Consider the following 461,373-nt stretch of genomic DNA (forward strand, 5'->3'; position numbering starts at 1 on the left):
ATATTTTCATTGGGGTGCTCACCCTGTACGTGTTTTACTGGCTGGTGCGCCAATTGGAAATGCAGTTGCTTTCAGCGGTATTGGACAAGTTTGTGAGTGTGGGCGTGATTGTGATTGTAATTATTTTCCAGCAGGAAGTCCGCAATTTTTTACTACTCCTGGGCAAAAACACTTTGCAGCAACGCTCGAATTTTTTGGTAAAATTCCTGCTCGGCCGGAGTGATACCGAGCCTCAAAAGGATCTCAAAAAAGAGTTAAAAGCCATCAAAACAGCCCTTTTGCACCTCAGTGCCCAACAAACCGGGGCCCTGATCATTTTGGCAAAGGACACCAATATGGATAGCCTGGCCTACCCCGGTATTCCCATCAATGCCAACATCAGCGAACAATTGCTGGAGAGTATTTTTAATAAAACCAGCCCTTTGCACGATGGTGCAGTGATCATCCGCAAAGGAAAAATCCTGTCGGCGGGCGGAGTATTGCCGCTTTCTGAAAGTTCAAATTTACCGCCCAAAGTTGGCCTGCGGCACCGGGCAGCAGTGGGTGCCAGCGAGCAACTGCAGGTAGCTGCCCTGGTGGTTTCGGAAGAAACCGGGCAGATCAGTTGGGCTTATGAGGGCGTGTTGAAGCAAGATGTGGAGATGGAGGAGTTGGATGTGTTTTTGGGGCTGCATTTGTGAGGGGTAAGAGGGGGCACACACTACTGCACATTTTACTCGGAGGACATGAATTGCCACGTGCTTATGAAGTTTTTCGTAAAAAACGATCTTTGAAATATTGGTAACTTAGCATCAAAAAGAGGAGAGATGAGAATCTATCTAACCTTGAGCGAAGGGGAAAAAGAAGCCTTGGAAGGCCTCTTGAAACGTTCACCCAAGCCCTATCTTCGAGAGCGAGCGAGTGCCATTTTACAAATTGCGTCTGGTTCCTTTGGCAACGAAGTTGCAAACAAAGGCTTACTGCGACGTCGGCGCAAGAACACGGTCTATGACTGGGTGGTTCGCTACAAAGCAGGAGGCATCAAAGGCTTAGAACAAAAGGCAGGCCGCGGTCGTAAGCCTGGGTTTTCCCCCTCTAAGCCCCCCACAACTACAAACCCAGGTTGAGTTGGTGGTAGGTCAAAGTCCAACTAACTTTGGTTTAGATCAAAGTCGGTGGACGCTAAAGGCATTGAGGGAAAAGATCGAGGCATTTAAGGACTACTCCCTGGGTGGAGTGTGGCAAGTACTCAAAAAAATTGGGGTTCGCCATTTACGAGCACGCCAATATGTACATAGCCCTGATCCAGCTTATCAGGCCAAAGTAGAGTACCTGCTACAGCAAATCCGAAGCCATAATCCTGGAGAGCAGGAAATTTATTTCTTGGATCAGCTCACCGTATATCTCCAGCCCACGATTGGCTATGACTGGAGTCCAGCTTCGCAAAAGCAACCCTTGTGTAGATTAGGTCATTATTCCAATAAAACGTTCAGAATCTGTGGCGCTTTAAATGGACTAACGGGCCAAACCCACTATTTGATTCGTCATAAAATCAAGGTACCCACCATCATTCAATTTTTTGAGGAACTCACCCTGAAGCATCCTCAAAAAACCATTTGGGTCATCCTGGATAATTGGCCGGTTCATTTTCACCCCGACGTCCTTGCTGCTTTAGCTCCTCAGCAATCTCCATTCCCCATAATTTTACCCAAATCATGGCAACATCTCAAGCCTAAAGCAAAGTTCAAGGGTAAAAATTTACCCGTTCAATTGTTGTTTTTGCCCACTTATGCTTCTTGGCTCAATCCCATTGAAAAAATGTGGCGATGGCTCAAGCAAGATCTTTTGCACAATCATCGCCTGGTCGATCAATGGGATGCATTGAAAATTAAAGTCGAACAATGGTTTGCACAACCTGGTCATCAAAACCAGCCTTTGCTTCAATATGTGGGCCTAAGGGCTTTACAGTCGCCTTTTTATCGCCCTTTCGCTGATGCTAGTTCCAATATGTCAAAGAACGCTTTTTAAAGAAAACTTCATTAGCGCGTGGTTAGCAGTTTTTTTTAAAATGGGCTTTAGCCCTAGCATAAAAATAAATACAAGGACTAAAGTCCATCAAAAAGGCAACATCCATCCACGCGCTAAAGCACGTGGCAATTCATGTCCTTCGCTTCTGAAGTACAAAATTGTCCAGTAGTGTGGGGGGACATTAAATGCAGCGTTCTTTGATTCGGGGGTTAGGCAATTACCGTTTTGGGGTTTATTCGTTCAAAGTGGTCCGATAACCTTGCTTTTTATTGCTTTATCCAATAATTTTATGGACTTAAACAAAACTGCAATGACCGCTTTACAAAAAGTCGAAGCATTACTCTCCGAATTCACCCCTGGTGAAAGGGCCATGCTGATTCAAAAAGTTGCAGATGGAGATGCACAAGCTTTTCTTGGAATTGAAAAAACACTAGGGGTTTGTGGTGGAAGCGCTTGCATCATTCCTACCAGAATACCCGTTTGGTCATTGGTTGCCTCGAAGAAGTTAGGCTTTAATGATGCTGAATTACTGGAAAATTATCCCACATTGCGGCAACAGGATTTGGATAATGCCTGGAATTATTACCTCATTTACCAAAAAGAGATAGAGTCTAAAATGCTCCAAAATAATGAAGCGTGACCATATTCTTTGAAGAGCACACTTGCTTGGTATGGAGGAAACACGCTGAAGTAGCAAAACTTGGACAACACCTTTTTATTCAAGCCGTTTACAATCAACAACTCATAACTTATTTTTTACCATTTCTTAAATCATTGGGCCTAAGGTTTTGTGCAAATGTGCTTATTCTAAAAGATTTCGCTGAAATGATTTGCACAAAACCTAACTCTGTAAGGCATAAGAAAAAATTTCGACCCGTTGCTAAGAATTCTCAAAAGAACGGGTCGAAAAAAGAAAAGGTTAGTTAATTGATTTTCAATTTTTTTCAACTATAAACGGATTTATTTACTCCTGTTTTTTGAAAAAACTTGATAATGTTCTGATGCTCTCTGCTTAGCTTTAACAATTGACGTCTTAGCATCGTTACCAAAAGTAAACCCATTTTCAATGTAAATTAACATAGCCTCTCCAAATATCAATGTTCTTCTATATTTAAAATATGATAAACCGGCTACATCTGCAATCATTCCGAAAATACCTAATCCTAATACATCTATTACAACATCTGCAACAGCGACAGCAACAAAATCTGCTGCAAGGAATTCGCCACAAACTCTAAGAACATCTTTTGTTACCTTTGTTTTATCGATACTCTTCTTGTCGCCCTTATACATTATAGACACCAGGGCAATTGTTAAACTTCCTAGTAACCCAGGAGTAACTAATAATGAACCAAACGGTACAACTGAGCTTGCAATCTCAGCAATTGCGAAAGCTTGAATGACTTTCCTAGCAACTTTCCGTCTGATTGAGAGTACTTTTTCTCTAATAGTTTCGGTTAGATCATCTGCTTTTTTTGCAGGGTCTAAAACATTAATAATTTGGCCCAACGTACCTGCGTCCTCATATAGTCTGTCTTCTAAATTTATTAGCCGCTGACGTATCATAATATCTTGACTTGAGTCATAAAGCTCTGCACTACCAAAAACGATATCATTTTCAGATTTTACATACTTTTGCATTTTTTCCTTTATTAACTCAATTACTTTATCCTTATCTTTTTTTGGCATGTGCTCAAGACGGTCGATTTTGTTTACAAAAACTATCCTAGGAGCATCCGGCATGAATGAAGATACTAAATCAAACAATTTCAGCTCTGGGCCTAGAGGCTCTTCATCAACAACAAAAATGTGGCCATGTGCTTTTTTAGCTTCTTCCAGAGCAACTAATTCATTCACTTCTTCTCCCATTATTCCAGGGACATCAACAATCATCCATGGCTCTTTAGCGTAGCCAGTCGGTTCAGTAGTTAAATCATGTTCAATCCCAACAGTAGCAATATCCTCCCCAATTAAAGCGTTGGCAATTGCTGATTTCCCCACACTTGTTTTTCCAAAAAGAGCTATCCAGATGAATCCACTTTTAAGCCTTTCAATTAGTTCATTAATATCAGTTATTTCTTTCTTAATGGCTTCAAGCTCTGCCTTATCAAACTTCTTCCCAATATCACTAAGAATGATTTTGAGGCTTTGTTCAAGTTCTTCTTGAAGGAGAGCCATTTCATTCTTAATTTCCTCATTCTGATTGTTACTCATGTGTTATATAGTTATCAAGTTTTGAAATCAATTCCGAAACGTTAGAAAATGTTTTTACTCCATTGAAGGAAGGAGATGCGGATCCAAACACAACAGACTCTTTTGATATGTATTCAGATACTTGGTTTATGACCTTTTCCCTCATTGTCAGCCTCTGAATACTTGGCATGAAATGTTCAGTTTCATCTTGCTTATTCACAAATAAAAGCAATTTATGCCTATTTGTAAAATATATTTGTTTAACCTTTTTTAAAAAATCTAATTCTTCTCTATATAACTGCCCTGAAGTTACATAGACGATTATTTTACTCCGTTGTATTTGGTATAACACTTCATTTTCATAATTTCGTTCATCCAACAATCCAGGCGTATCAATGATTTTGTATCCATTCTTATACTCAGTAACAATTGATGATTGGGTCGATCCATGTTCAACGCCTACTAAGAAAAATTCCTTGTTAAGAAGAGCATTGCCAGTACTAGATTTTCCGCTTCCAGTTCGCCCAACTAAACAAATTGAGTCTTCAACCACAGGTGGTGGTTTATTTTCTTGCACTGAGTCAGGTTTACCTGCTAATGCTTTGATTAGCGCTCTTGTACCCATCATAATCAAAGCTATTTCTATTCCCGTCATTTTTTTCTATAAATTTATTTGTTTTTTTATTTTTAAGGTCTACATTTCGATGAATTATATAGTCAAATTCGACAAACAACCAATTTCTATGGCGCTACTTCACTGCACTATGCCAAATTTCATTCAAGATAATGCAACCCTTGGAAACGTATCCTTCTACAAAATTTTTCTAATTTTACCACCTTTGTGAATCACATAAAGTTCAAATTTTTCGCTAATATAAGGATATCTGTCATCATTTTGACCAAAACGAGTGTACATACTTTTGAAAGCATCTACAATATCAGAGAAGTCAAATTGACTCAAATCGTCTAGTTTGAAACCACTTAGTAATTTTTTTGCTTGAAAAAATTGGTGAATAAAAATTTTTGCTTGTCGAAACAACATATCATCTGAAGACGCAGCAGCATTAAATCTCAATCCCATTTCGTCTTCTGTACTTTCTTTTGCATCGCTGTTCTTTACGTCAACAAAAAACGAAAAAAGACGTCCTTTATCACTGCCTGAAATAATCAAATTTAGCTCATCAACGTCTAAATCAGTAGAAGCATCTTCAAATTCGGACAATATATTTTCTATCAATTGAGGCGGCGATACCTTCTTGTTTTTGTTAACAAATTCTTTGATCCGTAGCGCATAATTAGATTTCGTTGTTCTAGCAGCTCCTTGAATGGCGATGCAATAGTTTTCTCCTAGAAATACCTTTTGGGCGCTATCTACAGAAATCGCGTTTCTTTCGACTTTATCAAAACTAGTAACTCTTTTATCAGCTGCCACGATGATGTAATCTTCAGAAATATAACGTGAAATCAAAGTCATAGGACAGGTTATAAAGTTTATCTAAAAAACAGTTGAACGATTGGTATCCAATAAAAACTCATAACATTTCAATTGCTCTACCCAATGTTCGATTGTCCTCAATCACAGCAATCATTTCCTCTGCTGTTTCCGGAAAATCATTCCAACTACCATTGATGGCTTTCACCTACTCATCATCTAACATCTAAGAAGCTTCGGTAGAAGTTGAATCATCTTGATAAGCATAGACCAGACCAAGCCTATTGGCAAAGGCCTCCAGTAGCTTGGCATCTTCACTTCGTTCAACTTGGATAATAATCTTCGTCATGTGTAGTACTTTGTACAAATATAATTCAAAAAGCAGAAGAATCAAATAGGGGTAAGCATGGTTCTCCGTTTTCACAGCATACCTCATTCATTGCCCTAATTCCAAAAACTAGCTCCCCACCCCACCATTTCTGACGATTTGCACTAAAACTATGACGATCTGCACAAAACCCCTTCCCCCACTCCACCTAATTTTGTGCTAGTTCAGCGTGAACACACTTAACTAGTCACATCATGAAAATCAGATCGCATCACATTGGCTTGCTCCTGCTCGCCATGCTCTTCAGCGTGGTAGCCTGGGGCCAGCAAGTCACCCTCAGCGGACGGGTAGTCGACACGTCCAAAGAACCATTGCCCGGCGCAACAGTGTTCAGCAAAGCCAAACAAACCGGAACCGTTACCGACGAAAAAGGCGAATTCAGCCTCGTCGCCGAAGTAGGTGATGTACTGGAAATTTCCTTCACCGGCTTCAAAGCACATTTCGAAACAGTTGGTACGGCCACCGTTTTAAACATCGTTTTGGAAGAAGCCAAAAACTACCTGGAAGAATTGGTCGTAGTCGGATATGGTACCGCCAAGAAAAAAGACCTGACCGGCTCGGTAGCCACCGTTTCGGCCAACAACTTCCAAAAGGGTCAAATTTCCACCCCCGAACAATTGATTGCCGGTAAAGTAGCCGGGGTACAAATCACTCCGGGCAGTGGTGCACCGGGTTCGGGTAGCCGCATTCGCATTCGGGGCGGTAGTTCTTTGAATGCCAGCAACTCACCGCTGATCGTTATCGACGGCGTGCCTGTCGACAACGGCGGGATTTCCGGCGTAGCCAACCCACTCGCCTTGCTCAACGCCAACGACATTGAAAGTTTCAACATCCTGAAAGACGCCTCCGCCGCTGCCATTTATGGTTCACGGGCAGCCAATGGGGTCATCCTGATCACCACCAAAAGTGGCGGAGCAGGCCAGTTCAAGGTCAACTTCTCCAGCCTGAACTCGGTCGGTTTCAAAACAGGTGCAGTTGACGTTTTGACTGCTGACGAATTCCGCTCGGTAGTCAACAATTACACCGGAACCATTGCCTCCTCCGCTGACCGCCAACTGGTGGGTACCGCCAGCACCAACTGGCAAGAGGAAATTTACCGGGGTGCTTTTACTACTGACAACAACGTCTCCTTTAGTGGGGGCATCAAACGTTTGCCTTATCGCCTCTCGGTTGGATATTTGAACCAAAACGGGATTCTGCTGCGCGACAACTTGCAACGGACCTCCGTAGCATTGAACCTCTCGCCCAGCTTTTTGGACAACCACCTTTCCGTCAAAGTCAATTCCAAATACGCCCAAACCAACAGTTTCTTCGCCAACCAGGGTGCAGTGGGTGCTGCCGTATATTTCGACCCCACCCAGCCGATTTACTCCGGCGAACAGCCTTTTGGTGGCTACTTCGAGTGGCTCAACGGTGCACAACCCAATTTCAACGCGGCACGCAACCCTCTCGGTTTGTTGTACATGCGGGAAGACAAGGGTAACTCTGACCGTTTGATCGGCAATGTACAGTTGGATTACAAAATGCACTTCCTACCCGAACTGCGCGCCAATTTGAACCTGGGTATGGACCAAAGTTGGGGCTCCGGAACGGTCTTTGTTCCCGCCGCAGCTGCTTCACAAGCCAACCGGGGTGGTACCAATAATCAGTACAAACAAACCCGTAGCAACAAACTGCTGGAGTTTTACCTCAACTATGCCAAGGAATTCGATGCCATTCACAGCCGTTTGGACTTTATCGCCGGGTATTCCTGGCAAGACTGGAAAACCGAATCGCCCAGCTTTCCTGACTTACGCGCCGATGGCACCGAGTTTGAACCCGCCGGGATTGATTTTTCTACCCAAAATACGCTGGTCTCCTTTTACGGCCGTTTGAATTACAGCGCCTGGGATCGTTATCTTTTGACCTTTACCTTGCGCCGAGACGGCTCTTCCCGCTTCAACCCGGATGCACGTTGGGGCAATTTCCCATCCGCAGCCCTGGCCTGGCGCATCAGCAATGAAGCATTTTTGAAGGGCAGCAAAACCATCTCCGATCTGAAGCTCCGACTGGGTTGGGGTACCATCGGCCAACAGGATGGCATTGCTGACTATGGCTATCAGGCCAACTATTTCTATGGAGATGCGGCAGCGCAATACCAGTTTGGCAATGAGTTTGTCACCGTGGTTCGGCCCCAAGGTTACGATGCCAACTTGCAGTGGGAAAAAACCGAAACCCAAAACATCGGTTTGGACCTTGGCCTTTTTGACAGCAAACTCAGCTTTAGCGCCGACTTTTTCATCAAAAACACCCGTGACTTGTTGGCCGTAGTGCCAGTCCCAGCGGGCACCAACTTTACCAATAACCTGCTGACCAACGTTGGTTCGATCCGCAACCAGGGTCTGGAATTGGCGCTCAACACCAAGGTAGTCAGCAACGCCAAATTCAGCCTTGATCTGGGCGTTAACGCCACCTTTATCCTGCAAAATGAAATTACCAAACTGCAGCTCATCAGCGACCCCAATTTCCTGGGCGCAGATGTAGGTGGAACGGGTTTCAACTTTGTACAAAAACACAGCGTGGGTTACCGACCCAGTACTTTTTTCCTGTACAAAACCGTGTATGACGAGCAGAGCAACCCCATCGAAGGTTTGTACAAAGACCTGGATGGCAGCGGCACCCTGGGTGAAACCGATAAACGTTGGTACAAAAACCCAGAACCAAATGCCTACTTCGGCTTTACCCTGAGTGGCACTTACGAGAAACTCAGTTTTGGTTGTGTGATGCGCTCCAACGTGGGCAACTACATGTACAATGCGGTAAAAGCTGGCGCGGGTATTTACCAAAGCATCTTCCCCAACCAGGGCTACCTGAGCAATGCCCACCGCGACATTTTGAACACTCGTTTCGACAATCGCCAAACCTGGGCGGATTATTACCTGGAAGACGCCTCCTTCCTGCGTATGGACAATCTTTATTTTGGCTACGACCTCGGCACAATGGGCAAGTCTGGCATGACCGCCCGCCTCAACGCCAGTGTACAAAACGTATTCGTAGTGACCAAGTACAGTGGCCTGGATCCCGAAATCGCGGGGGGCATCGACAATGCCATTTACCCACGTCCACGCGTGTTTGCGCTCGGTGTTAACCTGGAGTTTTAGTCAGATCTCAAAAAAAGAATCATGAAAAATTTAAAATTCATTCTCCTCATAATTTGTGCAGTCTTTTTGGTGGACTGTACCAAAGACCTGGATCGTTCGCCTGAGAATGGTCTGACTGCCGAAAAACTGTATGCCAACGAAGCTGGCTATCGTAGCTCGCTGGCCAAAATTTACGGTGGCCTTTCCCTGACGGGTAACAATGGGCCCGATGGCAGTGGTGACCTGGGTGGTATTGACGAAGGTTTTTCCTCCTACCTCCGCAATTATTGGAACCTCCAGGAATTGTGCACCGATGAAGCCGTGATCGGTTGGAACGACCAAACCATCAAGGATTTTCATGAAATGGACTGGACTCCAGCGGACAACTTCCTGCGGGCCATGTACAGCCGTTTGTTTTACCAGATCGCCCTGGCCAACTCCTTCATCCGCGAGTCGGAAGATGGCGTTTTGAGTAGCCGGGGGATCAGTGGAACGGACGCCGATAAAGTGCGCGCTTACAAAGTAGAGGCTCGTTTCCTGCGCGCCTTGAGCTACTGGCATGCCCTGGATTTGTTTGGCAATGTGTCTTTTGTTACGGAAGAAAATGCGATTGGTGCCTTTTTGCCCAAGCAAATTACTCGTGCCGACCTGTTTACCTACCTGGAAAGTGAATGCAAAGCCATCGAGGCCGAATTGCCTGCACCCAAGCAAAACCAATACGGTCGTGCCGACAAAGCCGCCGTGTGGATGCTTTTGGCCAATTTGTACCTGAATGCACAAGTCTATACCGGGCAAGCCAAATACACCGAAGCCATTACCTACAGCAAAAAAGTAATCGCCGAAGGAGGTTATGCTTTGCAAGGCAATTACCGCCACCTGTTTTTGGCTGACAACCACAAGTCGACGGAAATGATTTTCGCGGCCACTTTTGACGGGGTCAAAACCCGCACCTGGGGTGGCACTACTTACCTCGTACATGCGCCCATCGGTGGCGACATGCAGGCCGCTGATTTTGGAGTAGACAACCCCTGGGGTGGGTTGCGCACCACCAGTGCGCTGGTTGACAAATTCAGCGCTGGTGACCAACGCGCCAATTTCCAGGAAGCTGGTCAGAAAAAAGACATTGAAGACATTGGCAATTTCCGTGATGGTTTTTCCATCAAAAAATGGTCGAATAAAACTGCTGCCGGAGCCAATGGTTCTAACCTGACCTGGGTGGACAATGATTTCCCCATTTTCCGCCTCGCCGAAGCTTACCTGATTTATGCCGAAGCCGTTGTACGTGGCGGTACTGGTGGCAGTACGAGTGAAGCGCTAGGATATGTAAACGCGCTGCGTCGCCGGGCTTTTGGAAACACCAACAATGACCTGGGTAGCTTGACACTGGCAAATCTGATTGATGAGCGCGCCCGTGAATTCCATTGGGAAGGCAAACGCCGCACCGACCTCATCCGTTTTAACCAATTCACCACTGCTGACTACCTCTGGCCCTGGAAAGGCAATGTCAAAAATGGTCGGGCAGTGGAAAGTTTCCGCAACATTTTCCCCATTCCTGCACCGGAGATCAATACGAATCCAAATTTGCAGCAGAATCCTGGGTACAACTGAAAAAGTTGAGAAGTTAAGGAGTTGAGGCTACCGCAGCGATTTTGACATTGCTGATGCCTAAGTCGCTGCGGTAGCCTCAACTCCTCAACATCTCAACTCCTCAACTCATTTTCGCATCAAACAAAAACAGTCATGAAAGCATACATTCGTTTCATAAACCTATTTTTCCTGGCGGGCCTGGCCCTGAGCTCCTGTAGCAAAGAGGACATCAATTCCGTATTCACCAACGGGGCGGTACCTACGCTGTCAAGTTCGGTCAATCGGGTCAATCTGGTACCAGCCGATTCCTCCAAAAACGTGATCACCTTCAACTGGTCGGATCCCAATTACCAAATTGATGGGGCCAAAACCAGTCACAACGTGACCTACACGCTGGAGATTGATTCCCTGGGGAAAAACTTCGCCAAACCCCAACGTTTAACCGTGACCAATGCGGTGAGCAGTCTGGTGAATGGCAAGGATTTCAACCGCATGCTGGCGAATTTGGGTATTGCCGACAGCGCCCGGAATTACAGTCTAGCCATTCGTTTAAAAGCAGCCTTGTATTTGCCCAGTACCGAATTGGTTTCGAATACCATCAACCTGACGGTAAGCCCCTACTCTACCGAGCCGATCGCGTTGTATCCAGTGCCCGACAACCTGTTTATTGTAGGTGATGCTACCCAAGGCGGTTGGAACAACCCGGTACCTACGCCAAGCCAGAAATTCACTCGGTTGGACAAATTCACTTTTGGGGGTATTTTCCAATTGACCGGGGGCAACAAATACCTCTTCCTGCCTACCAACGGCGACTGGGGGCACAAATACGCGGTCGCCAATGCTGGCGCGGCAGGCATGCGTGAGGGAGGCGATTTTATCGTAGATTCCGGGCAGGATATCCCAGCGCCATTGGCTAGCGGGACTTACAAAATTGTAGTTGATTTTGTGAAGGGTAAATACACCGTTACCCCCGTGGCCAATTCCGAATTGCCTCCCACCAATTTGTACATCGTAGGTGATGCCACGGTGGGAGGTTGGAACAATCCAGTGCCAGTGCCTACCCAGCAATTCACCCAGATTTCTAGCGGTGCATTTGAGATCAGCGTACCACTGAGCAATGGCAAAAAGTACTTGCTATTGCCCCAAAATGGTAGTTGGGACCACAAATTTGCCATCGCCAACGCCGATTCCCCAAGCGTAAAACTAGGTGGGAAATTGGTGGCGGATTCAGGAGTAGACATCCCTGCTCCGGATGAAGCTGGGACTTACAAGATCAGCGTGGAGTTCATCAACAAAACGTATAAAGTGACTAAGTTGTAATAAGCGTTTTTTAGATCTTTTTACTTAAGTGTTCTATTATTGTGCTTACGTCAATCCCTGGGTATTTGGATTAATCCAATGCCCAGGGCTGACTTTTAACTTTAGGAACTGAAAATCCGTGCCCATACCCCATTCCGAAAGTTTCAGACTTTCGGAATGTTCAAGCATGCACCATTTTCTACATCCTGCAACATTTTACCTCGGCTAAGCGCTTCGAAAGTCTAAAACTTTCGAAGCGGAGTCTTAACAGCTTACATCGTTTTTAAATCGCCAGCATGAAACGCATCATCCTATTTCTATCTATCATTTTAAGCCTCACTTGTTCCAAAAAAAATGCGCCGATCACGGTTGATCCGCCCAATCCATCTAAAACCGAGTTCGCCAAAGGTGCCGACATCAGTTGGATCACCGAAATGGAAGCAGCTGGCCTCAAATTTTACAACGCCGCAGGCACCCAACAAGAAGGTATGGCGTTGATGAAGTCCCTGGGCATGAACACGATTCGGCTACGGGTATGGGTCAACCCCTCCCCTGCCTGGAACAACACTGCCGATGTGGTCGCCAAGGCACTACGCGCCAAAGCCCTGGGTTTGCGCATCATGATCGATTTTCATTACAGCGATTCCTGGGCCGATCCGGGCAAACAAACCAAACCCGCTGCCTGGGTGGCTCTGGATTTAGCGGGTTTAAAAACGGCTCTGGCCGCTCATACCGTCGAAGTGCTGACTGCCTTAAAAAATAGCGGCGTCGAACCAGAATGGGTCCAAGTGGGCAACGAAACCAACAATGGGATGCTTTGGCCGGATGGCAAAGCTTCAGAGAACATGGCCAATTTCGCCCAATTGTTCAATGCCGGGGCGGATGCAGTAAAGTCGGTTTTTCCCAAAACCAAGGTCATCGCCCACATCTCCAATGGGTACAACAATTCCTTGTTCCGCTGGATGTTTGATGGCCTCAAAGCCAATGGTGCCAAATACGATGTGATCGGGATGTCTTTGTACCCCTCGCCGAGCGATTGGGCCACGCTCAACCAGCAATGCCTTGCCAATATGAACGACATGGTGACCCGCTATGGCAAGGAAGTGATGGTGGTCGAAGTGGGCATGAGTTGGGACAGCGCCACGGAATCTGGTCAGTTTTTGAGTGATTTGATCAGCAAGGTTAAGTCGGTTTCTGGGAACAAGGGTTTGGGGGTTTTGTACTGGGAACCACAGGCCTACAATGGCTGGAAAGGATATACACTGGGCGCTTTTGACAATTCGGGGCGGCCAACTTCCGCGCTAAATGCCTTTAAAAACTAAGTTAAAGTCTTACTACCCATTCCCTTCGGTCTGCCTTAAGTGCCTTAAGTTTCTTAGGTGGTGAAAAAAGAAAAAACCTGCGAAGCAGGATATTATTTCACCACCTAAGAAACTTAAGGCACTTAAGGTACACCGAAGGGCACAACTTGATTCAAAAGGAAAACAACTCATGCAAGCATTCAAATACCTCTGGCTCTGCCTGCTTTGTGCTGCTGCCTTCCAGTCCAGCGCCCAAAGCTCCCCCCGTGAGCGCATCAACTTCGATGCCAACTGGAAATTCCATTTCGGTCACGCCGCCAACCCCGAAAAAGACTTCAACTACGGCATTGCCACCATTTTTTCCAAATCTGGCGGCGCTGCCCAAACCGCCATCGACCCCCGCTTTAAAGACAGCACCTGGCGCAGCCTGAATCTGCCCCACGATTGGGCAGTAGAATTGCCATTCGTCAACAAAGACAATTTTGATGTGATGGCCCACGGTTACAAACCCGTAGGTGGCCTCTTCCCCGAGACCAGCATCGGATGGTACCGCAAACACTTTCGGATATCCCCCGCCGATTCCAGTCAACGTTTTCAAATCCAGTTTGATGGAGTATTCCGCAATGCCCAGGTTTGGATCAACGGCTTTTACCTTGGCACCAACGCCAGTGGCTACATCGGCATGGCCTACGACATCACCGACTTCATCAATTACAACGGCGACAACGTCATCGTCGTCCGGGTAGACGCCACCCAGTATGAAGGCTGGTTTTATGAGGGGGCCGGCATCTATCGACACGTCTGGCTCAACAAGTACCAAAACACCCACATCGCTACCGATGGCATTTTTGCCTACACCAATTTTCAGGGCAATACCGCCACCCTACAGGTAGAAAGTACCCTGGCCAATGAAAACACGCAAAACAGCATTTGCACCCTCAAAACATACCTTCAGGATCGGGCGGGTAAGCTGGTTGGCGTACCCAAGGAACAAACGATCACTCTGAGTGCGAACAGCGAACAAACCCTCAAACACAGTATCCCGCTCAACAATCCCCACTTGTGGTCTTTGAAAGATCCCTACCTGCACCGCTTGGTGGTGGAAGTGCGCGCGAATGGCAAACTACTCGACAAACAAAGCATCCGCTACGGCATCCGCAAGATTGAAATAAAAACCGATGGAGTATTTCTTAACGGCGAGGCCGTCAAATTGTACGGAGTAAACTGCCACCAGGACCACGCTGGAGTAGGCAGCGCCCTACCCGATTACCTCCAATACTACCGCATTGCACTGCTCAAAAACATGGGTACCAATGCCTATCGCACTAGCCACAATGCCCCTACGCCCGAATTGCTTGACGCCTGTGACAGCCTGGGGATGTTGGTGATGGACGAGCAGCGACTACTCAACAGTGGGCCGGAATACATGAACCAGTTCGAACGACTGGTAAAACGGGATCGCAACCACGCTTCCGTTTTCATGTGGTCGATTGGCAATGAAGAGGGCTGGATTCACACCACCAGCCACGGCAAACGCATCGCCCAAACCTACATTGCCAAACTCAAACAATTGGACCCCACCCGCACCTGCACCTACGCCGCCGACCTGGCCAATGTCCATCAGGGCGTCAATGAGGTGATCCCGGTGCGCAGCTTCAACTACCGCCAGTTTGCCGTGGCCGATTACCATGCCGAACACCCCAACCAACCCATCATCGGCACCGAGATGGGCAGCACGGTAAGCACCCGTGGAGAATACAGCAAAGACAGCATCCGCGCCTACCTGCCCGACCAGGACATCCATGCGCCCTGGTGGGCCAGTCGCGCCGAAGAATGGTGGCAACTGGCGGCAACTGAAGACTATTGGCTAGGTGGCTTCATCTGGACGGGCTTCGATTACCGGGGCGAACCAACACCTTACCAATGGCCCAACATCAGCTCCCACTTTGGCGTGATGGATATGTGTGGTTTTCCCAAAAACCTGTATTACTACTACCAAAGCTGGTGGACCAATCAGGACGTATTGCACATTTCCCCGCACTGGAACTGGCGCGACAAACGGGGGCAACCCATTGATGTGTGGGTCAACTCCAATGCGGATGACGTGGAGCTGTTTTTGAATGGCAAAAGCCTCGGCAAACAAGAGATGAAACGCAATGGCCACCTGCAATGGACGGTCAATTACGAACCCGGCAAACTCGAAGCCATTGCTTACAAAAAAGGCAAAAAACTGACTGCGAAGGTCGAAACCACGGGAGCCCCTACCGAAGTGGTGCTTACCCCCTACAAAACCACCATGCTCGCCGATGGCCAGGACGTAAGTGTCATCAACGTTACGGTAGTTGACCGCGAAGGCCGTGAAGTGCCCGATGCCGACAATCTCATTCGCTTTTCCATCGATGGCGAGGGCAAAATAATTGGCGTGGGCAATGGAGACCCCAGCAGCCACGAACCCGACCAATGTGTAAACGGCACCTGGCAACGCCGCCTCTTCAATGGCAAAGCCCAATTCATCGTGCAGGGTAGCCTCAAACCGGACATCATCAAAATTGAAGCCACGGCTGCGGGTTTGTGGAAGGGTTCAACCGACATCATCACCGTTACACCCCGTGAAGTAGCCAGCGTGACCATTGACAAAACCTATGAATTGAAAGGGGAAGCAGCCAAGCCACGGCCAGTGGGGCAAATGTTGGGGGCAGATATTTCCTTTTTGCCCGAATTGGAAGCCCGTGGCATCAAATTTTCGGAAAAAGGAACGCCCGTAGATGCCATCGAAAGTTTAAAACAACACGGCTTCAACTACGTGCGGCTGCGGATTTTCAACAACCCCGCCCGCGACTCTGGCTACTCGCCCCAAAAGGGATTTTGCGACCTGGCGCACACCAAGGCCATGGCCAAACGGGTCAAAGCAGCCGGGATGAAACTCCTGCTCGACTTCCATTACAGCGATTACTGGGCTGATCCCGGCAAACAATACAAACCAGCGGCCTGGCGTGGCCTTGGCTTTACCGAGCTCAAAAAGGCCATGTACGATTACACCCGGCAGGTCATCCAGGAACTGAAAGACCAGGGTACTACACCCGACATGGTACAGATTGGCAACGAAATCAACCACGGCATCATCTGGCCAGAGGGCAAGGTCAGCAACCTGGATCAACTGGCGCAATTGCTCAATGCGGGCACTGCTGCCGTGAAGGCCGTTGACCCGAACATTGTGATGATGCTACACGTAGCCTTGGGTGGTCAAAACCACGAGTCGGTTTTTTTCATCGACAACATGTTGGCGCGGGGAGTGCATTTTGACGTGATTGGTGAATCGTATTACCCCAAATGGCACGGCACCCTGGAGGATTTGGAGCATAATCTGAATGACCTGGTGCGACGCTACCAACGCGATGTGATCGTGGTGGAATACTCCCAATTGAAACGGGAAGTAAATAAAATTGCTTTTGAATTGCCGAATGGCAAAGGCAAGGGCACTTGTATCTGGGAGCCGTTGAGCACCTGGGAGCAGGTGTTTGACCGGGAGGGCAAGTCGAATGAGTTGCTGCCAGTGTATGATGAAATCGCGAAGGCTTATTTGAAGCCGGAAAAATAGACTAAATAAACACAAAACATTGGAAGCCCTGTTCGGAGAGAATGGGGCTTTTTTTGTGGAGAAAAAATGCCACTTTGGTAATCAGCTGAAACATTCGAAGTATTTTGTGAAAGCAGACTCCATGTCCGCAGCACACCTTTGAGCAACTCAAACACACCTAACATGAGACCGTACACCATTCTACCCATTTTACTCATCAGTCTTTTCACCTTCCTTGGCTGTACCCCCAAGCAACAAGCTCCCCTTTTCCCCAAAGGCACCTGGATTGACCTCACTCACGATTTTGATAAAAACACCATTTATTGGCCTACTGCCGATGATTTTCGGCTCGACACGGTATTTGCCGGAGTGACCGATAGTGGTTTTTATTACACCGCCTTCAATTATTGCGCGGCAGAGCACGGCGGCACCCACCTGGATGCGCCCATCCATTTTGCCAAAGGTCATCAAACCATGGATCAGATTCCGCTGGATCGATTGATGGGTAATGCCGTAGTGATCGATGTATCGGCCAAAGCCAAAGGGCAGCCCGACTACCGGGTGGATGTAGCCGATTTTTTGGCCTGGGAAAAAGAACACGGGCAGTTACCAGATGGAGTGATTGTGCTCTTGCGCACCGGATTTGGGCAATACTGGCCAGACAAACTCAAATACATGGGCACGGCGGAGAGAGGGCCGGGCGCCATTTCCAAGTTACATTTCCCTGGCTTACACCCCGATGCGGCCAAGTGGCTGAGCACCAAACGCAAGATCCACGCCATTGGGTTGGATACACCCAGTATTGACTATGGGCAATCCACCCATTTTGAAAGCCACCAAATTTTGTTCAAACAAGACATTCCTGCTTTTGAAAACCTGGCCAACCTGGAGCAATTGCCCACAACAGGGATTTGGGTAGCAGCATTGCCCATGAAGATCAAAGGCGGGAGTGGCGGACCATTGCGGATGGTGGCACTGGTGCCCGAGGGGAAGTGAAGGAGAAGTTATATCCGAGTAAAATTCAATAATGCTTGAGACGATTTGATGATCAGGCCTGATGATCAAATTGCTTTAAATCTAAAAAACACCACCTCATGCTTACACGCAGATCCTTCCTTCAACAATCTTTGCTTGGCTCTGGCGCAGTGCTGCTGGGGGCTTCCGGCTGCCAGCCTAATGTCACACCAACCGGCCTTAAACTCTCCCTGGCTCAATGGTCCTTACATCGCACTCTGCAAGCCGGAAAACTCGACCATCTGGATTTCCCTGCCACCGCAAAAGGCAAGTTTGGCGTTTCCGCAGTCGAGTACGTCAACACCTTTTTTGGCGGCAAAACCATGCCCTTTAAAGAAGCAGGCAAAAACGCCAAATACCTGAATGAATTGCTCAAGCGGAGCCGCGACGAAGGGGTGGACAATCACCTCATCATGGTGGACGATGAAGGCTCTCTGGCCCTGCCCGACGACGCCCAACGCCTACCCGCGGTGGAGAACCACAAAAAATGGGTCGAAGCTGCCCGATTGCTGGGCTGTAAAACCATCCGGGTCAACCTGCACGGCGAGGGCAGCTCTGCGGATAAAAAAGTTGCCTCTATCGATTCACTAAGTCGCCTGGGAGAATTCGCCAAACCTATGAACATCAATGTGGTGGTCGAAAACCACGGCAGCGATTCCTCCAATGGTGCCTGGATTGCCTCGGTTATGCAGGAGGTGGGCATGTCCAACGTTGGTACCCTACCCGATTTTGGCAATTTCTGTATTTCCCACCCCTGGGGCCAAACCCAAGACCCCTGTGAGGACATGTACGATCGCTACCAGGGCGTTCGGGAAATGCTGCCCTTTGCCAAAGGGGTGAGCGCCAAAACCTACGATTTTGACAGCAAGGGCGAACAACCCAAAATGGATTACAAACGATTGCTGGATATTGTCAAACAATCGGGTTTTGAGGGCTACATCGGAATTGAATTTGAGGGCAAAAACCAACCTGAAGAATACGGCATCCGCAAAACCAAGGCACTGATTGAGCGATATTGGTAAAGCGGGTCAAAAGCTTCGCGTTTAAAACGACTTTAACGCAATTTTGTACACCTCAAGGCAGCGCTCCCGGGCAAACTTGTGGTCAACCATAGGCTTCGGGTAAGCCGCTGTGCCGTATTCGGGTACCCACTTGCGGACGTACTTGTACTCCGGGTCAAATTTCTCCTGTTGGGCGGCCGGGCTAAATACCCGAAAATAGGGCGCTGCGTCGGTACCACAACCTGCCGCCCATTGCCAGCCCCCATTGTTGCTGGCCAGGTCAAAATCGAGGAGTTTTTTGGCAAAATAGGCCTCACCCCAGCGCCAGTCGATCAACAAATGTTTGGTCAAAAAACTAGCCGTGATCATCCGTACCCGGTTGTGCATAAAACCGGTACGATTCAACTCGCGCATGCCAGCGTCGACAATGGGGTAACCCGTTTTGCCTTGACACCATTTTTCAAATTCTTTCTCGTCGTTGCGCCACTCGATGCGGTCGTATTCGGGACGGAAAGAACCTTTGGCCACATGAGGGAAATTGGCGAGGATTTGGGCGTAAAAATCGCGCCAGATCAGCTCATTGAGGAAGGTCTCATTGAGTTCTAGGGCTCGACGTGCCTTTTCCCGGATGCTGATGGTACCAAAACGGAAATGGATGCCCAAGCGCGAGGTGCCGAGGAGGTAGGGAAAATCCCGGGTTTTGTCGTAGGTTTTGATCAGGCCACGACTGACGCTGCTGGCAGGAATTTCAATGGTAGAAGGATGAAACCCCATTGCGCTAAGCGCAGGGAGAGGTAGTGGGTCGATTTGATGGAAATTGGCGTAGTACTTTTCGCAAGGATAGCGCTTGAGGTAAAAAGAAACCGCTTCCTCCCCTGCCCCATCTGGCTTTTCCATGCGGGAAAGCAACTTGTTTTTCCAGGTTCGGCTGTAAGGCGTGAACACGGTATAAGGGCCTCCATCGGCTTTGGTCACCTCCAGTTTTTCAAAAATCACCTGGTCTTTAAAGCCGTGGAAAGGGATATTACGCTCCACGAGCATGGCCCTGACTTGTTCGTCTCGCTGGATGGCCCGGGGTTCATAATCGTGGTTGGTGTACACCTCGGCAATGGCGAATTCCTCCAGGATTTGTGCCCATACCTCACTGGGTTTGCCATAACGTACCAGCATGCTGCTCCCGAGTTCCTGAAGTTGGGTCTGTAAATCCTGAAGACATTGATGCAAAAAACTCACCCGTGCATCCTGCGGATCATCCAGTTCATCCAGAATCTCGGTGTCAAAAATAAAAAGAGGAAGAACCGGGAATTTACTTTTTAAGGCATGGTACAATCCCGCGTTGTCCTGCAGCCGCAAGTCGCGTCGAAACCAAAATAGGGTAAGTGCTTGCATAAAAATATCGCCTGTTTAACTAGAAGAAACACAAGAAACAGGCCAATCCGGGAATGGTTCATTTGCAAAGGGCAGCCACCTAGGGCTGCGCCTACGCGATTTTGACCTCTTTGCGGTCGAAAGGATTTAAGGCGGTGCCTTTCACTTTGGCCTCGGCCTCGATGCGGTATTCTGATTTTACTGCGCTCAACCTTTTGGCAGCTTTGACCAATGGAGACAATAGAAAGTTGGATTTTTCCAGTTCATCCATTTCGGAGCGGACCAGTTTGTACTTCAGGGTAAATTCAACGTCCACTTCTTCCCCAGCGATGACTTGGATGTCTTCCTGCAATTCGAGATTACCCAGTTCGTATTCATCCACTCGTTTTTCTTTGCCTCGACCTCTGGAATATTTTTCGATCAACACCACTTTGACCTTGGTCACCACTTGCGAATGCATACTGGTGAAACGAATCAGTCCACTCACCATTCCGGGCTGGATAGCAGCATCTTCATCCAAAATAAGCTCCAATTTCACTCCTTCAATCCCCAGCCACTTTTTAACCGTTCCGATCATTGTCTGTTAATTTTACCCTACAATTTGCAACTTTTTCAGAAGCCAATCCGGGATATTGGATAAAAATGAAGATTGAGGGGATAAAAATCTGCATTTCAAGGCCCCAATTTGCAAAATCAGATCATTCTTTTGTGCCAGCTCTGGCCCAGTTTTTTCACAAAACCTTGATCTAAATCCGCTTTAGTCGCCACCAAAGGATCAAAAACCAGGGTGTTTTCATTGATTTGCTCGGTGGCATACAAACGGGCAAAAGCCTCGCGATCAACAGAATGAACAGTTCCATCGGCGTCCTGATAGGAAAAAATCATCCGGTTGAACAAATCCACTCCATATTCGGCTTGAAGGCCTTTGAGGAATGCCACTGATTTATCGATCGAACAACCGCTGGCATCTGCTTGTGATTCGTCGACCATGAGGACCACGAAGCGGTTGTGCAACACATCGGCGTCTGCCATCAGTTGACGGTTGTGGCTCACCCATTGTTGGGCAAAGTACTGCAACTTGGTGCGGATAGCGGGCACATCCGCTTCAGCAAAGGGTTTATCACTGGCGTAAATCCATACGCGGGAAGAAGGAGAGAGAGACATATGGTTGAAGAGTTGAAAAAGGTTGAGGAGGTTGAGGGAGGTTGAGGAAGGTTGAGGCTGCCGCAAGCGACTTGGACAAGGACTTTGTCAAAATCGCTTGCGGCAGCCTCAACCTTACTCAACCTCCCTAAACTTTCTCAACCTCTAATTTTCGTGGTGCATTAAATACGCTTTCAAAAATTCATCGAGGTCGCCATCGAGTACGGCATCCGTTTGGCTGGTTTGGTAGCCCGTGCGGTGGTCTTTCACCCGACGGTCGTCCAACACGTAGCTGCGGATTTGTGAGCCCCACTCGTTTTTCATTTTGCCCGATTCGATTGCCTGTTTTTCAGCTCTTTGCTTTTCAAGTTCTCGTTCGTACAATCTGGATTTGAGCAGCTGGATGGCTTTGTCGCGGTTCATGTGCTGGGAGCGTTCCTGTTGGCATTCGGCCACGATGCCCGAAGGGATATGGCGCACCCGTACAGCAGATTCGGTTTTGTTGACGTGCTGCCCACCTGCTCCACTTGCGCGGAAAGTATCCCATTCCAGGTCGGCTGGATTGATGTCGATTTCGATGGTATCGTCGATCATAGGGTGCACAAATACCGACGAGAAGGAGGTCATCCGTTTGCCTTGGGAGTTGTAAGGGCTGACCCGTACCAGGCGGTGTACCCCGTTTTCTCCTTTGAGCAATCCGAATACGTAATCACCTTGAACTTCGATGGTTGCAGATTTCAGGCCCGCAACATCGCCATCCTGGCGATTCAGTTCGATGAACTTAAAGCCTTTGCGTTGTGCCCACATCATGTACATGCGGTACAACATTTCGGCCCAATCACAAGCTTCGGTACCGCCTGCTCCGGCGTTGATTTCGAGTATGACGTTGAGTTCGTCTTCGGGTTGGTTGAGGGTATTGTGGAATTCCATGTCCTCCAATACGGCTAGCGCTTCGGCGTACTTTTGATCTACTTCTTCTTCCGTGGCTTCCCCTTCTTTTTGGAATTCCAGGAGTACTTCGGCATCATCTACCTGCGCTTCAGCATTGCGGTATTGTTCTACCCAGTTTTTGTGCGTTTTGAGTTCTTTCAGGATGGTTTCGGCCCGTTTAGGGTCGTTCCAAAAGGTAGGATCGAGTGATAACTGCTCTTTTTCTTCTATTTGAATCAATCGGTTATCGACGTCAAAGATACCTCCCCAAACTCATCAGACGCTCGCGCAAATCGCGGAGTTGTTCTATCGTCATGATGCTCCTTTTTAAATTGTGAAATGAATTTTGTAGAGACGCACGGCTGTGCGTCTCACGGCTGTGCGTCTCTACAATTTGAAACAACTACTACCATGAAAGACGCACGGCCGTGCGTCTCTACATTATTACATTCCTGGTTGTCCAGCAAGAACATAAGGTGATGGAGTGAAGGAATTGTTCCCTTCGATGTAGAAAATCAATTCTGCATTGCCAGGAATTTTGGGGGGAGAACCTTGTTCGCCATAGCCCAAATTGCTAGGAATGAAGAAAGATACTTTCATGCCTTTTTTCACCAGTGCCAAACCTTCCACCCAACCAGGGATCAGGGGCTGACGGCCCATCGGGAATGAAAAGTCGGCATCGCGCTCAAAGGAGTTGTCAAACATGGTACCATCGGTCAATGCACCGTAGTAATCCAGGTAAATGATGTCGTCGTTTTTGAAAGTAGCACCGCTGCCTGGCTCATGGATGAGGTACTTCAAGCCTGACTTGGTGGTTTTGATGCCTTTCAAAGTGCCTGCCTTGTATTCTTTGGCGATGTTCTCCGTAAAAGCTTTAGCGCGAGCCAGTTCAGACTTCATCTGTTCTGGTGTACGCTTTTTGCCTTTGGATTCAGCATCTTTCTGGAAATCGGTAAACACCTTCTGCATTTCGGCACTGGTGAGTACATCTTTGATCACCATATCGTAATACATCAGTTTAGCACCTTTAAACCCTTCGGGCTTTTGCTCTTCTTTCAGGGTGTCCAGAGGAACGAAGATCGTGATGCTATCTTTTTCCTTCATGCGCAAGAGTGCCTCAAAAATTGGGTTTTGGGGCATCTGCTTCATCTGAGCTGAATCAGGTATTTGGATCAACTGGAAATTGGAAGCCACTACGCTGTCTCCATTCCGCAATTGAAACCGATAATAAGCAAAATCACCAGCCTTGAGTGCACTGCCAGATGATTTGGTGTGTTGTACGTACTTGTACCCACTCGGCAACTTCTGCTCCTTTTTGCATCCTGACAGCAAAACCAGCGCCAGGAATAAGCATGACAAAATTCTCATGTTTGTTATTGATGTTGAGAGGCTCCTGGCTTTAGGTCGGAACCCAAAACGGAAAACCCAAATTTGGTTACACAGTAAATTCATTCACACGATTCAGGGATTCGCGGTATTCCGGCAATAACTCGCGAAACTTTTTAATCGTTGCTTTTAAACCGATAAAGGAAGCACCACCCGAAGCATTTTTATGCCCACCTCCTTTGAAGTGTTTTTGGGCGATTTCCTGTACCGAAAAATCTCCTTTAGAACGCAAAGAAATTTTGACAATTGTGGGTTGCTCGGTGATAAAAGCAGCCATAATGATGCCACGGATGCGCAATACATAGTTTACAATACCCTCGGTGTCACCCCGTTGGATGTCGAAACGGGCGTAATCTTCCTTGGTCAGGGTAATGATGCCGGTGCGGTATTCTTCCAGAATTTCCATGCGGTTGTACAAGCAGTGCCCCAGGAGTCGCAGGTGTTTTTCTTCCTGGCTATTGGTGATCAGGTCTTGTAACAAATAATCATTAACCCCCAGTTCAACCAATTCTGCCACCGTGCGGTACAATTTTGGCGAAGTGCTGTATTTGAAGGAGCCCGTATCTGTGACAATGCCTGTAAAAATACATTCTCCAATTTTGACGTCGAGATGCGCGTGCCAATCCATTAGCCCAATGAAATCATAAATGAGCTCACAGGTTGAACTTGCGGTAATGTCCGACAACAAATAATCGGGGAAAGCTGCAGGTTCCAGATGGTGATCAATCATCACCTTGGGCTTAGCCAAGGGAACAATCATTTCGCCTACTTTGTCAATTCGATCCAGCGAATTGAAATCCAGGCAGAAAAAGATGTCCCCAGATTCAACTTCCTCTTTGGCCCGATCCATATCGGCATCGTAGATCACCATTTCGTGGACACCATCCATCCATTCCAAAAAACTGGGGTATTCGGAAGGACAAACCACCACAGGCTGATGCCCCATGTTCTTGAGCAGATGGTACAAAGCCAATGAAGAACCGATTGCATCCCCATCGGGGTTTCGGTGGGTTAGAATCACTGCTTTACGAGGTTCTGCAAGATATTCTTTTAACGATTGGAAGTTTTCCATGCTATCATCAAATCAAGGAGAAACAAAGTAGTGGGGCAAAAATAAGTGATCATTTTTCCTGAGCCAGAGGATTAGATAAGAAACTTGAAATGAAACGTTTACTTATCTAATCCTCTGGCAAAATGGTCACTTATTTTTTTATTGCCCCTGAGACTTTGAAGAAGGCTGTACACGGGCTTAGTCTGCCCATTTCTGTTCGTTCAAAATTCAGAGTGCGAAGGTGCCAAAAATTATGGATTTAACAAAAAAAAATTGTGCCGCCGCCCTTCTCTTTCGGCTTTTTCCTTACTTTTGCGCCAAATTTTGCAAAACCGAGCATATGGCTGGAAATAGAACTTTTACGATGATCAAGCCCGACGCAGTAGCTGCGGGCCACATCGGTGCCATTTTGGCGCAAATCAACGAAGCAGGATTCCGCATCGTTGCCATGAAATTGACTAAACTTTCTCAGGAAAAAGCAGGCGAGTTTTACGCTGTGCACAAGGAGCGCCCTTTTTACGGTGAGCTGGTAGACTTTATGTCTTCAGGCGTTATCGTTGCGGCGATTCTGGAAAAAGAGAACGCAGTAGCAGATTTCCGTACCTTGATTGGTGCAACTGACCCTTCCAAAGCTGAGCCAGGTACCATCCGCGCCAGATTTGCCAAAAGTATTGGCGAAAACGCGGTTCACGGTTCTGATTCAGATGAGAATGCAGCCATTGAGGGTGCTTTCCACTTTGCAGGAACGGAGCAATTCTAAAACAACGGACAGTAGAGACGCACGGCCGTGCGTCTCTACCATTCCCAGGCAATCTATTTAAATTCGATCAGCGTCACCCCATCTCCTCCACTTTCTGGCTCCGGGTGACGAATTTCCATCTCCACATTCTGGTATTCTCTGAGCTTGGAACGCACTGCGTTGCGCAAAGTGCCATTGCCCTTGCCGTGTACAATTTGCAAGTGGTTTGAACTGGTAATGAGAGCCTGATCCATAAAATCTTCCACCATTTTCAGGGCTTCCTCGTAACGCACTCCCCGGATATCGATGCGTGGGTAGAATGCAGCACTTCTTTGGATTACATCCGACTGCACACTTTTGCTTTGGCGCAAGTCGATGGTAGGATTGGAAAAGATGACGTCGCGAATATTGAGCGTCATACGCATGAGTCCAACTTCCACAATGACTTTGTCCCCTTTGATGGATTCCACTTTCCCGGTTGCGCCACCGGCCACCAATTTAACGAAGTCACCTTTTTTGACAGCGCGCTCGTTTTTGGGGCGGCTTTCCGGGGAATAATACACTTCTTCCCGGAGTTGGGTAACCTGCTCGGCCAGTTGTTTTTTGGATTCCCGGGCTTTGGCGGCAGCCTCCATGGCTTGTTCCAGGTTGCGGGCTTCGCGCAGTTCACGTACGAGTTTTTCCAGGTCTTTGTTGTCCTGGGAAGTTTTTTGCAGGTCTTGCTCTTTGGCCTCCAGCTTCATACGTTTGCGGCGGAAATCCAGGTCGCGTTGCATGCTCTCGTAGGACTTCATGAGTTTGTCCAGTTTTTCCTGGCGATCTTTGAGGCCTTTGAGTTCTTCTTCTACTTCCTGCTTTTCCCGTTGCAAATCGATCAGCAGTTGGTCAACGGCTTTTTCGTTTTTGCCCACCCGGTTTTTGGCATAATCCAGCACTTTTCCACCCAAGCCACTTTTTTCTGCAATTTCAAAAGCATAGGAGCTACCCGGGCGGCCAACTTTAAGTTCATAAGTTGGGGCCAGGTTTTCTTTGTCAAAAACCATCGAGCCATTGAGGATGCCCTTGCTTTTGAAGGCAAAAATCTTGAGGTTGGAATAGTGCGTGGTGATGACCCCAAACACCTTGCGGTAGTTCAGTTCCCAGAGGATGGCCTCGGCAATGGCCCCACCAATTTGGGGGTCGGTACCTGAGCCAAATTCGTCGATGACCACCAAAGTCCGCTCGTCGGCGTGCTCCAGAAACATGCGCATGTTGGCCAATCTTGAGCTATACGTACTCAAATCGTCCTCAATGGATTGCTGGTCGCCAATGTCCGCAAAAAAATTGTGGAATATCCCCAGTTGGGTGCGTTTGTGGACGGGAATCAAGAGGCCGGATTGCGCCATCAATTGCAACAATCCCGTGGATTTCATGGTGATGGATTTCCCTCCGGCGTTGGGTCCGCTGAGTACCAAAATGCGGTTGCTGCCATCCAGGCGCAAGTCAAATGGGATGGTTTTTTTACCCGACTGGCTGTTTTTCAGCAAGAGCAGTGGGTGGTATCCTTCGTAAATTTCGAAACTTGGCTGATCGAGCATTTGTGGCAACTCCGCCTTCATCCGCACCGCCAGGCGCGCCTTGGCCTGCACCACGTCAAAATACACCATGATCTCCTGATACTGGTGTAGTTGAGGCACATAGGGGCGTAGCACGGTACTCAATTCCTTGAGGATGCGGTAGATTTCGCGGCGCTCCTGTTGCTCCAGGTCAAAGATGTCGTTGTTGATATCGATAACCGGTTCGGGTTCGATAAAGGCAGTTCTTCCCGTAGCGGATTCATCGTGGATGATGCCCCGGATTTTGCGCTTGTGTTCAGCGGGGACACTGAGTACCCGCCGGCCATTACGGAAACTTTCCACCGAATCGCTCAACCAGCCTTTGGACCGATAATCGTTGATGACATCGCGGAAAACCCGGTCCAGTTCCTTCATTTTGGATTGGATGGCCTTGTAAATGCGGGCCAATTCGGGCGAAGCATCCGGGCGAATGTTGCCTTCGGCGTCAATTACCCGTTCAATCTCCTTGACCAAGGCTGGGTCAAAATTGACCGGGCGGATGACTTCGTAAAGGGTTTTGTAGGTATCACGGCGGGAAGGGCTGAAAAACTTGTAGATAGCACCAACCGTCACCAAAATGGTATTGATGCGCCGCAGGCCGTCTTCGGGCAATACCGAATCAAGGATGGCCAACAATTGTAAATCGCTATCGATGTTTTGGTAAGCTACCAGGGGAATACGATCGTTGTGTTCGATCGATCTTTTCATTTCCATGACCTCCTTGAGCCGCTCCTCAATCTGCTCGCGATTGGTTTGGGGCCGCAACTCTTTGATGCGCTCAATGCCTTGTTCGCCCAGGCATTCCCTAACCAACAGCTCTATCACTTTGTCAAACTCGAGCTTTTCAAAAAGATCTTTCGGTTCCAATCTCATAAATCCTGTAGTTCAATGGGTGTGTGCCAAAGAAACAAATTTTGGCGCTTTGAGTTCCGCAAAGATAGGAAATGAGGGAAAAAAAGATGAATGATAAGTGATGAATGATAAATGATGAATTACTACCTCGACAACACTGTTTAAGTTGCTGCGGTAGCAATTCATCATTTATCACTCATCACTTATCACTCAGATCTTAAGGTTTAACCTCATCCATCAAACAACTGGTCCCTCCATTGGCCAGGGACAAACCTTTCAAACGCTGAATGATGATGAGCATTTTTTCGCGGTTGATTTGGTAGCGCTGGATCAGGGCTGACAAATCTTTTGAACTAAGGGTGGTGTGGTCTTTGCCTGCAATCTCGTTGTAGGTATTCACCGTGCGGATAAAGTCTTCCCGATCCTGTTTTACGGAAGCGAACATCATGGGCGAAATAGCAGTAGAATCTTTATTGGCCTTAATGTAGGTATTGAGGCCATTCATGATGTTTTCAAAGCACTCCAATTTGCTGTAGTAGCCCGCTGAAATGTCTTTGTACTGGCGGATGTTTTGCTCGTAGGTGGCGTTTTCGATGGCGGTGATCTTCTCCCCTACCCTCTGGCCACAAATCTGACAAGTTGGATACACCTGGCTGGCGCGGGTGAGCAACCAGCTCTTTTTGGATTCCATATCGAGCCGTGGATCAGGTGAAAAATCAGCTTCAAATAAAGCCGTTTCCATCTCTTTGAGTTTGCGCAAAGTCAGGTCATAGGTTTCCAAAGCCTGGATTTCTTTAGGCAACTTGCCCTGGGTTTCGATTTGTTTCACCCGATCGCGGTAATAATCCAACATTTCGATGTCCTCATAAATATGGCGTGGCGAGCGATTGGAATAATTGTAAGGGCCAGGGTTATTGAGCAGGTAGGCTGCCACTGAACGAGCTTTTTGCATCAACTCAGTACCAAACCAGAGGTCGACATCATTTTGCACATTGCCGTACAAGCGGGTGTATTTCTCCCGAATGATGGGTTCCTGTTTGACCAGTTTGCCCAATTCTTCCTTGCGCAGTTCATTGACATGGAAGTACAACTCGATTACCTTGGAGTAAGCCAACCAATCAGGGTATTTGGTATTGAGGCTATTCTGGAAAACATCCATTTGTTTGTTGAGCTCAACAGCCAGCTTCAGGATTTCCAAAAAGGATTTTTCCACTTCGCGTTTTTCCGCGTTTTGGATTTTGCGGAAATCTTTGGCTTTCTTCTCGATGTATTGCTGGTTGTAGGCCATTTGGGAGTGGTCGGTGTTGTACTCCGCTTTGGTGCTCACCACCAGCAGAAATGGCGCCGTGGTAGTATTGATCATCTTTTTGAGGTCGTCGACCCGGCCGGGTTTAGCATTGGTGAAGAACTTGGAACGCACGGGTTTTTCGACATCCCAGTGAATGCGGTACAAAATGGCCGAAATAACCTTTTCTTCGTACAAACCACTCAGTTCTTTATTCAGCAACTTGATGTAAAATTCGCTGACAATTTTTTGTGGATCCTCCAGGTTGCCCATCGACTTGATGCCTTTGTCCACCTGAGGGATGATCTGATCTGAAAGAGCCGAAAAAGTCCCGGTGATGGGGTTTTTCAGGATGCTGGTAGCGGTTCGACCCAGGTTAAGGGAAATTTCAGCGGTTTTTTTCCAAAATTCATTGGAATTATTGCCTTTGAAGGCTTCAAATTTGACCTTGGCTACGATGTCGTTTTTCAGGTTGTCATCGGGAATATTTTCCAAAAAACGACCGCCGTATTCCACCAAACGTTGGGAAATGGCCGGGTTGCGCACATCGTGGATCATCAATGGGATCGTCAGGGTATTTGCTTCATTGACCGGATCCTTGATGTTCACCGCCAGGTACATGTACTGAGGATAGTCACCCTTTTTCAGTCCGACGTCTTTCTTTTCCCCTTTGTTTAAACCTTCTCCTTCAAAAACGGCCTGGAGGGCGGTTGGATTCAGGAGGTAAACATAGGCGGAATTGAGGTTGTAATCAGAAGAAACCGGCGTTGGCGTCGTCCAGGTTTCTACCTCGGTTGCGGTAATGGAAAATTGGGCGAATGAGGCCTGTACACTGAACAAAAACAGCAGTGTAGTAGCGAGCAATGGCATAGCAAATGGAAGTCGCAGCGTTCCACGCTTGGCTGGAAAGAGTACTTTAACAAACATCGATGTTTATGTTTTGAGCTTTTACACCATGCACTTAACGTCGTCAAAAGGAAAAGTTACATGTCTTAGGGTTTTTCTTTTTGAAAGTGACGCAAAAAAAACAAAAGCCCTAGGCGTAGGAGCAATAACCAGGGTAAAGCATGCATCATAAGGTCAAACCAATCCAACCAATACTGGCCCTTAGCCCCATCGCGTAGCCAGATCAGCTTATTAACGATATGGGGCTGCGGGGTAAAGGGTGCCAAACCCAGCGTAAGGCAAGCCAATACCACAAATTTCCAGTCATTTATGGCTTGTTTCATGGGACGGTTTTTGGAGAGGTTGTACTAAAAATAGTTTTGCACAATAAATCTGAACTTTAAATTACGTCTTTTTCCATAAAAATCCCTTTTTTTACTTAACCTAAATCAGAAACACAAGATGATCGAGCAACCCAACATAGTCGTATTAGATGGACACACCCTCAATCCGGGAGATTTAAGTTGGCAGGAATTACAAAATCTAGGAAAAGTAACGGTATACGATCGCTCGAGTAGCGATGAAGTGGTTCCCCGATCAAAAACTGCGCATATTTTAGTGGTCAACAAAGTGCCAATCACCCGCGAACAAATCGAGCAATTACCTGATTTGCAATGCATATGTGTAAGTGCCACAGGGTACAACAACATCGATCTGCAAGCCACTCGCGAAAGGGGAATTTGTGTGTCTAATGCCGTGGGGTATGGCACTTTTTCGGTAGCTCAACATGTATTTGCCTTGCTACTTGAATTGAGCAACAATGTGGCGCTTCACCACCAAAGCGTGTTGAATGGCGACTGGAGCAATCAACCTGATTTCGCGTATTGGAAAAAACCACTGATAGAACTCAACGGCAAGACCATGGGCATTTTGGGCTTTGGCCGCATTGGTCAAAAAGTGGCATCTATTGCCATGGCGATGGGAATGCGGGTAATTGCCACCCACCGCCACCCCGAGCGTGATGCCCTGGTTGGGGTTACGTTTGTACGCATTGAAGACCTTTTTTCTTCCAGTGACGTCATCAGCCTAACGGTACCGCTCAACGACAAAACCAACCAAATCGTCAACGCCAAACTGTTGGAAAGGATGAAACCCTCGGCTTTTTTGATCAATACTGGCCGGGGAGAACTGATCAACGAAGCAGATTTGTTGCAGGCCTTACAAAACGGCAAACTAGCTGGCGCGGGTCTGGATGTGCTGGATGGGGAACCGCCTCGCCCTGATCACCCTCTCTTTGGCTTGCCGAATTGTATCATCACCCCGCATCAAGCCTGGGCCAGTCGAGAGGCTCGCCAGCGTTTACTCAACATTACAGGCACTAATGTCGCCTCCTTTTTACGGGGTAAACCTCAAAACGTCGTCAACCTATAACGCCATATTTACACAAATTTTAAGGGTTTTTTAATCTGCTTTTAAGGGGAAGTTCCTTCTTTGGGCTTAACATTGCAATTCTTCCAGTTTTTATTTAGGTCGATTGCTCAGCTAACTAGGCTGGGTTAAGATAAAGGCAATAGTTATTTACCACATTGATTGTACAAAAGGGGTCATCGTTGATGGCTCCCTTTTATTTTAAACCATAACCAAATGAATACAAGTGCGTTGATCATGATGATTAGTACCCAAATCATCGTAGCTGGAGCTTGTGGGTTCTTCTTTTACAAGATTCTAACTACCAAACAAAACCAAGAAGAGGATTAATACCGTGTTTTTTTTCGTTTTTAAATGTCCACGACTTAAGTTTACAGCCATCTAAGGGTAGCCAATACTCGTGCTACCCTCTTTTTTTACCTAAATATTATGGAGATACTAACCATTATCGTTTTTGTTGTAGGGTATCTGTTGATCACCTTGGAACACAATGTACACATCGATAAAGCTGCGACCGCCATCATTACCGGGGTGTTGTGTTGGACTTTGTATGCTCTTTCAGGCGTGGAAGTACACCATATCAGCGAACACTTGGGGCATCATCTCTCTGGCATTGCCGGAATTCTTTTTTTTCTGATTGGGGCCATGACCATCGTAGAACTCATTGATGCACACCAGGGTTTTGAGGTCATCACACAACAAATCCGCACCCGTGACAAACGGCGTTTGTTGTGGGTGATTGGAATTCTTACTTTCTTCTTGTCTTCCATCCTGGATAATTTAACCACCACAATTGTTATAGTTGTTTTGCTCAAAAAACTCATTTCCAGCCCCAAAGATCGCTTGTACTACATTGCGGCCACTGTTATTGCAGCCAATGCAGGTGGAGCTTGGTCACCCATCGGCGATGTTACAACAACAATGCTGTGGATTGGTGGACAGCTATCCGCAGGAAATCTTGTAACCAAATTAATTTTACCCTCCATAACGGCTTTGATTGTTCCCCTGTTTTTGATCAGTTGGAAACTCAAAGGCGAGCTCCAGGATGTGGAAGAAGGTTCTGAGAATCCAAAAAATGAAATCCATCCAAGGGAGAAAAAGCTGGTACTGTTTTTAGGGGTTGGAATGCTGCTAATGGTGCCTATTTACAAAATGATCACCCATCTTCCTCCTTACATGGGTATGCTGCTGGGTTTGGGTATTCTTTGGCTCACCACCGAAATCATCCACCGCGAAAAGACTCATGAGCACAAAAAATCCCTCTCGGTGTTGAAGGCACTGGAGCGGATGGATATGCCTTCTATTTTGTTCTTCTTGGGTATTTTATTGGCCGTTTCGGCACTCGAAACGCAAGGTACATTACCTGGATTGGCCCGTTGGCTGGATACCAGTGTTGGCAATATGGATGTAGTGGTGATCATCACCGGAATTCTTTCAGCCATTGTGGACAATGTACCATTGGTGGCAGCAGCAATGGGCATGTATTCCCTGGGCGACATTCCTGCGGATAGCCGTTTTTGGGAAATGTTAGCCTTTTGTGCGGGTACAGGGGGGAGCATGCTGATCATTGGTTCAGCAGCAGGTGTTGCGGCAATGGGTTTGGAAAAAATCACGTTTGGCTGGTATTTTCAAAAAATCAGTTGGATTGCGCTGCTGAGCTATTTTGCCGGGATTGGGGTGTATTTTTTGCAAACTGCAATATTTTAAAAAGAGGTGTAGTTGAAATGCTACACCTCTTGCCATGACGGAACCCATTGGAGACCTATTCAGGTCAGAAACGAATTGGATTAACAAAAAAAGAACCGAATTCTGAAAAAACAATAAAACAAAATTAGCCTTATTGATTTTAAGGCGGCTTAAAATCAACTTAAAATCCCTTTAAAATCAAGGCTTTAAAAGATCAGATAGGTAAATTCACCTCGAACACACTACCCTGCCCTGGCATGGATTGTACACGTAAGGTACCATCGTGGAGCTCGATGATTCGGCGGCTAAGCGCCAAACCAATACCATTTCCCAGGGTTTGATTTTGGGCATTGGAGGCCCGATAGAAGGGCCTGAAAATATACTCTTGTTCGGCAGGTGGTATGCCGATGCCATCGTCTGAGAATGCGATGTGCACCTCTTTATTGGTGAAAGAAATCAGAATGCGGACGCTCTGGTTTTGGGAAAATTTACAGCCATTTTCCATCAAATTGATGAACGCTGTGCGTAGAAGCGTCTCATTGCCATTGACGTGGAGTGAAGATTCTTCCTCAGGCAAACGATCGTATTCGATGCTAAAACGGTAACTGGGGTGCGCTTTGACCAGATCATTTTGGGCATTGAGGACAATTTCATCCACCCTGACTCGACTAAATTGTTGTTTCTGCTTTTCCAAGCTGGATTGAGCGAGTACCAGGAGACCATTGGAAAGGGCAATCAGTTTCTGGGTATCTTCATTCAAGGAGTGTAAAATGGATTGGTACTCTTCGGGGCTGCGGGCTTTGCTCAACACCATCTGAATTTGACTGGTCAAAGCCATCAATGGGGTGCGTAACTCGTGTGAGGCGCTGGAAACAAACTGGCGTTGAACGTCGAAAGCTGCTTCCAGACGAGTCAGCATCTGGTTAAAATTACTGGCCAGCAAGCCCAACTCATCCCGGGGATTTTCAATAGGTACCCGGCGATTGAGGTTACCTGCTGTAATGGAGCTGATTTCTTCATTCAGTTTGGCTATTGGAGCCAATACCCGGCGCGAAAAAAACAAACCAGCCAACAAGATAATGAGCAAGCCGATACTAAAACCTTGCCAGAGCACCCTGCGCAAATCCTTGATTTGGGCCCAACCGTAGCGGTCTTCAGCGCTGATCAATACCACAAAATTGCCAAACTTGAGGTCGCGGTAGTGCAAACCTACACATTCATTTGGCCCAAGGTGACTTTTGTAGTCCGTGTATTGACGGGTTTCGGTAATCATGTATTTGGGGAAAATAGGGATAGAATCTGCTTTGCGGTTCCGGGAATAAATCAAATTGTCTTCATAATCATACACCTCTATTCTTTCATTAAAAAGGGAGCGAACGGAGTTTTTTTCAATAATATCGAGCAGGTTTCGGTCTATTTCTTCAACGGTGATCAACAAACGTGCGGTAGTCAGGGCACGAGTGCCGAGACGGAAATAGAACTCTTGCTGGCGTTGGTACTCCGAAAGGGAATAGATGATCAAGGAAAACAAGAACAAAATACCTGCGGCGAGGAGTGCAAACTGAAGACTAAGTTTGAGGCGGATGTTCATGCAGTGGTAATTCAGTTGGCAGCCAAAAAATAGCCCATGCCGGGTTTGGTGTGGATCAGCTTGGGTTCGTAGTGGCGGTCAATTTTTTTGCGCAAAAAATTGATGTATACCTCTACGACATTAGTGCCTGAATCAAAATTGAGGTCCCAAACCTGTTCCATGATGTCGTATTTAGAAACAACCCGGCCCTCGTTTTTGATCAAAAATTCCAATAATGCAAATTCTTTGGGAGTAAGCGAAATAAGGTCTCCAGCTCGGTATACGTTTTTACTGTCCAGGTTCAGTTCCAAATCGGCAACCTGGAGCAAGTTGGAGGGCATGTTTGAATGTTGAGGATGATGGTGTTTCAACAGGACGCGCATACGGGCCAATAATTCCCGAAAATCAAAGGGTTTAACCAAGTAATCATTGGCCCCTACGGCAAAACCGTTGAGTTTTTCGTCCATACTTCCCAGGGCCGTCACCATAATAATCGGTAGATCGGGTTTGTTTTCCCGAATCGCCTGACACACTTCAACACCATCTACAAAGGGGAGGTTTAAATCCAGCAGGACCAGTGCATAATCGTTGCTTAAAGCCAAATGGCGCCCCACGGCACCATCGGGTGCTACCTCTACCCCAAATTCGTGCTCGGACAACCATTGCTGTATTGAGCTGGCGATTTTGGGTTCATCTTCCACTAAAAGGATGGGCGTTTTCTCCATTATACTGAATAACTCCTGTTTAAATGGCGTCAAATTTGAAAATCGTTTGGCTAAAGCCTATTAAAATGGGCTTAAAATTTGAATAATGAAAAGGGCTTACGCCAAATTGCCATGGTGTAAGCCCTTTTCTATTTTAAACCTTCTTTCTCTTTTTCACAACTGCGGAATGCGCAGTACTTGTCCCGGGTAAATCAGGTTTGGATCTTTCAACATCGGTTTGTTGGCTTCAAAGATGACCGGGTATTTCATCGCGTCACCGTAGTGAGCCTTGGCAATTTTGGAAAGGGAGTCCCCTTTTTTTACCTCATAAAACGTAGCTTCGGGCTCTGGTTCGATCACCGTCATGCGGTCGTCAACCTGCTCAATTCCTTCTACGTTACCCAGAGTCAGGATGATTTTTTCTTTATCGGCCTGAGAATTGACCTCTCCAAACACGATCACTGTATCTTCTTGCAAGTCTACAAAGAAGTCTTTTACCTCGATTCCCAGCTCAGCCACTGCATTGCGGAGTGCTTCAACATTGGTTTCGTGCACTGCTTCGGCTTCTTCTGGTTTGGTTACTTCGGCTTTTTTGCGATTGAACAATTTAGCGCCAGCATTTTTCAAAAAGGAAAAGAGTCCCATGGTGTTATCTTTTGATTGGTGTTAGAAAATTTTCCGCTCCAAATATAAAAAACGAAACGGCAATGTAACGCAGAAAAATTAACTTCCCGATTTGGGTTTTGAATAGGAAGTCGAACGCTTCATTTCAAGTGAGCTTCCTGTTCAAAAGCCTCAAAAAAAATCGGGAAGTAATTTTTTGCGTCATCCAATGCTCGGTTTTTGGTTAAATCCTGAAATTTTATTTGCGTTTTCTGCTTTTGAGGTACCCATTTTTTACAAAACAGCTTATATTTGCCCAGTTTTTTTAAGACAAATCTTATACTAGCAAAGTAAACAAGAAGTTATGCAAGGAAAAGGACTGGTAAGGTTTTTCCTGATACTGATGACGATTGTCACGCTATTTCAGTTTCTGTTGACGATTCCTACGACGAATGTAGAGAAGAACGCTGAAGCCTATGCCCTCAAAGCCAAGGCTAAAGCGAAGGGAAACAAAGACGCCGCGTACAAAAGTGCGCGTGCCGCTTATTTGGATTCTATGTCTACAGAAGTAGTCTTTGATCTCAAAGGGCTGAAAAAGTACACCTATCAGGATTTGAAGGGTCAACAGTTGGCGATGGGGTTGGACCTGAAAGGGGGTATGAGTGTGGTCTTACAAGTTGACTTGGAAGATTTCATCCGTTCACTTGCCTCTAACCCGGATAACGCAGAATTCAAGAGCGCTTTGAAAAAAGCTTCTCAAGATCAGCGTCAAACCCAAGACAACTACGTAACGCTCTTCGCTAGAGCTTACGCCGAAATCAGTGGTGACAAACCACTGGCAAACTTGTTTTCCCGCAATGATGCCTTGAAAGATGAGATCAAATCTGGTGATCCCAATCAAAAGGTCATCAGCGTGCTGAAGCAAAAAGCGGATCAAACCGCCGAATTGACTTTCCGTTTGTTGAAAGAGCGGATCGACAAATTGGGAGTAACTGGCCCCAACGTATCTTTGGACAACGCCCGGGCATTGATCCTGGTGGAATTGCCAGGTATCGACAACCCACAGCGTGCGCGCAATTTCCTTTCAGGTGCTGCTCGCCTGGACTTTTGGAACGTTTACCGCCTGAATGATCCAATCAATCCGAATGCTTCGACCAGCAAACAAATCATCGAAGGGTTTATTGGAGCGAATGAAGCATTGGCCAAAACGTTGGGAACGGGTAAAACGCGCCCAGATACGGTTGGCTTGGTAAAAGTTGATTCTCTGGGTAATGCATTGGCCAAAAGTAAGTGGAAATACGACAGCATCCGTCAGGTGCCTGCCGATAACCCACTGCTGGAGATCCTGCAAATCAACACCCAAGGTCAGGCACCAGCTTTGATGGGTTATGCCGAAAAGAACAAAAAAGCAATCATCGATACGATGTTGGCTCGGCCAGAAGCAATGGCACAGTTCCCTCGTGACCTGACTTTTGCCTGGTCGAAAGATCCAATTACCGATCCTACCACGAAGAAACCAACCAACGTATACGAATTGTACGCCATCAAAAAAGAGGGCAACCGTCAGGAAGCTCCTTTGAGTGGCGACAATGTGGTACAAGCTTACGAGGATTCTGACCAAAATACTGGCAAAATCGTGGTTTCCCTACGCATGGATGGTGAAGGTGCCAAGACTTGGGCGGCTATGACTACCAAAGCAGCGCAAGCCGGCAATCGGGAAATTGCCATTACCCTGGACGGTGAGGTCATCTCCTGCCCTGGTGTTAACGAGCCAATTACGGGTGGTAGCTCCCAAATTTCGGGTAGCTTTACCCTGGAAGAAGCCAAAGACTTGGCTAACCTGCTGGAAGTAGGTAAACTGCCTGCTGAAACCCGCATCATTCAGGAATCGGTTATCGGTCCGTCTTTGGGTCAAGAAAACATCAATAAAGGTTTCAGCACTTTGGTGATTACCTTTATTGCGATCCTGGCCTTCATGGTGGCTTATTATGCAGGTGGTGGTGTGGTGGCTATCCTTGCCTTGATCATCAACATCTTCTTGTTGCTTGGTGCAATGGCATCTTTGGGTACCGTTCTCACGCTACCTGGTATTGCCGGTATCGTATTGACCATCGGTATGGCCGTAGACGCCAACGTAATCATTTACGAACGGATCCGGGAAGAATTACGCAATGGCCTGGGGCTGAAAGCAGCCATTCAAGAAGGATTTAAACACGCTGCCAATGCCATCATTGATGGTAACTTGACGACCTTCATCGTAGGTATTGCGCTGGCGGTATTTGGTTTGGGTCCGATCAAAGGTTTTGCCATCGTACTGATGTTGGGTATTGCAACCACCCTCTTCACGGGTATCCTGGTGAGCCGGATGATCATTGAGTACTGGACGGATACAAGAGGCAAAAGTATGAGCTTTAGCTATCCTTGGTCCGCCAACACCCTACTCAACCAAAATGTAGACTGGATGGGTATCCGCAAGATTTCCTACGCCATTTCGGGTGCATTTGTCGTGATCAGCATCATTGCGATCCTGGTGCGCGGCTTTGACCTGGGTGTAGACTTCAAGGGTGGGTATTCTTTCAACGTACAATTTGAAAAGGCTGTTGATGCAGAAGCCCTCCGTCAATCCTTGACAACAGAATTTGGTAGCACACCAGTGGTAAAAGCGGTGGACACCGAAAATACCCTGAACGTGGTGACCAGCCATATGATCGATAGTCCTGCTGAAAATGCACAGGACCAGGTCACTGAAAAATTGTTCGCTGGAGTCAATAAAGTTGCTGGTGGCAATGTGGAACTGGAAAACTTCAAATCATTGGATGGCTCGGGTACCCACGTCACCAGTGCCAGCAAAGTTGGACCTACCATTGCGGACGACATTCAGCGCAGTTCCTGGAAAGCTGGTTTGTTTGGCTTGATTGGCATCTTCTTGTACATCTTCTTGCGTTTCAGCAAGGCGAAGTACGGCTGGGGTGGTATCATTGCCTTGATCCACGATGCTACGATCGCCATGGGCGCATTTGCTTTATTCCACGGCATTCTGCCTTTCAACATGGAAATCGACCAGGCGTTTATCGCGGCTATCCTGACCTTGTTGGGTTACTCCATCAACGATACGGTAATCGTATTTGACCGGATTCGGGAATACATCCACAAGTTCCCGACCATGAAGAAACATGACTTGATCAACGCAGCGATCAACAGTACCCTAAGCCGTACCATCATTACTTCATTGACGGTATTCATCACCGTATTGATCCTGTTCTTCTTCGGGGGCAACAGCATCAAAGGTTTTGCATTCGCCATGATGTTGGGGGTACTTTTTGGTACTTACTCTTCGATCTTTATCGCTTCTCCAATCGTAGCCGACCTCACCAAAGGCGACTACCTGGATGCAAAGTTTGCTTCACGCAGCACTGCTGAAGAAGATGGTAAAGGCAAAGGCAGCAGCAAAGCTGTAGCTAAAGTGTAATTGAAAGTTTAATCTTTTGAATATACCGAACCGGTGGTTGAGCGCAAGCTTGGCTACCGGTTTTTTGTTTTTAGTACTCTGTAAGCTGCCCGACCAATAAACTCTTCTGCTCTTTTCTACGTTTTTCTTATATTCCCGTCACAAAACGATCGTATGAAGGCTATTTTTTCTGTCATCAGTTTATCCTTGCTTATTTTGCTGAGCGCATGTAGCGTAGCCAATCAGGTGCGCGACGGCAAAACGGCCTATGAAGCCAAACAATACAAAGTAGCCACCGGGCTTTTGCAAAAAGAGTTCAACAAGGCCAAAACCCGACTTGAAAAAGGGAAAATTGCCTACATGATGGGGCTCTCGCTCAAGGCAATCCACCAGCATGAACAAGCCATTGATTGGTTTCAAAAAGCCTACGACAACCAGGCGGGTACCGACGCGCTGAAAGAGATGGCCCAGGCCCTGAAAATGGCTGGCCGCTACGCCGACGCCAAAGAAGCTTACAAAAACCTGGGTATTGAAATTGGTAGCCCCTATGAATACCGCAAGGAAATTGCCGCTTGTGACGTGGCGGAAGGTTGGAAAAAAATCAAAACACCAGAATACAGTGTGGAGCCGGCTACTTTTAATACAAAGTTCGCCGATTACGCACCCGTTTTTTTCAAAGACCAGTTGGTGATCAGCTCCGACCGCACTACGGCAACAGGTGACAAAAAAATCTACGCCTGGACAGGCAATGACTTTAGCGATCTCTTTGCCATCAATACCCAAACGGGTGATGCCAACAACTTCAGTGCCGCACTGAATACCCTGGCCAACGAAGGTACGGCTACCTTTAATGCCAGCTTTACAGAGGTGTTTTTCACCCGCTGTACGGGCACCAAAAAGGAAGACCAGTTTTGCAAAATCATGTACAGTGTGTTTGACGGGACTTCCTGGATTGCACCAGAGCCGCTTAGCTTTCAAACGGCGGGGGTAAATTATGGTCAACCTTGTTTGTCTCCCAATGGCAAACAGCTTTATTTTTCGGCCAATCATCCCGATGGTTGGGGTGGGCACGACATCTGGATGAGCGAGCGGGTCGGCAGCGAATGGACCGAACCCAAACTCCTGCCCCGTTCGGTGAATACGTTGGGCAATGAAATGTTCCCCAGTATGGACCACGATACTTTGTACTTCTCTTCCGACACCCACCCAGGGATGGGCGGCCTGGATATTTTTAAAACCTATCGCCTCAAAAACGGAGACTGGGCACCGGTATTCAACCTCAAGCCCCCTATCAACTCCATGGGCGACGATTTTGGCTTTTTGGTAGACTACCAGTCCAAACGCGACTCGGGCGTCACCAGCATCGGTTATTTGACCTCAAACCGCAACGACGGACAAGGCAACGACGACATCTATACCTTTGAACGCCGCTATGTGCCACCTCCTCCCCCACCTCCAGTGGCTGAACGCCCCAAGGAAGAGCCCAAAGCGAGGCTGATTCTGGATGGCTTTGTACTGGAAAAAATCTTCCAGGACGCCAATAACCCCAATAGTAAGGTACTTGGCCGCAAGCCCCTGCCTGAATCCAAGGTGGACATTAAAATTGGCAACAAAACCGAAACGGTGACCGTGGATGCCGAAGGCCACTTCCGCATTGAGCTTTCGGAAAACCTAGATTATAACTTCCTGGCTTCCCATACAGGTTACCTCAACAACTCTGCAAAGTTCTCAACCAAAGGCATCGCCAAAGATCCTGCCAACCCTGAGCAGGTATTTGAAATCGAGATCATCCTAGATAAGATCTACCTGGACAAGGAGATTCGCCTGGAAAACATCTACTACGACCTGGATAAATGGGACATCCGCGCCGATGCTCAACCCACTCTGGATAAGCTTGCAGAGACTTTGAAGCTGAATCCAAAGGTTAAAATTCAATTGTCATCTCATACGGATTGCCGGGGATCCAATGCTTACAATGAAACCTTGTCGCAAAAACGGGCACAATCTGCCGTGGATTACCTGATTAGCAAGGGGATCGAAGCGCAACGCCTGGAGGCCCGGGGCTATGGTGAAGGGGTGCCTGAGGCGACTTGTGCTTGTGCTACGTGTAGTGAGGATGAGCATCAGTTGAATCGGAGGACGGCGTTTCGGGTGGTGGAGTGAGTGGGGGATTGGCAATAAAAACATTGCATTTTTTGTGTAACAACCAAAATCTAGCTTATTTTTATGTCAGTTATGCCTCACGGTAGCTTCGAGCGGTAATTAGTAATGCACTGGCTCTGGGCTAGTAATAATGCCTTAATTCAAAAAATCAAAGCATTATTATTTACCACTCAAAGCTACAGTGAGGTTTTGGGTAAATCATTTCAGTGAAATACCATAAAATCAGAATTTTCAAAATACATTTGCACAAAACCTAGATTGGCGAAGTATGTATATTATGAGAGTCATGTAATGCCATATTATTTTTAATAAATATCAAATACAATTATGAATACTACAAACTTGAATTCGCTTGATGACTTCATTAAGTATTGTAAACATCTCATTGCAAGTAATAAAATTGATGAGTTGTTTTCAAAGCTAAGGGATGGACTCTATTATAAGTCCGCAGTTTATAATGAAATAATTCTACTTCAAAGCAGGTATAGTTCTGCATTAAAAAGCGAGATGAGGGGAATTGTCACTCCAGAGTTCGATTCCGTTCTTAATACAATTCGGCATGGTTTGATTTCTATTATTGACCAATTTACAACTGAAGACCTTTCTGACACATACAGAACATACCTATCAATAGAAGACAATTTGGATATTCTTGCAAAAAATATAAAAATAAGCATACCGATCACCCCAGTGCATCTAGTTAATTGCAATAGACATTCTGAGTTAACGTTCTTTCGGCGCAAGCTAGAAGAATGGCATAAAAAAACCTTGCCTGTTCAGTTTTATTTCATTCTTGCCTGCCCTACTCAAGAACCTGAGGGATTTGCGGAACGCTTGGTATACGAGTTACTTGCGGACTTTGAATTAAGCGAACATAAATCCGTCTATTATTCAACTTTTGAAAACAATGGTAGGATTAAAGTAGATCGATTACCTACAGGGCAAACTTTAGAGTTTTCTAAAATCGCATTCAAGTCAGAATTTTCTAAGCGCTTTATGTTGGGTACCCAATCCTTTGAAGACTACTTATCTTCTACTTTGTCAGAACTCAACTACGATCATATTATTATCAGCTTGTCTATACCTGCTTCTTTAAAACGAGATACCGATCTGATGGAAAAATACTTGCAATGGCTGATAGATGTATTCTCTAACGCAAGCTTGTCGAGAACTAAAATGATGTTTTTCTTCAGCATACCCTTAAAATATGCACACGTTCATGAAAAAATAGATAAAAGTGATCGTGAGGTTGTAAAAAGCATCCAACGTTTAAAGGACAACAACGAGAAAAATACTCTTTTGTTTTCAGCACTTCCTCCTGTAAAAGCGAGGGATTTTGAAGAATGGTTAGAAGATTTGGGACAAATTCCCCAATACCAAAAAGATAACATCATTCAAACCATATCCAAACGCTTTAACTCTGAGGAAAAGCTACTATTTGACTCGGTTCATTCACCAATTAACATGGAGCATATTGAAGACTTTCAAGAGAGAGTGTTTAAATTTCATGCTTAATATCAATACAAAGTTATGATCAACCATTACCATCTCAACGATCCTAAAAATAATTCAGCAACTACAAACAATACTAAGCTGAATGATCCCGCACTTTACATCCCTCAGCCAGAACTAATTGATGCAGTAAACGTATCTATAACTTTAGGGTTACCTTTATTACTTACTGGTGAACCAGGAACGGGGAAAACTGACTTGGCCAATCACTTGGCTTGGCATTTTAATCTGGGAGATGTTATTAAATTAAACATACAAACTTCTTCAAAATCTACTGATCTCTTTTATCGATATAATGCTTTGGCTCATTTCCATTACAATCAAAATCATCCTATAGCACTTAATCCTGATGAAATTGAAAATAAATTTATTCGATATCAAGGCTTAGGAGCAGCTATCGTAGCAAAAAATCGAAAAATTGTTTTGCTAGATGAGATAGACAAAGCCTCTCGAGATTTGCCTAATGATGTATTGGGTGCTCTAGAATTCTTAAGTTTTGAAGTACCTGAGATCGACAAAACGTACTCAACGGATCGAGAAAATGCGCCCATTATTATCATTACGTCCAATAGTGAAAAGAATTTGCCCGATCCATTTTTGCGCAGAGTAACTTATTTCCATATTCAATTTCCCATGGAAGAAAAACTCTTAAGCATCCTTAGTTCCAAAGTTACCGGGTATTCAGCAGAACAGCTACCTCATTTGATTAAACATTTTTCTGCAATTAGGGAAGATAATTCGCTCAAACTTCGTAAAAAGCCAGCTACCGCAGAGTTAATTCAGTGGGCGTACTTCCTGTATCAAGCAAATTTCGATCCTTCTGTCCTGAACAAAAAATCTTTAACAGCTGAAGAACTAAGAATATTAAATTGTTCTTATTCCATTTTAGCTAAAGTTAAGGAAGATTTAGTCGCCTTAAAAGAGTGGAAACTTATGAAATAAGGCTATAAGGGCTTGAACAATAGCATAATTTCAAATAAAATAACATTGACAAACCAGATTATCAGCAACCCAATTTCAAGTATTTAAAATAAAAGCAATTGCAGCATCGATTACGTAACCATCAATTTCTTGCACTTTTATTTGATGAACTGGGTTCAGCAGGCTACATTATAGATCCTTCGAAATATATGCGCATATTGGTGCTGGTAGACAACTTTAATCCTTCCACACCCTTGAGCCATTACCGCAGTATATTATGCCCCATTATTGCTTCAAATCCAACCGAACAACAAAAGTTTTATGGCATTTTTGATCAGTGTATTCTCATTCAGGATGCACTATATTCCGAGGAGGTCCCTATATCGGAGTCAAGTGAACAAAAAAGCAGCAAACGCCTTAGAAATCAGCTCAAACCTGTGTATTACTTCAAGTATTTAATTTTGTTATCATTGTTTGTTGCGCTACATATGGATTTGCGCCTACTCACGCCTAATCAAGGTTCGATTCATTCTCAAATGCCCAACTCGGTCTTTTTTTATTCTACACCTGGAGATTCCAGCAAACTGTTTATTCCTGCGCCAAGATATGAAATACCCTATAATAAATTGACTATAAGCAATTTAAACAAAAAAGCACAATCAAACAAAGGGCAGCTTCAGATTGGTGCTAATCGCCAGGCCCTATACATTGCAAATGCCAATGCAAAAAGTGGGCAAATCGATTCTGTGTTGGTTGTTTTTGAAACACTTTCTAGAAAAGACAGTGTATATTATATTGCACAAATAATTGATAAACTAGTCTCGATATCAGGTCAACAAAGCATCAAAAAACTCGTTGCTATTGGTCAATCTTCACTCATTGAAGAGTACAGACTCATTAAAATAAATTATTGGAATATTGTCTTTTTGTTGAGCGTGGCCTTTTTGTTCCTTACTCGAAAGAAATTTACCCGAGATTGGGCTTCAAAAAAAAAGCAACATGTATCAAGTTCTCCGCCCTATGTTTGGTCTTATCATAGTGATTCATCGGTTCCAAAGGTTTTAGGGGACAAAGTCCAATTAATCGCCTTACAAATGCAAGAACGAAGGCAAGGAGAGCGGCAAAGCATAGATTTAAAGGCTACCGTTGACGAATTTTCCCGACACCCCGGTCAATTTGCCATCCAATATCAGATAGAGACTCATGCACCGCAATACCTAATACTTATTGAAAGAAAAAGCCCCAACGATCATCGAGCGAACCTATTCAATACTTTATACCTGGAATTGCTAGAAGCAGAAATACCTATCAGTCGTTATTTTTTTACAGGAGATCCTAAAGTTTGTTATTTAGAGTCAATGGCCAAGGGGTATCCACTGGCAAAACTTGCTGAAATTTATCATGATGCACAACTTATCATTATTTCTGACGGATTCGCATTATTGTCCACTGCAAATCGACAATTGGCACCCTGGACTCTTATGCTTAAGTCCTGGCAAAATAGAGTTTTGCTAAGCCCTAAACCCCTTGAAAATTGGAACATAAATGAAAATACCCTAGGATCGTTTTTGCCAGTATTTCCTGCTTCCTTAGGTGGGTTAAGTGCCGCCATTGACTTGTTAAAAAACATGAAGCCTGCATATGATTTAAATGAAGTCAAAGCAATGAACAATTTAGGACTAACTTCATTTACAATTGGCATCAATTTGATAGACAGCCTTTTGCACAGATACAGATGTGAACCTGAGATGGTTTATTGGATTGCTGCCTGTGCGATTTGGCCAGATTTGAATTGGAAACTAAGTCTGGAAATTGGGAAAGAGCTAGGTGCAAAATACAATACTAATTTAGTCAGTTTTGAAAAACTTTTGGCATTAAGTAGTATCTCATGGTTTGTAGAAGGCAGTATTCCTGATGATCACCGCAAAACTCTAGTCCGTTATTTAAAAGAGGTAGGGATCGAACATGATTTGCGAAAAATGGTCATGGAAATCATCACCAAAGCAGAGTTACCACCTGAAAATTCTGTTGCCTATGATCAGTATCAATCAAATTTATTGTTAAACAGACTGGTTTTGAGCGATAGCAAGGCACCCGGGGCACACAAATTAACACGAGGGTTCCTCGACCTATTAGCTTCAGGAAAAGCCTTTGATACAGTTACTTTTGAATTTCTGCAAGCTAACTTCATAAACCTTTTTAATAGTAGTTTAATAAGTCCTGGCCCTCAAAAAAAGAGAATGATGCAGTTAAGGTGGCATTGGATTTTAGGTGTGCTGCTAATTTGTGGGATTGTTTTGATTGGTTTGAGGAAGGCAAGTTTGTCAATTAAAATCCCCACCAAAAATGAAAGGCTTGAACAAATAAGTAGCCAAATTTCAGATGCAATAAAACTACAGAATCACCATCAAGTAGACAGCTTGTTAAACCTCGTGAAAGTTTTTTTTGGTGACAATCCAAATGTAAATAACACCACAGCAATTCAATATCATAATTTTGTAGTAGATACAGTCAATCAACATTATCGCAATAAACCGTCCATAAATCTCCCCCTATCTAATTCACTTCAAGATTTTGTGTGTCTGAATTTAAACATTGCACTTACATTTCTTAGAGAAGAGAACGAAGGCATAAGAACAAAAATAATTCAAACTAAAGCTTCAATCGGATGCTCTCTGGAAATACCTTATCCTGAGATGGTTGTAGTAAAAGGGGGAAGGTTTAAAATGGGGGATGTTTTAAATGACCACCTTTATCCTAATGAGAAGCCCGTACACATGGTTGAGTTAAGGGATTATTTACTGGGGAAATATGAGGTGACATTTAAACAATACGACCGTTTTTGTGAAGCCACTCAAAAGCTAAAACCTGAAGATGAAAATTGGGGAAGGGGTAATCGTCCAGTAATCAACATAAGTTGGGTTGATGCGGTGAAATTTTGTAACTGGTTAAGTGAAGAACATGGCCTTGCAAAAGTTTATTCTACGATCCATGAAGATGGGTCGGTTCAGGTCAATTGGGAAGCGAATGGCTATAGACTACCTACCGAAGCTGAATGGGAATTTGCTGCTCGACAAAGAGGGGCAATAGTTCGATTTGGCAACGGCCAAAATCTAGCAGACATAAATACACTTAATTTTAATGCTTCAGAAATAGATGATTATTTCTCATTGCAAAAAGGCATAACCCGAGCTCAGACAGTACCTGTTGGTAGCTTGAACAGTCAAAACGCTTTGGGTATCTACGATATGAGTGGAAACGTTTGGGAATGGTGCTGGGATAGGTATGGAAAATATAACAACCTCATGTTGGCTAATAATCCGAAAGGCCCGAACTATAGAAATTTAATTCGGGTATATCGCGGCGGTTCTTTCGGTAGTTTTGCCAGCAATATCAGGGTTTCCAGAAGAAACTTTTACAATGCCAATAAACACTTCAAGGTAATTGGTTTCCGCCTCGCCAGAAATAAATAGTCGACCCTGAGAAACCCTATTCCCCAATAGGACTTGTTTAGAAGCTCTGTTGTGAAGAACTTCATCTCCAGCCCAAAATTGGCGTAGCGAAGCATCTAACGAGGCAGCACAAGCCCTCCCAGGTGTAAAAAATAAGTGCCCTGATCTCTCTGAGGCGGATTCTGAAGTTGTAAGCAGCGCCAGCCATCAAAGCATTGAAGGCATCCCCCAGGGTTCCGCTCAAGAAGTTACGCTCCAGGCCAAAATCGCTTTTCAGATGGCCAATGGTCGGTTCGATGGCGGCTCTGGATCGGAATAATTGTTGGAGTATTTTCTTCTCCTTTGCACTCACCTTACTCGATCCGTTTGAAGGGATTAATACCTGTGTGTCCCCAATTTTGGACCGACCTTTTCCTCCTCGATCATAGATGACCTTTTTGGGCCGTTCGCCTCCCAAGGGCTTAACGATTCGTTCCAGTTGTTCCAGAGTAGGTTCAATCGTATCTCCATCATAGGGATTGCCCTCAAAGCACTTCATGGCTACAATTACCCCTTTTTTTACTGTTCGGCTAACCGATACTTTGCAGCCAAACTCATACTTTTTATGCGCTTTACCTTTGGCAATACAACTCACCTGGGGTTCATGAATGGAGTAGCACTTGTTTTTGTCGCTCCGCTTTTGCTTTAGTAGATCTTTAAAAAACGAGAGGTAAGGCGCATAATGTTCTCGTAATGAATCCAGTAATTCAGATTCCACCTCCCGCATTAAGCGCCCTGCAATGGTCCTTAATCGTTTCAGGGCAGCCCTTCGTTTTTGTTCAAGACCTTTCTGCCGACTGGGTACTGTGATCTGACGGCGCAGCCGCTTTTCTTCCTTGTCGTAGGTTTGCTTCAACTTAATTTCGCTGCTCTTGGCGATGCGACGAGTCCAAAACAGAATTTTTGACGCTAATTTTTGATCAGTGGGATAGGTGATGTTTTTCTCCTGAACTGTGGTGTCCATTTGGACCATCTCCGCTTTTTCTTCCCCCTTGTGCACCTTCACACTCAAGGTCAGGATTTTCTCCACTCCTGATTCGCCGACCCTTTTGCGGAACAGTACAAAATCGGTCGGATCGAATGGTTTCCGCTTTTGAAAATAGGTCTCACCCGTGAAATATTGCCAATACGGATTCTCGATCCACCGCGCAATCACTGATTCATCCGACTCATTGAACAATTGCTTGAGGATAAGCAACCCAGCTATTTTTCGAATCGGAACGCTGGGACGACCTTGGTCAGCATAAAAAGGCGAAAGCTCCGCTTCCAGCCATTTCCAGTCTAGTTCTTTGGATAGAATCACCAGGTCATGATTCATATCGAGTAGCGTTTCGAGTCGTATTTCGCCTTTGCCAGGCCCTAAGCGTCCTAACATTTCTCCCAGTTTTTGACCTAAAACTCACGATTCTTAATAGAAATATACCGCTTTATTCTTAATATACAAATTCTATGCCTTTGATTTACAGCAAGGTATTAGTCGATTCTGACTTCGTCAGGGTCGACTAAATAATCACAAAACGATGTTATTTCAGGCTAAAGTTAGTTTCATCCACAAGTTTATTTTTGTTAAAAATGTACACATTATAGGTTCCTTTTGCCATTTTATCATCTAATTTTAAGGAAAGGCAAGTGTTGATGGGGTCGCCTTTATATTCAATTTTATGATCAGCTGAAGACTCCATGACCGAGTTATCGGGCAATCTAATAATACCATGTGAAGCGTCCTTAAAAAGGGCTTTGGATGTTTCGTGTACAATTCGAATCTGGAAAACCTCGGCGCGCAAGGTATTGTCTTTATTCGGTATAACATCAAAACACATGGTGATTTTCTCTATTTTTTTGGCCTTTACAGTTTCCTTGTTTTTTTCTGTATTTTGAATCAGCCTAACTTTTAAGTTTTTAATATTCAGTTCTTTATAAATTAATTCGTTCTCCAAATTTTTACTTTTCTCCTCGGCCTGCGCTTTTTCAGTAGACAGTTTGGCTATTTCTTCTTTATGTATTTCAGCTTCTTGGACAACAGCATTTTTCTCTTGTTTGAGTCGCGTATTTTCATTATAGATTTTAGTGTTTTCTGCCTTTATTTGCTGATTGCTAGCTAAAATTTTCTCGTTTTCTGCTTTAAGCTGATTGATTTGTTCAATATAGACTTTAGAAAGTGCTGTCATTTTTCTAACCTCTTTATTAATCGCTGCGGTATCCCTACCTGCCCGAATCATCTTGATGATTTTGTCCTTTTGGTCTGTAATCAATAGTTTTTGGGCTTCTATTTTTTGGTTAAGTTCTTCGTTTTCGCCTCTCAGTTCGCTTAATTGATTCAATGATTTGTTGTGATTAACTTCCAAATCCAGAATTTGCATTTCTTGCTCTACATTTTGAGCCTCTAACGATTTTTTATCGTGCGTATGTTCAAGATAATACCTCAATAAGAGCAGGTTGCTGCAAAAGAGTAATAACACAAACACTAGGCTTATCCGAAAAGGCCAGTTTGGGCTTTTTTTTTCATTCATTATCGATAATTTTTCTTGAATGTTTGAATGGCATACCTGAGCCCAAAAACTCAGGTATGCTAAACACAATAAAATCTTTAATTTTTCCTCGAATTATATGGCTCTCGATCTCTTTTGTCTGGAATACAGTCGCCATCAGTATCTTTACACCCATTTGTACAAGGTCTTCCTTTTTCTTTAGGGCATTGATCAAGGTGGTTGGGGACACCGTCGCCGTCATCGTCTGGACAGCCTCTTACATTGTTATGCCCTCCATTTATACATGGGCAATCGTCTTTGCTGCCTATCAAACCATCTTGATCTGGGTCATCAGTTTGAACACTTTTGTGATCTGGGCACAAATCAAGGTTATCAGAAATACCATCGTTGTCCTTGTCTGGGCAACCTCTTGCCTTCCGAGTACCTTTAAGTCCTGGACAAAGGTCTTCACTGTCGGGTACCGAGTCTCCATCTCTATCTAAAATGATTGGACAACCATTTGTCTCAATGGTACCTGGTTTATCAGGACACTTATCAATTTTATCTGCCACACCGTCATCATCTATGTCTGGACAGCCTTTGAGTTTTCCAGCCAGATCTTTACATTCGTCAACTTTGTCCGCGAAACCATCGCCATCCGTGTCTGGGCATCCTTTGAGTGTACCAGCTATTTCTTTGCATTCATCATCTTTGTCCGCGAAACCATCTCCATCGCTATCTGGACAACCCATGAGTGTACCAACTACATCAATACATTGGTCATCCTTGTCCGCAAAACCATCTCTATCCTTATCTGGGCAACCTTTTAGGGGCCCTGCTTCAGTGGGGCAGTCATCATCTTTGTCCGCAAAACCATCTCCATCCTTATCTGGGCAACCTTTTAGGGTCCCTGCTTCAGTGGGGCAGCCGTCATCTTTATCAGCAAAACCATCTCCATCCTTATCTGGACAACCTTTGAGGGAGCCTGCTTCTGTGGGGCAGTCATCGTCCCCGTCTGCAAAGTTGTCACCATCTTGATTTGGACAGCCGTTAAGCGGTCCAGCCACAGTAGGGCATAAATCCTTATCCCCAACAAACTTATCTCTATCAGGGTCATTCACCAGTTTGAAGGTCACGCCTGTACCCACCCAGAGTGCTCCATCTCCAAAGGTCATAAACTTTCGCCCAATTGCATCAAAACGATCATAAAAACCTTGTCGATATGAAAGTTCGATATGATAAGCTAAGTTCTTTTCGTTGCTCCATTTCAAACCTGCGGTTATGGGTAAGGACAACAAAAACTCATCGATTGATTTATCCCTGAATTTTTCAATGCTTCCAGCAATTGGAATTTTCAGGTTTACATCGCCATATGCGAGGGATATACCCGGTTCAAAGAAAGGTTTAAGGTTTTGTTTTTTCCCAAAAAACCAAGGTATGCCAATCGTAAAGCTATAGAGCCGATTGTGCCCCTGGGGAATTTTCAAGTTTTGATATGAGAGTTGGCTTCTCAATCCAAAAGCTTCAAAAGGCTTATACAATTGAATCCCAATACCCAAACCTCCATTTTGTTTGCTGAAAAAGGAAGTAGAATCACCTTGGATAGAAGAGAAACTTATTATGGGTCCTAGTTCAAGAGCTTGGCCATGTAAAAAATTGCTAAATATTGCAATAGTTAAATACAATAAAAATCCATTACATTGTCTCATAAACTCACAATTAAATAACCATATAATCATGTTTTTGCAGGGTGCTCTACTCTTCTGGTTCCTGCGCCCAATCGCCCTCTAAAAATCTTAACAAATAGTTCGATTTGATAGCCATTCCTCGCGAAAGCCCAGCCCATCCAGCATAGTTAATTCCTACTAATTTCCCTCTACTGTCAAATACGGGAGAACCACTAGATCCTTGCAATGTATTCATTTGATAGCTGATAAAAAACTTACTAGGCTCTCTTGATATTTGGCCTTTAATACGTTCTGGATTTGATTGACGAGTAACTTTATCATATGCCAGGGTGGTTCCTCCTGGGTAACCTATCATGAATACATCTGTTCCGATTTTAGTTTCTTCTGATGAAATATCCGATAAGTTGATGTATGAGAACTTTCCAGGTTGATATGGCAATTCAACATTCAGTTCTGCCAAATCAACGTCTTCATTAATAGAGGACGCAGCCAAAGAACAATTGATTCCACCAAAAGCAACTGAAATTTCATCCAATGTCATGTGGTCTTGCAATTGCATCATTTGGCCTTTAGGTACAAATTTCATAAAGGCTTTTTGAGTAACAAACAATTCATTATTATAAGAATATAAGTTTGCAGCCTTCTTATAATGATGAATAATTTCCCGTATAACCCTTGCGAATCTGATAAGTTCTTGATCTTCATTGATTTCCAGATTTCTCTCTTGGCTAAGATCGTTAATTCCAGTCTGATTAATTCTCCAACTTGGATCAACTACATGTCGATTGGTGATCAATTTTACTTTATTTTTATGTTTAACCAAAAAAGCTGTACCTATGGACATAAAAGGATTCAAGTTTTCCCGATTAGAATCAATATCAAGATCACCAGTTTTTTTTGACCTGCCGAAAAACATAGTTCTCTGTCCAATAGGAATTTTAAGAAAATAGGCATGCACCAACATCCCTACGCTTTTATCATATTTTGCTGAAATATCTTCCAATCCCATTAGCTGGGGGGCTTCTACAGGCTTTATAGAAGGTCTATTCATAAAAAGATACACACTTATTCCAATCAAGACAATGAAAAAAGGTAATGCAATGTGCCACCATTTAATCAAAAAGCCATTTTTTTTTCGTTCAGGAATCATTCGCCAGTCCAAAACAGCAATTCCAGCAAAACTGATAATATCGCCTCGGGAGACGTTGCGAAAGTCATTTTTAATCATAACTCCGTTGATAAAAGTACCATTGGTACTCTGATCATAAAGTACATAAGAGTTATTGTCTCTAACTTCCAATTTAGCATGAAACCTGCTGATATGATCATTATTAGGAAGTTGAATCCGGTTAGAAGGCTCTTTCCCGATAGTATAAATTTCCATGTTAGTTGTTTTTTATTTGTGATTGGCGGTTGTTTGTTCGTGCTCCGTATATATTTTAGGGAATATATCTTTCTCAAGAGTCTCAAAAGTTGACGATATATCCATCCATTCATTAGTCAGGGAATCGATCTCTCTGCAATTTCCTTGTGGACATATTTTTTCAAAGTATTTTCCTTGAATGTTCTTTAATTCATCTGAAAAACCTTTAATCTCAGAATTGTTCGGTCTTGTTTTTAATACTTCACCACAAAGTATTATGTGATCTTCTAGCATATTGTACATTTTCTGTACTTTTTCTTTTTGGACCATTGTGTTTGTAGTAACCTCTTTTTCTTTTTGTGGGGAGACAGTAAAATGCAAATAAATCAATATGCAAAGAACAATTACACTCAAAGTTAAAACCAATATATTAATCACATTTCCTCTCCCTATAATTCTGGTAGAACTTGAAGTGATTTCCACCACGCCAATTGTCAGGTTATCGTGTTCCCCCAATTTGCTAGCTCGGCCATTTTGGTCACAGACAGCCAAAACTTCACTTACAATCGCATTGGCATCTTTTCTTTTCTTTACAATAGACAGCAAATCATCTTGATCAATCTCCCCATGTATACCATCGGAAGTCAGTAAAAAATAATCCCCTTTTTCATATTGTGTGGAAGATATATCAATCATGACCTTATCTCGCACTCCCAAGGCTCGGGTAATCTGATTAGAATCTGGATGAAACCGGGCCCTTTCTTCTTGAAGCTCACCTCTGTCAACCATATTTTGTACAATTGAATGATCCTTGGTCTTGAACACCAATTTTCCATTCCGAATATGGTAAATACGGCTATCTCCTACGTGAGCAATTAAAGCTTCACTGGGGGTTAGAAGCAATGCTGCTACCGTAGTGCCCATACCTCTCAGGTTACTTTCTTTCAGGCTACGCTGGTAAATAATGGTGTTAGCCTTTTGAATCGCTGCGCCAAGAATAAAGCTAGAATCTCCTTTTTCCTTTATTGCATCGAATTCATCAAGAATGATTCTAGTAGCAATTTGGGATGCAATCGCCCCCCCTGATGATCCACCTACCCCATCGCACACTATAATTAATAGTCCAAATTTCGTATCCTTTTTAGCCGCAAAGTCCTGATTTTCAGTTCTTCCTCCTATTAAGGTATCAATGGCAACTTTATAGTCCATATCAAATAAAATTATTCGCTTAAATAATTAACATCAAAAATAGGATTAAAAGGATGATTGACACTCCGATAGAAATGATTGTTGCCCAAGGAAATGGTTCAGTTTCAACCGGGCTCAACAATTCATCAATCTCCTTGATAAAATCCTCTGCTGACTGATAACGTTCTTCTGGTTTCTTTTGAGTAGCCTTAAGCAACAACTTGTAAATCTTGATGTCCAAGTTAGGGGGTTTAGGTAAAGGTTTTTCTAAAATGGCAGCTCTAGTTTCTTCATCTGTCTCTCCGTCAAAAGGCAACTTAAACGTGAGTAACTCATATAAAGTGATGCCTACTGCCCATAAATCAGTCCAAGGACCAATTTTGTGATTTTGTACTTGCAATTGTTCTGGTGCGGCGTATACCAGTGTGCCCAAAAATGTAGCTACTCCTGTTAAGCGCCTTTGATCTGCGGGGGTTTCTCCTTTCTTAGCAATTCCAAAATCCAATATCTTAATTAACCCATTTCGGCATTGCATTAAGTTAGCAGGCTTAATGTCCCTATGTATAATTATTTCATATTCAGAATGTAATGCCGTAAGCCCTTCTAAAACCTGGCGAATAATAAACAAAGCTTCATCTAAGGAGAATGGCTCATTATTTCGAGCTCTGTGCTCGATGATATGGTCAAGCGTTTCACCATCCAACCATTCCATTACGATATGGTGGTTATTATTTTGAAAAATATATTCATAAACTTCCAATACATTACGATGATACAACTGAATATCGCTTTCTCTTTTAAATCTAGCCTTGTACATTCGTCGTTCAGCCAAATCCTTGAATAAAACTTTAATGGCTACTTTTTTTTCAGGGTTGCTTTTCCTGAATCCTTGAAAAACCCGACTCATGTTTCCCCTTTTCGACCCCAAATTTGCATCGAAATAATAAGTATCCATCATGCCTTTTAATTTAATCATTGTAGCCACGTTCTTCATCGTTTAGTTTGACCATATTGATTGCAATACCTCTTCATAATTCTTTCTAGTTTTTCTGTTCTTTTAAGTTCATATGCCTTTATATAATTCTTACACGCTTGTTCTTTGTCTCCATTTACAAGTTTAGTATTTGCTTCTTTAATTAATTTTTGCCATCTCAGCGTGTCGACATCGAGGATATCTTCATTTTTCATAATTGCCAACAGAGGCAAACCTATAATGATAATCATGGTGCTAAACAGAATAGAAACCCCAGTCCAAAAGAGGACATTGCTATTGATATTCAAGTACGGTTTAGTCCAAAGTGTTGGCCGTTTGTCGCTTGGCTTTTCCAAAAATTCTCTCATTTCGGAAATTGACTGAAATCTATTCTTCTGCAGTTTTTGGGTTGCTTTTTGAATTAAAGAAAGAAAAGGCTCAGGGATTTTGCCACAATCCAATATTGGAGAACTCACTTGTTTATTCATGATTTCGAACTCAGACCCTTGAAAAGGTGGATGGCCACAAAAGATTTCATAAATAGTATTCCCAATAGCATAGATGTCTGATGTAGCGTTGATTTTTTCATGTTCACCTCTTATCTGTTCGGGTGGCATGTATTCAAGTGTCCCCAATTGAACGCCTATATTAGTTTTCTTTCTCTTATCTTTAATTTTAGCTATGCCAAAGTCCATAATTTTTATGACTCCATTGTAACAGAGCATAATATTATCAGGTTTAATGTCTCGATGATAAACAGGCGGTGCGGCTAGATGGAGATGTTCTACTCCATCTAGAATCGCTTTGATCATTATATTAATCTCTGCTAACGGTAAGTGCATGTGTGAGTGAATCGATTCTTTGATTCTGTCCTCCAAGGTCACTCCTTCTAACCATTCACTTATAGTATGAAATATCCCTTTATATTCAATGAAGTCATAAATTTTCATCAGATTGGGATGGTTCAGTTTGATCTTGGCACTATCTTCAGCTCGGATGATATTATTGATATTACTAGTCAAATCTTTATACATAACCTTGATCGCAACAAAGCTTCCTACTATAAGTTCGGGTTTATACGAACTAAGTACTAACCCCTTAAATACTTTGCCCGTACCGCCCTCAACAGCAAAAGACTGAGGATTGAATTGGTATTCACCAGATTCACCTTTAATGATAACTAATGGCATATAGAGTTATTTCAGCTACTGATTACTCTTGTTTTGTTAGGTTCTCTTTCTGAATAATCAGAAGATCCAATATCCTCTAATTGAACAGATTCTAAATCAATGAAATCTGGATCAGTAGTTAGATTTAAGGCTTTTGTATCTATACAAAGAAAAAGTAGTCGATAATGCCCGATTTTAATTTGATCAAATTGGTTTAGTGATTTGTAGTTGTTACTATGATGTAGATCAAGATCATTTACAGCAGTTCCATTATTAGAATTTGTGTCACTGATAATAAAAATCAACTCTTCTTTCTGATTTCCAGTAGCTTCGATCCGTCGAGCATTCAAAATTGCATGCTCAGATGAAACTGCTCCTTCTTTCAGTACAATATCATTAGAAGAATCCGAACCTATTTTGTTTTTGCCAATGTAAATTGGCCAAAATTCCCCTGCGGCTTCTTTAGAATAGGAAACTAAAAAACCCAGAACTTTACGTTTTGCAGTGGTAGTTAATGATTTAAATTCGGAGCTATCAATGATGGTGTGTTTTTTACTCTGCTCGAAAGTAGATGAATAATCAGTTGTAACTTCATCGTTTGGGTCAAAAACTTTTGTTGGTGAACTCATAATATAGATTTTAATGTTTATACTTAGGTGATGCTATGCGCATTTTTTAGAATTTACCACTTGAGTGGTATTAAGCAATAATTTCTAAATAGCTTCATTGTTGTCTGTGATTTTAAAAAACTTTAATTCTATTCAAAAACTCATTTTCGTACTAATACAACTTCAGAATCAATAACAACACAAAAGCTATCTACCTAAAATATGATATCCTATTTAGGATGGTGACATTACAATGCAAATATAATTAATTCTTCTTTACCAAGACTATTGGAAACGTTTTTTTTATTATTTTCTAAGTTCGCGCTTTTTTCTGAATGGACATCGCCGTTCTTTGACAAATTTGTATAGACCTTACACGCAAAAACTGTTTCAAGTCCAATTTCGAGGCGTTATCAAAACAATCCAAAAAACTCCCTTCCATCGCCACAAAAACCACCACACCCGTGTCCTAGTTCTATTCAAAATCCTCCGAAAAAAAAATACCTTCCTGCACCGGCATTTCTAGTACTAGCAAATACGGCAACACACGGCGGAGCCAACAATGGCTCAATGCATTTACCAACATCAGTTGTCACCAAATCGTACCTAGGCCAAAATTTTCAACGAGCCGCTACTCTCAACCTTGGCTAACATCGAACCGTGAAACAAAGATTTCTCCAACCAAGCCTTACAGCCACTATTTACACTCACCAAATAACCATAAATACCTAAATTGGGGCAAAATCCAATCAATTCCAACACCAAATGTCCAACACCACTTCCCTCACCCGCGCCCTCACCCCCCTCCACCTCTGGGCCATTGCCGTCGGCTTAGTCATTTCCGGCGAATACTTCGGCTGGAACTATGGCTGGGAGGCCGCAGGCACCGTCGGTTTTCTCATTGCCACCTTGATTGTAACGATCATGTACCTGGCCTTCATTTTCAGTTTTACGGAATTGACCACTTCCATTCCGCATTCAGGCGGGCCCTATGAGTATGCCCGAAGGGCCTTGGGGCCAATTGGGGGATTGGTAGCAGGTTTTGCGACGCTAGTGGAGTTTCTATTCGCCACGCCCGCCATTGCCTACGCTTTGGGTAGTTATTTGCATTTTTTGTACCCTGGCTTCAATGTGTTGTACACTGCGATCGGCTGTTATTTCATTTTTTCCCTGATCAATTTTTGGGGCATCAAGGAATCGGCCATGTTTACCCTGGGAGTTACCTTATTGGCCGTAGCCGAACTGTTGTTGTTTATGGGTATTGTAGCGCCTCATTTTCGGATGGAAAACTTCATGCAGGACAGCATGCCGCACGGGTATTTGGGCGTATTTGCGGCTTTGCCATTCGCCATTTGGTTTTATTTGGCCATTGAGGGGGTTGCGATGGTCGCTGAGGAGAGTAAAGACCCCAAGCGCACCATTCCCGTCGGTTACATCTCGGGCATCGCTACGCTGGCTTTATTGGCCATCGGAGTCATGTTGTTGACGGGGGGCATTACCGATTGGCACCGCTTATCCACCATCGATTACCCCTTGCCTGAGGCCATTGGTATTGTGATGGGTAAGGACAGTGGTTTGACCAAATTGTTTGCGGGTATCGGTTTGTTTGGCCTGGTAGCTTCCTTTCACAGCATCATTTTAGGCTATTCCAGGCAGTTGTTCGCCCTGGCTCGTGGCGGTTACTTGCCGCGTGGTTTGGCTGGAATCCATCCGCGTTTTCATACGCCGCACGTAGCCTTGCTGGTGGGAGGAATTATTGGCATCATTGCAGTATGTTCGGGGACTACCCAACAATTGATTATCCTTTCCGCTTTGGGAGCAGTAGTGATGTACGTGATGAGTATGGTGAGTTTGTTTGTATTGCGGCGGAAAGAGCCCGATTTGGAGCGGCCTTTTAAAGCCCCCTTCTACCCTATTTTGCCTGCTATAGCTTTGATTTTGTCCTTGCTTTGTCTGATCGCTATTGTGGTGTATAATTTTTGGCTGAGCGTATTGTTCTTTGCGCTTTTGGGGCTGCTCTTGTTATTGTTTGTCGGAACAGGATTGCATAAAAAATTAATGTAAAAAATAAACAGCCCACCTTTGGTGACCTGTTTATTAAAAGTACAGCCACAAATGACACAAATTTTCACAAATTATGGCACGAACTTCGTTCGTGAAAATAACACAAACGCAAGTTTGTGCCATAATTTGTGAAAATTTGTGTCATTTGTGGCTAAAAATAGTTTCTGCTAAACGCCGAAGGCATGGTGCTAAAGATTGATTCTGGTGTAGGGATTTCGGATTTCGGTATCTCCAAGCCTGAAGTGTACCGAAATTCAAAATCCCCATTCCGAAATCCCTACAAGGTTCCTTTTTTCATTTTATCCAGGGTATCCTGAAACATTTCTTTTTCTTCTGGGCTCGCTTTTTCCATAGCTTCCGTTTCAAATTTGATCGCTTCGGCTTTTCTGCCCAATTTATACAACAAGTTAGCGTAAGTATCCAAAAAATTGACATCCCGATCCAATTCCAGGGAACGCGCCGACCATGCGAGCGCCTTGGTCAAGTCTGCTTTATCGGTCATGGATTCAAGGTATTTCATCGCCAACTCATTCAATTCAAGCGCAGTGTTTCTGCTTACTGTGTTTTTCATTTTTTCGCGCATCAGCACAAACTGAGCCGAGGTGGTATCTTCGCCTTCCAGTATGGCCTGTTTTTTATACAAAGCAAGGCTTTCCGCATCTTGTTTTTTCAATGCATCGTTGGACAAGGACAGGAAACTGTTGGCTTTTTGTTCCATTATCTTACGTACCACGCTGAGGTCTCCGGTTGCTTTTGCAAACTCAAATTCATATTGGGCTATTTGTGCCTCGGCACCCGGACCGTCCGTTTCTTTGGATATTTGGATCAAACGATCCAGCAGTTTGTGGTCTTTGGCTTGAACAGCTTTATTGAACAATTGATTTTTCAGCTTGCCCAAAGCAGAATAAGCTGCCTGAACCGAAGCATTGGAATATTTGCCTGCTTCGCGCATAATACCTGCCAACAATTGATAAGCTGGCCCATCCAATTGAGTAAGGTTATCTGCGGCCAGTTTTACCACCGTTTCTGTTCCACGTTCATTAGCAGGAATCAAAGCCAGGTATTCATTCAAAACTTTAGTAGTCTCTTTTCCTGATTCTTTGAGCTTTCCCAGGTAAGCCTGCATAAAAGCTTTGTCGTTTTTTTTTGCTCCATAATTTTCATCAAACCAGGAAAGTGGTTTCATTCCTTCTAAAAGTTTTGCCGCAGTTTCTGCATCCTTCAGCAATTCCTCTGGAGGGCGATAGCCCACTACACGGTGCACTACCTCACCTTGCCCATTGATGAAGAGCATATTCGGATAAGCTCTTACTGCGTATTTGCGCGCAATGTTGATGCCTTCACCTTTTTCAGCATCCAGCTTGTAGTTGACAAAACTTGCATTGAATTTGCTGCCAACTTGTGCATCTGAAAAAGTATTGCGGTCCAGCATTTTACAAGGGCCACACCAGGTGGTATACACATCCATAAAGATGAGCTTGTTTTCTGCCTTGGCTTTATCCAACATCGCCTGGAATTCGCCTTGCTGAAAGCTGATTCCTGCCGCATTTTCCTGGGCAATCAGGCCCACGCCCATCCCCAGCAACAAAATGAAAAATGCAAAACGATTCATAGATCCTCTTTTAGGGTTAAATATTCATACACAAGATTACAACATCTTTTGATGTCATTTATTTCAATGTGCCGGAAAATTGAATATTTAGGCCCCAAACTGCCGTAAATGGTGATCCAGGTGCATGCTCATCAGTTTGTCCCATTCTTCTGGAGTCATTTTTCCAAACAAGGGGTGTAACTCGGTGGTTATGGCAGCAGGGCCTTCAGTTACCCAACGTTGGACATAAGCAAGCAATCGGCTTTGTTGTTCAGCAAAATCTCGTGGATCGCTTTGGATAAAAGTGGGATGAGTAGGTAGGTTTTTTTCAAACTCTTTTCCCTGGGTGATGTATTTGTTCTTGATCATCTTCCCCAAAAAAAAGCCAAACCATCCTCGCTTGGGATTGGCTTCCCGAAAAGCTATTTTCATTGGCTGAATGCAATGGGCCATCATCTGAGCCACATCCATTTTCCCCCACTGGCGTTGGGTGTCTGGTTTAAGGGATTGGATCCGATCAATGAATTGCTGATTGTCTTTAGGGTCAAAAAGGCTCATGGTGTTTTTTTTAGGTGCAACAATGCGGTAAAGATAAAAAAAGAACTATTTTTTGTGTAAAAAAGTACGAATCAACAACAAAACAAAGACCAGTAGAATTAAGCTACCCAATAAAAGCATCATTACTTTTTGAAAAAAGCCCGCAAAGGTAACGGTCAAAATCGCCACCCCGGATAAGCCCAGAATGATTTTTTCCAACAGGAAGTACGACTGAAAAGTAAACACATTGACATACATGCTTACAAAAGCCAGGGCTCCAAAAGTTAAGGCAGCAGGGAAAGACCAAGCCCCTATTAAGCCACCCAAGGCTCCAAATCCAATGCCCAGAGTGCCCCACCATACGTTAGGGAATAACTCATTCACTTTTGCCGGGACTTTGATCTCCAAGGTATCCGGTAACAACAAAAATTTCAGGCTCTTCCACTCGTACAACAAGGCCAGAATATTCAGGGCCACAAAAACCGAATCTACATAGGGAGTCCCTTTCCAATTTTGAGAGATGGTCACCATCAAAATGCTGACATTCACGGGTACCAGCATGATCAGCCCCAAGACCGAATAGCGCTGCGACATCACCATCATCCCCACCAGCACTTGAGAAAAGGCGATAAACTGGCCAAAGAGCTCCAGATCGTATTTTGCCAGTTCTTTGATCAACCAAGGCGGCCCGATCAGTTGGCCAAACTGGCCATCGGTGAGTTTACACAAACCGGCCGAAGCAAAAATATAGCCCAAAAATAGCCGAATGAGTAAAGCGTAAAAGTCTTTGGTTTTCATCAGGATTAGGATTTTGTAGTGGTGTTTGGTGCAGCAAAATATTGTACCACGCTTGTGTATAGAAAAAAACTAGATGAAGTCCCCCAATTTAAGGTCTAAACTTTTAGCTATCTTCGCTAAATAGTACCATTTTACCATGAAGACACTACTCTTGTTGTTCCTCAGCACTGCTTTATGCCTGAGTTTATCCGCTCAGCCGCCCGCCTCTCATTTGTATGTATTCAATGTACAAAAAGTGGGTGATACCTTATTCCAGTTTTCAGCGCCCAAGTTTCTTTCGGCCTTTAACCTGAAAGGGTACAACAACCACCCTTTCTTTTTCAGCAACAACGAGTTGTACATCTCTTCCCAATCGCCGAAGGAAAGCCAGCCGGAATTGTACAGCCTCAACCTAAGCACGGGTGTACGTAGCAGAGTGACGGAGACCCCCGATGGGGAATATTCACCCAAGCCTGTCGGTGATGGACAAAATTTTTCGGCAGTACGTATGGAATTTACCCAGGGCGACACCTTGCAACGCCTCTGGCAGTTCCCCCTCAATCGGTCCAGCAAAGGCCAGCCCATTTGGACCGACATCGACAATGTGGGCTATTACCTCTGGCTGAGCACCCGTGAATTGTTACTGTTTCTAGTTGATAGACCCAACCAATTGGCCAGAGTCGATGTGGGCAGTTCGCGCAAAGAAGTCATCGCGGTCAATCCAGGCCGCTGTATCCGCCGGATCACCGGGGTGGGCGCTTATTTTGTACAAAAAAGCTCCAGTTTTAGTCAGCCCTGGAAAATCATGAAATGGGATCAACGGGCAGTTGGTCGCAATCAGGTCAGTGAGGTGGTCAATACCTTGAGCGGCAGTGAGGATTTTGCAGTGATGAGCGACGGTTCACTCATCATGGGCAATGGCCCGATCTTGTACCGCTATCGTCCGGGTACGGATCGCAATTGGAAAAAAATGGCCGATTTTTCCTTTTACAACATCAAAAAAATTACTCGTATCGAAGTCAGTCCGGACAATGGGAAGATTGTGTTTGTAGGGCAGTGAGCGTAAGTTTGGCAGCGAAGTAACAAGCCAAAACTCCCCCTCGAAAGTTTCAGACTTTCGAGGGGTTTCATCTGCACAATTGTGCGCTAAAGAGCTTTTCAAAAGTCTAAAACTTTTGAAAGGGGGCTCTAAATTTTTACACACGTCTCAAGTTCTGGTGCGCTTATTCAACAATTTTATAGGTTTTATTTAAGGACTAAAAATGATGAAAAAAGTAATCATCGTACTTTTGTGTAGCATTGTCGGGCTACAATTAACGGGGCAATCCGACCCGATGTACCTCAAGTCCATTGCCCATCACCGCAAAGCCTACCTGAGTGCATTTAAACACAACCCAAGTTCACCTTTGGACAAAAAAGGCCTTAAAAATGTGCAGTTTTTTCCCGCCGATGAACGTTATTTTGTGCACTGCCAGTTCAACCTTACACCCGATGCCGAGCCATTTGAACTGCCAACCTATAGCGGTGTCACCCGCCCTTATGTCCGCTATGGAATCGCAAAATTCCAGCTGGATGGAGTAGAACATCAGCTCAGCATCTACCGCAGTTTGAGCAATACCTTGCCACAGTACCGGGATTACCTCTTCGTGCCCTTCAAAGACCTCAGCAATGGGGAAAGTACCTACGGAGGTGGCCGCTACCTCGATTTGCGCATCAAGGATATTGTCAACAACGAGTTGATGCTCGATTTCAACAAAGCCTACAATCCATATTGCGCCTATAGCGACGGCTACGCCTGTCCCATTCCACCTGAAGAAAACCACTTGCAGGTGGGTATTTTGGTGGGGGAAAAACAGTTTTTAGGCGAAAAGAGGAAATAATTAAGGGGCGATAAAAAAATAAGTGCTCCTTTTGCCAAACATGAGTCATCCCGAATTTTTGGAATAACAAACCGCGGATGCGGTTGAATTTATCATAGCCCCGGTCGTCCGGGGTCATTTGGGTATCAAAAGGTTCCGCAACCGCGGCAGCGGTTGAACTTTTTGCTCAATTGAGTTCAACCACTGCCGTGGTTGCCGCCAATTTGGCCCTATTATTAACCCCGGACGACCGGGGCTATGATAAATTCAATCGCTCCGCGATTAGTTTTATGCCCGATTTTGACATTTCAAAAATTCGGGATGACTCATGTTTGGCTCAAGAAAAATGAGCACTTATTTTGCCCCACTACTATGCCGCTTTTGCACTCAGCGTCGCCAGGTGATGCCGGGTATGGTAAACCGTAAAATACACCATCTCCCGCGCCGTCATTTTGCCCAGCAAAGGGTGTTTCCAAACCATCCACGCATCGGCCTTGTTTTCATCCCACCGAGGAATCGCCTTTAATGCAGCTTGTGCAGCAGCAACGAAATTTTCTTGCAAGACAGTTCCCATATACTGCTTGGGTTCCTTATCCGCAATGGATTGGCCAATGGTGGGATTGAGGGCTAATTTCTCCAGGTATTCTTTTACAATTTCATCATAGCTTCGCGAAGGATGGTCACTGGGTATCAAACGTTCCTCCGGGCTGGACAGTAGCATCCCGGTGCCATTGGTCGATAGCGTCAAATGGACCATTTCTTCCCCAAAAGACCATTTTTCAGTGGGCTTGGCATTGATTTTTTCATCGTTTACCTGGGTAAACAGCGCTTCAACTGCCGAAAAAGCTTCGGCTAAGGCTTGATGTGCAGCGTTGAGATTGGTCATCGATTTTAGGTTTTTTACAAAAATACATCTTTTATTGAACGATTGTTCAAGTTATTCTGATTTTCATCCTAAAAACCTAAAAGAAAAAGTTGAGAAGTTGGGAAGTTGAGGCTACCGCAGCTACTTAGACAAGGATATTGTCAAAATTGCTGCGGTAGCCTCAACTTCTCAACTCTTCAACTCCTCAACATCTCTTACAGATTCAACCAATACGTACATTTGAGCACCAAAGCCCGGTTTTTATTGACATAGGTATCGGAATAATAGTTGTCGGTGTACACCAAAAAAATGTCCGATACGGGTCGGAAACGCCATTGCAAGCGGGAGTTGATGTTAAGATTGTTGCTTTGGTTGTTGTATTGAACAAAAGTAGTCCAAAACAAACTGCGCGAAAACGAGAGGTCGATTTTAGGCCCAATCAATAAAAAATCGGCATCAGCATAAGGCTCAGGCAGGCGAATGCGGTTGTAACTAAAATTAAGGCCCAAAATACCATAAGGTTGTTTTCTGAAATTGACGGTTCCTTCGAGATTTGCTCTAGAGCCATTAAAGTACTCTCCAATACGGCCACTTAACTCAAAATAAACCTGTTTACGTGCATCAGAAAGCGCCATAAATCGAAACAAGTTATTGGCAAAAGCACTGCCTTCTGACAATTCCAATCCACCTGAATTCGTGGGATCAAAGGCATCAAACAGGTAAACATATTCCCGCCGCAATCTAAAATCGACGATGGTTGAACTCCGAAAACGCAGCCTATACAAGATATTCAAATCCCAATCCGTAGTCCCGTAGGTATCATTGCCCAAAACGTCAAAATCAAACCCTGGTCCATGACTTTGAAGGGGGCCTTTTTTGGGATAAAACTTCCAATTGACGGTCCCCGCCGCCCGGCGGTAATCTGTCCTACGGGCAAATCCAACTTCGGGATTAAAATTAGCACCAACATCTTGAATCGTAAAAACGGCATCCCAGTTCAAGGCATTGTAATTGATCATGGCCGAGCTGGCGCCATTTTTTCCCTGGGTTAAAGCTGGATCAAAACTGCGGTGGTGAAAAAATTTGCCCGTCCACTTGTTGTCGTTGGAAGCCAGGTTGTAATCAATACCCACTACCCGGTTGAAATCATAACTGGCAGCCTCCAGGAGTTTGTCTCGAAAAGGCTGTTTGTTGATGGCAATAATCCCAATGTTAGAGCGAGAAAACACCTTGCGTTGCAGTACCCCAACGGTATAATTGGTTGAAGGCTGGCTGATGTCATAATCTCTCGCTGATTGCATACTCAGGAGGCCCATTCTCCAGTTTTTATCCAACTTCCCACTCAATCGAGCCCCGAAATAAATGGGGTTTTGTACATTTAAATCAGTAGCGGTGTCTTTGGCAATCCCGATTCGGCGAGAAAAAAACGGGCGTAAATTTTGAGATCCAAAACTACCAAAAAGGTCAGCATTTTCGAGAAAAAACTGCCGCCGCTCCGGGAAAAAAATCTCAAACCGATCCAGATTGGCCACCTGTTGATCGACTTCCACTTGTGAAAAATCAGGGTTTACTGTCAAATCCAGGTTCAGCGCTGGGCCAACTGAAATTTTAGCATCCCCACCAATGTTTGAACCTCGCTCAAAAACCTTTTGGTCAACTCGATCCTCCTGGTAGTTCACCAGGGTGTAAGGAATGAGTGAGATGTTTGCACCCGGTTTCTTTAGCGGCTGATCAAAGGCCATCACACCATGATAGGCCAGATTGATAATGGGGTACTGTCGGGGAATTTTTGGCCAACTTGAACGCTCTGGTCCATCACTACTGATCCGGTAAAATTTGACATTCCAAAACTGGCTGCTCTCTTTATAACGGAGGGTTTTGAAAGGAATGGCCATCTCGGCAATCCAGTAACCTTTGTATTGTTTAGCTCCGGCAAACCACTTATTGTCCCAGGCTTGATCCAAATCCATGGGGCCATTTGCTCCATTGGTCAATAATCCCTCGCGCTGTACGCCAAAGGGATTAACCCCAAATTGAAAGGCATTGGTTTCATCCTGAAAAGGATCGATGGTAAAAGTAACCGCGTCGTTGGCTTCACCCCGAAAATCGCGGCGAAGCGAAGGAGTAATGTAAGATCCCATCACATCCGGCAGCCGATTTTTGGCAATGGCCAGATAGTAAATAAAATTGTCGTCGTACAACAAACGCACTTCGGTTGGATTCCAGGCCCGTGAAGTATCCATTGGGAAGTATTGCCAAAAGTCGCTTGCAATGGCTGCATTGGCCCAGGCATCATCCAGTACACCATCTATTTTGATAGGGACAGAAGTTCTGTTGACCCGAATGGTATCGTGCTGCTCTTGCGCAATGGCGGGCAATCCCAGACAAAGGGTGATGACGGCTAGGGAAATGACAAATTTCATGGTGTGTTTACGTTTGGGTTCCAGATGGCAAATAAAATGATATTTGTCGGGAACTTTTCATTGGAGTCGCCAAAAGGAGGGGATTGTGGATAGAAAGCGGATGAGGAGGGACGAGTGAAAAAAATAACCCGGTTCTAAAATCAATTGCCTATTTTCATCCGATTCAAAAACAAATTAGACAAGGAATGCTCACTTGGGAAGAATTTGAAAAAGTAGAAATGCGAGTCGGTACCATCCTCGAAGTCCGGGATTTTGAAAAAGCCCGCAACCCTGCTTATCAACTCACGATTGATTTTGGAGAACTGGGCATCAAACGCAGCTCTGCCCAAATCACTGTCTTGTACCAAAAGGAAGACCTGATCGGCAAACAAGTCATCGCAGTGGTCAATTTTCCGGTCAAACAAATCGCCAATTTCTTTTCGGAGTGTTTGGTGCTGGGTTTGATTGGTGGCGATAAAACCATTACTTTGTTGCAACCGGAAAGGCCTGTGCCTAACGGTTTGCGCGTTGCTTGATTTCGTTTGAACCACCTTAGACACCTTAGGGCACCTTAGAAAGCATTAAACTAAATGCTTCTAAGGTGCCCTAAGGTGTCTAAGGTGGTTCAAAAAAGAAAAAACGCAGCGAAGCTGCCCCAATAAAAACCTCCATTTTCGACTCATTCAACCCTTCATCCATGCGCCTTAACCATTTCCTCTTTGCCCTGTTGTTCCTGACCCTGGCCGCCTGCAAGCAAAAACCAACATTCAGCGGCTATTCCATCCAAAAATCGACCCTGGCCGATAGCGCCATCGTCAGCACGGCCCATCCCTTAGCCTCCGAAGTAGGCCTGGCTGTGCTCAAAGATGGGGGCAATGCCATTGATGCAGCCATAGCAGTCCACCTGGCCTTAGCTGTAGTCTACCCAGCCGCAGGCAACATTGGTGGAGGTGGTTTTTTGGTCTACCGTAGCGGGGATGGCCAAGAGGTAGCTGCCCTGGATTTCCGGGAAAAAGCCCCCGCCAAGGCCCATCGCGACATGTACCTCGACGCAGAAGGCAATGTCATCAACGGCAAGAGCATCGAAGGACACCTGGCCGCCGGTGTGCCAGGCAGTGTGGAAGGTTGCTGGCAAATGTTTCAAAAGTATTCCAAACTTAAGGATTGGAAACGGCTGGTACAGCCAGCCATTGACCTGGCAGCAAAAGGTTTTAACATCACTCAAGCCGAGGCCGTAGGGCTCAATGAATACAGGAAGGGCTTCCTTAGCAACAACACCAAGGCTTGCGCTTTTGTCAAAGCTGACAGTACACAAAAGTGGAAAGCTGGTGACTTGTTGGTACAAACCGAACTGGCCGAAACCCTCCAACGCATCCGTGACCAGGGTCGTGATGGTTTTTACGGAGGCAAAACTGCCGATTTGGTTGCAGCGGAAATGCAGCGCGGCGGCGGTTGGATCACCGCTCAGGACATGGCCGATTATCACGCCGTTTGGCGCAAACCCATGTTGGGCAAATACCGGGGCTACGACCTAATTTCCATGCCTCCTCCTTCCAGTGGTGGCATTGCACTGTTTCAGCTTCTGGGCATGGTAGAGCCTTATGATTTGGGTAAAATGGGCTTCCATTCCCCCGAGCACATCCACCTCTTTACCGAAGCTGAACGCCGGGTGTACGCCGATCGGGCCAAACATCTGGGGGATGCTGATTTTTATGGCGTTCCAATCGCCAACTTGTTGGATAGCCAGTACATTCAGGAACGCTTTGCCAATTTTGACCCTCAAAAAGCAACCCCCAGCAAGGCCATCGAGGGAGGCGAATTTACCGGAAAAGAAAGCAAACAAACCACCCATTACAGCATAGTCGATGCAGATGGTAACGCGGTTGCCATCACCACCACCCTCAACGGCGGCTACGGAGCATTAACGGTTGTTGGCGGTGCCGGCTTTTTGCTCAACAACGAAATGGACGATTTCAGCGCGAAACCGGGGGTACCCAACCTATACGGTGCCATTGGTGGTGATGCCAACGCCATTATGCCCGGCAAACGGCCATTGAGCAGCATGACCCCCACTATCGTCACCAAAGATGGAAAACTCTGCATGGTCGTAGGCACTCCTGGCGGCACCACCATCATCACCTCTGTCTTTCAGGTCATCACCAACGTCATCGACTTCAACATGAACATGACCGATGCAACCCATGCCAAACGTTTCCATAGCCAGTGGTCACCTGACGAGTTATACCTGGAAAAGGGTGCGGCGAATGAAGCGACCCGCAAAAAACTCCGGGGAATGGGGCATAAAATCGTGGAATGGTCGGGCATAGGATTGGTGGAATCGATCTTGCTGCGCAAGGATGGGAAGTTGGAAGGTGTGGCCGACAATCGGGCGGAGGATGATACAGTGCTGGGGTATTGAGCCTTTACAAATTTTATTACTTTTATCATCAAATTTGATTCGTGAGCGAAAAAACCACCATTCTTTCTACCATTCGCAACTACGGAAGCCGTTTGTTCCGCTTCATCCGTGGGCGTGTACGTACGGAGGAAGAAGCCGAGGACATACTCCAGGATGTGTGGGTGCAGCTCAGTCGTCTGGGCAATTTGGATGAAATTGAAAGCCTCAGTGGCTGGCTCTACCAGGTGGCGCGCAACCGCATCACCGATACTTACCGCCAAAAGGGCACCGAATCATTGGAAGACTTGAGTTACGAAGACGAAGAGGGCAACCTCAATGTCAAAGAAATCCTGCTATCGGACAGCCGTTCACCCGAAGACGAATTTTTTAAAGAAGTCTTCTGGCAAACCCTGATGAGTGCTCTCGACGAATTGCCCGAAAACCAACGCCAGGTTTTTGTGTGGAATGAACTGGAAGACCTGACCTTGCAAGAAATTGCCGACAAAACCCAGGAAAATTTAAAAACCATCATCTCGCGCAAGCGCTACGCAGTGCAACACCTGCGCCAACGCCTCCAGGCCTTGTACGATGAACTGAACAACGATTAAGCCATGAAACCATACTGGAAAAGAAAAATAGGGTTCTTCATTCTCGCCTTCCCGCTCTTCTTCATGCTGATGGGCTATGTAGTGATGTTGTTGTGGAATAACACCCTGGCAGAAATCACCCCACTCCAACGCATCAATTTTTGGCAAGCCGTAGGACTGCTCATTCTCTGTCGCATCCTCTTTGGTGGTTTCCGTTTCAATGGCCCCAAAGGTCGCGGAGGCAGCCCCAACCACCCCAAAGCCCAACAATGGCGCGAAAAATGGATGGACATGAGCGAAGAAGAACGTGAGCGCTTCAAATCGGAATGGAAAAAACGCTGTCAACCACCGAAATAGGTTGTGTTGGGGCAGCCCTATGTGGCTGCCCAATGCCTAAGAGATACCGCCAACCCACGGATTTATCCGTGGGAGGCCACCCCACCGCCCCACCCCACGAATTCATTCGTGGGTGTTTTCATGGATTTATTCGCAAAAAAGTCTGACAACCAGTTACTTAAAAAATAATCTAAAAAAATCCCACATTTTTTAAAGTAATTTTCCCCTCTCCCCGTCTACCCAAATGTGACGAGAAATCACCGATTGTTAAATCTCAAAACATAAAGAAATGAAAGTGCTGTTTTTTGCACCAGCCCTGCTATTGTTCATGGGCTTGTGGCTGGTACCCTTTTTCCTGTTCAAAGCCTTTTTGATGTTTTTCATCTTTGGGGCCATCTTTAAATTCATGATGCGGCGCAAATGGCGTCGGCATTTTTGGGGCCACCACGTACCCGCTTTTGCCGATCGCATCCGCAACATGAGCGATGAAGAATACGAGGCATTTCGCCACAAGTTCAGCCGGGGTTGTGGAGCCAGAAAAGTAGAAATCCAGGACGACAACAGGCCCTTATACAACGACCGGGATTTGGTTTAAGGGGCGATAAAAAAATAAGTGATCATTTTGCCGGAGGATTAGATAAGTAAACGTTTCATTTCAAGTGTCTTATCTAATCCTCTGGCTCAGGAAAAATGATCACTTATTTTTGCCCTACTACTAAGTGCTTATTTCCATTTTATTCCATATCAAATTATTCATTGAGGGCGGCCCGGGTGGTCGCCCATTCAAAACCATTCATTATGCATTGGCAACACGCAATGGCCAAGTGGGCAAACTGTGCCCCAAAACATCAACATCATGGTCGTCATCAAGGCCGTCACCAGCACGGTGGAGGCATGTATCGCCGACCTAAGTACAACATTCCTGCCAACGTAGCGGAAACGGATACCTACTACGAAATCCACCTCTACGCCCTCGGCTACGACAAGGCTAACATTAGCATCACGGTAGTCGACGACGTGCTGTATGTAAGCGGTACCCGCGAAGTTCCGGAGGATTATCGGCCGAATTTTATCCGTCAGGAGTTTCCGATCAAGTCTTTTGAAAAGGTCTTCCATTTGAACGAGGAGATCGAAACGGAAGGTATTGTAGCAAAGCAGGAGGAAGGTGTACTGATCATTACGCTACCCAAGAAGCCAGAGGCGCAACGGGTGGAGCGGAATGTGGATATCGTGTAGGGAAAGCCCTTCGTGGCTTTCCTCGATAATTGAAATACATTCGTTGGCGCCCTGACGGTCGCAATTGTATCTGTGGGCGCCCACCCAGGGGCGCCCCTACAATATTTCCAAACCCAACCCTACCTTGTCACTTGGCCACATGTACCCATCTTCCAACACAAATCCCCCTTTCACCACATCCTGCGCCAAATCAAAACTGCCATCCAGATCGATGTACTTCGTATGTGGTTGGGCAAAAGCCACGTGCAGTGCAGCCGTAATGCTCACGATGCTCTCATCGTTACAGCCCCACATCAGGTCGATGCCAGCGGATTGCGCCACATTGGCAATCTCTTGAGCCGCCTGGATGCCCCCACATTTCATCAATTTGATGTTAAAAATCCCGCAGGTGCGATCAGGAGTGAGCAATTGTAGGGCGGAAGGCAGTTGCAACAAACTTTCGTCGGCAGCGATTTGGTCCCGCATATCGGCAGGTAGGCCGCTGAGCAGCTGCATGTCGCTCACTTTTACAGGTTGTTCAACCAATTCGATGTGTAGCGACTCCGTCAAAGCATCAAACAGCAATAAGTCCTTGTAGGAATACCCTTGATTGGGGTCCACCCGAATGCCGATGAGGTAGCCAAAACGCTCGCGCAGTTTCACCAGGCGTTCGATGTCTTCTTGCAGGTTTTGCCCCAATTTTACTTTTAAAATTTTGAATCCAGCTTCTACAAATTCCTGCGCATCCGCCAGAGTACCTTCCACATCCTTAATGCCAATGGTCACCGAAGTAGGCAATTTTTCAATTCTACGTCCCAAGAAATCCACCACCGACATCCCGATTGATTGGCAAAAAGCATCGTGCAAAGCCATGTCAAATGCAGCCAGCGCAGCCGGGTATTTTCCAAAAGTATCCCGAAACCACTTGATGTATACCTGGAACAACTCAATGGGTTTGCCTTCCAGCATTTTGATGGGTTCGGATTGCAATACTGCCATGGTATGTTCCAAGGTTTCACCCGTCACATAATCCATCGGGCACCCTGCGCCGATGCCCCGGATGCCATTTTCCAACTCAATCAAAATGAATGCATTTTCAACCTCGGTCGTTGTATGATAGGCTATAGTATAGGGTCGGGATAGGGCCAGATTTTGCCGCCAGACCTCGATGGATTTGATGTTCATGTGTATTTAAGGTTTTCTACATAGAATCGGATGATCTGCAAAATAGAAAGATTCTTGTTTTTTTTTCAAAAAAGAAAACATTGATCGGCATTGATTAAATTCAAGGCAGTTTTAGGAATGGAAACGAATTGTCGTTTCCATTTCTCACCAAAATCCATTACAATGAAAAAAATCCTTTTTCTCCTGACTGTCCTGATCACAGCTTTTTCCTGTCAACAAAAACCAAAAGAAGTACCTCCACGCAACGTCAAAAAGTACAGCATTGAGCAGTTTTATGCCAACAAAGGCATCGGTGGCGGCCTTTTTTCGCCTGATGAAAGCAAACTCTTGGTACACAGCAATGAAACGGGTATTTTCAACCTGTACGAAATCAACCTGGCCGACCAAAAAATGAGCGCCCTGACCAAATCGACCACCGAATCCATCTTCGCCGTGGATTACGTGCCCGGCACCAGCGACCTCATTTACTCCGCGGACAAAGGGGGTAACGAAATTGATCACCTCTACTTGCGCAAAGCCGATGGCAGTGTGCAAGACCTCACTCCCGCACCTAAAGAAAAAGCCAGTTTTTTTGGCTGGAGCCTCGATAAAAAAACGATGTATTACACTTCCAACAAACGCGACGAACGCTTTTTCGACCTCTACAAAATGGGCATTGGCGATTGGAAGGCCAGCATGATGTACCAGAACAACGAAGGTTTCGACCTGGCCGGGCTCTCCTGGGATGAAAAATACGTGGCCCTCAACAAAAGCATCACCACCAGCGAAAATCAACTGTTTTTGTACGAATTGGGCAGCAAAAAAATGATCGAGATTTCTGAAAAAGGCAAAAAAGGAATCTACGGCGGCTCAGGTTTCAGCAAAGACGGCAAAACCTTTTACTACCTCTCCAATGCCAGCAAGGAGTTTCAGTCCCTCGAAGCCTACAACCTAGCTGACGGCAAACGCAAAGAAGTTTTTGCCACCAACTGGGATGTCATGTACGCTTATGATTCCGAGAATGAAAAGTATCGCGTCATTGCTGTGAATGCCGATGGCAAAAACGAACTAAAAGTCATCGACAACCAACGTGGTAAAGAAGTGGACTTGCCTGAAATCCCCGATGGCGACGTCGCTTCGGTCAGCATCTCCCCTAGCGAAACCAAAATGCGGCTTACCGTAGGTACCTCCAAAGCTCCCTCCAACCTATACGTTTATGATTTCAAGACCAAGGAATTGAAAAAATTGACTGAGACCTTGAACAAGGAAATCAATCCCGAGGACCTGGTGGCTGCCGAGGTTGTGCGTTACAAATCCTTCGATGGCGTCGACATTCCCGCCATTTATTACAAGCCCCAACAAGCTTCGGCGCAAAACAAGGTTCCCGCCCTGGTTTGGGTACACGGTGGCCCGGGTGGGCAATCCCGGGTAGGTTATTTCCCATTGATCCAATTTTTGGTCAACAACGGTTATGCCGTACTGGCCGTCAACAACCGGGGCAGCAGTGGCTACGGCCAAAAATTCTACCAGATGGACGACCTGAACCACGGCGAAAAAGACCTGCAAGATTGTGTTTGGGGTAAAAAATACCTGCAAAGTTTACCCTATGTCGATCCCGAAAAAATCGGGATCATTGGTGGTTCTTACGGCGGATACATGACGATGGCTGGAATGACTTTTACACCCGATGAATTTAAAGTTGGGGTCGATATTTTTGGGGTAACCAACTGGCTGCGTACCCTCAAGTCTATCCCACCCTACTGGGAGTCCTTCCGCAGTGCCTTGTATGCCGAGCTGGGTGATCCCTTCACTGCTGACTCGGTACGTTTGCGTAAAATATCCCCCTTGTTCCACACCGACAAGGTCAAACACCCGATCATGGTGCTCCAGGGTGCCAATGACCCACGGGTCTTGCAAGTCGAATCGGATGAAATTGTGGCCGGGGTGAAAAAAAACAAAGTACCCGTTGAATACATCGTTTTCCCGGATGAGGGTCACGGCTTTGTGAAAAAGGAAAATGAGATCAAAGGCTATGGCGCAGTGCTGAAGTTTTTGGACAAGTATTTGAAGGAGGAGAAAGAAATGAAAAATTAAGTTTAGTTGAGAAGTTGAGGAGTTGAGAAGTTGAGGGCTACCGCAGCGATTTTAACACCGGTTTTGTCAAAGCCTCTGCGGTAGCCCTCAACTTCTCAACTTCTCAACTCCTCAACTTTTCAACCTATAAATTCCGATCGCAATGAAAACACTTTTTACCCTCTGCCTCTGTTGGCTGAGCCTCCTGGCTTTTGCCCAAAAACATGACGGCATTTCCAACAACCTCAGCAATTTGTTCAAACTTTCCGACGCCAAGACCCGTTCTATCTCGCCAGAAAACTTTAGCGGAGAAAAAGGAAAAGGTGGAATGGCCACGGAAGGAACCGGAGCCAACGCCGCACGTGGCCTTGGCCAGGGCTGGAAAATCAGTCCCAGCGTGAAAATTCCGTCCAAAACCACCTTCACCATGGCGGAAATCAACGGCTCGGGTGCCATTCAACACATTTGGCTCACGCCTGCCGGAATCAAATGGCGTTATGCCATCATCCGCATCTATTGGGACGATGAAAAGGAGCCTTCCGTCGAAGCACCAATGGGGGATTTCTTCTGCATGGGTTGGAACCAGTACGCCCCGGTCAATTCGCTGGCGGTGACGGTCAATCCTGGCAGTGCATTTAACTGCTACTGGGTGATGCCTTTCCGCAAAAAAGCTAAAATCACCATTGAGAACCTGGCCGACGAGGAGTTCCGTTTGTACTACCAGATTGATTATGTAGAAACCACCGTGCCCGACGACGCTGCCTATTTCCATGCCCAATTCCGCCGCACCAATCCAGTACCTTACAAAGAGGTGTACACCCTCGTAGATGGCATCAAAGGCAAAGGCCATTACGTAGGCACCTACATCGCCTGGGGCGTTCACAACAATGGATGGTGGGGTGAAGGTGAGATCAAGTTCTACATCGATGGCGACAAGGATTTCCCCACCATTTGCGGCACGGGTACGGAAGATTATTTCTGTGGTTCCTACGATTTTGATGTGCGCAAAAAGAATGCTGCCGGAGTAGATGTGGTGGAGTACCAGGAATTCAACACGGCCTATGTGGGCTTACCACAGGTGATTCGTGGCGACGGGCATTACCAGGTGATGCAACGGTTTGGCATGTACCGCTGGCACATTCCAGATCCAATTCGTTTTGAAAAAGACTTGAAGGTAACCATCCAGGCTTTGGGTTGGCGGGGAGATGGGCGCTATTTGCCACTCCAGGACGATATTGCTTCGGTGGTTTTTTGGTACCAGACGGAGCCGCATGGTGCTTTTCCGAAGTTGCCAGAGCGGGATAAGCTGGAGGTGAATTGAACTTAGATGTTTCTTGAGTGCCTTAGGTTTCTTAGGTGGTGAAAGAATAAGTTTTTTTACCGCCTAAGAAACCTAAGGCACTCAAGAAACACTTAAGAAGTAACTACTTATTTCCATTCAACAGGCACCTCTACCATTGTTTTGTCCCAGGCAATCCGCATGGTTGCCGCTTTTGCATCAGCCTTTTCAAAAGCAATCGCCAGGTTTTCAATCACATCAGCAGTGCTTTTAACTGGCACTTTTACCCTCAACACGTCCAGGCTTTCCTTGTAACTGTAAGCGCCCCAGTGGTCCAATTCACTATTCAACACAATCGTCCATTCGCCCTGATCGGGAATCGCAAACAAGGCATAAGAGCCAGCTTTAACCAGCTTGCCACCGAAGGTAACATCCTGATAAAATTTAATCTCGGTAGCTTCATTTGCCCCCAATCGCCACACTTTGCCGAAGGGAATCAGTTTCCCAAAAACTTCGCGCTCCTTTTTGGCAGGGCGGCTGTAAATGACCCGCACGACGGCTGCAGCATCGGCACCACCGATTTTATCCGGTGCAAATTTGCGGTCGTGGGCAAAATCGTGGGGGTAATAACTGATGTCCATCGGGCTTTTGTCCAGGCCTGGGAATTTTTGAGCGCTGAGCTGAAGGGAGGAACACAGCAGGAAGCAAAAGAAAATGAATGATTTCATGTTTTTTTTGACGAAGTTAGTGGCTTTGGGGCCACTTCAATGTCGCTGAGAGAACTTTTTTAGATTTTGATGCAGCTCTGTTTCTCAAAACCAAAGCGACATTTTATTATCACAAAGGAAAAAATAGAGGACACAAAGGACACAAAGTTAGACGTTGACGGTCTTTGTGCCCTTTGTGTGTCTTTGTGTTTTCTTTGTGAAAAAAAAAGGCGCTTGGGTTTTGGCTCCAAAATCACTTCACCAACACCTCATTGTGCGGCAAAGCCAGCTGCCGATCCAAAGTAATGAACACAATCGCATCGCCCTTTCTGCATTGGCTCAACACCTTGCTTGCATCAATTTCCATATAAGTTTGATCCGAAAATGAAATCATCGTCTTGGTGTTAAAATCGCGAATGGCGATTTTAAAGCGGTGTTTGCCTTGAGGTTTTGCGGAGCCATTGTCGCCCAGGCTCACGGGCTGAACCGTAAATACACCTTTGGCATCGATCGACAGTTCACACTTGCCCGTGGGGGTGTACTCATTGACGACCATTTTGTTGTTCAACAACACAGCAGTGCAATTGGTAAAGTCGTTGCCTTGACCGAATAAAGCGGTAGAACCTAGCACACAAAAGAATAAGATGACTTGCAATACGCGCATGGTTAAAGATTTTTAGGATGAAAAAATGCGGGTGATTTCTAATCCCACAAACCTAAGGGTGTGGATTGTAAAGGGCGTAAAAGCGGGGTAAAACAATGTAAATGAAATGTAAAACCTGTTTTTGGCAATTCAAAAGACCTTAATTTTGTACCATGAATGCAGAAAAAATTAAAAGCTGGGGCTTACCGTTGAGCCTGGTGGTCTTGGCGGTATTTATCCTTTCGGCAGTCTGGTGGCCGGAAGCCAAGGAAAATGAAACTCACTTGGTGCCAACACGAGTCAATTTAGCCCTGCGTGAAGCTGGAGATCGACTCATGGATTTGGCGGGTGATAGCACCTCGACCATTGCTCCCGTGCGCAGAAAAGATGCACATACCTGGCAGCTCCGTCTGGAACGTCGCTTCAACTATGATAGTTTGCCACAAATTTTACGCCGGGCCTTGTTGCGTCAGGCGATTCGACTGGATTACAACGTCGCAGTAGTGCGCTGCAAGGACAACGAATTGATATTGGGTTATTCCGCCAGTGGTTTGGAACTAGAGGGTGAGGTACCATGTGGTGGCCGCGAACTCGCTGCCGATTGTCTGAACATCGAATTGAGTTTTTTGGATAAAGTGATCCCCCGGCCCAATCCCTGGAAAACCAGTTTTTTACTGCTGAGTGGTTTCCTTTTTCTTGCTGCTTTGGGGACAGTGGTGTACCGTAGAAAAACAATTCCAATTCCCTCCTTAGAAGAAAGCAACCCTAATCAGCTGCGTTTTGGTCAAAGTAGTTTTGACTTTGCCAACCAAACCCTGTGGGTGAATGATCAGCTTAAGAACCTAACCTTCCGCGAAGCCAAACTCCTCAACTATTTGATCCAACATGCCAATCAGGTGCTGGACCGCGAACGTATCCTCGAAGCCATTTGGCAGGACGAAGGTATGCTGGTTGGGCGAAGCCTGGATGTATTCATTTCCCGCCTCCGCAAATTGTTGCAAGAGGATGAGAACATCAAAATAGTAAGTGTACACGGGGTTGGGTATCGTTTTGAAGTTAGTCCCTTTGGCGCTTCCACATAACTCTTCCGCCTACCGATTGCACTTCCCATGAAGGGTAGTCAATCACCGTTGGCCGGTTGCTGAGGCCTTCAATGCTCAAATCCGGCCTTAAATCAAAGGCTACCGGGAGTTTGTCTTCGTACAGATAAGGCTTTAGGGCAGCAATATCCTCAGGTTTTTTTATCGCATAATGCTCAGCTGAATACGTATTGGGGAGCGTGTTAATGACCTCCTTCCATTTTGCCAAATCCCCTCCTACTTGTATCCAAATGAGTTTTCGGGGGGTCACTGAACTGATCAAGCTGTCTTGCATGCTTCCCGGAAATCGAATGATCGTTTTTTCCTGAAATTTCCGGTAAGCTTCTACACTTTCCGCTTGGTTGGCATCCCAGAACACCACCAAAGTGCGCTGGTCTGAGCTCGGATCCAATTCAACAGTTTGTCCGCTTGCAGTTTGCCAGGTCATTGCTGGAAGCTTTTTCATTTTTAGCACAATCACCTTCTGCCGATAAATGGACTCCATTTCCTTAACAAGGACGGGATAATCTTTAACCTGTTTGATTTGCTCCAAATCAGCTGCTGCTTGAGGCAAATTTTCCAGCTTACTGCAAAACTGTATGTTTTGAATCCATTCTTCTATTTCAAAATACTGTTTCAGTTTGGGCAATCCTGCCAAACGTTCCTGCCAATGCCGATGAAACACCTCCTTAGAATAGCCAACTGCTGAATTGGGGTCATTCGTGGACCAGTCTGTGCCCGTTATTTGTTTTACTTCCAGGGTGAACAACTCGTTTAAAGCTCGGATATACTCTTCTGACCGTACTTCATCAACCAAGGGCAGGTTGTGAATTTGTCGTTCCACCCGATCCTTCAAAGCTCCTTCCCAGGCTTCTTTTTGCATGAATTGCAAAATCTTGATTTTATCCTCCAAAAACTGAGCCTGAGCTTTTACTGTAAAAAGGGAAACGAAGCCTTCATCTGATTGCTCGGCCTGGTAAGTTTTTAAACTTTGGCGCTGTTTTTGATAAAGGGTGTCTATCAAAGCGGAGTATTCCTGAGGATTTTCCTGGGTTTCAATCGGAATGAAAGGCCGATTCAAGCTGAATAGTAAGTTGTTCTCGCGGCCCGCTGTCCCGCCAAAAGTAACATTGCGCCCATTGATCATTTCTATCCACAGGCTGTCTCCGGGGCGAATGTACAACTCAATGCTTTCCCGCTGAGTAAACCGGATGATACTCGGTTTGTCCACCTTGAGTTCCAAATGAAATAGGCCCTGGGCATCACTGGTTTTGGTAACTTTACCCCACTCGTCAATCAACACTACCTGATTGGAAATGAATGCTGCTGAAAAAGAAACGTCGCGCTGATACGGGAATTTTCCGGCGATTACGGTGCGTTGTGCCCCCAAAAAGACCGTTGGAAGCAAAATCAACACGAGGGTAAAATTTTTGATCATAGCTGGAAGGGTTTTGTTTTTAACGCAAGATCTTATTCTTTATTTCTTTTTGGAATACGTGCAAAAAACCAAATCATGACCACTCCCAATGCCCCCAAAAAGCCAATCAAAACCCGGCTATCCAATTGAGTCTGTTTGCCCAAACCCACCTGGATGGTTCCCCATATCAGGTACCCGAACAAAATGCCGATCAACAGGCGCAAAAAATGAATAAACCGTACCGCCTGGGCATAGACCAATTCTCGATTTTCTTCCGTCACTTTAACCGGTAAATTCATACTTTGGGGATTCAAGCCCACTACGGTGAGCATGATAAATAGCCCAGCTCCAATCAGGGGTAAAAACAACAAAGTCGTCTTAGCCCCGTAGGCATCGGGTTCTCCGGTGAAATTATAATGGGTAGGAATACGCTCTGGCAACAGTTGCCAGTATTGAAAAATCAGGTACACCTGCAACAGAACCAGCCCTAAAGCAAGGAGCCCAATCAGGTAATCAAATGCCGTTTTTTGACCAAACATAGCTTTCTGTTTTTAAATATAAATGTAAAAGAAATTGACTTCTTTTGCAAAAACAAGCAAAAACATCAACAATCATGAAGCAGTTCTTTTTCTCCTTTCTGTTCTTGAGTGTACTGCTGAGTACCAGTTTGCACGCTCAGCCCGTTGAAAGGCTCATTAAGGTGATCGTGGGCACTGACCACGATAACTGGACTTACCGCAGTGGCGAAAACGTCAATTTCAGCGTATCTATCTTCCGCAACGGTAACCTGGTCAAGGATGCCAAAATCCGCTACGAAATTGGCCCGGAAAAAATGCCCGCCACCAAACAAGAAACCATCACCCTCAAAACAGGAATGACTACCCTGGCCGGTGGCAGCATGAGCACTCCCGGCTTTTTGCGCTGCATCGTCACCGCGCTGGTAGATGGCAAAGAATACCGCGGCCTGGCTACCGCTGGCATTGATCCCGACAAAATTCAGCCTGCAGTTGAGCTCCCCAGTGATTTTAACAGCTTTTGGGATGCAGCCAAAGCCGAGCTGGCCAAAATGCCCCTCGACGCTAAAATGACCCTACTCCCCGAACGCTGCACCGAAAAGGTGAACGTTTACCATGTCAACATCCAAAACTTCCGGGCTGGTGCACGGGTCTATGGCATTCTTTGTGTACCAAAAGCTGAAGGAAAATACCCGGCCTTGTTGCGCGTACCCGGTGCAGGCGCACGCCCATACGCAGGTGATGTGCGTACCGCCGAAAGAGGGGTAATTACCCTCGAAATTGGCATTCACGGCGTACCGGTCACCATGGATGTAAGTGTGTACAACGACATGATGGGCAGCAACCTCAGCGGCTACTGGGCCTACAACCTGGATGACCGCGATCGTTATTACTACAAGCGGGTTTACCTGGGTTGTGTACGTGCCAACGATTTTTTGGTGAGCTTACCGCAGTACGACGGCAGCAACCTGGCTGTTACGGGTGGTAGCCAAGGGGGCGCTTTGTCCATTGTTACCGCAGCCCTCGATCCACGGGTAAAATGGACAGCTCCAATTTATCCGGCCTTAGCGGATATGGTGGGGTATTTAAAAAACCGCGCGGGCGGCTGGCCACATATTTTTGACAAAAACAATCCACAAAACAACACCGAAGCCAAAATCAAAACGGCTGCGTATTACGATGTGGTTAATTTTGCCAAACAGCTCAAAGTGCCCACCTTCTATTCAATGGGCTTCAACGACGAAACTTGCCCGCCTACTTCCATGTGGGCGGTTTACAACTCCATCACCGCACCTAAAGAACTCAAGTTGTTCCAGGAAACTGGGCACTGGACTTTCCCGGAGGAAAATGAACTGGTGGCAAATTGGTTGATGGGGAAGCTTGGAAAATAAGTGATGAGTGATAAATGATGAGTTATGAATTGCTACCGCAGCGACATTATCAAAGTTGCTGCGGTAGCAATTCATAACTCATCATTTATCACTCATCATTCATCATTAATATTTAATCCCCGCCTTTTTGTACAAAAAGTGCAACAACCAGGCTGGCCCCACCATCAAAAACTGGATGTCCTTGAAAAAAGAGGGTTTTTTGCCTTCAATTTTGTGGCCTATGAACTGGCCAATCCAGGCCACCACAAAAATGATCAGGGCGGTTTGCCAAAGCGGCATGTTCACGTTTTGTTGCAACCAAACGTTGCCGATGATGCAAAAAGAAGCGAACAGCAGCATGCCAATAGCAATGGTCAATGAGTGGCGGAAATAGTAAATCAGGTTGACGAAAAGAAAAATTGTCGCCCAATTGAAATAAGGCGCCCATTGTGCTGGTAACCAAGTACTCAGATAAGCAGAAGGTATAGCAGTCAGCAATCCCATCAAGCTAAAAACAATGGCTGGAATACAAATCCAATGAAAAGCTTTATTGATTTTGTTCTGATGGCTTTCGCCATATTCGCTCAGCAAAGAGTCAATTGCGCGCATACGATCCTAATTTTATACGGTTAGTTGCGAAATTAACAAATTAAAATCCGATTTTTCTGCAAATGATGGCAATAATCGACCAGCAATCGTTTAAAACGCAGCTCTAGTTGCCTGTTTTCAGTTTCCTTTCGTCTGAAATCGTAAAAAAATTAAAAAAATTGATCTTTAAGGGTTGCGTTTCCAAATAGAATTCTCTAGGTTTGTGAAGCATTTAAAAAATGATATCATCATGCGTTTGAACAACAGCTTTTACTTTTTCAGCTTTTACTTTTATGGTCAACCATAAGGGACTGCTGAGTTTTTGCTGTTAAACAACAGATGATAAAATAAAGGGTCCCGCAAAGCGGGACTTTTTTTTTGCCCATACACCAGCTCCAACCAAATTATCAAGCCAACCCACGGATTCATCCGTGGGAGGCTACACAAATAATCAACCCATGACTTTAGTCGTGGGAAACCAACCCATGGCTTCATCTGTGGGAAAAAAGAGAAGTATGCAAACGCTACTTGCAGAATCAGAAAAAGAGGCCGACCAAGAGACGGCAAACCTAAGAGTGGGCATCCAGGGTTTCCCCGGGGCCTTCCACGAAATTGCCGCACGTTTGTGCTTCGAAGGCCGCCCCATCGACATCGTCCCCTGTTTGACCTTTGAAGAACTGGTTGAAAAACTGGAAGCAGGCGAAGAAATGGATGCCGCCCTGATGGCCATCGAAAACTCCCTGGCAGGTAGCTTAATGGCCAATTACAAACTCCTAGACCAAGCCAATCTGATGGCCGTTGGCGAGGTTTACCTCCGGGTCAAACAAAACCTGATGGTATTGCCAGGTGTCAAAATTGAAGACCTGACCGAGGTCCACTCCCACCCTGTTGCCATTGAGCAATGTTTGGATTTTTTCCGCCAATATCCACACATCCAATTGATCCGTACTGAAGATACTGCCCTTTCGGCACGCAATATCCGTGAAAAAGGTTTGACGACTGTGGGTGCCATCGCCAGTACCTTAGCCGCCGACTTGTATGAGATGGAAATTCTGGCGGAAAGTATTGAAACCAACAAGAAAAATTATACCCGTTTCCTGGTTTTGCAACGCGCCGATCAAGCCATCACCGATCCTGATGCCGACAAAGTTTCCATTAGTTTTGGGGTTAGCCACACAGTAGGCAGTTTGCATAAGGTATTGGCTATCCTTTCGGCCTACAACTTCAACATGTCTAAAATCCAGTCAGCCCCCATCATTGGGCAGCCTTGGGAATACCGCTTGTTCATCGACTACGTAGCCGAAGGGCACGTAAGTGTGGATCAGGCTTACGAAGCACTGCGCCCGGTAACGCACAACCTGAAGTTGTTGGGCGCATACAAGCAAGGGACATTGTATGATTATTAAGGCATTCAATATTTAGGGCAACCACGTTGGGTTGCCCCTACGGGAACCTTTGAATCTTTCAATTCTATGATACCAATAATTTCAACAGCAAGCAGATTGGGCAATGTAGAAGAATATTACTTCTCCATCAAGCTCAAACAAATCGCACAAATGCGGGCTGAGGGCAAAAACGTGCTCAATTTGGGCATCGGTAGCCCTGATTTGCCTCCCAGTGAAGCTACAGTTGATGCTTTAATTGCGTCAGCCAAACGAAAGGATACCCATGCTTATCAAAGTTATCAGGGTATTCCCGAGCTGCGCCGTGCATTTGCTGATTGGTATTGGGAATATTTTGGCGTTCGGCTCAATCCTGATAAAGAGATTCTACCCTTAATCGGCTCCAAGGAAGGCATCATGCACATCTCGATGAGCTACCTGGAAGCAGGTGATGAAGTGTTGGTACCCAATCCGGGCTACCCCACTTACCGTTCGGTGAGTTTGTTGACGGGTGCTACAGTAAGAGATTATGATTTGGTGGAGGAAAAAAACTGGCAGGCCGATTTGGATGCGCTAGCTAAGCAGGATTTGAGCAAAGTCAAAATCATGTGGGTCAATTACCCCAACATGCCAACCGGAGCTCAGGTTGATCCAGCCTATTTCAAAGATTTGGTTGCTTTTGCCAAAGCCCATAAAATCCTGCTGGTCAACGACAATCCTTACACCTTTATCCTGAATGAAAACCCCATGAGCCTGTTGAGTGTACCTGGCGCCATGGAAGTTGCCCTGGAACTCAACTCCCTCAGCAAGGCCCACAACATGGCAGGTTGGCGGGTAGGCATGCTCGCAGGAGCCGCTGAATACCTCGAGCCTGTGGTGCGTTTTAAAAGCAACATGGACTCGGGCATGTTCAAACCCATTCAGGAAGCCGCAGTAAAAGCCTTGCAAAACCCACCTTCCTGGTACACCGAACTCAATGATGTATACCGTGCCCGGCGCAATGAAGTTTTTGCATTACTCGACTTGCTGGAATGTAGTTACGACCCGCATCAAGTTGGGATGTTTGTTTGGGCCAAAATCCCCAACTACCACCCCGATGGTTACGCACTTTCTGATGCGATCCTGGAGGCCACCCACGTGTTCATCACCCCCGGTGGAATCTTTGGAAGTCAAGGCAATGGCTACATCCGGGTTTCCTTGTGCGCAGATGCCAAGGTTTTTCAGGAAGCCAACGCTCGCATCAGTAAATTCAAAGCCCTGCAACCATTCCAGGTTGCCAGCTAGCCTCGCCAACCCATGGCTTTAGTCGTGGGAGATGCCAACCCACGGATTTATCCGTGGGAGGCCACAAAACAAGATCAACCCATGGCTTTAGCCGTGGGATAAAGAAGCAAACAATGACCATATCAATAATCGGCATCGGACTCATCGGCGGCTCACTCGCCATCTCCCTCAAAGAGAATGGCTTTGCGCAGCGCATCATCGGTGTCGACATCAATCCGGACAACATCGACAAAGCCTACCGTCGCAGGCTCATCGACGAAGACATGCCCCTCGATGAAGCCATTGCCCAATCCGACATCATTATTGTAGCCACACCAGTGGATTCAATGACTCGGGTAATCCCTCTGGTTTTAGATAAAATCAATGATAAACAGGTAGTGATTGATGTAGGTTCAACCAAAGTGCCCATCCTGGAGGCAGTCCAAGGCCACCCCATGCGGCGGCGTTTTGTGGCTACCCACCCGATGGCGGGTACCGAGTACTCTGGCCCGGAGGCAGCAGTCCCCAACCTTTTTAATCAAAAATACACGGTGTTGTGTGACACCGCCGATAGCGATCCGGATGCCGTGCAGATTGTCGAAGCCCTTTACCATTCCATCCCCATGAGCATCACCCATTTTGACAGTGTGGACCACGATGTCCATACTGCTTACATTTCACACATTTCACACATCAGTTCCTTCGCCCTGGCCTTGACCGTTTTGGCCAAAGAGAAAGACGCTGAGCGCATTTTTGAATTGGCCAGTACGGGATTTAGTTCTACGGTGCGTTTGGCCAAAAGTTCGCCGGATACCTGGATCCCCATTTTTCGCCAAAACCGCGACAATGTACTCGACGTACTCGACGAGCACATCAGTCGGCTTTCGCAGTTTCGCAGCCTTTTGATCAAGAAGGATTTCGATACTTTTCACCAACTCATTACTGAAGCAAATCAAATTCGTAAAATCATCTCTTAAGTTCTTGTACCATGGCAATGACATTTCGTCCCGTTTTGGAGCGCGCTGATAAAAGACCCATTCTGATTGCAGGGCCTTGTAGCGCAGAAACCGAAGAGCAAGTTCTACAAACTGCTCGTGAGCTGGCCAGTGATGGCATGATCGACCTGTTCCGCGCAGGAATCTGGAAACCACGTACCCGCCCAGGAGAGTTTGAAGGGGTAGGCGCACCTGGTTTGGCCTGGCTTAAAAAAGTCAAGGAAGAAACTGGCTTAAAAGTGACTACTGAGGTAGGCAACCGTGAGCACGTTTTTGAAGCCCTGAAAGCGGGTGTAGACGTACTCTGGATTGGTGCACGTACTACGGTTAACCCTTTCTCCATCCAGGAAGTAGCTGACGCCCTACGTGGTGTAGACATCCCGGTAATCGTAAAGAACCCGGTTAACCCCGACCTCAAATTGTGGATGGGTGGTATCGAGCGCATTTACAAAGCAGGCATTACCCGTCTTGCAGCCATTCACCGTGGCTTCTCTTTCCACGGCGAAACCACGTACCGCAACGTACCCCACTGGCAGATTGCCATCGATTTGCGTCGGAATTTCCCCGATATCCAAATCATTTGTGACAACAGCCACATTTGTGGTCGTCGCGATACCTTGCAAGAGGTGGCTCAAAAGGCTATGGACCTGAACTTTGATGGCATCATGACCGAAGTACACCCTACGCCCGACCAGGCCTGGAGTGACGCTGCGCAGCAAATTACACCTGCCCAGTACAAGGTGATGATCGAGTCCATGACTTTCCCGCAGCCAAACACCAGCGACCCGATCTTTGTACAGCACATGAATGACCTGCGCCACGAAATCGACGAGATCGACGAAAACTTGATCAACTTGTTGGGTCGCCGGATGAAAATTGCCGAAAAAATCGGTGAGTACAAAAAGGAAAACAACATCGCCGTACTACAAACCAGCCGCTGGAATGAAATCCTCGGCAAGGCCGTGAAGCAGGGTGCGAAAAAAGGTTTGAGCGAAGAATTCGTAACTGTGGTATTGAAAGCCATCCACGACGAATCCATCAACCACCAAATCCGCATCATGCACGGTGAGGAAGCAGTGAAGTAAGAGCGCTTTTGACCTTGGAAAAATAAGAGGGAGCTTCGAAAGGGGCTCCCTTTTGTTTTTAAAATTTACCCTGCCCACATCACCCGCCACAAAATCTTCGGATGAAACAACGACGTCGGTGCCTTCAACAAACTCATTACCCGCAAAAAGGCGTCGCACACCACCGGATCTTTCAGTGTCGCCCGATGCACTCTTGAGATGTATTTGTTGATAAAATCCACCCCAGCCGGTTTGGGTCCCTCGGTTGCCGGGTAGCGAAAATCTTCCCCTACCGCCATTTGCCAGGGGATGTCGATTATTTTGGCAATGCGGGCAAAAAAGGTCAGTGCCAGTTTTTCATCCGCAATATTTGCACCCAACATTTTATCCAGTTCTATTGCTTGCATCGAAGCCGAGGTCATGCCCTGGCCGTAGGTGGGATTAAAACTGCAAACCGCGTCCCCCAGAACCAGGTAGCCTAGCGGAAAACGTTGAAGTTTTTCATAATGACGTCGCAAACTATGTGGAAATTTATAGGTCATGATGTCGCTCAGTGGTTCACTTTTGCTCACGATATCGTAGTATTCCTGCATGGGCAATTTGCGGAGGAAATCCATAAAAGCAGCTTCGTCATTCCCTGCATTGGCTCCATGCCATCCCCCCACAGTCATGATCCAACGGTCCCCTTCGATGGGAAACATTCCGGCAAAGTGCATTTCCTGGGGCGCCTGGGGGGTGTACAACATCCAATTGCTGCTGCGGGGATCATTAAGGTCGCGTTTGTATACCCGGGTTGCATAGCTTACATTGACCTTTACTTCACTGGTTTCGGGAGCTTCAAAGCCCAGATCGCGAAGCCATTGGGCGCTCCGAGATCCTCTTCCGGTAACATCCACTACCAAATCCGCATGCAAATCCATGGATTTGCCCAATTCAGCGAGTTCAATGTGTACTCCTTTTACTCTTTGCTGGTCATCCGAAGCAATCAGGCTTTTAACCGCTGTGTTGTCCATCAACTCAATATTCGGCGTCGCGAGTACCCGTTCACGAACCAGGTGCTCCAGCAAAGGTCTGCTCATGGTGGCGCCGATTAAATTCATGTCAAATCGCTGCCGGTAACCCCCATAAGTATACCAAACCATGTCTTTGGCAAAATCGCAAACATTGGCACCATGGGCAGCAAGTGCGTCTTGCAAATCGGGGAAATAATGCAACATGGCATTCAGTCCTCCTGGCAGCAGCCCGTGTAAATGGCGCGTATGTGCTTGCCCCTTACGGGTGGAAGGTTGGCGTTCTACCTTATCTTTTTCAATAATGGTAACGCTGTCGAAGTGGTTGCTCAAAGCACGGGCCACCATCAAGCCGCCAATACTGGCACCGAGTACGATGGCTTGTCCTCGTTGTGGGTTATTGCTGGTGTTTTTCATGGCTGTGGTATTCAGGTTTTAGGATAAAAATTGAATACCACAAAATTAGGGAGGGGCACAAGGGAACACAATCCTCCCAAAAGAGGAATTTAGCTCCACCAAAAAGGGGATTTTTTGGCAAACAAGGAAAATCAAAGGCCATACCGCCGCACCAGCCAGATGGTGGGGATAGAAATGATCCGGGTCAAAGCCCAGGGGAGACGACGCCACCAGGGAAGGTGACGGTCGTACACCATATTGAATTCCAGTTGGGCCTCGGCACCGCGCAACCGTTTAAAATGGGAGGCCCCGGAACTCATGTTGAGCAACATCCCCCGCTTTTCAGCTTCCAACATGGTTTCCATGGTCAGTAAGCGATACAAACCTTCCTTTTGGGGGTAACTTCGGTCATATCCAATCAAAGGGTTAATCATTACGCCATCCAGGATAAAATAGCCAGTGAAAGCCACAATTTTGGATTCATGCCACAAGGCTTTGAGTTGAATCAGGCCACCCTGGGTCAGGTTTTTCAAATAAGCCAGGGTGTATTGGGGATTCAAGCGGGCGTATTTTTCCAGATACAGTTGATTGTACAGGTCCAGGATCCGGGCGAGTTGCTCATCATCCGGGTTTTCAAGAAACGTCCAACGGAGGTGCTTTTGTTTGGCTGCAAGACGGGAATCTATGTCCAGAGCCCGTTTGCGACGGTGGGCTCCCCCAGGCGCATCCAAGAGGTAAACCTGGCGGCTAAATACCACTTTAAAGCCATTGCTTTTCAACTCGGCGAACCACTCCGGGTACACTTGTGGGCAAATCGAACGGTATACAATGGCCCGGTCAGGGAATTTTTTTTGTAAAAAATGGCGCAGGTCCCGCAAAGAATAATCTGGTTTTTGAGGATATAGATTGGTCGAAAACAGCAGGTTGTCCACCAACACCACCTGATCAAATTTTGCCCAACGGCAAATTTTGCCCAGTACATCAAATATCCAGTTGGCCAGTACATTGAGCCAGCGTAGTTTGCCCAGTTCCAGTGCCGTTTCATACCGGCCATAGTCTACGTATTGCCCATATGGGGAGGCAACGTAGGATTCTTCCGGGTGTGCAGTTTGTATTTGAGGAAGTACCAAGCCCAGAACCCGTTCCGGTGCTTGCAACAGTTCTATATCGACGTGGACATTACTGACCAGTTGATCAGAGCCTTGCTCCATCAAGGGCAAATACAAGGCCTTGATTAGGTGTTGATTCTCTATTGGATATGAGGTCAGCAGCTCGGAGAATCGAGCTGCTTCAATGAATTCAAACTTGGGGTCCAACTCAAGCTTTTTCACCCAACCATTTTTTAGCTTTCCGCTCTGGTTTAAGGTTAAACTTGGCAATGGTATTGTCTCGAATGTAAGCTACTGCTTCTTCGATGTCATCCGTAGCCAAAAACAACTTGAGGTCTTCGGGGCTAATGGCTCCACAATCCTTCATGACCTGGATGTGTTCCAAAACGGCTTTATGGTAAGTTTTGTCAAAAATCACAATTGGGAAGTCAAAAATTTTACGGGTTTGGATCAGCGTGATGGTCTCAAAAAATTCGTCCAGGGTGCCAAATCCACCCGGCATGATGACAAATGCGTAGGAATACTTAATGAGCAGGGTTTTGCGGACAAAAAAGTAGCGAATGGTCACCCATTTATCCAGGTAGGGGTTGTGAAATTGCTCCATTGGCAACCGGATATTACACCCTACGCTACGCCCGCCCACATCCTTGGCACCTCGATTAGCAGCTTCCATGATGCCAGGACCACCACCGGTCATAATCGTAAACCCCAACTTGGCGAGTTCACCCGACAGAGCCCGGGTTGACTGGTAATCTTCGGTTTCTTCTCCAAAGCGAGCCGAACCAAATACGGTGATACATGGACCTACAAAATGTAAGGCCCGAAAACCACGGATGAATTCCCAAAAGACTTTAAACGTGAACTTTAACTCCTGCCAACGCGAACGTGGGCCTTCTAAAAACTGGATTTCTGTATTGGGCATATGGAATGGTTTCTAAGATTAAAGCGGCTGAGCTCGGCATTTTTTAAATGAATGCAAAGCAAAGAAAAGAAATAACTGTTGAAAAAAGAGGGCTAAAAGGTGAATTACACCTGATAGCCCAACTAATGCTTGCAACAGTGATAGTATGAAAGAATGAAAAAAACCAATTGCTAATTGTTACCACCTTCTCCAACCGTAGAGTTGGCAGCTGCCCGAGGTACAGTTGTGGTAGTGGTGCTGATTCCACTTCGGTTAAGGGTGTTCACCCCTGTCGGTATATTCGCATCCATCATCAGAGGCATCTGTTTACCATCAGTAATGACAATCTTGGCATTAGGAGATTTAGCCAGCTCCAAAAATGCTTCGATTGCTTTAAACTGTAGAATCTCTTGGGTAAGCCCCTGACTGATGATGTTTTGGGCATCGCGTACCCCCTGAGCCTGGATGCGTTTCCGTTCTGCTTCGCGTTGTTCTTGCTGGAGTACGAATTCCATTCTTTGAGCCCCCTGCTCTGCCTCCAATTTTTCTTCGATGGCGCGGGCTAAACTCTTGGGTAGTTGAATGCTTTTCAGAAGTACTGCCTCCACTTCGATCCCTTTTTCATCCAGGGTTTTGTCCATTAGGATGCGGATTTGCTCTTCAATCTGGGCGCGTTCACCTGTATGCATGTCTTTGGCAAAAAAGCGGGAGCTGATATCCGCTACAGCTGAACGAAATACAGGTAAAATCAAATTACGCTCATAGTCCGGGCCAATCTGACGCAGTACGTCAGCAGCTTTACCTCCTTGTACGTTGTATAAAATCGACACTTCTGACTGGATCGTAAGCCCCTCTTTAGAAGGGATGTTCAAGGATACTTCTAAGTTTACCGTTTGGGTGGGTACTTTGATGACAGTTGTTACGAAGGGGTTGAAGAAGCGTACGCCATCTTTAATCGGGCGGTCATTGTATTTTCCTAAAGTCCGCCGCACACCTACTTCACCTTGTCGAACTACAGTACAGCTGGTAGTGAAGCTCAGCACTACCAGAAAGATCAGGATTTGATTGATGTACTTTGCCATGTCAAGAAGATTTTAATAGTAAAACTATTATTTAAACATGTTTTACTATTAAATTAGAATCAAGCAGACATTGTTCACCAATTTTTTAATTTTTTTTTTGCAGCTTTTAAAATGCCCGATCCAACAGCCCATGCGCCAACGCTTCCAGAGCCTCCCGGTTCTGAGCGGATACACTCAAGGCTTGTAAATGTTCGAAAGCCAGGTCCTGGAATTCCTGCTTGCGTTGTTGAGCTAAGTTTTGGATATCCAATTGCTGGAGCAGGCTTTTGACTTGCGCTATTTTTGCTGGCGCATCAGTTGTTGGCGTGTTCATCCAATGCTCGAGTTTTTGGCGATCAGAAACAGAACCAATTTCCAGTGCTTTTAGGATAAGGTAGGTTTTTTTATTCTGCACAATGTCACCCCCGATCTGTTTGCCCACCGCTTCAGCGTCGCCGAAGGTGTCCAATATATCGTCCTGCAATTGAAAAGCGATACCCACATTGCGCCCAAATTCGTACAAGTGTTTGACATCTTCCGCATTCGCACCGGCAGCCAAACCCGCCATTTCCAATGCTCCGGCAATCAAAACCGAGGTTTTTAATTCAATCATCCGGAGGTATTCAGGAATACTCACATCCTGACGGGTTTCAAAATCCATGTCCATTTGTTGGCCTTCACACACCTCTCGGGCAACCCGATTGAAGACCCGTACAATCTCGGCAATACGGGTTGGCGCATCCAACCTTAACAAATAATCATAGGCATAAATAAGCATCACATCACCCGAAAGAATGGCGGTATTCGGGTTCCATTTTGTATGCACCGTTGCCTGACCACGGCGCAAAGGAGCCGCGTCCATGATGTCATCATGAACGAGGGAAAAATTGTGGAAAATCTCAATCGCGTAGGCCAGCGGCAAGGCTGCTGCGTAGTTGGGATTAAACAATTCATAACCCATCAGGGCCAAAATAGGTCGCAGACGTTTACCCCCCAATTCCATGATGTAGTTGACAGGTGTATAGAGTGCCGTTGGTTCCCCATCAAAAGGATGTTGCGCACGGTAAGCCTCAAAGGCTTTAAAATAGGATTCAATCATAACACGAATTTAAGCGAAAAGCGAAACAGGAATGACTGTATCTTTGTTCTCGAATAGCAAAATGAAGTCTGCAAAGATGCAAAATACATACGATCTCATCATCATTGGAGGTGGGCCTACTGGAATTAACTGCGGAATTGCCGCTACAGAAGCAGGGCTCAGCCATTTGATCCTGGAAAAAGGGGTGCTGGTCAATTCCTTATACCACTTTCCGGCCAACATGACTTTTTTTTCAACTTCCAAACTCCTGGAAATCGGCAACACCCCTTTCATCTCACACAGCGACAAACCCACTCGCCGCGAAGCCCTGGAATACTACCGCCGACTGGTGGAGAAGTACCAACTCAACATACGGTATTATGAGGAAGTGTTGTCCATGGAGCGCAATGAGGAGTTGATTTACCACATCCAAACCAGCAAAGGCGATTATTATGCCAACAGTGTGGTGGTCGCCACGGGTTTTTATGATACTCCAAAATTGTTGAATGTACCCGGGGAAGATTTGCCTAAAGTCAAACACTACTTCGACGACCCACATCCCTACGTTGGCCAAAAAATACTGGTCATCGGTGCCCGCAACTCGGCTTGTGATGTTGCGCTGGAAACCTATTACAAAGGTGCCCAGGTGACCATGGCCATTCGGGGCGAAGCAATCCACGACAAAGTGAAGTACTGGATTTTGCCAAACATCGAAAACCGCATCAAGGAAGGTTCCATCAAAGCGTATTTTAATACGGAAGTTGTGGAAATTCGACCCCATGAAGTGGTGTTAAAGGGACCGGAAGGCGAGTTTACGATTGAAAATGATTTTGTATTGGCCATGACAGGCTACCAACCCAATTATCCTTTCCTTCAAAAGTTGGGTATAGCGATTGAGCCGGAGGGCGATTGTTTGCCAATGCACAATCCGGATACGCTGGAAACCAATTTGCCAAATGTTTACCTGGCTGGGGTAGTTTGTGCCGGAGCTCGGATCAATAAGTTGTTTATTGAAAATACGCGGGATCATGCGGAGCTGATTGCGCAGCGGGTGAAGGAGAAATTGGTGGAGGTATGAAGAAAAGTCTTTTTGAAGTGAAGCCTATGCAACCTCCCCTACCCTCTCCTTGTCTAACCCTTACAAATAGGGGTTTAGTAAGCATTTTGAGGGGGTGATCACCCGATGTTGAGAAGGATCATCCCCGTTTTTCCCACCCAACTATAAACCCAAACCCTCCATCCATCAATTTGCTTATTACAAAAGTTTTCCGATTTTGTAGGTTTGTACAAGGTACAACGCCTATGAAAGCTTTTGTAAGAAACACCTGTTTGTGGATTTTTTTCCTGATGTGCTCCAGCCTGGTCGCACAAAAGGACTTTCATTTTGAAAACTTCAACACCCGCAATGGGCTTTCCCACAATGAAGTTCGGGCCATTTTGCGCGACAAGCGCGGCTTTTTATGGATAGGCACCGCCAATGGCCTGAACCGTTTTGACGGGCACGAATTCAAAGTGTATCTGCCCAATGTCAAAGTTAAAAATGCCCTTCAGGGGGCCTCTATCACGGGCTTAGGAGAAGACCTGCAAGGACGGATTTGGGTCACCAACAACAAGGGGATTGACATTTACAATCCACTCTCTGACGATTTTTCCCCTTTACCTCTCGACGATGAAACGGCGGTTGACCACAGTTTTCGGATGGGCTGTTACGTCAACTTTGACCATGAAGGCCGAGCAGTCATTACCTCGGGGCACCACAAAATCCTGATCGTTGAGCCAGATGGCAAACAGCGTGTCATCATCACCCCTGATGTACCTGTAGAAGATCGGCCCATCATGTTCCGTGCCCAAAAAGGAAACAAAGTATACATCAGCACGCCCAAATCACGAAACGAACTATGGTTGAGTAGTGACTTGGGTTTGTTCAGCCTACGCCTAAAGGACGATCATTTTACCCATTATCCACTCAAAGGTTGTACATGGAATTTTGGACCGGGAGCGATATTTTACCAAAAAGAAAAAGAGCGGGTGTGGATGACTGCCTTTGGCAGCGGGTTTTATTACTTTGATGTAAAAACGGGTAAATGGGGTCAGTTGCCTCCCAAAGAAGTGCCCATCCAGGACTATATTTCTGCTGGGCAAAGTATGGCGCGGTTTGGTTCCGACTACTTGTTTTTGAATACCCCTGGTTTGTACAATCTAAAAACGGGTTCTTTTTTTGTGGCCAAACACATTCCTGATGACCCCTATTCTTTCCCCACAGGTACGGCTCTTTGCGCCTACACGGATCGGGATGGCATTTTGTGGATGGGTACTACGGCCGGGCTGGTCAAACTAGATCCCCGCTTACAAGGTTTTAAACATGCATTTTTAGAGGCGCACCCTGTATACGATTACGACAATTCAGTATTTGATGTGTTTTTTGAACCGAAAAACCAGAAATATTACGCCTCCTCTTTTTACTGTGGCGGGGTTTATGCCTATGACCCGGTTAAAAAAACCTCGGAAGACATCACTACAAAATTGCCCAAAAGGCTGGGTGGTACTTGCAAAATACTACGCGACAGCAAAGGCAAGACCTGGATTACCGCCAATGGCACCCTCTACGAAGCCGATTTTGTGAATCGCCGTTTTACTCCGGCGCGTAGTGCGCCCCCACCCAAAGGAGTATGGCTGGAGCCGGTAGTACCCGATATGGAGGAAGATGCTGATGGCAACATCTGGCTGGCCAAATGGGGAGTTGGGATGTTGTTTTACGACCGCAAGGAGAATCTCCTCAGCCACCTGGAAGGTGAACATTACCCCGACAAACCCAACAAAGCTTACATGCTCTGTGCTGATCGAGCCAAACAACACATCTGGCTTTGTACCATGGGGGATGGTCTTTGGGATTACGATATCAAAACCCGCAAAGCCAAACAGATACTCGAGCTCAAGAACAAGGACGGCACCCCTTTTAGTGTACAAGACGGGACGGGGATTGAGAGCGATTTTGAAGGTAAAATCTGGGTGTCGACCCGCCAGGGCCTGGCGGCAATCAACCCTCAAGGGAAACCGGTGATCCTCACCGAAGTAAACGGCCTGGCCAACTCCCAGATTGAAGGCCTAGGAAAGGATAAACAAGGTCGCCTGTGGTTGGCAACTGCCAGCGGTATTTCGATGGTTGATCCTCGTACTTTGGAAGTTCGCAATTTTGACGAAAGGCATGGTTTAAAAATGGACGCGACGCTGGATGCTTTTTCCTTATTGCCCAACGGAGTAGTATGTTCGGGAACCAAACGGGGCTTTATTTATTTTCATCCAGATTCGGTACTGCGTAAAATTCCAACATTAAGCCCCATCATCACCGATTTCAAGCTGGAAGGTAGAACCTGGAAAGAGGCAGGTCAAATTGGCAATTGGCAGGAAAAAATTGTTCTAAAACCCAATCAAAACATTTTTAGCATTGCCTTTGCAGCGCCCAGCTATACCCTTCCTGAAAACACTTACTTCAGTTATTACCTGGAAAACCTGGATAAAACCTGGTCTGAACCCGTACAAAATAAGGTTGCTACCTTCTCCAACCTGCCACCCGGCAAATACAAGTTTTGTCTAAAAGCAAGGAATAGCGACGGCATCTGGAGTAAACACATTACGACTTTGGACATTGTAATCAAACCTCCGTTTTGGCGCACCCCCTGGTTTATTGCTCTGATTAACCTGGCCATTGGAGGCCTCATTTACGCTGCCTACCGCTTGCGCACCTGGCAGATCCGGAAAGAAGAACGTATGAAAGCAGAATTCAACAAACGACTAGCCGAGGTGGAAATGGCTGCCCTGCGCTCCCAAATGAACCCCCATTTTTTATTCAATTGCCTCAATTCGATCAATCGTTTCATTCAGCGCAATGAGCCGGATGCGGCTTCAGCCTATTTGACCAAGTTCAGCCGTTTGATCCGCCTGGTGCTCGATAATTCGCGCTCTAATCTGGTTACACTACGCGATGAACTGGAAGCGCTGCGTTTGTACATGGAGTTGGAATCCATGCGTTTTGTCAATCGCTTTACTTACCACGTTCAGGTCTCACCAGCTATTGATCCTACTTGTTTGGAAATTCCACCGATGATCATTCAACCTTATGTTGAAAATGCCATTTGGCATGGACTGATGCACAAAGAAGCCAAACCTGGCGAAGAATGCCACCTGGCGGTAAGGGTATTTCAGGAAGACAATGCACTGGTGGTAGAAGTAGAAGACAACGGGGTTGGCCGAGCAGCCGCGCGTGCTTTCAAAAGTAAATCTGCCACCGCGCAGAAATCACATGGCATGGAGGTAACAGCTGAGCGTATCCAGATGATTAACCAGATTTATCAAACCGAAGCTTCGATTTTGATTGAAGATTTGGTAACGCCCGAAGGCAAAGCAGCAGGCACCAAAGTGCGGCTGACGCTGCCTTTGGAATAAATACTTTGAAAAATAAGTTGAGGAGTTGAGAAGTTGAGGAGTTGAGAGCTACTGCAGCGGCTTAGAGGTCATCTTGTTTAAGCCGCTGTAGTAGCTCTCAAGTTCTCAAGTTCTCAACTTCTCAACTTCTCAACTTCCCAACCATGAAAGCAATCCTCATCGACGATGAACTATACTGCACCGAAGTGCTCTCGTCTTTACTGAGTAAACACTGCCCGGAAGTAGAAGTGATTGCTGAGTTCAACGATTCCCGCAAAGCACTGGAGCATTTGCGCAAGGAGGCACCAGATGTGATCTTTTTGGACATTGAAATGCCTTACCTCAATGGCCTCGATCTGTTGCAACAATGTCGTCCATTGCAGTTTCAGGTCATTTTTACCACTGCCTACAATCAATATGCTCTGCAAGCCATTAAGCTTAGCGCCCTCGACTACCTGTTGAAACCCATTGATGCCGAGGAATTGGTGGCAGCCGTCCAAAAAGCCAAGGATAAAACGGCCAAGCCGGATTGGCGGCAGTTTGAAGTAATGGAAAATTTGAATAAAGCGCCAGAGCAAGCCCCCAAAACCATTGCCCTTTCCACCTCAGAAGGTTTGACTTTTGTGGAAGTTGCCGATATAGTGCATTGTCAAAGTGAAGGCAGTTACACCAAGATCTTTTTCATCCACAACGAAACCATCATGTTGTCCAAGCCCCTCAAGGATGTGGGGGAAATGCTGGTTCCCTGTGGCTTCCTCCGCGTACATCACTCCTACCTGATCAACCTCAATCACATCAAAAAATACATCCGCGGAGAAGGTGGCGAAATCATCACCCGCAATGGCCACTCCGTGCCCGTTTCTAAGCAGAAAAAAGCAGAGTTTTTGGAGAAAATTGCAAAGATTTAGTTAAAATCTTGCATTTAGCTGCAATTATTGCCAAGTTATGCTGTCATTTATCGCAAATGATGGCATTTTTTTTTGAAAAACCGCCAAATATAAACCCAAAACCGCCAACGGTGAAACCTGGATTTACCGTCATACTAACACCGACTAAATTTGAATCATGAAATCGCTGTTGGGGCAATCCTCATCGACGGGCAACCGCGAGGGATACCTCAACGACACCTAAACATTTTTGAAGGATCTTATTTAAACACCCGACTCATGACAACCGTTTTTTCAAGCTTTACATCCAAAACCCACACCACACTGATTACTGATGCTGCGTTGATCCAACAATCGATCCGCGGTGATCAGAAAGCTTACGCCCAATTGATTGCCAAACACCAGAAGCTCGTAAGAGCGACCATTGGCCGCTACATCCAGACGCACGATGACGCTGAAGAAGTATTTCAAGACACCTTTTTGCGGGCCTTTCAGGCTTTACCCGAGTTTCGTGGTGACGCCAAGCTCAGTTCCTGGCTCTGCAAAATTGCTGCTTCTGTTTCGCTCAACCGCTTGCGCAGCAAGCAGTACCGCAAAGGACTAACCGAAAGTGGAGAAATCAACGATGGTATTCAAATTGGCATCCGTGCCGAAGGTGCCCACCACATGGAAAAGCAAGAAACTTCCTTCTGGTTGCGCCAAGCCATCGAACAATTACCCGAAAGTGATAGTGAAGTATTGCACCTGTTTTACTTCCACGAGCGCTCAATTGAAGAAATTTGCCAACTTACTGGTCTTTCTGAATCCAACATCAAAAGCCGTTTAGCTCGTGCTCGTCAAAAACTGAAGGGCATCATTGAATCTCGGTTTGGTAAGGAACTGCTCAATTAAAAATCACCCGACTGTTATCCGTTTCCCTTTATAGCTGTTTTTTCAACATCCCGGATTTTGATGGAAGTCAAAATTCGGGATGTTTTTTTAGTTCCAAACTAGCATAATACTATTGAACATTTTGTTCTTCAGATGTGGAGGGCATCAATAGCCCCTGGCTTTAGCCTGGGGACTATGGCAATCCCTTTTAATTGGGCTTTAGCCCCAGTCTTAATTTTCAAGCGAGGGCTAAAGCCCAAATCTGAGGGTGGTTCCATGACCCCAGGCTAAAGCCAGGGGCTATTGATGTCCTCCGAGTAAAATGTTTTAGTCTGCTATTAGGCAATCAATTTGCTTAAGTAATACCGTTTGGCCATCAGGGCAATCGGTATCCCCAGAACTAAACCCAATACCGTCCAGCCTTGCAAGGCGTTGAGCAGTTTAAAAGGATTGGGAGGTAAAGCGGTCAAAGGCAACACAATAAAGGTCATACACGCCCCCACAAAAACGCCGTACAAAAAACCAGTCAGGTATACATTTCCACGCAAAAAGCTCAAACGTGGAAAAGCCAGGAAGAACAACAGCGTGAAAGAAACAGCAATAAAATAGTGAAAAGACAGCCCTAAAAGAGCCGTTCCCCAGCTACCTTTCATACTCCGCTCCAATCCGAGGGCACCTCCTGCAATATAATGCAATAGTTTGAAAGGAAAATTGCCAGAACGCGCCCAGGACATTAGTGTAGCTGCAAGAATATCAGTGGTGCCGACCAATAAAGCGGTGCTGAGTAGGGCTTTCCAAAATTTGTTCATTGTCGTTGTGTTTAAAGGATGAGAAGGGTTTGACATTATCCCCGGACAAAACTAAATTTGTCTATCCTGGAGGCCGCACCAAAAAGCGAGCAAAGTGCGTCAAAACCCATTCAAAATGCCTGCATCACCCTTCAACACCGCAACATGAGTGAACAAGAGCTGGTCAAACTATGCCTTACGGAGGTTTTTTTGAGCAATGGTTATGCAGACCCACACAGTTTGGCTCAGCGGGATTATGAAAACGTAAGCCAGGCCATTGAAGCAAAAACCGGTATCCTCATCAGCATTTCTACGCTCAAACGTTTGGTCAATGGTCATTTTGCACGGCTCCCACAAGTTGCCACTTTGAATGCCATTTCCCGATACCTGGGCTATCAGCATTGGCAGGATTATCGCTCAACAGTCAAATCAAAAATCCCGATTGAAGGTATAAACATCCCTCGAAGGAAGTTTGTGCTTAAGCGCAGTTTGCCCAAAACACTGCTTTATTCCTCTATCCTCAGTTTACTTTTTGTGTTGTTCATTACCAGCCGCTCCAGTTTAAAGGATGCGGGAGCAGGCTCGGAAGAGGCCAAGTTTTCGGTCAAAAAAGTAACCGCAAATGATCTTCCAAACACGGTCGTTTTCAGCTACAATGTAGACAATATCGAAGCCGATAGTTTTTTCATTCAACAATCCTGGGATAAAAACCGCCGGGTGCGCGTTTACAAAAAGCAATATACCCTGACCGATATTTATTATGAACCCGGTTACCATACGGCCAAACTGATTGCCAATGATGTAGTGATCAAAACCTTGGGTGTGAGTATTCCCACCAGGGATTGGTTTTTTTATGCCAAAAGGCGTTTCCCTTATGGCGCCCCCAGCTACATCTACCCCCAACAGCCTATCCAGGATGGTGAATTGGGGCTGCAAGCAGCGGATTTGGGGCAGAATGGGCTCAATGTTGGCGCACAAAATAACTATACCTACACCTATTTCCCTTCGCAGTGGCCTGTCCACAGCGACAATTGTATCTTCAAAACCCGGGTGCGCGTTCAAGAGCTCAAAAAAAATCCTTGCCCCTTTCTGATGCTGGAGGTTTTTTGCCAACAACATTTCATGTACTTCATCAGCATGCCCAAAGGTTGTACCAGTGAAGCCAAGTTGCAGTTTGGCGATTTAATTTTGGATGGCAAAACAACGGATTTATCAGCATTGGGGGCCGATGTAACGGATTGGATGGAAATAAAAATTGAAGTCAGGAATCGGCTGGTAACGATTTATTACGGTGACAAACGAGTTTATACCTGCACTTATTCAAAATCAGCAGGAAAAATTACCGGTATTGGTTTTATCTCCAATGGATTGTGCAAAATAGATAACATTGAATTAAAGGGCTTGAATGGGACCGTTTTTTACCAAAATGATTTTGAGCAAGTTCAATGATTTTTCAACTTTTCGTTTTTATTAATGACATTTTTAGGATATTTTCACCTCAAATTCTGTCGACATGAATCGGGTAGATCGGCTCATGGGCATAGTCACCGCCCTGCAATCCAAAAAACACCTCAGCGCCGAAGCCATTGCTCAACGCTTCGAAATTAGCGTACGCACTGTATACCGGGATATCCGGGCTTTGGACGAGATCGGGATTCCGGTTGGCTTTGAGCCCGGCCAGGGATATTTTGTGATGCAAGGGTATTTTTTGCCTCCCGTCATTTTTAGCAATGAAGAGGCAAATGCCTTATCCTTGATGGAGCCTTTGGTCATGCGTTTTGCCGATCAGGGTATCCGCCGTCATTATGCAGCTGCTCTCAACAAAGTCAAAGCAGTACTCAAAAGCGCCCAAAAGGACAAAATGGAACAGATGCACGAGAGTGTGCAGGCGCTGCGTCCGAGTTGTTTGGAAAATGATTACGACTATTTGGCAAAAATTCAAACCGCGATTGTTTCCAAAAACATCCTGCGGCTGCAATACGAAAATGCGGTTCAAGAGGCCAGTTATAGGGAGGTTGAACCCATTGGGCTCATTTTTTATTCGCTCAACTGGCATCTGATAGCTTGGTGCTGGAAGCGCGAAGAATACCGGGATTTTCGGGTATCACGGATTCAGAAGCTGGTTTCGACCACCGATCCTTTCCGCAAATCCGACCACATTGCGCTCAGCGAATACCAGGTGGATGTCTATAAATGGTAAATTAAAAAAAGGTATTGAGCGACTGCCATAGGGTTGTCAGTGGATGGGATTAACTTTGTCAAAAAATCATCCAGATGAAGTATCCGTTTGTGCTTAAAACCAGTATGGAAATTGCCGCACCCATTGAAAAAGTTTTTGCGGCACTCAGTGAACCCGAATCCGTAAAAAAGCTCTTTTGGGATTCAGAACTGGTTACAACCTGGCAGGTTGGTACACCCATCATTTATCAGGGCGAATGGGAAGAGCAGAAATTTGAAGACCATGGCACCGTATTGCAGTTTGACCCACCCCATGTGATCAAGTACAATTACTGGAGTAGCTTTGCCGCCGCAGAACTGCCCGACTTACCTGAAAACTACCAAACCATCACCTATACTTTTGAGCCAATTGAGCATGGTACTTTGATTACCATTGAACAGGACAACATCCGTTCCGCTGAAGTGATGGAACACAGCGAGCAGAACTGGCAATACTTACTAGGTACGATGAAAGAGATGTTGGAAGTAAAAGTTTAAATTTCAAAAAAAGCACCAGTAGCTGGAACTAAATTTCACCTACTGGTGCTTTCATTTCCATTACTCATTGTCTCCGGTTTGCACCCCAGTACTTTTTCATACATTTCTACAATCGGCAGTTCACGCAAGTCAATTGCTAATGCCGAATGTTTAGCTTCTACCCCACGCAACATTTGAATACACAATTTGATGTCATCCACACTTAGGTCGTGGAAAATCAGATTATTGACTACCCCAGCCCGACGATAACACTCGTGTAAAACTTCAATTCCTTTTTCAGTGACCTTGACCAAACGAGCTCTTTTGTCACTGGGATCGGTTCTTTCTTCGATGAGTTCGTTGGCCAACAAGCGGTTTAAGGTGTCAATCCCGGTCGAAACACCCATCAATTGTTGTTGAGCAACCTCGGTTTTGCGACACTCACCGGAATGGTAAATGAAGTTTAAGAAAAAAAAATCCTCGGATTGTTTGATTGATGGAAGGTCGGATAATGCTCTGGTGATGTAAACTTCAAACAAACGAGCAATGTACCCAATGAGTTTCATCAAATAGGCAGCTGGCATAGGCGGAGTTCCTCTACCAACAAAATTTTCGCCAAGATCCAACTTGGACCTTTGTATGGTGAGGTAATACCGACAAAACTCCTCTATTTCGGCCTGAGGATGAGCTGCTTCAAAAGCACCCCATTCATTCACTAATTGCACTGTTTTATTCATGTTGCAAATATATCGGTTTCGTCACAATTTCATCAAAAATACATCGAAATATTTGTATTTTTCACGGACCCGTCCTATATTTGTTGCAATTAATTCGGCTTCGATGTATCTGCTTGCAAAAAAACCCGTCACCTTCCCAAAGAATTCCGCTTCCCAAACGCCAACACCACCCAAGATTGGCGTCTTCAAAACGAACATCAACAAACGCCCGGAAGCAAATCGCGTTTGTAACCAGCTCAAAATAGATGGTTTAGTCACCCGTGCCACTGTGGACCTCAGTGATTGTGACCGTATTTTGCGCACAGTTAGCAACAAAAACAACTGGCCAGACATCATCCACGCTGTTCAATCCATGGGTTTTTTCATTGAGGAATTACCCGATTAACCACCTAGGTACTGGTTTGCTTCAATCCAATGCCACATTTGCTTCGGCACCCTATTACTATGTCATCTGCATTGTTAAAATTCACACCTTATCAATGGTTTGTAATCGCCATTTTATCGCTCCTGCAATTTTCCATCATTCTTGATTTTATGGTGTTGTCCCCTTTGGGTGCACAATTGCTGGAAGAATTGAACATTACTACCACCCAATTTGGCCTGGTTGTTTCCGCTTATGCTTTTAGTGCTGGAGCTTCGGGCATTCTGGCTGCTGGTTTTGCTGATCGTTTCGACCGCAAAAAGCTCTTGCTGTTTTTTTACGCCGGCTTTATTGTAGGCACCCTGCTTTGCGGGATCGCCCCTACTTATTTTCTTTTATTGCTGGCACGTATTGTGACTGGAATTTTTGGAGGGGTAATTGGCTCGATTGTTTTTGCCATCATCACCGACTTGTTCGCGCTTGAAATGCGGGGACGAGTGATGGGTTTTGTCCAAATGGCTTTTGCGGTAAGTCAGGTTTTGGGCCTGCCAATCAGCCTGTATTTTGCCAATTTATTTGATTGGCATGCTCCTTTTTTGCTCATTGTGGCCATTTGTGTACCCATGTTTGTGGTGATTGTACTCAAATTGAAACCCATCAATGCCCACCTTGCTTTGCAAAAAGACAATTCGGCCTTTAGCCATCTTTGGGAAACGGTTTCCAAACCCCGTTACCTGCAAGGCTTTGCGGGCACCATTTTGTTGGCCACCGGTGGTTTTATGCTGATGCCTTTTGGCAGTGCTTTTTCCATTAACAACCTTGGGGTTACTTTTGACCAGTTGCCCATCATTTATTTGGTGACGGGCATTTGTTCGATGATTGCCGGCCCTTTATTGGGGCGTTTGAGTGATAGTGTGGGAAGTATAAAGGTGTTTACTGGCGGGTCAATCCTTACCATTATCATTGTAGTGATCTATTGCAACTTTGGAGTTACGCCCCTTTGGATCATCATTTTGATGAGTGTAATCATGTTCATCGGCATCACTTCACGGATGATTTCGTCAACTGCTTTGGTGAGTGCGATCCCTGCACCAGCTGATCGGGGCGCATTTATGGGCATCAATGCTTCTATCTCGCAAATTTCAGGTGGTTTTGCCTCGGGTATTGCGGGCATGATTGTACATCAGGCTGCTGATGGCCACTTGGAAAACTATCCCATGCTAGGGTATGTGGTAGCCGTTACCATGATCGTTGCGATCGGATTGATGTACAACATTCACCGGATGGTGAAAGGAAGTGTTGCGCATTAAGCGCTAGTCTAAACTTGTGATCTAAATAAAAAGGGTCAGGTGTTACCATCTGACCCTTTCTATTTTTATTGCATCAACATCAGGTTGTCTAAACTCACCTCAATGTTATCTCCTACTTGCTTGATGCTGTAAGTCATAGGATAATAACCCGCTTTGTCAAATTTCTTGGGCAACGGCATGGTTTTGGTCAGATTAGGCTTTGATTTCAGAAAATCATAAGTGACCATTGGCTCCATAAAGGTTAATTTCCCATCATAAGACCCAAAGATCAGGGTTTCTGTAAACTTACCTTTGCCCGACAATTCTGGTGAGGTAGGATCCGCCCAATGCACACCCATTTGGGGTACTCCACCAGGCAAACGAATGTACGAACTAGGGATGTAATCCGCTGGCGGAAGATTGTCAAATTTAGTTGCTTTTTCCCCGTAGGATGGAATAGCCAAACGCTCATTCAAGGGTTGCAAATAAAAATGCATGTCGAAATGCGCTACATCGTACACCCCTGGTGGTTCATGCCCAGAATGGAGGTAATCAAGCATAATGTGGTCAAAAGGGATTTTCCCGGCAGCTTCACTGGGAATACTCAACACCAGCGCTACTCCAGGATGGGGTAAATTGTCCAGTGCACCTTTTGTCAGGGTAAAACCAATTGAAGTTGGTTTGTCATCAGCAGAAAACTTGACCCAGGAATAAGCCTTTCCATTACCAAGGGTTTGCTCCGCTCCTTTAAAGCTTGAATCGCTTTCTTCTTTGTCGCAACTACTGAATAGCCATACAGCCAGCAGCAACACGAGTGATAGGTTTTTCATTGAATTACAATTTAAACAGTTGTACAAATAAAAAATGCTTGAATGGAAGGAGTCGTATTAATTGTGAAAGCAAAACTAGCTTATGGGATGGTAAAAAGGGTTTGATCTCGTCTCTAATAGGTTTGCTGGTGTAGCATTTTTTAAACTGAAAGCTAGATAATACACTTGTAGTGGAATAAAAACGACTATCAATACTCGAAATGGCTCTTAATAAAGCGGCCCTTAGCCAAATGAATGACTAAGGGCCGCAATGTTATATACAATTCAGATTTGCTACTCCAAAATCACCATCTTCTTAGTCGCAGTAAACTCGGTTGTTTCCAAAGTGTAGTACAAGACCCCACTGGCCCCCAGTTGGCTCTTCTTCAAGCTCACCTGGTTATTGCCCTTAGTGTAATTGCCTTCCACTTTGTAAATCAATGCTCCCTTCACATCCCGCACCGTCAAGGTTCCTTTCAGTGCCTTTGGTAGCGTGAACCCGATCACCGTTTCATTGCTGAAGGGGTTCGGGGTGTTCTGACGGAGTTCGTAGGCTTCAGTGGCCTGGATACCCTCAAAGTTCAAGGCGATGCCCAGGTTCTCATTGTTCTGGTCATATGCCTCTGGCGATACCAAGCGGTTCAAACTCAGGGCTGAACTCAACTTCGCATCCGCCTTCGCTCTCAATACCAGCGTAAACAATGCTCCCGGCTCGTATTTGCTGTTCCACGAAGTGGTGATGATCCCTTCGTTTTTGAACACCCCAAAGTTCTCCGCCTTGGCTACTCCATACTCAATGTCCAACAGCTCCGCCTTGCTTTGATCCAGGGTCAGGGCAAATTGATAACCCTGGATGTTTTTCAAGTCTTCTGCACTGAAGCTCACTTTGTATTCATTGCCTGCCTTCAGGTTTTGCTCTTGAGTCTTGAGTTTGAAGTCCTCACTGGTGCGGATTTCTGCACTCGTCGCTCCATTCACACTCGCACTCGCATTCACATCTCCCACTTTGATGGCTACGAAGTTAGCCGCCACGTTGCTGGCAATGTCGTTGATGCTCACCACTTCTGGGAATGCCGCAGCCCAGGGGTTATTGGCATTCGGGAAGGTGTAGCTGGCATCTACAAAACGCCAGGAAGTGTTGTTCGCAAAATGGGTGTCGATGTTGAGGATCAATTTGCGCAGGGCAATCAAGTCCAGGGTCGAAATCGTCTTGGAGTTGTTCACGTCAGCAGCGATCATTTTGTATGGGCTGTTCAAAGCCGTTACACCCAGGATGTGCTTTTGGATCAACACCAGGTCAAAAGTAGATACCCCGTTCAGGTGGTTTTTGTCCAGTTGTGGTGTCACCGTGAAGTCGCCACCTTTCGCCAGGTTGACGAAGGAGTAACCACCATTGGCTGCTGTTGTGGCACTTTGCGAAGCTGCGCCGCTCAGGGTGATGCTGGCCCCTTGCAGATTGGCATTGCCTTCAGTGCTGATGGTACCCGCGATGTTCACTCCGCTCGCTGAACCTGGGCACACCCCACGGCTGTCGATCAGTTCTACAAAAGTGATGCAGAAGTCGTGATTGCCCGCATTGTCCCAAGCGTGTAGCTCAACCAAAATTGGCGAATTGGCGATATCTGCACAAGTGAAGTTCAAACCAGTCTGGTCTTTGTTTGCTGGTTGGCCTACGCGGTTGATTGAGTACTTGGTCACCAGTTTCAAACCATCCTTGGTTTCTGGGCCTTGGCCGTTGCAATCGTAAATCTTAGAAGCAACGAAGTCAGATGCCCATACTGCCATCATGCCGCCACCATTGCCATCAGGCATGATGCCTGTGCTCAAGCCATTGATACAGATTGGTGCTGGACCTTTGCAGTCTTTGACGGTGAATGGAATGCGGGTTGCAACACTCAGGTTACCACACTCATCACGTACCACTACGATCAGGTCGTGCTTGCCTTCAGGCAGGTTGGCGACGTTGATCTCAAATTGGCCGTTGCCCAAATCTTTGGTGCTCCAGCGTGGAGTAGAGTACAGGATCATCTTGCTGGCATCCAAAGTCTGACCTGGAGCAATCATCAGGTACTGCGTTTCCAGAGTCACTTTGTCAGAACAGTTGTCCTTACCAGTGATCACCATTTTCAGGTTAGCCAGACAATCAGCGCCTTCGCGAATGCAGAACTCAGCAGGGTCACCAGTTACAACCGGACGAGTGTCATCGTATACTTTGATGATCTGAGTATAGATGAAGCTGTGGTAGTATTCTTCTGATTCATCACAGTAGTATGGATAAGCACGGAGGTCAGTTGTAGGGCTTACGGTCAAGTCCTTAGAAATCCAGAACTCCTCATCGCCATCACGACGGTTGTTTTCGCGGTCACGAACCAACAAGTAGATTGGGTCTTTACCATAGTTACCAAACACACCACGATCGATAACGTGGATATTTGTTTGCTCCAATGGGTCACCACAACGGTCGTCATAAGTACACCAGTTGATTACGGAGTAAGTACGGAAGATCTTGTAGCACTCATCATCCGAGGCATCGTAACGCTTGTCGCTTACGTTTACAGCCAAGATATCACAAGCCAATTCGTCGGTGATAACGGTATCAATGATTGGCGTTTTACAATCGGTAGACACGTCCTTAGGGAAACAAATGTTGTATTCGTATACGGGCAGGATGTGGATGCGTTGCTTGCAAGTTACGCTGATTGGACCTTTAACCGTTTCTTTGGTCAAAGTCCAGATCCGGTCGATATAGCCTGCGCCACACTTCAATTTCTTCTCAGTAGTGTAAACCGTATCCAAAGCAGCACAATCGTTGCCAGATGGGATAGTGATATCGCCAAAGGCAGCCGCAGATCCTACTTTGCTGTCAATAGAAGCCAGGTTTTTGTCATCGCAATAAACGGTGACATCCCATGGAGCCAAACAAGTTGGAGCCACTTTGTCTTCGATCAGCAGGTCCATCCAGCAGTAGTTGGTGTTGCCGTAAACGTCTTCACCCCAGAGTTCCACCGTTACACGCTCAGCGAGGTCGCAGCAGAAGAATTCCACAAAATCAGCCAGCGGAGTCATCAACTTGCCACCCTTCAGGATGAAAGTTTCACCGAAGTCCGCCAAATCGCCGTCGCCGTTGCGGTCAAAACCGTCTGCTTTGGTCCAGTCGCCATCAGCTGGCAGAGGATCCAGTTTGCCGTTGTTGTTGCTGTCGTATCCTTTGGCAATGAAGCTAGCTGCACATGAAGTTGGAACGTTACGGCGAGCAGCAATCCAGGCCAGTTTGCAGTTGTCCCAGCTGCCTTCGTCAATGTCCTCAGCACTAACTTGAGCATAACCATTGGTGTAGCCATTGGCATTGCTCAAAGTGACATGCAAGTCATCGTCACACTTCATTACAGGTGCAATCTTATCCTTCACTTCAAACACAAAGCAGCAAGTAGAAGCATTGTAGCAACCATCAAAAGCGTCAATCACCATTAGGTGTTTGCCTACTGGAAGGCCGATCATCATGCCGTTCATCACGGCATACTCAACTTTATCCCAGCAGATTTTATCTTTATCACAGGCGCCCAATTGGTAACCATCGTGATCCCCTCTCAGTTCTCCCTGTTTGCCACAAAGCAAGCAGTGATCTTCACACAAGGGGTCTTCTGGGCCTTCGTACACAAGGATACCTTTTACATAGCGATCCTTTGTGTACACACTTACACTGATGTTACCGAGGTTGCAGTTGTCTTTGATCGTTACCCCAAAAGCACTCTTGATGCCCGCAACAGTTACTGGAATGGCTGCTGTGCAATCCATTGGGCCAGTAGAAATGTCATAAGGAGCACCGTGTGCATACTCACAAGTTGGAGCAGTGAAATCACCGATTTTGATCAGGATGTGGAAAGTATCTACGATACCACCTGCACACCAGTCAAATACATACAATTCACGATCAATTTTCACACCTTTACCACCACAGATTGGGAACTCAGTGTCTTTGATCGATACAGAATAGTTGCACTCAACCTGGTCGATGAACAAACAACGTGGGTTAGAAGGAGGATTGTTGAAGTAGCTGCATACATATGGCGTTACATCTTCCTTCTTGATCAGGCTCTTGTCGGGAGTACAAGCGTTGTACTCAATAACATGATCGTATTTGCCTTCTGGATTGGCATCCTTGAATACAAAATCACGTACATCGGGACGTTTGAACTGTATTTTTTGCACATAAGCAGAACTCATGCCATTGCAATCAGTTGCTACCCATTCGCGAGAAATGGTAGCATAGATGCCCCCATTTACCTTCATGTCATCACAATTGTAGAACACTACCTTATCGCTCCACTTCAGGGTAATCCGGCAACCACAGCTATAGCAGTTGTCTTTGAAGTAAGCATAGCCCAGGTTTTTGATGTTGTCAGAAACCAGGGAAGGAGGAGCCAAGCCCAATTGGCAATTGTCGCCTATGCCTGCTACACCCTCTGCATTGTTGATCGTTTGAGGGCTGGTAGCTGCTGGCCGTGGGGAGCTCGTTGCATTGGTATTGCCTATCGTCAGGCGATTGTTCAACACGTAGTTTACATCGTAGCAATCCAAAGTGACATCAGCAGGAGCACACACCAGGATTGGGGCCGTTTTGTCCTCAGCAGTTACCTTGCCCCAGCAAATGATGTTTCCAAAGGCGTCGAACAAGCCGTAGGTCCATACTCCGGCGCAATCGATTATATTGCCGTTGCTGGGGTTATTGTCCATTACGCGTACCGTACCGCAATCCAGCGCTCCTTCGGAAACCAGGCTTGAGGTCAATTCAAATTGGCAATTTCCACCCAAGGTCACCGTTACATCCTGGCAACTGACATTTTTGGTATCCTGAACCCGCACTGAAATTTCCTGTGTCAAGCCTTCCACACTGCACCCTTCGGCACTGGTAATGGCGTTCAGGGTAAATGTTGTAGACCCATTAAAATCTACTCCTTCGGTTAAGGTTGCAAAGGTTTGCCCACTGATCACATTGTCGTAAGTTATACCATTGACTACAATGCTGAAAGGCCCAATACCTGTTGCCGTGAAACGAAGGTCTACTGTGCCACCCTCACAAACCGTGGAAGGGCTACTGCTGATGCTACCGACAGGGTCGGTACAAGGGGATACAGCAAACACATACGTAGCTCCAGCACCAATAGCAGAGTTGTTACTTTGATCTCCATTGATTCCAGTCGCATTGCTGGTTTCATGCACGGCTCCTACCACAATGGTTTCTTCTGAGATTGCTACGGAAGTGCCAAATTTATCAAATGCACCCGTATTAGAGGCCTTAAGGTAGGTTTGTTGACTCCAAGAGCCTCCATTGCGCACAAAAACATATGCTGCTCCCGAGTAAATAGCATTATTATTGCTTTGATCCCCATTAATCCCTATTGCATTGCTTGCTTCTTGATATGCCCCAACCACAATGGTTTCCCCAGAGATCGCTACGGAAAAGCCAAAATAATCTTCGGCGTCTGTATTAGAAGCCTTGAGGTAGGCTTGCTGACTCCAAGTGCTTCCACTGCGTACAAAAACATAAGCTGCTCCAGCATTAGCAGCAGTGTTATCACTTTGGTTACCATTGACCCCGATAGCATTGCTAGATTCAAACCACGCTCCCACCACAATTGTTTCCCCAGAAATTGCTAAAGATCTACTAAACCAATCACCCTTGTTCGTATTAGAAGCCTTAAGATAGGCTTGCTGGCTCCATATACTCCCACTGCGCACAAAAACATACGCTGCACCAGCATTAGCAGCAGTGTTGTTACTTTGATCCCCATTGATCCCAGTCGCATTGCTAGATTCAGCATTTGCGCCCACCACAATGGTTTCTTCAGCGATCGCCACGGAATAGCCAAAGCCATCATTTGCCTCAGTATTAGAAGCTTTGAGGTAGGCTTGCTGGCTCCAAGCAACCCCACTGCGCACAAAAACATATGCTGCTCCCGAGTAAATAGCATTATTATTGCTTTGATCCCCATTGACCCCAGTCGCATTGCTGGATTCACCATTTGCTCCAACCACAATGGTTTCACCAGAGATTGCTACGGAATAGCCAAAGATATCACCGGCTTCCGTATTTGAAGCCTTAAGGTAGGCTTGTTGACTCCAGGTGCTTCCACTGCGTACAAAAACATACGCTGCTCCAGCATTAAAAGCAGAGTTGTTACTTTGATCCCCATTGACCCCAGTCGCATTGCTGTCGTCACGATGAGCTCCCACTACAATGGTTTCTCCAGAGATCGCTACGGAATAGCCAAAGAAATCACCAGCCTCCGTATTAGAAGCCTTGAGGTAAGCTTGCTGACTCCAAGTGCTTCCGCTGCGTACAAAAACGTACGCTGCTCCAGCGGCAGCGGCACTGTTATTGCTTTGATCTCCATTGACCCCTGTTGCATTGCTACTTTCTTGATATGTTCCAACCACAATGGTTTCTCCAGAGATCGCTACGGAATAGCCAAACTCGTCACCTGCATTTGTATTAGAGGCCTTGAGGTAGGCTTGCTGCGTAAAACTGGGGTCGATCAGCAAAGGGTACTCAGCCGCTGCATCTGTAATCAGCAGATCAAGATTCGTCCCGTCCCAAGCCATTTGAGCTTCTAGTTCTTTTCCCTTAGCATCCCATACCCGAAGTTTGTCATAACTCAGGCGCGTACCTGCTTTTTCCAATAGGAGTTGATTTCCCTTTTGTTTGACCAACATATTCGTTTCCAATTCCATGCGTAGGCGTAGCTGCTCCCCAGCCTGGGCTTTTCCAGGCGCAGATTGCAAGTAAAACCATTGCTCCAGTCCCTCTGAATCGTTGATCCACCACTCACTGAGTCTTTTGTTCCACTGATAGCTTACCTTACTCCCAGTCTCTGCGCCAAGGTCGGTAACCTGCAAGCTTTGAGGCTTATCCACTAACTCTAGTTTCTGGTAACCCAAACCTTTCAGACGCAGCGAAACGCTGTAATTGACTTCTTTTTTACCTCGTGGGCTCAGCCTAGTACTACCGTCTTTGCCATAGATAATTTGGAATCCATGATCCTGGTTGACACTGCAATAGCCTCCCCGTCCATCTGAATGGGCTTTGAATTTGCTCATTTTGATCTGCTCCTGTATCATTTGCCAACTACACGCTTCCAGGCCCTGGGGCGTTTCCCCTTTTTGAAGGCGCTGTATTTGCCCAACTCTACTTGCTGCCATTTTGGCGCGCACGGGAGTTGTGTTAAACGTAGATTGTGCCAGATTTCTGGTACAGGGCAACAACAAGGTGAATAGCACTAATAGCATACAGCTAAAACGGTAGAATAGCTTTATTTGCAGTGAATACAGCTTAATCATGAGACTTTGATTTGTTTAAATAACTTTAGAGCACAATAATATGAAAAATTGCAATTCTTATGTTAAAAAAAGACTCAGTAAAGCATTTGTAATCATAAAAAATTGCCACCGCTGAACTTTTACAGTCCAACGGCGGCAATTTTTTATGATTATAAATAAATCACTTGTTTTACTCCAGTATCACCATCTTCTTCGTCGCAGTAAACTCGGTTGTTTCCAAAGTGTAGTACAAAACCCCACTGGCTCCTAGCTGGCTCTTCTTGAGCGTCACCTGGTTACTGCCCTTGGCATAATTACCCTCTACTTTGTAAATCGTGGCGCCCTTCACATCTCGCACCGTCAAAGTTCCTTTCAAGGCCTTGGGCAAGGTGAACCCAATCAGCGTTTCATCGCTGAAGGGGTTCGGGATGTTTTGACGGAGTTCGTAGGCTTCAGTGGACTGGATTCCCTCAAAGCTCAAGGCGATACCCAGGTTCTCGTTGTTCTGATCATATGCCTCGGGCGATACCAAGCGGTTCAAACTCAGGGTTGAACTCAACTTCGCATCCGCTTTGGCTCTCAATACCAGGGTAAACAATGCCCCTTGCTCGTATTTGCTATTCCACGATGTGGTGATGATGCCTTCGTTTTTGAACACCCCAAAGTTCTCCGCCTTGGCTACTCCATACTCGATGTCCAACAACTCCATCACGCTTTGATCCAGATTCAGCGCAAACTGATAGCCTTGAATGTTTTTCAAGTCTTCAGCTGTGAACGTCACCTTGTATTCATTGCCCGACTTCAGGTTTTGCTCCTGAGTCTTGAGTTGGAAGTCCTCTCTGGTGCGGATTTCTGCACTTGCGGCTCCTGACACACTCGCACTCGCGTTCACATCCCCCACTTTGATCGCTACGAAGTTCGCTGTCATGTTGCTGGTAATGTCGTTGGTGCTCACCACTTCGGGGAAGGCTGTTGACCAGGGGTTACCTGGGTTCGGGAAGACATAGCTCGCATCCACAAAACGCCAAGACGTGTTGTTCGCAAAATGGGTATCGATGTTCAGGATCAACTTGCGCAGGGCAATCAAATCCAAAGTACTGATCGTCTTCGAATTGTTCGCATCTGCCGCAATCATCTTGTACGGGCTGTTCAAAGCCTGTACGCCCAGGATGTGCTTTTGGATCAGGACCAGGTCGAAAGTAGATACTCCGTTCAGGTGGTTTTTATCCAGTTGTGGGGTCACCGTGAAGTCGCCGCCCTTCGCCAGATTGACGAAAGAGTAGCCACCGTTGGCTGCTGTTGTTGCACTTTGCGAAGCAGCACCGCTCAGGGTGATACTCGCTCCTTGCAGGTTGGCATTGCCTTCGGTACTGATCGTACCCGCGATGTTCACTCCGCCTGCTGAACCTGGGCACACGCCACGGCTGTCAATCAACTCTACAAAAGTGATGCAGAAGTCGTGGTTGCCTGCGTCGTCCCAAGCGTGTAACTCCACCAAAATTGGTGAATTATTGATGTCCGCACAAGTGAAGTTGAGTCCCGTTTGGTCTTTGTTCACAGGCTGACCCACCCGGTTGATCGAGTACTTGGTAATCAGTTTCAGGCCGTCCTTCGTTTCTGGGCCCTGACCATTGCAGTCATAAATCTTCGAAGCCACAAAGTCCGTTGCCCATACGGCCATCATCCCTCCACCATTGCCGTCGGGCATGATGCCAGTGCTGAGGCCGTTGATGCAGATTGGCGCTGGAGCCTTACAATCCTTCACCACAAATGGGATCCGGGTGGCAAGGCTCAGGTTGCCACATTCGTCGCGGCCCACCACAATCAAGTCGTGGGTACCTTCGGGCAGGTTCGCTACCTTGATCTCAAACTGACCATTGCCCAAGTCCTTCGTGCTCCAACGTGGAGTCGAGTACAGAATCATCTTGCCGGCTTCCAAAGTCTGGAATGGGGCAATCATCAGGAATTGAGTCTCCAATTCCACCTTGTCGGTACAGTTGTCCTTCAAAGTCACCACCTTGGTAATGTTTGCAGTACATGCCGTTGGGCTCGTGCAGAAGGTATCACGGGTGCCTGTTACCACTGGACGGGTGTCATCGTACACCTTGATGATTTGGGTGTAAATGAAGCTGTGGTAGAACTCGCCCGCTACTTCGCAGTAGGGAACCTCCTCGGTAAAGTCAATATCGTCTGCGTTGCCAGCAACCAGGTCCTTGGAAACCCAGAACTCTTCGATGCCATCACGACGGTTGTTTTTGCGGTCACGAACCAACATGTAGATTGGTGCCTTGCCATAGTTGCCAAACACCGCCCGATCGATGATCGAGACATTGGTTTGCAGCAGTGGGTCACCACAACGATCGTCGTAAGTACACCAGTTGATCACCGAGTAAGTCCGGAAAATCTTGTAGCACTCATCATCCGAGGCATCGTAACGTTTGTCGTGTACATTCACCGCCAGGATGTCGCAGCCCAATTCGTCGGTGATTACCGTGTCGATGATTGGCGTTTTGCAATCGGTACTGATGTCTTTAGGGAAACAAATGTTGTATTCGTGGACAGGTAGAATGTGGATGCGTTGCTTGCAAGTCACGCTGATCGGGCCTTTCGCCGTTTGTTTGGTCAAAGTCCAGATGCGGTCGATGTAACCTGCGCCACACTTCAATTTCTTCTCGGTGGTATAGGTCGTATCCAGAGCAGCACAATCGTTGCCCGTTGGAATGGTCACATCGCCAAAGATTTTTGCTGAAGCAAACTTGTCATCGATAGAAGCAATGTTTTTGTCATCGCAGTAGATCGTCACATCCCAGGGAGCCAAACAGGTTGGTGCCACTTTGTCTTCGATCAGCAGATCCATCCAGCAGTAATTCGTATTGCCGTAGATGTCACCGCCCCACAATTCAACTGTCACTCTTTCGGTCAAATCGCAGCAGAAGAACTCTACGAAATCCAACAGTGGTGTCATCAACTTGCCGCCTTTCAGAATGAAGGTTTCGCCAAAGTCAGCAATGTCCCCATCGCCGTTGCGGTCAAAACCATCCGCTTTGCTTACATCACCATCCGCAGGTAATGCATCCAATTTGCCGTTGCCGTTCGTGTCGTAACCTTTGGCAATGAAGCTAGCTGCGCAGCCATCCGGTACATTGCGGCGTACCGCAATCCAGGCTAGTTTGCAATTGTCCCAGCTGCCTTCATCGATGTCTGCTGCGCTCACCTGAGCATATCCATTGGTGTAGCCATTGGCGTTGCTCAAGGTTACATGCAGGTCATCGTCACACTTCATGATTGGTGCGATCTTGTCCTTGACCTCGAAGATAAAGCAAGTGGTGGAGGCATTGTAACAACCATCGAAGGCATCGATCACCATCAGGTGTTTGCCCACGGGAAGTCCGATCATCATGCCGTTCATCACCGCGTATTCTACTTTATCCCAGCAGATTTTGTCTTTATCGCAGGCACCCAAGCGGTAGGCATCATTGTCCCCACGTAGGTCCCCTGCCTCTTCACGAGCTTGGGGGGTACAAATTGGGCTTGCTGGCCCTTCGTATACCAATATTCCTTTTACATAACGATCCTTGGTGTACACACTCACACTGATGTTGCCCAGGTTGCAATTGTCTTTGATCGTTACCCCAAAGGCGGTCTTAATCCCCGCAACAGTCACCGGAATGGCTGCCGTGCAGTCCATTGGACCAGTGGAAATGTCGTAAGGTGCGCCGTGGGCGTATTCAACCGTTGGTGCCGTGAAGTCTCCAATCTTGATCAGAATGTGGAAGGTATCTACGATACCACCAGCACACCAATCCAGTACATACAACTCCCGATCGATCTTCACTCCCTTGCCCCCACAAATTGGGAACTCGGTGTCTTTGATCGATATCGAATAGTTGCATTCCACCTGATCGATGAATAAACAACGTGGGTTGGCACTCGTGTTGAAGTAGCTGCAAACGTATGGAGTTACATCTTCCTTCTTAATCAAACTCTTATCTGGCGTGCAGGAATTGTATTCTACAACATGATCGTATTTGCCTTCTGGATTGGCATCCTTGAACACAAAGTCATCAACCGCAGGACGGGTGAACTTGATCTTTTGTACATAGGAACTACGCATGCCATTACAATCCGTAGCGGTCCATTCCCGCGAGATCACTGCGTAGTACCCGCCATTGACTTTCATTTGTTCGCAGGAGTAGAATTCTACTTTATCGCTCCATTTCAAAGTGATCCGGCAGCCGCAGTTGTAGCAATTGTCCTTAAAGTAAGCATAGCCCAGGTTTTTGATGTTGTCATTCACCAAACTTGGTGGAGCCAGACCCAATTGGCAATTGTCGCCTGTTCCTGCTACACCTTCCGCATTGTTGATGGTTTGGCTACCCGTAGCCGCAGGACGTGGCGAAGATATTGCACCTACGTTACCAATCGTCAGGCGATTGTTCAATACGTAGTTCACATCGTAGCAATCCAGGGTGATATCCGCTGGTGCACACACCAAGGCTGGTGCCGTTTTGTCCTCAGCGGTTACCTTACCCCAGCAAATGATGTTGCCAAAGGAGTCAAACAAGCCGTAAGTCCATACTCCGGCACAGTCGATCAAAGCGCCGTTGCTTGGGTCATTGTCCATTACCCGAACCGTGCCCCCGCCGCAATTGACATCGGAGACCAGATTACCGGTCAACAGGAATTGGCAATTTTCATCCAGGCTTACCGTCACATCCTGGCAGCCGCAGTGCGCTACCCGGAAGCGTTGTTGTACCTGTTGCACACAGCCTGGATCGTTAGGATTAGCTGCTCCAGGTGCTCCAGCATCAAAGCTGTACACCAAGGTATGGGTGCCCACCGACAAAGTCGCAGGGTTGATCGTCAGTTTTGTTGGGGCTACGCCTGCGCCTGATTGGGTGTTCCCATCCAAAATGAAGGTACCCGTTCCTGCTGCATTGTTCGCCACCGTACCCGTCACTGTGAAGGGTGCCGCATTGGGCGATATCAGCGCGGGAAGGCCCGTGAACACTGGATCAGGGTAATAGCAGGTATTGCCGATGCTCAGGGTGTCACCTCGACCATTCGTCACCGAAATGGTATAACCTTGGCCGTCGCGGTGATAGCCAAATAAGTCAAAAACTCCAGTACCCGCACCCGTTTCAGGAATGGTTGCACCAGCAGTATAAGCCACTGTGGCATTGACGTCGCTATACAATCCTGTCACACTTACAATCGTCCAGGTTTGGCCAGAAGGGCCTTCAATGGTCACCGTTTCACTGAAAGTACCCACATTGGTCGTGGTGCCATTTTCAATCAGTGGCGAGTTGTTCATACAAGTACAAGGGTCGTGGATGCTCACCATTGGTGGGGTGCAACCTTCGTCCGTCACGCCATCGCAGTTGTTGTCCACCCCGTCGCAGATTTCCGTTGCGCCTGGATTGATCGCATTGTTGTTGTCGTTGCAATCGACACTCGCCGCCGTCAGTTCGGAAGCGACTTTGTAGCCTACAGGGCGCAGGCATTGGGTCAAGGTTGTACCGCTGGAATAGCCATCGTTGTCTACATCGGCATACCAGATTTGACCGGGTTTTTCCAAGGCATCATTGTCATCACAATCGGTATTGTTGGTGACGTAGCCGGCTGACTGGCTGCAGGCTTGTTGGCTTACCGCTGGGTTACCAAAGCCATCATTGTCTGCGTCGGCATAATAAGTGGTTAGGCCACCTTCGTCGGTAGAGCCGTTGCAGTTGTTGTCGATGCCATCACAAATTTCCGTCGCGCTGGGTTTGATTGCAAAGTTGTTGTCATTGCAATCGCCACTCGTTGCCGTCAATTCGGAAGCTACTTTGTAGCCCACTGGGCGTAGGCACTGAGTCAAGGTCGTGCCGCTGGAATAACCGTCGTTGTCCACATCCGCATACCAGATTTGGCCGGGTTTTTCCAGAGCATCGTTGTCATCACAATCGGTGTTGTTGGTGACGTAACCAGCTGGCTGGCTACAAGCTTGTTGGCTTACTGCAGCGTTACCAAAGCCATCGTTGTCTGCATCGGCGTAGTAGGTCGTGGTCACACCTTCGTCCGTAGAGCCGTTGCAGTTGTTGTCGATGCCGTCACAGATTTCGGTCGCGCTGGGTTTGATCGCAAAGTCGTTGTCATTGCAATCGCCACTCGTTGCCGTCAATTCGGAAGCTACTTTGTAGCCCACTGGGCGTAGGCACTGAGTCAAGGTCGTGCCGCTGGAATAACCGTCGTTGTCCACATCCGCATACCAGATTTGGCCGGGTTTTTCCAGAGCATCGTTATCATCACAATCCGTGTTATTGGTTACATAACCGCTAGGTTGGCTACAGGCTTGTTGGCTTACCGCTGGATTACCAAAGCCATCGTTATCCGCATCCGCATAATAAGTGGTCAGGCCACCTTCATCCGTAGAGCCGTTGCAGTTGTTGTCGATGCTGTCGCAAATTTCGGTAGCTCCTGGGTTGATGCTGCCGACATTGTCGTTGCAATCGCCAGAAGTTGCCGTCAGTTCAGAGGCGGTTTTATAGCCCGTGGGCCGCAGACACTGTACCGCAGTGGTACCGCTGGAATAACCGTCGTTGTCTACGTCGGCGTACCAGGTCTGGCCTGGTTTTTCCAAAGCGTCATTATCATCACAATCCGTATTGTTGGTGACATAACCAGCTGGCTGGCTGCAAGCCTGTTGGCTTACCGCTGGGTTACCAAAACCATCATTATCCGCATCCGCATAATAGGTCGTGGTGACACCTTCGTCGATGGAACCATTACAGTTGTTGTCAATGCCGTCGCAGATTTCGGTAGCTCCTGGGTTGATCGCAGCGTTGTTGTCATTGCAATCGGTATTATTGGACACAAAACCTGTACCACAACTTCCACTAAAAGTCATACTGTTGTTGGGGTCACCATATCCGTCGTTGTCGGTATCCGCATAACAAACAACATTATCGATCATCGTCAGCACAACGTCGTTGCCGTCGCCGCCAGTGTAGGAAATGGTTGCATTAAAGTTGCTCCCAAGAAAGTTGGTAATGGTAGCCCCTTGAGCAAGTCCGGTAAACGTACCCACTATGGCATCTGCGCTGCCGTCGTTGTCCACGATGGTGAAGCTTTGTCCATTGGCAGGGCTGTGGGTTCCGCTGAGTTTGAGCTCCACACCGGAGAGGTTTACCACACCAGAAACGGTCAATTGGTTGTACCCTGAACCCGGCGTAGTGCCGTTGATGACAATCGCCAAGTCGCTACCAAAAGAAAGTGTGCTGGCTGTAACATCCGTGCCGGTGAAAGTTGGTTTGACCGCTGCCGGAGAGGCTCCCGGATCGAGAAATACTGTTCCACCCGCAGCATTGATGCCGCCACCCTCGATAGCCACATCGCTGTTGCTGATGAGTTGCAGATTGGTGGCTGCTGATCGGGTAATATTGGCACTCACCGTTATCGCACCACTGCTAGCATTGCCGATGATCAAAGTACCCGCAGTGATGCGGTCTAGTTCTGCATCGGTCAAGCCAAGTCGTGTAGCGGTATCCTCGGAACCTAAATTAATGTTTCGGCCACCAGTTATTGGTACGATGGTAACCTTATTTGTACCCGCCGCAACCGAAGAAGTAGGATCTAAATAAACGATGTCCCCATATACTGTAATATCACCCGCCGTTGTAGTGACTGTTCCACCGGGCTGATTGGCAAAAGCCTCGGAAGCCGCACTAGTAGGCGAGAAACCCGTGATCTGGATGTTACCACTGCTTGTAGCCGAGATGGTGCCTACATTTCGTACGCCGTCGTTGTCATTGCCAGAGGGTCCACCAGTACCCTGCAATAGGAGGTTACCTGTGCCCGTGGTAGCGATTGCGCCCATGTTTTGGATACCATACTGGAGTCCATTGCTGTCTGTACCGCCGCGACCAGTTAGTAAGACGGTGCCATTGATCGAGCGGACCATTGCTCCGTTGAGCACGTTGATGCCAGTGAAATAGCCAGTACTCGCCACAGTTTGTTGATTGGCTTCTATACCTAAGTTCCCATTCTCAGTTTCAATGCTACTATTACCCCCCAGTGTCACGTTTTTACTCACCTTAACTGTAACGGTACCTGTTCCGGAGAGCAGCAGATTGGCGTTGGTCGCTACCGCTAAGGCGTCGACACCAGGGATGGCATCATCGTTTTGCAAATCTACATCCAGGTTAGCATTGGCGGCGAAGCTGATGTCGCCATTGAAACTCACTTGGTCATCACCCAAACCACCATTGATGGTCAGAGTGGGTAGGTTGGCGGTAAAAGCGCCAATATTGATGTTATCGTTGCCCGCTGCAGTATTGACTGTAATGGAGCTAGCACCCGCAAGGGCTACATCCACGGGGAGATTCATGGTAAGTCCTCCGTCCAGGGAGTAAGTGCGTCCAGTCGCGTTGAACCGGATGTTGGAGCCATTTTCACTGACCGTGAGCGTCTCGCCATTGCCTGCCACATCAGTAATAACGATGGCACCAGCAGTGGTCGTAATGGTGTAATCTGGACAAACTGATGGGCCATCTATAGTGCCATCACAATTGTTGTCGATGCCATCACAGATTTCGGTAGCACCAGGAGAAATGGCAGTATTGTTATCATTGCAATCGCCCGATGTTGCCGTCAGTTCAGAAGCTGTCTTGTAACCCAAGGGGCGTAGGCACTGGGTAAGGGTTGCCGCCCCGGTTTGAGCATAGCCATCGTTGTCGGTGTCTTTGTACCAAGTCTGTCCCGGTTTTTCCAGGGCATCATTGTCGTCACAATCGGTATTGCTCGTGACATAACCGCTGGATTGGCTACAGGCTTGTTGACTCACTGCAGGGTTGCCGAAGCCGTCATTATCAGCATCCGCATAATAGGTCGTGGTTACACCTTCGTCGGTGCTGCCGTTGCAGTTGTTGTCGATGCCATCACAAATTTCTATAGCGCTGGGTTTGATCGCAAAGTTGTTATCGTTGCAATCGCCGCTAATCGCCGTCAGTTCGGAAGCTACTTTGTAGCCCACTGGACGCAGGCATTGGGTCAGGGTCATACCGCTGGAATAGCCATCGTTGTCTACATCGGCATACCAAACTTGACCGGGTTTTTCCAAAGCATCGTTGTCGTCGCAGTCGGTATTGTTGGTCACATAACCGCTAGGTTGGCTGCAAGCTTGTTGGCTTCCCGCTGGGTTGCCAAAGCCATCATTGTCAGCATCAGCATAATAAGTGGTTAGGCCACCTTCGTCGGTGCTGCCATTGCAGTTGTTGTCGATGCCGTCACAAACCTCGGTAGCTCCTGGGTTGATGCTGCCGACATTGTCGTTGCAATCACCAGAGGTTGCCGTCAGTTCAGAGGCAGTTTTATAGCCTGTGGGCCGCAGACACTGTACCGCAGAGGTACCACTGGAATAACCGTCGTTGTCTACGTCGGCGTACCAGGTCTGGCCTGGTTTTTCCAAAGCATCGTTATCATCGCAGTCGGTATTGTCCGTCACGTAACCGACTGGCTGGCTACAAGCTTGCTGGCTCACTGCTGGATTGCCAAAACCATCATTGTCTACGTCCGCATAGTAAGTTGTGGTGACACCTTCGTCGGTGCTGCCATTGCAGTTGTTGTCAATACCGTCACAAATTTCCGTCGCGCTGGGTTTGATCGCAAAGTTGTTGTCATCGCAATCCCCGCTCGTCGCCGTCAGTTCGGAAACTGCTTTGTAGCCCGCTGGGCGCAGGCATTGGGTCAAGGTTGTGCCACTGGAATAACCGTCGTTGTCCGCATCTGCGTACCAGATTTGGCCGGGTTTTTCCAGAGCATCGTTATCATCACAATCCGTATTGTTGGTTACATAACCACTGGGTTGGCTACAAGCTTGTTGGCTTACTGCCGGGTTACCAAAGCCATCATTGTCTGCATCCGCATAATAGGTCGTGGTGACACCTTCGTCCGTAGAGCCATTGCAGTTGTTGTCGATGCTGTCGCAAATCTCGGTAGCTCCTGGATTGATGCTGCCGACATTGTCGTTGCAATCACCAGAGGTTGCCGTCAGTTCAGAGGCGGTTTTGTAGCCCGTGGGCCGCAGACACTGTACCGCAGAGGTACCGCTGGAGTAACCGTCGTTGTCTACGTCGGCGTACCAGGTCTGGCCTGGTTTTTCCAAAGCATCATTGTCATCGCAATCGGTGTTGTCGGTCACGTAACCGCTGGGTTGGCTGCACGCTTGTTGGCTTGCCGCGGGGTTGCCAAAACCATCATTGTCTGCATCGGCGTAGTAGGTCGTCAGGACGCCTTCGTCGGTGCTGCCATTGCAGTTGTTGTCAATACCGTCACAAATTTCGGTCGCACCAGGTTTGATCGCACTGTTGTTGTCGTTGCAATCCCCGTTCGTCGCCGTCAGTTCGGAAGCTACTTTGTAGCCTACTGGACGTAGACATTGGGTCAAGGTCGTGCCACTGGAATAGCCATCGTTGTCTACGTCAGCGTACCAGGTCTGGCCTGGTTTTTCCAAGGGGTCGTTATCGTCACAGTCGGTGTTGTTAGATACAAAACCTGTGCCACAGCTACCACTAAAAGTCATGCTGTTGCTGGGGTCGCCGTATCCATCGCCGTCAGTATCTGCATAACAAACGACATTATTGATCACCGTTATTACCACGTCATTATCCGATCCACCTACATAACTAATGGTTGCATTTAATCCACTTCCTCGGAAATTGGAAAGTGTTGCTCCGTTGGCCAAGCCTGTAAATGTACCGGTGATGGCATCACTGCCGTCATTTTCCACAATGGTGAATGTTTCACCTCCGGTAGGAACATAAGAGCCCGTAAAGAGCAAATCCACGCCTGTAAGATCTACTGTTCCCACTACATTGAGCTGGGAATAAGTACTGCCTGTACCATTACCTGGAGTTGTTCCGTTGATGGCGATGCTTAAATCACTGGCAAAAGAAAGGGCGCTTACTGTAACATCCGTGCCGTTGAAAGTAGGTTTTACTGCCGCAGGGGAAGTGCCGGGGTCGAGTAGCATTGTACCTCCGTTGGTGTTGAATCCACCGTCGCTGATGAGGACGTCGCCACCACTAACAAGCTGCACATCGGTGCTCACAGGACGGGAAATAGCCGCTGAAACCGTGATGTTACCACTATTGGAATTGCCGATGATGAGGGTCCCCGTAGTAATTTGGTCTAGTTCCGTATCACTTAGCCCTAGCGGCCCACCGATGGTATTGGTGCTCGTGCCGAGGTTGATGGCTACGTTGTTGCTGTATGGGCGTATAGTGGTACTTCCTGATGCCTGCGTGCTGATGACGCCACCCAACCCTATACTGTTGGCAATGAGTGTTATGTTTCCACCATTGGTAGCCGTAGTGAGTCCAGCCGAAGAAAAACTGCTGAAGCCAATGCTATTTGCCCCGTTACCTTCGATGCCCGTTACACTTATATTGCCTCCACTTGAGGTAATCTGAGTACCGGTGTTTGCCATTCTTATACCACTATTGCTACCTCCTGTACTGCCTCCACCCTGTCCGCTTACCGATACCGTACCGCTGCCGCCAGCGGTAATGGTGCCACTCAATTCCATCCAAATACCGTAATTGTTGTTCCCTGAGCCAGTGCCACCACCGACTCCGGTTACACTCACATTTCCACCTGAGGATGTAATAAAAGTATTTGCCGAACCTGCTACATAAACCCCTGCATTAAAGTTACCTGTGCCTGCGCCACCCGTACCACTCACGGTCACAGTGCCACTGCTACCTGCAGTGATGCTGGCATTCGTGGTCACGCTTACCCCCATACAAGTGGAGGTGGCACCCGTACTTCCTCCGAGGCCCACAACCGAGACATTCCCACCCAAAGAGGTGATGCGTGCATTGGTACCCGTCACGTACACACCAATATTGGCGTTAGCTGATGCAGCGCCCACTGAGCCTTGTATGGTAGCAGTAGCGCTGGTACCGCCACTGATCAATCCTCCATTTTGTACAAGTACTCCATATTGGTTGATTACAGAGTCGTTGCCACTTTTGCCTTTGACCGTCAGGGTTCCTGTGCCATTGACCCGTACGGTAGCGCCAGCGATCGATATCCCGACAAAGTCACCTGTAGTGGCAGTAGCCTGCTGATTGGCTTCCAGGGTAAGGTTGCCGTTGACGGTTTCGAGTGAAGCAGTGCCATTGCTAAAGGTGATGTTGCGGCTCGCTTTTACTACAGCGGCACCGGTGCCTAAGAGCATTATATTGGCATTGTTTGTAAAGGAAACCTGATCGGAGCCAGGGTTGGCATCATCGTTTTGCAAATCCACATCCAGGTTGGCATTGGCAGCGAAGGTAATGTCGCCGTTCATTCTCACCTGGTCATCACCTGTACCACCGTTAATGGTCAGGCTGGGTAGATTGGCTGAAAATGCGGCTACATTGATAATGTCATTGCCCGCTTCGGTGTTTACTACGATGCTGGTAGCACCGGAAAGCGCCACATCCGCTGGGGTACTGAAAGCGGTGATTGCTCCACCATCAATAGAATAGGTTCTGGTATTGGGTGTGGTAACAAAACGGATATTGCCGCCATTTTCAGAAATGTTCAACGTTTCGCCATTGCCTGACAGATCAGTAATGACAATGGTACCGGCAGTAGTCGTGATGGTATAATCGGGGCAAACAGATGGGCCATCAATGTTGCCATCACAGTCATTATCAATTCCATCACAAATTTCAGTAGCACCCGGTTTAATTGCTGCATCGTTGTCGTTGCAATCGCCACTACTAGCCAATAATTCAGTCACTAATTTGTAGCCGACCGGACGTAGGCATTGCGTAATGGTAGCTGCGCCAGTTTGGGCATAAGCATCATTGTCGGAGTCTTTGTACCACACTTGGCCCGGTTTTTCCAATGCGTTATTGTCATTGCAATCCCCGGTCGTAGCGCTTAATTCGCTGGCTACTTTGTAACCTACTGGACGCAGGCATTGGGTCAAAGTCGTTCCGCTGGAGTAGCCGTCGTTGTCCACATCTGCGTACCATACTTGACCCGGTTTTTCCAAAGGATCGTTGTCGTCACAGTCTGTGTTATCTGTTACATAGCCACTAGGTTGACTACAAGCCAGCTGACTTGCTGCAGAATTGCCGAATCCGTCCCCGTCTGCATCTGCATAGTAGGTGGTCGTACAAGGCTCAGCCAGTTGGAAATCGCTGAACGCCGTAACCCCGGTAATTTGAGTGCTGTTTGCGCTGCGGGTTCCAAGGGTAGGGTAAGTCCAGTTGGGGGTATCGAATTTTCCGCTGATGAGCGCGGAAGTATTGACTGAGGGATCGAGGTCAGCGGTCAAAAAATTGAATACTGCATCGTAGGTTGAAAACGCCGTTCCTGAATTGTTGATCGACCAGTAACGGTTCACACTTTTGGAGGCGGTCAACGTAGCTGATGCAATTTGTGGATGATCACCCGTGATTACTTGAGCAGTAAGGTCACCAGCAGTCGAAACAGAAGCAAAGGTCAACATTGCCGGAGTGTAATTGGTAGAAGTAGCGTCTCCGATTTCGAAAATGCGGCTAATACCGGAACCAGTAGCAACGTTTTTCTGCAATTTACCAAAAATATGCCCTGAAGTTCTGCTTACAGAGCCTGTCGAAGGAATGATCACCTTATTGTTTCCGGTAGTAATCACTCCTGCAGTCAGGTTGAGTATTCCGTTCACGCTTGTATTCACGCTGCCGCTCAGGGTAAGCCCGGCGGCATTATTCATAGTCAGATTGTTAAAGGTGGTAGCCGTGCTGCCCCCGAGGTTTTGATTGGCCACGCCATTGAAGGTCACAGTGCCTGTTCCAGGCGTAAAAGTCCCGCTATTCGTCCAGTGGCCACCGATATTTAAATTCAGGCTGTTGGTGTTCAAGGTGCCGCCAGAAATGGTAAGGTCGTTTTTAACCGTCAAGCTATTGAGCAATTGGGCCGTAGGTGAGTTGGTTGCGTTTATTGTCAAATTGTACACCGGCGCGGTAGAATTAATGCGGATGGTTTGGCTGGCGGGTGTGGATGCATCACCGATTTGGATGGTGCCGCCAGTGACGTTGTGTGTAGTGGAAGAAATCAACACGTCGCCATTTGCATTGGAGGAGGATCTACGAATGATGAGCGTGCCTCCACTCATCGTGAATGGAACACCAGTATTCAGTTCGAATGCTGCGCGGGTTGAGCTTGTAGAACCTACGGTATTTATAGTAATTACACCCCCCGTTTGGGTGAATGTGCCAATTGAAGTGCCGCTATTGGGTGAAAAACGCCCGGCGATGTTCAATGCCCCCCCTTCCATGATCAGCGTTCCGCCGTTGAGATAAGTGATGCTATTGCCCGAACTGGTGCCTACGTTGACTGTGCCTGCAGATATCCGCAAAAAGCCAGGGTTAAGCGACCAGCCGAAGTTGCCGGGATTAATGGTACCCCCATTGTTCCAAAGCCCCATAAAACCATCGAAGTCGGCTCCAGCAGCGGTGGTAAAAGGTGTGATCGTGGAAGCACTCGAAAGTTTGAAAGTACCTGCAAACAAGTCTAGTGGGTTGGTGGTCGCGTGCAAGGAAATGATAGATTTTGCCTCAAGTATTTTGCTTTGAGCACCCTTGTCCACACTCAAAATATGGAATGCAGTAGCTGATGATCCCTTGATGGTCTGTAAGTCGTTGGTTCCATTGAACTGTACCTTACCTATGCCTCGCGTGAAGGTACCATTGTTCGTCCAGTCCCCGGTCACTTGCAAGGTGTATTCGGTTATAGCGTCCATACTAAGGGATGCGCCAGACTCAATAGTCAGGTGAAAGCAAGTGGCACCCGTGGCATTGATGAGCGGATAGTTGGGCCGGCCAGCCGGAATATATGCACCATCGTTAGCAGTGGGCACAGTGCCTGGCCCCCAGTTTCCAGCATTAAACCAGTCCGTGTTTACATTACCCGTCCAGTCGTGGGAAAGTGTCTTTTCACAAACGGGGGACAGCCCAGCCGAATACAGGTTGCTACCATTGACCGACCATATTTTATAACAATAATTAGTTCCCGTTAAGAGTCCAGTATGACTGAAACTGGTAAGGTTCCCCACATAGATCACCGTACCGCCACCTGGTAAAGGGTCACCAACGGTGTAAGCCGTACCATCGACTGGTACACCAAAGGTAGTGACTGGAGAGGTAGCGATCATTACATTGTTATTCGCAGCGTTCAGTGCCCAACTAATGTCAATCTGATTGGCAGAGATTGGGGCAGCTACAAAATTAGACGGGTTGATTACGTTGACCTCAGCCAGATCACTCTGCCAAACACCTCGTCCATACGTAGCAACCGAGATCCGGTTGTTGCTGGCTATGGCATCATAGTATATCTCCAATTCCCGGACATCAACAGGTGGCAAGCCAGAACTAAACAAGGCCCAGTCTGTCATGGTGGCGTTTTTGTACCACACCCCAGTTTGGTTGCCAATGTAAATGCCTTCGTTGGCATTTTTATCCAATACCAGGCAGTTGATGAACAGATTGGGCAAGTTGTTGGTAATGTTTGTCCAGGTAAGGCCTTTATCCGTGGACTTGTATATAAAACGATTCGCCGTTGCATACACAATGTTGGGGTCAGTTGGATGAGCTTTGATGTCCGACACGGTGTAGCCTCCTGGTTTCGTTATCGCCGTCCAGGCAACGGAGGCCGCTGCCGCATTGAGATTATCCGAACGGTGCAGCGTCGATACACCCGTAGTGCTAGAAATACGGGATACGTACATAACATTCAGGTCAGCTGGTGACTGTTCGAGCACTCGTATGGTTGGGCCTGCCCCCAAATTACTGATTGCCTCCCAAACAACGGTGTTGGAGGGCGTGGAGGTTACATTCGTGCTCCGCCACAAATTTTCGCGGCCAATAAACATGGTCGTCGGCACTGTCCGGTGCAACATATAGGGCGCCACAAACGCTACGGGGTCGGTGAGGGTGGAAATAAAAGAGGAAGAGTAGGATCCAAAAATACCGGACAAGGACCTACTCAGGCCACCATTCTGTCCTGACTTGTAACAAATATTAGCGTTAGAGTAGTCTATGACGCTTTCCGTACCGTCACCACCGCCGATGGTGGTAAATGTAGCACCTCCATTACTGGTTGCCGAAGTACCGTTGTCTTGAAAACCAGCAGAAATGGTGTTGGCATTATGGGCGCTTTGGCCGATTTTGTAAACCTGGCCAGTCGATAAATCATTGGAAATTTCCACCCAGGTGACGCCTCCGTTTGGGGTGTAATGAATGCCGCCGTCGCCGCCTAGAAAAAGACGTGCTGGGCTATGGTGTGGTGACCAAACAAAGACGTGGTGATCAGCATGAACGGAAGCACCACAGTTTGCGGTAGGGTCTCCAGGAGCAAATGCGCTGCCAACCCAGTGAGTTAAAGGCGTCCAGGTGACACCGCGATTCGTACTTTTCCAGGTATTTATCCCACCCACATACAACACATCTTCATCACTTGGGTCTACTTCGATGCACAAGTCATAGGTAGCCTGACTTGCGTTATCACTACCATCACATTTATAACCGAGGATGTTGGGCGAGTTTGATTGCGAAGTGAAGGTCAGGCCACTGTCGTCAGAGCGGAGCAGCGCTTTGAAAATATCGTCAACATCATCAATCTGCAACAGGTAAACAGCACTTGGGTTATCAGGCGTAACGCCAATAACCATACGGGAGCCTACACCAGAGGTAGGGGTGCTTACCTGGATCCAGCTGTCGCCAGTAGTCGTAGACCGATAAAATTGTGCAGGTGTAATCAGTTGGGTAGCATACATGACCGTCGGGTCACCTGGTTTGAACTTGATATCTCGAAAGTCTCCAGTCTGCCGCAAAGACCAGCTGGCCCCTGCATTGTTAGACTTATAAATCCCCGATTTAGTCGCAGCAATGAGGATATTGGTATTCGATGGGTGCATCAATAATTGACCAACAGTGACATTTCCCATGCCAATATTTGCTGTAGCCCAGGTCAAGCCTCCATCCGTACTTTTGTAGACTCCTACACCTGGTGCGTCGTTTGCGTCGCGGTCACCAGTGCCAATGTAAATGATGTTGGGGTTGGTGGGGTGAATCAGTATCGACGACACGCCCAGATAGGGCATATTGGACGAAAGGCTAGCCCAGTTTGCACCTCCGTTGGTGCTTTTCCAGATGCCGCCAGAAGGCGAGCCAAGGAATATGGTATTGGCATCGCTGGGATGAAAGGCGATGGCATTCACGCGGCCTTTGCCGGTTGGTTGGCCAGTGTTGTTGGTTGGATACCCCTGTGGGCCCACGATATTCCATGTACCAGAGGCGGATCTAAGTTGTGACGCATCTGTCATGTACCGCCTATATTCCCTCATCACTTGAGCAGGATCGGGCAATTTTCCATTGGGTGCTGCGCGCAACTCGTTGATGTATTCCCAGCGTTTGAATACCTTATAGCCGTTAGATTTGTAATCGGTGCGGTTTTTCCAGTAGTCGTTAAACCCTTTTTGCAGTTCCCAAAAGTTCACATTTGGGTCCTGCATTTTGAGCAACCAGTCCTTTTTCTGAGCGAAGGAGGTGGTGGCCAAAAAGGCCAACATTACGGCAAAAAGAGGGAAAAGGCGGAACTTAACTTTCATGAGTAAGTAAGGTTTGACTTTAAGTCTAGGATTGTTCTATGGCAGCAGCAAGAAATCGCGCCAAGTCAAATTGTGTGGTAAAATCCACCGATTGAAATCATGAATAATAAAGCTTGGAGGAATTGGGTTTTCCTGAAAGGTGATCCCGGAGGTGAATGGGGTTGAAAGCAGGAGGCCACTGAGTAAAGGTATTTTTCATGATTTGTTTTATGTTAGCATCAAGAATAGTTCACAGTTATTGCTACTTACGCTTAAAAGTGCAATTAACAAACACGTCATTATGCACTGCCAATCAGTGCATAGCAATAAATTTCAGGTGATTACTAGGTTGTAGGTCGTCTCAAGTAAAGCGTTACGCAAATTAGTTTCTTCAAGAAGTAGGTCCACTATCACTCAACGATTCGATTATCGCACAGAAAGGACTTACAGATATTGTTTTTCAACTGTGGTTGTCTCTATTCTTCAGAGACATCAAAGATAATTTGTATAAAGGAGTTTGTTATAAAACTTAAATGCTTTTTTTCAAAATAACTTCTAATGCAGGCGAATTAACTAGTAAAGGGCGGGTTTTTCTTTTTAAGCAAAAGAAAGGGGCCTCTGCACTTGTTGCGCAAAAGCCCCTATGACATGTTTAATTATGCTTTTTTTGCTGGTATTCCTAATCCAGAATCACCATCTTTTTAGTCGCAGTAAAGTCGGTTGTTTCCAAAGTGTAGTACAAGACCCCACTGGCCCCCAGCTGGCTCTTCTTCAAAGTCACCTGGTTATTGCCCTTGGCGTAATTGCCTTCCACTTTGTATACCAAGGCACCCTTAACGTCGCGAATGCTCAATGTTGCTTTCGTCGCCTTGGGCAGCGTAAACCCAATCAGCGTTTCATCGCTAAAGGGGTTCGGGGTATTCTGCTTCAGCTCATAGGCTTCAGTGGCCTGGATACCCTCAAAGTTCAAGGCGACCCCCAGATTTCCATTGTGCTGGTCATAAGCCTCTGGGTGTACTAAACGGTTGAGGCTTAGTGCTGAGCTTAACTTCGCATCAGCTTTTGCACGGAGCACCAGGGTAAACAATGCTCCTGGTTCGTATTTGCTGTTCCACGAAGTTGTAATGAGACCCTCATTTTTGAAGATACCAAAGTTCTCGGCCTTGGCCACTCCGTATTCGATATCCAACAACTCCACCACGCTTTGATCCAGGTTCAGCGCGAACTGATAGCCTTGGATGTTTTTCAGGTCTTCTGAGGTGAAGGCTGCCCGGTATTCATTGCCTGGTTTCAGGTTCTGTTCTAGCGTTTGGAGTTTAAAGTTGGTATTGGTACGTACCTCGGCACTCGCCAATCCATTCACACTTGCACTCGCATTCACATCCCCTACTTTGATGGCTACGAAGTTAGCCGCCACGTTGCTGGCAATATCGTTGATGCTCACCACTTCTGGGAATGCCGCAGCCCAGGGGTTGTTGGCATTCGGGAAGGTGTAGCTGGCATCTACAAAACGCCAGGAAGTGTTGTTCGCAAAATGGGTGTCGATGTTGAGGATCAATTTGCGCAGGGCAATCAAGTCCAGGGTCGAAATCGTCTTGGAGTTGTTTACGTCAGCAGCGATCATTTTGTATGGGCTGTTCAACGCCGTTACGCCAAGGATGTGTTTCTGGATCAACACCAGGTCGAAAGTAGATACCCCGTTCAGGTGGTTTTTGTCCAGTTGTGGTGTCACCGTGAAGTCGCCACCTTTCGCCAGGTTGACGAAGGAGTAACCACCATTGGCTGCTGTTGTGGCACTTTGCGAAGCTGCGCCGCTCAGGGTGATGCTGGCCCCTTGCAGATTGGCATTGCCTTCAGTGCTGATGGTACCCGCGATGTTCACTCCGCTCGCTGAACCTGGGCACACCCCACGGCTGTCGATCAGTTCTACAAAAGTGATGCAGAAGTCGTGATTGCCCGCATTGTCCCAAGCGTGTAGCTCAACCAAAATTGGCGAATTAGCGATATCTGCACAAGTGAAGTTCAAACCAGTCTGGTCTTTGTTTGCTGGTTGGCCTACGCGGTTGATTGAGTACTTGGTCACCAGTTTCAAACCATCCTTGGTTTCTGGGCCTTGGCCGTTGCAATCGTAAATCTTAGAAGCAACGAAGTCAGATGCCCATACTGCCATCATGCCGCCACCATTGCCGTCGGGCATGATGCCTGTGCTCAAGCCATTGATACAGATTGGTGCTGGACCTTTGCAGTCTTTAACGGTGAATGGAATCCGGGTTGCAACACTCAGGTTACCACACTCATCACGTACCACTACGATCAGGTCGTGCTTGCCTTCAGGCAGGTTGGCGACGTTGATCTCAAATTGGCCGTTGCCCAAATCTTTGGTGCTCCAGCGTGGAGTAGAGTACAGGATCATCTTGCTGGCATCCAAAGTCTGACCTGGAGCAATCATTAGGTACTGCGTTTCCAGGGTCACTTTGTCAGAACAGTTGTCCTTACCAGTGATCACCATTTTCAGGTTAGCCAGACAATCAGCGCCTTCGCGAATGCAGAACTCAGCAGGGTCACCAGTTACAACCGGACGAGTGTCATCGTATACTTTGATGATCTGAGTATAGATGAAGCTGTGGTAGTATTCTTCTGATTCATCACAGTAGTATGGATAAGCACGGAGGTCAGTTGTAGGGCTTACGGTCAAGTCCTTAGAAATCCAGAACTCCTCATCGCCATCACGACGGTTGTTTTCGCGGTCACGAACCAACAAGTAGATTGGGTCTTTACCATAGTTACCAAACACACCACGATCGATAACGTGGATATTTGTTTGCTCCAATGGGTCACCACAACGGTCGTCATAAGTACACCAGTTGATTACGGAGTAAGTACGGAAGATCTTGTAGCACTCATCATCCGAGGCATCGTAACGCTTGTCGCTTACGTTTACAGCCAAGATATCACAAGCCAATTCGTCGGTGATAACGGTATCAATGATTGGCGTTTTACAATCGGTAGACACGTCCTTAGGGAAACAAATGTTGTATTCGTGTACGGGCAGGATGTGGATGCGTTGCCTGCAAGTTACGCTGATTGGACCTTTAACCGTTTCTTTGGTCAAAGTCCAGATCCGGTCGATATAGCCTGCGCCACACTTCAATTTCTTCTCAGTAGTGTAAACCGTATCCAAAGCAGCACAATCGTTGCCAGATGGGATAGTGATATCGCCAAAGGCAGCCGCAGATCCTACTTTGCTGTCAATAGAAGCCAGGTTTTTGTCATCGCAATAAACGGTGACATCCCATGGAGCCAAACAGGTTGGAGCCACTTTGTCTTCGATCAGGAGGTCCATCCAGCAGTAGTTGGTGTTGCCGTAAACGTCTTCACCCCAGAGTTCCACCGTTACACGCTCAGCGAGGTCGCAGCAGAAGAATTCCACAAAATCAGCCAGCGGAGTCATCAACTTGCCACCCTTCAGGATGAAAGTTTCACCGAAGTCCGCCAAATCGCCGTCGCCGTTGCGGTCAAAACCGTCTGCTTTGGTCCAGTCGCCATCAGCTGGCAGAGGATCCAATTTGCCGTTGTTGTTGGTGTCGTATCCTTTGGCAATGAAGCTAGCTGTACATGAAGTTGGAACGTTGCGGCGAGCAGCAATCCAGGCCAGTTTGCAGTTGTCCCAGCTGCCTTCGTCGATGTCTGCTGCGCTCACCTGAGCATAACCATTGGTGTAGCCATTGGCGTTGCTCAAAGTGACATGCAAGTCATCGTCACACTTCATAACAGGTGCAATCTTGTCCTGTACTTCAAATACAAAATAAAAACTGCTACTATTGTAACACCCATCAAAAGCATCGATCACCATCAGGTGCTTGCCCACTGGAAGGCCGATCATCATGCCGTTCATCACTGCATATTCTACAGGCTCCCAGCAGATGTCTTCTTTTTGGTGATGCTCATTCGGTCCCAATATTCCATGGATACTTTCATTGCGCAATTCGGTTTGTGGATTACGCACCCAATTGTTACAGAACGGAGATTTATCCCCTTCGTATACCAAAATACCTTTCACATAACGGTCTTTGGTATACACTTTTGCACTGATGTTGCCCAAGTTGCAGTTGTCCTGGATCGTCACGCCAAAGGCGCTCTTGATCCCTGCAACAGTAACCGGTATGGCAGCAGTGCAATCCATCGGCCCCGTCGAGATTACGTATGGAGCGTGTTCTGCATAGGTTGCTGTTGGGCCTTCGAAATCTCCAATTTTGATCAGGATGTGGAAAGTATCTACGATACCACCTGCACACCAGTCAAATACATACAATTCACGATCAATTTTCACACCTTTACCACCACAGATTGGGAACTCAGTGTCTTTGATCGATACAGAATAGTTGCACTCAACCTGGTCGATGAACAAACAACGTGGGTTAGAAGGAGGATTGTTGAAGTAGCTGCATACATATGGCGTTACATCTTCCTTCTTGATCAGGCTCTTGTCGGGAGTACAAGCGTTGTACTCAATAACATGATCGTATTTGCCTTCTGGATTGGCATCCTTGAATACAAAATCACGTACATCGGGACGTTTGAACTGTATTTTTTGCACATAAGCAGAACTCATGCCATTGCAATCAGTTGCTACCCATTCGCGAGAAATGGTAGCATAGATGCCCCCATTTACCTTCATGTCATCACAATTGTAGAACACTACCTTATCGCTCCACTTCAGGGTAATCCGGCAACCACAGCTGTAGCAGTTGTCTTTGAAGTAAGCATAGCCCAGGTTTTTGATGTTGTCAGAAACCAAAGCCGGAGGTACCAAACCACAATCATCGCCGCCAATACCTTCCGCATTCAGGATCGTCTGATTCCCGCTTGCTGCAGGGCGTGGAGAACTGGTGGTATTGGTATTCCCTATGGTCAGACGATTGTTCAACACATAATTGACATCGTAACAATCCAAGGTCACATCCGCTGGTGGGCACAACAAAATGGGTTCCGCCTTGTCCTCTGCCGTTACTTTCCCCCAGCACAGGATATTCCCAAAGCTATCAAACAAGCCATAAGTCCAAACCCCAGCGCAATCGATGATATTTCCGTTGCCAGGGTTATTATCCATGACACGAACAGTAGCTCCAACACAAGCTCCATCGCCGATGATATTGGCAGTTAGCGCAAATTGGCAGTCATCGTTCAGACTAACCGTCACATCCTGACAAGCGCAGTTGGCCACCTGGAAACGTTGGCGTACTTGTTGTACACAACCAGGGTCGTTCGGGTCCTTGGCACCAGGTGTTCCTGCATCAAAGCTGTATACCAAAGTATGGACACCTCCAGATAAAGTTGCAGGATTGATTGTCAAGTTGGTAGGCGCTGCGCTGGCTCCTGCCTGAGGATTGCCATCCAAAATAAAGGTTCCTGTTCCTGCCGCACTGTTTGCTACAGTACCCGTTACGGTAAAGGGTGCAGCATTCGGTGATACCAGCACTGGAAGACCCGTAAATACTGGATCAGGATAGAAGCATTTGTTGCCGATGCTCAAGGTATCCCCGCGGTTATTGGTCACCGAAATGGTGTAGCCCACTCCATCACGGTGGTAGCCTAGCAGATCATATACTCCGGTTCCTACCCCGGTTTCCGGGATTGTATTACCCGTTACATAGGCGTTATTGGCATCGCTGTCACTGTACAAACCACTTACACTAACAATAGTCCAGGTTTGGCCTGAGGGCCCTTGAACCTCAACTTTTTCGCTAAAGGTACCTCCATTGGTCGTACTGCCATTTGCAACTACCGGTGCATTGTTCACACAAGTGCAAGGATCCGAGATTTTGATCTCTTTAGGCCGACATTCGATGATTGAGACGGATACCGCTGGAATGTCTTTTTCCACTTGTCCTGCCCCGTCTACATCGATACTTTTCAACACAAAATCAAAGGTGCCTTCATGCAAATTAAAGAGTCTGATGGTGTCCCCACTGGTATAGTCTTCAATCAACGCATTGGTTCCATTGTAACTGATTACCAGATCAAAGGGCCCGGCAGGACAACTTGCTTCTACGACAAATTGAGCATCGTCATTACAAGCTTCTGGGTTTATTGCACGGAAACTAATACTGGAAGGTGCAACTCCTCCATTGGGCAAACTACTAAGTAATTGGCCTGTGTTATTAGCTACGACCAGATTTTCTGGATCCAAGTCATAGATTGTACCTGTATTGGTCGTTATGTCTGCATCCAACGCTATCGTATCTTGCCTTTGCACAAGGGTACCATGGTTGGCAAAACTATTGCTTTGATCTACAATTGAGCCAGTTGCATCAATAAGTGCACAAAGGCCATTGTTGAACGCAACTCCGTTGTTAACAATTGCAGCGGAATCGACATTGGCAATCACAATATTAGAGGTAGGTCGGTTGCTGAATACCCCGGTTCCCGCGTTGACAATCCCTCCGCCAAAAAGAGGCCCTTTTTGGCCGATATTGATCAAACCACAGTTGTCAAATAATTTTGAGTTGTAAATGCCGGTCCCTCCAATTCCAGTATCCCGGGCCATCCAGATTTCACCGAAGTTGTAAAGATCTCCCGTATTATCAATTCCGTTTTTCAAGGCATAATCAACGAATATTTTGCCACGACGGCTATTGCGGAAGTAGGCGCTATTCTGAATACCGGTATGGAGCGTATCCGTTTCAATGATCCCCTCATTGATTAAGGTATCCGAGTTCGCAACTACAGCTTTACCACTGTACCCCATCCCGGTACCTTTAAGCTTTCCACTGAGCAAGTAATACCCGGCATTGGAGATGGCATGGTTGCTAGATTCAGAAATGGTAACGTTACCTCTTTGGTAAAACCGGCTATTCGCTTTGTTTTCGATAAACGGAACTTCCGATGCAGTGTATTTTGCATTTATTAGGTAATTAGCATCGTGAATAAAAACTCCAGAATTACTAATCACACTATTGAAATACCCCAATCTCTCCAAGTAATAATCCGCCTGGCTTAAAAAATAACCCTTGTTGATGATAAGGGAAGTAATATTTTGGATGCTATTGGCGGAAGTCGTTTTGAACAACAGGGTGTCTGTGTTGTAAAAAAGGGTATCCAAACGATTTATGATCAAGCCAGGAACACCCGAAATTTCCATGTAATTGTAGTTGGCAATTACTCTACGGCCTAAAGACGAATTGGTTTTTAAAAGCCCCCCGATTTGTTGAAATCTTCCGTAGTTGGCAATTGCCCCAAGTCCGCAGAAAAGAAATTCACTTTCTCCATTTAGCAAAATTTGCCCCGCTGCATCGTTGTACAATAAGGTTTTTGAAGTCGCCTGCAAACTCAGCTTAGAGCCAGATTTGCCGATCATCAACCCTGCATTGTATATCGCATGGTTAGATGAACGCTCAAGGCTAATATTTTTATGAAATTCAAAATACCCCAGGTTGGTGATGATGCCTACTCCGGGAGTCGGGGTGAAATCCCCAACACCTTGAATGGTAATATTCCCTTTGGAAATTAGCGTATCGCCTGCACAATTTTTAAAAGAGGGCTGTCCACCTCCATAATCACCAGTGAGGGTACCATCGTTTATGAAGATGGAATCGTTGACAATTCCGTCATTCGTCCCAGTCAAAAAGGTAAAGGTTGCACCAGTTCTATTAAAAACTTTGAATTTGTTGTATAGGGTGATGCCATTGGGAACATTGTCAAAGGACCCTGCTCGAAGACTTAAAGAACCGGAATTGTCAACTACGCCATAATTTTTAAGGGTAGTATAATTCCCTGGCTCGACAGACAATGACCCTTTGTTGATGATGGTATCTCTAGGACCGTTGTACAAACGCGGTTTTGTCCCATTATTCCCCCCGGAACCCACACTCATGTTGCCTTCATTCACCACAATCGAATCATTAATAAAGCCAGAACCATTCCCCCCTGAAACGCTAAAATTAGCAGCGGCTTTGTTGATGAAGCGATAAAGGTTATGCACTATAAAATCCGGAAAAGAACTTCCATCTATGCTTAGATATCCGCTGCGGTTTTCAACCGTACCCTGGTTGATCAATTGAGCGCCTACACCGCCTCGAATTTCGAAAGTACCTTCATTGATGATGCTAGCCTTTTTATCATTTGCGACCCCGGTACCCGCTGAAGCGCCTTGAACTGAAAAGGTTCCAGATTGGTTGTGAATAGTACCCAGGTTGAATACCCGCACATTATTACCTGAACTTACGGTAAACAAGGAGTTGTTGGTGATAACCCCGGTAGCATAGTTAAGCAAGGCAGTATCCACACCCAAATCGATGTAAAAATTACCGTTGGCATTGTTATTGACCGTACCGTAATTGACCAAGCGGTTGCCAAAACCATGGCTCAGGGATACTGCTTTTTTATTGATGAATTGGGCGCCCAGTTTATTGACAAAAGCGTCATTGTACGCAGAGTCCACCTTAAGTGTGCCTTCATTGGTCAATAGGCCCGAGTTGGTAAAGCCATCAGCGTCGCTTCCGACCACTTCCAAAACAGCGGTTGAGCCAATGGTTAAAGAAGCACCTGCTTCCAGCGTCACTGACCTTGCCCCAGCTGTACCAGACGCAATAACCGGGAAGTTACCCGAACCCGCAGATACGTTCGGAATAATCACATGATCTCCCGTGGTTGAACCTCGTTGAGGGGGAATGCTTGGTGTGCCACTCACGGTCGTCCAGTTGCCGGGAGTGTACCAATCGGTACTTACCGCTCCAGTCCATCGTACCGTATTTCCAGCCACGTTTGTCGAGGCTTTGAATGGTTTTGGCAAACTAGTGGGTAATGAGCGAGTAAGCGATATTGGCAAATGGGTGAGTAAACCCGATGATGTTTTAGGTGCAACTGTGGATGGCCGAGGGGCAGCAAAAGCCCAAATCGACATAAACACACAGAGCACTACCAGTGCAGTGGAGCGTAAACCAAAGGTCATCTTATGAGAATTATGATAAAAACTAGGTAAAAGTAGGTTTTACTTATAAGAAAACCAAACATGAAAAACAGTTATTATAAAATTACGATAAGCTATAAAATTCAAGTGCAGCAGAAGACCTTGCTCCCGCTGCACTTGTTTACTTATGTTTAATTTTTATGGCTTTATTCCAAAATCACCATCTTCTTCGTCGCAGTAAAGTCCGTTGTTTCCAAAGTATAGTACAACACCCCACTGGCTCCCAAGTGCTCCTTCTTGAGCGTCACCTGGTTGTTGCCCTTGGCATAATTGCCTTCCACTTTGTAAATCGTGGCTCCCTTCACATCCCGCACCGTCAAAGTTCCTTTCAGAGCCTTGGGCAATGTGAACCCAATCACCGTTTCATCACTGAAGGGGTTTGGGGTGTTCTGACGGAGTTCGTAGGCTTCGGTAGCCTGGATGCCCTCAAAGTTCAAGGCGATTCCCAGGTTCTCATTGTGCTGGTCATAAGCTTCTGGGTATACCAAACGGTTCAAAATCAGGGTACTGCTCAACTTTGCATCAGCTTTTGCACGGAGCACCAGCGTAAACAATGCTCCCGGCTCGTATTTGCTATTCCACGATGTGGTGATGATGCCTTCGTTTTTGAACACGCCAAAGTTCTCCGCCTTGGCTACTCCGTATTCGATGTCCAACAACTCGACTTTACTTTGATCCAGGTTCAGGGCAAACTGGTAACCCTGGACGTTTTTCAGGTCTTCAGCGGTGAAAGTCACCTTGTATTCGTTGCCCGACTTCAGGTTTTGCTCCTGCGTCTTGAGTTTGAAGTCCTCACTGGTGCGGATTTCTGCACTCGTCGCTCCATTCACACTCGCACTCGCATTCACATCCCCTACTTTGATCGCCACAAAGTTCGCTGTCATGTTGCTGGTAATGTCGTTGATGCTCACCACTTCGGGGAAGGCTGCCGACCAAGGGTTCGATGGGTTCGGGAAGACATAGCTCGCATCCACAAAACGCCAGGAAGTGTTGTTCGCAAAATGGGTATCGATGTTCAGGATCAACTTGCGCAGGGCAATCAAATCCAGGGTAGAAATCGTCTTGGAGTTGTTCGCATCCGCTGCGATCATTTTGTATGGGCTGTTCAAAGCCTGTACGCCCAGGATGTGCTTTTGGATCAACACCAGGTCGAAAGTAGATACTCCGTTCAGGTGGTTTTTGTCCAGTTGTGGGGTCACCGTGAAGTCCCCTCCTTTCGCCAGGTTGACGAAAGAGTAGCCACCGTTGGCTGCTGTTGTTGCACTTTGCGAAGCAGCACCGCTCAGGGTGATACTCGCTCCTTGCAGGTTGGCATTGCCTTCGGTACTGATCGTACCCGCGATGTTCACTCCGCCTGCTGAACCTGGGCACACGCCACGGCTGTCAATCAACTCTACAAAAGTGATGCAGAAGTCGTGATTACCCGCTTCGTCCCATGCGTGTAACTCCACCAAAATTGGTGAATTATTGATGTCCGCACAAGTGAAGTTTAAACCAGTTTGGTCTTTGTTCACTGGCTGACCCACCCGGTTGATCGAGTACTTGGTTACCAACTTCAGGCCATCCTTCGTTTCTGGGCCCTGACCATTACAATCGTAAATCTTGGAAGCTACGAAGTCAGATGCCCAAACCGTCATCATCCCACCACCATTGCCGTCGGGCATGATGCCAGTGCTGAGGCCGTTGATGCAGATTGGCGCTGGAGCCTTACAATCCTTCACCACAAATGGGATCCGGGTGGCAAGGCTCAGGTTGCCACATTCGTCGCGGCCCACCACAATCAAGTCGTGGGTACCTTCGGGCAGGTTCGCTACCTTGATCTCAAACTGACCATTGCCCAAGTCCTTCGTGCTCCAACGTGGAGTCGAGTATAGGATCATCTTGCCTGCTTCCAAAGTCTGGAAGGGGGCAATCATCAGGAATTGAGTCTCCAATTCCACCTTGTCGGTGCAGTTGTCCTTCAAAGTCACCACCTTGGTAATGTTTGCAGTACATGCCGTTGGGCTCGTGCAGAAGGTATCACGGGTGCCTGTTACCACTGGACGAGTGTCATCGTACACCTTGATGATCTGGGTATAGATGAAACTGTGGTAGAACTCTCCAGCTACTTCGCAGTAGGGAACCTCCTCGGTAAAGTCAATATCGTCTGCGTTGCCAGCAACCAAGTCCTTGGAAACCCAGAACTCTTCGATGCCATCACGACGGTTGTTTTTGCGGTCACGAACCAATACATAGATTGGTGCCTTGCCATAGTTGCCAAACACCGCCCGATCGATGATCGAGACATTGGTTTGCAGCAGTGGGTCACCACAACGGTCGTCGTAAGTACACCAGTTGATCACTGAGTAAGTCCGGAAGATCTTGTAGCACTCATCATCCGATGCATCATAGCGTTTGTCATGGACATTCACCGCCAGGATGTCGCAGCCCAATTCGTCGGTGATTACCGTGTCGATGATTGGCGTTTTGCAATCGGTACTGATGTCTTTAGGGAAACAAATGTTGTATTCGTGGACAGGTAGAATGTGGATGCGTTGCTTGCAAGTCACGCTGATCGGGCCTTTCGCCGTTTGTTTGGTCAAAGTCCAGATGCGGTCGATGTAACCTGCGCCACACTTCAATTTCTTCTCGGTGGTATAGGTCGTATCCAGAGCAGCACAATCGTTGCCCGTTGGAATGGTCACATCGCCAAAGATTTTTGCTGAAGCAAACTTGTCATCGATAGAAGCAATGTTTTTGTCATCGCAGTAGATCGTCACATCCCAGGGAGCCAAACAGGTTGGGGCCACTTTGTCTTCGATCAGCAGGTCCATCCAGCAGTAATTCGTATTGCCATAGATGTCGCCACCCCACAATTCAACTGTCACTCTTTCGGTCAAATCGCAGCAGAAGAATTCTACAAAATCCAACAGTGGCGTCATCAATTTGCCTCCTTTCAGGATGAAGGTTTCGCCAAAGTCAGCAATGTCCCCATCGCCATTCCGGTCAAAACCATCTGCTTTGCTTACATCGCCATCCGCAGGTAATGCATCCAGTTTGCCGTTGCCGTTCGTGTCGTAACCTTTGGCAATGAAAGAAGCGGCGCAGCCATCCGGTACATTGCGGCGTACCGCAATCCAGTCCAGTTTGCAGTTGTCCCAGCTGCCTTCATCGATGTCTGCCGCACTCACTTGGGCATATCCATTGGTGTAGCCATTGGCGTTGCTCAAGGTTACATGCAGGTCATCGTCACACTTCATGATTGGTGCGATCTTGTCCTTGACCTCGAAGATGAAGCAAGTGGTGGAGGCATTGTAACAACCGTCGAAGGCATCGATCACCATCAGGTGTTTACCTACTGGCAGACCGATCATCATGCCGTTCATCACCGCATACTCAACTTTATCCCAGCAGATTTGATCCTTGTTGCAGGCACCCAAGCGGTAAGCATCATTGTCACCACGTAGGTCCCCTGCCTCTTCACGCGCTTGGGGGGTACAAATTGGGCTTGCTGGCCCTTCGTATACCAATATTCCTTTTACATAACGATCCTTCGTGTACACACTCACGCTGATGTTACCCAGGTTGCAGTTGTCCTTGATCGTTACCCCAAAGGCGGTCTTGATCCCCGCAACAGTCACCGGAATGGCTGCCGTGCAGTCCATTGGACCAGTGGAAATGTCGTAAGGTGCTCCGTGCGCGTATTCAACCGTTGGTGCCGTGAAGTCTCCAATCTTGATCAGAATGTGGAAGGTATCTACAATACCTCCAGCACACCAATCCAGTACATACAACTCCCGATCGATCTTCACGCCCTTGCCCCCACAGATTGGGAACTCAGTGTCTTTGATCGATATTGAATAGTTGCATTCCACCTGATCAATGAACAAGCAGCGTGGGTTGGCACTCGTGTTGAAGTAGCTGCAAACGTATGGTGTTACATCTTCCTTCTTAATCAAACTCTTATCTGGTGTGCAGGAATTGTATTCTACAACATGATCGTATTTGCCTTCTGGATTGGCATCCTTGAACACAAAGTCATCAACCGCAGGACGGGTGAACTTGATCTTTTGCACATACGAACTACGCATGCCATTACAATCCGTAGCCGTCCATTCCCGCGAAATCACTGCGTAGTACCCGCCATTGACCTTCATTTGTTCGCAAGAGTAGAATTCTACTTTGTCGCTCCATTTCAAGGTCATCGCGGCAGCCGCAGTTGAAGCAATTGTCCTTGAAGTAGGCATAGCCCAGGTTTTTGATGTTGTCATGATACCATGTTTGAAGGATGCTGCAGGTACAAGGCCCAATTGGCAATTATCACCAGTTCCTGCTATGCCCCTTCAGCATTGTTGATTGTTTGAGCTACCGCGTGGCCGCTGGACGGGGTGAAGCTCGTTGCGTTGGTACGTTGCCTATCGTCAGGCGATTGTTCAGCACGTAGTTCACATCGTAGCAATCCAGGGTGATGTCCGCTGGTGCACACACCAAGGCTGGTGCCGTTTTGTCCTCAGCCGTTACCTTACCCCAGCAAATGATGTTGCCAAAGGCATCGAACAAGCCGTAGGTCCATACTCCGGCACAATCGATCAAAGCGCCGTTGCTTGGGTCATTGTCCATTACCCGAACCGTGCCCCCGCCGCAGTTGACATCCGAAACCAGATTGCCCGTCAGCAGGAATTGGCAGTTTGCATCCAAGCTCACCGTCACATCCTGGCAGCCGCAGTTCGCCACCCGGAAGCGTTGTTGTACCTGTTGCACACAGCCAGGATCATTCGGGTTTTGGGAACCCGGAGTACCCGCATCAAAGCTGTACACCAAAGTATGAGTGCCCACCGACAAAGTCGCAGGGTTGATCGTCAGTTTTGTTGGGGCTGCGCTTGCGCCTGATTGGGTGTTCCCATCCAAAATGAAAGTACCCGTCCCTGCTGCATTGTTCGCTACCGTACCCGTCACTGTAAATGGTGCCGCATTGGGCGATATCAGCACGGGAAGGCCCGTAAACACTGGATCAGGGTAATAGCAGGTATTGCCGATGCTCAGGGTGTCACCTCGACCATTCGTCACCGAAATGGTATAACCCGCTCCGTCGCGGTGGTAACCCGCCAGTTCAAAAACTCCCGTTCCTACTCCTGTTTCAGGGATGTTTGTGCCGTTGGTATACGCAACTGTGCCATTGACATCACTGTACAAACCTGTAACCGCCACAATCGTCCAGGTTTGGCCTGCTGGGCCTTCAACCGTCACCGTTTCACTGAAAGTGCCCACATTGGTCGTGGTGCCATTTTCAATCAGTGGGGAGTTGTTCATACAGGTACAAGGGTCGTGGATGCTCACCATCGGTGGGGTACAACCTTCGTCCGTCACGCCATCGCAGTTGTTGTCGATGCCGTCGCAAATCTCGGTAGCTCCGGGGTTGATGCCGCCGACATTGTCGTTACAATCGCCAGAAGTTGCCGTCAGTTCAGAGGCAGTTTTATAGCCCGTGGGCCGCAGACACTGTACCGCAGAGGTACCGTTGGAATAACCGTCGTTGTCTACGTCGGCGTACCAGGTCTGGCCGGGTTTTTCCAAAGCATCGTTGTCATCACAATCCGTATTGTTGGTGACATAACCAACTGGCTGGCTGCAAGCCTGTTGGCTTACCGCTGGGTTACCAAAACCATCATTATCCGCATCCGCATAATAGGTCGTGGTGACACCTTCGTCGGTGGAACCATTACAGTTGTTGTCAATGCCGTCGCAGATTTCCGTCGCACCGGGTTTGATTTCAAAGTCGTTGTCGTTGCAGTCGCCACTCGTCGCCGTCAGTTCGGACGCTACTTTGTAGCCCACTGGGCGTAGACATTGGGTCAAGGTCGTGCCACTGGAATAGCCGTCGTTGTCTACATCGGCGTACCAGATTTGGCCGGGTTTTTCCAGAGCATCGTTGTCATCACAGTCGGTGTTGTTGGTGACATAACCGCTGGGTTGGCTGCACGCCTGCTGACTTACTGCAGGGTTGCCAAAACCGTCGTTGTCTGCATCGGCATAATAAGTGGTCAAGCCGCCTTCATCAGTAGAGCCATTGCAGTTGTTGTCTTTGCCGTCGCAAAGTTCAGGCGCACCGGGATAGATTGTATTATCACCACCATTGCAATCACCACCCACCGTTGCAGTATACAAGCCCTGTGGCCCGCAGATGTCTCGAAAGGCGCCGCTCTCTCCGAAACCATCTTCGTCTGCATCATAATAGTAGCGGATGATCGGAAAACCGTCATCGGTTACGCCGTCGCAATTGTCGTCGATGTCGTTGCAAACTTCCATTGCTCCGGGATTGATGTTCACATCGCTGTCGTTGCAATCTCCACCCTGCAGTGCGGTATAAAAACCACTAGGCGCACAAGCGTCTATAAACTCTAGGTTTTTACCATAGCCATCCCCATCATTGTCGTAAAAATAACGGGTAACCAAACCCTCGTCAATTTGCCCGTTGCAGTCATTGTCTTTACCATCGCAGATTTCAGTAGCGCCGGGATAGATATTGGCATCGTCGGCTGTACAATCGCCAGCCACTATTGCCGTATACAAACCACTGGGTGCACAAGCATCAATAAAAGCAGCAGTTTCCCCGTATCCATCCCCATCAAAATCGTAGTAGTAGCGGGTGGTCACACCTTCATCGATAGAACCGTTACAGTTGTTGTCTTTACCATCACAGATTTCCGGTGCACCAGGATAGATGTTGGCATCATCGGCAATACAATCACCTGTCAGCGTTGCAGTATACAAACCACTGGGGGCACAAGTATCAATAAAGGCAACTGCTTCCCCATATCCATCACCATCCAAATCGTAGTAGTAGCGGGTGGTCACACCTTCATCCGTAGAGCCATTGCAATTGTTGTCGATGCCATCGCAGATTTCGGTAGCTCCAGGTTTGATGGCAAAGTTGTTGTCATTGCAATCGCCGCTCGTAGCCGTCAATTCAGAAGCTACCTTGTAGCCTACTGGGCGCAGGCATTGGGTCAACGTTGTTCCACTGGAATAACCGTCGTTGTCTACATCCGCATACCAGATTTGACCGGGTTTTTCTAAAACATCATTGTCATCACAGTCGTTGTTGTTGGCTACATAGCCACTGGGTTGGCTACAGGCTTGCTGGCTTACCGCTGGATTGCCAAAACTGTCACCATCCTGATCGCGGTAGTAGGTTGTCAGCCCAGTTTCATCCGTGGTACCATTGCAGTTGTTGTCGATGCCGTCGCAAATTTCAGTAGCTCCTGGGTTGATGCTGCCAACATTGTCGTTGCAATCACCAGAGGTTGCGGTCAGTTCAGAGGCGGTTTTGTAGCCCGTGGGCCGTAGGCACTGAATTGCAGTGGTGCCGTTGGAATAGCCATCATTGTCCTCATCTGCGTACCAGGTTTGGCCCGGTTTTTCCAAGGCATCGTTGTCGTTGCAATCCGTGTTGTTCAAAATATAGCCACTGGGTTGGCTACAGGCTTGTTGGCTCACTGCTGGGTTGCCAAAACCATCGTTGTCGGCATCCTCGTAATAAGTGGTTAGGCCACCTTCATCCGTAGAGCCATTGCAGTTGTTGTCTTTGCCGTCGCAAAGTTCAGGCGCACCGGGATAGATTGTATTATCACCACCATTGCAATCACCAGCTACTGTTGCGGTATAGAAGCCCTGTGGCCCGCAGATGTCTCGAAAGGCGCCGCTCTCTCCGAAACCATCTTCGTCTGCATCATAATAGTAGCGGATGATCGGAAAACCGTCATCGGTTATGCCGTCGCAATTGTCGTCGATGTCATTGCAAATTTCCGTCGCACCGGGATTGATGTTCACATCACTGTCGTTGCAATCGCCGCCCTGCAGTGCGGTATAAAAACCACTAGGCGCACAAGCGTCTATAAACTCTAGGTTTTTACCATAGCCATCCCCATCATTGTCGTAAAAATAGCGGGTAATGAAACCCTCGTCTGTGAGGCCATTGCAGTTGTTGTCTTTACCATCGCAGATTTCAGTAGCGCCGGGATTGATGTTGGCATCATCGGCTGCACAATCGCCAGCCACCGTCGCCGTATACAAACCACTGGGGGCACAAGCATCAATGAAAGCATATATTTCCCCGTATCCATCCTCATCAAAATCGTAGTAGTAGCGGGTGCTTACACCTTCATCCGTAGAACCATCGCAATTGTTGTCAACCCCATCGCAGATTTCGGTAGCTCCTGGTTTGATGGCTGCATTGTTGTCGTTACAGTCGCCGCTACTCGCCAATAATTCGGTGACTAATTTATACCCCACGGGGCGTATACACTGGGTTAAGGTTACTGCTCCAGTTTCGGCATAGCCGTCGTTGTCGCTATCTTTGTACCACACCTGGCCGGGCTCTGCTACAATAACGATTGCTGCAGAATCCGGATAAGTCGTACTGCAATTCGGCGCACCTTGATAGACAGAACTAAAGCGGGTAAAAGAAATGGTTTCACTGACAGTGACGGGAATGGATATAAGGCCAGTATTGTTATTGATCTGGGCGGATTGCACCATTCCTCCATTGATTTGGTACAAAATGATGGTGAAGGGGCGATTGCTGATCTCAATATTTACAACATCACCCACACAAGCACTGGCAGGTGCCGAAACAGCGTAAGTCAAATAGGGTCGATCAAAGGTTAAATTGGCCGTGGAATTAAGCGTACGGGCACATAAGAGGGTATTCGCAAAACGCATGGCCACCAATTGGTAAGACGTGTTGCTCCTGAGGGGGCCTGTATTCAGGGTGGTAGTTCCGGTGTTATCGAGGGTCAAAAACAGGTCATCGCCCCCATTGATTTTATAGGTCACGATGCTATTGGGGGTGCCCGTTACGGTCAGGTTATACGAACCACCCGCACAAGCGTGGTTGCCCCCGCCCGTGATCACGGCATTGAGGTGGGTATAGGTCGTAACCGTGGTGGTGGTAGTATAAGTAGTACAACCAGAAGCGCTTGACCCAGTAGTGGCATACGTAATGGTGTATTCCCCTTCTGTCGAGGCAGCGGGATTAATGGTACCCGTAATGCTATTGATAGACAAACCGGAGGGAAGCGCCGAGAACACACCTCCGGCTACCCCGCTGAGGGAAACAGGTACCGCGGTGACATCAAAACACAATGGATCGGTTCCGTAAGATATGCTTGGGGCAGTATTGGAAGTAATAATGACCGTAGTTGTAGCACTGGTAGCCGCACAGCCATGTTGAGCCGGCACCGAGTACAGGATGGTGTATGTATTTGGGGTTGAACTTGCGGGGGTAATTTGTCCGCTGCTGGTATTGATCGTCAGTCCAGCAGGTGTAGCTGAAAATGTTCCACCTAGTGCACCAGTAATGGCTACATCCACCTCATTGGCACTCGTGCAATAAGCAGTTTCGGTATATTGGATGCTGGTAGCGGGCAAACCTTGGGTAAAGCGGGCCGGTTCAGAATTGAGGTTGGTATTGCCGTCCGAAACCTGACAACGAAACAATGTCCCATCGAGCGCAGCCAAAGACCCACCTGATGCGACCAGGGTGGCTGTGGTAACGCCGCTGATCAATCCATAATCGCCATTGCCCAATGGTACCCAGTTGGCGCCATTGTCGGAACTGCGGAACCATTGATAGCTGCTGGCGCCAGTAGCAGTGACCGAAAAGGATGCGGTATTAGAGGTGCAATCGTACTGGTTACTGGGTTGTCCAGTGATGGCAAATGGTACTTTGGCCAGCGAAAAATTGTCGATGCCAGCCAGCGCATCTCCGCCTGACTCGTCAGTGTCCTTCCAGCGGATGTACAAATATTCATTGTTGTTCCAGTTCAGGTTACTCAGGGTTTGAGTAATAGCGGCTCCCCCGATTCTGAACAAAGGGGTGATGGCTGCCTGGGTTGCTGCTGGGGCTCCAGTGCCAGAAGCAGGCGTAGTAAATCCGGTTCCACTGGTCCAGGTGCCCGCTGCGTCGTTGTAGGTACCATCACCTGTTGATGAAGCACCTGCAATATTGCTGGAGCTGACCCGGTAAGACAGGGGGTAGGCATTTGCCGTTGTGCTGGGGTTGCGGTTGATCATGGCATCATATGTGATGACTATTTCGTTGATGCGCGCGCCAGACGTATTTTTCAACACTACACCAAAACTTCCCACACTGCTGGCCGCTGCCACTGAGCCGAATGCCCGATTGGGGGTACCTGCCGCGTCGTACATGCCATAAAAAGATCCTGTATTAGCCGTACCACTGGAGCGGCCCCATCTTCCTGTGCCTGTTTGTTGGTACATGTACCAGCCGTTGGTTCCAGCTCCACCACCTGTTTGAGCAGATACCTGAAGCATAGTGGTATTGCTCGTAGTGGCCGCAGTAAGTGCTGTGGCGGTTATGCTCTGGAAATCCTGGGTGTAGGTAGTGGTTCCATCAAAATCAATCGCCTGCCCTTGACTGAATAGTGGAAAAGCAAGCAAAAACAACAACTGGATGGTTTTGACCACAACACTTGAACAAACCTTTGGGAACAATGGCGATTTTACCAACTGTACAGACAGCATTGGAAGGAGATTGGCGTACAATTTTTTCATGAGATGCTTATGAAGTATTAGCGCTAAAATAAGACTGAGGTCAAATTAGGGTAGTGTACGCTGCTTACCAGCCAGTTTTTAACGAACCTCGTCTATTTCTTTGCCAACTGCCTTTTTTTCCCCATTAAAAAATGACCAACCCAAATAGTCTTCGCCAAAAGTGAGTAAGTTTGACCTCTTGACTCCTAACTACCATGAAGCTTTTCCTTTTTGTAGCTTGTTTTTTGATGTACACTGTGGTACTGGCCAATAATTTTGACAGTTTGCGGCAGACCTTGCAGGGGCAACACGGGGCTCAACGTTTGCCAACCTTACTCAAACTATGCGATTCCCAATATCGGGGCATCATTCCCAACTCCGAAGCCAATGGATATGGCAAAGAAATCCTCCACTTTGCCAGTGTGCGTAAAGACACCTCCGCCCTGGTGGAAGGCTGCTTGTGTATTGCCAACAGCCAGGATCGTACCGCTGAAGGCTCAGATGCATTCAAGTGGTTGCGCAAAGCACAGTCTTTAGCCCGCCGGCATCCCGCCCTCCAGGCCAAAGTGTTTTTTTGGAAAGCCAGTTATTACTATGAATTGGGGAAACTGGATTCTGCCCTGTTGATGATTCAACGAGGGGATCAGATGGCTCGGCAGCATCAGCTCCTTTCCGAGCGCGTCAAATTATTGGGTACTGGTGCAAAAATTCACAGCAGCAACGGAGAAGCTCAGGCGGCAGATTCATTGGGCAGATTGGCCTTTGGTTTGTGCCAAAACCGGGTGGACTCTGCCATTGCCTATACGCGTTGGGGCAGTGTACAGGAAGATTTGGGCAAGCTGGACCTCGCCCTACCTGCTTTTTATACAGCGTATCGATTGGAAAAAAAAGAAGGCAACAACATCATGGCTGCTTACAATTTGCAGCAATGCGCCGGGATTTTGCGCGACCAGGGGCGCTTCCAACAAGCGATCAAGTATCTACAAGAAGCGGTACAGTTGTCCAAAGCAATTGGCAACATAACTGGTCTTGCTGCAGCTTATCACACCTTGGGTGGCCTGTACAAACGAACCAATGCCTATGAAAAAGCACTGGAATCTTACCAGCTTTCGCTGTCCTTAAAAAAAGACATTGGTCGTCCGAAAAAAATCCTTAACACCATTCAGGACATGGCCGAGCTATATGGCTACACCGCTCGTTTCGATTCTTGCCTGCGTTTGTGTCGACAGTATTTGGCTTTGAGTCAACAAATCGAATACCCCCGGGCGGAGGCTACCCTCGCGCTATGGGGATCAGTGGCTGCCGCAAAAACGGGGAATCAGCCCTTGGCACAAAACTACTGGTCTGTAGGGGAAAGAGCCCTGGCACGGGTTAAAGTCAAAGAAGAAATGCCCGAATTGTTTCTTTTTGCGGCAAAAGCGGCTGAAGCAGCGCAGGACTTTGGCAAAGCCTATCAATATCAAACCCTTTTTCAAAGTGCCCAGGACTCCATTTACAATACGGAAAAAAGTCGAATCATTGCGGAGCTGGAAGCCCAGTTTGAGAATGAAAAGAAGGAACAAGAAATTCTCGTCCTGGCGAAAGAAAATGAGCTCAGCCGGGTGCGGATCGCTACTGCCCGTATGCGGCAATTGGCCTTATTGGGCAGTATCGTATTGATCGCCTTGTTGGCCCTGGTTTTGTGGCGCAATGCCCAGCGAGGCAAACAACAAAATCAGCTGTTGGAAAAAATGAACTCGACTTTAAGCCATAAAAACGACGAAGTACAAACACTGCTGCGGGAAATTCACCATCGGGTAAAAAACAACCTGCAAATCGTTTCAAGCTTGCTGCGCCTGCAAGCTCGTGGGCTGAATGATAAGGGCGCACAGGATGCCTTGCGCATTAGCCAGTCCCGGGTGCAGTCGATTGCGTTTTTGCACCAAAGACTTTATCAAGGCCAGGAGCTGAAAGACATTCCCATTCGCCCGTACATCGAAGAACTTACCTTGAGTCTCTCCGATGCGTACCGCCTGGATGAGCGACAAATCACCATTCATACTGAAGTAGAAGAGTTTAGTTTGGATGTTGATACAGCTATGCCTATCGGTTTGATCTTGACTGAATTGATCATCAATGCGATCAAACATGCTTTTGTCGATGGGCGTAAGGGAGAAATTCGTCTAAATTTGCAAAAAAACGATGTTGAATTCCGGCTATTGGTTGTAGATAATGGGTTGGGCTTAAAACTTTCGGAGGGCAAACCTGTTCAAACTATACATTCATTTGGGCTGGAGTTGGTTGCATCACTTGCCCAAAAACTGAATGCCCGCCTAGTCTTTTCCAATGGTCAGGGCACCAGCATCGAGTTGATTGTACCGCTATTGCAAAAGCGTGAATCCAGCCTTTTATGATCAGTATACTCATTGTTGAAGATGAACCCATTATCGCCAAAGATCTGGCCTATACCCTCAAAGATTTAGGGTATGAGGTATCTGGAATTTGCAGCAAGCATCAGGAGGTTTTAACTCATTTGGATCAACAACAATCGGATTTGACCATCTGCGACATCCACCTGGAAGGAGATGATTGGGATGGGGTGCGGATCGCGCAGGAAATCCGTAGAATTCAGGATCAGCCCATCATTTTTTTAACGGCAATGGCTGATACGGCTACAATCAATCGAGCGGCTGCGGTCAGTCCCGATGCCTATTTGGTCAAACCCTTTGAAGAACGCAGTTTGTACGCTGCAATAGAACTGGCTATTTACAAATTTAGTGGGAGTAAAAAAGTGGAGTCTGAAGCGATTCTCGCTCCTGATCAAGTCGAACCAATTCCGTTCATTGCTGGAAATTTTTTCATCAAGGACAAAAAACGGCTCGTCAAAGTCAATGCGGCCGACATTTATTGGATCAAAGCTGATGGCGCTTATTCTCAACTAACTACCAATAGCCAACAGTTTTTGCTCAGCACCAATCTAGGGGGGCTGGAAGAAAAATTACGCGGCCATTTTTTCATTCGGGTGCATCGCTCCTATCTGGTCAATTTTCAGCACATTGATGCCATTGAGGAAGATGTACTGTACATCGGCAATGAGCGTATTCCAATTGGGAAAATCTATCGTGAAGAATTTTACCGCCGTTTGCAACAATTATAAAACAACACCGCCGCTGAACTTATCGAAGTTCAGCGGCGGAAGTATGTTTGAGTATTTTCTTATTTACTCCAGTATCACCATCTTCTTGGTCGCGGTAAAGTCCGTCGTTTCCAAAGTGTAGTACAAGACCCCACTGGCCCCCAGTTGGCTCTTCTTCAAGGTCACCTGGTTGTTACCCTTGGCATAATTGCCCTCCACTTTGTAAATCGTGGCGCCCTTCACATCTCTTACCGTCAAGGTTCCTTTCAGGGCCTTGGGCAAGGTAAACCCAATCAGCGTTTCATCGCTGAAGGGGTTCGGGGTGTTCTGACGCAGCTCGTAGGCTTCAGTGGCCTGGATGCCCTCAAAGTTCAAGGCGATCCCCAGGTTCTCATTGTTTTGGTCATATGCCTCTGGAGATACCAAGCGGTTGAGATTGATGCTTTGGCTGAGTTTTGCATCAGCCTTCGCTCTCAATACCAGCGTAAACAATGCTCCGGGCTCGTATTTGCTGTTCCACGATGTGGTGATGATCCCTTCGTTTTTGAACACCCCAAAGTTCTCCGCCTTGGCGACTCCATACTCGAGGTCCAACAACTCCACCTTGCTTTGATCCAGGTTCAGTGCAAACTGGTAACCCTGAATGTCCTTCAAGTCTTCTGCTGTGAAGCTCACTTTGTATTCATTGCCTGACTTCAGGTTTTGCTCCTGCGTCTTGAGTTTGAAGTCCTCTCTCGTGCGGATTTCTGCACTCGCGGCTCCTGACACACTCGCACTCGCATTCACATCACCCACTTTGATGGCTACAAAGTTCGCCCGAACATTCGTCACCAGGTCATTCACACTTACTACCTCAGGGAAGGCAGTTGACCAGGGGTTCGTTGGGTTCGGGAAGCGGTACGTTGCATCCACGAATCTCCAGCTTGTATTGTTCGCAAAATGCGTGTCGATGTTCAAAATCAACTTCCGGATCTGGATCATGTCCAAGGTAGAGATCGATTTGGAGTTGTTCGCATCCGCTGCAATCATCTTGTATGGGCTGTTCAAAGCCTGTACTCCCAGGATGTGCTTTTGGATCAACACCAGGTCGAAGGTCGATACTCCGTTCAGGTGGTTTTTATCCAGTTGTGGCGTCACCGTGAAGTCGCCTCCTTTGCTGATGTTCACAAACTCGTAGTTACCATCTGTACCTGTCATGTCACTCTGCGTGCCACTGCCACTCAAAGTCACCGACACCCCTTGCAGGTTGCCTGCTCCTTCCGTTGCAATGGTACCCGCGATTTTTACCTTATCCGCTGGAGCTGGGCATACCTTCCGATTGTCTTGTACCTCTACAAAAGTGACACAGAAATCGTGGTTACCTGCCTCATCCCAGGCGTGGAGTTCAACCAAAATGAAGCCCAATTCCAGGTCCGCACAGTTTACACTGATGCTTGTCTGGTTTGGATTCACTGGTTGTTGTACCCGGTTTACGGAGTATTTCGTGATCAGTTTCAGACCATCCTTGGTTTCTGGACCTTGACCGTTGCAATCGTAGATTTTGGATGCAACGAAGTCCGTTGCCCAAACCGTCATCATGCCGCCACCGTTGCCATCAGGCATCAGGTCGACACTCAGGCCGTTGATACAAATTGGCGCTGGTGCCTTGCAATCCTTCACCACAAATGGGATCCGGGTTGGAAGTGATAAGTTGCCACATTCGTCGCGGCCCACCACGATCAAGTCGTGGGTACCTTCGGGAAGGTTCGATACCTTGATCTCAAACTGACCATTGCCCAAGTCCTTGGTGCTCCAACGTGGAGTGGAGTACAGGATCATCTTGCCGGCTTCCAAAGTCTGGAATGGGGCAATCATCAGGAATTGAGTCTCCAATTCCACCTTGTCGGTGCAGTTGTCCTTCAAAGTCACCACCTTGGTAATGTTTGCAGTACATGCCGTTGGGCTCGTGCAGAAGGTATCACGGGTGCCTGTTACCACCGGACGGGTGTCATCGTACACCTTGATGATTTGGGTATAGATGAAGCTGTGGTAGAACTCTCCGGCTACTTCGCAGTAGGGAACCTCCTCGGTAAAGTCAATATCGTCTGCGTTACCTGCAACCAGGTCCTTGGAAACCCAGAACTCTTCGATGCCATCACGACGGTTGTTTTTGCGGTCACGAACCAATACATAGATTGGTGCCTTGCCATAGTTGCCAAACACCGCCCGATCGATGATCGAGACATTGGTTTGCAGCAGTGGGTCACCACAACGGTCGTCGTAAGTACACCAGTTGATCACCGAGTAAGTCCGGAAAATCTTGTAGCACTCATCATCCGAGGCATCGTAACGCTTGTCGTGTACATTCACCGCCAGGATATCGCAGCCCAATTCGTCGGTGATCACCGTGTCGATGATTGGCGTTTTGCAATCGGTACTGATGTCTTTAGGGAAACAAATGTTGTATTCGTGGACAGGTAGAATGTGAATCCGTTGCTTGCAAGTCACGCTGATTGGGCCTTTCGCCGTTTGTTTGGTCAAAGTCCAGATGCGGTCGATGTAACCTGCGCCACACTTCAATTTCTTCTCGGTGGTATAGGTCGTATCCAGCGCAGCACAATCGTTGCCAGAAGGAATGGTCACATCACCAAATGCAGCAGCAGAACCTACTTTGCTGTCGATAGAAGCAATGTTTTTGTCATCGCAGTAGATCGTCACATCCCATGGGGCCAAACAAGTTGGTGCCACTTTGTCTTCGATCAGCAGATCCATCCAGCAGTAGTTCGTATTGCCGTAGATGTCACCACCCCAGAGTTCAACCGTTACTCGCTCAGTGAGGTCACAGCAGAAGAACTCTACAAAGTCCAACAGTGGTGTCATCAATTTGCCGCCTTTCAGGATGAAGGTTTCTCCAAAGTCAGCAATGTCTCCATCGCCGTTCCGGTCAAAACCATCCGCTTTGCTTACATCGCCATCCGCGGGTAAGGCATCCAATTTGCCGTTGCCGTTCGTGTCGTAACCTTTGGCAATGAAGCTAGCAGCGCAACCATCCGGTACATTGCGGCGTACCGCAATCCAGTCCAGTTTGCAGTTGTCCCAAGAGCCTTCGTCGATGTCTGCTGCACTCACTTGGGCGTATCCATTGGTGTAGCCATTGGCGTTGCTCAAGGTTACATGCAGGTCATCGTCACACTTCATGATTGGTGCGATCTTGTCCTTGACCTCGAAGATGAAGCAAGTGGTAGATGCATTGTAACAACCATCGAAGGCATCGATCACCATCAGGTGTTTGCCTACTGGCAGACCGATCATCATGCCATTCATCACCGCATACTCAACTTTATCCCAGCAGATTTTATCTTTATCACAGGCACCCAAGCGGTAGGCATCATTGTCCCCACGTAGGTCCCCTGCCTCTTCACGTGCTTGGGGGGTACAAATTGGGCTTGCAGGCCCTTCGTATACCAATATTCCTTTTACATAGCGATCCTTGGTGTACACACTCACACTGATGTTGCCCAAGTTGCAATTGTCTTTGATCGTTACCCCAAAGGCGGTCTTGATCCCAGCAACAGTCACCGGAATGGCTGCCGTGCAGTCCATTGGACCAGTGGAAATGTCGTAAGGTGCCCCGTGGGCGTATTCAACCGTTGGTGCCGTGAAGTCTCCAATCTTGATCAGAATGTGGAAAGTATCCACAATACCTCCAGCACACCAATCCAGTACATACAACTCCCGATCGATCTTCACGCCCTTGCCCCCACAGATTGGGAACTCAGTGTCTTTGATCGATATTGAATAGTTGCATTCCACCTGATCAATGAACAAGCAGCGTGGGTTGGCACTCGTGTTGAAGTAGCTGCAAACGTATGGTGTTACATCTTCCTTCTTAATCAAACTCTTATCCGGAGTGCAGGAATTGTATTCTACAACATGATCGTATTTGCCTTCTGGATTGGCATCCTTGAACACAAAGTCATCAACCGCAGGACGGGTGAACTTGATCTTTTGTACATAGGAACTACGCATGCCATTACAATCCGTAGCGGTCCATTCCCGCGAGATCACCGCGTAGTATCCGCCATTGACCTTCATTTGTTCGCAAGAGTAGAATTCTACTTTATCGCTCCATTTCAAAGTGATCCGGCAGCCGCAGTTGTAGCAATTGTCCTTGAAGTAAGCATAGCCCAGGTTTTTGATGTTGTCTGATACCATGTTTGAGGATGCTGCAGGTACAAGGCCCAATTGGCAATTGTCACCAGTTCCTGCTACACCTTCCGCATTGTTGATCGTTTGAGGGCTCGTAGCTGCTGGCCGTGGCGAGCTCGTGGCGCCGACATTACCAATTGTCAAACGATTGTTCAGCACGTAATTCACATCGTAGCAATCCAGGGTGATGTCCGCTGGTGCACACACCAAGGCTGGTGCCGTTTTGTCTTCAGCCGTTACTTTACCCCAGCAAATGATGTTGCCAAAGGCATCGAACAAGCCGTAGGTCCATACTCCCGCACAATCGATCAAAGCGCCGTTGCTTGGGTCATTGTCCATCACACGAACGGTACCACCGTTGCAGTTGACATCTGAAACCAGATTGCCTGTCAACAGGAACTGGCAGTTTTCATTCAGGCTTACCGTTACATCCTGGCAACCACAGTTGGCTACCTGGAAGCGTTGACGAACTTGTTGTACACAACCAGGATCCAGAGAATCCTTAGAGGCCGCTACCCCTGCGTCAAAGCTGTATATTAAGGTGTGTGGCCCAGGAGACAAAGTACCTGGATTGATCGTTACCACCGTGGGAGCTGCACTTGCCCCGGCTTGAGGTACCCCATCCAAAATGAAAGTACCCGTTCCCGCTACATTGTCAGCCACTGTGCCTGTCACCTGGAATGGTGCTGCCGAAGGAGCTACCAAGGCAGGTAATCCAGTGAACACGGGATTGGGGTAGAAACACTTGTTATTGGCTTCCAGGGTTACACCCCGTCCATTGGTCACGGCAATGCTGTAACCAATCGCGTCGATGTGGTAACCCACCAGTTCGTATACACCTGGGCTTACCTGAGTGAAGGCATCACCTACATCTACTGGATCGGTGCCTGCTGCGTCTTCATACAAGCCGCTTACACTTGCTACGGTCCAGGTTTGATTGATTGGCCCTTCAACTCTTACCACATCTTTAAAGGTCCCTGTATTGGAATTCGTTCCATTTTGGCCAATCTGTGCGTTGTTCTGACAAACACAAGGATCAACAATGGTTGCTTCACAAGCCACTACCGTTACACTGAAGCCGTCCAAAGTATCACTGCAATATTTTGGATCTTCGGGTGTCACAATGATCCGCGTAACCGTCAGGTTGCCATCAAAGTCAACTCCCTCCTGGAAGCTTTGGTCATCTCCACTTTTCACATCGGTGAAAGTGCGGCTGTTTGATCCATTGTCATCGGTGTATTCCACTACGATAGTGAACTCATTGCCCGCACTCAGCGTCGTTTCCTGGAAGGTCGCCGTGAATGAGCCGTTAACACACACCGTATCTATATCAATGCTTACATCTGAAAGAATTGGATCACTGATGAAGATTTCTACTGTATCCAATCCACCCTGGCATACATTGCTGCCCGGATCGTTGCTCATTACCCCAAACTTAATGCTCGACAACTGTTGGCCGGTGGCATTCAACACAAATTTCGCATCAGGGCTGGTATCTGAGCCTACAAAGGTGCCAAAGGCGGCATTTTTCTGCCACACCAAATTCGTCGCTACTCCTGACAAGGTCGCGCTTAGGTAAATGGTATCTGTGGCGCAAACCGTTTGATCGGGACCTGCATCGACAATCGATTCTGGATCAATCGTAATGATGATCGAGTCAATCGCTGGACCACAAAGTCCTGCTGGATCATTCGTAGTCAGGTACAGTTTTACCACATTCGCAGCCGTATCAGCAGCAGTGAAAGTATATACTGCATTGAGCGTAGTTGTATTCGGAGAGAAGCTTCCAGTGCCACCACTCCAGGTAGCACCTGTCGCTGCGCCACCGATGCTGCCATTCAAATGGATCGTATCCTGAGAAGCACAAATCCGCCGATCTGGACCTGCATCAACCGTCGCTTTTGGATTGATGAAAATCTCTACTGTATCCAAGCCCCCCTGGCATACATTCGAGCCTGGGTCGTTGCTCATTACTCCAAACTTCAGGCTGCTTAAGAGCATGCCCGTAGCGTTCAACACATATTTCGCATTAGGACTGGTATCAGAGCCGATAAAGGTGCCAAAGGCGGCATTTTTCTGCCATACCAAATTCGTCGCTACGCCTGAAAGGGTCGCGCTCAGGTATATCGTATCTGCCGCGCAGATCGTTTGATCTGGGCCGGCATTCACAATCGATTCAGGGTCAATTGTGATGATGATCGAGTCTTTGGCTGGACCACAAAGTCCGGTTGGGTCATTCGTGGTCAGGTACAGTTTCACCACATTCGCAGCCGTATCCGCTGCAGTGAAGGTGTATACTGCATTCAGCGTAGAAGCATTCGGAGTGAAAGTTCCGGTGCCACCACTCCAGGTAGCGCCAGTTGCTGCACCACCAAAGCTGCCATTCAGGTGAATCGTATCCTGAGAAGCGCAAATCCGTCGATCAGAACCTGCTTCAACCGTCGCTTTTGGATTGATGAAAATCTCTACTGTATCCAAGCCCCCCTGGCATACATTGGAACCAGGATCATTACTCATTACACCGAACTTAAGGCTGCTTAATAGCATACCCGCAGCGTTCAGTACATATTTCGCATTAGGACTGGTATCGGATCCAATAAAGGTGCCAAAGGCGGCATTTTTCTGCCATACCAAATTCGTCGCTACGCCTGAAAGGGTTGCGCTCAGGTATATCGTATCAGCCGCGCAGATCGTTTGATCGGGGCCAGCGTTCACAATTGATTCTGGATCGATCGTGATGATGATCGAGTCGATGGCTGGACCACAAAGTCCGGTTGGGTCATTCGTGGTCAGGTACAGTTTCACCACATTCGCAGCCGTATCCGCTGCAGTGAAGGTGTATACTGCATTGAGGGTAGCTGTATTGGGGCTGAAGATTCCAGTACCACCACTCCAGGTAGCCCCCGTGGCTGCTCCACCGATGCTGCCATTCAAATGGATGGTATCCTGAGAAGCACAAATCCGGCGATCTGGACCTGCATCAACGGTCGCTGCTGGGTTGATGAAAATTTGAACCGTATCCAAACCACCCTGGCATACATTGCTGCCAGGATCGTTACTCATTACCCCAAATTTGAGGCTGCTCAACTGCTGCCCAGTCGCATTCAACACATATTTTGTATTCGGACTCGTGTCTGAACCGACAAAGCTGCCAAAGGCTGCATTCAGTTGCCAGACCAGATTCGTAGCAACACCCGATAAGGTGGCATTCAGGTAGATCGTGTCGGTCGCGCAGATGGTTTGATCTGGGCCAGCGTTTACAATGGAAGCAGGGTCGATCGTGACAATTTTTACATCAAATTCGCCACTTGGTCCATTACCCGTCAAGGTCAAAGTCACCTGTCCAGCTGCGGTATCCGCTGCCGTGAACATGTATTTAGCATTCAGGTCGTTGGCATTTGGAATGAAGGTACCGGTGCCACTGGTCGTCCAGGTTCCACCCGTAGAAGCCCCACTCACTGTTCCATGCAATTGGATCATGATGGTGGAAGCACAGATGGTTGTATCGTTGCCTGCGTTGATGTCGCTGTCATCGTTTTGGATGGTAGCGATTACCGTGCTGGCAGTTGAAAGCGCATTTAAAGGTACGGTAGTGTTGGAGAAGCCATTGTCTTCAATGGAAACGGTGAAGGTTTCGTTGGGTTCTACATCTGTGTCACCGTTGACCAGAACCGTGATGGTTTTTTGCTCGCCTGCAGTACCTGCAAAGGACAGCGTGCCATCGTTGTTCTGGTAATCATTGTTGGCAATGGTAGCCGTGCCATCATCGGAAGTATAAGCAAGGTCAAAACCTCCTTGTACCGGATTGTTTAACGTAGCGGTGAAGGTGAAATTGGTAGTACCAACGTTGCCTTCGGCTTTGTTGGCGCTGAGCAGTTGCAAGTGTACTACTGCTGCATCATCGTTATTGATGGTACCAACCCCTTGCGCATCGGAAATATTGCCGTTGCTGGCGTTGCTGAGGTTGACGAAGAAGGTTTCGTTGGCCTCTACCTTTATATCCCCATTGAGAACTACCGTAATGGTTTCAGTATCGTCGCCAATGGCGAAGTTAAGGGTGCCACTGTTGAGTACGTAATCATTATCAGCAGTTGTGGCGGTATTATTGGCAGTGGTAAAATCAATGGTTTCAGCAGTAGCCGTACTAGTACGGGTAACCGTGAAAGTCAGGTTGGTTGTTCCAGCGTTTCCTTCGGCTATGCTTACATCATTGATGGAGAAAGCCAGGTCATCGTCTTCGATGGTACCCAAACCTTGTGCATCTGCAAAGGTGACACTCGGACTACCGACAATATTGCTCAAATCGACCGTGAAGGTTTCGTTTGCTTCACCCAACACATCACCATTCACTTGAACCGTAATGGTCTGGGTTTGACCAGCGCCATTGGCAGGGAAAGTAATGGTATTTGAATTTGGGTTAAAATCAACTCCCGAAGTAGCTGTAATGCCAGCTGTTGTAAAGTCAAAACTTACTGCGGTGCTTACCACTTTGCTCAAGGTAACCGTGAACTCAAAATCAGTCGTTCCGGCATCTCCTTCCACCTTGGTTACATCATCGATGGAAATGGTGGCTGCGTCGTCATTGAGGATAGTGCCATTCCCAGCTGATCCAAGTATCACATTGCGCGAACTGGCAAGTAGATTACTGAGGACTATACCGAAGTTTTCATCGGGCTCAACAATCATATCGCCGTTAACGACCACCGTGAATGTTTTTGTTTCGCCAGCAGTGCCTGCAAAATTGAGGGTAGTTGAATTCGCGACAAAATCACCAGATCCTGAAGTTGCGAGAATGTTTGACGTGGCGATATTTACCGAGACTGGCACATCAATTTCTTTATCCAATGTTACAGTGAAGTCATAATTTTGAGATCCAGCATCCCCTTCAGTCTTGGATAAACTGTTAACCGTAATTGTAGCCTGATCATCATTGGTGATGGTGCCTAAACCCTGTCCGTCCCCAATGCTGCCATTGCTGACATTGGATAAGTTGACAAAGAAGGTTTCGTTGAGTTCCACCTTGTTGTCGCCATTGACTACAACGGTGATGGTTTCGCTATCATCGCCGATGGCGAAGTTAAGGGTGCCACTGGTGAGCACATAATCGTTATCGCCAGTGGTAGCCGTATTGTTTGCAGTAGTAAAGTCGATGGTTTCAGCAGTAGCTGTGCTGGTCCGGGTAACCGTAAAGGTGAAATTGGTCGTACCTGCGTTGCCTTCGGCCAGGGTTACATCATTGATGGAGAAAGAAAGATCGTCGTCCAGAATAGTGCCTACACCTTGAGCATCAAGAATAGACACATCAGTGCTACCCACAAGGTTACTCAAATTGACAAAGAAAGTTTCATTGGCTTCACCCACCAGATCTCCGATTACTTGAACGGTAATCTGTTGGGTCTGCCCAGTTCCGTTGGCAGGGAAAGTCACCATACCGGAGTTGGTATTGTAATCTGCCCCGCCCCCATTAGCAGTTCCATTGGCGGTAGTAAAGTTGACCGTTATAGCAGTGCTTACTGGTTTGCTCAAAGTAACGTTAAAGGTGAAATTGGTGGTACCTGCGTTTCCTTCCGCAAGGCTTACATCGTCGATGGAGATGGTGGCAGCATCATCATTGTTAATAGTGCCAATGCCTGTAGCATTGGAGACCGAAATAACTACGTTTCGTCCACTGGCACTCACTGCACTCAACGGAACCATAAAGAATTCATTGGGCTCCACCTTCATGTCACCATTGACGGTTACATCAAAGGTTTTTGTTTCGCCAGCAGTTCCGGCAAAATTCAAAGCTGTACTGCTGACTGCTACATAATCATTATCACCGGTTGTGGCAGTACCATTGGCGGTAGCAGCATTCACAGTAAAGGGTACATCCACAGCTTTATCCGAAGTAACCGTAAAAGTATAGGTTTGGGTGCCCGCGTTCCCTTCATTATTGGACACACTATTGATGCTCAGGGTAGCCTGATCGTCGTTCGTAATGGTTCCCAGACCCGTGCCGTCAGTAATGACTACTCCGGCGGGTGCGTTGGAAAGCAAGACGTTGAAGGTTTCATTCAACTCCACGATATCGTCGGCATTCACCACAACATCAATCGTCGCAGTAGGGCTACCTCCTGCGGTAAAGCTGACCGTGCCGCCACTGATGGCGGTATAGTCGCCATTGTTGGTCGAAATTACGCCGGTATTGACATCCAGGCTAAAAGCTTCACTGATGTCATCCCGGGTAACGGTGAAGGTAAAGGTGGTCGTTCCTCCACCGCTGCCTTCAGCCAACATCCGGTCATTGATGCTGACATTGGTAGGCGTTTTGAAACCAAAGTCGAGCGTGGTATTGTTTTCCACAAAGCTGGTAGAATAGCTAAGGGTAATGGCCTGACTGGCAATGGAACTACCGAAGGCGTCCTGACCATTGTCGTCATTGTCGGTATTGTTATCTGGATCAGGTGCAGGCCCGGTTGGGCTTGAGACCAGTCCATTTAAAGGCTCACCTACACCAAACTCGCTGGAAGGAATCTGCACAATGTAGTCGTCAGAGCAGAGATTGGAGAAAGCGTACAAGCCGCTAGCATTAGTAGTGGTAAAAGTTATAAAAGCATCACTCGCATCAAGAATACCTGGAGTGGTACCATTGTCGCGATAGAGGTTAACCACTACCCCAACGATGCCCGCGTCACCACCATCAAAGGTCCCGTTTTTATTGTTGTCTTTAAAGACCCGGTCGCCCAAGGAATGTTTGCTCAACTGTGTCACCGTGGGGTTGATGGGGGCACCAGCCACGTCGTCGGTGAGAATGGTGCTGAAGTTGCCGCCGCTTACACTACCCTGGTTAGAGATTTGGCATACTCCCGCTGGCAGTGGAGTATTGATGGTAACATCAAACTGGATGGTGATTGATTTTCCAGCGGGCAACAAAAATCCGCTTGGTGCACCTACGGTGACCGTTTCACCCGCCATCACCATTTGGAGGGATGAAAGTTCTGCTTCTTTTGCTTTGGGTTTTACTGGCACATTTTTTTGTTGGCCAACGAGATTCTTATTGCTTACCCCATTATTGAGTGCCTGGTCACTTAAACCACCATCATTCACATTAGAGGCAATCTCCTCATTGATGGGTGCAAACGAGGCATGTGATGGCGCATTACACCCTGGAGGAACCATACCAGTGAAAACGACACCAGCGGAAGCGTTGATGGTACCATTGGTATTAGAGTTTCCATTACCAGGCCACATGGTGGCTACGGGGCTCGTTCCGCTCAAAGTCAGGAAAGAACTGGCGTCAACTCGATTGGCGCGGAAAGCACGCCCGCCAGCGGAAGCGGGTACAGTTACTTTATTTCTGGTGATGTCTCCACAGAGGGTATTGATTTTTCCTCCCATAGAAGAAGTACCCACTCTAAGATACAGCCCCTCAATACCAACACCTCCTGAGGCATTATTGACAATGACATTTGAGTCAACAATAGCATCGAATCTGTGAGCTGTATTGGTTCCATTGACGGACTGGAAATCTACTGGAAGATCCAGGTTATTACCCGTTACGCTGAGGTTGCCTTTCATTTCCACTTTTGCCGCACCACTCCCATCTTGTAATACCCGAGTAATTGCAAAGATTGAACCGCCCGCCAATGGGTAATTGTTGTCAATACTCAGGTTGCGATTTAAACGTCCATTAAGGGTAGAATTCAAGGTAGAGGCAAGTGCTGCTACTTCAGCAGATGATTCAATAACCGGGTTATTATTGATGTTGTAATTCATGGTCGATCCCGCGCCATTCGAAGCCACATCGATACCTGCCATGGCACCGCCAAAACGTTCTACCCGACAATAGGTAATATTGAGGTTCATCGTGGAAGTACCTTCTGCTTGAATCTGAATCGCTTTACTTCTTGCGCGTTGGAAAGAACTTCCGGTTAGCGATACAGTGGCAGTGGCAGTCCCTTGTGTACGCATCTCGAAACAATCCTGGCCAACCGCCGAGGAAGCTGTATTGTTGAAAGTACAATTTGAGACCGTCAGATTCAGGTTACCAGTTGTATTGATAATGTGGGCAATGCGATAAGCGGAGTTTTGAAAGGTAGACCCCGTGATGGAACAAGTCCCACTGAGGTTACGAAACTTGAGGGCGTTTTCTTCTTCCGCATCACCATTACCTGTAGCTGTACAATTGGTGATGCTCAGGTTGCTTACACTATTCCCCATGATACCATGTTCTTTGGTTGAACCGATATCAATATTGTTCAGAGTGACAGTATTCGCTATATCCATATAAATCGCAGCATAACACCCTGTTACATTAACCTCATCACAAACGCCAGCAAAACCGCCATCCGTCGCGTTATTGGCGGAAGGCATGCTGAGGTTTTTCAAAGTGATATTGGTTACATTGCGCAATTCAATGCCACGTCCGCTGATGTTGCTAAAAGTTCCACCCGAGCCATCGGTGGTTCCTGTACCTGTAATTTGGAAAGAGCCAGTGGTCTGGCTCAAGAAAATCCCGGTGCTGCTATTGGAAACATCAACTTTTTGGATGATCATATCCAGGGCTCCAGTGGTAAAATTGACCCCTACGCCCCCGGTATTGGTGATGTTCACTTCCCGAACCAAGGCAGAGGTAAAGCCACTCCCCAGCAATGCGGTGCCCCCAGTGTTGATGATGTTAACCCCACGAACCTCGTTCTGCGACTGCATGTTGATGTTGTTGGCAGCCTGGTTGATGTTTGGGTTGGTACCATTAACCGCAGGAATAACCGCGGGTGAGATGGGCGGGAAGGTAGAGAAAGTAACCCCAGCCAAAGCAGCGAGGCTAGCGCCTGCCGCACCCTGTCCAATCAGTTTTTGTTGACCTAATAAAATGGTGGAAAGTGTATTGGTATAAGTTCCTGAATAAACAAAGATATTATCACCTGGATCATCCAGAGATGTTGCGTTGAAGGAGTTCATGGAGTTCCAAGGCGTGCTGAGGCGCCCATCACCTCCGGGAGCAGCCGCGGCATTGATGTACCAGATCATGCCAGTAACGGTAACTGTAACTGTGCCTGTGGCAGACAAAAAACCATTGTTAACGGTGTAGGTAAAGGTAGTGTTTCCTGTAAAACCTGGATCAGGGTTAAAGGTGAAACTACCATTGGCATTAAAGGTTACATCGCCACTAGTGCCAGTATCATCAATACTTGTAACGGTCATAGGTGTGCCATTCAGGTTGACGTCATTGGTCATCAAACCAGAACCAGCAGGTACCGAAATAGAGGTATTTCCTACTGTAGAGTAGCTATCGTCCACCGCAATCGGGCCAGACATCAACGAATTGGGTACGAGGGTGGTGTTCGGGTCGATTTGATCCGAAAATTGAACTCCCGTGGCATCCATCGCTCCTCCTGCATTCGAGATCACAACGGTATACCGCAAGATATCACCAGGAGTAGGGCCGGGTGTACCCAAGTCCGTACCAGTTTGCGCAAATGTTTTAAGTGCACTGATGCTGGGTACGAAGGGTGAGACAAATTTTTGCCCACGGGCGCGATCGCTGGCGGGTGCCAGATAGGGCGTAAGCCATCTTAGTGCTGGAGCCAATTCAGAAACTTGCTGAGCGGTGACTCGGGAATCCGCTTGGGCCGTTGAAGATGATTGGTGGTCTTTTTTCAGCGGAACAAGCGCTGTGCGCTCTTCGCTCAAAGCGTGATTTGATTTGGGTTTGGGATGTTGTGCGTTCTCTGCCATTGGATAGGCAATCCACATAAGCAGAGCGAGTATTGTACTCACGCGTAGGAACTTAGCAAGTTTCATGAGATATGAACTTTTAATTGTACAGTATTACGTTTCCAAAAATCGGAATCAGGTAGTGGGGAGGTACAAATCCCTCTCCGTAGGGTACAATGGTCGTCAATTTATAATCAACCCAAAGGTAAACAAATAAAGTGGAGTGAAACAATTATGAAATGTTAATTTTTTCCACAGAAGCAATATTTGTAAAATCAAGAGAATCAAGATCAAAATAATTGAATTAGACAAAAAATAAATATTGGGTTGATTTGGGAAAAGCAACAAGTTTAATTAGCTTTGCACAATACCTCGTTTTGATTTGGATACCTTTCGAAAGTAAGCATAGTCACCTTTGATGTATCAAACACAGCCTTGAATTGATCAATCTCATCCATACCATGAATAGACGACCTTTTATCAAATTATTGAGTGCCAATGTCATTGGCTTGCCTCTACTTGGCAGTGGGGCGAGTTTGTTCGCTGCAAAAAGTTGCGCTGGAACCTGGTTGGCACAGTTGTTGGAGGAAGGTCAAGTTGAAAGTATTTCTTCATTTTGGCTGCATGATTTGCCACAATTGCCTCGAGCAGTAAAAAGTGGGGAATTCACTGCAAGCACTAACCGGACATACTTTTACCAGCAAAGGCAGTTTTGTTTTCAGGTTTTTGAAAAAGTAGATCCACAGCTTGGGCAACTGGAATTGATGCTGCCATTTTGGAAAAAACAAGCCGATGGAAGCTGGAAAAAAATAACCACGCTGAATGCTTTTGATATAAGCGCTTTGGCGGTGGCAATTGAGCACAATTACAAGGCCTCTGCTTTGCTACCTTTTGAGTATCATCCGGCAACTTCCTCCTATTCCTGTCCAGCCGGATCAGTAAGTGTAAAAGCCAAAATCGGAGAGGACAATGTGGCCTTTACCGAAATCGAGATTAAAGGTAAAAACCAGCAAAACTGGGAAAACCATTTTGACTCGACACAAAACGTACCCGGTTTATTGTTTTAGCACTACCTTGAAAATACCCCTCTAAAGATTAAAAGTCTGGATATTGTATTTTTCACCTATAAACATATGTTTTATGGCAGAACCTTTCTTGTCCGAAATCCGGATGATGAGTTTCGTTTTTGCGCCCAAGGGTTGGGCGCTTTGCAACGGACAATTGTTACCCATCAACCAAAATCAGGGGCTTTTTTCACTGCTAGGTACTACCTTTGGGGGTGATGGTCGAGTTAATTTTGGCTTGCCGGACTTGCGGGGGCGTACCCCTATCCATGTTGGAAGCGGACACACCTTAGGCGAAAGGGGTGGAGAGCAAGCTCATACCCTGTCTATTGCGGAAATACCCACGCATACCCACGTAGTTAGAGCAACCAGTGCTACCCAAAACACAATTGTGCCAAGCAATGCAGTTTATTTTGCCGATACAGCTCCTTCGGAACTTTATGTTGCCCCGGGAAATTTGGCAGCAATGGGTCCCGGCATGGTTGGAAATGTAGGCGGAAGCCAAGCGCACCTAAACATGCAACCTTTTCTTACAATTAGTTTCTGCATTGCCTTACAAGGGATATTCCCAAGTGCTACCTAAACCGGGTATCCTAAGTGTATTGGCAAAAACATTTAATTACCCATTTTAATTTGAATCATTATGGCACAACCATATGTTGGAGAAATCCGGATGTTTGGAGGTAACTTTGCCCCAGCAGGCTGGATGTTTTGCGAAGGGCAACTCCTGCCCATTTCCGAATATGAAACCTTGTTTAACCTAATTGGTACTACCTACGGAGGGGATGGTCAGGAGACTTTTGCGCTCCCGGATCTACGTGGAAGGATTCCCATCCATCAAGGCAGTGGCTTTACTTTAGCCGAAACCGGTGGTGCGGAAGAAATAACTTTGACTACGCAACAAATTCCTGCGCATTCACACCCTTTTCTCGCCTCACAAAACAACGGAGGGGCAACCACACCAAACAATACCACTTTTGCCCGAAATCCTTCGGCGAATTTCTACAATGAAGATAGCAGCCTTGGCCTGCTTCCAATCAATCCCAACAGTATTGGGCCAGTTGGAGGTTCACAACCTCATAACAACTTTCAGCCTTATTTGTGTGTAGATTTTATTATTTCACTCTTTGGAATCTTCCCTAGCCCGACCTAATTTCAGGTCTATTGATTTGATCAACTGGGGCTTAGTATTCTTTCTTCACACAGTGAGCCTGCCTAAAAAGGAGGCAAACTGCACCTAAAAATTCAATTACAATGCAAGATCCATTTGTTGCAGAAATACGCATATTTCCTTTCAATTTTGCACCTAAAGGCTGGGCTTGGTGCGATGGGCAATTGTTGCCGCTTTCTCAGAATACCGCACTATTTTCTTTATTGGGTACTACCTATGGAGGGAATGGCAAATCCAATTTTGCACTACCCGATTTACAAGGTCGGGCACCGATGCATCCTGGGCAAGGTCCCGGGCTCTCGCTGCACGATTTAGGAGAAACGGGTGGTAGTGAAACGGTTAGTTTGTTGGAGAGCGAAATTCCATCACACTCACACTCGCTCAATGTTGTAAATGACTCAGGATCACAGCCTGCGCCAGCCAACGCATACGTAGCCCGCGCCAATATCTACAACAGTACACTCAATAATGTGTCGATGAATGCTCAAGACTTGGCTCCCGCCGGTGGCGATCAGCCCCACAATAACATGCAGCCTTACTTGACCTTTTATTTCTGTATTGCGCTGCAAGGGGTATTTCCTCCACGTACTTAAACGGGGTTTCAAGACAATGATCTTATGGTCAATTTAAGAACCATTTACCAGGAGGATTTGCCTCGTTTGTTTGAGATATACGCCAGCACCAGAGCCGAGGAATTGGCTCTGGTGCCCGATTGGCCGGAAGAACAAAAAATGGCTTTCCTGAGCCAGCAGTTCGTGGCGCAGCACCAGTATTACCAGGAGTTTTACCAGGGCGCTGAGCTCCAGGTGATTGAGTTGGATCAGGAAGTAGTCGGTCGGTTGTACGTGCATTGGTCCTACAGCCCTCAGGAAGTGCGGATCATGGATGTGGCGCTATTGCCTGCTTATCGTGGGCAGGGCATTGGTTCTCAGCTCATCAAAGCGGTTCAAAAAAAGGGAGCTGAAATGGGCAAAACGGTAACCATCCACGTGGAGTACAACAATCCTGCCCTGCAACTTTACCAACGGTTGGGCTTTCAAAAAATCGGCGAATTCAATTCCGTGTATTACCTCTTGGAGTGGAAGCCTGTAGCTTGAGCACCTTAGCATGACGCAAAAAATTACTTCCCGATTTTTTTTTGAGGCTTTTGAATAGAAAGCTCACTTGAAATGAAGCGTTCGACTTCCTATTCAAAACCCAAAAGCGGGAAGTTAATTTTTCTGCGTTACTTAACCTTTATAATCGATGTTAGAACAAATAAGCATTGCTGATTTTCAGCCTCATCTGAATGAAACTTTTTCCATTCGGTTTACTCCTGAAGCGACCCATCCGGCGCAATTGACACAAGTTACGCCCTGGAGTCACGGATCGGATAAATACCGACAACCCTTTACCTTGGAGCTCGAAACTGATCTAAAAGGCCAGTACTACCTCCAGGGGATGTTCGTTTTGGTTCACCCCGAGCACGGAGACTTGGAACTGTTTATGGTTCCGATTGGCCCCGGGGGGAATGGGATGAGGTATGAGGTGGTGTTTAGCTAAAAGTAAAAGGGCTGTTTCGAAAACCATACGAAACAGCCCTTTTGCTTTTAACTTTCATCCCCAATAAACTGGACTTTATAGACAGTGGCTCCCGCCTTCAAAGCCAGGACGGCTCCTACCACAAGAGGGCCAATCGGCTGGGCCTTCAACACCATCATTTTGACGGGTGCCAATTTCCACATTCCGGCGATGCCGAACGTCAGGTCAAAGTAAGCCATCACATATTTTTCGGTCGTTGTTTTGGCAGATTTATGGGCCAAAACAACTGTAGCAATCCCCGATAACAGCCCAATTGGTGGCATGAGGTAGCCGGATAAAAAGTTCATTACTTTCTTTTCCTGCTTCGGGTTTTGTTTAAGCAAAAGAAAAAACAAAATCCCTATCGCCGCTAGATGCGCAGCGACCAGTCCAAAAATTGCCCATTTTACCACTTTGTTGTTGCTCTTGATGATGTCTTCGTAGTATAAGTCGTAATAATAAACCATGGTCAAACCATTACTTAGCAAACTGGAAACAGAGCTGATTTTGGAAAGGGTTTCATAAGCTCCCGTCAATGGCAATTGCTCATCATTGTCATCCAATACCATTTGTTTGGGGATGAGGATGATTTCTATGACCGTCTGAATCAGCGTTGCAGCGGCGGAAAAGTAGCCTTTTACAGCAGTGAATTCGTTCATGTTTTGTAGGATTTAGGGATTAAAAAGAAAGTTTAAGTTCAAAGGCGGTTTTGCCAGATTCGATGAACTTTTGTTTGTCTACCTTCTTAAAAGGCGCGTCTCCTTCGCCAATTTTGTACATCACCGTGGCGGGAATGGCAATGAGCAGGCAAATCACATCGATCAGGCTCAGGCCGCTGCCACTGATTTTTTTGTACAGTGCCGAGAAAAAGGGGATTTCCAGTTCTTCCGCCAGCACATCCCGCACCAAGCTCACTGCTGCTTTTAAGCCCTCAAATAGTATGTGTAAAATGTCCCGCACAATTTCCAGCCCGATATTCGCCAAAGAAAGTGCCAGGTATTTTAAAAGATCAGCAATGGTTATTTCTCCCTTAAAAAAGGCCATAAATTTCTCTCCCAGGCCCTTAAATGTATCCGCTAACAATTGAGGGTACTTTTGGAAATAAGGCAAAAGTTTTTGGAAAGTATCCGACAAGCCGTCTTGTAGCACAGCAGGAATGTTGGCTCCTCCCCCACTCGACTGGCTTTGGGCAACGTAAGACTTTTTGGAATTGACCCATTCATTGCGGCTGTCGTTGCCAGCCGATTTGGCGGTACTGCGCGCATCCTGAATTTTGTCGAACTCCAGTTGATCTTTTACGTTGTTTTGGATGTCTTGCAATACTTTGTCTACGTAATCTTGCAGTACAGCAATGTTGTTTTTAAAACTGTCCACCATGTTAAGGGTGTAGGCTTTGAGGGTGTTCTTGGTCTCCAGAATGTCGTCCCAATTGAAAAGGAATGCCAAAAATTCATAGAGATTTTTAAAAAAGACCTTGATTTTTTCAAAGACTTTTTCGGCAAAAGCCACTACCGCTTTGGCAGTTTCCACAATAAAATCAAGGATGGCATTGCCAATTTTAACCACAAAACGATACACTTCACCAGCTGCCGAAACCGCAAAGTCAAGCAATTCTACAAAGCCTTTTTTGAGGCTGTGGAACAGGTCACCCAAAGCATTGGCAGCACTGTCGATAAAAGAAGCAGGTGCAGATACAGTGGCAGCAAAATTGACGCTCAATAGTTCACGGCCAGCTGTCGCAGTTGCTACAGCGGAATTGGAGCGAAGCCGAGGCGCTTTTTGCTCCACCTTGTCCGCTACTTTAGCCAGCTCCTGAACAGATTGGGCGACTTTATTGAGGGTAGCGTCATCATGGGTTCCGGTCAGTAAAGCTTTGCCTTGTTCATTTTTGGCATTGCGCAAACCTTCTTTAGAGCCCAGTTTTTGCTGTAAAGTCGACATTACTCCTTTGACCGGATCAATTTCTAGGGTGCCATCGATAAAGTCGGCACTGAGTTGGAGTTTGGGTGCCGCCAAGGATTGAGTAGGATAAACAATATTAAAGCTGAACTCCTCTGCCTTCAACAAAATGGGTTCTCCCGCAATCAAAAAACGGCGGCGGTTATTGATGTACAAAGCGGTATTTTCTGCTGCCGTAAGCTGTATGGTTTTGCCCATGAGCAATTCCACCTTGTCGGCTTCCAGCCTGATGTCAACCGTATAACTATCAATGCTGCGGACCTGATTCAGGTTGGGCACATTGAGGTAATGTTCGTGCCAGTGGGTGCTGACGCGGTCCTGCCAGAAGTGGATCAAACCCAGTGGATCGCCCTCATTGACTTGCCCCATAAGATAGAGTTGGTTGACCAGGTTTTTGCCACGTACGCTTTCGAATTCATCTACGTAATTGTGCATTTGTAAAGGAGCAGTCCATTTTCGCTCGGCCGATAGCGTACAACCATCTTTTTCATAGCCTTGATTGCTCAAATAATAAAGCCCACCAATCCCATGCTGCTTGCCCAACACCCAAATGCTAGCTAAATCACCTTGTTTGGCACAGTCAATTTTGAAATATTCTCGAGGATCAGTGCCCGAAACAATGGTTTCTGGGTTTTCATCTACAAAGGGGAAGCAAAAAATGCCCTTTCCTGCTGTATACACCACGCTGTTGCCCTCGGCATTGTATTGTACATCGAAGGCATTGATATTGGCTCCAGTGTTGAGGCGATGCTGTAAAACCTCGCCGTATTCATCTGGTTCCAGGGATTGAAAAAGGAGTGTTTTATTGTTTTGAATGTAATACAACAAAAAGACACCATATTGATCGTAGGCTTTTCCCAGTGCAATTTGTTGAGCTTGTTCGCCATTTTCTGGCAGGGTATAACTGCGGGGCTGCTCTGAATATTTGAAGTAATGATGCGCAGCATCGGTGTTGGTAAAATGGGTGCTGAACAGTACCCCCTGGGCATCCATGGTGATGTGGTCTATGATGCGCTCTTTATGTTCAAGGGTTTTATTGGCCCAGGCAAAATTAAGGTCCCATTTGTCCAGGTTAACCTTACTCAGATCAAAAGCTTCGGACACCAGTAACTCCGAGGTGTTGTTTTTCCGGCGGGCATAGGCTAAAGTGAGGTTGTTACTGGATTCATTGTGGTACAGCGCAAAGGCGGTTACTTCATAAGCCTCCGGCGAAAGGGTATTGAGCATCCAGGCGGAATTGGAATCAGCCGAATGGGAAAGCACTTTGAACGAGCCCTTTTTGTCGATAAAAAACAAGGCTGCAAAATCTTCACTGGTTTTGACTGCCTTAAGCCCTTTACTGGATTCGAGTGTACTTTCGGCAATATGATTTTCCATCAATAAGGCGTGGTAATTGATGTTTACGCCTGAGGATTGTGGCAAATTTTGTTTGTTGTCCATTTCTTTTAAGGATTAAGTGTTCAGGAATTAGGAAGGCTTTCAGGTGCATAAGCAATGTCAAAAAGGATAGCGTCCTGATCATCCTGCTTTCTGGTCAAAAGGCGCAAGGTTTTGAAGGTAAATACATTGCTGCCAGGAAGAATCACTTTGGTATTCAATTCGCCTAGGTCATCCAGGCGGAAATTATCCATGGTTTTATCATCGATGTTTTTGGCAAAATCCATTTCTTTCATCAATAAAAATGGAGCCAAAATATTCATGGATAAAGCATCTATTATACCCAGCAAAATATCTTTGACGACATCTCCTGGGTTGGTATATTCAGGCATTTCGGTGTCCTTGGCAATAAAAGGTTTTTCATAAAATGATTCAGCCATAAGTTGTCCCTGCGTAGATGCGGACACCAGAATCGACAATTTTCCTTTTTTGCTGGAATGTTCGTTGAGTTTAAAAGCGCCACTGGTGGAGAAACGTTGATCCATCCCGATGGTCCCAACGTCAATAAAGCCTAGGATTTTCTTCTCCACTTCCTTATGCAGGGAGCCTTTTATTTCAATGTCCCAGGAAATGAGGATTCCCCGTTTCTCGGTGGTCCCTTCAGTAATTTTCCGGTTATTTAAATAAAAATTTGCGCTAAATCCGTCCTTCGCCACCTTGTAGGTTAAATCTGTTCGGTTGTACGAAAAGCCAACAAAAATGCTGCGCAAGGATTTCCCAAAAGCTTCTGCAATCTGAGGGGTAAGCACCTCATCAACATACTTGGTCATAAACATCTGGTAATTGATCCCCATCACCCCATTTACAGTTGGTGATTTATCCAGCGCATCTTCAATCAAACTTTTGGGCAACATGCCACGGCGCTGGTCGATGGGCAAGGCGTGGTTATCGACCTGCATCAAAAAATTGAAGGCATTGGACCGTTCTTCGGTACTGAAAGAAGTAGAATAAGTAGCTGTCGTGGGCTGGAGTAAGGCATCACGCGTAGCGACTTTACGCTGGATGCTATACCCGAGGATATAAGGATTGTCGGTACGGGCGACTATTTTTGAAAAATAATTGGTCAGGGTAATTTGCAGTGTGGTACTATCGGTAAGAATGATACTTCTGGTTTTATCGTATTGAGCGATGTTGGCGTTTTGGAAATCGAGAAACAGGGATTCAATGCGAAAAATATCGTCGGAAATGTCATTCAACACCAATTTATCCTGTTCGGTATCGCCCAGGATTACATCGGCTTTTTTGACAATTTTATTGGCCACCGGCACCGTAAAAACGTATTTGCTGCCATCAATTTTATCAACTTTGATCACCCCATCTTTTTTATAGCTGAGGGTGCCTGTTTTGATAGGTATTTCAAAGTAAAGCTTGTTGGACTCGCCTTTGATTAGCCAAACTTTAGGGGGATCAATTTCACAATCCAGGGCACAATGGAAAATAGAGTATTTGCTTTTTTCATCCATCAGCTTCACGAGCTCAACTTTTCGCTTTTGCCATGCTTTGATATTAATTAAGTCTGGCTCGTCCTTTTCCACTTCAGCCGTGATTTTTGCATCTATTGCTTTAAATTCATCTTCCAGCGTATGGTCCAAACTATTTTTCCAGGCACTCAATGCAGTGGCAAAATTTGGATCTGTCCCATTGAGCGTTTTATAGCCGTCCAAGTCGCTCAAAAATTTCCAATCTTTTTTGATGATGCCTTTTTTTTGCAAAAAAGCAAATTGGGAATTGATTTTGGAAGTCGACAGGGCTAAGGTCATGTCGAACAAGCCCAGGTTTGCATTCATAGTTTTTGGTTGTAGGAAATGAAAAAATAAGACAATCCTTAAGTAATGGAACTGTATCAAGTGAGCCTCAACAAATGCTGCTCTTCCGCATAAGGCAAAAAGAAAAGCAAATCTGCTTTAAGTTCTCCTGCGGATTTGATGCCTGTTGATTGTATTTTTTCCAGGGTTTCGTGCAGTGTGCAGCCGGATTGCAGGTAATTAAGCAAAGCATACTGCCAATGTTCCAAGTTTGTTTTGAACAAACGATAGTTGCGCCGACTGAGGGTCAGGTACGTTTTTTGCAAAACGGGCAGTTGTCGCTCTGCGATCGGCTGAGGGGCGTCCATAAAAGCACATAGATCAAAACTGGCTTCCAGCAAACGCAAACACTTGGGTACCTCTACACCAAGATTATCCCCCAAGCCCATCCAGATGTTCCCGATTGGCCTTTTTTGTGCTGGGTCTCGACTTTCAAAGCCACGATCGGTGGCCACTTCGATCATTAAACGCTCCAGGCAGGCCAATTCATAGGGAAAACGATAGCGCTGCCATTCAGCCTCGGTTTGAGCGGGTGGGGTCATTTGTAATAAAAACGCGGGGAAATTTTTACTAAAATCCAATAAAGAATAGGATTTTGATCCCACCGAATAGATGTACCCACGGGCAAAAATGCCAAATACTTCATCACTCAAAAAAGCCCTCAAAACCGGAAAATCCCCCTGTAAACACTCCAACAAACGCAGGTAATAACCCGAGGTGTACACCCGCAAGCGTTGTTCAGGTGGCACCCCATTGCTTTTGATGATCTGCGGGAGTCCCTCAATCACGACGCTGGGCTGCTGCTCGGTAGCTTTACCGGTTAGTTGGGCTTGGAGCCAGGCTTGGAGGTCGGCAAGATGGGTCATGCTGCTTCGATGCTTGTTCTGACTAAAGGGTTAGACACAATGGGTTCATGGCTGCCCACAACTTGCACTTGTGGGAATTCATTTTGCATTACCCGTTTCGCTTTCATCAATTCATCCACCAAAGCCTCATATTCGGGAATATCGGCATCCCACTCCAACAAAGTAGAAACCCCACCCGTCAGCTCCTGGGCAACTTTGTACAAGCGCCATACCTCGGTGGGAACAGGTTTATCGTGGGTATCGATCAAAAAACCCTCATAATCGGTGGGGCCGGCGAGGTGAATTTGTACAATGCGCTCGTGGGGTAAATGGTGGATGTAGGTGTACGGATCATACCCATGGTTGTTGGCGGAAACGTATACATTGTTCACATCCAACAACAAGCCGCAGCCACTTGCGCGGGATAGTTCGCTCAAAAAGTCCCACTCGGTGAAGGTTGAACATTGGTATTCCAGGTATGTAGAGGGGTTTTCAAGAATCAGGGGGCGTTCCAAAAAATCTTGTACTTGTTTTACACGATTGATTACATGCTCCAGGCTTTCTTCGGTCAGGGCAATGGGCAACAAATCGTGGGTATTGACATGGTTGATGCCCGTCCAGCACAAGTGATCCGAGACCCAGGCAGGTTTGAGTTGGGCAGCCAGGTTTTTCAGTTTTTGCAGGTACTCCAGGTTCAACGGCGAAGTACTACCAATAGACAAGGATACCCCGTGCATGACCAAAGGCACCCGCTCCGCAATTTGATCGAGGGCATAACGCTGAAAACCATGATTGTCCAGGTAGTTTTCAGAGATCACCTCAAACCAGTCCACGATGGGATCATTCTGCAAGAGGTAAGGGATGTGTTTGCTGCGTAAACCGAGGCCGAGGCCGAGATTGGGCAAGCCCAGCCGATGGGAAAATCCTTCCATAGGAGATAGGTGTTGAGTGTTTTGTTGGCATCAGCCTGCCTTGAAAAGCAGGGCCACTCAGTTCTGTTTTAGCTGGTACAAGTCTCCAGACTTGTACCAGCATTTTCGCGTCTCTGACGCATGAGCAACGCGAAAATATTGAGCAAACACACGTCAGAGACGTGTTAATAATGGTACAAGTCTGGAGACTTGTACCAGCGCCAGCGCCCAAAATTAGAACTGATCGACCCTGCTTTGAAAAGGCCGAGCTGATACCAACAGCATTCAATCTTCAAAATGATTGTTGTGTGCTACATCTACGTTGAAGGTGGAAACGCCAGGCGATATACACTGTTGGCTGGTTTTTCCGGCACCGGCTGTTTGCGGTGTTGCAGCACTTCGGTGTAAACGGACCAGGCTTTGTCGTACACATTTTCTCCCAGGTTGTAGGTTGTGGTACCGATCAGTTGGCCGTCGATTATGGGTGGGAAGCCACAAGTACCAGGCTTTCGGCCAAAATCATACACATTCATTTCCCCTTTAGGTTTGGGGAAAAGCTGAGAAGCCGAGATTGGTACTGCGCAGCCACCCAGGCTACCACAATTGTTGTTGGATGGCGCACTGAAGTACTGCGGCCCAGTTGGGGTTGGGTTGCCAGAGGCCCGGCAATTGCCCCCGGAACTGATGTTTTGGACAAAACCACAACCACCTTCAGCCCGGCATTGGTTGGAACCTCTACAGGTATGGTAAATGCCCACTTGTGCACAATCATTAGGATCTTCTGCGGAGTTGCCCGTATAGTTCAAAGCCTGGCAAGCGTGGTTGAGCACATGAGGATTGCGCTTTTCATCTGGCTCCAGCCCTTTGGTAATATCGGGCAGTTTACCAAAAATAGCCCAACAGATGGACATGCGGTCACCAGAACCCGACATGGATGGGTATGGAAAAGTAGCTTTGGCTTTATTGGGGCCATTGGCATCAAAAGTCCAATAATCATTCAAAACCGAGACGATCCCCCAGATTGCCCCGGTAGCCGCCTTGTACATGCGGGGGTAGGCTTTTTCTTCATCCGCTTTCAGGATGCACATTGCATCTGCTACCTCTTCCGGACGCGGTAGCTGGTCCTGGAATTGGTTGTTGACATAGTCTTTTGCCACAAGCAACTCCGTGGACCAGGAATGGCCGTGGGCATGCCAGGTTTTCCAGGTGATGAAATCCGGGTTTTGCATCAGTTTTTCGATCTCCTGGAAAAGTTCTTCATGGTCCAGGTTGGTGTTTTCCACCCTGGCACGCGCCGTGGCATCATTGGAGTAATTCAGCTGATTTCCTTCGTCATCATAAGATGGATAAGACTTTTGCAAAACATGCAAGCTAGCCTGAAACTCCGGCTGGACGGCCATTTCCATACCCTCTGGTAAAGCATCTTCCATAAACGAGGCGGCAACTTCGCTGCCCTCGCCCTGATCGGTAATCGCATTGATGATTTTAGCAATTTCCATCAGGAGTTGGTTGCGCGCCTCCGTATCGATGGTTGCACTAAAGCCCGGATACTCCATTTCGGTTTGATTATTGGAATCCGTATACTGAAAGAGGTTTTGTTGGGGCTCTTGATTGGGCTTTTGCTGAATGATGTAATCCAATAAAATGCCATCCTTATAGGGTAGTTTTAGGTATTTCCACAAACAGGAATACATGTGCCCAATGGAGCCAAACATCGGCAGGGCTTGTCCAGGCTGCCATCCTTTGAATGGTACATCGGGGAAATATTTGTACCTTTCAGAAGGCTTGATGTTCTCCCGAGCAGCCTCCTCAGGAGCTTCAATGGCCAGAAAAAGTTTGATTTGCTCCGCGTTGAGGTCATCCAGTTTAACCTCGATCTCACTGGTGTTAATGGTGTCTTTTAAGTCTACGACGTAGGGAATAACGGAGCCATTGTAACATTTCCAGGCGTAAGTTTCTGCATCCACCAAATCCGGGTGCGTAAAAGTAGGTTGAACCCCCAGAGCCTTGGCCAGGTTTCCAGCCATTTGCAAATGCAACATTTCTTCAATAAAAACTTTGAAGATTTTATTGAAGATTTCATTGTTGGTGGCAGAAAAAAGGGATTGGTCGTAGGGCAATTTGTCGGCCTGCGTGTAAGGCCACTGATCGGGAAAGGCGCTGGTCTTGAGGCCTGGCCACCAACGCCCTCGATAAAAAGGGTTTTCACTGGTGATTTGGTGGGTGCCCACCAGCGAATACAGGGAACACATGTACAGAGGAATGGTAAACTCCTCTACGTTAATAGCTGCCTGAACAATAGCTTTTACAGCATTGTAGTGCAATTCCTGGGTGTCATCAGATTGCACAGGGATGGCAGCTCCAATAAAATTGGAGACGTCCATAGTTGGGAACTTATTAGGGTGTTAACAAAAACAACAATTGGTAAAACAAGGCGAATCAAATGATGACACAATATAATGTATTTCTTTTTTATTTCACATTGGAATTAAGTATTATTTTATCAAAAAAATTCGCCACGTAGTTCGCCTTGTTCGCCAATCTACTGAATATAGATTTTTTGCACCACTACCCCCAAGTTGCTGCTTACTTTCGCTATGTACACCCCAGTTGCCAAATTTGGATTCAGTTGAATCGTCCGAACGCCCATTTGTTTGGAAAGGTCGGTTGTTAAAATCCGCCGCCCATTCAAGTCCATCAATTCAAAATACTGATAAAAGGACGGTGCGTGCAATTCCACTTTTATAAAACCTTCACTCACCAGGGAAGGATAAATACTGGCCAGGTTTTTGCCAGGCAAAATAGTATTGGTTGAAGTAGTCGCGGCGGGAGTCAGGCGATAAATGCTGCTGCGGGTATTTGAAACCACATAGACTTCACCATCTTCGGTTTCTCCAAAATCCACTACTCCGGTGGGGGAAAGGATTTGGGTAGACACAGTCCAGGCATTCGCGCCATTGGGGATGATTTTGTAAAAAACGCCGGAATAAAAGTCAGCACCTACATAACAACCTTGCAAGCTTGGGTAAGCTTTCCCCCGATACACTACCCCACCGGTAATACTGGCAGCGGGGTTTTGAGAAACGTAAGCATGCGCAGGAAAAACGTAAGTGGAGGCCGCAGCACAACCACTGGTGTTGTAGGTGGCATTGCCCTCGTAACAACGCCAGCCATAGTTGGTCCCCACAAGGGCATTGGCTGCACGGAAATTGATTTCTTCAAAGGAATCCTGGCCAACATCGCCTATCCACATGTCGCCAGTTTGGCGATCAAAACTCCAGCGGTAGGGATTGCGCAAACCCAAGGCGAATACTTCATTGCCAAAGGGGTTTCCGGTCGGGACGCTGTAGTATGGTGGGGTCAGGGAAGTGTTTACATTGAAGCGCAAAATTTTCCCCAGCAATGAGGTGGTTCTTTGGGCATTGCCATTGGGATCGCCTCCACTCCCTCCGTCTCCGGTCGACAAATAGAGGAAACCATCCTTGCCAAAATGCAGTTCCCCTCCGTTGTGGTTGCTAAAGGTAGGGTGTGGGATGGTGATGAGAATGACCCTAGAGTTGGGATCCGCAACATTGGCATCATTGTCACTTATGCGGTAGCGGGAAATCTCCAGGTCACCGGATGCGTTGGTGTAATACACGAAAAAAAAACCGTTGCTTTTGTAGTTGGGATGAAAGGCCATGCTCAACAATCCTCTTTCGCCACTGCTGGTTATATTGGGCACAGTAAGTAGGGTGGCCAGAAATTGAAAACTGGAATCGTACACCCGGATTGTGCCTGCTTTTTGAACGATAAAAATCCTCTTGCTACCATCTCCGGCATTGACCAATTGCATGGGAGCACTGAGCCCTGAAGTTAGCACCGGGCTGAGCGCGATGTTGGGTTGGGCAAAGGTATGGGTACTGATCGTGCAAAAAAGGATGAAGCAAAAGTTGATGCACAGTTTGTGCAGGAGAGAAGTGAGTGACAGATTCTTTTTCATGTTTAATGGTTATTTGGGTGTGTGTAAACTTTTAATCAGGGTCACCCTTGTAAAATAACCATTTTAGCAGCTCTGTTGTTAAAAGAGCCAGAAAATACTGTCGCCTAGTGGCGTATTGTCGATCTTAGGTGATTCCTTAAGTGCCTTAGGTTTCTTAGGTGGTGAATAAAAAGGAATCGCCCGCTACGCATGCTTTTTTCATTTTACCACCTAAGAAACTTTAGGAACCTAAGGGGCACCTCAGGTTATGTCTCTTATAAAATCAAGCTCTTTTTGCCGACATCATCGCCTTAACTGCGCAAAATCCCGTGATTCCCCGCAAGAAGAATAGCAAGCCAAAACCTGCAATCCACCACTGGCCAATAAATCCAGCAGTGATGATTACAGCCATCATCAGGAAATAACTTACGACACATTCGCCAATAGTGAGATTAGGTTCGAAACTCATGATAGTACTGTTTTTGTTTTTTAGTACTCCAAAGGTCGGACCTTGTGGCGGGGTCGGCAATGATTTTTAGTAGGGGTCCAGGGTGATTTTTGGCAGTAGGTGTGGATAGCCAATCATTTCCCATAGCCCAACAAACGGGCGGTTGGCCCCAAAATCCAGCGCAAGGCTTTTTGTACACCCAGTGGAATTTTGCTGTCCCAGGTATCAAAATCGTTCCCTTGCGCGGCCAGGGCGAGCAGGTTTAAAGGCGATTGGGGATTCCCGATTTTATCCATAGCTGAATAAATATTGGTCAATCCATAAGCGAAACTGGCAGTCATCGAAGGGTGCTGATTGGTGACATCGTCCATGATGAGCAGCTTGGCGGTTTCATTAAAAGGCTTGTGGGGGACACCTTTGGGGATGACGATGGTTTCTCCAGCCTGTACGGTTATTTTTTCGCCATTGATCAAAAAGGAAGCGGTTCCTTCTGCAACGGTAAAACTTTCATCAAAATGTTCGTGGATGTGTTCGGGTGGCCCGGCGGCAAAGGGATTTAATTCAGCGCGGCAATAGGCCCAGTTGTTTTCAACTTTTTTGACGATCAGGCTTAAGCCTTCCATTTGGCTCACAAATTTCTGGTTCGGGCTGAAATAGCGGGAAAAGTCTGGTTGCCTCGGTTTGAGGAGGTGGTTGAACAGGATTCCGGTGATCAGGATGTAAGTGATCAGCAAAATGAGGAAGAAAAGCATGATGGTGTTTTTAGGTGTTTGGTATAAGCAGCATTCTTTACTAAAGCTGAATTTCAGCGATAGGACAGAAAAAGTGAAGTGCAGGTGGCAACATGTAAAACTTAAATGAAACCTTGCTAATTTCCTGTTTTGAGCATTTCAATACAAAGTGGAATCAAGGCGATTGAAATGGCTATAAAAATGGCTACTCTAAGGTAGTTCAGCCGCTGCCACTTTGCGGTTTTGGTCGCCAGGTCGCTGACAAACTCCCCAGTTTCAGCGATTTTTTGAAAGGCGATGATGTTGGCGGCAAAGTACAGTACAGTCCAAATCCTCACTGCGAAATGAATACCGAAAAGCAGCAACAAGTAATTTCTGGTCGGCAGCAGGTTCCAACAAGCAATGATCGCCAGGATAAAAGTGACTTCGTGGATGGAGTGAAAAATGACCCAAAAAGATTTCAGACTGGTTCCGGTGCCGTCCAGTAGTAGTTTAAAATTGTCGGGTGGCGATGTCGTCCACTTGGGTACAAAAACGAGGGTTTCAAAAACCTGGGCGCCGTTCATGAGGAAATAAATAAGGGTAGAGAGACAAAGCCAGAACTCAGGTCCTGCCAGCTGATTGATGCTGTCCATTTCTGTGGATTTATTGGTTCAAGGATTGGGTGGTTTCTTCCATGATTTGGATGGCCTCGGTAAAATACCTTTCGATGACCTGGAGCTCCGTTTCGGAAAAGGAAGCAATGAGTTCCAAGGTTTTGGTTTGGAGATCTGCAAACAGTGGTGCCATCAAGTCCATCGCATTTTGTTTCTGCGGAACGATCAAAACCTTGCGTCGGTCGTCTTTGGTGAATTGGCGTTTGACCAGTTCTTTTTTCTCCAATCGGTCAATGAGGCCGGTTACCGCTCCGGTGCTCAGGCCAGTGAGTTGGGCCAAGTCGCCTGCAGTCAGTTCTTTTTTCTGAAGGATCAAGCCGAGGTATTTGTGGTCGGTGCCACTGAGCCCGGCTTTGCGGGCTATTGCTTCGTGCATCAGGATAGATGCATCGGAGTAGGCTCGGCTGAGGCTTCGGAATGCTTCGGTTTTAGGGTTGGTGGTGGTTTTTTTCATTCAAAATAGTTTAGTAAATAAATATCTTAGCAACAAAGATAAATTGCATTGTTTAGACCTCCAAATCTTGTTTGAGAAAATTGGGCTTGATTACGATTGGAAAGGGAGTGGCGAGAAGCCCCGCTAGGGGCGAAATATGGGTAGCCATGGTGATTTCAGATGTTTCCGGAGTCCTATTAGCAACGAGCGTTAAGAAATAATAATGATAATTTTTTACCTTCGATTTAATTCAACCAAAACGGCATGATGGCAACACGGATGCCACGGATGCCACGGATTAGAACGGATTTTGACTCGCCTTCGGCTCGTCCTTTTCCGCCGCAGGCGGAAAAAAATCCGTTTTTATCTGTGGTATCCGTGGCATCCGTGTTGCCATCATGCCGCTTTTAGCAAAGAGAGGCGAAGCCTCAACAGCGCGAAGCGCATTAATATCGTCTTGGTTATATTAAAGGTGTTTCTACCCATATCGCGCCCCTAGCGGGGCTTCCGTTGCGTGAAAAACACATGAGAGTTCCTTCCTTCAAGAGCTCCACAGTTTTTACATGTTTTCTACCTGTCGTTTCAGTACGACAATAGCCGATCTCCAATAAAACTCCATGTGTTTATAAATGGAATAGGTAGGAAAATTGGCGATGCTCAAGTTTAGCGTGGTTTCATCATCAGCAATAGAGCTCAAGTTGAAAGTCAGCCTACAATAATTTTCAGGCTGATCCGGAAGCCGGGAAATGGAACTGAGGTGGGTGTATTCAAAAACCTTTTCGGGTTCGAACTGCACAATAGTACCCTGGTTTTCAAACTTGATCTTGTGTAACTTTCCTTTCGTGACAATCGGGCTGCCAGCTTTCCAATCACTGTAGAACTCCATTTCCATGTCCTGATCCAGCATCCATTGTTGCATCAGATTGAGAGTGGTGAGGTGATTCCAGACGGCAGAAGCGGGAGCATTGATGGTTATGGATTGATGGATGGAGTCGGGAATTTGGGACATAAGTTGGTAGGTCTAAGAAGCTGTTAATGTATACGCTCTAAAAAAATGGTATCGTGCGCAGCATTTTTAATCTCCAGGATTTTTATTTCATAACCTGATTTCGTCAAGGCAAGGGGCATAGGTGGGCAACTAAAGCCACCAGAAATATTGTCCAATCTAAAGTTTCCAGTACTGTCCGTAAAGGTATATATGTTGGTTTTCCCTGCGATTTGTACATAAACACTGTCAATCGTCTTCTTTGTTCGAGTGTCTAAAACGGTGCCCGAAACATTTTGATGACAATCACAAGCACAAAATAGGCAGGCTGTGATCATAAGAAAAACAGGTAGATCCATTTTTCTGGAAAAAGAAGCTTTAGTATTCATAACATAAGTTTGGTGTTTACAGCCTTTTATTATCACAAAGGAAAATACAAGAGTACAAAGGACACAAAGTTAGACCTTGACCTTTCTTTGTGTCCTCTGTGTCCTCTTTTTTGTCCTTTGTGTTTCAAAAATGTCGCTTTGGGAATCCTTTGAAAATTCGAGATAACAGCCCTACGTCAGAGGTAAGTTTTGCCTCTGACAAAGCTCAAAATATTCCTGCAGAGTCATTTTATGCGGCTCAAACTTTTCGGGCAAAATCTCCAGTTTTTTGATCCGATCCAGCCTGAAGACCCTGAAACTCTGACGCAAGCGACAATAAGCCACCAACAACCAATTCTCCTTGGTGTTAAATATGGCAAAGGGTTCTATCGCTCTGGTGCTCGTTTCCTCGCTGTCTGGTTTTTGGTAAACTATTTTGGTTACTTCAAAATTGGTTAAGGCCAATTGCAAACTGGACAAATAATTGCTGGTGCGGTCAAGGTTGTAGTTCTGGCCGATGGCGATGCGGCTCGACAGCAGGTTTACATTCTCCTTGGTATGGTGGCGGAGTACCGACTTGATTTTGTCGATGGCGGCGCTGTATTCTTTGACAAAAGAGGCATCCTTGTTTTTTAATACCAACTGCTCGGCGGTGATCAAGGCGTTGGCCTCCGTTTCGGTGAAAGAAACCGGAGGCAAACGATACCCTTCCATCAGGGAATAGCCCTTTCCTTCCTCCGTCAAAATCGGTACGCCAGATTGTTCCAAAGCCCGAATATCCCGGTAGATCGTCCGAACGCTGACCTGGAATTTTTCGGCCAAAAGGTTTGCGGTGACCAGGCGTTTGGTCTGCAATTGAGTCAGGATTGCGGTCAGGCGGGAAAGGCGTTTGGTGTCGTTTTCAAGCATGGATTATTTCATTATATTTGCCAAAATTAAAAAAATATGGCCTATTCCTTTTCGCCTCGGTGGATGTTTTTACTGTATACGCTCGTTTTACTGATCTCCTTTTCAGGCTGTAAAAAGCAGGCAGACGATACTGTTGTAACGCCCGATGTCCCGAAGGATAAAGACTTCCTGTCGAGGCTGGATATTGCCACCACGGGCAATGCCGCCATCAACTCAACGGATGTTTATGTACCTGCCACCATTTCCATTGATGGTTTGGACGCTTCTGACGATTACAAAGGCAGTGCCCAGATCCGCGGACGGGGCAACTCCACCTGGAACTTCCCCAAAAAGCCCTACAAATTTAAACTGGATGAAAAAGCAGGTCTGATGGGTATGGCATCTGAAAAAGATTGGATCTTGCTGGCCAATTACCTGGATGGAACCCATCTGTTGAATGCAGTGGCCATGAAAGCAGGCCAATTGATTAACCTGCCTTTTACCAATCATATCGAGCCTGTAGAAGTCTACCTGAATGGGCAGTACCAGGGTTTGTACATGCTGACCGAGCAGATTGAAGTGAAGAAAAACCGGGTCAACATTGGCGACAATGGCATCCTGCTGCAATTGGAACAATACTATGATGAGCCCTGGAAATTTAGATCCGCTGGGTATCGCCTTCCAGTGATGGTCATGCACCCCGAATTGACCGATGCGGCAGAACTGGCACCGATAAAAACGCAGTTTGAAGAAATGGAAGCCTTGCTGGCCCGCGCTGATTTTCCGAACAATAATGTGATGGATTATATAGACGCTGAGTCGGTAGCCAATTATTTTTTGGTGAACATGTTATGCGACAACCGCGAACTCAATCACCCCAAAAGTACCTTCCTGTACAAAACCAAAACGGGCAAATGGACCATGGGGCCGATCTGGGATTTTGACTGGGCCTATGCTTATGAAAAGACCCAGAGACACTTTAGCACTTTTGATCAACCCATGCTTTGGTCGCCTCCATCTGATGGCACCCGCTTTTTCACCCGATTGATGGCTGCTCCTGCCGTAAAAACCGCGATGAAGCAAAAGTGGGCCGATTTTAAAACCCAAAAATTACCCGAGTTGCTGACCTACGTCGACCAATATGCTTTACTCATTGAAGGTGCCAGAGGTCGTGATTACCAAAAATGGAAACGGGGAAATGTAGATTTTAAAAATGATGTGGCAACGCTGAAACTGTGGCTGAAGAATAGATCGGTTTATATGGATGAGTTTTTGAGCAGGCTGTAAAAATCGCCTGTAAAAAATAAAGAGAAAGTTCTACAAGCAATCGAACCAGTGAATTATGTAATCTTTTCTGTAAGTTCTGTAACGCTACGGACCTACGGCTGGCCTACCTTTGTAAGCATCACCAGATCTCTCACTGCTTCCCGTTGGTGACCCCCTTACCAATTCGACGACAGTGTAATCTTTCAATTTCTTTGAGGCAAGTGCTTCAAGGCCTGGGTATAATTTGCATGCCTGGAACCTGTTTGAACATTTCTTTTCAATCAAAAATCCAACAGGCTCCCAAAAATGCGACTTATCAACGGCGAAGCCATGTTCTCGGATTATGGATGCATTGAAAAATCCTTTTAAAAATGCGAATTTTTCTCAGCTCAATTTGGATTTTCACGCTGCTTCAAGCCACTACAAGCTGTGTTGCTTACAAACAATTGCTGAATTATCAGGACAACTTTCCTGATAAAACCAAAATGGATGTAAGAAATAAGCCGGATATTCGGATACAGGCCAATGACGTGCTGGGTATAAAAGTATTCAGTACAGAATCAGAACTGGCCGCGCCTTTTAACCTGAATTCTGATCAGCTCAATTCAAATTTAATCAACATCGAGGCCATCCAGCTCAATGGCTACTTGGTAAATCAAAAAGGGGAGATTGATTTTCCGGTTTTGGGCACCCTGCAATGGCAAGGGTTGAGTATTGCGGAAGCGAAGGCGTCATTGTTGCTCAAACTGAAACAGCATTTGAAAGATCCGGTGGTCAATTTAAGGCTGTTGAACTTCCGAGTAACCGTGTCTGGTGAAGTTCGGAGCCCAGGTGCTTTTACCATCCTGAATGAGCGCATTTCCTTGTTGGATGCCCTGGCCCTCGCGGGTGATCTGACCGACTATGCCGATCGAGGGGATGTGTTGCTGGTACGAGAAACCAACGGGGTGCGCTCATTGAATAAAATCAACCTACAATCGGCTGATTTTTTTCAATCGGAGCATTATTACCTGAAACAAAACGACCTAGTTTACGTGAAACCCATCAAGGCCAAGGCCGGTGCTGTTCAGGATCAGACCTCTAAAACCGTGCCCATTGTGACAGCAGTGGCCACCATTGCTGCCGTGTTGATTGCTTTGTTTAGCAATTAATTGGATAAAAAAAGTACCATGAGCGAATTCCAATATCCCAAAGCCATTCTGTTAAACAGCAACCTAGAAGATACATCCGATCGTCAAGTCGATTACCGGGGGCTTTTTTACAATTATGTCCTCAGCAAATGGTACGTCTATTTGATTTTTGGCGTGATCGGCTTGGGGCTTGCCTATTATTTTTATAAAAAACAACAGCCCGTTTATGGGATTATTGCTAAACTTTTGATCCGGGAGCGGGACCAGGACTATGGGCCTACGGAAGATTATTTTAAACGCAACATTAGTTTTTCAGGCACCTCAGAAAAGGCTTCCAATGAAATTGAAATCTTGACTTCCTTATCCTTAATGACTTCGGTGGTAGAGGAGTTAAGGCTGGAAAAGAACTATTTTCGGGAGCATAAACTATCCAATTTGAATTCAAAGGTAATTGCCCGGAGTTACCTGGAAAGCTTGAAGGTAGGATTGTCGGACGAAAAAAATAAATCTTCGGTTTTGGTCTTGAGCTTGCAGGATGCGGTGCCCGAGCGTGGAATCGACGTACTGTCTGTTTTGGTTGAAAAATTCGACCTTTTAAAAAGCCGGGCAAATACGGAAACCACCCTAAAAACGCTGGATTTGCTGGATGGGCGATTGGCGGACATCAGTGCCGATTTGATTGCTGCGGAAAGCACGGTGGAGTCGTACAAATTGAACAATGACATCATTTCAGAAGCCACCACCGATTTGAACATCACCATGGAGGATGTTAGTTACCTCGTAACTGAGCAACGAAACCTTGAGCTCCAATTGAAGATGCTCCAGGTCATGCGATCGGATCTACGGGATACTACTTCCAATCAATTCAATTTGATCCCTATGAATCCTTCGTTGTATGATGGGAGGGTACAAGACCTGATCCAACCTTACAATGATCTGGTGGTGGTAAGAGATAGGCTGTTGCTGAAAGGCCAATTTTCTAACCCGGTTATTCAAGCGAACGATCAAAAATTGAGGAGTTTGCGGTCTTCCATCAACACCGGGGTTGAGCACATGCAGGACGACCTTGGTGCACGATTGAGCAAGGTCAAGGATCAGCACAACAAATCCTTCGGTCGTTTGCGCAGCGTACCCCAAAAAGAAAGAGGCCTCTCCGACCGAATGCGCATCCAGTCGATCAAGGAAAACCTCTACGTCTATTTATTGCAAAAGCGGGAGGAAACGGCACTGTCTATGGTGAGCAACTATACCAATGCCATGCTGATCGACCCGCCGTACAGTACCATTTCGCCCATTGCCCCCAGTAAGGCCAAGATCTTTTTGGCGGCTGCTTTTGGTAGCCAGGCTTTTTCTTTTTTCCTGATTTTATTCTTTGACTTCTTTGTAGGATTGATTAAAACCGAAAAAGACGTCAAACAAATTTTAACCCAAAAGACCATTCTGGGGGTGATTAATCATCAAAAAGGAAAAAACCATAAGTCGCTGTTGGGGCAGCCACAAAACTTGATGACCGAACGTTTCCGAAGCTTGAGGGCCAACCTCCAATTTTACAATCGGGAAAAAACAAAATGCATTTTAGTCTCGTCCAGTACTGCCAACGAAGGAAAAACCTTTGTTGCGTCCAACCTGGCGATGAGTTTTGCGCTGGCTAAAAAGAAAACGATTGTAATTGATTTTGACTTGAGAAAACCCTCAATCGCCAGGTACTTTAAAGGGAACGAGGAGATTGGACTCAGCAATTTCTTCAGGGAAGAATTGGAAATAACCGAGGTCATCCAGGCTTCTACAGATCTGCCGAATCTACATTTCATTTTAGCCGGCCCCATTACGCCAAACCTGGTAGAATTCATCACGGAACAACAACTGGCAGCCCTCTTTTTGTACGTAAAGGGGCAATACGACATCATCATCATCGACAGTTCGCCCATCGGGATCATTTCCGATGGCCTTATGCTCAATGATTATGTGGACAATACCTTGTTCGTAATACGCTCAGGCTTTACCAAAAAAAACATGCTGGAAAAAGCCAGGGAAATATTCGAACAGAACAAAATGGTCAACCCCTCGATCATTTTCAATGGGGTGAAAAAGCAAAATGACGGTTATGACTACGGTTATGACTATAAACAATACAGCTATTCATCAAAGTAAAATCACTAGCATTTGAAAAAACCGCCCGTTTAATTTTTTGCCATGAATCAAATACTAACAAAATTGCCTGGAGTAAAAAAACCATTTGTTCATCGAGAAATAGTCATTTCCGATAAAACAAGGATGGAAAGGAATACCGATCGTTGCCTATACCTGGCAATCGCGTTGGATGCTGTTTGGTTGAACCTGTGTTTGTTTGGGTTCTTATTGGTACAAATTTCGTACAACCAGGGTTTTAGGCCAGTTGTGATGAACACCCTACCCTACTTGGTATTGTGTATCAATGTATTCTGGCTCTTAACTGCAACTTTTACAAATGTCTACCAGGTTTTTGAAGGGGTTAAATTGAATCTAAAAATCAAGGACTTGTTCTTGAGTGTTTTGATCTATACTGGATTGATCAGCCTGGTTTATTATCAGTTCTTTTTCCCGGTTTTTCAGACCCACTTTTTGATCCCAGCCTTTTTTTCTTTTTTGCTGCTTTCCGCTGTTTCGCATTTTGCCATCCGCTATTACATCAGGAATAGAACCGTTGGTTTGACTTATGCCGTGATAGGGGGTGAAGGTTCCAATCTCGAACACCTGCAATTGGTACTTTCCTCGGTATATGGGGATCAGGTGATGTGCGTGGGGCGCTTCGCAAATGAAGAAATACCAGAAGCGAACAATTTGGGCAGTTATGAAGACATCGAAGCTTATTTAAACAAAAACAGCAGCATCAGCAAGCTCTTGTATTTCTATAGTGATTTGTCCAAAAAATCAGTTCAACGCATCATTCAGGTTTGCCGAAACCGGTACATCGATTTTGAAATCGTACCGCTTGAAGTAGATCTTTTTGAACAAGGCATTAAGCTGGAACAATTTGCCTATTTGCCGATTTTCCGCCGTAAAAAAGAACCCCTGTGCCTGGTCCAAAACAAGATCCTCAAACGTGTTTTCGACATTGTTTTTAGTTTGCTGGTGATTGTGTTGATTTTCCCCTGGCTTTTTCCGCTGGTCATCCTTATGATCAAGCTGGAGTCAAAAGGCCCCATCTTTTTTCTGCAAAAACGAACAGGTTATTGGAACAAACCCTTTAACTGTATCAAATTCAGGACGATGGAGGTCAATGCAAAAAGTGATCGCCAACAGGCTACCAAAAGGGATTCCCGCATTACCCAAGTGGGCGCAATTTTCAGAAGAACCAATATTGACGAATTGCCACAGTTTTTTAATGTACTCAAAGGCGATATGTCGGTGGTAGGGCCGCGGCCCCACATGCTTCAACATACGGAAGATTACTCCAACCTGATCGACAAATACATGATCCGGCACGAGGTAAAACCCGGCATAACCGGGTGGGCGCAAGTCAGTGGCTGGAGAGGCCCAACCAAAGAACTGTACCAGATGGACAAAAGAGTAGAACACGACGTGAATTACATTGAAAACTGGAGTTTTTGGTTTGATTGCAAATGTATCTTTCTCACCGTACTGAATATGGTAAAAGGGGAGGACAATGCATTCTAAGATCCTCAGTATCCTCAATAAAGGGCACCAAAGAAGTGTCAAAATCAAAAAAAACATCCTTGAAAGCATCCTGATCAAAGGAGGCAGTGTGATGGTCAGCTTGATTATGGTTCCCTTGACGATTGACTACATCAATCCGTCGAGGTACGGGATCTGGCTGACCATCAGTTCGATGGTAGCCTGGGTTAGTTTTTTTGACATTGGACTGACCCAGGGGTTGCGCAACAAGTTTGCCGGGGCCAAAGCCGAAGGGGATGACGACAAAGCCCAGGTCTATGTCAGTACCGCCTATGCCCTGCTGGGTTCGGCTTTTTTGGCGGTTTGGCTGGTTTTTTTGGCCATTAATCCCTTGTTGAACTGGGCAAAATTGCTGGGGGTTTCCAGCGAGATGCGGGCTGAGGTGTCTATCATGGCAGTGATTGTATTTACCTACTTCTGCCTGCAGTTCGTATTGAGGATCATCACCACCATTTTAACGGCGGATCAAAACCCTTCAAAAGTAGCCCTGATTGATTTTGCAGGGCAGCTGTTGTCCTTGTTTTTCATTTTTGTATTGATGAAAACCTCGGAAGGATCCCTGATCCGACTTGGTCTCGCACTTTGTCTTTCGCCACTGCTGGTATTGATGGTGGTGAATGTTTTTTTCTTCCGGGGTGCTTACCACAAGTACCGCCCGAGGTGGCGTAAAGTAAAATTATCCTGCTCCAAAGACCTGCTCAATCTGGGGCTGTTTTTCTTCGTGATTCAAATCGCATTTATCATCCAGTTCCAGACGGCGAACATCATTATTGCCCAAAATTTCAGCACCGCAGCGGTGGTTTCTTACAATGTTGTATTCAAATATTTTGGGGTCGTGGAAATGATCATGGTCATTTTTGTCAGTCCCTTTTGGTCCGCTTCCACCGAAGCCTTTCTGAAAGGAGAGATTTCCTGGATAAAAAGCAGTGTAAAACAATACAACTTACTAAATCTGGCACTGGTGGGCATGAGTATCGTGATGCTGCTGCTGGCCAGCAGGGTGTATGATTTATGGTTGGGAAAAGGTACGGTACACATTGATTTTCAGTTGTCGCTCTGGGGGTTCTTGTTTTTTAATGTGACCATTTTTAGCAACATCTACGTGGCTTTTCTGAATGGCATTAGTGCACTGCGCCTGCAGTTTTTTTCCAGCTTAATCAGCCCCTTTGTTTACATCATCTCCTGCCTGGTATTGATAAAACATTTCCACATCGGTGTACATGCGGTATTCATCGCTGCGATTATAGCAAATTTCAACGGCTTTCTTTTGGCCCCCATCCAGTATTACCAAATCATCGAAAAAAACAAACGAGGCCTTTGGGCTAAATAACGCAGAAAAATTAGCTTCCCGATTTGGGTTTTAAATAATTGATGCATGACAAAAATTGTACAACTCCAGTATCGTTCCTCCTCCGCAGGGGATTTTGGCAGAAGGCTTCACGATGAATTCATTAAAGTGGGGATAAACTCCAGCATTGTATCGCTGTATTCCGAAGTACCAAATAGCCGTACCCAGGTCAAATTGGGCAAAAAACAAGAATGGGTTTCAACCTTGAGTTACAAAGTGAATGAACATTTGGCGCGTAAGGCCAACAAGGATTTTGGTTTGTTTTCTTATTCCACATTTGGGTCAAATGTCACCCACTTGGAACAGGTCAAACAGGCCGATGCCATTTACCTCCATTGGGTGCATCACGGTTTTTTGAGCCTGGTCAATATTGAACAATTGGCAAAATTAGGCAAACCGATCGTGGTCATCTTGCACGACATGTGCTACCTGACTGGGGGGTGCCATTATAGTTTTGATTGTGATAAATACAAAACGAAGTGCCACAATTGTCAATGCTTCCCGGATTCAAAAGAAAGAGATCTGTCGACCATAGGCTTCGAACAAAAGCTAAAACTGTACGCCAAATACAACAACCTATTCTTCGTTTCCCCCAGCAAATGGCTATACGACTGTGCCCAACAATCTGCTTTGACCCACAACAAACCCCTGTTTCATATCCCGAATGTACTGGACCGCAGCATCTTTAAACCTTTTGATAAAAAACTGGCCCGGGAAATCCTGAATATCGATCCAGATGAGCAGATCATTTTATTCGGGGCAGCGCATGTGCAAAGCCCCTACAAAGGCTGGGACTATTTACAAACGGCTTTGAAATTATTCCATCAAAGGGTGCACCCTGAAAAAACCTCGGTGCTGATCTTTGGTACGGGCGATGACCCTAAAATTTCGGAGGCCATTCCTTTCCCCATCCGGTTTATGGGGCAACTGAAGGATGAATACACCCTGGCGGTATTGTACAACGCAGCGGATGTGTTCATTGCGCCTTCGCTGGCCGACAACTTGCCCTATACCATTTTTGAATCACTGGCTTGTGGAACCCCCGTGGTTGCGTTTAATACGGGTGGAATCCCTGATTTGATTCAGCACGAGATCAATGGCTACCTGGCTACCTACAAGGATGCCGAAGACCTCAGCAGAGGAATTCATTTTTGTTTGACGCATGAGTTGCACGTACGGCCACCCATAGAAATGGACAATTGGCTGAGTATCAACAAACACCTGGAGTTGTTGGAGGTGTTAAAACCTGCAATTTAAATGCAAGTTGGCAAAAACAATCCAACACTGCTGTTGCTCGGCGACGCTACTTACCTCAAGCACCTCATCCTTTCCCGCAAAGATCGTTTGTTGCTCGATCTGTTTTGGCTGGGCTTTCTCCTGTATACAATCGGGTATGCGGTTGCACAATCCACGTATGTGAACTACATCATCTGTCAGGCTTTTCAGAGTTTGGGTTTGGCTTTGTTTTGGGTGGGCCTTTTTACCCAACTCCGCTTTTCATTTGAAAACCTTTACCTCAGGGTTCTTTTTATCCTCTATTTCATTTGGCTGATGCTGGTCATCCTGCGGGGAGGCGGGTTTGACTACGATTCGATTAAGGTGATGCTTTTTGATGCCTGGTTTGGCATTTTTTTGTATTTCACCCCGCTGCTTTTGTTGATCCCCAAAAATCTATTCTTTTACAAAAGGCTATTTGACGTCATTTTGCTATTGGGTCTGGCTTTTTTAGGCTTGAGTGTCCTTTTTGCGAGGGAGATCATTTTTGCAGACCGGGAAGATTTAATCAGCCGAAACATTGTCGAAATTTTCGCCCGCACCTTGGGCATGCCTGCCGCTTTTATCTTGCTGACTTTGGCATACCATTCCAACAAACGGAAAATAATCGCTTTGGTCACTGTGTTGACGATCATCCTTTTGGCCATTCTGAAAGCCCGCCGCGGCCTGCTTTTAATCTCCACTTTGCCTCTATTGCTGGCTTATGCTTTTTACCTGTATCAAAGCAAAGCCAGGGTTTTGGTGATTGTTTTTTCGGTGCTTTGCTGTGGGGCATTGGTTCTATATGGAAGCTTTTTTCAGGAAGGCGCTTTGTTCACTTACCTCAAAGACCGCGGGCTCGAAGATACCCGCAGCAATGTAGAACTGTGTTTTTACCGGGACATGAGCAGCACCGACTGGCTGATTGGCAAAGGTTTGACGGGCGAGTATTACTGTCCAGGGATTGACCCAGACAACCGGACGGGTTATCGCCATGTCATCGAAACAGATTTTTTACAAATCATCTTAAAAGGAGGCCTGATCAGTTTTGGCCTACTGCTTTTGATTACCATTCCGGCAGCCATCCTGGGCATTTTTTATTCCAAAAACCTCTTCGCCAAAGCCGCTGGTATCTGGATTCTTTTGGCCCTGATCAACATGTATCCATCCACGGTGAACACTTTTACCCTGAACTACCTCATGGTTTGGATTGCGGTAGGAATCTGTTATTCCAAAGCAATCCGCATGCTTCCTGAAGAGGTATTGACCTTGTATTTTAATCCATCTCCATCATGACTATGCCCAAAGTACTCATCCTCAACCAGCCATTTAACACGGATACGGGGGGAGGAATCACCATGTCCAATTTATTTACGGGTTGGGACAGCTCAAAATTGGCGGTTGCTTGCAGTGGCTATTTGCTCCAGGACAACATCGACATCAGCATTTGTAATACCTATTATCAGTTGGGGGAAAAAGAACACAAATGGGTTTTTCCTTTTAATCTCCTCAAGCGGAAATACCCTTCCGGGCTGGTCAGTTTTGATGAAAAACCCATCCAGAATTTGACCCTGCCTGTTTCCAGATTACGTGTGCAACTCATTAACCAGGTGTTTTATCCTTTTTTGCAGTATTTAGGCTTGTTTCATGCGGCTTCCAGCTATCAATTGTCAAAAGATTTTTGTGCCTGGTTGGATGAGTTCAAGCCGGATGTCATTTACGCCCAAAGTTCGGATCGGAGTTCCATCGCTTTTTGTATTGCGGTACAAGCTTACCTCCAAAAAAACATGGTTCTCCACATGATGGACGATTGGCCCAGCATCATCAGCGGCCAAGGGCTGTTCCAACACTATTGGCAACGGAAGATCGACCAGGAATTCAGGGTGTTGCTGGAAAGATGTACCCTGTTGCTGAGTATTTCCGACTACATGTCTGAAGAGTACCTGCAAAGGTATGGTAAAACGTTTACGTCTTTTCACAACCCGATTGATGCCCATTTTTGGAAACAACACCAGCGAACAAACTATGCGCTCAATGCGCCCCCTACCCTACTGTATGCGGGCAGAACTGGATTGGGGATTCAAAACTCGCTCAAAACCATCGCCCAAACCATTCAAACCTTGAATGAAGAGCTTCAGCTTTCCATCAAATTTGTGTTACAAACCGCAGAGATTCCAGATTGGGCTGCAGCTTATTCCTGTGTGCAGCACCGAAAATTTGTCCCCTACAAAGAACTGCCCAGGGTGTTTTCTGAAGCTGACCTGCTGATCCTGCCTTACGATTTTTCAACCATAGCCACCCAATACATCAAATATTCCATGCCCACCAAAGCTTCGGAATACATGATCAGTGGAACGCCCATTGTGCTTTTTGCGCCCAAGGATACGGCAGCGGTAAAATACGCTGAGGATTTTGGCTGGGCCGTAGTGGTGACTGAAAATAAGGTTGAGGAATTATCCCGGGCCATCAAAACCCTGATCCTGGATGAAAGCGCCCGAAAAAACCTGGCTCAAAAGGCCCAAAAAATTGCCGCAATGCGCCATGATTTGAGCAGGGTATCCAGGGAATTTAAGGAAACGATTTGTTCGGCTATGGCAGGACAACTGCAACCTATAGAACATTTTGCTCGGAGGACATGAATAGCCCCAGGCTTCAGCCTGGGGTTGGCGCAATGCCCCCAGATCTGGGCTTATGAAGTTTTTTGAAATAAACGATCTTTTGTAGCTGCCAGCATTTCTCAATTTCAGGCTCATTTAGGAACGCTTTATTTTAAAAACTTCATCAACATGGAAGATAATCGAAAACCTCCAGGCTTCAGCCTGAATAACGATTGAATAGCCCCTGGCTTTAGCCTGGGGTTGGCGTAATGCCCCCCGATCTGGGCTTATGAAGTTTTTCGTAAAAAACGATCTTTGAAATATTGGTAACTTAGCATCAAAAAGAGGAGAGATGAGAATCTATCTAACCTTGAGCGAAGGGGAAAAAGAAGCCTTGGAAGGCCTCTTGAAACGTTCACCCAAGCCCTATCTTCGAGAGCGAGCGAGTGCCATTTTACAAATTGCGTCTGGTTCCTTTGGCAACGAAGTTGCAAACAAAGGCTTACTGCGACGTCGGCGCAAGAACACGGTCTATGACTGGGTGGTTCGCTACAAAGCAGGAGGCATCAAAGGCTTAGAACAAAAGGCAGGCCGCGGTCGTAAGCCTGGGTTTTCCCCCTCTAAGCCCCCCACAACTACAAACCCAGGTTGAGTTGGTGGTAGGTCAAAGTCCAACTAACTTTGGTTTAGATCAAAGTCGGTGGACGCTAAAGGCATTGAGGGAAAAGATCGAGGCATTTAAGGACTACTCCCTGGGTGGAGTGTGGCAAGTACTCAAAAAAATTGGGGTTCGCCATTTACGAGCACGCCAATATGTACATAGCCCTGATCCAGCTTATCAGGCCAAAGTAGAGTACCTGCTACAGCAAATCCGAAGCCATAATCCTGGAGAGCAGGAAATTTATTTCTTGGATCAGCTCACCGTATATCTCCAGCCCACGATTGGCTATGACTGGAGTCCAGCTTCGCAAAAGCAACCCTTGTGTAGATTAGGTCATTATTCCAATAAAACGTTCAGAATCTGTGGCGCTTTAAATGGACTAACGGGCCAAACCCACTATTTGATTCGTCATAAAATCAAGGTACCCACCATCATTCAATTTTTTGAGGAACTCACCCTGAAGCATCCTCAAAAAACCATTTGGGTCATCCTGGATAATTGGCCGGTTCATTTTCACCCCGACGTCCTTGCTGCTTTAGCTCCTCAGCAATCTCCATTCCCCATAATTTTACCCAAATCATGGCAACATCTCAAGCCTAAAGCAAAGTTCAAGGGTAAAAATTTACCCGTTCAATTGTTGTTTTTGCCCACTTATGCTTCTTGGCTCAATCCCATTGAAAAAATGTGGCGATGGCTCAAGCAAGATCTTTTGCACAATCATCGCCTGGTCGATCAATGGGATGCATTGAAAATTAAAGTCGAACAATGGTTTGCACAACCTGGTCATCAAAACCAGCCTTTGCTTCAATATGTGGGCCTAAGGGCTTTACAGTCGCCTTTTTATCGCCCTTTCGCTGATGTTAGTTCCAATATGTCAAAGAACGCTTTTTAAAGAAAACTTCATTAGCCCAAAAGAGAGCGATTCCCGTAATCCCCAGGCTGAAGCCTGGGGCTATTCATATCCTCCGAGCAAAACGCCCAGTTTGAGGTAACCTTCCATCATCCCAAAAAAAACATGTACAAAATAACCATTGGTATTCCAACCTACAAAAGACCAGCCATGCTGGACAAACTGCTGCAAAGCATTTATAACAGCCATTTGGATCAGACATTGATCAAACAGGTTGACATCATCATCGTCGACAATGATGCTGAAAAAACAGGAGAACAAACCACTACCAAGTGGGTGAAAAAAACCAAACCTGGATTTGGACTACACTATTTTAACTGCCCAAGCAAAGGGTTATCCAATGTCAGAAATGAAATCATCGAACAAGCCTTACTATTGGAACCAGACTACATCGTAGGCATCGATGACGATCAGTATGTAACGCCCAATTGGTTGAATGAACTGATCGCAACAATTGTAAACAAGCATGGGGATTTTGCCCTTGGCCCAGTGATCCCAATTTTTGAATCCTTTGTCTCCCCGGAAATTGCCCAATGGTTTGGCCAAGAAACCATTGAGGATCAAAAAAAAGTGGACTTTTTGGAAACTGCAAATTTGGTGATGCGCGCCCAATTCCTCAGAGACCACCAGCTCAGGTTTGATACCCGATTCAATACGCTCGGTGCCGAAGACACTTATTTTGGGGTAAGTGCTGTGAAAAAAGGGGCAAATATTTTTTGGTCCGCAAAAGCAATCGTGTACGAAACCATTCCAGCCCATAGAGCCACTCTGCAATGGCTGATCAAACGCAGGTTTCGGGTGGCCAATACCTATACCTACATCATGTTACTGGAAAAACGCTATAGCCGGGTGCTCAAAAAAATCCTGGTGAATGTGGCATACCTCTGTGTTGGTGCTTTAGCCATCGTCTTGACCCCCATCGGTTTTAAATATCGATACTTCGGCGTGCTAAAAATCGCCGAGAGTTTTGGCGGATTCGCAGGCCTGGTGAACATTAAATTTCACGAATACTCAACAGGCAGGTAGCATGTGCGGAATAAACGGAATGCTTTCACTAAAAGATAAAAATGAGTTTATCCACCATGGCTCATTTCAATCGACCCTTCGGTTGATGAACAAAACCATTGCTCACCGGGGGCCTGATTCGGATGGGGTATTCGTCAAAAATGGACTGGGGCTGGGCTTTCGCAGACTGAGCATCATCGATCTAAGTACCTCGGCCAACCAGCCCATGTTGAGTGAAAATGAAGATGTAGTACTGGTTTTTAATGGGGAAATTTACAATTACATCGAGGTAAGACAAAACTTGATTGCCAAAGGATACCAGTTCAGAACCGATTCGGATACCGAGGTTATTCTGAACAGTTACCTCGAATATGGCGAGGCCTGTGTCAATCATTTCAACGGGATGTGGGCCTTTGCGATTTATGATTTTCGCAAAAAAAAGTTGTTTTGCTCTCGCGATCGGATGGGGGTCAAACCCTTTTATTATTGCATCGTGGATCAGGTCCTGTATTTTTCCAGCGAGCTGAAGGGACTACATGCAGTGCATAAATTTGAAAACGCCAACCTCAGCAAAGTATACGAGTACCTGGCCTATGGATACAGGAACAATGATGGCGAGACTTTTTTTGAAGATTGTTTTGAATTATTGCCCGGCAACAACCTCATCGTTGAACAGGGCATCCTTTCTCTTCACAAGTATTGGGCCTTAAAGGAAAATTTATTTCAACATGATTCGGCTTCAACTTTTTACGAAGAGTACGTGGCCTTGTTTGAAAGTGCCGTAAAATTGAGGTACCGGAGTGATGTCCCGGTAGCTTTGTTGCTGAGTGGCGGCCTCGATTCTTCCGCCATTGCCAAGGTGACCGACAACTTGATCCAAAGGGGGGAATTGAATCAAAATGAGATCCACGCATTCATTGCCTCCTTTCCAAATTATCAATACGATGAAACGCCGATCGCGCGGGAATTCACCAAAACTTGTCAGCACATTCGCCTGCATGAAATGGTGATCGATACCCAACAAAGCATCGATGATATTGACCAAATCATTTACGCCCTGGATCACCCCGTGTTTTCTTTTAACACTCTTGTTCACCACAACATCATGAAAGCCTGTGCCGAAAGAGGCATTAAAGTTGTACTCAATGGCCAGGGCAGTGATGAAGCGTATGGGGGTTATGAGCGTTATATTTCCGGGGTACACCTGGTCGATCAACTTTTAGCCCGAACCGGAAATTTCTCAAAAGAGTTTTCGGCAATAAGCAGTTTTAATCAGTACTCAAAGACCTTTCTTTTAGGTCAAATGTTCAAATCGATCATCAACCAATCTTTTTCGGCCTACCTGAGGGCCCGGTTTCAGGAAAAATCGCTGGGCTATTTGGACAATACGTTTGTAAAAGACAATTATCCACACTACCAGCCTGCCTACCAATTCTCCTTGAAGGGCAATAATTTCAGCAATTACCTTTTAAAACAGATCAATCACGAAGGGCTCAACCAAATCCTGCACTACGAAGATGTTTCTTCCATGTCGCAGTCCATTGAGATACGCTCGCCTTTTATGGACTACCGCATGATGGAGTTTGCCTTTTCCATTCCCAATGATTTGAAGTACAAAAATGGGATAACCAAACTGATTCAGAGGGAAACCTTCGGTAAACTGCTGCCCGATTCGATCACAAAAAATCGGAAGATTGGATTCAACACCCCCTTCCTTGAATACATTTCCAGTGATACCAGCTACAAGGATTATGTGCTGAATGTGGTGCATTCTGACCACTTCTCCGCAAAAAGAATCTGGAAGGCCGATAAAATTCGAGAAGTATTTAAAAAGCCCATGGATCACCCCACATTTCCTTTTTGGCGGGTGATCAATCTGGAAACCTGGTCAAAGGTTTACGGCATCACCAATTTGTAGCCTTTTCAACAGGGCTATTCACCTTACTAAGTATGACGCAAAAAATTACTTCCCGATTTTTTTTGAGGCTTTTGAATAGGAAGCTCACTTGAAATGAAGCGTTCGACTTCCTATTCAAAACCCAAATCGGGAAGTTAATTTTTCTGCGCTACTAAGCAACTTAAATTTCAACAATATGAGCAATCATTACGACGAGGATTATTTCAACTGGCAAAAGAACATAGGCGCTTTTGGTGGTTGGGCAAATTTGGTAAAATTTAAAAAATTCATCACCCCCCAAATGAATGTCATTGATTTTGGTTGCGGTGGCGGGTTCCTTTTGAAAAACATTGATTGTAAAGACAAAATCGGAATAGACCTTAGTGATCAAGCGCGGAAAACCCTGGATGATTTTGGGATCAAATCCTTCAAATATGTACAAGACGCTCCCGATAATTGGGCTGATTGTATCATCTCCAACCATGCATTGGAGCATGTGCCCGACCCACTGAATCAAATTTCATTGCTAAAAGAAAAATTAAAAATCGGCGGTAAAATAATTTTTGTGGTACCCTGTGAATCAATTACCAGTAAGTACAAGCCCAATGACATCAATTACCATTTGTTCTCCTGGAGCCCATTGAATCTGGGTAATTTATTCACAGAAGCTGGTTATAAGGTAATTGAGTCAAAGGCCTACATCCACAAATGGCCTCCACGTTATCAGAAAATCGCCAAAATATTTGGTAAAAAAGCATTCAACATTATCTGTAGAATATATGGACACATTGAAACCTCCTGGTTCCAAGTAAGAGTGGTAGCCGAAAAGACATGAACCACCAAAATCCAATGAAAATCCTACTCATCCACACATTTTACCGGGGCAAAGGCGGAGAAGAGGCTGTGGTAGCCGCCGAAATGTCCTTACTCAAAGAAGCCGGATTGGAGGTGGAAATATTGAGGTTTCAAAACCCGGGTAATGCGATAAGTGCGCTTTTTGCACTACTTATTTCACCCTTCAATCTTTTTTCTTACATCAAAACAATCCATAAGATACGTAGCTTCCAGCCCGATGTAGTGCATTTGCACAATTGGCATTTTGCTGCTTCCCCAGCTGTAGTGGTTGCCTGCCAATTTGCAAAAGTACCCGTCGTGTTGTCCTTGCACAACTTCCGACTCATCTGCCCTTCAGCGACGCTTTTTTTCCATGGACACATTTTTTTAGAAAGTGTACATCAAAATTTTCCCTGGAAAGCGGTCAGCAAAGGGGTTTACAGAAACTCAGTCCTACAATCTTTCTACCTGGCTTTTACCATCTACTTGCACAAACGATTAAAAACCTGGCAAAAGGTCGATCAATACCTGGTTTTTTCGGCCTTCATGAAAAACATTTTTCTACAATCCACTTTGGGGATTCCTGAAAATAAATTTGTCATCAAGGGGAATTCAATTGTTGATCTTCTATTTGAAGACAACACCGATAGAAAAAAGCACTTTGTTTTTATCGCCCGATTATCCGCTGAAAAAGGTCTCGATGTGTTATTGAAAGCATTCGCCGAAACAGGATTTGAATTATTGATTTACGGATATGGACCATTGGAGCAAGAGGTCAAAGCATATGAAGCGCTTTACCCAAACATACAATTTAAAGGCCCATTACTCCATGACAAAGTCCCCGACGAATTGAGAAAGTGTACGGCATTGGTCTTTCCATCCACTTGTTTTGAAGGAATGCCTTTGACCATACTAGAGGCATTTTCAACGGGTACTCCGGTGATCGCCAGCAATTTAGGGGCAATGTCAACGATGGTTGTGGATCATGACAATGGTTTGCATTTTGAATCTGGAAACAGCGTTGATTTGGCTCAAAAATTACAATACTGGCATACATTGCCAGAAAGTAAACAAAAACAATACAGGCTAGGGGCAAGAGCAACTTATGAAAAAAATTACACCCCTGAAGCCAATCTAAAAATACTGGAGTCCATCTATTCAGCCCTGTCGTAGCTACGTTTACTAAGCTTTAAAAGTTTAGTAAACGTGGCTAACCCAAACCAGAAAAAGGATGTATAAACTAACGATTGGAATTCCAAGCTACCAAAGACCAGCCATGCTGGAAAAACTGGTGAAGAGTATTTTTTCCTGCAATATCGACCATTACTTGATCGCGCATTTGGACATCGTGGTTATGGACAATGATGTAGACAGAAGCGCCGAACCAGTCATTAACAGCCTGATCTCCAGCAATACCGATGAATTTTACCATTTACACTATTTTAATTACCCAGAAAAAGGATTGTCGAATGTTAGAAATGAAATCATCAAAAGGGCCATGTTTTTGGAAGCAGACTACATCGCCTGTATCGATGACGATGAATATGTAAGCGCGGAATGGTTAAACGAACTTATCCGCACGGTAGTCAACAACGGTGGGGACTTCGCCTTAGGGCCAGTGATTCCGGTTTTTGAAAAAGAGGTTTCGCCCGCGATTGCGGAGTGGTTTTTTTACTTCAAATTTGAGGATCAGCTAATTCTGGATTTCATTTATTCCAGCAACCTGATCATGCGTACCCGCTTTCTCCTCGTTCAGCAAATGGAGTTTGATCCCCGCTTCAATACCACGGGAGCCGAAGATTCCTACTTTGGCGCAATCGCGATAAAAAACAGAGCAACGATTTTTTGGGCAAATAAAGCAGTCGCTTACGAAACCATCCCCAGCAAAAGAGCAACGCTGGACTGGTTGATCAAACGCAAGTTTCGCTTGGCCAACTCCTACATGTATGTTCTTTTGTTGGAAAAAAAATACATTAAAGTAGTCAGAAAGGTATTTGTCAGTCTTTTTTATCTGCCAATTGGCTTTTTCGCAACGTTGCTCACGCCCATAAATTTCAAGCACAGGTATTATGGCATCCTGAAAATCGCCGAAAGCATCGGTGCACTTGCAAGATTATTCAACATAAAATACCACGAATATTTAAAACCCCGGTAGGCCGTGCTATCCACTAACACACCATGAAAAAAGTTTTAATCATTCAGCAGTCACTAGTCCAGTACCGGAAGGATTTTTTTGATCGGCTCCGCAAATCCTTGCAGGAAGAAGGGGTAGAATTGTCTTTGGTCTACGGGAAAGGAAGCGAAAAAGAGGGGTATAAAAATGATGAAGTTGATTTGGGGTGGAGCAAATACATTCCCAATAAAACCATCAAGTTGGGTAAAGCCGACCTAATCTGGCAACCCTGCCTAAAAGAATTGAAAGGCAAAGACCTGGTTATTGTAGAATCCGCCAATAAGCTGATTCTAAATTATGTGTTGATGCTCGTTCGGCATTTTTCGCAGCTCAAACTGGGCTTTTGGGGACATGGCCAAAATAGGCAAGATGTTACCGGCAGCCGGAGCAATCAATTTAAAAACCTTTTCCTCCACGATTGCAACTGGTGGTTCGCCTATACCCGTGGGGTAAAGGAATTTCTGATTGAAAAAGGGTATCCGGCAACCCAAATCACTGCGGTACAAAATGCAATTGATACCACCCTGCTCCAGGAGCAGTATGCACAAACCAGTGCAAGCGAAGTCGAGCAACTCAAGGCTGAACTTGGCATTGTGGGTGAGCATGTCGGCATATTTTGCGGGGGCATCTACCCCGAAAAACAGATCGATTTTTTGTTGGCCTCTTGCCTGAAGATCAAAGAAAAATTGCCCGATTTTCAGATGATTTTTATTGGTGCAGGCATCGATGCGCCCAAAGTCATCGAGGCTGCGGCCCAATATCCCTGGATGCATTACGTGGGATCCAAATTTGGCAAAGACCGCGTGGTCTATTTTAAGATCGCTTCTCTCTTTTTAATGCCCGGCCTGGTTGGATTGGCTATTCTGGATTCTTTTGTTTTTGAAACTCCCATCGTAACCACCAATTATGCTTTCCATAGCCCGGAGATCGAATACCTTGAACAAGGGGAAAATGGCATTATGGTGAACCATTCCATAACCGATTATTCGGAGGCAGTTGTGGCTTTGTTGTCAAATGGATACTACAAACTTATGATGCCCTACTGTAAAGTCAGTGCTAAAAAATACAGCATCGAAAACATGGTTGAAAATTTCAAATCGGGAATACTGAAATGTCTATCCTGAATATGAAAAAAAGAATAGCCGCTCAGTCAACTGCATTTTTGGAATATACCCTCTTTTCAGGATCACTGGATGATCTTTTTTTTGAAAAGAAAGCCCTCATCAATACCATCAATCAATACTCGTATTGCATCGCGGAAAAAGACCCGGAATTCAAAAAAGCACTATTGGGTGCTGAAATATTGCTCCCCGATGGTGTAGCCATTACTGCTGCTGTCCGGTTTTTGTATGGGAAAAGTATCCAAAAAATTGCTGGTGCGGATGTGCACCAATACCTCTTGGCCTACTTGAACCAAAAAGCAGGAAGGTGCTTTTATCTGGGCTCTTCCGAAGCCATTTTACAAAGCATTCAAAACCGATTGGCAAAAGAATACCCCTTGGTTGAAGCTGGCTTTTTTTCGCCGGCCTACCAGGCTTCATTTTCGGAAGAAGACAGCAGCGCAATGATCCAGGCTGTAAATGCTTTTCAAGCAGAGGTTTTGTTCATCGGCATGACCGCCCCCAAACAAGAAAAATGGGCTTACCAATTCCACGCGGATTTGGAAACAAGATTAACCTGCTGCATCGGCGCTGTTTTTGATTTTTATGCGGGCAGTGTCCGGCGTCCCCAGCAAATCTGGATCAATCTGGGACTGGAATGGCTAGGGCGGCTCCTTCGTGAACCCAAACGCCTCTGGAAAAGATACCTGTATTATGGCCCCATTTTTATATACGACATGATTGTAGCGAAGTTAAAAAGAGCAATAAACTAGCCTGGGCCGATCAAAAATCAACAACATGATAACTCATTTAAGTAAAACGCTAACCAACATTTTTGGAAAATCCTTCGTGGTAAGGTCCCTGAAAAGAATCTCCTGGACAACCCGAAGAATGGCATCCCTGGCACATGCTGTCCAGATGAAATACGAGTGGGGCACCCAACCTCAACCAGAATGGTACGACCATTATGGAGATCAATTTTATCAGTTCAGTGCAACTCAAAACCCACTATGGGTGGAAAGGGGGGTCTTTGGGCTGTTGCCGATGAAGCAAGGGGCCAATGTTTTGGAATTGTGTTGCGGCGATGGGTACAATACCTATCATTTTTATTCCATCAGAGCGGATAAAATCATTGCGGTGGACTACGACCAGGAGTGTATTGATCACGCCAAAAGATACAATCAGGCCAAAAACATTGAATTTAGTTTATGCGATATTCGACACCAGCTACCGGAGGGTTCATTTGACAACATTGTATGGGATGCGGCAATTGCCCTTTTTACCGAAGAGGAGATTGTGACAATAATGGAAAACATCAAATCCAGATTAATACCCGGCGGAGTTTTGGCTGGCTATTCTCTCGTTGAGCCCCTGACTGGAAAACAAACATCCATTCACAATGAAAGGGTGTTCAGGTCAAAAGAAGATTTAAAAAGTTTTTTTGAACCCTTTTTCAGGCATGTAAAAGTTTTTGAAACCATTTATCCCTCAAGGCACAATCTTTATTTTTATGCTTCGGATGGGGTACTGCCTTTTGACCCAAGTTGGGGGCATTTAAGCCAGAAATGAAGAATGTTTATCGATTGAGGGGGAAAACAAAGGGGGATAAAACCCCTTTTTAGATATTCCAAAAAAGTTGAATTATTGGTTCAATCGATACCAAAAATTACATAAATCACTGATTGCCTATGAGTTAAAAAAATAAGCTAAATACTAAAGGTCGGCGCTACTCGTTCCAAAGGCGAGTAACAAGAACAAACAAGCCGATTATGAAACAGTTCACGCTTTCTTCATTGCTACTGCTATGGGGTTCATGGCAGTGCCTAGCAAACAATTATTACCTTTCTAACGCCCGTGGCGACGATTCCAGGAGCCCTTTGGAGGCCCAGAATCCACAAACGCCCTGGCGGACCACCGCCAAATTAAATGCCTTTTTTGCCGAGCTTCAACCCGGAGATTCGATTCTATTCAAACGGGGCGAAGTATTTTTCGGAACCATTCAAACATCCAAATCAGGGTCTCCCCTATCGCCCATTGTAATAGGGGCTTATGGTCAGGGCGAAAAGCCCGTGATCAGCGGATTTACTACCATTTCGAACTGGAAATCGATTGGAGGAGGGATCTACGAAAGTCCTGTTTTGGCCAACCAATCAGCGGTGAATTTGGTCGTCATCAATGGGATCAACCAGGCCATGGGCCGCTACCCGAATGCAAATGCAGTCAATAAAGGGTACCTGAATTTTGAATCCCACGGCAGCAACTTTATTGTGGACAACCAACTTTCTACCAGCATCAACTGGAGCAACGCAGAACTGGTGCTCCGAAGCACCCGGTACACGATCGACAAGGTGAAAATAACATCCCACTCCAAAAAACAGCTCAACTTTAGTGCAGCACTTCCCAATGGGTTGATGGATGGTTATGGTTATTTTGTACAAAATCACTTAAAAACTTTAGACAAGTTTGGAGAGTGGTTTTACAATCCTTCCACCAAAAAGCTCAATGTTTTTTTGGGCAGCAACAATGCCGCCAATTTTAAGGTGGAAGTGGGAACCATTGATGTGTTGATTGAACCCAGAACGAGCAACCTCGTGATCGACAATTTAACCATCAGAGGGGCCAACCGATACGGCGTATTTTGTGATTGGTCAAACCTGCACAATCTAAAAATTACCAATTCCCAGATTTTATACTCGGGAATCGACGCCATTCAATTGTCTGGACGTTCCAATTTTGTATTGGAAAATTGCAGCATCAATTACTCGAATAGCAAAGCGGTCAATCTGAATTACAACAACCCACATGCTGTTTTGAAAAACAACAGCATCCGCAATTCTGGCATTGATCCGGGTATGATTTTGGGCCAAGCTTATGGGATTGTCAGTTATACCAAAGGTTTGGTGGCGCAGAACAATACCATCATCAATACCGGATATGCTGGAATCCGCTTTTTTGGTGACTCCAACCTCATCAAGAACAATTTGATCGATACCTTCTGTACCATTTTGGACGATGGTGCCGGAATTTATACCTGGACCGGGGGCAACAACACGCTTTTTTTCAAACGAAGCATTATTGGCAATATCGTTCTCAATGGCCTTGCTGCTCCGGAAGGCACCAACGACCCCAACTATTTGCCAGCCGAAGGGATTTACCTGGATGACAATTCAACCAACGTGGAAGTTTTTGACAACACGGTGGCCAATTGTAAGAACAATGGAATCTTCATTCACAATTCCAGAAGCCTGCAAATTCAGAACAACCTATTGTTCAACAATGGGATTCAACTGCTGACCGTTCACGACCATTTGGCTGGCCCGGTTTCGGATTTAACGGTTACTGACAACCAGTTTTTTTCCAAAAAGCAAGAACAGGTCAGTGCTTATTACAAGTCTTTGACGAATGACTTCGCAAGCTTGGGCAACTTTTCAGGGAACTATTATGCTCGTCCGTTTGATGATGATTTGACCATCATTTCCGAATATGACGACTACAGCGGCAATCGGAAGAAACGATTCTACGATGTAAAAAGCCCCCAATTGGTAACGGGTAGCAACCAGGAAGCTGGCGGAAGTCCGCTAAAAATAAAACCTTATAAGGTGCTGTCCGTGAACGAAAGTTTGAATAAATACCCCAATGGTGGATTTGAAACCAGCCCGATCAATGTCTACTGTTGGTCTGCCGATGGGGCCTGCCGTACTACCTGGAGCACGACCAGTGCACTGGATCAAAGGGCCATGAAAATTACGGGTTCAACTTCAGGTTTGCTCGCCCTTGAGTGTGGGGCAGTTACTAAAACCAAACAGTACATCCTCCGCTTCAGTGCAATCGGGCAGGTGGAAACCCATATTGAGGTCTTTTTGCGGCAAGTTAACTCTCCCTGGAAAACCTTGTCTACCGTAAAAACCATCCGAATTACCCCTACGCGGACAGAATATGAAGTACTTTTTTCCTTTCCAGCCTCGGAAACTGCTGCCTGCATCATGTTTCAGGCAGCCAGTGATAATTTTTCCTATTGGCTGGACAATGTAAAGCTGATGGAAGCCAGCGCCAGTATGGTCAACCCGGATGATCACATCCGTTTTGAATACAATCCAACGCTGACCAACAAAACCATCCAATTGGGGGCCAACTATTTGGATGTTGAAAAAAGAACACATTCGGGTGAACTGGTGTTGAAGCCTTTTGAATCCATCGTTTTGGTAAAAGTCCCTCAGACAGTTCCGATTCCTGTAGCAAATGAAGCAACCCTAAGCAGCAACTTTCGAACTCCAGTGGATGAGTCTAAATGGCTGATTTATCCCAATGTTTTGTCCAAAGAGCAGAGCGCTCTGAGCATCAAAATGTACACCGAAAAGCCCAGGGTCACTTTCACTATCGTTGATCAATTGGGTAGGATCATTAAAACGATACAGGCAGAAACCGTTCTTGGGTGGAATCTAATCAACTGGAACCTCCCAGCGGATGTGGCGTCTGGAACGTACTACCTTGTTCATTCGGAAAATTTGCTCAAAGAGGTGCTTCCTTTTATGGTAATCAACTCTAACTATTAATTTTTGGGGCTCTTATGAATGAGTAAATCAATCATAAGAGCCCCAATTTTACAGCTGGGTTACAAAATATGTTTTTGCACAAAAATGCCATCCACTTGCCGCAACTGGCCAGTAATCGAATCCGTAAACCCATTCTCCAGGTTAAACAACTGATAGCCCTTGTTGTCGAGGTATTTAATCATTTCAAGGTAGGTCATTTCATTTTCATACAATGGCGCAATGGACATTTCCAGTTGAATGATTTTAATGTCATCCAAAGATTCACTGGCACCGTCCAATACGTTTTTCTCATAGCCCTGGGTATCAATTTTTATCATTACACTTTCCCCCTTGGCACAAAAAGCCTTGAAGATCGAGTCAATTTTTTTGATGTCAATTTCCTCCTTCGCTACATATTTAGATTCGGGAGCGCTGCTGAGGTGCGCGGGCAGCATATTTAAAATCGAACTACTGAAAGAATTATTCGCAACGTTGATGGTACTGCTGGTGTCTTCGCTGCCCAAAGCGTAATTGTTGATCAGCCAAGTGTGGTCATTGAATGAAGCCTTCTTTAATTCCTCAAAAGCACTTTTTAAAGGTTCAAATGAGATGATTTTTTTTTGGTATCCCATTGCCCTCATTCTGAGCGCGTATTGTCCAATATTGGCGCCAATATCTAACAAGGTATCTATATTAAAATGCGTCATCATTTTCATTCGTATTACGGAATCGTCATCAGGGTATTTACTGATTTGAAACCCGTTTTTCCTCAGTATTTGTTGAATCAATTTTCTCATGTGGACTTTAAAGTTTAAAAATAAAACCGCTGCTTCCAGGCTTGATAAAGCGCTGATTTCGTGCATCTTTCAGCACAGGGTCTAAGTATAAATATAAGGTTTTTTTGCCAGTTTTTTTTAAAAAAATCATCAAAGCGGCCAAACGAGCCCTTTTTAATCTGAATATCGGTGTAAATCACATAAACCACATAAAATGTCTAAAAAAAGAGCCTTGATTACCGGGGTGACTGGCCAGGATGGTGCCTACCTCAGTGAGTTGTTATTGGCCAAAGGTTATGAAGTGCACGGCATCAAACGACGCTCTTCTTTGTTCAATACTACCCGCATTGATCACCTTTATCAAGATCCTCACGAGGGGGACTTGACTTTTTTCCTGCATTACGGCGACTTGACCGATTCAACAAACGTCATACGTATTGTTCAGGAAGTGCAGCCGGATGAAATCTACAACCTGGGCGCACAATCCCATGTACAGGTTAGTTTTGAATCGCCAGAATACACCGCAAACGCCGATGGTACGGGAGCGCTCCGCCTCCTGGAAGCGATTCGCTTGTTGGGCTTAACGGAAAAAACGAAGTTTTATCAGGCCTCCACTTCCGAGTTGTACGGCCTGGTGCAGGAAGTACCCCAAACCGAGCGTACGCCTTTTTATCCTCGCTCACCTTATGGCGTAGCCAAATTGTACGCCTATTGGATTACCGTCAACTACCGGGAGGCCTACAACATGTATGCTTGCAACGGCATTTTGTTCAACCACGAAAGCCCCCTGAGGGGTGAGACCTTCGTGACCCGCAAAATAACCCGTGCAGTCGCCAAAATTGGCTTGGGTTTGCAAGACAAACTCTACCTCGGAAACCTGGACGCCCGCCGCGACTGGGGCCATGCCAAAGACTACGTCGAAGCCATGTGGCTGATGCTTCAACAGCCCAAACCTGAGGATTTCGTGATCTCCACCGGAGTCGCCACCAGTGTTCGCGATTTTGTGCGCCTGGCATTTCAGGAGATCGGGGTAGAACTAGAATTTAAGGGAAGTGGTCGGGAGGAGATCGGCATTGTTGCGGAATCAAACAAGCCGGAGTTTTTCTTGCGCCCGGGGCGTGAAGTAGTGGCCATCGATCCACGTTATTTTCGCCTGGCCGAAGTGGAACTCTTACTCGGAGATAGCAGCAAGGCCAGGGAGAAGCTGGGCTGGGTGCCCAATTATGGTTTGGACGGGCTCGTCAAAGAGATGGTTGCCGCCGATCTGGATTTGTTCCAGCAGAATCGGGTACTCAGGGAAGCAGGTTTTATGGTAAAAAATGAATTTGAATGAGCCAAAGCACAACGAAAAAAAATGGAACAATCAAGTAAAATCTACATAGCGGGATAAAAGTAACCGAGCGGGGTGTATGGGTGAGTTTGTTGGGAGGTTGTAGAAAAACACCCTTGGGCTAGCAGGAATGCTTGTTCCTTGCTTAAAAGTATTTCCCCAGGGCCATAAACAAACCAATGCCTTTGAACCATTTATGCATGCTGATGTCGTTTTCCCGAAAGACGCTGTCACCACTTAATTGCTGGTATACGGGAATAAGCACTCCGGGGTTGATGTAATATTGACTTGGTTGAATTTTTTGAATCAAACCGAAGTAAGCAGAGCTTCCAAAACCCAGGGGTCTGGCGTTTTTAGTCTTCAAAGCAGTGTTGTCGTATGTAATCCGATAGCGCTGCGAAAAGGTGTAATAATAAGTACAATCAGCTCCAAAGTTCAAAGCTATTTTGTCATTCAAAGTGTGTTCACAGGAAAATCCTACTGAACCAGCAAGATTGTTGTACTGGTATTGGTCGGTGTTGAATAAAGGCTGAATACCAGTGGGATGCGTATAGTCAATTGTTCGGGATGGAATATCGTCACTCCAGGGAGATGAACTCCGCACTTTATCAATTCCCAGCTGATGATAGCCGACTCCTGCCTTTAGCTTGAACCACCTGTTTACAGGAAATACATAAGACATTGAAAATCCGTAACTCATTCCCCAAAGCTGCATGGAATTGGTGTACGAGCGCTCACCATAACGGCTGGTGTAATCTGCGTGTTTTTCATAACGGGAATAATGTAAAAGTTCGAGGCTAGCTTGGTTTTGGCTGGCTGCAAATTGAGCAAAGGAGCCCAAAAAAAGCAATAAAAGTAGTCTTTGCATGGCCCATAATTTAATTGTTAATTAATTTGAGTTTAACTTATTGCAATCAAGTCCCCACTATATTAATGTTTAGACGTGCAGGCCAGGTGTGTGGTTGGAAGAGGCGTTTCCAAGTTCTAAGTTGCGACGATCAGCATTGTTAGCATTGTTCCTTTTCTCATTTACATTTTATTTATGGTTGTCAATACCTGAATGATGCATTGACTTATTTAGCATTTGGTGAGACTTTCAACTCCCTTCGGCCCTGTTCAATATTCAGAATCTCCTCACCAAATTGACTGACTTTCGCCAATTTGGCGAGCTGTTTCCGTTTCAGGATTTCCTTCCAGATCACCGGATTGTCCAGCTTCCCTTCGATGAACAATTCGGTCCAATGTTCTATTTGTAGAATGTCCAAAAACCAATGCGGCGGGCCAAAGGGCAATTGAATCCATAATTTATGCAGTTTTGGCAACTTGTTCAATTGCTCAAAGTGAGCGGGTTTGTGGTCGTTCATCGTAAAACGAAACTCCCGCAACTGTTGGAGATTTTCTATTTCCGCCGGAAAATCAAGCATGTGCCGGTTGAGGCTGAGGTCTAGTTTTTTTAATTTTTTACTGCTGAGAATCGATTCTGGAAATTCTTTTAACGAGCAATTCCGCATGCTCAGGTCCTGTAAATTCGGTAAAACGGCCTGGATGTTGGCACCAAAGTTAGCATTGAGGTGCAGGGTTTTTAAGGCAGGCAAAGACTGCTTGATGGTCAAAGCGGGTTGTTCTTCCTGATATGAAAGGTCTATTTCTTCCAGCTTGGTCATCTGGTAAAACTGCTCTGGAAATTCGTTTAAATGGCATTTGTACAACCCTATTTTTTTCAAGCCAGACAGTTTCGCCAAATCATCAGGCAAACGGGACAGGGCATTTTTACCCAAATTGATTTCCTGAAGGCTCGGCATTTGTAGCAATACCTCGGGGAATACCTCAAATTCACAGTCAAACAGGTTTATTTTGGTCAACTGTTTGAACCCTAAAATCTCCGCTGGAAGGCTTTCTAAGTAATTACAGGATAAATCCAGGACGGTTAACTCGGTCAGCTCAAACAATGCTTGGGGAATGTCTTTCAGCCCCATTCCACCCAAATTTGCTTTTGCGGTATTGGATTGCCTGGCTTTAAGTATTTGCCGCTCTAAAGGGGTCAATAAGGTCGTATTTTTTAATAAAGTTTGCCCCTTTCTCATCGCCTTTAATACCTGGTCTGTGTTGAGGACTTCTTCTCCAGGCAGGTAGTACTTCTTCTCCAAGACATCCTGGAAATCATAGACTTGAAACTCGGGATGTTCAATGGATGGCTGTAGACCCACCACGATGCCCCTTTTTATATGTGCAGCTGTATAGGTAAACGAGTGGTCAAAAGACAGAATCAAATCGGCTTCTATTTGCCCGTTTATGGTCAGTTCACCGTGGTTGTACACGCCAGCTACTAAGGTTTGAGCTACACTCACGTTACCCCTGAAGTAGCAATCTCCGCCGCTTACAAAGAGGTTCTTTGCCTTAATATCGCCCTGCACGATGATCAGTGGGCCATAATCGGTTTCTTCCTGAATGATGTACCCCTCAGCATGCAGGTTTTTTAGGAAAATAGCGCCGTAGTAGGATTCGGACATAAAGGTGACATCCATTTCCAAACTTGAAGTATACACCTCATTTTCAAACACGTAAACCAGCTGATTTTCGTATTTCTCCAGAATGTAGTCAGGAAAATGCCCTAACTTGTATCGCTCAATGGCTGCTTTAAAAGACATGGAGATGCCTTCGTCTAGTAAGGTAGTAGTGAGGTTTTGGTGGTTCATAATGGTGGTTTAATGGGGAGAGTTTTGATGGAATGAATTACACAGCAAGCGGCTTTTTTGATATCACCTACACACAATACTTATCAATTAACTGCTGTTCCTCTCCATTCGCTTTTGCCTTGTTGTACATCCATTTTAATAGCGGGAATATCAAGGTCAAAAACCCCGGAACATTCATGTCACTCATGCAGATTATGATTGCCGCATGCTTTAAACTTTTAGGGATGGTGTTATTATCGGTAAGCCCATCTTCTGCCAATCCGTATAGAATCCTCAATGAATTTTCAAATCCGGTATGCCCTGGCGTTAATTTAACATTGAATTTAATTTCTTGGTCAGTTGGGTTAAAGAAACCATGCAATGACATTGGCTCAACAGTGTAGGTTTCTCCCGGTTTTAAAATTTTGGTTTCTTTTCTCCCCAGTTTTAATCCCAAATCTCCGTCTATTGCAGTAAAAGTTTCCGAGTAGGTCTTGTGGTAATGAATTGGATTGCCTCCTTTAGGCATCAGGGTGATTTCTGCCTCGCTTACTTTCCCACCCGATTCTTCGGCGGTCTGTAAAAAGGTTACAGTGTCTTTAATGATAGGATTTACGATTGTCCTTTTCATCGTGGTGTATTTTAGGTGTTATTAGCCTGACCTACTTGAATATAACATCAAGTTTGTCAGGCTTTTAAAAAACAAAAGGAAGTTACGTAGAATAAGTATATCGCGCAAGTTGTTTTTATCCTTCCTATTTTGCTTTTTTCACACCATCCTCAACCTCTCCTCCTCCAAATCAATCTGATACAACTGTTGCCGAATCATTTCCTCATCTACATCCGGGTCTTTGTTCAGCTCGGCGAGGTATTGCCTTTGGCTTTCCAGCAATTCCAGAAAAATGGGTTTGGTCGTTTCATTCATCCAGCTATCGTCGGTGGCTTTGGCCCGTTCTTCCCATTGCAGGATGAATTTTTCTATGCCAGGGTGCCCCTTGAAGTCGGTTTCGTATTTACTTTTGAGGAATTCATAAATGTGTTGTTTCAAGCCACGTTTCATGTTTTTCCGAGCGGCTTCTTCTTCCTCCTCATTCTCCATGGCACCAAAGAGACCACTCCGGGTAATGAAATAGGGCAAGGTAAGGCCCTGCACCAACAGGGTGAGCAAAATGGCCACAAAGGTGATGAAGAGGATCAAATTGCGTTGGGGAAAGGCTTCGCCATTGTCCAGAGTGACTGGAATGGCCAGGGCCGCTGCCAGGGATACCACCCCGCGCATACCCGTCCAGCCCAATAGCAAGGGAATTAACCAGCGCCTTCTGCGCGAGGAGGCCTGAGGCATCACACTGGGCCTGAAGATCATGGTCGCAATCAATGCCGCATATGCACTGATCATTCTGGCCACAATCAGCACTACAGTGACCAATACGCCATAGCCGATCGCAGTACTTAAGGCAATCCCTTCCGAGCGCAATCCTTTGACTACCTCTGGCAAGGACAGGCCAATCAGTAGGAACACCATTCCATTCAATAAAAACACAAAGCTTTCCCAGACACTAAAACCCCTCACCCGACTGGTGCTATTGAGAAACATAAGCCGGTGTGCCGACATATACAAACCGCCCGCTACCACTGCCAGTACGCCTGAACTGTGCAACTCTTCCGCTACCCAATACATCAAATAAGGCTCTATCAAGGTCATGGCAATATCCGAGGGTGCATCTGTAGGTAGCAACTTGTGCGCCTTAACAAAAATCCAGGCCAGTAGCAACCCAATCCCCGCGCCACCAATCACCATCCACAAAAAACTCAAGGCTGCTTCTTGCCAGATGAACTGTCCTGTTCCTACCGCCACCAGGGCAAAGCGGAAAATGATCAGCGAAGAAGCATCGTTCAGCAAACTTTCTCCCTCAAGAATGGCAGAGGTCGACCTGGGTATTTTTACAAATCTGGTGATGGCTCCTGTGCTCACCGCGTCAGGAGGCGAAACAATACCACCCAACAAAAAGCCGATGGCAATGGAAAAGCCCGGAATGAAATAATTGGTGGCAATGGCTACAGAAAACGCGGTAAAAAACACTACCAAAAACGCAAAACTCGTAATGATGCGCCACCATTTTTTCATCTCCTTGAAGGATACCGACCAGGCTGCTTCAAACAACAATGGGGGCAGGAAAATGAAAAAAATCAACTCAGGATCAACTTTCACCATGGGCAAGCCCGGAATCAGGCTGATGATCAATCCAGCGAGCACCAAAAGAATGGGATAGGCAATTTTTAGCTTGATGGCCCACATGTTCAGGAGCACAATGGCTGCGATCATTGCCAGGAAAAAGGGAAGGATTGTATGCATGGTCAGGTCAAACTTTCTGCTAATGTCAAGATAAGCATTGTCTGGATAAAGCGTTGTTACTTCAAATTACGCAACGCGCAAAATCTTCTCCATCTTGCGACCTTTGGCCAATTCATCCACCAACTTATCCAGGTACCTGACCTGCTGAGTCAAGGGGTTTTCAATGTCCTCTACCCGATAACCACAGATGACACCGGTGATGAGTTGCGCGTTTGGATTGAGTGAAGCTTGTTGAAAAAATACTTCAAAACTCGCCTTGTTTTCAATGAGCTCTTGCAGCTTTTTTTCATCGTAGCCGGTTAGCCACTCAATTACCTGCTGCAACTCTTCTTTCGTTCGGCCTTTCTTTTCCACCTTGGTGACGTAGTGGGGGTATACCGAGGCGAAGGTCATTTTGGCAATTCGCTCATCGTGGTTGTTGCTGTTGTTCATGTGGTGTTTGTTGTGGGTCAAAAGTATTTAAATTTTTATTTCATAACACAGCTCCACCATTCCATTTTGATAGGCAGTTACATCCTTCAGGTGCAGGGCTTGCTCCTGTTCGATGTCCTCAAAAAATGGTTTCCCTTCGCCTAAAATGATGGGCAGAATGGTCTGCCGGATTTCATTGGCCAATTTTAACTGAAGGAATTTTTTGACCAGCATAGCCCCTCCTACTACCCAAACGTTGCTATAATTTGGTTTGAGTCGTTCCTCCACCAATTTGGTCAAATCACCCGAATAAATTTCAATATTCGGCCTTTCAATAGGAAGATCCCGAGAGGATATTACAATCGTTGGCGTATCACCATAAGCCCAGCCGTAATTTTTGGAAAGCTCCAGAGCGAGTTCGTAGGTACGTGCCCCCATCACGTAACAGTCGATGGTTTTGAGGAAGGCTTCCGGGTCCTGCCCGGTGACTCCGTTCTCGTAATGATCCGTTGTCTCAAACCACTCAATGCTGTTGTCGGGTTTGGCAATTTTGCCATCGAGGCTGGAAACCATGTGGATGGTGATGGTAAAAGATTCTGCGGTCATTGTTGTTTGGAGCATTTATTAGGTGTTAAAAAAACAGCAATGTAGTAGCTAAGAAACGGAAATTATGGCAATAAGAACTACATTGTTTTTGTTGGTGCACATGTAGAGGTTTGAAATTTCCACTACTTTTGGCTGCTCATTGAAAGCAACAACAAAAGAAAACAACACAGCATATGGAGATTCATCCAGGCAATCACGAGATAAAAGACGTTTACAAACTACTGACTGCGGCGGTCACCCCACGCCCCATTGGTTGGATATCCAGCATCAATGCCAAAGGTGAACGAAATTTAGCTCCCTTTTCCTTTTTTAATGTGGTTGGATACGATCCGCCCCACGTTATTTTTTCACCAATCAGCCCCAACGGCAGGAAAAAAGATACCCTTGCCAACGTGCTTGAAACAGGTGAGTTTGTGGTCAATATGGTGACTGAAAACTTGGCGGAACAAATGAATAAAACCTCGGCCCCATTGCCACCGGAAGCCGATGAATTTGAGTTTGCGGGATTGACGCCACAAGCATCTGTGTTGGTAAAACCGTTCAGGGTCCTGGAGAGCCCAATTCATTTTGAATGCAAATTGGTGCACCATTATTCATTTAGGGACCGGCAAAACGGCTCTACCGTTTTAATCGGGGAAGTGGTATTGATCCATGTGGCGGATGAAATCCTGAAACCTGGTTTTAAAATTGACACCGATTTGTACAAAACCATTGGCAAAATGGAAGGTGGAATGTATTGCCGAACGAGCGACCAGTTTTTTATTTCAAGAGACATTCCCATCAAGTAGCCTTTAGTGGCAGGTATAGTGTAGCCCATTTTTACCCAAAATTTAAACCAGCTTTGACCAACGCCTGAAACACGTTCAATGAACAGAATAACTTACTTAGCCTTGTTATTGGTCTTTTGGGGAATCCAGGGCTATTCCCAAAAAGTGATACGGCTATACGCAGAAAAAACCACAGAAAATCAACCCATTAAGGAGTCCATCACCTATACTACTACTGGGGAAATCAATGTCATCAGCCAAGTAACTGACCCCAGCATTACCGTTTATTTACCTGATTCCAGCAAATCCACAGGCGCTGCAGTTATTTTGTGCCCCGGAGGCGCCATGCGTTTTTTGTCCTGGAACAATGACGTGATCAAGATGGCAAGGTGGCTTAATGCAAAAGGTATTGCGGCTATTGGGCTCAAATACCGGTTGATGGCAGATGCCCCACCCGTTACACGCGACAGCATGCGGCCCTTTGGTGCCCCTTTTCGCGTAGATATTGCCGATTTTGCCAAGTTCAACAAAGCCAATGCAAATCCGTCTACCGAACCCCAGGCCATTGAAGCCGTGCATAAAGCGGCTGGTGATGCAGCAACCGCCTTGCGCATGGTCAGGAATCACGCAAAAGAATGGCATATTGATCCATCCAGGGTTGGGTACCTCGGTTTTTCGGCTGGCGGTGGGGTGGCAACTGCCGCTACTATTTTAAATACCGATGCTTCATCACGCCCGAATTTTATTGCCACCGCCTATGGACCTTCCTTGATTGACGTAATTGTTCCTCAAAATGCACCGCCTCTATTTCTTGCCTCAAATGTGGACCACCCAAATGTAGCGGCAGGCTGCCTTGCTCTTTTTCTGGAATGGAAAAAAGCGGGTTTTTCGGCTGAAATGCATTTTTACAGTGGTGGAAAAGGTGGTTTTTCCCTCGAAAAACAAGGCAATACCAGTGATGCCTGGAGCGACGCTTTTTTAAATTGGCTGGTCGCACAGGGAATTCAAAAAACCACACATAAACTGGTTGAAGAGGGGGGTACGGGGCCTTTCAAAGCCATTGTATTGAGTGAAGCGACCTTGCCTGAGCATACCATTTACCGCCCCCAAGACCTCTCAAAAGTGGGAAAACTGCCAGTTATCCTTTTTGGGAATGGCGGTTGCTCCAATTCTTCAGCAGGGTATCAAAACTATCTGAATGAAATTGCTTCCCGTGGCTACCTCATCATTGCCAATGGACCTTTTTTGCCTCCGGGGGGTATTGACGATCAAAATAAAAAGACCACTTCTCAGCAATTGATGAATGCGCTGGACTGGATTACAGCCCAATCCAAAGACAAATCAAGTGTATATTATCAAAAAATTGACCTCAAAAAAGTGGCAGCCGCTGGCCATTCCTGTGGTGGTTTACAAGCTATTGAGGTATCAGGCGATCCACGAATCAAAACTACTTTGGTGCTCAATAGCGGCGTTTTGAACGGCCCTCCACCGTCCAACATTACCGGCTTACCCAAGATTGGAAAAGATCAACTCAAATCCTTACATGCCCCCGCTCTTTACATCATTGGCGATTCGACCGATGTGGCCTATCCCAATGCCAGGGATGATTTTTCTAAACTCCAACAAATCCCCGTGGTTTTAGCCAATCTGAATGTAGGGCATGGCGGAACCTATAGACTGCCTCAAGGAGGAGCATTTACCCCTTTGACGCTCGACTGGCTTGATTGGCAATTGAAGGGAAAAAAAGAAAATTCCAAAAAGTTTTTGGGCGCTCAATGCGGGTATTGCAATTTTCAGGGCTGGCGCATCGAGACAAAAAATTTTGACAAACCCTAAAATTTCTAATAGCCTTTACACTTTACAAACCCCCATTTTCCATCTTTCTTCGCCGCTGCCAATCCTTCCGATACCACCGGAAAAGGCTCATTTTCCAATGCATCCTTTCCATCGAGCAACAATTGGCCGTCTACAGAAAACACCGCTGAGATCTTCAAATCTCGACTCCAATAAAACCTGGCCTTATCGCCAATGTACCAGTTTGATTTTTGGTATTTCAGCGATTTTTTCTCTTTATACATCACATAAACGCCCTGCCCAATGTACTCTAGGGGCTTTTTTGTTTTTTCGCCCAAGGAGTTCAACTTTTCATCCAGCAACTGAATGGTGTTCCCTTTCACTACGGTATATACGCCATCCGGATTCCAAAGGATTTTATCAAAAATTGCTGGCTGTACAATCTGGCCCATGGTATCGATTAAACCTTTTTTAGTATTGCCATTTTGATCGGCACCCCAAAATATGGCCTTACCATTGGGCCAGAAACTTTCAACGTAAATGAATGTAAAAGGAATAACTTCTTCCCCCTTGCTATTGATGTAACCCCATTTTTGGGTAGCAGCGTTTTTTACTGGGAGCATTCCATACATCAGTTGGCCATCACTGAGCTCGACTTCGGATTTAACCACCTGACCTGCCACATCAAATATTCTTCCCTGGCCGGTATCGGTAACTTTGGCCAGCCAATATTGCTCATCCAGGGGGATGACTACATCAAACAGAAAATCAGATAACTTTTCAAGCCGATCGCTGTACAATTGCAATTTACCGCCATTGCTACAAGCGATATGCTGGCCGACGATTTCCAATCGCCACCAGGAAGGGGGTAAGATGATCTTTCCATCTGGCGTCATCAAGCCGTAGCGATCCTCATTTCTGAACCTGATTCTCCCGAATTGTATCTCGGGGCTGATTTCCTGAAAATAAGCGGAGTGCTTCTGCTCTTCTGCATTGAGCAGGCAATAACCTTTGGACAAAGCGTAAGCTCTGAAAAGGTTGCTGCCCATGTAATGAATGGAATCAAATTGGGGAGCCACCAGGATATTGCCCTTTTCGTCTTTAATCCCCCAATAAGCATCTTTTTCAAAAATAAACCTTCTTCCTGAACTGGTCTCAACCAGAATGCTTTTTCCAAGGGGTTGGAGTGCTGCCCAAGCGTTGCTGTCGGGCGTTTTTCTGATTTCAAACACCTGATTTGACTCGTCAGTGACCTGGTATACCTTTTCCTCCCCCAGTTCTGCTTTTACAAACCACGGTTCAATCACCCAGGCTCCGGAGGTATCGATAAAGCCCCATTTTCCACCCTGCTGCACCGCTGCTATGCCCTGCGCAAAAGCGAGTACGGCATCGAATTGAGGCTCGATGTGGAAGGATGGCGACTGACAGGATGAAAAACCAAATCCAAACATGAATATCCAGATTAAAGCACGCATGTTCTACTAGGCTTTGTGATCAAGTAGGTCCACCAGTGCGTTTTTGCCCTTTTTTGCTCCTTTATTAAACCGATTAATAAACGTACAATGCTGGCAAAAATCTTCGACCAACACCCCATTCAAAAACCCATCCCGCATCTTGGTAAAACGTTCGCTATTGATGATGTCGCTCAATGTTTGCTCTTTGACATTGCCCAAATTGATCACCGCGTTTTTGTCCAAACAACAAGGAACCACCGAGCCGTCGGCATGGATACCAATGTGATTGACCGCGCCATGACAACGGCCCTGAGTACCCTGATGGGGCAGTAAAAAAGAGGGCCATTCAAACCGGGAATCAAAATGCAGGTAAAGCCGGTTCCAGATTCTTTTGGATTTGATCAGGCCTAGTTCGAGGTTTCGGTTGATTTCTATGTTGAAGTAGGCTTCGATTTTTGTGTAGATCTCCTCATTATCGGAATCATTACTTTCCTGATTCCACAATCTAAGGTTGGTGTACAATTCTGGTCTTACCTCATGGGCAGATTGTACAAATTCAAAGATGGGCAAAAGGTAAGGTTCGATGTCCCGGGTCGGGAAATTGTCTTTGAAAGCTTGCAAGGAGAAGTTGACTTGCCGGACGCATTTGGAATTGATGAGCTGATCCTTGTACTTTTTGATCAGAATGCCATTGGTGGTCAGATCGATTTGGGTATTGTATTGTTCACAAATCTCCAGAATTTGTAAAAATTTGGGATGCGCCAGGGGCTCCCCCATCAGGTGCAAACAGACGATTTCAGTCAGGGGTGCCACTTGTTTCAGAATGGCCTCAAATTCAGCAGGATTCATTAGTTTTTTATCCTTTTCGACCACCGGACAAAAAGAACACTGCACATTGCAGATGTTGGAGATTTCGAGGTAGATTCTTTTGAACATGATGCTTGCTAATCTGAACTTAGTTTAACGAATGGCTTGTGGCAGCTAGCCCATTCTATCCAGTTGAAAACAGGGGTAAATTTACAATAAACCATCAATCAAGCAATCCCCTTATGTTTTGATGAAATCCACCATGAGCCGGGGTCATTGGTGGTATCTGTCTACGTAAAACCTTAATACGGAATTCAATTTTTGACGTATATTTAACAATTACCTAGCCAAAGTTGGACGAATGAGAAACGCAAAAATATTCATCAGCTCTTTCATACTATTGATTTCCCTTTCATTAAGTTTGTTGGCTCAGCAAAAACAAGACCTCGCCTTCGCTGAAGCTGTAAAAAATGGAGTACTTGTAAACGAAGGTTTTAACCGAAGCATCAAGTACGTCAATGCTTGGACAAAATATGCAGACCCTGGCACAGGCCTGATTCCTCGGAACATAAAAGAATCCAAAGATTATTGGAATGCCTGGGATGCCGCTGCTGATAATTATCCTTATATGGTATTGACCTCGTCTATTTTAATGCCTGAATATTTAAATACCACGGCTTTGAACATGCTTAAAACGGAGCAAAACCTCACGTCAAGAATTGGAAAACTTCCGGATACTTATTCATTTACCAAAAAAGGCTTCCTGAACGAAACGCCTGATTCAAGCCAGATCATATTTGGTGCCGCAGAATACATGAAAGACGGATTGATTCCCCTAACCGAATGGCTCGGACAAAGCCCTTGGAGTGATCGGATGTTGGGGATGTTAAACGACTTGCCAAGCCTTACCAGAATTGTAAAAGAAGTGAAAGATGGTAGATTTGGGAAAAGTGCAGTTGTTGAAGTCAATGGTGATTTGCTACAAGTCCTCACCCGCATGTATTGGTTTACGGGTAAACGTGAATACCTGGATTGGGGGGTAGAAATTGGCGATTATTATTTAAATGATGAACGATTGCCCACCGTGGCTATGGATCGTCTCCGCATTCGAGATCATGGTTGTGAGATTATTTCTGGCTTATGCGAAGTGTATTTGGCCACTTATTATTCCATGCCCGAAAAAAGAAATCAATGGCAGAAATACATTCATCAGATGCTCGATCGCATTTTAGCAATCGGTCGCAATGCTGACGGCCTTTTTTATGATGAGGTAAACCCTATTACGGGTGAAATTCTCTCCGAGCGGTTGGCTGACAATTTTGGATACACCTTTAATGCCTACTATTTTGTACACCAAATCGACTCAAAACCAGCGTACCAAGAAGCGTTGATCAAAGCCTTGAGTGCGCTAAATAGAAAATACCGAAATCACAACTGGGAAGGAAATGCCGATGGCTATGCCGATGCCATTGAAGGTACGCTGAATTTATACAACAGAGTGCCAATTCCATCCGTAAAGGAATGGCTAGACAGCGAAATAAGGGTACTTTGGGCATTTCAAAAACCGGAGGGGATCATTGAAGGTTGGCATGGAGACGGCAATTTTGCCCGAACTACTTTGATGTATTGTCTTTGGAAAACGCAGGGGATTGTTCCTACTTCATGGGACGAGCAGTTGAACATCGGCGCAGTTGATGACAATGGGAAGTTGAAAATAGCAATATCCTGTAAAACTGGATGGGAGGGACTACTCAAGTTCGATTTGCCCCGATACAAAGACTTGATGCATTACCCTACAGATTACCCAAGAATCAATCAGTTTCAGCAATGGTTTACTATTGATGCTTCCAAAAAGTATACAATCAAGACGGCAAACTTAAAACCCAAAACTGTGGATGGTGCCGAGCTAATCAAAGGCTTACCTGTAAAAGTAGCTCCAGGGGAGGCCGTGTATTTGACTGTATCAAAGGGTAAAGATTAGATTTTGGAGGGCAGACGCAAAAATGGGCGCTGACAACTACACTATGCACTGCCCAGGGCTAGTTAGCTGGTTTTTTTATCAAATATTTCAATTAACTAACCATGAGCTTTTTAGAAATAGTTCAAACTGTTTGTTTATTTGCAGTACCAATTAGCATTACGTTTATGCGATCACTTTCAATAAAAATTCATGAATTGCGAGGTGATAAATATGCTCGATATTCACCGCTTGAAACGAACATTCATATCATTCCAATTCCGCTCTTTCATTAACCAACGGGTGATGAAAAAATTATTGCACTCAAGAAAAAAAGAAACATTTATGTGTATGCAGTGTATTCATCAGTCGTTCTCCTGGTTTTAGCAGAAATTTTGAATCAAATTTTAGCTTTGTCCTAGTAAGTAAACAATGTTTTGGGTTGTGGCAGCCAAGCCCAATCGTTCCTCCCGACTGCTCTTAGCTGCCCTCATTGCAAAAGTCTATTCTACCAGAGTGTGGAATTTGAGACTACCCGCTGGTACGGGTCAGGAGATCGTACACCAGCGTTGTGCCTTGGAAATGGGTGGGGTAGGTATGTATTTCACAGTATTTACTTTTAAGTGATTTATCATTGCCTGTTCAGTGCCATTCTAAAAATAGGCGAATACCTTACTTGTTCGCATAGTACATACCAATACCCGCCAAGCGTGAAGCGTTCTGGTCACTTATCCAAGGAAATTGCCGATGTGCATTTGTCTTAATCGCCACTTCTTCGATTTTACCCAAGCAGCATTGTTCGGCTAAATTATAAATAAAGCTTTCTGCTTTACGGACATAGGTTTGCAAAATGTCAATGGTCTCTAGGCTTAATTCGGGGTATTTTTGCTGCATGCGGTCGTGGATGGGTTTCTGAAAATTCTCGCCCCACTCGCTGCTGAATGTCAAGGCCTGATTGATTATATCCTTATGCAATTTTAAATTAGGCGCGATTTCAAATTGAGTTGTTGTTACATCGGGCATGGTTATATTGAATATTTCCCCTATTTGTTTTTGTGCATTTTCTCTCATGATTTGGTCTTCGTTGGGAATCGGATTGCCAAAACCATCTTTATAAACTTGCCAGAGGGTGTCGGATTTTCCAGCTACTGGTTCAATTGGTTTTGGTTTTTCGGGGATAAAGTTTTCTGCAAATTTTTGAAAATGCAAGACGTGTTTGCCGCCTTTGGGATGATCAATTTCAAGTACATAGTCACTATCGGGCAAACCCAATGTATCAAAAAGCATTTTAATACTACCGCTTAATTTGTCTGTTACCAGGGCATTTTCTATGATGGTTTGCGCATTTTTATCAACAATTCGATAATTACCATAACCATTCCCGCCATATTCAGGCAGCCAAACTTGCAGTTGTTGGCAATCGGGATAGTGAACAAATTGGGCTTGTAATATGCCAAGTTGGTCTGCATTATCGCCTGTATTTTCGATTGTTCCAAGTTCTATAATGCCGTTATGTGGTATCATTTCTGTCATTTTCAATCGCGTTTAAAGATAAAAAACAATAGCCCGAACCCTGCTAACAGGCAAGATGTTTATAGAAAATTTCTTCAAAGGATCTCACCAGCAAAGCTAAATTTCTTTGTCATTTGATAAGCTACTTTCGTTGGTTGTTTGTGTCGCGTTGCGCATCCGAATAAGGGAAAATTGTAAAGTTGATTGAGATACTTCCTGAGCTAACGGTAAAAGTGTCGGCAAAAAACGAAGTTCAACTCCTCTTTTGAGTAGCTCATCAAGTAGGTTATCGATGGGACGAATTGAAATTGGTGTAACTGCCTTGTAAGAAATGTAGTAACCAGCCCCTTCGTCCAACAAAATAAAATCATCAGTAGGAAATTCGTAACAATAAAGCGTTGTCTGTTCAATAAGGTCACGCCATTTGTTTTCAATCGCAACAACATAGCCTGAAGCGTTTTTGCCTAAAAATATTTCCTTGTCCTGCTGTGAAGTACCCTGCTTAGCATAAAATGTAACTCGTGGACAGTCCCTTGGCAAAAGATAGTTGTGTAGAAGTTTGTCGGTGATTGCAAAAACGACCTCTCCATTTATACCCTCGTAATGTGAGGGAGATGGTCTCGGCTCAAACCTTTTTATGGATGGATCTTCGCTGATGTGATACAATCTGAATGAATTTGTCAGGTTCTCGGTCATGGTCTGAAATTACAGTTTTTTGGTGCTCATTTTTTGGCTATCAGCTGAAAGCTGAATTGTCGTCATAAGTATGCCGCTAACCTGGACACTCCCCTAGCACAACCTTTCCCAAAAGTTATTTACAACAAAGGCAGCCAAGACCAATCCTTCCCCCGACTGCCCTTAGCTGCCCTCCTTGCAAAAGTCTATTCTACCAAAGTGTGGAACCTGAACCTACCTTATCGCCTCATTCCCCCGCACCCCATTTCTGATCCTCACCGCATCCAGCACGTCATAAACAAAAATTTTGCCGTCGCCAATGTTCCCTTCGGAAGCATTGGTGAGGATGACGTCGATGCACTTTTCCAGGTTTTCATCGCTTACTACGCAGATGATCAGGATTTTGGAGTGCAAAATGAGTGGAATCTCCGTTCCACGGTACACTTCGGCATACCCTTTTTGTAAGCCTGCACCTTTGACCGGCATTACGGTCATGCAGGGAATTTCCGCAGCTACCAGGCCAGCTTGTACGGCCTTGAGTTTGGAAGGTCTTATGATGGCTTCTACCTTTTTCATGTTGAAATGTTGAGCTTTGGTTAATCAAAAGTGGTGTAAGCTTCCACCCCGTACTCGGCGGAGTCGATACCCGCCAATTCCACGTTTCGGTGTACCCGAATACCAATCAATTTGTCCAATACCTTGAACAAGAGGAAGGCAGCAACAAAGGAGAAGGCGCCAATCACGGCCACTCCCTGAAATTGCACCCACAATCCGGTCCATTGGCCCGTAGTAAACAAGCCGTTTTTGAGGGAAAATAAACCTACAGCCAAGGTTCCAAAAGCGCCATTGACCCCGTGCACCGCAACCGCTCCAACCGGATCGTCGATGTGCATGCGATCGATGGTGATCACGGCAATATCCACCAGGATACCAGCTACCAAACCAATCAGCAAGGCCGAACCCGGAGTAACCACATTACACCCAGCGGTGATGGCCACCAAACCAGCCAGAATGCCATTGATCACCATGGTGATGTCCACCGCTTTGTGGCGCAAACGGGTGTACACCATTGTGGAAATGCCCCCCATCGCCGAAGCCAAAAAGGTATTGACCGCCACGGTGCCAATCATTTCCCACTTGCCTACGGCGCCGAGGGTAGATCCTGGATTGAAACCAAACCAACCAAACCACAACACAAAGGCACCGACCGCAGCCAGGGTCAGGTTGTGCCCCGGAATCGCATTGATGGAGCCATCGGCATTGTATTTGCCGATGCGTGGGCCCAGGGTAATCGCCCCAGCCAGTGCCGCAAATCCCCCCAGGGTGTGCACGACCGCAGAACCCGCAAAATCATTGAAACCTTGCAAAGCCAGCCAACCCTTGGGATTCCAGGCCCAATTGGCGGCCATGGGGTAGATCAGGGCACAAAAAACGGTCACGAACGCAGCGTAGGCCCACACCTTCATACGTTCGGCAATCGCCCCGGAGACGATTGAAATGGCCGCCACCGCAAAGCCCATTTGGATGAACCAAAAGAGGGTGTTTGAAACGGTCAGGCCCAGCCCCAGATCGTAATCCAGGATGCCCAGGCCAAAGGCAAACCAACCGTTGGAGCGACCATAAGCAATGGCAAATCCAACGCCGTAAAAAGCAATACCGCCGAAAATGACATCAATGATCACCTTGGCGATGATGCTGATGGAGTTTTTGGAGCGGACAAAACCCGCTTCCAATAAGGCGAAACCGCCCTCCATCTGAAAAATTAAGGCAGCACAAAGGGCTACCCATACAGAATCGATGGCATGCACCAATTCTGCCTGGTTTTTCACTAATTCTTCCATAAAGTTGAGTTGAAAAGGATTGATAGGGGCAACGCGCAGTACGTATACCCAAGAATGAAGTGAGTAAAAAACCGGTGAAAAACAGTCTTATGCTTTAGTTGAAAAAAGACATTAAACGGTTCCGTTCACCGCTGTTGCGAAGATATAAGGTAACTTTATACCTAGATGGGTTTGAATGGCTGGAATTTGAGGCATTATTTTGGCTTTTTTACGTTGGCCACGAGAGGTGGTCAAAAGAATGCTCCAATTTTTGGCGTTTTACCCAGCAGTACAGAAAATTGTTCAAGTGTACTTTGCTAAGAAAAAAAAGCTATTTTTAAACGAAAAACACAGGTAGCCCTAAGCATACTATACTTATGAAAACGCACCTTGCCCACCTCATGCAACGCAGTTTTCAACGTGCGTTGCAACGTTCTGCACCGGACTATTGGCGTAGCCGCCGCCAGTTTGTGCGTCAGTTTACGGGGCTTTCGGCCGGGGTTTTAATGGGGCAATCCTTATGGCCGGAAATGGCCAAAAAACCTAAAGTACTGATCGTTGGGGCGGGAATCGCAGGTTTGAGTGCAGCCCATCAGCTCAAAAAAGCAGGCATCAAGGCGCATTTGTACGAGGCTTCGAATCGGTTTGGTGGTCGCATGATGACCTTGCGCAATTATTTTGGGCCAGGTTTGACCACTGAATTGGGCGGGGAATTCATCGACGCCTATCACGAAGACATGCTGGCCTTAGCCAAAGAATTCAACCTGGAAATTTACGACCTCAGAAAAGATGAAGCTTCGCTCGAACAGTCCTTGTACTTTGGTGGAAAGCACTACACCGAAGCAGACTTAAGCAAAGCCATTGAGCCCTATATCCCTCAATTCCGGGCCAGTTTGGAAAAACTACCGGAAGACTTCGAACAAATCTCCTACCACAACGCTGAATCCTGGAAAAGCCTGGACCAACTCTCCATTCCGCAATACCTCGACAGCATTGGTGTAAAGGGTTGGCTCAAGGATTTTTACCACAGCAACATGTCGAGTTATTACACGATGGATGCCAGCGAGCAATCGGTGATTAACCTTTTTCTGCTTTTGGGTTTACCCGCAGTTGGGCATGAACACGAGGAGCAGGAAGAAGTGGCTGAAGTGTTTAAAATCCGGGGTGGCAGCCAGGCCTTGACCGAGGCCCTGGCAAAATCGCTGGAAGGGCAAATTAAACTCGGGCATGCTTTGACTGAGATCATCAAAAACCCTGACGGCACTTATACTGCTGCGTTTGACCACTTGGACAAGCCCAAAACAATCAAGGCCGATTACCTGATTTTGACCTTACCTTTTACCAAACTGCGGGAAGTAAAAACGACCGGCTTCCAGTGGTCGCCCGTCAAAGGCAAATGTATTCAGGAATTGGGTTATGGCAATGGGGGGAAAATCCTCTTTGGCTTAAATGAACGCATCTGGCGCAAACACTGCTTCCAGGGAGGCTTCAATACCGACTTACCCGCTTACAGTGGTTGGGACAGCAGTCGCATGCAACCTGGCGATTTGGCCAGCCTGACCGTTTTTGGTGGCAGCAACATCGGCCACGATGCAGCCAACTTGACCCAAAATGAACTAATCAACAAATACCTGCCCGGCCTGGAGCAAATGTGGCCCGGATTTAAAGCTGCCACCAACGGTAAAATGCACAAGTTCTCCTGGGAAAATTACCCCTTCAACCTTGGCTCCTATACCGCGTATAAAACCGGACAATGGGCCAGTTTTGGCGGCGCCGAAAAAGAACCCGAAGGCAATATCCTCTTTGCAGGGGAACATTGTAGTGTGGTTTTTCAGGGGTACATGAATGGAGGAGCGTATTCGGGAAGGGTGGCGGCGGAGAAGCTGCTATTTGAACTGAAGGCAAATAAAGCTGGATAAAAATCTGTTTTTCACTGTTCCCCTGGAACATTCATCCAACTTTGGGACACCCTAAGAGCATCTTTAACCTTAAAACACCACCCAAATGGCAAAAACATCCTTAATCAACATCCTCAAAAAGGCCTACCGCCTTGCCAGACTCAGCGAACAGCCAAATACCCCCGGGGTCGACGAAATCAGCGAATGGTACCAAGCGCAACAGCGGAAAAACTGGTCGCGCCGCAGCTTCTTGGAAACCTCTTTCCAGGCGGGTATCGCCATAGGTGGGACCAGCCTTTTGGGCGGCTATGCCATCGCTGGAACCAGACCATCCTTTGATACTTCAGCAAAGGTTGTGATTGTTGGGGCCGGGATCGCCGGTTTACATGCAGGCCATTGTTTGAAAAAAGGGGGCTTCCCTGGGGCCGGGATTCAAATTTATGAAGCCAGCAACCGCACCGGAGGCCGCATGTTTACCAGTAAACTTTTTGGCAATGACATGACCACCGAATTGGGTGGGGAGTTTACCGATAGTGATCATTTGGACATCCTGAATCTGGCCAAACAATTCAATATTACCGTTCTGGACAAGGAATCGGATGACCAGCTCATTGGTGATGCCTTTTTCTTTAATGGCAAGCATTATACCTTGAATGATGTAATCGCCGCCTTCCAGAGTTGTCGGAAAAAAATCGCTGCGGATGCCAAATCCCTTGGCAAAAACTACGATACCCCACAGTGTGAAAGTTTGGACCGCACTACACTGAAAGCTTACCTCGAAAGCCTGCAAGCCGATTCCTGGTTTAAAAAAATGATCGAAGTAGCCTACGTTGGGGAGTATGGCCGATCAACCGAGGAACAATCGGCTCTCAACCTCATTGACATGATTGGCACCAAAAAGAAAGGCTTTAAAATATTTGGTGACAGTGATGAACGCTTTAAACTCCTGGGCGGCAACCAGCAAATTTGCGACCGACTGGCCGATGGCCTAAAGGAAAACATCAATTTGGGGCATAACCTGGTGGCGGTTAAAAACAAAGGCCAGGGGTTTGTACTTTCCTTCTCAGCAGGTGGTTCGACCAAAGAAGTAGAAGCTGACTATGTCATCATGACCATTCCTTATACTGTGTTGAAGAACGTAGAGGGCATCGATACATTGGATGGAATCACGCCCCAAAAACTCAAATGTATCCAGGAACTGGGCTATGGCCTGAACGGTAAAATGTTCCTTGGATTGAACAACCGCCCCTGGCGCGCGCTGCAACCGGCCTATCAAGGGTACATTTACACCGAAAACATTCATACGGGTTGGGATAGTTACCACCTGCAAAACCAAAATCAAGGCCCTTCGGTATTTACCATCTTTTTGGGCGACATGGCTGGTGCTACCGTTGCCCCCCAAAAGGCGGCGAGTTTTGTACCCGAATTGGCCAAGGCTTTTCCGGGCTTTCAGTCGGCCTTTTTGCCCAGCCAAACTGCGGCTATGAACTGGACTGCGAATGCCTTGCAAAAAGGAAGTTATGCCTGTTACAAACCGGGTCAATGGACGGATGTCTCGGGGCAGGAAGGGGCGCCGATTGGCAATATGCTCTTTGCAGGGGAACATTGTAGTGTGGACTTCCAGGGCTACATGAACGGGGCTGCGGAGACTGGGAGACTGGCTGCGACGCAGATATTGACCAGGATTAAGAAGTAACTCACATTACGCAGTTTTTAACCGCTGAGTTTCACAGAATACCCGCAGAGTTTCTCAGAGTTTCTTTTAGTTTTGAGGAGTTTGCCACCTGCGGTGGCGAGTGTTCAGGCACTACTGAAATTTGATTTTTTCGTACTAGCTGCTGCTCAATGCGGCCTCTGAGTACTCTTTGCTATCGCAGATGGCTCAACTTAAAACTCTGAGAAACTCTGCGGGTACTCGGTGAAACTCTGCGGTTAAAAAAAATGCGGTTAAGTCGTTACAAATGAGTCGTTAAGCGCAAAATCGCGCAAACAAGACCCCTCGAAAGTCTAAAACTTTCGAGGGGGCGCTCTGGCGTTTTACTCCAATTCTGAGATTTATGAATATAATCCCAGTGACTGTTAAAAGCCCAACACCATGCAAAAAATCACCATTGCCCTTGTCCTCATTTTCTTGCTGGGTTGTAAGCACCCGGAATCCAATGATAAACCCATCTACCATCAAGCTGCCGAATTCGAACCTGCCGAAGCCATCTGGCTCCTCTGGTCCAATTACGACCACCGTGCCGACATGCCCAACGAACAAGCCACCCTGGACATCATCTCCGCCCTGGTGCCCCATGTCAAAGTCAAACTCATCGTGGCCAATGATTCTCTGTATCAGCATGCCCGCAGCAAAATCCGCCCGGATTGGTTGGAGAAACAACAGGTGAGCATTTTTAAGTTACCTTATCAGGAGTTCTGGGCCAGAGACATGGGGCCATCCTTTGTACTGGATCGGCAAGGCAAACTGGCTATGGCCGACTTCAATTTCAATGCCTGGGGCATCGGCAGCTTACAAGATTCCATGGTAAAAATAGACGAGTCCCTGGATGAGCGGGTGGCGAAAATGATGAAACTGCCCGTCATCTCCTCCCCCTTGATCACCGAAGGAGGCAACCACGAAGTAAATGGCCAGGGCACCTTGATGCTGACGGAAAAAGTAGCAAGGGGCCGCAATCCCAAGTTGAGTTTGGCTCAAATTGAAAAAGAGTACCAACGCTTGCTGGGGGTTCGAAAAATCATTTGGCTGAAAGAAGGGCTATACGAAGACGATTACACCCAGCGCAGCCCTCTGCCGGGTCCCAAAGGGGAAAAATTGTACACCTTGCTCACCACCAACGGCCATATTGATGAAATGGCGCGTTTTGTGGATGCCCGTACCGTATTGCTTGCCGAGGTTGATTCCAGCGACCTGGACGAACCCATCGGGCGCGAAAACCTGCGCCGATTGAACCAAAACCTGCGGATTTTACAAGCGGCCAGAGATCAGGACGGCAAAGCCTTCAAAATCATCCGGATGCCTTTGCCCAAACTCATTGTAGATACACTGTACCCCGGAGATGGGACCTATGATTTGATCAGCACCAGCGATTTTGAAAACGGACACCAATTTCCCAAAGGGAAGCCAGTGCTGGGCATTGCTGCCGCCAGCTACCTCAATTTTTTGATCGCCAACGGCTGTGTTTTGGTGCCTGCCTATTTCCGTCCAGGTGCGGATGCTGAAGTAAAAAGGCGCGACGAACAGGCTCAATCCATTTTTCGTTCGGTTTTCCCAAAGAAAAAAATTATTCCAATTGACGCCCTGGCTGTAAATTTCGGCGGTGGAGGCATACATTGCATCACCATCAACGAACCGAAATCGAAACAATGAAGACCTACAATCGCCAACTCATCTTTGCCGCAGCCTGTGCCGGACTTTTCCTTTTTGGAGTAGGAGTCATCACTTTTGGCTCCATCGCTCCCGATTTAAAAGCCAAGTTTTCGCTCGATGAGCTGGAGATCGGTGGATTGTTCTCGATGTTTCCCCTTGGCATTTTGGTGGGGTCTTTGAGTTTTGGCCCCATCACCGATCGTTCGGGGTATCGGCTCCTGTTGGGGGCCTGTAGTGCGATGCTAGCCCTGGGTTTTGCTGGTATTGGCCTGGCTACCGCCTTGTGGATGGTCCAGATCAGCATTATTTTGATTGGCATCGGAGGTGGTGCCATCAATGGGGCCACGAGTGCTCTGGTGGCCGATATCAGTACCGAAAACAAGGGGGCTAGCTTGGCCCTCTTCGGCTCATTTTTTGGATTGGGTGCCCTGGCGATGCCTTTTGTACTGGGCTTATTGAAGGGAGTAGTCCCTTTTGAAACCATTGTGCTGCTGATCGCCGGGTTTACTTTTTTGTTGACGCTGGTTTATTTGGCCTTGCAATTCCCGGAAGCCAAACATTCTGAAGGCGTTTCGATGGCTCATGTTGGGCAAATGCTCAAAAATCCGGCTTTGCTCCTGATTGGCTTTTTTCTCTTCTGGCAAAATTGCTGTGAAGCCTTGATCAACAATTGGACCACCTCCTATCTCCTGGATAAACAACACCTGGATGGAAGTTGGACCTTGTACGCCTTGTCCTCTTACGTCGCCGGGCTCAGCCTCATGCGGATTTTGACGGGGAGTGTTTTTAAAAAAATTCCGGCACCCCGGATTCTGCAAATCAGCATGATCTTTTTGGTGCTGGGGGCCCTCATTCTGGGCTGGATGTCGGGCTTAAGTTGGGTATTTTTAGGTTTGATTTTGTTGGGCTTCGGTCTGGCTTTGGGTTTCCCCGTGATGTTTGGGCTCAGCAGTTCCTTGTATCCCAAAATGAGCGGCACCGCGATTGGAATCATTTTAGTGCTCTCCTTATTCGGCAATTTGTTGACCAACTACATCATGGGCTTTCTGGCAAAATCCTGGGGCATTGGCGTGTTTTCCCTGGCCTTGTTGAGTGTAACAGTGGTACAGGCTATTTTTTGCGTGGTTGTTCTGAAGAAAGTCAATTAAGAGAAGCAACGAAACAGTGCTTTGCTCGACCGACCCGAAAGTCTAAAACTTTCGGGTCGGGGTTTTAGATAGTACGTATATTCGTTAACTTGTGCATTGATTTTTGATTTTACCCAATTAAGTACCTGTGCTAGCCTTACAGTACAGGTATGCAAACAAACAAGTGCATGAACCGAATGCTCTCCCATGCCGGAAGGGATATCCCCGCCTCCATCGTCGTTTTTCTGGTCGCTTTACCACTGTGTTTAGGTGTTGCATTGGCTTCGGGAGCACCGCTGTTGAGCGGAGTGATTGGTGGAATTGTTGGTGGAATCGTCATCGGAGCTTTGAGTGGTTCAAACCTTAGTGTAAGTGGCCCAGCGGCGGGTTTGACCGCCATTGTTGCCGGGGCTTTAGGCGAACTGCCTTCCTACGAGGTGTTTTTACTCAGTGTGATCATCGCCGGAGTGCTACAAATCATCCTCGGATATATCAAAGCAGGCATCATTGGCGACTATATACCCAATGCGGTGATCAAAGGCATGTTGGCGGCCATTGGCCTGATTTTGATCCTCAAACAATTGCCCCACCTGGTAGGCTACGATGCTGACCCCGAGGGGGATGAGTCTTTTTTTCAAATCGATGGAGAGAATACTTTTTCAGAAATTTTACTTTCCCTGAACCACTTTGCACCAGCCGCGATCATCATTGGCTTCATTTCGCTTTTGATTCTGGTGGTTTACGAGTTGAAGTTTTTTAAACAAAACCGCATTTTTCAGTTGATCCCCGGGCCGCTGATTGTGGTTTTGGTAGGTGCTTTGCTCAATGCCTATTTGCAAAGCCAGGGATCCAGATTGTACCTGGATGGAGATCACCTGGTGTCACTTCCGTTAAGCGCCAATCCAGTGGAATTTTTCAATCAGCTCAATCGCCCCGATTGGAGTGGGATTGGCAATCTGCAGGTTTGGATTACCGGAGGAACCCTGGCCATTGTTGCCAGTTTGGAAACCCTGCTCAGCTTGGAAGCCATCGATAAATTGGACCCGGAAAAAGGTTTTTCTCCTACGAATCGCGAGTTAAAAGCCCAGGGTGTGGGAAACATCGTTTCAGGACTATTGGGGGGCTTGCCGCTCACCTCCGTGATTGTGCGCAGTAGCGCCAATGTCAGTTCCGGCGCAAAAAGTAAATTGTCTACCATTTTGCACGGCACAATGCTCCTGGCAGCGGTGTTGTTCATCCCCGGGCTCCTCAACCTGATCCCGAAGGCAGCCCTGGCAGCCATTTTGATTTTTACTGGTTACAAGCTGGCCAAAATTTCCATTTTTAAAGAATACTGGAAAAAGGGCTACAACCAGTTTTTCCCACTCATTATCACCGTCCTTGCTATTTTGTTTACCGACCTTTTAATTGGAATCTGTGTGGGAATGATTGCGGGTTTTTATTTCATTTTCCGCAGCAATTTCCACAAATCCATTCTCATCCTCAAAGACGAGCACCGCTACCTGATTCGCTTCGCCAAAGAAGTATCTTACCTCAATAAGGGTTACCTAAAAACGGCACTGGAAAATATTCCCGACGACCAGGCGGTACTGATCGATGCTTCAAAATCTACCTTTGTGGACCAGGATGTGGTAGAGGTAGTCAACGATTTTATTGTCAATTCGGAGTCGCGCAACATTAGGATTTACTTCAAGCGCAGACCTGGTGAAACCAAAGAAATTTTTAACGATCCGCACAAGCGGGAAATGATCTAAGCATGAAAGCATACGAACGATTACTCTTGGAAAACAAAGCTTGGGCACGGGAAAAAGTCAAAGAAGACCCCGACTATTTCCATCGTTTGGCCCAAATTCAGACTCCCGAGTTTTTGTGGATCGGATGCAGCGACAGCCGCGTTCCTGCCAATGAAATTACCGGGACCGAGCCAGGCGAAATTTTTGTCCAACGCAACATTGCCAATATGGTCATCCATACCGACCTCAATCTCTTGAGTGTGTTGGAATATGCGGTAATGCACCTCAAAGTGCGGCACATCATCGTCTGTGGGCACTATGGTTGTGGCGGGGTAAAAGCAGCCATGAGCCACAACAACTTTGGCATCATCAACAAGTGGATTCGCAGCATCAAGGATGTTTACCGCATCCATGAAGCAGAATTGACTGCAATAGGAAATGAAGATGAGCGGGTCAACCGTTTGATCGAACTCAATGTGGAAGAACAGGTCTTAAATCTGGCGAAAACCTCAATCATTCAAAAAGCCTGGAAAGACAGACAAGCGCCTTATCTGCATGGTTGGGTATATGGCTTGGACAATGGCTTGATTAAACCTTTGAAGGAAATGGCGCCAGGGACCAGGCTGGATCATATTTATGAGTATGATGATTTATGAAAGTTGAGGAGTTGAGAAGGTTGAGGAGTTGAGGCTACCGCGAGCGACTTAAGCAAGTACATTGTCAAGATCGCTCGCGGTAGCCTCAACTTCTCAACCCCTCAACTCCTCAACTTTTTTATAAGCGCAAAGCCATCGTCAGGGCCACCCCACGCGTTTGCAACACAGGACGGTTGTCGTTGCTGTTGTCTGCGTCATTGTCCAGGATGTTGTTCAGGCCGTAGTTGTACCGGAGGTCGAGGGTGACCTTGCCAAAACCAATCCCGGCTGCGCCAACCAAACCGTAGTTGATCCGTCGTGCATCGTCTTCATCGTCAAAAGTGAATTTGCGCTCGGTGATCACTTCCTGACTGCTGCCGATGGTCGTTGCGGTTTTGGTTTTTCCGCCCAATGCATAACCCAACCAGGGGCCTGCCGCGATGTGAATGCCTACCCCTTCACCTCCGTTGTTTCCCAATTGTAGTTTGGCCAGGAGCGGAAGTTCCAGGTAATTGATTTTATACCGGGTATCGGTCTTGGTGCCCAATAACTCGTAGGTGTTGCGCCCCCCACTTTGGGAAAACAGCAACTCAGGCTGAAAGACCAACAATTTACCTGGATTAAGCTCAAAAGCCAGGCCTACCACGGTACCCAATACAGATTCGTTTTTCAGCTGGTCTTTGGTGACGTTTTCTTTCTCTTCGGCAACGGTTGAAAGGCTGGCGCCCACTTTGATGCTAACCTGGGCTTGGGTTGTGATGCTGAAACAAATGAGGAGGAACATCCCCAACAGTACTTTTTTCATAGTCATTTGGTTGATTGGTGATTAAAGGAAAATTCAAATTTGTGCCAGTGACCTGGCAGGGGGAGGCTGAAAAATTGTTCGTGCTACTAACGGTCCAGCTGCCCGGTAAATTTTCTGGATATCAAGAAATTTTACGAACTGAGGGGCCGAATTGGTTTCATTTGCCTATTTTTATTTTCTCAAACCATTGAATTATTGCGAAATAGCTCATATTATTGTAATACTATTACCTTATAATTGTAATACTTTTTCAAAATGAAAAATCTTTACCAAAACCTATCCCGCGTTCCCTTTTTAGCCAAGAGTTATTCTCGCAAATTTTTGTTCATCGCCTTTTTAGGCATCCACATTCCATTGATAGGGCTGATTGGTTTCGCGGTTTTCCGCAGTGATATTTTTACTCCAGTCATATCGGTTATTGTCGCCTTTGTATTCACCCTTTTGGGCGTTTTGCTGACCTTGTTCATTTTGCATGGACTATTGTCGCCTCTGCGGCAAGCCGAACAAGCCTTGCGTCAATACCTCAGTACCCGCAGTTTACCCAACCTGCCAATGCATTATCAGGATGAAGTAGGCTCATTGTTCAATAACCTGCAAAATACCCTGGAACGCCTTGAACTATTGCTGCGCCAACGCGAAGACCTCACTGCGTTGCTCAGTCATGATTTGCGAACACCCTTAGCACAAACCATTGGCGTCTGCCAAACCATCAAACAAGAAACCGACCCCAAGGTCATCAATGAATTTTGTGATGAACTAAGTGCCGAAATGGAAAAACAACTGGCCTTTCTGGATGAGGTGCTCAACCTGTTCCGCCAGGAAGATCTCGTGCTGACCAAAACAGATTTCGAAAAAGTCAGTGTGAAAAATCTCGTTGATGGAGTACTCCAATCCATTGAGTCGGTAATCAAAAACAAACACATCCAGGTCACCCAGCAGATTGTGAATGATGTCCGTATCGGTGTAAAGCCGGAGTTATTCAAACAAGCCATCCAAAACCTGATTTTGAATGCTGTGAAGTTTTCAGAAACAAAAGGGACTGTTCAGGTTTCTTGTTTTGAAAACGACCAAAACCAGGTCTGTATCCAGGTGCGTGACCAAGGCATTGGTTTTGAACCCGATATAAGCATGCAGTTGTTTGAAAAATTCACCAAATCTGGCAAAAAAGGAACGATGGGGGAAAAATCGACAGGGATCGGTTTGTATTTGGCGAAAGGAATTGTGGAGAAACACCGGGGCCGGATTGAAGCCAGCAGCCAGGGCTTGGGTAAAGGGGCAGTGTTTTCGATTTATTTGCCCAATGTGGGATAAAACGAACACTTAGTGTGCGAAAATGGACATATTTTATTTTAGGTGGCAATATTTAATGTTGATTAACAATTAATAAAATCCTTGGCACAAAACTTGCCCTCTCGATGATGAATCAAAGTCAATCGGGGCAATATGTTCAAAAATTATGTATTCACGACCTTCCGGCAACTTTGGAAACACCAGGGTTACACGGCCATCAACATTGCGGGATTAGCAATTGGTATTGCAGTTTGTTTGTTGATCGCCCTTTGGGTAAACGACGAATTGCAATACGATCAATTTCATCAAAAGGCTGACCGTATTCATCGGGTAATCTGGAATGGCCGCTTTGGCGACAATGAGTGGAAACTACCCGTCGGACCGGTGCCCATCAAGCACGCACTGGAAGAAAATTTCCCCGAGGTTGAATACGCTACCCAAATGTACCAAACCGGGTTGACCCTCAAAAAAGGTACGGAATATGTGCGGGAAACTGAGCTTTTATACGTAGATGAACATTTCCCCAAAGTGTTCGATGTGAAGGTGCTTGCCGGAGATTTGACTCCAGCCCTTCGTGAACCCAACACCATTGCCCTGAGCCAAAGCGCCGCTGAAAAATACTTTCCCGATCAAAATCCGGTCGGGCAAACCCTTTTGAAAAATGATGGTACGCCGCTCAAAGTTTGTGCATTGGTGCAAGACCTGCCTACCCAATCTCATTTTCAGTTCCAGTTTTTAGGCGCTTTGAATCAATTGCAATCTATTAAAGAGCGTAAAGATTTGTGGGGATTTGCTTCGGTTTACAATTATTTTAGCCTCAAAGCCGGAGCTGATCCCATTGCACTGCAAAAGAAATTCCAGACCTATGTTGAGCAGCGTTTTTTGGAAGAAGAGTTTCGTTCCAAGGGCAATTTTTCCCGTTTCCCCTTTCAAAGCCTGAACTCGATCCACCTTGACTCCAATTTGGAAATGGAGCTCAGCGTCAATGGCCGGAGGGCTTATCTCTATATTTTTTCCGTGGTAGCCTTATTTATTTTAGTGCTGGCTTGCATCAATTTTATCAACCTGAGCACTGCACGCTCGATTACCCGGGCTAAGGAAGTAGGAGTGCGCAAAGCACTGGGCTCGGGGCGTGGCCAGTTGATGTTGCAGTTTTTTGGAGAATCCTTTGTGGCCGTCCTGGGGGCTTTGTTATTGGCGCTGGCTATTTTGGGGTTTAGTTTGCCCTATTTCAATGTGTTGGCCGGGAAAAGCATGGACTTGCAACGGCTGAACTTGCCTTTTTTGCTCGCTTTGTTGGCGGGGATTACCCTTTTTACGAGTTTGTTGGCCGGGGTATTTCCAGCCGTGGTGCTTTCAGGTTTCAAAACCATTGCTACACTAAAAGGACAATTGGGGAGCCACTTGGGGCGGAGCCGCTTGCGCGAGTCCTTGGTGGTGGGTCAATTTTCCATTTCTACCGCTTTGATCATTGGAACGATGGTGGTGGGAACACAGTTTCGCTTTTTGTTGAACTCAGAATTGGGTTTTAACAAGGATCGGGTTTTGGTCATCGACCGGGCTTATGCTTTGGATCAGAACTATGCGGTATTTTTAGAAAAATTGCGCAAACTACCCAGCGTTGAACAGGCCGCAGGAGCAGGCGCGCTCCCGGGAAAATTATTTGACTCTACCATTTTTGCACCTGAACAACCTGCCAATTTTAAAGAAAGCTCTTTCAATTATGTTTTTGCTGATCCCGCTTACCTGAGCACGCTGAAAGTAAAACTGGAGGCTGGCCGTGATTTTCGCCAAAACTCCCGCGCTGATTCACTCAGCTGCATCATCAATCAAGCCATGGCCAAAAAACTGGGCTGGGCTGATCCCCTTGGGAAACACATTACTGGTGGAAACAATACTGCCTATCAGGTCATTGGCGTGATGGAAGATTTTCATTACCTCTCTCTGCACCACCAGGTTGAACCATTGCTTTTGATGCCTACCATTTGGACACCCTCTTATCTAGCTATTCGTTTAAAGGCAGGGGATTTGGCGGTTCAAATCAATGCTGTAAAAAAACTTTGGAATGAATTGGCCCCAACTGCGCCCTTCGAATACAGCTTTATGGAGGACGATTACCAGAAATTTTATGAGGCTGAACAACGCCTGGGGCGGGTATTTTTCCTCTTTTCCGTGCTGGCTTTGTTCATTGCAGGTTTAGGGTTGTTTGGCTTGGCCTATTACATGGTGGCTCGGCGCACCAAGGAAATTGGTGTACGCAAAGTGCTGGGTGCAGGAGTAGGGACCGTGGTGCGTTTGCTGGCTTTTGACTTCCTGAAACTGGTTTTGATCGCTGTAGTGCTGGCGGCCCCAGTCGCCTATTGGTTGTTACAGCGCTGGTTACAGGATTTTGCTTACCGAATCGATATGCCCTGGTGGGCGTTTGTAGCAGCAGGTGGCATCGCCCTGAGCATCGCTCTACTTACCGTGAGTTTCCAAAGTATCCGTGCAGCTTTGAAAAATCCGGTGACAGCGCTTAGAAGTGAGTAAAAAGATGAGAGATGAAAGATGAAAGATGACAACAAACCAACAGCCCCAGACTTACCTGCTTTCATCTTTCATCTCTCATCTCTCATCTTTTTATTAGTTTCGTGTGTAAATCAACTCTACACATGAATCGCAAAATTATACTTTGGTCCGTTACAGTAGCGCTGGGTGGTTTTTTATTTGGTTTGGATACTGCCGTAATTTCGGGTGCAGAACAAGCCATTCAAAAACTCTGGACGCTAAATGATTTTTGGCACGGCCTGGCCGTTGCTATGGCGCTATACGGCACCGTATTTGGGGCAGCCTTAGGGGGATGGCCCAGTGATGCGCTGGGGCGTAAAAAGACCTTATTCTGGATTGGAATCCTTTATCTCGTTTCAGCACTGGGTTCGGCCCTGGCCCAGGACGTCAATACTTTTATGGTTTTTCGTTTTATCGGTGGATTGGGGGTGGGAGCCTCGTCCGTAGCTGCGCCGCTGTACATTTCTGAAATCTCTCCCGCCAAATCACGCGGGCAGTTGGTCGCTATTTTTCAGTTCAACATCGTTTTGGGTATTCTCATCGCTTATGTGAGCAATTATGCATTGCAAGGCGTAGGAGGGGAAGAATCCTGGCGCTGGATGTTGGGAATAGTAGCTTTGCCTTCCCTAGCCTTCATCATTTTTGTGCTTTTTGTGCCTGAAAGCCCACGTTGGTTGATCATCAAGAGGAATGATGAAGCCTCAGCGCGGGGAACCCTTGAAATCATTAACCCCGGAGAAGTGGATGCATCGGTAAAAGCCATCCGGGACTCTATTCATCAGGAAGTGGGCAAACGGGTAGAGCCGTTTTTTTCCAAAAAATATTCCTGGCCCATTTTGCTGGCCTTTTTATTCGCTTTGTTCAATCAGGTTTCGGGCATCAATGCGGTGATTTATTACTCTCCCCGGATTTTTGAATTGGCGGGCCAGGGAGCGAGTACGGCTTTGTTGTCTTCAACTGGGATTGGCGTTGTCAATCTGATCTTTACCATGGTCGGTATTTCACTGATTGATCGTTTTGGACGCAAGTTATTGATGTACATTGGTTCGATTGGCTACATTGTATCCTTGTCGCTGATTGCCTACGCCTTTTTTACGGAGTCTTATGCGGGTATTACCTTGTTCCTGTTTATGTTCATTGCGGCACATGCACTGGGTCAAGGCGCAGTGATCTGGGTGTTCATCTCCGAAATTTTCCCCAACCAGGTGCGGGCGGCGGGGCAATCCTTTGGCAGTTTTACCCACTGGATTTTTGCGGCAGTGATCGCCAACGTGTTTCCTTATTTTGCCAATAACTTTGGTACAGGTTCGGTGTTCCTGTTCTTTACAGCCATGATGGTATTGCAATTGTTGTTTGTAGCATTTCTGATGCCGGAAACAAAAGGGACTTCGCTGGAGGATTTGGAGAAGCGGATTATGGGGCATTGAGGGGAGGTAAAACAGTTCGTTATCCCGAATTTTAGTTAAAGAAAGTAATTAGAATCACGGTAGTGACGAGCGCTAAATGGTAGTACATTGTTTTGATTTGGCTACCGCCAAATGTTTTGTAACCGCGACGACGCGACGCTACGTGTGCTTCGCACACTTTCACGTCGTTTTGCGTCGCTCATTTGGCGCAGCCAAATGAATCGTCGCGCCGTCGCGTCGTCGCGGTTACAAAAAATCAAGCAGCGAAGCTGCGAAAAAACTTTTGGCATTACTATTCACCGCTGCCGCAGTTAGGATATCAAAATTCGAGATGACGAACTGTTTTGACCTATAAAACAGATATTTTTGTAGCGAAAAAAGCAAGTTATGGCGGACACTACATTTTCTATAGATACAATCAATTTGAATTACCTAACTGATGAAAAGGGTAAACAAACAGCTGTTTTGATACCTATTGAAGACTGGGAAGAGATAAAAAAGATGATTGAATACATTTTATTGAAAAATAGTCTTTTGCAGGCTTTTCAGGAAATGAAAGAGATGAAAAAGGGCTTGAAATCTAGGCTAAGCCTTAATGACGTGATCAATGAGTTATAAAGATATTGTTTCAGAGAGAGGAATGATTCCCTATCATACCCTCTTCCTCGACCGCGACGGCGTCATCAACGAGCGCCTCCCCGGCGACTATGTAGCCCAATGGTCCGATTTTCAATTCACCTCACGTGCGCTCGAAGCCCTAGCGTTTTTTGCTACCCATTTCCAACACATCATCGTGGTCACCAACCAGCAAGGCATTGGCAAGGGGCAAATGAGTGAAGCTCAACTGGCCGAGATCCATCAAAAAATGATCGAGGAGATTGAGGCGACGGGTGGCCGCATCGATGCCGTTTACCATTGCCCTGACTTATCCAGCGTCCCCAACAATTGCCGCAAACCCGCGCCAGCTATGGCCCTCAAAGCCCAGGCAGATTTCCCGGCCATTGATTTTCAAACTTCAATCATGGTTGGTGATTCGGTTTCCGACCTGGAGTTTGGCCAAAACCTGAGCATGTACACTGTACTCATCGAAGGCAAAAGTGACGAACTGGATAAACTGGAACGCGCACTGGCCAATGGCTTACAAGTCCATCAACGTTTTGCTTCATTGTGGGAGTTTGCCGAGTATTGCCTCGCTTCAAACCTTAATTTGTCGTAGTGTCGCTGCGGCAGCCTCAAGCTTTCTCAACTTTTTCAACAATCAAGAAAACTCCACTTCCGTAGCGCCATAACCATACCGAGGATGGTACTCGTTTTTAAAGGTTTTGACATGTGGGTGTTGAAACAGGATGGTGGCGATGGCATTTTTCAGTTTGCCTTCCCCTACCCCATGGATGATAAATACCCGGTCTACACCCGTTCTGACTGCTTCATCCAGGTATTGCTCAAAGCGGCGGATTTGGAGATTGATGATATCCGAATTGCTCATTTTGCGTTGGTCCTTCACCAGATTTTCAATGTGCAGGTCCAATTCCACTTTAAACTCAGCCAATTGTTTTACCTCGTGTTTGGGGCCACTGGAATGGTGGATAACGGTGGCGTGTGGCTGGATGTTCCGCTCGGTGTAAGATTTGAGGTCTTCCGTGCCCGTTTCCTTTTCCTCGCTGGCATCCAGTTCGTGTTTTTCAAAAACCCGGAAATGGTGAACCGGGCGATCCAAAAACGGTGCGGTAAGGATTTTGGTGAAAAAAGTTTTGGGCTTAATGTTGATTTCCTTGCGCAGTTTTTTGCTGTCGCCATCGGTCAACAAACGCCAGCATTCCATTTCTACCGATGGACTATCATTGAGCTGGTCAAACCAAAGTTCTCCAATCCGCTCGTAATGCAGGCTGTTCAACTTGCTACTGTGCTCGATCGCAGCCCTTTTCCCCAAGAACAAAGTGAAATTGTAGACCACGTCCATGCGGGTATCGTTGATCACATAAATCAGGTATTTTTCGGGAGAGCTATCATCCTTGTAAATGGGGTCAAAAGCCAGCTGAATGCCCATACTTTTCAGGATGGCGTATTGGGCATTGCTTCCTTTGACGGGCACACCTACGGCAGGTGGCACAATTTTGGGCCGTGGAGGTGGCACATTCATTTGAGGCTGGGCTTTGGGTTTGCCCTTAATGACTGGCGCAGCAGCAACGTATTGATCCGCAATCACGATGTTTTCAATGTTCACCGGAATTTCCATATCTTCACCACTAAGCCGTACATTCACCGTCTCAGCATCAAGCAAAGAAACCACTGTACCTTCATCGCCAGTATGAATAAATTTTACCTTTGTACCTATTGGAAAACGCATATTTGTAGAGTTTGAAGCAATCAGCTGTCAGCTATGAGCTTTCAGCCAAAGTGTACTGCTGATTGCTGACCGCTGATTCCTGACCTAAAATTATTACTTCTTTTGGAAAATCAAACATATTCCTGGCGCTGGCGACTGGCCCAATTTCTGGAGTTGCGTTGGTGGCGGCGTTATTTGCAGCAATTGAACTGGCCTGACTATGTGGAAGCCAAACGAGTGCACTGGCGTAAGGTGTTGACGCAAATGGATTTACACCTGCTGCCCGATGAGCGGGTTTTGGACGCAGGCTGTGGCCCAGCGGGTATTTTCACCATACTAAAAGACCAAAAAGTAGACGCGATAGACCCTTTACTTTTGGCTTATGAAGAAAAATTACCAGATTTCAGGCGGGATCAATTCCCCTATGTACACTTCCAGCCACTGATGTTGGAACAATTGGATCAACAGGAAGTGTACGACCATGTTTTTTGCCTCAATGCCATCAATCACGTAGCTGATTTGGAAAGAGCTGCCAGATGCCTGATACAAAGCCTTAAAACAGCGGGCACATTGCTGATCAGTATCGATGTGCACCGTTTTGCTCTGTTAAAATTTATTTTCCGCATGATTCCCGGTGACGTACTTCATCCACAGCAAGACGGTCTGGGGGATTATGTGCACTTATTGAAAAAACTAGGCTTGGACATTGAAAAAACCTTGGTATTAAAACGAGGTTGGATTTTTAACTACGTTGTCATAAAGGCCAAAAAAAGAATGGCTCCTCAACCTGAACAGGTCGCGAGCCATTCCGGGAACAGTGTCAAACGATAACGTAACAGAATAAATCAAGTACACCTATTTGGGATCTTTAGGTGCTTTTCTCACAGTATGCTATTGTAAAAAGGTTAATGAATGATCAGTTTGTGAACCTGGCTCAAAGGTTTGCCTTTTGCATCTACCCAATGCACAAAGTACATGCCCGCAACCAGGTTCGTCACATCTACTTGCGTGTTGCTGCTAGTGTCAGCAGGCAAGTTTTGAGATTGAATCAGTTGCCCTTGAATATTTTTGATCAGTAAGGTTGAGGCTATTGCTGGATCAGCTTTTTCAATACTCCCAATTTGTAGCTCTCGGTCCAGCATTTCTTCTGCCTCCGCATTGAAATAAAACTGTCCGTGAGCAGGATTGGGATAAATGACGGGAAGATCCTGAGTCAATGAGCGTTCATTGCTGCGGGTGACAAATACAACCCCCGCCGCTGCACTGGTATCCCCAGCCTGGCAAATGGAGCGTACCCGCCACTCATAAGTGCGACCAACCCGCACCCCGCTTACACTGGCACTGGTATTGGCCGTTACAACACTGGCCCATTTGGTTATACTGGGTTTGAGTTGGCGGATTTCAGCCAGATAAGTAGCAGAACCAACAGCCTCCCAGCGCAAGGTAACTTTACTCACTACATGCACCTGATTGATGCTCAATGGCGCCGGGCAGCTAATTTTGCTGGCACAAGGAGCACAAGAGCCACCGCAATCAATGCCGGTTTCATCGCCATTTTGTAGGCCATCACCACAGGTTTCCCCTTGGTTGATTTCAGCTAAAGCCTGTAAACCATGAGAGTTGAGGAAGCTGTTGCGAAAACCGCCCGGGGCAAAAAGGGCTTGCATTCTCCGGGCCTGGCCCTGGGTAAATAAATTCATACACCCATCATCGGTATAATCCATGAAATTTTGAACCATCAGTTTGCCTCCGCAGGAATAAGCATCCTTTGGACAACCATGATTGGCTTCATCAGAATCAGGGGTATCCGATACCATGTCGTCAATACTACAATCACCGTCGCCCCAAATGTGAAAAAGATTGAGCCAATGCCCTACTTCATGGGTAGCCGTACGCCCTCTGTCAAAGGGTGCCTTGGTATGGCCATAGCGGCCAAAAAACTGGTAGTCGATTACCACTCCGTCGGTTTCAGCAGGGCCACCAGGAAGTTGACCATAACCCATTATGTCGCCCTCCAGGTTACATACCCAAATATTGAGGTAATGTCCGGTCGGCCAGGCATCAATGCCGCCCGATTTACTGAATTTGACATCATCGTAAGTAGAAAAATGGGAATAGGAAGTGTACCGCCGGCGAATGCCATTGGTAGGTGTTCCATCGGGAGCCTGCTTTGCCAATTGGAATTGGATGCCCGTATTTGCAGCTTGCGGCCAAGCTAAGTCTGCATCAGGATTTAGTCGACCAAAGTCTTCGTTCAATACCCGGATTTGTTCCAGGATTTGTGCGTCGGAAATATTTTCGGTAGGGTTGTTGTAAACAATGTTTACGACTATCGGAATCAGAATGTTATTATCCCCTCTTAATTCTGGAGTTTGTTCAAATTGCTGTGCATGTCGCTCGATGAGCGCACGGTTTTGTGCGATTTTGGCATGCTTATTCAATACGTATTCCCAATGATCTAAAGTGGCACAATTGCGCTGCGCATAAGCAGCTGAAACCAAGAGAATTGGGAACAGGAAGCATGAGAGTGTTCTGGCAGTCATGATTTGTTTCGATTACAGTGTCCAAAAAATCAATAGACCTTTGGCACTTATTTACCCCTAAATTTTAGCGTCGCGGTGGCATGGTTTAGATGTGTTCTGTTGAATAGGAAAATGAACACATCTTTAACAATGAGGCATAATACTCTCTGGCAAGGAGAGGCCACCATGGTCGTCTCATTGTTCGTTTTTGGGCGCAAACAAGTTATTATTGGTGCAAAGAAGATGTTGGGTGCAAAGACGAGGTACCATTCTTCAGATGATGCAATTCAAGCGCAAAATCATGAAGGCAGACCAATTGCAACCAGGCAAACGCTGTGTAAATGATGTTGATTAAACCTAATGGAAACTTGAAGTACCTGAAACCGGTTATAAATGGGAACTATCACAAGGGGGGGACGTGATATTTCGACAGTAATATTACAATCATTTTTTGAAACATCCTTATCTTGAGGCGACTTTTTTCATTTTTATGTCATTTTTTTTGTAAAAATGCTGCCCTGCCGGAATTTTCAACCTGTTTTTGACCCTAATTTACAGTCCTTTTTAGTCTAAAAAACGAACCAAATTACGCTTAGTCTCTGACAGTGAGTTAGATTCAAAACACAAAACTACTCATTCATATTCTTTTGTAAACTGACATGTACATGACAAGTTTAAACCAGCAATTCCGGAAGATTTTGGTAGCCAATCGCGGCGAGATAGCCATACGGGTATTACGCGCTGCTGCTGAGCTAAAAATTTCTACTGTGGCGATCTACACTTTCGAAGATCGTTATTCCTTGCACCGCTTCAAAGCTGACCAGGCCTTTCAAATTGGAGCGGATGACGACCCACTCAAACCTTACCTTAATATAAAGGAGATCATTCGGGTAGCCAAAGACAATCAGGTGGACGCCATCCACCCTGGCTATGGCTTTTTATCTGAAAATGTAGACTTCGCCCGGGCTTGTCGCGATGCTGGAATCACCTTTATCGGCCCTGATCCAGAAATTATGGACCAGTTGGGGGATAAAATTGCCGCCAAGACCATTGCCCGCAAAACGGGCATTCCACTCATCCCCGATAGTGAACTCGACCTCAGCACTGCCGAGATCGCCCTGGCCGAAGCACGCCGCATTGGTTATCCCGTCATCATCAAGGCTGCCGCCGGAGGTGGTGGCCGAGGCATGCGTGTAGTACGCGACGATGACTCTCTGATGAAAGAATACAAGGAAGCCAGCAGTGAAGCCCTAACCGCCTTTGGTGACGGAACCCTTTTCCTGGAAAAATTCATCGAACGCCCCAAACACATCGAAGTACAAATCCTGGGCGACCGCCACGGCAATATTGTACACTTGTACGAACGCGACTGTTCGATCCAGCGTCGCTTCCAAAAAGTAGTCGAAATCGCCCCCGGGGTCAGCATCCGCAAAGAAGGCACCAAAGAAAAGCTCTATGAATACGCACTCAAACTGGCCCGGGCAGTAGGCTACAACAATGCCGGAACTGTGGAGTTTTTGTTGGATGAAGAAGAAAATGTCTACTTCATTGAAGTAAACCCCCGCATCCAGGTAGAACATACCGTTACGGAAGAAGTGACGGGAATCGACCTGGTACGTTCCCAGATTCTGATTGCTCAGGGTCTGCCCCTCACCGGGGAGGAAGTGGGCATCCCCAACCAGGAGTCCATTGAATGCTCCGGTTGCGCCATCCAGTGCCGGATCACCACGGAAGACCCCACCAATGAATTCAAACCCGATTACGGCACCCTGATTGCTTACCGCAGTCCAGGGGGTATGGGTATTCGTTTGGATGCTGGCAGTGCTTTTGCCGGTGCCCGTATCTCACCCTTTTTTGATAGTTTGTTGGTTAAGGTAACTGCCTGGGGCCGGGATATGCCTTCGGCGGCGCGCAAATTGCACCGGGCTCTGCGGGAGTTCCGGGTTAGGGGCGTCAAAACCAATATTGGCTTTTTGTTGAATTTGCTGGAAAATGAAGATTTCCAAAACCGCAACTTCACTGTCAATTTCATCAAGGAAAATCCACAGTTGCTCAAGTCGCGCAACTGGCAGGATAGCGGTACCCGGATTCTGCGCTACGTAGCGGAAGTCATTGTCAATAAAAATCCCGATGTATTATTTAAGGATCCAAATGTGGTATTGCTGAATCCGGTAGTACCAAAATACAACCATGACGAAGCTTACCCCAAAGGAAGCAAAGACCGCCTGAAAGAACTCGGGCGCGAAGGTTTTGTCCAATGGTTGAAGGACGAACCCCGCATTCAGTACACCGATACCACCTTCCGCGATGCCCACCAGTCGCTGCTGGCTACGCGGGTGCGTACTTACGACCTGATGAAAATCGCCGAAAGTTATGCCCGCCACCACGGAGATCAGGTATTTTCGATGGAAGTATGGGGTGGTGCAACCTTTGACGTAGCCCTGCGCTTTTTGCACGAATGCCCCTGGGAGCGTTTGGAGCTCATTCGTCAGGCCATCCCCAACGTGTTGCTGCAAATGCTGATTCGAGGTTCTAACGCAGTTGGCTATACTGCTTACCCTGATAATGTGATCGTCAAATTCATCGAGGAGGCCGCTAAAACGGGTATCGACCTTTTCCGCATTTTTGACTCGCTCAATTTTGTGGACTCCATGCGCACCAGCATTCGTACCGTTCGGGAGCGTACCGATTCACTTGCGGAAGCCTGTATCTGCTACACTGGTGACATCAGCGACCCAACCCGCACCAAGTACAGCTTGCAATATTACCTGGATTTGGCCCGCAGACTGGAAGACGAAGGTGCACATATCCTCTGCATCAAAGACATGGCGGGTTTGTTGAAACCCTATGCGGCAGATGTTTTGGTGAAAGAATTGAAAAAAGCAGTAGACCTGCCGATCCACCTGCATACCCACGATACTTCATCCATCCAGGCGGCTACCTACCTCAAAGCGGTAGAAGCAGGAGTAGATGTGGTTGATTTGGCGCTGGCGTCCATGAGTGGACTGACTTCGCAGCCCAATTTCAACTCCTTCGTGGCCATGATGGAAGGGCATGAACGTGAAAATCCCGTAGCATTCCACAGCCTCAACGAGTTTTCGAATTATTGGGAGTCAGTTCGCCGGGTGTACCACCCATTCGAGTCGGAATTGCGGGCAGGTTCAGCGGATGTATACGAGCATGAAATTCCAGGCGGGCAGTACTCCAACTTGCGGCCACAAGCCCGGGCCCTTGGCCTCGAAGACAAGTTTGAACTCGTCAAGCAAAATTACCGCGTAGCGAACGACCTTTTTGGCGACATCGTCAAAGTGACCCCTTCTTCCAAGGTAGTGGGCGATATGGCCTTGTTCATGACCTCCAACAACCTAAGTGCCGAGGATGTCATCAAGCGGGGCAATTCCCTGGCCTTTCCGGATAGTGTCAAGGCACTGATGCGGGGTGACCTAGGTCAGGTTGAAGGTGGATTCCCTCAAGATGTCCAGGCCGTGGTGTTGAAGGGAGAAAAGCCCTATACTGTAGCACCCAACGCGCACATGCAGCCTTTGGACCTGGACGCTGCTTTTGCAGCCTTTCAGGAAAAATTTGGGAACAATACCAAATTCCGCGATTTCCTTTCTTACCAGATGTACCCCAAGGTCTACGAGGAATACCACGAATCAAGAAGCAAATATGGTGATTTGAGCCACCTGTCTTCCAAAGTCTTTTTCTTTGGCATGGAACCCATGGAAGAAATCATCATCGAACTGGCCAAGGGTAAAAACATCGTGGTGAAATACCTCAACAAAACCCAGCCCGATGAATTGGGCAACCGGGTGGTATTCTTCCAGCTGAATGGCCAGTCGCGGATGCTTTCGGTGCGGGACAGGACTGCGAAAACAGAAGTAATCGTCCACCAAAAAGTGAGCACCGCCAAAGATGTAGGGGCACCGCTACAAGGTAGTTTGGCCAAAATCCTGGTCAAGGAAGGGGAGACAGTACAAGCCAATTCGCCCCTCTTTATCATCGAGGCCATGAAAATGGAAAGTACCATTATTGCTCACGAAGCGGGCACGGTGAAGAAAATCCATTTGAAGGAAAAGACGCTGGTGGAGCAGGATGATTTGATTATTGAATTGGAGTAACACTACTTTTGTGGAGCACAAAGGACACAAAGAAGAGCACAAAGGACACAAAGATGAGACGTTGACATAGGTTGAATCCGAAGTGGAATATTTGCCATCAGCCTAAAAAAGAATAGGCAGATGGCGTTGTCAACGTCGTTCTAATTGTGCCCTTTGTGCTCTTCTTAGTGTTCTTTGTGCTAAAAAAAATACAATGAGTCACTTATCCATTCGCCCAGCAACCCCAGCCGACCTCGACGCTGTCTGGTACCTCTGGAAAGCCGTAGTCGACCAAAAAATCTACTTCCCTTACGACGAGACCTACTCGCGTGCACAAATGGAAGCCACCTGGATCAACCTCGACAATGCGGTCTTTGTAGCAGACCTGGACGGGCAAATCGTTGGGGCCTACATCCTGCGACCCAACCAACCGGGTTACGGCAAACACATTGCCAATGCGGCCTATATGGTAGATGCTCAAATTCGGGGCCAAAAAATCGGCACCCAACTCTGCGCACATTCCATTCAAGCGGCCAAAAACTTGGGCTACCGAGGCATGCAATTCAACCTGGTGGTCAGCACCAACGAATCCGCGGTCCGCGCCTGGAAAGCCAATGGTTTTGAGATCATCGGCACCACCCCGGGTGGTTTTTACCACCATGAACTGGGGTATGTGGACACCTATATTTTTTTCAAAGACTTGACCAAGGGCTGATAAAGCAAAGGAACGATGATCATGATCAATTACCGTTTGGCCAAACCAGAAGACGAAGCTGCCATCGCCAAACTGCACGCCGAAAGTTGGCAAAAACACTACCGGGGCATTTTTAGTGATGCTTATCTGGATGAACAGGTGGTGCAGGAACGCGCCGATTTGTGGGCCGAACGTTTTGCCCATCCCATTCCCAATCGGGAGATTTTATTGGCGGAAAAAAATGGGCTCTTGGTCGGTTTTGCTTGTATTGAAATCAATGAAAATCCGATTTTTGGGACTTTATTGGACAACCTGCATGTCAGCCGGGAAGTACAAGGCCAGGGCATTGGAGCACAATTGATGGAGCGTACCGCCCAATTGGCCGAATCCAGACAAGCTGGACTAGGCTATTACCTCTGGGTGCTGGAAGACAATCAGCAGGCCCGGAAGTTTTACGCTTTGATGGGGGCCACCAATCATGAAACAATAGCGCATGATAACCCGGATGGGGGTACGGCAATGGTGTGTCGGTATATTTGGAGGAGTACAAATGAAGTTAAATTAAAAAAATAGCCTTTACAATTCCTTCAACCAAGCGCCAATCCGCTCAAACACCTGAATTTTTTCCGGCTCATTGTGCGTTTCATGATAAAAACCTTCAAACTCAGTAAAACTCAATGGGGCACCCACCCGCTCAGCAAAAGCTTTACTGGCTGGATAAGACGTAATTTTATCCGCAGTACCATGAAACAGTAAGGTTGGCACTGGCATATTACCCGCAAAAGTTTGTAAATCCTGCGCTGCCATCATCAAATCATAACCCATGCTGGGCGTGATTCTATTGTGCACCAATGGATCTTTTTGGTAAGCGGCTACCACCTGAGGATCGTGCGACAAAACGCTTACATCCAGATCGTTGGACATCGATAGTTTGGACAACAATAGTTTCAACCAACGCGCCGCACTTACCTTCCAAGCCGGTGGGGCAAAAGCCAATTCAATCCAGGGCGAAGAAACAATCAGCCCGGCAATGGCCGCCTTTCTTTTTAAGGTATAATTCAGCACCACATTTCCACCCATACTGTGTCCGTACAGCACGATGGGCGTTCCTGGATACTCCTTTTCCACTTTCCGCAGGAACAAAGCCAGATCATCCAGTAAGGCCTCAAAACTAGGGCTATGTCCCCGTGGCCCCCCCGATTCGCCATGCCCCCGCTGATCGTATGCCATCAAAGCATAACCCTGCTGGTTAAAATAATCGGCCACATGTCCATATCGACCACAATGCTCGCCCATCCCGTGCACCAGGGCAATCACTGCTTTGGGTTCAACGTGATCCCAACTTAAACAACGGAGATTTAAGCCATCGGTGGTAGTAAGATAGAGGGTACGTGGTGCTGGCATGGATTTTATATATTTACGCCAAATTAGCAATTAAGCATGAAATTAAAAATCGTTTTTATGGGAACCCCGGATTTTGCGGTTCCTTCTTTGGATGTCCTGGTGAAAAATGGCTACGAAGTAGTGGGCGTGGTGACCGTAGCTGACAAAATGGGTGGCCGGGGCATGAAGCAGGTTTTGGAATCTCCAGTTAAAAAATATGCAGTTGAACAAGGTATTCCGGTATTGCAGCCGGAAAAATTGCGCAACCCGGAATTTTTGGCCCAGTTGCGGGCCTTGGAAGCCAATTTGTTTATCGTTGTTGCTTTCCGGATGCTCCCAGAAATTGTGTGGAGTATGCCCGAATTGGGCACTTTTAACTTGCATGGCTCCCTCTTGCCTCGTTATCGCGGTGCCGCCCCCATCAACTGGGCGGTCATCAATGGAGACGTCGAAACGGGCGTAACCACTTTTTTCCTCCAACACGAAATCGACACCGGCAACATCATTTTTCAAGATAAACTCCCCATCGGTGAAAACGAAACGGCTGGCGACATACACGATCGCATGATGCAACTAGGTGCAGGTACAGTGCTTAAAACGGTGCAAGCCATCGAAGCAGGCACCGTGCCGCAGCAAGCTCAGGACGATTCCCAGGCCAGCCATGCGCCTAAAATTTTCCACGAAACTTGTCAGATCAATTTTGATCAAACCACTGCTCAAGTACACAATTTTGTACGCGGCCTGAGCCCCTTTCCTGCGGCTTGGACAACGCTGGATGAGCTGGAATTAAAAGTATTGCGAACGGAAAAAGAAATTGTCGAGCATGAACATCCGACTGGGCAGTTGTTTTCGGACGGGCGTTCGTATTTGAAATACAGCACCAGGGATGGGTTTGTGAAAGTATTGGAATTGCAATTGCAAGGAAGGAAAAGGATGGGGGTTAGGGATTTTTTGAATGGGTACGCATTAAAAAAGCAATAAGATTCTCCTTAATTGAGCTATTAAAGTCCTACGCGGTGTGCAGTTCCCAATTATCTGCACACCGCGTAAGATTTTTAGAAATCAAGACCCCGGATACCCCGCCACCGTCTTCACCTCATTGATCTGCTGCGTATGCCGATTGCTATGTCCGGCAATAAACAAGATAAACTGATAAGCGTCCATTTTGCCAGCAGGATGGGCTACAATGTGATTGCGCAGGTCTGCATTGGTGGTTTTTACCAGGTCAACCAACATGGCTCTTTTGCTGTCGAAGGCAGCAATAGCTTCTGTTAGGGATTTGAAGCCGGTATTTTCCGGTTGAAAAGATTCAGCGGTTTTGAACTTGTTGGTTCGGTTGACAATCCCAGCTTTAATCTGCTCATCCGTAGTTTTTATTTCGGCTTTGGCTTTTGGGTCAGCGGGAGCGTTGAGCGCTTGATCCAGAAAACTACGCAGAGCGCCTTCCGAAAAAGCGATATGGTACATACAATCTTGTGGCGACCAGCGGTCTGCGGCGGGTTTGTAGCTCAATTGAGCTTCCGATAAACCTTTCAAACTTTTCTTCAGCTCTTTGGTACTCCAGTTGATGTACTTCACAGCTTCTTTGCGCTCAGTTTTGGTAAGGGTTTGGGCACTCAGGGCTCCAGTAAAGACCAGCGCCAATAGAACAGTCATTGATGTTTTCATAAAATGAATTTTCGGTGTTTTAATTGTTTTTATATTCAAAAATACAAACTTTTAATTTATTTTTCAAGTTAATTTTTGATGCCTTTTGGCAATGAAGCATTTATATCGAGCAAAATGGGTATTGATTTGTTAACTTTGGCATATGTTGCATCACTGATACTTTTCGTCATCCAACAACGTTAAAACAAAACCTCGCCAACCCACGGGAATCCCACGATTTAAATCGTGGGTTGTGGGAGGCACATACACAAGCTCACCCCATGGCTTTAGCCGTGGGAGAAGGCCGCCGGGCCTCAAAAACCACGACCATGACCACTCTACTCCACCCCGTCGCCCCCGGCGACACCCTCACCAGCATCGCCCGTCAATACGACGTCAAAGTCCGTCACCTCAAAGCCCTCAACGGTTTGCAATCCAGCCAATTGTTCCTGGGGCAAAACCTCCTGATCCGGATAGAAGAGGAAGACGCCAGCCCCGTAGCCGCCAAATCCCGTGGTTTACTCGACTCCTCCAGCTCCCAACACGTCGTCAAACCCGGAGAAACCCTCTACCGCATCGCCATCAATTACAAAGTGTCGGTAGAGCAAATCAAAAAAGACAACAACCTCAAATCTGATACCCTGAGTGTGGGCATGGTTTTGCGCATTGGCAGCAACCAACCAATTACCACTCCTGTAAAGCCCCAGAATTTTAAAAACTACACCGTGGTCAAAGGTGACACCCTGAGCAAAATCGCCCGGGAAAACAACACCACGATTGTCGCTTTGCGCAGCCTCAACAACCTGAAAAGTGATGCGCTGAGCATTGGGCAGGTACTCAAGGTCAGTGTCAGTGTGGGGGGAAATACCTTTCCGCCCGTTACACCACTACCGCCAAGCCCGCCGCCAGTGGTAAAGCCGCCGGTAGTGGTCAATCCTCCAGTACCTACGCCGCCACCTACCCCAACTCCACCGCCTTCACCAAACCCACCCGTCAACCCCTCCAGCAATTCAGCCCTGCTGGGTCGCCGGGAGGATACCGCCTACAACCTTTATCTGGACATTCGTTTGCTCAACAATGAAGTCCGCACCTTCAAACTCATCAGAAAACTGAATGGCTATAGCCTTTCGGGCCAGGCCCGTGCTGTGCCTTCTCATGCCGCCATTGCCACCGCTGGATTGACCCCACAAATTTTCAATGCTCTACAGTTTTGTAAAAAAGTAGAGGGGCATTACGACGCCATCAATACCTACGACGTGGGTATTTTTTCCTACGGTTTTATCCAGTTTGCCGCCAAATTCAGTTTGAATCAGTTGTTACAAAGCATGAAAACTTTTGCTCCGCTGCAATTCCAACAAACCTTTGAAAGGGCCGGGATTACGGTCAAAAACGGGCAGGTTAGTGTGGCTTCAGCACCAATGATTGTCAATCAGGTGCAGATCTGGGAATACATCAAATCGCAGACAGACTTGTTTGTACCTTTTATTCAGGCCGGTTTTGTACAGGAATTGGTTGTTGAGCAATACCGGGTGGCCAACGCTTTGTATGCGGTGCCTTCGCTGGGCGCGATGCTGAATTTGAATTTGGCAAATGGAGCCAGAATACAAACACCAGTGTCTAGTGTTTTGCGCGACCTCGAAACTCAGGCCTTAGCCATTGCAATGGGCGTGAACCTCGGGCCCAACTACATGGCCATGGTGCTGAGCGAAGCACTGAGTGATCTGGCGCAAAACCGTAGCATTGCTGAGCTAAACTTCTTGGCCAGCACTGCATGGAGAGACATTTGTAACCATTTGATCGCCTTTGAAACGGTGCCCCGGCCGGATCAATCCCGACGGAAGAGTGCACTGACGATTGAGCGGGCACGGAAAATCCTGGAGGTGGGTGTGCCCGTTGTTTTGGTTTAAAAGCTTAAAAAAATGTAGTACTGAGGTGAATCCTTAGGTGCCTTCAGGTTCTTAGGTGGTGACTGATACCCAGCTTCGCTGGTTTTTCTTTTTTCACCACCTAAGAAACCAAAGGCACCTAAGGGGCACCTCAGTAGGTATTCATATGATCTAAGGAATGGTATCTGGCTTAATTCCCGCCAAAGGTGCCACCTGCAAGGTCTTCAAAAAGTTCGTATCCCTCCGCAATGAATCCCGATAAATGATCGAATCCCGAATCATCTTAGTCTGGCGTTCATCCAGCGCAATTCTTTGCTTGTCCACTTTGAGGTAGAGTGAACCAAGAGCAAAGAGCACCCCAAGGTTGAGTACCACTAAAAAAATGAGAAACTGCCTGGCAAAAGTATACGTTTGATTTGGCTGGTTTTCCAACATGTTGTTCACTTTTAAACTTGTTACACAGTACGTTTAACGACATACCCAATCAGCAGATTGAGCAAGAAGAAGACCCAAACTCCTCCCGTGAGGTAAGCCCAATCGCGGGTGAAGGCCACCAAAAAGCCCGATTGACCGATCGAGTAAAAACTATAGCGCAGCCAGTCCAAACCATTGTTCGTCCAGAGTTTTTGCACGGGATCGGGCTGCCCATCCGCAGTTTTACCATAATCAAAGGGCGTATTGACATTGAGGTATTGGCTGAGTTCAGTTTTTAGGGTGGGAAAAGGAGCGGTATTGTCTTTGATGGTGCGGGTGACTTCATCCAGGCGGTGTTTGGCCAACTGATCCACGTAAGCCTTGCGCACCAGGTCTTCCTGAGCACGCTCGTAGGCGGGGAAGGAATTGGCGGTACTCTCGCTTTCCTTGTCCATCAAACGGTCGTATTCGCCCTGCTTGGTAGAGGCTTTAAAAAAGACGGGTAAAATGTCGACCAACACAAAAAAGACGATCAAAAACCACTTGGTCCATTTCACGGAAGTTCCACCCACTGGTTTGGCTTCCAGGCGTTCCAGGGCAACTTCGCGGGCCAGGTAATTGTAGCTGAATTGGTCCTGGAAACCCTTCAGTTTTGCTTCCCGTTCGCCTTGTAGCTTGGCGATTTCTTTGGTGTTGTCGCCAATTTTTACATCGTTCTTATTGCGCAGGGCGACAATTTCCTCGTTGAGGTAGCGGATTTCTTCCTTGATTTCGCTGGCGCGGGGGCCATATTGCTTCATACCCGAGGTAGTACCACAATTCATGGTGGTATCCTTGCCACTCATTTCAAACAGCAACAACTTTTCCTTACAGGCGCGCTCGGCTAGTTTAAGCTCTACCTCTCCCTTGAGCGTAGAATCGCGGTTGCGCACCACGTCGATGGTGTTTTCGTATTGGGCGTAAATGGCTTTTTCCCCTTCTTCCTTCATGGCAAAAAGTTCCTGCTCCAAACTATCGTCGAAAACGAGCAGTACGATCGGGTGGGAAACCAACACACCAATGCCAATCGAAAACAACAAACGGCTCAGAAATAAAAAGGAAAACAAGTCTTTGCGGGCGCTGTCAGACTTGCGAAAAGTGGAGACAATAAAGCGGTCGAAAGTAAAAACGATGCAGGCCCAAACGATTCCCGCCCCGATGTAAACAAAGGGTTTATCGGTCAGGGTGGATACGGCGTACATCATCGAGAACAAGCCAAGCACCGCTGGCACCAGCACCAAACCGCCATAGCCGGCGTGTTTGACGTGTTCAGAGCGCCCGGTTCGGTCCAGGATTTCCCGGTCCGAACCAGCACTCCATACAAAAAAGTCGTAGAATAATCCCTTCATGAACAGTCGGATGAATAAGCCTCAAATGACTCTACTGGACATTTTGCTCGGAGGACATCAATAGCCCCAGGCTTCAGCCTGGGGTCACAGGAACCCTACGGATTTGGGCTTTAGCCCTAGCTTAAAAATCAAAGCTTGGGCTAAAGCCCCATCAAGAAGGACAATCTCGATCCACGCGCTAAAGCACGTGGCAATTCATGCCCTCCGAACAAAAAGTTCAGTAGTGTAGCCTCAAATAACAGGCATTTTAAACTCCTATGTCACAATTTGGGATGAATCCGTGCAAAAAAGGGACAAATTCTAGGGTTTTACCTTTTTAAGTTGATAATCCAGGCGCTCCTGATCTGAAATGCGTTGCTGAATCACGTAGACGTAGTTTTGAGAGGTTTTGTTGCCGTATTGGGTGTAGGCTTTGCCAGCCCAGTCCTCGGCCTCTTTCAGGTTGCCATTGCGTTCCATGGCGAGAGCCAGGTTGTGAGCGGCTTTCCCTTTAGTTTTGGGATCGCGGGCGGAGCTGAGGAGGTCATGCCAGATTTTCGCTGCATCTTCCCACTTGTTGGCTTGGGTAAGGCGGTGAGCTTCCTCCATGGCATTCTTGTCTGCTCCTTTTGCAGTAGTGTAATAGGTTCGACTTACATTGACCCAAACCGGAGCAATTCGTTTGCCGTAAGCGTCACCAGCTTTGGCTGCAAGATCGCGCACTGCGGTCAATTGAGACCGCAAGTTGTTCCGAGCCCGGTCCTGGGTGTCGCCAGTCGCAGAATCTTCGTCGTATTGACTAACGGTGTTTTCATCTACGACGACTCTTTTTTTGGAATCGTATACCCGCCAGCCCATGTATACCCGCACGTTGCGACGTGCAGTGTGGGTGTATTTGATGACTTCGGTGCCGTCCTTTTGTTTGGATTTGTAGCTGGATTGGCTGTAGGAAATGTCGGAAGAAGAGTCAAAAGACTCCAGGGCAATCATGGCATCAGCGCCGTATTTGCTACAAATGGATTGCACCTCGTTCCAGTTCATCGGTGGCAACATTTGTTTGCCATTTTTTAAACCATTGTATTCCAGGCCGGTTCCTTTTACTTGAAGCGTAGGAGTGCGGGTAAGAGTAGTGGTGAGGTTTTGCATGGCCAAACGTCGCCCTTCACGGTCCTGCCCAAAATCTTCGCCTGAAACCATTCCTTCCAAGAAGTTGGCAAAACCTTTTTCCGGCTTGCTGCGGTCGATGATGGCTACCACTTTGATGTCATCAGGCAATACAATTTGAGAAGGTTGTAGCACTTCCAAATAGGTTGAACTGGTGCCACAACTCCAGGAAATAAGCGCTACCAAAGCAAGTAGCAATAGGGATTGATTTTTCATTGTGTGTGTCAGGTTTTGGTGGTTACAATAAATGTGTATCTCAGACCAAAAAAGTCAGGCTCAGGATGCATTTTTTCGATGGGTGATGTGAAAAACAGGGTGGAAAATTGGGGTTATTTCGATTTAGGTCATTTTTTAAGTAGCATCGGAAGCAGGAATTTTCCGACTTTTGGGAATTCAGTATTGAACGCTTAGCCAAAAATAACCCTTTGTCCTCAATTTATGAAGATTTGGGGCATTTATGGCTAAATAAATGCCTCGCCGAGGGCGAAGGCTACAAATCCTAAACTTACTAAAAAACATGCTACCACCCATTCAACACAGCGTACTGGAACGTTTTTTGCGCTACGTGCAAATCGACACCCAATCCAACCCATTTTCCCAAACTTTTCCCACCACGGAAAAACAAAAAGATCTCGCGCAGGTGTTGGCTCAAGAGCTACAAGACCTAGGTATAAGCGACGCCCACATGGACGAACACGGCTACGTATATGCTACCATTCCCGCCACCGTAAATAAAACTGTCCCCGTCATTTGTTTTTGCTCGCACATGGACACCTCACCAGATAGCAGTGGCACCAATGTCAAACCCCTGATTCACCACAATTACGATGGTCGCGATTTGGTGTTGCCCGACGATCCCAACGTAGTCATCCGTTTACAAGATCATCCCAATCTGGGTGAACAAATGGGCAACGACATCGTCACTGCCAGTGGCCTCACCTTGCTGGGGGCGGACAATAAAGCGGGAGTAGCCGAAATTATGGATGCCGCACAGTATTTCATGCAGCACCCGGAACTTCCCCACGGAGCCATCAAAATCCTCTTCACTCCAGATGAAGAAGTGGGCCGAGGGGTAGAAAAAGTTGACCTGCAAAAGTTGGGTGCGGATTATGGGTATACCATCGACGGCGAACGCCGAGGCTCATTTGAAGACGAAACCTTCAGCGCCGATGCTGCTACCCTGATCATTGATGGGGTAAGTGCACACCCTGGTTTTGCCAAAGGTAAAATGGAAAGTGCGGTCAAAATTGTGTGCGACATCATTGCCAAGTTGCCCAAAGATCGCCTCACGCCTGAAGCAGTAGATGGCCGCGAGGGCTTCATCCATCCAGTGACAGTAGAAGGCCTGGCAGAAAAGGCGGCAGTACATTTTATCATCCGCGATTTTACGGATGAAAAACTGGTCGAACACGAGGCGTTTTTGAAAAATGTAGTGGAGGAAGTAATGCAAAACTACCCCCATTCCCGCTATGAGTTGCGCATACACGAGCAATACCGCAACATGAAAAAAGTGCTGGATCAACATCCGCAAGTGAGTACCAATGCCCTGGAAGCCATCCGTCGGGCAGGTTTGGAGCCGATTCATTCCAGTATTCGGGGTGGTACGGATGGATCACGCTTGTCTTTTATGGGCTTGCCTTGTCCGAACATTTTTGCTGGAGAACACGCTTTTCACTCCAAGCAGGAATGGGTCTCGGTGCAGGACATGCAGAAGGCCGTGGAGACAATTGTACACTTGGCGATGATTTGGGCAGAGTAGGGCAAATCCAATAAAACATACCCTCAATGAGTGAAATAGAAAAACTTGCCGCCGCTTTGGAAGCCTTCGCTGGGCTCAAGGCCAATGATTTCCAGTTATCCACCCCCTTTTGGCAAAGCAAAAATTACCAAAAGGGGGAATTTTACAACGAACACCGGAACATTTGTAAAAACCTGGGATTCATTACCAAAGGCGTTTTTCGATCCTATACCATTGATGAAAAAACGGGTGAAGAGAAAAACGTTTTTTTGTACTCTACGAATGGATTTGTGGTCACCTTCAAAAGTTTCATCAACCAAACACCCTGCGATTATTATACTCAGGCGATGACGGATGCCTCAGTTATTTTTATCAACATCATTGATTTACAGTCTCTTTATCAACGCTCTCATCAATGGGAAAAATTCGGCAGGCTCCTGGCGCAGGAAGCCTTTAATGTGACCATGACCCGGATTGAAGGCTTTATGTTCAAAACTCCGGAGGAGCGTTACCTGGACTTGATCCAGCAACACCCGGATATTTTTAACAGCGTCCCGCTTTATCATATTTCTTCCTATTTGGGCATTCAGGGCCCATCTTTGAGTCGAATCCGCAAAAGAATTTCAGGAAAATAATTCGATTTTAACTTGGGTTAAAATTATTGTCCCCCAGAGCCAGCAACTTTGTTTCATAAAATTCAAACTAATGAAAACGAAGACAATTGTATTGATTCATGGCCTGTTTGTGAACAATACCAGCTGGAAACAATGGAAAAGTTATTTTGAAGCCCAAGGCTACACCGTTTATACGCCAGCCAACCCTGGACATGAAGGTGCCCCTGCTCAACTCAGAGCCAACACCCATCCCCAATTGACCCAAACCGGGTTTAAAGACGTGGTGGAGAACATCATCAAGTTGATCGACACCTTACCAGAAAAACCGATTGTGATTGGCCACTCGCTGGCCGGTTTGGTCGTGCAAAAACTCATTGAATTGGACAAAGCCGTAGCGGGTATCAGCATCGACGGTGCGCCCCCAAAAAACGTGTTTGCTCCATTGGCTACCATCAAAATTGTATTGCCCGTTGTGAATTTCTTTAAAGGCAATAGTCCTTTTTTGGGCAGCAAAGACTGGTATCACCGGGCATTTTTCAACAACTACTCCAAAGCCGAAAGCGACAAATTGTATGAAACGATTGCAGTGCCAGAAAGCCGGAAAATCGCGCGAGATACTTTGTTGACGGCCTTTGCCAGTATAGATTTTAAAAAACCCCACCAACCCCTGCTTTTTATTGGTGGTGAAAAAGACAACATTTTTTCAGCCCAATTCACCCAAAAAATAGCAGGTTCTTATCAGGACAAAAACAGTGTCACCGATTTTAAAGCCTTCGCCGGAAGAAGCCATTTTTTGTGTGGGGAAGAAGGTTGGGAGGAAATAGCGGATTACATTTTGGGCTGGCTGGAAAAGCAGTAATGAAGCGATGTGGAGGAGTGCTAATTGGCGCACAGATGACGTCAATTGGCACTACCCTGGCTTATTTTTAATACGCTATATGTCAATATTTTTTTGGAAAAAATAAAATCCTGATTATTTTTGAAACCGATGTTTGTTTTGCTAGTCACCCTGCATTTTTCCATTTTAAAAGCGAAACAACATGTCAAAACAGGATCTTGAACCCTACCGCCAAAACTTGCAGTACAAGCAGGCTTTCGAAGACTTAGGCCTAAATCTTGCCGAAGTATTTGAGTTCACCCCAATGGATTTGGATTTGGAAAATCGGCGGCTGGAGAGTCTATTGAACTTCACCCTAAAGTACCAGCAATACGGCAGCCAAGAGTTGATGGAACTGGAAGAAGGTAGATTTTGCTATCCACCTATTTTCCCAGGTATTTCGCCAGAAAGTGATTGGTATCGTTTTGAACTTTGGCTCTTGAATCAACCTATCCGGAAAACCATTTCCGAACAATTGCCCCAAACCTTTAAAATCAAAAATCCTGATGAAATTCCAGAAGCAGAAATAGAACAGGAACTGGAAAAATTGCTCGTGGCAGTTGACCATGCTGGCTTTGGGATTGCGCTTTGCGAGGGGGTTCCCGCTCGTTTGGTTTACAAAGCAGTGTTAGGATGGGTAGGAGAAGAGTTTGAACTGACTGGCCCTGGTTCAGGAGGCTGGGTTTTTGATGGCTGTAGTGGTTATTGTCCAGAATGTATGCAACGTCCCTGGTGTAGTTCAGGGCAGGAAAATTGTTGGACAGAAGACGAAGAGGCCGGAAAAATGGTACTGATTGATGAACTGAAAACATATGTTTCAGCAAGCCCTCAGTCTTTGGCAATTTTGCAGGAAAGCCAGGCAGAAAAAGATGCATACATGGCCAAGTTCATGGAAGAACACAAAAATTCAAGGGTTGATGAAATTGGTGATTTTGATGATGATGGTGATTGGAAAGTGAAACAAAATTGAGTGACTGATGTCTTAGAAAAAAGAAAGAAGGCATAGACCAAATTGGTTCTATGCCTTTTTCTCTGCCTTAGAGCTTGAGGTTAGTCCCCCTCTTAACACACCTTAACATATCCCCTTACAATTTAACTTTTTAACAAATCTATCTTAACTTCCCCATAATGATTTGGCATTCATTATGGTAGTAATTTTGACCTATAACAAGCTCAAAATACACTGCCATGACACCGAAGCACTTTATTTCCAGCATCACGACCACTACCGTATTGGCCCTCTTGGCCGCCGCCTGTGCTTCTCCAGTTAAACTAGCCGAAGTAGGCGATTACGACCAAGCCATCGAACGCAGTGTAAACCGCCTGGTAGGGAAAGACCGCAAGAACGAAGAACTCGTCCGCACCGTAGAGTTCGCTTTCGAAAAAGCCACCACCCGCGATATGGACCAGGCCGAAGCCCTGCGCAACGAAAACCGCGCCGAAGCCTGGCCCCGCATCTATGACATCTTCCAACGCATCCAACGCCGCCAGCGCCTCGTAGAACCTCTGATTCCTTTGGTGGATCGCCGAGGTTATAAAGCCTCCTTCCAGTTTGTACGCGTGGAGGGGCTGCTCACTGAAGCCCGCGAAAAAGCTGCTGAATACCACTACAATTATGCGACCGACCTGCTTGCTCAGGCTCGCCGTACCAAAGATAAAACACCTGCTCGCCGCGCTTACGATGAGTTGGAGCGCATCCGCGAATACTACTCAACTTACCGCGACCGCGAAGCCCTACAACGTGAAGCTCAATACCTCGGCACCACATTTGTATTGGTAAATGTGGAAAACCGCGCCCCAGTTATTCTTCCTATTGGTTTTGATCGGGAACTGACCGAACTCAGTTTCCGCGATCTCAACGACCGCTGGCGGGTCTTTCACAACAACCGTCAATCGGGCATCGAATACGACATCAAAGCCACCCTCATGCTGCGCGACGTACAGGTAAGCCCTGGCACCTACCGCGAGCGCCAGTACGAGGAGCAAAACCAGATTCAGGACGGCTGGGTGTACGAGTACGATACCCGTGGCAATGTGAAAAAAGACACGGCTGGCAACGACATCAAATACCCCAACAAAATCAACGTCAAAGCCCTGGTCACCGAAGTTTACCAACACAAAGGTGCCCGCCTGAACGCCCAATTGGAACTCTTTGACTTACACTCTGGTTCAGTGATCGATTCTCGTCCCCTTGGTGCAGAAGCGTTTTGGGAAAACTACGCTGCTACTTTCCGAGGCGATGAACGTGCCCTAAGTAAGGAAACCCGTAGCCGCATTGGCAATCGCCCCGGTAATTTCCCCGACGACGCTGTAATGATTTTGGACGCTGCCCGCAGACTGAGACCAGTGGTGGTGGATCAGTTGCGGCAGGTGAAAATTTAAAAGGGTTCCATCTGGTCACTGAGCGTAGTCGAAGTGACAGATGGAACCCTTTTTTGGTTTTTCCAAAAAAACTCCCTAACTTCACCCCCAGTATTTAGAATACTTTTTTTTGTTGTGATCTTAAGCTTGCAGGCATCAGTTTTTTTTGAACTGATGTCTTTTTTTATGCAATAATATGAACAGTATCCTATACCAACACTGTCCGCTTTGTGGCAGCTACGACATCGAAAAAGCCGTAGCCACCCGTGATCATTCCATTTCGGGTGAAGCCTTTGACCTCTTTGATTGTCACGGTTGTGGCCTGCGTTTTACCCAAAACATCCCGGGCCCTGACAAGATTGGTTCGTACTACCAAAGTGAAAATTACATTTCGCATAGCGATACCAAAAAAGGTTTGATCAACCGCCTATACCACGCAGCGCGTGAATACATGCTGCGCAGCAAGCAAAGGCTGGTGCAAAGCTTGAGCGACCAGCGCCGACTTTTGGACGTGGGTTGTGGCACGGGGTATTTCATGAACCATATGCGCGGCCAGGGCTATGAAGTCTTGGGGGTAGAAGTAGACGAAGGGGCGCGAAACTTTGGCATTCAACAATTTGGCCTGGATGTACGCCCACCCGCTGAACTGGAAGCGGGTACCCTACCCGGCAAATTCGGCATCATCAGTATGTGGCATGTTTTGGAACACGTATACGATCCCAAACTTTACCTGAAACGCTTGCATGAACTGCTAGACGACGAAGGTGTGTTGATGATCGCAGTGCCCAACTACCAGTCGCTCGATGGTCAAAAATACGGCGCGCACTGGGCCGCCTACGACGTTCCGCGCCACCTCTGGCATTTTTCGCCAAAAACCATGAGCAACCTGGCTGCCGAAATGGGCTTTAAAGTGATCGACAAAAAAGGTATGCCACTCGATCCTTTTTACGTGTCGCTGCTGAGTGAGAAGTACCGAGGGAAGGGCATTCTGGCCTTACCTTTGGGGGCGATCACGGGCTTGCGTTCATTGCTAAAAAGCTGGAGAAAAGTAGAACGGTCGAGTTCGATTATTTACGTGTTGCGTAAAGCTTAATGGGTGCAAAAATCATTATTTTCACTCCTTTTTATCCTTTTTTCAACAACCGCCTTCACCCAAGACCATTACTGGTGGGCCAACAACGTAGGCTGGGATGGTCAACGCTTTTGGGGCGAGTACATCATTCGCTCCCCACGATTTTTAGGCCCAAATGCATTGCCCATTCCCCGCTTGGGCAATGGTCGGGTGCCGAATGAACGTTCCTTTGCAATATCTGGAAACAGCCACTTCACACCTGGCGATGCCACTCAAAACCTGGCGCTGTACGGCACCTACAATTTGGTGCCCAATGTGATCAGTTTCGAGATGTATTGGGTACCCATTGAGTACTTCACCCTATCTCATGCCATTAAAACCGAGCGCAAAACCTTCCATGTTTTTTACAATGAACATTTGGCGAGTGGGGATATTTACCTGCATACACTGATCCAGGTATTGAAGGCTGAAACCCATCCAGTGGATTTGGCGCTGCGCATCGGGTACCGCTTCCCCTCCTCTACCATGCTGGGCATGGCGCGTTATACGGACTCGCCGGGATATTATCTCGATTTGTCTTTTGGCAAAAAACTGATTGATGGCAGCCTGGATCTGAGTGTACAAGGTATGGGTGGGATTTTTGTGTGGCAAATCAACCAAAACCGTCAAAATCAAAATGATGCGCCCTTGTTTGGATTGGGATTGAATTTAGAAGGGAAAAACTGGGCGCTGTCGCCCGCTTTCCGGGGTTATTCAGGGTACCTCAACAATGGAGACCGACCTATGGCCTTGAGTTTGTCTGGGCAAATAGATGTCAATCCTCGTTGGCAGTTTTTTAGTACTGTCCAAACTGGATTCGGTGATTTGTTGTACGATTCTTTTGAATTGGGGAGTAAATTCCGTTTTTCAAGTTCGCATCTGAGGTGATTCCTTGAGTGCCTTAGGTTTCTTAGGTGGTAAAAAACTTCTTTCACCACCTAAGAAACTTGAGACACCGAAGAGGTACCTTAGTTGTGTGCCTCAATAAATTCCAGTGCCCGATGTTCCAACCAATAATCCGGCCCCGGATAATTCCGAATTGCAAACCCCACATGCCCCCCCTTCCGCGGTGTTTCCACATAAAAATAAGGATGGTGCTTAGCCAGGTGTTTGGGTGAACAAGAGGGCGTCAAAATGGGATCATTCATGGCGTTGCACAAGAGGGCTGGCACCGTAATGCCCTCCACGAAATTTTGCGCCGAAGCCTGGTAATAAAAATCCTCCGCATCCCGATAGCCGTTGATGGGCGCAGAATAAAACTCGTCAAAATCGCGCCAGGTTTTGATTTGATCAAATTTACTCAAGTCGATCTGCCCCGGGAATTGCTCCGCCTTGGCGGTAATTTTTTTGCTTAAACTGCTGAAAAACTTACGGCGATAAAACCAGTTGCTGCGTTTTTCCAAAGTCTGGATGCTGCCTTGGAGGTCGCAAGGCGAAGAAAAAGCGATACCCGTTTTGATGGCTTCAGGGATGTTTTTGCCATGTACACCCAGGTATTTGAGCAAAATACTGCCCCCCATGCTGTAGCCAATCAGATGGATTTTTTGGTACGCTTTGCGCTGCAAGGCATGCTTGATGACCTGCTCGAAATCCCCAATTTCCCCATGGTTGTACAAGCGCAAATTGCGGTTCATCTCGCCACTGCAAGAACGGCAATTCCAGCCCAATACGTCCATTCCTTTTTGATGAAAAAAATGGGCTGCGGCTTTCATGTAAACGCGATCGGTGCTGCCCTCCAAGCCGTGGGACAAAATGACCAACTCTTGGCTATTGGCCTCCAACCAATCCAAATCTACAAAATCGCCATCGGGCAATTCCAGGCGTTCACGCTGGTAATGCAGGGCCTCGATTTTGCGGGTCAAAGCGGGAAGAATGGTCTGGAAGTGACCATTGAGCTGGTAACGTGGGGGACCGGGGTAGGAAGAATGGGGGACGAGTGGCATCGGTTAAAATGATTTTGCTGCAGTGGGTTAACTGCTGCAAATTTATCACTCTACTCTTGGGAAAACAAGGGAACGTAAAGGTTTGCTCATTTAATTTAAAAAGAAACGAGTGCCCAGATCAAGGCCGTAGCTATAGAAAAAACTGGCGTAGTTGTTTTGCCTCTTTTCTGCCGAGCTGATGTCTCGTCGGATACTGGGTTGTAAAAACAAACTCCATTGCTCTCCTATTTGATAATTTAGACCTAAAGTAGCGTGTAAGGCAAAATTATTGGGGTTCGCCTCCCGATCTTTTCGAGTTGTACTCGTGCGAACTCCATTTTCAACATTGACTACTTCTGTGTTCTGATAAAAATTCGCAGAACCCCCAACTTCTGTATACACGCTGAACTTACCCGTAGTGATAAAATAACGAACTGAAAGCGGGATTTCCAAAAAACGATGATTAAAAATAAACTGAAACCTAGTTTGAACAGAGTCCTCAATCGGCAAACCAGTATTTGGGTCAAAGCGTGTTCCCCAACGAAGTAGTGTTTCTCGGTTTTTGTAACTCAGCTCTGCAAAACGCAATCCACTTCGCAACCAGATTCTTTTTCCTAAACGGTATTGAAAATGTAATCCTGCACGATAACCTATGTTTTCGATGTAGTAATCGTTTTGTAATGAATTTTTTACGATGATTCCAGACTGATGCATTCCATATTGGACATCCAAAGCGGCCCGATTTTGAGCAACAATCCAGGAGGGTAAAAAACAAATAACCAAGGCGAGTAGTCGGCAAATTTTCATGGTCTTACTGTGTTGAGTTCAGCAATAAGACGTAAAAAATCTGGTTAAAGTATTGTTTTAACAAAAAACAGAAGTAAAAACTAAGTCACCCTAATTTGTTATAACAAACCCAAAGCGGCATTTTTTAAACACAAAGAAAAAAGGAAGACACAAAGAACACAAAGCGAAGCGTCGTCAACGTCTAACTTTGTGCCCTCTGTGTCCTCTATTTTTTTCTTTGTGTTTAAAAATATGTCGCTTTAGGTTTTATAATGAAAATTTGAGACGATAGACTGCCTCAATTAAAACTCGGCACCATCATCACCGCGTTCTGCATCATCCGGCTTGGCCCGCGCCAAAACATGCGGAACTGCGTATTGTCCTGCAAAAACACAATTTTGCCTTGCCCGAGTGGCAGCACGCCCGCGAAGGTGTTGCCCGCCAGGGATTTTTTATTGTCTTCGGAAATGTAGCCCGCCACAAAAGCCTTATCGGCGCTGGCATAACGTCCCACACTTTGTAATTCGGGGCTGGGCGCCAGGGCGGCATTGTCCTGCTTGATGCTGTACAACTCCTTACCTAAACCAAAAGCGAGGGGGTGACTGTTGTCAATCAGGCCATTCAAGGCGGTGCCTGGAGTGCGTTTTTTGCCATAATAATCTTCCCGATCTTCATAGGCAACCGTGCGGGCCGCCATACTCGAATCCCGGGCAGGCTCAATCAACTTGACATTGGTGAAACGGGAACGTTGGGCGGTGAAAAAGCCCACTGCACTTTCGGTGGCGATGAGGGTACCGCCCCGGCTGATCCAGTCGCGCAATTGAGCTTGTTGCTCCGGTTTGAAGAGTTCGCCCAGCCCAGCTCCGCCGTCGGGCAAAATCAACACATCAAACTGGTTCAAATCAGCAGCCCCATAGCGCTCGCCAAACTTGGGCAAGGCAGTTTGTTGGAGCACTGAGCCCCGCACCCGCTGAATGGGCAATCCTGTTTCGTAGTCGAACAAAAAGGTGATTTGCCCAGCAGTCAGGGAGGAAAACGGGGGATCAACCAACAGGGCCACCCGAGGTACCTTTAGTGGTCGGTTGCGGCCCGAAGCCAGGTCCATACCATCTTTAACCCGCCCGGAACCCAAACCGTGTATGATGACTACGGCCTTTTGAGCAATCTCCACCATGTCCTGGTGTATCTGCCCCAGTTTGTCCTCATTGCGTTCAATCAGCACAATCAGGGAACCGTAACCCCAGGTGGTTTTGCCATCGCTGAAGGGCTCGTGGCAAGCCCTGACTTTGTAGCCTTTGGCCCACAATTGCGCCAGTGCCTGCGGGGCATTGCGTTGTTTCCATTCGATGACATAGGCGTATTGGGCATTGGGGTTAATCACACCAGAACCGGCAATCAGTGCCTGGGTGACCACATCTGTAGCCACACTATGTTTGCTGTTACTGGAATAGCCCTCAATGTTGTAGGCCAGGATGGCCGACCAGGTAGCCATATCGTACATCACTGAATCTTCGATGGCCAGGCGGCGCTCCAAAACACTGCTGATGAACAGGTGTCGGGCCTGGTTGGTGCTCACGATGTAGGTGCCTGCTGGCAGGTTTTTTGAGCCTGTTTGGCCAGTACGGTAATCCAGGGCATCGCTAACGGTAAAAGCTTTGCTCGCTTTTTCCACCTTTACTTGTTGCCGCAGCAGCATGTTGACCACATCAATGGTGTAGGGAGATTCGGCAGAGAGATAATAGGTCTTGGTGGGACTTTTACTGGTGCCAGGATTCCAGGCGTCTACGCTGTATTTCAGGAGGGTTTCCTTGCGCTCCACCGCTTTTTTGATGGTTGCCATGGAAGTGGTGTAGTGGTCGAAAATGCGTATACGCAGGACGTTGTAGCCACCATCATCGGTTTGTACTGCCCGGCCACCACCAATGCCACCTTGTTCTACCAACATGGCAATGCCACCCATTACAGAAGGATAACTGGAGCCGTAGCCGGGGTAAAAGAAGTCAAAAGCGTCGCGGGTAAAATAGCTGATGCGGTGCTTGTCAAATTCTTTGATGTTGGCGCGGCCAAAGGTGTCACTCAAGGCCTCGTAGGTATCTGGCAGAAGTTTGTTGCGCGGCGTAGTGCCGGGGGCGGTGAAGTAGTTGTTGTTGTAACCTTGTTCGTGGAAATCGACGTGCACTTGTGACATCCACTGCTGGTAATCCATGGTCAGGGTGCGGGTTTCGGGGTGGATGCCCCATACCCAGTCGCGGTTGACGTCGAACCAGTAGTGGTTGCCGCGACCACCAGGCCAAGGTTCGTAGTGCTCCAGGTCGCGGGGCTCGTAACCCAATACGCTGCGCTGGGTGGATTTGTACCAATAAATGAAACGGTCGCGCCCATCGGGATTGACGCAGATGTAGAGCACGATCACGGAATTGTTGAGAATCCGTTTGGTTTCTTCATCCTGTGCGGCGGCCAGGCGATAGGCGACCTGGGCTACAGCCTCGGTCGAAGAGGCTTCGTTGCCGTGGATATTGTAACTGTAGGTAATAAAAATGGGGTCGGTCTTGACCAGATTGGCCACTTCTGAAGCGCTGCCATCCAGGAGTTTCAGGTGGCGCTGGCGGATGCTCTCCAGGTTTTTGTGGTTCTCCGGCGAGGTGATGACCAAACGGATTAGAGGGCGACCTTCGTAGGTGCTGCCGTATTGGTGCAGGGTGACTTTGTCCGAAAGCCGATCCAGTTCTTTGACGTAGTTGACGGTATGGGCGTAAAGGGTGAACTCTGCACCGAGTTTGTAGCCAAAATACTGCTCAGGGGAGGGGATATTGGCGTCGTAAGTGAGTTGGGGGTCGAGGGGGAATCGTTTTTCATCTACCAACACAGGCCCTTGGGCGAGGAGCTGGAAGCTGAGGAGGAGGAAAAAGAAGAGGGTAAAAGTTGGCTTCATTTTGTGAAGTTTTGGAGGTGTTTGATGGAATGTGCTCATTATTCTTAGGTGCCCCTTTAGTGCCTTAGGTTTCTTAGGTGGTGAAAGATTATCCTGCTACGCAGGTTTTATTTTTTTCACCACCTAAGAAACCTAAGGCACTAAAGGGGCACCTAAGAAGGAATAAGCTTAAAAACTGCTCGTTGTAAAATAAAAACTAGCGCCGCGCAATCAAGGTTGTCGGGTACACCACCAGGCTTTCATGCCCGTCTTTCCCGACTGAGGCTACCCCGAACAAATAATTATCAATGATAACATTTTCCAGGGTAAAATCCGTCACCGATTTATCCACAAAACGCGAGTGTTGCCATTGAGCAGCGGTGGTTTCGCGCCAGTACAATTTGTAGCCAATCAAATCGGGATCGTTCACCGCATCCCATTTTAAGCGGGTAGAAGGCAGTACAATCCCTCCAATCTGCACATTTTTAGGCTCGGGTGGAGCCGAAGCCAGCGCAGCCATGACCATCATGTTTACTCCGGTGAGTTTGGCTGCATAGGGGAAGTTTACCCCCTCAATCACGTCACCGTACTTGATGCCGTCTTCGGTGCGCAAATCCTGGTGTTGGCGCTGGTACTGCTCGTGGGTTTCCATGATGCGCACCCCGGCAAAACCTTCGTCGTTGAAAGGCCGGTGGTGGCCGCCGCGGCCAAAACGATCTAGACGGTAGATCATAATAGCGTCCAGGTTGGTGCAATACTGATCGGTCAGGCGATCGATGTAGCGGGCCAATTGCCGCGATGGGCCGTCGACTTCGCCGCCGTAAACCCTCCGCCAGGTGCGTTCGCGTTCGCCCTCTTGTGGGGGCGTAGGCTCGGAAAATACGCGGAAGGTAGTGTTGTCGATCTCGCCATTGATGCCCTCGATGTTGCCAATCATGTCGTTGTTGAGCACCCCGATGATGTCCCAACCTTCGGCTTTGGCGATTTTGGCCATGTGCTGGCCGCCCCACAGGCCTTGTTCCTCACCAGAAAGCCCCACGTAAATGATGCTGACCGGGAATTTGTACTTGCTCAACACCCGAGCTGCCTCGATGGCCCCAGCCATACCCGTACCATTGTCGTTGGCACCGGGGGAATCTTTGGTGGCATCCGAAGCATTGCTGACCCGCGAGTCGATGTCACCACTCATGATCACGTAGCGATTGGGGTAGCGGGTGCCGCGCTGGATGGCCAGGATGTTCACCACGGTCACGTCCTGAGTGATGCGGGGATTGCTGCCGCCTTTGAGGAACTCGCTTTGGGTTTTGATTTCCAGACAGGAGTTACAGGCAGTGGAGATTTTTTCAAATTCAGACTTGATCCAGCGCCGTGCTGCCCCGATGCCCCGAGTGGTCGACACTGTGTCCGAAAAGGTGTTGCGTGTGCCAAAATTGACCAGCTTGCGGATGTCGGCTTCCAGGCGTTGGGGCGAAGCGGCGTTGGCAATGGTGTACAATTTTGGATCAGACTGGGGTGGGAGTGCGTTTTGTGCGCTCAACAAATGACTCGCGCATAACACCAGTACACAAACTATGCTAGATTTCCAATTCATGTGGCTTTAATGGTTGATGAATGGGAAATGTAGGAAAAATTGCTGGCTTTGGGTTCGGCTAGTAGACCAATGGGGGGAAGAAATGGCGGATTTGACGGGGTGGAGGGGGTGATTAGTCAAGGTCGGAGGTGATCGATGAGGTTTACTTGCTCCGCAAGTAGTTCGGCAAAAGCGGCATGATGGGAAGGCGGATGAAACGGATTAGGCGGATTTACGCGGATTTTCTTTTGCCTTCGGCAAAAGTTTTTTTAGCCACAAATTGAACATGAATCGTCCCGAATTTACAAGTATCACAATGAAAAAATGAGCACAAAGAACACAAAGGCAGCACAAAGGACACAAAGACGCGATTTTGACAAAGCAATATGCCTAGACTTTTTTATTTTGGATGTAAAGCCTTGTCAACGTCTAACTTTGTGTCCTTTGTGCTGCCTTTGTGTTCTTTGTGCTAAAAAAAATTGTCGCTTTGTGTTTTCTGAAAAATTCGGGATGATTCATGTTCAATTTGTGAAAATTTGTGCAATTTGTGGCTAACCTATCACGCCACAGGCGGGATCAAAATCCGCGTAAATCTGCCTAATCCCTGTTATCTGCGTTGCCATTGCGTCGCTTTGGTTTTAAACACAATTTTATGCTTCATACCCATATTGACCACCTCGTCATCACCGCCCCTACCCTACCCGCAGGCATTGCCTACGCGGAAGAAATCCTCGGCGTATCCCTCCAACCTGGCGGCACCCATCTCCGCATGGGCACTCACAATGCTTTGCTCAAACTCGGCGAAAATTGCTACCTGGAAGTCATAGCCATCAACCCCGAATTACCCACGCCCAATTGTGCTCGTTGGTTTGAATTGGATGGTTTGGGACGGTATGGGCAACCCCGTTTGCGGCATTGGGTAGCTAGGACCAATGATATTCAATCCGCTCAGGCGCTACAAAAAGGCTGGTTTGGAGCCATCGAATCCATGAGTCGCAGTCATTTGAATTGGTTGATCAGCATCCCACCCGATGGGAGTTTGCCGCTCAGTGGCGTTTGCCCGACATTGATTCAGTGGCAAAGCGAGTCACATCCAGCATCAATGTTGAGCGATGTGGGTTGCAGTTTGATTCGATTGGAGGGCTATCACCCCAAGGCAGAAAAATTGCAGGAAGTTTTGGACAAGATCAATTTTGAAGGGGCTTTTCAACTGCATTCTATTGGCTCCTCGGAAAGACCTTATCTGGTGGCGCATTTACAAACGCCAAAGGGAATTTGTATCCTGGATTCGCGGTAGATGGAGCATCATTAATTGGGTTTGATTTATTCTCCGCAAAATATGCGGAGAATAAACCTTACAATCACCACAAATGCCTACTCATTCAAACTCCAATCATACTCCTGATACAGCACCTTCGCCTTAGCACCTACTTTGGTACTGGCATATTTGTTGATAAAAGTGGTCAGGTTACCAAAATCCTCGGCGTACCATTCAAAAATTTTGGAGACCTCCACCTTTTTCTCACTCAGTTTATTGAATGCTGTATTGTTGATGAATTTTTTGGCCTGGGCATCCAGATTGCTGTTGAGGTTGCTGGCGGTCCAGGCAGTATTAAGCAGCGGAGGGCAGGATTTGGCGGCGCAGTTCACCGCAAAGTGGATGCGGGCATCCTTGAATTGCGGGCGCAGGATATCGTTTTCGATGTTGTTGAGCGAGTAAGTTTTTGACCCAATTTTGATCCACTTGTGATCCCAGGGTTTGCCGCCATGCAGTTTGCTGATGCTGCTGAGGGGGTAGTTGTCTACAATGAGTTTGATGGTGAAGGCATTGTAGGCATTGATCCAGAAGGCCATCTGTTCTGCTTTGCTCCAGGATTCTTCCGGGGCATTGCCACTCAGGGTTTTGAGGTAATCCTCCAGTTTGGTTTTATCGGTTTTCAACCCTTTGTAGTTGACCTTACCCGTAGCAGATACATATTTTTTAAGCAGGGCATCCCAGGCTTCGTGGCTGGGCGGATTGGCAGCTACCCGATTGATGGTAGAAAACAGCAAACCCAGAGAAAGACAGCAATAAAGCAATGATTTGTACATGGATTGGTTTTTGTAGTGAACGAGTGGACATCCACTTTGGTTGTATCCTTTACGTACGAATTCTGACGTGATTATGGTTGTAAAGTGACAAATATTTATTCGTGAAACTATTGCTATTAATTTAAAAGGATTTACATTTGTGTTGTTTGAGCGTTGCTTTTTGAGGCGGAACATTACCGCATTTTTTAATTAAGCATTTTCATTTCAAAATCTTAAATATGGTAAAAAATGCATTGACCCTGCTTTTGCTAGGGGCAGTAGGACTATGCCATGCACAAACGCTCATCAGCCCTGGAGGGGCGACCGTTGGCAACGCAATTATGAGTGTATCCTACTCCATTGGTGAAATTGCGATCACAACCCTCAGTGATTTCGACCTCGCCTACACCCAGGGCCTCCAGCAGCCCAACTTTACAAAACCCGTTGACGAATGTTCGCCCAGTGCCATCGAGGTGATCGTACTTTTTCCCAACCCAGTAAAAGACGTGATCAATTTGCAAGGCCAGTTCAACTGTTTCCTCCAGTACACCATCCAGCGGGCTGGTCAGGCAGTTAAATCGGGCACCTTTGATGGCTCACCGATTAATGTCAGTGGATTGCCTACTGGCATTTACTTTCTGCACCTGAGGGGAAAACAAACCGAATATTCCAGAATCATCAAGTTTTTTAAACTATGAAAAAGCTCTTAATCCTGATTATAGCGGCGATCTATGCCCAACTCAGCCTGGCTCAGGCACCCCAAGGTTTCAGTTATCAAGCCATTGCGCGCGACAATGCTGGTAACCCCAAAGCCAATACCGGAGTAGCTGTAAAATTCAGCATCCTGAATGGCTCAGCCCAAGGCACGGCCATTTACGCTGAAACGCACCAAACGCAAACCAATGCCTTCGGTTTGTTCAACCTGACCATTGGCCAGGGCAGCGCCATAACGGGCACTTTTGCTAGTATCAATTGGGCGGGGCCTAAATTTCTCACTGTAGAAATTGATGGCTTGTTGAGCAATACGACTCAATTGATGAGTGTGCCTTATGCGCTGTATGCGGAGAAAGCAGGAAACGCTGGTAGTGGCGGAAGCAGCCAGTGGCGGGACACGATTTATGACAGGAGTCAAATTTATTATGACGGACCTGTCGTAATTGGCCAAAAAGGTGGCCTTACTGAAGGTTTTAGTTTGTCAATTGCACAAGCTTCATCAGACCCTACCAAGAATCAAATTGCCGTTTTTAACCGGAATTATGGAACCAAGGCACCTAGTGCCAATCTTGGCATTTATGGATACCCCGATGGGCCTGACTTTCCAAGTTATTTAAGGGGCTATGCTTTAATTTACAGTCCGCTTGCAAATCGGGGACTTGAATTGGCTGCGGCATCTTTTAATGGCAAGTTGCGTTTTCACACAGGAGGTTTTTCCAGTACCGCCACCGAGCGCTTGACCATTGCAGCCAATGGAAACATTGGAATAAGTGCACCTGACCCTGGGGCAAAATTACAGGTGGCTAGCGGCGATGTATTCATCCAGGACATCAACCGCGGCGTAATCATGAAATCTCCTGATGGCAGTTGCTGGCGGATGACGGTAAGTAATGCCGGAGCACCGGTTTTGACTAAAGTTGCTTGCCCTAATTAGTGCCAGCTCATCCTGAAATATGAGTTTACAAGTATCACAATGAAAAAATGAGCACAAAGGACACCAAGGCAGCACAAAGGACACAAAGACGCGATTTTGACAAAGCAATACACCTGGATTTTATCTTATTTTGGATGTAAAGCCTCGTCAACGTCTCACCTTTGCGACCTTTGTGCTGCCTTTGTGTCCTTTGTGCTAAAAAAATGTCGCTTTAGTGTTTTCTGATGAAAAATTCGGGATGACTAATGTTATTGCCCACAAGCTTATTTCGGATGGTTATGGTTTAATCTTTGTACCTGGCTGCTCGATTTCAAAATCTTCCTTTTTCTTGGAATCAGCCACCATTTTGCGTACATCCGCCAAGAGTTGTTTGGCATCGTACACAATACCATCTTTCACGGTGTACTTCACGCCACCCACCCGTACAACCTTGTTGTCTTCGGTCAGTTTGATGGCACCCGTTCCATAAAGGACTTGCAGGTTTTGCAGTGGGTTTTCTTCCAGAATCACCATGTCGGCCAGTTTGCCTACCTGAATGGTGCCTACCTTATCCGCTATACCCAGTGCTTCCGCTCCATTGAGGGTTGCACTTTTGATCACTTCCAGGGGGTGAAAACCTGCTTCGCGCAACATCTCCAATTCGCGGATGAAGGCAAAACCGTACAGCTGATAAATGAAACCAGAGTCAGAACCTGCCGTTACCCGGCCACCCCGGTTTTTGTATTCATTCACAAAGGTCATCCACAGGCGATAATTTTCTTTCCAGCTGATCTCCTGTTCGGTGCCCCAGGACTGCCAGTAAGAACCATGCGAAATCCGGCTGGGCATGTAAAAGCGCCAAAGCGAAGGGAGGGTATATTCCTCGTGCCATTCTGCCCGGCGAGCACGCATCAGGTCGCGGTTGGCATCGTAGATGTTGAAGGTAGGATCAAGGGTGAAATCCAGAGCCAACAATTCATCCATGACTTTTTTCCAATGCTCCGAATAAGGCGCTGCGGCCTGCTTCCAGAGTTTACCCGCCTGCTCGAAACGGTCCTGCTCGTTTTGGTAGTTGTAGTCCAATGGGTAGTTCTGTACCGTTTGATTGGTAAACAAGGCTTCCGGCAAACCGTACCAATGCTCCATCGTGGTGAGGCCTGCGCGGGCAGAATTGAGTACGTTCCAGCGAGCCACATCCATTTGGGCGTGGTGACAGGCTGAACGCAAACCGAGTTTTTTGTTCTCGTCCAATGCTGCGGTCATGATTTCGGGCGGAGCACCAAAAAACTTGATGCCATCGGAACCCTTTTGGGCGTTTTGCCGTACCCATTCGCGGGCTTGTGCAGGGGTACTGATGGTTTCTTTGGACCCTTGGCCAAAAACCGTAAACGCCAGCAAACGCGGTGCTGTGATCTCGTTCTTTTCGCTGCGTTTTTTATGTTCCAATACCCAATCCAGGCCATTGCCTGCACCAGGATCTCGCACGGTGGTAATGCCGTGGCCCATCCAGAGTTTGAAGACATACTCCGCATCGGCACCCTGGGCTTGCCCGCCAATGTGTCCGTGCATATCGATCAGGCCGGGCATCATGTACATACCTTCGCAGTTGTACTCCTTGCCGCCGGGCTTGAGTTGGGGGCGACTTTTGGGATCGATGGGTACACCAGGATAGCCTACGTTTTTGACTTCTTTGATGATGTTGTTTTCCACCACCACGTCAACTGGGCCGGTTGGGGGAGCTCCATTGCCGTTGATGAGCGTAACGCCGCGGATGATGAGTTGGGCGTAAGGGCCGTCACCTTCCTTGCGGTCGGGGGATTTTTTGACTTGTGCGAATAGGGAGGAGCACAAAGTCAGGAATAAAAAAAAGTAAAGGTATCTGGTTTTATGCATGGTATTAGTTTGAAGTGATGAGTGATAAATGATGAGTGATGAATGGATAAATGTTAAGGGCATCGACAATTCATCACTTATCATTCATCATTTATCATTATTTGAGCTTTGTCGTGTAATCAACCACGAGGTTACAAAACAACCTCACGCCCAGTTTCATCCCAGCCTCATCGATGTAGAAATCTGGCGTGTGGTGTGCAGGTGCGGCCTTAGGGTCGAGGCTTGGCGTACGTCCGCCGAGGAAGTAAAACAAACTGGGGACCTCATTGGCGAAAAATGCAAAATCTTCAGCGCCAGTAGTGGCCCTGCTGATGACTACATTGTCTTCACCACATACCCGCTTCAGCGTTGAACCCATTTTGGTCAGCAGCTCAGCATTGTTGTAGGTAACGGGTACAAATTTGTTGATTTCAATTTCAGCGGTGGCACCGGAAGCTTCCGCGATGTTGGTGGCGGTACGGCGCAAGCGTTCGTGCAGGTCGTCTTGCATGGCTACATCCAGGGTGCGGATGGTACCTTCCAGTTCCACTTCTTCAGGGATAATGTTGTTGCGCACCCCCCCGGTGATTTTACCCACACTGATTACGGCAGCTTCTTTGGTCAGATCCAACTGGCGGCTGACAATGGTTTGTAGGCCTAGTACAATCTGTGCAGCTACCGTGACCGGGTCAACGCCAGCCCATGGCTGAGAACCATGTGTTTGTTTGCCTTTAACCTTGATCACAAAACGGTCGGCAGCAGCCAGCAGGCCACCTGGACGCAGGTTGATGTTGCCCACCTCAATCATCGAATTGATGTGTTGCCCAAAAACGACATTGATTTTAAGGTCTTTGAACAAACCTTCATCCACCATCAGTTTGGCACCACCTGTTTCTCCAGGAGGAGCACCTTCTTCCGCAGGCTGGAAGATGAACACCACGGTACCCGTCAACTGGCTTTTGAGATTGGTCAAAATACTGGCGGCACCCATCAGCATGGCTACGTGGGTATCGTGACCGCAGGCGTGCATAACACCCACTTCTTCGCCGCGGTATTCCCCTTTGGCTTTGGAGGCGAAAGGTAGGTTTACCCGTTCAACCACTGGAAGGCCATCCATATCGGCCCGAAGTCCAACTACCGGACCTGGCTTGCCTGTACGCAAAATTCCAATAACCCCGGTTTTGGCTACCCCGGTACGCACTTCCAAACCCAGGCTGCGCAAGTGTGCGGCCACTTTTTCGGCGGTTTTGAATTCCCGGTTACTTAGTTCGGGGTTTTCGTGCAAGTCGCGGCGCCATTCAATGACTTTGGCATCCATGGCAGTAGCCTGTTTATCGATTTGGTCATATACGGTTTGCGCCGAGAGGGAGACCTGAACCAAAAAAATAGCAAAGCACAAACCTCCAAAATTTGTTTTTTTCATAGTTAGTTTGAATTGAGAAAAGAGGCAATAAGGCCCCTCTTTCATCATGTAAAGCAAATGAAAATCAAAGAATTTTTTATTGTATGAATCCATTGTTACCACCCTGAGGTGCCACTTTGGTGCCTTTGGTTGCTTAGGTGGTGAAAAAATCAATAAGCCAATTTTTTTACCACCTAAGCAACCAAAGGCACCAAAGGAATCACCTCAGGGAAGCTGCAGCGCAATTACTTCCCGATTTTGGTACTGTAATCCAGCACCAGATTGCTCAATACCCGTACCCCCAACTTCAATCCACTCTCATCAATAAAAAAATCGGGCGTGTGGTGCGGGCCCACCGTTTTGGGGTCTCTGCCCTTGGTCATTCCGCCCAGCGAAAAGAAAAAGCAAGGAATTTCATTGGCGAAAAAGGCGAAATCTTCCGAAGCAGTTGCTGCCCGTGAAATGCTCACATTGTCTTCGCCACAAACCCTTTTCATGGTTGGCCCCATTTTGGTAACCAGCTCAGGATTATTGAAGGTGATGGGCACGTGTTTGATGATTTCCACTTCGGCGCTGGCTCCAGAGGCCTCGGCAATATTGGTGGCGGTGCGACGCAGGCGATCGTGCAGGTCGGCTTGCATGTCCACATCCAGGGTGCGGATGGTGCCTTCCAGTTCCAGCTCTTCGGGAATGATGTTGTTGCGCACACCGCCACTGATGCGGCCTACGCTGATCACGGCGGCTTCTCTGGTCAGTTCCATTTGACGGCTGACGATGGTTTGAATGCCCAATACAACCTGAGCCCCAACGGTAATTGGATCCACCCCTGCCCAGGGCTGGGAGCCATGGGTTTGTTTGCCTTTGATTTTGATTACAAAACGATCCGCAGCGGCCAATTGTCCACCGGGTTTGAAGGTCACCTGACCCACCTCGGTCATCGCGCTGATGTGTTGCCCGAAGATGACGTTGATTTTAAGGTCTTTGAGTAAACCTTCGTCCACCATCAATTTGGCACCACCTTCTTCTCCGGGAGGAGGACCTTCTTCAGCGGGTTGAAAGATGAATACTACCGTTCCAGACAACATGTTTTTGATCGAAGTCAATACCGTAGCCGTCCCCATGAGCATGGCTACGTGGGTATCGTGGCCGCAGGCGTGCATTACGCCCACTTCGCCGCCGCGGTATTCTCCTTTGACTTTGGAGGCAAAGGGCAGATCGACGCGCTCCACTACAGGCAGGGCGTCCATATCGGCGCGCAGGCCGACCACGGGACCGGGTTTGCCGGTGCGCAGAATGCCGACGACGCCCGTTTTGGCTACACCCGTGCGCACTTCCAAACCAAGACTGCGCAGGTGCGCGGCAATTTTTTCAGCCGTTTTGAATTCCCGGTTGCTGAGTTCGGGATTTTGGTGCAGGTCGCGGCGCCAGGCAATCACTTTGGGTTCGACCGCATCGGCTTGTTTGTCGATTTGGTCGTACACGGTTTGAGCCTGTAGCGGCATTTGGGAGAGGCCCAGGACGCACCACAGTAGCAGTTGTGTTTTTTTCATACTAATCCGATTGGAAAAAAATTAACCATCATTCCAAACTACTCAGGTGCCTCTTCGGTGCCTTAGGTTTCTTAGGTGGTGAAATGTTATCCTGCTTCGCAGGTTTATTTTTTTCACCACCTAAGAAACCTAAGGCACCGAAGAGGCACCTGAGTTATTTCAATTCCGCGTAATACTGATAAAAATACGGAATCGTTTCGATGCCTTTGTAAAAGTTGAAAAGGCCGTAGTTTTCATTGGGAGAGTGCAGGTTGTCACTGTCCAGACCAAAGCCCATCAACACCGATTTTACCCCCAAAATGGACTCAAACAAGGCTACAATGGGGATACTACCACCACCTCGTTGGGGGATGGGTTCTTTGCCAAAGGTAGTCGCCATGGCTTTGGCTGCTGCTTTGTATTCCGGTGTATCGGTAGGCGTAACCACCGGCAAACCGCCATGATGCGCCCGTACTTCTACCTGCACGGAGGGTGGCGCAATGGCTTTGAAATGCCGGGCAAAAAGATCGGTAATTTTATCGGGATCTTGATTGGGGACCAGCCGCATGCTGATTTTGGCAAAAGCCTTGGAAGGCAATACCGTTTTGGCCCCATCACCGATGTAACCACCCCAGATGCCATTGCAATCCAGGGTAGGGCGGATGGAAGTACGTTCCAGCGTGGTGTATCCTGCTTCCCCGTGAACCGAACCAATGCCCAGGTCAGCCATGTAGGCCTTTTCATTGAAAGGTGCCTCGTTCATGGCCTTGCGCTCGGGAGTGCTTACCGGGAGCACATCCTCGTAAAAGCCAGGGATGGTGATGTGGTTGTTCTCATCCTGCATGGAGGCGATCATCTTGCTCAGGATGTTGATCGGGTTGGCAACTGCGCCACCGTAAACGCCCGAGTGCAGGTCCCGATTGGCTCCGGTCACTTCCACTTCTACATAGCTCAAACCGCGCAAGCCTACAGTAATGGAAGGGGTGTCGTTGGCAATGATAGAGGTGTCAGAAATGAGGATGACGTCGCAAGCCAGTTTTTCCTTGTTGTTTTCCAGGAAGGTGCCCAGATTGACGGAGCCGACTTCCTCTTCTCCCTCAATCATGAACTTGACGTTGCAAGGCAATTCACCTGCAGACAACATGGCTTCAAAAGCCTTGACGTGCATGTACATTTGTCCCTTGTCATCACAGGAACCGCGAGCGAAGATGGCTCCATCGGGATGGATTTCCGTTTTTTTGATCACCGGATCAAATGGCCCGGAAGTCCAGAGTTCGAGCGGGTCTGCGGGTTGTACGTCGTAGTGGCCGTAAACCAGCACGGTGGGCTTGCTGGGATCGATGAGTTTTTCTCCGTACACGATGGGGTGTCCGGCGGTAGGGGCCACTTCTACATTGTCAGCTCCGGCGGCGCGGAGCTTTTCGGCTACAAATTCGGCGGTGCGTGCTACATCATCCTTGTACGCCGGATCTGCACTTACCGAGGCGATCCGCAACATGTCCAGCAACTCTTCGAGAAAACGGTTTTGGTGTTGCCGGATGTACGCTTGTGTCTTTTGCATGTGAAAAAGATTTGGTTAGAGGGGTTGAGGAGTTGAGAAGTTGAGAAGTTGAGGCTACCACAGTAACTTAGACAATATCCTTGTCAAAATCGCTGCGGCAGCCTCAACTCCTCAACTCCTCAACTTCTCAACCAATCAAAATATATGTCCCAACAAATCCAGCTGCCCACTCCTCCAGCTCTTCTCCCTCAGCATTTTCACCATCAATCCTCCGACCTTGCGGTTCAATACGCCCAGGGTTTGGTCGCCTTGCAGGAACAGCCATTTGCAGTCATTCTCCACTGCAAGAAAATCATTTTTCAGGTAAAATTCAGGCTCGGGGGCGATTAAAAGTAGGGCCTCGATTTGGGCTTCGAGGGCAAGGCTTTCCAGGAAGTTCAATAGTTTGGTACCCAGTCCTTTATTTTGGTGCTCAGGGTGGATGCAGACGTCGGCCAGGCCGAAGATGCGCAGCACTTGCCCGGCGTTGTGGACCATACGGTGCTCGACGGCGATGTGGCCGAGGAGGCTGCCGGAGTCGTCGTGGGCGAGGATGCGGAAGTGGGGGATTTGGCGGAAGTGGGAGCGGGCGGGGTATTGGGGGAAGGTGCTTTGGAGTAAGGCGGTAATTTGGGAGCGTTGAGTGGAGGAGAGGAGGTAGTCGGGGAGGTGGAGGATTTGCATTTGGTTTTTTGGGGAGAAAACGAATGGGGTAAACTCATATTGCCTGCGGAGGGGGAAACACAGTTGATGTTTTGATAAATAACTTTAAAATTCAATCGGTTGCCATTTGGTTGAATTGAATACAATTTGTTATATTTGTAAATAATTTCAATCCTGTAAAATCATTTAGACGAAAAAGATGGAATGTAGCTAAGCAGAAGGGATTTGTTTTTTAACATTAAAACCTAAGCTGTGGGTTATAGATTGAACATTTTAATCATTGAAGGACTTCCGAAGGATGACCTAGAAACCACTATAGCAGGTTTGGAGCTTGAAGGCTTTACTGGAAACAGCTGGAAGCATTTCACAATTGGTGACACGAAGAAATTGAGTGAAAGCTTATTTGACGACAAGCTTCGATTTGGCTTTTTAAATGGTTGCACTATTATTACATCGAATTACTTAGTTGAAGATTTTTTTCGACTGTTCCTGACTGCATTCTCAACAAAACTGGCTAAGGTATTTCCGATGAAGAAAATCCTATTTGTGTCTGTTGTGGAGACTATAAATTTGTGCGGGTATACTTTGATACTCAACAATTCTTTACAAAGGTGCAGAGTAGATTTGGGCCAAAAGTTTGCGCAATTTGACAGAGAGGACTTACTTATTGGTACACCACTGATTGATGAACCTGACCATCTGGATATTTCCTATCTTGATAATCTTACTAAAACAATGTTTGGGTTTATACCCTGGTATGAAGAAGTGCAGGAAAATGTAATTATGAACGTTGGTATCAACCTGTCTTCGGACCTAATCTTAGCGATTAACGACCATTTGACTAACAAAAGAAAGATTACCATGTTCCACGAGCAGGTCGGCGAATATCTTTTAGGATTAGGATTTAAGTATCTTAAAACCAAAAAAATATACCTAAAAAAGTTGGACAAAAACATATCCTTTCAAGTGAAGCCAGAAGTCATAATTCATACTTTGTATTGTGATTATCTATTGATTCACAACTCTAAACTACTCACACACCAGGACATGAATGGTATTACCATACCCTCAGGTGCTGAAATAAAGGACAATAGCACTGGTGTTCGGATCAAATACAACTACGATGCTATTCCCAATAGGCATGCAAAGACAGTGAAGAACTTCTCCTTATATATGGCCGAAATCAGGAATCACTTGGAGAATACTGTTCTGAACGACATTGAGAGCCTTATGAAACACATAAGCGCTAGTTAGCGACATAGAGTCAACCGAAAGGCTGTCTTTTGGGGCATTCGATGGGAAATACCATTTTCTGGTGTTATTTCTCCATTTTTGGTTAGGCAAAAGCCATTTTACTCGCCCTTGCTTTACCAATATTTGAATGAAACGATAAAAGGCTCACGTTTGGAAATCATCAAAGAAGGCAGTCATGGTTATTACGAAACCCATCCGCTGGAGTTCAATCGGCTGGTAATTGATTTTTTGAAAGATTAGGCTTTATAGTTTGCTACCTCCACGGTGAATATGTTGTCAAAGGTGAAATGCCCGCAGGAAACAAACTGCCTCATTCAATCCAGGAGGTTAAAGTGGTTGCTATTGTGGGCCATTCTGTCGTTTTGTGAAATAAAAACAAAGAATCCCAATGAATGCACCAGCCAAAACAGTTCGCCTCTTACTCCAGTGCACATTTATAGCCATCATCGCACTGACTGATGCTGCTTGTAAAAAAGAGGAGCCTGCCCAACCTTCCCCGGTATGGCAAAACACCTTTACGCCGTGGTTGGAAAACAACAACCAGCGGGATACCGTATTTGATGATGAAAACATCACTTTTAGCACCAGCAATACGCCATCCGACCGGTACATTTGGTCCTGGGGCGATGGCAGCAAAAGTGACACCACCCAAACCCACTACGCCATTCATCGGTTTAAGCGCATTGGGATGAATATTGTCAAGTTGCGGGTTGAACGTGGCAATACCTACGGCGAAAAAACAGACAGCATTTGGGTAAAACACCACAACATCCCACTTTGTGGCTTCCGGATTGACTGCGATGACTCCCTGTACGTGCAAAATACCTCACATTTTGTAGCCAATATCAATACTGAAAATTGTCAAAGCAATTGTAGTTTCGGCTATGAATGGGATTTTGGTGATGGCAACATGGGAACGGGCTACCACACTACCCATAGCTACAGCAATACCGGCAGTTTTTTGGTAAAAGTGCGCATTACGAGGTGTGGGGGGAGCGATTTGACGGTACAAAAAAGAATTGTCGTAAGCGGTAGCTCGGCTACAAATGCCTACAAATGCCTTTGCATTTCTACTCGGGGGGGCAATCCATTTTTAGACACCATTCGAGTGCAAAACCTACCTTATAATCCGATAAAAGTGGAAGGAGGGGTATTGCGTAGAAGTGGAACGAACAACCGTTACATTGGGGAATACAATTGCAACCTGAATGGCTGCGAAACCTATACCCTGGATGTGTTCAACGCCCTCGATAGCATTCAATATAGAGTCGCAAAATCCTGGGTAGAATATACTTGCTCGGGGCGGAAGTTGTAAGAAAAAAATTACAGGACCAAACTCATTTTTACCTTCAAATTTCCACATTTATTCGAATTTACTTCAAAAGGGCTCTCCTCCAACAGCACCAGATCCGCCCATTTCCCCACTTCCAAGCTCCCATTCACGGCATCCGTCCCCTCGACTTCAGCAGCCCCTAGCGTATATGCCCGCAAGGCCTCCACGAGGGTAATTTTTTCAGTTGCACCAATTTCATTGCCCCGCAAGTCTAATCGCTCAACAGCACTCTGTACACCCATTAGTGGATTAAAATCCTTTACCACGGGTGCATCTGAGGAAAAAGCCAAACCGACTCCGGCATCCAATACACTGCGGTAAGGAAACACCCGGTTGAGGTAAAAATTGGGTAGGTAGCGCCGAAAGTTAAGGCCTAGTTCATACAAAAAGATGGGTTGAGACACACAAAATGTGCCCAATTCCCGCATAATGTTCAAGTGCTCAGGATGGGGCATGCCCAAGTGTTCGATGCGGTGTCGCAAACCCTGCGGGTTATTCCGATCCAATTCGGCATACACCGCCAACACCTGATCAATTGCTGCATCCCCGATGGCGTGGGTCGCAATGCGCCAGCCAGCAGCCTGGGCTTTTTGGGCGAGGTTGAGAAAAAAGTGGCTATCCAGACGCATTACCCCTTTTCCCCCTCCATGCTGATAAGGCTGTTTCACCGCTGCCGTTTTGCCGCTCAGTCCGCCGTCAGCAAAAAACTTGACTGTATCGATGTGTAAAAAATCAGCATGGTATTGTTCCTGCAAAGGCAGTGCAATACTGATTCCATCCGGCACCATAATCGGCATGGCGTGGATGCGGATTTTGAGTTCCCCAGCCGCATCCATTTGTCGGTAAACCGCCAACAAATCTGGCATTACGCCTGGGTCTGTTGCTGAAGTGATTCCTTTTTCCAATAAAGCATCCTGGGCGGCGAGAATCATCTCCCGATAAGCCATTGCTGGATGTGGAGGGATCAGGCGGGTGATCAACCCCAGGGCATTTTCAGTGAACACACCGTTTGCTTTGCCCTGTTTATCGTGGAGCACTTCCCCACCGGCTGGTGCTTCCAAACTGGGCAAAAGTGAAAAAACCATTGAGTTCACTACCGCAATATGGGCGCAAGTGCGAATCACGTAACAAGGGCGGTCGGGAATGGCACGATCCAGATCGTAGCGGTCGGGCATCCGTCCTTCGGCCAAATTGGCTTCGTTAAAACCACGCGCCAATATCCAGGGTCGCTCAGGGTGGCGGGTGGCAAATTCGCGCAGGCGGTCCTGCATTTCTGGAATGCTCCTTACTCCGCGCAAATCGAGCATGTAAGTCAATAGGTCACCAACTTTCCAGAGGTGGATGTGTGGGTCGTGGAAGCCGGGTAGCAGGCATTTGCCTTGGAGATCATGTAGTTTTGCTGATGCTCCGGCTTGTTGCTGCAGTTGGGCCAATGGCCCAGAACCTGCGACTTTCTTATCTTTTACCCAAAGTGCTTCAACTTCTTGGGTGGAAGCAGTGGGGTGAATGTGGCCGTTGTGAAAAATTTGATCCATAGTTTATGCCTAGCTGTAGTGTTTCTTCAGTGCCTTCGGTTGCTTAGGTGGTGAAATTTATATGCTGCTTCGCAGGGATTTTTCTCACCACCTAAGCAACCTAAGGCACTGAAGAAACACCTAAGTATTATAACAAGCCCCGCTTCTCATGCGCCCGCCGAATGGCATCTTCCAACACCAGCAGCCCTTCCGCCAATTGATTGCGCGTGATCACCAAAGGGGGCAACAAACGAATACAATTGGAATACAAACCCGCCCGGATCAACAAAATACCATGCGCCGTGGCGTCTTTGATGATTTCCAGAGTCAATTCAGGGTCGGGTTCTTTGGTTTGGCGGTCTTTTACAAATTCCACCAGGCGCATCGCCCCCAGGCCGCGTACATCGCCGATACAATGATATTTCTTTTTCCAGCCTTCCAAAGTCCGGCGCATCTGCTCCCCTACCCTTTCCGTTTTTTGTTGAAACCCAGTGCTGATGATGGTTTTGACCGCTTCAATGGCCGCCACACAAGCCACCGGACTCCCCCCGTAGGTGCCTCCTACCCCACCAGGGTGTGGCGCATCCAGTATTTCGGCTTTGCCGATGAGTGCTGCGATCGGCATTCCAGCACCCATACTTTTGGCAGTGGTGATCATATCAGGAACTACTCCGGAGTGTTCACAAGCCCAGAGTTTCCCGGTACGGCCCATGCCACATTGGATTTCATCAAAAATCAGGACGATGCCATGACGGTCGGCCACCTCACGGAGTTTTTGAAGGAAGGGGGCTGGAACGGGTATAAAACCTCCTTCGCCCAAAACGGGCTCAATCAGAATGGCTGCTACCGCCCCAGGGTCCACCTGTGAAATCAGTGCCTCGTCGATGCGGGCAATGCAATAATCCAGGTATTTTGAGGCGCTCATACCTTCCGGAACGCGGTACATATTGGGCGCTGGCAGGCGATAGATGTCGCTGGCCATGGAGCCAAAACCTTTTTTGAACAGGTTGTATTTGCTGGTCAAACTCAGGGTGAGGTGGGTTCGCCCATGATAAGCCCCTTCAAACACAATCACCGCCGGGCGTTGGGTGTAGTAACGGGCGATGTTCACCGCGTTTTCAACTGCCTCCGAGCCGGAGTTGCACAGCAAGGTTTTTTTGGGGAAATCACCAGGTGCTATACGATTGAGCAATTCCGCCAACTGGATAGGCGCCTCCATCGTAGTAACAATCTGGCAAGTATGGATGAATTTGTCCAATTGCCTTTTTACGGCATTGACTACATTGGCTGGGGAATGGCCTACGTTGATCATGCCAATCCCGCCCGCAAAGTCAAGCAAGGTATTGCCGTCCAGGTCTTTGACTACGGCTCCTCTCGCTGAGTCAACCACTACATCGGTAGACCGGGCCGCACCTGCGGGTAAGGCTGCCACGCGCCGGGCAAGCACTTCCTGACTTTTGGGGCCGGGTATGGGGGTTAGCAATTGAATGCTGGGCTTGGTGCTGTTTTTGGTTTTGGTTTCCATATCTAGCTGCTAAATTTTTAGACTTGTTTGTCAGCGGATAAAATCATCAACACACCTGCGTTGCCACAATTGGGATCATCCAGGTAATCGTGGATCAAACGTTGAGGCTCGGCACCCATGCGCATTTGGGTACTCACAGTAGGATCGTAAATGCTGCCCTCGATCAGGTGTTCGTAATACTCATCCAGGCTCATTTCGCGAGCGTAATCCACATAACCAATCGGCATGCCAACGATCACCTGACCTTTTAGCCCCAAACTGCGGCAAATCTCTTGTCGGGCCCGGTACAATTGCCGGGCGAGACCTTGTCCGCGGTAACGTGGATGCACGCCCATATCCATACCATAGAGCCAATCCCCCTCGGGTTCGTGGGTATTGAACCAAAGGTTGTCGGATACCCCCAGAAAAGTATGGTCTTCGAGGCTAAGGTGATAACGGATGGAGCTGGTCATGCCAATCACCTCATCTCCATCCATCAAAACCATTTGTCCTTGGGGAAAAACTTCCAGATGGTGCAGGTAATGCCTTTCGGCCATCCGTTCTTCTTCGGCCAGGGTAGGAAAAACCAGGCGTTGCAGGGCATCCAATGCTTTGGCATGCCGGGCTTCGGTTTGTTGAATGATATACCCACCAGGTAATTCTTTGCGATACATGTACAAAAATTAAGCAAACGCTAAAAACAATAAGGCCGACAAGCCTACTGCAATCAAATTATAAGGCAAGGCAGCAAAAGATAGTTCCATATTGTTGCACTCGGTGCTGGTAGCGGTTAAGACCGTCACATCTGAATAAAAACTCGAGTGTGAGCCAAAAGCGCCAGCGGAGATCACTGCTGCCAAAGTAGCCCACATATTGGCATCCAGCGCCTGCGCCAGAGGCACCACAATTGGAATGGCTACTGCATAAACGCCCCAGGAGGAAGCGGTGGTGTACGAAATGAAGGACAAGACCAAAAAGATGACCAAGGGCAACATCCCTTTCGACAATACCCCACTCACCGCATCGATCACAAAGGGCGTCAGGCCCATCTCGTCGCCCACCCGTTTCAGCACATAAGACATCGTCAGGATGGCCAGGGCAAAAACCATACTTTGGAATCCCTCAAAAATCCCATCGGTCAGGGCATCAAAGGTCATTACGCCATTCCACCAATAGTAAAAAAAGGTGAAAGCGATGCATAACATCACTCCCTTGAGGGCATCTTTATCCAAAATAAGGGTAGCAGCAATCAGTACAAGCAGTGGAAGAAAAAAGTATTGTGGCTTGGCCCCTCTAGCCTGAATGGGGTTTTCTTCAGTTTTGCTCAAAATGGATTTTGGAGGTGCCAATATGCCTGTTTCTTGTGCCCTTTGCTCCGCTTTTTTCAATTTACCGAATAATGGAAATTTCCCCAAGGCCAGCAAGAGTGCGATAATCACCACAATCCAGGAATAAAACATATAGGGAATCAGGTTTAAAAAGCCCTGAAACCCTTCCCCTGCTGCAACCACCTTATTGTCTTCCAAAAGTTTGCTCACATAAATACTCCAGGTGGTCATCGGTACAATGACGCACAAGGGGGCGGCCATGGCATTGACCTGCAGCGCCAGCATTTCCCGAGAGATGCGGTAATTGTCGGTGATTTTCCGCATGGTGACGCCCGAAGCCAGGGCGCTCATGTAATCATCCACAAAGATGAACAAACCCAAAAACCAGGTAACCACCAAGGCACTCCGCCGGGTTTTGACGTAGCGCAATACATACTGTCCAAAAGCGTATACTCCTCCCGATTGAATGATCAAATGAATCAAAGAACCATACAGGCCACAAACCAGGATGATCCAGGCCATGGTTTCGTCACGCAGGGTCGCCAGCAGGGCATCGATAAAATTACCAGGAAATGCGCTGGGTTTGATGAGCACAAAGCCCAGCAGGCAGCCAATCAATAAAGGCTCAAAAGCGCGGCGAATGAATACCGCCAATACAACCACCACCAGCGGTGGAATCAGGCAAAGGGCTCCGTAATCCATAAATAGATAGTGAGCTAGAAAGATACATTGTTTTGGAAAGCAGTATAAAAATTTTGGGGAATTTATCTGCTGGGCAGCCTCAAAAGCAGAGGGCCTTCCCTGCGCAAATTGCAAGAAGGCCCTCCCTTTTCCACTATGTAATTGACAAAAAATATAAAAAGGCTTTATGTGCAAACTTAGTAGTGGGGCAAAAATAAGTGCCCCTTATTTCGTCACCACCATCTTCCGGGTTGCCGTAGCTCCATTTTGGGTCAGGGTGTAGTAGTACACGCCATTGCTCGGCAAGTCGTTGTGTTTGATCAAAACCTGATGTTGACCTTTATCGAAGTTTTGGCGGATGGTTTTGACCATTCTACCCGTTACATCGTGGATGCTCAGCGTCGCTTCACCGGCTTGAGGCAACCAGAAGCCAATTTGGGTTTCACTGCGGAAGGGGTTGGGTTGGTTTTGTTCCAACAGCATTTCATTGTTGAGTGCTGTAGTAGCTGTTCCAAAATCCAGAGCAAGATCCATCACTTCCAATTCCCGGCTGTATGCCTCTGCACTCATCGCCCTAGGGTTAAGTTTCAAGGCTTCGCTCAATTGAGCATTGCTCTTGGCTTTAAATACCAGGGTGAACAATGCACCAGCTTTGGACTGCCCCTGATCTACCCAAGAGGTAGTGAGTAAACCACGATCGGTGAATAGCCCAAAGTTTTCCATTTTAGCTACGCCATTTTTGAGATCCACCAATTCAAGTTCTTGAGGATCCCAATTCAGTGCAAACTGATAACCGGCAATTTTGCTCAAATCCGCCACAGTTACTGGAACTTCATACACATTACCCACTTTAAGTTCCTGGTTTTCGATCGACAATTTTAAAGTCTGGCCGCTGCGCAATTCAGCACTTTGCAAACCGCTTACACTGGCGCTTTGATTCAGGTCTCCTACTTTGATCGCCACAAAATCAGCCTGCACATTGTGGTCCAGGTTCACCATCGAAATGATCTGAGGGAAGGCTTCCTTCCAGGGATTCAGCGGATCAGGGAAACGATAAGCCTGATCCACGAAGCACCAGCTCTTGGTTCCGCCGAAATCGGGAATCATATTGAGGATAAACCTGCGCAAGCGAATTTGGTCCCCAACTGAAACGTGGCCTGAATTGTCTACGTCGGCTGCAATCAAACGGTAGGGGTCTGTAATCGGATCGCTATTGATCAGGTGCTTTTGGATCAACAGCAAATCGAGGGTAGAAATACCGTTGCCAAAGTCCTTGTTCATGTCTGGACTCAGCGTATAAGTTTTGCCTTTGCCCAAACCAACGAAACTAAATGCTCCATCAGTCCCGCTAGTATACTGCATGGTTGCGCCACCTGAAAGTTGTAAAGCGACACCTTTCACCATGGTATTTTGAGCGGTAGCTACGTGGCCTGCAATGGTATAAGCCTCTACCAGTGCCCCTGGACAAACCTTGTTGTTGTCTTGAACTTCAACATAAGTCAGGCAAAAATCGTGGTTACCCACTTCGTCCCAAGCGTGGAGCTCTACTTCCACCACCTTACCTTTATCTGCACAAGTCAATACCAAGCCAGTATTCGTTACCAATGCTGGAGAACCTTTTCGGTTAATGGAGTATTTGGTGATGCGCTTGAGTCCTTGAGCGTTGGCTTCCCCCTGGCCATTGCAATCAAAGATCGCACTGGCTACAAAGTCGGTTGCCCATACGGCCATGGTACCACCGCCCAGGCCGTCACTCATCAAGGAAAGGGACAAACCTTTGATACAAATTGGGGCTGGTGCTTTTTGGTCCTTTACTTCAAAAGGTATCCGGGTAGGCGAGCTCAGGTTGCCACAACCATCACGTACGGATACGATCAGGTCGTGTTTGCCTTCGGGCAAGTTTTTCACAGTTACGGTAAAGCTGCCATCAGCATTGGCTTTGGTTACCCAACGGGTTGAATTGTACATGATAAATGGACCATTCAGGGTGCGATTGGGAGCAACCATCAATTGTGGTATTTCCAGCTCAACCGTAGCGCTACAGTTATCCGTAGCCCGGAAGGTGATCGTAACGTCCGCCAAACAATCGGTAGCTCGGGTTGGGAAAATGCTCAACTGTGGAACAGTAACCACCGGTTTTTGTGAGTCCTCTACCTTGATGATTTGGGTATACATGAAGCTGTGGTAGTAATCGTCGGTCGCATCACAAATCGGCGGCGTAAAACGAATATCGCCCGTTTCTTCGGGCGTACGGTTTTTGGATAGCCAGAATTCTTCGTCGCCATCGCGGTTTTTATCCCGCACCAGGACATAGATGGGATCTTTACCAAAATTACCAAAGGTACCACGGTCTACGACGTATACTTTTCCAGTTGCCATTGGGTCTCCACAACGGTCATCGTAAGCACACCAGTTGATAACGGTGTAGGTTCGGAAAATTTTGTAACATTCACCATCACTGGCATCGAAACGTTTGTCGCTCACATTCACGGCCAAAACATCACAGCCCAATTCGGCGGTAAAGGCAGAATCCGCCTTCAGCGTTTTACAATCAGCCGTTGCATCTTTGGGGAAACAAATGTCGTATTCATTGATGGGCAGTACCGTAATGCGTTGTTCACAAGTGGTTGCAGAGGTACCTTTGTTGATCGTCCAGCGACGGATGATGTAACCTTTGCCACATTTTATGTTTTCGATTGCGGTGTACTCAATGTTCAAGTTGGTGCATTCATTGCCACCCTGGATGGTGATATCCCCGTAACAAGCTGCCGAAGCAACGCGGTCCTTCAAACTTCCCAGACATTTATCTGTACAATTGATGGTGATATCCCAAGGTGCGGTACAGGTTGGAACGGTTTTGTCTTCCACGACCAGATCCATCCAGCAGTAGTTGCGGTTTCCAGCGAGGTCTTCTGCCCACAATTCAATGGTTACTCTGGATCCCAGATCGCAGCAATAAAATTCAACAAATTCGCCCAAAGGTGACATCAGTTTGCCCTCTTTCAGGATAAAGGTTTCACCAAAATCGGCCAAATCTCCATCACCATTGAGGTCAAAACCATCAGCTACTGTCCAATCTCCACTGGCAGGTAATGGATCGAGTTTGCCATTGTTATTGGTGTCGTAGTCTTTCAGGAAGCTGCTTACACAGGCAGTTGGAATCACCCGACGCACCCGGAGCCATCTCAATTTGCTACAGTTGTCCCAGGTTCCTTCGTCAACATCCTCTGCGGTTAGTTTACCATACCCAGTTTGGTATCCGTTGGACAAGGAAATGCGCAAATCATCGTCACATTTTACAACTGGAGCAATCAAGTCGCGTACAAAAAATTCGATGGAGTCAAGCATCGTGTTGTAACAGCCATCATTAGCAGTGACGATCAAGCGGTGACGCCCTACGGTAAGGCCAGTTATGAGACCATTCGTTACGGGATAGTTCACATTGTACCAGGTTGAAGTATCCACAACTATACCGCTGACAATTTTCCCTTTGGTACGTACTCTAAGGCTTAAGGTGCCTAAAGTACAATTGTCACTAATGGTTGCCCCCAACAGGTTTCTGATTCCAGCGGCCGTGGTTGGAATCGAAGCCGTACAATCCGAAGGTCCGGTACTGATGATCGGAATGCGCGACAATTTGGTAATCCGAGGTGCACTAATGTCACCCAGTTTGATCAGGATTTTGTATTGGGCTATCTCGCGGTTCAAACACCAATCAAAAAACTTGATGGTGCGTTCAATTTTAAGGCCAGTACCATTGCAGATGGGGAATTCAACGTCGCTGACGTTTAACCCGTAATTACAACCCAGCGAATCCAGGTAGATTTTTTTGCCAAAAAAGTTAGTTATATAAGGTGTAACATCGATCCGGCGGATCTGGCTCTTGTTGGCCACACAAGCATCGTAACTGATGATTGCTTTATAAGCAGCATCCCCGGCAAAATCAAATTTGAAATCGTTTACCACTGGCCGACGGAAAGTGATGACCTGCTCCACACTCTGAGTCATACCCCGGCAATCCGTCGCCACAAATACGCGGTAGATGCGGGCATACACCCCGTTGACAATGGTTTCGGTACAATTGGCAGTTTCCAGCCGATCTGAAAACTTCAGGGTTACGTTACAACCACAGGATTTGCAGTTGTCTTCAAAATTGGGGATGCCCAGGTTTTTGACATCGGTATCAATCACTGAACCCGAAATCAAGCCACTCAGGGATTGGCTGGTATTGGTAGGTCCAACCGTTTTAGGATTGTTAAGCACATAATTGACATCGGTACACCAGAGGGTAGAATTGGTAAAATCTACGCTTACCAATTTGGGGCCGCTTTTGTCTTCCGCCAGGATCTTGCCCCAGCAAACAATTTCGTTGGCACTATTCAAAACGCCGTAATCCCACAAGCCCGGACAATCAATTATGTTGCCATTAGAGGGATTGCTGTCACTGATGGCTACCCGATAGGATCCAATACAAGCACCAAACCCCACCAGCGCTGGGGTTACGGTAAATTTGCAATTGGCATCCATCGTAACGTTTACCTGGTTGATGCAGGAAGTTCGAGGGTCACACTGAGCCTTTGCCCATTGTGGAAACAGCAGCACACCTAGTAGTATTCCCGCCGGGAGCATCCGGCCTAAAAGATTAATGAGCGTAGAGGTCATCTTCATGGGAAAGAAATTTGTCTTGTATATTCATGAAATTCAAAAACAATTTAAATATGTAGACGTGCCGAATGTACACTTGTTACATGTACACTGACAACGACTGAGCATCGAGGTATTCTAGTAACCGTAGATGATCGCAACCCATGACTTTAGCCGTGGGAGCTACAAATAAATTAACCCATGGCTTTAGCCCTGGGAAAAAGGAGTGGAAAGGTATCTCTCAAAAACGAGAAATATAATTACCGGCGAGTAGCCAAACAGCGTGAGGGGACAAAAAACGGCTATTGGCTTTAATAGATTAATGGTTCAGGGCCAAAGATAAGAGATTATTTTATTTTTGGAAACAGAATATTTATTTTGTACGAAAATAATAGATTCAGGGTAGTGGGCCTGGTAGATTCTTTCTTTCCCAAGCGAAATAAGTCCATGGTTTCCAATAGAATTTAAATAGACAGTAAATATTCGTTTAAAAAAAACAAAAAAGGCTTGCACACTTCCGACAGGCGACTTATCTTTGCATCCGCAATTGCAAAACACGCATAAGCACTGGCGCTGTAGCTCAATTGGATAGAGCACCTGACTACGGATCAGGAGGTTTAAGGTTCGACTCCTTACAGCGTCACTCTGATGAATTATTCTCTAAATTAGGGGGTAAAAATTCTCTGGATCAAAAAGTTCAAGGTCTAAAGTTCAAATTGGTTAAAACCTTTGACACCTTGAACTTTTTAAATTTATACATTATGTCTAAGGTTTGTCAACTTACGGGTAAGCGTCCGATTGTGGGTAATAACGTTTCACACTCCAATCGTAAGACCAAGCGTCGCTTTTTGCCTAACCTGCAAAAGAAACGCTTCTTCATCCCCGAAACGGATCAGTGGGTTACGTTGAAAGTATGTACTTCCGCTATGCGCACCATCAGCAAATTGGGGATTTACGAGTATCTACAACGTCTGGAAAGAGAGGGTGTTGATACCGGAGTAAGTTTGGAACAAGGTTGTTAAACAAGTAATTTTCAGTTGCTATGGCAAAGAAGAGCAAAGGTAACCGCATTCAAATCATCCTTGAATGCACTGAGCATAAGAAGTCGGGCTTACCCGGTACTTCTCGTTATGTTACCCAGAAAAACCGCAAAAACTCACCGGATCGTATGGAATTGAAGAAATTCAATCCTGTACTGAAAAAAGTAACGGTGCACCGCGAAATTAAATAATTGCTGATTGAGGGCAAATTGGACTTGATTGTTCTGACAATAAGTTTTAATTTGATCCCATAAATAATTTACTGCAATGGCAAAGGTATCCAAAAACGCAAAAGTTGCTAAGCGTGCAGCTAACGTTGGTTCTGGCCGCGACTACGTTCAAATCGTAGTAAGCGTAAAAGACCCAAAAACGGGCAAGTACAGCTACAAAAAGCAAATGGTGCACAAGGACAAAAAAGACGCTTTTATTGCTTCCCTGAAGTAAATATATGCACGGTCTGATGCATCGTCCGTAAAGAGGCTTTTCTTGTGATTGCACAGGAAAAGCCTTTTGAGTTATGAGTGAAAAGTGAAAAACTAAAAGTGAAAAGCTATTCCCAGTCTATCACCACTCACTTATAACTATTCATTTCTCACTTTTCACTTTTCACTACCATGAGTTTTTTTAGCAATCTTTTTGGAAAAAAAGAAAAGGAAGATCTAGATAAAGGGCTTGAAAAAACCAAGAGCAGTTTTTTCGGCAGCCTTTCTAAAATGGTGGCCGGTCGCTCAACCGTGGACGAGGAGGTGTTGGACGAATTGGAATCCTTACTCATTTCAGCGGATGTAGGCCGCAATACTTCCACCCAAATCATCGAGCGGATTGAAGCACGGGTTGCTAAAGACAAATACTTGGGCGCAAGTGAGCTCAATTTTATTCTGCGGGATGAAATTGTGCAGCTATTGGCCGAAAACAATACCCAGCAACTGAGCGGTTATGAATTGCCCACGGGAGTGACTCCCTTCATTCTCCTGGTTGTGGGGGTGAATGGAGTAGGAAAAACCACCACTATTGGGAAGTTGGCTCATCAATTCAAAAAACAGGGCAAAAAAGTAGTGCTAGGTGCTGGGGATACCTTCCGGGCAGCTGCGGTAGACCAGCTCAAAATTTGGTCCGAGCGGGTTGGTTGTGATTTTTACAGCAAGGGCATGAATGCTGACCCGGCTGCAGTAGCTTATGAAACGGTCAATTACGCAGTACAAAATAATTGTGATGTAGCCATTATCGATACCGCAGGCCGTTTGCACACCAAAACGGGTTTGATGCAGGAATTGAGTAAAATAAAACGCTCAATCAGCAAAAGAATTGAAACAGCACCGCATGAAGTTTTGCTGGTTTTGGATGCCACTACTGGTCAAAACGCCATCGAACAAGCCAAACATTTCACCGAAGCGACCGATGTTAGCGCACTGGCCTTGACCAAACTGGATGGCACAGCCAAAGGTGGAGTAGCCATCGGAATCTCCAATCAATTCAAAATTCCCATCAAATACATCGGCGTAGGTGAAGGCATCGACCAATTACAACCTTTCGATAAGCAAACTTTTGTGAATGCTCTTTTTGAAGCATAGCCTATTTTTTCAATGGTATGTTTAATTAGTTAGATTCCTCTTTTTCAACTAATTAAACATGCCCTTTCTCCTCTTTGATCCTCCTGGATACTTTTCTACTGTAACTTTTCGTTATACCTATCGTTATTTTGAAAAATTTATTTTGCCAATGAACAATCTGCGTAAAGTAAGCGGCATGCTTGCCGCCCTATTTTTAAACTCTATTGCAATCTTCGCCCAACAAGCTGATGTAGGCTTGTCTAATTACTATTCGGACGCCCTTCAAGGCAATCCAACTGCTTATGGCGAGGTTTACGATCGAACCCAATACACCGCTTCACACCGCACTTATCCTAAAGGCACCTTATTAAAAGTTACTCGCCTGGACAATAACAAAGCAGTTATTGTACGCGTAAATGACCGGGGCCCTTTTTCCAGTGATGGCGCAATCATCTCCCTTTCCATGGCTGCTGCGTCCTTTATTGATCTTAGCCTCGTAGGACATGCTCAGGTTAAAGTGGAGCAGTTTGGTTATGCAGACAACAACGCTACTGCCGCAAACTACAACACAGCCAACAATCAAAGTTCCAATTCCTTTGCCTTTGACCGCATTTACAATGGGGCACCGCAAGATGCACCCCAAGAGTATTTTACCCCCAAAGGAACCAATGGTTCGAATGGGTACAACAATACTCAACAACAATACAACAATACTCAACAACAATACAACAATACTCAACAACAATACGGCAATACGCAACAACAATACGGTAACACCCAGAACAATACCCAACCAGCCCAATATGGCCCGGTTCCACCATCTTACGATCGCCGTTTTCAAAACCGGGGTGGTACCTATAACGCTGCAAATGAAGCTTCTAACCAAATTCCTTCGGGTTATGGGTACAATGGTTCAGGCAGTAGTTATACCCCTGCTTACAACAATCCCAATATCCCCAGTTCCTATTCAGATAACGCTACCAGCTCCAATTCGAACAATCCCAACTTCAACTGGAACACCAATCCTGCAAATACAAGTCCTGGCAGCATAGAAGGCTTTCCAACTTTGCAAGCAGGAAGTGGGTTTTCCGTTCAGGTAGGTTCTTATACCCAGTTGGACAATGCTACTCGCCAGGCGCAGTCCTTGCAAAAGATGGGTTTGAGTGAAATTTATCTTTCCCAATCTCCTGCTGCCAATGTCAGTGGAGGTCGGATTTATAAAATTTTTGCAGGCCGTTTCGACAATCGGGAGGCTGCAACGATTTATGCCAGCCAAATCAAGCGCCAGTTTTTGGTAAACGGATTTGTGTTGCGCATGTAGGGGTAATCCTGTGTGGTTGCCTCCTTGTATCAACAACCCTGTGTGGTTGCCTCCTTGTATCAACAACCCTGTGTGGTTGCCTCGGGAGGTTGCCAAACATGCACCCAAACATGCCCAATAGGACGCCCACACAGGGGCGTCCCTACGGTTTTTTGGTATATTTTTCCGGAATTGGATTATCCGGCGATTCCGGGTTCCACATGATGTTCAAAATCCAAAAACGCCCATCTTTTTGCACCAACTGGATGCTGTTGATACCCCGCGCTTCCACTTTACCATTTGCTGCGGTAAATCTGGTTTCATAAGCGCTAAACACGTGAACCATGTTGCCATACCTTTCCTGAGAGCGGCCAATTTCTTTTTCAAAAAAGCCCTTTTCATCGAACATTGGCCCTACATTGCGAATGTAGTCTTCCTGGGTCATGGTGGTTAATTTGGCTTTGCCATTGGCGTCCTTACCCACCGCATTCAGACGAGCTTCGGGGCGAAAAAGCGAACGAAATTTGTTCCAATTGCGGCGTTGGCCAGCTGGGCCGGAGATGACGTCATAAAGGGTTTTAATGATGGCGTCTATACTGGAAACCTCGGCCAAGGTAGCCTCAAGCATTGGTTTCTCTGTATCTTGAGCTTGCATTGGCTTTAAAAAAGCCAGGCCAAAAAAAAGTAAGAAGTAGTATTTTCTCATGTTTATTCGTTTTTACTGCGAAAAAATCGGAAGTTTCTGCGAATTTTGAACGAAGAAAACTGCATTTTAAATGCCTTCGCTGAAAACCATTGTAATCAATCTACTGCGTCGTTTGGATCACTTTATTGATGACCTGAGGTTTGCCCTGGTCAAAGTCAGTGGAGTGGGCAAAGACTTGCCTGTAAAAATCGCAACTTATCGTGGTTTTGGCCGCCGAGACTTTCTTTTTTTGCAAGGCAGGGTCTTGGTCAAAAAACGCCTCCGCAATAGCCCGATCAATACCGTTTTACAAAACCTGATCAATTCCTACCGCCGCTTTGAAAGTGATGAGATTCCTAATGCGGTACTCCGCGTGTGTATAGAAGACCATCAATTCGAATTAATTACCGACCGTGAAGGTTATTTTACCTTGAGTACTCCGCTTGATCCACCCTTGGAACTAAGCAGCGATGACCCCTGGCAAAGCGTGCATATTACCTTACTCAAAACACCCTGGACGGAGGAGTTGAACCTCGAAACCAGTACAACCGTGATGTTTCCCCCCGAGGAAAGTACCCTTGGCATCATTTCGGATTTGGATGATACTGTAATTGAAACCGGGGTGGCCAGCCTGTTCAAATGGCGCGCTTTTTACAATACCTTGTTCAAAAGTATCCATCGGCGTAAATTGTTTGATGAAGTGGCCGCTTTTTTCCGGGCCTTGCGCCGAGGGCAAGATGACCAAGGCTTTTTGCCGCTTTTTTATGTTTCCAATAGTCCGCGCAACATTTACGATCTGGTAGCAGGGTACCTCAAGGTGCATTCCATGCCCAAAGCGCCTGTTTTGCTGCGGGATATTGGTTTTCCATACAAAATCCATAGCCGGAAAGACATGAACCACAAAATGGAAAGCATTGTGCGCATTTTTGATACCTACCCGGAAAAACGCTTCATTTTGATTGGTGACAACGCAGAAAAAGACCCTTACATCTACCATGAAATAGACCAACGATATCCTGGACGGGTGGCGGCCATTTACATTCGGGATGTGCAAAAAAGCCGACCGCTGCAGCGTTTAAAAAAATTTGTAGCCCAGGAATCCATTCACCAGATCCAGATGTTCACTTCTTATCGGCAACTGGCGCAGATGTGTGCAGATAAGCATTTTCTGGATTGGGACTACTTTCAGGAGTTGTGCCAAAGTCAGCACAAGTGGAAATTGAGCTTGCCTGTTTTCCCGAAATAATGCAATTTTGTAGAACAAGAAAATTTCTCCAATGGGATCCGTTTCTGTATCAGCCAAACATATGAGCGTTGAGGATTTTTTCCTCAAATACGGCGCTTTTGAATCTCAAATCCCACTGAGTAAACAAGACTTTATTGGCTTAATCGAAATTTTTCCCGATCTCCAAATTGAAAGGGAGGCAAATGGTATCATCTCAGTTATGTCCCCACTCAAAAAAGGTTCAGGAAAACGCGAAAACCGCCTTAATTTTTTACTAAATCTTTGGAACGAAAGTCAAGGTAAAGGGCAGGTTTTTGGCCCAAATGGAACCTACGACTTACCTGACGGGGCTACAAAAATGCCTGATGTGTCCTGGATTTCTCCAGAGCGTTGGGCCGAAGAACCAGATGATGATGAAAGTTTCATCCAGGTTGTTCCCGATTTTGTAGTCGAAATTCGTTCTAAAACCGATCGATTGGCTAAGTTGCAACAGAAAATGACCAACAACTGGCTGGCCAATGGAGTGCAATTGGCTTGGTTGATTGACCCCTACAAAGAGCAAGTATTTGTTTATCGGCAAGGAAAAGACGTGGAATGTGTAAAAGGTTTTGATCAAAAATTATCTGGCGAAGAGGTATTGCCTGGCTTTGAACTCAATCTTATGGAGATGAGGGCAAAAAAATAATACTTTGTAGTGGGGCAAAAATAAATGTTCATTTTCCTTGAGCCAAAGGATCAAATAAAATGCTTGAAATGAAACGTTTACTCATCTAATCATTTGGTAAAATGAACAATTTATTTTTTACCCCCCCTTTCCGATTATTCCACACTCAACACAATTTTCCCCTGATTCCGATTTCCTTCCATGTACAAATGGGCCTGAGCTACCTCCTCCCATGGGAAAATTTTATCAACAACCGGGAACAAACTGCCGTTCGCAAAATGATCCCAGGTCAATTCCATAAAGGCCTTGGTCAGTTCCGTTTTATAGGTCAATGTTCGCGCACGCAACGTTGATCCTTGGATACTCAGCCGTTTCATCAACACTATCCCCAGATTGATCCCTGCAGCTTGGGCTCCGCCCATGATGGCCAGCATCACCATCCGGCCATCCATAGCCAGAGATTGGAGGTTGCGCTCCAGGTAAGAAGCGCCCAAGAAATCCAGCACCACGTCTGCTCCCCTACCCTTCGTCCAATCCAGGATACAATCCGCAAAGTCCTGTGTTTTGTAGTCAATACATTGCTCGGCACCCAAAGTCAGGCAAAGCCCGTGTTTTTCGGCTGAGGCCGTAACAAAAGCTCTGGCCCCGATCAAACGAGCCAATTGTAGGGCGGAAGTGCCCACACCGCTAGCCCCGGCATGAATCAACAAGGTTTCACCTTCCTTGAGTTTGGCAATCCAAATCAGGGCTTGGAAAGCAGTTAAAAACGCTTCTGGAATAGCTGCGGCCGCCAAAAAATCCAGGCTTTCCGGAATAGGCATGGCCACATCTTCGTGGATGACGGCGTATTCAGCATAGCCGCCGCCAGCGAGAAGCCCACATACACGGTCACCAATTTTCCATTTTTCGACTTTTTCGCCCAGCTTTTCAACAGTTCCGGCTATTTCCAGGCCCATGATGGGGCTTTCACCTGCTGGAGGCGGATATTTCCCTTCCCGTTGCAAAAGGTCCGCTCGGTTCAAGGCCGTAGCTTTGACTTTGACCCGAATTTCATGTGCAGCAGGTTCTGGGGTAAAAAAATCTCCCAGGTAGAGTTCTTCTGCTGAACCAAATTGGTGGAACTGGATGGCGCGCATAGTGGATGTTCGTTGGGGCGATCCTAAGTGGTCGCCTATATTCGTAAGGGCGATCCTAAGTGGTCGCCCAATCGGGTAACCACGCAGGGTTACCCCAACAGATGCCCCATAAATTCCTGCTTGACCCGCAGGTATTCCTGGTTTTCGGCATTAGGTTCGATGATAATGGGAATCCGGTTGATTACATTGACAGTACTGTGTTCGAAGGCCTCAATTTTATCCGGATTATTGGTCAGTAAATTGATTTCACTTACCCCCAAATCTTCCAACATTTCAATGGCAATTCCATAATCGCGGGCATCTGCTTCAAAGCCTAAATGAATGTTGGCATCAATGGTATTGAAGCCCATATCTTGCAGGTTGTAGGCTTTGAGTTTATTGATCAGGCCAATACCCCGGCCTTCCTGGCGCAGGTAAAGCAAGACCCCTCCTTCCTTGGCCACTTTATTCAAAGCATAGGCCAATTGTTCACCACAATCACAACGTTTGGAACCAAACAAATCTCCGGTGAGGCATTCCGAATGCAAGCGTGTAAGCACAGGCTCGTTGAGGTTGCAATGTTCACTGATGAGTGCCAAATGGGGCATCCAATCTTCGGGGCTTTCGGCATACGCTGCCATCCGAAAATTCCCCCATGGGGTTGGAATCAGTGCTTCTGCTTGCCGAACCAAGCTTTTTTCCTTTATATCCATGAATAACAATTCCGCTTCAACTTTCGCCATTTCCCCTACATTTTGTGGAAATCGAGATCAATTCAAGTTTGACCAAAGAACAACCCTTAACCACATAAGGTTCAAGCCCCCAAAGATAAGGGTATTGTAGTGTGAATACCACATTTTTGCTTTTTGCCGACAAAATATCCTATGAAAAAAATGTCCTACATTTAATAGTATTGCTTTCATTTGTCCAAAATTTGTTTTGTATGAAAAAACTCTCACTAGTGCTCATGCTGCTGCTGGGCAGTCTGTCTACAATGCTGGCTCAGCGCACCATCACCGGAAAGGTGGTTGACCAAAGCAGCAAAGAGGCGCTCATCGGCGCCTCCGTCTTCGTCAAAGGAACCTCCGTTGGTACTGTGACCGATGTCGATGGAACCTATTCTGTATCCGCACCTGCTAACGCTACAACTTTGGTGATCAGTTACACGGGTTATTCTTCCCGTGAAGTTGAAATTGGCACTTCAAATGTTATTGATGTAGATCTGGAAGCAGGGGTAAACATCAATGAAGTAGTCGTGGTGGGTTATGGTACCCAGCAAAGACGGGACATTACTGGAACCATCTCGTCGATCAAAGGTGCAGACCTGGCGGCTACACCAGTACAAAGTTTTGATCAGGCCCTGCAAGGACGTGCAGCTGGGGTTAACGTTAGTTTGCCCAACGGGGTACTCAACAACCCTCCTGTATTCCGCATCCGGGGGATCAACTCGATCAACCTGAGCTCTTTCCCATTGATTGTAGTTGATGGTGTACCTACTTTTACCGGGGATCAAAGTGCAACCAACGCTGCCAACAACCCGCTTTCCAACATCAACCCGAATGACATCGAGAGCATTGAGATTCTGAAAGATGCTGCTGCCGCGGCGATCTACGGTTCTCGGGCAAGTGCCGGGGTTGTGCTGATCACCACTAAACGGGGTAAAGAAGGCAAAACCAAAATCAGCTACGATGGTTGGGCCGGTTGGACCAGTGCAGCAAGACGTTTCGATTTGTTGAACGCAGAGCAATATGTGGCTTACAAAAATGAAGCTGCACGCAATGCCAATCTTCCAGATCAGTTTTTCCTGGAAACCATTGATGGGAAAACAGTTGATACCGATTGGTATGACTATGTGCTGCAAACTGGATTGTCTCATAACCATGGTTTGAGTTTCTCTGGTGGCAATTCAGGTACGACTTATTTCCTTTCTTTGGGTTATTCCAATCAGGAAGGTATGATTGTCAGCAATACTTTTGAGCGCCTTTCTGGCCGTTTGAGCCTTGACCACAAATTGGGGAAAAAGGTAAAAGTTGGTGCCAACTTGGGCTATACCACCAACTTCAACGCAGCCCCTGCTACAGGTTCTTTGCCTGGTCAGGCTTTTGGTACAGCAGGTTTGGGCCGGATTCCACTGGTTACTGCTCCCAACGTTCCTGCACGTAATGCCGATGGCTCTTACAACATTGCCTCAAACAACCAGGTAGGTCGTTACCGCAACTTACAACAGGTTGGTTTCTACAACCCATTGCCCATCATCGAGTTGAATAGTTTCACCTCTGAAGCTGACCAACTTCAAGCTGCTGTTTTTGTAGATGTTAACCTGCTCAAGGGTTTGACTTACCGCACTCAATATGGTGTAGATCAGCTGAGTGTTGAAAACATTTCTTTCCAAACGCCAATCCACGGTGATGGTTTTGGTACTACGGGTTCAGCAACCAATGTTCTCAGTAACCTGGAGCGTTGGAACTGGCAGCATTTGCTGACTTATGATTTCTCCCTGGCTGATAAGCACAATTTCTCCTTACTGGTGGGTAATGAACAACAGCGTACCGTTTCGGAAAGCTGGGGTGCAAACCGTACCGTAATTGGTGATCCGTTCTTTACTTCTTACCAAGGAAACTTTACCACCATCGTACCTGCGGGTAACGGGCAAGGTGAAAACTACCTGCTGTCTTATTTTGGTCGTTTGAACTACGATTTCAAAAAGATTTTTCTGATTACGGGTAACCTTCGTCAGGACGAATACTCCGCTTTTGCCCCTGGCAAAAAAGCAGGTATTTTCTGGGGAGCATCTGCAGGTTTGACGCTTTCAGAACTGGATTTCTGGAAAAATTCTCTGGGCAATACCATCAACTTCTTCCGCATACGGGGTAGCTACGGTGAAGTGGGTAACAACAGTGGCATTGGAGACTTTGCTTCCTTGTCTACTTACGGATCAGGCTTGTATGGTACAAATGCTACAACTGGCTTCAACCAAGCTGGTAACACCAACCTTTCCTGGGAAACCAGCCGCAAGACTGACATTGGTATCAACTTTGGCTTGCTGGATGATCGCCTGACGGGTGAAATCACTTATTTCCAAAACGACATTGATGGTCTGATCCTGAACTCACCACAAGCTCCTTCAAAAGGTATCCCAGGAAACTCAATTCAAACCAACATTGGTTCGATGCGGAACACCGGTTGGGAGTTTGGCTTGACAGGTACCATTTTGAAAAAAGCAAAATTCAGCTGGACGTCTAACGTCAACATTACCTTCATGCAAAACGAGGTAACCGCCCTGGCTGCTGGTAATACCGATATTTTCACCGCAACTGCTGGTTTGGAAACTGCCAACATTATCCGGGTAGGACAGTCCATTGGTAGCTTGTATGTAGTTCCTACCGATGGTGTGGATCCTGCTACTGGCCGTCGGGTGTTCATCAATAAAAGTGGTCAAAGAATCCTTTACAGTCACGTAGTTCCAAGTGGACAGTCTCGTTGGACAGTTCAGGGTACTGGAGCTGCTGCTGCTGCTGTAACTGTAGCTGCTGATGGCACAGTGATTGGTCCAGTGTTGCCTACTTACTTCGGTGCGTGGGATAACACCTTTAAATTCTACGGAATTGATCTTAATGTTCAGGTACAGTATTCCGGTGGCAACTATATCTACAATGGTACCAAGGCCGGTCTGCGTGATCAACGTTTCTGGAACAACAGTGTAGAAGTACTCACCCGTTGGCAGAAAGAAGGTGACATCACCAATATTCCTCGGGCAGTATTGACCGACAACGTTTCCAATGGTTCATCTTTCCCAATCTCCGAAAACGTAGAGAAGGGAGACTTTGTCCGTATCCGCAACATTACCCTTGGCTATACCCTACCTAAAAACCTGAGCAGCAAAATCAATGTGAGCAACATCCGGGTATACGGTACAGTGAACAACGCGTTCCTGTTTACCCAATATACTGGTACTGACCCAGAAGTATCTACCAACGGCAACAGCAACGGCGCTCCTGGGGTAGACCGCAACTCGGTTCCAATGGCTCGTACGGTTTCCGTAGGCTTGAATGTGGGTTTCTAATTTAGGGATTTCAAAATTAAAGGACAATCATGAACAACACGATAAAGTTTATTCAAAAAACAAGCGTTGCGCTGGCTTTCATCGGCGGAACCTTCATTTTCTCGGGCTGTAATTCGGAAGAGTTCCTGAACCCCGTTCCGATTACGACCATCAGTGATGCGTCTGCCTTTGCGACACCAGCTCGTATTCTGAACCAGGTCAATGGATTGTACAACAACATCCAGAATGGTAACTTTTATGGGGGGCGTTTCCAGGTATACCACGACATCCGCGGCGAGGAGTTTCTGAACGAAACGACCAACGGGGTTACGGGTTTGCAAACCTGGAACCATACCCTGGTTGCCAGTACCAACGAAGTAAACAACCTTTGGAACCAGGTTTATTTTACGATCAACAACTGTAACCTTTTCATTGAAGGCCTCGAAGCCAACAAAGCAGTACTGGGCAATGATGCATTGGCCAACAACTACATCGCCGAAGCACGTTTCATTCGTGGTTTGTGCTACTACAGCTTGCTGACTTTGTATAGCCGCCCATTTGCGGATGGCAATGGTTCCAAACTGGGTGTTCCACTCCGTTTAAAGGGTGAAAAATCGGACGGTGGCAATGACTTGGCCCGTGCTACAGTAGCGGAAACCTATGATCAGGTTCTTGCTGACCTGAACTTTGCAGAAACAAACCTGCCAGCCAATTATTCCAGTGCTTTGTTGAACACTACCCGTGCCCACAAAAACACGGCAATTGCGCTCAAAACGCGGGTTTACCTGTCCATGCAGCGGTACAATGATGTCATCACCGAAGCCAATAAACTGGTGCCTAATGCAGCTCCGTTCAAAGCGGCAAGTGGTGTAGCGCATGAGTTGCAAGCAGATATTGCCAAAACATTTGCACCACCGCATACGACTACGGAGAGCATTCTATCTATGCCTTTCACTGAGAATGACTTGCCTGGTACGCAGAATGGTTTGGGTAGTTACTACAACCCTGGCCCACGGGGTATTGGTGATTTCTCTCTGAATCCAGCTGGGATCATCAACAATGCTGCTTTCAATGCAGGGGATGCCCGGAAAAAATTCGTCACTACAGTAGGCAGCAAAATCTACTTGAACAAGTTCCCATTGGGTCCTCAACACCTGGATTATGCTCCAGTGATCCGTTATGCAGAAGTATTGTTGAACGCTGCTGAGGCCATCGCACGCACCAGTGGGGTGAATGATCGTGCCATCGCCCTGTTGAACGCAGTTCGCACCCGTTCTGACGCTACGAAAACCTTTACAGCTGCCGATTTCGCTGACACCAATGCGTTTATCAGCGCCTTGTTGTTGGAGCGCCGCATGGAATTCTTGGGTGAAGGTTTACGCTCTTTGGATTGTACTCGTTTGCTCTTGCCTATTCCTGGCAAAGCCAACGTAGCAACGATCCTGCCGACACAGCCTGATTACATTTGGCCAATTCCACAAGGTGAATTGATTGCCAATAAACTGTGTCTGCCCAACAATTAATCCGTTTTTCTTTATTTCATACTAATCCGATTGGGGGGGGTGAACAAAGTTCACCCCCCTTTTTTTGTCAACTTTCTCAAAGCTCACCCAATGGAGCTTACAGTGGTACCAAAGTATTGTGTGAGAATGTATTTCAGGGGTAAAGTTTAGGGAATAGTATGAAAAATTATATTTTGTAAATTGCTTTTGATCTAAAATTTAGAAGATTTTGGCTTCGGTGTTGGTACAGAATAAGTCAATGATTCGATTATTTAAAAAGCGGGGATTGAAATTTGGTAAGCGCTATTTGAAGGTGTATGAGGTGGAATTGGAGTTATGAAAACTAGGTTACAATATAACGTTTTTTTCTTGTTTTTCCCTTGCAGCTCATGGGAAAACGTAATAATATTGTATTTGCGTAAGATTGCGTTATGCTCAAATGAGTATGGAGCAATATCTTTTGCCATATTCCCTCATATAAACTCCATATTTAATCATGAACACTGAAGTATTACTCGACTTTAAACTTGTTACGCTTTCCCAACTTGCCGATCAGATTGGTATCCATCGCTCTACAATTTATCGGAAATTAAAAAAGCGGGGCATTCAGCCTCCTGGAGAGTTACTTGGCCCTAAATGGGTGGAGGTTATTGTTAAGGTTTTGAATGGAGAGGAAATTAACCGAAATGGCTTGCCTGAATTATCAATAGAATAACGAATAATAAATAAAAAGTTATTTAATTAATTAATTTTCAAATACTTAAAAAGAAAGCGACAACACGCCACAACATGCGACACTATTCGACATGCTTATATTTAGCTTAAACCTAACTTTGAACTACTAAACTTGATGCATCTCAAGGGCGCCGGGCTTGTACCTAATCTCGAAAGTATAGCGCTGGAAGTGTAACTAGAATTTTTATTATTAAACCATATAAATCCAATCATGATGAAAAAGTTCCTACAAACTTCGATTCCCTTATTTTTATTGCTGTGGAGTATAAACATCCGTGCTAATGTTAATGGGCCTTATGAAATAGATTGTGCTAATGTCGCTACCTATACCTTTAGTGTTGGATTAAATATTTCTTGCACCCAGGTAAAGTGGACGGTTTTATTTCCAAATGGAAGCTCAACGAATTACACAGGTACTACTATTTCAGTCCCTACAGGATCTACACCAGGATGGTTAGTGGTTTTCGCATCCGCAACAAAAAAATGTAGCGACTCGCTGGTATATAATGGGGGTATGCAAACATACGTAGGAGGTCCTCTAAATAATCCACAGTCTCTAAACGGCCCCTCAGATCTATGCAATTCCAGCACTGGCTCGTACACTGCCTCCAGCGTTGCTAATGCAGCTAGCTATACCTTTACTGTACCTTCAGGTTGGAGTATCAACAACCAACAGGTAACCTCTCTTATCACATCTTCAACAACGGTCTCCATAACGGCACCTTCTTCCGGTAGCGGAACTGCTAACATTAGTGTGCGAGCTAATCCACCTTCATCATCTGCCACTTGTTTCTCTTCGAGCGGCGAAACAACAACAACCGTTAATTATGGAGTACAATGGCCCGAGATTACTACATCGTCTACCGTTTTAGGAACAAACAGTTTCGGAAACTTCTACTATGATGGCTTCAATATATCTAATATTCAATGGACAATTCCAAATGGTTGGTATGCCAACAATTTAAATGGATCACAATTGACAGTTATTACCGGTTCTACTCCAGGTAATTATGTTGTACAAGTAAGTGCTCAAACTTGTGGTTCCACCGTAGGAGATTTCATAGATGTGACCGTTACTGGTTCTGGCGGATTCTTATTCGGAAATTCTCGAAAAGATGGTCAAATTACTACAGCACCCCATTCTACTCGTAAAATAGCCTTGGGTGAAGGCATTACACTTTACCCTAACCCGGTGAGTAATGAATTGTTTTTGAGTACCGCTAATAAAGACATTAGTTTGGCTTCCGTTTCAATAATAAATCTTTCAGATGGAAAACGGGTACTGTTCAAAACAATCAATAATGACAATTCTATTATTGATCTGCGTAATGTAGCGATTGGATCGTATGTTGTCAACATGATTACCTCAAGTGGTGAACAGATTCAAAAGAAAATACAAGTAGTTCGTTAATTTAATCTGCTTTCACTCATATTTGTATTAATGATATCTGGGGGTCGGACAAAGTTCGCCCCCCTTTTTTTGTGTATTAAGGCCGAAATCATCCATGTAGGTTGGTCGAAATTCGACCAAGGTTTCATTTTCATCCATGAACAATTGTTAGCAACCTTTGTTGAAAATGATACTGCTGTAATATGTATTGATACATTTTCCTACTTTAAGTCATACTACTCACCATCCCAAATAAAGCAATTTTGTGCATTTAGCCGACTTTAGGTTCAATTTTTAACATAAAACCAAATTTTTTCATGAAAAAACTCTCACTAGTCTTAGCACTCCTGTTATTGGGAAGTGCTGCGCTATGGGCGCAAAAAACCATCACTGGTAAAGTGACGGACGACAATGGAGAAGGCCTAATTGGGGCCACCATACTAGTCAAGGGAACAAGCGTGGGAAGCATCACCGATGTGAGTGGTGCATTCTCATTGTTGGTTCCCCCTAATGCCGCCGTTCTGATGGTCAGTTATACCGGATTTGCACCAAAAGAGGTGACCTTAACTGATGCCAACAACTATGAAATCACCATGGAGACCGAAGTAATCGGCCTTTCAGACGTAGTAGTGGTAGGTTACGGTTCCCAATCCAGAAAAGGGATTACCGGTTCAGTAGCTAAAGTAAGTGGAGAAACCCTTTCCAAACTACCAGTTACAGGTGTAGATCAAGCATTGCAAGGCCAGGCAGCTGGCGTACAAGTTGTGGCAGCCTCGGGTACACCAGGGGGTAGTGTCTCCGTTCGGGTACGTGGCCCATCCTCAATCAATGCAGGTAATCAACCCCTTTATGTAGTTGATGGGGTACCTATCAGTACGGGTAGCAACTCTCAAATTGGGTTCGGTGGTCAGCAAGCCAATGCCTTAACCGACATCAACCCCACCGATATCGAGTCCATTGAAGTGTTAAAAGATGCCTCGGCAGCCGCTATCTACGGGTCTAGAGCCAGCAATGGGGTTGTATTGATTACGACCAAAAGGGGAAAAGCAGGTAAAACCCAGGTATCCCTAAATACTTATTATGGACAGCAAGAAATCCAGAAAAAACCGGAGACGCTAACCGGCCCACAATACGTTGCACTGGTCCAAGAAGCCATTCGCAACCGTTTTACGGCTACCTCTCTACCCAGCTCGCAGCGCTTGGTTGGATTGGATGCAGCACCAGATACTTATCCAAGCACCAACTGGTCTGATCAGATCCTGCAAACTGCACCGATCAGCCAAACAGATTTATCTTTTTCAGGAGGCAATGAGCGTACTAAATTTTACCTTTCTACCGCTTATTTCACTCAAGATGGGATTATCAAGGGGTCAAAATTTGACCGCTACAGCATTCGATTGAACCTCGATAACTTCATCACCAATAAAATCAAAATTGGTACCAGTACCTTTTTGTCTCGTTCCAACAGTGATCGTTTGAACAACGACAACAACATCAACGGGGTATTGAGTGCAGCTATTTTGATGGGATCACACATCCCTGTTCGCAATGCTGATGGAACTTACGCCAAAGACGCCAACTCTTCGGTGGAAAATCCCGTGGCAGCACAATTGGAGCCGACCAACGAAAACTTCAGCGGCCGGATTCTATCTACCCTTTACGGGGATTGGAGTATTTTACCATGGTTGTCTTTCCGAACCAACCTCAACCTCGACTTGAGTAATTTCCGCGAATTCCGCTTCTCCCCTACCACCACAAATACTGGCTTCGGCTTACGCGGCCAGGGTATTGAAGCGTACAACCAGGAATTAAACCTGGTCAATGAAAACTTTTTTACCATCAGTAAGGCAATTGGCAGTTTGAATCTGGATCTTTTGTTGGGTACAGCATTCCAGAATAGCCGTTCAGAAAGCTTTTTTGGACAAGGCGAAAACTTTCCCGGCAATACCATCAAAACCCTCAACGCCGCTTCAGTGAAAAAGGATTTGACCTCAAGTCGCACCGAATGGGGATTGAACAGCTATTATTCTCGTTTAAACCTGAATTTTAAGGAAAAATATTTCGTCAGCGGAAGTGTACGCCGGGATGGATCTTCTCGTTTTGGCGCCAATCAGCGTTGGGCTTTATTCCCTGCATTCTCCGCGGCTTGGCGTGTCTCGGAAGAGCCCTTCCTTAAGGGTAGCAAGGTAATTTCCGAGTTGAAACTCCGCGCAGGCTTTGGCCAAACAGGCAACCAAAACATCGGAAACTTTGCTTCCAGAGCTTTGATTTCTCCAGGTGCCAACTACAACCAAATCGCTGGCTTATCCCCATCTCAATTGGGTAATCCAGAATTGACCTGGGAAACCAACGAGGATGTAAGCGTTGGTTTGGACTTGGGTTTTTTCAACAACCGCGTTAGCTTTGTCATTGAAGCCTACAAACGTAGCACCATCGACTTGCTGCTGAATCGCCCATTGGTGTTTACTTCCGGTTTTGCCAGCATCACCGAAAACATTGGATCTACCGAAAACCGGGGCATCGATATCTTGTTGAATACGCGCAACATTGAATCAAAAAAATTCAGTTGGAGTACTAGCTTCAATGTGGCCTTTCTGGAAAGCAAAATCATCAAACTGGCCGGAACTCCATTCGCTTCGGGTTTTGCCAGTTGGGTAGCTGAAGGAGAAGCCCCCAGTGCCTTCCGGGGATTCCGCGTAGAACGCATTTTCCAGGAACAGGCAGAGATTGATGCCTTGAATGCCAAAGCAAGAGAAAAAACGGGGAATCCTACCGCTGTATACCAATCTACTTTGACCAGACCTGGAGACATTCAATTCAAGGATTTGAACGGAGATGGTCTCATCACTGCGCTAGACCAAGAAATTTTAGGCAATGCACTCCCCAAATTTTATGGTGGTATGACCAATAATCTGTCATTCGCAGGATTTGATCTTTCATTCTTCTTTCAATTCCAGTCGGGTAATATGATCTACAACAACACCCGCGCTTTTAGTGAAGGGATGAATGGCATTTTTGGTCAATCTGCTGCAGTATTGGATCGTTGGACACCGGATAATAAGAGTACCACCTTTCCAAGGGCAGTATTTGGGGACCCGAACAACAACCGTCGTACTTCTGATCGTTTCCTCGAAGATGGCTCTTTCATTCGTTTGAAAAACCTCAACTTTGGTTATAGCTTACCAAAAAGCATTACAGATAAGCTCAAAATCAATCGTTTGCGCGTATATGTTGGTGGACAGAACCTCCTGACCTTTACCAACTATTCCGGTCTGGATCCTGAAGTAAGTACATTTGGTGAAGTCACACTCTCGGCGGGTACCGATTTCCTTACTTTCCCCCAGGCACGCACGATCATGGGTGGATTGAACATTACGTTTTAAGCAACCAATAATTTTGAAGCAATGAAAAAATCGATCATAAAAATTGTTCTCCTGGTTTTGGCCATCCATATTTTCAGTGCCTGCGACGAGAACATCGAACTCAACCCTGAAACGGCCCTTGATGGCGCGCAGGGGTTCAAAACCCGCCAGGACGTAGATGCAGCCTTGATTGGTTGTTACAGCGCCGTGCAAAATGGTAACTACATGGGTTTGCGGTATTTTGCATTGGCGGATTTGTACTCAGATATCCTGGCACATACGGGTACTTTCCCATCTTTTGCCCAATTTGCTAACCGCCAATTATTGCCTGACAACGCGGAATTGACCAACATGTGGCAATCCATTTACATTGGAATCAACCGTGCCAATACCGTTATCCAGGCTTCTGCCGGTGTTACGGATCCAGCATTCAACGTCAACAATGCCGTCGCAGAGGCTCGACTCCTCCGCGCCTTTCATTATTTTAATTTAATACGGGCATTTGGCGGCAGTGCGGCAGGATACAACAAGGGCAATGGAGCTGGGGTGCCTTTGGTAACCAAACCAACCCTGGCTGCTTCTGATGCAGTTCCTGTAGCACGCAATACGGAAGCCGAAGTATGGACGGCGATACTCGATGACATCAATTTTGCGGCGACAAACCTCCTGGCTAGCAATGGTACTGGCCGTGCCAATAAAAATGTGGCTTTAGCTCTGAAGGCTCGGGCTCATCTTTACCGCGGCGAGTGGGCAGAAGCTGAAGCTGCAGCAACGCAGGTTATTGACAGCAAAGCTTATACCTTAGTAGCTGGAGCAAGTTTTGGGGATATTTTCACCAAAAAGAATACTTCCGAAGCCATCTGGGAACTACAATTTGACATCAACAACACCAATTCCATTGCATTCTTTTACTACCCAACTACCTTGGGCGGACGCAATGAAATTGCCTCAACCAACAGCTTGCGCGATGCCCATGAAGCCAATGATGCACGCAGGCCTGTGAATTTCACTGCCAGTCCAGCAGGTAAAACATCTAAATTCACCAGAGTGCCTGGTGATGACAACGTTTTGCTGTTGAGACTTGCCGAAATGTACTTGATCCGTGCAGAAGCCCGCGCCAATTTGGGTAAATTGGTAGAATCCCTGGCTGATGTGAATGTCATTCGAACTCGGGCAGGACTACCAGCCTCTACAGCGGTAACAGCAGAAGATTTGCTTGCTGCTATTGAAAAAGAACGAAGAATCGAATTTGCTCACGAAGGTCACCGCTGGTTTGATCAACGTCGATTGGGCAAGTGGAATGCCAATGGAATCACTCAGGATTTCCGTGCACTTTGGCCAATCCCACAAAGGGAAATCGATACTTCCAATAAAGTAATTGCTCAGAATACAGGATATTAAGCTAAAAGCAGATAGCAAATAAAAAGGAAAAGCCTCGCGTGAAATCAATCACTGCGAGGCTTTTTCTTTTATTTTGCTATTCGCTTTCCGCTTTAGCTATTAATATCCGCCCTCTTTTGGAGCAGGTGGATCTTGCTCAACATCGCCAGGGCCTGCAATGCGAAACTCCGCGCGACGGTTCATGTAGCTTGAACTGGTTGGCACCAAATTGTCGGCAGAACCTTTCCACTGTAGTACAAAGCGACCACGTGGAACGCCGTGGCTGTTCACCAAATGTTCGATTACATTTTTGGCACGCTCATAAGACAACTGGTTGTTGACACTTTCTGAACCAGTACTGTCCGTAAATCCGGTAACCACTAGGCGGATATTTGGATTGGCCTTCATCATGCGGCCTACACCAGCCAAGTTGCCATAATCAGAGTATTTGATCTGAGAGCTGGAACTGGGGAAGTGCAACATCGGCAAAAACCATTCTGCTGCACTGGAACGGTTATCCGTGATTTGGTAGTTTTGCAAGGCTTGATCAATCAATTCTTTGACCCGCTCTTCCGTAACACCTCCACCTCCATTTCCAGGACGGCCAGGGCCACCCGCTTGAGGGTTGGTCACAACACCATTTTCATCTACTTTTTCAGTGGGTTGGGGCATGTAGAATGGTTCTTTATCAATGTGATCCGGCACCCCATCGCGGTCAGAATCGAGCGTGCGACCTTTCGTGTCTACCATTGCACCAGCGGGAGTGTTGGGATCTTGGTCAATGGCGTCGATAACACCGTCGCCATCCTCATCCTTGATCAAGCCAGTGGTACGTTGGTTGATTTTGTCGTCGATAGAGTTCAACACACCATCCATAGGGTTGATCCAGTACAGTGGCTCGGTCTTTTTAGAAGCGCTGCCAATGTTAAAGTTGATGCTGAGACTGGTAAAAGAAACAACATCGCGGAAAGTAGATTTACCCGTTGAAATGTTGTCGATAAAATCCGCCCGTTTGCCAAAAACCATCATGGCTTGCTCTTCCAAACCAATATTTATTTTTGGGCCGATGCGGAAAGCAATACCTGCACCAAGGCCAACATGGGGGGCAAATTCACGATCCAGGGTGTCAAACACGCGCAAGTTGTCATTTGTATCGAATGATCTTGCCTCAAAATAGTTGACCCCAGCTCCACCCATAACATACAGGTTGGTACTGCGCACGGATTTGTCCCAACGCAAGCTATTGAGGGACATTACCCCTAAAAGTGATCCAGAAATCCAGTTGGTGTTGAATTCACGCTCGATATTGCTTACAGGGTTCATACCTTTCAAATCGGCATAAAGGAAATCTGCACGCATCGAAAACATGTAGTCGGTAGCCTTGCGAATGTGGAAACCTACACCGTAGGATGGTTTTGGTGCAACGTCACTTCCCAGGATAGTAGCCCCACCATTCAAACCAAATTCGAACATGTTCTTCGGTATCGCCAAACCCGAGGTTCTGGGTTTTTCTTTCGCTTCGTTCACGGGTTTTTCAGCCTTTTCTTTGGGCTCTTTGTCACCTTTTCCTTTGGCTGGTTTTTCAGTTTTTGGTTTTTCCTCCGTAGTTTCAATGGCATCCTGCCCCCAAACCAATCCGGAGCAGAAAATGAGGAGGAACAAGAACATAGTACGTTTTTGCATGGTTTTGGATATTAAATCAGTTAAGTATTGGGATTATATCGGTTTTTGCATTTATGCTCATAACGATCCATACAACCGTTATGTGGCGTAAAATTGTTCCAAAGCAAACGAAAGAAACCAGGCAGTGCGGCAAAGATGGGCATATTGATTTGAAAAAAACACACGACTTCCACCTCTCCACGTATGCGAAGGTAAACTTTTTGTGAAAGGTTTACGAGCCGAAACAACAGCAGGCCTGCATTTTAGGTATAAAATAACCGAAAAATGACCAAAGTCCGCTGATCCGGCAAAAATAGGGCATATTTTTTCGCCAACCAAGGTTTCTTATCTATTGAAACGTTGATGCAACAGATATTTTTCTTATTTATACTCATTTTTTTGTAAAAGTCACTTTTTGTGGGCTTAGTAAAGGGACAAAAATAAATGCTCATTTTTTTATCCCCCCTTAGATTGCACTTATCTGGTATCCCTTTGTAACTTTCCGGTCTTAGTATACCAGAACTTCAATAGTGTTTTATGCTAGACAATTGGCTCAGCCCGGTCAACCTCACTGCTTTATCCCTACCCAATTTGGACGCAGACCATTTGGGGTCGCGATTATACATCCACACCGAAGGTAATTTTCCCGATTTGAAAGGGGTTCAAATTGCTCTGGTTTGTTTAAACGAAAAAGAGGGCCTTGCCTTGCGCAAAGCCTTGTATACCATGAGCTTTCCCTTTGAAGGTTTGCACATTGCCGACCTGGGGACCATTCGAAAATGCACTGCCGAGTTCATAATGCCCGTGCTGATTGAATTGCACGAAAGCAATATTTTGCCCATCCTCGTGGGTACTGATCCCTCCTTGATGCAGATTCAATACAAGGGCTTACAGCACGAATTGCAACACATCAACATGGTTGCAATGGATGAATTCATCCGCCTGAGTGTACCTAGTGAAAACAAAACCCCGGACTTGTTCAACGAGATTGTTTTCCAAAAAAAATCTAAACTCTTCCATCTGGGCATCATTGGCTGTCAAACTCATTTCACCTTGCCAGCTACCTATCGCTTGATGGATGAATTGCACTTTGATTACATTCGGTTGGGCACAGCCCGAGCCAACCTGGCGGAGGTGGAACCCATCATCCGCGATGCCGATTTGTTGGGGTGTCAGGTAGCCGCGCTCAAACAAAGTGAAGCGCCCGGGCAAGAAAATGGTAGCCCCAGCGGTTTCAGCGTGGAGGAAATTTGTCAGCTTTGTCGCTATGGAGGGATGAGTGAAAAGGTGAAGTCGTTTGGCATTTTTGGCTACAAAGCTTCACTGGACCGCAAAGCACAAACGGCCAGTGTATTGGCGCAAATGATCTGGTACTTTCTGGATGGCCTGAGCCACCGCAAAGGGGATTTCCCAATCAGCACCGAAGGCCTCACGGAATACATCGTGGAAGTAAAGTCGCTGGATTTTACCGTTACTTTTTGGAAAAGCCAACGCAGCGGGCGTTGGTGGCTACAGGTGCCCGTCAAAACGAGCAAACAACAACAGCGGCATCGGCTGATCCCCTGTTCGTACAATGACTATAAATTGGCATCACAAGGGGAACTGCCGGATCGGCTGGTAAATGGATTAAAAAGGTTTTTGTGAATGACGAATTTTTCGAGTGATAAATATCCGGTCACTGAGCGTAGCCGAAGTGCCGGATATTTATCACTCGAAAAATTCGTCATTCACAACACTCGCTCCAGAGCCATCCCTCGCGATCCTTTAATCAAAAAAACTTTATTTTCCCAAGTCTGGCCGGTAAACCATCCTTTCAATTCTTCCACATTGTCGAAGTGCAAACAGCCCAATTGTTGGGCAGCCGAAGCAAAGTGTTTACCCACCAAAATAACTTGTTCAAAGCCCAAACCATTGGCCAATTGGGCAATTCGTTCGTGTTCGATTGGAGCATCATCGCCTAGTTCGAACATATCTCCAAGGATAACCACCTTGTTCCCTAAACCATTTTCAGCAAAAGAACGCAGGGTTGCTTCCATACTGCTGGGGTTGGCATTATAGGCATCCAATAAAATTGAATTGCTTCCCCAGGGTACCCATTGCGAGCGATTCATATTGGGGTTGTAGTTTTCGATTGCCGCTTTGATTTTTGCCCCTGGGACTTTGAAATATTTGCCTAAGGTGACAGCTGTTTTTATGTTTTGGAAATTGTGCACCCCCATCAATTTGCTACCCGTTGCTATCAACTGCTCTGTTTCATCCAAAAAGGCTACCTGAATAAAGGGTTGTAATTGTAGCAGTTTGACTTCATAAGGTTTGTGGTTGGGCGCAGGATTTTCGCTGAGTTCATAAAAGATTCTTTTTTTAACCGGCGTAGACAGTTCCAATAAAAAGGGCTCATCATTGTTGACAAAGGCTAAACCATTGGTTTCTGCCAAATAGCGGTACAATTCTGACTTGCCTTTTTTCACCCCCTCTATTCCTCCAAATCCTTCCAGGTGAGCTTTGCCGATGTTGGTAATCAAACCATGCGTAGGTTCCGCAATGCGGCACAGTTGGTCAATTTCCCCTTGGTGGTTGGCCCCCATTTCGATTACAGCTACTTCAATCCGTGGGTCGAGTTGCAGTAAGGTAAGTGGCACACCAATATGGTTATTCAGGTTGCCCTGGGTGTAATGCATTGGATATTGACTGCTCAGAACCGCAGCAATGAGTTCTTTGGTGGTGGTTTTGCCATTACTGCCCGTAATGGCAATGATGGGGATGTGCAATTGGCGACGGTGATGCCGCGCCAGGTCCTGCAAAGTTTGGAGCACATCATGGACTACGATGCATTTATCGTTTGCACCCAGTCCTGGGTCGTCCACGATGGCATAACTGGCACCTTTCTCCAGGGCTGCCAGAGCGTATTGATTGCCATTAAAATTGTCGCCACGCAAAGCAAAAAACAAACATCCGGGCTCAATTTTGCGCGAATCAGTAGAGACTTTGCCAGCACTAAGAAACAGTTGATAAAGACTTGAAATTTCCATGTCGTTAGGGTACACGATTAAGTAGTGGGGCAAAAATAAGTATTCATTTTTCTTGAGCCAAAGGATCAGATAAGACACTTGAAATGAATCGTTTACTTATCTGGTCCTTTGGCAAAATGAATACTTATTTTTTTATCGCCCCTGAGACTGGAAAATTAAGTAAGGTTTGGCAACTTACCTTGATTTGAGAAGAGATAATTTAATAAAGTAAAAAACAAATAGTGAAAAGTAAATAGTGAGTAGTAGTATTGATGGAAATGAAGACAGTTGAGCAGCACCCATCATGCTACTCAACTGTCGAAAGCTGAGTTATTTCACACATTCAAATCCTGTCGCCTTTGAAGGGCTATCTTCTGTGGTTTGTTTGACTACAGAAAAATTCTGGTTTGATTTTAAATTCAATTGGTAAGTACCACCACTGCCGCAACTGGTTCCCCATTCGCGGGTAACTGCAAACAAATAAATGCCATTCTGTGGTACTACAAAATCATTCACCGTCTCACCCGCAGTGTAATCGCTACAGGCTTTTCCCTCCGTACAGCGACGCTCTTTCAAAGACATGGTGAACAAATTGGTGCTCCCCAGCGCAGTACCAGGCAAATACAGGGCAATTTGGGCAACGGAGCCTGAACTGACCGAATTGACAGTAAAGCTTACTTTTGCCCCTTTTTCAAGCTCCACCTGAAATACATCCTGGCAATCGGTTCCAGAAGCACATTCCCAGGCATAGGAACCAGTGTAGGATTTGGTTTTTTCGGCAATAAAATCTTCACTTTCCTGCTTTTTGCACGCAAGAGCGCAGACCAATAGCAAGACTAATGATACAGTTGAGGAAAAACGAAATCGGATTGACATAGTCATTTGATGTTTTTAGGTATTTCTTCTATGTGTCATTAGCCATTTGGATTGTTCCAGGTTTTTGAAAAAAAAAGGGGAGATAGTGAATCAACACCATCTCCCCTTTTTTTAGATCAAAAGATCAATGCTTATTTATAGCGACGGTCAACACGTCTTTGTTTCACTTTGAATTGGTTGCCACCTGGTTTGTCGTTGGTAGCTGAACCACCCATGCGGCTCATGGCGCAACGGAAACCAAGTGTACGATCGGCGTCATCCTCATCCTTGAAACGACGGGCACCTGGAGAAAGCCAGTACGCGCGATCGGCCCAAGAGCCACCTTTGTACACGCGAGCTTTGTCGCTTACCAGGGTGTGCTGTTCAAAATCGTAAAATGCTTCTGATTCTTTGTCACCATCCCGGTAATCCAATGCTTTACCACGGCGAATGTTGTCGCGGGTAGCCAATTCGTCATCCTGGAAGTAGCGGTATTTGATGCGACCCAAGCTGTCTTTTTCAACCGGACGGCCATCTTCATCGGTTTCAACCGTTTTGTATTTGTTACCCCGAACCGGGTTCAAATCGTGGTTGTCAGCATCACGCAGGGTTTGGCTGGTCAATGGACGATAAACGTCGAATACCCATTCGTTGACGTTACCTGCCATGTTGTACAAACCAAAGTCGTTAGGCAAGAAGCTACGTACTGGAGCGGTCACCGCAGCGTTGTCGTTCAACTTGCCAGCGATACCCATATAATCCCCTGCTTCTTTTTTGAAGTTAGCCAACATTTGACCCTGGTATTTGTCGTGCTTTTGGTAGCGCAAAGTTTGACCGTTCCAAGGATAGTTGCGACGATCCGTATAGTTTTCATCGCCTTCAGCAGATTGGTTACCACGTAGAGCCAGTGCAGCGTATTCCCATTCTGCTTCAGTAGGGAGGCGGTATTCTGGCAACATGATACCATCTTCAAAACGCGCTGGACGCTCTTCACCAGTGCGGAAGTCTTTAAGGTTTTTACGAACGTTACCTTCGTACTGGCCTACCAGGTAAGAACCAGTGTTGAAGCTATCGTCGTCTTTTTGTTCGTTGTTTTCGTTGAGGATACCCCGTTTGATGAGCAACATTTCGTTCACCCGGTCGGTACGCCAGAGGCAGTATTCAGATGCCTGAGTCCAGTTAACCCCAACTACGGGATAATCATCAAAGGAAGGGTGACGGAAGTAGGTGTTAACCATTGGTTCGTTGTAGGACAAGTCGTCGTACCAAACCAAGGTATCCGGCAAAGACTTGCGGTATACTTCAGGATACGTTTCTCCATAAACCCGGCCTACCCAATAGGTGTATTCACGGTAATCGATGTTGGCAACTTCTGTTTCATCCATGTAAAAGGAAGAAACTGTAACGCGCCGAGGGACGTTGTTCCACTCGTACATCACGTCTTGCTGGGTCTGACCCATCGAGAAAGTACCACCCTCAATCGGAACGAGGTTGGGACCGGTGATTTGACCCTCATAATTCAGCTTCTCGAAGCCTCCCCATTTGGTATCATTGTAGTTCCAACCCGTGGTGGAAGAAGCTTCCTTGCTCTTACAGGAGGTAAAAATCACTGTGGCGACAAGGAGGTAAGCACCAAACTTCAACAACTTTTTCATTATAAATGACCAATTTTTTTTAGAGAAACGACCAACCTGAATTGGCATTATTTACGAGCTTGTATAAATTTTTTCCCGAGCTACTAGGCCCCCTTTTAAACAAACTCCAACTTCATTCATTTGACTTTATACCGAACGCTCCGTTCATCGAATTAGTATACGACCGCAAAAATTTTGTCTTTTGCTGCGGTATATTTATCGAGCGGCAAAAATAGAGAAAAAAATAATTAGTAGTGGGGCAAAAATAATTACTCATTTTTCCTGAGCCAGAGGATTAGACAAGACACTTAAAATGAAACGTTCACTCCTTTAATCCTCTGGCAAAATGAGCAATTATTTTTTATCGCCCCTTATCTAAAGATCTGAAAACAGTCGTTGATGTTAACTTTTTTGCGCCGCCTTTGATTGGCACGGCTTTCATCGAGGGTAAAGGAGAGCGAAATTTCGTGGCTACCTCCGGTGCGATTCAATGCCAGATTGGACAAGGTAGCATCAAAACTGTACCCCAAACGCAGCACGCCGTAGCGGTAACCGATCAAACCGACCGCTGCATCGGGGTTTTTGCCACTGTTGCGGTACCAAACTCCTGCAAAAACTGGCCCAAAGCCCCAATATCCCCCCACCATCACCTGAGAAAATTCAGCCTGGCGTACATATAAAAAGTTGGGGGCAAAAAAATTGGCTTCTCCATTTCGGCCGCTTCCTCCCAGGTCCAATTGGGCACCACCGTGAATGGAAAGTTTCATTGGATGCCCTACTAAAAGGGAAGAACTGCCCGATGTGAGCAGGTTTTCATTGAAATTATTCAGGTGTTGCAAAGCTATTCCCCCGTAAAATTTCTTGCTGAATGCCAACAACCCCGCTGAAAAATCAATTTGGTTGTTGCCCAGGTTGTCTGGGCGCAATTCCTCGGTGCTGTAGCCCTGGCCATTGCTGCCCAGGCCATCGATTGGGTCTAGCTGATCCCCAAAAACCAGTTTGTCCCAAGCCAATTGGGAGCGAAAAGCTCCGGCTTCGACGCCAAATTTCAGCGCCAGGTCATCGTTGGCTTTCAACTGGTAACTGTAATACAAACTCAGTTGCCGCGTTTGGTAAATGCCATTCCCAGCGTCATCAGCGGTAATACTCGCGCCAATGCCACTGTTCAAAAAAGGCAGAGATTGTTCGTACGCAATGGCATAGGTTTGGTAGGCATTGGGCCAGGAGGGCCATTGATTGCGGTGATTGAGCATGATGCGCGGCGCATGTGAAACACCTGCAAAAGCCGGATTGAGGTGCAGTGGTGCAGCAAAAAACTGACTAAACACGGGATCCTGGGCAAAAATCGGCGTGATTAGCAAGCTTGAAAAAAGAAAAAGTAGACCTATGCGCATAGTATGTTTTTTTAGTTGAGGAGTTGAGAAGGCTGAGAAGTTGAGGCTACCGCGAGCGGCTTTGACAATGACACTGCGGCTGCCTCAACCCCTAAACTTCTCAACTCCTCAACTTCTTAATCAACATTTTCCCTCCTTAGGGTGTCAATCAGTAGTATACTTGACAATCCAGAAACTTGAATTGGATTACCTTTGGAAATCCAAACGGCGAAGCTACTGTACTCGTAATATTCGCTAAATTGTCAATTCTTGTAATCAATAATACTGCGGAAACGTTTGAAATTTATGAAGAATTTCGCGATTACCTCCATTTTGACATTATTCTTAGGTCTGCTGTACGGCAATTCTCCATTTTTCATTCGGGAAAGCCTCCAGTGGAAAGCTGAAACCATGTCGCTACAGCCCAAACCACAGCCCAAGGAACGTTGGGGTTTCAAGGGTGCGGTCTACAGCAAACAAAATGCAGAACAACCCTGGTTCATTCAGGAATTTGCAGTAGATGGCCCCGGACAGTTAGACATCGAATTGCTCAATGTACGTTGGGAGGAATTCCCTAATGCCCCTCAGTGGGCTCCAGAAAGTATCGGTAAAAACCTGAAGTTTTTTGGCCAGGTGGAAAAAGACCGGCGTCAGTTTTTTGGCAAAGTATACTTCGTTCCGGTCATTCGCCAAGGTGGCCGTTTTTTGCGGGCAATTGAATTTGAACTAAAAGTCACCCTGCGTCCGGAAGCTACACCAGAACTACGTTCTAATCCTTATACTGAAAATTCTGCCCTGCGCGACGGGCAAATCTTCAAATTTGCGGTCACCCAAAATGGGATACATCGCCTGAGTTACGATTTTTTAAAAAACCAGCTTAAAATCGACATCGACCGGGTCGATCCGCGCAACATCAAAATATTGGGCCAGGGCGGCGGGATGCTGCCTATGGGCGTAAATGAAGCACGGGTGGATGATTTGGTCGAAAACCATGTTTCGGTTGTGGGTGAAGACGATGGCAAATTTGATTCCGGCGATTACATCCTGTTTTATGCTGAAGGCCCCGACCGCTGGGATTACCAGGCCAGTAGTCAACGTTTTGACCTGAGCAAAAACATTTACGATACCCGAAACTATTATTTTGTCAAAATAGCCGCTGAGCGCGGTTTGCGCATCAGCAGCCAAAATTCGCTTGGTAACACGGCCTACACCAGCAATAGTTTTGACGATTTCGCCAGGTTGGAAGAAGACAAAATCAACTTGCTGGAATCCTGGGAAAGCAATGCCAACAGTGTGAGCGGATCGGGGCGGATGTGGTTTGGCACCCATTTTCGGGTAGCACGGGAGAATACGTATGCCAAAGCCTTTACCTTTCCCAATCTGATCCCTGATCAGGATGTCAAAGTCAGTGCCCGCATGGCCTTAAGGGCTTTGGATCCTACCTCTTTTAGCCTTGAACTCAACGGAACCCGCCTCAACAGCGCCAATGCCGCTAGTGTATTTTATCTGGATGGCGCTGCTGCTACCGAAGTTGAATATGCCAACTGGGCCGACCTCCGTAGCACTATTCGCTTGAATCAGGATGCGGTGGATGCCATCATTCGTTATCCAAATGTTAGCGCTGGCAGTGAAGGTTGGCTGGATTACATTCAGTTGCAAGCTCGTCGAAGGCTCATCATGAGTGGAGATCAAATGGCTTTTCGCGACCTCAACACACTCCAATACCCTTCGGCCAGTTATGAACTAAGCAATGCCAGTGCCGATGTTCTGGTCTGGGACATTACCGACCCGCAACGACCCAAAGCGCAGGAAGGCACCCGCAATGCTGCACAATTCAGCTTTGGGGCCAGTGCGGGGAGTGCCTTGCGGCAGTTCATTGCCTTTAATTCCAAACAAGGATTTCTATCCCCGGTTGCAGTGGGTAAAGTTGAAAATCAAAACCTGCACAACATCCGTTCAGCCGATTTGATCATTGTGTATGATGCTGCTGGAGAATTTGGTGAAGCTACCCAAAAACTGGCCCAACACCGTCGTCAATATTCAAAGCTGGAGGTGCAGACAGTACGTGTGGACCAGATTTACAATGAATTTTCCTCAGGTCGGGCTGATCCCAGCGCGATTCGCGATTTTGCCCGAATGGTCTATCAGCGCGATCCCCAATTCCGTTATTTGTTATTGATGGGAGATGGTTCATTCGACCAAAGAGATGTGTACAAGTACGGCAATAATTTTATCCCTACCTTCCAGGAAGACGATTTCGATCCCTTGTATGCATTCCCTGCGGATGATTTTTATGGGATTTTAGAAAACAACCTTGCTTTTGACCCCCTCAATGGGCGCTTGAATGTAGCAGTAGGTCGCCTGACCGTGCGCAAAGCTGAGGAGGCCTTGCAAGTAGTTGACAAAATCATCAATTACGACCTCTCACCTCAAACCATGAGCGACTGGCGCAACCGTTTAACTTTTATTGGTGACGACGAAGATAATAACCAGCATACTCGAGATACTGACGATATCGCCCAGGAAGTTGCAGAAAAATTCCCGGCACTCAATCCTGATAAGTTTTACCTAGATGCTTTTCCCCAGGTAGCCTCCGCTGGTGGTAATTTTTACCCTGCAGTAAACGAAGCCATCAATAATGCGATTTTTAAGGGTACTTTGGTTATGACCTACCTGGGGCATGGTGGCCCCAATGGCTGGGCTCAGGAACGCATTTTGCAGGTACGCGATATCCAAAACTGGACCAATTTTGAACGTTTGCCCTTAGTGGTAACTGCCACTTGTTCTTTCACTGGTTACGATGATGCGAGCAATTCTACTGCTGGTGAAGAGGTATTGTTAAACCCACGTGGCGGAGCCGTAGCCTTGTATTCAACTGTAAGAGCCGTATACGCCTCTGAGAATGCTGCACTAACTAGTTTTGCCTTGTCAGAATTATTTAAAGCAGATCCGGGTGCCAGCATTGGAGATGCTATGCGTAATGCCAAAAACCGCCTAAGTGGAAGCACATTAACCAATTCCCGAAAATTTGCCCTGATTGGCGATCCCTCCATGATTCTGGCCTTGCCACGTTACAAGATCCAAACCACTGCCATCAATGGCAAAGCGGCTCAAAATAGTACAGATACCTTGCGTGCCTTGCAAAAAGTGTCCATCGAAGGTCAAATCGTGGATGCTCAAGGAACGCTGCTGAACGATTTTAATGGCATCATATACCCTACCGTATTTGACAAACCTTTTAAAGCAGCAACCTTGGGTCAAGACCCCAGCAGCCCCAAAGGCTATCAATTTGAGGTACAAAAAAACGTTATTTTTAAAGGCAGAGCCAGTGTACGCAATGGTCGCTTCAGTTTCACTTTTGTGGTGCCTAAAGACATCAATTATGCTTTTGGTTTGGGAAAAATCAGCTATTACGCTGCCGACACCGTAAGCATGGTGGATGCCACTGGAGCCTACAAAAACATCAGCATTGGTGGCAACAGCCCCGGTGGCCTGGCTGATGCTCAGGGCCCGGTGGTGGATGTGTACATGAATTCCCTGGACTTTGTATTTGGTGGCATCACCAACCCCGATCCGATCCTACTGGTGCGTTTGCGTGACGACAACGGCATCAATGTAGTGGGCAACAGCATTGGGCACGATTTGGAAGGAGTTCTGGATGACAATACCCAAAATAGCCTGCTACTGAATGACTTTTTTGAGTCCGAACTGGATGATTACACCAAAGGTCAGGTCCGGTATCCCATTGCTGGTTTGGCAGAAGGTTTGCACAAAATCCGGGTCAAAGCCTGGGATATTGCCAACAACTCCAATGAGGGGTATACCGAATTTGTGGTGGCCTCCTCAGCCGATATTGCGCTCAAACACGTCCTCAATTACCCGAACCCTTTTACAGATCGTACCTGTTTCCAGTTTGAGCACAATGCCAGTAACCAACAAATTGATATCCTGGTACAGGTGTATACCATCGCCGGGCGTTTGGTCAAAACCATTGAAACCTCCCTCCTATCCGATGGAGCTTTGCGCCAGGGTGATTGTATCGAGTGGGATGGTCGGGATGATTATGGCGACCGCCTGGCCAGAGGCGTATATTTATATAAAGTTAAAGTGCGAGCAAATCTGCCGGGTGGAAGCACCCTGAAGGGAGAAAGTAAGTTTGAAAAGTTGGTGCTGCTAAAATAAGATCGCCATTTTTTCGTACAATGAGTAAATTGCACTTTTTTTTTAACGGAACGATAACACATGATGAGAAAACGGCATGAAGTTTGTTTACTAGTTCTTGTGTATCGATCTCAAAAGATTTTTAAAATAAAAATCTCATGAAGAACTTAGTACTTCGTTTGGCAGCCCTCTTTACGCTGATTGGATTGAGCCAAAGCGTGAATGCCCAATGTTATCCCGGTCCTGATGGAAAATACTACAACCTCGATGGAACACCCTGTACCAATACGGTCACCTCTGCTGTTCCTTTCTTGAGAATTGTAGCAGATGCGCGCTCTGGTGCCATGGGCGATGCGGGGATTGCCATTTCTGCGGACCCCAACGCCATGCACTTCAATGCATCCAAATTGGCTTTTGCCGAGGACAAAATGGCGATGTCGGCTACCTACACTCCCTGGTTGCGCTCTTTGGGCCTCAACGACGTGTACATGGCCTACCTCACAGGTTATCGCAAACTGGACAAGGAAGGCTTACAGACCTTAGGGTTTGGCCTGCGTTACTTCTCTTTGGGTAGCATCCAGTTTACCGACATCAACGGTACAGCACTGAATACTGGCCGTCCGAATGAGTTTGAGGTAGCCATAGCTTATGCACGTAAATTGACCGAAAAGATGTCGGCTGCAGTTACGGGTAAATTCATCTATTCCAACCTGGCTGCGGGCAACGTGGTAGGTGGAGACGTAATTGAACCTGCGATTGCAGGAGCAGCGGATTTTTCCTTGACCTACAAATCGCCTATCGAGCTAAAAAACGGCGATGCGGATTTGACGGTAGGTCTGGCACTGTCTAACATCGGCAACAAGGTGTCTTATACCAATAGTACTGACCGCGACTTTTTGCCTGCCAACTTCGGTTTGGGCGCGGCCTACACCATGAATCTAGATCAGTACAATAGTTTGACCTTCACCACGGATGTCAACAAATTTCTGGTGCCAACCCCTTGTCAGGGTGGCGCAGCAGACTGTGATCTAAACAACAATGGTACTCCAGATTACAAAGAAGAATCACCTATTGGAGCAATTATAACGTCTTGGGGCGACGCTCCTGAAGGTCTTTCTGAAGAGCTACGTGAATTCATGTTCTCCTTTGGAGCCGAATACTGGTACGACAAACAGTTTGCTGTACGCGCTGGTTATTTCAGCGAACATGTACGCAAAGGTGCCCGTAAATACCTGACGGTAGGTTTGGGCCTGAAATACAATGTATTTGGTTTGAATTTCTCTTACCTGGTCCCTACGACCAACCAACGAAACCCATTGGACAATACGCTGCGGTTCTCGTTGTTGTTCAACTTTGCAGACCTGGAAGAATAGTGATAAATGATGAATGATAAGAGATGAATTATCGGGTGCTTTCGTAGTTCATCTCTTATCATTCATCACTTATCATTCATCACTCATCATTACAAAAAATTTGCCGCAAACCGATAAGCCGGATTCTGTTCCAATACCTTGCGGTACCAGCCCCTATCATTTATCTAGTCCTGGCCTTGCGGCGCAGGATCCATCTGCCTACCCTCCTCAACTTTCTTGCGAAAACAAAACGAGCAGCTCTGCCAGGCGTAAGCCCAATTGAGGTATACTTGACATTTCAACCCACAAGGTTTATCCACACCCGATATTGCTACCGAGCCGCGTGCGCTCTTACCACACGTTTTCACCTTTTCCGCCCCGAAGGGAGGTAGTTTCTTTTCTGTGACCCTATCTGTCCACTGTTTCGAGCCGAAGCCCAAATCAGCAGCCCATCCGTTAGATGGTGTGGCGCTCTACGTTGTCCGGACTTTCCTCACGCTCATTTGCACGAGCCCGCGATAGAGTGGTTTGCGGCAAGGGGCAAAGATAGGGAGGGAAAAGTGAAAAGTGAAAAGTTAATAATGATGAGTGAGAAGTAATGAGTGATGAATTGCTGTCGCACAGTGGACAATCTCCACTGCGGCAGCAATTCATCACTCATCATTCATCACTTTTCACTTACAAAGACCGCGCTATCCCCAATTCCAGCCCCCTCAACTCCGCCAATCCTCTCAATCGACCGATTGCCGAATAGCCAGGGTTTGTCTTTTTACTTAGGTCGTCCAACATCTGGTGGCCGTGATCGGGGCGGAAAGGAATCTGATCTGGGCGATTTTGTTGGAGCTCCACCAAAGCTTTCATGACGCTGTACATGTCCACATCCCCATCAAGGTGGTCCGCTTCGTAGAAATTGCCGCTGGCGTCCCGGCGCGTACTGCGCAGGTGTACAAAGTGGATGGCATGTCCAAGGCGTTGTACCATTCCGGCCAGGTCATTGTCGGCTCTAACACCGTAGGAACCAGTACAAAAACACAGGCCATTGCTCGAAGAAGGCACTCCTTCAACGATGCGCCGGGCGTCCGATTCTGTGCTAACCACCCGGGGTAAACCCAGAATCGGGTATGGTGGATCATCAGGGTGAATGGTCAGCTTAACGCCAGCTTCTTCCGCTGCGGGAACAATTTGACGGAGAAATTCCTGCAAATTTTCCGCCAAAGCAGCAGCATCGATATCCTGATAAGAGTCCAAAACTTGTTGAAATTCTTCCAAAGTATACCCCTCTTCAGCCCCTGGCAGCCCGGCGATGATGTTGCGTTGCAATAGGGTTCGCTCCGCTTCACTCATTTGTTGATAGTACAAACCCGCATGAGCAATCTCTTCATCACTGTAGTCCCGATCAGCCTTTGGGCGCTTGAGCATACAGAGTTCAAAAGCCGCAAACGCCTTTTTTTCAAAACGCAGGGCTTTGGAGCCATCGGGCAAAGTATAAGCCAGGTCGGTACGGGTCCAATCCAATACGGGCATAAAATTGTAACAAACAGTACGAATGCCACAGGCCCCCAGGTTGCGCAAAGATTGGGCGTAATTGAGGTAGTACTGACGGTAATTACCGCTGCGTTTTTTGATGTCTTCGTGTACAGGTACACTTTCAACTACACTCCAGCGCAAACCGGCTGATTCGATCTGGGCTTTGCGTTTTTCAATTTCTTCAATGCTCCACACCGTACCGTTGGGCACATGGTGCAAGGCGGTGACGATACCCGTCGCGCCAGCTTGCCGGATGTCGCTGAGCGAAACCGGGTCATTGGGGCCAAACCAGCGCCATGTTTGTTCTAGAAATCTCATTTGTTGAGCTTGGATTTGAGTTGTTCGAAGGCTTTGTTTTCATTAAACCGAGAGGAAGGTACACGAGTTTCTTTTTCAAATTCCAGTATCTCAACCAGAATTTGTGGATCGTAACCCTGAGCCCGGCAACGACGCTCAAAAGCGCTGCGTTCACGCGCAGACAGGGTCCCAGCGGCATAGGCTTTTAGTTCTTCCATATCTACCTCCTCCATGTTTTTCAAATTACGTAGGCAATATATGGAAAGACGGAAAAAAAATAAGTCTCCCTGATAAAGGGGGAGAAAATAGGGGTTCAAGGTTCTATGCTACAGAACCTTTTGCTCGAAGGACATGAATTGCCACGTGCTTTAGCGCGTGGATGGCGATTAACTTTTGTTTTGGGCTTTAGCCACAGCTTCAAACTTAAGGCTGGGGCTAAAGCCCAACTCAGAGGGTGTTCCGATAACCCCAGGTTGAAACCTGGGGCAATTGAAGTCCTCCGAGCAAAATGTCTGGTAGTATTCTCAAATACCCATACACACAAATAGCCCTAGACCACCCAGGATGGCCAGAGCAAAGAGCAGTAAACTTTCAGTTGTACGTTTGCGTTGAGAAATTGCAGTGTGTTTCATAGTAAAAAATATTTTGGTGTGTGAAAAAGCAAATCCATTCGCACAAGGTGTTTACGCTTGGCGTTCGTGCACGTCGCTCCTGACGATGCACAGCATCAAAGGCATAGAATGACCAGGCCGAAGGCGCAGTACTGGCGCGTCGGCAGTCGAAAAAAACAGTTAAATGTTTTTGGGAATCAAGCGGTTAAAACAACTCAAAGCACAATAAAAAAACAATAAAGCGGTTGAACATAAAAATTAAACGGTTGAAAATAAAACAGTTAAGCGGTTGAACACAAAAAAATCAAGCGGTTGAACACAATAACAAAGCAGGGCTTCATGGAAGCCAATGCAAAAAATAAATCTAATTTGGAAGGTGAATAAACAGTAATTTGGAATAGGTTGTGGAGATGTTGCGGAGATGAATGGAACGCAATTAGCTTGAGAGCCCTTTGTTAGATGGGCACACGTCCAAATGTTGGTCCGATCCTTGATAACGTAGATTAGCTTACAAAGTCTGCCGAATTGATTTCGACTTCACAAATGTACTAATTTTATAATATTATAAAAATATTTAATCACTTATTTTTTCATACATTAGCCTGGCTGCACGACGGGAAGCACCTGCATCACCCATAAGTAGCTGTAATTCAGCGTATCCAGTTTTTAAAATCTGCCTCGCCCCGGGCTGTAAAATTTTTTCAAGCTCATTATGAAGCGCTTTTGAATTAAAATCATTCTGTATAAGTTCCTTCACCAGTGGCTTGTCTACGATCAGATTTACTAGTGAAATGTACTTGACGCTGATCAAACGTTTGGCGATTTGGTAAGATAAGTTATTGCCCCGGTAGCACACCACTTCGGGCACTTGAAACAAGGCGGTTTCGAGCGTGGCTGTACCGGAAGTTACCAATGCAGCCTCGGCTTGAGAGAGTAAGTCGTAGGTTTGTTTTTGTACCAATTTGACATTCTGAGGGCGCTGTTTTTCGGCCAAAATCTGTTCATAAAAAGCCGCAGGCATTGAGGGAGCACCCGCAATAACGAACTGATATTGTGGGAAAAGTGGGGCCATTTCCAGCATAACGCTCAGCATTCGGATGATCTCCTGCTTGCGGCTCCCGGGCAACAGGGCAATGATGGGGCTTTCGGTAAGCCCATTTTTGCTGCGAAAATCAGGCGCAGCAGCATAGTTTTTTACCACGTCCAGCAGGGGATGCCCGACAAAATCGACCTCACAATTGTATTTGGCGTAAAAATCTTTTTCAAAGGGCAGGATCACGTACATGCGATCCACATTGGCTTTGATTTGATGAACCCGACTGGTGTGCCAGGCCCAGATTTGGGGCGAGATGTAATACAGGACTTTGATGCCCTGCTGTTTGGCCCATTTGGCGATGCGCAGGTTAAAGCCAGGGTAATCGATCAAAATCAGTGCATCTGGCTGGTAGGCCAAAATATCCTGCTCACAAAAACGCAGGTTGCGTACAATAGTCCGCAGGTTTTTCAGTACCTCCACAAAACCCATGAAGGCCAGATCGCGGTAGTGTTTGCGCAAATCCCCGCCTGCTTCCTGCATGAGGTCACCACCCCAAATGCGGAAGTCCGCAGCGGAGTCTTCGATTTTGAGGGCTTTCATCAGGTTGGAACCGTGTAGGTCGCCGGAGGCTTCGCCTGCGATGAGGTAGTATTTCATAGATTAAGTTGAGGAGTTGAGGTGTTGAGAAGTTGAGGAGTTGAGGTGTTGAGGCTACCGCAGCGATTTTGACAAAGACTGTCTAATACGCTGCGGTAGCCTCAACTCCTCAACCTCTCAACTCCTCAACTTTTTTCAACCTATTCCATCATTGTTTTCCCAAAATAAACCAGCCACACCACTCCCAAGCCGATCGTCGCAATGATGATCCCCCTCATGGCCTTAACGGCACGGCGGTTGTTGAAAAAATGGAAAGGCAACAAATTGCAACAGATGGCCAACAAGTAAAGCGTTCGAGGCGCGATTACCGACTCACCATCAACCGTATATTCTGGCAACCATTCATCCAGTTTTTCGGAAATCATGAGCAGGACAGCATAACCCACAAAGGGGATCAAAAGCCCAACCAGGCTGCCCACCCAAATTTGATTGCGATCAATGTTCATAACCTTTTTATTTAAACAAAGCCTCTAGCGGACCCAATTCCGCCAATGCCTCGTAATTGGTCAAATCGTGTTTGGAAGGAACTACCGAAATGTAGCCATTCTCCAAGGCCCAGATGTCGGTGTCTTCTGCTTCGTCCTCATTGACAAAGCGCCCGGTGAGCCAATAATATTTTTGGCCTCGAGGATCGGTTGCTTCCACAAACTCCTCGACCCAACGAGAGTCAGCCTGGCGACATGCCTTGACACCCTTGATTTCGTTGGCGGGTAGATCAGGCAAATTGACATTCCACAAATTCCCTTTGCTCATGCGGTGTTCCAGTACGTATTCCATCAGGCCTTTCACGTAGGGAGCAGTTGCAGAGAAATCGGCCCGGGGGGAATAATTCAGGAAGGAAAAACCAATAGAGGGAACTCCCTCCAAAGAGGCTTCCATCGCAGCAGACATGGTCCCGGAATAAAGGATGTTGATGGAGGCATTGGAGCCGTGGTTGATGCCGGATACACAAAGGTGCAATTCGCGATCTTTGAGCAGGACGTTTTTGGCGAGTTTGACACAATCAACCGGGGTACCTGAGCATTCATAGGCTTCTACACCTTCGAAGAGGTCTACTTTGTACAAGCGCAGGGGTTGTTCCAGGGTGATGGCGTGTCCCTGACCAGATTGGGGTGAATCGGGGGCAACTACAATGACATCCCCAATTTGTTTGGCAACATCAATCAAGGCTTTGATGCCCCGTGCGGCAATCCCATCGTCATTTGTGACCAGAATTAAGGGTTTTTTCATATCGGGTTGTGGATTCATCTTGGATACGCTTATTTTCGCAGGGTCAAAAATAAACCCATTTAAATATAGTGATGGGTTTTGACAAAAAAATAAACCAAATCGGGACCGACTTGTTCCCAATGCTGTCTATAAGAGCTTAATCATGCTCTCAAAACAAGTGTATTATGGTTTTTGGTAAAAAAGGCGTTTTGCTGGTCAATTTGGGGACGCCCAACTCCCCTACTCGCGGTGATGTGTATGTGTATTTGCGAGAGTTTTTGACCGACCCGCGGGTCATTGATATTCCCTGGTTGCCCCGGCAATTGTTGGTCAAAGGTATCATTGCACCTTTCCGCTCGGGATCTTCGGCCAAATTGTATCAGGAATTGTGGACGCCCGATGGTTCTCCCATCAAAATCTATGGTGAACGGGTGGCTGCAGGTGTACAGGAACACCTGGGCGATGAATACGTCGTTGAATTGGGCATGCGGTACCAAAACCCATCTATTGAGTCCGCTTTGAAAAAATTGTTGGCCAAGCAGGTCTCTGAAATTACCGTTTTAGCTCTGTTCCCACAGTACGCTTCGGCTACGACGGGCTCGGTACACGATGAAGTAATGCGCCTCTTGCGCAAGGAGCAAACCATACCTTCGGTGCGCTTCATCAACAGCTATTACGACCACGCGCCGATGATCGAAATTTTTGCCGACAATGCCCGGCAATTCGATCTCGATAGCTACGATCATATTCTTTTCAGTTATCACGGCCTGCCCCAGCGCCAGTTGCGCAAGGCAGATGCCTGCAACCATTGCCTAAAAAGTGCGGATTGCTGCGCAAGCATTTCCCTCAAAAACCAGTTTTGTTACTCTGCCCAGTGTTATGGCACCACAAAGGCCATTGCCGGCCTGTTGAATTTGCCCGCTGAACGGTACACGACCTGTTTTCAAAGCCGCTTGGGCCGAGATCCCTGGGCGCAACCCTACACCAGTGAGGTAATTGAAAAACTCGCCCACGGTGGAGCCAAACGATTGCTGGTCTTCAGTGCAGCTTTTGTAGCCGACTGTCTGGAAACCATCATTGAAATCGGAACAGAATATCAGGAGGAGTTTGAAAAAATGGGGGGTGAAAAAGTAGATTTGGTACCAAGCTTGAATGATGATCCACGCTGGATAAAGGTGGTAGCGGAAATGGTAAAATAAGTATATTGCAGCTCATACCAACACCTAATAACCACTACCAACATGAGCCTGCTGATCGCCTCCATTACCCCTGTGATGATTTTTATGTACCTGGTTTATCGCAAGGACAAACTCAAAGAGCCACGGGCATTATTGTTGAAGTGTTTTTTTGGTGGCTTTTTGGCTTTGGTTTTGACCCTGATCATCGTTGAGCCAATTGCTCCAATTGCGGAAAGCATCGGTAGCCCATTCTGGAAAGCTTTTTACGACGCCTTTTGCCTTGCTGCCATTCCTGAAGAATTTTCCAAATTACTCATTTTGTACTGGGTGATTTGGCGCAATAAAGATTTCGACCAGTATTACGACGGGATTCTGTACGCTATTTTTGTTTCTCTAGGCTTTGCCCTGGTGGAAAACATCATGTACGTTCTGGATGGGGGAATGGGTGTCGCCATAGCCCGAGCCATTCTTGCTGTACCTGGCCACGGTTTTTTTGCCGTATTGATGGGGTACTATTTCTCTTTGGCCAAATTTCACACGGGTGGGCAGAAAAATCGCTTGCTGTTGGCTAGTTTAGCCATGCCTATCCTTTTTCACGGCCTGTACGATTTTGCGTTGATGTACTCTGAAGCTGATGAGCTCGATGGACTGGTTCTCCTTGGTATTCTTATCTTTTTTACCCTGATTGTGATTCAATTGTGGCGGCTTGGGTTCAAAAAAATCAAAGCCCACTTACAGCGAGATCACGAAATAGCGAACGAAATAGTCTGAATTTGCCCGCGGTTTTTGGGGAGATTCGGTACCGTTTGATGGCTTTTTTGCACAAAGGCCATGGTTTATATGCCAAATTGGAAACATCTTTGACCGTTCTCCTACAAAACCCCTCCATTCGCTAGACCGAACTTCACATTTACAAAATACACTTAATTTTTTTTTGCATACCTTATGAATAGGTGTATTATTGCACTGCGAATAATGCCATATCATCCCATGAAAACGAAGACGACCTTTTTTTCTTTTTTGCTTTTTTTGTTTTTTTCGACCACAGCAACAAGTACAGCTCCCGATTACCCACACACTGAAAACGCTAATGAATGTGCTTGTGAAATCTACGTTCCAAATGTCTTCAGTCCAAATGGAGACACTAAGAACGATGTTTTCAAAGCCATTCCAGGAACTTCCTGTTCTCTTACTCAATTTACCCTCAAGGTTTTTGATCGATTTGGCGCGCTGGTTTTTGAAACTGCCTCTGCCGACGAAGGTTGGGACGGTTCTTACAAAGGCCAAGGAGCCCCCCAGGCAACGTATGTTTATGTAGTACAGTACGAGTTGGCGGATGACAGCAAAAAACTGCCCAAGATAGTTTCGGGCTCGCTTGCCCTGATCCGTTAACCAAGCTTACGCTAAACTAGTCGATTTTGTTTAATTGCAGATTGGATAGCATTGGCCAGGCGCTCGATGTGCTGATCCATGGTGTAATGTGCTTCTACTCTGGAGTTCCCCCTATTTCCCATTTCAGCGGCTAAAGTTGGATCTTTGGCCAATTTCAACATGGCTTCGGCCATTCCTTCCCAATCTCCTTCATCAACCAGAAAACCGGTTTCTTCTTCAAGTACCGTGTCTTTAATGCCCGCATGTCGGGTGGAGACAACCGGTAAGCCTGATTTCATGGCCTCGAGGATGGCGACGGGTGTGCCTTCCGAGTCACCATCAACGGCACGTACTGAGTGTTGTACAAATGCCCTTACCTGGTGGTGAGTAGCGGCAATTTGTTCGGGTTTGCAGGGACCGGCAAAGTTAATGTGCTCATATACGCCTAAGGTCTTTGCCAGGTTTTTGCTCTCTTCCCACAATTCACCATCGCCCAGCATCACCATTTTGGCTTCTGGAACGACTGCTACCACTTTAGCAAAAGCACGAATGGTCAAATGTGGCGCTTTTTTGGCCGTAAAACGCCCAACGGTGAGGAAGGTAGGTGGATTGGCACCAATATCCTGAAAACTGAAAAAGCTGGGATTGGGTCCGTAAGGATTCAGCAGCATTTTTTCGGGTGCGGCACCCAGGTTTTGCAATTGCTGGAACATATCGGTGGAGACGGGTAAAATGGTACTAGCAAAATCAAACATGCGCCGGTATTTGTCTCCAAAACGCTCTACGGTTCTATAATGATAGGCATCCCGACCGTGATAATGCACCAACATGGGCACTTTGGCCTGTTTGCAAGCCTCCATGATGTAGGTGCCAGTTGGGCCATATTCCGCAAGTACTGCCTCAATCTGATGTCTTTTGAAATAGTCCACCATTGCCCGGCGGCGCAAGGCATAGCCCCAGCCATTTTCACCCAGCAGAGTATCCAAGCCCGTTTCCAGGTAGTTGAACCATTTTTGATCGCTTGACAAAGCTTTGCCTGCACCATCGTAAATGGGGTGGTAACCCATTTTGGGCAAGCCATAAAAATGATGTACCTGAAAAGGGAGCCGCTCCAGGTGTGCGCGCAAAAAAGTTTCGGAATACGTGGGCTGGAGGGGCGTAACAATGGCAATATTGGGCTTCATGTAGTATGGAGATAAGGGTTCAAAAGTAAGACATTATGCTTAATTTGTGGCCTTTTAACCCAAGCCACTATGCAACAAATTGAAATTTGGCGTGCTTCAAAATTTATTCCGGGTCGTAAAGCCGGGCAATGGAAACCGAACCCTGATCACGTCTACCCTGGTTCCTGGTTCATCTTATCGGTGTACATTGATTTGTATGTGGCCATCATCGAAAAATACGCCAAGGGGAAACTGCTGGATTTGGGCGCGGGAATGGTGCCTTTTTATGGCATTTACAAGGATAAAGTTGAAGAAAATGTGTGCATCGACTGGGCCAACTCTCTGCACAGCAATCCCCATTTGGACATTGTAGCCGACCTGAATCAGCCTTTCCCCATTCCTGATGCGACCTTTGACAGTATCCTTTGTTCCGACGTTATGGAGCACATTGCCGATCCTTTTGCGTTCATGCGGGAAACCGCCCGGGTGCTCAAACCTGGTGGCGATCTGATGTTGATGGTGCCTTTTTTTTACTGGTTGCACGAAACCCCGCACGATTATTACCGCTATACGGAGTTCGCCTTGCGAAAAATGTGCACGGATAACCAACTGGAAGTGCTTGAGTTGAGGGCTTACGGTGGTTATTTGGAAGTGCTTTTTGATTTATTGAGCAAAGGTTTGGGCAAAAGCAAGGGGCTCTCCCGGATTTTTCAGCCAATCGCCAAATGGATTGTGGGTTGGAAAATCAGTCAAAAAATTCAGCGCAAGACCAGTGCGCGCTTTCCATTGGGGTATGTGGTGGTGGCGAGGAAAATAAAGTAACGAAAGATCAAACTACGTAAAATGAGCTAGCCCTGAAGGGGCGGTATATTTCCAAGAAAGGGCACCGCCCTTTCGACCAAACAGCTTACTTGTGCTCACTCTGCCAGCCCTGAAAGGGCGGCATAATCAAGCCCGGTGATGTCGCCCCTTCAGGGCTTCTTTTTCTAAGGTACCATTCGAACTAAGAATGGGCGCTGCCCATTCTTGAGAAGATATCGCCCCTTCAGGGCTAGTTCATCTCCATTAAGCTAGACAATGATTTCAACACTACTAATCCCTAAATTCACAGTAAAATATTTTTCACACCTTTCAACGCTTTTCCAAACGCAGATTTTTACCCAAGTTCCCCAGCAAGCCATCTTTAACCGCCCGAAGAATCATCCAAAACGCCTTCATCCGTTTAGAGACAATGGCCATCAATAGCAAATAAAGCAGGTAAATCAGTCCATTGAATAAGAACAATACTGGATTCGGACTGAGATTTTTCCACAAAAACCAGGTCAAATTCCGAGTGCTGTAATAGGCTTTAAAGCCCCCCTCTTCCAGCAAAGGCACCGACCATTTTTTATTCAAGGAATTGCTGTCGCTCCACCAGGAAGTCTCCAGGTCTTTCAGGCGACTGGCGGTAATCATCAAAATCTCCCCGCCTTGCTGGATGATGCGGTAGCTGTACTCCGTATCATCGGCGTACAAGTACAAGTCCTCGTTGGGGAAACCAATCCGGTCAATGGTGGCGCGTGGCAAAAAAAGTCCGCCGTAGGGCGCTTGTAAAATCTTGACCTGCGGCAAAAGCTCCCCGCCTTGTTTTTGCACTTTCGCGGGTTTGTTGAGCTTGGCCAAGGCATTGGTCACAGAAAAACCTAAAAAACTGTTGGGCTTATCGTGAAAATAACGGACCTCCTCACCATACGCGGCTTTTTTTAGGTTGGGCAAGTTCTGATAGCGAAAGGACAACAGTGCAACCAAGCCCCTTTCCGCTACTTTTTTCCATTCCTCGTATAAAATGGGCAAAGCCTTATCTTCCGGCAGATTGTCATCATCGATCAGGTAGACAAAATCGGCATTCAAGGCGTAGGCTTTTTTTAAACCGGCAGAAAAACCACCCGCTGATCCCAGGTTTTCGGTTTGGGGCAAAACCAAAATGCGATCGAGGAATTGTGGAAAAGTTGCTCGAATTTTTACCTCCACATCGTACGCTGAGGCATTGTCTACGATCAGCAATTGATCCACAATCCCTTGCTGAAACACGGCTGGAATGACCTGGAGCAGGTGTGGCCAACGATCACCATAAGTGACTGTTACAACAACGATACGGTGCTCAGAACTAAGCATGGTTACGGGGTTGAAGTTGTTTTTTCAGCCGTTCAAAGGGCTCAAAAAACAGGATTAAGGCCCAAATTTTGATGGCCAGACCAAGCTGTGGATAAGCAGAAAACAGCTTTAAACTTTCGCGCAACAAACGCCCGATTTTACCTTGCATCATTGGGGTGCGTGAATACGTTTGGAACAAATACCATTCGGCTTTGGGCAACATTTTGACATCGAAATCTTCGGTATAAAGCGGCAGTTGAGGCGCCCATTTGGGCATAAAATGATGGTCAAATTCCTGGGCAAAACGCTCGTTGTAATTGGCGCAGGAAATGTGTTCCAGTAAAATATCGTAGGCTACCAGAACCACATGTTGCTGGCTTACCCGCAGGGAGAAATCCATGTCGTAGCAATGAAAATGCCGCAGGTTTTGCTCATCGAATGGCGTAGCCGTAAAGATGGTTTTGCGGCAGGCAATGAAGACTCCATCCAGGGATACCACTGCGCCCGCTTTGGCGCCGGGGTCTATTTTTTCCAGGTGAACCGCTTTGCCTTCTACCGTATGTTGGAGGATATTGATTTTGCCAAAGCCGTGCTTCCCTCCAAAGGTGAACCACTTGCTGCTAAAAATTTTACTTCCAGCTACACCTACTGCTCCTACTTGAGGGTCTTGAAAGTGTTGCAGCAGGTTTTGCCCCCAATTGGGCGTATGGAACAAAATGTCTTCGTGGGCGAAGCAGATGATGTCGTATTGCGCTTTTGCTCCTCCCAGGTTATAAGCCTGGCAAATTCCGTAAGCATTTTGGGAATTATCGATGACAATCAATTCATAGTCAAGGCCAATGGTTTCCGCTAGGCTTTGTTTGAACTGCTCCAAAAAATGGGGCGAACGATGACATACGACAATAGAAATCATGCTCGCGGGCTTTAACGCATGGCAAAAATGTTGAGTTGCAGGTCAAAACCCTCCTGCGCCAGGCCAGTAAAGGGGCGCTTGGCATAGTTTTTAGCTTCCTGGATGTAATAGCGAAATCCAGCAGCCGTGAGAATTTCCAACAACTCGCCCAAAGCCTGGGGCTGATGGGCTACGCTGTGGTATTCAAAAAAGATGCGTTCAACCTGGCCCAAATCGTCGCGGATGTCGCGGAGTACTTGCACTTCGGCCCCTTCGATGTCGAGTTTGAGGAAATCAACGGGCTGGGTCAGGTAATTTTTGAGGCGAGCCGTTTTGACGTGAATCGGCGTGCCTTTGTTGCCTGCATCGACCATAACCGAGCCCGACATGGAGTTGCCAGAATAAAACACCAGTTCGGTTTCTTCATTCCATACAGCCCGGTTGTGCACTTCCACATTGCTGAGCTGATGGTCGGTCAGGTTTTGATTCAAGACCGCGAAAGTGGAAGGGTCGGCCTCAAAAGCCAGGATTTTGGCTCCAGGAAAGCGGTATTTGAAGTAATAAATGCTCAGTCCGATGTAGGCCCCACAATCAATGATGAAAGGGGTTTTATTGCTGGTTTCAAAAAAGTAACACTCCTCTTTAAACAACTCCTTGATGTTGCCCAAAAACCCCAGGCCATCAGTGTATTGGAAGCTCTTGTTCATGAAGCGCCCCGTTCCAGCAGTATAAGGAGTTTGGGTGCGGATGCGGTGCAACTCGCGGAATCCAATTCCAGGGTACATCTGGTAATTGGTGATCCAAAAAAGCAGGTTTCTGAACTTAATGGCCAGTTTTTTCAGTTGGCTTACAGATTGTGTCATTGCTGATGATTGATTTCCTGGTATGGGGTAATCCGGCGCAAAAGTAGCAAATAATTTTTTGCAGCATTTTGAACTTGTTTGCACTAATGCTTCAATTGCCAACTTTATTTTGAAAGCAAAACTTAATCTGCATCTTTGCATCAAAAAACTGAAATGGGGATTATTGGCAGGCAGGGGGCAAAATTGACCATTGCCAATTTTTTTGGTGTAGCGATCGGTTTTTTAAGCACCTTATTTATTTACCCCAAAGACTCGGAGCTTTATGGACTGATGGTGTTTTTGTACGCCACTGGTACCTTGTTCGAGCCCCTGGCCAGCCTGGGGATCCAGGCCATTATCCTGCGGTATTTTGCCCGCTTCAAAGACCTGGACAAAACGCGACATGGGCTTTTACTTTACTCCTTGTTGCACATCAGCGTTGGCATTGTGCTGTTTTCCATTTTGTTCTGGGTGTTTTCTGGTCCCATCTCCGTTTTGATCCAACGCTTGAATCCCGATGATGCTAAAAACATCGATCTCTTTTTCAATTTCATCCCGGCTTTGGTTGCACTTTTGGCCCTTCAAAACCTGTTCAACTACTACATTGCCAACCTGCATCGCATTGTTATACCGGGCATTATCCTGAGCATTTTGCCCAAGTTGTGGATGCCGATTACCTTTTTTCTGGCCTATTTCCAGATTTTGGATACTACGGGTATTGCTTATTCTTTAATGGGTATGGTATTGGTATCCGTGCTGGCCTTGGTTATTTATTTGCGCAGTTTGGGGCAACTTAATCTCCAAGCTCGTTGGGAGTTCTACCCTAGAGCTACCCTTCAAGAAATGATTACTTATGGCCTTTATGGGCTCTTGGGCATTGCAGGTACTCAGATGGCGTATCGCATCGACCAGAGTATGTTGGGCACCATCAAGAGCATGGAATCTGTGGGGGTATTCACCTATGCACTTACCATTGCCACCACGATAGATATGCCTGCCCGGTCGGTGTTGAACATTTCAGCCCCGCTGATCAGCGATTTTTTTGTCAAAGGACAAATGGATAAAATCGCAGAACACTTCAAAAAAATTGCCTTGAATTTGTTGTCCGTTGGGCTGGTTTTGTACCTGGGTTTGGTTTTGGTCGCTGATGATATTTTTAAGTTGACCAGTAAACCCGAGGTTTTGTTGACCGCCCGCGATATCGCCATGATCCTGGGTTTAGCCAAATTGATGGACATGATCACTGGGCCCAATGACATGATCATCGGCATCTCCAAGTATTACCGCTTCAACATGTTGCTGATCATCGCGCTGAGCGTAGGGAATATTTGGCTCAACTATTCATTTATCCGCCAATACAACGTATTTGGGCCGGCCTATGCTTCGTTGGTGTTTATTGTAGCTTTCAATTGTATCAAAGTGGTTTTTCTTTGGGTAAAATTTAAGATGTTGCCTTTTTCCCGACCTATGTTGTTTTTGGTGATTTCTGCGTTAATTTGTGTTGGCATGCATTACGTATTGCCTACTACTGGCTCCATTATTTTGGATGGGCTATTGGGAGGTGTCATTCTGCTCTTGGGGTATTTATTGCCCTTGGTTTATTGGAAATTGGCCCCGGACCTCATCGGCATGCTGAATGGAGGTTTGGGATCACTTGGCATTAAAAATCCTTTCAAATAAAATACAGTTACCCTTAATTCTCATGACGGACTTAGAACAGTACTTCCGCAATAATCAAAACCGACTGATCCACAAATGGCAACATTATTTCGACATCTACGAGCGCTATTTTGCGAAGTACCGTGGTCAAGAGGTAGTGATCCTGGAAATTGGGGTTTTCCACGGGGGCTCACTCCAGATGTGGAAGCATTATTTTGGGGACAAAGCCAAAATTTACGGCATCGATATTGATCCCAAATGCAAAGAGCTGGAAGAAGAAAACATTCAAATCTTCATCGGATCACAGGCTGATCGGGCATTTTTGCAGCAGGTCAAAGCTCAAATTCCAGACATAGACATCCTCATCGACGATGGTGGCCATACCATGCAACAGCAGATCGTATCTTTTGAGGAATTGTACGCCAAGGTCAAACCCAATGGGATTTACCTCTGCGAAGACACCATGACTTCTTATTGGTTGGAATACGGCGGGGGATTGCGGCGACGGGGTACTTTTATTGAATACTCCAAAAACTTTGTTGATTCCCTTCATGCCTGGCATTCGGGTCAGGCGGCCTTCAAAAAAGACCAGCTGACCGAATCCCTGGCTTCGGTGGCTTTTTATGATGGGATAGTTGTTCTGGAAAAGAAACCAAGGGAAAAACCACAGACCTTGCAGAGTGGGCAATCCAGTTTTGAGTCGGAGTCTCCTGCGCCAAAAAGTAGGTGGCAAAAATGGAAGTATCAGGCTTTGTTGTCGATAAATAAAGTGCTGCAGCGCTTGAAATTGCCGGGGTTTATCTGGCGGTAATTACTCCCCCACACTCACCTTCCGGTACCAATTCCCGGCCTTTGCCACGTACAACTCGTACTGCTCATCGTTCAACAACTGTTCGATTTCGGTGCGTTGGGCGAGTAGCAAGCCGCGGAATTTGTTGCGCTTTTCTTCCAGGTTGATGGCTTCGTTTTTGCGCATTTGCTGGATTTGTTGAGCGTAATCCAGGTGGATGGTTTTAAAATCGTTGAGCTTGTCTGCGGGTAGGTTCAGGTCTTTGGCCAATTGTTCCGACCAGCGGTTGGTACGGTATTCAAGAGTGGTCGTGTCAGCTTGTTGGGCAAAACCGGTTTGCAGGTAACCCAAGGCCATGCCGAGCATAAAACAAAGTGGAAGTAAGTTTCTCATGGTAATGTTGGTATTGGAGCAAAAATAAGCATTTATTTTTTTGTCGCCCCTTGTGGTTTCAAAACCAGTTTAATGCGGTTTTTATCGTCGAAGTAACGTTGCGCAGCGGCTTGTATTGCGCTGGCACTGAGGCCCTCGACCAGTTCCAGGTATTTCTCCGTTTTTAAGCCATCCAAAGCAATCCCTTCCTTGTACCGTTGGTGCAGTTGAGCCAGCCAAAAACTGTTCTCCTGTTCACTTTTCTGGCGGTTCTCGCGTTGGGTGGTTTTTATTTTTTGCAAAAGTAGCTCATCTGGCCCGTTTTTACAAAAATCGACAATTGCAGCAATGGCCTTTTGCATCAGCTCCTCATCCCGTTCAGGTTCGGTGTTAAAACCCAGAGTGATGCGGTAAACGGGCCGGGGATGGTATTCCACATTGCCATTGAAGCTAAGACTGTAAATGCCACTTTCTTGCTCGCGCAATACTTCGCGCAGCCGGATTTGTAGGGCACTGACCATACTGCTGAAACGATACCGCTCCAGGGCGGTGTTTTCAAAATCACCATGCCAGGTGTATTCCACCAGGGTTTTCGGTGCCAGACCACCGCTTGAAATGCTATCAATGTGACCGGGTTTGAGGTCCAGGTGTAAATCTTTCCAACTTTCCTTTCGCCCGGCCGCAGGCAGATTGCCGAGGTAACGTTGCGCCAGGTTCTTGAGCTGATCCAGGTCAAAATCACCGACAAAAACCAGCAACAAATCACTGAGGTCGCCAAAGCGCTCCTGGTGAATTTGTTTGAGGTTTTTACTGGTCAATTTGGGCAAATCCTCCAGTCGATTGAGCCCCCTACGGGGTGTCGCGCCGTATTTCACCCTTTGTTTGAGGTCGGCAAACTGATAATACGGCGTACTGAGCATATTCTTCAGCACATTTTCCTGCCGCTTGCGGAACGAAGTCACACTATTGGTATCAAAACGAGGATGTACGGCGTACAAATAAACCAGAGCCAGCAAATCTTCCAGCTCCGAACTCCGGCAAGACCCACTGAACCCCTCCTCCAACTCGCCCACATAAGGCGCCAGACTGACACTTTTACCCGTCAGTTTCTCTTGATAATGGACAAAGTCAAATTTACCGATGCCCCCTTGTTGCAATACATCCGCAAAGTAGGCCGCGTTGACGTAAAGGGAATCGGGCACCCAGGAATTGCCGCCTGGACTGGAGGAAATCATCAAAACCTGGTCTTTGCGAAAAGTGGTCGCTTTGGCAACAATCCGAATTCCATTCTTTAACTGAAACTCGGTGACCCCAAATTCCGGCTGCGTTTTTTCACTTTCAATGGCTTGTGGTAGTAAAGCTTCATCCACCCAGGGCTGATCCGCAATGGTCGAGTTTTGGGTGGTATCCAGCATTTGAGGTGCGCTGTTTTCGATGGAATCCAGGAGTCGCCAAACCAGGTCCAGGCTGGGTAGTTTGGTTCGATTTTTTTCTGGTCCGGTTAACACCAAAACCCGGGCATTTTTATTGTCAGGTGCAGATTGAATCACTTTCGCCATATCCTCCAGGCTGATTTTCCCCAGTACCTCCTGGCTAGTTTGGTAACGTTGGCGGGGGCTCAAATAGGGAATATCGTATATGAAGGCCTCGCTCAACTGGTTGGCCCAGGTAGACGATGCGGTAGTTTCTTCGGCGTTGGCTTGTTGGAGCAGGGAATTGAGGAATTCCTGTTTTTGCCGCGCCAATTCACCTGGCGCAAAGTTTTGTTGTTTCACTTTTTGCACTTCCTGCCACAACAGGGTGATTGCCGTAGTGAGTTTGGCTTCAGAAGTGAAGGTAGAGAGGGAAAACATCGGATTTTGCCCCCAATCATTCCCGAAACCCAATCCAGCAAAGGTAAAAGGTGGATCAACTTGTTGTTGCAAACGAATCAGGCGGCGGTTGAGCATGCTGTTGTAGAGGCTGCGGCCCAAAAACTCGCGCATTTCAGGGTAGGTACGCGGCGCAACAGGCCCAGGCTTTTTCGCTTTTTGGCGGATGTACAAAAATGCCTGACAAAAAGCGGCTTCAGGGTCTGTGCAGATTTTTGCCCGCCGCTGAGCATTGACGGCATTGGAATAAGTTCTTGGTTTGGGGCCTATCACATTTGGTATCCGCCCAAATCGGCGGATGATTTCTTGCTCCAGGGCAAGGATGTCGATGTCGCCAACCGCCACAATGGCCATCAAATCAGGTCTGTACCATTTTTGGTAGTACTGCTTCAAAGTAGCTACCGAGGCATGTTTGATGATGGCCGTATCGCCAATCGGCAGGCGTTGTAGCCGCCGGGAGCCGCGGTACAGCAAGGGTAAATACTGGTCTTCCAAACGTTGGTTTGGCCCTTGTCTGTTGCGCCATTCCGCCAGCACCACTCCCCGTTCTTTTTCTACCTCTTTGGGATCAAAACTGATGCCCGTGGCCCAATCTTCAAGCACCAACAAACCTTTGTGTAAGTGGGCACTGTCTTTCCGCACCTGCAACTGATAGACGGTCTCCCCAAAGCTAGTATAAGCATTGAGATCGGCCCCAAATCGAACCCCGGAAGATTCCAGGTAGTTGATCAATTCGTTTTTGGGAAAATGACGGGTGCCATTAAAAGCCATGTGCTCTACAAAATGAGCCAGGCCGAGTTGTTTGTTGTTTTCCTGAAGGGAGCCTGCTTTGATGGCGAGGCGTAGTTCGGCGTATCCTGCGGGCTTATGGTTGGCTTTGAGGTAATACCGCAGCCCATTGGGAAGCTGGCCAGTGCGGACGCTGGGGTCATTGGGGAGGGGATTGCTGGTAGATTGAGCAGCCAATTGGATACAACTCAATGCACAAATCGTCAAGAACAAAAAAGCTTTAAAGTGTGGGCAGGCTAAAAATTTCCTCATATAACGGCTCCAAAGGGTGAAATGATGATAGCCAAAAATAGCAAAGAATTTAAAAAGCATTTGAATGCTGTGATCATTCCACCGTTCTTGTCGCTACCTACACAATAAAAACTGATAGAACTTAGTGCCAGAACCACAATATTGGATGAACAATCAGGGAGAAACAGAGGGCATCACTCCCCCACATACAGCTTCTGATACTGCTTCGGGCTTTGGCCTTTCATGGCTTTGAATTGGCTGTTAAAATTAGAGACCGTATTGAACCCACTCTCGTAACTCACCTGAGCAATCGACATTTTGCCCGCCAGTAGAAGTTTGCAGGCATGGCCAATGCGGATTTCCCGTACAAAGTCAGAAAAAGTTTTATTGGTACGGGTTTTAAAGTAGCGGCAAAAGGCGGCTTCACTCATGTTGGCCAGGGCGGCCACTTCGGATAAGCTTATTTTTTCCTTGTAGTGTTTGAGCACATATTCATGGACTTGCCGCATGCGCTCCGTTTCAGAAATTTTATGGGTGTTTTCGTAATTGACGCTGGCAATGAACTGGTAGTCGGTGCAAGTGGATAGTTTTTGTAAAATCGATAAGAGTTTCAGGATGCCCTCAAAACCACTCAAACCATCCAATTCGATTAAGTCTGCTACAATGATCGCTTTCAGGTTATGGCTATGGGTCAAATCCAAGCCCCGTTCGCTGATGGTAAACAGGTTTTTAATGGCATACATTTCAGGTTTTTCAAAGAAGTCCTTGCCCAAAAAATCTTCGGTAAAATACACCACTATGCCTTGGGTTTGCAGGGTCGAATCCCGCTCAAAATAGGCGCGGTCGCTACGCCATAAGTGTGGCATATTTGGGCCCAAAAAAACAGTATCCCCGGCTTCAAAGTGCCGAATGTCGTCGCCGATAAAACGGGTGCCACTGCCCTCCACGACCGTGAACAACTGATAATGGGGGTGAAAATGCCAATTGGGGTCGAAATACGGCTCTTTCAGGTTCCGCACGATGTAGGACTGATTGAGGCTTTCGAGCGACTTTTTGAGCAGTGGTTTCATGTGCTACTTCCTGAATATTAACAAAAATTTTATCCTATTTGCCTAAAAATATCAAAATACAGTCAAAAATAGTAAAAACACGCCTATTTTAAATTGTCGATTCCAGGTAGATTTGTTAATCAGTCTCTTAAACGCAGATCGCATGCAAATTGGAATGAATCTTTTGCTCTGGGGTACCGACATCACCCCGGCGCTATTTCCCGTACTCGATGAAATCAAATCCCTGGGTTTTGCCGGGGTGGAAGTGCCTATTTTCAATTTAAACCCTGATGACTGGCAGGTTTGGCGGCAAAAGCTGGACGATCTGGGCTTGCAACGCCTCGCAGTAGCCATCAACGGCCCCGACGCCAACCCACTCAGTGCCGACGCATCCATGCGCGCCCACGTACTCGAAAACAACAAAAAAGCATTAGACTGTGCCGCAATAATCGGCGCAAAATTATTGATGGGGCCGATTCACTCAGCCTTGGGCGTTTTCACCGGCCAACCCGCTACCGAAGAAGAATGGCAACGCGGTGTGGCGCACATTCGCGCCCTGGCTGAATACGCAGCGACCAAAGGCATCACCTTGGGTATCGAATACCTGAATCGTTTTGAAACCTACCTTTTTACTTGTACCGATGATATGCTACGCTTTGTGGATGAGGTTGATCATCCAAACTGCAAGATCATGTTTGATACCTTCCATGCCAACATCGAGGAAAAGGACATTCCTGCGGCCCTACAAAAATGTGGGGATAAACTCGTACACGTGCAACTTTCCGAAAACGACCGGAGTACCGTGGGCAAAGGCCATGTTGATTTTGCAAAAATCATCGCCACTTTAAAATCGATGGATTATCAAGGCATGCTGAGCATTGAAGCCTTCAGCATGAAATTGGCGGCGGCGAATATCTGGCGTCCCATGTTTGAATCTGAAACCCAGCTGATGCGAGACAGCATCAACTACCTGCAAAAATTACTCTAATTCATATCCTAAATAACACCTGCACAGCATGAAAAAAATAAACATCGCAATCGTTGGCCTTGGCTTTGGGGCAGAATTTATCCCCATTTACCAGCGCCACCCTCATGCCAATATGTATGCCATTTGCCAGCGCAATGAAAGCAACTTGCACAAAATTGGCGACGCATTCAACATCGAAAAACGCTATTCCGATTATGATGAATTGCTCAAAGACCCCAACATTGACGCAGTCCACATCAACTCCCCCATTCCCAACCACGCGGAACAAACCCTGAAAGCCCTGAAAGCAGGCAAACACGTAGCCTGTACCGTTCCCATGGCCACCTCGGTGGAGGAGTGTATGGAAATTGTCAAGCTGAGCAAGGCAACGGGTAAAAAATACATGATGATGGAAACGGTGGTATATAGCCGCGAGTTTTTATTCGTCAAGGAATTGTACGAAAAAGGTGAACTGGGCAAAGTGCAGTTCCTCAAAGCCTCGCACCAACAGGACATGGATGGCTGGCCCGATTATTGGCCTGGTTTGCCGCCGATGCATTATGCTACCCACTGCGTAGGCCCGGTGGCAGGTTTATTGAAATTGGAAGCGGAATATGTTTCCTGTTTTGGTTCTGGGACGATCAGAGAGGAATTATCAAAAATCCACAACTCTCCTTTTTCTGTGGAATCCGCTCACATCAAATTCAAGGACAGCGATTTGAGTGCTTATGTCTACCGCTCTCTATTCGATCTGGCTCGCCAATACCGCGAAAGTTTTGAAGTATACGGCACCAAAAAATCCTTTGAGTGGCCGCTCATTGAAGGGGAAGATGCAGTGATTCACACCGCCAAAAAGGAGGAACATGAAATCCCGGAACGGGTAAAAGTGCCTGATTACGCCCATTTGTTACCCGAAGATATCCAACGCTTTACTACTCAAGGGGTGTACGATGTGGCTGAAAACACGCACCTGAGTTTCACCCAGGGCGCAGGCCATGGAGGCTCGCACCCTCACCTGGCACATGAATTCTTGATGGCTTTGGTTGAAGATCGTGACCCATTCCCCAATGCCTGGGAATCGGCCAACTGGACTTCGGTGGGTATCCTCGCCCATGAATCGGCCATGCAAGGAGGAAAGATTATGTTTTTGCCTGATTTTAAAAATGCATAATTTTTTAGCTCTGCAGGCGGCGCAAGGTTGATTGGTTCTAATTTTTAATTGCTAATCAAGCAGTGACATTTTCGGGCGCTAAGCGCTTAATTCCTAAGGTGCTCTAAGGTGCCTAAGGTGGTTCAAAAAAATCTAACCTGGTTTTGAATCACCTTGGGGGTTTTATATTGAACCACCTTAGGCACCTTAGAACACCTTAGGGATGCACCTTTGATCCTCAGCAGTAAATGATCAGAACCAATCAGCCCTACTCTGCAGCAGGCTTATTGCCATAGTTAAAAATTCTTCCTCAATCCATATCCAAATTTGAGCATCAATGAAAAAGTTAATAGTCCTATTTTTAATTCTTTGTGCATTCAGTGCATCGGCCCAAAAAGCCCGCCGCCTGGAAGTACTTTTTCTCGGCGACAATGGGCACCACCGTCCAATTGAACGGGTCCCCTGGATCATGTCCGCACTGGGTGACAAAGGAGTCAACTTCACCTACACCGATCAATTGGCCGATATAAATCTGGCCAATCTCAACAAGTACGATGCCTTGATGATTTACGCCAATTGGGACAGCATTCCACCTGCTGTTGAAAAAGACTTATTGGCCTATGTCTCCGCAGGAAAAGGCATTTTACCGATCCACTGTGCTTCCTTTTGTTTTCGCAATTCGAGCGAATATGTAAAGATGGTTGGTGGGCAGTTTTGGCGGCATCGGATGGACACTATTCAAACCACCACGGTGCAACCTGACCATGTGATCATGCAGGGCTTAAAACCCTTTAAAGCCTTTGATGAAACCTATTTGCACAGCAAATTACAGCCCGACAACAACGTTCTAGCCGTCCGCGAAATCAAGGCCGACCAGTTCAAGGACAAACCCGACACCAAAACCGAGCCCTATACCTGGACCCGTAGTTACGGCAAAGGGCGCGTTTTTTACACTGCCTATGGTCACGATGCCAATACCTGGCAAAATGAGGGTTTCCATGCCTTGATCCTTCGGGGCATCCTCTGGGCCGTCGACGATGAGGCCAGAAAAGCACACGCGGCTTTGAAGCCTGAGACCTTTGTGTATCGGGAAGCAAAATTACCCAACTACGAAAAGCGCCCCGGCATCCAATACCGCCAGGATCCTTTGTCTCCCGAAGAAAGTATGAAGCACATTCAGGTGCCGGTGGAGTTCAACCTGGAGCTTTTTGCCGCCGAACCCAATGTGATGCACCCCATCGCCATTTCCTGGGATGAACGCGGCCGGATGTACGTGCTGATTACCAAAGATTACCCAAATGAACGCAAACCCAGCGGAGGTAGCGACTACATCCTCATCTGCGAAGACACCAATAAAGACGGTAAGGCCGATAAATTCACCCGCTTTGCTGATGGGCTGAGCATCCCCACAGGTATGGTGTTCAGCAATGGTGGGCTGGTCGTATCCCAGGCACCCGACATGTTGTTTTTGAAAGATACCGATGGTGACGATAAGGCTGATGTGCGCAAAGTACTCTTTACGGGTTTTGGCACCTTTGACACCCACGCCGGGCCTTCCAATTTGCACTACGGTTTTGACAATTGGCTATGGGGTAGTGTGGGTTATTCCGGGTTTAAGGGCGTAGTGGGCGGCAGCGATACCATCCGCTTCAGTCAAGGCTTTTTCCGCTTCAAACCGGATGGCAGCAAGCTGGAATACATGACCAGAACTTCAAACAACACCTGGGGGCTTGGTTTTAATGAAACCGGCGACGTGTTTGGCTCAACAGCCAACAATTCCCACGGCTGGTACATGGCCATTCCAAACCAGTTTTACCCCTCCACCAACAACATCGACAATGGCAGTACCAGCATCGATACCCACAAGGACATGAAAACCATTACGCCCAAAGTGCGTCAGGTGGATGTATTTGGGGGATTTACCGCCGCTGCCGGGCACAATGTGTACACCGCCAGGGCTTTTCCGAAAAAATACTGGAACAACATCGCCTTCGTTGCAGAACCTACCGGGCACCTTTTGCACCAGAACGTGTTGACCAAAAGTGGCACCAATTTCAGTGATGCAGAAGGATTTAACCTTATGGCCGGAGCGGATGAATGGTTTTCACCCGTATTTGCCGAAGTGGGGCCAGATGGAGCCGTTTGGGTTGCCGATTGGTACAGTTTTATCATTCAGCACAATCCACGTCCTGAGGGCTTCGTAATGGGCTCGGGCAATGCTTATGAAACCGATTTGCGGGATTACACGCACGGACGCATTTACCGGGTGAGTTACAAAGCGGCGCCAGCTTACCAAGCAATGGCATTGTCCAAAGACAAGCCGCAGGAACTATTGGCCGCACTAAAAAACACCAACCTATTTTGGCGCAGCCATGCCCAAAGGCTTTTGGTAGAAAGAAACCAAAAGGACGTTGTACCTGCCCTATTGGCCTTGATCCGCGACAAGTCAGTGGATGAAATCGGCATCAATGCTCCTGCCATTCATGCACTTTGGGTCTTGCAAGGGTTAAACGCCCTCGAAGGCGAAGCCTTGAATGTGGTGGAGGAGGCATTGAAGCATCCTTGCCCCGGAGTGCGGAAAACAGCAGTGCAAATTTTGCCACGCAACAAAGCAAGTGTTGATGTAATTCTGAAAAACAAAACGCTGGAAGACAAGGAATCCCTGGTGGCACTCCATACCCTGTTGGCACTCAGTGAAATGCCGATAAATGAGCAAGTGGAAGCACTGATTTTACAATCAATGGAAAGTACTAAAGAGCACCTCAACGACCGTTGGTTGCCCGATGCTTATGCTAACATCCTGGGCAAAAATCCAGGCTTGTTGAAAAAAGTATTTGCCAAAGTACAGGAGAAGGCCGCGGCAAAGGCTAAAACCATGACCCATGCCGCCGGACAGCACGACCACGCGGCGATGATGGCCAATACGGAGTCCAAAACCCAACCTTCAGCTACACCGACCCAATCCGATTTAATCGTCAGCAATGTCAGCTTTGAACCCGCCAATCCCATGCCTCGTGAGCGGGTTGCGGTGTCCGTCGAACTGCGCAATCAGGGCGGCGTGGACATTCCAAAAGGGGTTGCCGTAACCTTGAACATGCGATTTGTGGGCAAATGGCAGACCAATGAAATACCGGGCCAGGTGTACAATGAGGGGATAAAAGCTGGCGAAACGGTCACGATCAAAAACCTTACTTTTGGTACCCGCACTGTTCCCCTGGGCGTCACCCCAGAACAAGCCGGAGAGTTCACCTTTACGGCTACGGTGGACCGGGCCAATGCCATTGTGGAAGGCAACGAGGGAAACAATGTTTTGACCAAAAAAATCACCGTGGCCTTGTCGCAAAGTATGGAGCAATACGTACTGGCAAAAGCCATCCGCAGCAATGCCTCTCTGGCCTCGGTTGAGACGGTGGTGGACTACTTGAAAAACGCCCAAAAACTCGATCAGGACGGATTCAATGCGATCCTAAAAAGCATCAGTGAAGGTTGGGATTACCGCAGAAAAGTAACGCCAAATGCCGCTGACAAAAGTTACCTGAACACCGTTTTGGCCGCTAGTACCGGGGTGAACAAAGATCGTTTGCTGCGCCTGATGCAGTCCTGGGAGGTCGTGGCAGCGCAAGTAGAAAACGATCCTTCGGTACAGACCATAAAGCTCAAGGCGATTCGGGAAATGTTGCAATTTGACCAAAAAACGTTCACTGTTAAAGCGGGCAAAACGGTCGAAATTGTCTTCGAAAACCCGGATGCCATGCAGCACAACCTGGTGATCGGCAAACCCAAATCACTGGAAAAAATTGGCAAAGCGGCGGATAAAATGATTACTGATCCAGATGGAGCAACTAAAAATTATGTTCCAGAGGTATCCGATGTACTATTTTCGACGGCCTTGGTCAATCCGGATCAAACGGTTCGTTTGCGCTTCACCGCACCTGCAAAGGCTGGGGATTACCCTTATGTGTGTACTTTCCCCGGGCATTGGCGGATCATGAATGGGGTGATGAAGGTGGAGTAAGGAGTCATCCTACTGGATTTTTTTCCACAACATTGAGTTTTTTATAGTAAGTTGGACCAATTTTTCATCACTTTACTTTTTTGAAATGAATATTTTTGTTGCAAAACTCAATTTTGGGACGCAAAGCGACGACCTGATGGCAGCTTTTGAAGCTTTCGGGGAAGTCGATTCTGCTAAGGTAATTTTTGACCAAGAAACTGGTAAATCCAGAGGATTTGCTTTCGTTGAAATGCCAAATGACGATGAGGCGCAAGCCGCTATCGAGGCATTGGATGGAACCGACTTTGACGGAAATACAATAGTAGTCAAAAAAGCTGAACCACGCGAAAACCGTGGTGGTGGCGGCGGTAACCGTGGTGGCGGTGGCTACGGCGGTGGTGGCGGTTATGGTGGCGGCGGTAACCGTGGTGGCGGTGGCTACGGCGGTGGCGGCGGTTATGGCGGCGGCGGCGGCGGTAACCGTGGCGGCGGTGGCTACGGCGGCGGCGGCGGTAACCGTGGTGGCGGTGGCTATGGCGGCGGCGGCTATAGCGGCGGCGGACGCGATCGTTGATACTAGCGGATTAGAGCCAGTGCATAAAAGCAACTGCCAATGATCCCTACTGGCCTCCAGTAAACTAAAAGAGGCAAAACTGCCAATCGGATTTAATCTGGTTGGCAGTTTTTTTTATACCCCTGACATAGGGTTGTCACTCCCTCCAATTAACTTTGCCCTACAACAACCCAACCGCCATGCCCGAAAAAGAAATAGAAACATTTTGCCCGAGCAACCGCCAGGAGTGGCGGCAATGGTTACAAGAAAACCACCAGTCCAAACAGTCGGTCTGGCTGATTTATTACAAAAAGAAAACGAACATTCCTTCCGTCACCTGGAGCGAAGTTGTCGATGAAGCTCTCTGCTTCGGCTGGATCGACAGCACAGCCAAACCCTTGGATGAGGAAAGATACATGCAGTTCATCACCCGCAGAAAACCCAAAAGTGTTTGGTCAAAAATCAATAAGGATAAAGTACAGCGCTTGATTGAGGAAGATCTGATTATGCCAGCGGGGTATGCCAGTATTGACATCGCCAAAAAAAATGGCTCCTGGAGTATTTTGGACGAAGTAGAAGCCTTGATCATCCCGCCCGATTTGGAAAAGGCATTTGAAGCTCAGCCAGGCTCAAAGGAGGCGTTTTTGAGTCTGAGTAAATCGGCGCAAAAAGCCTGGTTGTATAGACTGGTTCTGGCCAAACAAGCTGTGACAAGAGAGAAGCGGATTGGAGAGCTTGTGGCAGGGGTTGTGTTGGGGATGAAATAAGGAACTTTTTCACTTAAAACCAGCTTGTACCCTATCTAAGCTCAATCTTCATAAAATGACCAAAGAAGAATTTAATCAATTTTGGACTTCCACCTATCCAAATACTATCCCCATCCAACATAATTTCAGACACCAATACACCGATCGATGGTTTAGAATTCACAGTTTGCCAGAATCTCAACGCTATGCCAACACCCCAGAAGAATGGGATATCTTGTTATCCCGGCACAATCAAATCATCACCGACTTATTGGGCAATCATTCTAAAGTTCTACTTGTAACTGGCGAGTACAACTATAATTCTCCGGGAGATAAGCATATTGTCGAAGCAGAAGCTGCTTTCCAAGCCTACACCTTTACTTTACTTGATAATATTGACCTGAACAGTTTAAATCCAGACGAACACGAACCAGGAAAAGTTTACAGACCAGCTTTTACAGAAACCGTTTGGAGCATGACTCAACACGATGCTTTATTAAAAGAGCTTGCCGATGGGCAGCTTCGCGCCTTTTTTGTTTCCATCGAGTATCAGCTCATTGTTGCCCCTTACGACGGTGGAATCGACTTTATCCTAAAAGACAGCCAAATCAAAGACGCCTATAAAGCAAAGTACCAGGACTGGCTATCCAAACTCCCCAGTGGCTTATAAATTAAAACAAATCTAAATCTCCACTCCCAAATCCAAATCTCATTTCCTATCTTTATCACACCCAGATATGCAATAAGTTCACCAACCCATAAACACCATGTCAATCCCAAATTCCCCCCAAGCGGCACCGCCCACTTGGGACATCCAACACCTGCGACAGCACCTCCAATACGCCGTCGATCTGGAGTTCTGGACAATTCCCTTTTACATGTCGGCCATGTATTCGATTGTCGACCGCAGTTCCGACGCCTTTCAACTCATTCAGTCAGTGGTCAATCAGGAAATGCTGCACTTGCAGTCGGCGGCCAATGTTGCCAATGCTTTTGGGCTTTCCCCATCATTTGATGCGCCTGCTTATGTGGGGCAAAACATTCCCCATTTGAACTTCAGCCTGGACGATCCCAACCCCTCCCAAGAGCCCCAATTCCAACCCTACAGCGCGGAAATTGGCCCTTTGGATGCTGCGCGCATCCACGCAATGTGCCTGATTGAGTACCCGGACTGGGAGTCAACTGATCAACCCAATTTGCAGGAGGATGTCTCCCAGTACGCCAACATTGGTGAGTTTTACCGGGCCATCAGGTACGGTGCCGAGCAGTTACAGGATCAAATCCGTGGTGGGGTTAAGCAGGTCGATTTTTTCGCCTCTTTTTACCGCAATATGCCCGCCATGACCGTCACCGAAAGTGGCAAAAATGGATTTTACCAGGTTGGATTGCTTTTTGACCTGATCACCGACCAGGGCGAAGGCATTGCCCAAAGCAAGAACGACATTAAAACCGTTTTCCAAAATACCGCCGACGACCGCAACCAGGAACTCGACCATTTCGACAAATTTGAACAAATCCGCACTGCTCCCCTGCCTGCCACTTACCCCCTGAAACCCAGTTCCGAATACACGGCACAGGATCAGGAGGTTTTGGAAATTTTGCAGGAGCATTTTGCTGGCTTGCGCAAAAACCTGCGGGCTTTGTTCAACGGCAAAAACCCGGAAGACTTTGTGCGTTTGATGGTATCGGTTGGCGCCGCTATTCAAAATTGCTGGAAACAGGGGGTCTTGCCTCGTTTCAGTTAAAATCCCAAAACCATGGCTAATAAAACGGTATTTCGGGTGCATCCCAGCATCAACTTTGCCCGCATTGGCAGCAGTACTGAATTCTATTTGTCGCCGGAAACCAGCGCCGGGCTCCCCCTCGACAATACGGCTACCACGGGCGGTCTACCCATCAAACCCGGCACCGAGAGCGAATTCATCACCAGCAATGACCTGCGCGACGCCGAGGGTTTGCTCAAGCGCCAAGCCGCGCGGTTTCGGCTCTATGCCTATGAACTGGATGGCCCCGACACTTATCCCTGTAAAAGCCCAGCCCAGGAAATCGTGGTTGGTAGCCGCCTGGCTGATGGTCGAGTTGTCAAAGACATCGTTTGGACCGCCCATATCGCCAATAAAAAAGCCGCTGCCTATGTGGTAGTGAATTCTCAGGGCGTCAACGCCTATGCCGATGGCAAAGTGCCCCAGTTGCGCAATCAAGGCGTATATGGCGACGTCAACTCCCCTACCCGACTAAGCCAATTGATGATCGATCCAGGGCCACGGGCGATTGCCGCTTCGGCCAAAACAAGCGCCCATTTTGACAAGGCGACTCCGGCAAGTTATGCCGATGCAAATGGAAAAATCCAGGAGCAAAAAAATTACCCCAAATATTTCCCTACGGGTAAATTGTTCGAACCAACGGGCAAGCTGAATACTTTGGGCGAGATTCAAACCGACGAAAAAGGCCGCCTGCTGGTCTTGCCCGGTTTTGGCCGCACCGCCGCCCAATACGATGAATACGGCGATCCCATCCCCTTGACTGGCGATTTGAACAACGCTGGCTGGTTCGATGACGCGGGCGACGGGCCGGTTTCCGCTACTTTGATTTTTGAAGATGAAAGCATCGCTCCAGTTTTCGGTGCCTGGGTAATTTGTGGCGACCCTGGATTTGCACCCCAAATCCGCAATGTGGTTTCGGTTTGGGACGATGTATTTGATGTTTGGGTGCGCGAATTGGCGCTACAGCCAGAAATTTACGACCCAAAAGCATGTGCGTTCAATCCCGATTACCAACCCGATTTTGAGACCCAGATTCGCCCCATCTTCCGCGCCGCCAATCTGCAGCGTTGGACCACCAATTTGCCCAAAATGGCCTTGCGCGCACACGACGCCGTGGATGCCATCAGTGCTACCGACAACCCGAACAGAACCATCATGGCCGGGTTGAATTTCATACGCAACCCGAACATTACCGCTGAACTGAACATTGGGGTTCCTTTGATGCCCTTGTCGGTAGGTGATGCGGGCACTTCCTTTCTGACGGTTACCAAAACCCAATACTTCTTTTTGGAGCAATGGAGTAAAAGTAACTTTGTGTCGGACAAAGGTTCGGGCCTCGGCGCGGGCGAAATGCTCGACATGGCTTCCCTGAGCAATTGCCTGGGCGGGCGTTTTGTACCCGGCATTGAAGTGAGTTACACCGTGCGGTGTGAAGACCTGTACATGAACGACTGGCGCGAATCCGGCGCAGGCCCTTTCCGGGTCAAACACAAGGCGCTCAATTACGCCGCAGCCACACCCAATACTCCATTTTTGTCTGGTGGCTGGATTCCCAACACAACATGCTCGACGGCCTGGAACCTGGCGACATCTCCAAATTCATGTCGATTCCCTGGCAAACCGACTACAATTCCTGCTCCATCCACCAACCCAGCATCAATACCCTGGGCGTGAATCACACAAATGGCAACGAAACCACCCTGTACTGGTCCTGGCCCTCACAACGGCCTGACTCGGTTTATGTCGCCACCGAGGTGGTCAACAATGTTTTGCCCCAGCAAAAATGGGCCATTCGCGGGCCGGGCACTTATGCCCTCGACCCAAAATCGGCGAGCACTTTCCAAAAAGCGCTACAATCGGTGACCGACTGGGATCGCCTTGGCATCGTAATCCAAGGCACCGCCATTGAAGGCGATACTTACGACCCGGAATATTACCTGGAAGTTCAAGCCCGCTTCGATGACGCCGCCAATGCTGACAATCCTGTTCTGATGTGGCCATTCAATACGCATGGCTAGCGCTTACGATGTAGTGGTATTGGGTGGCGGGCCAGCGGGTTTGGCCACCGCCCTTTCCTTGCGCAGCTTATCAGATTGTTCCATCCTGGTCGCCGATGCAGGCGAGCAAAAACGGGAAAGAGCAGGTGAAAGTGCTCCTCCCGATTTGCTCGCCCCGCTGCGGCGTTTGCAATTGGAAGCGAATTTTTTAGCAGCGGGGCATATGCACAGCCCTGGCAGTGCGGTGCGCTGGGGTCGGGAGCAGGTGGGATACAATGACCATTTGCTCAACCCTATGGGGCCTTCCTGGCGGCTCAATCGCCCGGTATTTGACGCCATGCTGGTAGAGGCCGCGCTTAAACAGGGCATCAGTGTACAATGGAATACCCGCTACCTCCGCGCCAAAGCCAACGAAGCTGGTTTTTCACTTACCCTGGCGGAGCGTGCTGGTTTGGAGCGGGAAGTCCAGGCGCGTTGGGTGGTGGATGCTACGGGGCCATTGGCTCGTTTTGCTAATGATTTGGGGATAAAAAAACGCACGGATGATCAACTCTTTGGGTTGGCAGGGTTCAGTACCGTTCAGTCTGGCAATATGAAAAAACAAGTGTTGGTAGAGTCGACTCCCGAGGGTTGGTGGTATGCTGCGTACCTGCCCGACCATAGAATCATCCACATGTTTGTCACCGATGCACCCCAGTTGCGCCAACTCAAATCCGCTGGCATAGAGGGTTGGGCAGCGCTGCTGAGTCGCACCCAATTGCTTGGCCAGGCGCTGGAGGGTGTACAATTGACACCACCCGAATTTCATACTTTCCCGATTTATTCCTCCTTGTTGGAACAAACCTTCGGTGAACACTGGCTGGCCGTGGGGGATGCGGCGGCTACTTACGACCCGATTGCTTCCCAGGGTTTGTACAAAGCGGTGAGTGACGGGGTGATGGCCGGGCGGGTGCTCGCGCAGGGGCATGAGCAGGAATTGGAGCAGTATGATGCTGGGGTAAAAGAGCGGTATGCGCGGTATTTTGAACAGCGTTGTGGCTTGTATGGGCAGGAAAGGCGCTGGGTGGAGGCGGATTTTTGGCGGAATAGGCAGGTGGTGGGCCTTTTGTGAATGCCACTTTTATTTGTATCTTTGTTGAAATGCAGCTAAGTATGACCATGAAAGTGAACATAACGGAGGATAGCCTGCTGATAGAAATTCCGCTGGATGAGAACCTGGATGAAAAAGCCCTCCAGGAACTTCATTTTCAGATATTGGCTGAGAAATGGAATGAGGAAAACAAGTTTTTCTTTCGCAAATGAGACGTCTAAATTACTCTAAGGGCATACTCAAATTGGGTTTCTTTTGCGCAGCGCAAAAAACTTGAACATACATCTATGGAGTAAAATTTGCCACCAAAAAGAGGGAACCCATTACATTGTTGTTGATAAAAGTTGGGAATATTTTATAGAGAGAGATCGAAACAAAAGTATTCAAGAGTGGCTACACGACAGAAGACATAAAACACGATTTGGATACTTTTTCATAGGAATCAAAGTAATATTATCACGTGATGTATGGAAATACCATAAAAAATGGCAAATACACTCATGTACTTGCCACTGCCACACCTATTTTAAATAACTCAGGGGAAACAAAACGACTCTGCAATTAGAATCTAGACAGCGTTCATGTTTTTAAAAAGGGCCGCCCCAAATGCGGGCGACCTACCATATGAATCATAATCACTTTCATAACTATAAAAACACGAGTGGTCTGGCATACCAGTTTACTCGGCTTGGACACTAGTGCATTGAAGATGCAGTGAGAAGGGGGAAGGGCACACTGCCCTTCCTTGTATGATACGAAATTCTCATGAAAAAATGCTCGTCTGCACTGACCTTCCTTTCGCCTTAGCAAAAAAGCAAAGTTATTGTGCTTTTCAGGCGCAATGATTTGCCATCATTTTAAATGATTGTATGTTTTAAAATGGAAACAGGGAATTCGGGAAAGTAGGGTATGGAATGGAAATTGGGAATAAGAAAAAGGTAAATGTTTATCTAACGAAATACATTGATGCAAAATTAATTCGTCTAAAAAGCAAGATAAATGACAAAAAGCAAGATTTGGATACTTTTTAAGCTTTGTTTCGATTGAGTTTGGACCGCTGAGGGAACTACGAACACATGCGCTGGGAAGGGTACCCCCGTAAGACCCAGTTTTACGTAGGCGGTAGGTAGTCGTGGTTGCTGGAAAGGATCGGATTTGCTGGATTTTGCAATTACTCTTTCACAACAGGCACAGTTTGCAGTTTTCCAGCACGTTCTATTTTCAGCCAGTAGGTGTCTTTGGGCAGGTTAAATGGCAACCTGATTTGATAAAGCCCGTTGCTAGCACTTATTGTAATGTTTAATTTTCGGCCAAGAGCATCCATCAATTCGAAATGGTTGGTACGATCCAAGCCATACTTCTGCTCATTGACATCCTTGACTGAATTCGGATACAGGGATAGCTGCCCGGCATTGTCTACGATGACTGCGACTACTTTGGAATAATCAAACGTGCCAGCGGAAAAAGCACCTAGCTCAAAATGGCGGCGTACCTGAAAAATAGAGGGGCAGGGCTTGAGCGAACGATGTGGTAGCGCTCATATATATAACTGTAAACAGACTTAAAACCCAAGTGTAATTCATTTTCAAAAAGACACATTTTAAAGGTTCAATCATTTTCGTCCAAGGAATAAAAGGAGGAAGAAGCTTTAGAAACCTACTACAGTTTCCTCGAAAAATAGGTTGGGGACGTTTTGGCGCAGAGCAGCGTAATCAGCTACTGCTCCGGCACCAAAGGTCAGTTGGACACCCATTACATCCTCGACTTGATTGTAGGCCTCTGTGTTCGTAAGGCAATTGTTTAAAAGTAGTGTTCTAGTAAGGGCGGTATTAAATTCGACCTTAAGTTGAGGGTAAAGAGGGTGGTCTCACTTTCATTGCTCCTTGCGGATGCCCCGCAGGAGAGAGGGCGCAGAAAAAGGGTGCCCTTATGAAGTAAGTAGTTATGATTCCATCTTTGGTGAAGATCCCAAAGTTTTCTGCTTTTATCACTCCGGTATGGTTGATGCATTCGATGCAGGCCAGGCTTGAGTCAATGTTCAGAATGAACTGATAACCCTGGATTTTGGCCAAATCTTTGGCTTTGAATACCACGGTATAGTTTTGTCTGCTTCGTAGTTTATGCTTATATAATGGTTCCTGTGCCCTAATTAGGCAAATGTAAAAGTACAAGCTGCTGCCAAGACCCAAAAAGACAAAAAACAAGATTTAGATACTTTTATTAGCCAGAAATAGCGCGTTAGGAATAAAACACTGAAAGGAAGCGCAACTACTAAAATGCCAAAGTAAATGCTTGTAACTAGCTGCTAAAGGTGCGGAAGCGCGAAGGGCTTAAAACCTATCGGTTTCCCAAGTCAGGTCATCCACCTGTTTTTGGGTAGAACTGAAGTTGATTCCGATTTTGTGTACGGTATTGCCAGAGTCCTGGATGGGAAGGTCGGGCTTTTGCAGGTAGCAAGGGCTCTATTTTAGAGCACAATGCCTCTGTTGGGAGTGTTTTTTAGAAATCCAGCCACCCATGATACAAATTCCACAAAAAAGCACATAAGTGGAAATTTTTGTTTTTCAGATATGGGACATATTCCGAAGGATTAACCCCAAAATACTCCCGAAACACTCGGGCGAAGTAAGAATTACTGCGCATTCCCACGGCATACATTACTTCGGTGATGGTAGAATAGGTACCCTCTTCAAACAAGATTCGGGCTTTTCGGAGGCGTTCTTCGAGAATAAACTGCTGAGGGGAAAGGCCGGTATAAGTTTTGATGCGATTGCGGAGGGTACGCTCAGAGACTGCCAGTTTGTGGGCCAGATAGGTGACGGTGAGTTTAGAATTTTGAAGTTCGGCCTGGATTACTTCATGTAAGGATTGTAGCCAGGAAGAGCGGTAATTTGATGCAGCAGTATCCAGCGAATCAGCCACTAAAATACGTGCTGACTGGGGAGAAGAAAAGCCAGTTGAGAAAGCTTTTTTTCTGCGTTCAAAATTGTTGATGATGTTGCGGACCCATGCAACCAAGAGATGGAGATTAAATGGCTGGATCATGTAGTGATCCACCCCGGCATTGAGTGCATTTAGACCGAATTGTTTTTGGGAAGGTTCGAGTAAGAGTAAGAAGGGGGTAAGCTCGAGGGTAGGAGTAGAACGGATCATGCGCAAAAGTTGGAGGCCATCCAGTTGGGGTAGAGAAAAGCTTGAGATGATCAGATCCACATTGTTGTCTTTAAGAAAATTCAGGGCATCCAGGCCGCATTCAACAACTGATACCTGATAAAACAAAGTGAGGGAGGAAAACAACTGCAATTGGGTATTTTCATCAGAGTTTACGATCAATATTTTTTTAGCGTGACTATGAATAGCAGGCATAAATAAACGGTTTTGAACTGATACCAAATAAAAAGTCTATTGTATTTGTTTTGTTTATAGCAGATGGATTCGTAGCGTTTTTTTAATAACCACATCCTGTTATGGCAGGTGTAAAATCGGATAAACTCATGCAAAAGCTGTGTGAAAATCCAGACTTTTTAAGTGCCAGCACTGCAACAGCAGGCGTTAAAGATGCTTAGCACTTCTTATTCCACGCGGCGGCGGATTGAAGGCGAAAAATGGGCAGAAAACAACTCTCAAATCCATTATTTCCGTCCGATAGCAATGGGACGAGATGATCCTGGGACCCACATCGCCTTCCTAGTTGACTTGGAGAAGACCTAAACATTGTTTTCTAGCCTATTTTCGCCCCAGAGGAGCATACATGATTTCACCCTGGGAATGTACTAGTGTGTGCCTTGTGAAGCAGTTCCAACCCAATCCCTGTTCATTTTCACCTCTTTAATTAAGAAGAATTTTGGCAGAGTTGGGCCGATCAGATCGACATTGATGGTGGCATTCGGTACAAGTAAAAAGTGTTCAGTTTTTGCAACAGGTAACATACGGTAGTTATTAAATCCAAATCCTTCCAAGGGCAATTGAAGCCAGCGGTTGAGGATAAGGGCATGATAAAATCATTGTAAAGGCAAAGATTACTTACACAAAGAAGTATCTTATAGGATAGAGTTAATCCTGGGAAAGGAGAGAATTGGTTCCAGAAAGACCGTCATTCTTCCGTGGAACAAAATTACTGGCTGCAATCGGATTAATCCAGGACAAAAAACAGGAAACAGATACTAAAACAAACGAAAGTTCCTAAAAAAGGTGCACGATATGCACCTCACAACATTTCCCGAAAACACAACAAAAATGATAAAAAATAAGAATCTTAAAAATTCAGAGATAAGTCTTTATGTGGGGTGTTTTGTTCTTTTTGGAGTTGAGTTAGCGTTTGTAGCCCTACCCGAAAAGCTTAAATTTAGCATCTTAGTTAGACGAAGCATGGGACAAAGTATGAATAAGATGGACGGCCAAGGTCTCATAAGGTACAATTTCCATTTCCGCACTTTGAGTAGAGTAAGCATGAGGCATGAGGGAAAGTTTAGCGATGGTTTCCCTTTGTTTGCGGAGTAAGGCGGTACGATCAAAAATGATTTTAGGCAACGACAACAAAAAGCGAAAAAAGCAGTCACTACGCTGCAAGTCACTACTTTGGAGGTAGCGGTTTCGGTACTTATTGATGGCGTCAATGCGGTTGCTCAAGTGATCGAAATCCAGATTAACGAGATTGAACATCATTTCGAGGATAAGGACATGTATATTGAGTCCTTTTTTGTCTTTAGACGACAGGGGAACATCATTGACAAAGCGGCCTATTTTGAAATGGGCCAAGTGCTCATTTTTGGTAATCAGTTGATCGGGCAATTGATTGAGTCGGCCCAACAAAACCAGGTAAGCCTCGACAATTCTCCAGAACTCCTGCAGATGAGCAGGAAGGTGTTCATAATTGAAGCTATTGCGGATATTTTTCCATTGATTAAACACCTGAAAGGGTTGATGCTGGTGCATATTGACTATGCACAACAACTCCTGCAGTTTGTACCAATTGTAAGATTCCTCCTGTGCATAAAGGAAGCATTGTTGGAGTGATTCTTGTGCCAGTGGAAGATTATTCTGTTGACAAGCACTGACTGCGATTTGGTAGTGAAAAGCAAGCAGGGGCACCGATGCCGTGTAATCTTTAGTTTTAAAAAAAGCAATGGCACGTTGGGCCACTTCAATGACCTGGGCATGATCATTCACACAAGCAAAGATGTAGGCCTCGAGGAGGCGGCCATAGAGATGTAAGAGGTAGGATGAGTTTTGTTGCAGGGCAGGTTTTAGTTCTTCAAAATAGGCCTTAGCCTGCTCGAGAAAAGTCTCTTTACTCGCCTTGCTGTGGATAGAGTGGATACTTAGTTCAAGGTAAAGCTCAATTGCCCGACTTTCGATACCTGCATTTTTTTGAGCATTTTTAAGTTCCAGGTTGTACTGCTGAAAGCGTTGAATGTTGCCGTCGTTGGTACCATGGTAGATGCGCAGTAAGTGACAAATGTCGATGATCAGTTCGGTAAATTCGTATTTGCGGGCAAATTTGAGCAATTTAGTAGCGATACCAACCGCGACATGGCGGGCATTTTTGGCGAACAAGATTTTGGCAGCAGCCCATTCCTTATGGCATCCATAATACGCCAATTGGCGATCGGTGAAAGAAGGCTGTTTGAGGTCGATCAGGAAGAGGGCACTGATGAGTTCGTCCTTCAAGGTTTTACGCAATTTCTTGTAAGCAGGTGCTTGTTTGTCCGCATTGTAGAGTTCTCTAGCTGCAGTGTCGTCGTCAGGGAAGTCCCCATCAGCGATTTTATTGTAGAACTCCATTAGTTTGGATTTTTTATTACTCCAGCCTTTATTGCGGCGAATGGCCTCCAATTTTTCATGAGAAACCACCTGAATCAATTCGATAAGGTCTTGCATACAGTGTTGGATTTTGATCAATGAAACCAAATGAACATAAAACCTTTGTACACGTTTAAAGGATAAGTTCCTTCTAAAATGGTCAATGGAGGTAAATCATGGTTAGGAACAGGAGGAAGGGTAGCCATAAATGGCTGAGGTAGCTCAAAGTGGCCATGGGCGAAGCAGGTATCCCAAAGTTTTTGAGAGATGAATGAAGTAGAAAAGCAAAGGCCCCAACACTGAAGTGCTGGATCAAAGATGAGTAGGCCTTTGAGTTGGAGGGGGCAATGGCTAGTGAGGGTTTGAGGCAATACAATAATTCGGCAGAGGCCATTGCCCGTGCAAGCGGCCTGGGGGTTGCCAAAGACAACTTCCGCTGCCAAGGTCACGCACTGCCTGGGAAGAGGCTGCGTGAGGTTAGATGACTTGTAAATAGGAAAGTTCATCATGAGTATGAGCGTTCTTGTTAAGGAATAAACAATTTTTCCAACATGTTGTGGTCAAAAAATGAAAGCCTTCAAAAATAAACACAAAGGTTCCCTCCCTAAGCACTGTAATATAAAGTGCACCACCTACAAGGTAGCAGGACTAATCGGGTGCAAGGCAGCGTTCATGTTTACAGTAAAAAATGATAGTTGATGAAATTTTGCACCGCCTGGTTTTTGAAGTTCCGCAAGTTTGGATTGGTTTAACTTTTTCATATGTTAGGTTGATTTTACTTTTCCCTATGATGGAAGAGCATACCAAAATTCGCTCAAGCCATATAGAGATGGAGCTAGTTAGAAGATTTATAAACGGTAAGCGTAGAATTTAATAATGCAATGATAGAGCGCTCACAAAAAACAAATCGGCAAAAATTGAGTAATATTCGGCAAATTGCAGTCCTAACTACTATACTGTCCCCAACTCAAGCATTTCTTTCATTTAAAACGAACGAAAAAATTGGTTTGAACAATGAAGAAGATGGTATGTTGGCCGGTGGTTTTGAGCTGGGTTTTGAGCTTGGGAAACACCGAAAAGGTACTGGCACAGCAGCAATGGTTTTGGAAACACGGTGCAGTGCAAATAGTGGTCAACCAATGGACTAGTAACGAGACTTTGCCCCATGGGCGAACGAGCTTGGAACACGGTACAGTAATAAAAGGGAACATCCTGGACGAGATAAAACCCTTAAAACTAGAGGTACTAGTGATGTGGGCGTTTTACAAACCCCTGTGGTTTTTGGGTTTGATGCTCATCTTAATTGTAGTTGTTGGTTTTTGGATAGCCCGGATGCGCAGCCTACTATTGCAGCATCAAAACCTCCACATACAACAGAAAGTAGAAGAAAAGACGGCGGAACTGGTGGCTAAAACCGAAACGGTAATGCAGCAAGCTCACAAAATAGAGCAAGTAGAGCGCTACAGGACAAAACTATTTGTAGACATCAACCACGAACTCAGGACGCCCTTGACGCTGATCAACTGGTCGATCAAAGCTTTGAGTCAAGACGAGCAGCTTTCCACTACAGGCAGGGAACAAATGGACAATATCAAAAACAACATCGAACAACTAATACTACTCGCAAACGAGATCATACAACTAGCCCGGCAGGAAGAATCAACTCTATTAAATGAACAGATTATTGATTTTAAAGACTTTATTCAGTCCGCCTCTTTGTCCTTTCATACCTGGGCCGCAAACAAAAACATCGAATACAAGCTGAATATGGAATTGGGCGAAATGGCACAAAAGCCAATGCTGCTAGACGAAAGTAAACTACAAAAAATCCTAAACAATCTGATCACCAATGCCCTCAAGTACTGCCGGGATGGCAACGCCGTCAACTTGAACGTTCAGATAAAAAACTACAGCTTGCACATAGAGGTAATCGATACGGGTTTAAGTATTGCCAACGAAGAGCTTGAGAATATCGGACAGTGGTACAGCCAAGCCAAGAACAGCAAAGAAACTAACGCATTAGGATTTGGAATTGGACTGGCGATCACCCAAGAACTGGTCGAAGCGATGGGGGGAATTCTGGAGCTAAGCGGTAAAGTAGGCGAAGGCACCAAGGCCTATTTGGTAGTGCCCTACAAGGTGGTGGAAAAGAAAGCCATTGAGGCTCATACCAACGCAGAAGCAGAGAAGGTAGAGGAGGAACTCAGGCTGGAAGCAACAGTATACCTTGAGGGCAGTAAAATCCTGTTGGTAGAAGACATCGCCGAAGTGCGTCAATACCTGCATTCCTTTTTGTCTCCGTATTACGAGATCGTTGAGGCACAGGATGGTGTGGAAGCACTGGAACGCCTAAAAGAAGGGCGGTTTGACCTGATCATATCCGACGTGATGATGCCGAAGATGAATGGATTCGAGCTTTTACAAAATGTAAGACAAAATAAATCAATGCAGATGATCCCATTTCTGATCCTTACTGTACGGGCAGAATCACAAGATCAGATGCGAGCCTTGAGATTGGGGGTGGATAGATACTTGACCAAACCCTTTGAACGGGTGGAATTGTTGGCACGGGTACACAATCTACTGATTAACCAGCAATTGCGACGCAACTCTCCCCCCAACACAACAGTAGATGGGGCCCTAGAGCAAGTTGAAGCAGCCAAATCAATCAACCGTGTGAATCAGTGGTGGCAAAAGCTGGAAGCCCTAGTGAACGAGCATTTGACCAGCAGTGAGCTCAAGATCACTGATTTGGCCTATCAGATGGCAGTATCGGAGCGGACCCTTAGAGACCGCATTCGGGAGCACACTGGTTGGAGTCCAAAACAATACTTGCTTGAGGTAAGGCTAGCAAAGGCCAAGCTGCTGCTGGAGAATAAGGTATTTGCATCAGTAGCGGAGGTGAGTTATGCGGTGGGGATCAAAACCCCTTCCTACTTTGCCAGGTTATACAAGAAGCGTTATGGCAAATCGCCATCCGAATATTGATGAGTTACTCGTTATGGGATGAGTTAAGAGCCCAGAGTACATGAAGAGTTTAGAAGTAAGCTAAAAAAGTCATGACTGTAACAAATAATTCATGTTTCTATCAGGCTAAAGATAAATCATGCATACACAACCCCTTTTCTCAAACAAGTTAAGGCAATTTGAGGAATCCATCTACCTGCCAGATTAGACTCATGACATTTTGCAAATAATTTGTTGCTGGCAGGTAGTGGTTCCGTTGCATATTTGATGGATCTATTTTAATTGTACGGTTGACAATAAAAATGAGGACTGCGTTGCAATCAACTCTTAATCTTCGCAAACTTCCGGCTATACCCAAAATAAATCACCAGCCCAATCAACAACCAAACCACCAAACGAATCCAATTGTCGACCCCCAGGTTGAGCATCATAGCCCCACAAAACAAAATCCCCAAAATTGGCACCAGTGGAACCAGTGGCGTTTTGAAGGGCCGTGGAGTATCGGGATTGCTGCGCCGCATCACCAAAATCCCTACACAAACCAGAATAAAGGCAAACAAAGTACCAATGCTGGTCATTTCACCCACCGTATCCCTTGGGACAAAGGCAGCAAATATTCCCGTAAACACAAACAGAATCAGGTTCGATTTGGCAGGCGTACTGAAACGTGGATGGATGTCGGAAAACACTTTGGGAATCAGGCCATCCCGCGACATGGATATAAAAACCCGGCTTTGCGCCATCAAATTGACCAGGATAACCGATGTAAATCCGAATAAAACCGCCACCGTAATGAAGCCTGAAAGCCAACCATAGCCATGCATGTACTGATCGATGATGATGGGCAAGGCGGGTGAAATCACCCCGCTGACCACTTCAGTCCCAGGTACTTTTTGCTGCAAAGCCGTATAGGGGGCAATCCCGGTAAGTACATAACTGAACAGGATGTACAAGGTGGTACAAATGACCAAAGAGCCCAGAATCCCAATCGGCACATTGCGCTTCGGATTTTTGGTTTCCCGAGCAGCAGTAGATACCGCGTCGAAGCCCAGAAAGGCAAAAAAAACAATCCCGGCAGCACTCCACATGCCGCCCCAGCCACCAAAAGCCTTTGATTCCACGCCAGTGCTGGTTTTGAGTAAAATTTTCGCTCCTTCGGGGATCTGGTGATTTTCAGGCTGCATGAATTGCCAGCCCAAGCCGATAAAAAGCAGTACGATGGCTACTTTGACAAAAACAATGATCCCGTTGACCAGCGCCGATTCCCGGATGCCCCGAATCAGCAACATCGTCATCAGCAACAAAACGACCAAGGCAGGTACGTTCATTATGCCCGGTTCAGCCAAATCAAAAGGCGAATGGCACCAGGCCTGTGGGATCATCCAGTTTTCCCCGATGAACTTTTTGATGAATTCATTCAAATATTCGGACCAGCCAATGCTGACCGTGGCTGCCCCCAGGGCATATTCAAGTACCAAATCCCAACCGATGATCCAGGCCACCAACTGTCCCATCGTTCCGTAGGAATAGGTATAAGCACTGCCACTGACGGGAACCATGGCCGCGAATTCGGCATAACACAATCCTGCAAAGGCACAACCCAATCCTGCTACTACAAAAGATAAGGTGACTCCCGGCCCGGCATTCATGGCGATGGCTCGGGCAGTCAACAAAAAAATACCCGCTCCGATGGTAGCGCCCACACCGAGCATAATCAGGCTGGTGCCGTTGAGATGCCGTTTTAAAGTGCTTTGCCCCTCTTCATCGGCTTCTTGTAGCATATCCGACAAAGGCTTTTTCACAAAAAGATTCATGTGCTTTAGTTTCCATGGTGAAGAAAAAAGAGTAGTATAACCGTCTGGGAAAGCTTCCAGCAGTGTATGGCAAAGGAGCGTACAAAAATTCATTTCTTCACTCAGGAAAGTTGCCGAAACGGCTTATTCCGGGGCTGGATTTTCCCCAGAAGAATTCCCAGAAAGATTACTTTCGGAGGGATGGAGGTAGGGTACGATCTTGTTGTGCAGGGCAAAAAGCAAAATCAGGGCAATGTCGTTGCGCAAACCCAACTTCAGGGCAATTTTGGTGAGCAGGTCGTCTACGGTTTTCCGACGCTCCGACCTTGGGTTGGGAAAAAGCTCCCGCATGTCGCCAATCGCCGTTCTGGTTTTGCCCGCAGCGAGGTAACGCAAGACCAGAATTTCTTTCAATTCAAGATTCCATTTTTCTTTAATCTCTTCGTCGGAAAGCAGTGCTGCTTCCTTCAGATCTTCGGCATTTTTAAGCTCGTAGCTGTACAGCAGAATGGCAAATAATATGATGAGCAGTGATTTAAAAGAAGTAGCCACAAGGGTATAAAAAATCAAGTACTCATCCATTTTTTCCAGCGGAAAACCAGCCCAGGCAGGAATCGTCAACCCCACTTCTGCCAACAATGTGATCAACAGCGTGATGTAAACCACCCAAACCATCAGCGACACATGCCGTTTTTGGTCACTAAAGGCTTCTTTAAACACTAACAGTAAGGACAAAATGGTAAAAATAGAAAACAGGATATCTGGCCCATACAACCAGTGCCAGCGCAGGTCGGTAGCGGCAATGCCCAAACTGGTGTACAACCAAAACACAAAAAAAGTGGCTGCTATCGACCCAAGACCCATGAACAAGACCCCCAGCTTATTCCTTGCCAGGGAAATGATTTCTTTTAAAAACCGCGAAGCATCTGGCTTGATTTCAATACTCGGAATGATGAACAAAATAAACACCGAATTGATGGTAGACAGGGCGCTGGTAAACAAGTTGATCCAATTCGGCAGTTGATAATGCAAGGCTAACAATCCGGATAAACCGGAAATACTCCAAATCAACAAGGCCTTGGAAAACCACAATATTCCTTCGATTTTGTCCTGTGGAGCATGCTCTTTCCGTTTCATTTGCCACAACAGATAAAACACCAGGGAAAAAATCCCGCCAGTAAACAGCATCCATAAATTGTAAAAGACTTGTAAGCTCTGCCCCTGCTCCTGGTTTGAGTGGCCTTGTGCAAGCAGAAAAATAGGCGCAAAAGACAGGACAACCAGAAAGATTTTTTTACGCATGCTCAGCATATCTTTACCTTACTTCATGAAATCTATTCATCAAGTAAGGTAAAAATAAGCCAAGGAAAAACAAAACCAGACTAGTGCACTTTCGATAAGTCTAGGTCTAGCCGCTCCCCTGCCAAACGCCCTACCAAATGTAAACTTCGTCCGTCTTCACTCGGAAAAGCTTGTCCGGTAATATTACCATATCCATTGTAAGAACCCTCGAATTGGATCGAAATTGCATGATTTTTCCCGTTGTAAGTATACCGACAATTTTCTTTATCATTGGTGCCAAACACAAAGCAACAAAGGCCATCACGTTCAAAATAGATCTTGGTCAGTCCGCCATCAGCATTGGTTGAATCTGAGCTTGGAGTACTTTTCAATAAATAAGTCCCCCTAATGTTTGGAGACCGTGCATCGGTATAATATGCAGCAAAAGTGAGGGCAAAAGGGATAAAAATCATCAGAAAGCGGAGGCCATTGTTGCGGAAGGCTACACTTAATACTGGCCGTCCCGATGCTCCACTAGCAGGGAGAAAAAACTGCAACAAGCGCCGATAATCCAACAGCAACAAATATAGTAGCCCCAAAGACAGGATAATCGACTGCATGGTGGCCCCGGGATTAAGTCCATAAAACACATTGATGAACAGGATATTGAGCAACACGGGCAATAGCAGGGTTACCCCCAACAAACGAGTTCGGGAAAAGAGCAGCAACACAGAGCCCCCAATTTGAAAGGCAGCTACAATCAAACCAAAAGGATAAGAAAACCCAAAATAGTGCCAGGTCAGCCACTCTCCGGAAAGTGCGCTCAGCTTTTCATCGTACATAAAATAGGGCACGATGAACTGTTGTCCAAAGATTTTTTTAAAGCCAAAAATGGAAATATTAAAAGCTAACCCGTAGCGGATTATGCCTTGCCAAAGTGCCAGTTCGGCACCGACGGATTCAGGGAATTTACGCCCCTTGCGCTGCCAGATAAATGGATATACCAGCCCTAACAACAAACTGAGCCCACAAAGGCCAAAGACCACTTCAGGGATTACCCAGGAGCCAGGCAATGTTCTACCCAGTACCAAAAAAACGGCGCTGAGGACCAAACCAGTTAAAAAGCAGGTCAGGAGTTTTTGAAAAAAGGAGACTTGTTGCATTGAGTGTAGGTTAGTGTGATGAACAAACCCTTAGATGAACAAGCCTCCTTTTTTGGTGTGCTGCATTAATTTATACCAGCGAAGAATTACATGTGCTCCTCTCGTCCATCCGCATGCACCGCAAATCGTCCGGTTTCCCGCGCATGTACATGATCGGCGCTCGGCCAGGGCCAACCGCCAAATTCCGTGCGTTGGTAATCATTCACTGCCTGATGCAATTCCGCCTGGGTATTCATCACGAAGGGGCCGTATTGGGCCACTGGTTCGTTGATAGGGCGACCTTGTAGCAACAGCAATTCTGACTCGGTATTGCCATTTTCCAGCAGGATTTCCGCATCTGAACGTACCTCTATGGCGTTTTTTAACCCTACTTTTTGGCCATCCAATTGCAAAGTATCTCCCTTGAAAAAATAGAGTGATCGATTCAGCCCCGCATTAGCAGCGGGCAAAGTGTATTGGGCGCCTGGCTCCAGTTTGAGGGTCCAGATGGCCACCTCATTGGCAGCATCAGCAGCCCAGGAATGAGGAGGAGGAGCAGGAGCTTGTACATCGGACAAGGTACCCGCTACAACCCGCAGCCAGGTCTTTTTGCCTTGCTCATCCACATTTTCCACTTGTGGGATGGTGTGCGACCAAAGCATACCAAAGTGGGGCTCTACCAGTTTGTGCTTGGCGGGCAGGTTGAGCCAAATTTGGAAGAGTTCAAAGGGGTTGTCCTGGTCTTCTTTGAGTAGTGGGAACATCTCGGAGTGCTGCACACCTCGGCCTGCGGTCATCCATTGCACATCGCCATTGCCAAAGCGGGCGGTGGCGCCCAGGGAATCGGAATGATCCACAAAACCTTTGCGCACGATGGTCACCGTTTCAAAGCCTCGGTGGGGATGAGCTGGAAAGCCAGGCACGCTTCGCCCGTGGTACATGCGCCAACCGTCTTTGATCGTAAAATCGTTGCCTAGGTTACGGCCGCTGAGAGATGTAGCTGGCCCCATTTGGGCGTTGCCATGGGGGTAAAAGTCTTCGTGGTGCACGCAGAAGAGGAAGGGATCGCGGGTTTCCCAGGGGAAGCCGAGTGGTCGGATGCGGAGGATATTGGACATATTGCACTTTATTTTGGTGGTATTTTATACAAATTTGGGGGGATAAATGTTCTGTGGAAATTCCTGCCTTTTATGCTTTGGGCAAAGCGCTTATCTTCACCTCATCACAACAAAAAAGCACATCATGCAAGCAAGATCGTACAGCCTGGCAATCGCACTAATATGCACACTGTTTTGCAAGGGCCAAACTCAGTCTATCCACCTCAACCAAATCGGCTTTTACCCCTCCGCTCCCAAAATAGCCGTAATTGCCCCCAGCATTTCCAATACCCGTTTTTTTATCCTCGATCTGGCAAAAGGAGACACCGTCTTTCGAGGCCAACTCGGTGCCTCACGCCCCAATCCCCTCTCTGGGAAAAGCAGCCAAATTGCGGACTTCAGCAGCCTGCAAAAACCGGGTAAATTTCAACTCCACCTGGCCGATGGAACCCACTCCTTTACTTTTTCCATTGCAGCAGCAGTGCAGCAGGATTTAGCAAAGGGAGTGCTCAAAAGTTATTATTTCCAACGCATGTCAACTGCTTTGCCTGTTGCCTATGCAGGTGTCTGGGCTCGCCCCTTTGGCCATCCCGACGATAAGGTTTTAGTGCATCCTTCGGCGGCATCAACAGCCCGGCCTGCCGGGTTTGAAATTTCAGCCCCGGGTGGTTGGTACGATGCAGGCGACTACAACAAATACGTGGTCAACTCGGGTATCACCACCTCTACCCTGCTGTCCTTATATGAAGATTTCCCAGAGTACTGCCAAAAGCTCAACACCGGTATTCCCGAAAGCCAAAACTAGCTCCCCGATTTGCTGGACGAGATCCTCTGGAATCTGCGTTGGATGCTGAAAATGCAAGATCCCAACGACGGTGGGGTCTACCACAAGTTGACCAACCCCAGTTTTGACTCCATGCGCATCATGCCCCACGAGGCCACCAAGCCGCGTTACGTGGTAAAAAAAACGACAACAGCTGCACTGAACCTGGCGGCAGTCGCGGCGCAGGCAGCCCGGGTTTTGCGGCCTTTTCAAAACCAATTGCCCGGATTGGCTGATTCTTGCCTACAGGTAGCCCGTAAAGCCTGGGATTGGTCCATCCAAAACCCCAATGTGCTTTACCAACAAAACGATCTCAATAAAAATTTCGAACCGGATATCGTTACCGGGGCTTACGACGACCGCTCCGCTGCAGATGAGTGGCTCTGGGCTGCTACAGAGCTCTTCTTAAGCACTGGAGAGCAACAATATCAATCGCGGATCGAATTCAAGCAGGCATTGCGTGTACCCAGTTGGAATCAAGTGGCTACCTTGGCAGCTTTAGCGCTGGCACGCAATACAAAAGGTATTCCAACCAAGGGGCGAAAACCGGCCCGATTGGCCATTCAAAAACTCCAAAAACTGGCCGACTCCCTTTTAATGGGTTTGGATCAGCGGCCTTATCATACTGTGATGGGCAAAAGCGCCAGCGATTTTGTGTGGGGTAGTTCTGCCGTTGCCGCCAATCAGGCCATGGTCTTGTTACAGGCCTATCGGTTGAACAAAAAAGCTGCTTACCTACAAGGGGCCTTGCACAACCTGGATTATTTGTTGGGCCGCAATGCTACAGGTTATTGCTTTGTGACAGGTTTTGGCCACAAATACCCCCGACACATTCACCATCGTTTGTCGGAGGCAGATGGGGTGGCGGAACCCGTTCCTGGCTTACTTTCTGGTGGCCCCAACCCTGGCAAACAAGACAAATGCCCCGGCTACCCTTCCAATGCGCCTGATGAGTGCTTCATCGACGATGCTTGTTCTTATGCTTCCAATGAAATCGCCATCAACTGGAATGCGCCGATGGTGTACTTGGCAGTGGCCATCGAAGCGTTGGCGCAGAAAGGAGCATTTAAAAGTAAAAAATAAGGTAGTATTGTAATTCACAGCTGAATCCGTCGACTGATATAGCAAAAAATCGACGACTAATGAATCAGAGACTATACAGTTTATTGTGGCTACTGGGCACGATCCTGGTATTTTTTGCGGGCTGTAAAACCAGCGAAACCGCCGCTGTAAAAAGCGAGAACTCGCTGCTGTGGAAAATTGAAGGCAAAAACCTAAAAACACCTTCTTATGTACTGGGCACCATCCATCTTTTGCCTCAAAAGGATTTTTTCCTTAGTGAGACCATGAAACTGGCTTTAGCCAGCACCCAACAGGTTGTACTGGAACTGGACATGGACGATCCCGCAATGGGCATGAACATGCTTCAAAACGCCAGCATGAGTGAGGGCAACACGCTGGATAAATTACTTTCCGAGGGAGATTACCAACAACTGGATGCAATTTTCAGAAAAAGTACCGGCGTTGGCCTCGAAGCGTTTAATAAATGGCAACCCATGCTGGTGGCTTCGGTGGTAATGCAACAAATGATGGACAATCAAACGGCTTCCTATGAGATGACCCTGGTTCGCATGGCTCAGGAAGCGCAAAAAGAGGTGAAAGGATTGGAGAGCATTCAGGAGCAAACCGAGGCGATGGCGACCATCTCCTACCCTCAACAGGCCAAATACCTGAGCGAAATCCTCAATGGTGCCGACAAACAGAAAGCTATTTTTGGCAAAATGGTGGAATTGTACAAATCGCAGAACATCAATGCCTTGCTAGACTATATTGTTGCGCAGTCGGGTGGAATTGATTTTAGTACGGTTCTGTTGAATGAACGCAACCACAAGTGGATTCCCAAGATTGCTTTGTTTGCTGCCGAAAAGCCGACTTTTTTTGCGGTAGGTGCCGGGCATTTGCCGGGAAAAGATGGGGTGCTGGCTTTGTTGCGGAAGGCGGGGTATCGGGTGACGGCGGTGTTGTAATGCTAAGGTGCCTCTTAGGTGCCTCAGGTTTCTTAGGTGGTAAATTTATATTCTGCTTCGCAGAGGGGATTTTTCTCACCACCTAAGAAACCTGAGGCACCTAAGAGGCACCTTAGAAATTATGCTGGAACTACGTGAGCGACATCCATCTTCTGAGTCCTCGCCTTCAACAATTCCACTATCTCCTCCTTCGATTTAAACGTCCCGTTAAAATTCACCACATGATCCGCTAGAGCATCGTATTTCTTTTGCATCAACAAGATAAAAACCCTCAGAAAATCCAGGTTCTCAAAAACCAGGGCCTTGTTGTCGGCATACTCTTGATGGTTTTGCATCAGGTGGTTCGGATGTTCAGTCCAATGCAAATGCGGGTAGATGTGGTGGCTAATGTGGTAACCATCATTCCAACATTTGTGGTTGTATTTGTGGTTGATACAAGTCCCACTGTTTTTGTAGGGGTTTTCGGGATCCTCGGCATCTACAAAAGAGTGCTGGGACCAGTTGCCCAACATGGCAACGATGCGGAAAACAAACAGGGGAAAAATGAACGCAAAGAAGGTTGCCGTAAAATTGACAAAACACAAAGCGATTACTGTACCGTAAAATACAATTTCACCTGCCATGATACGGGTCATAAAAAACTTGCGCTTTTTTGCCCGGTGATAGAGGTACAAGTTGTATACCCCAAACAAGAGGAAGCGGCCAACGTACTTGCCAAAGTCCCGCATATCATCTCTTTGGTATTGCAGGGTAGAACTGCCGTCCGTCTCCATGTTATTTTCTGCGTGGTGCATCCCGATGTGGTGCGCACGGTATGTTTCGGGTGTGTGTCCGAAGAATGGCGCCAAAAACCAGGGCAAATAGTTGTTCAGAAACTCGTATTCTTTTTTGAACAAAGGCCGGTGAATGGCACAATGCAACATCAAGCCAAAAGGCCCCTTGAAGTACAAATGGTTGAGGTAAAAATGGGCTACAAAAACCAGTCCCCAAATCCAGCCTTGGGTCAGGTACAACAAAACAGTTAAAGGAACCAAAGTCAAGGAAATCCTCAGTGTAAGGTGCATGAGGGGCAAATCGCGCGGATCTTTAAGCAGACTTACCCAAAAGTGATCCAGAAAATTCATTGGCTTGCGCGCACTGATCGGATCATGAATGGTAATTTGTGCAAAATCTCTCATTAAAATCGTAGTTTAAGTATTGAATAAAAGTGTAAAAAACAAAAATTCAGGTTAAAAGAGTGGTTTACTCATCACCGCAACAATCGCGGAATAAGCCATTCGATCATTTAGGAATCATTTTCGGAAAGGTGCAAGATACGCATTATTAGCCTCTTCGCCCATTAAATTGCTTGAAGGCCAATTTAGTAAGCAAAAATAGGCCTAAACGTACTCGTCTGGGAGTAAACAACGGGTTTTGTACGCTATTGTTCAAAAATTTGGATGGGTCAAGGCACTGGTTTTCACTTTGCACCTGGTCCTTTTACAAAGCGCCCTGCTGGTTTTCCCGTGGGCTCTCCATTCGCCAATACCTGAATGCCATTGACAAAAACATGTTTGACGCCCACTGCATATTGGTGGGGGCTGTCAAAGGTGGCTTTGTCGGCAATGGTTTTGGGATCAAATACCACCACATCAGCAAAATAGCCTGGCGCCAGTTTTCCCCGTTTGGGGATTTTGAGGTTTTCACAAGGCAAGGCACTCAAGCGACGGATGGCCTCTTCCAGGCTAATCACCTTTTCCTCCCGTACATATTTGCCCAGTAAGCGCGCAAAGTTGCCATAAGCCCGTGGGTGGGTGCTCGATTTCAAGAAGTCACCCTCTGAAGCCAGTGCTCCCGCATCTGAACCAAGGGAAACGTAAGGCAATTTGATTTGTTTTTTCACATTGTCTTCTGACATCAGGAAGTAAACGGTACCCACCCGGCTACCATCCTGAATGACCAGGTCGCAAGCGGTTTCTTCCGGGCTTTTGCCCCGAATTTTACTGACTTCCGCCAGGGTTTTGCCTGTAAATTTTTTGAGCGAATCTGCCCGAAAACCCACTAGCAGCAGTTTTTCTGCCGAACCTGCGGCAAAGTACAGGTTCTCCCAATCCTGAGCATCGGTTTTCATTTCGGCGATGATGCGCTTGCGGGTAGTGGGGTTTTGCAGGCGTTTCACCCATTCGCCGTAGCCCCCTTCCTGTGCCCAGGTTGGCATGGCGGCATCCAGGCCAGTTGCACCAGCGGTATAAGTGTACATGTCGGCGCTGATTTTTAGTCCGGCCTTTTGGGCACTGTCGATTTTGGCAATCACCTTGTCCATTTTGGCCCAGTTGTTCTTGCCAGCAGCCTTCAGGTGGTAGATTTCAGCAGGAATGTTGGCATCGCGGGCAATGCGCAGCACTTCATCTACTGCTTCCAGCAATTTATTACCTTCGCTGCGCATGTGGGTGATGTACATGCCGCCGTATTGTGAAGCCACTCGACTCAGGGTAATCAATTCTTCAGTGGAGGCATATGTAGCGGGAGCATAAATCATCGATGAGCCAATGCCTAAGGCCCCTTCCTCCATCGCTTGCCGCGCCAGCATTTGCATGTTTTTTAATTCCTCAGGTGTGGGTTGGCGGTCTTCATAACCTATTTCGTGGATGCGCAGGGTGGTTGCGCCTAAAAAAGAAGCCACGTTGGGGGCTACACCCTTTTTTTCCAAGGTTTGCAGGTATTCGCCCAGAGTAGTCCAGGTAATGTCGTATTTGATGTCGCCTTGGGAGCCGGCTTCATCCTTTTTCATTTGTTCATTCAATGGCCCCATTGACCAACCTTCACCCATTACTTCCAGGGTAACCCCTTGTTTGATGTCGCTCAAGCCACGGCCATCCACCAACAAACTTTCAGTACCCCAACTCAGCATATTGACAAAACCAGGGCTAAGTGCCATGCCTGCTGCATCTACTTCCGTTTTACCCTTGCCCTTGAATGAACCCATTGCGGCAATGGTGTCTCCACTAATGGCTAAATCGCCTTGAACGGGTGCCGCTCCACTTCCGTCGTAGAGGGTGGCATTGCGGATGACGAGGTCGTATTGAGTAGTGGGTTGGCAGGAAAAATTGATGGCCAACAGGCTGATGAAGCCCAAAAAACGAAAGGATTGACTCATGAGTGCAGGTATTTCCCGCTAAGTTAGTGAATAAAAGTAATATTCACTCCAAGTCCTTCACCATCCGATAATTCACAAATACCAAGCCTTTCCACTCCTTGCGGTTCTCTTTTTCTACGACATAACCTTGCTGGTCAAAAAAAGGCTTAGCGGTAATGCTGACATCGGAGTCAATTTTGGCCATGCCCAAGGCTCGTGCTTTTTCCTCCAGAATGCTCAAAAGAGCTGTGGCAATGCCTTCGTTTTGGTGTTTGTCGTGCACAAAAATGTGATCCAGGTATCCTTCAGGGGTGAGTGAAATAAAACCCAACAATTCGCTGTCCTCAGTTTCAGCAACCCAAAAATAAAGGCTGTCGATTTTACTTTGCCAATACTCCTGGTCCAGTGCGGCTTCGGCCCAAGCTTGGATGTGTTCGGCAGAGTAATCTTTGGAATTGACATTATTGACGGTGGCGAAAAACAGGCGGGTAATGCCGGTTAAATCATCAGCTTGAGCTGGGCGAATGTGCATAGAAAGGTTGTTATTTCGTTGAGAAGGTTGAGGAGGTTGAGGAGGTTTAGGCTACCGCAGAGACTTAGACAAGGACATTGTCAAAATCGCTGCGGTAGCCTAAACCTTCTCAACCTCCTCAACCTTCTCAACTTTATCGACTTTGGTAACTCAAAGCAGCTTTGTATTTCCCTACGCTTTCCCACTCCTTGATGTCGTCGGCGCGAAAGCGATAAAAATCAAAGAAGGAAGGAACACAAGAGCTGGCAATTGGGCTTGGGTTATTGAACAGAATACAGATGCCAATTTTTTCTTTGCGGTCAAAAGCGAGTTCGCTGCGGTAACCATTCACGTAACCACCATGATAGATGAGGGTATCTGCCCCACAATCCAGTACCCGCCAACCCAAGGCGTAATAGGCGTCACGCATGGGTGCCCAGTGCGGGAAGACCCGGCGCTCATTGCTGGTTGTAATGATTGGCGTAAACACATGATCCAGGGTAGTTTTGCTGACAATATCCGGGCGATTGCCCATCAAAACCTGCAACCATTTGCCCATATCAGAAATGCTCGCGTTGATGCCTCCAGCTGCTGCGGTGTTGTAGTATTTGGTGGTAATGTCCATCCGCCCGCCCAGGTTATCATGGGGAAAGGATTTGTCCTTGGTTTTGACCATGTCCCGGTAAGAAATGGAAGAAGACCTCATTCCGGCAGGTTCAAAAATTCGCTCCTGTATGAGTTCCTGGTACGTTTTTTGGGTGGTGTTGTACATCACCTCTTCAATCAAGCTAAATACGACGTTTTGGTAATTGTACAACTTGCCCAATGGCGCTGCCGGGCGCACGCGGTACAGGCGCGCGGCAATTTTGTTCAGGGTCCAATCATTTTCTACCAGATCAGAATAAGTATGGTAAGGCATCCCAGTTGTGTGGGAAAGCAAATGAGTAATCGTAGCGTTTTCGGTATGGTCGGGCGTGGAGAGTTTGAATTCCGGGTAATGTTTTTTCACCCGATCGTTCCAGCCAAATTGCCCATCTTCAACCAACATCCCACTCAAAACACCAGCAAAACCTTTGGACAATGAACCGATTCGGAATACCGTATTGACGTCAACGGAGTCGCGCACCCGTGAATTTTTGACCCCAAAACCACGCATGTACAAAATGGAGGTGTCTTTCACGATCACCACCGCAGCACCTGGGGTGCGGGAACCTTCCATGGCCTTCTTAAAAAACTGGTCAAAATTGTTGACCACCTCGCGCAAGTGAGGGTTCTCCAGGTTTTCTGGCAGGTACTTCAACTCGCGTTTTTCGGATAATTCGTTTTTTGGCCAAAAATAAGGTATTGCCAACATTGCCACCAACGCCAATAGCGTTTTACCACTCCATCGCATAATCTTTTAATTTTTTGGTATTCATGGAATTAAAAAACAAAAAAGGGCATTGAGGTTTTAGGGACTGAGAAGTTTAATGCTTTTTTAACGGAATAGCCTATCTTTTACTTGTCGCTCTGTCTACTTTCTTTTTAAGAATGCAGAAAAAAACGAAAAGTTACACTTAGCTTGGATTTTTTTTAGAATTAAGTCGAACGTCTTGTACCTTCGGATATTGCCATTTGGTCTGTTTTTTTTGCCTGATTACCGACTCAAAAGCTCATTCGTTTGGCTGTTACAAGATTAGCAACTATTTTGAAGCGCACATTGATCACAACCACCTACATGAGTCGTAAATTTACAACATCGTTCTTGCTTGGTTTGAGTATCCTGTTTTGTTCATCTTTACATGCTCAAGAAGCCGGAAAAACCCAATCTTTTACCGTTTATGGAAATGTAATTGATTCCATCACGCAGGAGCCCATCAGCGGAGCTGCTGTATTTTTAAATGAAAGTCGAGCCGGAGCCTATACCGATAAAAAAGGCTTTTACGGTATTCCTACTCCCCCAGGATCCTACACCCTCCGCATTAGTTATCTGGGGTATGCCGCCAAAGTTATCCCCATTCAAGTGGATAAAAATGTCATCATGGATGTGGTACTCAGCAAAGACGCCAAGTTTTTGGAAGAGGTCACGGTGATCAGCAGCAAACCAGAAGAAAATGTGCGCAGCACCGAAACCGGCGTAGCGCAACTCAGCATCCGCAGTATCCGCAAAATTCCCGCTTTCATGGGGGAAATCGACGTGGTGCGCAGTTTACAAATGTTACCGGGTGTAAGTACGGTTGGGGAAGGGGCCACTGGATTGAATGTGCGAGGAGGTAGTATTGACCAAAACCTGGTACTGATGGACGATGCTCCGGTATTCAACAGTTCTCACCTTTTTGGTTTTTTTTCCATTTTTAATCCCGACGCAGTACGCGATGTGACCCTATCGCGGGGAGGTGTCTCTGCAGAATATGGGGGGCGTACTTCCTCGGTATTGGATGTCAGACTAAAAGATCCAGACCTGGAAAAAAGAACTTTATATGGTGGCATTGGTTTAATTTCCAATCGTTTAGGCTTGGAAATGCCTTTGATCAAAAATCGCCTGGCCATTTTAATTTCCGGGCGAGGTTCATTTAATGATTTTTTATTCAAACTTGGCCCGGATAACATTCAAGGGACGGTGGCAAATTTTTATGACTTGACCGGGAAAATTCTGTTCAAACCGAGTGAAAAAACCCGCTTGTCTTACACCTCCTACAATAGTTTTGATGCCTTTAAATTGCCTTCTGATTCTTTAAATACGGTAAATGTAAATGCCAGCTCGTCGCGCTATGAGTACCGGACCTACAATCAGACCTTGCGCTTCAACTGGTTTGTGAGTAAAAATGCCTCGGTTACCCTTACCGGAGTGCAAAGTATTTACAAAGCCAATACTACCGTTCCTGATTCCAGCATTGCCTTCGACCTGAGTTCGGGCATCCGCTTGCGAGCACTCAAAGCGCGCTATGTACACACAGGAGAAAAAAACAATCTTTCTTTTGGCCTCGAAAGCACCAATTACCAAATCGACCCCAACCGACTGGTGCCGGGGCCTTATTCCAATATTTTGGCCATCGATATTCAACGGGAATTGGCGCGTGAGTCTGCGGCATACCTGGAAAATGAATGGAAACTCAGCACGCAATTTTCAATCATTGCAGGCTTGCGGTATTCCTTTTTTCAACGATTGGGGGCAGATACCGTGTACCGCTATGCCCCGGAGTCGATTCGTATCGACGAGAATGTAGAGGAAACGCAGGTCTTTTCCAGTGGTAAAGTATCCAAATCCTATGGTGGTATTGAGCCCCGGCTTTCGATGCGTTACAGCTTGAATGACAATACCTCCATCAAGGCCAGTTACAACCGGATGCGGCAATACGTGCAGTTGATTTCAAACACTACCGCCGCCCTGCCTACTGCGCGTTGGGGCAGTAGCGACCTGAATATTTTGCCACAAATTGCTGATCAGATATCGGTAGGGTTTTTCAAAAACCTACAGGAAAATCGCTGGGAGACTTCCGCAGAGTTGTACTACCGCAAATCCCAAAATTTTCCAGACTACCGTGATTTGGCAGATTTAATCTTCTCCAAAAACCTGGAACAGGAAATCATCCAAGGGGAAGGAAAGGCTTATGGTCTGGAATTGATGGCCCGCAAAAACAATGGTTTTTTGACGGGTTGGGTAACCTATACTTATGCCCGTACCCAAATTAAAGTAGACCCTCGTTACGAATCCATCCACAACTATACCGGGGCCTGGTATCCGGCCAACTACGACAAGCCGCATACTTTGAATGTAATGATGAACTACCGTACGGCCATCAATGTCACTTTATCGGCCAATTTCACTTACAGCACGGGGCGCCCGGCTACCTATCCTTATGGCCGTTTTATTGCAGCAGGCAACACGGTTCCACTTTATCCGAATCGGAATTTGCAACGCATTCCCGATTATCATCGCCTGGACCTTGCCTTGATCGTTGAGCCAAACCCCAACCGCATCCGCAAATGGAAAGGCACCTGGGTATTGTCGGTCTACAACTTGTATGGCCGTAAAAATGCCTACTCAATTTATTTCGCCCTCAACCAGCGCCAACAAACCAATGCCAACAAATTGGCCATTTTTGGCTCAGCTTTTCCATCCCTTACTTACAATTTTAAATTTTAAACCAACTCATGAAATTGCAGAATATTCTGTTGCTGTTGTTTTTGGGGCTAAGCCTTTTTACCTGTATCCAACCTGTTGATCTGGATGTACCTGATCGTGACGATGGAATTGTGGTAATGGCCAATTTGACTACGGTAAAAGGCCAACAAGAGGTACGCCTCACCCGCCTGGCCAGGTATGATACCCGGGCGCTCAACTATCCGGTTACAGCTGCGAAGGTATGGGTGCTGGATGATGCAGGTCAACGCCAGGATTATGTTGAAGACGCAAAAAATCGGGGATGGTATTTCCCCGCAAACCGTGAATTTGTAGGTGAGGTTGGTAAAACTTACGTATTGCACATTTTGACTTCGGATCAACGCAAATATGAGTCCAATCCAGAAACCATCCGACCGATTGCTCCAATCACCAAAGTTTATCCAGAACCCATTCAACTGGAAGATGCCAAATTGGGCGATCCCATTATTGGTTATAACATCCTATTGGACACAGAAGATTCTCCCAATAAAGGAGATTATTACCGCTGGAGCTGGGTTCATTACGAACAACTGGTGTATTGCCGCCAATTTGAAGGGGTTCCTTATGGTGGTGGTGCCGAAACGCTGGTAGGTCTTACTTGTTGTGAGCCTTGTTGGGACATCGTTCGTTGTTACCGCAATTGCACCAATGTATTATCGGATGCCCTGGTGAATGGCAAAAAAATCACCCGCCAGCCCATCACCAATGTACCCTACTGCAATCGGGACTATTACATCGAGATTCAACAACGGGTGATCTCTCGTGAAGCTTACAATTATTGGCGTGCGGTGAATCAGCTCTCCTCCAATAATGGCAGCCTTTTTGATGCGGCTCCGGCAGCCATTCGGGGCAATGTCAAATGCACCAGCAATCCCGAGGAAGAGGCCTTTGGTTTGTTTGAGGCCAGCTCCCTAAGTGAAAACGGCTTCTTTATAGAACGAACCCAATCGGCTGTACCTGCAATTGTGAACTGCGCTCCCTATCCGGTGACTGCAAATCCATTGACGTGTGCTGCCTGTGTGGAAAGTGCTTTTCGAACCAAAATCAAACCAAAATTCTGGACGAAATAAACCATGAATATCCCAAATCCTGCTTCTGCCCAGCTACGGAAATGGAAATCCCTGTGTTTGCTGCTGTCCCTCGCCGCAGTTCTAAGTACTTGTGTTAACCCCTTAGAGGTGGAGGTCCCTGATGAGCTGCAAGGACTGGTGGTTAATGCCAGCCTGACTACTTATCCGGGTTTACAGGAAATTCGGTTGTACAAATCTGCAGCCTTTACCACTCGTGCTTTGTACTATGCGGTTACCAATGCGCAGGTTTGGGTGGAAGACGAGTTGGGACAAAGGCAGTTTTTTTTTGAAAGCGTCAAAAACTCGGGTATATACTTGCCTCAAAACCGGAATTTTGTCGGGGAAATCGGCAAAACATACGTGTTGCACATCAGTACCAGCGACAACCAAACTTTTGCTTCAAAACCAGAAAAATTAAAAGGGACACCTCCCATCAAAAAAATATATTCTGAAGCAATTATCTCCGAAGACCCGGTAATGGGTCAGGTGCTGAGTGGGTATAAAATCTTGTTGGATACCGACGATCCCGCATCCAAGGGGGATTACTACCGCTGGTCCTGGGTGCATTACGAACGCCAGGGCTTTTGCCTTACTTTTGACGGAATTCCTTTTGGGGGTAATTTGGCAACTCGAATTGGTATTGCTTGTTGCGAGACCGAATGTTGGGACATCCATCGTTGTTACCTCAACTGTACCAATGTTTTATCTGATGCCTTGGTCAATGGTCGAACCATTTCCCGACAACCTCTGCACTCCATCCCTTATTGTCCCCGAGATTATTACATCGAAGTCCAGCAGCGTTCAATTTCCAGGGATGCCTACAATTATTGGCGCACCGTAGATCAACTTTCCAGCAATAATGGTAGTATATTTGATGCAGCCCCAGCGGCGGTGCGTGGAAACATGAGTTGTACGAGCGACACGACACAACAGGTTTACGGCTTGTTTGAGGTAGCTGATATTTATGAAACCGGGGTGTTCATTGATCGTATTCCGGCCCAATTTACCATACCTACATTATTTACTTGTGAGCCAACCCCCATCAGCGCCAATCCCTTTGAGTGCAGGCCCTGTGTAGAAAGTGCTTTCCGCACCAGGACAAAACCAAAATATTGGACGAAGTAGCAGCAGCCCTACGTGGCTGCTAGCACCCATTGATAGGATTGATATTACAAATAGGGCAACCACCAAGGGTTGCCCATACAAACCGGATTAGTATGAAAAAAACAGTACACACATTGCTCCTCATCCTGAGTTTGGTGAGTGGAGCCTTGGCCCAAACATCCAAATTGACCACCGAAAAAATTGAAGCCCTCAAAAAAGAAGTGGCCGAAAAAGTGCAGAGCCGCGCTAAACTGGCGCAAGTCATGGTTGACAAGGTGTTTAGTTTTGCCGAGTTGGGTTTTCAGGAAGTGGAAACCTCCAAGTACCTCACGGGCATTTTGCGCGAAAATGGGTTTAGCATCGAGTCGGGCATTTCCGGAGTACCTACGGCCTGGATGGCCAGTTGGGGCAGCGGCAAACCCGTCATTGCCATCGGCAGCGACTTGGATTGTATCCCCAAGGCATCACAAAAGCCGGGCGTCGCTTACCACGATCCCATCGTAGAAGGAGCCCCCGGGCATGGCGAAGGGCACAATTCGGGGATCCCGCTCAACATCATCGCGGCCATTACCGTCAAGGAAATTATGGTCCGGGAAAAAATTCAAGGTACCCTGGTTTTATGGCCTGGGGTTGCTGAAGAACTAGTAGGCACCAAAGCCTTTTTCACCCGCGATGGCTATTTCGACAAGGTCGACGCCTGTATTTTTACCCACGTGGGTAGTAATCTGGGGGTATCCTACGGACAAGCGTCTGGCACAGGGCTGGTGTCGGTAGAGTACGAATTTGAAGGTGAAGCCGCCCACGCCGCGATGGCGCCCTGGCGTGGCCGCAGCGCACTCGATGCCGTAGAATTGATGAGTATCGGCTGGCAATATTCCCGCGAGCACCTGGATCCGCTGCATCGCTCGCACCACGTGATCAAAAATGGTGGTGATCAACCCAATGTAGTGCCATCCAAAGCGAGCATCTGGTTTTATTTCCGGCACATCACCTACCCCCAAATCATGGACTTGTACAAACGCGCCAACCGCATTGCCGAAGGTGCAGCCTTGATGACTGATACCAAATTGACCTCGCGGGTATTGGGCTCGGCCTGGCCCCGTCACTTCAACCAGGTGATCGCCGAAACAATGTACGAGAACATCAAGAAAGTGGGTTTGCCGACCTGGTCCGAAGCTGACCAAACCCTGGCTCGCGCCATTCAAAAGGAAGTGAAATCACCCCGGGATACCAACGGCATGTCGAGCAAATTGGATACCCTCGGCCAACCCGTGCGCAACCCGGTCAGCGGTGGATCTGACGATATTGGCGACATTTCCTGGAAGTTGCCCACCATCACCTTGAGCTATCCTTCCAACATTCCTGGTTTGCCGGGACACCACTGGGCCAACGCAGTGGCTATGGCCACCCCAATTGCGCATAAAGGTGTAGTGGCTGGTGCTAAAGCCGAGGCGATGACCTTGCTGGATTTGTTGCTCAAGCCAGAATTGATCACCAAAGCCTGGGAATACTTCCGCACCGAACAAGGTATGAAACAGCAGTACATCCCCATGGTGAATCCAACGGATAAACCAGCCGTGCACCTGAATACGGAGATTATGGAAGAATTCCGCCCGAAATTGGAGAAGTTCTATTACGATGAGAAGAAATATGGAAGTTATCTGGAGCAGTTGGGGATTAAGTACCCGGTGGTGAGGAAGTAACTACAGCTTCTTTGAGTGCATGACAAAATCAGGGCGACGCACCGTAGAGACGCACGGCCGTGCGTCTCTACAACCCGGCATCATCCGCTACTTTTTACATTGCCCCGATTTTGTCATGCACACTTATTAATTATCCCTACTCACAGGTAACTTTTTTAAAGGTGACCACCCTGTTTTCTCCTCTGTTTGCATACAATAGTCCATTGTCGGCAACAGTCCAGGTTTCCAAACGAGGGGCTTGAACGCCGCTTTCATTTTCTACCTCCACTTCCACACGGATGGTTCCATCTTTTTCAAAAACTCCACTGAAAGAAAAAATCCAGCTTACTTCTTCTGATTCGGAATGCCCATCGCCCGATCCATTGGAGATTCGGCCAGCAGCTACAGTGAATGTGAGGTATTCATAACCTGGTGAATTGAAGTTTTTAAAACAGTAGATCCCATCTTTTAGCTGTCTGGATTGGGGCTTGGCTTGTTCCTTACGATCAGGAGATGTAGAATCGGTAGCAATCGTAGTTTCCTGTTGCTGTTTTGGCGGATTGTTGCACGAAAACAGGCAGTAGGCAAGCAGAGCTAAACATTGAACCATTCGCATCGCGGTCAGTTTTTTCTCAATCGGACCTTTTCCTTGGTCACACTATCGATAATTCTGAAATTACCTTTCCCAAATCCGTTTTCGTCTCCGGTTACCCAAATTTCAGTTGATTTGACCCTTGGGTCGATTTGACCTTCCTCTTCTCCAAACGTTACACCAGGGTCGAATCGGTTGATAAAGTAGGTGTAGAAGCCCTCCTTGGCCAGATTAGGCCGGTAATCCCAGTGATGGCCTTCACCTCCACTTCCATCGGTACCCACAAACCAGGGGTAAGTTTGAACCAGGCTATACTTCCAGGCATTGTGTCTCAACCATTCATATACTTTCGCGTTGCTTTTATTGTTTAAATCTACCGATCTGCCGGCTTGATGTTCTGATCTACCAGCTACAGCTGCATTATCCGGCTGATCTCTTCTCAATTGTTCTTGCTTTTTAAAATCGCGGAACCCACTATTGATGGTTAAAGGGATCTTTTCTGCTCGCACATCGCGGAGCATTTGCTCGATTTTTTCACCAAGTCCATCATTCATCGCGATTTGTTTTCCATTCGCTTCAATTCCGCCTATCACGTCGAGTATGGCCGTCTGCCCGATGTAATTTCCCCTCAGCCACATGGCATTTGGGCCCTTAAAGTCGGCCCAACCTTTCACCAAATTTGCTGAATCGATCCAGACGTTTTCAGCGATTTTGGAAATCGTGATCTCTTGGGGCTGTTCGTCTTTGACCCAAAAAAATCCTGCAAATATTTCCTTAATTTCCACCTTCGCACCTTGGCGAATTCCCTGCATTGTTGCTTTATAAATCGGCAGGGGAGCACTGCGGACATTGGCGTCATTTGCGGTGATTTCGTGAAAGCCATTTTGATCGGGCTGAGCCGAAAGATTGCCCAGGGTCGTCCAGCCTAGTGGCACGCCATCCACACTATGGATTTCAGCTACTTTTGCTTTTCCTTTTCCTCCAAAATGCTCCGCTTTGTTTACAATCTTCACTTTGGTGTGCTGAACAAAGGTTTCTTTTTGCACTGCGAAATAAAGTCCCGCACGTTCCAAAGCAAGCGCCGACTGGCCGCCTACCGTTTGATGATTGGCTTCTATCGAATCATAAGGGGCCATCCGAAATGCAAAACTTTCAATGTCCATTTTGCCAACCAAAGCAGTGGTCTGTATCCAGCCATATTCTTCATGGGTAGTCGCATCAACAGCGAAACCATAGGTTCTCCTTTGAATAAAACTGTCAATTTTTACCACATCAATGTAAACCTTTAAGCCGATTGGCAACTGCGTTCTTCCAGGCACCAGAGTTGGTTCATCCCGAAAATTTGCAGATGGTTTGATGATTTTGAACAAGCCCTTGGCATCTGCTTTTGCGGAAACATTGGATCGGGTAGTCCAGGTCGTTTTTCCGATCAATTTTTTATCCTGTTCAGCAATGACCCCAACAATTTTAACCTGGGCAACCGCTACCAAAGGCCTCCCTTTTTGGAAATGCTGATCTTCCGCTAGAATTTTCAAAGTGGCACCTTTGGGCAAAATGGTCGGAAGCAAGGCAAAGTTTTTACCTAGAACACTCGGCAAGGGTACAAATATATTGTCCTGAGTATCGGTAGAAGGCAAACTGCGCAGCAGTTGAGCAGGCTCATCAAGGGTGTAAATTTTGCCTAAATGCGAGATGTGCGGGTTTTTCTCCTGGATCAAATCCAGCAGAATCTGCTTTTGCTCAGCATTCTTGCTTTTTCGGAATTCGTTGAGCAATTCTCGGGTAGATAAGGTAGCTAGTTCAGAAAGCGTTGCGGATTTTCCCGAGGACAGGGTGATGCTTTCGTCTTCTAATGAGCGGTCTTCGCTGAAGATACTGGTGAAAAGGGAGGTGTCCATGTTTCTTGGGTTTAATTATTAAGCATGTCAAATATAATAAAACCCTCTGGAAACAGGACATTTCGGCATTCATAACTTTTAGAGCAGGTCTAAAAGTGCCAAATTCCTTTACCACAACTTGCTCCCCACTGGTCCCCACCACGGCAACACCTCCACCGTAAACCTACCCGCCCGTACTGCCGGATCCTGCCAGATCAGATGCTCGGCTTCCTCTTGTGAAGCTGCCGACAAAATGAGCATTTCGCGCATATCGCCCTCACCTTCCATCAGACCAGCCATGCAAAGTTTTTTGTTGTCCCCCAACCATTTGAGGTGATCCTGGTGGAATCGGCTCAGGGTTTCCGTTTCTTTTTGGCTCAAATTGCGGACGGGTCCCCTCCGCAACAAACAAAGGAAATATTTCTTCAGCAGGTAAATGGTGTCGCCCATTTCCATCTGCATGAATTGAACTTGAGTGGTGGTTTTAGGAGTGAGAGCCGGAGCAGACGGGGCTGGAACCGGGGACCGGGGCATCAATTGAGCCGTAACTGAGGTATAAATGCCCAAAAACAACAAGAACAGTAACAGTCGTGATCGCATGAGTGTACATTTGAAAGCTACTTATAAACTCTTTCCAGTAGTTTTTTTCTCCCTTGGCTTTCATTCCATCATTTAACGCTGATTTAACGATTCATATTTTAAAAGCATTCATCCGGGCAAAGCCGGAATAGGTATGAATTTAATGGTCAAAAACCAAAAAATCTCGGGCAGTATCCAAATCACCAGAACAATCTATTACCTTTCTGCTCTAACTAAAATATGTTTATGGAGCGGTTTATAGGACTGATTGGAATAGTTCTGATTCTGGGAATTGCGTTTTTGCTTTCCAACAATCGGAAAGCGATCAATTATCGTACAGTTGGCGTAGGATTGTTGTTGCAGTTTGGTTTGGCCTTGTTTATTCTAAAAACCAGTGTGGGTAAAAGTGCGTTTGCCTGGTTGGGGGCCAAAATCCAGCGTTTGTTGGAAATGGCCGACAAAGGCGCCGATTTTGTATTTGGCCCCTTGGTCAATAAAGGTTTATTGGATGAAGTGTTGGGGCCAGCAAACAGTTTTATCTTTTTCTTCAAAGTGATTCCCACCATCATTTTTGTTGCCGTTCTGGTGAACATCATGTACCACATCGGCCTCATGCAACGGGTGGTATCGGTTATGGCCGTGGGTATGAAATGGCTACTCGGTGTGAGTGGTGCCGAAGCCATCTCCAACGTAGCCAGTACCTTTGTCGGTCAGGTGGAGGCCCAAATCATGATCAAACCTTATCTAAAAACCATGACTAACTCCGAGCTGATGTCTTCCATGACGGGCAGTTTTGCCTGTATTGCCGGGGGAGTGATGGCTACTTATATCGCTTTGGGGGTGCCGCCTGAGTACCTGCTTGCCGCCAGCATCATGGCTGCGCCGGGGGCTTTGGTGATTTCAAAAATAGTATACCCGGAAACCGAAGAACCGGAGACGCAGGGTACCGTTAAGTTAAAAGTTGAAAAAGCTTATGTCAACCTCGTCGATGCCATTGCAGGAGGTGCAGGGGACGGCTTACGCGTAGGCCTCAACGTGATCGCCATGTTGATTGGTTTCATCGCTTTGATTGCTTTACTCGATTTATTTTTGGGTAAATTTGGCATGATGGTCGGCTTACCAGAGTTGAGTTTCAATTTTATCATGGGTAAAATTTTCTTCGTTTTCGCCTGGGCGATGGGGGTCCCGGTTAAAGACTTGACCGCCGCTGGCTCCTTGATGGGCACCAAATTAGTGGTCAACGAATTTGTAGCCTACCTCGATTTGATTAAAATAAAACATTACCTTGAACCTAAAACCATCGCCATCACCAGTTTTGCATTGTGTGGTTTTGCCAATTTTAGTTCCATTGCCATTCAGGTGGGGGGTATTGGGCAATTGGCACCGGAGCGAAGGGCTGATCTGGCGAAGCTGGGCTTCAAAGCGCTCATTTGTGGCACTTTGGCCAGTTACATGTCGGCGACGATTGCAGGCTTGTTGTTTTAAAGGTACAATACTATTTCGCCACAAAGGCGCTAAGACACCAAGCAGACAGGGCCTTAGCGCCTTTGTGATATATAAACATTAGATCAATGACTATTTACAAACCAAAACATTGCGGAATTGCCCTGCAATTTCTCTTTTTACTCTTGGGGCTGAGTATTCATGCTCAAAATGCCTTTTACGAATTGAGCAATCTGCCTCTCAATGACCTCTCCGGTTTTCGATCTCCCGCCGCCTGCTGGCAAATTGTGGGTGAAACCAGTGGGAGTACCGAGAATAAATTGCTGAGTTCCAAACCGGGAAGCGGAGTCCTCTTCGACAACTTCAGCGACAAGTTTCGCTACAAACCCGAAGCAGACCTGTACAGCCAACTGGAACACGGTGACATGTACCTCGAACTCGAGTTCATGCTGCCGCAGGGTTCCAACTCCGGCATCTATCTACAAAGCCGGTACGAAATCCAACTTTTTGATTCCTGGGGAGTCGCCCGGCCCAAATACCAGGACGCGGGGGCCATTTATCCGCGTTGGATCGAAGCGACTCAGACCAACTACGAAGGTCACGCGCCGCGAGTCAATGCCGCACTGGCACCAGGGCTTTGGCAAAAATTACAAGTCCATTTTCAAGCGCCGCAGTTTGATGCCCAGGGGCGCAAAGTCAAGCCAGCCGTATTCAGCAAAATTATCCTCAATGGCGTCACCATCCATGAGAACGTAATTTTGCTGGGTGTAACCAGAGGTGCCACTTCGACCGAAGAAGTAGCCAAGGCTCCATTCCGCATCCAGGGCGACCACGGCCCCGTCGCTTTCCGAAACATCAAGTACGCCTTATTGAACGAATTTGAAGCACCGATCAGGGAGCTGACTTACAAATATTACGAAGGCCAATTTGAAAACTTTGATGCCCTGGCTACCGCCAAAGTGACCCGCGAAGGCAAAGCTGCAGCCATCGATTACACTCTGGCCGACAACGTCAACAAAATGGCCCTGGTTTTTAACGGCAAAATTGACATCAAGGAGGCCGGTAACTACCAGTGGATTTTGCAGCGTTACGGCTCTGGCAAATTGAGTGTAGACGGCAAAGAAGTACTGCCTAGTGACTGGAAATGGGTCGGTGATCCATCTATTGCAACGACCAATTTGAGCGCCGGAGAGCACAGTTTTCAGGTGAGTTATTTGAAAAATTTCAGTTGGTGGCCAACTGCTGCCGGATTGAGTTTGCAAAAAACCAACGGCAAACCTATTGCGCTCCATACCCGCAACTCCTTGCCCGATCCACCACCTGCGCCACTGATAGAGGTAGAACCCAACCAGGAGCCCAGCCTGTTGCGTTGTTTTTTCCAACATTTTAAAAAGAAAAAAACCCAAGTCATCCTGGTCGGTGATCCCAAAGGCACCCACTATGCCTACGATCTTGATCAGGCAGCTTTGTTGCAAGTTTGGCGTGGCGATTTTGCCAATGCCACCGACATGTGGCACGAACGGGGTGAGCCCCAAACCGCTTCAGCTATGGGGGTAGGACAACTATTGCCCGGGCGTTGCCCGCTCGCGTTGGAGGGGTTACCCGATACACTGGATCAAAATGACCTGAAATACCGAGGGTACCAATTATCAACTGATCGTTATCCCACTTTTAATTACCAATACAAGGGCATCTCTTTCAGCGAAAGTTTTAGACCAGCCAATACCCCTGGACTGGAAAGAGTGACTGTGGTAAAAAATCCAACAGGAAAAAAATTCAGTTACCGCCTGGCTCAGGGCAATAGCATCAGCAGCGTAGGTAACGGCTTATACTCCATTGATGGCCAACGCTACTACCTGCGCGTGAATGATCCAGGCAATTACAAGATCATTAGCAACCAGGGCCTGCAAGAATTGATTTTTGAGTCCAATCAAGCAGAGCTTAAAGTAGTTTCCACCTTGATTTTTTAAGAGCTTAAACAAGCTAAAAGTTAAACCAATGCAATCCATCAAAATATTTTTATCCACCCTTTGCCTCTTCAGTGGATTGAGCATTTTTGCTCAATCCGGCAAAGCCCTTACAGAGAAGGATTATTACTTTCTCAAAACCGTAGCCATCCCCGAAGACATTAAACTGGAAGTAGGTGGTTTGGCGCCTATGGCCGACGGTCGCCTGGCAGTTGCTACCCGCCGCGGCCAGATTTGGGTGATTGAAAATCCCTACATGATCAACGGCACCCAGCCCCATTACCAGCTATACGCCGAAGGTTTGCACGAGGTGCTGGGCCTGGCTTACAAAGACGGCTCTTTGTATTGCACCCAGCGCGGCGAGTTGACCAAAATGACCGACACCGATGGCGACGGTCGGGCAGATGTATTTGAGCCCATTTATCGCTTCAACCTCAGTGGCAACTACCACGAGTATGCTTATGGCCCCGTGTTCGACAGCAAGGGCGACATGTACGTTACGCTCAATGTGGCCTGGGTTGGTTACGGCGATGGTTTGGGCAAATGGCACGGCTGGTTGCTCAAAATCAAACCCGATGGAAAAATGGAGCCCATTGCCACGGGTTTGCGTTCGCCTGCTGGTTTCTGGGTCAACGGCAAAGATGAAGTATTTTATGCCGAAAACCAGGGTGACTGGGTAGGTTCAGGCCGGGTAACCCATCTGGAAAAAGGCGACTTTGCGGGCAATGCCGGTGGTTTGAACTGGACCAAAGAGCCCGAATCTCCCCTCCGTTTGACCAAAGCTGATTTGGCCAAAGTTGACGATGGCCGCACCATGTACGAAGCTGCCAAAACAATCAAGGAAATGAAGTTGCCTTGCGTGTGGTTTCCGCATACCCTCATGGGCATTTCGACTTCAGACATCATTGAGGACAATACCAATGGCGCTTTTGGTCCTTTCAGCGGCCAATACTTTGTAGCCGATCAGGGGCATTCCAAAGTGATGCGCATGACCCTCGAACGGGTGAATGGCAAATACCAGGGTGCTTGTTATCCTTTCCGCGAAGGTTGGGCTTCGGGGCTACTGCGCTTGCGCTGGGGTACGGATGCCTCCATGTGGGGCGGTATGACCAGCCGGGGTTGGGCCAGTACAGGTAAGGCGGAATACGCCTTGCAGCGCCTGGTCTGGTCGGGCAAAACACCTTTCGAGATGAAAAACATCAGTGCCCGGCCCGATGGTTTTGAAATAGAATTCACTTTGCCTGTTGATAAAACCCTGGCCAAAACCGCGGCCAACTACGGTTTCACTTCCTTCAATTACGAGTACCACCACCAATACGGCAGCCCCATCATCAACCAGGGCAATTGCCCGCTGCGTGGCCTGATCGTTTCGGAAGATGGTTTAAAAGTAAGGGTGGTGTTGGACAGCATCCGCGAGGGCTATATCCATGAGGTGAAATTGAAAAACTTCAAAGCGGCGGATGGCACTCCCCTACTCCACGATTTTGCTTATTACACCATGAACAACATTCCGGTGGGTGAAAAAGCAAGTCTCAGCGCAGATCAAAAAGTAGTGGCTGCCGTAACACCCGCTCCAATAAACCACGATCACATGGCCATGAAGACTCCTGATGTGCCTGCTGCCAAAGGCAAAAAGGGGAAAAAAGAGCCAAAAGCGACTAGCTCCGCTACCACCCTGAGTAAAAACCTGAATGAGCAACCCGCAAGTTGGGGACAGCCCGATCAGGTCATTTCACTCGGTACCAAACCTGGCCTGAAATTTGACCTGGACCTGTTGACCGTAAAAGCAGGCAGCAAAGTCAAACTGGTGTTCAACAACAACGATGACATGCAGCACAACCTGGTGGTCACCATACCAGGAACGGCCAATAAGGTTGGGGAAAAAGGCATGGGATTAGGCCTCAAGGGACCAGAGCTACATTATGTGCCCAATCTGGCAGAGGTACTTGCCCATACCAAAATTTTGGAACCGGGCACTACGGAGACCATCTATTTCGTGGCACCGAGTAAGCCGGGAGATTACCAGTTTGTATGTACCTATCCTGGGCATTATTTGGTGATGCAGGGAATTTTGAGGGTGTTGCCTTAACATCTGGCTTACAGCAGTCAGCCAACCAATGGGCTGACTGCTGTACTTTGAAAAAAATGTTACTAAAAAGTATCCGCTATAAAAAATATGGGTTAAATATTTAGACCTTCAGCTACGCCGAAAAAATTGAATATTAGTAAAAACCCTTGATTTTCATAGGCCATCCGTGCTTGCCTCCTTTGTCGCCTATTTTACAAAAGCTTCAACTAAATTTAATTTCGTATTTCCATCTAAGTCGCTCACAATCTGGACTTTTGTGCATTCAGTTCACCGACTAAAAGGCTATGCTGGCGACAATCACCATGGCCCAACATCCTAATCTAATTAGTTGAACCTATGAAATTAACTTTACCAAAGCAAGGCTTGCTCATGGCTTTGCGCAGCTTTTGTCTGCTAGTTGGCTTCCTGCTTACGCTACAAGCCAATGCCCAGCGTACACTCACCGGAACCCTGACCGACCAAAAATCAGGTGAAGCCCTGATCGGCGCTTCCGTATCTGTGAAAAACACCGTCAAAGGAACTGTAACCGACATTGATGGAAAGTTCAGCCTGGTACTGGCTGATGACGAAAAAATGATCGTCATTTCCTACACCGGCTATGCAACCAAAGAAGTAGACGTTAGCTCAATCAGCAATTTAGAACTCGCTCTAGAAGCCGATGTGATTGGTTTATCGGAAATTACAGTAACTGGTTTGGGTCAAACCAAAGAACGTCGTTTTTTGACTTCCTCTCAGCAATCTGTAAAAGGAGCTGAACTCATCAAAGCCCGTGAACCCAACAATGTGGCGGGTTTGGTGGGTAAAGTTGCAGGTCTGACTGTAGGTTTGAACAGTGAAATGTTGCGCCGCCCCAATGTAGTATTGCGGGGTAGTGGTGACCTTTTATACGTAGTAGATGGGGTTCCAATCAACTCTGACACCTGGAACATCAACACCGATGATATCGACAACTTTACAGTACTAAAAGGAGCAACTGCTTCTGCCATCTACGGTTTCCGTGGCCGCAACGGTGCGATCCTGATCACCACCAAACGTGGATCTAAAAATCCTCGTGGCTTCGCGGTAGAATTCAACTCTACGACCCAGTTGGAGAATGGTTTCAACTCTCTGCCAAAAACGCAAGACTTGTATGGCCCTGGCGACCACGGTATCTACGAATTTGTGGACGGTAGAGGTGGTGGTAAAAACGACAACGACTACGACGTATGGGGACCACCACTCGATGGTCGTTTGTTGCCTCAATACGACAGCCCAATTGATCCTGTAACTGGCAAACGTATTCCTACGCCCTGGATTCCTCGTGGCAAGGACAACCTGACACGCTTCCTGCGCCCTGGTTTATTGTTCAACAACAGCGTAGCTGTTTCCAGCTCAACGGATCGTTCGGATCTGCGTTTCTCTTTGGGCCATACCAACCAAACCGGGATTGTTCCAAATACTAACATCAACATTACCAACTTCAACGCCAACATTGGTTACAACTTTACCAACCGCTTGCGTTTTGAAGCGAACATCAACTTCAACCGTCAATACACCGACAACATCAACGATACCAACTACGGCCCTAACTCCATCATCTACAACATCTCTACCTGGGCGGGTGCCGACTGGGACATTGATGACATGAAGCAGGTATGGCAAGAAGGTAAAGAAGGTATCCAGCAGATTTATGCCGAATACCAGCGTTACAACAACCCTTGGTTGATGTCGAACTACTGGTTGCGTGGCCACAGAAACAACAATGCCTATGGTTACGTGTCTTTGTCTTACAAAATCACTCCTGAACTGAAATTGATTGCACGGAACGGTATCAACAGCTACGACATCATCCGCACGGAAAAGATGCCTTATTCGGCTGGCTCTTACAGCCGCGACGAACGCAGAGGCGATTACCGCGAAGACCGTCGTTCTTTGTTTGAAAACAACACCGATGTACTCCTGGACTTCAGCAAGACAATCAGCAAAATCCGCGTAAATGCATTGGCAGGTGGTACCGTCCGTACTTTCGGCTACGTTTCCAACTATGCCACTACCGATTACCTGATTACTCCTGGGGTATACTCCTTCTCTAACTCTGCTAACCCAGTTCGCGCTTTCAGCTTCAATTCCAACATGTTGGTGATGTCTGGATTTTACTCCACTGACGTTACCCTGAACAAATACCTGACCCTCAGCCACACTGGCCGGGTTGACCGCATCTCTACTTTGCCTGCGGAAAACCAAACTTTCTATTACCCATCTGTAGGTTTGAACTCTATCGTTACCGAGTATGTGAATCTTGGCCCGGTATCGATGTTGAAATTGCGTGCTGCTTATGCTAACGTTAAGGATGGTTTGACTCAAGGTACCATTGGCCCAGCTAGTGGTGGCACATCAGGTTCAAATCCACTGAGTTATGGCGATTCATACTCATCTGTATACAATGGACCAAGCTACTCCAACGCTGAAGTTTACGGTACTAATTTAGGTTACAACAACGTTCCAGCAGCCACTTACACCAATCAATTGGGCAATAGAAACCTAAAGCGTAACTCTCGGAGTGAGTTGGAATTGGGCATTGACTTTGCTTTGTTCAGAAACAAAATCAATGTAGAGGCTACTTATTTTAACATCAAAGAAGGCCCTCTAACATTTGCTCGTCCAATCTCAGAAGCTACTGGTTATACTGCACAGTTGGTTAACGGGATCGTTACCCGCCGTAAAGGGGTAGAGATTATGGTTAGTGCCGACCCATTCAAAAACAGCAATGGTTTGAAATGGATGCCAATGATCAACTTCTCTACTTTGCGCGAGCGTTATGAAGAGTTTTACACGGAAAATGGGGTGAACGTAACCCAGTTGGATCAATTTTCTCGGCAAGTGGGTCGTCGCGTAGATGAATTCTGGTCAAATGGTTACCTCTTTACTCAGGATGGTCAAATCATCAACGACGCCGGTGGTCGCCCAATCCGTTTGAGCACCGTGAACTCTGCTGCTCAAAAGTTCCTGGGCTACCTTGATCCAAACTTCGTATGGAGTTTCATCAACCGCTTCTCTTACAAGAATTGGACCTTGCAGATTCAGTTTGACGGTCGTCAGGGTGGGGTAATTGCCAACTACCTGCAGCGTCAATTGTTCCGTGGTGGTCGTCACATCGAAACGACTCAGGGTGCCATGGGTGTGGCTCGTTTGGAAGATACCAAGGGCAACAAGACCTGGTTGGGCGAAGGTGTTCAGGTGGCTAGCGGTACCATTAAAACGGACATCAATGGCAACATCATCAACTACAATGAGTTGACCTTCAAACCCAATGAAACCAAAACTTTCTTGCAGGATTACATCAGCCGTTACTATCAAGAGAACGAACTCAACCTGATGAGCCGCTCTTTCGCCAACCTGCGTGAAGTAACCCTGACGTACAATGTTCCAATTAAATCAGGAAGCTTCTTCAACCAGATGACTGTTTCGCTGGTAGCTCGTAACCTGCTGTACTTCGCCGAGAAGAACGACCTCGACTTGAACCGTTACATCGGTCGTCAGGGCTCTTCTGACTTCGATACCCCTACAACCAAGCGTTACGGGGTAAACCTCAACTTTACGTTCTAATTTTTCTCTGGGTAGAGAGGCGGTACATCGCCTCTCTACAACCCACCAAAAAATAAAAGCAATGAAATTCAATAAAATTTTCGCCATAGCAGCGCTTGCCATTACAATGGTATTCAGCAGCTGCAATTTTGAAAATCTGGACGTCGATCCAAACCGCGCTACTGGTTCACCTGCCAACTTGATCCTCAATGGCGTGTTGAACAACATGTGGGAAAACGCCTGGACTTTGGAACAGCGCTACAACCAATACTGGTGCATCAACTACAATTACTACGGAACCAATGAGTATTGGTCTGGCCCTGCTTCTACGGACTACACTCGTTTGAAGAACGTGATCAAAATGGAAGAAGAAGCCCTGAAAGCTGGTGCACCTGCGGTTAATCCCTACTCCGCTTTGGGCAAATTTTTCCGTGCTTACCATTTCGTAAACATGACCCAAAAGCTGGGTGATCTACCTTTGAGCGAAGCCCTGCAAGGTTTGGACATCCAGGCGCCTAAGTACAATACACAGAAAGAAATTTATGTACAAGTATTGAACTGGTTGGACGAAGCCAACAACGATTTGGCTGCTTTGATTGCCAAAGGTGGTCAAAAAGCTGAAGGTGACTGGTTCTACAATGGTGACCTGAGCAAATGGCAAAAACTGGTCAATAGTTACAAACTACGTGTATTGGTAAGTTTGAGCAAAAAAGAAACTGATGCTGATTTGAAGCTGAAGACTCGTTTTGCTGAAGTGTTGGGCAATCCTACGAAATTTCCAATTTTTACCGGAAATTCTGACAACCTGGTATTTATTCCAAGTGGGTCTATTCCCAACTTCTATTACCGCAAGAACCCGAACAACTATGGTTTTGACGCATTGCGTGAAAACACCTCCAAATTGTACATCGACCTGCTGAAAGAATTCCAGGATCCTCGTTTGTTCCTCGTTGCGGAACCTGCTGAAGCTAAAGTAAAGGCTGGAGTAAGCCCTACTTCTTTTGACGCATTTGAAGGTGCCAGCACTGGTGAGAACTTGGACGATATGTCGACTAAAGCTCAAAAAGGTGAATATTCACTGATCAGCCGCAAACGCTATTACGTTACTTACACTGGCGAGCCAGTCACTCAGGTAGGTTATCAGGAAATGTGTTTCAACATCGCGGAAGGTTTAAACCGCGGTTGGGCCACTGGCGTTGCGGAAGACTGGTACAAAAAGGGCATCCAGGCATCCATGGATTTCTATGGTTTGAAAGCTGGTGCCAACAATGTCGACTTCCAAAAGTCAGGTGCGAAGTTGGGTGAATTCAACACTTACACGATTAATGTTGATTTCGCTGCCTACCTGGCTCAAGCCAAGGTAAAATACGTAGGCAACAATGCCGATGGTTTGGCTCAAATCTTGAAGCAGAAGTATTTGGCCATGGCTCAAAATTCCGGTATGGAAGCTTATTACAACTGGCGTCGTACGGGTATCCCCGCTTTCTTGACTGGGGTAGGGATTGGCAACCAGGGTAAAATCCCTCTCCGCTTCAAATATCCAAACGCGGAGTATGTCACCAATAAAGCCAACGTCGAGGCAGCTGTTGCTCGTCAAAGCTTTACCAACGACGACCTCTTTGGCAAAATGTGGATCATCCAATAAGCCTAAATAAAATCCCTAAAACCTGATCATACCATTGAATATACCAACGCCGTGGGCCTTTTGCCTACGGCGTTTTTTTTATCCAGTCCGAATAAACTCCAAATGCGCAGGCTGCTGCCGATAATAATCCAGATATCGGCCGGATTCGATGCGAACCAATTGGTCGGTGGAAAAATTATAGTGATAAAACCAGGTATCGATGGTCTGCCCGGAGTCTTCCAGTACTGCAGGTACCAGCTTGCGTACGTACTCTCCCGCCTCGGGAAACTGTGGGTCGATGCCTTCGTATTCGTCCAGATACGGCATCAAAAAATCAGGGTCTTCCAACGAAAATACCTGCCCATAAACCTTCCTTGGATGCCCCGGAATCCATTGTGCACCGGGGTAACGACCCAGGTCGTACAACTCGCCCGGAATGTACGCGGCCCCCAACCAGGTACTGTTGCGTTGCAACAAACCCGCCATTCTGGATTCTACCCCGATCATCAAGGTGCCATAGACAAAAAGCTGCGCTTCCATTGATTTTTTGATTGAAAAAGCAAAATAAAGAAAAAAGATCAAAAGACGGGAACCAATTGCTCTAAAATCCTGCTTTAGCTGTAACCTTTAGTAGAATAGATTTGTTAATTCTGCGTAAAGCGAGAATTAAATTTTGGCACAAATCTATTTGTCCCACAATGATTTACTAAATTACCCAATAAAACAACAAACCATGAGTTGGCGTAGATTAGATGGTCAACGAATCGAACTTCCCATCAAGGATGCCGTTGAAAAAACGATCATCCGGGAAAAAGAAATGGGCCACAAACTGAAAGTGTGCATCGGTTCCGATTCGCAAGTACGCGGCGGTTCGGTGGAGTATGCAACGGTCATCGTTTTCCTGCGGGAAAAAAAAGGCGGTTTCATGTTCATCCAAAACAGCCGCGAAAACCGTAAAATGAGCTTACGCGAGCGGATGATTTTTGAAGTTTCCAAATCGATTGAAGTGGCTTACGGGCTCTGCGACTTGTTGGATAAGTACGACGTAGCGCTGGAAGTACACGCGGACATCAACACTGATCCGCTCTTCGAATCCAATACTGCCTTAAAAGAGGCAATGGGCTACATTCTGTCGATGGGCTTTGTGTTCAAAGCCAAACCTGACGCTTTCGCAAGTTCGAGTTGCGCAGATAAAGTAGCTTAAAAGTTGAGGAGGTTGAGGGGTTGAGAAGGTTTAGGCTACCGCGAGCGACTTAGACAAAGTCCTGTCAAAATCGCTCGCGGTAGCCTAAACCTTCTCAACTTTCTCAACCTCCTCAACTTTTTTGCTTGCTGGCGTAACCTTTTCTACCTAAAATCCGTACAAAGCTACTGAAAACGTTTTTGATCAAAAACCAGTAGCTCACTAATGACCCAAATACTGATTGTAGACGACGAGGCCAGCATCCGCCGGGCTTTACGCGAGATTCTTGAATTTGAAAAATTCAAGGTCAGCGAAGCAGTCGATGGGCTTGACTGCCTGGCCAAGCTCAAAGAGCAAAATTACGACGCCATCCTGATGGACATCAAAATGCCCAACCTGGATGGCATGGAAACCCTCGAACGGGTGCAGGAACTGGTGCCCGATACACCAGTAATCATGATCTCTGGTCACGCCACCATCGACACCGCCGTAGAGGCTGTCAAACGGGGCGCTTTCGACTTCATCAGCAAGCCACCCGACCTCAACCGCTTGCTCATCACCCTGCGCAATGCCCTCGATAAGTCCAACCTGGTCACCGAAACCAAAACCTTGCGCCGCAAAGTGGCTGGCCGCCAGGTGCAGGACATCATTGGCAACTCCGAACGCATTCAATTCATCAAAGATACCATCCAAAGAGTAGCGCCTACTGAGGCCCGCGTGCTGGTTACCGGTCCCAACGGTACGGGCAAAGAGCTCGTGGCGCGCTGGATGCACGAACTCAGCCAAAGAGCCAGTGGCCCCATCGTGGAGGTCAACTGCGCCGCCATCCCTTCCGAGCTCATCGAAAGTGAGCTTTTCGGCCACGAAAAAGGCTCATTCACTTCCGCGCACAAACAAAAGTTGGGCAAATTTGAACAAGCCAACAATGGCACCCTTTTCTTGGATGAAATTGGCGACATGAGCCTTTCTGCCCAGGCCAAGGTGCTGCGCGCCCTGCAAGAAAACCGCGTTACTCGCGTAGGCGGAGAAAAAGAAATTGCCGTCAACGTAAGAGTAGTAGCCGCTACCAACAAGGATTTGCGCAAGGAAATCGCCCTGGGCAATTTTCGCGAAGACCTCTACCATCGCCTGGCCGTAATAGTCATCGATGTACCCTCACTGAATGACCGCCGTGAAGACATCCCGCTCCTGGTAGAACACTTTCTCAACCTCGTGTGCACCGAATACGGAACGCCCATCAAAAGCATCAGCGAGGAAGCCATCACCCAATTACAAGCCCTGAACTGGACTGGGAACATCCGGGAATTGCGGAATGTGGTGGAAAGATTGGTGATTTTGGGTGGACAGGAGATCAGTGCGGAGGATGTGGGACGGTATGTGGCTCCGTTGAGTGCACCGGTAGGGGTGTAACAGTAAGTTCTAAGGTTCCTGGGTTAAGGAAACCCAAATATGGGCAGGGCTGTTAAGTTATGGAACATGGCGATAAGCCCCGTTAGGGGTGAAATATGGGTATTTTGTCTAGAAGGATGCCGATATCGCATCCCTACGAGACTTTGAGAAGGCTTTTGCTTGATATTAAATTTTACCATGGCTGCGACTAAAAATCATACAAATTGGTACCTTCGGATGAAATCAAACTAAAGACCATGTTGCGGAAATTTAACCTCACCATTATTTTTGGCCTCTTTTTCGTTTTTGCTTGTCAAATTACCGCAGAGAAATTAGAAGAATTAACTCTATCTGCTCTTAAAAAAGAGAGGGAAGGCGACCTACAAGGTGCAATACAGGATTACAACAAAGCTATCGAGCTTGATCCTAATTATTATGTAGCTTATAACAACCGCGCTAGTCTAAGAAAAGCTTTAGGTGATAAACAAGGCGCAATGCAAGACCTCAACAAAGCTATCGAACTTAATCCTAATTATTATACAGCCTACAATAATCGTGGTTTATTAAAGCAAAATTTAAGTGATCAACAAGGAGCAATGCAAGATTACAATAAAGCTATGAAAATTAACTCTAATCATAGGGATACCTATTATAATCTTGGCACTCTAAAGGAAGAGCTAGGTGATCAACAAGGAGCAATGCAAGACTATAACAAAGCCATCGACCTTGATCCCAATATGGATAAAGCTTACAATAATCGTGGTTTATTAAAGCAATATTTGGGCGATAAGGAAGGAGCAATGCAAGACCTCAACAAAGCTATCGAAATTAACCCTAAAAGCCTTGACGCTTATTGGAATCGTGGCTTCCTTTATAAGAATACAAATAACCTCGAAGCAGCTTGCACAGACTGGAGAAAAGCTAGTGAACTAGGTGTTGTAGAGGCTTATGACTTGATCAAGAAATATTGTCGATAAAGTCGGCACACTGCTAGATATTTTGAGCGCAGAGGCTTTCAATTGCCACGTGCTTTAGCGCGTGGAAGAAAGATCAAGCATTTTTTGGGCTTCAGCCCTAATTCCAATTTTTTGCCGGGACTAAAGTCCATTTTAACCAAATCTCAATAATCCACGCGCTAAAGCACGTGGCAATTGATCTCCGCTGAGTCTTATACAAAAATGTGAGCCTATAAATCCTTTCACAACTTATTCCACGTCATCTCCCCTCCCAACAAAAAGAAAATCACCGCTGCCACCACTGGCGCCAAGGCCGACATGGCCATAAACCAAAAATACTTCCTTGACACTTTGGAGCGCTCCAGCAACTCCGCGATCCCAGTAAACAGCAGAATGAACAAACAAATGCTGCCAAAGATCAGGCTGAGGTACATGGCCACATAGTCGTTGAGCAGCCATAGCCCAAGGTAAAAAATCACTTCGATGAGCAGTACTTCAATGGCGCGGATTTGTCGCATATGCTTTTTTTGTTTTACACTTGTTTTTCAAACCAAACACCAAACTTCCCACTTAGTTTCTCCCCTGGTTCCAGTTTTGCCAAACCCATGCCATTATTAAAAGCATCAGGAGCACAGGTCATTGGTTCCAGCGCAATACAATGGCGCAAGGGTGGAATAAACACTTGCAGGAAGTTGTACTTGCCCGCACCCGTCTCCTGCCAATAATGCAAGGTACCCTTTTCCCCCTTTACCGTGGTTTCAGCACGACCCTCTTTGATGGGCAATTCAAAACAGTTGTCCAATACCGTGACCCCAAGTGGCTGGGGGGTGCTAAAATCATCGTATTCATAAGTTTTTCCAGTAGGCAACATGCGTTCATTGTTACCTACCAGGCGGCATTCTGGCATCTGTAAATGGTAAGTATCTGCCTTGGGGCCGAGTGCAAAGTAAGGATGCCAGCCCAAACCCGCCGGAATGGCCTGTTCATCGTGGTTGCGCAGGGTAAGTTGCAGCTCAAAGCCATTTTCGTCAGAGAGCACAAAAGCCATTTCTACACCAAAGCGGAAGGGGTAGCCATCATGAGTGCCGTAATCAGTATACAAGCAGGTAATCGCAGCAGTCGTTTCATCCAATTCCAAAAAAGTCACTTTCATGGGCTTGTCCTGGCCAAAACCATGCAGTGCCGTGTTGGTGTGCGATTCGTTGGCAAAAAAATGATAATCCTGGCCGCCCCAGTGGTAAGCACCGTCTTTTAATCGATTGGGGAAGGGGTACAAAACAGTGTTTTTAGCCCAGCTGTTGTTGATTACTTCCTGTGGCGTCTGATAAGTATCTAAAAGGGAGACCCCATGCAATTGTAAGTCAAGAACAATGGCGCCATATTCAGGCAAAAGGACCAGTTGGTGACCCGTTGTTTCATTGCGCAAAATGTGTTTGGTAAAGGCCCCAAAAGGCGCTGTACTGTGCTTGTACATGGGTCTGATGTTTGGTAGAGACGTAGGATCCTACGTCTCTACTGGTTTTCTTGAACAGGGTTTAGGCCAACATAATAAATCAAAGACCATTCACCACCAATTTTTGCCCAGCGCCGCACCATTCCATAACCAGCCGTAGGATCAATGATGTTTTCTATGATCAATTCATCACCCAAAGTTTGGAAATTTTGTTCAAATTTTGTCCTTTCAAAATCAATCGGACGATGCATGCGCCAATTTTCAGCAGTCCACCGAAAATTACGAATGGAATCCCCCAAAATAGCAGCGTTATCCGGCAAACCCTCAATGGGAAAGTTAATGTGTTGTACCTGAAAAAGCGAGTCCTGGAAGAATTGGTCGTAAAATTGGTTAAAATCGCTGTAGTCGGTCTTCTTTGATCGGCAACCCAGTGCCAAAAACAGGATCGCTACAGTGCAAAAAAGCAGATTGAATTTGCTGTTCATAATGCCAATTGAGTTTTACAAATTTCGGCCAGTACTTCTTCTGAAGGGATAGGAGCAGTGATTATTTCCACGCAACCTAAATTGCGCAAGGCCTGCTCCGTACTTTGCCCGATGGATACCACCTTTTGCCCTTTCAACAAAGGGTACTTTGCAAAATAAGCCTGCGCATTGAGTGGGCTGGTAAATACCAACAAGTCTGCACTTGGCAATTCAAAATCCGTCCGTGGCGCATTAGTATAAACCACCAAATCCACAATGGTTACAAGTCCAATCAGTATTTTTTGGATGCTCTCCCGCGATTGAGCTGCGCGAGGAAACAAAACGCGTTGCCCAGCTGCTACGATGCCAAAGGCAGCTCCCACACTTTGGGGTTCGCCATTGCCCGCAAAATCAGCTACGTAGCCATGCTCTTTCAGGCTTTTGGCGGTGCCTTCACCCAGTACTCCCCATTTTAATCCGGCGGGTGTGAGCAATCCAGCAGCTTTTAGCGCCTGAAAAAAAAACTTGACCGCATTTCGGCTGGAAAAAAAACACCAGTCTATTTCCGGCAGTTCCGCGACCGGTACTCTATCAAACGCCACCAGCGATTCGCCGATGACCTCAACTTGATCCTGGGGCAAAATGTGGAAGAAGGGACTGTCTGCGCTTAACTCGCGGGAGATGAAGATGAGCATGGTGGTAACAAGGTTCCGAGATTTCAGGAGTATGCATGATCTGAGGCTCCGCCCCGAAAGTTTCAGACTTTCGGGGCGGTCAAGCAAAGCACTGTTTCGCTGCTTTACCTCCCCGAAGGTTTGAAACCTTCGGGGAGGGGCTCTAGATTTGTGCGCAAATATTTGATTTTCAGATTATTTAAAACCTATTTCTTCAATTCCTCCGCCACTTTTTCAGCCAGCATATAACTCGTACTCGACGACATCCGCACCTTTTTTACGGGTCCGTTCCAGGCATCCGCTTTGGCTGCCCAAACGTGGAAGTTGCCCGCTTTATCCTGTTCACAGTAAATCCCCAGTGGCATTTGGCAGCCACCTTCCATCAATTGCAGGATGCGGCGTTCAACATTGGTGACTGTACTTACTTCAGCATGGTGCAAGTGTTGCAACACCTTGCGCATCGCTTTGTCTTCGGTGCAGGTTTGGTAAGCCAAAACCCCTTGCGCTGGTGCCGGAATAAATTCGCGGGGATCAAATTTGATCACTTCTACCCCGGACAAGTCCAATTCCAGGCGACTCAATCCGGCAGCGGCCAGCATGATCGCGTCAAATTCGCCTTGCATCAATTTATCGACCCGCGTAGGCACGTTTCCACGAATGTCTTTGAGTTGGGCATCGGGGCGCAAATCCAGAATTTGGGCCTTACGGCGCGCTGAAGAAGTACCAACTACCGGATTTTGTTTCAATCGAAACAGTTGACCAGCCTCGATGCTTTCTTTGCGAACCAGCAGCCAATCGGCAGGATCTTCGCGGTAAGAAACCGCAGTGAGTACCAAGCCATCGGGAGAGCTGGTCGGCATGTCCTTCATGGAATGCACCGCCATGTCCACATCTCCCCGCAGGAGGGCATCTTCAATTTCTTTGGTAAAAAAGCCCTTGCCTTCAATTTTGTCGAAACTCAAATTGAGGGCCTGGGTGTTGTCACCAGTGGTTTTGATGATCACCAGTTCGGAATCATAACCAGCCTGGCGCAGTTTATCCTGAGTGAATTCGGCTTGCCACAGCGCCAACTTGCTGCCGCGGGTGCCTATACGTATGATACGGTCCAATGGAAAATATTTTTTGCGAACAAAGATAGAAAACTTATGATTGTTTATGGGATGAACGGATAAACGATAAATTTCTATCTTTGCGGCCATGGAAATTACAGTAAAGGATTTAGCTCACGTACTGAACGGAACGATCGAAGGAGACCCTGAGGTTAGGGTCAACCGTCCTGGTAAAATTGAAGAAGGAGGTGAAGGGGCCATTACTTTTTTAGGTAATGCCAAATACGAGTCTTACCTGTACACTACCACCGCCAGTGCTGTGCTAATTAATCGGGATTATCAACTCAAATCCCCCATCAAAGCTACCTTGATTCGGGTAGATGACGTCTACGCCAGTATTGCACTATTGTTGGAAAAATTTGGCGCAGTCCAAACCAAATCAAACGGAATCCATCCTCAAAGTTTAATCGGCTCAAACACCAGTTTTGGCCAAAACATTTCCATCGGCCCGTTTGTGGTCATTGAAGAGGACGTCGTCATTGGTGACAACGTACGGATTGATTCCCATGTCTTTATTGGCAAGGGGGTCAAAATTGGCGACAATTGCCAACTCCATTCCGGTGTAAAAATCCTGCATGGCTCAGAAATCGGGGATAATTGCATTTTTTATCCTGGCGTAGTGATTGGTGCCGATGGCTTTGGGTATGCCCCTCAGGAAGATGGTACATACAAAAAAATCCATCACGTAGGCAATGTAGTGATTAAAAATGAAGTAGAAATTGGTGCCAATTCTACCGTAGATCGGGCTTCAATTGGTTCTACCATCCTCCATAAAGGGGTCAAATTGGATAACCTGGTGCAAATTGCCCACAATGTAGAGATTGGTGAAAATACAGTCATTGCCGCTCAGGCGGGGGTGGCAGGAAGTACCAAAATTGGAAAAAATTGCCAGATTGGTGGCCAGGTTGCCGTTGCAGGGCATCTAAAAGTTGCCGATGGCACCAGGGTTCAGGGCAAAAGTGGAGTGGCATCCAACGTCAAAGAGCCCAATCAAGCATTGTTTGGGTACCCGGCTATTGACTACCATCAGTTTATTCGCGCATATACCATATTTAAGCAACTCCCGGATTTGGCCAAACGTTTGTATGAACTGGAAAAACGTTCGGATCAGAAGGAGGATTAACTGCCTGGACTCGCTTCTATAGCAGTAGATCAATTGCAAATCATTCGATTATTTTTGCATAATCGTCTCAGCAGACACTTATTATGAAAAAACAACGTACCATTCAAAAAGCCGTCTCCCTTAGTGGTGTAGGCTTGCACACGGGTAAAGTTGTGACTTTGACCTTTAACCCAGCACCGGAGAACCACGGGCACAAATTTCAAAGAGTTGACCTGGTGGGTCAACCTCTTGTCAATGCCGACGTGAGCCGGGTTATTTCCACTACGAGGGGTACAACCATCAAATCCGATGAGGCCCAGGTAAGCACCATCGAGCATGTACTATCCGCACTCGTAGGTCTAGGCATCGACAACGTTTTGATGGGCATTGATGGGCCAGAAGTGCCTATTTTGGATGGTAGTGCCATTCAATTCGTCAAAGCACTCCGCGAAGCAGGGGTCGAAGAACAGGAAGCCGATCGGGAGTATTTTGAAATCACCGAGCCCATCACTTATCGTGACGAGGCTACTGGTGCAGAACTCATGGCTTTGCCCCACGATGGATTTGAAGTCATCACCATGATTGATTTTAATTCCAAAGTATTGGGTCAGCAATATGCTCAATTGTATAGCCTGGAGGATTACGAAAAGGAAATTGCACCTTGCCGCACCTTTGTTTTCCTACACGAACTGGACAATTTATTTAGCCAAAATCTGATCAAGGGTGGCGATTTGGACAATGCCATCGTGATCGCCGATCGCCCAGTAACCCAGGAAGAATTGGACGACATGGCCACCAAACTGGGCAAACCAAGCATCAAAGTGGACAAAGAAGGCATCCTGAATACCGTCCAGCTTCAGTTCAAAAATGAGCCTGCCCGCCATAAGTTACTCGATGTGATTGGGGATGTTTCCTTACTCGGCAAACCCATCAAAGGCAGAATAGTAGCCACCAAACCGGGGCATACCGCCAATTACGAATTCACCAAATTGCTTAAGAAGCAATACATTGAAGAGCGAAAACTCAAGGGAAAACCCAAATACGATCCAGATAAAGAACCTTTGTTCGATACGGTAAAAGTAGCCAGTTGGTTGCCCCACCGCTACCCCTTCCTATTAGTGGACAAAATCATTGAATTGTCCGAAAGCCACGTAGTTGGTGTAAAAAATATTACTTTTAACGAAGGATTTTTCCAAGGGCATTTCCCAGGCAACCCTGTTTTCCCGGGGGTACTACAAATTGAGGCAATGGCACAAACGGGCGGGATATTGGCCTTGTCGACTGTAGCAGACCCCGGCAACTGGGACACCTACTTCCTCAAAATTGAAGAAGCCAAGTTCAAGTCTAAAGTAGTGCCTGGCGATACCCTGTTGATCAAAATGGAGCTATTGGCCCCTATCCGTCGCGGAATTTGCCAAATGCAAGGAACGATCTATGTAGGCAACAAAATTGTTTCGGAAGCGGGCCTAACCGCCCAAATCGTCAAGCGATCTTGAAGATGAACCAGCTGCACCTTTCTTCTGTACACCCCGATGCCAAAATCGGGTCCAATGTGACGATAAGCCCGTTTTGTTTTATCGACAAAGACGTCGTCATTGGTGACAATACCTGGATTGGCCCAAACGTAACCATCTTCGATGGCGCTCGTATTGGCAGCAATGTCCGCATTTTTCCGGGAGCCGTTATTTCAGGGGTTCCACAGGACCTAAAATTTCAGGGTGAAGTCACTACGGCTACTATTGGCGATAACTCCACCATTCGGGAGTTCGTTACGATCAATCGAGGTACCGCTGCTGCTGGAAGTACCAAAGTTGGTAAACATTGTCTGGTAATGGCCTACGCCCATATTGCGCATGACTGTATTTTGGGTGATCACGTCATTTTAGCCAATAATGTAAACCTGGCTGGTCACGTCCAAATAGACGAATGGGCGATTCTGGAAGGCCTCGTCGCCGTCCAGCAATTTACCCGCATTGGTGCACATAGTTTTATCGCTGGTGGCTCCTTGGTACGCAAGCACGTTCCACCATTTGTGAAAGCTGCCCGCGAACCGCTTTCCTATGCGGGAGTCAACGTAATTGGTTTGCAACGCCGCAACTTTTCGCAAGAACAAATCAACCACATCCACGAAATTTACCGCATCCTTTTTGTGAAAGGTGTGCGTCTAACGCGGGCCATCGAAATCATCGAAGAGCAGGTTGAACCAACTTTGGAGCGTACTTATATCCTGGATTTTGTGCGCAACAGACCCGAGATCATGAAAGGTTTGCGCCACATCAACGGCAGTGCCCTGACCAATGAAGGTTGAGCTCAATCAGGTTGGTAAACGTTTTCGCCGCGACTGGGTTTTACGGGGCGTAAACCTGCTCATTGAGCCAGGCAGTCGCATTGCCATTACTGGTCCGAACGGTTCCGGGAAATCTACTTTGTTAAAAATGATTTGTGGGCACCTGACCCCATCCAAAGGTAAAGTAGAATTTAGCGTAGATGGGCGAAATATAGCACTCGATCAAATCTATACCCAATTGGCTTATGCTGCGCCCTATATCGAATTGATTGAAGAATTCAACCTACAGGAAGCCATTGATTTTCACCGCAAATTCAAACCTTTCCAACAAGAACTGAGCACCAAGGACATCATCAACTTGTTGGGATTTGAGCGCTCCCGTACCAATGAAGTGCGCAATTTTTCTTCAGGCATGAAGCAGCGGCTCAAACTCGTGCTGGCCATTTGCTCGCAGGCCCCTCTCCTACTCCTGGATGAACCCACCACCAATCTGGATGCACAAGGCACTGCCTGGTATGCGGATTTGATCAACCAGTTTGGTGGTCAGCGGAGTATTGTAGTAGCTTCCAATGTGGAGGCGGATTATGCATTTTGTACGGGGAAAGTGGATATTCGGGAGTACAAAAAGTAAAAATAAACTTGGCGTAACTATTTAGCAACCATCCACCTGCGGTGGATTTTATATTCAATTTTTTTACCACAAAGGCACAAAGACACAAAGACATTAAGCTCTAAAATGTTGTGTCTTTGTGCCTTTGTGCCTTTGTGGTAAAAAATTCCGCCGAAGGCGGCTGCTAAATAGTTACAACTTGGCACCTCAGAAATGTAGCCATATTTCCCTAATGGTTTTTCAGCAAATTTTCCAAAATCCCCGTCGCCACCTTCGGATCAGCCTTCCCTTTCGAACGTTTCATCAGTTCACCCATAAAGAAGCCAATCAAGCCTTTTTTGCCTTTTTGGTATTCCTTTACCTTATCGGGGAACTGGGTTAAAATCTCGGCGGCTATTTTTTGCAAAAAGTCACCATCCGAAGTTTGGATCAGGTTGAGTGATTCAGCCAGCGCCAAGGGTGCTTGCTCCGGCTTGGCCAACATCGCCGGGAAAAGATTTTGATAAGCGGCAGTATTGCTCACTTTCCCCTCTTCAATCAACTGAATTAAAGCAGCGAGCTGATTACCCGCCAGTGGAAATTGGGCAATGGATATTTTTTGCTCCTGGCACCAGGGTAGGATGCGGTTGATCACCAAATTGGCTGCAGCTTTGTAATTTGGACTGTGTTGCACCAAATTGAGGTAAAACAAGGCAGTGGCTTTTTCCTCCATCAGGATGCTGGCATCATAATCAGAAAGTTGGTATTGAGTGGTCAAAGTCTCATATAAAGCAGCCGGAAGTTGAGGCAATTCAGCTTTGACCTTGTTCAAATAAGACTCCGACAATACAATGGGTGGTAAATCGGGTTCAGGAAAATACCGATAATCGTGTGCGTCTTCTTTTTCACGCAGCGGCGAAGTTACACCAGTATTGGGATCAAAATTGAGGGTTTGTTGTTTGACTTTCTGGCCCGATTCCATCAATCCAATCTGCCGCCGCACCTCGTAATCAATGGCCTGGCGCGCAAATTTCATTGAGTTGACGTTTTTAACTTCACAGCGGTCGTTCAAAATTGTGCTGCCCTGTTCCCGAACGGAAATGTTTACATCACAACGCAAAGAACCTTCTTCCATATTGCCATCAGAAACTTCCAGGTAGCGTACCAATTGGCGCATGGCGGTCATAAAAGCATCTACCTCTTCCCCCGAGCGCAGGTCGGGTTCAGTCACAATTTCCAGCAAGGGTACACCAGCCCGATTCAAATCGATGAAAGAATGCCGGGGAGCCATGTTGTGGATCGATTTGCCTGCATCTTCTTCCATGTGAATATGGTGGATCCGAATCGATTTCCAGGTATTGCCCAGTTTGATCGACAAAGCTCCTCCGATACAAATGGGCTGCTTATCTTGGGTAATTTGATAACCCTTGGGCAAATCTGCGTAAAAGTAGTTTTTGCGGTCAAAGGTATTCGTCTCGTTAATGCTACAACCCAGGGCTAAACCAAGGCGAGTGGCCAATTCGATCTGCTGACGATTGGCTTTGGGTAAAGTACCCGGATGTCCCAATGAAACAGCACTGATGTGGGTGTTGGGGTCACCGCCAAAGCTGGCATCATCTGCACAAAAAGCTTTGCTGTTCGTCGCCAATTGGACGTGTACTTCCAAACCTATAACGGTTTCATAAATGCTGTTCGCCATGATTGAGTTGGTTTTCGCCGAAAAGTAGTGGGCAAAAATAAGTTTTCATTTTTTCTGAGCCAAAGGATTAGCTAAGCCACGTGAAATGAACCGTATACTCTCGCTAATCCTTTGGCAAGATGAAAACTTATTTTTTTATGGCCGCAAAGATAAAAAAAGCCCGATAAAGCGGCCAGGAAGAGGTGATAATGAAACAACCTCGAAATTGTATTGTTGTAAATATGGCAAAAAAAAACGCCCCGAAAGCAGGGCGCCAACAATAGAACACTGTAATACTTGAATTTTCCGTGCAAAAGTTTTAGTTTCGCACAATATCTTATTGAGGGTTTGCTTTTAGAAGCATTAGTTTCAATTGGTAACGCTAAAGTAATCTATAAATGAATGTAAGCCTACCTGTTTTTCTTAACTCAGGTAAATCTTTTACCAAAAGGGCTTATTTTTTATTAAAGACTTTTTGCTTCTTGTTGCAAGCTTTTTTGCAAGATTTTCCCTCCGCACTTGTGTTAAACGATAAAACTGGATTAAGGTGAAAGAATTGCGGCGCGGTAATGCCAGCAAATGTATCATTTTTGGGCTTTTAATGCTTGCTTGCTGTGCAGTAACAATGCCAGTTCAGGCCCAATCGTCGCATGCTAAATTACCCGTTCGCACTACCAAAGGTGCAATCATCAAAGCACAATTTGATTCCATTGAAGCGAGGATTGATTCTGCACCCCAAGCGGCAAATCAGCAACTTGCATTGGTACTTCCCTTACTTCAACAGACAAACTATGGCCTATACTGGGGAAAGTACCATACGTTGAGTGGCAAAATTGCCAGCAAGATGAATGAACCTGAAAAAGCGATCAAAAGTTATTTTGAAGCTGCTGAGGAATTTAAAAAAAGCCGCAACTATTCCTTGCAAAGTGAAGTCTATCTGGCCTTAGGGGATATTTTTCACCAGCAGTGGAACCACCAAAAAGCCCTTGATTATTATCAGGCTGGGCTCAACATCTTCCGCAACTATCGTGACGAAGGTGGACTGGTTCAACTTCAGATCCTGGTACAGTTGGGACTCTGTAATTTGGAATTAAACAATTTCCAACCTGCTTTAAAATACCTGCAGAAGGCCAAGGTTCTGGCAAACAAAAACAATACTCCGGCTGATTTGTGCAAGATTTTGCAATTAATGGGGCAAACTTACACAGAACAGCACCAATACGAATCGGCCAGCCAAGTGCTCAAGGAAGCTCAGCTTATTGCCGATCAGCAAAACTTCCCGACTTTAGCAATGGCCATCCTGGACAAACTCTGCCGGGTCAGCCTGGAATTGGGCGACCATCATCAGGCAAAGGTTTTTGCATTCAAAAAAAGGGCCATTGCCCAGGCACTCCACGATACCGATTGTATCAATCTCAGCAACTATTTATTGGCCAAAGCATACCTTGCTGAGAACTTGCTCGATTCCGCACTCAGTTACAATACGATTGCATTAAACAGTGCCATACACCAAGGTCGAGATACCACTGAGCGGGATATTTGGGTTCAACAAGGGACCATTTTAGCCAAGCAAAACCAGGCCTATCCGGCTATATTAGCCCTGGAAAAAGCTCAAAATTTAGAGGATAAAATTGCTTCTAATTCAGAACGTTTAAAAGCAGAACGACACCGCCAGGAAATGACCATCCGGCGAGCCGAAAAACAAGTACAACAACATTTCGAAGCCCAGTTTCGTCGGGAACGATTGATTCGTTACAGCATGTTTGCAGCCCTATTTTTATCCGCACTCATTAGCTTGTATTACTTGTTTAAGGTGCGCATTCGCCAGAAAGCCAATCACTTGCTAAAATTGCAAAATGCCCAATTGGAGTCCCAAAAAAACCAACTGGCGCAACTCAGTCAGGTAAAAGACCAACTTTTTGCCGTGATTTCGCATGATTTGCGCTCTCCCTTGTGGGCCATTCAAGCCGTGCTGGATACCTTGAATGAGCTCGACCTTTCTGCTACTGAACGGGCCCATTGGTTGGAGCGGCTTCACCAGCAAACAGCCAAAACCAGCGTAATGCTGGAAAATTTGTTGTACTGGGCTAAAATCCAAATGAACAGTTACCAACCAATCAAAGAAGAATTCAAACTTCGACCAATTGTAGAGGACCTCAGCGAATCGATCAAGTTCATTTTTGCGGAAAAGGAAGTCAGCATAAAAAATAAAATCAGCCCGGGATTTACCCTATATAGTGATCCTGGTATGATCAGAATGGCACTGCGGAACATCATTGCCAATGCCGTCAAATTTTCCCACACCGGACAGGCGGTCGAAGTCCACGCACAAGAAGATAAAAATGGTTGGGCAATTCAAATTGTGGATCAGGGGATTGGCATGAATGAAGAACAGCTCAATAAAGCTCTAAATGGCAAACTTTCGCGTTTCGGTACTAAGGGAGAGGTTGGTTCAGGGATGGGATTGTCGCTGGTGCGACAGTTCATTGAAAACCAGGGTGGTAAATTACTAGGACAGGCCCAAGTAAATCAAGGATGTGTGTTTACCATTACCTTACCGTCACAAAGGGCCTAAGCTATATTCCTAAACCCAAAACGATAAATAACCTAAATTGGTGAAATTTTTGCGCGTCTTGTCTTTGTCTGGTATTTACCTTCTTGCTCTAACAAGCGGGTTGATATTGCTTTGTATAGAGGCAAGCGGCCAACTGACCCCATTTGATTCTAAAAAACGAGCCGCACTGGAAGCCCAGCTTAATCAAGTAGAGATTAAACAGGAAAGGGTAAGAGTGTTGCTAGATTTGCACGACCAATTGATGTACTCTGAGCCTATTCGGGGCTATGTTTTTAATGACCAAGCTTTAAATTTGGCCAAAACATTGGGCAATGATGTGCTTTTGTCCAGAGCTTACGGAAATAAAGGCAACCAAAGTTTTGACGCCGGAAATCTTGATCAGGCACTTCAATACTACCTCAAAGCCAGCAACCTGATCAAAATTGAGGAGCATCCCCTCATCGCTGCCCTCCACTATTCCAATATGGCCAATGTTTTTGCCCTCAAAGGAGATTATGCAACCTCCATGGAATATGCTTATACATCCATTGATTTGTGCAAAAAAAGCCCCGATGGTTTAAATTTAAGGTGTCATACGCGTGCCAATTTAGCGGAAAGTTATACCAACCTCCAACAATTTGAAAAAGCTGAATTTCTGTTAAAGTTAAACCTGCGGGAGCTTCGTTCGATCTCCTCCCCAACCGTTGAAGCAATGACATTGAATAATTTAGGCATCATTTACCGCAAAAAAGAGCAACCCATTCAGGCAATTGACTACTTACAACAAGCCATTCAGGAATCTGATCCCATTGGTTTGAACTATTTCACCTCCAGCATTTGTGCCAACCTTAGTGAACTATACCTCAGCGAACAAGAACCCCAAAAGGCTTTACCTTATGCCCACCGTGCCCGTCAGCTGAGTATTCAACACCTAGATGCACAAGTTCAGGCTGTTTCGAGCCGGAATTTGGCCCAAATCTTTTTAAAACTCAATCAATTGGATTCGGCCTATTATTATGCAAAATATGCGCTAAACATCACCATTTATAAGGGAATCCAAAGCTTACGGCCCTCGGTTTTGTCCACCTATGCCCAGGTTTTAAAACAACTTAAACAATACGATGCCAGCCTTAAAGCGCTACAGGAAGCCCGGCTACTCAACGACAGTATTTTTTCAGAAGACATTAAAATCCAATCCACCAAAAGATTGGAAGCGTTCTCCGTACTCGAAGCACAACAGAATATGGATAGCTTTTACGCAGACCGCCTCAATCAGGCCAAATTGATCCGTTGGATTACCGGGACTGCTATTGCTTTGGCATTTTTAATTGGTATAGGTATTTATTCGCTCTACCAACAACGCCAGCGGGTAAACAAAGTCCTGACCAAAAAAGGAGACACCGTTGAAGCACAACGCAAAGAATTGTACAACCTGAATTTGGTTAAAGATCAATTGTTCAGCGCCATTGCTACTGAGCTTAGGGCTCCGCTTACGGCCATTCAAGGGGTGTTGGCCAATTTGGAGCAAGGGGAAAGTTTGGAGCACAAAAAGCAGGAGCGCTTATTGGGCCAACTGCGACAACAAACCGTACGCACCATCACTTTATTGGAAGATTTGATGTTCACTGCCCGGGTCCAAATGCAGCAATACCAGCCCTTGCGGCAAGAATTTCAGCTCAAGTCCCTCGTGGAAGACGTTGACAAAAACATTCGTTTGCTCAGTAATGGCGCTTATGCCCCAATCCTATATCACATTCCCTCAGATTTGAACCTGTACAGCGATCTCACCATGCTCAAAATGATCCTGCGCAATTTGCTCCTGATTGTGGCCGAACGTCCCGGCAAAAGAGACGTGCCCGTGACCTTAAGTGCCTGGCGTGAAGGGGACTCCGTTAACATTCGCATCGCTGATGTAAAAGAGTACGAACAACAACCGATTGAGCATTCTAATCAATCCACTACCTTTCAGAAACCTTATTGGAACCTACATTTAATCCGAACCTTTATAGAAAGTTTTGGCGGAGAGTTGCGGGAATGTCCTGATGGAAAAGGGTACGATTTGATGTTGTTGGATGCGCAGGGAGCGTAGACCAAATGCTAAAGTCGCTGGTTCCTTTCTATTCATAATTCAAGCATCCACCAACTTCCCTCCCCCTTATTGTCCTTACCTCGCAATCCAATTTCTCCAAGTAGTACGTACGCCATTAAGTAACGCAGAAAAATTAACTTCCCGATTTGGGTTTTGAGTAGGAAGTCGAACGCTTCATTTCAAGTGAGCTTCCTATTCAAAAGCCTCTAAAAAAATCGGGAAGTAATTTTTTACGTCGACTAAGGTAACTTGCAATAGTATAAAAATCTTGCGCAAGTGCCCATCACCTGATTGTGCCATTAAAACACACACACGTTTATGAAAAAGCCCTTGCGTTTATTGCTTCTCTTTAGTTTGATTTGTAGTGGCCTTTGGGCACAAAGTAGTCTTCAAGTTAAAGTCAGCTCCCTATTAGAAGACATTCCAATCACTGAAAAATGGATTTACCTCAGCACCGATGCGGGACAACAACTGATCGATTCTGCTCAAACCGATGCCAAAGGGATGGTGCAATTTGAAAACCTGACCGCAGGCAAAGCCTACTTCATTTACTCCTTCGATGATAAAATTTACCAAGCAGCTATTCTTAGTGACATCAAAGCCAAGGATGGCTTGCTTACCATTAATTTCAATTTACCGAATCAAAGAACTGCCTCGATTGGAGAAATTTTGATTTCCAGTACCTCTTTGGTGCGGATGAACACCGAAAATGCCGCCGTTTCTGGTCAAATAAAAAAAGAGGAATTGCAACGCCTGCCCATTGAAGGTCGGGATGTTACCCGTTCCCTGTTTCGTTTGCCCAACGTCACCGTAGCCATCCTGGGGTATGCCGAAGGGCCCAACATCAGCATCAATGGCCTGAACGGGATTTTCACCAATTACCTCATTGATGGCATGGACAATAATGAGCGTTTTTTGGGCAACATGAAATTCAATACGCCGGTAGGTTTTGTTGAAAACATCACCGTATTGACCAACAATTACTCCGCTGAGTGGGGCAATACCAGCAACGGTATTGTAAACGTACTTTCCCGCTCTGGCACCAACGACTGGACGGGTGAAGCCTTTTACCTGACCCGCCCCGGCTCCATTGTAGACGCACCTTCTTCCTTCGCAACGCTGGATTTGTACGGCAATCCGGTCAAGGACGGTTTCCAACGCCACCAAATTGGTGCAGCCATTGGTGGCCCCATCAAAAAAGACAAAACCTTCTTTTATTTCAACCTGGAACAAACCTATGATTTCAAAGACAATCTACTCAATGTAAGCCAACTGGGCGTCAACGAAATTGTGCAGGGGCGCAATAATTTCACTTACGGCTCCGCCAAAATTGACCATGTGTGGTCGCCCAATTGGCGTACTTCTTTCCGAGGTCAGGTAGGCCGTTTTTACAACCAGCGCCAAGGCGGTGGCCTGGAAGGAGGGATTTTGTTCCCTTCCGCCAGTTCAGCGCAGGACAACGAGACCTATCTCTTTGCCCTCAAAAACCAGTTTAAAGTGGGCAGTAAAATCAGCGGCGAGTTGAACTACCAACACAGCTTTTTTCGCTGGAACTACCGCCAGCCAGTGAATGAAACCACCCCTTCGGTTACGGTGCAAAATCCACAAGGCACCGCCATTGCCATCGTCGGGCAATCGGGAGCTATTTTTGACGATTTTGAATACACCCACCAGGTTCAAAACAAGTGGGTGTACCGCCAGGGCAAACACCTGTTCAAGGCCGGGTTGGAGTGGATTGGTTCGGATTTTCAGTTATTGGGTGGTGGTAATCCTTATGGCACCTATACCGTGCGTTTGACCGATCAACAATTGAGCGATTTGCGCAACAAAGGCAAAGGGGCCAACCTCAATGTAGGCGACCTGCCCACCAATGTCAATGTACGGACCTACGATGTAGAGCTGCGTCCAACCTCCTTTGGTACAGTACAACAGGTGTATAGCGCCTATCTGGAGGATCAGTGGGCGGTCAATCGCCGTTTGAACCTGTCGCTGGGAGTACGTTGGGATTATGACAATTTATCCAAAGCGGGTGGCACCAAGGGGGATTTCAACAACCTCGGGCCGCGTACCAGTTTCAATTACAAACTCGGGCCACGCAGCGTCATCCGCGGGGGTTATGGCATTTATTACGACAAGATCAAGTATTCAGTATACAGCGACAACCTCCAGTTCAGCAGCAACTCCGAGGATTTCAAAAAGCAATTGGCCATGCTCCAACAAGCCGGTTTATTGGCCGCTGATGCCGACCTCAATCGCGTCACTTTTGCAGGCAATATCCGGGCCACTTCGCCCAATGTAGCTTTTTTGCAAGGCCCCAGTTTTGATGAATTGCAGGCGCGGCGGGAACAGCAGTTCAGCACCAACCTACGGATCATGAATCCAAATGGATTTCAAAACCCCTACTCCCACCAATATGCCCTGGGCTTCCAACAAAAACTCACGGATGAGCACTTGTTTTTGATCGACGCAGTGCATACTCGTACCAACAACCTGTACATCATCCGCAATTTGAATGCGGCTTCGCCCTGGGTATTTGATAATCCCGCCGATTTCAAAGTTCGCAGCACCTCAGCCGCCGACCTCAGCCGCCCGGTTCCCATTTCCCGCGATGCCGCAGGTTTTTACACCGTTGCTCCTGGTAATGACACCTTGCGCGGCATTGCCCGCAATGTCTTTGTGACGGAAACCGCCGGGATCGCTCGTTACTCCGCCCTGAACTTTATGCTCCAAAAATCGATTGGTGACGATAAAATTGGGTATCGCTTTTTGTACACCTTGTCCTGGACCAAGAGCAATACCAGCAGCATCAATACCCGGGCGCAGGATTCCAACAACTTTGAGGCCGAATATGCCTGGGACGAAAATGACCGCCGCCATGTGATGAGCGCGGTAATTTTGTACCAACCACTTAAGGGGCTGCTGATTTCACCCACTGCGTTGATCCAAAGTGGGCAACCCGTTACTCGGGTAGCAGATGCTACCGTATTCGGCACTACCGATTTGAATGGCGATGGGGAAAGTTTTGGCCTTCCCGCCGACCGTTGGCCAGGTGAAGCCAAAAGCAACGACCGTCTGCCCTGGGCAACCACCTTTGATTTGTCCGTCCGTTACCAATTGCAGCTACACGGCAGCCACCGCATTGAATTCAGCTCGGACATTTTTAATATTTTGAACGCACAAAACTGGTCGGGTTACAATACCACCCGGACAGTAAGCAACCTGAGCCAAATTGGGCCTAAATCGTCGAACACTTATCGTTTGTATTCGGCATCGCCACCGCGGCAGTTCCAATTTGGGGTACGGTACATTTTTTAATGTAGAGACGTTGCATGCAACGTCTGTACTTCCGGATGCAACGTCTGTCTGTACACTGAGACGTTGCATGCAACGTCTCTACAACCCTAACCACCCTCAATCTTATGCATTTAGACCAACACCAACTCAACACCATCCATTCCTGGCTCCATCAAAACGGCCTTTTAGCCCCTGAAGAAGCAATAGTTTCCGCTGAAAAAGCGGGGGAAGGCAACATGAATTACACCCTGCGCATCCAAAGCAATATGCGGAGTTTCATCCTAAAGCAGGCGCGGCCGTACGTGGAAAAATACCCCAGCATTGCCGCCCCGGTTGAACGGGCAGCGATGGAAGCAGCTTTTTTTAAGGCAGCCGCGCAGTGGGAAGGTGTCGAAGAACTACTGCCTCGTTTGTTGTATTTCGCGCCGGATGATCACCTGCAAATGATCGAAGATCTGGGGGCTGGGGCGGATTTTACTACTTTTTATCAGCGAAAAGAGCCCATTCCCCAGAAAGATTTGACCGACTTGCTCGGCTTTCTAAAGGCCTTGCACCAACAAAGCCGGGAAACGCCCCTAAAGGAACAATTCCAAAATCGGGCCATGCGGGAGCTGAACCATTTCCACATTTTTGATTTCCCGTTTCAGCCCAATAATGGCTTAAATCTGGATGGTATTCAGGAAGGTTTACAGGCATTGGCGGAGCGTAGCATTTTTCAGCAGTCTGGCTTGCGTGAAAAAACCTTGGCCTTGGGGCTACGCTACCTGGCCGATGGGGATACTTTGCTGCATGGCGACTTTTTCCCGGGGAGTTGGTTGCGCACCGAGCGGGGTGTTTTTGTCATCGACCCGGAGTTTTGTTTCCAGGGCGATGCCGAATTTGACTTGGGAGTCTGCCTTGCTCATTTGTGTTTTTGTGGCATGAAATGGGCAACTGCCTTGGGCATTTTGCAAGAAAAGTATGGTGAGTTTGATGTGGATTTATGCCAGGATTTTGCGGCAGTGGAAATACTGCGGCGAATTTATGGCGTCGGGCAGTTACCGCTGAGCATGAGCATCGCTGAAAAAGAGGCCCTGACTTTATTGGCGATCCAGCAGCTCATATCCTAAAAAATTCAACCTAAATATTCTCAAACATTACCCCTAAATCTCTTAGGTGTCCCTTTGGTGCCTTTGGTTTCTAAGGTGGTGAAAAAAGGAAGACTCTATTTTTCACCACCTTAGAAACCAAAGGCACCAAAGAGGCACTTAAGTTGGCAATCCAATTATTCTCGAAATTTCAAATCTAATAAGCTTTTAATCATGAAACCAGCATACCTCTTTATCACCATTGCCTTGTTGCTTGTTAGCCAAATCAGCTTTGCCCAAAATCCCCCCCGCCGCATCTGGTTCGACACCGACATCATGATCGGCCTGCCCGAACGTGCTCCCCGCGAAGTAGACGACGGCGTAACCCTGATCATGGCCCTAGCCCTACCCTCCATTGAAATTGTTGGCATCAGTACCATCACTTATGTGGATTATGGCTACGATGTCACCAAAAAAATCCTCAACTATTATGCCCCCAAACGCAACATCCCTGTCTACAAAGGCTCACCCGAAGCGGCTGACCTGGGTGTGGAAAATGAAGCGACCATAGCCCTGGCCGCAGCCCTGCGGAAAGAAAAACTCGACATTTTGGCCCTGGGCCCAGCCACAAACATTGCTACGGTGATCAAAAACCACCCGGAATTGGCCAAACAAATGAAAGAAGTGGTTTTTTGTGCAGGCCGTACTCAAGGTTTTGCCTTCAAACCCGGCCTGCAAAAAAGCACCGTATCCGATTACAATTTTGAAAAAGACGTAGAGTCCTTCAAAGTGATTCTGGATGCGGGGGTAAAAGTGGTCTTTTCCGGTTTTGAGTGCAGTGCTTACCTGCTGATTGGCAAACCCGATGTTCAATTTTTGAAGACTGGAAATGAGGCCGATCGCTGGTTGTATTCCATGTTGGAACCCTGGCAACAACGGGCAAAGCAGTTGTTTGGGGTAGAAGGTTTTATCCCTTACGATGTCACGCCCCTGGGACATTTTACCCACCCCGAGTATTTCCAGTATTACCGCAACATCCCGGTGCGGATTGAAACGCGCAAAAACGACGCTACCATTGGGCGGGTAATTCCCCCCACCAAAGCGTTTATGGAAGTGAGTTACAAATTCAAAAGCAAGTGGAAGGTGGATTATGCCTATAAAACGCTACCAGGGTTTGAGGAGTTGGTAATTGAATTGATGAAATGCCCGGGGGAGTAAAGTGGGCGTAATCCCCTACTTCAACTGCTCCAACAATCTGGACACATTGTCCTTCGTAAACGGCAACTGCGTCCCATTGCGCATCAGCACTACCCCATCCTCTTTCATGATTGAATTGACGTGCAGGAGGTTGATCAAATGGGAGCGATGCAGGCGAAAAAAATTATTGGTACGCAGCAAGTCTTCGTAATGACCAAGTGGCTTGCTGGTGATGTATTGCTTCTTGTCGATGGTATAAAACTGCGAGTAGGGCCCGGAGGCTTCGATGTTGACAATCTCTTCCACATCCAGCACCACTACTTTGTCCTGGGTATTTAAGACCAGGCGGTTGAAGCGGGAATTTTCGGACTGGATTTCCTTCATGGCGCTGCGCAATACATCCATTTGGGGGAACAGGTCTTCTTTTTTGGAACGGTTAATTTTATTGATGGCCTCGCTCAGTTCATTGGCCTGCACCGGCTTGAGCAGATAATCAACAGCAGCGTAGCGGAAGGCTTTGAGCGCGTAACCTTCGTGGCTAGTCACAAAAATGACGGGAGTATCGTTGGGTCGAAACAAATCCAAAAAGGCAAATCCGTCGATTTCTGGCATCTCAACATCCAGAAAAAGCAAATCAACCGGATTTTGACGCAGAAACACCAGCGCATCAATGGGTTTATTAAAAACAGCAGCAATTTCTACATCAGGGGCGACTTGCTGAAGCTTGCGCGACAGCAATTCAGAATACAGTGGCTCATCATCTACAATAACCGTTTTCATCAAGTTCTTTTAACGTCAAATCTTAAAAACAGGCTTGGAACAGCAAGTGAAACACAAAGTTCACATTGCCTTTGCGAAAATAAGCATCTTATTTGTAAAATGCAGCAAGCCTCTCCAGACAACTGAAGAGGCTTGCGCAAATAAATGATATAAATTGTTCAGGATCAGTCCATAGATTGGTTTGCACCCTCAGCAGCTTTTACCAAAGTTTGATATTCTCTTGGTGAAAGGCCATCCAAAACATAATGAATCGGGTTAACTTGTTTCCCTTTGAGGTGCACTTCATAATGGCAGTGTGGCGCAGTGGAAGTACCTGTGCTACCCACCTTGCCCAGGGGTTGACCTCGTTTTACCCTTTGTCCGGCCCGTACTTCGATGGAATTCATGTGGGCGTACAAGGTTTCGTAGCCGTAGCCATGTGAGATGATCACACATTTGCCGTAGCCACTGTGGTATTCGGCTTTTTTGACCACCCCGTCGCCAGTAGCTTGAATCGGGGTACCCTTAGGAGCGGTGAAGTCAAGACCATAGTGCATCCGAGGCACTTTGTACACCGGGTGAATCCGGTAACCAAAACCCGAAAGCAGCCCGACCATTTTAGCCAATTTATCCGAACGTACTGGTTTGATCGAAGGAATGGAAGCCAACATTTTTTCTTTGGCGTTGGCCATGTTGATAATGGTGTCCAGGGATTTGGACTGAATCACCATTTTTTGCTTCAAACTGCGCACCTTATCCAGTGCGTTGATGATGGAAGCACCGCCGTGTTTGAGGTCGCGGAAGCTCAGGTATTCATCGTGACCACCAACCCCACCTTCCCAGATGTTTTGGTCGATTGGGTTCATCCCAAAAATGGTGCGGTAGGCGTAAGCATCTCGATCGTTGAGGTGCTTCATTTCTTCGTTGATGGCTTGTAGGTCACCCTCCAGCTTTTCGTAGTGGGTTTTCATCACCTCTATTTCTTGCAAGAGGAGTTTTTCTTTAGGGGATGGAAAGTACTTGTACAGTACAATCGACAACAGAAAGGCAGTAAAAACTGCTGAACACAAAAATGTTAAAGCTCTTGATGCTATGGTAAGCCAACTGATCTCTACCTTTTCAAACCTAAGTGTTTGAATGTTGTAGATGAACTTTTCTCTTTTTCCCATGACGCTAGTTATTGGTCAATGTGACTGAATTTGCGGAATTTTTCTCTTGATATGTTACTTGAGATGGGACCGTAAAATAGCTTCCTTCATTGTTCTTACTGGCGTGGAAATAGTGTAAGCTGCGACCAAATTAGTTCAGGGTGTTGATTCATCCAAAAATTTACATCTTTTTTTTTCCACATTATCAACATACTGCCTTTGGTTCACACTTTTTTTTTCCTGCTTTCTGGGGAACTTATGAAGGAAAATTGACCGTTTTTCAAAAAAAATTGCTTTGTTTTGCCACACTTTTGGAGCAAGCAGAGGCAAATATCGAAACTGATTTCCAGATTAAGGCATTCTTTAAATTTTTTTTAACAGTTTCTTAACCAAAAAACAAATTTAAAGAACTTTATATCTGATAATGCTCCATGTTTTTTGCTTTTAAATACAAATACTTATGATGACCGCACGCGAAATTCGCCAGGCTTTTCTCGATTTTTTCGCTTCCAAAGCACATAAGATTGTTCCTTCGGCCCCACTGGTGAACAAGGATGACCCCACTTTGATGTTCACCAACGCAGGGATGAACCAGTTTAAAGACTACTTCCTGGGCAACCAAACCCCTGAAGTTCGGCGCATTGCGGATACTCAAAAATGCTTGCGGGTATCCGGGAAGCACAACGACCTCGAAGACGTAGGCTACGATGGCACCCACCATACCATGTTCGAGATGTTGGGCAACTGGTCTTTTGGTGATTATTTCAAAGAAGAAGCGATTGCCTGGAGCTGGGAATTGCTGACCGATAAATTGGGCCTGGATAAAGAGCGCCTCTACGCCACTGTGTTTGAAGGTGATCCTGCAGCAGGTATACCGGCCGACGATGAGGCCCTAGAATTCTGGTTGCGCGTGCTGCCTAAAGATCGTATCCTCTATGGCAATAAAAAAGACAACTTCTGGGAAATGGGCGACACTGGCCCCTGCGGCCCCTGTACCGAAATCCACTACGACACCCGCAGCGACGAAGAAGTGGCCAAAACCCACGGTGCTAGCCTGGTGAATGTAGATGGCTCAGGAGTAGTGGAAATCTGGAACAACGTATTCATCCAGTTCAACCGCAAAGCCGACAAGTCGCTAGAAGTATTGCCTGAGCAACACGTGGATACGGGGATGGGTTTCGAGCGCCTCTGTATGGTCATGCAAGGCAAAAAAGCGACTTACGATACCGATGTGTTTACACCTTTTATTCAGTACATCGAAAAGGTATCGGGTAAAAAATACACCTTTAGTTACGAGCGCGACGCCAAGTCGGACATCGCTATGCGGGTCATTTCGGACCACATTCGTGCCATTGCCTTTACCATTGCGGATGGGCAATTGCCGAGTAGTTCTGGTGCCGGGTATGTGATTCGCCGCATTTTGCGTCGGGCGGTGCGCTATTATTATTCCTTTTTGGACATCAAGCAGCCCTTCCTCCACACCATCATCCCGATGCTGGCGGATGCCTTTGCCGATGCTTTCCCGGAATTGAAAGCCCAACAAGCGCAGGTGGCTCGCATCATTGAAAGTGAAGAAACGGCATTTTTGAATACTTTGGAAAAAGGTTTAAAACGCTTTGCTGATTTGGACAAGTCTTCTGGCCAAATCAAAGGGGAAGACGCATTTGACCTTTACGACACCTTTGGTTTCCCCATCGACTTGACCCAGCTCCTGGCGCAAGAAGCCAACATTCCGGTCGACATGGTCGGCTTTGAAGCTGCCTTGCAAAAACAAAAGGAGCGTTCCCGTGCCGATGCCGCCAAGGTGGTAGGTGACTGGGTGAGCGTGAACGAAGGTGAAGTGAAATTTGAAGGGTACGACACCTTGGTGGTCGAAAACACCGTGGTGCTCAAATACCGTACCGTCAATGTCAAAAACCAGGATCAATACCAGTTGGTGCTGCAAACCACTCCTTTCTATGCCGAAAGTGGTGGCCAGGCAGGCGACCAGGGTTACCTCATTGTAGGTGCTGACCGCATCAATGTACTGGATACTCAAAAGGAAAATGACCTGATCATCCATGTGGTGGACGAATTCCCGGCCAACCTGCAACTGCCCGTCAAAGCGGTAGTGGATGCAGAGCTGCGTCAGGCGGTCTCCAGCAACCATACGGCGGTTCACCTCATGCACGCCGCCTTGCACCGCATCCTTGGCCAACACGCGACCCAAAAGGGGCAAAACGTGGACGACCAGCGCCTGCGTTTCGACTTCAACCACTTCCAAAAAGTGAGCGACGAAGAATTGCGGCAAATTGAGGACATGGTCAATGAAAAAATCCGTGCCAATATCCCGCTCGATGAAAACCGCAACATGCCCATCGAAGAAGCCCGCAATTCGGGTGCGATGATGCTTTTTGGGGAAAAATACGGCGAGGTCGTGCGCATGATCACTTTTGATCCCTCTTTTAGTCGCGAATTGTGCGGAGGGACGCATGTTCAGGCTACGGGAGAAATCGGTTTGTTCAAAATTCTCTCTGAAGGCGCCGTGGCTGCCGGGGTGCGCCGTATTGAAGCCATTACTGCCACCCATGCCGAGGCTTTTGTTCGCAGTGAACTGCGCGAACTAGACGCCATCCGCAGCATCCTGAAAAGCAAGGGCGAAGCGGCCAGAGCCGTGGCTACCCTGCAAGATGAAAACAAGGAACTGCGCAAAGAAATTGAGCGCCTAGTGGCAGCTCAAGCCTTTGCCCTCAAGGATGGCCTGATTGCCAAAGCAGAAACGGTAAATGGCGTGCAGTTTATCAGTGCCCGCTTGTCGATCAACGATTCAGCTGCGCTGAAAAACCTGGCTGCCCAAATCGACAATGAACTGGGCAACGCGGTGATTGTATTTGGCGCTGTGATCAACGACAAGCCCATGGTGATGGTCACCATCAGCAAATCCTTGGTGGAAGGCAAAAAACTACACGCTGGCAACATGGTGCGCGAACTAGCCAAAGAAATTGACGGCGGCGGCGGCGGACAAGCCAATTTCGCTTCAGCTGGTGGAAAAAATGCGGCTGGCTTGGATCAGGCGGTGGCGAAGGCAAAGGAGCTGGTGGCTGTTGCTTAATCGCTTGCTTAAGATATATCAGAAGCCCAAATATGAAGATATCGTATTTGGGCTTCTCAATGCATATTACGCAATCATTAAGAAATTATACAAATCTTAGGTAACGATCAGCGGCATTAGCCGCGAAACGTCAATAGGGAAAAAGGTGTAATGTTAGGTCAAAGGTGCAGCGCACAGAAACACTACTAATTCAATTTATATTTTCGTTCCATTTCAATAATCTTTGGCAGTAGTTCAGGATCAACCTTTAAACTATCCAAATCCTCTGTTGAGAATGAGTAAAAGTGTTCTGAATTGATTTCTATGGCTTTGAAATATAAATGTACAACCTCTTTAAGGGTTTTAGTTCCATTTCCTCGATATGTTTCTGCTAGCGTAAGTGCTGCAACTCCAGATTTTTGGTTTTTAGCAGCAATGAGTTCCCAGAAACTGATTTCTTGTTCAGATGTCCAAGCGAAGCCATAGTAAGAAGTCCAATAGCCAGCAAAAATTGCTCTTTTCAAAATGATTATTGATTCTTCCTCCAGTTCATCAAACTGATCCATAAATTGCTTTATCAATTCATACGTATGATTGACTGTAATATAATCTCGAATGGTTCGAGCCTGTTCGGGTAGGTCTGATTTTGAATTGTATTCACCTAATTGGTAAAGTTTCATGTTATTCTTAAACAAGTTAAAAAGTTGCCTCTACTTCAATACCATCTGTGCAAAATAAGGATGATCAGGGTTCACAATCAACTCCTGTCGCTGTGGATGAATCAACACATCCATGTCCTCCAGTGGAATTGCACCGAGTAACACCTCACTATCCCCGGGTAGTACCATCGCATTACAAATGGTACGCCGGTTTTTAAATCGCAATTCAACCGAAGAAACCACATCATACTCTACAATCTCACCATTGGCCAATTGCCCCATACGTTTTTCCACAATGGGCAGTTGCAGTTGTTCCCGGATGTTTTCATTGATGCACAACATATATGAGCCAGTGTCAACCAAGGCAGTCACCCACATCCGTTTAACTTCATCCTGGTCAAGATAATTCCGACGAGCCAGCGCCAAATCGTCGCCATTGATGAGTTCTATTTCCGCATGTACCAGTCCCATAATTTACTTTACATTTTTCGTTTTAAAAATACAGTTTTTTATTTAATACAACAAATATTTTTATAAAATAAATCAATTTAAATGTGTTAAAACTTTGGAGAAGCCTCCTTCTCCTGAATTGACTTCTCCAAAGCCTTCTTTTATTCCTACCTCATCGATCCAACTTCACCAACTTCCGGCTGTACTGCCCACTCGGCGTCTGCAAGCGGAAGATGTACACGCCCGGCGGCACCTCCTCTCCCCCATCGCTGTTTCCATCCCAGTGCAATTCCAGGTCCTGCACCTTGCCTTTGGGTACATCGCTGAAAGTGCGTACCACCTGCCCAAGGTGGTTGTAAACGGAAATATGCGCTTTGGACAAATCAATCAACTCTTTAAATTTCAACTGGATCATCACCCTTTCGCGGAAGGGATTGGGGCTTATTTTACTTAGGACCAGGCTGTCTTGAAGGTCGCGGGTGCCCACAGTGGAACCCTGGCTTTGATCCAGGCAGTTCAGGCAAGGTTCGCCGCCCTGGGCAGGTTCCAAACATAAAAAGGCGGTGTACAGCGATAAAACCCGCTCTCGAATGCTTGCCCGAATGATTTCGGCGGTATTGCTATTGCTAAAGCTGTTTTTTTCCAGGCCGGCAATAAAATTACCCACCCAGGTATCTACTCCGGTGCTGTCGGTAATGTTGACATCATAGGAAGGCACAGTAAGTCCGTCAAAAAACAATTTATCTCCATGACTGCCCGACAATTCCACCACAAATGGCCATTTTCCCTGGTAGCGTCCAACCTGAAGCACGGGCTTCCGCAAATCATTAATTCCCTCATTGGCGCCTTGATTTAAGTTGTAGCGATTGTAACAAAATCCATTCTGCAGGGCGGTATGCAAGTCTAAAGCCCCTGCTTCGATCAGGGTTAAGTCGAGAATTTTACTGACAGCATTTTCAAAAATGTTACAACAGGAATACATCTGTAGGTAATCACCTTGGGTCTGGCGTGACCAATTGATGTAAAAATATTCATTGCCCCAATACGGACGACCGTTGATGTAATTGTAAGTGGTATTGCGCAGGGTATAATCCAGGATGTAAAAAGGAATGTCGCTACTACCTTTAAGGATAGACAATTCTTTGATCAATTCATTGCCCATATCCAGACCCCACTCCGAATTAGAATTGGCAAAAAGCAAAACCTTGGCGCCTTCCGTGCCACTGGCTTTGATCGTTTCAATCCCTTTAGCCAAAAGACCAGGTAAATTAATACCGCTGATGCTCCCTTTGCCTAGTTCAAGAAATACACTATCCATTTTGGTAGGGGCAGCCTGAATCCAGGTTTTTGAAACAACCCGCGGGCTGATTCCAGCCAGGGTCACGTTGAAATAATCCTCAGGCCGCAGTACTCGCTTCAATTGATTCCGAATTTGCTCCAATAACTGTGCCTGGGTAAAACCGTTAGCAGCCGTCGTTTGTGAATAGTGCAACAGCACCATGAGGTGTTTGGGCTTCAAGTTTTGGGTAGAAGCCAGGATTTGATCCGGGAACAGGGCCATTTGGTAATAGCCTTGCTGCTCATCGCCAAATCGGGATAAAAATACCCCATTTTTCAGGGGCGCATTCAGGCTAAAAGACAAGTCGCGGTTATCCAGGCTTTTTGCGGGTACTACTGCTTCGTAATACTTCCCAAGTTTAGGGTCGTTTTTTGCCCTAAAGATCAGCTCTGGATGGGATGGCAAAGCGGGGTTTTGCCAGGGGCCTTCCAAAAATGCCCGAATATTGAAAGCAGGTGTGGGGCGATTGGTGCTACGCAAAATGTTAGCGGGCAACAGGGTTTGTACCGTTTGAGTGCTCCAATTTCCAGGCACCAGGTAATTGATTTTCACTTTACGGCGTTCCCCCATGATCAAAGGGTAAATGCGCAGGGTATAGCGGTCATTCCCTTCTTTCGTTAAAATAGAGGGATCTCTGCGTCGGTTGACGATGTTTTCGTAAATGGTTGATGCCGTCCAGCGATCCAGAATTTTGGCCCGAATGATCGTCGTGTCGATCCACAACCAGGAATCGTTGACGATGGAATTGGCTGGGAGAGAAAAATTCAGCACCGCTTCTAATTGGGTTCCTTTTTGAACCGGGGTTTCGTTTGCAGATACGGTAAAGTACAATCCAACTTCGGTGTACAATCCAACCGGGTGTAAAGTAATGGTGGCTTCTTCCAGTGTAGCATTGTATTGGTACCAGTTTTGCTGGGGATTCAACACAATAAAACTGGCTTGCTGGGCTTTGCCGAGCAGTAGGCAAAGCATTCCCAGTGCAATTACCAGACAAAATCTCCGTAATTCCATGGCTTGAATGTATTTGTTAGTGTGCGATAATCAAGTTGATCGGGGGATCAGTAAGGACGATAAAAAAACAAGTGCTCCTTTTGCCCCACTTACTAAGGCATATTCTAAAAATAATGGTAATCTATAAATAGAAAAAGCAGCTCGACACACTTGGCAATTTGGATTGCTAAAAAGGGCAGGAAACCAGTCATTTAGCTGACAATAATACAAAACAAAAAAGGATTCCAACCATACAGCTGAAATCCTTTTTTATGTGAAACCAAAAAACAATTATCCCTGAACCTGGGTAACGTTCTTTTGGATTTTGCGCTCCTTAATCCGGGCTTTTTTACCAATGAGGTCACGCAGATAGAACAAGCGAGCACGGCGTACTTTACCACGCTTGGTTACTTGAACATCTACGATATTAGGAGAAGCGAATGGGAAAATACGCTCTACCCCAACGTTATTGGAAATTTTTCTTACGGTGAAGGTTTTAGTTGCTCCAGTACCTTTAACCTGGATCACATCACCACGGAAAGACTGGATACGCTCCTTGTCTCCCTCGATAATCTTATAGTTCACCACTACATTATCGCCAGCGCGGAAAGCTGGAATCTCCACTTCTCTAGCCGGAGTCAATTGTTCATGAACAAACTTTATCGCATCCATCATGCAAAAATTTTACTTTTTTCTTTAGCCGTGCAAAGGTAAATGATTTTTAGAAATGAAAAGGATTTTTACTAAAAAGTTTTTAAATTATGATGGTCTATGGTATTGATCCTGGCACAAACCGACCTGTAGAGACGCACGGCTGAGCGTCTCGTTATTGCGCGAATACCAAAAAAGACGCACAACCGTGCGTCTCTACCGCACCAGGGTCACAAAACCCTTGAGTTCAAAAGGATTCCCCCGAGGGTCTCGATACGTCACCAATACTACGTAGACGCCCGGAGGCGATTCGATTCCCGTGTTGAACTTGCGCCCATTCCAACCCTGGTTGGGTTGATCCGTTTGGTACACCATTTCACCCCAACGGTTCCAGATGCTAAAATTAAATGCTTTGGCCCCGGCCATCACCCCTACCCCTTTAAATTCATCATTGACCGAATCACCATTAGGGGTAAAGGCATTGGGTAAAAAATACCGGACTTCCGGTCGGATGTCTAGGATTTTGTCCAGGGTATCAAAACAATTGACCGAATTGACCACAATCTGGCGGACGTTGATTCGTCCCGTATCAATAACCGAAAAACTCGGACTTCGCTCCGTAAAACTCCGGCCATTGCTGAGTTGCCAATTCCAGCGGATGGCGCCTTTCGATTCATCGTAGAGGTTGATGACCGGGGTTAAATTGGAAGCAATCGGCGGATCGATCATGAAGCCTGCGCTAGGTGAGGGACGTACCTTGATCAAATCGGGAAATACCGTATCCGTTTTACAGCCAATGGGTGAGGTGATGTCCAGAGAAACAGTAAAGATCCCCGCATCCTCATAAGTATAACTGGGGCTAATGACTTTAGAGCGCCCCCCATCGCCAAAATTCCAGTCAATTTTATAGGTAGAATCGATTGGAAAGGAAAGGTTATTGAACTTGACCTTGAGCGGAGCACAGCCCTCCGAGGCACTGGGTGAAATCACCAGCAAAGCCGGAACCGGGAAGTAATTGATGGTTTTGGTCAACTTCTCAACACACTTGTTGGTGTCTCGTACGGTTAAAGTCACCGGAATTTTGCCTGGACTTCGGTATTGGTGCTCCGGGTGTTGTTGCCTGCTGGTCGTTTTATCTCCAAAATCCCAACTCCATCCAGTGAGAAACTTGCCCCCCGAAACCGACTTATCGGTAAACTTCACTGGTCCGGCTACACAGGTGTCGTATTCGTATTCAAAATCGGCATCTAAAGCCGGGTATATGCTAACAAATATTTTGGCTGTATCTCCACACTCGGTACCTTTGTTCAAAATAAGCCGTCCACTATAATTGCCTACCCCTGGAAAAAGGATGGACGGTTCCCATTCTTTGGAAGTCAATTTGCGGTTGTTCAGGTCAAATTCCCAATCAAAAGTGCGGATAAAAGAACGAGGTGTACTTTCGTTGATGAACTTCACCTCCGTAGGACCACAAGAATTGACCAGATATTCCTTATCCTTAACTTTGAGGTCTTCCTTGATATCGGCTACCAATTTGGGGTCACACTGAGCAACGTTAAATTGAAAATCTCGAAAAATTCGGCTCAACAAAACGCCGTTGCGGTACTCAGATACACAAACACCAACAACAAATTGCCCGATGCGATTGGGTTTCCCAGTAATTAGTCCGGTTTGTGGATGTATAGTCAGCGGAGGATCTCCACTTACGGGAGAAGTCGCTGTACTTGGTGGCAGAAATGGTATGAAAGAATAAGGTGGGGGGCAACCAGGAGTAGGCGAGGCCCCAGTACAACTCAAGGGTTGAAAGCGGGTATCATTACCTCCTCCTGCAAATGGTGCGCAGAATTCATACACCAACTGGTCTCCCTCACGATCTTTAGCCGAATGGTCGTATTCTAGGTTAGTGTTCGCACAAATCACCGTTGGTGGTAAAGTAGCAAATTCAGGGCTACTGTTGCAAAGACGTTGTGCCTCTGGTGTAATTTCCACCGTGTAGGTTGCTCCATGTTCACCAGGGTTGATGATATTTGAAATGGTTACATTGCGGCAACAACGCTGGTAGGTGATGTGGTAGCTGTTGTCAATACTTAAAGGTAAATTCAGGCGGTAATTACTCAACCGAAACAAGTATATCCCCTCTTCCGTACATACCGCAGGAGGGATTAAACAAGGGTAATCTGGTCGGTCAATATTTCTACGTTCTGTAAGTGGTATATTTAGTGTAGCGATGGCGCTTCCCTGTCCCAGGTTACATGGTGCGGTCGGCCCACATCTATAAATACCAATTGTCGCTACAGGATCAATTTGCGCACATTCAGTACAAAAACAATCGCGGTACACTTTGAGCGTAAATTCGTAATCGCCATTCCCCAAACAGCGGTAAGTCATCGAACCACCAATAATGTGGCGACCGTACAAGGCAGCAGGAACCAGCGCAAACAAAAAAAGCACTACCCGGCTCCATCTCATAGTATTCTTCATATCCTGTGTCGTATCTTGGACTACGAAAGTCACCATTTTTTTCCTTAAATTCTACCGCAAAAGCGTTACAGTCCCTTGTTTAGTGACCGTTTTGCCAGCAGCAGACTGAAAAACCAGCTGATAAAGGTATACACCCTGCGCACAATTATCGCCCTGATTGTTCACTTTGCCATTCCAGGCAGCTTCAGGGTCCTTGGTTTGAAACAACAGGTGCCCCCAACGTGAATAAACCCTGAACTCATACCCGCTAAATCCCGGCAGTAGCCCCAATGGTTTAAAGACTGCATTTGCGGCGTTTCCGTTGGGTGAAAAGGCGTTGGGGATGTACAAGGCATCCACCGCTTTAATCTTCACCAGTTTGGTCACCGAATCCCGGCAAAATTGGCCGTTACCCACTACCAGTTTTACGGAGTATTCCCCTTCAAAAGGAAAGGTAAAAACGGGGTTGCGTTCGGTAGCTTTTCCTTTACCTCCAAAATCCCAGTTCCAGTTGTCGGCTTGAGTGGATGTCTCGGTAAAAGTTACCTCGGGGTTGCGGGCACTGGGTTCTTCCGGGCTAAAAGTGAAGTCCACACTCGGTTTGGCAACTACGCCAATGGGCGCATTGGCATTGTCGCCCTGTACCATACAGCTGCCCGGGGCAGACAAGCGGTAAGAGACCACATAAGTACCAGGATTAGGATAACTTTTGTTCACCTTAAACCCTGTGGCTTTGGTCCCATCACCAAAATCCCATTCCACCAAATAGCGGGGGGTATTCATCACAGGAGGCACTTCCAGGGAAAGGTTCAATTGTCCGGTTTGGGTACATACTTCTCGTGCGGAAGCTTGTAATCGGACAGCATTGGCTGGTGCCGGAAAATAGTCGATATTTTGTCGGGCCGTATCTCGGCACCCCGTATTGGTCAAAATGGCCAAACTCACCGGGTAGCTTCCGGCGAGGGCGTAATTGTGTCGGGGTGAGGTTTCGGTGGATTTCATGTTGTCGCCAAAATTCCATTCCACACTGCGATAAGTGGCGCCCTGGTTCAATTGGGAGGTATTGTTGAATTGAATGGGTGCAATGTCACAAGCGGGCGAAATGGCATCAAACTGAGCTTTAACCGAAGGAAAAACCTGCACAAAAACCCGGGCGGTATCCGTACAAACGGTACCTGGATTGAGGATCATCAAACCGGAGTAATTGCCCGGTGCACCAAAATCAAAACTGGCGTCTTTGGTGTCCCGTACTTCAGTTTTGCCATTGATGATGAATTCCCAACGGTAGGCAAATACTTTATCCAGGCCTGTACTGCTGTTGCTGAAACTCAGGTTGGGTTTGTTGCAGGATTTGACCCAAAAACTGCCTTGCCCATTGCTGCTGTCCGATTTGACCATGGCATCAATGGTAAAATTGCAATTGCTGACCTTGATTTGAATGTCGCGGCGGATCATGCCGATCAAAACCCCATTGCGGTATTCTTTTACACAAATGCCCAGGGTGTATTGGCCGAGGGCGCGGGGCAGGGCCCGCAAAATTCCAGTGGTGGAATCAATACTTATGGTTCCCGCATTACCCAGTGGCCGATTGAAGGAAAAGGTTGGCAAAAAGGGTAATTCCTGATAGGGGCCAGGCGTAGCTGGATCGGGTCTGATACCTTGGGCGCTGCCGGCCAGTTGCATATCATTTTGGCTACCGCCCAAGGGGCCTCCGCCGAGTAAAGGTGCGCAGAGATGATAAGTCAAACGATCACCATCCTTATCCGCTACTTGCAATTGGATCGCTGAAGAAATACCCACGCACAATTCACTTTTGGGCGCAGCGGTAAACCTTGGGCTGCTACTGAGGTCGCGTTGCGCATGTGGACTGATTTCCACCGTCAAGGTAATGCCTAAAGTACCAGCGCTATTGGGAATGTTGTTGATGGACGCATTGCGGCAACATACCTGGTAGGTCAAAGTGTAGGCTTGATCCGAACGTACCAGTTCGAGGGTGTCGCTGTACACCGCCTCCTCTTCACAAAAACCGGGCGGCACAATCAGACAAGGATTGCTTTGGTCGGGCGGCACCTTGTTGATTTTTGGGCTGCTGATGCGCAAATTGCGCAGGGGCCGGATGTTGTTCCCCAAATAAACGGCGATGGGAACCGAACGATCAAAAGCCGCACCGCCATTGCAATCCCGTACCAATACCAACACCACCCGATACAATAAGGTATCACTACCAACCCGCCCTCCTTTAAAGCCGACAAACTCATAATTGATTTCACCTCCAATGATGTGGCTGGCCTTTAAGGTCGTGGAGCTTACCATTCCAGCCAAAATCAGGCATATAGTAAGCAATAAGCGGATAGGTCGAACCGTTAATGAGGTTTTGAAAAATAGCCTTGTACAAAAATTAGCACTCATTTTACACATGCGTCTGATTTTGAAAAACAGGGGACAAACCTGGAATGAACTACATGAAGATGACCTATACCAACGTAAAACAAATGGCGCAGCATTACGATTTTGAGGGCGTAGAAAAAATTTTGTCATCTGGAGGACTTGTACTGCTGCCGACAGATACCCTGTGGAGTATTGCCTGTTTACCCAGCCAAACCGCTTCTCTCAATCGGCTCATTCAACTCAAACGCCAAAAATACGCGGATAATTTTGAGCTGATGGTCAATTCTATCTCCATGCTCAAGCATTATGTCGATCATTTGCATCCGCGCCTGGAAACCTTGCTGGCCTATCACCTGCGCCCGCTGACCATGATTTTTGACAATCCATCCAATTTATCCCCCTTGGCCTTGAATGCCAACGGACAAATCCACATCCGGATCGTACAGGACCCTTTCTGCGCCGGACTGCTGGAACAACTCAACGAACCTCTCATCAGCACCTACGCACATACCCATGATGCCGTGCCTCCAATCAATTTTGGGGCCATCAGCTCCGAAATCATCCAGGGCGTGGATTATGTAGTGAAATACCGCCAAAATGATAAAAACATGGATGAATTGCCGGTGATGGTGAAGTTGTTGGAGGACCAGGAGGAGTTGGAGTTTGTGCGGGAGTGAGGGGAATGACGAATGATTCGAATGACGAGTGACGAATGGGGCGCTGGTGCCATCCTAATTATGCATCAAAAATATCCTTTCGATAAAAAGGATTTCCCCATCCGTAATTTTCATCAATACTATGCTTCATTAGAAACTCAGGAATACCAGGGACTTCAATCTTATTTTCCTCTAATACTTTTACAATTGTGGCTAAAAACCCGTGGGTTTCTTTTGAACCATTGACGATACTAGCGTAAAGATCTTTAGTCCCGATTTCAAAAATCAACTCAAAAATCACAAAGTACTCCTTAGGAATTGTTGAATACATTCTTTTCAAAAGGCTATACTGCTCCGATGTAATGCATTCAAAATCAAATGTATTATATTCCCCTTCTCCCATTATTGAAAGGGGAGTAATTTCCGCTGTTATCATATGCCATGCTCCTGGATTTGAATAGGTGTATGACCAAAGGGTATCTAACAAAAACTGCCAACGGTTATAATCATACCCTAACTTTTGTAGGGTTTGCTCCAGGCATAAAATCCCATAAGCTACCCGGGCGCGGATTGAAAGGGCTAGGAAAATTTCCATTGATTCATCAATTTTATACTGAGGTATCAAAACAACTGTTGTTATCCAGGGGAATTTAAGTCCGATGAGTCTGAGTTATCAAATCCCAGGCTTTTCCCCAGATTCAGAACATACTCATAGAATTCTTCTTTGAGTAAAGGGGTGAAATCCACGTCCTCACCCGTGTAGTAGTCAATATATATTAAAGTAAAAAGAGATGGCTGAGCGTAAAATTCCCCTGTACTGAAATCAAAACCCTCCATCCTAAGTCCACCTGTGGGTAACATCACTGTTCTTACGGGTCGGCTTCCTAATAGGCCATACATTGGTTCTAAACCCATAGCAATGTTTATTCGTAAATGCTAAAATCAGCGCATTAAGCACCACCTGTTTGTCTTTTCTGATTTATCTTGCTTGCAAAATACAAAATAGTGCAGGTTTCAAATCAACTACAGCCGTGGAAGTATTTTAATTTAGAGTAGTCCCTATTGTCCGGGAATTTTCTATTTTTGGATTTAACAGAATCATTTCTAAACTATGTACTATGCCCAGACTGGAACGAATTTTATTTAAAAGCGAGCAGCCATGGCTTACAATAACCATCAAGGCTGTTATAAATGATAATGCATTAGGAGTTATCGGTCATGACAGTGGAGAGATAGTAAAAGGTATAAAAGGTCAAACAGGTTATCTTTACGAAGTTTGGACACAAGACAATAGTTTGGAGCTTTTTATGCAAAAACTTTCCGTAGCAGAAGGTATAAATTTTGATCCTGAAACGCTCATGGACTGGTTGGCAAAAAATTACAATACTAAGAACGCCGATACAGAAATTGGAAAGTTGCTAGAAACACATGGGATCCGAGTGAGTTGGTTTTTTGATTGAGCCAGGATAACACAACATTTTTTTGTTCTAGCAGAGGTATTTACATTTTGGCTAAATTTTGTTTCAAATCTCGAAAATCCCCCATAAGCTCCTTTTCAAGAAACAGTCTAATAAATTCAAAATTATGTTTTAAATTTATCAGAGTTTCATCATCATTCTCGCTAAAGGAACAATCAACTTTTGGGCTTTCCTTATATTCATATATTTTCCATAAATAATAGTTTTTTTTATCCATCTCGTCAATCAAAAGAATCTGTATCCCTGGGTAATACCTATCAAACCCAAGGTCAATTGAACAATAAGAGTTGCTGAATTTTATAGAATAATCTGTTTTTTCTTTAACTGAGAATTCTTGCCCTGAGGGTAAGTGTTCTATAAGCTCCCTGATCAAGGGATAGTATTGACTAACTTTGTCCATATTCAAATTTTAAAATGCCATATTCATGCCGAATGGCTGTACAGATGCCATTTTATCCCAGCGCTGCTTCTATTTAATGAGACTTACATCCAGCGAGTCTGAGGTATCAAATCCCAGGCTTTTCCTCAAATTCAGAACATACTCATCGAATTCTTCTTTGGGTAAAGGGGTGAAATCCACGTCCTCACCCGTGTAGTAGTCAACATATATTCTAGTGAGGAGAAACTGCTCAGGTTCAAATTCCCCAGTCGAAGAGTTGAAACCTTCAATAGTAAATCCACCTGTTGAAAAATAGACTGTTCTTACAGGCCGACCTGATAATAGGCCATACATTAGGGCTGAGTCCATAGCAATTGTTTATGCGTGAGTACCAAAATCGGCGCATTATACGCCAACAGTTTGTCCTTTCTCATTTGTTCTCCTTACAAAATACAATAATAGTGCAGATTTCGAACCTAAATCGAACCGCGGCAGCGGTTAAATTTTGAAAATGTTCCGATTTTATCACATACTCAATTTAATTCACATTGCGCTGGCGCAGACTTCTCTTTACCAGCTGAAGATATCAATAAAGGGGGTCAACTTTATTGTAAAGAAAACGTCCGTCTGCATATACAATTAAGTCTATTCGTTGATAATAGCCTATTAGGATTCTTTCTGTTTCTGCAAGTGCACAAAAAACTGAGAAAATTTTTGACCCTGATTGGAATTTAGTCTCATCAAAATCATTTTCCGTTAGTTCCGGAAAGGAACATAATTCCATTGATATAGGCCCCCCTGATGTCATAAAGCCAATAAAACGAATAGCTTCAAAATTCTCGCTACTAATGCTTTTGTAACTATCCACCGCTTCCCATATAAGACTGGCAAACAATTCTTTATTGGCCTCATAATTGCTGACTAATTGTTCATCTGCCTCCATCCGCTTTAATTCACTCTCTCGATAAATTTCAAGTGGAGTATATACGAATGTCCCTACTTGGTTATCTAAAACTTCATTATGTTTTTGGATACCAGAAAGGATTAATGCTGGTATTTTTTCAGGAAATGCCTTACAAGTCCTGTTTCTCGAATAATGCTCACACTTTATACAATGCCTTCTGCTATCTTGAATACGCATGCCTTGAACTTTTAAATGGACTTGAAGTAAGTTAAACAGTTCGTCATCCCGAATTTTAATTTCAAGAAAGCAGTTAGGATCACGGAGTGATTCACTCTTATATAGCCGTGGTCTGCGGTAAACTGAACAGAGGGATGTATCACAACCGCGGCAGCGGTTGAACAAATCGGAGCGTAATTCAACCGCTACCGCGGTTGCAGAACCTCACAAAACCTATAAGTCCGCGGACGACCACGGCTATGCAAGATTCAACCGCTGCCGCGGTTGAAGTTTCAAAATTTGGGATGATCCATGTTTTTTATTTACAAATTTATTGTACTTGATCAATTCACCAAAAAAATCACCTTATTGATTATCAAATCACCTTAAGTCTTTTCAAATCTCGAAAATCCCCATAAGTTCCTTTGCAAGAAATAATTTTATAAATCCAAGATCATAGGTGCCATAGTTGAGTTTGTATTTCAAAATCAGTGAACCCAGAATATTTCAGCTGCAGGCTCTTCTGCCTCATTAGCATAAAGTTTTTCAAAAAAAACATCAATTTCAGGAAATGGAATCCTAAAGTCATGTCCAGGACCCTGAGCTTCAAATTCAGCCCAAGCGACAATATCTCTTGGATCTGCTTTTAACACACGCAATAGTTGCTTTTCGATTTTATCAACATCTCCATGCGCTAAAAATACGATACTTCGGCTAATTTGAGCAGGTGTGTGATAATCAACAGGTTTCCTGTAAATTTCAATTAAAATACTTTTTACTTTCGTCGCATCACTTGCTGTGAAATCTTTGTCAATACGATCCACAATGTCTTGATCTATTGTATCCAGGGCTATTCTTTTCATCCTACCATTCTCCTTCTAATGCAGAAAATTCAGTTTCGATACAAAGCTTCAGTTCTTCTGCTTCGACATCATCAATCTTTCCTGCGAATTCCAGAACTGCTGATTTATTCTCCCGCTAAGGCATACTCGTCTTCTTCATCAACTGTACATAGTGGTAAAGTTGATTGAGCAATGAAAAGTCCTCTATCTTCTGATATCCAACAAAAGTTGTTTCTGAATAGTCATTTATTGATTATTTGTTTTTAAAAATATACCAATTAAAGGGAAGTTCCAAATAATTTTTTGCTGCATCGGCCAGGATGTTTCTTCTTACAAACAACAAGTGACGAACCCCGCCCCAAACCCGGGGCGACCATTCGTCACTCGTCATTCCTTTATTCGTCACTTACTTCAGCACCACCATCCGCTTCGTCTCCACGAATTTTGCCGTTTCCAGGCTGTAGTACAACACCCCGGAGCTACGCAGCGCTGCCGCCTCTACATTCAGCAAATTCCAACCCTTGCTGTATTCGCCCTGAATTTGGTACAGCACCGCACCCTTCACATCCCGCACGGTCAGTTTGGTTTGGCTTGCTTCGGGGAGGTAGAAGCCGATCTGGGTATTGCCCTGGAAGGGGTTGGGCACGTTTTGTAACAGGACCACCTTTTCCGCTGCGGGTTCTTGAGCCGCTTCTACCATGTAGTCCAGTAAAGCTGGAGCAATGGGCTTTTGAGTTTGGAGTGGTTTGTCCAAACTGCCTTGTTTTTTCGCCAAGTCTTTTGGCTGGGAGGCAATCTCAGGCAGTTCAGTTTCTCTGAAACCTGGGGCCCCTTGCACGGTAACCACCACATCGAAAGAAGCACCCAAAACATCGTCTCCGGTACCATTGTTGTCGCGCCAATTCGGGCCATTGGTATAAGGCACAATGGTGTACACGACCACGGCGGGTTGACGGGTGCGGTTTTGCAGAACATTTTCCTCAAACACCGAGCCACGCGGGCGGGTATAGGGTGCTTCGCTCACACCCTTCACACTATCCGGGTTGCTGATGGCTTGTACCAGGTATTTTTTCCGTTTTTTGGGTTTTACTTGATTGACTTTGATTTGAGGTGCGGTATTGTGTGGGATGGTTTCCCGGAAAGCGGTGGGCTCTGCCTCCGGACAACGTTTGCCCATGCTGTTCACCTTTACCACCACCGTGATGGGTTCGCCAATACAACCCGCTGCCTGGGAGCCTACTGGGGTGATTGTATACGTTACTTCGGTACGTTTGCGCGTCAGGTTGACCAGGAGTTCGTCGATGGCGTTGACGCCAAAGGGCACTCCACTGCCACTTCCGAGGCCCACCCGGGCTTTGCCATAGGTTGCTGTCCAATTGAAGGTAGCACCCGGTGCGGCATTGGGATTGAGCACGGTGACATCAGCGGGAATGCCACTACAAATGGTTTTCCCACTGGCTGCTGCATCCGGAATGCGGCCAATCACTACAGTAACCGGTTTTACATCGAAGCAGCCTGTGCTGGCAATGGTACCCTTGATGTAATACACTCCGGCGTCGGCGCCCTGAGGGTTGGCAAAAGGCAAGGTCGTTGCCGCATCTCTCCAGTAAGTAAGGGTAAGCCCAGTGCTAGAACCTGCCGTAATCGCCGCTTCCCGCAAATCGACCAAAGTGGTACAACGTGGCGCAGGGTTATTGGTAATCAGTGTTGGTTTTGCATTTACCGTTACCGTCACCTGAGTGTTGTTGGGGCTGTTGCAACCATTGGCACTGAGGGCAAATTGGTAAACCACATTCAGGCTACCCGCAGTAGTATTGAGCAAACTTTCATTGATGTTACCGCTGCCACTGGCCGCCGCATTGCTGATGCCGTTTACGGCTGCCCGAGTCCAGGTGAATTGAGCTCCGCTCACATTGCTGCTTGGTGCATAAGTAAAGGCAGTGCCACTACAAATAGCCGCCGGGTTGAGGTTACTATTCAAACTTGGAATCGGATCGATCGACTTGTTCACGGTGAAGGTAGCCGGGTTGCTGCAACCATTGGCACTCAATGTAAAAATGTAAGAAGCGGTAATCGCTGCATTGGTCGTATTGGTCAGCGTTTCAGTGATTGGTCCAAAACCACTGGCCGCTGCATTGCTAATGCCACTTACGGCTGCCCGCGACCAACTGAATGTGGTTCCTTGCGTTGCGCTCGTAGGCGTATACGTAAAGCTAGTTCCACTACAACTGCCCGCCAGGGCCAGATCAGAACTGAGGGTAGGCAGTGGATTCACCGTCACGACCACACTATTGCTGATGGTATTGGCGCAAGAATTGGCACTAATCAAGTACACGTAGGTAACATTGATAGGCCCGGACGTCGTATTGGTCAGGGTTTCGTTGGGATTACCTGAACCGTTCGCCGCTGCGTTGCTGATGCCATTCACCGCTGCGCGACTCCAGGAGAAAGTAGCCCCAGCCGTCGCACTGGTAGGGGTGTAAACAAAATTAGCTCCGCTACAAATGGCCGGCGGATTTATCGTGCTGCTCAGGGTTGGTTTGGGATTTACCGTCACCGTCACATTGTAAGTCGTTGTATTGACACAACCATCCACATTCAAGGTATACACATAGGTTACACTGACTGGGTTGGAACTCGTATTGGTCAGCGTTTCATTCGGGTTCCCTGTACCACTTCCGGCTAGATTGCTGATGCCGTTGACCGTGGCCCGAGTCCAGCTGAAAGTCGTATTGGGCATCGAACTGGTGGGCGTGTACGTGAAGATCTGCCCGCTACATATACCCGTCGCAGTAGTTGCACTGGTCAAAACCGGGAGGGGACTCACATCAACCTCTACATTGAAGCCAAGCGGGTTGTTGCAATTGTTGGCACTGAGGCGATAAACATATACAACTGTGATGGATCCATTGGTTGTGTTGGTCAAAAGTTCTGCCGGATTTCCTGTCCCATTGGCAGCAGGGGCAGTGATGCCTTGCACAGCTGCACGCGTCCAGGTAAAAGTGGTACCCTGAGTCGAACTTTTGGGTAAATAGCTAAAAACAGACCCACTACAAATATCTGGTGCGTCCAGGTCGCTACTCAGGGTAGGTAGCGGATTGACCGTTACTTCAATGACACTTGGTGAAGCTGCGGAGCAGCCATTGGCGGTAAGGGTGTATTGGTAAATGGCACTCAGTGGAAATGCAGACCCACTGGTCAACGTTTCATTGACATTACCATTCCCACTACCCGCGGCATTGCTGATGCCACTTACTGCGGCACGGGTCCAGGCAAAAGTAGTATTCGCTACGTTGCTCGTTGGGGTATAGGTAAAGGCAGTACCGCTGCAAATAGCGGGTACATTGACAGTACTCGTCAGTCGTGGACTTGGTTTTACACTCACCGTTACATTAACCGGGTTGGGGTTACTACACCCGCCAGAGCTGATTGTAAATGCATATACCACATTGACTGCGGTAACAGTAGTGTTTTCTAAAACTTCGACTAACTGCGTACCTGTGCCGCTACCTGCTGCATTGGAAATCCCATTTACTGCCGCTCTGGTCCAGCTGAACGTAGCATCGAATGCTCCACTCAATGGCGTGTAGGCAAACTTATTTCCACTACAAATGGCGGGCGGGTTGAGTTCACTGATCAGGGTAGGAAATGGTTTTACACTCACCACTACATTGAAAGTTTGTGGGTTGCTGCAACCATTGGCACTTAAGCGGTATACGTAGGTGACTCCTACGGGCAAATCGGTGGTATTTGTCAAGGTTTCGTTTGGATTTCCGGTACCGTTGGCAGCAGCATTGCTGATTCCACTCACGGCAGCCCGGGTCCAGGTAAAGGTGGTGCCTTCTACAGCACTGGTGGGGAGATAACTAAACACAGTACCGCTACAGATGGCGGGCGGTGTGCTGCTGCTGCTCAAGGCTGGCGGCTGATTGACCGAAACGCTGACGTTGGCCGTGGCTGGGTTGGTACAGCCTGCTGCGCTCAGTGTGTATGCATAAACCACATTAAGCGGGCCGTTGGTCGTATTGACCAATGCTTCATTAGGGTTCCCGGTTCCACTGGCCGTCGCATTGCTGATGCCCGACACTGCCGTACGTGACCAGCTAAAAGTAGTACCTTCAGTTGCACTGGTAGGAGTATAGCTGAAGGTCGTACCGCTACAAATCGCCGGCGGCGTAAGAGTGCTACTCAAGCGGGGAATGGGTTTAACCCTTACCGTCACATTCTTCGGATTTGGATCCGAACAACCACTGGCACTCACCGTATAGGCATAAATGACAGTTACGGTATCCGCTGTGGTGTTCACCAAGGTATCACTAGCCGCTCCGGTTCCACTTTTTGCGGCATTGCTGATGCCATTCACTGCGGCTCTGGTCCAGGTAAACGTGACATTGTTGCTACTGCTCGTAGGAGTGTACACAAAAGGAGTACCACTGCAAATTGCGGCTGGAATCAGGGTACTGCTGAGCAAAGGGCTTGGATTCACCGTTACCGTAACATTGACAGGAGTCGGGCTGGCGCAGCCACCCAGCGTAGCGGTGTACTGATAAATTACGTTTACCGGGTTGGTAGTGGTATTGAATAAAATTTCATTGATCCTGCCGGTATCGGTCCGCGCTGTATTGCTTATTCCTTCCACTGCAGCACGAGTCCAGTTGAAAGTTGCTCCAGCCCGATTACTGGTAGGGATATAGCTAAAGCTTGCACCACTACAAATGGCAGGGGGAGTGAGGCTGCTGGTTACCTGAGGAATTGGGCTAATTTTTAGTTTCAAACTTGGCGGCATCGGGTTGCTACAGCCGTTGGCGGTCAAAGCGAAAACATAAGTTACCGTGACTGCAGTATCCCCGCTATTGTTCAGGGTTTCACTAATGACTCCGGTTCCCATGCTGCCAGAGTTGCTGACTCCATTTACAAAGGCGCGGGTCCAGCTGATGGTGGTTCCGGTGGTGGAGCTACTTGGGGTGTAAGTAAATAGCGTCCCGGTACATTGCATAACCTGGGCAGTGGGGCTAGTCAGCTTGGGGATGGGATTAACCTTGACTTGTACGCGGAATGTATCCGGCTGAAGGCAGCCCCCGGCACTTAAACCAAAAAACTCGTAGGTCACCATCACCGGGTTCGCCGTCGTATCATTGAGGGTTTCGCTGATGGGGCCCATCCCGGTCGCTGCGGGATTGCTAATTCCTGGTACCGCTTTACGACGCCACTTGAATGTTGCACCCGGCACATTGGTGGTAGGTGTATACGCAAAACTGGTTCCACTACATACGGCGGGTGGGGTTAGCGTACTGGTCAGGATTGGCAAGGTTTTAAAGCGTATAATAATGGTATCCCTATCCGTTACCGGCATGCTACAAGTATCCCGCACTATACAGATGATGGTATCCAGATGAGCCAGTGTATCAATGGTAATTGTTTTACCCTTTTTGAGGAAATCGCCATTCAAGTACCACTCAAAAGTAGCCGTAGTATCGGCCAAGGTTGCCATGGCTTTAAAGGTAACCGTATCACCTGGACAAATAGTGTCGTTCGGCATAGCAGTGATGGTCACTGAGGTCGTGGGGCAATTGGCAAATACAAAACCCGGCAAGGTCAAAGTATCTCCTGGAACGAACACTGCTACTTCACCTGAAGCGCCAGCACCCACTACTGCTTTTATTTTAAGGGGATTAACAACCTGAAAAAAGCTGGCCATAGTGCCTCCAAAGGTAACCTTGGTGGCTCCCGTCAGGTTATTGCCCGTAATGGTGATGGTATCGCCAGGGCCGCCAGTCATCGGGCTGAAGGAGATGAGGGAGGGCGGGAGGTCAAAGGCGGTACGAAAAACAGAGACCGTATTGGCATTCTGGTTTATAACAGCAAAATCAGGAATATTATCTCCAGTTAAATCTACAATGGCATTGGCAAAAGCTGCTGTACCAGTTGTTAAATCTACTTTGGTTTCCAAAATGATGTTTCCGCTGGTACTATTGTTTTTGAAGATAGAAGCTGTAGATGGAGTAGTCGTTGAACTAGCATTATTGGAAACCGCTATTTCAACCTTGCCATCCCCATCTAAATCGCCAACTGCAATACGAATTGGAGTAGTACCTGTAGTAAAATCTACTTTTGTGGCAAATCTGACGGTATCCACCTTGCTGGTATTGCGCAAAATGGTCAATTTCACACCTTGATCAACCACCAGAGCATCCAGTTTGCCATCCCCGTCAATGTCACCCAAAGTGGTTCCAAAAGGAAAACTACCCGCATCAAAATCTGCCTTGGCTACAAATGATATGTTACCACTAGTACTGTTATTGCGGAGAACTGAAATGGTGCCTGACTGGGCATTCCCCGAAACGATATCTAACTTACGATCACCATCGATGTCTCCAATGGCCAGGGTAAAAGGTTGGCTCCCCACGGGAAAGGTAATCCTGCTGGCAAAGGAGAGGGTACCAACTGTACTGGTGTTGCGGAGGACGGATATGGTTCCGGCCGAAGAGTTGGCAATAGCCAAATCGGGCTTTCCGTCTCCATCCAGGTCCCCGATTGCAATGGCCTGCGCAGCCCCTCCAGCGCTTGAGTCAATGCGGGTAGCAAAGGTCAATTCATCCCCACTGGAAGTGTTTCTGAATAAAAACACCCTACTTGCCGTTGAACTGGTTGCGGCAATGTCCAATTTGCCGTCGCCGTCCAAATCGTCAACCGCAACTCCGGTCGCCCCTGCATTCAGTGTCAAATTGACTCTGGGCCGAAAAGACACTGCATTGCCCGTGCTATTGTTGCGGTAAATCCGGATCGATTGAGTAATGGAATGGCAAATCACCAGATCTGGCTTCCCATTGCCATCCATGTCGCCAGTGGCTAAGCCGCTAGGGCGGGTTGCTGTCACGGAATCCACCTTTGCCGCAAAATTCATTGCACTGATGCTCAGACCAGAACTAAACGTAACTTTAAAAGGCAGCGTACTTTGAGCGCGCAACCCACTCACTGTGTTCAACACCGTAATGGGTTGGTAATTGGAGCCTACTGGCACCGTAACCGTCAGTGTAGTAGCAGTTGCTGCATTTACAGTAGCTTTTACCGGGCCAAAATAAACCACGTTATTGGCTGCAGTGGTGTTGAAGTTGGTTCCTGTGATGGTAACGCTGCTACCGATGGGCCCAGAAGTTGGAGCGAAGCTGGTGATGCTTGGAACTTGGGCAGAGAGGAAACTTCCTATCAGGCATGCCGATAGGAGAATGCATAGTTTTTGGATCATAGTATTCATGGTGATATAATTATCAATAGACTTGCGTTTTAATGTACCACTCAAAAAATGGCCTCATTTCAACAAGTACAATTCCCATCCGGCAAAAATAACTTTTTCTATTGTTATGATGGTTTTTTACCCATTTAATCTAGGTTATAATTGAAAAAAAATAACAAGCATAGATTTTTTTCTTATTCATTTTCAAGCATTTCCCACAAACGAATCACTTCAGCAGCGGGTTTTACATCGTGTACGCGCAGCATTTTGGCTCCTTTTTGTAAGGCAACCATATGTAAGGCGGTAGTACCATTGAGTGCCGCCTCCGGCTCTATTTCCAACAAGCGATAAATCATGGATTTGCGGGATAAGCCAGCCAAAATGGGGGTATCCAAAATCTGGAACACCTGCAAGTATTTTAACAAAGTGTAATTGTGGCTAAGGGTTTTGCCAAACCCAAAACCAGGGTCAAGTACAATATCCTTCACACCCAATGCCCGTAATTTGCCTACTTCGGCAATAAAAAAGTCGAGCACTTCGGTCACCACATCATCGTAATTGGGGTTCTTTTGCATGTTGCCCGGTTGTCCCTGCATGTGCATGAGGATGTAAGGCAGGCCCAATTCAGCCACCGTTGGGTACATACTGGCATCTAGCCGACCGGCGGAAATATCGTTGATGATGCCCACCCCCAGCTCCGCTCCTACCCTCGCGCTGTGGCCGTAAATGGTATCGAGAGACAAGATTGCCTCCGGAAAACGTTTCACTAGGGTCTCAATGACTGGAGCAATCCGTTGCGCCTCTTCCTCAGCACTGATGATGGTCGCACCCGGGCGAGAGGACATGCCACCAATGTCCAAAATTTGGGCACCTTCATGCAGCATTTTTTCTGCCTGCTGTACAATGGCGTCCAATGCGGTGAACCGACTACCTGCATAAAAACTATCTTCCGTTACATTGATGATGCCCATGATGACGGGCCGAGAAAGATCGAGGAGGCGTCCGGCGCAATTGAGGGTGCTTTGTGGATTGAGCATTGATTTAATTTTTGTTTGGGCGACCCTAGGTGGTCGCCCAAAAAACAGGCAAGCACATAGGGTTGCCCCAACAAATTTATTACTTTTGACCAAAATCTAATGTTATGTCTGAAGGTGTTGACTCCCGTTTGCGCATCAGCCAAACTTTTTTGGCCATCTTGGTCATTGCCTTGTTTGGTTTAATCGCTTATAAATATTTGCCCAAAGGCGCCATGAGTGGCGATGTCACCACCGTGCCCAAGGAATTCCAATTGAATTACCTGCCAGCCGATTTCAATTTTGACATCGACGAAGAAGATGCCCTGGCCATTCTGACCAATCCCAAGCGTTACCGCAGGGAATTCAACCAATTGGTGTATGACATGAACATGGCGATCCTGAACCATACCGCCAATCGTATGGGTTTGAGCGAGTCGGTTAAAAAACAGTTGCCCAACGAATATGACAAACACCACGATTATTTGCGCAACTTGTACTACGATGAATTTTTAGCCATCAAAGACACCACCAGTAGTTTGTACCAAACCTGGTACGACAATGGTTTCAAAAATGCAGCAAAAATCTGGTACGAAGTGGCTGCCAAATACACCTGCTACCTGGTCAATAACGTAATGGGTGGACTCATCCCGATGAAAGATGGGGCTTTTTATGCCAAGGGCAAAAGGGTGGACACTCCCTGTGGCATTGCACTCACTGAAGCCCTTTCACCCTTGATGAAACAGATTGAAGAAAGAGCAGCGATAGAAGACTTCGGCCGATCACGAGGACTCCTGCAGGAGCGGGTTGAAAAGGTGGTATCTGAATTGGCTACTTATGAAATACGCGACAAAAAAGGCTTGACCAAACAATTCCAGACTAAAGTATGGGGTTTCGCCGTGTCCTCTACCGACGTCGAAATCACCGCCATCAGCATCCTTAAGATCGGTTTCAAACTCGACGATTATTTCGACATCAAACTCAACGGAAAAAGTAAACTGGTCACCGTTACTTTACCCGAACCGATCATCCTCTCTCATGAAGTATACCCAAAAATGGACCGCATGAGCATCGGCTGGTTGCGTGAATTAAAAGGTGACGATTTGAATAAGGCCTTCAATGTACTGCGTGAAGAGTTTCGCCGCGATGCCATGAATGCCGATGCCATGGATAAGGCCAAGGTCCAGGCCCGCGAAGTGCTCAATACGATGATGGGGCCCTTGGTCAGTTCTTTGGGTTCCAAGTACAAACTGCGGGTGATGTTTGAAGAAGGCGACCCAACTCCTCAAGAATTTAAACCCAGAGACCCCTTTGGTGACCTCTCTCCCGAGCAGTAATCCAACATTTGTAATTCTCCCGACACCCTATTTAAACATAGTCTAAATAAATTTTGTCTGAAATAAAAATAAAACTTACCTTCGCGCTAATTGTTAACGTAGCATGAAGCAATATTCCGTAATACTGGCAGATGAACAACCTTTGGTCCGCCTGGCCCTGCGCCAGTTACTGGGCCAGAAAGAACATTACCAAATTGTAGCGGAAGTATGCAATGAAGAAGAAATGCTTGCTGCAATAAGGGTAAATAAGCCAAATTTAGTCATTGTTGATTATAGTCAATCCGAAAGTTTCCGGCCCAATTCCATTGCAAAAATCAAAACCATTTCACCCCAAACCCAGGTGTTGGTCATTAGTGCAGATACGCGCAAAGACAATATTGCACAGGTGCTGGAGCTGGGAATCACCAGCTTTTTAACCAAGACATGCGGCCTCAATGAAGTCTTGGAAGCTGCCCAAGCCACCCTCAAAGGAGAGAAGTTTTTTTGTGGCCGGGTGATTGATTTTTTATTGGAAAAATCTTTTGCCAAAGAGGCCGAGGTCAACTGTTCACCGACCCCGCTTTCGGTTCGAGAAATCGAAATTGTACAACTTTCCGCTAAAGGACTGATTGCCAAAGAAATCGCAGACACCCTCAATCTGAGCACCCATACCGTTTATACGCATCGGAAAAACATTATGAAAAAATTGCAGATCAGCTCTTCCTCCGAGTTGGTACTTTACGCGGTGAGTAAGGGTTTGGTACAAAATGAAATTTGAGCGTTTTCCTTTCTGTCTCATTCCTTTCTTTAAAGAATTGTTGATTTTTTGAATAAAAACTCGCAACTTGCCTTGCTATAAGGCAATCAATATGAAAAAAAAATCAATTGCGCTGTACTTGCTGATTTGCGCTCCACTTTGGGTAATGGCACAAACCTATGTCGCACCTCCCCCCTTGCTGCCCAACCCAGGTTACAATGCCAATGCCAATCCCGTCAAGGAGCCAGTTTATGCTCCGGAGACCAACAGCAACCTCAACAATACAGCTTCGTCTAACCAGAATGGTAGAATTCACCTGGTAAAAAAAGGAGAAAGCCTCTACCGCATCGCCAAGTTATACCAGGTCACCGTGGACGACATCAAAGCCTGGAACTATCTCCAGTCTGATTTGATCTCAGCGGGGGCCAGCCTCAGCATTGGTACTCCAGCGCCCTATGTGGCCAGCAACAGTGTACCAGCACAATACAACCAAATGACTGAGCGCTCGGTCCCGGGTTGGCAAACTGGCTTGCAAAACCACACCCTACTTGCGGGTGAATCGCTTGCTGCCATTGCCAATTATTATGGCCTGACCGAAGCGCGTTTGCGCTCGATGAACAACCTGGGGCCGCAAGACCTGGTACCCGCTGGTTACGTACTCAACGTCAACCCATGTCTGGGCAATACCTCAATGAGCAACAATCCTCCTGCTTCGTACGAGCAACCCAATACCCCAGGGAACTACGCCTCCGGGAATGGTCAGGATTACAGCTCTCCCGTTCCCAAATACATTCCTCAGGATCGTTCAGCGAATACCAATACGCCGAACAGTTACAACTATCAGGATAATTCCATTAATAATTCTGGCACTTACACTTATCGACGCGAAGATCAGTACGACCCCAATGCAAACTACAATTCAGGAGTACCCAATAGTTATGAGTATACCGCCCGGGGTGGCGTGCCCAACACCCCAAACACCAATCTTGGCACTCCTGGGGCTTTGATTTACGAAAATGGTCGACGGGTTCATTTGGTAGGTAGCAATGATACCCTTGAAACCATTGCGGATCAATATCAGGTGCCAGCTGAACGCCTTCGCTATCTCAACAAGATGGGCGCGTACGATGTAGTTCGCCCAACTCAAAAATTACTCCTGGAATAATTTGATCAAAAAATATACAAATAATGCTTGATTGGGCGTTATAATTCCCCATTCACCGCTCAATCAAGCACTATCCTTTTCTAAATGCTTGTGGTTTAGCAATCAATGTTAAATTTACGTTAACTTTTTTTTCAGAAACTTTTTCTTTCCTTTCACGTGAATCAAAAAAATTTTACCACGTAAAATCCAGGGGATAACTTTATTTATTCTTAATAACAATATTTTTACAACAAAATTAACATAGGTTACTTTTTTATAATCAATTGATTTTTAATCATAAAACTAACCCTGAGTTAATGTTGATTTCAAAACCGTGAGTTAATTTTGCACCGTGATTAGTTTTTACTCATTCCATCACCAAATTTAACTAGTTTATGAAGCTTGCTAACCTGTTTAAAGCGCTTTGCACAGTAGTTGTCATTCTAGCTGCGCAATTGGGCGCTTTTGCTCAGGTGACTACTTCCGCGATGGCCGGTATCATTACCGACTCCAAAGGAGAAGCCCTGATTGGTGCCAACGTGGTTGCAGTACACGTACCTTCGGGTACCTCGTATGGTACCGCTACCGACCTGGACGGTTCTTACCGCATGCCAGGTATGCGTGTAGGTGGTCCCTACAAAATTACGGTGACATACACCGGATTTGCCGACCAAGTAAAAGAAAACATTTACATCAGCTTGGGAACTGCTGCAACCATCAACTTCGAGTTGGCAGAGCAAGCAGTAACTTTGGACGACGTTGTGATCAGCAGCGGCAAAAACTCCATCTTCTCCAGCGATCGTACCGGTGCCGCAGTACAATACGACACCAAAGCAATCAACAGCCTCCCTACCATTGGCCGTACCATTGACGACATTACCAAGTACAACGCCTACAGCAACGGACGTTCCTTTGCTGGTCAGGATAGCCGTTTCAACAACTTCACCATCGACGGTTCGGTGTTCAACAACGGTTTTGGTTTGGGTTCATCTGCTCAGGCGGGTGGTCGTACTGGTACCAGCGCCATTTCGCTGGACGCATTGGAAGAACTCCAAATCAACATTGCACCTTTTGATGTTCGTCAGTCTGGCTTTGCCGGAGCAGGCATCAACGCAGTAACCCGCTCTGGTACCAACGAATTTTCAGGTTCTGCTTACCACATTTGGCGTAGCCAGGATTTGGTGGGAGAAAAAGCAGATGGTCAGAAAATTCCTGCCGTAACCATTGATGAAAAGACAACTGGTTTCCGTTTGGGTGGTCCAATCATCAAAAATAAGTTGTTCTTCTTTGTCAACGGTGAGCAATTCAAAAGCTCTAACCCCGCTTTG

Annotated in this window: 327 protein-coding genes, 1 tRNA gene, 1 other RNA gene and 1 pseudogene (2 of these 330 only partly in view); 171 read left to right on the top strand and 159 right to left on the bottom strand. The window is 46.7% G+C overall.

Annotation, left to right across the window (positions count from 1 at the left end):
• The 4 genes from cdaA to ACO08K_RS29860 all read left to right on the top strand — a co-directional run.
• A protein-coding gene (cdaA, locus tag ACO08K_RS29845; RefSeq protein WP_421800166.1) for a diadenylate cyclase CdaA crosses the window boundary here: on the top strand, window positions 1-680 show its 3' portion. Its footprint begins 121 nt before the window's first position; only the last 680 of its 801 coding nucleotides appear in the window; its start codon lies beyond the left edge, outside the window; the stop codon is at window positions 678-680.
• A gap of 126 nt (window positions 681-806) precedes the next feature.
• Entirely contained in the window at window positions 807-1,106 is a 300-nt protein-coding gene (locus tag ACO08K_RS29850) for a hypothetical protein (protein ID WP_421795433.1), read from the top strand.
• 4 nt (window positions 1,107-1,110) lie between these two features.
• Window positions 1,111-2,007 carry an IS630 family transposase gene (locus tag ACO08K_RS29855; RefSeq protein WP_421800585.1) on the top strand — a complete coding sequence of 299 codons (897 nt, stop codon included), beginning with the start codon at window positions 1,111-1,113 and terminating at the stop codon, window positions 2,005-2,007.
• A gap of 259 nt (window positions 2,008-2,266) precedes the next feature.
• Window positions 2,267-2,647 carry a DUF433 domain-containing protein gene (locus ACO08K_RS29860; RefSeq protein WP_421800167.1) on the top strand — a complete coding sequence of 127 codons (381 nt, stop codon included), beginning with the start codon at window positions 2,267-2,269 and terminating at the stop codon, window positions 2,645-2,647.
• 320 nt (window positions 2,648-2,967) lie between these two features.
• On the opposite strand, the gene ACO08K_RS29865 is transcribed toward ACO08K_RS29860, so the two are convergent.
• From ACO08K_RS29865 to ACO08K_RS29880, 4 genes are all read right to left on the bottom strand, one after another.
• The gene (locus ACO08K_RS29865) at window positions 2,968-4,221 is read right to left on the bottom strand and encodes a GTPase domain-containing protein (protein ID WP_421800168.1); all 1,254 of its coding nucleotides are present in this window, start codon (window positions 4,219-4,221) and stop codon (window positions 2,968-2,970) included.
• Complete coding sequence (locus ACO08K_RS29870) at window positions 4,214-4,855, bottom strand: GTPase domain-containing protein (RefSeq protein ID WP_421800169.1); 642 nt, start codon at window positions 4,853-4,855, stop codon at window positions 4,214-4,216. The genes ACO08K_RS29865 and ACO08K_RS29870 overlap by 8 nt, the downstream gene beginning before the upstream one ends.
• A 156-nt stretch (window positions 4,856-5,011) precedes the next feature.
• Window positions 5,012-5,674, bottom strand: coding sequence for a hypothetical protein (locus ACO08K_RS29875; protein WP_421800170.1), 663 nt, complete (start codon window positions 5,672-5,674; stop codon window positions 5,012-5,014).
• Between the two features lie 184 nt (window positions 5,675-5,858).
• Complete coding sequence (locus tag ACO08K_RS29880) at window positions 5,859-5,981, bottom strand: hypothetical protein (protein WP_421800171.1); 123 nt, start codon at window positions 5,979-5,981, stop codon at window positions 5,859-5,861.
• Between the two features lie 233 nt (window positions 5,982-6,214).
• Between ACO08K_RS29880 and ACO08K_RS29885 the strand changes: the two genes are divergently transcribed.
• The 7 genes from ACO08K_RS29885 (at window position 6,215) to ACO08K_RS29915 (ending at window position 18,939) form a co-directional block, all read left to right on the top strand.
• The gene (locus ACO08K_RS29885; RefSeq protein ID WP_421800172.1) at window positions 6,215-9,160 is read left to right on the top strand and encodes a SusC/RagA family TonB-linked outer membrane protein; all 2,946 of its coding nucleotides are present in this window, start codon (window positions 6,215-6,217) and stop codon (window positions 9,158-9,160) included.
• Between the two features lie 21 nt (window positions 9,161-9,181).
• On the top strand, window positions 9,182-10,747 hold the full coding sequence (locus tag ACO08K_RS29890) for a RagB/SusD family nutrient uptake outer membrane protein (protein ID WP_421800173.1): 1,566 nt from the start codon (window positions 9,182-9,184) through the stop codon (window positions 10,745-10,747).
• A 132-nt stretch (window positions 10,748-10,879) separates the two neighbouring features.
• Window positions 10,880-12,046: a SusE domain-containing protein gene (locus tag ACO08K_RS29895; protein WP_421800174.1), complete on the top strand. Its 1,167-nt coding sequence runs from the start codon at window positions 10,880-10,882 to the stop codon at window positions 12,044-12,046.
• A 275-nt stretch (window positions 12,047-12,321) separates the two neighbouring features.
• Window positions 12,322-13,347, top strand: a complete 1,026-nt coding sequence (locus tag ACO08K_RS29900; RefSeq protein ID WP_421800175.1) for a glycoside hydrolase family 53 protein — start codon at window positions 12,322-12,324, stop codon at window positions 13,345-13,347.
• Window positions 13,348-13,516: 169 nt separating this feature from the next.
• Complete coding sequence (galA, locus tag ACO08K_RS29905; RefSeq protein ID WP_421800176.1) at window positions 13,517-16,924, top strand: beta-galactosidase GalA; 3,408 nt, start codon at window positions 13,517-13,519, stop codon at window positions 16,922-16,924.
• Between the two features lie 162 nt (window positions 16,925-17,086).
• Window positions 17,087-17,899, top strand: a complete 813-nt coding sequence (locus ACO08K_RS29910; protein ID WP_421800177.1) for a cyclase family protein — start codon at window positions 17,087-17,089, stop codon at window positions 17,897-17,899.
• A gap of 98 nt (window positions 17,900-17,997) precedes the next feature.
• Window positions 17,998-18,939, top strand: coding sequence for a sugar phosphate isomerase/epimerase family protein (locus ACO08K_RS29915; RefSeq protein ID WP_421800178.1), 942 nt, complete (start codon window positions 17,998-18,000; stop codon window positions 18,937-18,939).
• A gap of 21 nt (window positions 18,940-18,960) precedes the next feature.
• Here ACO08K_RS29915 and ACO08K_RS29920 read toward each other — a convergent pair whose 3' ends face one another.
• From ACO08K_RS29920 to ACO08K_RS29945, 6 genes are all read right to left on the bottom strand, one after another.
• Window positions 18,961-20,307 (bottom strand): cryptochrome/photolyase family protein, encoded by a 1,347-nt coding sequence (locus ACO08K_RS29920; protein ID WP_421800179.1) that lies wholly within the window; start codon window positions 20,305-20,307, stop codon window positions 18,961-18,963.
• A 91-nt stretch (window positions 20,308-20,398) separates the two neighbouring features.
• Window positions 20,399-20,863: a sporulation protein gene (locus tag ACO08K_RS29925; protein WP_421800180.1), complete on the bottom strand. Its 465-nt coding sequence runs from the start codon at window positions 20,861-20,863 to the stop codon at window positions 20,399-20,401.
• A 116-nt stretch (window positions 20,864-20,979) separates the two neighbouring features.
• Window positions 20,980-21,450, bottom strand: a complete 471-nt coding sequence (locus tag ACO08K_RS29930; protein WP_421800181.1) for a hypothetical protein — start codon at window positions 21,448-21,450, stop codon at window positions 20,980-20,982.
• A gap of 144 nt (window positions 21,451-21,594) precedes the next feature.
• A protein-coding gene (gene prfB / locus ACO08K_RS29935) for a peptide chain release factor 2 (protein ID WP_421800182.1) occupies window positions 21,595-22,675 on the bottom strand; the annotation gives its coding sequence in 2 pieces (ribosomal slippage) (window positions 21,595-22,614 and window positions 22,616-22,675; 1,080 coding nt in all).
• Window positions 22,676-22,803: 128 nt separating this feature from the next.
• The gene (locus ACO08K_RS29940) at window positions 22,804-23,727 is read right to left on the bottom strand and encodes an FKBP-type peptidyl-prolyl cis-trans isomerase (RefSeq protein WP_421800183.1); all 924 of its coding nucleotides are present in this window, start codon (window positions 23,725-23,727) and stop codon (window positions 22,804-22,806) included.
• A 67-nt stretch (window positions 23,728-23,794) separates the two neighbouring features.
• Window positions 23,795-24,817, bottom strand: coding sequence for a DHH family phosphoesterase (locus tag ACO08K_RS29945; RefSeq protein ID WP_421800184.1), 1,023 nt, complete (start codon window positions 24,815-24,817; stop codon window positions 23,795-23,797).
• A 319-nt stretch (window positions 24,818-25,136) separates the two neighbouring features.
• Here ACO08K_RS29945 and ACO08K_RS29950 point away from each other — a divergent pair, with 319 nt between their 5' ends.
• Window positions 25,137-25,556 carry a nucleoside-diphosphate kinase gene (locus ACO08K_RS29950; RefSeq protein ID WP_421800185.1) on the top strand — a complete coding sequence of 140 codons (420 nt, stop codon included), beginning with the start codon at window positions 25,137-25,139 and terminating at the stop codon, window positions 25,554-25,556.
• Window positions 25,557-25,609: 53 nt separating this feature from the next.
• On the opposite strand, the gene ACO08K_RS29955 is transcribed toward ACO08K_RS29950, so the two are convergent.
• From ACO08K_RS29955 to ACO08K_RS29965, 3 genes are all read right to left on the bottom strand, one after another.
• Entirely contained in the window at window positions 25,610-28,003 is a 2,394-nt protein-coding gene (locus ACO08K_RS29955) for an endonuclease MutS2 (RefSeq protein ID WP_421800186.1), read from the bottom strand.
• Between the two features lie 196 nt (window positions 28,004-28,199).
• On the bottom strand, window positions 28,200-30,194 hold the full coding sequence (locus ACO08K_RS29960; protein ID WP_421800187.1) for a hypothetical protein: 1,995 nt from the start codon (window positions 30,192-30,194) through the stop codon (window positions 28,200-28,202).
• Window positions 30,195-30,259: 65 nt separating this feature from the next.
• The gene (locus ACO08K_RS29965) at window positions 30,260-30,496 is read right to left on the bottom strand and encodes a hypothetical protein (protein WP_421800188.1); all 237 of its coding nucleotides are present in this window, start codon (window positions 30,494-30,496) and stop codon (window positions 30,260-30,262) included.
• A gap of 118 nt (window positions 30,497-30,614) precedes the next feature.
• Here ACO08K_RS29965 and ACO08K_RS29970 point away from each other — a divergent pair, with 118 nt between their 5' ends.
• Together ACO08K_RS29970 and nhaD are read left to right on the top strand one after the other, a co-directional pair.
• Entirely contained in the window at window positions 30,615-31,583 is a 969-nt protein-coding gene (locus ACO08K_RS29970; RefSeq protein ID WP_421800189.1) for a D-2-hydroxyacid dehydrogenase, read from the top strand.
• Between the two features lie 426 nt (window positions 31,584-32,009).
• Window positions 32,010-33,287, top strand: coding sequence for a sodium:proton antiporter NhaD (nhaD, locus tag ACO08K_RS29975; protein WP_421800190.1), 1,278 nt, complete (start codon window positions 32,010-32,012; stop codon window positions 33,285-33,287).
• A gap of 193 nt (window positions 33,288-33,480) precedes the next feature.
• On the opposite strand, the gene ACO08K_RS29980 is transcribed toward nhaD, so the two are convergent.
• The 3 genes from ACO08K_RS29980 to lysM all read right to left on the bottom strand — a co-directional run bounded on the left by ACO08K_RS29980 (window position 33,481) and on the right by lysM (window position 36,185).
• Window positions 33,481-34,857, bottom strand: coding sequence for a HAMP domain-containing sensor histidine kinase (locus ACO08K_RS29980; RefSeq protein ID WP_421800191.1), 1,377 nt, complete (start codon window positions 34,855-34,857; stop codon window positions 33,481-33,483).
• An 11-nt stretch (window positions 34,858-34,868) separates the two neighbouring features.
• The gene (locus ACO08K_RS29985) at window positions 34,869-35,594 is read right to left on the bottom strand and encodes a response regulator (RefSeq protein WP_421800192.1); all 726 of its coding nucleotides are present in this window, start codon (window positions 35,592-35,594) and stop codon (window positions 34,869-34,871) included.
• 120 nt (window positions 35,595-35,714) lie between these two features.
• Entirely contained in the window at window positions 35,715-36,185 is a 471-nt protein-coding gene (gene lysM, locus ACO08K_RS29990) for a peptidoglycan-binding protein LysM (RefSeq protein ID WP_421800193.1), read from the bottom strand.
• A gap of 322 nt (window positions 36,186-36,507) precedes the next feature.
• Here lysM and secDF point away from each other — a divergent pair, with 322 nt between their 5' ends.
• From secDF to ACO08K_RS30015, 5 genes are all read left to right on the top strand, one after another.
• Window positions 36,508-39,612, top strand: coding sequence for a protein translocase subunit SecDF (gene secDF / locus ACO08K_RS29995; protein WP_421800194.1), 3,105 nt, complete (start codon window positions 36,508-36,510; stop codon window positions 39,610-39,612).
• Between the two features lie 153 nt (window positions 39,613-39,765).
• The gene (locus tag ACO08K_RS30000; protein WP_421800195.1) at window positions 39,766-41,754 is read left to right on the top strand and encodes an OmpA family protein; all 1,989 of its coding nucleotides are present in this window, start codon (window positions 39,766-39,768) and stop codon (window positions 41,752-41,754) included.
• A 327-nt stretch (window positions 41,755-42,081) separates the two neighbouring features.
• Window positions 42,082-43,269, top strand: a complete 1,188-nt coding sequence (locus ACO08K_RS30005; protein WP_421800196.1) for a hypothetical protein — start codon at window positions 42,082-42,084, stop codon at window positions 43,267-43,269.
• A gap of 15 nt (window positions 43,270-43,284) precedes the next feature.
• On the top strand, window positions 43,285-44,208 hold the full coding sequence (locus ACO08K_RS30010; RefSeq protein WP_421800197.1) for an AAA family ATPase: 924 nt from the start codon (window positions 43,285-43,287) through the stop codon (window positions 44,206-44,208).
• A gap of 98 nt (window positions 44,209-44,306) precedes the next feature.
• Window positions 44,307-47,660 (top strand): formylglycine-generating enzyme family protein, encoded by a 3,354-nt coding sequence (locus ACO08K_RS30015; protein ID WP_421800198.1) that lies wholly within the window; start codon window positions 44,307-44,309, stop codon window positions 47,658-47,660.
• A 61-nt stretch (window positions 47,661-47,721) separates the two neighbouring features.
• On the opposite strand, the gene ACO08K_RS30020 is transcribed toward ACO08K_RS30015, so the two are convergent.
• From ACO08K_RS30020 to ACO08K_RS30055, 8 genes are all read right to left on the bottom strand, one after another.
• The gene (locus tag ACO08K_RS30020; RefSeq protein ID WP_421800199.1) at window positions 47,722-49,053 is read right to left on the bottom strand and encodes an IS5 family transposase; all 1,332 of its coding nucleotides are present in this window, start codon (window positions 49,051-49,053) and stop codon (window positions 47,722-47,724) included.
• Between the two features lie 148 nt (window positions 49,054-49,201).
• Window positions 49,202-50,188 carry a hypothetical protein gene (locus ACO08K_RS30025; protein WP_421800200.1) on the bottom strand — a complete coding sequence of 329 codons (987 nt, stop codon included), beginning with the start codon at window positions 50,186-50,188 and terminating at the stop codon, window positions 49,202-49,204.
• A 77-nt stretch (window positions 50,189-50,265) separates the two neighbouring features.
• Window positions 50,266-51,855, bottom strand: a complete 1,590-nt coding sequence (locus tag ACO08K_RS30030; protein ID WP_421800201.1) for a thrombospondin type 3 repeat-containing protein — start codon at window positions 51,853-51,855, stop codon at window positions 50,266-50,268.
• Window positions 51,856-51,901: 46 nt separating this feature from the next.
• Window positions 51,902-53,218 (bottom strand): trypsin-like peptidase domain-containing protein, encoded by a 1,317-nt coding sequence (locus ACO08K_RS30035; protein ID WP_421800202.1) that lies wholly within the window; start codon window positions 53,216-53,218, stop codon window positions 51,902-51,904.
• A 12-nt stretch (window positions 53,219-53,230) separates the two neighbouring features.
• Window positions 53,231-54,406 (bottom strand): PP2C family protein-serine/threonine phosphatase, encoded by a 1,176-nt coding sequence (locus tag ACO08K_RS30040; protein ID WP_421800203.1) that lies wholly within the window; start codon window positions 54,404-54,406, stop codon window positions 53,231-53,233.
• A gap of 19 nt (window positions 54,407-54,425) precedes the next feature.
• Window positions 54,426-55,361, bottom strand: a complete 936-nt coding sequence (locus tag ACO08K_RS30045; protein WP_421800586.1) for a serine/threonine protein kinase — start codon at window positions 55,359-55,361, stop codon at window positions 54,426-54,428.
• Between the two features lie 14 nt (window positions 55,362-55,375).
• A complete protein-coding gene (locus ACO08K_RS30050) occupies window positions 55,376-56,548 on the bottom strand; it encodes a serine/threonine-protein kinase (RefSeq protein ID WP_421800204.1) in 1,173 nt (390 codons plus the stop codon).
• Window positions 56,549-56,559: 11 nt separating this feature from the next.
• Window positions 56,560-57,156, bottom strand: a complete 597-nt coding sequence (locus tag ACO08K_RS30055; protein ID WP_421800205.1) for an FHA domain-containing protein — start codon at window positions 57,154-57,156, stop codon at window positions 56,560-56,562.
• Between the two features lie 744 nt (window positions 57,157-57,900).
• Here ACO08K_RS30055 and eat point away from each other — a divergent pair.
• Complete coding sequence (eat, locus tag ACO08K_RS30060; RefSeq protein WP_421800206.1) at window positions 57,901-59,199, top strand: ethanolamine permease; 1,299 nt, start codon at window positions 57,901-57,903, stop codon at window positions 59,197-59,199.
• Window positions 59,200-59,476: 277 nt separating this feature from the next.
• Here eat and ACO08K_RS30065 read toward each other — a convergent pair whose 3' ends face one another.
• From ACO08K_RS30065 to ACO08K_RS30075, 3 genes are all read right to left on the bottom strand, one after another.
• Window positions 59,477-60,811 carry a thioredoxin fold domain-containing protein gene (locus ACO08K_RS30065; RefSeq protein WP_421800207.1) on the bottom strand — a complete coding sequence of 445 codons (1,335 nt, stop codon included), beginning with the start codon at window positions 60,809-60,811 and terminating at the stop codon, window positions 59,477-59,479.
• Between the two features lie 87 nt (window positions 60,812-60,898).
• A complete protein-coding gene (locus tag ACO08K_RS30070; protein ID WP_421800208.1) occupies window positions 60,899-61,348 on the bottom strand; it encodes a DUF1569 domain-containing protein in 450 nt (149 codons plus the stop codon).
• A gap of 45 nt (window positions 61,349-61,393) precedes the next feature.
• Window positions 61,394-62,125: a hypothetical protein gene (locus ACO08K_RS30075; protein WP_421800209.1), complete on the bottom strand. Its 732-nt coding sequence runs from the start codon at window positions 62,123-62,125 to the stop codon at window positions 61,394-61,396.
• Window positions 62,126-62,261: 136 nt separating this feature from the next.
• On the opposite strand from ACO08K_RS30075, the gene ACO08K_RS30080 reads away from it, so the two are divergent.
• A complete protein-coding gene (locus ACO08K_RS30080) occupies window positions 62,262-63,164 on the top strand; it encodes a hypothetical protein (protein WP_421800210.1) in 903 nt (300 codons plus the stop codon).
• A gap of 202 nt (window positions 63,165-63,366) precedes the next feature.
• A complete protein-coding gene (locus tag ACO08K_RS30085; RefSeq protein WP_421800211.1) occupies window positions 63,367-63,984 on the top strand; it encodes a DUF1684 domain-containing protein in 618 nt (205 codons plus the stop codon).
• A 349-nt stretch (window positions 63,985-64,333) separates the two neighbouring features.
• Here the strand turns inward: ACO08K_RS30085 and ACO08K_RS30090 are convergent, their stop codons facing one another.
• Window positions 64,334-64,849, bottom strand: coding sequence for a DinB family protein (locus tag ACO08K_RS30090; protein ID WP_421800212.1), 516 nt, complete (start codon window positions 64,847-64,849; stop codon window positions 64,334-64,336).
• Between the two features lie 194 nt (window positions 64,850-65,043).
• The gene (locus ACO08K_RS30095; protein ID WP_421800213.1) at window positions 65,044-67,251 is read right to left on the bottom strand and encodes a DUF5916 domain-containing protein; all 2,208 of its coding nucleotides are present in this window, start codon (window positions 67,249-67,251) and stop codon (window positions 65,044-65,046) included.
• 185 nt (window positions 67,252-67,436) lie between these two features.
• Here ACO08K_RS30095 and ACO08K_RS30100 point away from each other — a divergent pair, with 185 nt between their 5' ends.
• The 6 genes from ACO08K_RS30100 to ACO08K_RS30125 all read left to right on the top strand — a co-directional run bounded on the left by ACO08K_RS30100 (window position 67,437) and on the right by ACO08K_RS30125 (window position 71,787).
• On the top strand, window positions 67,437-67,766 hold the full coding sequence (locus tag ACO08K_RS30100) for a tRNA-binding protein (RefSeq protein WP_320029983.1): 330 nt from the start codon (window positions 67,437-67,439) through the stop codon (window positions 67,764-67,766).
• A gap of 161 nt (window positions 67,767-67,927) precedes the next feature.
• Window positions 67,928-69,649: a gamma-glutamyltransferase gene (ggt, locus tag ACO08K_RS30105; RefSeq protein ID WP_421800214.1), complete on the top strand. Its 1,722-nt coding sequence runs from the start codon at window positions 67,928-67,930 to the stop codon at window positions 69,647-69,649.
• Window positions 69,650-69,690: 41 nt separating this feature from the next.
• Complete coding sequence (locus tag ACO08K_RS30110; protein ID WP_421800215.1) at window positions 69,691-70,236, top strand: RNA polymerase sigma factor; 546 nt, start codon at window positions 69,691-69,693, stop codon at window positions 70,234-70,236.
• A 3-nt stretch (window positions 70,237-70,239) separates the two neighbouring features.
• The gene (locus ACO08K_RS30115) at window positions 70,240-70,572 is read left to right on the top strand and encodes a hypothetical protein (protein WP_421800216.1); all 333 of its coding nucleotides are present in this window, start codon (window positions 70,240-70,242) and stop codon (window positions 70,570-70,572) included.
• A gap of 268 nt (window positions 70,573-70,840) precedes the next feature.
• Complete coding sequence (locus ACO08K_RS30120; protein WP_421800217.1) at window positions 70,841-71,146, top strand: hypothetical protein; 306 nt, start codon at window positions 70,841-70,843, stop codon at window positions 71,144-71,146.
• 203 nt (window positions 71,147-71,349) lie between these two features.
• Window positions 71,350-71,787: an Hsp20/alpha crystallin family protein gene (locus ACO08K_RS30125; protein WP_421800218.1), complete on the top strand. Its 438-nt coding sequence runs from the start codon at window positions 71,350-71,352 to the stop codon at window positions 71,785-71,787.
• Window positions 71,788-71,883: 96 nt separating this feature from the next.
• Here the strand turns inward: ACO08K_RS30125 and ACO08K_RS30130 are convergent, their stop codons facing one another.
• Window positions 71,884-72,951 carry a dipeptide epimerase gene (locus ACO08K_RS30130; protein WP_421800219.1) on the bottom strand — a complete coding sequence of 356 codons (1,068 nt, stop codon included), beginning with the start codon at window positions 72,949-72,951 and terminating at the stop codon, window positions 71,884-71,886.
• Between the two features lie 162 nt (window positions 72,952-73,113).
• Between ACO08K_RS30130 and ACO08K_RS30135 the strand changes: the two genes are divergently transcribed.
• The gene (locus ACO08K_RS30135) at window positions 73,114-75,024 is read left to right on the top strand and encodes a prolyl oligopeptidase family serine peptidase (protein WP_421800220.1); all 1,911 of its coding nucleotides are present in this window, start codon (window positions 73,114-73,116) and stop codon (window positions 75,022-75,024) included.
• 142 nt (window positions 75,025-75,166) lie between these two features.
• Window positions 75,167-76,324 (top strand): glycoside hydrolase family 172 protein, encoded by a 1,158-nt coding sequence (locus ACO08K_RS30140; protein ID WP_421800221.1) that lies wholly within the window; start codon window positions 75,167-75,169, stop codon window positions 76,322-76,324.
• A 107-nt stretch (window positions 76,325-76,431) separates the two neighbouring features.
• On the opposite strand, the gene ACO08K_RS30145 is transcribed toward ACO08K_RS30140, so the two are convergent.
• The gene (locus tag ACO08K_RS30145; protein WP_421800222.1) at window positions 76,432-77,010 is read right to left on the bottom strand and encodes a DUF2911 domain-containing protein; all 579 of its coding nucleotides are present in this window, start codon (window positions 77,008-77,010) and stop codon (window positions 76,432-76,434) included.
• Between the two features lie 232 nt (window positions 77,011-77,242).
• A complete protein-coding gene (locus ACO08K_RS30150; RefSeq protein WP_421800223.1) occupies window positions 77,243-77,653 on the bottom strand; it encodes a hypothetical protein in 411 nt (136 codons plus the stop codon).
• A gap of 152 nt (window positions 77,654-77,805) precedes the next feature.
• Here ACO08K_RS30150 and ACO08K_RS30155 point away from each other — a divergent pair, with 152 nt between their 5' ends.
• Window positions 77,806-78,714, top strand: a complete 909-nt coding sequence (locus ACO08K_RS30155; RefSeq protein ID WP_421800224.1) for a winged helix-turn-helix domain-containing protein — start codon at window positions 77,806-77,808, stop codon at window positions 78,712-78,714.
• Here ACO08K_RS30155 and ACO08K_RS30160 read toward each other — a convergent pair.
• Both ACO08K_RS30160 and ACO08K_RS30165 read right to left on the bottom strand, forming a co-directional pair.
• The gene (locus ACO08K_RS30160) at window positions 78,689-80,149 is read right to left on the bottom strand and encodes a hypothetical protein (protein ID WP_421800225.1); all 1,461 of its coding nucleotides are present in this window, start codon (window positions 80,147-80,149) and stop codon (window positions 78,689-78,691) included. The genes ACO08K_RS30155 and ACO08K_RS30160 overlap by 26 nt on opposite strands.
• 32 nt (window positions 80,150-80,181) lie before the next feature.
• A complete protein-coding gene (locus tag ACO08K_RS30165; protein ID WP_421800226.1) occupies window positions 80,182-80,667 on the bottom strand; it encodes a DUF1648 domain-containing protein in 486 nt (161 codons plus the stop codon).
• A 74-nt stretch (window positions 80,668-80,741) separates the two neighbouring features.
• On the opposite strand from ACO08K_RS30165, the gene ACO08K_RS30170 reads away from it, so the two are divergent.
• Window positions 80,742-82,034 (top strand): acetylxylan esterase, encoded by a 1,293-nt coding sequence (locus ACO08K_RS30170; RefSeq protein WP_421800227.1) that lies wholly within the window; start codon window positions 80,742-80,744, stop codon window positions 82,032-82,034.
• A gap of 105 nt (window positions 82,035-82,139) precedes the next feature.
• Here ACO08K_RS30170 and ACO08K_RS30175 read toward each other — a convergent pair whose 3' ends face one another.
• The gene (locus ACO08K_RS30175; RefSeq protein WP_421800228.1) at window positions 82,140-82,622 is read right to left on the bottom strand and encodes a DUF962 domain-containing protein; all 483 of its coding nucleotides are present in this window, start codon (window positions 82,620-82,622) and stop codon (window positions 82,140-82,142) included.
• Between the two features lie 494 nt (window positions 82,623-83,116).
• Here ACO08K_RS30175 and ACO08K_RS30180 point away from each other — a divergent pair, with 494 nt between their 5' ends.
• The 4 genes from ACO08K_RS30180 (at window position 83,117) to ACO08K_RS30195 (ending at window position 87,326) form a co-directional block, all read left to right on the top strand.
• The gene (locus ACO08K_RS30180) at window positions 83,117-84,007 is read left to right on the top strand and encodes a prephenate dehydratase (RefSeq protein ID WP_421800229.1); all 891 of its coding nucleotides are present in this window, start codon (window positions 83,117-83,119) and stop codon (window positions 84,005-84,007) included.
• 66 nt (window positions 84,008-84,073) lie between these two features.
• Window positions 84,074-85,267, top strand: coding sequence for a pyridoxal phosphate-dependent aminotransferase (locus tag ACO08K_RS30185; protein ID WP_421800230.1), 1,194 nt, complete (start codon window positions 84,074-84,076; stop codon window positions 85,265-85,267).
• A gap of 98 nt (window positions 85,268-85,365) precedes the next feature.
• Complete coding sequence (locus ACO08K_RS30190) at window positions 85,366-86,223, top strand: prephenate dehydrogenase (RefSeq protein ID WP_421800587.1); 858 nt, start codon at window positions 85,366-85,368, stop codon at window positions 86,221-86,223.
• 17 nt (window positions 86,224-86,240) lie between these two features.
• Window positions 86,241-87,326: a chorismate mutase gene (locus ACO08K_RS30195; protein ID WP_421800588.1), complete on the top strand. Its 1,086-nt coding sequence runs from the start codon at window positions 86,241-86,243 to the stop codon at window positions 87,324-87,326.
• Window positions 87,327-87,391: 65 nt separating this feature from the next.
• Here ACO08K_RS30195 and ACO08K_RS30200 read toward each other — a convergent pair whose 3' ends face one another.
• The 5 genes from ACO08K_RS30200 to ACO08K_RS30220 form a co-directional block, all read right to left on the bottom strand.
• A complete protein-coding gene (locus ACO08K_RS30200; protein ID WP_421800231.1) occupies window positions 87,392-88,732 on the bottom strand; it encodes an FAD-dependent oxidoreductase in 1,341 nt (446 codons plus the stop codon).
• Between the two features lie 131 nt (window positions 88,733-88,863).
• On the bottom strand, window positions 88,864-90,042 hold the full coding sequence (locus ACO08K_RS30205; RefSeq protein ID WP_421800232.1) for a GNAT family N-acetyltransferase: 1,179 nt from the start codon (window positions 90,040-90,042) through the stop codon (window positions 88,864-88,866).
• Window positions 90,029-90,742: a TIGR00730 family Rossman fold protein gene (locus ACO08K_RS30210; protein WP_421800233.1), complete on the bottom strand. Its 714-nt coding sequence runs from the start codon at window positions 90,740-90,742 to the stop codon at window positions 90,029-90,031. The genes ACO08K_RS30205 and ACO08K_RS30210 overlap by 14 nt, the downstream gene beginning before the upstream one ends.
• A gap of 170 nt (window positions 90,743-90,912) precedes the next feature.
• Window positions 90,913-91,803 carry a prohibitin family protein gene (locus ACO08K_RS30215; protein ID WP_421800234.1) on the bottom strand — a complete coding sequence of 297 codons (891 nt, stop codon included), beginning with the start codon at window positions 91,801-91,803 and terminating at the stop codon, window positions 90,913-90,915.
• A gap of 106 nt (window positions 91,804-91,909) precedes the next feature.
• Window positions 91,910-92,881: a polyprenyl synthetase family protein gene (locus ACO08K_RS30220; RefSeq protein ID WP_421800235.1), complete on the bottom strand. Its 972-nt coding sequence runs from the start codon at window positions 92,879-92,881 to the stop codon at window positions 91,910-91,912.
• Between the two features lie 76 nt (window positions 92,882-92,957).
• Between ACO08K_RS30220 and ACO08K_RS30225 the strand changes: the two genes are divergently transcribed.
• The 4 genes from ACO08K_RS30225 to ACO08K_RS30240 all read left to right on the top strand — a co-directional run bounded on the left by ACO08K_RS30225 (window position 92,958) and on the right by ACO08K_RS30240 (window position 99,060).
• On the top strand, window positions 92,958-93,938 hold the full coding sequence (locus ACO08K_RS30225) for a YpdA family putative bacillithiol disulfide reductase (RefSeq protein WP_421800236.1): 981 nt from the start codon (window positions 92,958-92,960) through the stop codon (window positions 93,936-93,938).
• Between the two features lie 224 nt (window positions 93,939-94,162).
• Complete coding sequence (locus ACO08K_RS30230; protein ID WP_421800237.1) at window positions 94,163-97,303, top strand: histidine kinase; 3,141 nt, start codon at window positions 94,163-94,165, stop codon at window positions 97,301-97,303.
• Between the two features lie 143 nt (window positions 97,304-97,446).
• The gene (locus ACO08K_RS30235) at window positions 97,447-98,190 is read left to right on the top strand and encodes a LytR/AlgR family response regulator transcription factor (RefSeq protein WP_421800238.1); all 744 of its coding nucleotides are present in this window, start codon (window positions 97,447-97,449) and stop codon (window positions 98,188-98,190) included.
• A 258-nt stretch (window positions 98,191-98,448) separates the two neighbouring features.
• A complete protein-coding gene (locus tag ACO08K_RS30240) occupies window positions 98,449-99,060 on the top strand; it encodes an RNA polymerase sigma factor (RefSeq protein WP_421800239.1) in 612 nt (203 codons plus the stop codon).
• 317 nt (window positions 99,061-99,377) lie between these two features.
• Here ACO08K_RS30240 and ACO08K_RS30245 read toward each other — a convergent pair whose 3' ends face one another.
• Window positions 99,378-99,848, bottom strand: a complete 471-nt coding sequence (locus tag ACO08K_RS30245; RefSeq protein ID WP_421800240.1) for a hypothetical protein — start codon at window positions 99,846-99,848, stop codon at window positions 99,378-99,380.
• A gap of 57 nt (window positions 99,849-99,905) precedes the next feature.
• Here ACO08K_RS30245 and ACO08K_RS30250 point away from each other — a divergent pair, with 57 nt between their 5' ends.
• From ACO08K_RS30250 to ACO08K_RS30260, 3 genes are all read left to right on the top strand, one after another.
• Window positions 99,906-101,276 (top strand): hypothetical protein, encoded by a 1,371-nt coding sequence (locus ACO08K_RS30250; protein WP_421800241.1) that lies wholly within the window; start codon window positions 99,906-99,908, stop codon window positions 101,274-101,276.
• Between the two features lie 64 nt (window positions 101,277-101,340).
• Window positions 101,341-102,027, top strand: a complete 687-nt coding sequence (locus ACO08K_RS30255; protein ID WP_421800242.1) for a helix-turn-helix transcriptional regulator — start codon at window positions 101,341-101,343, stop codon at window positions 102,025-102,027.
• Between the two features lie 74 nt (window positions 102,028-102,101).
• Window positions 102,102-102,542, top strand: coding sequence for an SRPBCC family protein (locus ACO08K_RS30260; RefSeq protein WP_421800243.1), 441 nt, complete (start codon window positions 102,102-102,104; stop codon window positions 102,540-102,542).
• Between the two features lie 35 nt (window positions 102,543-102,577).
• On the opposite strand, the gene ACO08K_RS30265 is transcribed toward ACO08K_RS30260, so the two are convergent.
• A complete protein-coding gene (locus tag ACO08K_RS30265) occupies window positions 102,578-103,258 on the bottom strand; it encodes a MarR family winged helix-turn-helix transcriptional regulator (protein WP_421800244.1) in 681 nt (226 codons plus the stop codon).
• A 103-nt stretch (window positions 103,259-103,361) separates the two neighbouring features.
• On the opposite strand from ACO08K_RS30265, the gene ACO08K_RS30270 reads away from it, so the two are divergent.
• Complete coding sequence (locus ACO08K_RS30270; RefSeq protein WP_421800245.1) at window positions 103,362-103,643, top strand: hypothetical protein; 282 nt, start codon at window positions 103,362-103,364, stop codon at window positions 103,641-103,643.
• A 59-nt stretch (window positions 103,644-103,702) separates the two neighbouring features.
• On the top strand, window positions 103,703-104,929 hold the full coding sequence (locus ACO08K_RS30275; RefSeq protein WP_421800246.1) for an MFS transporter: 1,227 nt from the start codon (window positions 103,703-103,705) through the stop codon (window positions 104,927-104,929).
• A 65-nt stretch (window positions 104,930-104,994) separates the two neighbouring features.
• Here ACO08K_RS30275 and ACO08K_RS30280 read toward each other — a convergent pair whose 3' ends face one another.
• The 6 genes from ACO08K_RS30280 to ACO08K_RS30305 all read right to left on the bottom strand — a co-directional run bounded on the left by ACO08K_RS30280 (window position 104,995) and on the right by ACO08K_RS30305 (window position 150,158).
• Window positions 104,995-105,738, bottom strand: a complete 744-nt coding sequence (locus tag ACO08K_RS30280) for a DUF5602 domain-containing protein (protein WP_421800247.1) — start codon at window positions 105,736-105,738, stop codon at window positions 104,995-104,997.
• Between the two features lie 273 nt (window positions 105,739-106,011).
• Window positions 106,012-113,004 (bottom strand): T9SS type A sorting domain-containing protein, encoded by a 6,993-nt coding sequence (locus tag ACO08K_RS30285; RefSeq protein ID WP_421800248.1) that lies wholly within the window; start codon window positions 113,002-113,004, stop codon window positions 106,012-106,014.
• A 220-nt stretch (window positions 113,005-113,224) separates the two neighbouring features.
• Window positions 113,225-130,657, bottom strand: coding sequence for a MopE-related protein (locus ACO08K_RS30290; RefSeq protein ID WP_421800249.1), 17,433 nt, complete (start codon window positions 130,655-130,657; stop codon window positions 113,225-113,227).
• A 658-nt stretch (window positions 130,658-131,315) separates the two neighbouring features.
• Window positions 131,316-139,586: a T9SS type A sorting domain-containing protein gene (locus ACO08K_RS30295; protein WP_421800250.1), complete on the bottom strand. Its 8,271-nt coding sequence runs from the start codon at window positions 139,584-139,586 to the stop codon at window positions 131,316-131,318.
• A gap of 164 nt (window positions 139,587-139,750) precedes the next feature.
• The gene (locus ACO08K_RS30300; protein ID WP_421800251.1) at window positions 139,751-143,854 is read right to left on the bottom strand and encodes a T9SS type A sorting domain-containing protein; all 4,104 of its coding nucleotides are present in this window, start codon (window positions 143,852-143,854) and stop codon (window positions 139,751-139,753) included.
• A 94-nt stretch (window positions 143,855-143,948) separates the two neighbouring features.
• Window positions 143,949-150,158: a MopE-related protein gene (locus tag ACO08K_RS30305; RefSeq protein WP_421800252.1), complete on the bottom strand. Its 6,210-nt coding sequence runs from the start codon at window positions 150,156-150,158 to the stop codon at window positions 143,949-143,951.
• Between the two features lie 194 nt (window positions 150,159-150,352).
• Between ACO08K_RS30305 and ACO08K_RS30310 the strand changes: the two genes are divergently transcribed.
• Both ACO08K_RS30310 and ACO08K_RS30315 read left to right on the top strand, forming a co-directional pair.
• Window positions 150,353-152,530, top strand: a complete 2,178-nt coding sequence (locus tag ACO08K_RS30310) for a tetratricopeptide repeat-containing sensor histidine kinase (RefSeq protein ID WP_421800253.1) — start codon at window positions 150,353-150,355, stop codon at window positions 152,528-152,530.
• Window positions 152,527-153,273: a LytR/AlgR family response regulator transcription factor gene (locus ACO08K_RS30315; protein ID WP_421800254.1), complete on the top strand. Its 747-nt coding sequence runs from the start codon at window positions 152,527-152,529 to the stop codon at window positions 153,271-153,273. Before ACO08K_RS30310 ends, ACO08K_RS30315 begins: the two co-directional genes overlap by 4 nt.
• A gap of 63 nt (window positions 153,274-153,336) precedes the next feature.
• Here the strand turns inward: ACO08K_RS30315 and ACO08K_RS30320 are convergent, their stop codons facing one another.
• Window positions 153,337-167,223: a Calx-beta domain-containing protein gene (locus ACO08K_RS30320; RefSeq protein ID WP_421800255.1), complete on the bottom strand. Its 13,887-nt coding sequence runs from the start codon at window positions 167,221-167,223 to the stop codon at window positions 153,337-153,339.
• 374 nt (window positions 167,224-167,597) lie between these two features.
• On the opposite strand from ACO08K_RS30320, the gene ACO08K_RS30325 reads away from it, so the two are divergent.
• The 6 genes from ACO08K_RS30325 (at window position 167,598) to ACO08K_RS30350 (ending at window position 170,913) form a co-directional block, all read left to right on the top strand.
• On the top strand, window positions 167,598-168,203 hold the full coding sequence (locus ACO08K_RS30325; RefSeq protein ID WP_421800256.1) for a hypothetical protein: 606 nt from the start codon (window positions 167,598-167,600) through the stop codon (window positions 168,201-168,203).
• A 73-nt stretch (window positions 168,204-168,276) separates the two neighbouring features.
• Entirely contained in the window at window positions 168,277-168,783 is a 507-nt protein-coding gene (locus ACO08K_RS30330; protein WP_421800257.1) for a phage tail protein, read from the top strand.
• Window positions 168,784-168,843: 60 nt separating this feature from the next.
• Window positions 168,844-169,353, top strand: a complete 510-nt coding sequence (locus ACO08K_RS30335; RefSeq protein ID WP_421800258.1) for a phage tail protein — start codon at window positions 168,844-168,846, stop codon at window positions 169,351-169,353.
• A 101-nt stretch (window positions 169,354-169,454) separates the two neighbouring features.
• A complete protein-coding gene (locus tag ACO08K_RS30340; protein ID WP_421800259.1) occupies window positions 169,455-169,964 on the top strand; it encodes a phage tail protein in 510 nt (169 codons plus the stop codon).
• A gap of 24 nt (window positions 169,965-169,988) precedes the next feature.
• Entirely contained in the window at window positions 169,989-170,468 is a 480-nt protein-coding gene (locus tag ACO08K_RS30345; RefSeq protein WP_421800260.1) for a GNAT family N-acetyltransferase, read from the top strand.
• A 148-nt stretch (window positions 170,469-170,616) separates the two neighbouring features.
• Window positions 170,617-170,913, top strand: coding sequence for a DUF6916 family protein (locus tag ACO08K_RS30350; RefSeq protein ID WP_421800261.1), 297 nt, complete (start codon window positions 170,617-170,619; stop codon window positions 170,911-170,913).
• 47 nt (window positions 170,914-170,960) lie between these two features.
• Here ACO08K_RS30350 and ACO08K_RS30355 read toward each other — a convergent pair whose 3' ends face one another.
• The 14 genes from ACO08K_RS30355 to ACO08K_RS30420 form a co-directional block, all read right to left on the bottom strand.
• The gene (locus ACO08K_RS30355; RefSeq protein ID WP_421800262.1) at window positions 170,961-171,590 is read right to left on the bottom strand and encodes a hypothetical protein; all 630 of its coding nucleotides are present in this window, start codon (window positions 171,588-171,590) and stop codon (window positions 170,961-170,963) included.
• Between the two features lie 19 nt (window positions 171,591-171,609).
• Window positions 171,610-174,330, bottom strand: a complete 2,721-nt coding sequence (locus ACO08K_RS30360; RefSeq protein ID WP_421800263.1) for a hypothetical protein — start codon at window positions 174,328-174,330, stop codon at window positions 171,610-171,612.
• Between the two features lie 20 nt (window positions 174,331-174,350).
• Window positions 174,351-176,114 carry a hypothetical protein gene (locus ACO08K_RS30365; protein WP_421800264.1) on the bottom strand — a complete coding sequence of 588 codons (1,764 nt, stop codon included), beginning with the start codon at window positions 176,112-176,114 and terminating at the stop codon, window positions 174,351-174,353.
• A gap of 56 nt (window positions 176,115-176,170) precedes the next feature.
• Complete coding sequence (locus tag ACO08K_RS30370) at window positions 176,171-176,998, bottom strand: putative DNA-binding domain-containing protein (RefSeq protein WP_421800265.1); 828 nt, start codon at window positions 176,996-176,998, stop codon at window positions 176,171-176,173.
• A complete protein-coding gene (locus tag ACO08K_RS30375) occupies window positions 176,995-177,909 on the bottom strand; it encodes a DUF692 domain-containing protein (RefSeq protein WP_421800266.1) in 915 nt (304 codons plus the stop codon). Before ACO08K_RS30375 ends, ACO08K_RS30370 begins: the two co-directional genes overlap by 4 nt.
• 296 nt (window positions 177,910-178,205) lie before the next feature.
• Window positions 178,206-180,272, bottom strand: a complete 2,067-nt coding sequence (locus ACO08K_RS30380; protein WP_421800267.1) for a ferritin-like domain-containing protein — start codon at window positions 180,270-180,272, stop codon at window positions 178,206-178,208.
• Window positions 180,273-180,430: 158 nt separating this feature from the next.
• A complete protein-coding gene (locus tag ACO08K_RS30385) occupies window positions 180,431-181,870 on the bottom strand; it encodes a PQQ-dependent sugar dehydrogenase (protein ID WP_421800268.1) in 1,440 nt (479 codons plus the stop codon).
• A gap of 262 nt (window positions 181,871-182,132) precedes the next feature.
• A complete protein-coding gene (locus ACO08K_RS30390; RefSeq protein WP_421800269.1) occupies window positions 182,133-182,318 on the bottom strand; it encodes a hypothetical protein in 186 nt (61 codons plus the stop codon).
• 113 nt (window positions 182,319-182,431) lie between these two features.
• Window positions 182,432-183,049 (bottom strand): cupin domain-containing protein, encoded by a 618-nt coding sequence (locus ACO08K_RS30395; RefSeq protein ID WP_421800270.1) that lies wholly within the window; start codon window positions 183,047-183,049, stop codon window positions 182,432-182,434.
• Window positions 183,050-183,165: 116 nt separating this feature from the next.
• Window positions 183,166-183,663: a transposase gene (locus tag ACO08K_RS30400; protein WP_421800271.1), complete on the bottom strand. Its 498-nt coding sequence runs from the start codon at window positions 183,661-183,663 to the stop codon at window positions 183,166-183,168.
• A 10-nt stretch (window positions 183,664-183,673) separates the two neighbouring features.
• A complete protein-coding gene (locus tag ACO08K_RS30405; RefSeq protein ID WP_421800272.1) occupies window positions 183,674-184,138 on the bottom strand; it encodes a MarR family winged helix-turn-helix transcriptional regulator in 465 nt (154 codons plus the stop codon).
• Between the two features lie 538 nt (window positions 184,139-184,676).
• The gene (locus ACO08K_RS30410; RefSeq protein WP_421800273.1) at window positions 184,677-185,126 is read right to left on the bottom strand and encodes an SRPBCC family protein; all 450 of its coding nucleotides are present in this window, start codon (window positions 185,124-185,126) and stop codon (window positions 184,677-184,679) included.
• A 23-nt stretch (window positions 185,127-185,149) separates the two neighbouring features.
• The gene (locus tag ACO08K_RS30415; protein ID WP_421800274.1) at window positions 185,150-185,491 is read right to left on the bottom strand and encodes a hypothetical protein; all 342 of its coding nucleotides are present in this window, start codon (window positions 185,489-185,491) and stop codon (window positions 185,150-185,152) included.
• 171 nt (window positions 185,492-185,662) lie between these two features.
• Window positions 185,663-186,379: a helix-turn-helix transcriptional regulator gene (locus ACO08K_RS30420; protein WP_421800275.1), complete on the bottom strand. Its 717-nt coding sequence runs from the start codon at window positions 186,377-186,379 to the stop codon at window positions 185,663-185,665.
• 36 nt (window positions 186,380-186,415) lie between these two features.
• On the opposite strand from ACO08K_RS30420, the gene ACO08K_RS30425 reads away from it, so the two are divergent.
• The 19 genes from ACO08K_RS30425 (at window position 186,416) to ACO08K_RS30515 (ending at window position 210,761) form a co-directional block, all read left to right on the top strand.
• Complete coding sequence (locus tag ACO08K_RS30425) at window positions 186,416-187,645, top strand: CotH kinase family protein (RefSeq protein WP_421800276.1); 1,230 nt, start codon at window positions 186,416-186,418, stop codon at window positions 187,643-187,645.
• A 350-nt stretch (window positions 187,646-187,995) separates the two neighbouring features.
• Window positions 187,996-188,775, top strand: coding sequence for a polysaccharide biosynthesis/export family protein (locus ACO08K_RS30430; RefSeq protein WP_421800277.1), 780 nt, complete (start codon window positions 187,996-187,998; stop codon window positions 188,773-188,775).
• Between the two features lie 18 nt (window positions 188,776-188,793).
• The gene (locus tag ACO08K_RS30435) at window positions 188,794-190,905 is read left to right on the top strand and encodes a GumC family protein (RefSeq protein WP_421800278.1); all 2,112 of its coding nucleotides are present in this window, start codon (window positions 188,794-188,796) and stop codon (window positions 190,903-190,905) included.
• A 123-nt stretch (window positions 190,906-191,028) separates the two neighbouring features.
• Complete coding sequence (locus ACO08K_RS30440) at window positions 191,029-192,411, top strand: exopolysaccharide biosynthesis polyprenyl glycosylphosphotransferase (protein ID WP_421800279.1); 1,383 nt, start codon at window positions 191,029-191,031, stop codon at window positions 192,409-192,411.
• Complete coding sequence (locus tag ACO08K_RS30445) at window positions 192,401-193,759, top strand: MATE family efflux transporter (RefSeq protein WP_421800280.1); 1,359 nt, start codon at window positions 192,401-192,403, stop codon at window positions 193,757-193,759. The genes ACO08K_RS30440 and ACO08K_RS30445 overlap by 11 nt, the downstream gene beginning before the upstream one ends.
• 45 nt (window positions 193,760-193,804) lie before the next feature.
• Window positions 193,805-195,034 (top strand): glycosyltransferase, encoded by a 1,230-nt coding sequence (locus ACO08K_RS30450; RefSeq protein WP_421800281.1) that lies wholly within the window; start codon window positions 193,805-193,807, stop codon window positions 195,032-195,034.
• Window positions 195,035-196,327 (top strand): hypothetical protein, encoded by a 1,293-nt coding sequence (locus ACO08K_RS30455; RefSeq protein ID WP_421800282.1) that lies wholly within the window; start codon window positions 195,035-195,037, stop codon window positions 196,325-196,327.
• Window positions 196,324-197,670 carry a glycosyltransferase gene (locus ACO08K_RS30460; RefSeq protein ID WP_421800283.1) on the top strand — a complete coding sequence of 449 codons (1,347 nt, stop codon included), beginning with the start codon at window positions 196,324-196,326 and terminating at the stop codon, window positions 197,668-197,670. Before ACO08K_RS30455 ends, ACO08K_RS30460 begins: the two co-directional genes overlap by 4 nt.
• A gap of 310 nt (window positions 197,671-197,980) precedes the next feature.
• Complete coding sequence (locus tag ACO08K_RS30465) at window positions 197,981-198,280, top strand: hypothetical protein (RefSeq protein WP_421795433.1); 300 nt, start codon at window positions 197,981-197,983, stop codon at window positions 198,278-198,280.
• Between the two features lie 4 nt (window positions 198,281-198,284).
• The gene (locus ACO08K_RS30470; RefSeq protein ID WP_421798283.1) at window positions 198,285-199,181 is read left to right on the top strand and encodes an IS630 family transposase; all 897 of its coding nucleotides are present in this window, start codon (window positions 198,285-198,287) and stop codon (window positions 199,179-199,181) included.
• A 123-nt stretch (window positions 199,182-199,304) separates the two neighbouring features.
• Window positions 199,305-200,225: a glycosyltransferase family 2 protein gene (locus ACO08K_RS30475; RefSeq protein ID WP_421800284.1), complete on the top strand. Its 921-nt coding sequence runs from the start codon at window positions 199,305-199,307 to the stop codon at window positions 200,223-200,225.
• Between the two features lies 1 nt (window position 200,226).
• Window positions 200,227-202,122: an asparagine synthase (glutamine-hydrolyzing) gene (gene asnB / locus ACO08K_RS30480; protein ID WP_421800285.1), complete on the top strand. Its 1,896-nt coding sequence runs from the start codon at window positions 200,227-200,229 to the stop codon at window positions 202,120-202,122.
• 175 nt (window positions 202,123-202,297) lie between these two features.
• Complete coding sequence (locus ACO08K_RS30485; RefSeq protein WP_421800286.1) at window positions 202,298-202,936, top strand: class I SAM-dependent methyltransferase; 639 nt, start codon at window positions 202,298-202,300, stop codon at window positions 202,934-202,936.
• A gap of 14 nt (window positions 202,937-202,950) precedes the next feature.
• Window positions 202,951-204,108: a glycosyltransferase family 4 protein gene (locus tag ACO08K_RS30490; RefSeq protein WP_421800287.1), complete on the top strand. Its 1,158-nt coding sequence runs from the start codon at window positions 202,951-202,953 to the stop codon at window positions 204,106-204,108.
• A gap of 58 nt (window positions 204,109-204,166) precedes the next feature.
• A complete protein-coding gene (locus ACO08K_RS30495) occupies window positions 204,167-205,090 on the top strand; it encodes a glycosyltransferase family 2 protein (protein ID WP_421800288.1) in 924 nt (307 codons plus the stop codon).
• Window positions 205,091-205,113: 23 nt separating this feature from the next.
• A complete protein-coding gene (locus ACO08K_RS30500) occupies window positions 205,114-206,232 on the top strand; it encodes a glycosyltransferase (RefSeq protein ID WP_421800289.1) in 1,119 nt (372 codons plus the stop codon).
• Window positions 206,220-206,981 carry a WecB/TagA/CpsF family glycosyltransferase gene (locus ACO08K_RS30505; protein ID WP_421800290.1) on the top strand — a complete coding sequence of 254 codons (762 nt, stop codon included), beginning with the start codon at window positions 206,220-206,222 and terminating at the stop codon, window positions 206,979-206,981. The genes ACO08K_RS30500 and ACO08K_RS30505 overlap by 13 nt, the downstream gene beginning before the upstream one ends.
• Before the next feature lie 25 nt (window positions 206,982-207,006).
• A complete protein-coding gene (locus tag ACO08K_RS30510; protein ID WP_421800291.1) occupies window positions 207,007-207,777 on the top strand; it encodes a class I SAM-dependent methyltransferase in 771 nt (256 codons plus the stop codon).
• Window positions 207,778-207,977: 200 nt separating this feature from the next.
• Entirely contained in the window at window positions 207,978-210,761 is a 2,784-nt protein-coding gene (locus ACO08K_RS30515) for a right-handed parallel beta-helix repeat-containing protein (protein ID WP_421800292.1), read from the top strand.
• Window positions 210,762-210,820: 59 nt separating this feature from the next.
• Here the strand turns inward: ACO08K_RS30515 and ACO08K_RS30520 are convergent, their stop codons facing one another.
• Window positions 210,821-211,537: an FkbM family methyltransferase gene (locus tag ACO08K_RS30520; RefSeq protein ID WP_421800293.1), complete on the bottom strand. Its 717-nt coding sequence runs from the start codon at window positions 211,535-211,537 to the stop codon at window positions 210,821-210,823.
• A gap of 193 nt (window positions 211,538-211,730) precedes the next feature.
• Here ACO08K_RS30520 and gmd point away from each other — a divergent pair, with 193 nt between their 5' ends.
• Window positions 211,731-212,849 carry a GDP-mannose 4,6-dehydratase gene (gene gmd, locus ACO08K_RS30525; protein ID WP_421800294.1) on the top strand — a complete coding sequence of 373 codons (1,119 nt, stop codon included), beginning with the start codon at window positions 211,731-211,733 and terminating at the stop codon, window positions 212,847-212,849.
• Window positions 212,850-212,991: 142 nt separating this feature from the next.
• On the opposite strand, the gene ACO08K_RS30530 is transcribed toward gmd, so the two are convergent.
• The 6 genes from ACO08K_RS30530 to ACO08K_RS30555 form a co-directional block, all read right to left on the bottom strand.
• Window positions 212,992-213,714: a hypothetical protein gene (locus ACO08K_RS30530; protein ID WP_421800295.1), complete on the bottom strand. Its 723-nt coding sequence runs from the start codon at window positions 213,712-213,714 to the stop codon at window positions 212,992-212,994.
• Window positions 213,715-213,919: 205 nt separating this feature from the next.
• A complete protein-coding gene (locus tag ACO08K_RS30535; RefSeq protein ID WP_421800296.1) occupies window positions 213,920-215,542 on the bottom strand; it encodes a leucine-rich repeat domain-containing protein in 1,623 nt (540 codons plus the stop codon).
• 67 nt (window positions 215,543-215,609) lie between these two features.
• Window positions 215,610-216,152: a cupin domain-containing protein gene (locus tag ACO08K_RS30540; protein ID WP_421800297.1), complete on the bottom strand. Its 543-nt coding sequence runs from the start codon at window positions 216,150-216,152 to the stop codon at window positions 215,610-215,612.
• Window positions 216,153-216,290: 138 nt separating this feature from the next.
• Window positions 216,291-217,874, bottom strand: a complete 1,584-nt coding sequence (locus ACO08K_RS30545) for a Na+/H+ antiporter (protein WP_421800298.1) — start codon at window positions 217,872-217,874, stop codon at window positions 216,291-216,293.
• Between the two features lie 66 nt (window positions 217,875-217,940).
• The gene (locus tag ACO08K_RS30550) at window positions 217,941-218,306 is read right to left on the bottom strand and encodes a DUF2200 domain-containing protein (protein ID WP_421800299.1); all 366 of its coding nucleotides are present in this window, start codon (window positions 218,304-218,306) and stop codon (window positions 217,941-217,943) included.
• A 27-nt stretch (window positions 218,307-218,333) separates the two neighbouring features.
• A complete protein-coding gene (locus tag ACO08K_RS30555) occupies window positions 218,334-218,906 on the bottom strand; it encodes a dihydrofolate reductase family protein (RefSeq protein ID WP_421800300.1) in 573 nt (190 codons plus the stop codon).
• Between the two features lie 158 nt (window positions 218,907-219,064).
• Here ACO08K_RS30555 and ACO08K_RS30560 point away from each other — a divergent pair, with 158 nt between their 5' ends.
• Together ACO08K_RS30560 and ACO08K_RS30565 are read left to right on the top strand one after the other, a co-directional pair.
• Window positions 219,065-219,679 (top strand): flavin reductase family protein, encoded by a 615-nt coding sequence (locus ACO08K_RS30560; protein WP_421800301.1) that lies wholly within the window; start codon window positions 219,065-219,067, stop codon window positions 219,677-219,679.
• Window positions 219,680-219,757: 78 nt separating this feature from the next.
• A complete protein-coding gene (locus ACO08K_RS30565) occupies window positions 219,758-221,494 on the top strand; it encodes an alpha/beta hydrolase fold domain-containing protein (RefSeq protein ID WP_421800302.1) in 1,737 nt (578 codons plus the stop codon).
• Between the two features lie 5 nt (window positions 221,495-221,499).
• On the opposite strand, the gene ACO08K_RS30570 is transcribed toward ACO08K_RS30565, so the two are convergent.
• Both ACO08K_RS30570 and ACO08K_RS30575 read right to left on the bottom strand, forming a co-directional pair.
• Complete coding sequence (locus ACO08K_RS30570; RefSeq protein WP_421800303.1) at window positions 221,500-222,927, bottom strand: WG repeat-containing protein; 1,428 nt, start codon at window positions 222,925-222,927, stop codon at window positions 221,500-221,502.
• A 6-nt stretch (window positions 222,928-222,933) separates the two neighbouring features.
• Window positions 222,934-223,842, bottom strand: coding sequence for a radical SAM/SPASM domain-containing protein (locus ACO08K_RS30575; protein ID WP_421800304.1), 909 nt, complete (start codon window positions 223,840-223,842; stop codon window positions 222,934-222,936).
• 232 nt (window positions 223,843-224,074) lie between these two features.
• Here ACO08K_RS30575 and ACO08K_RS30580 point away from each other — a divergent pair, with 232 nt between their 5' ends.
• Entirely contained in the window at window positions 224,075-225,694 is a 1,620-nt protein-coding gene (locus ACO08K_RS30580; protein ID WP_421800305.1) for a hypothetical protein, read from the top strand.
• Between the two features lie 408 nt (window positions 225,695-226,102).
• The gene (locus tag ACO08K_RS30585; protein ID WP_421800306.1) at window positions 226,103-226,297 is read left to right on the top strand and encodes a hypothetical protein; all 195 of its coding nucleotides are present in this window, start codon (window positions 226,103-226,105) and stop codon (window positions 226,295-226,297) included.
• A 45-nt stretch (window positions 226,298-226,342) separates the two neighbouring features.
• Here ACO08K_RS30585 and ACO08K_RS30590 read toward each other — a convergent pair whose 3' ends face one another.
• The 4 genes from ACO08K_RS30590 to ACO08K_RS30605 form a co-directional block, all read right to left on the bottom strand.
• Window positions 226,343-227,203, bottom strand: coding sequence for a hypothetical protein (locus ACO08K_RS30590; RefSeq protein ID WP_421800307.1), 861 nt, complete (start codon window positions 227,201-227,203; stop codon window positions 226,343-226,345).
• Window positions 227,204-227,299: 96 nt separating this feature from the next.
• Window positions 227,300-227,878 carry a DUF6886 family protein gene (locus ACO08K_RS30595; protein ID WP_421800308.1) on the bottom strand — a complete coding sequence of 193 codons (579 nt, stop codon included), beginning with the start codon at window positions 227,876-227,878 and terminating at the stop codon, window positions 227,300-227,302.
• Window positions 227,879-228,091: 213 nt separating this feature from the next.
• The gene (locus ACO08K_RS30600; protein WP_320029564.1) at window positions 228,092-228,433 is read right to left on the bottom strand and encodes a P-II family nitrogen regulator; all 342 of its coding nucleotides are present in this window, start codon (window positions 228,431-228,433) and stop codon (window positions 228,092-228,094) included.
• Between the two features lie 20 nt (window positions 228,434-228,453).
• The gene (locus tag ACO08K_RS30605) at window positions 228,454-229,698 is read right to left on the bottom strand and encodes an ammonium transporter (RefSeq protein ID WP_421800309.1); all 1,245 of its coding nucleotides are present in this window, start codon (window positions 229,696-229,698) and stop codon (window positions 228,454-228,456) included.
• Window positions 229,699-230,054: 356 nt separating this feature from the next.
• On the opposite strand from ACO08K_RS30605, the gene ACO08K_RS30610 reads away from it, so the two are divergent.
• The 6 genes from ACO08K_RS30610 to can all read left to right on the top strand — a co-directional run bounded on the left by ACO08K_RS30610 (window position 230,055) and on the right by can (window position 238,461).
• Entirely contained in the window at window positions 230,055-231,596 is a 1,542-nt protein-coding gene (locus ACO08K_RS30610) for a flavin monoamine oxidase family protein (protein ID WP_421800310.1), read from the top strand.
• An 85-nt stretch (window positions 231,597-231,681) separates the two neighbouring features.
• Window positions 231,682-233,271: a flavin monoamine oxidase family protein gene (locus ACO08K_RS30615; protein WP_421800311.1), complete on the top strand. Its 1,590-nt coding sequence runs from the start codon at window positions 231,682-231,684 to the stop codon at window positions 233,269-233,271.
• A gap of 399 nt (window positions 233,272-233,670) precedes the next feature.
• The gene (locus tag ACO08K_RS30620; protein ID WP_421800312.1) at window positions 233,671-234,945 is read left to right on the top strand and encodes an agmatine deiminase family protein; all 1,275 of its coding nucleotides are present in this window, start codon (window positions 233,671-233,673) and stop codon (window positions 234,943-234,945) included.
• Complete coding sequence (locus ACO08K_RS30625) at window positions 234,942-236,093, top strand: MFS transporter (protein ID WP_421800313.1); 1,152 nt, start codon at window positions 234,942-234,944, stop codon at window positions 236,091-236,093. The genes ACO08K_RS30620 and ACO08K_RS30625 overlap by 4 nt, the downstream gene beginning before the upstream one ends.
• A 167-nt stretch (window positions 236,094-236,260) precedes the next feature.
• Window positions 236,261-237,826 (top strand): SulP family inorganic anion transporter, encoded by a 1,566-nt coding sequence (locus tag ACO08K_RS30630; protein ID WP_421800314.1) that lies wholly within the window; start codon window positions 236,261-236,263, stop codon window positions 237,824-237,826.
• A gap of 2 nt (window positions 237,827-237,828) precedes the next feature.
• Window positions 237,829-238,461, top strand: coding sequence for a carbonate dehydratase (can, locus tag ACO08K_RS30635; protein WP_421800315.1), 633 nt, complete (start codon window positions 237,829-237,831; stop codon window positions 238,459-238,461).
• A 118-nt stretch (window positions 238,462-238,579) separates the two neighbouring features.
• Here the strand turns inward: can and ACO08K_RS30640 are convergent, their stop codons facing one another.
• On the bottom strand, window positions 238,580-239,245 hold the full coding sequence (locus ACO08K_RS30640; protein WP_421800316.1) for a porin family protein: 666 nt from the start codon (window positions 239,243-239,245) through the stop codon (window positions 238,580-238,582).
• A 255-nt stretch (window positions 239,246-239,500) separates the two neighbouring features.
• Between ACO08K_RS30640 and ACO08K_RS30645 the strand changes: the two genes are divergently transcribed.
• The 5 genes from ACO08K_RS30645 to ACO08K_RS30665 all read left to right on the top strand — a co-directional run bounded on the left by ACO08K_RS30645 (window position 239,501) and on the right by ACO08K_RS30665 (window position 245,704).
• Window positions 239,501-240,556, top strand: a complete 1,056-nt coding sequence (locus tag ACO08K_RS30645) for a sensor histidine kinase (protein WP_421800317.1) — start codon at window positions 239,501-239,503, stop codon at window positions 240,554-240,556.
• Between the two features lie 132 nt (window positions 240,557-240,688).
• Window positions 240,689-243,064, top strand: coding sequence for an ABC transporter permease (locus ACO08K_RS30650; protein ID WP_421800318.1), 2,376 nt, complete (start codon window positions 240,689-240,691; stop codon window positions 243,062-243,064).
• Window positions 243,065-243,186: 122 nt separating this feature from the next.
• Window positions 243,187-244,509 (top strand): sugar porter family MFS transporter, encoded by a 1,323-nt coding sequence (locus ACO08K_RS30655; protein WP_421800319.1) that lies wholly within the window; start codon window positions 243,187-243,189, stop codon window positions 244,507-244,509.
• A gap of 366 nt (window positions 244,510-244,875) precedes the next feature.
• Window positions 244,876-245,106, top strand: coding sequence for a hypothetical protein (locus tag ACO08K_RS30660; RefSeq protein ID WP_421800320.1), 231 nt, complete (start codon window positions 244,876-244,878; stop codon window positions 245,104-245,106).
• The gene (locus ACO08K_RS30665; protein ID WP_421800321.1) at window positions 245,096-245,704 is read left to right on the top strand and encodes a D-glycero-alpha-D-manno-heptose-1,7-bisphosphate 7-phosphatase; all 609 of its coding nucleotides are present in this window, start codon (window positions 245,096-245,098) and stop codon (window positions 245,702-245,704) included. The genes ACO08K_RS30660 and ACO08K_RS30665 overlap by 11 nt, the downstream gene beginning before the upstream one ends.
• Window positions 245,705-245,746: 42 nt before the next feature.
• Here ACO08K_RS30665 and ACO08K_RS30670 read toward each other — a convergent pair whose 3' ends face one another.
• Window positions 245,747-246,835: a Smr/MutS family protein gene (locus ACO08K_RS30670; RefSeq protein WP_421800322.1), complete on the bottom strand. Its 1,089-nt coding sequence runs from the start codon at window positions 246,833-246,835 to the stop codon at window positions 245,747-245,749.
• A gap of 102 nt (window positions 246,836-246,937) precedes the next feature.
• Here ACO08K_RS30670 and ACO08K_RS30675 point away from each other — a divergent pair, with 102 nt between their 5' ends.
• A complete protein-coding gene (locus ACO08K_RS30675) occupies window positions 246,938-247,645 on the top strand; it encodes a class I SAM-dependent methyltransferase (RefSeq protein WP_421800323.1) in 708 nt (235 codons plus the stop codon).
• 74 nt (window positions 247,646-247,719) lie between these two features.
• Here ACO08K_RS30675 and ACO08K_RS30680 read toward each other — a convergent pair whose 3' ends face one another.
• Complete coding sequence (locus ACO08K_RS30680; RefSeq protein WP_421800324.1) at window positions 247,720-249,357, bottom strand: M43 family zinc metalloprotease; 1,638 nt, start codon at window positions 249,355-249,357, stop codon at window positions 247,720-247,722.
• 644 nt (window positions 249,358-250,001) lie between these two features.
• Here ACO08K_RS30680 and ACO08K_RS30685 point away from each other — a divergent pair.
• The 3 genes from ACO08K_RS30685 to ACO08K_RS30695 all read left to right on the top strand — a co-directional run bounded on the left by ACO08K_RS30685 (window position 250,002) and on the right by ACO08K_RS30695 (window position 254,703).
• Window positions 250,002-253,457, top strand: a complete 3,456-nt coding sequence (locus tag ACO08K_RS30685) for a pyruvate carboxylase (protein WP_421800325.1) — start codon at window positions 250,002-250,004, stop codon at window positions 253,455-253,457.
• A gap of 193 nt (window positions 253,458-253,650) precedes the next feature.
• Window positions 253,651-254,151, top strand: coding sequence for a GNAT family N-acetyltransferase (locus tag ACO08K_RS30690; RefSeq protein ID WP_421800326.1), 501 nt, complete (start codon window positions 253,651-253,653; stop codon window positions 254,149-254,151).
• 15 nt (window positions 254,152-254,166) lie between these two features.
• Window positions 254,167-254,703, top strand: a complete 537-nt coding sequence (locus ACO08K_RS30695; protein ID WP_421800327.1) for a GNAT family N-acetyltransferase — start codon at window positions 254,167-254,169, stop codon at window positions 254,701-254,703.
• 3 nt (window positions 254,704-254,706) lie between these two features.
• Here ACO08K_RS30695 and ACO08K_RS30700 read toward each other — a convergent pair whose 3' ends face one another.
• A complete protein-coding gene (locus ACO08K_RS30700; RefSeq protein WP_421800328.1) occupies window positions 254,707-255,534 on the bottom strand; it encodes an alpha/beta hydrolase in 828 nt (275 codons plus the stop codon).
• 36 nt (window positions 255,535-255,570) lie between these two features.
• On the opposite strand from ACO08K_RS30700, the gene fmt reads away from it, so the two are divergent.
• Window positions 255,571-256,494, top strand: a complete 924-nt coding sequence (gene fmt, locus ACO08K_RS30705) for a methionyl-tRNA formyltransferase (RefSeq protein ID WP_421800329.1) — start codon at window positions 255,571-255,573, stop codon at window positions 256,492-256,494.
• Between the two features lie 81 nt (window positions 256,495-256,575).
• On the opposite strand, the gene ACO08K_RS30710 is transcribed toward fmt, so the two are convergent.
• On the bottom strand, window positions 256,576-257,181 hold the full coding sequence (locus tag ACO08K_RS30710) for a DinB family protein (protein ID WP_421800330.1): 606 nt from the start codon (window positions 257,179-257,181) through the stop codon (window positions 256,576-256,578).
• Between the two features lie 308 nt (window positions 257,182-257,489).
• Between ACO08K_RS30710 and ACO08K_RS30715 the strand changes: the two genes are divergently transcribed.
• Window positions 257,490-259,067: a LysM peptidoglycan-binding domain-containing protein gene (locus tag ACO08K_RS30715; protein ID WP_421800331.1), complete on the top strand. Its 1,578-nt coding sequence runs from the start codon at window positions 257,490-257,492 to the stop codon at window positions 259,065-259,067.
• A 150-nt stretch (window positions 259,068-259,217) separates the two neighbouring features.
• On the opposite strand, the gene ACO08K_RS30720 is transcribed toward ACO08K_RS30715, so the two are convergent.
• The 3 genes from ACO08K_RS30720 to ACO08K_RS30730 form a co-directional block, all read right to left on the bottom strand.
• Window positions 259,218-259,481: a hypothetical protein gene (locus ACO08K_RS30720; protein ID WP_421800332.1), complete on the bottom strand. Its 264-nt coding sequence runs from the start codon at window positions 259,479-259,481 to the stop codon at window positions 259,218-259,220.
• Window positions 259,482-259,501: 20 nt separating this feature from the next.
• Complete coding sequence (locus tag ACO08K_RS30725; RefSeq protein WP_421800333.1) at window positions 259,502-260,848, bottom strand: DUF4407 domain-containing protein; 1,347 nt, start codon at window positions 260,846-260,848, stop codon at window positions 259,502-259,504.
• A 300-nt stretch (window positions 260,849-261,148) separates the two neighbouring features.
• Complete coding sequence (locus tag ACO08K_RS30730) at window positions 261,149-262,207, bottom strand: DUF6340 family protein (protein ID WP_421800334.1); 1,059 nt, start codon at window positions 262,205-262,207, stop codon at window positions 261,149-261,151.
• A 301-nt stretch (window positions 262,208-262,508) separates the two neighbouring features.
• Between ACO08K_RS30730 and pepT the strand changes: the two genes are divergently transcribed.
• The 7 genes from pepT to ACO08K_RS30765 all read left to right on the top strand — a co-directional run bounded on the left by pepT (window position 262,509) and on the right by ACO08K_RS30765 (window position 269,580).
• Window positions 262,509-263,750: a peptidase T gene (gene pepT / locus ACO08K_RS30735; RefSeq protein ID WP_421800335.1), complete on the top strand. Its 1,242-nt coding sequence runs from the start codon at window positions 262,509-262,511 to the stop codon at window positions 263,748-263,750.
• A 26-nt stretch (window positions 263,751-263,776) separates the two neighbouring features.
• Complete coding sequence (locus tag ACO08K_RS30740; protein ID WP_421800336.1) at window positions 263,777-264,364, top strand: Crp/Fnr family transcriptional regulator; 588 nt, start codon at window positions 263,777-263,779, stop codon at window positions 264,362-264,364.
• Between the two features lie 70 nt (window positions 264,365-264,434).
• Entirely contained in the window at window positions 264,435-265,202 is a 768-nt protein-coding gene (locus tag ACO08K_RS30745) for an alpha/beta hydrolase (RefSeq protein ID WP_421800337.1), read from the top strand.
• 181 nt (window positions 265,203-265,383) lie between these two features.
• Window positions 265,384-266,190 carry a hypothetical protein gene (locus ACO08K_RS30750; protein ID WP_421800338.1) on the top strand — a complete coding sequence of 269 codons (807 nt, stop codon included), beginning with the start codon at window positions 265,384-265,386 and terminating at the stop codon, window positions 266,188-266,190.
• Between the two features lie 218 nt (window positions 266,191-266,408).
• Window positions 266,409-267,602, top strand: coding sequence for a hypothetical protein (locus ACO08K_RS30755; protein WP_421800339.1), 1,194 nt, complete (start codon window positions 266,409-266,411; stop codon window positions 267,600-267,602).
• 175 nt (window positions 267,603-267,777) lie between these two features.
• Entirely contained in the window at window positions 267,778-268,674 is an 897-nt protein-coding gene (locus ACO08K_RS30760; protein ID WP_421800340.1) for a class I SAM-dependent methyltransferase, read from the top strand.
• A gap of 3 nt (window positions 268,675-268,677) precedes the next feature.
• On the top strand, window positions 268,678-269,580 hold the full coding sequence (locus ACO08K_RS30765) for a hypothetical protein (RefSeq protein WP_421800341.1): 903 nt from the start codon (window positions 268,678-268,680) through the stop codon (window positions 269,578-269,580).
• 80 nt (window positions 269,581-269,660) lie between these two features.
• On the opposite strand, the gene ACO08K_RS30770 is transcribed toward ACO08K_RS30765, so the two are convergent.
• From ACO08K_RS30770 to ACO08K_RS30785, 4 genes are all read right to left on the bottom strand, one after another.
• The gene (locus ACO08K_RS30770) at window positions 269,661-270,635 is read right to left on the bottom strand and encodes a YheT family hydrolase (RefSeq protein WP_421800342.1); all 975 of its coding nucleotides are present in this window, start codon (window positions 270,633-270,635) and stop codon (window positions 269,661-269,663) included.
• Between the two features lie 90 nt (window positions 270,636-270,725).
• Window positions 270,726-271,346, bottom strand: coding sequence for a hypothetical protein (locus tag ACO08K_RS30775; RefSeq protein WP_421800343.1), 621 nt, complete (start codon window positions 271,344-271,346; stop codon window positions 270,726-270,728).
• Between the two features lie 352 nt (window positions 271,347-271,698).
• On the bottom strand, window positions 271,699-274,332 hold the full coding sequence (locus tag ACO08K_RS30780; RefSeq protein WP_421800344.1) for a M14 family metallopeptidase: 2,634 nt from the start codon (window positions 274,330-274,332) through the stop codon (window positions 271,699-271,701).
• Window positions 274,333-274,528: 196 nt separating this feature from the next.
• Window positions 274,529-275,902 carry a M28 family metallopeptidase gene (locus tag ACO08K_RS30785; protein WP_421800345.1) on the bottom strand — a complete coding sequence of 458 codons (1,374 nt, stop codon included), beginning with the start codon at window positions 275,900-275,902 and terminating at the stop codon, window positions 274,529-274,531.
• A 631-nt stretch (window positions 275,903-276,533) separates the two neighbouring features.
• Here ACO08K_RS30785 and ACO08K_RS30790 point away from each other — a divergent pair.
• Complete coding sequence (locus tag ACO08K_RS30790) at window positions 276,534-277,178, top strand: VOC family protein (protein WP_421800346.1); 645 nt, start codon at window positions 276,534-276,536, stop codon at window positions 277,176-277,178.
• Between the two features lie 77 nt (window positions 277,179-277,255).
• On the opposite strand, the gene ACO08K_RS30795 is transcribed toward ACO08K_RS30790, so the two are convergent.
• The gene (locus ACO08K_RS30795) at window positions 277,256-277,972 is read right to left on the bottom strand and encodes a DUF547 domain-containing protein (protein WP_421800347.1); all 717 of its coding nucleotides are present in this window, start codon (window positions 277,970-277,972) and stop codon (window positions 277,256-277,258) included.
• A gap of 218 nt (window positions 277,973-278,190) precedes the next feature.
• On the opposite strand from ACO08K_RS30795, the gene ACO08K_RS30800 reads away from it, so the two are divergent.
• Together ACO08K_RS30800 and ACO08K_RS30805 are read left to right on the top strand one after the other, a co-directional pair.
• Window positions 278,191-278,649 carry a T9SS type A sorting domain-containing protein gene (locus tag ACO08K_RS30800; RefSeq protein WP_421800348.1) on the top strand — a complete coding sequence of 153 codons (459 nt, stop codon included), beginning with the start codon at window positions 278,191-278,193 and terminating at the stop codon, window positions 278,647-278,649.
• Entirely contained in the window at window positions 278,646-279,599 is a 954-nt protein-coding gene (locus tag ACO08K_RS30805) for a hypothetical protein (protein ID WP_421800349.1), read from the top strand. Before ACO08K_RS30800 ends, ACO08K_RS30805 begins: the two co-directional genes overlap by 4 nt.
• Before the next feature lie 276 nt (window positions 279,600-279,875).
• On the opposite strand, the gene ACO08K_RS30810 is transcribed toward ACO08K_RS30805, so the two are convergent.
• The 5 genes from ACO08K_RS30810 to ACO08K_RS30830 form a co-directional block, all read right to left on the bottom strand.
• Window positions 279,876-281,471: an amidohydrolase family protein gene (locus ACO08K_RS30810; RefSeq protein ID WP_421800350.1), complete on the bottom strand. Its 1,596-nt coding sequence runs from the start codon at window positions 281,469-281,471 to the stop codon at window positions 279,876-279,878.
• A gap of 97 nt (window positions 281,472-281,568) precedes the next feature.
• Window positions 281,569-282,873, bottom strand: coding sequence for an amidohydrolase (locus ACO08K_RS30815; RefSeq protein WP_421800351.1), 1,305 nt, complete (start codon window positions 282,871-282,873; stop codon window positions 281,569-281,571).
• Between the two features lie 224 nt (window positions 282,874-283,097).
• Window positions 283,098-284,402, bottom strand: a complete 1,305-nt coding sequence (locus ACO08K_RS30820; RefSeq protein WP_421800352.1) for an amidohydrolase — start codon at window positions 284,400-284,402, stop codon at window positions 283,098-283,100.
• A gap of 154 nt (window positions 284,403-284,556) precedes the next feature.
• On the bottom strand, window positions 284,557-285,942 hold the full coding sequence (locus ACO08K_RS30825; protein WP_421800353.1) for a dipeptidase: 1,386 nt from the start codon (window positions 285,940-285,942) through the stop codon (window positions 284,557-284,559).
• 135 nt (window positions 285,943-286,077) lie between these two features.
• Window positions 286,078-286,605 carry a GNAT family N-acetyltransferase gene (locus ACO08K_RS30830; protein ID WP_421800354.1) on the bottom strand — a complete coding sequence of 176 codons (528 nt, stop codon included), beginning with the start codon at window positions 286,603-286,605 and terminating at the stop codon, window positions 286,078-286,080.
• 231 nt (window positions 286,606-286,836) lie between these two features.
• On the opposite strand from ACO08K_RS30830, the gene ACO08K_RS30835 reads away from it, so the two are divergent.
• Together ACO08K_RS30835 and ACO08K_RS30840 are read left to right on the top strand one after the other, a co-directional pair.
• The gene (locus tag ACO08K_RS30835; protein WP_421800355.1) at window positions 286,837-287,838 is read left to right on the top strand and encodes a hypothetical protein; all 1,002 of its coding nucleotides are present in this window, start codon (window positions 286,837-286,839) and stop codon (window positions 287,836-287,838) included.
• Between the two features lie 388 nt (window positions 287,839-288,226).
• On the top strand, window positions 288,227-289,153 hold the full coding sequence (locus tag ACO08K_RS30840; RefSeq protein ID WP_421800356.1) for a PKD domain-containing protein: 927 nt from the start codon (window positions 288,227-288,229) through the stop codon (window positions 289,151-289,153).
• Window positions 289,154-289,161: 8 nt separating this feature from the next.
• On the opposite strand, the gene ACO08K_RS30845 is transcribed toward ACO08K_RS30840, so the two are convergent.
• The 5 genes from ACO08K_RS30845 to ACO08K_RS30865 form a co-directional block, all read right to left on the bottom strand.
• A complete protein-coding gene (locus ACO08K_RS30845; protein ID WP_421800357.1) occupies window positions 289,162-290,706 on the bottom strand; it encodes an amidohydrolase in 1,545 nt (514 codons plus the stop codon).
• Between the two features lie 127 nt (window positions 290,707-290,833).
• On the bottom strand, window positions 290,834-292,210 hold the full coding sequence (locus ACO08K_RS30850) for an aspartate aminotransferase family protein (protein ID WP_421800358.1): 1,377 nt from the start codon (window positions 292,208-292,210) through the stop codon (window positions 290,834-290,836).
• A gap of 17 nt (window positions 292,211-292,227) precedes the next feature.
• Window positions 292,228-292,863, bottom strand: coding sequence for a GNAT family N-acetyltransferase (locus ACO08K_RS30855; RefSeq protein ID WP_421800359.1), 636 nt, complete (start codon window positions 292,861-292,863; stop codon window positions 292,228-292,230).
• Between the two features lie 9 nt (window positions 292,864-292,872).
• Window positions 292,873-294,219, bottom strand: coding sequence for a Na+/H+ antiporter NhaC family protein (locus ACO08K_RS30860; protein WP_421800360.1), 1,347 nt, complete (start codon window positions 294,217-294,219; stop codon window positions 292,873-292,875).
• A 204-nt stretch (window positions 294,220-294,423) separates the two neighbouring features.
• Window positions 294,424-298,866: a cohesin domain-containing protein gene (locus ACO08K_RS30865; protein ID WP_421800361.1), complete on the bottom strand. Its 4,443-nt coding sequence runs from the start codon at window positions 298,864-298,866 to the stop codon at window positions 294,424-294,426.
• A 545-nt stretch (window positions 298,867-299,411) separates the two neighbouring features.
• Here ACO08K_RS30865 and ACO08K_RS30870 point away from each other — a divergent pair.
• The 6 genes from ACO08K_RS30870 (at window position 299,412) to ACO08K_RS30895 (ending at window position 302,753) form a co-directional block, all read left to right on the top strand.
• Window positions 299,412-299,485 (top strand) — tRNA-Arg (locus ACO08K_RS30870).
• Between the two features lie 118 nt (window positions 299,486-299,603).
• Window positions 299,604-299,864 (top strand): 50S ribosomal protein L28, encoded by a 261-nt coding sequence (rpmB, locus tag ACO08K_RS30875; RefSeq protein ID WP_421800362.1) that lies wholly within the window; start codon window positions 299,604-299,606, stop codon window positions 299,862-299,864.
• Between the two features lie 20 nt (window positions 299,865-299,884).
• Entirely contained in the window at window positions 299,885-300,073 is a 189-nt protein-coding gene (rpmG, locus tag ACO08K_RS30880) for a 50S ribosomal protein L33 (RefSeq protein ID WP_421800363.1), read from the top strand.
• 76 nt (window positions 300,074-300,149) lie between these two features.
• A complete protein-coding gene (locus ACO08K_RS30885) occupies window positions 300,150-300,326 on the top strand; it encodes a DUF4295 family protein (protein ID WP_290931977.1) in 177 nt (58 codons plus the stop codon).
• 170 nt (window positions 300,327-300,496) lie between these two features.
• A complete protein-coding gene (gene ftsY / locus ACO08K_RS30890; protein WP_421800364.1) occupies window positions 300,497-301,453 on the top strand; it encodes a signal recognition particle-docking protein FtsY in 957 nt (318 codons plus the stop codon).
• Window positions 301,454-301,511: 58 nt separating this feature from the next.
• Window positions 301,512-302,753 (top strand): septal ring lytic transglycosylase RlpA family protein, encoded by a 1,242-nt coding sequence (locus ACO08K_RS30895; protein WP_421800365.1) that lies wholly within the window; start codon window positions 301,512-301,514, stop codon window positions 302,751-302,753.
• 142 nt (window positions 302,754-302,895) lie between these two features.
• Here ACO08K_RS30895 and ACO08K_RS30900 read toward each other — a convergent pair whose 3' ends face one another.
• A complete protein-coding gene (locus ACO08K_RS30900) occupies window positions 302,896-303,438 on the bottom strand; it encodes a hypothetical protein (protein WP_421800366.1) in 543 nt (180 codons plus the stop codon).
• Window positions 303,439-303,508: 70 nt separating this feature from the next.
• Here ACO08K_RS30900 and ACO08K_RS30905 point away from each other — a divergent pair, with 70 nt between their 5' ends.
• Window positions 303,509-304,663: a phosphatase domain-containing protein gene (locus ACO08K_RS30905; protein WP_421800367.1), complete on the top strand. Its 1,155-nt coding sequence runs from the start codon at window positions 303,509-303,511 to the stop codon at window positions 304,661-304,663.
• 61 nt (window positions 304,664-304,724) lie between these two features.
• Window positions 304,725-305,327, top strand: coding sequence for a Uma2 family endonuclease (locus ACO08K_RS30910; protein ID WP_421800368.1), 603 nt, complete (start codon window positions 304,725-304,727; stop codon window positions 305,325-305,327).
• 134 nt (window positions 305,328-305,461) lie between these two features.
• On the opposite strand, the gene ACO08K_RS30915 is transcribed toward ACO08K_RS30910, so the two are convergent.
• Together ACO08K_RS30915 and ribA are read right to left on the bottom strand one after the other, a co-directional pair.
• Window positions 305,462-306,442 carry an NAD(P)H-quinone oxidoreductase gene (locus tag ACO08K_RS30915; RefSeq protein ID WP_421800369.1) on the bottom strand — a complete coding sequence of 327 codons (981 nt, stop codon included), beginning with the start codon at window positions 306,440-306,442 and terminating at the stop codon, window positions 305,462-305,464.
• A gap of 89 nt (window positions 306,443-306,531) precedes the next feature.
• The gene (gene ribA, locus ACO08K_RS30920; RefSeq protein WP_421800370.1) at window positions 306,532-307,164 is read right to left on the bottom strand and encodes a GTP cyclohydrolase II; all 633 of its coding nucleotides are present in this window, start codon (window positions 307,162-307,164) and stop codon (window positions 306,532-306,534) included.
• A 200-nt stretch (window positions 307,165-307,364) separates the two neighbouring features.
• Here ribA and ACO08K_RS30925 point away from each other — a divergent pair, with 200 nt between their 5' ends.
• From ACO08K_RS30925 to ACO08K_RS30950, 6 genes are all read left to right on the top strand, one after another.
• On the top strand, window positions 307,365-310,484 hold the full coding sequence (locus tag ACO08K_RS30925) for a SusC/RagA family TonB-linked outer membrane protein (protein ID WP_421800371.1): 3,120 nt from the start codon (window positions 307,365-307,367) through the stop codon (window positions 310,482-310,484).
• 29 nt (window positions 310,485-310,513) lie between these two features.
• Window positions 310,514-311,986 carry a RagB/SusD family nutrient uptake outer membrane protein gene (locus tag ACO08K_RS30930; RefSeq protein WP_421800372.1) on the top strand — a complete coding sequence of 491 codons (1,473 nt, stop codon included), beginning with the start codon at window positions 310,514-310,516 and terminating at the stop codon, window positions 311,984-311,986.
• A gap of 475 nt (window positions 311,987-312,461) precedes the next feature.
• Window positions 312,462-312,680 (top strand): helix-turn-helix domain-containing protein, encoded by a 219-nt coding sequence (locus ACO08K_RS30935; RefSeq protein ID WP_421800373.1) that lies wholly within the window; start codon window positions 312,462-312,464, stop codon window positions 312,678-312,680.
• A 234-nt stretch (window positions 312,681-312,914) separates the two neighbouring features.
• Window positions 312,915-314,111 carry a T9SS type A sorting domain-containing protein gene (locus tag ACO08K_RS30940; protein ID WP_421800374.1) on the top strand — a complete coding sequence of 399 codons (1,197 nt, stop codon included), beginning with the start codon at window positions 312,915-312,917 and terminating at the stop codon, window positions 314,109-314,111.
• A gap of 296 nt (window positions 314,112-314,407) precedes the next feature.
• On the top strand, window positions 314,408-317,473 hold the full coding sequence (locus ACO08K_RS30945) for a SusC/RagA family TonB-linked outer membrane protein (RefSeq protein WP_421800375.1): 3,066 nt from the start codon (window positions 314,408-314,410) through the stop codon (window positions 317,471-317,473).
• A 21-nt stretch (window positions 317,474-317,494) separates the two neighbouring features.
• On the top strand, window positions 317,495-318,853 hold the full coding sequence (locus ACO08K_RS30950; protein ID WP_421800376.1) for a RagB/SusD family nutrient uptake outer membrane protein: 1,359 nt from the start codon (window positions 317,495-317,497) through the stop codon (window positions 318,851-318,853).
• Window positions 318,854-318,952: 99 nt separating this feature from the next.
• Here ACO08K_RS30950 and ACO08K_RS30955 read toward each other — a convergent pair whose 3' ends face one another.
• Window positions 318,953-320,515 carry an OmpA family protein gene (locus ACO08K_RS30955; RefSeq protein ID WP_421800377.1) on the bottom strand — a complete coding sequence of 521 codons (1,563 nt, stop codon included), beginning with the start codon at window positions 320,513-320,515 and terminating at the stop codon, window positions 318,953-318,955.
• A gap of 516 nt (window positions 320,516-321,031) precedes the next feature.
• On the opposite strand from ACO08K_RS30955, the gene ACO08K_RS30960 reads away from it, so the two are divergent.
• Window positions 321,032-322,138, top strand: coding sequence for a hypothetical protein (locus tag ACO08K_RS30960; RefSeq protein ID WP_421800378.1), 1,107 nt, complete (start codon window positions 321,032-321,034; stop codon window positions 322,136-322,138).
• Between the two features lie 83 nt (window positions 322,139-322,221).
• On the opposite strand, the gene ACO08K_RS30965 is transcribed toward ACO08K_RS30960, so the two are convergent.
• From ACO08K_RS30965 to ACO08K_RS30980, 4 genes are all read right to left on the bottom strand, one after another.
• Window positions 322,222-323,523 carry a UDP-N-acetylmuramoyl-tripeptide--D-alanyl-D-alanine ligase gene (locus ACO08K_RS30965; protein ID WP_421800379.1) on the bottom strand — a complete coding sequence of 434 codons (1,302 nt, stop codon included), beginning with the start codon at window positions 323,521-323,523 and terminating at the stop codon, window positions 322,222-322,224.
• Between the two features lie 309 nt (window positions 323,524-323,832).
• Window positions 323,833-324,378 (bottom strand): hypothetical protein, encoded by a 546-nt coding sequence (locus ACO08K_RS30970; protein ID WP_421800380.1) that lies wholly within the window; start codon window positions 324,376-324,378, stop codon window positions 323,833-323,835.
• Window positions 324,379-324,509: 131 nt separating this feature from the next.
• Window positions 324,510-326,012, bottom strand: coding sequence for an SUMF1/EgtB/PvdO family nonheme iron enzyme (locus ACO08K_RS30975; RefSeq protein WP_421800381.1), 1,503 nt, complete (start codon window positions 326,010-326,012; stop codon window positions 324,510-324,512).
• A gap of 350 nt (window positions 326,013-326,362) precedes the next feature.
• Window positions 326,363-327,385, bottom strand: coding sequence for a PorP/SprF family type IX secretion system membrane protein (locus ACO08K_RS30980; RefSeq protein WP_421800382.1), 1,023 nt, complete (start codon window positions 327,383-327,385; stop codon window positions 326,363-326,365).
• Between the two features lie 285 nt (window positions 327,386-327,670).
• Here ACO08K_RS30980 and porU point away from each other — a divergent pair, with 285 nt between their 5' ends.
• Both porU and porV read left to right on the top strand, forming a co-directional pair.
• Window positions 327,671-331,546 carry a type IX secretion system sortase PorU gene (gene porU / locus ACO08K_RS30985; RefSeq protein ID WP_421800383.1) on the top strand — a complete coding sequence of 1,292 codons (3,876 nt, stop codon included), beginning with the start codon at window positions 327,671-327,673 and terminating at the stop codon, window positions 331,544-331,546.
• Between the two features lie 137 nt (window positions 331,547-331,683).
• Window positions 331,684-332,898 (top strand): type IX secretion system outer membrane channel protein PorV, encoded by a 1,215-nt coding sequence (porV, locus tag ACO08K_RS30990; RefSeq protein WP_421800384.1) that lies wholly within the window; start codon window positions 331,684-331,686, stop codon window positions 332,896-332,898.
• 98 nt (window positions 332,899-332,996) lie between these two features.
• Here the strand turns inward: porV and rnpB are convergent.
• The 6 genes from rnpB to surE form a co-directional block, all read right to left on the bottom strand.
• Window positions 332,997-333,412, bottom strand: an RNA gene (gene rnpB, locus ACO08K_RS30995) — RNase P RNA component class A.
• Window positions 333,413-333,555: 143 nt separating this feature from the next.
• Window positions 333,556-334,722: a mannonate dehydratase gene (uxuA, locus tag ACO08K_RS31000; RefSeq protein ID WP_421800385.1), complete on the bottom strand. Its 1,167-nt coding sequence runs from the start codon at window positions 334,720-334,722 to the stop codon at window positions 333,556-333,558.
• On the bottom strand, window positions 334,719-334,934 hold the full coding sequence (locus ACO08K_RS31005) for a hypothetical protein (protein WP_421800386.1): 216 nt from the start codon (window positions 334,932-334,934) through the stop codon (window positions 334,719-334,721). The genes uxuA and ACO08K_RS31005 overlap by 4 nt, the downstream gene beginning before the upstream one ends.
• Before the next feature lie 952 nt (window positions 334,935-335,886).
• Window positions 335,887-337,005, bottom strand: a complete 1,119-nt coding sequence (gene lpxB / locus ACO08K_RS31010) for a lipid-A-disaccharide synthase (protein WP_421800387.1) — start codon at window positions 337,003-337,005, stop codon at window positions 335,887-335,889.
• 140 nt (window positions 337,006-337,145) lie between these two features.
• Complete coding sequence (locus ACO08K_RS31015) at window positions 337,146-337,451, bottom strand: hypothetical protein (RefSeq protein ID WP_421800388.1); 306 nt, start codon at window positions 337,449-337,451, stop codon at window positions 337,146-337,148.
• A 7-nt stretch (window positions 337,452-337,458) separates the two neighbouring features.
• Window positions 337,459-338,235, bottom strand: a complete 777-nt coding sequence (gene surE / locus ACO08K_RS31020; RefSeq protein WP_421800389.1) for a 5'/3'-nucleotidase SurE — start codon at window positions 338,233-338,235, stop codon at window positions 337,459-337,461.
• A 164-nt stretch (window positions 338,236-338,399) separates the two neighbouring features.
• Here surE and hemH point away from each other — a divergent pair, with 164 nt between their 5' ends.
• The 3 genes from hemH to ACO08K_RS31035 all read left to right on the top strand — a co-directional run bounded on the left by hemH (window position 338,400) and on the right by ACO08K_RS31035 (window position 340,784).
• Window positions 338,400-339,413, top strand: a complete 1,014-nt coding sequence (hemH, locus tag ACO08K_RS31025; RefSeq protein WP_421800390.1) for a ferrochelatase — start codon at window positions 338,400-338,402, stop codon at window positions 339,411-339,413.
• A 42-nt stretch (window positions 339,414-339,455) separates the two neighbouring features.
• On the top strand, window positions 339,456-340,163 hold the full coding sequence (locus tag ACO08K_RS31030; protein ID WP_421800391.1) for a PrsW family glutamic-type intramembrane protease: 708 nt from the start codon (window positions 339,456-339,458) through the stop codon (window positions 340,161-340,163).
• Window positions 340,164-340,382: 219 nt separating this feature from the next.
• Complete coding sequence (locus ACO08K_RS31035) at window positions 340,383-340,784, top strand: gliding motility-associated C-terminal domain-containing protein (protein ID WP_421800392.1); 402 nt, start codon at window positions 340,383-340,385, stop codon at window positions 340,782-340,784.
• 11 nt (window positions 340,785-340,795) lie between these two features.
• Here ACO08K_RS31035 and ACO08K_RS31040 read toward each other — a convergent pair whose 3' ends face one another.
• Window positions 340,796-341,947, bottom strand: a complete 1,152-nt coding sequence (locus ACO08K_RS31040; protein ID WP_421800393.1) for a glycosyltransferase family 4 protein — start codon at window positions 341,945-341,947, stop codon at window positions 340,796-340,798.
• Between the two features lie 69 nt (window positions 341,948-342,016).
• Here ACO08K_RS31040 and ACO08K_RS31045 point away from each other — a divergent pair, with 69 nt between their 5' ends.
• A complete protein-coding gene (locus tag ACO08K_RS31045; protein ID WP_421800394.1) occupies window positions 342,017-342,748 on the top strand; it encodes a class I SAM-dependent methyltransferase in 732 nt (243 codons plus the stop codon).
• Between the two features lie 309 nt (window positions 342,749-343,057).
• Here ACO08K_RS31045 and ACO08K_RS31050 read toward each other — a convergent pair whose 3' ends face one another.
• Genes ACO08K_RS31050 through ACO08K_RS31060 form a run of 3 tightly spaced genes read right to left on the bottom strand, consistent with a single transcriptional unit; the run spans window position 343,058 to window position 345,814 of the window.
• Window positions 343,058-344,080 (bottom strand): glycosyltransferase, encoded by a 1,023-nt coding sequence (locus tag ACO08K_RS31050; protein ID WP_421800395.1) that lies wholly within the window; start codon window positions 344,078-344,080, stop codon window positions 343,058-343,060.
• Window positions 344,073-344,972, bottom strand: a complete 900-nt coding sequence (locus tag ACO08K_RS31055; RefSeq protein ID WP_421800396.1) for a glycosyltransferase — start codon at window positions 344,970-344,972, stop codon at window positions 344,073-344,075. The genes ACO08K_RS31050 and ACO08K_RS31055 overlap by 8 nt, the downstream gene beginning before the upstream one ends.
• A gap of 11 nt (window positions 344,973-344,983) precedes the next feature.
• Complete coding sequence (locus tag ACO08K_RS31060) at window positions 344,984-345,814, bottom strand: FkbM family methyltransferase (protein ID WP_421800397.1); 831 nt, start codon at window positions 345,812-345,814, stop codon at window positions 344,984-344,986.
• Between the two features lie 135 nt (window positions 345,815-345,949).
• Between ACO08K_RS31060 and ACO08K_RS31065 the strand changes: the two genes are divergently transcribed.
• Together ACO08K_RS31065 and ACO08K_RS31070 are read left to right on the top strand one after the other, a co-directional pair.
• Complete coding sequence (locus tag ACO08K_RS31065; RefSeq protein ID WP_421800398.1) at window positions 345,950-347,473, top strand: lipopolysaccharide biosynthesis protein; 1,524 nt, start codon at window positions 345,950-345,952, stop codon at window positions 347,471-347,473.
• A gap of 22 nt (window positions 347,474-347,495) precedes the next feature.
• The gene (locus tag ACO08K_RS31070; protein ID WP_421800399.1) at window positions 347,496-348,263 is read left to right on the top strand and encodes a CmcI family methyltransferase; all 768 of its coding nucleotides are present in this window, start codon (window positions 347,496-347,498) and stop codon (window positions 348,261-348,263) included.
• Here ACO08K_RS31070 and ACO08K_RS31075 read toward each other — a convergent pair whose 3' ends face one another.
• From ACO08K_RS31075 to ACO08K_RS31085, 3 genes are all read right to left on the bottom strand, one after another.
• On the bottom strand, window positions 348,264-348,635 hold the full coding sequence (locus ACO08K_RS31075; protein WP_421800400.1) for a hypothetical protein: 372 nt from the start codon (window positions 348,633-348,635) through the stop codon (window positions 348,264-348,266).
• 32 nt (window positions 348,636-348,667) lie between these two features.
• Entirely contained in the window at window positions 348,668-351,481 is a 2,814-nt protein-coding gene (locus ACO08K_RS31080) for a M16 family metallopeptidase (RefSeq protein WP_421800401.1), read from the bottom strand.
• Between the two features lie 218 nt (window positions 351,482-351,699).
• On the bottom strand, window positions 351,700-352,575 hold the full coding sequence (locus tag ACO08K_RS31085) for an AraC family transcriptional regulator (protein ID WP_421800402.1): 876 nt from the start codon (window positions 352,573-352,575) through the stop codon (window positions 351,700-351,702).
• Window positions 352,576-352,717: 142 nt separating this feature from the next.
• On the opposite strand from ACO08K_RS31085, the gene ACO08K_RS31090 reads away from it, so the two are divergent.
• From ACO08K_RS31090 to ACO08K_RS31140, 11 genes are all read left to right on the top strand, one after another.
• Window positions 352,718-353,542 carry a sugar phosphate isomerase/epimerase family protein gene (locus ACO08K_RS31090; RefSeq protein ID WP_421800403.1) on the top strand — a complete coding sequence of 275 codons (825 nt, stop codon included), beginning with the start codon at window positions 352,718-352,720 and terminating at the stop codon, window positions 353,540-353,542.
• 28 nt (window positions 353,543-353,570) lie between these two features.
• Entirely contained in the window at window positions 353,571-354,692 is a 1,122-nt protein-coding gene (locus ACO08K_RS31095; RefSeq protein WP_421800404.1) for a Gfo/Idh/MocA family protein, read from the top strand.
• 316 nt (window positions 354,693-355,008) lie between these two features.
• Complete coding sequence (locus ACO08K_RS31100; RefSeq protein ID WP_421800405.1) at window positions 355,009-358,686, top strand: PVC-type heme-binding CxxCH protein; 3,678 nt, start codon at window positions 355,009-355,011, stop codon at window positions 358,684-358,686.
• Between the two features lie 85 nt (window positions 358,687-358,771).
• On the top strand, window positions 358,772-359,239 hold the full coding sequence (locus ACO08K_RS31105; RefSeq protein ID WP_421800406.1) for an RNA recognition motif domain-containing protein: 468 nt from the start codon (window positions 358,772-358,774) through the stop codon (window positions 359,237-359,239).
• A gap of 179 nt (window positions 359,240-359,418) precedes the next feature.
• Window positions 359,419-359,985: a YdeI/OmpD-associated family protein gene (locus ACO08K_RS31110; RefSeq protein ID WP_421800407.1), complete on the top strand. Its 567-nt coding sequence runs from the start codon at window positions 359,419-359,421 to the stop codon at window positions 359,983-359,985.
• A 55-nt stretch (window positions 359,986-360,040) separates the two neighbouring features.
• Window positions 360,041-360,634, top strand: coding sequence for a DUF3885 domain-containing protein (locus ACO08K_RS31115; protein WP_421800408.1), 594 nt, complete (start codon window positions 360,041-360,043; stop codon window positions 360,632-360,634).
• A gap of 97 nt (window positions 360,635-360,731) precedes the next feature.
• Window positions 360,732-361,709 (top strand): ferritin-like domain-containing protein, encoded by a 978-nt coding sequence (locus ACO08K_RS31120; RefSeq protein WP_421800409.1) that lies wholly within the window; start codon window positions 360,732-360,734, stop codon window positions 361,707-361,709.
• A 12-nt stretch (window positions 361,710-361,721) separates the two neighbouring features.
• Window positions 361,722-363,401, top strand: coding sequence for a LodA/GoxA family CTQ-dependent oxidase (locus ACO08K_RS31125; protein WP_421800410.1), 1,680 nt, complete (start codon window positions 361,722-361,724; stop codon window positions 363,399-363,401).
• Window positions 363,290-363,745: a LodA/GoxA family CTQ-dependent oxidase gene (locus tag ACO08K_RS31130; RefSeq protein WP_421800411.1), complete on the top strand. Its 456-nt coding sequence runs from the start codon at window positions 363,290-363,292 to the stop codon at window positions 363,743-363,745. Before ACO08K_RS31125 ends, ACO08K_RS31130 begins: the two co-directional genes overlap by 112 nt.
• A complete protein-coding gene (locus tag ACO08K_RS31135) occupies window positions 363,738-364,835 on the top strand; it encodes an NAD(P)/FAD-dependent oxidoreductase (protein WP_421800412.1) in 1,098 nt (365 codons plus the stop codon). The genes ACO08K_RS31130 and ACO08K_RS31135 overlap by 8 nt, the downstream gene beginning before the upstream one ends.
• A gap of 47 nt (window positions 364,836-364,882) precedes the next feature.
• Window positions 364,883-365,026, top strand: a complete 144-nt coding sequence (locus tag ACO08K_RS31140; RefSeq protein ID WP_421800413.1) for a hypothetical protein — start codon at window positions 364,883-364,885, stop codon at window positions 365,024-365,026.
• A 959-nt stretch (window positions 365,027-365,985) separates the two neighbouring features.
• Here the strand turns inward: ACO08K_RS31140 and ACO08K_RS31145 are convergent.
• The 6 genes from ACO08K_RS31145 to ACO08K_RS31170 all read right to left on the bottom strand — a co-directional run bounded on the left by ACO08K_RS31145 (window position 365,986) and on the right by ACO08K_RS31170 (window position 371,377).
• Window positions 365,986-366,315 (bottom strand): T9SS type A sorting domain-containing protein, encoded by a 330-nt coding sequence (locus tag ACO08K_RS31145; protein ID WP_421800589.1) that lies wholly within the window; start codon window positions 366,313-366,315, stop codon window positions 365,986-365,988.
• Between the two features lie 998 nt (window positions 366,316-367,313).
• Window positions 367,314-368,180 (bottom strand): helix-turn-helix domain-containing protein, encoded by an 867-nt coding sequence (locus tag ACO08K_RS31150; protein ID WP_421800414.1) that lies wholly within the window; start codon window positions 368,178-368,180, stop codon window positions 367,314-367,316.
• A 407-nt stretch (window positions 368,181-368,587) separates the two neighbouring features.
• On the bottom strand, window positions 368,588-368,743 hold the full coding sequence (locus ACO08K_RS31155; RefSeq protein WP_421800415.1) for a hypothetical protein: 156 nt from the start codon (window positions 368,741-368,743) through the stop codon (window positions 368,588-368,590).
• A 424-nt stretch (window positions 368,744-369,167) separates the two neighbouring features.
• Window positions 369,168-370,694 (bottom strand): hypothetical protein, encoded by a 1,527-nt coding sequence (locus ACO08K_RS31160; protein ID WP_421800416.1) that lies wholly within the window; start codon window positions 370,692-370,694, stop codon window positions 369,168-369,170.
• 17 nt (window positions 370,695-370,711) lie between these two features.
• Window positions 370,712-371,125, bottom strand: a complete 414-nt coding sequence (locus tag ACO08K_RS31165) for a hypothetical protein (RefSeq protein ID WP_421800417.1) — start codon at window positions 371,123-371,125, stop codon at window positions 370,712-370,714.
• A 123-nt stretch (window positions 371,126-371,248) separates the two neighbouring features.
• The gene (locus ACO08K_RS31170) at window positions 371,249-371,377 is read right to left on the bottom strand and encodes a hypothetical protein (RefSeq protein ID WP_421800418.1); all 129 of its coding nucleotides are present in this window, start codon (window positions 371,375-371,377) and stop codon (window positions 371,249-371,251) included.
• 253 nt (window positions 371,378-371,630) lie between these two features.
• Between ACO08K_RS31170 and ACO08K_RS31175 the strand changes: the two genes are divergently transcribed.
• Complete coding sequence (locus ACO08K_RS31175; RefSeq protein ID WP_421800419.1) at window positions 371,631-373,604, top strand: response regulator; 1,974 nt, start codon at window positions 371,631-371,633, stop codon at window positions 373,602-373,604.
• A gap of 299 nt (window positions 373,605-373,903) precedes the next feature.
• Here ACO08K_RS31175 and ACO08K_RS31180 read toward each other — a convergent pair whose 3' ends face one another.
• From ACO08K_RS31180 to ACO08K_RS31195, 4 genes are all read right to left on the bottom strand, one after another.
• Window positions 373,904-375,397 (bottom strand): amino acid permease, encoded by a 1,494-nt coding sequence (locus tag ACO08K_RS31180; RefSeq protein ID WP_421800420.1) that lies wholly within the window; start codon window positions 375,395-375,397, stop codon window positions 373,904-373,906.
• A gap of 123 nt (window positions 375,398-375,520) precedes the next feature.
• On the bottom strand, window positions 375,521-376,678 hold the full coding sequence (locus tag ACO08K_RS31185; RefSeq protein ID WP_421800421.1) for a hypothetical protein: 1,158 nt from the start codon (window positions 376,676-376,678) through the stop codon (window positions 375,521-375,523).
• A gap of 80 nt (window positions 376,679-376,758) precedes the next feature.
• The gene (locus ACO08K_RS31190; RefSeq protein WP_421800422.1) at window positions 376,759-377,820 is read right to left on the bottom strand and encodes a hypothetical protein; all 1,062 of its coding nucleotides are present in this window, start codon (window positions 377,818-377,820) and stop codon (window positions 376,759-376,761) included.
• A gap of 86 nt (window positions 377,821-377,906) precedes the next feature.
• Complete coding sequence (locus ACO08K_RS31195) at window positions 377,907-378,917, bottom strand: pirin family protein (protein ID WP_421800423.1); 1,011 nt, start codon at window positions 378,915-378,917, stop codon at window positions 377,907-377,909.
• Window positions 378,918-379,041: 124 nt separating this feature from the next.
• Between ACO08K_RS31195 and ACO08K_RS31200 the strand changes: the two are divergent.
• Both ACO08K_RS31200 and ACO08K_RS31205 read left to right on the top strand, forming a co-directional pair.
• A pseudogene (locus ACO08K_RS31200) lies at window positions 379,042-380,802 on the top strand (glycoside hydrolase family 9 protein).
• Between the two features lie 59 nt (window positions 380,803-380,861).
• A complete protein-coding gene (locus ACO08K_RS31205; RefSeq protein ID WP_421800424.1) occupies window positions 380,862-381,746 on the top strand; it encodes a TraB/GumN family protein in 885 nt (294 codons plus the stop codon).
• A gap of 119 nt (window positions 381,747-381,865) precedes the next feature.
• Here the strand turns inward: ACO08K_RS31205 and ACO08K_RS31210 are convergent, their stop codons facing one another.
• The 4 genes from ACO08K_RS31210 to ACO08K_RS31225 form a co-directional block, all read right to left on the bottom strand.
• Window positions 381,866-382,924, bottom strand: a complete 1,059-nt coding sequence (locus ACO08K_RS31210; protein WP_421800425.1) for a fatty acid desaturase family protein — start codon at window positions 382,922-382,924, stop codon at window positions 381,866-381,868.
• 281 nt (window positions 382,925-383,205) lie between these two features.
• Window positions 383,206-384,882 (bottom strand): N-acyl-D-amino-acid deacylase family protein, encoded by a 1,677-nt coding sequence (locus tag ACO08K_RS31215; RefSeq protein WP_421800426.1) that lies wholly within the window; start codon window positions 384,880-384,882, stop codon window positions 383,206-383,208.
• A gap of 43 nt (window positions 384,883-384,925) precedes the next feature.
• Window positions 384,926-385,393 (bottom strand): GNAT family N-acetyltransferase, encoded by a 468-nt coding sequence (locus ACO08K_RS31220; protein WP_421800427.1) that lies wholly within the window; start codon window positions 385,391-385,393, stop codon window positions 384,926-384,928.
• A 133-nt stretch (window positions 385,394-385,526) separates the two neighbouring features.
• Window positions 385,527-386,765, bottom strand: a complete 1,239-nt coding sequence (locus ACO08K_RS31225) for a serine hydrolase domain-containing protein (protein WP_421800428.1) — start codon at window positions 386,763-386,765, stop codon at window positions 385,527-385,529.
• Window positions 386,766-387,089: 324 nt separating this feature from the next.
• Between ACO08K_RS31225 and ACO08K_RS31230 the strand changes: the two genes are divergently transcribed.
• The 4 genes from ACO08K_RS31230 to ACO08K_RS31245 all read left to right on the top strand — a co-directional run bounded on the left by ACO08K_RS31230 (window position 387,090) and on the right by ACO08K_RS31245 (window position 393,393).
• A complete protein-coding gene (locus ACO08K_RS31230) occupies window positions 387,090-389,498 on the top strand; it encodes a TonB-dependent receptor (RefSeq protein ID WP_421800429.1) in 2,409 nt (802 codons plus the stop codon).
• 8 nt (window positions 389,499-389,506) lie between these two features.
• Window positions 389,507-390,586 (top strand): DUF4249 domain-containing protein, encoded by a 1,080-nt coding sequence (locus ACO08K_RS31235; RefSeq protein WP_421800430.1) that lies wholly within the window; start codon window positions 389,507-389,509, stop codon window positions 390,584-390,586.
• A gap of 3 nt (window positions 390,587-390,589) precedes the next feature.
• Window positions 390,590-391,711: a DUF4249 domain-containing protein gene (locus ACO08K_RS31240; protein ID WP_421800431.1), complete on the top strand. Its 1,122-nt coding sequence runs from the start codon at window positions 390,590-390,592 to the stop codon at window positions 391,709-391,711.
• Window positions 391,712-391,803: 92 nt separating this feature from the next.
• Window positions 391,804-393,393 carry an amidohydrolase gene (locus ACO08K_RS31245; RefSeq protein ID WP_421800432.1) on the top strand — a complete coding sequence of 530 codons (1,590 nt, stop codon included), beginning with the start codon at window positions 391,804-391,806 and terminating at the stop codon, window positions 393,391-393,393.
• A gap of 136 nt (window positions 393,394-393,529) precedes the next feature.
• Here ACO08K_RS31245 and ACO08K_RS31250 read toward each other — a convergent pair whose 3' ends face one another.
• From ACO08K_RS31250 to ACO08K_RS31260, 3 genes are all read right to left on the bottom strand, one after another.
• Window positions 393,530-393,982, bottom strand: a complete 453-nt coding sequence (locus ACO08K_RS31250; RefSeq protein ID WP_421800433.1) for a hypothetical protein — start codon at window positions 393,980-393,982, stop codon at window positions 393,530-393,532.
• Between the two features lie 11 nt (window positions 393,983-393,993).
• A complete protein-coding gene (locus tag ACO08K_RS31255; protein WP_421800434.1) occupies window positions 393,994-395,862 on the bottom strand; it encodes a D-alanyl-D-alanine carboxypeptidase family protein in 1,869 nt (622 codons plus the stop codon).
• Between the two features lie 108 nt (window positions 395,863-395,970).
• Window positions 395,971-396,441 (bottom strand): YciI family protein, encoded by a 471-nt coding sequence (locus ACO08K_RS31260; RefSeq protein ID WP_421800435.1) that lies wholly within the window; start codon window positions 396,439-396,441, stop codon window positions 395,971-395,973.
• Window positions 396,442-396,666: 225 nt separating this feature from the next.
• Between ACO08K_RS31260 and ACO08K_RS31265 the strand changes: the two genes are divergently transcribed.
• The 5 genes from ACO08K_RS31265 to ACO08K_RS31285 all read left to right on the top strand — a co-directional run bounded on the left by ACO08K_RS31265 (window position 396,667) and on the right by ACO08K_RS31285 (window position 407,128).
• A complete protein-coding gene (locus ACO08K_RS31265; RefSeq protein ID WP_421800436.1) occupies window positions 396,667-397,905 on the top strand; it encodes a NupC/NupG family nucleoside CNT transporter in 1,239 nt (412 codons plus the stop codon).
• An 86-nt stretch (window positions 397,906-397,991) separates the two neighbouring features.
• A complete protein-coding gene (locus tag ACO08K_RS31270) occupies window positions 397,992-399,833 on the top strand; it encodes a 3-keto-disaccharide hydrolase (protein WP_421800437.1) in 1,842 nt (613 codons plus the stop codon).
• A 28-nt stretch (window positions 399,834-399,861) separates the two neighbouring features.
• Entirely contained in the window at window positions 399,862-401,919 is a 2,058-nt protein-coding gene (locus tag ACO08K_RS31275) for a plastocyanin/azurin family copper-binding protein (RefSeq protein ID WP_421800438.1), read from the top strand.
• 336 nt (window positions 401,920-402,255) lie between these two features.
• On the top strand, window positions 402,256-405,504 hold the full coding sequence (locus ACO08K_RS31280; protein WP_421800439.1) for a SusC/RagA family TonB-linked outer membrane protein: 3,249 nt from the start codon (window positions 402,256-402,258) through the stop codon (window positions 405,502-405,504).
• Between the two features lie 61 nt (window positions 405,505-405,565).
• Entirely contained in the window at window positions 405,566-407,128 is a 1,563-nt protein-coding gene (locus ACO08K_RS31285) for a SusD/RagB family nutrient-binding outer membrane lipoprotein (protein ID WP_421800440.1), read from the top strand.
• Between the two features lie 78 nt (window positions 407,129-407,206).
• On the opposite strand, the gene ACO08K_RS31290 is transcribed toward ACO08K_RS31285, so the two are convergent.
• Complete coding sequence (locus ACO08K_RS31290; RefSeq protein ID WP_421800441.1) at window positions 407,207-407,647, bottom strand: gamma-glutamylcyclotransferase family protein; 441 nt, start codon at window positions 407,645-407,647, stop codon at window positions 407,207-407,209.
• A 193-nt stretch (window positions 407,648-407,840) separates the two neighbouring features.
• Here ACO08K_RS31290 and ACO08K_RS31295 point away from each other — a divergent pair, with 193 nt between their 5' ends.
• The 3 genes from ACO08K_RS31295 to ACO08K_RS31305 all read left to right on the top strand — a co-directional run bounded on the left by ACO08K_RS31295 (window position 407,841) and on the right by ACO08K_RS31305 (window position 410,656).
• Window positions 407,841-408,311 carry a ribonuclease H-like YkuK family protein gene (locus ACO08K_RS31295; protein ID WP_421800442.1) on the top strand — a complete coding sequence of 157 codons (471 nt, stop codon included), beginning with the start codon at window positions 407,841-407,843 and terminating at the stop codon, window positions 408,309-408,311.
• A gap of 204 nt (window positions 408,312-408,515) precedes the next feature.
• A complete protein-coding gene (locus ACO08K_RS31300) occupies window positions 408,516-409,700 on the top strand; it encodes a sigma-54-dependent transcriptional regulator (RefSeq protein ID WP_421800443.1) in 1,185 nt (394 codons plus the stop codon).
• 236 nt (window positions 409,701-409,936) lie between these two features.
• A complete protein-coding gene (locus ACO08K_RS31305; protein WP_421800444.1) occupies window positions 409,937-410,656 on the top strand; it encodes a tetratricopeptide repeat protein in 720 nt (239 codons plus the stop codon).
• Window positions 410,657-410,877: 221 nt separating this feature from the next.
• On the opposite strand, the gene ACO08K_RS31310 is transcribed toward ACO08K_RS31305, so the two are convergent.
• From ACO08K_RS31310 to hemC, 5 genes are all read right to left on the bottom strand, one after another.
• Complete coding sequence (locus tag ACO08K_RS31310; protein ID WP_421800445.1) at window positions 410,878-411,153, bottom strand: hypothetical protein; 276 nt, start codon at window positions 411,151-411,153, stop codon at window positions 410,878-410,880.
• 14 nt (window positions 411,154-411,167) lie between these two features.
• Entirely contained in the window at window positions 411,168-412,109 is a 942-nt protein-coding gene (locus tag ACO08K_RS31315; protein ID WP_421800446.1) for an aldose 1-epimerase, read from the bottom strand.
• Between the two features lie 38 nt (window positions 412,110-412,147).
• A complete protein-coding gene (locus ACO08K_RS31320; RefSeq protein ID WP_421800447.1) occupies window positions 412,148-412,573 on the bottom strand; it encodes a hypothetical protein in 426 nt (141 codons plus the stop codon).
• Window positions 412,570-413,247 carry a uroporphyrinogen-III synthase gene (locus ACO08K_RS31325; protein WP_421800448.1) on the bottom strand — a complete coding sequence of 226 codons (678 nt, stop codon included), beginning with the start codon at window positions 413,245-413,247 and terminating at the stop codon, window positions 412,570-412,572. Before ACO08K_RS31325 ends, ACO08K_RS31320 begins: the two co-directional genes overlap by 4 nt.
• Before the next feature lie 185 nt (window positions 413,248-413,432).
• A complete protein-coding gene (hemC, locus tag ACO08K_RS31330; RefSeq protein ID WP_421800449.1) occupies window positions 413,433-414,335 on the bottom strand; it encodes a hydroxymethylbilane synthase in 903 nt (300 codons plus the stop codon).
• An 88-nt stretch (window positions 414,336-414,423) separates the two neighbouring features.
• Here hemC and lpxD point away from each other — a divergent pair, with 88 nt between their 5' ends.
• The 4 genes from lpxD (at window position 414,424) to ACO08K_RS31350 (ending at window position 418,355) form a co-directional block, all read left to right on the top strand.
• Window positions 414,424-415,458, top strand: a complete 1,035-nt coding sequence (gene lpxD, locus ACO08K_RS31335) for a UDP-3-O-(3-hydroxymyristoyl)glucosamine N-acyltransferase (RefSeq protein ID WP_421800450.1) — start codon at window positions 414,424-414,426, stop codon at window positions 415,456-415,458.
• An 83-nt stretch (window positions 415,459-415,541) separates the two neighbouring features.
• Window positions 415,542-416,933 (top strand): bifunctional UDP-3-O-[3-hydroxymyristoyl] N-acetylglucosamine deacetylase/3-hydroxyacyl-ACP dehydratase, encoded by a 1,392-nt coding sequence (locus tag ACO08K_RS31340; RefSeq protein WP_421800451.1) that lies wholly within the window; start codon window positions 415,542-415,544, stop codon window positions 416,931-416,933.
• A 2-nt stretch (window positions 416,934-416,935) separates the two neighbouring features.
• Window positions 416,936-417,745, top strand: a complete 810-nt coding sequence (gene lpxA, locus ACO08K_RS31345) for an acyl-ACP--UDP-N-acetylglucosamine O-acyltransferase (RefSeq protein WP_421800452.1) — start codon at window positions 416,936-416,938, stop codon at window positions 417,743-417,745.
• Window positions 417,735-418,355 (top strand): ABC transporter ATP-binding protein, encoded by a 621-nt coding sequence (locus tag ACO08K_RS31350; RefSeq protein ID WP_421800453.1) that lies wholly within the window; start codon window positions 417,735-417,737, stop codon window positions 418,353-418,355. Before lpxA ends, ACO08K_RS31350 begins: the two co-directional genes overlap by 11 nt.
• A 208-nt stretch (window positions 418,356-418,563) precedes the next feature.
• Here the strand turns inward: ACO08K_RS31350 and gatB are convergent, their stop codons facing one another.
• Window positions 418,564-420,012: an Asp-tRNA(Asn)/Glu-tRNA(Gln) amidotransferase subunit GatB gene (gene gatB / locus ACO08K_RS31355; RefSeq protein WP_421800454.1), complete on the bottom strand. Its 1,449-nt coding sequence runs from the start codon at window positions 420,010-420,012 to the stop codon at window positions 418,564-418,566.
• Window positions 420,013-420,538: 526 nt separating this feature from the next.
• On the opposite strand from gatB, the gene ACO08K_RS31360 reads away from it, so the two are divergent.
• The 5 genes from ACO08K_RS31360 (at window position 420,539) to ACO08K_RS31380 (ending at window position 430,213) form a co-directional block, all read left to right on the top strand.
• Window positions 420,539-422,566: a tetratricopeptide repeat-containing sensor histidine kinase gene (locus ACO08K_RS31360; RefSeq protein ID WP_421800455.1), complete on the top strand. Its 2,028-nt coding sequence runs from the start codon at window positions 420,539-420,541 to the stop codon at window positions 422,564-422,566.
• 214 nt (window positions 422,567-422,780) lie between these two features.
• On the top strand, window positions 422,781-424,634 hold the full coding sequence (locus tag ACO08K_RS31365; protein WP_421800456.1) for a tetratricopeptide repeat-containing sensor histidine kinase: 1,854 nt from the start codon (window positions 422,781-422,783) through the stop codon (window positions 424,632-424,634).
• 318 nt (window positions 424,635-424,952) lie between these two features.
• Window positions 424,953-427,949: a TonB-dependent receptor plug domain-containing protein gene (locus ACO08K_RS31370; RefSeq protein ID WP_421800457.1), complete on the top strand. Its 2,997-nt coding sequence runs from the start codon at window positions 424,953-424,955 to the stop codon at window positions 427,947-427,949.
• 104 nt (window positions 427,950-428,053) lie between these two features.
• Window positions 428,054-429,037 carry a phosphotransferase gene (locus tag ACO08K_RS31375; RefSeq protein ID WP_421800458.1) on the top strand — a complete coding sequence of 328 codons (984 nt, stop codon included), beginning with the start codon at window positions 428,054-428,056 and terminating at the stop codon, window positions 429,035-429,037.
• A gap of 192 nt (window positions 429,038-429,229) precedes the next feature.
• The gene (locus ACO08K_RS31380) at window positions 429,230-430,213 is read left to right on the top strand and encodes a nucleoside hydrolase (protein ID WP_421800459.1); all 984 of its coding nucleotides are present in this window, start codon (window positions 429,230-429,232) and stop codon (window positions 430,211-430,213) included.
• 15 nt (window positions 430,214-430,228) lie between these two features.
• Here ACO08K_RS31380 and ACO08K_RS31385 read toward each other — a convergent pair whose 3' ends face one another.
• Both ACO08K_RS31385 and ACO08K_RS31390 read right to left on the bottom strand, forming a co-directional pair.
• Complete coding sequence (locus tag ACO08K_RS31385) at window positions 430,229-430,972, bottom strand: LytR/AlgR family response regulator transcription factor (protein ID WP_421800460.1); 744 nt, start codon at window positions 430,970-430,972, stop codon at window positions 430,229-430,231.
• Window positions 430,973-431,136: 164 nt separating this feature from the next.
• Complete coding sequence (locus tag ACO08K_RS31390; protein ID WP_421800461.1) at window positions 431,137-432,120, bottom strand: M23 family metallopeptidase; 984 nt, start codon at window positions 432,118-432,120, stop codon at window positions 431,137-431,139.
• 442 nt (window positions 432,121-432,562) lie between these two features.
• On the opposite strand from ACO08K_RS31390, the gene alaS reads away from it, so the two are divergent.
• On the top strand, window positions 432,563-435,190 hold the full coding sequence (alaS, locus tag ACO08K_RS31395; RefSeq protein ID WP_421800590.1) for an alanine--tRNA ligase: 2,628 nt from the start codon (window positions 432,563-432,565) through the stop codon (window positions 435,188-435,190).
• A 185-nt stretch (window positions 435,191-435,375) separates the two neighbouring features.
• On the opposite strand, the gene ACO08K_RS31400 is transcribed toward alaS, so the two are convergent.
• The 6 genes from ACO08K_RS31400 to ACO08K_RS31425 form a co-directional block, all read right to left on the bottom strand.
• Window positions 435,376-435,849: a hypothetical protein gene (locus ACO08K_RS31400; RefSeq protein WP_421800462.1), complete on the bottom strand. Its 474-nt coding sequence runs from the start codon at window positions 435,847-435,849 to the stop codon at window positions 435,376-435,378.
• 30 nt (window positions 435,850-435,879) lie between these two features.
• Window positions 435,880-436,299, bottom strand: coding sequence for an aspartyl protease family protein (locus ACO08K_RS31405; protein WP_320027479.1), 420 nt, complete (start codon window positions 436,297-436,299; stop codon window positions 435,880-435,882).
• Window positions 436,300-436,450: 151 nt separating this feature from the next.
• Entirely contained in the window at window positions 436,451-438,628 is a 2,178-nt protein-coding gene (locus ACO08K_RS31410; protein WP_421800463.1) for a VIT domain-containing protein, read from the bottom strand.
• 270 nt (window positions 438,629-438,898) lie between these two features.
• Window positions 438,899-439,279: a 50S ribosomal protein L19 gene (gene rplS, locus ACO08K_RS31415; protein WP_421800591.1), complete on the bottom strand. Its 381-nt coding sequence runs from the start codon at window positions 439,277-439,279 to the stop codon at window positions 438,899-438,901.
• Window positions 439,280-439,474: 195 nt separating this feature from the next.
• Complete coding sequence (locus tag ACO08K_RS31420) at window positions 439,475-441,739, bottom strand: PKD domain-containing protein (RefSeq protein WP_421800464.1); 2,265 nt, start codon at window positions 441,737-441,739, stop codon at window positions 439,475-439,477.
• 51 nt (window positions 441,740-441,790) lie between these two features.
• A complete protein-coding gene (locus ACO08K_RS31425) occupies window positions 441,791-444,031 on the bottom strand; it encodes a PKD domain-containing protein (protein ID WP_421800465.1) in 2,241 nt (746 codons plus the stop codon).
• A gap of 140 nt (window positions 444,032-444,171) precedes the next feature.
• Between ACO08K_RS31425 and ACO08K_RS31430 the strand changes: the two genes are divergently transcribed.
• Entirely contained in the window at window positions 444,172-444,783 is a 612-nt protein-coding gene (locus ACO08K_RS31430) for an L-threonylcarbamoyladenylate synthase (RefSeq protein WP_421800466.1), read from the top strand.
• Between the two features lie 58 nt (window positions 444,784-444,841).
• On the opposite strand, the gene ACO08K_RS31435 is transcribed toward ACO08K_RS31430, so the two are convergent.
• On the bottom strand, window positions 444,842-445,357 hold the full coding sequence (locus ACO08K_RS31435) for a hypothetical protein (protein WP_421800467.1): 516 nt from the start codon (window positions 445,355-445,357) through the stop codon (window positions 444,842-444,844).
• A 523-nt stretch (window positions 445,358-445,880) separates the two neighbouring features.
• Between ACO08K_RS31435 and ACO08K_RS31440 the strand changes: the two genes are divergently transcribed.
• Window positions 445,881-446,222 carry a hypothetical protein gene (locus ACO08K_RS31440; RefSeq protein WP_421800468.1) on the top strand — a complete coding sequence of 114 codons (342 nt, stop codon included), beginning with the start codon at window positions 445,881-445,883 and terminating at the stop codon, window positions 446,220-446,222.
• A gap of 40 nt (window positions 446,223-446,262) precedes the next feature.
• On the opposite strand, the gene ACO08K_RS31445 is transcribed toward ACO08K_RS31440, so the two are convergent.
• The 6 genes from ACO08K_RS31445 to folP form a co-directional block, all read right to left on the bottom strand.
• Window positions 446,263-446,640: a hypothetical protein gene (locus ACO08K_RS31445; protein ID WP_421800469.1), complete on the bottom strand. Its 378-nt coding sequence runs from the start codon at window positions 446,638-446,640 to the stop codon at window positions 446,263-446,265.
• A 69-nt stretch (window positions 446,641-446,709) separates the two neighbouring features.
• Window positions 446,710-446,988 carry a hypothetical protein gene (locus ACO08K_RS31450; protein ID WP_421800470.1) on the bottom strand — a complete coding sequence of 93 codons (279 nt, stop codon included), beginning with the start codon at window positions 446,986-446,988 and terminating at the stop codon, window positions 446,710-446,712.
• Between the two features lie 217 nt (window positions 446,989-447,205).
• On the bottom strand, window positions 447,206-447,760 hold the full coding sequence (locus ACO08K_RS31455; protein WP_421800471.1) for a hypothetical protein: 555 nt from the start codon (window positions 447,758-447,760) through the stop codon (window positions 447,206-447,208).
• A 467-nt stretch (window positions 447,761-448,227) separates the two neighbouring features.
• Entirely contained in the window at window positions 448,228-448,602 is a 375-nt protein-coding gene (locus ACO08K_RS31460; RefSeq protein WP_421800472.1) for a hypothetical protein, read from the bottom strand.
• A 385-nt stretch (window positions 448,603-448,987) separates the two neighbouring features.
• Window positions 448,988-455,836 carry a PKD-like domain-containing protein gene (locus ACO08K_RS31465; protein ID WP_421800473.1) on the bottom strand — a complete coding sequence of 2,283 codons (6,849 nt, stop codon included), beginning with the start codon at window positions 455,834-455,836 and terminating at the stop codon, window positions 448,988-448,990.
• Window positions 455,837-456,009: 173 nt separating this feature from the next.
• On the bottom strand, window positions 456,010-456,852 hold the full coding sequence (folP, locus tag ACO08K_RS31470; protein ID WP_421800474.1) for a dihydropteroate synthase: 843 nt from the start codon (window positions 456,850-456,852) through the stop codon (window positions 456,010-456,012).
• A gap of 104 nt (window positions 456,853-456,956) precedes the next feature.
• Here folP and ACO08K_RS31475 point away from each other — a divergent pair, with 104 nt between their 5' ends.
• From ACO08K_RS31475 to ACO08K_RS31490, 4 genes are all read left to right on the top strand, one after another.
• Entirely contained in the window at window positions 456,957-458,165 is a 1,209-nt protein-coding gene (locus ACO08K_RS31475; RefSeq protein ID WP_421800475.1) for a DUF4230 domain-containing protein, read from the top strand.
• A 103-nt stretch (window positions 458,166-458,268) separates the two neighbouring features.
• Window positions 458,269-458,922, top strand: coding sequence for a LuxR C-terminal-related transcriptional regulator (locus tag ACO08K_RS31480; protein WP_421800476.1), 654 nt, complete (start codon window positions 458,269-458,271; stop codon window positions 458,920-458,922).
• A gap of 91 nt (window positions 458,923-459,013) precedes the next feature.
• Window positions 459,014-460,066 carry a LysM peptidoglycan-binding domain-containing protein gene (locus ACO08K_RS31485; RefSeq protein WP_421800477.1) on the top strand — a complete coding sequence of 351 codons (1,053 nt, stop codon included), beginning with the start codon at window positions 459,014-459,016 and terminating at the stop codon, window positions 460,064-460,066.
• 374 nt (window positions 460,067-460,440) lie between these two features.
• Window positions 460,441-461,373: the start of a carboxypeptidase regulatory-like domain-containing protein gene (locus ACO08K_RS31490; protein WP_421800478.1), read on the top strand. It continues 2,421 nt past the right edge of the window; only the first 933 of its 3,354 coding nucleotides appear in the window; its start codon is at window positions 460,441-460,443; the stop codon falls past the right edge of the window.

Origin of the sequence: Haliscomenobacter sp., from assembly GCF_965225875.1 — a bacterium.
Taxonomy (GTDB): domain Bacteria; phylum Bacteroidota; class Bacteroidia; order Chitinophagales; family Saprospiraceae; genus Haliscomenobacter.

Excerpts from the sequence above, each read along its gene's own strand:
- ACO08K_RS29850 (WP_421795433.1), top strand. The coding sequence starts at position 807 with ATGAGAATCTATCTAACCTTGAGCGAAGGGGAAAAAGAAGCCTTGGAA.
- ACO08K_RS29865 (WP_421800168.1), bottom strand. The coding sequence starts at position 4,221 with ATGAGTAACAATCAGAATGAGGAAATTAAGAATGAAATGGCTCTCCTT.
- ACO08K_RS29870 (WP_421800169.1), bottom strand. The coding sequence starts at position 4,855 with ATGACGGGAATAGAAATAGCTTTGATTATGATGGGTACAAGAGCGCTA.
- ACO08K_RS29875 (WP_421800170.1), bottom strand. The coding sequence starts at position 5,674 with ATGACTTTGATTTCACGTTATATTTCTGAAGATTACATCATCGTGGCA.
- ACO08K_RS29880 (WP_421800171.1), bottom strand. The coding sequence starts at position 5,981 with ATGACGAAGATTATTATCCAAGTTGAACGAAGTGAAGATGCCAAGCTA.
- ACO08K_RS29885 (WP_421800172.1), top strand. The coding sequence starts at position 6,215 with ATGAAAATCAGATCGCATCACATTGGCTTGCTCCTGCTCGCCATGCTC.
- ACO08K_RS29890 (WP_421800173.1), top strand. The coding sequence starts at position 9,182 with ATGAAAAATTTAAAATTCATTCTCCTCATAATTTGTGCAGTCTTTTTG.
- ACO08K_RS29895 (WP_421800174.1), top strand. The coding sequence starts at position 10,880 with ATGAAAGCATACATTCGTTTCATAAACCTATTTTTCCTGGCGGGCCTG.
- ACO08K_RS29900 (WP_421800175.1), top strand. The coding sequence starts at position 12,322 with ATGAAACGCATCATCCTATTTCTATCTATCATTTTAAGCCTCACTTGT.
- galA (WP_421800176.1), top strand. The coding sequence starts at position 13,517 with ATGCAAGCATTCAAATACCTCTGGCTCTGCCTGCTTTGTGCTGCTGCC.
- ACO08K_RS29910 (WP_421800177.1), top strand. The coding sequence starts at position 17,087 with ATGAGACCGTACACCATTCTACCCATTTTACTCATCAGTCTTTTCACC.
- ACO08K_RS29915 (WP_421800178.1), top strand. The coding sequence starts at position 17,998 with ATGCTTACACGCAGATCCTTCCTTCAACAATCTTTGCTTGGCTCTGGC.
- ACO08K_RS29920 (WP_421800179.1), bottom strand. The coding sequence starts at position 20,307 with ATGCAAGCACTTACCCTATTTTGGTTTCGACGCGACTTGCGGCTGCAG.
- ACO08K_RS29925 (WP_421800180.1), bottom strand. The coding sequence starts at position 20,863 with ATGATCGGAACGGTTAAAAAGTGGCTGGGGATTGAAGGAGTGAAATTG.
- ACO08K_RS29930 (WP_421800181.1), bottom strand. The coding sequence starts at position 21,450 with ATGTCTCTCTCTCCTTCTTCCCGCGTATGGATTTACGCCAGTGATAAA.
- ACO08K_RS29940 (WP_421800183.1), bottom strand. The coding sequence starts at position 23,727 with ATGAGAATTTTGTCATGCTTATTCCTGGCGCTGGTTTTGCTGTCAGGA.
- ACO08K_RS29945 (WP_421800184.1), bottom strand. The coding sequence starts at position 24,817 with ATGGAAAACTTCCAATCGTTAAAAGAATATCTTGCAGAACCTCGTAAA.
- ACO08K_RS29950 (WP_421800185.1), top strand. The coding sequence starts at position 25,137 with ATGGCTGGAAATAGAACTTTTACGATGATCAAGCCCGACGCAGTAGCT.
- ACO08K_RS29955 (WP_421800186.1), bottom strand. The coding sequence starts at position 28,003 with ATGAGATTGGAACCGAAAGATCTTTTTGAAAAGCTCGAGTTTGACAAA.
- ACO08K_RS29960 (WP_421800187.1), bottom strand. The coding sequence starts at position 30,194 with ATGTTTGTTAAAGTACTCTTTCCAGCCAAGCGTGGAACGCTGCGACTT.
- ACO08K_RS29965 (WP_421800188.1), bottom strand. The coding sequence starts at position 30,496 with ATGAAACAAGCCATAAATGACTGGAAATTTGTGGTATTGGCTTGCCTT.
- ACO08K_RS29970 (WP_421800189.1), top strand. The coding sequence starts at position 30,615 with ATGATCGAGCAACCCAACATAGTCGTATTAGATGGACACACCCTCAAT.
- nhaD (WP_421800190.1), top strand. The coding sequence starts at position 32,010 with ATGGAGATACTAACCATTATCGTTTTTGTTGTAGGGTATCTGTTGATC.
- ACO08K_RS29980 (WP_421800191.1), bottom strand. The coding sequence starts at position 34,857 with ATGAACATCCGCCTCAAACTTAGTCTTCAGTTTGCACTCCTCGCCGCA.
- lysM (WP_421800193.1), bottom strand. The coding sequence starts at position 36,185 with ATGGGACTCTTTTCCTTTTTGAAAAATGCTGGCGCTAAATTGTTCAAT.
- secDF (WP_421800194.1), top strand. The coding sequence starts at position 36,508 with ATGCAAGGAAAAGGACTGGTAAGGTTTTTCCTGATACTGATGACGATT.
- ACO08K_RS30000 (WP_421800195.1), top strand. The coding sequence starts at position 39,766 with ATGAAGGCTATTTTTTCTGTCATCAGTTTATCCTTGCTTATTTTGCTG.
- ACO08K_RS30005 (WP_421800196.1), top strand. The coding sequence starts at position 42,082 with ATGAATACTACAAACTTGAATTCGCTTGATGACTTCATTAAGTATTGT.
- ACO08K_RS30010 (WP_421800197.1), top strand. The coding sequence starts at position 43,285 with ATGATCAACCATTACCATCTCAACGATCCTAAAAATAATTCAGCAACT.
- ACO08K_RS30020 (WP_421800199.1), bottom strand. The coding sequence starts at position 49,053 with ATGTTAGGACGCTTAGGGCCTGGCAAAGGCGAAATACGACTCGAAACG.
- ACO08K_RS30025 (WP_421800200.1), bottom strand. The coding sequence starts at position 50,188 with ATGAATGAAAAAAAAAGCCCAAACTGGCCTTTTCGGATAAGCCTAGTG.
- ACO08K_RS30030 (WP_421800201.1), bottom strand. The coding sequence starts at position 51,855 with ATGAGACAATGTAATGGATTTTTATTGTATTTAACTATTGCAATATTT.
- ACO08K_RS30035 (WP_421800202.1), bottom strand. The coding sequence starts at position 53,218 with ATGGAAATTTATACTATCGGGAAAGAGCCTTCTAACCGGATTCAACTT.
- ACO08K_RS30040 (WP_421800203.1), bottom strand. The coding sequence starts at position 54,406 with ATGGACTATAAAGTTGCCATTGATACCTTAATAGGAGGAAGAACTGAA.
- ACO08K_RS30045 (WP_421800586.1), bottom strand. The coding sequence starts at position 55,361 with ATGATTAAATTAAAAGGCATGATGGATACTTATTATTTCGATGCAAAT.
- ACO08K_RS30050 (WP_421800204.1), bottom strand. The coding sequence starts at position 56,548 with ATGCCATTAGTTATCATTAAAGGTGAATCTGGTGAATACCAATTCAAT.
- ACO08K_RS30055 (WP_421800205.1), bottom strand. The coding sequence starts at position 57,156 with ATGAGTTCACCAACAAAAGTTTTTGACCCAAACGATGAAGTTACAACT.
- eat (WP_421800206.1), top strand. The coding sequence starts at position 57,901 with ATGTCCAACACCACTTCCCTCACCCGCGCCCTCACCCCCCTCCACCTC.
- ACO08K_RS30065 (WP_421800207.1), bottom strand. The coding sequence starts at position 60,811 with ATGAATCGTTTTGCATTTTTCATTTTGTTGCTGGGGATGGGCGTGGGC.
- ACO08K_RS30070 (WP_421800208.1), bottom strand. The coding sequence starts at position 61,348 with ATGAGCCTTTTTGACCCTAAAGACAATCAGCAATTCATTGATCGGATC.
- ACO08K_RS30075 (WP_421800209.1), bottom strand. The coding sequence starts at position 62,125 with ATGAAAACCAAAGACTTTTACGCTTTACTCATTCGGCTATTTTTGGGC.
- ACO08K_RS30080 (WP_421800210.1), top strand. The coding sequence starts at position 62,262 with ATGAAGACACTACTCTTGTTGTTCCTCAGCACTGCTTTATGCCTGAGT.
- ACO08K_RS30085 (WP_421800211.1), top strand. The coding sequence starts at position 63,367 with ATGATGAAAAAAGTAATCATCGTACTTTTGTGTAGCATTGTCGGGCTA.
- ACO08K_RS30090 (WP_421800212.1), bottom strand. The coding sequence starts at position 64,849 with ATGACCAATCTCAACGCTGCACATCAAGCCTTAGCCGAAGCTTTTTCG.
- ACO08K_RS30095 (WP_421800213.1), bottom strand. The coding sequence starts at position 67,251 with ATGAAATTTGTCATTTCCCTAGCCGTCATCACCCTTTGTCTGGGATTG.
- ACO08K_RS30100 (WP_320029983.1), top strand. The coding sequence starts at position 67,437 with ATGCTCACTTGGGAAGAATTTGAAAAAGTAGAAATGCGAGTCGGTACC.
- ggt (WP_421800214.1), top strand. The coding sequence starts at position 67,928 with ATGCGCCTTAACCATTTCCTCTTTGCCCTGTTGTTCCTGACCCTGGCC.
- ACO08K_RS30115 (WP_421800216.1), top strand. The coding sequence starts at position 70,240 with ATGAAACCATACTGGAAAAGAAAAATAGGGTTCTTCATTCTCGCCTTC.
- ACO08K_RS30120 (WP_421800217.1), top strand. The coding sequence starts at position 70,841 with ATGAAAGTGCTGTTTTTTGCACCAGCCCTGCTATTGTTCATGGGCTTG.
- ACO08K_RS30125 (WP_421800218.1), top strand. The coding sequence starts at position 71,350 with ATGCATTGGCAACACGCAATGGCCAAGTGGGCAAACTGTGCCCCAAAA.
- ACO08K_RS30130 (WP_421800219.1), bottom strand. The coding sequence starts at position 72,951 with ATGAACATCAAATCCATCGAGGTCTGGCGGCAAAATCTGGCCCTATCC.
- ACO08K_RS30135 (WP_421800220.1), top strand. The coding sequence starts at position 73,114 with ATGAAAAAAATCCTTTTTCTCCTGACTGTCCTGATCACAGCTTTTTCC.
- ACO08K_RS30140 (WP_421800221.1), top strand. The coding sequence starts at position 75,167 with ATGAAAACACTTTTTACCCTCTGCCTCTGTTGGCTGAGCCTCCTGGCT.
- ACO08K_RS30145 (WP_421800222.1), bottom strand. The coding sequence starts at position 77,010 with ATGAAATCATTCATTTTCTTTTGCTTCCTGCTGTGTTCCTCCCTTCAG.
- ACO08K_RS30150 (WP_421800223.1), bottom strand. The coding sequence starts at position 77,653 with ATGCGCGTATTGCAAGTCATCTTATTCTTTTGTGTGCTAGGTTCTACC.
- ACO08K_RS30155 (WP_421800224.1), top strand. The coding sequence starts at position 77,806 with ATGAATGCAGAAAAAATTAAAAGCTGGGGCTTACCGTTGAGCCTGGTG.
- ACO08K_RS30160 (WP_421800225.1), bottom strand. The coding sequence starts at position 80,149 with ATGATCAAAAATTTTACCCTCGTGTTGATTTTGCTTCCAACGGTCTTT.
- ACO08K_RS30165 (WP_421800226.1), bottom strand. The coding sequence starts at position 80,667 with ATGTTTGGTCAAAAAACGGCATTTGATTACCTGATTGGGCTCCTTGCT.
- ACO08K_RS30170 (WP_421800227.1), top strand. The coding sequence starts at position 80,742 with ATGAAGCAGTTCTTTTTCTCCTTTCTGTTCTTGAGTGTACTGCTGAGT.
- ACO08K_RS30175 (WP_421800228.1), bottom strand. The coding sequence starts at position 82,622 with ATGCGCGCAATTGACTCTTTGCTGAGCGAATATGGCGAAAGCCATCAG.
- ACO08K_RS30180 (WP_421800229.1), top strand. The coding sequence starts at position 83,117 with ATGCAAACGCTACTTGCAGAATCAGAAAAAGAGGCCGACCAAGAGACG.
- ACO08K_RS30185 (WP_421800230.1), top strand. The coding sequence starts at position 84,074 with ATGATACCAATAATTTCAACAGCAAGCAGATTGGGCAATGTAGAAGAA.
- ACO08K_RS30195 (WP_421800588.1), top strand. The coding sequence starts at position 86,241 with ATGACATTTCGTCCCGTTTTGGAGCGCGCTGATAAAAGACCCATTCTG.
- ACO08K_RS30200 (WP_421800231.1), bottom strand. The coding sequence starts at position 88,732 with ATGAAAAACACCAGCAATAACCCACAACGAGGACAAGCCATCGTACTC.
- ACO08K_RS30210 (WP_421800233.1), bottom strand. The coding sequence starts at position 90,742 with ATGCCCAATACAGAAATCCAGTTTTTAGAAGGCCCACGTTCGCGTTGG.
- ACO08K_RS30215 (WP_421800234.1), bottom strand. The coding sequence starts at position 91,803 with ATGGCAAAGTACATCAATCAAATCCTGATCTTTCTGGTAGTGCTGAGC.
- ACO08K_RS30220 (WP_421800235.1), bottom strand. The coding sequence starts at position 92,881 with ATGATTGAATCCTATTTTAAAGCCTTTGAGGCTTACCGTGCGCAACAT.
- ACO08K_RS30225 (WP_421800236.1), top strand. The coding sequence starts at position 92,958 with ATGCAAAATACATACGATCTCATCATCATTGGAGGTGGGCCTACTGGA.
- ACO08K_RS30230 (WP_421800237.1), top strand. The coding sequence starts at position 94,163 with ATGAAAGCTTTTGTAAGAAACACCTGTTTGTGGATTTTTTTCCTGATG.
- ACO08K_RS30235 (WP_421800238.1), top strand. The coding sequence starts at position 97,447 with ATGAAAGCAATCCTCATCGACGATGAACTATACTGCACCGAAGTGCTC.
- ACO08K_RS30240 (WP_421800239.1), top strand. The coding sequence starts at position 98,449 with ATGACAACCGTTTTTTCAAGCTTTACATCCAAAACCCACACCACACTG.
- ACO08K_RS30245 (WP_421800240.1), bottom strand. The coding sequence starts at position 99,848 with ATGAACAAATTTTGGAAAGCCCTACTCAGCACCGCTTTATTGGTCGGC.
- ACO08K_RS30255 (WP_421800242.1), top strand. The coding sequence starts at position 101,341 with ATGAATCGGGTAGATCGGCTCATGGGCATAGTCACCGCCCTGCAATCC.
- ACO08K_RS30260 (WP_421800243.1), top strand. The coding sequence starts at position 102,102 with ATGAAGTATCCGTTTGTGCTTAAAACCAGTATGGAAATTGCCGCACCC.
- ACO08K_RS30265 (WP_421800244.1), bottom strand. The coding sequence starts at position 103,258 with ATGAATAAAACAGTGCAATTAGTGAATGAATGGGGTGCTTTTGAAGCA.
- ACO08K_RS30270 (WP_421800245.1), top strand. The coding sequence starts at position 103,362 with ATGTATCTGCTTGCAAAAAAACCCGTCACCTTCCCAAAGAATTCCGCT.
- ACO08K_RS30275 (WP_421800246.1), top strand. The coding sequence starts at position 103,703 with ATGTCATCTGCATTGTTAAAATTCACACCTTATCAATGGTTTGTAATC.
- ACO08K_RS30280 (WP_421800247.1), bottom strand. The coding sequence starts at position 105,738 with ATGAAAAACCTATCACTCGTGTTGCTGCTGGCTGTATGGCTATTCAGT.
- ACO08K_RS30285 (WP_421800248.1), bottom strand. The coding sequence starts at position 113,004 with ATGCTATTAGTGCTATTCACCTTGTTGTTGCCCTGTACCAGAAATCTG.
- ACO08K_RS30290 (WP_421800249.1), bottom strand. The coding sequence starts at position 130,657 with ATGAAAGTTAAGTTCCGCCTTTTCCCTCTTTTTGCCGTAATGTTGGCC.
- ACO08K_RS30295 (WP_421800250.1), bottom strand. The coding sequence starts at position 139,586 with ATGACCTTTGGTTTACGCTCCACTGCACTGGTAGTGCTCTGTGTGTTT.
- ACO08K_RS30300 (WP_421800251.1), bottom strand. The coding sequence starts at position 143,854 with ATGACAACATCAAAAACCTGGGCTATGCCTACTTCAAGGACAATTGCT.
- ACO08K_RS30305 (WP_421800252.1), bottom strand. The coding sequence starts at position 150,158 with ATGAAAAAATTGTACGCCAATCTCCTTCCAATGCTGTCTGTACAGTTG.
- ACO08K_RS30310 (WP_421800253.1), top strand. The coding sequence starts at position 150,353 with ATGAAGCTTTTCCTTTTTGTAGCTTGTTTTTTGATGTACACTGTGGTA.
- ACO08K_RS30315 (WP_421800254.1), top strand. The coding sequence starts at position 152,527 with ATGATCAGTATACTCATTGTTGAAGATGAACCCATTATCGCCAAAGAT.
- ACO08K_RS30320 (WP_421800255.1), bottom strand. The coding sequence starts at position 167,223 with ATGAAACTTGCTAAGTTCCTACGCGTGAGTACAATACTCGCTCTGCTT.
- ACO08K_RS30325 (WP_421800256.1), top strand. The coding sequence starts at position 167,598 with ATGAATAGACGACCTTTTATCAAATTATTGAGTGCCAATGTCATTGGC.
- ACO08K_RS30330 (WP_421800257.1), top strand. The coding sequence starts at position 168,277 with ATGGCAGAACCTTTCTTGTCCGAAATCCGGATGATGAGTTTCGTTTTT.
- ACO08K_RS30335 (WP_421800258.1), top strand. The coding sequence starts at position 168,844 with ATGGCACAACCATATGTTGGAGAAATCCGGATGTTTGGAGGTAACTTT.
- ACO08K_RS30340 (WP_421800259.1), top strand. The coding sequence starts at position 169,455 with ATGCAAGATCCATTTGTTGCAGAAATACGCATATTTCCTTTCAATTTT.
- ACO08K_RS30345 (WP_421800260.1), top strand. The coding sequence starts at position 169,989 with ATGGTCAATTTAAGAACCATTTACCAGGAGGATTTGCCTCGTTTGTTT.
- ACO08K_RS30350 (WP_421800261.1), top strand. The coding sequence starts at position 170,617 with ATGTTAGAACAAATAAGCATTGCTGATTTTCAGCCTCATCTGAATGAA.
- ACO08K_RS30355 (WP_421800262.1), bottom strand. The coding sequence starts at position 171,590 with ATGAACGAATTCACTGCTGTAAAAGGCTACTTTTCCGCCGCTGCAACG.
- ACO08K_RS30360 (WP_421800263.1), bottom strand. The coding sequence starts at position 174,330 with ATGGACAACAAACAAAATTTGCCACAATCCTCAGGCGTAAACATCAAT.
- ACO08K_RS30365 (WP_421800264.1), bottom strand. The coding sequence starts at position 176,114 with ATGAATGCAAACCTGGGCTTGTTCGACATGACCTTAGCCCTGTCGACT.
- ACO08K_RS30370 (WP_421800265.1), bottom strand. The coding sequence starts at position 176,998 with ATGACCCATCTTGCCGACCTCCAAGCCTGGCTCCAAGCCCAACTAACC.
- ACO08K_RS30375 (WP_421800266.1), bottom strand. The coding sequence starts at position 177,909 with ATGGAAGGATTTTCCCATCGGCTGGGCTTGCCCAATCTCGGCCTCGGC.
- ACO08K_RS30380 (WP_421800267.1), bottom strand. The coding sequence starts at position 180,272 with ATGGACGTCTCCAATTTTATTGGAGCTGCCATCCCTGTGCAATCTGAT.
- ACO08K_RS30385 (WP_421800268.1), bottom strand. The coding sequence starts at position 181,870 with ATGAAAAAGAATCTGTCACTCACTTCTCTCCTGCACAAACTGTGCATC.
- ACO08K_RS30390 (WP_421800269.1), bottom strand. The coding sequence starts at position 182,318 with ATGAGTTTCGAACCTAATCTCACTATTGGCGAATGTGTCGTAAGTTAT.
- ACO08K_RS30395 (WP_421800270.1), bottom strand. The coding sequence starts at position 183,049 with ATGCTTTTCTTCCTCATTTTGCTGATCACTTACATCCTGATCACCGGA.
- ACO08K_RS30400 (WP_421800271.1), bottom strand. The coding sequence starts at position 183,663 with ATGGACAGCATCAATCAGCTGGCAGGACCTGAGTTCTGGCTTTGTCTC.
- ACO08K_RS30405 (WP_421800272.1), bottom strand. The coding sequence starts at position 184,138 with ATGAAAAAAACCACCACCAACCCTAAAACCGAAGCATTCCGAAGCCTC.
- ACO08K_RS30410 (WP_421800273.1), bottom strand. The coding sequence starts at position 185,126 with ATGTCCCAAATTCCCGACTCCATCCATCAATCCATAACCATCAATGCT.
- ACO08K_RS30415 (WP_421800274.1), bottom strand. The coding sequence starts at position 185,491 with ATGAATACTAAAGCTTCTTTTTCCAGAAAAATGGATCTACCTGTTTTT.
- ACO08K_RS30420 (WP_421800275.1), bottom strand. The coding sequence starts at position 186,379 with ATGCTTGAAAACGACACCAAACGCCTTTCCCGCCTGACCGCAATCCTG.
- ACO08K_RS30425 (WP_421800276.1), top strand. The coding sequence starts at position 186,416 with ATGGCCTATTCCTTTTCGCCTCGGTGGATGTTTTTACTGTATACGCTC.
- ACO08K_RS30430 (WP_421800277.1), top strand. The coding sequence starts at position 187,996 with ATGCGAATTTTTCTCAGCTCAATTTGGATTTTCACGCTGCTTCAAGCC.
- ACO08K_RS30435 (WP_421800278.1), top strand. The coding sequence starts at position 188,794 with ATGAGCGAATTCCAATATCCCAAAGCCATTCTGTTAAACAGCAACCTA.
- ACO08K_RS30440 (WP_421800279.1), top strand. The coding sequence starts at position 191,029 with ATGGAAAGGAATACCGATCGTTGCCTATACCTGGCAATCGCGTTGGAT.
- ACO08K_RS30445 (WP_421800280.1), top strand. The coding sequence starts at position 192,401 with ATGCATTCTAAGATCCTCAGTATCCTCAATAAAGGGCACCAAAGAAGT.
- ACO08K_RS30450 (WP_421800281.1), top strand. The coding sequence starts at position 193,805 with ATGACAAAAATTGTACAACTCCAGTATCGTTCCTCCTCCGCAGGGGAT.
- ACO08K_RS30455 (WP_421800282.1), top strand. The coding sequence starts at position 195,035 with ATGCAAGTTGGCAAAAACAATCCAACACTGCTGTTGCTCGGCGACGCT.
- ACO08K_RS30460 (WP_421800283.1), top strand. The coding sequence starts at position 196,324 with ATGACTATGCCCAAAGTACTCATCCTCAACCAGCCATTTAACACGGAT.
- ACO08K_RS30465 (WP_421795433.1), top strand. The coding sequence starts at position 197,981 with ATGAGAATCTATCTAACCTTGAGCGAAGGGGAAAAAGAAGCCTTGGAA.
- ACO08K_RS30475 (WP_421800284.1), top strand. The coding sequence starts at position 199,305 with ATGTACAAAATAACCATTGGTATTCCAACCTACAAAAGACCAGCCATG.
- asnB (WP_421800285.1), top strand. The coding sequence starts at position 200,227 with ATGTGCGGAATAAACGGAATGCTTTCACTAAAAGATAAAAATGAGTTT.
- ACO08K_RS30485 (WP_421800286.1), top strand. The coding sequence starts at position 202,298 with ATGAGCAATCATTACGACGAGGATTATTTCAACTGGCAAAAGAACATA.
- ACO08K_RS30490 (WP_421800287.1), top strand. The coding sequence starts at position 202,951 with ATGAAAATCCTACTCATCCACACATTTTACCGGGGCAAAGGCGGAGAA.
- ACO08K_RS30495 (WP_421800288.1), top strand. The coding sequence starts at position 204,167 with ATGTATAAACTAACGATTGGAATTCCAAGCTACCAAAGACCAGCCATG.
- ACO08K_RS30500 (WP_421800289.1), top strand. The coding sequence starts at position 205,114 with ATGAAAAAAGTTTTAATCATTCAGCAGTCACTAGTCCAGTACCGGAAG.
- ACO08K_RS30505 (WP_421800290.1), top strand. The coding sequence starts at position 206,220 with ATGTCTATCCTGAATATGAAAAAAAGAATAGCCGCTCAGTCAACTGCA.
- ACO08K_RS30510 (WP_421800291.1), top strand. The coding sequence starts at position 207,007 with ATGATAACTCATTTAAGTAAAACGCTAACCAACATTTTTGGAAAATCC.
- ACO08K_RS30515 (WP_421800292.1), top strand. The coding sequence starts at position 207,978 with ATGAAACAGTTCACGCTTTCTTCATTGCTACTGCTATGGGGTTCATGG.
- ACO08K_RS30520 (WP_421800293.1), bottom strand. The coding sequence starts at position 211,537 with ATGAGAAAATTGATTCAACAAATACTGAGGAAAAACGGGTTTCAAATC.
- gmd (WP_421800294.1), top strand. The coding sequence starts at position 211,731 with ATGTCTAAAAAAAGAGCCTTGATTACCGGGGTGACTGGCCAGGATGGT.
- ACO08K_RS30530 (WP_421800295.1), bottom strand. The coding sequence starts at position 213,714 with ATGCAAAGACTACTTTTATTGCTTTTTTTGGGCTCCTTTGCTCAATTT.
- ACO08K_RS30535 (WP_421800296.1), bottom strand. The coding sequence starts at position 215,542 with ATGAACCACCAAAACCTCACTACTACCTTACTAGACGAAGGCATCTCC.
- ACO08K_RS30540 (WP_421800297.1), bottom strand. The coding sequence starts at position 216,152 with ATGAAAAGGACAATCGTAAATCCTATCATTAAAGACACTGTAACCTTT.
- ACO08K_RS30545 (WP_421800298.1), bottom strand. The coding sequence starts at position 217,874 with ATGCATACAATCCTTCCCTTTTTCCTGGCAATGATCGCAGCCATTGTG.
- ACO08K_RS30550 (WP_421800299.1), bottom strand. The coding sequence starts at position 218,306 with ATGAACAACAGCAACAACCACGATGAGCGAATTGCCAAAATGACCTTC.
- ACO08K_RS30555 (WP_421800300.1), bottom strand. The coding sequence starts at position 218,906 with ATGCTCCAAACAACAATGACCGCAGAATCTTTTACCATCACCATCCAC.
- ACO08K_RS30560 (WP_421800301.1), top strand. The coding sequence starts at position 219,065 with ATGGAGATTCATCCAGGCAATCACGAGATAAAAGACGTTTACAAACTA.
- ACO08K_RS30565 (WP_421800302.1), top strand. The coding sequence starts at position 219,758 with ATGAACAGAATAACTTACTTAGCCTTGTTATTGGTCTTTTGGGGAATC.
- ACO08K_RS30570 (WP_421800303.1), bottom strand. The coding sequence starts at position 222,927 with ATGCGTGCTTTAATCTGGATATTCATGTTTGGATTTGGTTTTTCATCC.
- ACO08K_RS30575 (WP_421800304.1), bottom strand. The coding sequence starts at position 223,842 with ATGTTCAAAAGAATCTACCTCGAAATCTCCAACATCTGCAATGTGCAG.
- ACO08K_RS30580 (WP_421800305.1), top strand. The coding sequence starts at position 224,075 with ATGAGAAACGCAAAAATATTCATCAGCTCTTTCATACTATTGATTTCC.
- ACO08K_RS30585 (WP_421800306.1), top strand. The coding sequence starts at position 226,103 with ATGTTTTGGGTTGTGGCAGCCAAGCCCAATCGTTCCTCCCGACTGCTC.
- ACO08K_RS30590 (WP_421800307.1), bottom strand. The coding sequence starts at position 227,203 with ATGACAGAAATGATACCACATAACGGCATTATAGAACTTGGAACAATC.
- ACO08K_RS30595 (WP_421800308.1), bottom strand. The coding sequence starts at position 227,878 with ATGACCGAGAACCTGACAAATTCATTCAGATTGTATCACATCAGCGAA.
- ACO08K_RS30600 (WP_320029564.1), bottom strand. The coding sequence starts at position 228,433 with ATGAAAAAGGTAGAAGCCATCATAAGACCTTCCAAACTCAAGGCCGTA.
- ACO08K_RS30605 (WP_421800309.1), bottom strand. The coding sequence starts at position 229,698 with ATGGAAGAATTAGTGAAAAACCAGGCAGAATTGGTGCATGCCATCGAT.
- ACO08K_RS30610 (WP_421800310.1), top strand. The coding sequence starts at position 230,055 with ATGAAAACGCACCTTGCCCACCTCATGCAACGCAGTTTTCAACGTGCG.
- ACO08K_RS30615 (WP_421800311.1), top strand. The coding sequence starts at position 231,682 with ATGGCAAAAACATCCTTAATCAACATCCTCAAAAAGGCCTACCGCCTT.
- ACO08K_RS30620 (WP_421800312.1), top strand. The coding sequence starts at position 233,671 with ATGCAAAAAATCACCATTGCCCTTGTCCTCATTTTCTTGCTGGGTTGT.
- ACO08K_RS30625 (WP_421800313.1), top strand. The coding sequence starts at position 234,942 with ATGAAGACCTACAATCGCCAACTCATCTTTGCCGCAGCCTGTGCCGGA.
- ACO08K_RS30630 (WP_421800314.1), top strand. The coding sequence starts at position 236,261 with ATGAACCGAATGCTCTCCCATGCCGGAAGGGATATCCCCGCCTCCATC.
- can (WP_421800315.1), top strand. The coding sequence starts at position 237,829 with ATGAAAGCATACGAACGATTACTCTTGGAAAACAAAGCTTGGGCACGG.
- ACO08K_RS30640 (WP_421800316.1), bottom strand. The coding sequence starts at position 239,245 with ATGAAAAAAGTACTGTTGGGGATGTTCCTCCTCATTTGTTTCAGCATC.
- ACO08K_RS30645 (WP_421800317.1), top strand. The coding sequence starts at position 239,501 with ATGAAAAATCTTTACCAAAACCTATCCCGCGTTCCCTTTTTAGCCAAG.
- ACO08K_RS30650 (WP_421800318.1), top strand. The coding sequence starts at position 240,689 with ATGTTCAAAAATTATGTATTCACGACCTTCCGGCAACTTTGGAAACAC.
- ACO08K_RS30655 (WP_421800319.1), top strand. The coding sequence starts at position 243,187 with ATGAATCGCAAAATTATACTTTGGTCCGTTACAGTAGCGCTGGGTGGT.
- ACO08K_RS30660 (WP_421800320.1), top strand. The coding sequence starts at position 244,876 with ATGGCGGACACTACATTTTCTATAGATACAATCAATTTGAATTACCTA.
- ACO08K_RS30665 (WP_421800321.1), top strand. The coding sequence starts at position 245,096 with ATGAGTTATAAAGATATTGTTTCAGAGAGAGGAATGATTCCCTATCAT.
- ACO08K_RS30670 (WP_421800322.1), bottom strand. The coding sequence starts at position 246,835 with ATGCGTTTTCCAATAGGTACAAAGGTAAAATTTATTCATACTGGCGAT.
- ACO08K_RS30680 (WP_421800324.1), bottom strand. The coding sequence starts at position 249,357 with ATGACTGCCAGAACACTCTCATGCTTCCTGTTCCCAATTCTCTTGGTT.
- ACO08K_RS30685 (WP_421800325.1), top strand. The coding sequence starts at position 250,002 with ATGACAAGTTTAAACCAGCAATTCCGGAAGATTTTGGTAGCCAATCGC.
- ACO08K_RS30690 (WP_421800326.1), top strand. The coding sequence starts at position 253,651 with ATGAGTCACTTATCCATTCGCCCAGCAACCCCAGCCGACCTCGACGCT.
- ACO08K_RS30695 (WP_421800327.1), top strand. The coding sequence starts at position 254,167 with ATGATCATGATCAATTACCGTTTGGCCAAACCAGAAGACGAAGCTGCC.
- ACO08K_RS30700 (WP_421800328.1), bottom strand. The coding sequence starts at position 255,534 with ATGCCAGCACCACGTACCCTCTATCTTACTACCACCGATGGCTTAAAT.
- fmt (WP_421800329.1), top strand. The coding sequence starts at position 255,571 with ATGAAATTAAAAATCGTTTTTATGGGAACCCCGGATTTTGCGGTTCCT.
- ACO08K_RS30710 (WP_421800330.1), bottom strand. The coding sequence starts at position 257,181 with ATGAAAACATCAATGACTGTTCTATTGGCGCTGGTCTTTACTGGAGCC.
- ACO08K_RS30715 (WP_421800331.1), top strand. The coding sequence starts at position 257,490 with ATGACCACTCTACTCCACCCCGTCGCCCCCGGCGACACCCTCACCAGC.
- ACO08K_RS30720 (WP_421800332.1), bottom strand. The coding sequence starts at position 259,481 with ATGTTGGAAAACCAGCCAAATCAAACGTATACTTTTGCCAGGCAGTTT.
- ACO08K_RS30725 (WP_421800333.1), bottom strand. The coding sequence starts at position 260,848 with ATGAAGGGATTATTCTACGACTTTTTTGTATGGAGTGCTGGTTCGGAC.
- ACO08K_RS30730 (WP_421800334.1), bottom strand. The coding sequence starts at position 262,207 with ATGAAAAATCAATCCCTATTGCTACTTGCTTTGGTAGCGCTTATTTCC.
- pepT (WP_421800335.1), top strand. The coding sequence starts at position 262,509 with ATGCTACCACCCATTCAACACAGCGTACTGGAACGTTTTTTGCGCTAC.
- ACO08K_RS30740 (WP_421800336.1), top strand. The coding sequence starts at position 263,777 with ATGAGTGAAATAGAAAAACTTGCCGCCGCTTTGGAAGCCTTCGCTGGG.
- ACO08K_RS30745 (WP_421800337.1), top strand. The coding sequence starts at position 264,435 with ATGAAAACGAAGACAATTGTATTGATTCATGGCCTGTTTGTGAACAAT.
- ACO08K_RS30750 (WP_421800338.1), top strand. The coding sequence starts at position 265,384 with ATGTCAAAACAGGATCTTGAACCCTACCGCCAAAACTTGCAGTACAAG.
- ACO08K_RS30755 (WP_421800339.1), top strand. The coding sequence starts at position 266,409 with ATGACACCGAAGCACTTTATTTCCAGCATCACGACCACTACCGTATTG.
- ACO08K_RS30760 (WP_421800340.1), top strand. The coding sequence starts at position 267,778 with ATGAACAGTATCCTATACCAACACTGTCCGCTTTGTGGCAGCTACGAC.
- ACO08K_RS30770 (WP_421800342.1), bottom strand. The coding sequence starts at position 270,635 with ATGCCACTCGTCCCCCATTCTTCCTACCCCGGTCCCCCACGTTACCAG.
- ACO08K_RS30780 (WP_421800344.1), bottom strand. The coding sequence starts at position 274,332 with ATGAAGCCAACTTTTACCCTCTTCTTTTTCCTCCTCCTCAGCTTCCAG.
- ACO08K_RS30785 (WP_421800345.1), bottom strand. The coding sequence starts at position 275,902 with ATGAATTGGAAATCTAGCATAGTTTGTGTACTGGTGTTATGCGCGAGT.
- ACO08K_RS30790 (WP_421800346.1), top strand. The coding sequence starts at position 276,534 with ATGCTTCATACCCATATTGACCACCTCGTCATCACCGCCCCTACCCTA.
- ACO08K_RS30795 (WP_421800347.1), bottom strand. The coding sequence starts at position 277,972 with ATGTACAAATCATTGCTTTATTGCTGTCTTTCTCTGGGTTTGCTGTTT.
- ACO08K_RS30800 (WP_421800348.1), top strand. The coding sequence starts at position 278,191 with ATGGTAAAAAATGCATTGACCCTGCTTTTGCTAGGGGCAGTAGGACTA.
- ACO08K_RS30805 (WP_421800349.1), top strand. The coding sequence starts at position 278,646 with ATGAAAAAGCTCTTAATCCTGATTATAGCGGCGATCTATGCCCAACTC.
- ACO08K_RS30810 (WP_421800350.1), bottom strand. The coding sequence starts at position 281,471 with ATGCATAAAACCAGATACCTTTACTTTTTTTTATTCCTGACTTTGTGC.
- ACO08K_RS30815 (WP_421800351.1), bottom strand. The coding sequence starts at position 282,873 with ATGAAAAAAACAAATTTTGGAGGTTTGTGCTTTGCTATTTTTTTGGTT.
- ACO08K_RS30820 (WP_421800352.1), bottom strand. The coding sequence starts at position 284,402 with ATGAAAAAAACACAACTGCTACTGTGGTGCGTCCTGGGCCTCTCCCAA.
- ACO08K_RS30825 (WP_421800353.1), bottom strand. The coding sequence starts at position 285,942 with ATGCAAAAGACACAAGCGTACATCCGGCAACACCAAAACCGTTTTCTC.
- ACO08K_RS30830 (WP_421800354.1), bottom strand. The coding sequence starts at position 286,605 with ATGCAAATCCTCCACCTCCCCGACTACCTCCTCTCCTCCACTCAACGC.
- ACO08K_RS30840 (WP_421800356.1), top strand. The coding sequence starts at position 288,227 with ATGAATGCACCAGCCAAAACAGTTCGCCTCTTACTCCAGTGCACATTT.
- ACO08K_RS30845 (WP_421800357.1), bottom strand. The coding sequence starts at position 290,706 with ATGGATCAAATTTTTCACAACGGCCACATTCACCCCACTGCTTCCACC.
- ACO08K_RS30850 (WP_421800358.1), bottom strand. The coding sequence starts at position 292,210 with ATGGAAACCAAAACCAAAAACAGCACCAAGCCCAGCATTCAATTGCTA.
- ACO08K_RS30855 (WP_421800359.1), bottom strand. The coding sequence starts at position 292,863 with ATGTATCGCAAAGAATTACCTGGTGGGTATATCATTCAACAAACCGAA.
- ACO08K_RS30860 (WP_421800360.1), bottom strand. The coding sequence starts at position 294,219 with ATGGATTACGGAGCCCTTTGCCTGATTCCACCGCTGGTGGTGGTTGTA.
- ACO08K_RS30865 (WP_421800361.1), bottom strand. The coding sequence starts at position 298,866 with ATGAAGATGACCTCTACGCTCATTAATCTTTTAGGCCGGATGCTCCCG.
- rpmB (WP_421800362.1), top strand. The coding sequence starts at position 299,604 with ATGTCTAAGGTTTGTCAACTTACGGGTAAGCGTCCGATTGTGGGTAAT.
- rpmG (WP_421800363.1), top strand. The coding sequence starts at position 299,885 with ATGGCAAAGAAGAGCAAAGGTAACCGCATTCAAATCATCCTTGAATGC.
- ACO08K_RS30885 (WP_290931977.1), top strand. The coding sequence starts at position 300,150 with ATGGCAAAGGTATCCAAAAACGCAAAAGTTGCTAAGCGTGCAGCTAAC.
- ftsY (WP_421800364.1), top strand. The coding sequence starts at position 300,497 with ATGAGTTTTTTTAGCAATCTTTTTGGAAAAAAAGAAAAGGAAGATCTA.
- ACO08K_RS30895 (WP_421800365.1), top strand. The coding sequence starts at position 301,512 with ATGCCCTTTCTCCTCTTTGATCCTCCTGGATACTTTTCTACTGTAACT.
- ACO08K_RS30900 (WP_421800366.1), bottom strand. The coding sequence starts at position 303,438 with ATGAGAAAATACTACTTCTTACTTTTTTTTGGCCTGGCTTTTTTAAAG.
- ACO08K_RS30905 (WP_421800367.1), top strand. The coding sequence starts at position 303,509 with ATGCCTTCGCTGAAAACCATTGTAATCAATCTACTGCGTCGTTTGGAT.
- ACO08K_RS30910 (WP_421800368.1), top strand. The coding sequence starts at position 304,725 with ATGAGCGTTGAGGATTTTTTCCTCAAATACGGCGCTTTTGAATCTCAA.
- ACO08K_RS30915 (WP_421800369.1), bottom strand. The coding sequence starts at position 306,442 with ATGCGCGCCATCCAGTTCCACCAATTTGGTTCAGCAGAAGAACTCTAC.
- ribA (WP_421800370.1), bottom strand. The coding sequence starts at position 307,164 with ATGGCGAAAGTTGAAGCGGAATTGTTATTCATGGATATAAAGGAAAAA.
- ACO08K_RS30925 (WP_421800371.1), top strand. The coding sequence starts at position 307,365 with ATGAAAAAACTCTCACTAGTGCTCATGCTGCTGCTGGGCAGTCTGTCT.
- ACO08K_RS30930 (WP_421800372.1), top strand. The coding sequence starts at position 310,514 with ATGAACAACACGATAAAGTTTATTCAAAAAACAAGCGTTGCGCTGGCT.
- ACO08K_RS30935 (WP_421800373.1), top strand. The coding sequence starts at position 312,462 with ATGAACACTGAAGTATTACTCGACTTTAAACTTGTTACGCTTTCCCAA.
- ACO08K_RS30940 (WP_421800374.1), top strand. The coding sequence starts at position 312,915 with ATGAAAAAGTTCCTACAAACTTCGATTCCCTTATTTTTATTGCTGTGG.
- ACO08K_RS30945 (WP_421800375.1), top strand. The coding sequence starts at position 314,408 with ATGAAAAAACTCTCACTAGTCTTAGCACTCCTGTTATTGGGAAGTGCT.
- ACO08K_RS30950 (WP_421800376.1), top strand. The coding sequence starts at position 317,495 with ATGAAAAAATCGATCATAAAAATTGTTCTCCTGGTTTTGGCCATCCAT.
- ACO08K_RS30955 (WP_421800377.1), bottom strand. The coding sequence starts at position 320,515 with ATGCAAAAACGTACTATGTTCTTGTTCCTCCTCATTTTCTGCTCCGGA.
- ACO08K_RS30960 (WP_421800378.1), top strand. The coding sequence starts at position 321,032 with ATGCTAGACAATTGGCTCAGCCCGGTCAACCTCACTGCTTTATCCCTA.
- ACO08K_RS30965 (WP_421800379.1), bottom strand. The coding sequence starts at position 323,523 with ATGGAAATTTCAAGTCTTTATCAACTGTTTCTTAGTGCTGGCAAAGTC.
- ACO08K_RS30970 (WP_421800380.1), bottom strand. The coding sequence starts at position 324,378 with ATGTCAATCCGATTTCGTTTTTCCTCAACTGTATCATTAGTCTTGCTA.
- ACO08K_RS30975 (WP_421800381.1), bottom strand. The coding sequence starts at position 326,012 with ATGAAAAAGTTGTTGAAGTTTGGTGCTTACCTCCTTGTCGCCACAGTG.
- ACO08K_RS30980 (WP_421800382.1), bottom strand. The coding sequence starts at position 327,385 with ATGCGCATAGGTCTACTTTTTCTTTTTTCAAGCTTGCTAATCACGCCG.
- porU (WP_421800383.1), top strand. The coding sequence starts at position 327,671 with ATGAAGAATTTCGCGATTACCTCCATTTTGACATTATTCTTAGGTCTG.
- porV (WP_421800384.1), top strand. The coding sequence starts at position 331,684 with ATGAAGAACTTAGTACTTCGTTTGGCAGCCCTCTTTACGCTGATTGGA.
- uxuA (WP_421800385.1), bottom strand. The coding sequence starts at position 334,722 with ATGAGATTTCTAGAACAAACATGGCGCTGGTTTGGCCCCAATGACCCG.
- ACO08K_RS31005 (WP_421800386.1), bottom strand. The coding sequence starts at position 334,934 with ATGGAGGAGGTAGATATGGAAGAACTAAAAGCCTATGCCGCTGGGACC.
- lpxB (WP_421800387.1), bottom strand. The coding sequence starts at position 337,005 with ATGAAATACTACCTCATCGCAGGCGAAGCCTCCGGCGACCTACACGGT.
- ACO08K_RS31015 (WP_421800388.1), bottom strand. The coding sequence starts at position 337,451 with ATGAACATTGATCGCAATCAAATTTGGGTGGGCAGCCTGGTTGGGCTT.
- surE (WP_421800389.1), bottom strand. The coding sequence starts at position 338,235 with ATGAAAAAACCCTTAATTCTGGTCACAAATGACGATGGGATTGCCGCA.
- hemH (WP_421800390.1), top strand. The coding sequence starts at position 338,400 with ATGGTTTTTGGTAAAAAAGGCGTTTTGCTGGTCAATTTGGGGACGCCC.
- ACO08K_RS31030 (WP_421800391.1), top strand. The coding sequence starts at position 339,456 with ATGAGCCTGCTGATCGCCTCCATTACCCCTGTGATGATTTTTATGTAC.
- ACO08K_RS31035 (WP_421800392.1), top strand. The coding sequence starts at position 340,383 with ATGAAAACGAAGACGACCTTTTTTTCTTTTTTGCTTTTTTTGTTTTTT.
- ACO08K_RS31040 (WP_421800393.1), bottom strand. The coding sequence starts at position 341,947 with ATGAAGCCCAATATTGCCATTGTTACGCCCCTCCAGCCCACGTATTCC.
- ACO08K_RS31045 (WP_421800394.1), top strand. The coding sequence starts at position 342,017 with ATGCAACAAATTGAAATTTGGCGTGCTTCAAAATTTATTCCGGGTCGT.
- ACO08K_RS31050 (WP_421800395.1), bottom strand. The coding sequence starts at position 344,080 with ATGCTTAGTTCTGAGCACCGTATCGTTGTTGTAACAGTCACTTATGGT.
- ACO08K_RS31055 (WP_421800396.1), bottom strand. The coding sequence starts at position 344,972 with ATGATTTCTATTGTCGTATGTCATCGTTCGCCCCATTTTTTGGAGCAG.
- ACO08K_RS31060 (WP_421800397.1), bottom strand. The coding sequence starts at position 345,814 with ATGACACAATCTGTAAGCCAACTGAAAAAACTGGCCATTAAGTTCAGA.
- ACO08K_RS31070 (WP_421800399.1), top strand. The coding sequence starts at position 347,496 with ATGACGGACTTAGAACAGTACTTCCGCAATAATCAAAACCGACTGATC.
- ACO08K_RS31075 (WP_421800400.1), bottom strand. The coding sequence starts at position 348,635 with ATGAGAAACTTACTTCCACTTTGTTTTATGCTCGGCATGGCCTTGGGT.
- ACO08K_RS31085 (WP_421800402.1), bottom strand. The coding sequence starts at position 352,575 with ATGAAACCACTGCTCAAAAAGTCGCTCGAAAGCCTCAATCAGTCCTAC.
- ACO08K_RS31090 (WP_421800403.1), top strand. The coding sequence starts at position 352,718 with ATGCAAATTGGAATGAATCTTTTGCTCTGGGGTACCGACATCACCCCG.
- ACO08K_RS31095 (WP_421800404.1), top strand. The coding sequence starts at position 353,571 with ATGAAAAAAATAAACATCGCAATCGTTGGCCTTGGCTTTGGGGCAGAA.
- ACO08K_RS31100 (WP_421800405.1), top strand. The coding sequence starts at position 355,009 with ATGAAAAAGTTAATAGTCCTATTTTTAATTCTTTGTGCATTCAGTGCA.
- ACO08K_RS31105 (WP_421800406.1), top strand. The coding sequence starts at position 358,772 with ATGAATATTTTTGTTGCAAAACTCAATTTTGGGACGCAAAGCGACGAC.
- ACO08K_RS31110 (WP_421800407.1), top strand. The coding sequence starts at position 359,419 with ATGCCCGAAAAAGAAATAGAAACATTTTGCCCGAGCAACCGCCAGGAG.
- ACO08K_RS31115 (WP_421800408.1), top strand. The coding sequence starts at position 360,041 with ATGACCAAAGAAGAATTTAATCAATTTTGGACTTCCACCTATCCAAAT.
- ACO08K_RS31120 (WP_421800409.1), top strand. The coding sequence starts at position 360,732 with ATGTCAATCCCAAATTCCCCCCAAGCGGCACCGCCCACTTGGGACATC.
- ACO08K_RS31125 (WP_421800410.1), top strand. The coding sequence starts at position 361,722 with ATGGCTAATAAAACGGTATTTCGGGTGCATCCCAGCATCAACTTTGCC.
- ACO08K_RS31130 (WP_421800411.1), top strand. The coding sequence starts at position 363,290 with ATGCTCGACGGCCTGGAACCTGGCGACATCTCCAAATTCATGTCGATT.
- ACO08K_RS31135 (WP_421800412.1), top strand. The coding sequence starts at position 363,738 with ATGGCTAGCGCTTACGATGTAGTGGTATTGGGTGGCGGGCCAGCGGGT.
- ACO08K_RS31140 (WP_421800413.1), top strand. The coding sequence starts at position 364,883 with ATGAAAGTGAACATAACGGAGGATAGCCTGCTGATAGAAATTCCGCTG.
- ACO08K_RS31150 (WP_421800414.1), bottom strand. The coding sequence starts at position 368,180 with ATGCCTGCTATTCATAGTCACGCTAAAAAAATATTGATCGTAAACTCT.
- ACO08K_RS31155 (WP_421800415.1), bottom strand. The coding sequence starts at position 368,743 with ATGTTACCTGTTGCAAAAACTGAACACTTTTTACTTGTACCGAATGCC.
- ACO08K_RS31160 (WP_421800416.1), bottom strand. The coding sequence starts at position 370,694 with ATGCAAGACCTTATCGAATTGATTCAGGTGGTTTCTCATGAAAAATTG.
- ACO08K_RS31165 (WP_421800417.1), bottom strand. The coding sequence starts at position 371,125 with ATGATGAACTTTCCTATTTACAAGTCATCTAACCTCACGCAGCCTCTT.
- ACO08K_RS31170 (WP_421800418.1), bottom strand. The coding sequence starts at position 371,377 with ATGAAAAAGTTAAACCAATCCAAACTTGCGGAACTTCAAAAACCAGGC.
- ACO08K_RS31175 (WP_421800419.1), top strand. The coding sequence starts at position 371,631 with ATGAAGAAGATGGTATGTTGGCCGGTGGTTTTGAGCTGGGTTTTGAGC.
- ACO08K_RS31180 (WP_421800420.1), bottom strand. The coding sequence starts at position 375,397 with ATGAATCTTTTTGTGAAAAAGCCTTTGTCGGATATGCTACAAGAAGCC.
- ACO08K_RS31185 (WP_421800421.1), bottom strand. The coding sequence starts at position 376,678 with ATGCGTAAAAAAATCTTTCTGGTTGTCCTGTCTTTTGCGCCTATTTTT.
- ACO08K_RS31190 (WP_421800422.1), bottom strand. The coding sequence starts at position 377,820 with ATGCAACAAGTCTCCTTTTTTCAAAAACTCCTGACCTGCTTTTTAACT.
- ACO08K_RS31195 (WP_421800423.1), bottom strand. The coding sequence starts at position 378,917 with ATGTCCAATATCCTCCGCATCCGACCACTCGGCTTCCCCTGGGAAACC.
- ACO08K_RS31205 (WP_421800424.1), top strand. The coding sequence starts at position 380,862 with ATGAATCAGAGACTATACAGTTTATTGTGGCTACTGGGCACGATCCTG.
- ACO08K_RS31210 (WP_421800425.1), bottom strand. The coding sequence starts at position 382,924 with ATGAGAGATTTTGCACAAATTACCATTCATGATCCGATCAGTGCGCGC.
- ACO08K_RS31215 (WP_421800426.1), bottom strand. The coding sequence starts at position 384,882 with ATGAGTCAATCCTTTCGTTTTTTGGGCTTCATCAGCCTGTTGGCCATC.
- ACO08K_RS31220 (WP_421800427.1), bottom strand. The coding sequence starts at position 385,393 with ATGCACATTCGCCCAGCTCAAGCTGATGATTTAACCGGCATTACCCGC.
- ACO08K_RS31225 (WP_421800428.1), bottom strand. The coding sequence starts at position 386,765 with ATGCGATGGAGTGGTAAAACGCTATTGGCGTTGGTGGCAATGTTGGCA.
- ACO08K_RS31230 (WP_421800429.1), top strand. The coding sequence starts at position 387,090 with ATGAGTCGTAAATTTACAACATCGTTCTTGCTTGGTTTGAGTATCCTG.
- ACO08K_RS31235 (WP_421800430.1), top strand. The coding sequence starts at position 389,507 with ATGAAATTGCAGAATATTCTGTTGCTGTTGTTTTTGGGGCTAAGCCTT.
- ACO08K_RS31240 (WP_421800431.1), top strand. The coding sequence starts at position 390,590 with ATGAATATCCCAAATCCTGCTTCTGCCCAGCTACGGAAATGGAAATCC.
- ACO08K_RS31245 (WP_421800432.1), top strand. The coding sequence starts at position 391,804 with ATGAAAAAAACAGTACACACATTGCTCCTCATCCTGAGTTTGGTGAGT.
- ACO08K_RS31250 (WP_421800433.1), bottom strand. The coding sequence starts at position 393,982 with ATGGTTCAATGTTTAGCTCTGCTTGCCTACTGCCTGTTTTCGTGCAAC.
- ACO08K_RS31255 (WP_421800434.1), bottom strand. The coding sequence starts at position 395,862 with ATGGACACCTCCCTTTTCACCAGTATCTTCAGCGAAGACCGCTCATTA.
- ACO08K_RS31260 (WP_421800435.1), bottom strand. The coding sequence starts at position 396,441 with ATGCGATCACGACTGTTACTGTTCTTGTTGTTTTTGGGCATTTATACC.
- ACO08K_RS31265 (WP_421800436.1), top strand. The coding sequence starts at position 396,667 with ATGGAGCGGTTTATAGGACTGATTGGAATAGTTCTGATTCTGGGAATT.
- ACO08K_RS31270 (WP_421800437.1), top strand. The coding sequence starts at position 397,992 with ATGACTATTTACAAACCAAAACATTGCGGAATTGCCCTGCAATTTCTC.
- ACO08K_RS31275 (WP_421800438.1), top strand. The coding sequence starts at position 399,862 with ATGCAATCCATCAAAATATTTTTATCCACCCTTTGCCTCTTCAGTGGA.
- ACO08K_RS31280 (WP_421800439.1), top strand. The coding sequence starts at position 402,256 with ATGAAATTAACTTTACCAAAGCAAGGCTTGCTCATGGCTTTGCGCAGC.
- ACO08K_RS31285 (WP_421800440.1), top strand. The coding sequence starts at position 405,566 with ATGAAATTCAATAAAATTTTCGCCATAGCAGCGCTTGCCATTACAATG.
- ACO08K_RS31290 (WP_421800441.1), bottom strand. The coding sequence starts at position 407,647 with ATGGAAGCGCAGCTTTTTGTCTATGGCACCTTGATGATCGGGGTAGAA.
- ACO08K_RS31295 (WP_421800442.1), top strand. The coding sequence starts at position 407,841 with ATGAGTTGGCGTAGATTAGATGGTCAACGAATCGAACTTCCCATCAAG.
- ACO08K_RS31300 (WP_421800443.1), top strand. The coding sequence starts at position 408,516 with ATGACCCAAATACTGATTGTAGACGACGAGGCCAGCATCCGCCGGGCT.
- ACO08K_RS31305 (WP_421800444.1), top strand. The coding sequence starts at position 409,937 with ATGTTGCGGAAATTTAACCTCACCATTATTTTTGGCCTCTTTTTCGTT.
- ACO08K_RS31310 (WP_421800445.1), bottom strand. The coding sequence starts at position 411,153 with ATGCGACAAATCCGCGCCATTGAAGTACTGCTCATCGAAGTGATTTTT.
- ACO08K_RS31315 (WP_421800446.1), bottom strand. The coding sequence starts at position 412,109 with ATGTACAAGCACAGTACAGCGCCTTTTGGGGCCTTTACCAAACACATT.
- ACO08K_RS31320 (WP_421800447.1), bottom strand. The coding sequence starts at position 412,573 with ATGAACAGCAAATTCAATCTGCTTTTTTGCACTGTAGCGATCCTGTTT.
- ACO08K_RS31325 (WP_421800448.1), bottom strand. The coding sequence starts at position 413,247 with ATGCTCATCTTCATCTCCCGCGAGTTAAGCGCAGACAGTCCCTTCTTC.
- lpxD (WP_421800450.1), top strand. The coding sequence starts at position 414,424 with ATGGAAATTACAGTAAAGGATTTAGCTCACGTACTGAACGGAACGATC.
- ACO08K_RS31340 (WP_421800451.1), top strand. The coding sequence starts at position 415,542 with ATGAAAAAACAACGTACCATTCAAAAAGCCGTCTCCCTTAGTGGTGTA.
- lpxA (WP_421800452.1), top strand. The coding sequence starts at position 416,936 with ATGAACCAGCTGCACCTTTCTTCTGTACACCCCGATGCCAAAATCGGG.
- ACO08K_RS31350 (WP_421800453.1), top strand. The coding sequence starts at position 417,735 with ATGAAGGTTGAGCTCAATCAGGTTGGTAAACGTTTTCGCCGCGACTGG.
- gatB (WP_421800454.1), bottom strand. The coding sequence starts at position 420,012 with ATGGCGAACAGCATTTATGAAACCGTTATAGGTTTGGAAGTACACGTC.
- ACO08K_RS31370 (WP_421800457.1), top strand. The coding sequence starts at position 424,953 with ATGAAAAAGCCCTTGCGTTTATTGCTTCTCTTTAGTTTGATTTGTAGT.
- ACO08K_RS31375 (WP_421800458.1), top strand. The coding sequence starts at position 428,054 with ATGCATTTAGACCAACACCAACTCAACACCATCCATTCCTGGCTCCAT.
- ACO08K_RS31380 (WP_421800459.1), top strand. The coding sequence starts at position 429,230 with ATGAAACCAGCATACCTCTTTATCACCATTGCCTTGTTGCTTGTTAGC.
- ACO08K_RS31385 (WP_421800460.1), bottom strand. The coding sequence starts at position 430,972 with ATGAAAACGGTTATTGTAGATGATGAGCCACTGTATTCTGAATTGCTG.
- ACO08K_RS31390 (WP_421800461.1), bottom strand. The coding sequence starts at position 432,120 with ATGGGAAAAAGAGAAAAGTTCATCTACAACATTCAAACACTTAGGTTT.
- alaS (WP_421800590.1), top strand. The coding sequence starts at position 432,563 with ATGACCGCACGCGAAATTCGCCAGGCTTTTCTCGATTTTTTCGCTTCC.
- ACO08K_RS31400 (WP_421800462.1), bottom strand. The coding sequence starts at position 435,849 with ATGAAACTTTACCAATTAGGTGAATACAATTCAAAATCAGACCTACCC.
- ACO08K_RS31405 (WP_320027479.1), bottom strand. The coding sequence starts at position 436,299 with ATGGGACTGGTACATGCGGAAATAGAACTCATCAATGGCGACGATTTG.
- ACO08K_RS31410 (WP_421800463.1), bottom strand. The coding sequence starts at position 438,628 with ATGGAATTACGGAGATTTTGTCTGGTAATTGCACTGGGAATGCTTTGC.
- rplS (WP_421800591.1), bottom strand. The coding sequence starts at position 439,279 with ATGGATGCGATAAAGTTTGTTCATGAACAATTGACTCCGGCTAGAGAA.
- ACO08K_RS31420 (WP_421800464.1), bottom strand. The coding sequence starts at position 441,739 with ATGAAGAATACTATGAGATGGAGCCGGGTAGTGCTTTTTTTGTTTGCG.
- ACO08K_RS31425 (WP_421800465.1), bottom strand. The coding sequence starts at position 444,031 with ATGGTAAGCTCCACGACCTTAAAGGCCAGCCACATCATTGGAGGTGAA.
- ACO08K_RS31430 (WP_421800466.1), top strand. The coding sequence starts at position 444,172 with ATGAACTACATGAAGATGACCTATACCAACGTAAAACAAATGGCGCAG.
- ACO08K_RS31435 (WP_421800467.1), bottom strand. The coding sequence starts at position 445,357 with ATGGAAATTTTCCTAGCCCTTTCAATCCGCGCCCGGGTAGCTTATGGG.
- ACO08K_RS31440 (WP_421800468.1), top strand. The coding sequence starts at position 445,881 with ATGCCCAGACTGGAACGAATTTTATTTAAAAGCGAGCAGCCATGGCTT.
- ACO08K_RS31445 (WP_421800469.1), bottom strand. The coding sequence starts at position 446,640 with ATGGACAAAGTTAGTCAATACTATCCCTTGATCAGGGAGCTTATAGAA.
- ACO08K_RS31450 (WP_421800470.1), bottom strand. The coding sequence starts at position 446,988 with ATGGACTCAGCCCTAATGTATGGCCTATTATCAGGTCGGCCTGTAAGA.
- ACO08K_RS31455 (WP_421800471.1), bottom strand. The coding sequence starts at position 447,760 with ATGCGTATTCAAGATAGCAGAAGGCATTGTATAAAGTGTGAGCATTAT.
- ACO08K_RS31460 (WP_421800472.1), bottom strand. The coding sequence starts at position 448,602 with ATGAAAAGAATAGCCCTGGATACAATAGATCAAGACATTGTGGATCGT.
- ACO08K_RS31465 (WP_421800473.1), bottom strand. The coding sequence starts at position 455,836 with ATGAATACTATGATCCAAAAACTATGCATTCTCCTATCGGCATGCCTG.
- folP (WP_421800474.1), bottom strand. The coding sequence starts at position 456,852 with ATGCTCAATCCACAAAGCACCCTCAATTGCGCCGGACGCCTCCTCGAT.
- ACO08K_RS31475 (WP_421800475.1), top strand. The coding sequence starts at position 456,957 with ATGTCTGAAGGTGTTGACTCCCGTTTGCGCATCAGCCAAACTTTTTTG.
- ACO08K_RS31480 (WP_421800476.1), top strand. The coding sequence starts at position 458,269 with ATGAAGCAATATTCCGTAATACTGGCAGATGAACAACCTTTGGTCCGC.
- ACO08K_RS31485 (WP_421800477.1), top strand. The coding sequence starts at position 459,014 with ATGAAAAAAAAATCAATTGCGCTGTACTTGCTGATTTGCGCTCCACTT.